General features: G+C 43.8%; 391 protein-coding genes, 5 tRNA genes, 14 pseudogenes and 2 riboswitches (2 of these 412 only partly in view). Of the genes and pseudogenes, 188 read left to right on the forward strand and 222 right to left on the reverse strand.

Features of this window, described 5'->3' with window-relative positions; genetic code table 11:
- From yciA to QUF19_RS10780, 3 genes are all read left to right on the forward strand, one after another.
- Positions 1–329: the 3' portion of an acyl-CoA thioester hydrolase YciA gene (gene yciA / locus QUF19_RS10770; protein ID WP_017061510.1), read on the forward strand. The gene continues 70 nt to the left of window position 1, outside the view; the window shows 329 of its 399 coding nt (coding positions 71–399); the start codon falls outside the window, past its left edge; it ends in the stop codon at positions 327–329.
- 193 nt (positions 330–522) lie between these two features.
- Positions 523–819: a YciI family protein gene (locus QUF19_RS10775; RefSeq protein WP_004741234.1), complete on the forward strand. Its 297-nt coding sequence runs from the start codon at positions 523–525 to the stop codon at positions 817–819.
- A 1-nt stretch (position 820) separates the two neighbouring features.
- Positions 821–1,216 (forward strand): GspS/AspS pilotin family protein, encoded by a 396-nt coding sequence (locus QUF19_RS10780; protein ID WP_102311435.1) that lies wholly within the window; start codon positions 821–823, stop codon positions 1,214–1,216.
- Between the two features lie 92 nt (positions 1,217–1,308).
- On the opposite strand, the gene metE is transcribed toward QUF19_RS10780, so the two are convergent.
- Positions 1,309–3,657, reverse strand: coding sequence for a 5-methyltetrahydropteroyltriglutamate--homocysteine S-methyltransferase (gene metE / locus QUF19_RS10785; RefSeq protein WP_286293194.1), 2,349 nt, complete (start codon positions 3,655–3,657; stop codon positions 1,309–1,311).
- A gap of 278 nt (positions 3,658–3,935) precedes the next feature.
- On the opposite strand from metE, the gene QUF19_RS10790 reads away from it, so the two are divergent.
- Positions 3,936–4,847, forward strand: a complete 912-nt coding sequence (locus tag QUF19_RS10790) for a LysR substrate-binding domain-containing protein (RefSeq protein ID WP_017093110.1) — start codon at positions 3,936–3,938, stop codon at positions 4,845–4,847.
- Positions 4,848–5,024: 177 nt separating this feature from the next.
- Here the strand turns inward: QUF19_RS10790 and QUF19_RS10795 are convergent, their stop codons facing one another.
- Together QUF19_RS10795 and QUF19_RS10800 are read right to left on the reverse strand one after the other, a co-directional pair.
- A complete protein-coding gene (locus QUF19_RS10795; RefSeq protein WP_017076390.1) occupies positions 5,025–5,225 on the reverse strand; it encodes a DUF4250 domain-containing protein in 201 nt (66 codons plus the stop codon).
- A 132-nt stretch (positions 5,226–5,357) separates the two neighbouring features.
- Positions 5,358–6,038 (reverse strand): HI_1241 family integral membrane domain, encoded by a 681-nt coding sequence (locus QUF19_RS10800; RefSeq protein ID WP_065111093.1) that lies wholly within the window; start codon positions 6,036–6,038, stop codon positions 5,358–5,360.
- Positions 6,039–6,368: 330 nt separating this feature from the next.
- On the opposite strand from QUF19_RS10800, the gene QUF19_RS10805 reads away from it, so the two are divergent.
- Positions 6,369–8,669 (forward strand): YgiQ family radical SAM protein, encoded by a 2,301-nt coding sequence (locus QUF19_RS10805; protein WP_286298877.1) that lies wholly within the window; start codon positions 6,369–6,371, stop codon positions 8,667–8,669.
- A gap of 132 nt (positions 8,670–8,801) precedes the next feature.
- Here QUF19_RS10805 and QUF19_RS10810 read toward each other — a convergent pair whose 3' ends face one another.
- The gene (locus QUF19_RS10810) at positions 8,802–9,440 is read right to left on the reverse strand and encodes a helix-turn-helix domain-containing protein (RefSeq protein WP_286293206.1); all 639 of its coding nucleotides are present in this window, start codon (positions 9,438–9,440) and stop codon (positions 8,802–8,804) included.
- A gap of 132 nt (positions 9,441–9,572) precedes the next feature.
- Here QUF19_RS10810 and QUF19_RS10815 point away from each other — a divergent pair, with 132 nt between their 5' ends.
- Positions 9,573–10,787, forward strand: coding sequence for a benzoate/H(+) symporter BenE family transporter (locus QUF19_RS10815; protein ID WP_286293208.1), 1,215 nt, complete (start codon positions 9,573–9,575; stop codon positions 10,785–10,787).
- A gap of 90 nt (positions 10,788–10,877) precedes the next feature.
- Here the strand turns inward: QUF19_RS10815 and QUF19_RS10820 are convergent, their stop codons facing one another.
- From QUF19_RS10820 to QUF19_RS10830, 3 genes are read right to left on the reverse strand one after another with little or no spacing between them, the layout of a single operon-like run.
- Positions 10,878–11,342 (reverse strand): GtrA family protein, encoded by a 465-nt coding sequence (locus QUF19_RS10820; protein WP_286293209.1) that lies wholly within the window; start codon positions 11,340–11,342, stop codon positions 10,878–10,880.
- The gene (locus tag QUF19_RS10825; RefSeq protein ID WP_286293211.1) at positions 11,329–12,816 is read right to left on the reverse strand and encodes an ArnT family glycosyltransferase; all 1,488 of its coding nucleotides are present in this window, start codon (positions 12,814–12,816) and stop codon (positions 11,329–11,331) included. Before QUF19_RS10825 ends, QUF19_RS10820 begins: the two co-directional genes overlap by 14 nt.
- On the reverse strand, positions 12,813–13,832 hold the full coding sequence (locus QUF19_RS10830; protein ID WP_286293212.1) for a glycosyltransferase family 2 protein: 1,020 nt from the start codon (positions 13,830–13,832) through the stop codon (positions 12,813–12,815). The genes QUF19_RS10825 and QUF19_RS10830 overlap by 4 nt, the downstream gene beginning before the upstream one ends.
- 125 nt (positions 13,833–13,957) lie before the next feature.
- Between QUF19_RS10830 and QUF19_RS10835 the strand changes: the two genes are divergently transcribed.
- The 4 genes from QUF19_RS10835 to QUF19_RS10850 all read left to right on the forward strand — a co-directional run bounded on the left by QUF19_RS10835 (position 13,958) and on the right by QUF19_RS10850 (position 17,943).
- The gene (locus QUF19_RS10835) at positions 13,958–14,635 is read left to right on the forward strand and encodes a response regulator transcription factor (RefSeq protein ID WP_286293214.1); all 678 of its coding nucleotides are present in this window, start codon (positions 13,958–13,960) and stop codon (positions 14,633–14,635) included.
- The gene (locus tag QUF19_RS10840) at positions 14,632–15,930 is read left to right on the forward strand and encodes a sensor histidine kinase (RefSeq protein ID WP_286293217.1); all 1,299 of its coding nucleotides are present in this window, start codon (positions 14,632–14,634) and stop codon (positions 15,928–15,930) included. The genes QUF19_RS10835 and QUF19_RS10840 overlap by 4 nt, the downstream gene beginning before the upstream one ends.
- Positions 15,931–16,056: 126 nt before the next feature.
- On the forward strand, positions 16,057–16,986 hold the full coding sequence (locus QUF19_RS10845; RefSeq protein ID WP_286293219.1) for a 1-aminocyclopropane-1-carboxylate deaminase/D-cysteine desulfhydrase: 930 nt from the start codon (positions 16,057–16,059) through the stop codon (positions 16,984–16,986).
- Positions 16,987–17,205: 219 nt separating this feature from the next.
- Complete coding sequence (locus QUF19_RS10850; protein WP_286293221.1) at positions 17,206–17,943, forward strand: dienelactone hydrolase family protein; 738 nt, start codon at positions 17,206–17,208, stop codon at positions 17,941–17,943.
- A gap of 78 nt (positions 17,944–18,021) precedes the next feature.
- On the opposite strand, the gene QUF19_RS10855 is transcribed toward QUF19_RS10850, so the two are convergent.
- The 6 genes from QUF19_RS10855 to QUF19_RS10880 form a co-directional block, all read right to left on the reverse strand.
- On the reverse strand, positions 18,022–19,275 hold the full coding sequence (locus QUF19_RS10855) for a D-amino acid dehydrogenase (RefSeq protein WP_286293223.1): 1,254 nt from the start codon (positions 19,273–19,275) through the stop codon (positions 18,022–18,024).
- Positions 19,276–19,404: 129 nt separating this feature from the next.
- Positions 19,405–20,337 carry a LysR family transcriptional regulator gene (locus QUF19_RS10860; RefSeq protein WP_286293225.1) on the reverse strand — a complete coding sequence of 311 codons (933 nt, stop codon included), beginning with the start codon at positions 20,335–20,337 and terminating at the stop codon, positions 19,405–19,407.
- Between the two features lie 234 nt (positions 20,338–20,571).
- Positions 20,572–21,357 carry an HAD family hydrolase gene (locus QUF19_RS10865; protein WP_286293227.1) on the reverse strand — a complete coding sequence of 262 codons (786 nt, stop codon included), beginning with the start codon at positions 21,355–21,357 and terminating at the stop codon, positions 20,572–20,574.
- Positions 21,358–21,392: 35 nt separating this feature from the next.
- Positions 21,393–22,676: a TRAP transporter large permease gene (locus tag QUF19_RS10870; protein WP_286293230.1), complete on the reverse strand. Its 1,284-nt coding sequence runs from the start codon at positions 22,674–22,676 to the stop codon at positions 21,393–21,395.
- Positions 22,677–22,685: 9 nt separating this feature from the next.
- Entirely contained in the window at positions 22,686–23,150 is a 465-nt protein-coding gene (locus QUF19_RS10875) for a TRAP transporter small permease (protein WP_102434792.1), read from the reverse strand.
- A gap of 108 nt (positions 23,151–23,258) precedes the next feature.
- Entirely contained in the window at positions 23,259–24,272 is a 1,014-nt protein-coding gene (locus QUF19_RS10880) for a C4-dicarboxylate TRAP transporter substrate-binding protein (protein ID WP_265973771.1), read from the reverse strand.
- 273 nt (positions 24,273–24,545) lie between these two features.
- On the opposite strand from QUF19_RS10880, the gene QUF19_RS10885 reads away from it, so the two are divergent.
- The gene (locus QUF19_RS10885; RefSeq protein ID WP_286293238.1) at positions 24,546–25,250 is read left to right on the forward strand and encodes a glycerophosphodiester phosphodiesterase family protein; all 705 of its coding nucleotides are present in this window, start codon (positions 24,546–24,548) and stop codon (positions 25,248–25,250) included.
- A 9-nt stretch (positions 25,251–25,259) separates the two neighbouring features.
- Positions 25,260–26,015, forward strand: coding sequence for a DeoR/GlpR family DNA-binding transcription regulator (locus QUF19_RS10890; protein WP_286293239.1), 756 nt, complete (start codon positions 25,260–25,262; stop codon positions 26,013–26,015).
- A gap of 64 nt (positions 26,016–26,079) precedes the next feature.
- On the opposite strand, the gene gltS is transcribed toward QUF19_RS10890, so the two are convergent.
- From gltS to QUF19_RS10910, 4 genes are all read right to left on the reverse strand, one after another.
- Positions 26,080–27,294 carry a sodium/glutamate symporter gene (gene gltS, locus QUF19_RS10895; protein WP_286293241.1) on the reverse strand — a complete coding sequence of 405 codons (1,215 nt, stop codon included), beginning with the start codon at positions 27,292–27,294 and terminating at the stop codon, positions 26,080–26,082.
- A 254-nt stretch (positions 27,295–27,548) separates the two neighbouring features.
- Positions 27,549–27,639 (reverse strand) — tRNA-Ser (locus QUF19_RS10900).
- 180 nt (positions 27,640–27,819) lie between these two features.
- A complete protein-coding gene (locus QUF19_RS10905) occupies positions 27,820–28,269 on the reverse strand; it encodes an L-alanine exporter AlaE (RefSeq protein ID WP_017105736.1) in 450 nt (149 codons plus the stop codon).
- Positions 28,270–28,517: 248 nt separating this feature from the next.
- The gene (locus QUF19_RS10910; protein ID WP_434784909.1) at positions 28,518–31,118 is read right to left on the reverse strand and encodes a hybrid sensor histidine kinase/response regulator; all 2,601 of its coding nucleotides are present in this window, start codon (positions 31,116–31,118) and stop codon (positions 28,518–28,520) included.
- 138 nt (positions 31,119–31,256) lie between these two features.
- On the opposite strand from QUF19_RS10910, the gene QUF19_RS10915 reads away from it, so the two are divergent.
- Positions 31,257–31,826 carry a UPF0149 family protein gene (locus QUF19_RS10915; RefSeq protein WP_286293251.1) on the forward strand — a complete coding sequence of 190 codons (570 nt, stop codon included), beginning with the start codon at positions 31,257–31,259 and terminating at the stop codon, positions 31,824–31,826.
- A gap of 109 nt (positions 31,827–31,935) precedes the next feature.
- Here QUF19_RS10915 and QUF19_RS10920 read toward each other — a convergent pair whose 3' ends face one another.
- The 18 genes from QUF19_RS10920 to aspS form a co-directional block, all read right to left on the reverse strand.
- Entirely contained in the window at positions 31,936–32,967 is a 1,032-nt protein-coding gene (locus QUF19_RS10920; RefSeq protein ID WP_286293253.1) for a potassium channel family protein, read from the reverse strand.
- 212 nt (positions 32,968–33,179) lie between these two features.
- Complete coding sequence (gene nadA / locus QUF19_RS10925; protein ID WP_017105740.1) at positions 33,180–34,241, reverse strand: quinolinate synthase NadA; 1,062 nt, start codon at positions 34,239–34,241, stop codon at positions 33,180–33,182.
- 206 nt (positions 34,242–34,447) lie between these two features.
- A complete protein-coding gene (ybgF, locus tag QUF19_RS10930; RefSeq protein WP_286293258.1) occupies positions 34,448–35,236 on the reverse strand; it encodes a tol-pal system protein YbgF in 789 nt (262 codons plus the stop codon).
- 33 nt (positions 35,237–35,269) lie between these two features.
- Positions 35,270–35,812: a peptidoglycan-associated lipoprotein Pal gene (gene pal, locus QUF19_RS10935; RefSeq protein ID WP_004736484.1), complete on the reverse strand. Its 543-nt coding sequence runs from the start codon at positions 35,810–35,812 to the stop codon at positions 35,270–35,272.
- 111 nt (positions 35,813–35,923) lie between these two features.
- Positions 35,924–37,276: a Tol-Pal system beta propeller repeat protein TolB gene (tolB, locus tag QUF19_RS10940; RefSeq protein ID WP_286293260.1), complete on the reverse strand. Its 1,353-nt coding sequence runs from the start codon at positions 37,274–37,276 to the stop codon at positions 35,924–35,926.
- A 12-nt stretch (positions 37,277–37,288) separates the two neighbouring features.
- On the reverse strand, positions 37,289–38,356 hold the full coding sequence (tolA, locus tag QUF19_RS10945) for a cell envelope integrity protein TolA (protein ID WP_286293262.1): 1,068 nt from the start codon (positions 38,354–38,356) through the stop codon (positions 37,289–37,291).
- Between the two features lie 13 nt (positions 38,357–38,369).
- Positions 38,370–38,813, reverse strand: a complete 444-nt coding sequence (gene tolR, locus QUF19_RS10950) for a protein TolR (RefSeq protein ID WP_192889009.1) — start codon at positions 38,811–38,813, stop codon at positions 38,370–38,372.
- A 3-nt stretch (positions 38,814–38,816) separates the two neighbouring features.
- Positions 38,817–39,500: a protein TolQ gene (tolQ, locus tag QUF19_RS10955; RefSeq protein WP_017111033.1), complete on the reverse strand. Its 684-nt coding sequence runs from the start codon at positions 39,498–39,500 to the stop codon at positions 38,817–38,819.
- On the reverse strand, positions 39,490–39,927 hold the full coding sequence (ybgC, locus tag QUF19_RS10960; protein WP_017105747.1) for a tol-pal system-associated acyl-CoA thioesterase: 438 nt from the start codon (positions 39,925–39,927) through the stop codon (positions 39,490–39,492). Before ybgC ends, tolQ begins: the two co-directional genes overlap by 11 nt.
- Before the next feature lie 173 nt (positions 39,928–40,100).
- Positions 40,101–40,403: a cyd operon protein YbgE gene (gene ybgE / locus QUF19_RS10965; RefSeq protein WP_017111034.1), complete on the reverse strand. Its 303-nt coding sequence runs from the start codon at positions 40,401–40,403 to the stop codon at positions 40,101–40,103.
- The gene (cydX, locus tag QUF19_RS10970; protein ID WP_000270284.1) at positions 40,396–40,503 is read right to left on the reverse strand and encodes a cytochrome bd-I oxidase subunit CydX; all 108 of its coding nucleotides are present in this window, start codon (positions 40,501–40,503) and stop codon (positions 40,396–40,398) included. The genes ybgE and cydX overlap by 8 nt, the downstream gene beginning before the upstream one ends.
- Before the next feature lie 31 nt (positions 40,504–40,534).
- Entirely contained in the window at positions 40,535–41,671 is a 1,137-nt protein-coding gene (gene cydB, locus QUF19_RS10975) for a cytochrome d ubiquinol oxidase subunit II (RefSeq protein WP_286293269.1), read from the reverse strand.
- A gap of 13 nt (positions 41,672–41,684) precedes the next feature.
- Positions 41,685–43,271, reverse strand: a complete 1,587-nt coding sequence (gene cydA / locus QUF19_RS10980; RefSeq protein ID WP_192889012.1) for a cytochrome ubiquinol oxidase subunit I — start codon at positions 43,269–43,271, stop codon at positions 41,685–41,687.
- Between the two features lie 552 nt (positions 43,272–43,823).
- Positions 43,824–44,840 (reverse strand): Holliday junction branch migration DNA helicase RuvB, encoded by a 1,017-nt coding sequence (ruvB, locus tag QUF19_RS10985; protein ID WP_286293272.1) that lies wholly within the window; start codon positions 44,838–44,840, stop codon positions 43,824–43,826.
- Between the two features lie 73 nt (positions 44,841–44,913).
- Positions 44,914–45,525: a Holliday junction branch migration protein RuvA gene (ruvA, locus tag QUF19_RS10990; protein WP_286293274.1), complete on the reverse strand. Its 612-nt coding sequence runs from the start codon at positions 45,523–45,525 to the stop codon at positions 44,914–44,916.
- 92 nt (positions 45,526–45,617) lie between these two features.
- Positions 45,618–47,078: a methyl-accepting chemotaxis protein gene (locus QUF19_RS10995; protein ID WP_286293278.1), complete on the reverse strand. Its 1,461-nt coding sequence runs from the start codon at positions 47,076–47,078 to the stop codon at positions 45,618–45,620.
- 215 nt (positions 47,079–47,293) lie between these two features.
- Entirely contained in the window at positions 47,294–47,815 is a 522-nt protein-coding gene (ruvC, locus tag QUF19_RS11000) for a crossover junction endodeoxyribonuclease RuvC (RefSeq protein ID WP_004736470.1), read from the reverse strand.
- Between the two features lie 212 nt (positions 47,816–48,027).
- The gene (gene aspS / locus QUF19_RS11005; RefSeq protein WP_017111038.1) at positions 48,028–49,800 is read right to left on the reverse strand and encodes an aspartate--tRNA ligase; all 1,773 of its coding nucleotides are present in this window, start codon (positions 49,798–49,800) and stop codon (positions 48,028–48,030) included.
- Positions 49,801–50,116: 316 nt separating this feature from the next.
- Between aspS and QUF19_RS11010 the strand changes: the two genes are divergently transcribed.
- From QUF19_RS11010 to QUF19_RS11035, 6 genes are all read left to right on the forward strand, one after another.
- Positions 50,117–51,001 carry a DUF72 domain-containing protein gene (locus tag QUF19_RS11010; RefSeq protein ID WP_286293283.1) on the forward strand — a complete coding sequence of 295 codons (885 nt, stop codon included), beginning with the start codon at positions 50,117–50,119 and terminating at the stop codon, positions 50,999–51,001.
- Between the two features lie 139 nt (positions 51,002–51,140).
- Entirely contained in the window at positions 51,141–51,869 is a 729-nt protein-coding gene (gene cmoA / locus QUF19_RS11015; protein WP_017105755.1) for a carboxy-S-adenosyl-L-methionine synthase CmoA, read from the forward strand.
- 182 nt (positions 51,870–52,051) lie between these two features.
- A complete protein-coding gene (gene cmoB / locus QUF19_RS11020) occupies positions 52,052–53,023 on the forward strand; it encodes a tRNA 5-methoxyuridine(34)/uridine 5-oxyacetic acid(34) synthase CmoB (protein WP_017105756.1) in 972 nt (323 codons plus the stop codon).
- A gap of 286 nt (positions 53,024–53,309) precedes the next feature.
- On the forward strand, positions 53,310–54,050 hold the full coding sequence (locus tag QUF19_RS11025) for an ATP-dependent zinc protease family protein (RefSeq protein ID WP_102361408.1): 741 nt from the start codon (positions 53,310–53,312) through the stop codon (positions 54,048–54,050).
- A 17-nt stretch (positions 54,051–54,067) separates the two neighbouring features.
- The gene (locus tag QUF19_RS11030) at positions 54,068–55,573 is read left to right on the forward strand and encodes an inactive transglutaminase family protein (protein WP_286293292.1); all 1,506 of its coding nucleotides are present in this window, start codon (positions 54,068–54,070) and stop codon (positions 55,571–55,573) included.
- Between the two features lie 3 nt (positions 55,574–55,576).
- A complete protein-coding gene (locus QUF19_RS11035; protein ID WP_102434771.1) occupies positions 55,577–56,557 on the forward strand; it encodes an alpha-L-glutamate ligase-like protein in 981 nt (326 codons plus the stop codon).
- A gap of 301 nt (positions 56,558–56,858) precedes the next feature.
- Here QUF19_RS11035 and fdhF read toward each other — a convergent pair whose 3' ends face one another.
- The 5 genes from fdhF to cmoM all read right to left on the reverse strand — a co-directional run bounded on the left by fdhF (position 56,859) and on the right by cmoM (position 68,888).
- Positions 56,859–61,088 carry a formate dehydrogenase subunit alpha gene (gene fdhF / locus QUF19_RS11040; protein ID WP_286293296.1) on the reverse strand — a complete coding sequence of 1,410 codons (4,230 nt, stop codon included), beginning with the start codon at positions 61,086–61,088 and terminating at the stop codon, positions 56,859–56,861.
- Positions 61,089–61,401: 313 nt separating this feature from the next.
- On the reverse strand, positions 61,402–65,862 hold the full coding sequence (mukB, locus tag QUF19_RS11045) for a chromosome partition protein MukB (protein ID WP_286293298.1): 4,461 nt from the start codon (positions 65,860–65,862) through the stop codon (positions 61,402–61,404).
- Positions 65,859–66,659 (reverse strand): chromosome partition protein MukE, encoded by an 801-nt coding sequence (gene mukE, locus QUF19_RS11050; protein ID WP_286293300.1) that lies wholly within the window; start codon positions 66,657–66,659, stop codon positions 65,859–65,861. The genes mukB and mukE overlap by 4 nt, the downstream gene beginning before the upstream one ends.
- Positions 66,640–67,977, reverse strand: coding sequence for a chromosome partition protein MukF (gene mukF, locus QUF19_RS11055; RefSeq protein ID WP_286293301.1), 1,338 nt, complete (start codon positions 67,975–67,977; stop codon positions 66,640–66,642). The genes mukE and mukF overlap by 20 nt, the downstream gene beginning before the upstream one ends.
- Before the next feature lie 125 nt (positions 67,978–68,102).
- Positions 68,103–68,888: a tRNA uridine 5-oxyacetic acid(34) methyltransferase CmoM gene (cmoM, locus tag QUF19_RS11060; protein ID WP_286293304.1), complete on the reverse strand. Its 786-nt coding sequence runs from the start codon at positions 68,886–68,888 to the stop codon at positions 68,103–68,105.
- Positions 68,889–69,003: 115 nt separating this feature from the next.
- Between cmoM and elyC the strand changes: the two genes are divergently transcribed.
- A complete protein-coding gene (elyC, locus tag QUF19_RS11065) occupies positions 69,004–69,855 on the forward strand; it encodes an envelope biogenesis factor ElyC (protein ID WP_286293306.1) in 852 nt (283 codons plus the stop codon).
- Positions 69,856–70,050: 195 nt separating this feature from the next.
- Here the strand turns inward: elyC and torR are convergent, their stop codons facing one another.
- A complete protein-coding gene (gene torR / locus QUF19_RS11070; protein WP_102434765.1) occupies positions 70,051–70,764 on the reverse strand; it encodes a two-component system response regulator TorR in 714 nt (237 codons plus the stop codon).
- A gap of 288 nt (positions 70,765–71,052) precedes the next feature.
- Between torR and torD the strand changes: the two genes are divergently transcribed.
- The 7 genes and pseudogenes from torD to QUF19_RS11105 form a co-directional block, all read left to right on the forward strand.
- Positions 71,053–71,700, forward strand: a complete 648-nt coding sequence (gene torD, locus QUF19_RS11075; RefSeq protein WP_286293312.1) for a molecular chaperone TorD — start codon at positions 71,053–71,055, stop codon at positions 71,698–71,700.
- Between the two features lie 317 nt (positions 71,701–72,017).
- A complete protein-coding gene (purR, locus tag QUF19_RS11080; protein WP_286293314.1) occupies positions 72,018–73,022 on the forward strand; it encodes an HTH-type transcriptional repressor PurR in 1,005 nt (334 codons plus the stop codon).
- Positions 73,023–73,192: 170 nt separating this feature from the next.
- Positions 73,193–73,278: riboswitch (cyclic di-GMP riboswitch) on the forward strand.
- Positions 73,279–73,405: 127 nt separating this feature from the next.
- Positions 73,406–73,996 carry a TfoX/Sxy family DNA transformation protein gene (locus tag QUF19_RS11085; protein WP_076668914.1) on the forward strand — a complete coding sequence of 197 codons (591 nt, stop codon included), beginning with the start codon at positions 73,406–73,408 and terminating at the stop codon, positions 73,994–73,996.
- Between the two features lie 115 nt (positions 73,997–74,111).
- Positions 74,112–75,076 (forward strand): annotated as a pseudogene (locus QUF19_RS11090) (IS3 family transposase); the annotation flags it as partial.
- Positions 75,077–75,284: 208 nt separating this feature from the next.
- Positions 75,285–76,817 carry an IS21 family transposase gene (istA, locus tag QUF19_RS11095; protein WP_286291968.1) on the forward strand — a complete coding sequence of 511 codons (1,533 nt, stop codon included), beginning with the start codon at positions 75,285–75,287 and terminating at the stop codon, positions 76,815–76,817.
- Between the two features lie 10 nt (positions 76,818–76,827).
- Positions 76,828–77,550, forward strand: coding sequence for an IS21-like element helper ATPase IstB (istB, locus tag QUF19_RS11100; RefSeq protein WP_286291966.1), 723 nt, complete (start codon positions 76,828–76,830; stop codon positions 77,548–77,550).
- Between the two features lie 101 nt (positions 77,551–77,651).
- Positions 77,652–77,894: pseudogene (locus QUF19_RS11105) on the forward strand (integrase core domain-containing protein); the annotation flags it as partial.
- A 74-nt stretch (positions 77,895–77,968) separates the two neighbouring features.
- On the opposite strand, the gene QUF19_RS11110 reads toward QUF19_RS11105, so the two are convergent.
- Positions 77,969–78,328: a DUF3316 domain-containing protein gene (locus tag QUF19_RS11110; RefSeq protein ID WP_286293320.1), complete on the reverse strand. Its 360-nt coding sequence runs from the start codon at positions 78,326–78,328 to the stop codon at positions 77,969–77,971.
- 379 nt (positions 78,329–78,707) lie between these two features.
- Between QUF19_RS11110 and QUF19_RS11115 the strand changes: the two genes are divergently transcribed.
- Positions 78,708–79,388, forward strand: a complete 681-nt coding sequence (locus tag QUF19_RS11115; RefSeq protein WP_065111049.1) for a TVP38/TMEM64 family protein — start codon at positions 78,708–78,710, stop codon at positions 79,386–79,388.
- 63 nt (positions 79,389–79,451) lie between these two features.
- Positions 79,452–79,769 (forward strand): putative signal transducing protein, encoded by a 318-nt coding sequence (locus tag QUF19_RS11120; protein WP_286293322.1) that lies wholly within the window; start codon positions 79,452–79,454, stop codon positions 79,767–79,769.
- Positions 79,770–79,880: 111 nt separating this feature from the next.
- Here the strand turns inward: QUF19_RS11120 and QUF19_RS11125 are convergent, their stop codons facing one another.
- The 4 genes from QUF19_RS11125 to topA form a co-directional block, all read right to left on the reverse strand.
- Positions 79,881–80,678, reverse strand: a complete 798-nt coding sequence (locus QUF19_RS11125) for an alpha/beta fold hydrolase (protein WP_102434762.1) — start codon at positions 80,676–80,678, stop codon at positions 79,881–79,883.
- A gap of 286 nt (positions 80,679–80,964) precedes the next feature.
- The gene (glgA, locus tag QUF19_RS11130; RefSeq protein ID WP_286293326.1) at positions 80,965–82,419 is read right to left on the reverse strand and encodes a glycogen synthase GlgA; all 1,455 of its coding nucleotides are present in this window, start codon (positions 82,417–82,419) and stop codon (positions 80,965–80,967) included.
- Entirely contained in the window at positions 82,409–83,626 is a 1,218-nt protein-coding gene (gene glgC / locus QUF19_RS11135) for a glucose-1-phosphate adenylyltransferase (RefSeq protein ID WP_017111053.1), read from the reverse strand. Before glgC ends, glgA begins: the two co-directional genes overlap by 11 nt.
- Before the next feature lie 536 nt (positions 83,627–84,162).
- Positions 84,163–86,793: a type I DNA topoisomerase gene (gene topA / locus QUF19_RS11140; protein WP_286293329.1), complete on the reverse strand. Its 2,631-nt coding sequence runs from the start codon at positions 86,791–86,793 to the stop codon at positions 84,163–84,165.
- Between the two features lie 440 nt (positions 86,794–87,233).
- Here topA and QUF19_RS11145 point away from each other — a divergent pair, with 440 nt between their 5' ends.
- Positions 87,234–87,479, forward strand: a complete 246-nt coding sequence (locus QUF19_RS11145; RefSeq protein ID WP_017105775.1) for a YciN family protein — start codon at positions 87,234–87,236, stop codon at positions 87,477–87,479.
- Positions 87,480–87,541: 62 nt separating this feature from the next.
- Here the strand turns inward: QUF19_RS11145 and aroA are convergent, their stop codons facing one another.
- Positions 87,542–88,822, reverse strand: a complete 1,281-nt coding sequence (gene aroA, locus QUF19_RS11150; protein ID WP_286293334.1) for a 3-phosphoshikimate 1-carboxyvinyltransferase — start codon at positions 88,820–88,822, stop codon at positions 87,542–87,544.
- A 161-nt stretch (positions 88,823–88,983) separates the two neighbouring features.
- On the reverse strand, positions 88,984–89,439 hold the full coding sequence (locus tag QUF19_RS11155) for an outer membrane lipoprotein (protein ID WP_102434758.1): 456 nt from the start codon (positions 89,437–89,439) through the stop codon (positions 88,984–88,986).
- Between the two features lie 53 nt (positions 89,440–89,492).
- Between QUF19_RS11155 and aat the strand changes: the two genes are divergently transcribed.
- The 3 genes from aat to infA all read left to right on the forward strand — a co-directional run bounded on the left by aat (position 89,493) and on the right by infA (position 91,201).
- Positions 89,493–90,206 (forward strand): leucyl/phenylalanyl-tRNA--protein transferase, encoded by a 714-nt coding sequence (gene aat, locus QUF19_RS11160; RefSeq protein WP_286293336.1) that lies wholly within the window; start codon positions 89,493–89,495, stop codon positions 90,204–90,206.
- On the forward strand, positions 90,203–90,901 hold the full coding sequence (locus QUF19_RS11165) for an arginyltransferase (protein ID WP_286293337.1): 699 nt from the start codon (positions 90,203–90,205) through the stop codon (positions 90,899–90,901). The genes aat and QUF19_RS11165 overlap by 4 nt, the downstream gene beginning before the upstream one ends.
- 81 nt (positions 90,902–90,982) lie before the next feature.
- Entirely contained in the window at positions 90,983–91,201 is a 219-nt protein-coding gene (gene infA / locus QUF19_RS11170; protein WP_001040192.1) for a translation initiation factor IF-1, read from the forward strand.
- Between the two features lie 363 nt (positions 91,202–91,564).
- Here infA and clpA read toward each other — a convergent pair whose 3' ends face one another.
- Both clpA and clpS read right to left on the reverse strand, forming a co-directional pair.
- The gene (clpA, locus tag QUF19_RS11175; protein ID WP_102434755.1) at positions 91,565–93,838 is read right to left on the reverse strand and encodes an ATP-dependent Clp protease ATP-binding subunit ClpA; all 2,274 of its coding nucleotides are present in this window, start codon (positions 93,836–93,838) and stop codon (positions 91,565–91,567) included.
- A gap of 39 nt (positions 93,839–93,877) precedes the next feature.
- Positions 93,878–94,198, reverse strand: a complete 321-nt coding sequence (gene clpS / locus QUF19_RS11180) for an ATP-dependent Clp protease adapter ClpS (protein ID WP_017105781.1) — start codon at positions 94,196–94,198, stop codon at positions 93,878–93,880.
- A 568-nt stretch (positions 94,199–94,766) separates the two neighbouring features.
- On the opposite strand from clpS, the gene cspD reads away from it, so the two are divergent.
- A complete protein-coding gene (cspD, locus tag QUF19_RS11185) occupies positions 94,767–94,988 on the forward strand; it encodes a cold shock domain-containing protein CspD (protein ID WP_017105782.1) in 222 nt (73 codons plus the stop codon).
- Between the two features lie 324 nt (positions 94,989–95,312).
- On the opposite strand, the gene QUF19_RS11190 is transcribed toward cspD, so the two are convergent.
- Positions 95,313–97,538 (reverse strand): NADP-dependent isocitrate dehydrogenase, encoded by a 2,226-nt coding sequence (locus tag QUF19_RS11190; protein WP_286293346.1) that lies wholly within the window; start codon positions 97,536–97,538, stop codon positions 95,313–95,315.
- A 321-nt stretch (positions 97,539–97,859) separates the two neighbouring features.
- On the opposite strand from QUF19_RS11190, the gene QUF19_RS11195 reads away from it, so the two are divergent.
- A complete protein-coding gene (locus tag QUF19_RS11195) occupies positions 97,860–98,588 on the forward strand; it encodes a pseudouridine synthase (RefSeq protein WP_286293348.1) in 729 nt (242 codons plus the stop codon).
- A 74-nt stretch (positions 98,589–98,662) separates the two neighbouring features.
- Here QUF19_RS11195 and QUF19_RS11200 read toward each other — a convergent pair whose 3' ends face one another.
- Together QUF19_RS11200 and QUF19_RS11205 are read right to left on the reverse strand one after the other, a co-directional pair.
- Positions 98,663–99,310, reverse strand: coding sequence for a DUF2057 family protein (locus QUF19_RS11200; RefSeq protein WP_286293350.1), 648 nt, complete (start codon positions 99,308–99,310; stop codon positions 98,663–98,665).
- Between the two features lie 74 nt (positions 99,311–99,384).
- Positions 99,385–100,407, reverse strand: coding sequence for a porin (locus tag QUF19_RS11205; protein ID WP_286293352.1), 1,023 nt, complete (start codon positions 100,405–100,407; stop codon positions 99,385–99,387).
- 515 nt (positions 100,408–100,922) lie between these two features.
- On the opposite strand from QUF19_RS11205, the gene dinG reads away from it, so the two are divergent.
- The 5 genes from dinG to QUF19_RS11230 all read left to right on the forward strand — a co-directional run bounded on the left by dinG (position 100,923) and on the right by QUF19_RS11230 (position 105,793).
- Positions 100,923–102,998 (forward strand): ATP-dependent DNA helicase DinG, encoded by a 2,076-nt coding sequence (dinG, locus tag QUF19_RS11210; RefSeq protein ID WP_286293353.1) that lies wholly within the window; start codon positions 100,923–100,925, stop codon positions 102,996–102,998.
- Between the two features lie 128 nt (positions 102,999–103,126).
- Positions 103,127–103,906 (forward strand): sulfite exporter TauE/SafE family protein, encoded by a 780-nt coding sequence (locus tag QUF19_RS11215; RefSeq protein WP_192852878.1) that lies wholly within the window; start codon positions 103,127–103,129, stop codon positions 103,904–103,906.
- A 22-nt stretch (positions 103,907–103,928) separates the two neighbouring features.
- Entirely contained in the window at positions 103,929–104,477 is a 549-nt protein-coding gene (locus QUF19_RS11220; RefSeq protein WP_286293358.1) for a primosomal replication protein, read from the forward strand.
- A complete protein-coding gene (gene rsmS / locus QUF19_RS11225; RefSeq protein ID WP_017111064.1) occupies positions 104,467–104,637 on the forward strand; it encodes a pleiotropic regulatory protein RsmS in 171 nt (56 codons plus the stop codon). The genes QUF19_RS11220 and rsmS overlap by 11 nt, the downstream gene beginning before the upstream one ends.
- A gap of 22 nt (positions 104,638–104,659) precedes the next feature.
- The gene (locus QUF19_RS11230; protein WP_286293363.1) at positions 104,660–105,793 is read left to right on the forward strand and encodes a ribosomal protein uL16 3-hydroxylase; all 1,134 of its coding nucleotides are present in this window, start codon (positions 104,660–104,662) and stop codon (positions 105,791–105,793) included.
- A 140-nt stretch (positions 105,794–105,933) separates the two neighbouring features.
- On the opposite strand, the gene QUF19_RS11235 is transcribed toward QUF19_RS11230, so the two are convergent.
- Complete coding sequence (locus QUF19_RS11235) at positions 105,934–108,051, reverse strand: methyl-accepting chemotaxis protein (protein WP_286293365.1); 2,118 nt, start codon at positions 108,049–108,051, stop codon at positions 105,934–105,936.
- 567 nt (positions 108,052–108,618) lie between these two features.
- On the opposite strand from QUF19_RS11235, the gene emrD reads away from it, so the two are divergent.
- The 3 genes from emrD (at position 108,619) to xthA (ending at position 113,226) form a co-directional block, all read left to right on the forward strand.
- Positions 108,619–109,824, forward strand: coding sequence for a multidrug efflux MFS transporter EmrD (gene emrD / locus QUF19_RS11240; RefSeq protein ID WP_286293367.1), 1,206 nt, complete (start codon positions 108,619–108,621; stop codon positions 109,822–109,824).
- 260 nt (positions 109,825–110,084) lie between these two features.
- Positions 110,085–112,250 carry a S9 family peptidase gene (locus tag QUF19_RS11245; protein ID WP_286293370.1) on the forward strand — a complete coding sequence of 722 codons (2,166 nt, stop codon included), beginning with the start codon at positions 110,085–110,087 and terminating at the stop codon, positions 112,248–112,250.
- A gap of 169 nt (positions 112,251–112,419) precedes the next feature.
- The gene (gene xthA / locus QUF19_RS11250) at positions 112,420–113,226 is read left to right on the forward strand and encodes an exodeoxyribonuclease III (RefSeq protein WP_017076717.1); all 807 of its coding nucleotides are present in this window, start codon (positions 112,420–112,422) and stop codon (positions 113,224–113,226) included.
- A gap of 82 nt (positions 113,227–113,308) precedes the next feature.
- Here xthA and QUF19_RS11255 read toward each other — a convergent pair whose 3' ends face one another.
- From QUF19_RS11255 to QUF19_RS11270, 4 genes are all read right to left on the reverse strand, one after another.
- The gene (locus QUF19_RS11255) at positions 113,309–113,986 is read right to left on the reverse strand and encodes an ABC transporter permease (RefSeq protein WP_017111069.1); all 678 of its coding nucleotides are present in this window, start codon (positions 113,984–113,986) and stop codon (positions 113,309–113,311) included.
- Positions 113,987–113,988: 2 nt separating this feature from the next.
- Complete coding sequence (locus QUF19_RS11260) at positions 113,989–114,729, reverse strand: ABC transporter permease (protein WP_102437061.1); 741 nt, start codon at positions 114,727–114,729, stop codon at positions 113,989–113,991.
- A 79-nt stretch (positions 114,730–114,808) separates the two neighbouring features.
- Positions 114,809–115,579, reverse strand: a complete 771-nt coding sequence (locus tag QUF19_RS11265; protein ID WP_102437059.1) for an ABC transporter substrate-binding protein — start codon at positions 115,577–115,579, stop codon at positions 114,809–114,811.
- A 136-nt stretch (positions 115,580–115,715) separates the two neighbouring features.
- Positions 115,716–116,486 carry an ABC transporter ATP-binding protein gene (locus tag QUF19_RS11270; RefSeq protein WP_017107256.1) on the reverse strand — a complete coding sequence of 257 codons (771 nt, stop codon included), beginning with the start codon at positions 116,484–116,486 and terminating at the stop codon, positions 115,716–115,718.
- A gap of 792 nt (positions 116,487–117,278) precedes the next feature.
- Here QUF19_RS11270 and QUF19_RS11275 point away from each other — a divergent pair.
- From QUF19_RS11275 to QUF19_RS11295, 5 genes are all read left to right on the forward strand, one after another.
- The gene (locus tag QUF19_RS11275) at positions 117,279–118,820 is read left to right on the forward strand and encodes a DUF3360 family protein (protein WP_009846317.1); all 1,542 of its coding nucleotides are present in this window, start codon (positions 117,279–117,281) and stop codon (positions 118,818–118,820) included.
- A 306-nt stretch (positions 118,821–119,126) separates the two neighbouring features.
- Complete coding sequence (gene pflB, locus QUF19_RS11280) at positions 119,127–121,403, forward strand: formate C-acetyltransferase (protein ID WP_192889048.1); 2,277 nt, start codon at positions 119,127–119,129, stop codon at positions 121,401–121,403.
- A gap of 202 nt (positions 121,404–121,605) precedes the next feature.
- The gene (locus QUF19_RS11285; protein WP_286293400.1) at positions 121,606–122,607 is read left to right on the forward strand and encodes a lipid A deacylase LpxR family protein; all 1,002 of its coding nucleotides are present in this window, start codon (positions 121,606–121,608) and stop codon (positions 122,605–122,607) included.
- Between the two features lie 164 nt (positions 122,608–122,771).
- Positions 122,772–123,512: a pyruvate formate lyase 1-activating protein gene (pflA, locus tag QUF19_RS11290; RefSeq protein ID WP_065111032.1), complete on the forward strand. Its 741-nt coding sequence runs from the start codon at positions 122,772–122,774 to the stop codon at positions 123,510–123,512.
- Positions 123,513–123,750: 238 nt separating this feature from the next.
- On the forward strand, positions 123,751–124,251 hold the full coding sequence (locus tag QUF19_RS11295) for a YfbU family protein (protein WP_102437051.1): 501 nt from the start codon (positions 123,751–123,753) through the stop codon (positions 124,249–124,251).
- Positions 124,252–124,361: 110 nt separating this feature from the next.
- Here the strand turns inward: QUF19_RS11295 and QUF19_RS11300 are convergent, their stop codons facing one another.
- Entirely contained in the window at positions 124,362–125,117 is a 756-nt protein-coding gene (locus tag QUF19_RS11300) for a MipA/OmpV family protein (protein WP_286293406.1), read from the reverse strand.
- A gap of 354 nt (positions 125,118–125,471) precedes the next feature.
- Between QUF19_RS11300 and QUF19_RS11305 the strand changes: the two genes are divergently transcribed.
- The 3 genes from QUF19_RS11305 (at position 125,472) to QUF19_RS11315 (ending at position 130,352) form a co-directional block, all read left to right on the forward strand.
- Positions 125,472–127,406, forward strand: a complete 1,935-nt coding sequence (locus tag QUF19_RS11305) for a PrkA family serine protein kinase (protein ID WP_286293408.1) — start codon at positions 125,472–125,474, stop codon at positions 127,404–127,406.
- An 82-nt stretch (positions 127,407–127,488) separates the two neighbouring features.
- A complete protein-coding gene (locus QUF19_RS11310) occupies positions 127,489–128,760 on the forward strand; it encodes a YeaH/YhbH family protein (protein WP_102437045.1) in 1,272 nt (423 codons plus the stop codon).
- A gap of 11 nt (positions 128,761–128,771) precedes the next feature.
- On the forward strand, positions 128,772–130,352 hold the full coding sequence (locus QUF19_RS11315; protein ID WP_286293413.1) for a SpoVR family protein: 1,581 nt from the start codon (positions 128,772–128,774) through the stop codon (positions 130,350–130,352).
- Between the two features lie 193 nt (positions 130,353–130,545).
- Here QUF19_RS11315 and sohB read toward each other — a convergent pair whose 3' ends face one another.
- On the reverse strand, positions 130,546–131,607 hold the full coding sequence (sohB, locus tag QUF19_RS11320) for a protease SohB (RefSeq protein WP_009849001.1): 1,062 nt from the start codon (positions 131,605–131,607) through the stop codon (positions 130,546–130,548).
- 143 nt (positions 131,608–131,750) lie between these two features.
- On the opposite strand from sohB, the gene QUF19_RS11325 reads away from it, so the two are divergent.
- The 4 genes from QUF19_RS11325 to QUF19_RS11340 all read left to right on the forward strand — a co-directional run bounded on the left by QUF19_RS11325 (position 131,751) and on the right by QUF19_RS11340 (position 138,020).
- Positions 131,751–132,491 (forward strand): YciK family oxidoreductase, encoded by a 741-nt coding sequence (locus QUF19_RS11325; protein WP_286293432.1) that lies wholly within the window; start codon positions 131,751–131,753, stop codon positions 132,489–132,491.
- Positions 132,492–132,645: 154 nt separating this feature from the next.
- Positions 132,646–133,353, forward strand: coding sequence for a translesion DNA synthesis-associated protein ImuA (gene imuA / locus QUF19_RS11330; protein ID WP_286293434.1), 708 nt, complete (start codon positions 132,646–132,648; stop codon positions 133,351–133,353).
- 3 nt (positions 133,354–133,356) lie between these two features.
- Positions 133,357–134,826 (forward strand): Y-family DNA polymerase, encoded by a 1,470-nt coding sequence (locus tag QUF19_RS11335; RefSeq protein ID WP_286293436.1) that lies wholly within the window; start codon positions 133,357–133,359, stop codon positions 134,824–134,826.
- A 116-nt stretch (positions 134,827–134,942) separates the two neighbouring features.
- A complete protein-coding gene (locus QUF19_RS11340) occupies positions 134,943–138,020 on the forward strand; it encodes an error-prone DNA polymerase (RefSeq protein WP_286293438.1) in 3,078 nt (1,025 codons plus the stop codon).
- A 310-nt stretch (positions 138,021–138,330) separates the two neighbouring features.
- Here QUF19_RS11340 and QUF19_RS11345 read toward each other — a convergent pair whose 3' ends face one another.
- Together QUF19_RS11345 and mlc are read right to left on the reverse strand one after the other, a co-directional pair.
- A complete protein-coding gene (locus QUF19_RS11345) occupies positions 138,331–139,272 on the reverse strand; it encodes a chemotaxis protein CheV (RefSeq protein WP_102437037.1) in 942 nt (313 codons plus the stop codon).
- A gap of 168 nt (positions 139,273–139,440) precedes the next feature.
- Positions 139,441–140,658, reverse strand: a complete 1,218-nt coding sequence (gene mlc, locus QUF19_RS11350; RefSeq protein WP_017107272.1) for a sugar metabolism global transcriptional regulator Mlc — start codon at positions 140,656–140,658, stop codon at positions 139,441–139,443.
- Positions 140,659–140,978: 320 nt separating this feature from the next.
- Here mlc and pyk point away from each other — a divergent pair, with 320 nt between their 5' ends.
- Positions 140,979–142,427: a pyruvate kinase gene (gene pyk / locus QUF19_RS11355; RefSeq protein ID WP_102437035.1), complete on the forward strand. Its 1,449-nt coding sequence runs from the start codon at positions 140,979–140,981 to the stop codon at positions 142,425–142,427.
- 180 nt (positions 142,428–142,607) lie between these two features.
- Here pyk and QUF19_RS11360 read toward each other — a convergent pair whose 3' ends face one another.
- Both QUF19_RS11360 and cydH read right to left on the reverse strand, forming a co-directional pair.
- Entirely contained in the window at positions 142,608–143,822 is a 1,215-nt protein-coding gene (locus QUF19_RS11360) for a patatin-like phospholipase family protein (RefSeq protein WP_286293447.1), read from the reverse strand.
- A 41-nt stretch (positions 143,823–143,863) separates the two neighbouring features.
- On the reverse strand, positions 143,864–143,953 hold the full coding sequence (gene cydH, locus QUF19_RS11365; protein WP_099165371.1) for a cytochrome bd-I oxidase subunit CydH: 90 nt from the start codon (positions 143,951–143,953) through the stop codon (positions 143,864–143,866).
- Positions 143,954–144,098: 145 nt separating this feature from the next.
- Between cydH and QUF19_RS11370 the strand changes: the two genes are divergently transcribed.
- Positions 144,099–144,692, forward strand: a complete 594-nt coding sequence (locus tag QUF19_RS11370) for a porin family protein (RefSeq protein WP_286293455.1) — start codon at positions 144,099–144,101, stop codon at positions 144,690–144,692.
- A gap of 111 nt (positions 144,693–144,803) precedes the next feature.
- Here QUF19_RS11370 and QUF19_RS11375 read toward each other — a convergent pair whose 3' ends face one another.
- From QUF19_RS11375 to yceD, 15 genes are all read right to left on the reverse strand, one after another.
- A complete protein-coding gene (locus QUF19_RS11375; RefSeq protein WP_102437029.1) occupies positions 144,804–145,208 on the reverse strand; it encodes a hypothetical protein in 405 nt (134 codons plus the stop codon).
- A gap of 228 nt (positions 145,209–145,436) precedes the next feature.
- The gene (ptsG, locus tag QUF19_RS11380) at positions 145,437–146,867 is read right to left on the reverse strand and encodes a PTS glucose transporter subunit IIBC (RefSeq protein WP_102437028.1); all 1,431 of its coding nucleotides are present in this window, start codon (positions 146,865–146,867) and stop codon (positions 145,437–145,439) included.
- A gap of 444 nt (positions 146,868–147,311) precedes the next feature.
- Entirely contained in the window at positions 147,312–148,079 is a 768-nt protein-coding gene (locus tag QUF19_RS11385; RefSeq protein ID WP_017107277.1) for a TatD family hydrolase, read from the reverse strand.
- Positions 148,070–149,035, reverse strand: a complete 966-nt coding sequence (locus QUF19_RS11390) for a DNA polymerase III subunit delta' (RefSeq protein ID WP_286293465.1) — start codon at positions 149,033–149,035, stop codon at positions 148,070–148,072. The genes QUF19_RS11385 and QUF19_RS11390 overlap by 10 nt, the downstream gene beginning before the upstream one ends.
- A gap of 6 nt (positions 149,036–149,041) precedes the next feature.
- The gene (tmk, locus tag QUF19_RS11395) at positions 149,042–149,674 is read right to left on the reverse strand and encodes a dTMP kinase (protein WP_286293467.1); all 633 of its coding nucleotides are present in this window, start codon (positions 149,672–149,674) and stop codon (positions 149,042–149,044) included.
- 10 nt (positions 149,675–149,684) lie between these two features.
- Complete coding sequence (mltG, locus tag QUF19_RS11400; protein ID WP_286293469.1) at positions 149,685–150,701, reverse strand: endolytic transglycosylase MltG; 1,017 nt, start codon at positions 150,699–150,701, stop codon at positions 149,685–149,687.
- Positions 150,698–151,522, reverse strand: coding sequence for an aminodeoxychorismate lyase (gene pabC / locus QUF19_RS11405; protein WP_286293471.1), 825 nt, complete (start codon positions 151,520–151,522; stop codon positions 150,698–150,700). Before pabC ends, mltG begins: the two co-directional genes overlap by 4 nt.
- Positions 151,523–151,626: 104 nt before the next feature.
- On the reverse strand, positions 151,627–152,871 hold the full coding sequence (gene fabF / locus QUF19_RS11410; protein WP_017107282.1) for a beta-ketoacyl-ACP synthase II: 1,245 nt from the start codon (positions 152,869–152,871) through the stop codon (positions 151,627–151,629).
- 93 nt (positions 152,872–152,964) lie between these two features.
- Positions 152,965–153,198: an acyl carrier protein gene (gene acpP, locus QUF19_RS11415; protein WP_012603569.1), complete on the reverse strand. Its 234-nt coding sequence runs from the start codon at positions 153,196–153,198 to the stop codon at positions 152,965–152,967.
- Between the two features lie 166 nt (positions 153,199–153,364).
- On the reverse strand, positions 153,365–154,099 hold the full coding sequence (fabG, locus tag QUF19_RS11420) for a 3-oxoacyl-ACP reductase FabG (RefSeq protein ID WP_029223568.1): 735 nt from the start codon (positions 154,097–154,099) through the stop codon (positions 153,365–153,367).
- A gap of 25 nt (positions 154,100–154,124) precedes the next feature.
- A complete protein-coding gene (gene fabD / locus QUF19_RS11425; protein WP_017107284.1) occupies positions 154,125–155,048 on the reverse strand; it encodes an ACP S-malonyltransferase in 924 nt (307 codons plus the stop codon).
- An 80-nt stretch (positions 155,049–155,128) separates the two neighbouring features.
- The gene (locus QUF19_RS11430) at positions 155,129–156,079 is read right to left on the reverse strand and encodes a beta-ketoacyl-ACP synthase III (RefSeq protein ID WP_010437276.1); all 951 of its coding nucleotides are present in this window, start codon (positions 156,077–156,079) and stop codon (positions 155,129–155,131) included.
- 5 nt (positions 156,080–156,084) lie between these two features.
- Positions 156,085–157,110 carry a phosphate acyltransferase PlsX gene (gene plsX / locus QUF19_RS11435; protein ID WP_102437016.1) on the reverse strand — a complete coding sequence of 342 codons (1,026 nt, stop codon included), beginning with the start codon at positions 157,108–157,110 and terminating at the stop codon, positions 156,085–156,087.
- 9 nt (positions 157,111–157,119) lie between these two features.
- A complete protein-coding gene (rpmF, locus tag QUF19_RS11440) occupies positions 157,120–157,290 on the reverse strand; it encodes a 50S ribosomal protein L32 (RefSeq protein ID WP_004737376.1) in 171 nt (56 codons plus the stop codon).
- 48 nt (positions 157,291–157,338) lie between these two features.
- Entirely contained in the window at positions 157,339–157,866 is a 528-nt protein-coding gene (gene yceD / locus QUF19_RS11445; protein ID WP_004733994.1) for a 23S rRNA accumulation protein YceD, read from the reverse strand.
- A 149-nt stretch (positions 157,867–158,015) separates the two neighbouring features.
- Here yceD and QUF19_RS11450 point away from each other — a divergent pair, with 149 nt between their 5' ends.
- Positions 158,016–158,597 carry a Maf family protein gene (locus QUF19_RS11450; RefSeq protein WP_286293601.1) on the forward strand — a complete coding sequence of 194 codons (582 nt, stop codon included), beginning with the start codon at positions 158,016–158,018 and terminating at the stop codon, positions 158,595–158,597.
- A 264-nt stretch (positions 158,598–158,861) separates the two neighbouring features.
- On the opposite strand, the gene rluC is transcribed toward QUF19_RS11450, so the two are convergent.
- A complete protein-coding gene (rluC, locus tag QUF19_RS11455) occupies positions 158,862–159,806 on the reverse strand; it encodes a 23S rRNA pseudouridine(955/2504/2580) synthase RluC (RefSeq protein ID WP_286293604.1) in 945 nt (314 codons plus the stop codon).
- A 617-nt stretch (positions 159,807–160,423) separates the two neighbouring features.
- Between rluC and rne the strand changes: the two genes are divergently transcribed.
- On the forward strand, positions 160,424–163,600 hold the full coding sequence (rne, locus tag QUF19_RS11460) for a ribonuclease E (RefSeq protein ID WP_286293606.1): 3,177 nt from the start codon (positions 160,424–160,426) through the stop codon (positions 163,598–163,600).
- Positions 163,601–163,861: 261 nt separating this feature from the next.
- The gene (locus QUF19_RS11465; protein WP_286293609.1) at positions 163,862–165,409 is read left to right on the forward strand and encodes a SulP family inorganic anion transporter; all 1,548 of its coding nucleotides are present in this window, start codon (positions 163,862–163,864) and stop codon (positions 165,407–165,409) included.
- A 107-nt stretch (positions 165,410–165,516) separates the two neighbouring features.
- Here the strand turns inward: QUF19_RS11465 and QUF19_RS11470 are convergent, their stop codons facing one another.
- A complete protein-coding gene (locus tag QUF19_RS11470) occupies positions 165,517–165,966 on the reverse strand; it encodes a low molecular weight protein-tyrosine-phosphatase (protein ID WP_286293611.1) in 450 nt (149 codons plus the stop codon).
- Between the two features lie 84 nt (positions 165,967–166,050).
- On the opposite strand from QUF19_RS11470, the gene cobO reads away from it, so the two are divergent.
- On the forward strand, positions 166,051–166,656 hold the full coding sequence (gene cobO, locus QUF19_RS11475; protein ID WP_102437008.1) for a cob(I)yrinic acid a,c-diamide adenosyltransferase: 606 nt from the start codon (positions 166,051–166,053) through the stop codon (positions 166,654–166,656).
- Between the two features lie 85 nt (positions 166,657–166,741).
- Here cobO and QUF19_RS11480 read toward each other — a convergent pair whose 3' ends face one another.
- The 3 genes from QUF19_RS11480 to apbC all read right to left on the reverse strand — a co-directional run bounded on the left by QUF19_RS11480 (position 166,742) and on the right by apbC (position 170,952).
- Positions 166,742–168,868 (reverse strand): AsmA family protein, encoded by a 2,127-nt coding sequence (locus tag QUF19_RS11480; RefSeq protein WP_286293614.1) that lies wholly within the window; start codon positions 168,866–168,868, stop codon positions 166,742–166,744.
- A 107-nt stretch (positions 168,869–168,975) separates the two neighbouring features.
- Positions 168,976–169,617: a uridine kinase gene (gene udk / locus QUF19_RS11485; RefSeq protein ID WP_102437004.1), complete on the reverse strand. Its 642-nt coding sequence runs from the start codon at positions 169,615–169,617 to the stop codon at positions 168,976–168,978.
- A gap of 258 nt (positions 169,618–169,875) precedes the next feature.
- Positions 169,876–170,952, reverse strand: coding sequence for an iron-sulfur cluster carrier protein ApbC (gene apbC, locus QUF19_RS11490; protein WP_286293616.1), 1,077 nt, complete (start codon positions 170,950–170,952; stop codon positions 169,876–169,878).
- Positions 170,953–171,110: 158 nt separating this feature from the next.
- Here apbC and metG point away from each other — a divergent pair, with 158 nt between their 5' ends.
- Together metG and QUF19_RS11500 are read left to right on the forward strand one after the other, a co-directional pair.
- A complete protein-coding gene (gene metG / locus QUF19_RS11495) occupies positions 171,111–173,171 on the forward strand; it encodes a methionine--tRNA ligase (protein ID WP_286293618.1) in 2,061 nt (686 codons plus the stop codon).
- Between the two features lie 188 nt (positions 173,172–173,359).
- Positions 173,360–173,839, forward strand: coding sequence for a YehS family protein (locus tag QUF19_RS11500; RefSeq protein WP_286293621.1), 480 nt, complete (start codon positions 173,360–173,362; stop codon positions 173,837–173,839).
- Positions 173,840–174,035: 196 nt separating this feature from the next.
- On the opposite strand, the gene fadR is transcribed toward QUF19_RS11500, so the two are convergent.
- Complete coding sequence (fadR, locus tag QUF19_RS11505; protein ID WP_286293625.1) at positions 174,036–174,875, reverse strand: fatty acid metabolism transcriptional regulator FadR; 840 nt, start codon at positions 174,873–174,875, stop codon at positions 174,036–174,038.
- Positions 174,876–175,515: 640 nt separating this feature from the next.
- Between fadR and nhaB the strand changes: the two genes are divergently transcribed.
- Together nhaB and dsbB are read left to right on the forward strand one after the other, a co-directional pair.
- Positions 175,516–177,108 carry a Na(+)/H(+) antiporter NhaB gene (nhaB, locus tag QUF19_RS11510; protein ID WP_050646600.1) on the forward strand — a complete coding sequence of 531 codons (1,593 nt, stop codon included), beginning with the start codon at positions 175,516–175,518 and terminating at the stop codon, positions 177,106–177,108.
- Between the two features lie 131 nt (positions 177,109–177,239).
- On the forward strand, positions 177,240–177,764 hold the full coding sequence (gene dsbB / locus QUF19_RS11515; RefSeq protein WP_102436992.1) for a disulfide bond formation protein DsbB: 525 nt from the start codon (positions 177,240–177,242) through the stop codon (positions 177,762–177,764).
- 125 nt (positions 177,765–177,889) lie between these two features.
- Here dsbB and QUF19_RS11520 read toward each other — a convergent pair whose 3' ends face one another.
- Positions 177,890–178,510, reverse strand: coding sequence for a YecA family protein (locus tag QUF19_RS11520; protein WP_017111100.1), 621 nt, complete (start codon positions 178,508–178,510; stop codon positions 177,890–177,892).
- 183 nt (positions 178,511–178,693) lie between these two features.
- Here QUF19_RS11520 and dusC point away from each other — a divergent pair, with 183 nt between their 5' ends.
- A complete protein-coding gene (gene dusC, locus QUF19_RS11525; protein ID WP_286293636.1) occupies positions 178,694–179,650 on the forward strand; it encodes a tRNA dihydrouridine(16) synthase DusC in 957 nt (318 codons plus the stop codon).
- 69 nt (positions 179,651–179,719) lie between these two features.
- Here dusC and QUF19_RS11530 read toward each other — a convergent pair whose 3' ends face one another.
- From QUF19_RS11530 to yfbV, 3 genes are all read right to left on the reverse strand, one after another.
- Complete coding sequence (locus QUF19_RS11530; protein ID WP_286293638.1) at positions 179,720–181,186, reverse strand: GGDEF domain-containing protein; 1,467 nt, start codon at positions 181,184–181,186, stop codon at positions 179,720–179,722.
- A gap of 276 nt (positions 181,187–181,462) precedes the next feature.
- Positions 181,463–182,428, reverse strand: coding sequence for an ABC transporter substrate binding protein (locus tag QUF19_RS11535; RefSeq protein WP_286293640.1), 966 nt, complete (start codon positions 182,426–182,428; stop codon positions 181,463–181,465).
- 297 nt (positions 182,429–182,725) lie between these two features.
- Positions 182,726–183,178: a terminus macrodomain insulation protein YfbV gene (gene yfbV, locus QUF19_RS11540; RefSeq protein WP_286293643.1), complete on the reverse strand. Its 453-nt coding sequence runs from the start codon at positions 183,176–183,178 to the stop codon at positions 182,726–182,728.
- Positions 183,179–183,522: 344 nt separating this feature from the next.
- On the opposite strand from yfbV, the gene QUF19_RS11545 reads away from it, so the two are divergent.
- Entirely contained in the window at positions 183,523–184,719 is a 1,197-nt protein-coding gene (locus QUF19_RS11545; protein WP_004734016.1) for an acetate kinase, read from the forward strand.
- A gap of 147 nt (positions 184,720–184,866) precedes the next feature.
- Positions 184,867–187,032: a phosphate acetyltransferase gene (gene pta, locus QUF19_RS11550; RefSeq protein ID WP_102436984.1), complete on the forward strand. Its 2,166-nt coding sequence runs from the start codon at positions 184,867–184,869 to the stop codon at positions 187,030–187,032.
- A 92-nt stretch (positions 187,033–187,124) separates the two neighbouring features.
- Here the strand turns inward: pta and QUF19_RS11555 are convergent, their stop codons facing one another.
- From QUF19_RS11555 to moaA, 11 genes are all read right to left on the reverse strand, one after another.
- Complete coding sequence (locus tag QUF19_RS11555; RefSeq protein ID WP_286293665.1) at positions 187,125–188,063, reverse strand: glutathione S-transferase family protein; 939 nt, start codon at positions 188,061–188,063, stop codon at positions 187,125–187,127.
- Positions 188,064–188,418: 355 nt separating this feature from the next.
- Positions 188,419–189,405: a murein tripeptide/oligopeptide ABC transporter ATP binding protein OppF gene (gene oppF, locus QUF19_RS11560; RefSeq protein WP_286293666.1), complete on the reverse strand. Its 987-nt coding sequence runs from the start codon at positions 189,403–189,405 to the stop codon at positions 188,419–188,421.
- Entirely contained in the window at positions 189,402–190,373 is a 972-nt protein-coding gene (locus tag QUF19_RS11565) for an ABC transporter ATP-binding protein (RefSeq protein ID WP_017107310.1), read from the reverse strand. Before QUF19_RS11565 ends, oppF begins: the two co-directional genes overlap by 4 nt.
- A 42-nt stretch (positions 190,374–190,415) precedes the next feature.
- Positions 190,416–191,318: an oligopeptide ABC transporter permease OppC gene (oppC, locus tag QUF19_RS11570; RefSeq protein WP_017078104.1), complete on the reverse strand. Its 903-nt coding sequence runs from the start codon at positions 191,316–191,318 to the stop codon at positions 190,416–190,418.
- A 15-nt stretch (positions 191,319–191,333) separates the two neighbouring features.
- The gene (gene oppB, locus QUF19_RS11575; RefSeq protein ID WP_010437199.1) at positions 191,334–192,254 is read right to left on the reverse strand and encodes an oligopeptide ABC transporter permease OppB; all 921 of its coding nucleotides are present in this window, start codon (positions 192,252–192,254) and stop codon (positions 191,334–191,336) included.
- A 103-nt stretch (positions 192,255–192,357) separates the two neighbouring features.
- The gene (locus tag QUF19_RS11580) at positions 192,358–193,989 is read right to left on the reverse strand and encodes an ABC transporter substrate-binding protein (protein ID WP_286293682.1); all 1,632 of its coding nucleotides are present in this window, start codon (positions 193,987–193,989) and stop codon (positions 192,358–192,360) included.
- A gap of 664 nt (positions 193,990–194,653) precedes the next feature.
- Positions 194,654–195,127, reverse strand: a complete 474-nt coding sequence (moaE, locus tag QUF19_RS11585) for a molybdopterin synthase catalytic subunit MoaE (protein WP_286293685.1) — start codon at positions 195,125–195,127, stop codon at positions 194,654–194,656.
- Between the two features lie 2 nt (positions 195,128–195,129).
- The gene (gene moaD, locus QUF19_RS11590) at positions 195,130–195,375 is read right to left on the reverse strand and encodes a molybdopterin synthase sulfur carrier subunit (RefSeq protein WP_017111106.1); all 246 of its coding nucleotides are present in this window, start codon (positions 195,373–195,375) and stop codon (positions 195,130–195,132) included.
- Positions 195,372–195,851 carry a cyclic pyranopterin monophosphate synthase MoaC gene (gene moaC / locus QUF19_RS11595; RefSeq protein ID WP_004734026.1) on the reverse strand — a complete coding sequence of 160 codons (480 nt, stop codon included), beginning with the start codon at positions 195,849–195,851 and terminating at the stop codon, positions 195,372–195,374. The genes moaD and moaC overlap by 4 nt, the downstream gene beginning before the upstream one ends.
- A gap of 12 nt (positions 195,852–195,863) precedes the next feature.
- Complete coding sequence (gene moaB, locus QUF19_RS11600) at positions 195,864–196,376, reverse strand: molybdenum cofactor biosynthesis protein B (RefSeq protein ID WP_004734027.1); 513 nt, start codon at positions 196,374–196,376, stop codon at positions 195,864–195,866.
- 91 nt (positions 196,377–196,467) lie between these two features.
- A complete protein-coding gene (gene moaA, locus QUF19_RS11605) occupies positions 196,468–197,457 on the reverse strand; it encodes a GTP 3',8-cyclase MoaA (protein WP_017632500.1) in 990 nt (329 codons plus the stop codon).
- Positions 197,446–197,598: riboswitch (molybdenum cofactor riboswitch) on the reverse strand. Its footprint overlaps the gene before it by 12 nt.
- 194 nt (positions 197,599–197,792) lie before the next feature.
- Here moaA and QUF19_RS11610 point away from each other — a divergent pair.
- On the forward strand, positions 197,793–198,680 hold the full coding sequence (locus QUF19_RS11610; protein WP_286293763.1) for a YvcK family protein: 888 nt from the start codon (positions 197,793–197,795) through the stop codon (positions 198,678–198,680).
- Between the two features lie 145 nt (positions 198,681–198,825).
- Here the strand turns inward: QUF19_RS11610 and luxU are convergent, their stop codons facing one another.
- The 3 genes from luxU to uvrB form a co-directional block, all read right to left on the reverse strand.
- Positions 198,826–199,170, reverse strand: a complete 345-nt coding sequence (gene luxU / locus QUF19_RS11615; RefSeq protein WP_065103213.1) for a quorum-sensing phosphorelay protein LuxU — start codon at positions 199,168–199,170, stop codon at positions 198,826–198,828.
- Between the two features lie 23 nt (positions 199,171–199,193).
- A complete protein-coding gene (luxO, locus tag QUF19_RS11620) occupies positions 199,194–200,582 on the reverse strand; it encodes a quorum-sensing sigma-54 dependent transcriptional regulator LuxO (RefSeq protein WP_017111109.1) in 1,389 nt (462 codons plus the stop codon).
- A gap of 272 nt (positions 200,583–200,854) precedes the next feature.
- Complete coding sequence (gene uvrB / locus QUF19_RS11625) at positions 200,855–202,885, reverse strand: excinuclease ABC subunit UvrB (RefSeq protein ID WP_017111110.1); 2,031 nt, start codon at positions 202,883–202,885, stop codon at positions 200,855–200,857.
- Between the two features lie 509 nt (positions 202,886–203,394).
- Here uvrB and QUF19_RS11630 point away from each other — a divergent pair.
- The 18 genes from QUF19_RS11630 to QUF19_RS11715 all read left to right on the forward strand — a co-directional run bounded on the left by QUF19_RS11630 (position 203,395) and on the right by QUF19_RS11715 (position 224,183).
- Positions 203,395–203,470, forward strand: a tRNA-Asn gene (locus QUF19_RS11630).
- Between the two features lie 502 nt (positions 203,471–203,972).
- Positions 203,973–204,551: an electron transport complex subunit RsxA gene (gene rsxA / locus QUF19_RS11635; RefSeq protein WP_004734039.1), complete on the forward strand. Its 579-nt coding sequence runs from the start codon at positions 203,973–203,975 to the stop codon at positions 204,549–204,551.
- 2 nt (positions 204,552–204,553) lie between these two features.
- Complete coding sequence (gene rsxB / locus QUF19_RS11640; RefSeq protein ID WP_004734040.1) at positions 204,554–205,147, forward strand: electron transport complex subunit RsxB; 594 nt, start codon at positions 204,554–204,556, stop codon at positions 205,145–205,147.
- Positions 205,148–205,153: 6 nt separating this feature from the next.
- Positions 205,154–208,009, forward strand: a complete 2,856-nt coding sequence (gene rsxC / locus QUF19_RS11645) for an electron transport complex subunit RsxC (RefSeq protein WP_286293802.1) — start codon at positions 205,154–205,156, stop codon at positions 208,007–208,009.
- Complete coding sequence (rsxD, locus tag QUF19_RS11650) at positions 208,009–209,055, forward strand: electron transport complex subunit RsxD (RefSeq protein WP_286293804.1); 1,047 nt, start codon at positions 208,009–208,011, stop codon at positions 209,053–209,055. Before rsxC ends, rsxD begins: the two co-directional genes overlap by 1 nt.
- Positions 209,056–209,067: 12 nt before the next feature.
- Entirely contained in the window at positions 209,068–209,697 is a 630-nt protein-coding gene (gene rsxG / locus QUF19_RS11655; protein ID WP_286293806.1) for an electron transport complex subunit RsxG, read from the forward strand.
- Positions 209,697–210,389 (forward strand): electron transport complex subunit E, encoded by a 693-nt coding sequence (locus tag QUF19_RS11660; protein ID WP_017079307.1) that lies wholly within the window; start codon positions 209,697–209,699, stop codon positions 210,387–210,389. Before rsxG ends, QUF19_RS11660 begins: the two co-directional genes overlap by 1 nt.
- A 205-nt stretch (positions 210,390–210,594) precedes the next feature.
- Positions 210,595–211,230, forward strand: a complete 636-nt coding sequence (nth, locus tag QUF19_RS11665; protein ID WP_286293815.1) for an endonuclease III — start codon at positions 210,595–210,597, stop codon at positions 211,228–211,230.
- Between the two features lie 113 nt (positions 211,231–211,343).
- A complete protein-coding gene (locus QUF19_RS11670) occupies positions 211,344–212,672 on the forward strand; it encodes a site-specific integrase (protein WP_286293818.1) in 1,329 nt (442 codons plus the stop codon).
- On the forward strand, positions 212,669–214,315 hold the full coding sequence (locus QUF19_RS11675; protein WP_286293822.1) for a hypothetical protein: 1,647 nt from the start codon (positions 212,669–212,671) through the stop codon (positions 214,313–214,315). Before QUF19_RS11670 ends, QUF19_RS11675 begins: the two co-directional genes overlap by 4 nt.
- On the forward strand, positions 214,312–216,630 hold the full coding sequence (locus tag QUF19_RS11680; RefSeq protein WP_286293824.1) for a hypothetical protein: 2,319 nt from the start codon (positions 214,312–214,314) through the stop codon (positions 216,628–216,630). Before QUF19_RS11675 ends, QUF19_RS11680 begins: the two co-directional genes overlap by 4 nt.
- 10 nt (positions 216,631–216,640) lie before the next feature.
- Positions 216,641–217,063: a hypothetical protein gene (locus QUF19_RS11685; RefSeq protein ID WP_286293827.1), complete on the forward strand. Its 423-nt coding sequence runs from the start codon at positions 216,641–216,643 to the stop codon at positions 217,061–217,063.
- 42 nt (positions 217,064–217,105) lie between these two features.
- Positions 217,106–217,543 carry a VPA1267 family protein gene (locus tag QUF19_RS11690; protein WP_061026075.1) on the forward strand — a complete coding sequence of 146 codons (438 nt, stop codon included), beginning with the start codon at positions 217,106–217,108 and terminating at the stop codon, positions 217,541–217,543.
- Complete coding sequence (locus QUF19_RS11695) at positions 217,540–219,705, forward strand: AAA family ATPase (protein WP_286293837.1); 2,166 nt, start codon at positions 217,540–217,542, stop codon at positions 219,703–219,705. Before QUF19_RS11690 ends, QUF19_RS11695 begins: the two co-directional genes overlap by 4 nt.
- A 729-nt stretch (positions 219,706–220,434) precedes the next feature.
- Positions 220,435–221,394, forward strand: coding sequence for a hypothetical protein (locus tag QUF19_RS11700; protein ID WP_286293838.1), 960 nt, complete (start codon positions 220,435–220,437; stop codon positions 221,392–221,394).
- Positions 221,395–221,740: 346 nt separating this feature from the next.
- Positions 221,741–222,619: a hypothetical protein gene (locus QUF19_RS11705; protein WP_286293842.1), complete on the forward strand. Its 879-nt coding sequence runs from the start codon at positions 221,741–221,743 to the stop codon at positions 222,617–222,619.
- 217 nt (positions 222,620–222,836) lie between these two features.
- Positions 222,837–223,631, forward strand: a complete 795-nt coding sequence (locus QUF19_RS11710) for a hypothetical protein (protein ID WP_286293843.1) — start codon at positions 222,837–222,839, stop codon at positions 223,629–223,631.
- Positions 223,632–223,931: 300 nt separating this feature from the next.
- Entirely contained in the window at positions 223,932–224,183 is a 252-nt protein-coding gene (locus tag QUF19_RS11715; RefSeq protein ID WP_286293845.1) for a hypothetical protein, read from the forward strand.
- Between the two features lie 1,874 nt (positions 224,184–226,057).
- Here the strand turns inward: QUF19_RS11715 and QUF19_RS11720 are convergent.
- Positions 226,058–226,885 (reverse strand): DUF2971 domain-containing protein, encoded by an 828-nt coding sequence (locus QUF19_RS11720; RefSeq protein ID WP_286293848.1) that lies wholly within the window; start codon positions 226,883–226,885, stop codon positions 226,058–226,060.
- Positions 226,886–227,135: 250 nt separating this feature from the next.
- Here QUF19_RS11720 and istA (QUF19_RS11725) point away from each other — a divergent pair, with 250 nt between their 5' ends.
- From istA (QUF19_RS11725) to QUF19_RS11735, 3 genes are all read left to right on the forward strand, one after another.
- Positions 227,136–228,668: an IS21 family transposase gene (gene istA, locus QUF19_RS11725; protein ID WP_286291968.1), complete on the forward strand. Its 1,533-nt coding sequence runs from the start codon at positions 227,136–227,138 to the stop codon at positions 228,666–228,668.
- Positions 228,669–228,678: 10 nt separating this feature from the next.
- The gene (gene istB / locus QUF19_RS11730; RefSeq protein WP_171763054.1) at positions 228,679–229,401 is read left to right on the forward strand and encodes an IS21-like element helper ATPase IstB; all 723 of its coding nucleotides are present in this window, start codon (positions 228,679–228,681) and stop codon (positions 229,399–229,401) included.
- A 123-nt stretch (positions 229,402–229,524) separates the two neighbouring features.
- A complete protein-coding gene (locus tag QUF19_RS11735) occupies positions 229,525–230,286 on the forward strand; it encodes a hypothetical protein (RefSeq protein WP_286293854.1) in 762 nt (253 codons plus the stop codon).
- Here QUF19_RS11735 and QUF19_RS11740 read toward each other — a convergent pair.
- Positions 230,283–233,408 (reverse strand): Tn3 family transposase, encoded by a 3,126-nt coding sequence (locus QUF19_RS11740; RefSeq protein ID WP_286293856.1) that lies wholly within the window; start codon positions 233,406–233,408, stop codon positions 230,283–230,285. The two genes, QUF19_RS11735 and QUF19_RS11740, sit on opposite strands and share 4 nt — an antisense overlap.
- A 179-nt stretch (positions 233,409–233,587) precedes the next feature.
- Here QUF19_RS11740 and QUF19_RS11745 point away from each other — a divergent pair, with 179 nt between their 5' ends.
- The 3 genes and pseudogenes from QUF19_RS11745 to QUF19_RS11755 all read left to right on the forward strand — a co-directional run bounded on the left by QUF19_RS11745 (position 233,588) and on the right by QUF19_RS11755 (position 235,639).
- A complete protein-coding gene (locus QUF19_RS11745) occupies positions 233,588–234,154 on the forward strand; it encodes a recombinase family protein (RefSeq protein WP_171763014.1) in 567 nt (188 codons plus the stop codon).
- A 49-nt stretch (positions 234,155–234,203) separates the two neighbouring features.
- Positions 234,204–234,353 (forward strand): annotated as a pseudogene (locus QUF19_RS11750) (ISL3 family transposase); the annotation flags it as partial.
- Between the two features lie 524 nt (positions 234,354–234,877).
- Positions 234,878–235,639: an IS5 family transposase gene (locus QUF19_RS11755; protein WP_171763015.1), complete on the forward strand. Its 762-nt coding sequence runs from the start codon at positions 234,878–234,880 to the stop codon at positions 235,637–235,639.
- 57 nt (positions 235,640–235,696) lie between these two features.
- Here the strand turns inward: QUF19_RS11755 and QUF19_RS11760 are convergent, their stop codons facing one another.
- On the reverse strand, positions 235,697–236,101 hold the full coding sequence (locus QUF19_RS11760) for a hypothetical protein (protein ID WP_171763016.1): 405 nt from the start codon (positions 236,099–236,101) through the stop codon (positions 235,697–235,699).
- A gap of 272 nt (positions 236,102–236,373) precedes the next feature.
- Between QUF19_RS11760 and QUF19_RS11765 the strand changes: the two are divergent.
- Together QUF19_RS11765 and QUF19_RS11770 are read left to right on the forward strand one after the other, a co-directional pair.
- Positions 236,374–236,880: pseudogene (locus tag QUF19_RS11765) on the forward strand (IS6 family transposase); the annotation flags it as partial.
- A 2-nt stretch (positions 236,881–236,882) separates the two neighbouring features.
- Complete coding sequence (locus QUF19_RS11770) at positions 236,883–237,026, forward strand: hypothetical protein (RefSeq protein ID WP_171763017.1); 144 nt, start codon at positions 236,883–236,885, stop codon at positions 237,024–237,026.
- Positions 237,027–237,164: 138 nt separating this feature from the next.
- On the opposite strand, the gene QUF19_RS11775 is transcribed toward QUF19_RS11770, so the two are convergent.
- The 3 genes and pseudogenes from QUF19_RS11775 to QUF19_RS11785 all read right to left on the reverse strand — a co-directional run bounded on the left by QUF19_RS11775 (position 237,165) and on the right by QUF19_RS11785 (position 239,711).
- Positions 237,165–237,446, reverse strand: a complete 282-nt coding sequence (locus QUF19_RS11775) for a hypothetical protein (protein ID WP_171763018.1) — start codon at positions 237,444–237,446, stop codon at positions 237,165–237,167.
- A 275-nt stretch (positions 237,447–237,721) separates the two neighbouring features.
- Positions 237,722–238,012 carry a toxin-antitoxin system YwqK family antitoxin gene (locus QUF19_RS11780; protein WP_171763019.1) on the reverse strand — a complete coding sequence of 97 codons (291 nt, stop codon included), beginning with the start codon at positions 238,010–238,012 and terminating at the stop codon, positions 237,722–237,724.
- Between the two features lie 547 nt (positions 238,013–238,559).
- Positions 238,560–239,711 (reverse strand): annotated as a pseudogene (locus QUF19_RS11785) (IS3 family transposase).
- A gap of 193 nt (positions 239,712–239,904) precedes the next feature.
- On the opposite strand from QUF19_RS11785, the gene QUF19_RS11790 reads away from it, so the two are divergent.
- From QUF19_RS11790 to QUF19_RS11820, 7 genes and pseudogenes are all read left to right on the forward strand, one after another.
- Positions 239,905–240,294 (forward strand): type II toxin-antitoxin system RelE/ParE family toxin, encoded by a 390-nt coding sequence (locus QUF19_RS11790; RefSeq protein ID WP_171763020.1) that lies wholly within the window; start codon positions 239,905–239,907, stop codon positions 240,292–240,294.
- Positions 240,284–240,592, forward strand: coding sequence for a helix-turn-helix domain-containing protein (locus QUF19_RS11795; protein ID WP_171763021.1), 309 nt, complete (start codon positions 240,284–240,286; stop codon positions 240,590–240,592). The genes QUF19_RS11790 and QUF19_RS11795 overlap by 11 nt, the downstream gene beginning before the upstream one ends.
- A gap of 123 nt (positions 240,593–240,715) precedes the next feature.
- Complete coding sequence (locus QUF19_RS11800) at positions 240,716–240,907, forward strand: hypothetical protein (RefSeq protein ID WP_171763022.1); 192 nt, start codon at positions 240,716–240,718, stop codon at positions 240,905–240,907.
- Between the two features lie 52 nt (positions 240,908–240,959).
- Positions 240,960–241,334, forward strand: coding sequence for a hypothetical protein (locus tag QUF19_RS11805; protein ID WP_171763023.1), 375 nt, complete (start codon positions 240,960–240,962; stop codon positions 241,332–241,334).
- 57 nt (positions 241,335–241,391) lie between these two features.
- Positions 241,392–241,592 (forward strand): hypothetical protein, encoded by a 201-nt coding sequence (locus QUF19_RS11810; protein ID WP_171763024.1) that lies wholly within the window; start codon positions 241,392–241,394, stop codon positions 241,590–241,592.
- A 6-nt stretch (positions 241,593–241,598) separates the two neighbouring features.
- Positions 241,599–242,096, forward strand: a pseudogene (locus QUF19_RS11815) (IS66 family transposase); the annotation flags it as partial.
- A gap of 186 nt (positions 242,097–242,282) precedes the next feature.
- Positions 242,283–242,729 carry a hypothetical protein gene (locus QUF19_RS11820; RefSeq protein WP_145572202.1) on the forward strand — a complete coding sequence of 149 codons (447 nt, stop codon included), beginning with the start codon at positions 242,283–242,285 and terminating at the stop codon, positions 242,727–242,729.
- A gap of 176 nt (positions 242,730–242,905) precedes the next feature.
- Here QUF19_RS11820 and QUF19_RS11825 read toward each other — a convergent pair.
- Positions 242,906–243,034, reverse strand: a pseudogene (locus QUF19_RS11825) (IS5/IS1182 family transposase); the annotation flags it as partial.
- A gap of 546 nt (positions 243,035–243,580) precedes the next feature.
- On the opposite strand from QUF19_RS11825, the gene QUF19_RS11830 reads away from it, so the two are divergent.
- The gene (locus QUF19_RS11830) at positions 243,581–245,047 is read left to right on the forward strand and encodes an EAL domain-containing protein (protein WP_171763025.1); all 1,467 of its coding nucleotides are present in this window, start codon (positions 243,581–243,583) and stop codon (positions 245,045–245,047) included.
- A 363-nt stretch (positions 245,048–245,410) separates the two neighbouring features.
- Here QUF19_RS11830 and QUF19_RS11835 read toward each other — a convergent pair whose 3' ends face one another.
- Both QUF19_RS11835 and QUF19_RS26490 read right to left on the reverse strand, forming a co-directional pair.
- Complete coding sequence (locus tag QUF19_RS11835; RefSeq protein ID WP_286293883.1) at positions 245,411–245,707, reverse strand: hypothetical protein; 297 nt, start codon at positions 245,705–245,707, stop codon at positions 245,411–245,413.
- Entirely contained in the window at positions 245,667–245,768 is a 102-nt protein-coding gene (locus tag QUF19_RS26490; RefSeq protein ID WP_434784910.1) for a hypothetical protein, read from the reverse strand. The genes QUF19_RS11835 and QUF19_RS26490 overlap by 41 nt, the downstream gene beginning before the upstream one ends.
- A 710-nt stretch (positions 245,769–246,478) precedes the next feature.
- Between QUF19_RS26490 and QUF19_RS11840 the strand changes: the two genes are divergently transcribed.
- From QUF19_RS11840 to QUF19_RS11855, 4 genes are all read left to right on the forward strand, one after another.
- Positions 246,479–247,315, forward strand: coding sequence for an IS5 family transposase (locus QUF19_RS11840; RefSeq protein ID WP_171763028.1), 837 nt, complete (start codon positions 246,479–246,481; stop codon positions 247,313–247,315).
- A gap of 80 nt (positions 247,316–247,395) precedes the next feature.
- Positions 247,396–248,001: an autotransporter outer membrane beta-barrel domain-containing protein gene (locus QUF19_RS11845; protein ID WP_171763026.1), complete on the forward strand. Its 606-nt coding sequence runs from the start codon at positions 247,396–247,398 to the stop codon at positions 247,999–248,001.
- Between the two features lie 267 nt (positions 248,002–248,268).
- Positions 248,269–248,430: a hypothetical protein gene (locus tag QUF19_RS11850; protein ID WP_286293886.1), complete on the forward strand. Its 162-nt coding sequence runs from the start codon at positions 248,269–248,271 to the stop codon at positions 248,428–248,430.
- A complete protein-coding gene (locus QUF19_RS11855) occupies positions 248,412–249,185 on the forward strand; it encodes an IS5 family transposase (protein ID WP_286293887.1) in 774 nt (257 codons plus the stop codon). Before QUF19_RS11850 ends, QUF19_RS11855 begins: the two co-directional genes overlap by 19 nt.
- A 135-nt stretch (positions 249,186–249,320) precedes the next feature.
- On the opposite strand, the gene QUF19_RS11860 is transcribed toward QUF19_RS11855, so the two are convergent.
- The 5 genes and pseudogenes from QUF19_RS11860 to QUF19_RS11880 form a co-directional block, all read right to left on the reverse strand.
- Positions 249,321–249,746 carry a hypothetical protein gene (locus tag QUF19_RS11860; RefSeq protein WP_171763051.1) on the reverse strand — a complete coding sequence of 142 codons (426 nt, stop codon included), beginning with the start codon at positions 249,744–249,746 and terminating at the stop codon, positions 249,321–249,323.
- A gap of 9 nt (positions 249,747–249,755) precedes the next feature.
- Entirely contained in the window at positions 249,756–251,237 is a 1,482-nt protein-coding gene (locus QUF19_RS11865) for a hypothetical protein (RefSeq protein WP_171763052.1), read from the reverse strand.
- Positions 251,238–251,453: 216 nt separating this feature from the next.
- Positions 251,454–251,585 (reverse strand): annotated as a pseudogene (locus QUF19_RS11870) (IS3 family transposase); the annotation flags it as partial.
- Positions 251,586–251,632: 47 nt separating this feature from the next.
- Positions 251,633–252,406, reverse strand: coding sequence for an IS5 family transposase (locus QUF19_RS11875; protein WP_286293892.1), 774 nt, complete (start codon positions 252,404–252,406; stop codon positions 251,633–251,635).
- Positions 252,388–252,549, reverse strand: coding sequence for a hypothetical protein (locus tag QUF19_RS11880; protein ID WP_286293886.1), 162 nt, complete (start codon positions 252,547–252,549; stop codon positions 252,388–252,390). The genes QUF19_RS11875 and QUF19_RS11880 overlap by 19 nt, the downstream gene beginning before the upstream one ends.
- A gap of 268 nt (positions 252,550–252,817) precedes the next feature.
- Here QUF19_RS11880 and QUF19_RS11885 point away from each other — a divergent pair, with 268 nt between their 5' ends.
- From QUF19_RS11885 to QUF19_RS11905, 5 genes and pseudogenes are all read left to right on the forward strand, one after another.
- Positions 252,818–252,961 (forward strand): transposase, encoded by a 144-nt coding sequence (locus tag QUF19_RS11885; RefSeq protein ID WP_171762952.1) that lies wholly within the window; start codon positions 252,818–252,820, stop codon positions 252,959–252,961.
- A gap of 417 nt (positions 252,962–253,378) precedes the next feature.
- Positions 253,379–254,842: a serine protease gene (locus tag QUF19_RS11890; protein WP_286293901.1), complete on the forward strand. Its 1,464-nt coding sequence runs from the start codon at positions 253,379–253,381 to the stop codon at positions 254,840–254,842.
- 234 nt (positions 254,843–255,076) lie between these two features.
- Positions 255,077–256,227, forward strand: a pseudogene (locus tag QUF19_RS11895) (IS3 family transposase).
- A gap of 298 nt (positions 256,228–256,525) precedes the next feature.
- Positions 256,526–258,193: an Eco57I restriction-modification methylase domain-containing protein gene (locus tag QUF19_RS11900; protein ID WP_171762950.1), complete on the forward strand. Its 1,668-nt coding sequence runs from the start codon at positions 256,526–256,528 to the stop codon at positions 258,191–258,193.
- Positions 258,194–258,913 carry a PaeR7I family type II restriction endonuclease gene (locus QUF19_RS11905; RefSeq protein WP_171762949.1) on the forward strand — a complete coding sequence of 240 codons (720 nt, stop codon included), beginning with the start codon at positions 258,194–258,196 and terminating at the stop codon, positions 258,911–258,913.
- 29 nt (positions 258,914–258,942) lie between these two features.
- Here QUF19_RS11905 and QUF19_RS11910 read toward each other — a convergent pair.
- The 3 genes and pseudogenes from QUF19_RS11910 to QUF19_RS11920 all read right to left on the reverse strand — a co-directional run.
- Positions 258,943–259,116, reverse strand: a pseudogene (locus tag QUF19_RS11910) (regulator); the annotation flags it as partial.
- Between the two features lie 341 nt (positions 259,117–259,457).
- Positions 259,458–259,760 (reverse strand): type II toxin-antitoxin system RelE/ParE family toxin, encoded by a 303-nt coding sequence (locus QUF19_RS11915; RefSeq protein ID WP_171762948.1) that lies wholly within the window; start codon positions 259,758–259,760, stop codon positions 259,458–259,460.
- Positions 259,760–260,020, reverse strand: coding sequence for a type II toxin-antitoxin system Phd/YefM family antitoxin (locus QUF19_RS11920; RefSeq protein ID WP_016799688.1), 261 nt, complete (start codon positions 260,018–260,020; stop codon positions 259,760–259,762). Before QUF19_RS11920 ends, QUF19_RS11915 begins: the two co-directional genes overlap by 1 nt.
- 217 nt (positions 260,021–260,237) lie before the next feature.
- Between QUF19_RS11920 and QUF19_RS11925 the strand changes: the two genes are divergently transcribed.
- The 3 genes from QUF19_RS11925 (at position 260,238) to QUF19_RS11935 (ending at position 261,424) form a co-directional block, all read left to right on the forward strand.
- On the forward strand, positions 260,238–260,777 hold the full coding sequence (locus QUF19_RS11925; RefSeq protein ID WP_286293922.1) for a recombinase family protein: 540 nt from the start codon (positions 260,238–260,240) through the stop codon (positions 260,775–260,777).
- A gap of 78 nt (positions 260,778–260,855) precedes the next feature.
- The gene (locus tag QUF19_RS11930; protein ID WP_286293924.1) at positions 260,856–261,026 is read left to right on the forward strand and encodes an acetyltransferase; all 171 of its coding nucleotides are present in this window, start codon (positions 260,856–260,858) and stop codon (positions 261,024–261,026) included.
- Positions 261,026–261,424, forward strand: coding sequence for a type II toxin-antitoxin system death-on-curing family toxin (locus QUF19_RS11935; RefSeq protein ID WP_286298880.1), 399 nt, complete (start codon positions 261,026–261,028; stop codon positions 261,422–261,424). The genes QUF19_RS11930 and QUF19_RS11935 overlap by 1 nt, the downstream gene beginning before the upstream one ends.
- Before the next feature lie 181 nt (positions 261,425–261,605).
- Here QUF19_RS11935 and QUF19_RS11940 read toward each other — a convergent pair whose 3' ends face one another.
- Entirely contained in the window at positions 261,606–262,559 is a 954-nt protein-coding gene (locus QUF19_RS11940; RefSeq protein ID WP_286293925.1) for a coiled-coil domain-containing protein, read from the reverse strand.
- 213 nt (positions 262,560–262,772) lie between these two features.
- Between QUF19_RS11940 and istA (QUF19_RS11945) the strand changes: the two genes are divergently transcribed.
- Entirely contained in the window at positions 262,773–264,305 is a 1,533-nt protein-coding gene (gene istA / locus QUF19_RS11945) for an IS21 family transposase (RefSeq protein ID WP_286291968.1), read from the forward strand.
- Positions 264,306–264,315: 10 nt separating this feature from the next.
- Positions 264,316–265,038 (forward strand): IS21-like element helper ATPase IstB, encoded by a 723-nt coding sequence (gene istB / locus QUF19_RS11950; protein WP_286291966.1) that lies wholly within the window; start codon positions 264,316–264,318, stop codon positions 265,036–265,038.
- Between the two features lie 77 nt (positions 265,039–265,115).
- Here the strand turns inward: istB (QUF19_RS11950) and QUF19_RS11955 are convergent, their stop codons facing one another.
- Positions 265,116–266,540: a hypothetical protein gene (locus QUF19_RS11955; RefSeq protein WP_286293926.1), complete on the reverse strand. Its 1,425-nt coding sequence runs from the start codon at positions 266,538–266,540 to the stop codon at positions 265,116–265,118.
- Between the two features lie 310 nt (positions 266,541–266,850).
- Here QUF19_RS11955 and QUF19_RS11960 point away from each other — a divergent pair, with 310 nt between their 5' ends.
- From QUF19_RS11960 to QUF19_RS11975, 4 genes are all read left to right on the forward strand, one after another.
- Entirely contained in the window at positions 266,851–268,839 is a 1,989-nt protein-coding gene (locus tag QUF19_RS11960) for an ATP-dependent nuclease (RefSeq protein ID WP_286293930.1), read from the forward strand.
- A gap of 5 nt (positions 268,840–268,844) precedes the next feature.
- Complete coding sequence (locus QUF19_RS11965; RefSeq protein ID WP_286293932.1) at positions 268,845–270,539, forward strand: UvrD-helicase domain-containing protein; 1,695 nt, start codon at positions 268,845–268,847, stop codon at positions 270,537–270,539.
- 698 nt (positions 270,540–271,237) lie between these two features.
- Positions 271,238–271,654: a lactoylglutathione lyase gene (gloA, locus tag QUF19_RS11970; protein WP_004734046.1), complete on the forward strand. Its 417-nt coding sequence runs from the start codon at positions 271,238–271,240 to the stop codon at positions 271,652–271,654.
- Positions 271,655–271,861: 207 nt separating this feature from the next.
- Complete coding sequence (locus QUF19_RS11975) at positions 271,862–272,296, forward strand: DUF2753 domain-containing protein (RefSeq protein ID WP_286293984.1); 435 nt, start codon at positions 271,862–271,864, stop codon at positions 272,294–272,296.
- 101 nt (positions 272,297–272,397) lie between these two features.
- Here the strand turns inward: QUF19_RS11975 and motY are convergent, their stop codons facing one another.
- Positions 272,398–273,279 (reverse strand): flagellar protein MotY, encoded by an 882-nt coding sequence (gene motY / locus QUF19_RS11980; protein ID WP_102434029.1) that lies wholly within the window; start codon positions 273,277–273,279, stop codon positions 272,398–272,400.
- Between the two features lie 188 nt (positions 273,280–273,467).
- Between motY and rnt the strand changes: the two genes are divergently transcribed.
- The 4 genes from rnt (at position 273,468) to QUF19_RS12000 (ending at position 281,692) form a co-directional block, all read left to right on the forward strand.
- The gene (gene rnt / locus QUF19_RS11985; protein WP_017632534.1) at positions 273,468–274,112 is read left to right on the forward strand and encodes a ribonuclease T; all 645 of its coding nucleotides are present in this window, start codon (positions 273,468–273,470) and stop codon (positions 274,110–274,112) included.
- Positions 274,113–274,177: 65 nt separating this feature from the next.
- On the forward strand, positions 274,178–275,503 hold the full coding sequence (locus QUF19_RS11990) for a Na+/H+ antiporter family protein (RefSeq protein ID WP_019823809.1): 1,326 nt from the start codon (positions 274,178–274,180) through the stop codon (positions 275,501–275,503).
- Positions 275,504–275,939: 436 nt separating this feature from the next.
- Positions 275,940–277,283, forward strand: a complete 1,344-nt coding sequence (locus tag QUF19_RS11995) for a response regulator (RefSeq protein WP_286293996.1) — start codon at positions 275,940–275,942, stop codon at positions 277,281–277,283.
- Positions 277,284–277,330: 47 nt separating this feature from the next.
- The gene (locus QUF19_RS12000; RefSeq protein WP_286293999.1) at positions 277,331–281,692 is read left to right on the forward strand and encodes a transporter substrate-binding domain-containing protein; all 4,362 of its coding nucleotides are present in this window, start codon (positions 277,331–277,333) and stop codon (positions 281,690–281,692) included.
- A 43-nt stretch (positions 281,693–281,735) separates the two neighbouring features.
- On the opposite strand, the gene QUF19_RS12005 is transcribed toward QUF19_RS12000, so the two are convergent.
- Both QUF19_RS12005 and QUF19_RS12010 read right to left on the reverse strand, forming a co-directional pair.
- Positions 281,736–282,365 carry a DsbA family protein gene (locus QUF19_RS12005; RefSeq protein WP_017111117.1) on the reverse strand — a complete coding sequence of 210 codons (630 nt, stop codon included), beginning with the start codon at positions 282,363–282,365 and terminating at the stop codon, positions 281,736–281,738.
- Between the two features lie 96 nt (positions 282,366–282,461).
- On the reverse strand, positions 282,462–282,800 hold the full coding sequence (locus QUF19_RS12010; protein WP_017076187.1) for a Grx4 family monothiol glutaredoxin: 339 nt from the start codon (positions 282,798–282,800) through the stop codon (positions 282,462–282,464).
- A 269-nt stretch (positions 282,801–283,069) separates the two neighbouring features.
- Here QUF19_RS12010 and sodB point away from each other — a divergent pair, with 269 nt between their 5' ends.
- The 3 genes from sodB (at position 283,070) to QUF19_RS12025 (ending at position 285,355) form a co-directional block, all read left to right on the forward strand.
- Positions 283,070–283,654, forward strand: coding sequence for a superoxide dismutase [Fe] (gene sodB / locus QUF19_RS12015; RefSeq protein ID WP_004734050.1), 585 nt, complete (start codon positions 283,070–283,072; stop codon positions 283,652–283,654).
- Positions 283,655–283,889: 235 nt separating this feature from the next.
- A complete protein-coding gene (locus tag QUF19_RS12020) occupies positions 283,890–284,393 on the forward strand; it encodes a VC2046/SO_2500 family protein (protein ID WP_264158385.1) in 504 nt (167 codons plus the stop codon).
- A 278-nt stretch (positions 284,394–284,671) separates the two neighbouring features.
- Positions 284,672–285,355, forward strand: a complete 684-nt coding sequence (locus QUF19_RS12025) for an SDR family oxidoreductase (RefSeq protein WP_286294036.1) — start codon at positions 284,672–284,674, stop codon at positions 285,353–285,355.
- Positions 285,356–285,575: 220 nt separating this feature from the next.
- Here the strand turns inward: QUF19_RS12025 and adhE are convergent, their stop codons facing one another.
- Complete coding sequence (adhE, locus tag QUF19_RS12030) at positions 285,576–288,281, reverse strand: bifunctional acetaldehyde-CoA/alcohol dehydrogenase (RefSeq protein ID WP_102433958.1); 2,706 nt, start codon at positions 288,279–288,281, stop codon at positions 285,576–285,578.
- 640 nt (positions 288,282–288,921) lie between these two features.
- On the opposite strand from adhE, the gene QUF19_RS12035 reads away from it, so the two are divergent.
- Both QUF19_RS12035 and QUF19_RS12040 read left to right on the forward strand, forming a co-directional pair.
- Complete coding sequence (locus QUF19_RS12035; RefSeq protein WP_017105553.1) at positions 288,922–289,560, forward strand: YchE family NAAT transporter; 639 nt, start codon at positions 288,922–288,924, stop codon at positions 289,558–289,560.
- A 146-nt stretch (positions 289,561–289,706) separates the two neighbouring features.
- Positions 289,707–290,552 (forward strand): ion transporter, encoded by an 846-nt coding sequence (locus QUF19_RS12040; protein ID WP_286294044.1) that lies wholly within the window; start codon positions 289,707–289,709, stop codon positions 290,550–290,552.
- A gap of 62 nt (positions 290,553–290,614) precedes the next feature.
- Here QUF19_RS12040 and QUF19_RS12045 read toward each other — a convergent pair whose 3' ends face one another.
- Together QUF19_RS12045 and asd are read right to left on the reverse strand one after the other, a co-directional pair.
- Positions 290,615–291,172, reverse strand: a complete 558-nt coding sequence (locus tag QUF19_RS12045) for a prepilin-type N-terminal cleavage/methylation domain-containing protein (RefSeq protein ID WP_286294047.1) — start codon at positions 291,170–291,172, stop codon at positions 290,615–290,617.
- Positions 291,173–291,293: 121 nt separating this feature from the next.
- A complete protein-coding gene (asd, locus tag QUF19_RS12050; protein ID WP_017107353.1) occupies positions 291,294–292,412 on the reverse strand; it encodes an aspartate-semialdehyde dehydrogenase in 1,119 nt (372 codons plus the stop codon).
- A 509-nt stretch (positions 292,413–292,921) separates the two neighbouring features.
- On the opposite strand from asd, the gene nhaC reads away from it, so the two are divergent.
- Positions 292,922–294,358 carry a Na+/H+ antiporter NhaC gene (nhaC, locus tag QUF19_RS12055; RefSeq protein WP_017107354.1) on the forward strand — a complete coding sequence of 479 codons (1,437 nt, stop codon included), beginning with the start codon at positions 292,922–292,924 and terminating at the stop codon, positions 294,356–294,358.
- Positions 294,359–294,447: 89 nt separating this feature from the next.
- On the opposite strand, the gene QUF19_RS12060 is transcribed toward nhaC, so the two are convergent.
- From QUF19_RS12060 to yejK, 3 genes are all read right to left on the reverse strand, one after another.
- The gene (locus tag QUF19_RS12060; protein ID WP_286294055.1) at positions 294,448–295,626 is read right to left on the reverse strand and encodes a chemotaxis protein; all 1,179 of its coding nucleotides are present in this window, start codon (positions 295,624–295,626) and stop codon (positions 294,448–294,450) included.
- Between the two features lie 75 nt (positions 295,627–295,701).
- A complete protein-coding gene (locus tag QUF19_RS12065) occupies positions 295,702–297,102 on the reverse strand; it encodes an Hpt domain-containing protein (RefSeq protein WP_286294057.1) in 1,401 nt (466 codons plus the stop codon).
- Between the two features lie 105 nt (positions 297,103–297,207).
- Positions 297,208–298,212: a nucleoid-associated protein YejK gene (gene yejK / locus QUF19_RS12070; protein WP_017111125.1), complete on the reverse strand. Its 1,005-nt coding sequence runs from the start codon at positions 298,210–298,212 to the stop codon at positions 297,208–297,210.
- Positions 298,213–298,296: 84 nt separating this feature from the next.
- Between yejK and QUF19_RS12075 the strand changes: the two genes are divergently transcribed.
- The 3 genes from QUF19_RS12075 (at position 298,297) to QUF19_RS12085 (ending at position 300,590) form a co-directional block, all read left to right on the forward strand.
- Positions 298,297–298,524 carry a YejL family protein gene (locus QUF19_RS12075; RefSeq protein ID WP_102433952.1) on the forward strand — a complete coding sequence of 76 codons (228 nt, stop codon included), beginning with the start codon at positions 298,297–298,299 and terminating at the stop codon, positions 298,522–298,524.
- A 28-nt stretch (positions 298,525–298,552) separates the two neighbouring features.
- Positions 298,553–300,361 carry a DUF3413 domain-containing protein gene (locus QUF19_RS12080; protein WP_286294064.1) on the forward strand — a complete coding sequence of 603 codons (1,809 nt, stop codon included), beginning with the start codon at positions 298,553–298,555 and terminating at the stop codon, positions 300,359–300,361.
- 138 nt (positions 300,362–300,499) lie between these two features.
- A tRNA-Ser gene (locus QUF19_RS12085) sits at positions 300,500–300,590 on the forward strand.
- Between the two features lie 689 nt (positions 300,591–301,279).
- On the opposite strand, the gene QUF19_RS12090 is transcribed toward QUF19_RS12085, so the two are convergent.
- Together QUF19_RS12090 and QUF19_RS12095 are read right to left on the reverse strand one after the other, a co-directional pair.
- Positions 301,280–302,464: an NnrS family protein gene (locus QUF19_RS12090; protein ID WP_353505915.1), complete on the reverse strand. Its 1,185-nt coding sequence runs from the start codon at positions 302,462–302,464 to the stop codon at positions 301,280–301,282.
- A 28-nt stretch (positions 302,465–302,492) separates the two neighbouring features.
- Complete coding sequence (locus QUF19_RS12095) at positions 302,493–302,936, reverse strand: RrF2 family transcriptional regulator (RefSeq protein ID WP_286294068.1); 444 nt, start codon at positions 302,934–302,936, stop codon at positions 302,493–302,495.
- 268 nt (positions 302,937–303,204) lie between these two features.
- Between QUF19_RS12095 and QUF19_RS12100 the strand changes: the two genes are divergently transcribed.
- Positions 303,205–303,295 (forward strand) — tRNA-Ser (locus QUF19_RS12100).
- Positions 303,296–303,360: 65 nt separating this feature from the next.
- Here QUF19_RS12100 and QUF19_RS12105 read toward each other — a convergent pair.
- A complete protein-coding gene (locus tag QUF19_RS12105; RefSeq protein WP_286294070.1) occupies positions 303,361–304,281 on the reverse strand; it encodes a histone deacetylase family protein in 921 nt (306 codons plus the stop codon).
- A 110-nt stretch (positions 304,282–304,391) separates the two neighbouring features.
- On the opposite strand from QUF19_RS12105, the gene QUF19_RS12110 reads away from it, so the two are divergent.
- Genes QUF19_RS12110 through QUF19_RS12120 form a run of 3 tightly spaced genes read left to right on the forward strand, consistent with a single transcriptional unit; the run spans position 304,392 to position 306,238 of the window.
- The gene (locus tag QUF19_RS12110; protein ID WP_286294073.1) at positions 304,392–304,517 is read left to right on the forward strand and encodes a hypothetical protein; all 126 of its coding nucleotides are present in this window, start codon (positions 304,392–304,394) and stop codon (positions 304,515–304,517) included.
- Positions 304,518–304,542: 25 nt separating this feature from the next.
- Complete coding sequence (locus QUF19_RS12115; RefSeq protein ID WP_286294074.1) at positions 304,543–305,229, forward strand: SDR family oxidoreductase; 687 nt, start codon at positions 304,543–304,545, stop codon at positions 305,227–305,229.
- A 7-nt stretch (positions 305,230–305,236) separates the two neighbouring features.
- Positions 305,237–306,238 (forward strand): DUF3080 domain-containing protein, encoded by a 1,002-nt coding sequence (locus QUF19_RS12120; RefSeq protein ID WP_286294078.1) that lies wholly within the window; start codon positions 305,237–305,239, stop codon positions 306,236–306,238.
- Between the two features lie 72 nt (positions 306,239–306,310).
- Here QUF19_RS12120 and QUF19_RS12125 read toward each other — a convergent pair whose 3' ends face one another.
- The 3 genes from QUF19_RS12125 to QUF19_RS12135 form a co-directional block, all read right to left on the reverse strand.
- Complete coding sequence (locus tag QUF19_RS12125; RefSeq protein ID WP_286294079.1) at positions 306,311–308,302, reverse strand: DNA topoisomerase III; 1,992 nt, start codon at positions 308,300–308,302, stop codon at positions 306,311–306,313.
- Positions 308,303–308,429: 127 nt separating this feature from the next.
- Positions 308,430–308,978 (reverse strand): NAD(P)H nitroreductase, encoded by a 549-nt coding sequence (locus tag QUF19_RS12130; RefSeq protein ID WP_017070328.1) that lies wholly within the window; start codon positions 308,976–308,978, stop codon positions 308,430–308,432.
- A gap of 223 nt (positions 308,979–309,201) precedes the next feature.
- Entirely contained in the window at positions 309,202–311,211 is a 2,010-nt protein-coding gene (locus QUF19_RS12135) for an NADPH-dependent 2,4-dienoyl-CoA reductase (RefSeq protein WP_286298883.1), read from the reverse strand.
- Positions 311,212–311,490: 279 nt separating this feature from the next.
- On the opposite strand from QUF19_RS12135, the gene sppA reads away from it, so the two are divergent.
- On the forward strand, positions 311,491–313,341 hold the full coding sequence (gene sppA, locus QUF19_RS12140; protein WP_286294085.1) for a signal peptide peptidase SppA: 1,851 nt from the start codon (positions 311,491–311,493) through the stop codon (positions 313,339–313,341).
- A gap of 118 nt (positions 313,342–313,459) precedes the next feature.
- Entirely contained in the window at positions 313,460–314,476 is a 1,017-nt protein-coding gene (gene ansA / locus QUF19_RS12145; RefSeq protein ID WP_102438816.1) for an asparaginase, read from the forward strand.
- 106 nt (positions 314,477–314,582) lie between these two features.
- Here the strand turns inward: ansA and QUF19_RS12150 are convergent, their stop codons facing one another.
- Positions 314,583–314,864: a YeaC family protein gene (locus QUF19_RS12150; protein WP_017107368.1), complete on the reverse strand. Its 282-nt coding sequence runs from the start codon at positions 314,862–314,864 to the stop codon at positions 314,583–314,585.
- A gap of 113 nt (positions 314,865–314,977) precedes the next feature.
- On the opposite strand from QUF19_RS12150, the gene QUF19_RS12155 reads away from it, so the two are divergent.
- Positions 314,978–315,784 carry a DUF2989 domain-containing protein gene (locus QUF19_RS12155; protein ID WP_286298884.1) on the forward strand — a complete coding sequence of 269 codons (807 nt, stop codon included), beginning with the start codon at positions 314,978–314,980 and terminating at the stop codon, positions 315,782–315,784.
- A gap of 142 nt (positions 315,785–315,926) precedes the next feature.
- Here the strand turns inward: QUF19_RS12155 and msrB are convergent, their stop codons facing one another.
- Positions 315,927–316,325 (reverse strand): peptide-methionine (R)-S-oxide reductase MsrB, encoded by a 399-nt coding sequence (gene msrB, locus QUF19_RS12160; protein WP_286294095.1) that lies wholly within the window; start codon positions 316,323–316,325, stop codon positions 315,927–315,929.
- A 358-nt stretch (positions 316,326–316,683) separates the two neighbouring features.
- On the opposite strand from msrB, the gene gap reads away from it, so the two are divergent.
- Together gap and QUF19_RS12170 are read left to right on the forward strand one after the other, a co-directional pair.
- Positions 316,684–317,679, forward strand: coding sequence for a type I glyceraldehyde-3-phosphate dehydrogenase (gap, locus tag QUF19_RS12165; RefSeq protein WP_029223576.1), 996 nt, complete (start codon positions 316,684–316,686; stop codon positions 317,677–317,679).
- Positions 317,680–317,914: 235 nt separating this feature from the next.
- Positions 317,915–318,799: a D-hexose-6-phosphate mutarotase gene (locus QUF19_RS12170; RefSeq protein ID WP_286294102.1), complete on the forward strand. Its 885-nt coding sequence runs from the start codon at positions 317,915–317,917 to the stop codon at positions 318,797–318,799.
- Positions 318,800–318,895: 96 nt separating this feature from the next.
- Here QUF19_RS12170 and QUF19_RS12175 read toward each other — a convergent pair whose 3' ends face one another.
- On the reverse strand, positions 318,896–319,870 hold the full coding sequence (locus QUF19_RS12175; RefSeq protein WP_286294105.1) for a nucleoside hydrolase: 975 nt from the start codon (positions 319,868–319,870) through the stop codon (positions 318,896–318,898).
- 204 nt (positions 319,871–320,074) lie between these two features.
- Here QUF19_RS12175 and rlmA point away from each other — a divergent pair, with 204 nt between their 5' ends.
- The 5 genes from rlmA (at position 320,075) to QUF19_RS12200 (ending at position 326,397) form a co-directional block, all read left to right on the forward strand.
- The gene (gene rlmA / locus QUF19_RS12180; protein ID WP_286294108.1) at positions 320,075–320,890 is read left to right on the forward strand and encodes a 23S rRNA (guanine(745)-N(1))-methyltransferase; all 816 of its coding nucleotides are present in this window, start codon (positions 320,075–320,077) and stop codon (positions 320,888–320,890) included.
- Positions 320,891–320,965: 75 nt separating this feature from the next.
- Positions 320,966–321,925, forward strand: coding sequence for a ChaN family lipoprotein (locus tag QUF19_RS12185; RefSeq protein WP_286294113.1), 960 nt, complete (start codon positions 320,966–320,968; stop codon positions 321,923–321,925).
- A gap of 290 nt (positions 321,926–322,215) precedes the next feature.
- On the forward strand, positions 322,216–322,569 hold the full coding sequence (locus tag QUF19_RS12190) for a hypothetical protein (protein WP_076669034.1): 354 nt from the start codon (positions 322,216–322,218) through the stop codon (positions 322,567–322,569).
- A 170-nt stretch (positions 322,570–322,739) separates the two neighbouring features.
- A complete protein-coding gene (locus QUF19_RS12195; RefSeq protein ID WP_114633843.1) occupies positions 322,740–324,626 on the forward strand; it encodes a BCCT family transporter in 1,887 nt (628 codons plus the stop codon).
- 193 nt (positions 324,627–324,819) lie between these two features.
- Positions 324,820–326,397: an alkaline phosphatase gene (locus QUF19_RS12200; RefSeq protein WP_286294128.1), complete on the forward strand. Its 1,578-nt coding sequence runs from the start codon at positions 324,820–324,822 to the stop codon at positions 326,395–326,397.
- Between the two features lie 161 nt (positions 326,398–326,558).
- On the opposite strand, the gene QUF19_RS12205 is transcribed toward QUF19_RS12200, so the two are convergent.
- Entirely contained in the window at positions 326,559–326,996 is a 438-nt protein-coding gene (locus QUF19_RS12205) for a YcgN family cysteine cluster protein (protein ID WP_017067609.1), read from the reverse strand.
- Between the two features lie 159 nt (positions 326,997–327,155).
- Between QUF19_RS12205 and QUF19_RS12210 the strand changes: the two genes are divergently transcribed.
- Both QUF19_RS12210 and aqpZ read left to right on the forward strand, forming a co-directional pair.
- The gene (locus QUF19_RS12210) at positions 327,156–327,404 is read left to right on the forward strand and encodes a YkgJ family cysteine cluster protein (protein WP_004734153.1); all 249 of its coding nucleotides are present in this window, start codon (positions 327,156–327,158) and stop codon (positions 327,402–327,404) included.
- 87 nt (positions 327,405–327,491) lie between these two features.
- Positions 327,492–328,181 (forward strand): aquaporin Z, encoded by a 690-nt coding sequence (aqpZ, locus tag QUF19_RS12215; RefSeq protein ID WP_286294162.1) that lies wholly within the window; start codon positions 327,492–327,494, stop codon positions 328,179–328,181.
- 57 nt (positions 328,182–328,238) lie between these two features.
- Here the strand turns inward: aqpZ and recR are convergent, their stop codons facing one another.
- The 7 genes from recR to QUF19_RS12250 all read right to left on the reverse strand — a co-directional run bounded on the left by recR (position 328,239) and on the right by QUF19_RS12250 (position 334,281).
- On the reverse strand, positions 328,239–328,838 hold the full coding sequence (recR, locus tag QUF19_RS12220) for a recombination mediator RecR (RefSeq protein WP_017111149.1): 600 nt from the start codon (positions 328,836–328,838) through the stop codon (positions 328,239–328,241).
- Between the two features lie 81 nt (positions 328,839–328,919).
- On the reverse strand, positions 328,920–329,249 hold the full coding sequence (locus QUF19_RS12225; protein ID WP_009848672.1) for a YbaB/EbfC family nucleoid-associated protein: 330 nt from the start codon (positions 329,247–329,249) through the stop codon (positions 328,920–328,922).
- A 184-nt stretch (positions 329,250–329,433) separates the two neighbouring features.
- Positions 329,434–331,719 carry a DNA polymerase III subunit gamma/tau gene (dnaX, locus tag QUF19_RS12230; RefSeq protein ID WP_286294187.1) on the reverse strand — a complete coding sequence of 762 codons (2,286 nt, stop codon included), beginning with the start codon at positions 331,717–331,719 and terminating at the stop codon, positions 329,434–329,436.
- Between the two features lie 17 nt (positions 331,720–331,736).
- Positions 331,737–332,282: an adenine phosphoribosyltransferase gene (gene apt, locus QUF19_RS12235; RefSeq protein ID WP_017106168.1), complete on the reverse strand. Its 546-nt coding sequence runs from the start codon at positions 332,280–332,282 to the stop codon at positions 331,737–331,739.
- A 163-nt stretch (positions 332,283–332,445) separates the two neighbouring features.
- On the reverse strand, positions 332,446–332,817 hold the full coding sequence (locus QUF19_RS12240; RefSeq protein ID WP_286298886.1) for a YbaN family protein: 372 nt from the start codon (positions 332,815–332,817) through the stop codon (positions 332,446–332,448).
- Positions 332,818–332,891: 74 nt separating this feature from the next.
- Positions 332,892–333,029, reverse strand: a complete 138-nt coding sequence (locus tag QUF19_RS12245; protein ID WP_017106167.1) for a hypothetical protein — start codon at positions 333,027–333,029, stop codon at positions 332,892–332,894.
- A 148-nt stretch (positions 333,030–333,177) separates the two neighbouring features.
- Positions 333,178–334,281, reverse strand: coding sequence for a response regulator (locus QUF19_RS12250; protein ID WP_102438839.1), 1,104 nt, complete (start codon positions 334,279–334,281; stop codon positions 333,178–333,180).
- 228 nt (positions 334,282–334,509) lie between these two features.
- Between QUF19_RS12250 and QUF19_RS12255 the strand changes: the two genes are divergently transcribed.
- Positions 334,510–335,385 carry a LysR family transcriptional regulator gene (locus QUF19_RS12255; protein WP_004734167.1) on the forward strand — a complete coding sequence of 292 codons (876 nt, stop codon included), beginning with the start codon at positions 334,510–334,512 and terminating at the stop codon, positions 335,383–335,385.
- A 78-nt stretch (positions 335,386–335,463) separates the two neighbouring features.
- Here QUF19_RS12255 and purF read toward each other — a convergent pair whose 3' ends face one another.
- The 9 genes from purF to QUF19_RS12300 all read right to left on the reverse strand — a co-directional run bounded on the left by purF (position 335,464) and on the right by QUF19_RS12300 (position 348,981).
- Positions 335,464–336,978, reverse strand: coding sequence for an amidophosphoribosyltransferase (gene purF, locus QUF19_RS12260; RefSeq protein WP_286294191.1), 1,515 nt, complete (start codon positions 336,976–336,978; stop codon positions 335,464–335,466).
- Between the two features lie 33 nt (positions 336,979–337,011).
- Positions 337,012–337,503, reverse strand: coding sequence for a CvpA family protein (locus tag QUF19_RS12265; RefSeq protein WP_004734165.1), 492 nt, complete (start codon positions 337,501–337,503; stop codon positions 337,012–337,014).
- A 61-nt stretch (positions 337,504–337,564) separates the two neighbouring features.
- Positions 337,565–338,131 (reverse strand): SPOR domain-containing protein, encoded by a 567-nt coding sequence (locus QUF19_RS12270; protein WP_102438841.1) that lies wholly within the window; start codon positions 338,129–338,131, stop codon positions 337,565–337,567.
- Complete coding sequence (gene folC, locus QUF19_RS12275) at positions 338,132–339,394, reverse strand: bifunctional tetrahydrofolate synthase/dihydrofolate synthase (protein ID WP_286294196.1); 1,263 nt, start codon at positions 339,392–339,394, stop codon at positions 338,132–338,134.
- Between the two features lie 42 nt (positions 339,395–339,436).
- Positions 339,437–340,363, reverse strand: a complete 927-nt coding sequence (gene accD, locus QUF19_RS12280; protein WP_017106162.1) for an acetyl-CoA carboxylase, carboxyltransferase subunit beta — start codon at positions 340,361–340,363, stop codon at positions 339,437–339,439.
- Positions 340,364–340,539: 176 nt separating this feature from the next.
- Complete coding sequence (truA, locus tag QUF19_RS12285; protein WP_004734161.1) at positions 340,540–341,334, reverse strand: tRNA pseudouridine(38-40) synthase TruA; 795 nt, start codon at positions 341,332–341,334, stop codon at positions 340,540–340,542.
- Positions 341,335–341,481: 147 nt separating this feature from the next.
- The gene (locus QUF19_RS12290) at positions 341,482–346,614 is read right to left on the reverse strand and encodes a FimV/HubP family polar landmark protein (RefSeq protein ID WP_286294219.1); all 5,133 of its coding nucleotides are present in this window, start codon (positions 346,612–346,614) and stop codon (positions 341,482–341,484) included.
- Positions 346,615–346,821: 207 nt separating this feature from the next.
- Positions 346,822–347,835: an aspartate-semialdehyde dehydrogenase gene (locus QUF19_RS12295; protein ID WP_286294221.1), complete on the reverse strand. Its 1,014-nt coding sequence runs from the start codon at positions 347,833–347,835 to the stop codon at positions 346,822–346,824.
- Positions 347,836–347,847: 12 nt separating this feature from the next.
- The gene (locus QUF19_RS12300; RefSeq protein ID WP_286294223.1) at positions 347,848–348,981 is read right to left on the reverse strand and encodes a 4-phosphoerythronate dehydrogenase; all 1,134 of its coding nucleotides are present in this window, start codon (positions 348,979–348,981) and stop codon (positions 347,848–347,850) included.
- A gap of 99 nt (positions 348,982–349,080) precedes the next feature.
- Here QUF19_RS12300 and QUF19_RS26445 point away from each other — a divergent pair.
- Positions 349,081–349,411 (forward strand): annotated as a pseudogene (locus QUF19_RS26445) (hypothetical protein).
- A gap of 73 nt (positions 349,412–349,484) precedes the next feature.
- On the opposite strand, the gene fabB reads toward QUF19_RS26445, so the two are convergent.
- On the reverse strand, positions 349,485–350,696 hold the full coding sequence (gene fabB / locus QUF19_RS12305; RefSeq protein ID WP_010436883.1) for a beta-ketoacyl-ACP synthase I: 1,212 nt from the start codon (positions 350,694–350,696) through the stop codon (positions 349,485–349,487).
- A 56-nt stretch (positions 350,697–350,752) separates the two neighbouring features.
- Between fabB and mnmC the strand changes: the two genes are divergently transcribed.
- Positions 350,753–352,900 carry a bifunctional tRNA (5-methylaminomethyl-2-thiouridine)(34)-methyltransferase MnmC2/FAD-dependent 5-carboxymethylaminomethyl-2-thiouridine(34) oxidoreductase MnmC1 gene (gene mnmC, locus QUF19_RS12310; protein WP_286294228.1) on the forward strand — a complete coding sequence of 716 codons (2,148 nt, stop codon included), beginning with the start codon at positions 350,753–350,755 and terminating at the stop codon, positions 352,898–352,900.
- Positions 352,901–353,158: 258 nt separating this feature from the next.
- On the opposite strand, the gene QUF19_RS12315 is transcribed toward mnmC, so the two are convergent.
- From QUF19_RS12315 to QUF19_RS12325, 3 genes are all read right to left on the reverse strand, one after another.
- Positions 353,159–353,680: an NADPH-dependent FMN reductase gene (locus QUF19_RS12315; RefSeq protein ID WP_286294229.1), complete on the reverse strand. Its 522-nt coding sequence runs from the start codon at positions 353,678–353,680 to the stop codon at positions 353,159–353,161.
- 202 nt (positions 353,681–353,882) lie between these two features.
- On the reverse strand, positions 353,883–354,146 hold the full coding sequence (locus QUF19_RS12320; protein ID WP_004734185.1) for a YfcL family protein: 264 nt from the start codon (positions 354,144–354,146) through the stop codon (positions 353,883–353,885).
- Positions 354,147–354,155: 9 nt separating this feature from the next.
- Complete coding sequence (locus QUF19_RS12325; protein ID WP_017111159.1) at positions 354,156–354,686, reverse strand: elongation factor P hydroxylase; 531 nt, start codon at positions 354,684–354,686, stop codon at positions 354,156–354,158.
- Between the two features lie 301 nt (positions 354,687–354,987).
- Between QUF19_RS12325 and QUF19_RS12330 the strand changes: the two genes are divergently transcribed.
- Positions 354,988–355,611, forward strand: coding sequence for a trimeric intracellular cation channel family protein (locus QUF19_RS12330; protein ID WP_286294231.1), 624 nt, complete (start codon positions 354,988–354,990; stop codon positions 355,609–355,611).
- A gap of 108 nt (positions 355,612–355,719) precedes the next feature.
- Here QUF19_RS12330 and aroC read toward each other — a convergent pair whose 3' ends face one another.
- Positions 355,720–356,805 (reverse strand): chorismate synthase, encoded by a 1,086-nt coding sequence (aroC, locus tag QUF19_RS12335; protein ID WP_004734182.1) that lies wholly within the window; start codon positions 356,803–356,805, stop codon positions 355,720–355,722.
- Positions 356,806–357,195: 390 nt separating this feature from the next.
- Here aroC and QUF19_RS12340 point away from each other — a divergent pair, with 390 nt between their 5' ends.
- Positions 357,196–357,699 (forward strand): GNAT family N-acetyltransferase, encoded by a 504-nt coding sequence (locus tag QUF19_RS12340; RefSeq protein WP_286294234.1) that lies wholly within the window; start codon positions 357,196–357,198, stop codon positions 357,697–357,699.
- A 113-nt stretch (positions 357,700–357,812) separates the two neighbouring features.
- Here QUF19_RS12340 and QUF19_RS12345 read toward each other — a convergent pair.
- Positions 357,813–357,889, reverse strand: a tRNA-Arg gene (locus tag QUF19_RS12345).
- Between the two features lie 211 nt (positions 357,890–358,100).
- Between QUF19_RS12345 and folD the strand changes: the two genes are divergently transcribed.
- Complete coding sequence (gene folD, locus QUF19_RS12350; RefSeq protein WP_017110310.1) at positions 358,101–358,958, forward strand: bifunctional methylenetetrahydrofolate dehydrogenase/methenyltetrahydrofolate cyclohydrolase FolD; 858 nt, start codon at positions 358,101–358,103, stop codon at positions 358,956–358,958.
- A 170-nt stretch (positions 358,959–359,128) separates the two neighbouring features.
- On the opposite strand, the gene QUF19_RS12355 is transcribed toward folD, so the two are convergent.
- The 5 genes from QUF19_RS12355 to QUF19_RS12375 all read right to left on the reverse strand — a co-directional run bounded on the left by QUF19_RS12355 (position 359,129) and on the right by QUF19_RS12375 (position 364,955).
- Entirely contained in the window at positions 359,129–360,943 is a 1,815-nt protein-coding gene (locus QUF19_RS12355; protein ID WP_286294238.1) for a cation:proton antiporter, read from the reverse strand.
- Positions 360,944–361,159: 216 nt separating this feature from the next.
- Complete coding sequence (locus QUF19_RS12360; RefSeq protein WP_054547197.1) at positions 361,160–362,359, reverse strand: NupC/NupG family nucleoside CNT transporter; 1,200 nt, start codon at positions 362,357–362,359, stop codon at positions 361,160–361,162.
- A 205-nt stretch (positions 362,360–362,564) separates the two neighbouring features.
- Positions 362,565–363,485, reverse strand: a complete 921-nt coding sequence (locus QUF19_RS12365) for a LysR family transcriptional regulator (RefSeq protein WP_016789605.1) — start codon at positions 363,483–363,485, stop codon at positions 362,565–362,567.
- A 151-nt stretch (positions 363,486–363,636) separates the two neighbouring features.
- On the reverse strand, positions 363,637–364,635 hold the full coding sequence (locus QUF19_RS12370) for a lytic murein transglycosylase (protein ID WP_102436313.1): 999 nt from the start codon (positions 364,633–364,635) through the stop codon (positions 363,637–363,639).
- A 29-nt stretch (positions 364,636–364,664) separates the two neighbouring features.
- The gene (locus tag QUF19_RS12375) at positions 364,665–364,955 is read right to left on the reverse strand and encodes a YcgL domain-containing protein (protein ID WP_017110315.1); all 291 of its coding nucleotides are present in this window, start codon (positions 364,953–364,955) and stop codon (positions 364,665–364,667) included.
- Positions 364,956–365,177: 222 nt separating this feature from the next.
- Here QUF19_RS12375 and minC point away from each other — a divergent pair, with 222 nt between their 5' ends.
- From minC to minE, 3 genes are read left to right on the forward strand one after another with little or no spacing between them, the layout of a single operon-like run.
- The gene (gene minC, locus QUF19_RS12380) at positions 365,178–365,840 is read left to right on the forward strand and encodes a septum site-determining protein MinC (RefSeq protein WP_004734174.1); all 663 of its coding nucleotides are present in this window, start codon (positions 365,178–365,180) and stop codon (positions 365,838–365,840) included.
- A gap of 21 nt (positions 365,841–365,861) precedes the next feature.
- Complete coding sequence (gene minD, locus QUF19_RS12385; RefSeq protein WP_009848498.1) at positions 365,862–366,674, forward strand: septum site-determining protein MinD; 813 nt, start codon at positions 365,862–365,864, stop codon at positions 366,672–366,674.
- Between the two features lie 6 nt (positions 366,675–366,680).
- On the forward strand, positions 366,681–366,944 hold the full coding sequence (gene minE / locus QUF19_RS12390; protein WP_010436847.1) for a cell division topological specificity factor MinE: 264 nt from the start codon (positions 366,681–366,683) through the stop codon (positions 366,942–366,944).
- A gap of 119 nt (positions 366,945–367,063) precedes the next feature.
- Here the strand turns inward: minE and rnd are convergent, their stop codons facing one another.
- From rnd to QUF19_RS12430, 8 genes are all read right to left on the reverse strand, one after another.
- On the reverse strand, positions 367,064–368,182 hold the full coding sequence (gene rnd, locus QUF19_RS12395; protein ID WP_032500282.1) for a ribonuclease D: 1,119 nt from the start codon (positions 368,180–368,182) through the stop codon (positions 367,064–367,066).
- Positions 368,183–368,324: 142 nt separating this feature from the next.
- Positions 368,325–370,019: a long-chain-fatty-acid--CoA ligase FadD gene (fadD, locus tag QUF19_RS12400; protein ID WP_004734190.1), complete on the reverse strand. Its 1,695-nt coding sequence runs from the start codon at positions 370,017–370,019 to the stop codon at positions 368,325–368,327.
- Between the two features lie 106 nt (positions 370,020–370,125).
- Complete coding sequence (locus tag QUF19_RS12405) at positions 370,126–371,088, reverse strand: alpha/beta hydrolase (RefSeq protein WP_286294245.1); 963 nt, start codon at positions 371,086–371,088, stop codon at positions 370,126–370,128.
- A 52-nt stretch (positions 371,089–371,140) separates the two neighbouring features.
- A complete protein-coding gene (locus QUF19_RS12410; RefSeq protein WP_102436317.1) occupies positions 371,141–371,701 on the reverse strand; it encodes a Slp family lipoprotein in 561 nt (186 codons plus the stop codon).
- Between the two features lie 39 nt (positions 371,702–371,740).
- On the reverse strand, positions 371,741–372,046 hold the full coding sequence (locus QUF19_RS12415) for a hypothetical protein (RefSeq protein ID WP_017074520.1): 306 nt from the start codon (positions 372,044–372,046) through the stop codon (positions 371,741–371,743).
- A gap of 133 nt (positions 372,047–372,179) precedes the next feature.
- On the reverse strand, positions 372,180–372,881 hold the full coding sequence (gene tsaB / locus QUF19_RS12420; protein ID WP_286294246.1) for a tRNA (adenosine(37)-N6)-threonylcarbamoyltransferase complex dimerization subunit type 1 TsaB: 702 nt from the start codon (positions 372,879–372,881) through the stop codon (positions 372,180–372,182).
- A gap of 59 nt (positions 372,882–372,940) precedes the next feature.
- Positions 372,941–374,869, reverse strand: coding sequence for a DNA repair helicase YoaA (yoaA, locus tag QUF19_RS12425; RefSeq protein WP_099165320.1), 1,929 nt, complete (start codon positions 374,867–374,869; stop codon positions 372,941–372,943).
- 160 nt (positions 374,870–375,029) lie between these two features.
- Positions 375,030–375,230, reverse strand: a complete 201-nt coding sequence (locus QUF19_RS12430; RefSeq protein WP_017079481.1) for a hypothetical protein — start codon at positions 375,228–375,230, stop codon at positions 375,030–375,032.
- A 282-nt stretch (positions 375,231–375,512) separates the two neighbouring features.
- Here QUF19_RS12430 and purU point away from each other — a divergent pair, with 282 nt between their 5' ends.
- Positions 375,513–376,346 (forward strand): formyltetrahydrofolate deformylase, encoded by an 834-nt coding sequence (gene purU, locus QUF19_RS12435; protein WP_026012229.1) that lies wholly within the window; start codon positions 375,513–375,515, stop codon positions 376,344–376,346.
- Between the two features lie 147 nt (positions 376,347–376,493).
- Here the strand turns inward: purU and QUF19_RS12440 are convergent, their stop codons facing one another.
- Positions 376,494–377,090: a VOC family protein gene (locus tag QUF19_RS12440; RefSeq protein ID WP_286294253.1), complete on the reverse strand. Its 597-nt coding sequence runs from the start codon at positions 377,088–377,090 to the stop codon at positions 376,494–376,496.
- A gap of 349 nt (positions 377,091–377,439) precedes the next feature.
- Here QUF19_RS12440 and argS point away from each other — a divergent pair, with 349 nt between their 5' ends.
- Both argS and QUF19_RS12450 read left to right on the forward strand, forming a co-directional pair.
- Entirely contained in the window at positions 377,440–379,173 is a 1,734-nt protein-coding gene (gene argS, locus QUF19_RS12445; RefSeq protein ID WP_286294254.1) for an arginine--tRNA ligase, read from the forward strand.
- 106 nt (positions 379,174–379,279) lie between these two features.
- A complete protein-coding gene (locus QUF19_RS12450; RefSeq protein WP_004734200.1) occupies positions 379,280–379,708 on the forward strand; it encodes an HIT family protein in 429 nt (142 codons plus the stop codon).
- Between the two features lie 136 nt (positions 379,709–379,844).
- On the opposite strand, the gene QUF19_RS12455 is transcribed toward QUF19_RS12450, so the two are convergent.
- The 5 genes from QUF19_RS12455 to znuA form a co-directional block, all read right to left on the reverse strand.
- Entirely contained in the window at positions 379,845–380,075 is a 231-nt protein-coding gene (locus tag QUF19_RS12455) for a FeoC-like transcriptional regulator (protein WP_004734201.1), read from the reverse strand.
- On the reverse strand, positions 380,072–382,345 hold the full coding sequence (gene feoB / locus QUF19_RS12460; protein ID WP_286294259.1) for a Fe(2+) transporter permease subunit FeoB: 2,274 nt from the start codon (positions 382,343–382,345) through the stop codon (positions 380,072–380,074). The genes QUF19_RS12455 and feoB overlap by 4 nt, the downstream gene beginning before the upstream one ends.
- Positions 382,346–382,567 (reverse strand): FeoA family protein, encoded by a 222-nt coding sequence (locus QUF19_RS12465; protein WP_008221191.1) that lies wholly within the window; start codon positions 382,565–382,567, stop codon positions 382,346–382,348.
- 606 nt (positions 382,568–383,173) lie between these two features.
- The gene (locus QUF19_RS12470; RefSeq protein WP_286294267.1) at positions 383,174–386,524 is read right to left on the reverse strand and encodes a helix-turn-helix domain-containing protein; all 3,351 of its coding nucleotides are present in this window, start codon (positions 386,522–386,524) and stop codon (positions 383,174–383,176) included.
- 280 nt (positions 386,525–386,804) lie between these two features.
- Positions 386,805–387,695: a zinc ABC transporter substrate-binding protein ZnuA gene (znuA, locus tag QUF19_RS12475; RefSeq protein WP_286294268.1), complete on the reverse strand. Its 891-nt coding sequence runs from the start codon at positions 387,693–387,695 to the stop codon at positions 386,805–386,807.
- A gap of 83 nt (positions 387,696–387,778) precedes the next feature.
- Here znuA and znuC point away from each other — a divergent pair, with 83 nt between their 5' ends.
- The gene (gene znuC, locus QUF19_RS12480; protein WP_286294269.1) at positions 387,779–388,561 is read left to right on the forward strand and encodes a zinc ABC transporter ATP-binding protein ZnuC; all 783 of its coding nucleotides are present in this window, start codon (positions 387,779–387,781) and stop codon (positions 388,559–388,561) included.
- The gene (znuB, locus tag QUF19_RS12485; protein WP_102436327.1) at positions 388,561–389,346 is read left to right on the forward strand and encodes a zinc ABC transporter permease subunit ZnuB; all 786 of its coding nucleotides are present in this window, start codon (positions 388,561–388,563) and stop codon (positions 389,344–389,346) included. The genes znuC and znuB overlap by 1 nt, the downstream gene beginning before the upstream one ends.
- Before the next feature lie 176 nt (positions 389,347–389,522).
- On the opposite strand, the gene sucD is transcribed toward znuB, so the two are convergent.
- The 8 genes from sucD to sdhC form a co-directional block, all read right to left on the reverse strand.
- Positions 389,523–390,395: a succinate--CoA ligase subunit alpha gene (gene sucD / locus QUF19_RS12490; protein WP_004734209.1), complete on the reverse strand. Its 873-nt coding sequence runs from the start codon at positions 390,393–390,395 to the stop codon at positions 389,523–389,525.
- The gene (sucC, locus tag QUF19_RS12495; RefSeq protein WP_004734210.1) at positions 390,395–391,561 is read right to left on the reverse strand and encodes an ADP-forming succinate--CoA ligase subunit beta; all 1,167 of its coding nucleotides are present in this window, start codon (positions 391,559–391,561) and stop codon (positions 390,395–390,397) included. Before sucC ends, sucD begins: the two co-directional genes overlap by 1 nt.
- A gap of 206 nt (positions 391,562–391,767) precedes the next feature.
- Complete coding sequence (odhB, locus tag QUF19_RS12500; protein ID WP_017106130.1) at positions 391,768–392,976, reverse strand: 2-oxoglutarate dehydrogenase complex dihydrolipoyllysine-residue succinyltransferase; 1,209 nt, start codon at positions 392,974–392,976, stop codon at positions 391,768–391,770.
- Positions 392,977–392,997: 21 nt separating this feature from the next.
- Positions 392,998–395,814 carry a 2-oxoglutarate dehydrogenase E1 component gene (gene sucA, locus QUF19_RS12505; protein WP_286294280.1) on the reverse strand — a complete coding sequence of 939 codons (2,817 nt, stop codon included), beginning with the start codon at positions 395,812–395,814 and terminating at the stop codon, positions 392,998–393,000.
- A gap of 97 nt (positions 395,815–395,911) precedes the next feature.
- Positions 395,912–396,625 (reverse strand): succinate dehydrogenase iron-sulfur subunit, encoded by a 714-nt coding sequence (locus QUF19_RS12510; protein ID WP_009847320.1) that lies wholly within the window; start codon positions 396,623–396,625, stop codon positions 395,912–395,914.
- A gap of 12 nt (positions 396,626–396,637) precedes the next feature.
- Positions 396,638–398,404 (reverse strand): succinate dehydrogenase flavoprotein subunit, encoded by a 1,767-nt coding sequence (sdhA, locus tag QUF19_RS12515; RefSeq protein ID WP_004734214.1) that lies wholly within the window; start codon positions 398,402–398,404, stop codon positions 396,638–396,640.
- On the reverse strand, positions 398,405–398,752 hold the full coding sequence (sdhD, locus tag QUF19_RS12520) for a succinate dehydrogenase, hydrophobic membrane anchor protein (protein WP_004734215.1): 348 nt from the start codon (positions 398,750–398,752) through the stop codon (positions 398,405–398,407).
- Complete coding sequence (sdhC, locus tag QUF19_RS12525) at positions 398,746–399,138, reverse strand: succinate dehydrogenase cytochrome b556 subunit (RefSeq protein ID WP_012604532.1); 393 nt, start codon at positions 399,136–399,138, stop codon at positions 398,746–398,748. The genes sdhD and sdhC overlap by 7 nt, the downstream gene beginning before the upstream one ends.
- Positions 399,139–399,552: 414 nt before the next feature.
- On the opposite strand from sdhC, the gene QUF19_RS12530 reads away from it, so the two are divergent.
- A complete protein-coding gene (locus QUF19_RS12530) occupies positions 399,553–400,842 on the forward strand; it encodes a citrate synthase (RefSeq protein WP_004734217.1) in 1,290 nt (429 codons plus the stop codon).
- 334 nt (positions 400,843–401,176) lie between these two features.
- On the opposite strand, the gene QUF19_RS12535 is transcribed toward QUF19_RS12530, so the two are convergent.
- Positions 401,177–401,935: a Nif3-like dinuclear metal center hexameric protein gene (locus QUF19_RS12535; protein WP_286294291.1), complete on the reverse strand. Its 759-nt coding sequence runs from the start codon at positions 401,933–401,935 to the stop codon at positions 401,177–401,179.
- Between the two features lie 150 nt (positions 401,936–402,085).
- Between QUF19_RS12535 and QUF19_RS12540 the strand changes: the two genes are divergently transcribed.
- Positions 402,086–402,844: a DUF1853 family protein gene (locus QUF19_RS12540; protein ID WP_286298892.1), complete on the forward strand. Its 759-nt coding sequence runs from the start codon at positions 402,086–402,088 to the stop codon at positions 402,842–402,844.
- 120 nt (positions 402,845–402,964) lie between these two features.
- On the opposite strand, the gene pgm is transcribed toward QUF19_RS12540, so the two are convergent.
- Both pgm and seqA read right to left on the reverse strand, forming a co-directional pair.
- Positions 402,965–404,611: a phosphoglucomutase (alpha-D-glucose-1,6-bisphosphate-dependent) gene (gene pgm / locus QUF19_RS12545; RefSeq protein ID WP_286294293.1), complete on the reverse strand. Its 1,647-nt coding sequence runs from the start codon at positions 404,609–404,611 to the stop codon at positions 402,965–402,967.
- Between the two features lie 92 nt (positions 404,612–404,703).
- Positions 404,704–405,243: a replication initiation negative regulator SeqA gene (gene seqA / locus QUF19_RS12550; protein WP_102340823.1), complete on the reverse strand. Its 540-nt coding sequence runs from the start codon at positions 405,241–405,243 to the stop codon at positions 404,704–404,706.
- Positions 405,244–405,336: 93 nt separating this feature from the next.
- On the opposite strand from seqA, the gene QUF19_RS12555 reads away from it, so the two are divergent.
- The 3 genes from QUF19_RS12555 (at position 405,337) to fldA (ending at position 407,016) form a co-directional block, all read left to right on the forward strand.
- Entirely contained in the window at positions 405,337–406,098 is a 762-nt protein-coding gene (locus QUF19_RS12555) for an alpha/beta fold hydrolase (RefSeq protein WP_286298893.1), read from the forward strand.
- 108 nt (positions 406,099–406,206) lie between these two features.
- Entirely contained in the window at positions 406,207–406,425 is a 219-nt protein-coding gene (locus QUF19_RS12560) for a DUF2788 domain-containing protein (RefSeq protein WP_017106123.1), read from the forward strand.
- 57 nt (positions 406,426–406,482) lie between these two features.
- Entirely contained in the window at positions 406,483–407,016 is a 534-nt protein-coding gene (gene fldA / locus QUF19_RS12565) for a flavodoxin FldA (RefSeq protein ID WP_017106122.1), read from the forward strand.
- Between the two features lie 95 nt (positions 407,017–407,111).
- Here fldA and QUF19_RS12570 read toward each other — a convergent pair whose 3' ends face one another.
- Positions 407,112–407,621, reverse strand: a complete 510-nt coding sequence (locus tag QUF19_RS12570; protein WP_286294295.1) for a DUF4442 domain-containing protein — start codon at positions 407,619–407,621, stop codon at positions 407,112–407,114.
- Positions 407,622–407,828: 207 nt separating this feature from the next.
- On the opposite strand from QUF19_RS12570, the gene fcrX reads away from it, so the two are divergent.
- Entirely contained in the window at positions 407,829–408,278 is a 450-nt protein-coding gene (gene fcrX, locus QUF19_RS12575; RefSeq protein ID WP_004734226.1) for a ferric iron uptake transcriptional regulator FcrX, read from the forward strand.
- Between the two features lie 229 nt (positions 408,279–408,507).
- On the opposite strand, the gene glnS is transcribed toward fcrX, so the two are convergent.
- Together glnS and nagE are read right to left on the reverse strand one after the other, a co-directional pair.
- A complete protein-coding gene (gene glnS / locus QUF19_RS12580) occupies positions 408,508–410,175 on the reverse strand; it encodes a glutamine--tRNA ligase (protein WP_102436339.1) in 1,668 nt (555 codons plus the stop codon).
- A gap of 302 nt (positions 410,176–410,477) precedes the next feature.
- Entirely contained in the window at positions 410,478–411,995 is a 1,518-nt protein-coding gene (gene nagE / locus QUF19_RS12585; protein WP_241908095.1) for an N-acetylglucosamine-specific PTS transporter subunit IIBC, read from the reverse strand.
- Positions 411,996–412,512: 517 nt separating this feature from the next.
- On the opposite strand from nagE, the gene nagA reads away from it, so the two are divergent.
- From nagA to asnB (QUF19_RS12605), 4 genes are all read left to right on the forward strand, one after another.
- The gene (nagA, locus tag QUF19_RS12590; RefSeq protein WP_286294296.1) at positions 412,513–413,649 is read left to right on the forward strand and encodes an N-acetylglucosamine-6-phosphate deacetylase; all 1,137 of its coding nucleotides are present in this window, start codon (positions 412,513–412,515) and stop codon (positions 413,647–413,649) included.
- Between the two features lie 2 nt (positions 413,650–413,651).
- On the forward strand, positions 413,652–414,866 hold the full coding sequence (nagC, locus tag QUF19_RS12595; protein WP_017106117.1) for a DNA-binding transcriptional regulator NagC: 1,215 nt from the start codon (positions 413,652–413,654) through the stop codon (positions 414,864–414,866).
- An 83-nt stretch (positions 414,867–414,949) separates the two neighbouring features.
- Positions 414,950–416,536, forward strand: coding sequence for a cation:proton antiporter family protein (locus QUF19_RS12600; RefSeq protein ID WP_286294297.1), 1,587 nt, complete (start codon positions 414,950–414,952; stop codon positions 416,534–416,536).
- 234 nt (positions 416,537–416,770) lie between these two features.
- Complete coding sequence (gene asnB, locus QUF19_RS12605) at positions 416,771–418,435, forward strand: asparagine synthase B (RefSeq protein ID WP_102276093.1); 1,665 nt, start codon at positions 416,771–416,773, stop codon at positions 418,433–418,435.
- Positions 418,436–418,507: 72 nt separating this feature from the next.
- Here the strand turns inward: asnB (QUF19_RS12605) and rfaH are convergent, their stop codons facing one another.
- Positions 418,508–419,014 (reverse strand): transcription/translation regulatory transformer protein RfaH, encoded by a 507-nt coding sequence (gene rfaH, locus QUF19_RS12610; RefSeq protein ID WP_286294299.1) that lies wholly within the window; start codon positions 419,012–419,014, stop codon positions 418,508–418,510.
- Positions 419,015–419,516: 502 nt separating this feature from the next.
- Between rfaH and QUF19_RS12615 the strand changes: the two genes are divergently transcribed.
- Positions 419,517–420,902, forward strand: a complete 1,386-nt coding sequence (locus QUF19_RS12615; RefSeq protein WP_102436351.1) for a peptide MFS transporter — start codon at positions 419,517–419,519, stop codon at positions 420,900–420,902.
- A gap of 91 nt (positions 420,903–420,993) precedes the next feature.
- Here QUF19_RS12615 and hemH read toward each other — a convergent pair whose 3' ends face one another.
- The 3 genes from hemH to htpG form a co-directional block, all read right to left on the reverse strand.
- Positions 420,994–421,956, reverse strand: coding sequence for a ferrochelatase (hemH, locus tag QUF19_RS12620; RefSeq protein ID WP_286294300.1), 963 nt, complete (start codon positions 421,954–421,956; stop codon positions 420,994–420,996).
- Between the two features lie 276 nt (positions 421,957–422,232).
- Positions 422,233–422,877 (reverse strand): adenylate kinase, encoded by a 645-nt coding sequence (gene adk / locus QUF19_RS12625; protein ID WP_009847341.1) that lies wholly within the window; start codon positions 422,875–422,877, stop codon positions 422,233–422,235.
- Positions 422,878–423,265: 388 nt separating this feature from the next.
- The gene (htpG, locus tag QUF19_RS12630) at positions 423,266–425,170 is read right to left on the reverse strand and encodes a molecular chaperone HtpG (RefSeq protein WP_286294303.1); all 1,905 of its coding nucleotides are present in this window, start codon (positions 425,168–425,170) and stop codon (positions 423,266–423,268) included.
- Positions 425,171–425,440: 270 nt separating this feature from the next.
- Between htpG and QUF19_RS12635 the strand changes: the two genes are divergently transcribed.
- The 3 genes from QUF19_RS12635 (at position 425,441) to QUF19_RS12645 (ending at position 427,385) form a co-directional block, all read left to right on the forward strand.
- Positions 425,441–426,346, forward strand: coding sequence for a transcriptional regulator (locus QUF19_RS12635; protein ID WP_286294304.1), 906 nt, complete (start codon positions 425,441–425,443; stop codon positions 426,344–426,346).
- 1 nt (position 426,347) lies between these two features.
- A complete protein-coding gene (locus QUF19_RS12640) occupies positions 426,348–426,863 on the forward strand; it encodes a regulatory protein ToxS (protein WP_286294306.1) in 516 nt (171 codons plus the stop codon).
- A 210-nt stretch (positions 426,864–427,073) separates the two neighbouring features.
- Positions 427,074–427,385: an Rdx family protein gene (locus QUF19_RS12645; RefSeq protein ID WP_286294308.1), complete on the forward strand. Its 312-nt coding sequence runs from the start codon at positions 427,074–427,076 to the stop codon at positions 427,383–427,385.
- Positions 427,386–427,457: 72 nt separating this feature from the next.
- Here the strand turns inward: QUF19_RS12645 and yfcE are convergent, their stop codons facing one another.
- The 5 genes from yfcE to QUF19_RS12670 are packed head-to-tail and all read right to left on the reverse strand — an operon-like array spanning position 427,458 to position 430,320.
- On the reverse strand, positions 427,458–428,003 hold the full coding sequence (gene yfcE, locus QUF19_RS12650) for a phosphodiesterase (protein ID WP_286294310.1): 546 nt from the start codon (positions 428,001–428,003) through the stop codon (positions 427,458–427,460).
- Between the two features lie 47 nt (positions 428,004–428,050).
- Entirely contained in the window at positions 428,051–428,458 is a 408-nt protein-coding gene (locus QUF19_RS12655) for a CBS domain-containing protein (RefSeq protein ID WP_286294312.1), read from the reverse strand.
- Positions 428,455–428,805, reverse strand: coding sequence for a P-II family nitrogen regulator (locus QUF19_RS12660; protein ID WP_009847348.1), 351 nt, complete (start codon positions 428,803–428,805; stop codon positions 428,455–428,457). The genes QUF19_RS12655 and QUF19_RS12660 overlap by 4 nt, the downstream gene beginning before the upstream one ends.
- Complete coding sequence (locus QUF19_RS12665) at positions 428,795–429,589, reverse strand: DUF1538 domain-containing protein (RefSeq protein ID WP_286294317.1); 795 nt, start codon at positions 429,587–429,589, stop codon at positions 428,795–428,797. The genes QUF19_RS12660 and QUF19_RS12665 overlap by 11 nt, the downstream gene beginning before the upstream one ends.
- Positions 429,586–430,320, reverse strand: a complete 735-nt coding sequence (locus QUF19_RS12670) for a DUF1538 domain-containing protein (protein WP_286294318.1) — start codon at positions 430,318–430,320, stop codon at positions 429,586–429,588. Before QUF19_RS12670 ends, QUF19_RS12665 begins: the two co-directional genes overlap by 4 nt.
- A gap of 300 nt (positions 430,321–430,620) precedes the next feature.
- On the opposite strand from QUF19_RS12670, the gene QUF19_RS12675 reads away from it, so the two are divergent.
- The 4 genes and pseudogenes from QUF19_RS12675 to QUF19_RS12690 all read left to right on the forward strand — a co-directional run.
- The gene (locus QUF19_RS12675) at positions 430,621–431,535 is read left to right on the forward strand and encodes a TIGR01777 family oxidoreductase (protein ID WP_286294320.1); all 915 of its coding nucleotides are present in this window, start codon (positions 430,621–430,623) and stop codon (positions 431,533–431,535) included.
- 43 nt (positions 431,536–431,578) lie between these two features.
- On the forward strand, positions 431,579–432,406 hold the full coding sequence (locus QUF19_RS12680; RefSeq protein ID WP_286294321.1) for an SDR family oxidoreductase: 828 nt from the start codon (positions 431,579–431,581) through the stop codon (positions 432,404–432,406).
- A 395-nt stretch (positions 432,407–432,801) separates the two neighbouring features.
- Entirely contained in the window at positions 432,802–433,656 is an 855-nt protein-coding gene (locus QUF19_RS12685) for a co-chaperone YbbN (protein WP_286294323.1), read from the forward strand.
- Positions 433,657–433,867: 211 nt separating this feature from the next.
- Positions 433,868–434,365 (forward strand): annotated as a pseudogene (locus QUF19_RS12690) (SPFH domain-containing protein); the annotation flags it as partial.
- A gap of 1,601 nt (positions 434,366–435,966) precedes the next feature.
- Here QUF19_RS12690 and QUF19_RS12695 read toward each other — a convergent pair.
- The 10 genes and pseudogenes from QUF19_RS12695 to QUF19_RS12740 form a co-directional block, all read right to left on the reverse strand.
- Positions 435,967–436,716 (reverse strand): metallophosphoesterase, encoded by a 750-nt coding sequence (locus tag QUF19_RS12695; protein WP_016767471.1) that lies wholly within the window; start codon positions 436,714–436,716, stop codon positions 435,967–435,969.
- A 576-nt stretch (positions 436,717–437,292) separates the two neighbouring features.
- Positions 437,293–438,090 carry a CPBP family intramembrane glutamic endopeptidase gene (locus QUF19_RS12700; protein WP_136994787.1) on the reverse strand — a complete coding sequence of 266 codons (798 nt, stop codon included), beginning with the start codon at positions 438,088–438,090 and terminating at the stop codon, positions 437,293–437,295.
- A 506-nt stretch (positions 438,091–438,596) separates the two neighbouring features.
- A complete protein-coding gene (locus QUF19_RS12705; RefSeq protein ID WP_286294328.1) occupies positions 438,597–439,862 on the reverse strand; it encodes an MFS transporter in 1,266 nt (421 codons plus the stop codon).
- A gap of 205 nt (positions 439,863–440,067) precedes the next feature.
- Positions 440,068–440,181: pseudogene (locus QUF19_RS12710) on the reverse strand (IS630 family transposase); the annotation flags it as partial.
- Between the two features lies 1 nt (position 440,182).
- Positions 440,183–440,608, reverse strand: a complete 426-nt coding sequence (locus tag QUF19_RS12715) for an HIT family protein (RefSeq protein WP_237297765.1) — start codon at positions 440,606–440,608, stop codon at positions 440,183–440,185.
- 3 nt (positions 440,609–440,611) lie between these two features.
- Positions 440,612–442,549, reverse strand: coding sequence for an asparagine synthase (glutamine-hydrolyzing) (gene asnB / locus QUF19_RS12720; protein WP_237297766.1), 1,938 nt, complete (start codon positions 442,547–442,549; stop codon positions 440,612–440,614).
- 8 nt (positions 442,550–442,557) lie between these two features.
- Complete coding sequence (locus QUF19_RS12725) at positions 442,558–443,784, reverse strand: ATP-grasp domain-containing protein (protein WP_237297767.1); 1,227 nt, start codon at positions 443,782–443,784, stop codon at positions 442,558–442,560.
- Positions 443,785–443,797: 13 nt separating this feature from the next.
- Positions 443,798–445,096, reverse strand: a complete 1,299-nt coding sequence (locus tag QUF19_RS12730) for a SidA/IucD/PvdA family monooxygenase (RefSeq protein ID WP_237297768.1) — start codon at positions 445,094–445,096, stop codon at positions 443,798–443,800.
- A gap of 9 nt (positions 445,097–445,105) precedes the next feature.
- On the reverse strand, positions 445,106–446,365 hold the full coding sequence (locus QUF19_RS12735; protein WP_286294338.1) for an aminotransferase class V-fold PLP-dependent enzyme: 1,260 nt from the start codon (positions 446,363–446,365) through the stop codon (positions 445,106–445,108).
- 219 nt (positions 446,366–446,584) lie between these two features.
- Positions 446,585–447,817 (reverse strand): ATP-grasp domain-containing protein, encoded by a 1,233-nt coding sequence (locus tag QUF19_RS12740; RefSeq protein ID WP_286294339.1) that lies wholly within the window; start codon positions 447,815–447,817, stop codon positions 446,585–446,587.
- A 504-nt stretch (positions 447,818–448,321) separates the two neighbouring features.
- Between QUF19_RS12740 and QUF19_RS12745 the strand changes: the two genes are divergently transcribed.
- The 3 genes from QUF19_RS12745 (at position 448,322) to ltrA (ending at position 451,752) form a co-directional block, all read left to right on the forward strand.
- The gene (locus QUF19_RS12745) at positions 448,322–448,459 is read left to right on the forward strand and encodes a hypothetical protein (RefSeq protein ID WP_434784921.1); all 138 of its coding nucleotides are present in this window, start codon (positions 448,322–448,324) and stop codon (positions 448,457–448,459) included.
- Positions 448,460–448,489: 30 nt separating this feature from the next.
- Positions 448,490–449,410 (forward strand): IS5 family transposase, encoded by a 921-nt coding sequence (locus tag QUF19_RS12750; protein ID WP_010430770.1) that lies wholly within the window; start codon positions 448,490–448,492, stop codon positions 449,408–449,410.
- An 869-nt stretch (positions 449,411–450,279) separates the two neighbouring features.
- Entirely contained in the window at positions 450,280–451,752 is a 1,473-nt protein-coding gene (gene ltrA / locus QUF19_RS12755) for a group II intron reverse transcriptase/maturase (protein WP_286294342.1), read from the forward strand.
- Positions 451,753–452,203: 451 nt separating this feature from the next.
- Here ltrA and QUF19_RS12760 read toward each other — a convergent pair whose 3' ends face one another.
- From QUF19_RS12760 to QUF19_RS12775, 4 genes are read right to left on the reverse strand one after another with little or no spacing between them, the layout of a single operon-like run.
- On the reverse strand, positions 452,204–452,602 hold the full coding sequence (locus QUF19_RS12760; protein ID WP_065612604.1) for a hypothetical protein: 399 nt from the start codon (positions 452,600–452,602) through the stop codon (positions 452,204–452,206).
- Positions 452,592–454,685, reverse strand: a complete 2,094-nt coding sequence (locus tag QUF19_RS12765; RefSeq protein WP_286294346.1) for a hypothetical protein — start codon at positions 454,683–454,685, stop codon at positions 452,592–452,594. The genes QUF19_RS12760 and QUF19_RS12765 overlap by 11 nt, the downstream gene beginning before the upstream one ends.
- On the reverse strand, positions 454,682–456,586 hold the full coding sequence (locus tag QUF19_RS12770; RefSeq protein WP_286294347.1) for a hypothetical protein: 1,905 nt from the start codon (positions 456,584–456,586) through the stop codon (positions 454,682–454,684). Before QUF19_RS12770 ends, QUF19_RS12765 begins: the two co-directional genes overlap by 4 nt.
- Positions 456,586–458,067 carry a tyrosine-type recombinase/integrase gene (locus QUF19_RS12775; RefSeq protein ID WP_286294350.1) on the reverse strand — a complete coding sequence of 494 codons (1,482 nt, stop codon included), beginning with the start codon at positions 458,065–458,067 and terminating at the stop codon, positions 456,586–456,588. The genes QUF19_RS12770 and QUF19_RS12775 overlap by 1 nt, the downstream gene beginning before the upstream one ends.
- Before the next feature lie 77 nt (positions 458,068–458,144).
- Between QUF19_RS12775 and QUF19_RS12780 the strand changes: the two are divergent.
- Both QUF19_RS12780 and QUF19_RS12785 read left to right on the forward strand, forming a co-directional pair.
- Positions 458,145–458,597, forward strand: a pseudogene (locus QUF19_RS12780) (SPFH domain-containing protein); the annotation flags it as partial.
- 3 nt (positions 458,598–458,600) lie between these two features.
- A complete protein-coding gene (locus tag QUF19_RS12785; protein ID WP_102515686.1) occupies positions 458,601–459,056 on the forward strand; it encodes an NfeD family protein in 456 nt (151 codons plus the stop codon).
- Between the two features lie 34 nt (positions 459,057–459,090).
- Here the strand turns inward: QUF19_RS12785 and cueR are convergent, their stop codons facing one another.
- Positions 459,091–459,486, reverse strand: coding sequence for a Cu(I)-responsive transcriptional regulator (gene cueR, locus QUF19_RS12790; RefSeq protein WP_102515687.1), 396 nt, complete (start codon positions 459,484–459,486; stop codon positions 459,091–459,093).
- Between the two features lie 358 nt (positions 459,487–459,844).
- On the opposite strand from cueR, the gene QUF19_RS12795 reads away from it, so the two are divergent.
- Entirely contained in the window at positions 459,845–460,021 is a 177-nt protein-coding gene (locus QUF19_RS12795) for a hypothetical protein (RefSeq protein WP_286294356.1), read from the forward strand.
- Between the two features lie 37 nt (positions 460,022–460,058).
- On the opposite strand, the gene QUF19_RS12800 is transcribed toward QUF19_RS12795, so the two are convergent.
- Together QUF19_RS12800 and QUF19_RS12805 are read right to left on the reverse strand one after the other, a co-directional pair.
- Entirely contained in the window at positions 460,059–460,424 is a 366-nt protein-coding gene (locus QUF19_RS12800) for a DUF2799 domain-containing protein (protein WP_286294359.1), read from the reverse strand.
- Between the two features lie 62 nt (positions 460,425–460,486).
- A protein-coding gene (locus tag QUF19_RS12805; RefSeq protein WP_286294360.1) for a multidrug transporter crosses the window boundary here: on the reverse strand, positions 460,487–461,373 show its 3' portion. It continues 505 nt past the right edge of the window; the window shows 887 of its 1,392 coding nt (coding positions 506–1,392); the start codon falls outside the window, past its right edge; the stop codon is at positions 460,487–460,489.

Genomic DNA, 461,373 nt, shown 5'->3' on the forward strand with positions numbered 1-461,373 from the left:
CCAATGCAGCAGGTCAAATATTCGGTGGTTGGATAATGTCTCAACTGGACCTGGCTGGCGGCATACTGGCGAAAGAGATCTCAAACGGAAAAATAGTCACCGTGTCAGTATCAAGCATCGAATTCAAACAGCCAGTATCGGTCGGCGATGTAGTCTGTGTTTATGGCGACTGCACCAAGATTGGCCGCAGCTCGATGAATATCGACCTAGAGGTATGGGTTAAGCCGGTACTTGATCACGGCATCGGCGATCGTTATAAAGTTTGTGGCGCGACATTCAACTACGTTGCTGTAGACGAAAGCGGTAAACCTCGCCCAATCAACAAATAGTCCTTCGACGACCTTATCTCTCTCAAAGGTCTTTAGTCATTTCGATTAAAAATGCTAAAGACCTTCTCACTCTGCCGCACCATTTCACAATTTCTTATCATTAGCTCTTCCAATACCCATTAGTTCGCGTAAATTAGCCAGATAAATAATTTAATCGCTCTAATTCAGTGAAGTAACATAAGGATATCTCAACATGTGGTACGTGATTTTTTCTCAAGACGTCGAAAACTCATTAGAAAAACGCCTAAGTGTTCGCCCACAACATCTAGAACGCCTACAAACACTTCACGATGAAGGTCGACTTCTAACAGCAGGTCCAATGCCCGCTATCGATTCAGATAACCCTGGTGAAGCGGGTTTCACAGGTTCTACTGTAATTGCTGAGTTCAACTCTTTAGAAGACGCACAAGCATGGGCTGACGCAGACCCGTACATTGATGCTGGTGTCTACCAAAATGTCATCGTAAAACCATTCAAGAAAGTATTTTAACGTGAAAAAATGGATTATTGGTTCACTGGCTTTAGCTCTGCTTGCAGGCTGTGCTTCAAGTGAGCAAGACCAACAAAGACAGCTTGAAATGATGGCACAACACCGTGCTGGCGTTTTATCGGCTGGCCTGCCAATTGAGTATGGCCCATTGTCAGTTATGCGTGTACTGGCAAAAAACACCGTTATCGAGATCATGATGATCTACAACCAAGACGCTAAAGGTGCTAAGCCTTTGAACCAAGTTGTAGACATGAGTGTGAATAGCTACTGCACCAACTCTGAAGTAAGAGCAAACCTCGACATGGGCTTGGCTTACAACATCAAGATTCGCAATACTCGCGGACAATTGATGGTTGAGAAGCTGATCAGCAAAGATACTTGCCAGAGCAGCAGCTAAATTCGAGATTCGAATAAGCACCAAGTAGAAAGGCCTCGCATTTGCGAGGCCTTTGTTTTTTGAGAGTAATCAAACCCTAACGTTAGCTAAACTTAAACTCCTGCCGATTCCCACTCTTTACGCAGTGTCTTAGTCGCCGATACAAGATTGGTCAGTGCAGCTTCTGTCTCTGCCCAGTTACGTGTCTTAAGACCACAATCTGGGTTTGCCCACAAACGTTCTGCCGGGATTTTCTCTGCCGCCTTCTTCAGCAAATCAACAATCCACTCTTCTGATGGGATGTTTGGTGAGTGAATATCGTAAACACCTGGGCCAATCGCATTCGGGTAATTGAACTCTTCAAACGCTTTCAGCAGTTCCATGTTCGAGCGAGAGGTTTCAATGGTAATCACATCTGCATCTAGCGCCGCCACTGAATCAATGATCTCGTTGAACTCGCTGTAACACATGTGTGTATGGATCTGAGTCTCTGGCTTGGCACTCGCTGCTGAAATCTTAAAGGCATCGACCGCCCACTCTAAGTATTCTGCATGGTCGCGTTTTTTCAGCGGCAAGCCTTCACGAATAGCAGGCTCATCAATTTGAATAATGTTGATTCCAGCGTCTTGCAAATCCGACACTTCATCACGCAGCGCAAACGCTAATTGGTTGGTGATCTCTTTGCGAGAGATGTCTTCACGTGGGAATGTCCAACACAAGATAGTGACAGGTCCTGTGAGCATTCCTTTCATTTGCTTTGAAGTCAGAGATTGAGCATAGGTCGACCATTCTACCGTCATTGGTTTTTCACGCTCGATATCCGCAACCACAATCGCAGGTTTCACGCAGCGAGAACCATAGCTTTGTACCCAACCAAATTTGGTGGTTTGGAAGCCTGCTAGATTTTCTGCAAAGTATTCCACCATGTCATTTCGCTCGGCTTCACCATGCACAAGCACATCCAAATCGAGTGCTTCTTGACGTTTGACCGCATCCGCGATGTGACCTTTTAGTGCGTTGGTATATTCCGCTTCACTCAATTGACCGGTGCGGTAGGCGCTACGTTGAACGCGAATCTCACCGGTTTGCGGGAAAGAGCCAATCGTTGTGGTTGGTAACAACGGTAAGCCGAGAACTTCAGACTGATGCGCCGCTCGCTCAGCATAAGGCGCACTTCTCTCAGCTAACGCTTTAGTGATGGTATTAAGGCGAGCTTGTACCTGAGGCTTGTTGACATGAGTCGCGCTCTTACGAGCAACAATTGGCTGGCTGTACGTCTCACAAGCTAAAATGGCATTTTGATCGCCGTCTAACGCAGCTCCCAATAAACTCACCTCGGTGACTTTCTGTTTCGCGAAAGCAAACCAACTCTTCACTTCTTCGCTAAGCGAATCTTCTAATTCTAAATCCACTGGGCTGTGCAGCAACGAGCATGAACTTGCCACCCACAGTTTTTCTCCTAGCTTCTCTTTCACTGGCTGTAGTAGATCCAGATGCGCGGCCAAATCAGCACGCCACACATTGCGACCGTTAATCGCCCCTGCAGAAAGCACCCAATCTTCCGGTAACTTGTTCACCACCTCATTAAGTTGCTGCGGTGCTGCAGCCAAGTCGATGTGTAAACCGTTGACGGGCAGTTCTACGATGTTATCTAACGTGTCAGTCACTGAATCAAAGTAAGTGGTAAGCAGCAGTTTTACATCGCCTTGAATCACTTGATAAGCCAACTTGAATGATTCAGACCACCGCTTTTCAAGTTCCAGAGAAAGAATAGGTTCGTCAATTTGCACCCACTCAACACCTAACTTGGAAAGTTTAGCCAAAATCGCTTGGTAGGCAGTAAGAAGGCGAGGCAACAGGGTTAAGCGGTCAAAGCCCTCTTCCACTTCTTTGCCTAGGTACAAGTAAGACAGTGGGCCGAGAAGTACAGGCTTAACCTTGTGTCCTGCTTTTATCGCTTCGTTCACTTCGTCAAACAGCTGTGGCCAGCTCACTTCGAATGAGTCGTCTTTACTGAATTCAGGAACAATATAGTGATAGTTAGTGTTGAACCACTTAGTCATGTCAGACGCTGCTGAGCTGTCTTTTGTGCCACTTTCCAAACCATGTTGACCACCACAACAGGTTGGCTGCGTTTGAGATTGACCACGACCTACGCGGAACAAGGTATCTAAATCTGGAAAGGCTTTTTCATCTCCTGAACCACCAGCATGACGCTTTGGCACGTGGCCTAGAAGTAACGTCGTTGTCAGAACATGGTCGTACCATGCGAAGTCGCCCGCAGTTGCAAAGCTTAGATTCGCGTCGGCTTGTACATTCCAGTTACGATTTCTTAGCTCGCTGCCGAGCAGCTTAAGTTCTGATTGGTCAATCTCACCACGCCAGTATTTCTCTAGTGAGAACTTAAGTTCGCGTTTTTCGCCGATGCGTGGGTAACCAAGAATATGCGTTGTTGTCGTCATGAGTCTGTTCCTTATTCGATAATTTTAATTTCCGGTCAGACTGCCTTTGATGATTTCACTTTTCACAAAGGCGTCTGGATGGCTAAACTATCGCCCTAATCCGATCTATGGACAACGTCCAAATATTCATCTTGTTTATTAATAATATTCATCTTTAATCGTCCAAAGATGAACAGTTTAAATCCATCTGGACATCTAGACGTTTACAAAACATAAAAAACACCGTAGGGTGATTATTAAGAAATATTGAATTGGCTTAGGGAATATGAGGAATACTCATGATAGAGCTTAAACACCTTCGAACATTGACCACCTTGAGAGACAGCGGCTCGCTTACAGCCACTGCGACTTCTCTTCATCTGACTCAGTCGGCGCTTTCTCACCAATTGAAAGACCTTGAGGCTCGTATTGGCGGTCAGCTTTTCCTGCGTAAAACTAGGCCCGTAAAATTCACCTCTGAGGGTGAGATCTTGCTTAAGCTCGCAGATGAGATACAACCAAGAATTGCCAAAGCAGAGAATGAACTCGCGAGCCTGAAAGAGGATGTGAATGGTCGATTGCACATGGCGATCGAATGTCACTCTTGCTTCCAATGGTTAATGCCTGCTTTGAAGGAGTACCAAGTTGCTTGGCCAAGCGTGACGCTCGATTTCTCATCAGGCTTTGGTTTTGAACCTCTGCCGGCTTTGATGGCTGGGGAGTTGGACTTGGTGATCACCTCAGACATTCAACCGCGTTCAGAGGTCCATTACGAACCGCTCTTTGATTTCGAGATGCGTTTGATCACCGCCATCAACTCACCTTTGGCAGAAAAGCCAAGCATCGATCCACAAGATCTTAGCGATATCACGATGCTCTCTTATCCGGTTCAAAAACAGCGTCTTGATGTTGTGAAGCACTTTTTGCAACCGGCAGGTGTAGAGCCTAAGAAATGGAAACAGGCAGACAACACATTAATGTTGGTACAAATGGTATCGGCTGGTTTAGGTGTTGCGGCATTACCGAACTGGGCGATCAGCGAGTTTTCAAGACAAGGGTTAATTGCCAGTAAACCACTGGGAAAAGGACTTTCAAGACGACTATTTGCGGCGGTAAGAAACTCCGAGAAAGACAAACGTTATCTGCAAGCTTTCTTTAGCACGGCAAGACAACAAAGTAAGAGTCACCTAGATGGGATTGAGGTCGTTTAACGGTATTGATTGTTGAGTTAAATGAGCCTGCGTTCAACATTAGATGCAAGCTCCAAAAGCAAACGCCAGATACAAAAAAGTCACAGATAATCTGTGACTTTTTTCTCAGCATCAATTCAGTATCAACTGGAGGACGATACTTGTTTGAACACGAGCGATGACGCGCCAATTCGATGTTTATCTTGGATAAGACTTGAACTGATTAGTCAGTGGGTCGTATTGATAGCCAAGCATATCCAGCTTACCGACGACACTTTCTATATCCATTTCATACATGCTGACCAGCTCTTCAAAGCTATCACATTCCAAACGAAGCTTTTCGTTGACGATCCCGAGCAAGATAATGCTATCGAAACCTTTGACGTTGCTTAAATCCATCCTGAACTCCTAACGAACACACGATTAGAATTAAGTTTAGAACGCTTACCAGCCGCATGCTTAAAAACAGATCACACTTCTTTCGCTACCACTGATTTAATCAACTAAAAGTTTCGAGAACTCGACAGCCTCTTACAACGCCCAAACCGGTGTTAAGCCAATCACTGACGCTAATAACATCAGCAATGCTATCGTTAACTGCAACTTCTCAGGTGTTTTGACAAACAGCAAATGCCAACACCAAACCACGATAGAAGAGATAAGCAAAGCAAAGCTAAACAACAAAGTTGAAATAACAGGTTCTAGTTGCGCTTCAGACAATGAATAAACGTTAATCACGGTCGCCAACACCACCAGCATGCCACTCAATACGCCCACAACAGGCAGAACGCGGTGAAATGCTTGTAAGCGCGTTCTTGCGATAGTCAGCAGTAAATGTCCGAAAGAAGCACCCAGTAAAGCCACCAACAACACAGTAGCAATAATACCAACTGGGTTTACCTGTTCGCTTGCTTGGATAGCAACATATGACAACGCCAAACCACAAGCAAGATACATCACCCAGATAGGGCCTGAATCACGTGTCTTCTTAGTTTGAACTTGAGAATAGAAATAGAAGATAGCGAATACGATCAGAAACGCTTCAATTCTTAATGAAGCAACAGCAAGCCAAAGCACGCCAATCGCAGGTAACATCTTGTGAATACGGCCACGTTGGCCAGGGCAAATATCACCCTTCACTAAGATTAAAGTTAAGATCAGTTGGGCTCCTAATAGCATGGGAGCAAATTGTACTAATAATGATTCGACCATTGTGGATCTACTTATTCAGACTTATTTTCGCGAATAATATCAAAAACTGCTGCGAACACTAATCAAAATCACAAATTAGCGACGTTATTCAAGGCTTCAACTATGCTGTTGTATGGTTCTTTTGTCAGCATTATCTGCAAAATGGCGAAAGACACCAGAACTAACAGGGGCATGTTCTACTGGCTAGTCTAGGCTCATGCCGCTATAATTCCCGCCTCAAAAATCAGAGGTTGAAATATGTACAGCGATATCACTCCTATTCACGAACACAAAAAATACTGGGCCGAGTGCTACGGAACAGCACCCTTTTTGCCTACCAGTAGAAAGGAGATGGATGCTCTTGGATGGGATAGCTGTGACATTATTATTGTAACTGGTGACGCGTATGTCGATCACCCTAGCTTTGGTATGGCTATCATTGGCCGTTTGCTTGAAGCTCAAGGTTTCCGCGTGGGCATCATTGCCCAACCAAAGTGGGACAATAAAGATGCCTTCATGGAACTGGGTCGACCTAACCTATTCTTCGGCATCACTGCGGGTAACATGGATTCCATGATCAACCGCTACACCTCTGATCGCAAACTTCGTCATGACGATGCCTACACACCGAACAATGAAGGTGGTAAGCGTCCTGACCGTGCAACTCTGATTTATTCTCAACGTTGTCGTGAAGCCTACAAAGGCACGCCAATCGTTCTTGGTGGTATTGAAGCGAGCTTGCGTCGCGTTGCGCACTACGACTACTGGTCTGATAAAGTTCGTCGCTCTGTATTGTTTGATGCAAAAGCAGACATCCTTCTTTTCGGTAACGCCGAGCGTGCACTGGTTGAAGTGGCACATCGCATTGCTGACGGCGAAGACATGTCAACGCTGACAAACATTCGCGGTACAGCAATCAACCTGCCTGCAGCGCCTGAAGGTTACAAAATTATCGATTCTTCTCGTATCGAAAAACCGAACAAAGCCTACGTTCCGGTTAACCCGTACGAAGTAGAAACGCAGTGTGATACCAAGAAAGACGAAAAAGAAGAAGTAAAGGCGCAGCCAATCACGATTCGCCCTTCTCGCCACGATGCAAAAACAACTGCGGTTCGTATCCCTGGTTTCGAAAAACTGAATAACGACCGTATTCTTTACGCTCACGCTAGCCGTATTCTGCACCTAGAGACCAACCCGTATTCAGGTCGTGCTCTTATTCAACGCCACGGTGACCGCGAGCTTTGGGTAAACCAAGCGCCAATCCCTCTTGCAACTGAAGAGATGGATTACGTGTTTGGCCTTGCGTACAAGCGTGTTCCTCACCCTATGTATGGCAAAGCAAAGATTCCAGCATATGACATGATCAAAACCTCGGTTAACATCATGCGTGGTTGTTTTGGTGGTTGTTCTTTCTGTTCAATCACAGAACACGAAGGACGAATCATTCAGAACCGTTCGAAAGAATCGATCTTGGATGAAATCGAAGACATTAAAGATAAAGTCCCTGGCTTTACTGGTACCATTTCTGATTTGGGTGGCCCAACGGCGAACATGTATCGCTTAGGTTGTTCTGATCCTAAAGCTGAAATTAACTGTCGTCGCCCATCATGTGTGTTCCCTAAAATCTGTGAAAAACTGAACACAGACCACCAGCACACCATTGACCTTTACCGCTCAGCGAGAAAGGTTCCGGGCATCAAGAAAGTAATGATCGCATCAGGTGTTCGTTATGACCTTGCGATTGAGTCTCCAGAATACGTACGTGAGCTTGTGACTCACCACGTTGGTGGTTACTTGAAGATCGCTCCAGAACATACTGAAAAAGGCCCTCTGGATCTGATGATGAAGCCGGGCATGGGCACTTACGATCGTTTCAAAGAGATGTTCGAGAAGTACAGCGCTGAAGCGGGTAAGAAACAGTATCTAATTCCTTACTTCATCTCTGCTCACCCGGGCACGGAAGATGAAGACATGCTTAACCTTGCGTTGTGGCTAAAAAAGCATAACTACGAGTGTGACCAAGTACAGAACTTCTACCCATCGCCAATGTGTAATGCTACGTCGATGTACTACTCAGAGACCAACCCTCTGAAGCGCGTGAAATACAAAAAACGTGAAGATGTTCCAGTGCCTAAAGGCGATCGTCAACGTCGTCTGCATAAAGCATTGCTTCGTTACCACGATCCAGAAAACTGGAAGATCATCCGTGAAGCACTGATCAGCATGGGCAAAAAGCATCTAATTGGTGACAAAGCGAACTGCTTAGTCCCAGAAGAAGATTTTGAAGCTCAGACACCAGCACAGCGTCGTAAATCTGGTCGTCACGGCTCACAACGTTTCGCAACTAAGCACAGTAAAGCTCAACCGGGTCTTGGCGGCGAAAGCCCACGTAACCATTCTAAGCCTGGTGGCAATAAGCCTAAACCGGGTGGTAAGAAGCCAACAGGTAGCAACGGCAATCAGGGCAACGGCAAGCAGAACGGTAATGGTAATAAACCAGCGACTGGCTTCATCAAAAAAGCCCCTGCTAGCCAGCAATCGCAAGGCAATGGCAGCGGAAATGGCAAGCCAAACCGCAGCAAAGCGGGCAATGGTCAAGGTGGTAAACCTGCAAGTAACGGAAAGAATCGCCAGCGCGCAACACAACGTTAATATAGCGACCCCATTTACTTGGTTATCATAAAAAAGCGCAGCTAGATAGCTGCGCTTTTTTATGTCTGGAAGATTTTCAGAATGGTTTAAACCAATAAACCTATCAACTTATCAACTTATCAACTTATAGACCTATGAACGCTGCCATTGGTCGGGATAGTGGATGATGTTATGGAAAACCGCTTGTTCAGTTCCGATGTTCTTGTATCCATGAAGTTGTTCTGCATTAAAACGCACCGCTTGTCCCGGACTCAGCTCATGCCAGCTATCGTCAAAAAACACCGCCATACGACCTGAGATACACAATATATGTTCAATCACTCCGGTACTGTGTGGTTCAGAAAAGTGCTCATAGTTCTCTGCTAGCCCAAGCTCATAAACTTCAAAGCCTAACGATGGTTCAAAAGGAAAAACAACACTGACCGAGAAGCCCTCATTCAAGCTTTCATCACGCAATTCATTGGCGTCTCGGAACAAGCTCACCAGCTCGTTGCTAGAACAAGACAGAATCAAACTCGAGAAGGAAACGTTCAAGCCAGTTGCGATTTGCCACAGCTTCGCGACGGTTGGGCTCGATTCACCACGTTCAATCTGCCCTAACATCGCTTTACTGACACCGGTCGCTTTGGCAGTCGCGTCGAGGCTCCACCCTTTCTCTTTACGAATCCGTTTTAGGTTGTGGCTGACTTGCACGTCGTTTTGGTCACTCAAACTCTCTTTTACATTAAAGCTAGTTTCCACATTCATGTTCTTCGGCATGTTTTCGTTCATCTACCTATTCAAGTTTGCTCGTGCTTAATCTTGTCACGAACAAAATTTAAACAAATAACACTTGTGCGCTATAGCGCACAAATGCTAAGTTGAGTTCTATGTATGTTATAACGCACAACGAGAGTGGTTAGTATGGGTCAGGTTAAGTTTTCTCACATCAGTACTGGTTTTATTGCGGTATTTATCGGTTATGCGAGTGCGGCAGCGATCATCTTCCAAGCGGCGACCAGTGCAGGAGCTAGCCAGCAGCAGATTGCTTCATGGTTTTGGGCGCTCGGAATTGGCATGGGCGCGTCGACGATTCTGCTATCGTGGAGATACAAACAACCGGTAGTGACCGCATGGTCGACACCGGGCGCTGCGCTACTTATCACCTCATTGGATGGACTCACCGTAGAACAAGCCGTGGCTATCTTCCTATTTAGCTCACTGCTAATCACCATTACGGGTCTAACAGGCATCTTTGACACGCTGCTTAAACGAATCCCAACATCGATTGCCTCTGCGATGCTAGCGGGTGTGTTGTGGATGTTTGGAATTGGAATTTTCACCTCTCTGTCTCAAGAGGCGATTATCATCGGCACCATGTTAGCTGCGTATATTTTTGCGAAGCCTAAATTTGGTAATCTATTAATTCCTTTTATCTTACTGCTTGCCGTCATAATGAGTGGCGTTGCCGGAAAGCTCGATTTTTCAGATGTGAACTTAACGCTGACTCAGCCTATGTTCATTACGCCCGATTTTGATTTGGCGTCTCTGTTGAGTGTTGGGATTCCGTTATTTGTGGTGACAATGGCATCACAAAACCTGCCTGGATTCGCGGTATTGAAAGCCAATGGTTATAACCCACCAGCGTCACGAATTATCACCACGACAGGCATTACCGGTTTATTGCTCGCTCCCTTTGGTGGTTTTGCGTTTAACTTGGCTGCGCTGACAGGGGCAATATGCATGAGCCCGAACGCCGACCCAAACCCGAAAAGTCGTTATAAAGCGGCATTAACGATGGGTGGTTTCTATTTGTTGGCGGGGGTATTGGGCACAACCTTTGTTTCTCTGTTTTCATCGGTTCCACAAGCCATCATTATTACCATTGCAGGGTTGGCCTTGTTACCGACACTTGCGAACAGCCTGACGACAGCACTTGCTGATGACACACATAGAGAAGCGGCATTGCTCACCTTTTTGCTTACCGCCTCTGGGATTAACTTTGCGGGAGTTGGCAGCGCATTTTGGGGATTGTGTTTGGGGTTAATCTGCTACGGGATAAAGAATTGGCAGTTAAAAGCGGCTCAAGCAAAGCAGGCTCAACCTACACAAACCAACGAAGGCAAAGAACAGAGTTAGAATTACCAATCGTCTTCAATCGTCAATTTTCAATGTTCAATAAAAAAGGCAAGTCATTGGATGACTTGCCTTTCTCTTTCTTTTTCTTTTTTAGCGGGTAAAGACCCAATACTGACTAAACAGGTAGTTCGTCACCATGCCGATCAAAATACCAACGGCCATCGCGATAAACACAGCCCCAGTAAACGCTGGCAGTAATTCAGTCATCAACTTAAAGCACAACAAATTAGGTACTGCTGATATCGATGCTGACAACATGAACTTTTGCCACTGAATCAGTTTTTCAGACCAATGACCCTGCCCTTTGAACCCAAAGGTCAGCACGCGATTACCAAACCAGGTTGTCGTTGCTGCAGCAATGAAAGATCCAATTCTCGCCGTCATTAAAGGTAAACCAACAATGTAATGCAGTAAGGCAAATACCGCACAATCAACAACGAACCCGCCAACACCGACCACTGCGAACCGAACCATCTTGTGATGGGACTGAAGCCTTTGGCTGTGTGTCTGGAGCTTGTTATTGATCATTCGCAGCCCTGAGTTAACGCTGAACATCACTTTCACTTCGAATGTGACTCAACGACAAATTTGGTTTGATATCTTGACTATGACAACTGAATAAAGCGCGCTTTATTTTCACCGTCGGCTCCAAAATACACGTTAACGCGTTGTCTTTAATCTTGGTTTCCACTTCCGCTCTTTTACCAATCAAGTAGAACTTGTCGATGCCGTCGAGTTGCTCTATATCAAGTAGCTTCTTCGCTTGCCCATGGCTATAAAATTGCCCTGAGAACGGTCGTTTTCCTACATAAAAACTCGGTGACGAATCCGTGATCTGTTCGAAGATGATACGGTCACTTTTCTCATTCGCCTTGCCTAGATTCAGGTAAACCATCGCAATCATCAATAAGACTGGCAGAACCAAAGCCACGCTCGAGAACCACTTCTTATCTTTTTCCACCACAAGTATAGCAACCAACAAACCAAGGGCTGGAATACCCGGTAGGACGTATGCTGGGAGAATATTGCCCGCCATAGTGAAAAGGATCAGAGGCGAAATCAGCCAGCACACAAGGAATGAAAACAAGCCGCGATTTTCAGTATTAATTTCTGCAATTTTCTTACGGCGAACAAACGCTAGTATAGGCAATACAATCGACCAAGGCGCAGCGGCTTGAATCCAGAATACCCAGATCATGCCTCGTGTTTCATCGTGAGCGGAGCCGTAAAGATCCCCTTCCCAGCCACTCACGACAAAACGCTTAAAGTGTTCGCCAACAATAAAGTAATCAATAAAGCCCGGTGTCGCCATTTCTGCCATGATGTACCACGGCAGCGCGATCGCTAACATCACACCTAAGCCAGACAACAATGGGAAACGTTGCCAAAGCGCTTTGAAAGCACCAAAGAAGCCGTGTTGTAATACCAACCAAGGGAATACGGCGATGCCCATGATGACGATCGCTACTGGCCCTTTTGCAAGCAAACCTAACGCTAAACCAATAAAGCCAACGTAACCCCAATTTCTATTGGTCTTCGCACTCCCTTCACCTTTCCGACCCTCTCCTCCTAGCCAACATAGATAGAAACCTAACATAGCAATGGTCATCGCCAAGGTTAACGCGATGTCTGTCATCACTGCACCCGCAGCGATTGAGAAAATGCCGCATGTCGCCAACACTACCGCGGCAACCAACGCACTTTGGCCAGTTCGCTTCGCCATGTAAGCCGTCAACAAAATCGTTACGACACCCGCTAACCAATGAGGTGCACGAACGGCAAATTCACTCAAGCCGAACAACTCAATACCTACAGCACTCATCCATGTAAACAGCGGCGGCTTACCCCAGAAAGGAATGCCATAGTCAAACTGAGGCGTTAACCAATTGCCTGTTTCCACCATTAAACGAGCCATTTCGCCATAACGCGCTTCTGTGGTGTCCATTAATGGGTAAGTCGCCAGAGATAAAAGCCTTAGAACCAATGCAAAAGACAACAAATACCATAGGTGCGTTCTGTTCAGGCTCATGCTGACTCCTCTAATTTAAAATGTGTTTTTAATGCAGGTGTATCGACCACCGATTGGATCAGATACAAAGGACGATTCTTGGTTTCAATGAAAATACGACCTATGTACTCTCCCATTAAACCAATACTCAAAAGTTGGATGCCGCCAAGGGCAAGTTGTACGACCATCATTGACGGATAGCCCGTAATGGGTTCGCCAAACATGATGGTTTTGAAAACGATAACCATGCCATACACAAAAGCAGTCAGCGCGACTAAGCCACCCAATGCGGTAGCGATGCGCAGCGGACGAATCGAAAACGAGGTAATGCCATCCATCGCCAATCCGATGAGTTTGAGATAGTTCCATTTCGTTTCACCGCAGAAGCGAGCATCACGCTTAAATTGGAGCGTTGCTTGTTGGAAACCCGGCCATGAAAAAATGCCTTTCATGTAACGGTTACGTTCTGGAAGTTGATTGATATGGTCGACAACTTCGCGGCTCAACAGTCTGAAATCGCCCACGTTCTCAGGCACATCTATCTTCGCAGCCACGTTCATGACTTTGTAAAAGCTTGCCGCTGAAAACTTTTTAAACCAGGTTTCACCGTCACGCTGGCTGCGCTGCATATTGACCACGTCGTAGCCTTCGCGCCATTTCGCGATCATTTGCGGAATCAGCTCCGGAGGATCTTGTAAATCAGCATCTAATAGGATTACGGCTTGTCCACGACAATGCTCAAGGCCAGCACTCATGGCTGACTCTTTCCCAAAATTACGGCTTAAACCAATAACAGAAATTGAACTATTGATTGAAGTGAATGAACTCACCAAGTCCAAGCTGTTGTCTTTGCTGCCATCGTCGACATAAACAATCTCGCTCGTGATCGGTAAGCTATCGAGAACCTTAGTGAGGCGAGAGTGAAACTCTTCCAACACCTCTTGTTCATCGTAGAAAGGCACAATGATAGACAGAGATACCGCAGGGTTAATCTGCGATGTGGATATCTTAGGGCGGCTAATATGAAGTTCAGACATAATACGTTCTTCTATTTTTTAATCTGAAGCCAATCTACCCTCCCATAAGTGAAAGTTATGTTATTGACATATTTTTCACGCTCACTCAGGATAATGTTACTGTCTATTTCTGTATGAGAATCAAAATGAAACGAGTTCTATTAGTCGAAGATAACCGTGAAATTGCAGGTGTCTTGTTTGATTATTTTGAGTGTATTGGCATGGAACTCGATTACGCGGACAACGGTGAACTTGGCCTACAACTCGCGTTGGAAAACTCATTTGATATCATCATATTGGATCTGATGTTGCCAAGAATGGACGGCCTCACGGTTTGTAATAAACTGCGAGACCAAGGCAACGCGACACCCATCTTGATGTTGACCGCCTTAGATAGCCGCGAAGATATGCTAAAAGGCTTTGAACATGGTGCCGATGATTACCTCACCAAGCCTTTCGATTTGGATATTCTAGAAGCGAGAATGAACGCGCTGGTTCGTCGTTACCGTGGAAAAGTGGCCTCTTCTAAGCTTCAGTTCGGTGAACTCACCATCGACCAAAAAACCCGTAAAGCTTACCGACAAGATAAGCTTCTTGCGCTAAACCCAACCACTTACACCATACTTGAGATGCTTTGCCAAAACGCACCTGAAGTAGTGACTCGCGAAGATATCTCATACAAGCTCTGGGAAGAAGACGAGCCCAATAACGATGTATTACGCAGTCACATCTATCAATTACGTAATCAACTGGACAAGCCTTTCGACACCCAAATGCTGATTACTGTGCCTAAAGTAGGATTCCGTTTGGAGTCATCGAATTGATCTTAAACGTTCTGACAAGCACTAAAACTCTAACTGGCCGCTTAGCGGTTTTCTTTGGGTTAATGGCCGTGATTGTATCTGCATTCGTCTATGTTGTTTTTGTCGCCGCACTGTACTTGTCAGAAGATCGAGTTGGTGAAAGGCGTATCCTGATCGACCGCAACTATGCGGTTGGCTTATTCCAAGCCGGTGAGAGTGGCGAGTTAAGAATTGATGACCTGACCATTGCCTACAACGATATTTCATTCTTACCTCCCGAATACTTGAAGTACATTGAAGGCAAAGAGAGCTTTGTTGGTGAGGTCGGAGAAGAACCAGACTCACGCATGGTGTATGTCGGTGAGTATTCTGATGAAGGTGAAACCCATCCGATAATCCTGCTTTCCGAGATAGATCGTGTCGAGTTTGATATTTACGAATTAGTGTATGCGACCACCTTTGTACTGACCCTCCTTTCAATTCTGATTTTTAGCTTTGGTGCTCTGCTTTATCGATTATCAAAGCGGTTGATTGAGCCGTTCAATTCCCTGTCTGAACAACTGGAATCCAATAAGCTCAATCTCAACGAAGAGTTTGGTGTGAGTGACGATGCGGCGGTGGAATTTCGCCAACTGACCGATCAACTCAATCAATATCGTCGAGAAATCAATTCCCTACTCAAGCGAGAACAAGCCTTTGCACGCTATTCAAGCCATGAACTGAGAACACCGCTGACTGTTGCTCGCGGAGCGAATAAGCTACTCCTTCGCAGTGAAACAACTGAATTTCAATCTCGCCAGGTTGAGCGTATCGATGACGCCATTGTTCAGATGTCTGAAATGGTCGATGCCCTACTTGGCCTCGTTCGTTATGAAAGAAACAGTGACGATGCACCGCTTCGCTTATTTAGTCAGCAAGAGCTAGAGACAATCGTTTCGAAAAACTCGTTACAAGCAGACGAGAAGGAAGTCGAGATAACCTTACAAGTTCAATCAGAACCCACCATTCAAGCCACCAGCGCGATCATGAACATGCTGGTCGGCAACTTGTTGAGAAATGCGATTGCAGCAACCAATAGTGGCACAGTAACCATCACCCTCTCCCAAGACAATCTTGTGATTGAGGACCAAGGCGAAGGCCTTCAGGAACAATACAATCCAAATGGTCATGGGCTAGGCTTGTTGATTGTCGATGACTTGTGTCAGCGCTTCCATTGGGACTTTGAATTATTCAATCGCAGCTGTGGTGGGTGCACCGCGAAAATCGCCTTTCAAACCGATTTATCCCTGTCCATATCAAAGCAGACAAACTCGTAGTACTAAGCTCAATATCCACCGAAAACTTGATTTAGTTGGTTTACAGCGCTCGCTAGCTACTAGATACTCATTGGTCCTATTTGATTTAAAAATGCTGGCTCTTAGTCAGCATTTTGTCTAAGTGCGATGAAACTAAATAATAGCCCTGTAACTCAACATCAATACAACGACCACACCTTTTTCTTAAAGCGTGACGACCAGCTTCACTCCCACTTTTGCGGCAACAAAGCCCGAAAATTCATGAAGCTGTTGGAAGACGAGCACCCAGAAACCACCACCTTGATCAGCTATGGTTCTGCTCAGGCTAACTCTCTGTTCTCACTCTCTGCACTCGCAAAGATTAAAGGCTGGACGCTAGAGTTTTACGTCGACCACCTTCCTCAATGGCTACAAGAACGGCCTATCGGTAATTACCGTGGTGCGATTGACCTTGGGGCTAAGGTTATTTCAACTAAAGAGATGGGCTCGGAACTTCATCCACAAGAGTATATTGAGCAAGTAAGACAACCAGACTCCCACTGTATTGTTTTGCCAGAAGGCGGCCGCTCTCAGCTTTCTGAGTATGGTGTTAAACAACTGGCGATGGAGATACTGAGTTGGACGCGCTTCGAAAACCAACACGATTTTGTGGTTGCACTGCCCGCTGGTACAGGTAGCACAGCGCTGTATCTTCATAAGCATTTAAAGTTGCACAACATCCCTGTATTAACCTGCGCTTGTGTCGGCGGCGTTGATTACCTAACACAACAATTTAATGAGCTTGGTGAATCCGATCACCCACAGATATTACCGCTCAAAGCTAAGCATCACTTTGGTAAGTTGTATCAGCAGGATTATCAGACTTGGTTGGATTTACAAGAGCAAACCGACATTGAGTTCGATCTGCTTTATGATCCATTGATGTGGCAATGCTTGGAACAGTGGCAAGAAGACAACCCAACCAAAACCATTATCTATATCCATCAAGGTGGCATCTTAGGCAACGAATCGATGTTGCCACGCTATCAGCGTAAATATCCAGATATGTTCAGCAGCACGACCAACGCTTCCTGGTAATTGTTCTTCTTACTTCTAACTCAAGCGATTTAAATTTTCGTGTTCTCAAAACAACGCCAAACAGCCATCACACTTCATAAATGATGGTTGTTTAACGTATTTCACCTTCATTTTCCCTCCCTACTCTTACATTTCAAATTAGAGACGGAAATCTGGCGAGAATCATCGCGTTATCTATACTTTCGATTGGAACGTCACTGTCATCGAAAAGAATAATGCATGCGAATACTCACTACGCTAGGCTTGTTTTCAGTTTTACTGCCCTTCTCTGCAATTTCGGGAGAAAACGTCACTTATCAAGTCGACGGTATGGACTACGAAGGTTATTGGAGTGAAGCCAGTGATCAAGCGCCTTTGGTGTTGTTAGTACATGATTGGGACGGCTTAACCGATTACGAAAAGAAACGTTCTGAGATGCTCAACGAACTGGGTTACAACGTGTTCGCCATCGACCTATTTGGTAAAGGCATTCGCCCGACCGAAGTGAAAGATAAAAAGCAACACACGGGCGAACTCTATAAAGACAGAGAAAAAATGCGCGCGCTACTTAATGCAGGAGCAATGGAAGCCAAACGACTTGGCGGTAACTTAGATAACAACGTGATGATGGGCTATTGTTTTGGCGGCGCTGCTGTTTTAGAAGCCGCGCGTGCGGGCATCCCTTCGAAAGCTTATGTCACTTTCCATGGTGGTTTATCAACACCGAAAGGCCAAGACTACTCTCAGACCAAAGCGCCTGTCGTCGTGTTCCATGGCACAGCAGATTCGATGATTTCAATGCTAGATTTTGGCAACCTCGCCGCTGAACTTGAAACGACCAAGGTTCCACATGAAATGATCACCTACAGTGGCGCTCCACATGCGTTTACCGTGTTTGGCTCCAATAATTACCAAAATGAAGCCGACCAAAAATCCTGGGATCGCTTTACTCATGTGTTAGAAAACACCACCCGATAAGCAGCAACACTCAAACCAAATTAGCCCATGCTTAATGGTAAACATGGGCTAATTCGTACGACCAAGTATTTTGATGAACTACAAGTAGCGTTGAATACTCAAGTCATCGGTTTTGATATCACTAGCCGAACCGCTGACCACACTTGCCAAGATCTTTCCTGAGCCGCACGCCATCGTCCAGCCCAAGGTTCCGTGTCCCGTATTAGTAAACAGATTCTTGATGGGCGTCTTGCCGATAATAGGCGTGCCATCTGGCGTCATTGGTCTTAGTCCTGTCCAATACTCTGCCTTAGAAAAATCCCCTGCTTGTGGGAAAAGATCTTTTATCACCATATCAATCGTGGCTTTACGTTTTTCAGGAATGAGGTAATCAAAACCAGCAAGCTCTGCCGTCCCTGCAATACGAATTCGATCATCGAAACGAGTCATCGCCACCTTATAGGTTTCATCCATTACGGTGGAGGTCGGTGATTTATCAGCATTCACGATAGGCAATGTCAACGAATACCCTTTGACTGGATAGACAGGAATAGACAGGTCGACTTGCTTCAGCAGATCACGAGAATAACTGCCCGAAGCTACCACATAAGCGTCTGCTTTGAATTCACCTTGGGTTGTGGTGATACTCTCAATGGTTTGATTCTGATGATTGAGCTTGACCACTTCAGTATCAAACACGAACCTAACACCGAGCTGTTTGGCTTTTTCAGTCAAGGTTAAACAGAACTGATAACAATCACCGGTTTCATCGTGTGGTAAATACAGGCCACCCACCAGCTTGTCTTTAACGTCAGCTAAACCCGGTTCCACCGACAGACACTGCTCAACACCAAATAACGAGTGCTCGATTCCACTCTCTTTAAGCAGCTTCATGTCCTGCTGAACAGCGCCCAGTTGCTTCTCGCTTCGAAACACTTGCAGCGTCCCTTTCTGCCTGCCCTCATAAGCCAGTTCCTCACTGGTTCTCAGGTGGGTCAGACAATCACGACTGTAATTTGCCACTCTCAGCATACGAGATTTATTCTGTGCGTATTTGGCTTCATTGCAATTGGCGAGCATCTTAGTAGCCCAAGAAACCAATTCAGGGGAAAGTGACGGTTTCACTTTTAATGGCGCATGCTCTTGGGTGAGCCACTTCATCGCTTTTAAAGGGATTCCGGGGGCAGCCCATGGAGAGGAGTAGCCGTAAGAGATTTGGCCAGCATTCGCAAAACTGGTTTCCTTACCACTGCTATCTTGACGATCGATAACCGTCACCGAGTGACCCTCTTTCGCCAAATACCATGCGCTGGTCAACCCAATAACACCACTGCCAATAACGATAACTTCCATTGCATCCGCCTTTTATGTCACGCAACATTCTTGTAACTTTCGGACACTTTATTGGGCGGGCATTGACTTAACAATACAGTTAGCGTTGATAAAAAGTCATCACATCATGATTCAAAGAAATACTTGGGATTACAAAACGATAGCGTGGGCGTCGCTACGTAAAAAAGACGTGTTCTCTATTAAGAAATCAAGGAAGGTTTCAGCCTGAATACTTAGCTCTCTCCCTTTCAAAGATTGCACCTTAACGGTCGCTTTAGATAATACCTCGATTTCCGTTGGCACGACTTCTATTCGGCCTGATTCTATCTCTTCAAGAACCGTCAGCTTAGGCATAAAAGTGACGCCAAGCCCCGCGACGACAAAATTAGTCAGTGCAGTAACCGAGTTGGTTTGTAATTTAGGTTGGAGATTAAAATGCGACATTTGCTCGGCGTGTTTCACTAGTCGTCCCATGCCAGTCGAAGTGTCTATTAAAGCCAGCGACACATCTTTGATTTCTTGCAGCGTCACAGGTGTCGCTTTCATTGTTAGAAAGTGCCCTTTTGGAGCGATAAGTTCTAATGGGTGACTGCGTTCCACATGCGTTCGTAGTTTTGGATGCGGTGCTGCTGCGTAAGTAATGGCAAAATCGATCTGCTGATCTTCAAGCATCTTAACGGCATCAAGAGCACCGGCTATTTCTATCGACAAGTTGATGTCTGGATAACGGGTCATAAAGGTCTGCATCGGCTCAGACACTAGATTAGTGATAAACCCTTCACCTATCGCAATACTGACACTACCACCGGTCAGATTTTTAAGCTTGGTCAATTGAGTTAATACTGCAGCCTCACCTCTTATAATGGTGCGATAGTGATTCAACAACTCGTTTCCCGCTTCCGTTAAATAGGACTGACGGTTATTGCGCTCCCACACCTTCATCTCAACCTGATCTTCAAGTTGGGACAGCATGCGACTCACAGCTGCAGGATCAACATTCAACATCTTCGACGCTTTACGTAACGACCCGTATTTCGATAAAGCATTTAGGTATTCCAGCGCGCGGATATTAAAGTGATGCATTCAACTTCCTTGTGATTCAAATTACACGAATAACAAGCGTCTCATAAATTCGGCATTAACCTATATTCCAATTTGATGAGATAGGGTTTGCGCTCATCAACTTGTGCACCGAGTCACTTCAAGACTATGGTTACTCAGCTATTCAGTATGTTTTGTCTGTTCCAAATAAGACAAAGGCGACAACTTTCGTTATCGCCTTTGTTCTGCTGATTGCTGACTAAATATGAATAACGACTATTTCAACGCCAATAATTTATCTGTGAACTCAGCGAAACCATATCCGCCGGGCTTCTTCATAACAACAACCGGATGATGCGATAACTTCGTCCAATAGTGCTCAATGTTCGCTACACCAACACTGAAAGGTAGGGCTTCAAACATAAACTGATCATTCATAGAATCGCCAACATAACAGGCATGTTGGAGTATCTCTTGATCAGACAACCCTTTCTCTTTCAAGAATGCCGTTGAAGTAGCTCTTTTCGAGTGCTCACCATACCAAGCATTAATGTGAATAGAGCTTGCTGTGGCATGTGCGCCTAACGCGTGAATTTTAGAAACGATTTCTTCAATAATGGCATCGTCGACTCGAGGACGGTTCTGGCCAATATCAATCGCAACCTCACACAAGCGATAAGACTGATCCAACGTTAAAGACAGCTCTGGGTAATCGCTCAAAATAGCTAATACTTGTTCTTTAAGTTGACTCTGATTGGCACTAATTTCTGGCAAAGGGATATCAGAACGCAATGTCAGATAACCATTTTTCTTTTCCATAATAAACGCACCATTCTCACCGAGAACCGCATCCACAGGCCATAGTTGCGCAATATGATCACACCAACCAGCGCAGGCACCCGTTACAGCCACAACCTTTTTTCCCGCATCTCTTAGCGCTTTCAAGGCCACCAATGTTTCTGGTGGCAACTGTCCTTGCCAAGTTAAGGTATCGTCGACATCCGTCAGTACCCAATCAATGCTTTTCCAATTTTGGTCTAAATCATTCGTTACCGAATTCATTTCTACACCCTCAAATATAAACTAACTTATTAGTGTTAAAGTAAATTCGGTAAAAACATCACTAAACTTTCAGAGAAAGTCAGCAACATCAACACCGACAATAAAGCGAGTAGCAAAGGCACTACTTCTTTTACAAAGTCGACCATACGAACCTTCAAGATGGAACATACAGTAAACATCATCGAACCGAACGGTGGCGTCACACCACCAATCATAATATTGACGATTACGATAATGCCGAAGTGAACTGGGTTAACGCCTAGGTTAAGCACAGCAGGCAGCAGTAATGGCGTGAGTATGATCATCGCGGCCCCGCCTTCGATGAACATACCGACCACTAACAGCAAGACGTTAATCAACAACAGCAAGACTAACTTGTTGTCGGTAAGCTCGATCAAAGCAGACGCAACATTGTGTGGGATCTGCTCAAGCGTCATGTAGTAACCGAAGACCATCGCTCCGATAATAATAAACATCACACTACTCGTACCTTGCACCGTTTCGCGCATGATAAGCGGGATATGTCGTAAGCCGAGCTGACGATAAACAAAAACCCCAATAATCGCGCAAAGCAATACGGCAATAGCACCCGCTTCGGTAGGCGTAAACAGACCAAAACGCATACCCAAAATAATGCCAAAGGGAATCAGCAAAGCGGGAATCGCTTTTAGAAAGTAATGAAAACGCTCTTTGGCAGACGCAGGCTCAGAACGAGAAGGCTTGTAACGACGCTTGCGAGCGATGAAAGCAATAGTCACCATCAGCGACAACGCCATCAAAAATGCAGGTACATAGCCAGCAATAAACATCTGATGAACGGAGACATTCGCTAGCAGGGCAAAGATGATTAAGTTAATACCCGGAGGAATAACTGGGCTGATACTTGATGATGCCGCTGTTACAGCCGCCGTGAATGGCAGATCATAGCCACGCTTGGTCATTTCAGGTGCAAGAATCTTCGATTGCATTGCAGCATCCGCATTCGCAGAGCCTGAAATACCGCCCATTAACGTACTCAGCGCCACATTAACCTGCGCCAGGCCACCCGTTTTATGACCAATCATTGAGTCTGCAAACGCCAACAAGCTTTTACTGATCCCCGCATAATTCATCACCGAACCAACCATGATAAAAAAGGGAATAGCCAACAATGGAAATGACTCTGTTGAGCTAATAAAGCGCTGCATTACCAAGCTGACGGGAATCGAGTCATTAATAAAGAGAAAATACACCATTGCCGATGCGATCAATGAAAACGCAATGGGTATATTCAATAGAAACAGAACAAAAAGAATAAGGATTGGAAGATAGCTTTCCATTAATCGTACCTACTTAAAAGAGCGCTTTAAAGAAGCGATATCGCTGACGATGAATCGAACCGTATGGATTGCCATCAATGAAAAACAAAGTAACAGCACACCATTGATAGCAAAATATGACATGCCCATCACTGGCGTTACCTTGTTGGATAACATCAGGTATTGATAACTCAGAACAGCCATCAAGATGTTCAGAGCCAGTAGGAAGAAGGAAACACATAACCTAAATGGGATTTTTGCTTTTTCTGGCAGCATGGCGACCACCACATCAACACCCATGTGTAGTTTGTGTTTATAGCAAGAACTAATGCCTAAATAGACAGCCCATATGAAGCAAATAACCGAGAGTTCTTCGCTCCAAGGGACAACAAATCCAAACCCATAACGCAAAACAACGTTAATAATGACCACTAAAACGGTAATCGAAATAGCAATAGAGGCGAGGATTTCTTCAATATTTTTCAATAAAAACAAAAGACTTCTCCAATGAAATACCCAACATCACGTCGGTTACTTCAGGAATAAAACGACCTGAAGGAAATCAGGCCGTCTTCATTAACGAATTAATCTACATTCGCAGAATTACTGTGCAGCTCGAATCGTTTCCAACTCTTTCATGATCGTTGCGTGTATACCTTCACTCCATGTTGGGAATTGGTTGTACACGTCAGCTGTCAACTCATTGAACTCATCCGAGTTAACTTCATTAAACGTAACGCCTAGCTCTTCAAGTTTCTGCGTGTATTCAACATCAAGCTTAACCAGCTCTGCAGTGTTAGATTCTGCGCCCGCTTCTAGCTCTTCATTGATGATTTGCTGTTGCTCCGGCGTAAACTTGTCCCAAAGAGTCGGTGAAATGTAGATACCAACCGTGCCTAGGAAGTGTTTAGTCAAAGACATATTCTTCGCTACTTCATAGATTTTGGTTGAGTACATCGTCAAAATCGAACCTTCAAGGCCGTCAACAACACCTTGTTGAACACCTGCGTAGGTTTCTGGGAATGGCAGAGAAGCTGGAGCCGCGCCCATTGCTGAAAGCGTGCTGATAAACAACTGACTTTGTGGAACACGAATACGCATCCCTTTCATGTCTTCAGAGTTCACTATTTCTTTATTAGTGATCATGTGACGGAACCCAAACATGTAGTCTGCATTCAGTACTTTAATGCCTTTCTCTTCAGCTTTAGCCTTCAAGCCCGCGACAAATTCTGTATCCATCATCGCTAAATATTCATCATACGTGTTGTACAACATTGGGCCGGCCAGTGCAGCGAAGTCTGGTACGTAATCGCCCAGGTAGGTTAAATCCTCAACGGCAATCCAGTTCGCGCCGTTAACGACTTGCTCCAAGTTGTCTTTATAAACCGGTAATTGACCACCAGGAAAAACTTTTATATTTACCGAACCTTCGGTTCTTTCGCGTATTTTATCGGTCGCTTTAATGAGTTCTTGGGTTAACAGCTCGTTTTGAGTGAACACAAGGCTCATGTTGATATTAATCGGCTCGTCTTTAGCGTCCGTTCCGGCCTTGTCAGCTTCACCACAACCAACAAGTAACGTTGCCGCCATAATTACTGTACCTAATAGCTTTTTCATTTTTTAATCACCTTATCGTGGCTATCTTTTCTAAATATAGAGGGTGTTATTAAGTTTTCGTAGAGTATGTAAGTGAATTATTACATTCATATGAACATTTATCTTAGCCACTTGAACACATTGAGGATAAGGTCTCACTATTGTATAAACTATAACCGACTTCTTTTAACCAGTTCTCAGTTAAAATGGGTTGATATAGCCTATCGATAATAAATCTGTAATAAAATAAAGCTAATGTCCCCTAAATTTTCAAATGAACATCGAGAATACATTATGATTACAGGCCACCGCGGTGCCGCTTCTTTAGCACCAGAAAATACGTTAGTCAGTATTGAAAAAGCAGCGAAAGCTGGCGCTAAATGGGTTGAAATTGATACCCAGTTAAGCGCTGATGGCACCCCAATGGTTTTTCATGATAAAACGGTAAATCGTTGCACTAACGGAACGGGCAATATCGCAGACCTAGATTTATCCGCACTCAAGGCGTTAGATGCTGGCAGTTGGTTTGGTAGCGAGTTCGCGGGAACAACGATCCCGACGTTGAGTGAAGCGCTCGACAAGTGCCTAGAGCTCGATGTGACCTTGAACCTTGAGATCAAGATTTACGATGATAAGGTTATCCAACCTTTAGTTGAGAAAGTTGCTGCGCTGATTGAACAAAAACAGTTCCCTATTGAAAAGCTACTTATCTCAAGCTTCAAAAAAGAGGCACTAAGCCTTTGCCAACAGATGATACCAGAAGTTAAAAGAGGCTTTATCTGCGAGGGTTGGAATGATTTCAGCCTAGAGTCACTTAAATCACTCGACCTTTACAGCATTCATATTGACCACCGAATTCTTGACGAGAAAACGGCGAAAGCGATCAAAGCTTCTGGCGCAGTTCTTAAAATATGGACACTGAACGATCCTCAATTGGCGGCTAAATATTTCAACCTTGGTGTCGATAACATCATCACCGACGTACCAAACCAATTTTAGTGAGCTTCTATGGAACTGAACCATCGTCAGAAAGAAATACTCGCAACGCTTAAGGCTAACCAAGACATACAGATCGACCACTTAGCCGAGTTATTTTCTGTCACCACTCAAACCATTCGTCGTGACGTAAACCACTTGTGTGAACAAGGCCTTGCGCGAAGAGTACACGGAGGCGTGAGCTTACCCACTACGCTCACTAATACTAGCTACCGATTCCGTGCTGGCGTTGAGTCTGAAACAAAAGACAGTATTGCCATGGCCGTTGCAGACGCAATTCCTGAAGGTTCAACGGTAATGATGGGCATTGGCACAACTGTCACTCGTATCGCGCAGTACTTATTGGCGAAGCCAGCATTACGAGTGATCACCAATAACCTGCAAGTCGCTCGAATCCTCGAAGCAAACGAGCAGATTGAAGTGTACTTAGCGGGCGGTTTATTTCGAAGAGAACATCAAGACATGGTGGGAAGTAGCGTAGTCCACTTCTTTTCCGATTTTGAAGCCGACATTGGTATTTGTGGTTGTGGCTCAGTAACAGACAGCCATTTCGCCATGGAACATGAGCAGGTTGAAGCCGACCTATCCAAATCTATTATCCAAAACAGCCGTGAAAGTTGGCTTGTTGCAGATGCCAGTAAATGGGGACGCTTTGCTGCTCTAAAAGTGGCATCGCTGGAGCAGTTTGATCGTATATACACCAATAACAGTCAGCTGCCTTCGGAACTCAATGTAAACTTAGTGGAAGATAACGAAGCCAATGCTTAAACACAACAAAGCCTAGCATCACCGCTAGGCTTTGAAATCTACGTATAGGAAATAGCCGACAAGGTTACATCCCAACAAAAAAGCTAATCACCAGTGCGTTAATCAAATCGACAAAGAAGCCACACACCAATGGCACCACAATGAATGCTTGTGGGCTTGCGCCATAACGATGCGTCACGGCGGTCATGTTAACTATCGCTGTGGCAGTCGAACCCAAAGTGATACCCCCGAAACCTGAACATATCACTACCGAGTCGTAGTTTCTTCCCATCAAATAGTAAACGACAAAGATGGTAAACAGCAGCGAAAGCAAAATCTGGATACTCATTACAACGGAAATATAACCAAACAGCCCGTCAAGATCCCAGATGCGTAACCCCATCAATGCCATCGTTAAGAACATACCCAAACAGATGTCAGAGATCATCGCTAAGCCTTTGCGGCCTTGAGCTATTTTCTCTTGCGTGCGGCGCTTCTTAAACAGTGCTCGACCAATATTTCCGATCAAGATACCGGCGATTAAACAGCTTACGAATAACGGAAGTTTTAAGCCCATCGAATCAATAACTTCACTCAGGCTGTAACCAAGCATCAGAGTGAGGTTTAAAATCAGCCATGCCCACAACACGCCGTAATGACTCAATTCAGTGCGTGTTTCGCTTTCTTGGTACGCACCAACCGTCACATCTTCTTCATTAGACGGGCTGATCTTGTGTTTATTAAGTAGGTAGTTTGCAATTGGACCACCAATCACACATGCCGCAATTAAGCCAACCGTGTTTGACGCCACACCGAGCTCTAGCGCGTTCGAAATGCCAAATTCTTCCACGAACATTGGTGCCCACGCTAATGTGGTACCTACACCGCCGATTAAGCTCACAGAGCCCGACAACAAGCCCGCTTTAGGGTCCATTCCAAAGCTCGAAGCTACCGCCATCCCGGCCACGTTTTGTAACACGATAAAGACAGCAGCAAGAAACAACAGAATGAACAGCGGTCGCCCACCCTTGATCAGCGTTTTAATATCCGCTTGGAGTCCGATGCCAGCAAAAAAATAGAGAAGCAAAAAATCTCTGACATCTAGGCTAAAGGTGATTTGGATTTCAAACAGATAATAAAGCGCTGCTACGGTTGCAGCACAAACGAAGCCGCCAATAACCGGCTCTGGCAGTGAGTACTTCCTTAATACTTCAGATCGCTCGATCAGACCTTTACCGATAAACAGTAAAGAGATCGCGATAGTAAAGGAGAGCATTGGAGAAACGAGGGTTTCTGTCATGGGGTAATAGATTCCTAGTGGTAAGGTTATTCATAATGTTGCTTACCCTTAATCATCAAGATCCAGACCAAAAAATCAAGCGTTTATCGGTGACAAAAACAGCTAATATGGATCAATTTGAGTCAGTATAAATAGAGGAAATGACTATCAAGAAATGATTTAAGAAACTCATACTCGGGATGTATGTGGATGACGTGAAATATAGGGGCTCTAAAACGAGAAAACCCCAGCATTTCTGCTAGGGTTTTGAATAGTGGTGGAAGGATGGGGATTTGAACCCCAGATACGCTATAAACGTATACTCGCTTTCCAGGCGAGCGCCTTAAGCCACTCAGCCATCCTTCCACAAATTGTGTGTTGAGCTTGTCACTCAACGAGGCGCTACTTTATTGATTCTGCTTGCTTTGGTCAAGGGGCATTCTCAAAAAAAGTGCCTTTTTCGGCTTGTTCGATTACAAATTAACTCATTAGATCAAAAACAAACCAACTTTCATTCTATTGTTGTACTTACGCTTGTTGCTTTTCTTAAGCTTGTTGATAGTAGCCCGGAACTCTAAACCATTTACGGCACATATCTAAGAAATAACCGTACAACACGCCCATACCACATGAGATCACAGCGTTACTGGTTACAGCGGTAACGATCTGGTCGCTTGAAGCACCAACCGCCAATAAAATACCGGCATACACAGGCGACTGGAACAACACGTAAGCTAAAAGGTCAGATATATTCTTCATCAACGAACTTTGTGAAAGCTTTGCACCATTACGCAAGAACCAATCACGAAAAACACCATAAGGCCAAGCGATAGCAATGTTTACTGGAATAGATAACGTTCGAGAAGCAAGAGATTGCTCAAACGTCATACCTGAAATAAACACTTCTACGATCATGCCAGAGATAAAACAGAAAACTACCATAGCAAATGTATCCGCCGCTGCGTTACGAATACAAAATGGACCACGAGACTTCATTGATGCTAAACCTAAAATATATCACTGCCTATTGAGTGAATTAGTAACATATAAACAAGGTGTATTTACACCCTACCAGATAATGTCGCTATTAAATCATAATATTAGCAGTCATACATTCCAAATTAAAAATCAAGTTGTAAATTAACAACCAAAAACCATTTAAAAAGCAGTCACTTCCACCAAAAAATCACACCAAGGTCAAATAATAGACAATTCGTCATTTACTTTCTGTAATTAAACAACATCTAGGCCATAGGTAGATTTACAGTAATGATATTGATGACATCTTGAGAAGGGGGCTCTCCCAAAGAAACCTGTTCTAGTGCCTTATCAACTTGATAGGTCAGTTCAGCATTGTTCATAGGCTTAACGTGAACACGCAGGCTCTCTAATGCAAATTGAATCAACTCTAGATTATTGTCTTCGAGCGCCACGTAGAGCGTGACCAGGAGTTCTTCTGTATTGTCTTTGTTTCGCAGATCAGGTTTAGGCAGCGAACGGCTTTGGCTTTTTTCCCCATGAGGATGTGCATTGGGAGCATTTCCGTTATGCCAGTTTAATTCGTGTTTCTCTATTCCATGTTTTGCTATTCCATGACTTTCTCTTTCATGAATAGCTTGATCATGGTTGTTGTCGCGATTAGCACTGTCACTTTGTTCATTATCGCCCTCTTCCTCGTGGAACTGGTAAAGCTTGTTTGAATAACGGAATAAGGCGTCATCAAGCTCTCGCTCATCGATTGGTTTTGCAATAATGTAATCCACACCGGCGCCGAGCATACGTTCACGAGTCTCTTTGAAGACATCAGCAGTACAACCAAATATCAAGACAGATGAAACATCGCCAATTAGAGCGCGAATCGCGGTTGTTGATTCCACACCATCCATCACTGGCATATGGTTATCCATCAACACCAAATCAAAGTGCTCAGCAACGACGGCTTGTATGGCCAGCTCACCATTTTCTACACTTTTACACGTGAACCCTTTACTGCTCATAAAGGTTTCGATGATGACGGTATTGGTTCGGTTATCTTCTACAATCAACACTTTCAAGCCAGAGTAATCCAACTTCTTATGTGGCAAGCTCTCGATCTCGCCAGGCTGACAAGGTTGTATCTTCAGTCGAACATCGAAGCTCGTTCCTATGCCCTCTTCACTGGTAACGGTAATACTGCCATCCATGAGCTGAGCAATCTTCTTTACAATCGCCAAGCCAAGACCAGTACCGCCAAAGCGTCTTGTGGTCGACGACTCGGCTTGTTCAAAAGGCTTAAAGATACGCTTTTGGGCTTCTTTTGAGATACCAATGCCAGTATCGCGAACTCGAATACTGAGGTAGGTGTCGCTCCCTTCTACAATTTCTTTCAGGTACACCTCAACAAAACCTCTGGAAGTGAACTTCACAGCGTTGTTCAGTAGATTAAACAAGATTTGGCGCAGGCGAGCCTTGTCCGAGAAGTACCAACGGCCAGAAGGCACCTCCGAATACACTTTAAATTGAAGTCCTTTCTCGGATGACAATGTGTAGTAGACGCTGTTAATACTGCCGATGATCGAATCAAGCGGGAATCGAGTCTCATCGAGATCTAACCTGCCCTGCTCGATCTTTGAGTAATCCAATATTTCATTGAGCAAAGTCATCATATGATCGCCCGAATCGTACAAGCTCTTAAGATGCTTCTCTTGTTCAGGATTTAGAGGCGTTTTGAGCAGGATCTGAGCGGTGCCCAATACCCCATTCATAGGCGTACGAATTTCATGTGACAAGGTCGCGAGGAAAGCAGTTTTAGCATTGGTTGATGCCTGAGCTTTGACCTTTTCTGCTTCGAGGTAAATGGTCTTTTCGTTGAAGGTTTTAATCAAGTGGCCGATTTCATCATCACTGGAGTAATCCACATCGATGATCTCACCCGCCTTAGAGCCATCGACCTTAGCGGCAATGGTTGTTATCGGGCTAATCAAATAGCGATTCAACAAGTAATAACCGGCCATTACACACAGCAGTAATAGCGGCACAATACCGCCCTCGATACTCATCACCTGACGAAAGACTTCATCTGCCACACGTGACTTTGAGTTAACCACATCGACTTGCCAACCGAACTCGCCAAATTGGCTGCTACTGATGTAGATCCCTTCAACGAGATTGAAGTTATGAGAGACCAAGACTTGGTTGAGTTTATCTCTCAGCGTAATGCCGAGGTTGTACTCTTCTGCGTGGTTTTTAATGAAACCCAATAACTCTTCAAGAGAGAGATCCACCGTCGCAATCCCGGCAAAGGTTCCGTCGTAATAATAAGGGGAAGAAGCGGTGATCATTCGAACGTGCGTGTATGGGTCGATATACACATCACTCCATGAGATGGTTCCTTGTGGCTCGTCGACAACAGACGTGTACCAATACTCTTCATGGTAAGGAGCGTTTTTAGGGTTGTTGTAAGAAAACAGCTGGTCAATAGTGCCATCGTCAGCTTTGTTGAAAAAATAGCTGTTAAGCAGCTTCTTAGAATCTAAGACGTAAGGTTCTGGCCAAATGCCCGCACTGACGATCGTGTCATCGCTCGCCGCCAGCATCGACTTAAACAGCGGGATGACATCCTCGCCATTACGATGCGCCTGAGCAAAGCCGACTAAACTATCAACAAAGCCTTGAGAGCTGCTGAGTGGCTCTGTAATCAATGAGGATAACAACTCCGTACGCAAGTCGAGGTTTTGTTGTAACTTGGCACGCACAGGGGATTCTACGACGTAATACGTCACACTGCCGACAATGGCAATAAACATTGCAAGGTATAAACCAAGCGCTACCATGCTTTTTTTCTTAAGAGATGACCGTATCTGCATAATTTTTTTGTTGTTTTCTTTTCTGTTAAACCTAGTGTTTATCACCAACGACATCAAGCCTTTTTAGATTGAAGCTTGATTGGCACAAGTTCATTGGTACTATAAGCGCAAATATGTTCCCTTTTACGGTACCTCACTTTGACCTTACAAGATATTCTTGCGCTTCCAGAGTTGGAAGGAAAGCTAATCACAGAACACAAAACCATGGGATTTGTCACTGCAATGGCAGCGGCGCCTAATGTGTTAACACCGCATGAGTGGCTACCGTTCCTTTGGGGTGGCGAAGAAGTTGCTCCATTTACAGACGGTGAACAACTTGAAAGCTACATTGAAGTTATCATCACGCTTTGGAATAAAACACGTCCTGAGCTAATCGAAGGTACTTGGGTTTGGCCTGAAGCTTGCCAATTGGATGATGCAGAAGTGGTGAACACTGCTGCCCGTGATTTCTGTGAAGGCTTACTTCAAGGCTGGCAGATCGCCCGTGATGACTGGGAAACACTTATGCCTGAAGAGAACGAAGACAACGCACTTGTCGGTGGTGTATTACTTTCTCTAAGTATGCTTTACGATCCAGAAACGTCAATTGCAACGCTTGCAGAACAAGGCATTGAAGGCCTAGAGCAATTCGAAGAGATCTTCAACGCAGTTCCAGTGATGCTTTGCGGTCTAACGCAGCGTGGTATCGCACTAGCAGAAGCTCAATAAGCTAGATAAGCAGTGCAAAAGAATTAAGCTCATTTGCTTAGCTCGATCAAACGATAGCAAAAAGGCCTCACGATGAGGCCTTTTTTAGATCTGAATAAGTGGTGTTAACTTAAAAGCCTTTCCAATCAAAGTGATCGATACGTTCATCGGCAATATAAAACAACTTAGTCCCACTGCTTACAACTTGATCGAGTTCTGGGTTAAGTTCAATACCGCTACCCGTATCAATCGCAATCAACGTTGCTTGATACTTCTCTTTAAACACAGAGAAAATAGGCGCAACGGTGACAGGCTCAGCGTTTTCAGGGAAGTACGTTGAATACTGTGTCATGCCTCTTGTGGAACTCAATAGCTCTTGGTGAAGCGCACTAGAACCAGGGTCGACAGCAGCTTTAGCCAGCATTTCCGCACCCACAGCAGGAATACATTCTGAATTTGGACAATGCTTGTGTAGCAGGTCGCTCAATGCCTCATCTTTAAAGTAAACCAAAAGGTGGGCCTTCGGGTTTCGGTTCGCACAGTAGAGCGCCGCAGATAAGGTGATGTCGTCTTCTGGGTTATCAATCAGAATACAACTGGCTGACTCAATGCCCGTTTTCTCCATCTCTTTGCCATCCGTGTAGCTATTCACTTTGACGAAATTGATTTCGCCAGGTAACGGGTTTTCGATATCTGAACGAGTACATAATACGATTGGGCGTTTGCCCGTTTCTTCATGCTGCAACATGCGAATGAGATGAATGGTTCTTTGCTCATTCCACCCAAGCATCAAAATATGGTTGTCCACTCTAACTCTCCTTTTTCCTAGCAAGCCTGCTCGCCAATATTCAACACCTTCGGTTGCAACCTTACCGAGCAAAGCTGCGAAAAGGCTCAGTCCACCTGGAATGACAAATAGGATGACAATCCATCGACCTGCATCCGTTGTCGGTGAAAGGTCTCCGTAACCAACGGTTGACGCTGTCACGACCAGATAATAGGCAAATGTTGTGATTGAGTTGGTTAAATCCGTTTCACCAGCGACGTACAGCATCGACCACGACAAAAAGATGTAGCCTAGAAAGGTGAATAGTAAATTTTTGCCATTCAAAACAAAGATATTCGCTTTGATCCAGCGTTTGAGTTGTAACCAGATTATCATTCGAGCCTCTAATCCTTCTATCTTATTTACATGCTAGAAAAAATACGCGATATCAACAAGATATATCATCAGAAAAAGATACATAAGAACAACATTGATATCGATAGCCAATATTCAGATACAAAAAAACCAGCACTCGGCTGGTTTCTCTCTTGATGATAAAAGCAGAACTGTGATTAAGCTGGACTGCTTATATCATCACGACAACGAAATTAAGCGTTGCCTTTAACCTGTAGGTTAAGCTGTTCGGCAAAATCTAGCATGCGGTTCAATGGAATAAGAGACTTCACACGTAGTTCGTCAGAAACGAAAATTTCGTGTTGCTTACCACCATGCTCAAGTGCGTTTTCAATCGCTTCAAGGCCGTTCATTGCCATCCAAGGACAGTGTGCGCAGCTACGACACGTTGCACCAGCACCCGCTGTTGGGGCTTCAATCAGTTCTTTTTCAGGAACCAATTGTTGCATCTTGAAGAAGATACCTTTGTCAGTCGCGACAATCATCTGTGGATGAGGCAGCTCTTTCGCTTTCTTGATCAGTTGGCTTGTTGAGCCTACAGCATCAGCCAGTTCAACAACACTTGCTGGTGATTCTGGGTGAACCAAAATAGCCGCTTCTGGGTAGACCGATTTCATTTTCTTCAAAGCATCCGCTGAGAATTCATCATGAACGATACACTCACCTTGCCAAAGCAACATGTCAGCGCCAGTTTGATTTGCAATGTAAGAACCTAGGTGACGGTCAGGGCCCCAAATAATAGGTTTGCCTTCAGCGTCTAGGCTTTCAACGATTTCTAAAGCGATGCTCGACGTAACCACCCAGTCTGCACGAGCTTTAACAGCGGCAGAGGTGTTCGCGTATACAACCACGGTGTGGTCAGGGTGAGCATCACAAAATTCTGTAAATTTGTCAGCAGGACAACCAAGATCAAGTGAACATTCAGCTTCAAGCGTTGGCATTAGAATGCGCTTTTCAGGCGTAAGAATCTTCGCAGACTCACCCATGAAACGAACACCAGCGATGATCAAAGTGCTTGCTGAATGACGGTTACCGAACTTAGCCATTTCTAAAGAATCGCCAACGAAACCACCAGTTTCTTCAGCCAGAGCCTGAATTTCAGGATCCGTGTAGTAGTGTGCAATTAGAACTGCATCTTTTTCTTGAAGTAGTTTTTTGATGTTCGCGATGTGGGCCTGTTTCTGAGCGTCGCTCAATGGAACTGGCTTCGGCGGAAACGGGTAAACTGTATCGATTTTATCTAGTATATGACTCATTGCTCTTGCTCTACGCAACTTCTTCCGAGGATTAGAGTATTCTACACAGGACAGCGATGAGGATCAAAAAGGATTGGTTGCAAGCGATGTCTAGCTAATACTTAAAACGCATAAACAAGGTGATGCATTGGCGTCACAAAGCGGCTAAGTAAATATGGAGGAAGTAAATAGATATAAAAAAGAGGTACCTGAGCACCTCTATTTGTTTATAAGTGGGTTTTAGCCACTTTTGCCGAAGCACTGTTTGGGTACTCGGTCACGACTTGTTGGTAATATTTCTTAGCTTGCGTCGCGTTATTATTGCGCGCAGCTATGTCACCAAGCTTAACCAGCGCATCTGCTCGCTTGTTTGAGTCTTTGTACGACACAACAGCGGCAAAGCTCTTCACGGCTTCTTTATCTTGCTTCTTAGCGAAATAAAGCTGACCTAACCAGTAATGTGAGTTAGGTGTGAAGGTTGAATCTGGGAAGTCTTTTTGAAACTTTTGGAATGCTGCGATAGCACCCGTGTAGTCTCGTTGCTTTAGAATCATATCTACAGCATTTTGATAAGCGGTTTGCTCATCGACATCAGTACTGAACGTACCAGAAGCATCATTGGAGCCTTCGCTCGCTGCCACTGCTACCGTTGCTGTTCCTGCTGCTTTCACCTCGCCTCTTACACGATCCAGTTCAATGAACAGTTCACGTTGGCGCTCTAGCATTTGCTTCATATCGTAACTGTTTCGTTCCAGCTCACCACGAAGTTCACTGATCTCCAGTGCCATGTCGTCGATTTGCTGTTGCATTTGAAGCTGAACGAGGTTGCGATTTTGAAGCAGGCGTTCTAAACGCTCAATATCTGATTCGTTAGATGCAGACGCTGCTCGAGAGGAAGATGATGAATTGGTTGCGGTGCTATTGAGATCGGATACTGGAGCTGGTGCAGCGAACGCGATGTTCGCTGCACTTGCCAGTAACGAAAGCAAAATGACTCGCTTTGTGTTACTGAACATGAGGCAATTCCTCAATTATATAGCCTACTAAAATTAGTAAACTAGTACTGCACGACGGTTTTTAGCGTACACATCTTCAGATTGACCTAGAAGAAGTGGCTTCTCTTCACCGTAGCTTACGATAGAGATTTGGTCTGCTTGAACACCTAGAGCTTGTAGATATTTTGCTACAGCTTGTGCACGACGCTCGCCAAGTGCGATGTTGTACTCAGGAGTACCGCGTTCGTCAGCGTGACCTTCGATAGTAACGTTCATGTCAACGTTATTGCTTAGGTAAGCTGCGTGAGCTGCTAGAATTTCTTCGTAGTCGCCAGCGATAGTAGAGTTATCGAATGCAAAGTAGATTGTTTGAGTTTCGCGTAGCGCTTGCTCTTTAAGCTCTTGCTCAGACAGTTGAGCGTTAGCATCAATTGGCGTTACAACAGTTGTGTCTACGTTGCCTTCTGAACCTGAAGTTGTTTGGTTGCTTTCAGTACCTGAAGTTGCAGATGTTGCTTCATCAGTTGAGCTACATGCCGTTACTGCCATCACTGGTAGTGCAATCATCAAGCCTTTAAGAACTTTGTTAAGTTGCATCTTTTTTTCCTTACGTTATCAAACTTAGTTTCTACAGCGACTAAGTGCTATAGATAGTTAATTGCCACAATAGTTAACACTATCAATAGCTAAAAGAATGTATCACTTTAACTAGAGGAACGGTGACCACGCAGGCGCTCTTACGCGTCCGTTGGTTGCCGGTAATCTAGCTTTGAAACGACCATCGATAGAAACCATCGATAATACGTTTGTTTTGTTGTAGATAGAGCTATAGATAACCATACCTCCATTCGGTGCAATGCTTGGAGATTCATCTAACAGAGTTTTTGTTAGCACCTGAACTGCACCGGTTTCCAAATCTTGCTTAGCCAAGTTAAAGCCTGAGTTGCTACGATTCACCATGATAAGGAATCGACCATCAGGAGTAATCTGGCCACCTAAGTTTTGGCTACCTTGCCAAGTAATACGAGAAGTCGAATTATTGGACAAATTTACATTATAAATCTGAGGTTTACCACCGCGATCCGACGTGAAAATAAGAGACTTGCCATCTGGGTGCCAGAACGGTTCAGTATTATTAGAACGTCCGCGGGTAATTTGAGTCAGCTTACGGCTAGCAAGGTCAAGTGTGTACACTTGAAGGCTGCCTGTTTTCGACAATACCAATGCCAATGTTTTACCGTCTGGAGAGAATCTTGGCGCGCCATTGTGACGAGGGTATGACGTCACCTTCTCACGTTCACCGGTGTAAATATTCATAATGAATATTTCAGCTTGGCCATTTTGGAAGCTTACATAAGCAAGTTTCTTACCGTCTGGAGACCATGCTGGTGACATAAGAGGTTGCTTAGAACGAAGTACTAAACGCTCATTGAAACCATCGTAATCAGCAACACGAAGTTGGTATGGGTATTTGTCTTTGTCGTTCACTACCACGTAAGAAATACGAGTTAAAAACGCGCCTTTCTCACCAGTCAGTTCTTCATACACTAAATCAGAAATACGGTGCGCGTACTCTCTCAAGCGTTTGCCCGGAACCGTCGCTTTCTTGTTGAACAAAACGTGATCTTTAGAAAGTACCAGTTGGCCTTCATCACTCAGCGCACGGCTTTGTCCTTTGGTCAGTTGACCACGAACAATGTCGATCAACTGATAGTTGACTACGTATTGCCCTTCAGCATTTTTAGTAATGCTGCCAGTTAGCAATGAATCAACGCCTAAGTTAGTCCAAGCATCAAAGTCGACCTCTGTTTCGCTGTAAGGCGTTTGAGGCATTTTGCTTGTTGCAACTGGGCTGAATTTACCACTGCGCTGTAAGTCAGAAGCAATAACCGCTGATACATCGTGTGGCAATGGCTCTGCGCCTTCCCAGCGGAAAGGTACAATAGCGATAGGTCTAGCAGAGTTTATACCGTCTGTAATAACCAGCTCCAGCGCTGCATGTGCAAACTGGCTGCTTGTCGCTATTACGAAAACAAAACTCAGTAATAGTTTTTTTAACACAAGTTCGTCCTTTTACTCTGGTGATACAGTTAAGTTGATGTCTTTCAGTGATTTCACAATGTCTGGGTCTTTAGGCAATGGATAAGATTGCACTTGTGCCACGGCACGCTTGGTTGCTGCACACAAACGGCTGTCTCCATCCAAAATACTCAAGCTTCCCAGAATCGCATTCGAACCCGTTGGAATGAGCTTAAGGTTCACTCGACATGAGCGTCCTCTGTAGCTGTCTTCTAACAATAAGTTCTGTTGAATAAGCTGAGTATAAATCGCACCGTAACGCTGTGCTTCATCACTAATAAATTGCTGTTTAGCCGAAGAGTTTTGAGTAGACTCAGTTTCAAGCCCAGCAAAGATATCGTTCAATGCCGCCTCTTGTTGCTTGCGCTCTTTTTCAGCTCTTGCTGCAGCTTCTTTTGCTTTACGGGCTTTCTCCGCTGCTGCTGCCGCTTCTTTCTCTTTCGCTATACGCTGCTTCTCAGCACGTTCAGCGGCTTCTTTTTCTTTACGAGCTTTGTCTGCTGCCTCTTTCGCGGCTTTTTCTTTTGCCACGCGTTCTTGTTCCGCTTTGGCAACAGCCGCTTCTTTGGCTTTGCGTTCTTTCTCCGCCTTAACCACAGCAGCTTCTTTTAGCTTGCGATCAGCTTCTGCTTTCGCTGCTTTCTTTTGTTCTGTCTTTAAACGAGCCTCTTCAACTTTACGTTGTTGCTCTTTTTCAACTCGACGCTTTTCAGCTTCTCGCGTCGCTTTCGCTTCTTTGGCTTGTTTTTCTTTCAACTTGCGGATGTTTTCTTCTTCCGCTTTACGATTCTTTTCAAGTCGCTCGCTTTCACGACGTAACTTGTCTAATCGTTCTTGTTCTTTCTTACCCGCAGCTTCTCTTTGTTGACGAATCTGTTGGGCTTGCTGACGAACTAATTGAGGGTCAATCACGACCGCCTGAACCATCTGCCCTGTTGGCTTAGGTTCTGACATCGTGAAGTCAGCTCCCCAAATAAGAGCGACGAATAGAATGACATGCAGCCCGATTGAAATTAGAAGCGGCGTTTTGAAATTATTGGATTTTTTATTATTCGCTTTCATGGATGCTACGGAGCTATTCCCTTATATCCGTTAAAAGGCCAACCTTTGGCACACCTGCACGGCTTAATTCATCAAGTAATAAAACAACTTCAGCGTAAGGCGTTGCGGCATCACCACCGACCGCCACTGGAGAGTTAGGATTCAGAGACAATTCCGCTTTTACCCGAACAATAATGTCTTCCATTGATAGGCCTCTTTGAACCTCTTCATCGTTAACACTCAAACCAAGCTCACCGTCTTTGTTCACTTCAACGATAATGAAGCTCGCATTCTCGTCACCCAGTAAATCTTGAGCTGATTTAGCCGTTGAAGCTTTTGGCAATTCAACATCAACACCTTGTGTAACGAAGGGCGAGGTCACCATAAAAATAATCAGCAAAACCAGCATAACGTCGATGTAAGGTACAACGTTAATCTCTGCCGTCATTTTGCGTTTTTTAGGTTGGTATCCAGCCATCGATTATTCCCTGCCAGCCATCGCTTGACGGTGAAGAATACTGTGAAACTCTTCAGAGAAAGTCGCGTAGTTATGTTCGAGTTTACCTACTCGGCTACTGAAGCGGTTGTAAGCCATAACTGCCGGAATCGCGGCGAAAAGACCCATTGCTGTTGCAATCAGTGCTTCTGCAATACCAGGCGCAACCATTGCGAGTGTCGCTTGCTTCACTTCGCCTAGTGCGATGAATGAGTGCATGATGCCCCACACAGTACCAAACAGGCCGATATAAGGACTGATAGAACCGACGGTCGCTAAGAAAGGTAAGTTAGTTTCTAGCTCATCCACTTCACGGGCAACCGCAACACGCATTGCACGACCTGTGCCTTCCATAATGAAGTCTGGAGAAGTGGCATTAGATTTACGAAGGCGAGCAAATTCAGTGAAACCTGCGTAGAAGATCTCTTCAGTACCAGAAAGCTCGTCTTTGCGCTTATTGCTCTCTTGATACAATTTAGCAAGATCAACGCCAGACCAAAATTTGTCTTCAAAGACTTCTGTTTGTTTAGAAGCTTGAGATAATACTTTACTTCTTTTTATGATCATTGCCCAAGAAACAACAGACATGCCCATAAGAATCAGCATGACCATCTTAACTAGTAAGCTAGCTTCTAATATTAGGCCTAAGATTGAGATTTCAGCAGTCACTATTCGTTAGCTCCGTGAGAATAAATGTTGGCATTGCTTTGGGTTTCATTTTTTGATTATCGATACATGCTACCTTAACCATTGCTTTACACAATGCCTTGCCATCAGGATTTACGATCTCTTGACAGAAGACCAAGGTAGCTCGCTTCAACTCGTAAATATTTGTAATGACTTGTAAAGAATCATCAAGTCGCGCACCTTGAATAAAATCAATGTCCATATGTCGGACTACGAAACCGATATTTTGTTCTAACAAGACTTGCTGAGAGACGCCAATTGAGCGCAACATCTCAGTTCGAGCGCGCTCAAAGAACTTAAGATAGTTGGCATGATATACCACCCCACCAGCATCGGTGTCTTCGTAATACACTGTCACAGGCCAAGTAAATGGCTTAGATAATCCCTGCAATTTGCTACCACAACCCAAAACGATAAAGATCTCACTATAACCTAACTCTTTATCATTAAAAGTATATGGCAGTGATTTATTTGATTTGAAAGACGAAAAAAAAGGCCATCTGTATAAGATGACCTCTTTTTGGCTAAAAACCCAACAACTACCTAGGTTTACTTCGTTATAAACCTAGTCCACGACCCCATTTAGATAAGGCGCAGCACTGTTAGATAGAGCAAAATCGTGAGTGAAACGTAAGGGCTGAATAACAACTGCCACATCCAAGCTCTTGGCTTAAAACCGATACCATAAACCATGCTCGAGCATACTGCCCAGATGAACATAGGCCCAATGATAGCGTTAAAGCCACCGATGCTTGCCGCGTACGTTTCAGGATCCCACATTACTAAACCAACATGCATGAAACCCAATATTAGGGATAAGGCTCTTAGCAGAGTCTTATCCATTGGTTGATGCAATTTAGCAACTTGCTCTGCGAGATTACTCACTGTCTTTATCCATCATTTCTGAATGCTCAAGCCAAAGAGCATTGATGATGCCGAATGCACATGCTAGAAGTACACCCAAAATCCATGCGAAATACCACATAAAATTTCTCCTAAGTTATTTAACTTCTAGCTTAGTAAGCTGAAACGTCATTATCTTCGATGTGTTTCTTATCTAGACGACCAAACATTTTGTAGTATGTCCAAGTCGTGTAGCAAAGAATCACAGGAACCATTACCGCCGCAACCGCAGTCATTAGGCCAAGTGTTAGTTCACTCGCTGTTGAATCCCACATAGTCAAACTTTGACTTGGATTCAGGCTCGATGGCATTACGAATGGGAACATTGCAAAACCAGCCGTTAAGATAACACCAGCGTTCGATAGGCTTGAGAACAAGAATGCGAAACCACCGCGCTCAAAGCGAGATGCAATCACAGCAAGTAGCGGCATTGCTACACCAAGAATCGGCGCAGCCCACATTGCTGGATACGTTTCGAAGTTTGTCATCCAAGCACCAACTTGAAGTGATACTTCTTTATTTAGCGGGTTTGAGTCAGCAAACGTATCGATAGTGCTTGTGATTACATAGCCTTCGATAGATTGAACCCAGAAGCCACCAATAATAAACAGAGCAATAGCAATAACACCCGTGATCTGAGCAACGTTACGAGCGCGGCTGTGCAGTTCTTCTGTTGTCTTCATTTGAAGCCATGTTGCACCTTGCATCACGAACAACATCAGAGCCAACACGCCACAAAGCAATGCAAACGGGTTAAGCAGAGCGAAGAACGTACCATGGTACTTAGACATCATGAATTCGTTCAGTTCGAATGGAACACCTTGTAGTAGGTTACCAAATGCCACACCGAAAATGATTGGCGGAACTGTGCCACTAAAGCAAAGTGCGTAGTCCCATGTTTTACGCCATTTTGGATCTTCAATCTTAGAACGGTAATCAAGAGCAAGTGGTCGTAACCAAAGCGCTGCTAACGTCGCGTACATTGCGAAGTAGAAACCAGAGAAAGACGTCGCGTAAACCAAAGGCCATGCAGCAAACAATGCACCACCAGCCGTAATTAGCCAAACTTGGTTGCCATCCCAGTGAGGGGCAATCGTGTTGAGCATAATACGACGTTCAGTGTCGCTCTTACCGATAACAGGTGAAAGGGCTGCAACACCCATATCAAAGCCATCAGTTACGGCGAAACCAACCAGTAGAACACCGATCAATACCCACCAAATAAGTCGTAAGCTTTCGTAATCAAACATAATATTCCCTCACTTATACTTCGACTGAACGGCTAACTTTGTCTTCAACAGAGTTATCGTTTTGTTCGAAGTGGTAACGGCCTGTCTTTAAGCTACTTGGACCTTTACGTGCGAATTTCAGCATTAGGTAAACTTCAGCAATCAAGAACACTGTGTACAGTGCCAGAATCGCGAATAGAGAAGTCCAAAGCTGTTCAATAGTTAGTGCTGATGCAGCCACGTTAACCGGTAGGATTTCACCAACCGCCCATGGTTGACGACCAAACTCAGCAACAAACCAACCTGCTTCAATCGCAATCCAAGGTAGTGGAATTGAGAACAACGCCGCTTTAAGTACCCATGGTTTCTGTTCGATCTTCTGACGACACGTTTGAACAAACGCTGCACCGAATACAAACAGCATGATGAAGCCACAAGCAACCATCAGACGGAACGACCAGAATAGAGGCCAAACTGTTGGGATAGAATCATCCGCAGCCATTTGGATTTGATCTTCTGTTGCATCAACAACGTCGTCTGTGTAGCGCTTAAGAAGCAGACCGTAACCTAGGTCACCTTTCACTTCGTCGAACGCTGCCATGTTTTCTTCAGATTTGTCACCAGAACGTAGCTTTTCAAGCAGCTCGTATGCGTACATACCAGTACGGATACGATCAACGTGATCATCACGTAGGTCACGCAGGCCCGTTACTTCAGTATCAAGCGAACGCGTTGCGATGATACCCATTACGTAAGGGATTTTAATTGCGTAGTCAGTATTCATTGTTTCTTGGTTTGGAATACCAAAAACAGTAAATGCGGCTGGAGCTTCTTCAGTGTGCCACTCTGCTTCTACCGCAGCGAGCTTCACTTTTTGAACTTCACCAAGCTCGTAACCAGATTCATCACCTAGCACGATTACTGACAGGATCGCCGCCATGCCGAAAGATGCTGCAATCGCAAAAGAGCGACGAGCAAAGGCAAGGTCACGACCTTTAAGAATGTAGTATGAGCTGATACCAAGGATGAACATTGCACCCGTTGTGTAACCAGACGCCACTGTGTGTACAAATTTAACTTGTGCTACTGGGTTTAGTACAACTTCAGCGAAGCTCACCATTTCCATACGCATGGTTTCAAAGTTAAATTCTGCACCCACTGGGTTTTGCATCCAGCCGTTTGCTACCAAGATCCATAGCGCTGAGAAGTTAGAGCCTAGTGCTACTAACCACGTTACCGCTAAGTGCTGACGCTTTGACAATCTGTCCCAACCGAAGAAGAAAAGACCAACAAAAGTAGACTCTAGGAAGAATGCAACAAGCGCTTCAATAGCTAGCGGAGCACCGAAGATGTCTCCAACGTAGTGAGAATAGTAAGACCAGTTTGTACCAAACTGAAACTCCATGGTTAAGCCTGTCGCTACACCAAGAGCAAAGTTAATACCAAACAATTTACCCCAGAACTTGGTCATGTCCTTGTAAATTTGTTTGCCCGTCATTACATATACTGACTCCATAATGGCAAGAAGAAATGCCATACCTAAGGTCAGTGGAACAAATAGGAAGTGATACATCGCTGTAAATGCAAACTGCAATCGCGACAGATCAACAACATCAATCATGGTAACTCCTTTGTGTCGGCTGAATGACACTTGTGTGATAATTCACCGCAAAAATCCATGTTAAAACAATTTATATAATTGTTATTACAAATTGAAATTTGTAGCAAAAACGTACCGTTATAGTTAGATTATTGTTAAGCATGAGCTAATATAGCTGGCGCTAATATTACTGGTAAAATCAGTATGTTTCAAAAGGTTTATGGGAGAACCCTGCGTTGATTTGTATCAAATTTATTCGAGCAAATTAGAGTTATTTTTGTACAATCATGATTAAAATCACACCAATTCTGCTTGCCTTAATAACAGCGCATGATATCTGTGACAAAAGCTCAGCACCGCCTCAACATACGAATTACAACTACCTATAAAGTATTAACAAAAAATATGACAACTTATTTCATTTTTTGTTGCCCAAATCAAACCTGCAATCAAAGTTTTCATTTTTGAAGCGCCCTTTTCGACCTTTTTACCGACTCGCTCAAAGAGTTGTTATTCAGTAAAAAGCAAAAAATCCCAGCGCTTATGCAACTGGGATCTTTAGAAATGAATAAGTTAACGATTAGAAGGCTTATCTATTCCGAAGTGTAAATACGCTCTGTCGGTAGCAATTCGACCTCTTGGTGTTCTTTGCAGATAGCCCTGCTGAATCAAATACGGTTCCAATACATCTTCAATCGTATCTTTTTCTTCACCAATCGCGGCTGCCATGTTGTCGATACCGACCGGACCACCACCAAACTTCTCCATAATCGCAAGTAGAAGCTTTCTATCCATGTAGTCAAAACCTTTGGCATCCACGTCCAACATGTTGAGTGCCTTATCCGCCACTTCTGGGCAAATATGTCCGTCGGCTTTCACTTCCGCGTAATCTCGAACGCGACGTAATAAACGGTTCGCGATACGCGGTGTACCACGAGCACGACGAGCAATTTCTAATGCCCCATCCGACTCCAATGAAAGTCCAAGGCAATCTGCGCTGCGCTGAACGATGTTTTGAAGGTCTTCAACCTTGTAGTACTCAAGACGCTGAGTAATACCAAAACGGTCACGTAATGGCGATGTCAGTGAGCCAGCACGAGTGGTTGCGCCAATCAGAGTAAAAGGAGGAAGGTCGATCTTAATAGAGCGAGCCGCTGGGCCTTCACCAATCATGATATCCAGTTGGTAATCTTCCATTGCTGGATACAGAACCTCTTCAACCACAGGGCTTAAGCGGTGGATCTCATCAATGAAAAGCACATCGTTTTCTTCGAGGTTGGTTAATAGCGCGGCTAAGTCGCCCGCTTTTTCTAAAACCGGACCTGAAGTCGTACGGATGCTCACATCCATTTCATTGGCAACAATGTTCGCCAACGTGGTTTTACCTAAACCGGGAGGGCCAAAAATCAACAGATGATCCAGAGCTTCATTTCGCATTTGAGCGGCTTGAATGAAAATCTCCATCTGGTTACGAACGTGGTCCTGACCTTGATAGTCGGCTAGCGCCTTTGGACGTATTGCACGGTCGATAACATCTTCATCTTTAAAGACCGGATTATCCGGTGCAATCAGGCGATCGGCTTCAATCATAAATTCTGTTATTCCTAACTCTGCGCACAGGCAAAGTGAATGAGTCTATTTTGTAGAACAAGTATACGAGGTATTAAACCATCGACTTCAGTGCTTCGCGAATCACTTGTTCGCTGGTCATGCCATCTTTAGCCACTTGAGCAACAACTTTAGAGGCTTGAGTCGGTTTATAACCCAACGCAAGTAGTGCGCTTACTGCTTCTTCTTCAGCATCGTGAGCCGCTGGCATCGAGTCCATTGGCGCTGCATCCGTTGCAGGCGTAAACAAGTCACCTGCTCCCCACCCTTTGAGGCGGTCTTTCATTTCAACAACCAGACGCTCTGCCGTTTTCTTACCAACACCCGGCAGTTTAACCAGTGTTGAGATATCTTCGCGTTCAACGCTTTGAACGAATTGGCTTGCCGTCATGCCTGAAAGGATACCAAGACCAAGTTTAGGGCCGACACCATTCGCTTTGATCACTTCACGGAACAAGGCGCGCTCTTTAACGGTGTTAAAACCATAAAGTAGCTGAGCATCTTCACGTACCACAAAATGAGTGTAGATAATTGCTTCTTCGCCTACGTTTGGTAACTCATAAAAACAGCTCATTGGCATTTGGACTTCATAACCAACACCACTGACTTCAATCAATAATTCAGGTGGCTGTTTTTCTATTAATGTACCGCGGAGACGTCCGATCACAATTCACTCTCTTGATGGAATTTAATTTGAAGGACAGAATATAAAAGAACTGGATACTTATCCAGTTCTTTGTGTTTTTTGAAGTGAATTATTTAGGCTTGCTTAGCTTGCGAGACCACGCTGTTCAAGCTCGCAACCAGTTCTTTAACCGAAGTAACATGACCTGTTAGCTCAGAACCATAATTAGCGACTAAACCTGACACCGATTTAGTTTCCGCCACGCTTTGAGCCACTTCTGAACTGGCGAGATCGAGCTCTTTCAACGAGTCCATCTGCATTGCCATAATATTGGTGAGCTGATTAACATCTGTTGATATGGTTTGCACCTCTGAGATAATGCCGTTCATCTCGCTCGCCGTGGTTTCGATGATTGCTCTGCCGTGTTCAACTTCTTCTTTACTGCGGTCTAACAACGTTCGAATCTCTATTGCTGAATGACTGCTTTTCGCCGATAGCTCTCTCACCTGATCCGCGACCACAGCAAAGCCTCGCCCCTGTTCACCCGCGCGCGCAGCTTCAATTGCAGCATTGAGAGCCAATAAGTTGGTTTGCTCAGCAACCGAGGTAATCAAATCAGCGACTTTCATGATTTCTTGATTACTTTGAATGATCTGGCTGATCGCATCGGTTGAGGCTTCTAATGACTCTGAGCTTTTTTGCGCTTTGGTGCCCACCGCTTCGCTGCGCTCTTTCAGTTCACCCACAAATGAATTAGATTCTTCGATGCCTTGAGTCATTTGATGGAGTTGTTGGCTCATCTCTTCTGCGGCGCTCGCTTGAGATTCGCAATTGATATTCAACACTTCGACTTGAGCATGCAAGTCTTGTGACTGCTGATCCAAATGAACCGAAACACCTTGTAGGCTCTCTGAATTCGAATTGGCTTGGTCGAGCACGATAGAAAGTCGGCCTTCGCTTTGCGTTGCTTGGTTAGCAACATGTTGGCTTTCTGAAATCGCCTCCTCTGCCATTTCGATTGCCACCTCTTTTTGCTTAGCGGTAAAAGCTTGAGCAATGCAGATCACCACCAACGGCATGATCACGCCAGACCAAGTTTCAACCACTACCGCATCAGGGGTTAGCTCAAGCTGAGGAAATGCAAATCCATTGAGATGTGCAGACGTCATCAACAATGACACACCGACAACCAGCCCGCTCCACACCAAAGCCACGATTCGAGTCCCCGATAAGAAAAAAGCGACCACTAACAAAGGCACCCAATAAGCTTGAGTGGAAGCCACTACCCCACCGCTTTGATAAATGATGTTCAACGCGTGGACAGCCATGCCGACAAAACCAAAGTTAAGGGCAAGGCTCGGTTTACTCGTCACGCGGAGTAGCAGTGCCGAGATCAGTTCGAATACGATAAGAAATACAGATGTGGCGACCAGCAGTTGCTCTTCATGCTTAGTCCACTTGATTAAGCTATAGACGCCCACAAAGAATGCGATAAAAGTGAAGAGTAATAAGATATCGGCTTGTCTGACTTCGTTGTTACTCCACCCGTTACTTTTGGGTAGAAACAGCGCGCGCCACAGCTTGATTGGGTTCATCAGTGATCATCCTTGATTAACTTGTAAGACCTCCGACCAATGTTAATAACATGTTAAATGATACGCAATGTTATTATCTGGGTTATGTTCGAAAGATCTCATTTCGTCAAGGATTTAGCGGCGCATTGTTTTGATATGAGCCAAGCAGGGCGTGAGGCTCATCAATAGAATAGTCTTAAAAGGCAGAATGTTAGGAGCTAACAATAGAATGAGATTTAACGGTAACGCCCTTTTCTTGCTCCTGTTGCTTTACCTGCAAGTGCGACCAAGGTTTTATTGGTGTTAGCGTGAGTGATCGCTACGCCTAGAGCATCGGCTGCATCGGCTTGTGGCTTAGCCGGTAGTTTAAGCATACTCATCACCATATTCTGAACCATAGACTTATCAGCGCCACCATTACCTGTCACCGCTTGTTTGATCAAACGAGCCGCATATTCATGTACGGGTAAATCAGCATTCACCGCAGCTACAATCGCACTGCCACGCGCTTGGCCAAGTTTAAGCGCTGAATCGGCATTCTTCGCCATGAACACTTGTTCGATCGCGAATACGTCAGGCTGAAACTGAGTAATGATCTCACTCACGCCCGCATAGATTTGCTTTAAGCGACCTGGCAGTTCTTTTTCGGAAGTACGAATACAACCACTACCTAAGTAATATAGATGGCGACCATTTTGACGAATCACGCCATAGCCGGTAATGCGAGAGCCAGGGTCAATCCCTAAGATAATAGACATAACTTCAAATACTGATTATTTATACATGCTTTATGAGCTTAGTATATCGAACGCAAAAAAAAATGCCCGTCAAATTAACGGGCATTTCGTTGTTCTGCGAAAGAAAAAGTTCTAACAAAAACTAAATTTTATTGAAAGCTTAAGTGCTATCTAAGACTTAAGCTCTATCGAAAACTCACTGCTTAATTAGAAAGTTGAGCTTAATCGTTTGATTAGTCTTCTTTCTTCGCTAAGTTAACAGCGATTGCTAGCTCTTCCAGTGATGCTGGGTTTGCTAGGCTTGGCGCATCTGTTAATAGACATGCTGCAGCTGTTGTTTTCGGGAATGCGATAACGTCACGGATGTTCTCTGTACCACAAAGAAGCATTGCTAAACGGTCAAGACCGAATGCTAGACCTGCGTGTGGTGGCGTACCGTACTTAAGCGCTTCAAGTAGGAAACCGAACTTCTCTTGCTGTTCTTTAGCTTCGATACCTAGGATACCGAATACAGCCGTTTGCATTTCTGCGCTGTGAATACGTACAGAACCGCCGCCTACTTCGTAGCCGTTGATTACCATGTCGTATGCATCAGAGTTAGCTGCTGCTGGGTTTGCTTTTAGCTCTTCCGCGCTCACACCAAGTGGTGATGTGAATGGGTGGTGCATTGCGTGAAGGTTGCCTTCGCCATCTTCTTCGAACATTGGGAAATCAATAACCCAAAGTGGAGCCCACGCTTTCTTGTCTGTTAGCTCTAAGTCATCACCTAGCTTGATACGAAGTGCGCCCATTGCTTCAGCAACGATGTTCGCTTTATCTGCACCAAATAGGATGATATCGCCAGATTCAGCTTGAGTGCGCTCAAGAAGACCGTTGATTACGTCTTCGTTTAGGAACTTAGCAACTGGAGATTGGATACCTTCCATGCCAGCAGCACGGTCGTTAACCTTCATCCAAGCTAGACCTTTCGCGCCGTAGATACCTACGTGCTCTGCGTAACCGTCGATTTGCTTACGAGTCAGCTTAGCGCCACCCGGTACACGGATTACCGCTACGCGACCTTTTTCGTCGTTCGCAGGGCCAGAGAATACTTTGAACTCAACATCTTTCAGTAAGTCAGCAACGTCTACTAGTTCTAGTGGGTTACGTAGATCTGGCTTATCAGAACCGAAACGACGAATCGCTTCAGAGAATGGCATTACTGGGAATTGACCCAGTTCAACATCTAGAAGCTCTTTCCACATATCGTGAACGAGCTTTTCAGTGATGTTACGCACTTCTTGAGAAGACAGGAATGATGTTTCGATATCGATCTGAGTAAATTCAGGCTGACGGTCAGCACGTAAATCTTCATCACGGAAACATTTAACGATTTGGTAGTAACGGTCAAAACCAGACATCATCAGCAGTTGCTTGAACAGCTGAGGAGATTGAGGAAGTGCGTAGAAGCTACCTTTATGAACACGGCTTGGTACTAGGTAGTCACGAGCGCCTTCAGGTGTCGCTTTAGTTAGTACTGGTGTTTCGATATCTAGGAATAGGTTCTCGTCTAGGAAACGACGAACGAAGCTAGAAGCACGTGCACGAAGCTTAATACGATCACTCATTTCTGGACGACGAAGATCGATGTAACGGTACTTTAGACGCTGTTCTTCAGAGTTCGTTTGGTTGAAATCCAGTGGAAGCGCTTCTGAACGGTTGATGATCTCAAGGCCAGTTGCGTAAAGTTCAACTTCACCCGTCGCCATATCTTTATTTACTTGGCTGTCAGGACGAACACGTACTTCACCAGTAAATTTGATACAGAATTCATTACGCAGTTGGTTAGCGATCGGGAAGATATCTTTCATATCTGGATCGACAACAACCTGAACGACGCCTTCACGATCTCGCATATCGATAAAGATAAGACCGCCTAAATCACGGCGACGGTTTACCCAGCCGCACAATTCTACAGTTTGTCCCGCCAGGGACTTGTTCAGGTTACCACAGTAATGGGTACGCATAATGAATTTCCCAATCTCTTAATTATTTACTAGTTTCCAAGCTGTCAGTGGTCATTCCACACAACAGAGCAAAGGAACATTTATACGCGGAAACTCGCCTAAAATCGACCTTCCACATTCGAATTTATTGTGTTTTATCTGGCTTTGCTGCTTTTTAGCCCATCAAGTGCGCAAAGATTCATCAAAACCGAAAAAATTGCGTTAATTATATCTCGAAAGTACATTAATCAGCAAAAGTCTCGTACAGTAGTTTTTCGTTTCAACTTCAAAACGTTTTGTAATGACTAATGGCGTGAAAACTAACGGTGTAATGACGATGGAAACTTTACCTTTAAGACTTGGATTAACAATGTGGTCTCATTCTGAGTGGCAAAGTCAGTTCTATGGTAAAGGAACAAAACCTGCTGAGCGCTTGGAAAAGTACACCCAAGTTTTTCATACCGTCGAAGGCAACACGACTTTTTATGCGACACCCAGTGTCTCAACGGTCAATAACTGGAAAGCCGCGAGTCACGATGATTTTAAGTTTACGTTTAAGCTGCCTAAGTTCATCACCCACCAGCAGCACTTAAAACATTGCCAAGCCGAACTCAAAGAATTTCTGCTCACCATGTCGCCACTGCATAGGCGCATTGGTCAATGGACGATTCAATTGCCCCACAGCTTTGAACCCAGCATGCTCCCTGCCCTTCAAAAATTTTGTACCTTGTTTCCAAAAGACATGCAGCTCGGCGTTGAAGTTCGTCACCTTGGTTTCTTTGATAAAGGCGATGCCGAAAAACGTTTCAATCATTGGTTAATAGAAGAAGGGATCAATCGCATCATCATGGATAGCCGCCCTGTTTTCTCCGCACCACCAACCACAGAAGCGGTGATCGACGCACACCAAAAGAAACCACGCGTTCCGGTTCATGCCATTGCGACGGCAAACAATCCGATGGTTCGCTTTATTGGTCATCCAGACCAGGAACCCAATCTCACATTCTTTAAACCTTGGTTCGCGAAATTACCAACTTGGTTAAATGAAGGTAAACAGCCTTATTTAATGATTCACACCCCAGACAATAATCACGCACCTGAGCTTGCGATCGCTATCTATAAGCAGTTACAGACACAAGTTACTGAACACACACAGATAACCTTGCCTAATTTGGCGGAGTTTCCTGCTCAAAAAGGTGACCATCAAATCTCGATGTTTTGATGGTAAACAACCACTAACATGCGTTCACTTTCATCAATCTCAGTTTTCGTGACACAAGCGATTTTTTTACGTAAAATACGTCCCCTTTTATTTGGTACGAATTCTGTGCCAATTACGCTGACTGTCGAGAGAGAATGCAATGAGCAACAAAGACAATATCTTTTCCGCTCCCATTGATAAAATTGGTGATTTCACCTTTGATGCAAGGGTTGCTGAAGTATTTCCAGATATGATTCAACGCTCGGTTCCTGGATATAGCAATATCATCTCTGCTATTGGCATGTTGGCTGAACGCTTCGTAAAACCGCACTCAAACATCTACGATTTGGGTTGCTCTCTTGGCGCCGCTACATTGTCGATGCGCCGCCACATCCAGCAAGAAGGCTGTACGATTTTTGCTGTCGATAATTCGGAAGCCATGGTTGAACGCTGTAAGCTGCATGTAAACGCCTACCGAAGCGATACGCCAGTCGAAGTTATCGAAGCTGATATCCGTGAAATCGAGATTAAAGACGCTTCAGTTGTTGTGTTGAACTTCACCTTACAGTTCTTATCACCAGACGACCGCTACGCTCTGCTTGAAAAGATCCATGCAGGCTTACGTCCGGGCGGTATTTTGATTCTGTCAGAAAAGTTTGTGTTTGAAGATGAAAGTTCAAATGAACTGCTTATCGATCTGCACCATGATTTCAAGCGTGCAAACGGATACAGCGAGCTTGAAGTCAGCCAGAAACGCAGTGCTATCGAAAATGTCATGCGTCCAGACTCTATCCCAGTCCACAAGCAGCGTTTTGAAAAGATTGGTTTCTCAAGCAGCGAAGTGTGGTTCCAATGCTTCAACTTCGGTTCGATGTTCGCGATTAAATAGCGCATATACCCAATCAGCTCGTACTAAAACGTCATCCTCAAGAGCGAGGAACGAGTGAGTTGGGGATCTCTATCAAGTACGATAAACCGAGATTCCCTATCATGTTCGTCCCTCACTGTAGGGAATGACAAATTTAATTTTTATTTTAGGGTTTATTGACCCTATTAACTCAGTGAAAAACTATGTTTAATTTTGCCAATTTTTATCAACTCATTGCCCAAGACACTCGCCTACAGCCGTGGCTCAATGTTCTTCCTCAACAGCTGACGGATTGGCAAAATGCAGAGCACGGTGACTTTGACCGTTGGTTACGTGCACTGAATAAGATCCCGCAAGGCGTTCCTGATCAAGTTGATTTAAAGAACTCTGTGACTATCGGCAGCAGCACACCATTTCAAACAGGTGAACTTAAAAAGCTAGAGAGCTTATTAAAGACGTTCCACCCTTGGCGCAAAGGTCCTTATACCGTTCATGACATTCATATCGATACAGAATGGCGCAGCGACTGGAAATGGGACCGTGTACTTCCGCATATCTCACCGCTTAAAAACCGTTCAGTACTCGATGTAGGTTGCGGTAATGGCTACCACATGTGGCGTATGTTAGGTGAAGGTGCTCGTTTGACCGTCGGTATCGATCCGTCGCACCTTTTCCTTGTTCAGTTTGAAGCTATCCGTAAGCTGATGGGCGATGACCAACGCGCTCACCTGTTACCTTTAGGTATTGAACAGCTGCCAAAACTGGAAGCTTACGACACTGTATTCAGCATGGGTGTGCTTTACCACCGCCGTTCACCGCTCGATCATTTGATCCAATTAAAAGACCAATTGGTATCTGGTGGCGAACTGGTACTTGAAACGTTAGTGATTGAAGGTGACGAAAACGCTGTTCTTGTGCCTGTTGACCGCTACGCGCAAATGAGAAACGTGTACTTCTTCCCATCCGCTCGCGCACTGAAACGCTGGCTTGAACAAGTTGGTTTTGAAGACGTCCGCATCGTTGATGAAAATGTTACGACGGTTGGCGAACAACGCACAACAGAATGGATGACACATAACTCACTGCCAGATTACTTAGACCCGAATGATCCAAGTAAAACAGTTGAAGGTCATCCAGCACCGAGACGTGCCGTTCTTGTGGCGACAAAGCCGTAAATAAGTTCTCCGCAGCTATTGTTCTGGTGACCACCGAATAATAGCTTTTGGTAGCAATGAAGCCATCACATCTGTCGCAGTAAACTTTGACTTAAAAGCGCGTAAATTGAACAAAAATTGACTTATGTTTAATAAGTGAGCTATTTCAATTGGCGATAACTGGCGCAGCGCTCACATTGCGATTCAATATGACCAGACTCTTACATTAGGATGCTTCACGCATCCTTTTTTGTAGGCTAAACTTCTAAATAGTCTGAACTATTCTCTAATTTCCAAAGGTTTTTTTATGTTTAAGCGATTATCGCCAATTGTGGCGGTTGGTTTGCTCTCTGGCTGTACCCTCACCAACGGTGCGGCCTACCACCAAGAAACTCTCGACGCTATTGCCCGCTCAGAGACAAACATCGCAAATAAGGTTCAAAACCTTGAACTGCAAGTCAGCAATCAAAGTGATTATATAGAAAGCTTAGAAGACGAAATCATCACCCTTTCTAGCCAATTAGATGTTCATCTAACGAGCATGGAACACAAAGTTATTGAACAGCTAGAGGAAGAAGAACCTGTAGCAGTAGCAACCCCACCGATCGCTCCTACATCACAACCGACCATCCTTGGTGGAATCGAAAAAGTATCCATTGATTCTATCAACCAAAGCTTTGATGCACGTGTTGATACCGGCGCAACAACCTCTTCTTTAAATGCTGTAGACATCAAAGAATTCGAGCGTAACGGTAAAGACTGGGTGAAGTTCCACTTAGCAGATAAAGCACAATCACCAGAAGACCAGAAATGGATTGAAGCACCTGTTGTACGTTTTGTAAAAATCCGCCAATCAACCAATGATCAGACAGAACGTAGAGCTGTGATTGAATTATGGGTGAAAGTTGGAAAAATCCATGAAAAAGCGCAATTTACATTGGCGGATCGCTCTCAAATGAGTCACCCTGTATTACTAGGGCGCGAATTTATCAAAGACATAGCGCTAGTAGATGTAAGTAAAAAATACGTACAAACGGAAGTTAAATAACAATAGTAGGGTAAGCTATGACGTCAAGAATTCCATTTTATATCTCAATTTTCCTGCTCATCGTAGCAGGTATAACACTGAGTATGTTCAGACATACAACCTACGGTGTACCCTGGACTCCAGGCGAAACTAATCAGGTTTGGGACATTGAAGCTCGTATCGAATTCAATGCAGTGGGCAAAGAAGCAAAAGTTTCACTAGCCGCACCTCACACACAGTCTAACTTTACACTTATCGGCGAGTCAGCTTCATCACCAGGCTACGGCATTTCATACTTGGATACAGATTCAGGTCGCCGTGCTGAGTGGTCAATTCGTCACGCAGATGGCCCGCAAACTATCTACTACAAGACACAGTTCTTAGTCGACAGCCAAGCGAACGTTACTTCAACACCTCCAGAAGGTGAAGTGGCTCAACCAAGCTTTGACGGTCCTGAAGAAGCTGCAGCTCTTGCTTTGATTGACAGAGCAACCAAGCGTTCAGCAGATAACATCACCTTTACTCGTGAGTTAATCAAAACGCTTAACGATCCAGACAGCCAAAACTCAGCGCTGATTCTGAATAACATGACTAAAGTGGAAGCGACACACAAGCTACTTTCTGCCGCTAAAATCCACAACAAAGTGGTCGGTGTTATTGAGCTGGAAGACGGACGTCGTCGCCAATCAATCCAACACATGAACCAAATTTGGGATAATAACCAGTGGGTTCTATTCTCTCCTGAATCTAGCGAGCAACAAGTTCAACCAAACTTACTCATCTGGGACGAATCAAATGTCTCTCTATTAGATGTAGTGGGCGGCCAGAACAGTAAAGTTCACTTCTCGATGATTGCTCAGGAAATCTCACCAACAGAAGCAACCAGCAGTAAAGTCTCTGCCGATCAACTGTTGAACCTGTCGATCCACAGCCTACCGTTAGAAGAGCAAGCGATGTTTAAAACCATCATGCTGATTCCAATTGGTGCGCTTATCGTTGTGTTCCTGCGAGTTATCATCGGTCTTAAGACTTCTGGTACGTTCATGCCCGTCCTGATTGCCGTGGCATTCGTTCAAACGCAGTTGGTGACAGGTATTGTAGGCTTCCTACTGATTGTTGGTACTGGTCTTGTAATTCGAAGTTACTTATCCAAACTCAACCTCTTGCTCGTGGCCAGGATATCCGCCGTAATTATTACGGTAATTATGATTATCTCGATATTTACTGTAGTCGCATTTAAAATCGGACTTACCGAAGGTCTATCGATTACGTTCTTCCCAATGATTATCTTGTCTTGGACTATCGAACGTATGTCTATCCTTTGGGAAGAAGAAGGCGCGAAAGAAGTTGTACTACAAGGTGGCGGCTCACTATTTACCGCGGTACTTGTTTACTTAGGTATGACTAACCCGTTCATTCAACACTTAACGTTCAACTTTATTGGTTTGCAGCTTGTTATTCTAGCGACCATCTTGCTACTAGGTAACTACACAGGCTACCGCCTAACCGAGCTTCGTCGCTTTAAACCGCTAGCGGAGGACTAAGTTATGTTTGATCAATTTACTTCACCGTTTAAGTTGAAAGACAAAGGCATAATGGGGATGAACAAGCGTAACCATAGTTATATTGGTCGCTATAATGATCGTTCCAAGTATCCACTCGTTGATGACAAGCTTAAGACTAAGATTATTGCTGAACAGGCTGGTGCAACCGTACCAAAGTTGATTGGCGTAATTGGTCACCAAGCTGAAGTAAAAACAATCCATAAAATGGTTAAAGAGTGGCCTGGCTTTGTTATTAAGCCAGCGCAAGGAAGTGGCGGTAAAGGCATCCTTGTCGTGATCTCTCATAAAGATGGGGTTTACACCAAACCATCGGGTTCAACCATTAACGAAGAAGACGTAGAGCGTCACATCAGTAATGCTCTAGCCGGTCTTTTCTCACTAGGTGGTAAGAACGATGTAGCTGTAGTTGAAAACCTCATCAAGTTTGATGAGTGTTTCGAAGGCTTCAGTTACGAAGGCGTGCCAGATGTACGAATCATCGTATTTAAAGGCTACCCTGTGATGGCGATGATGCGTCTTTCTACTTCAGCTTCTGACGGCAAGGCAAACTTGCACCAAGGTGCTGTGGGTGTCGGTATTTGCATCGCGACCGGAAAAGCCGTTCGTGCGGTTCAGTTTGACCAACCAGTAACTCACCACCCAGATACAGGGAAAGAGTTGGCGGCGCTTCAAGTGCCGCATTGGGAAAAACTGCTGACTCTTGCATCAAGCGCTTGGGAAATGACAGGTCTTGGCTACATGGGTACGGACATGGTTTTAGACCAAGAAGAAGGCCCTATGGTACTGGAGCTTAATGCTCGTCCTGGATTAGCAATACAGATTGCAAACGGCGCAGGTTTATTGCCTCGCTTGCATCATATTGAAAATCTAGGCACACCCGCTGAATACCCAAAAGCTGCAGAGCGCGTTGCCTACGCGGCTAAGCAATTTGGTGTTCACGGTAGCGAGATTGTACCGAGCTAATCTAAATGAAGAGCTAGCTAAGTTAAGCTTAGTGATTGAGTAAATAATTCGATACCGAGTCGAGTTCAATAGAAAAGCCGCATAACTCTGAGAGTTACGCGGCTTTTTAATGTCTGAAGTTTAAGTTAGCGCATTAATACCAATCGTAGTAAATAACTGTTCACCCTAGCTGGTTAAAATACTCGATAACTGCGTTAGAATTTTTGATTGTAGAATAACTACTTATCAAAAAATTCCGCCTTGTTCTCAAGCCTGTTTCCTGCGCTATTTCTGATCACTTACTTACTGTGATTGGTATAAGCTAGGCCTCTGTTGCTTCAGTTTCAGGCTTGCGGATTGGATCAATACGCACAGCCGCCACCTTAAACTCTGGGATCTTGGCATGTGGATCCGTTGCAGTCGTCGTCAAACGGTTAACCGGTGATTCCACGAAATGGAATGGAATAAACACCACACCCTTTTGCATTCGTTTAGTGACAAAAGCAGCAATTTCAATTTCACCACGACGTGTCGATACCTTTAACATCTGTCCGTTAGAGACCCCTAACGCTTCAGCATCATGAACACTGACCATTGCACGCGGCCCAGCTAAGTTATCTAACCCTTTTGTCTTGCGAGTCATGGTACCGGTATGGAACTGCTCCAACACACGCCCCGTCGTTAGTACTAATGGATATTCTGAATCTGGCAGCTCTGCCGCGTATCGAAACGGAATTGCTTCCATTTGACCACGCCCGCGAGTGAATTGAGTTTGGTGCATGATGCGAGTGCCGTCAGGATTGTTCTTGTTGCTCGGCCACTGGACACCATTCACGGTAATGTTCTCCCAACGTAAGCCACCATATTGCGGAGTCACTCTTGCTATCTCATTGGTGATATCGGCAACGGTGTTATAGCCCCAACCGCCGCCCATTGCGTTGGCTAGCATCTGAATAATCACCCAATCTTCTTTCGCTTCACCGGGAGGATTAACCGCAGGATTAATACGTTGGACTCGGCGCTCTGTATTGGTGAAGTGACCGGATTTTTCTGCAAATGAGCAAGATGGCAGAACCACATCAGCATACTGCGCCGTTTCGGTTAAGAAGATGTCTTGAACGACAAGGAAATCCAACGCTTCAAGTCCTTCAATCACGTGCGCTTGGTTTGGATCACTGAGCACTGGATTTTCGCCCATCACGTATAAACCACGTACGTCACGGTGACACGCCGCATCGATAATCTCTGTGAGCGTTAAACCCGTTTCAGCAGGCAAATCGGAAACGCCCCACTCCATCGCAAATTTTTGACGAACCATTGGGTTATACACTTTCTGATAACCCGGTAGATTGTTTGGCAACGCGCCCATGTCACATGCGCCCTGAACATTGGATTGACCACGCAATGGGTTGATACCACCACCTTCAATTCCAATGTTGCCGCACAAGAGTTGCAGGTTAGCAATCGAGCGAACATTGTCGTGCCCTGTGGTGTGTTGCGTAATACCCATTGAGTAATACACAGCCGTGCGTTCTGCAGTGCCAATCAAACGCGCCATCGCGAAGATGTCTTCTGCTTTCACACCTGTCACCAATTCCACTTTGTCTAAGGAATAGCTTGGCGACATCACCTCTTGTAGCAGAGTATCAAAGCCATCAACTCGGTCTTCAATATACTCTTGATCATACCAACCGTGTTTGATGATCTGTTGCATTACACCGTTGATCAACATTACGTCAGTACCCGGTCGGTGCGCTAAATAGAGTTCCGCATGATCCGCAATATCGATCCTTTTTGGATCGGCGACAATAAGACGAGCACCACCATGTCTCACTGCTTGCTTGATGTGCGAACCAATAATTGGGTGCGCCGAAGTGGTGTCTGACCCAATAATAAAGATCACATCTGAGTGCTTGATACTTGGAATATCATTGGTCATCGCTCCACTGCCCAAAGAAGCCTCTAAACCCGTTACCGTTGAAGCGTGACAAAGGCGAGCACAATGGTCGACGTTGTTGGTTCCAAGCTCACGGCGGATGAATTTTTGGAAAGCATAGTTGTCTTCGTTGGTGGTTTTAGCCGAAGAGAAACCCGCTAGAGCATTGCTGCCAAAGCCTTGTTTAATCGCAGTAAATTTATCAGCGATCAATTTAATCGCTTCATCCCAACTTGCGGGTTGTAGCCAGCCATCTTTGCGGATTAATGGTGTGGTTAGCCGCGCATCGCTGCCGACAAAGTCGAACCCAAATCGCCCTTTCACACACAACATTCCCTCATTGACCGGAGAGTCCCCGCCCTCGATGTAGCGGATCTTGTTCTTTGCTTCATCAACATGCATGGTGAGCTTGCAACCCACCCCACAATAGGTGCAGATGGTGTCGACTTTCTTGAGTACGTCGGTATCGCCTTGCTTTTTGTCTCTCGCATCGACCATAGCGCCGGTTGGACACGCCTGAATACAAGATCCACATTGCACACAGTTAGAATCGCCCATTAAGGTTTTATCGGCGCCAAAGTTAGGACGACACTCAGGCCTTGACGCAGGCTTGCCATCTGATTGATTCATGAAGCTTAAAACGCCATGTACATTTTGTTCGCGACACGCTTGGATACACTGGCCGCAACTGATGCAGCGATTGGCATCAAAAATGATGAATTCAGAACTGTCATCAACCGCAAATTTTTGTCTGGTTAAACCGACCTTAGTTTCTTCAGCGCGAATCGCTTGCCAACTGTCGTTAGAAGCCACATCGATTTTGTATTCTGGATGCGTTTGCGTAGCCTTGTATTCAGTCGAATAATCTCGCAGGTCGCAATCGGTATTAGCTTGGCAGCCACACTCTAAACATCTTGCCGCTTCAGCTATCGCGTCGACATTATCAAAGCCAGTTTCTACTTCGTCAAAGCTTTGCTCGCGCTGCTCAGGGGTGAGTTCTGGCATGATCTTACGAGCCATTCGCTGTATCGATTTGTATTGCTCTGGATCAACGGCTTTTAGCTGCTTTTGCTTTCTTGAATTGAAGGGCTTCGCAGGGATCTGGTTCATGTCACCATTAAAGAATCGGTCGATCGCTTGCGCAGCAATTCGGCCATCCCCTACCGCTTCAACAGCGGTTGCTGGGCCACGTCGGAAATCGCCAATACTGAAGATATTGCCTGTTCCCGTGTGCATGGTTTGCGGATCAGCGTCAGCGGTATTCCAACGCGTTAGCGGGATTTCTAGTGACTCATTGTCCATAAAGCTAAGATCAGGCTTTTGCGACACGGCAGCAATCACAGTGTCGAAAGCCTCAACAAAAAACTCACCCGTCGGTTTCGGGCTTCGTCGACCCGATGCATCTGCAGGACCAAGTGCCATACGCTCTAATCGGATTTCAGATACATGACCATTCTCATCAGCAATGTTTTCAGCTGGATTGGTCAAGAAGTGGAATTTGACGCCTTCGTGTTCGGCCTCTTCGATTTCGTAGTCTTCCGCCGGCATCTCATCTCGTGTTCGTCGATAAATTAGCGTGGTATCAGCACCATCACGAACTGCGGTTCGAGCGCAATCAATCGCGGTATTACCACCACCAATGACAGCTACCTTTTTACCCGTGATGTATTGTTTATCGGTGACATAGTCTTTTAAGTAATCGACGCCAAGGTAACAACCGGCTAGATCACTTCCGGTGTAATTCATTTCGACCGCTTGTGATGCACCAACCGCTAAACAAACTGCATCGAAGTCGTTGCTTAAATCAGACAATGTAAAATCAACGCCCAACTTTTTGTCACACTCTACAGACATCCCGTTACGACACATCAGCTCGATTTCTTTGTCTAGAATCGACTTGGGTAAACGGTATTCAGGGATGCCGTAACGTAGCCAACCACCAGCCTTAGGCATCGATTCATACACACTGACATCGTAACCCTCATTCGACAGGTAATAGCCAGCGGTCAGGCCACCAGGCCCACTACCGACAATCGCAATACTCTTACCTTTGTTAGGTTTCTTCGTCGGCATATAGCTTTCTTGAGCGGCTAAATCTGCGTCGGCAGCATGTCGTTTCAGTTGGCGAATAGCAATAGAATCATCCACTAGGTTTCGGCGACATTCTGTTTCACAAAAGGCAGGGCAAACACGACCAATGGAAAGCGGCATCGGCAATGTCTGCTTAATTACCTCGATGGCTTTAATATGGTCATTCTGAGCGATATGATGCAGGTAAGATTGAATATCAACACCAGCAGGACAAGCGGTTTGGCAAGGTGCTTCGCAGTCAGCGTAATGGTCTGTCATGATGCGATTCAACGCATCTTGTCGATGTGTTGTTAACTGTTTTGATTGAGTAGTGATATTCAATCCATTAGACACTTCCAGTTCACAAGAACGTGTCATCCCCACGCCATCCACTTCGACCACACACAGGTCGCACGGTACTTTATCCGCTGTTTTGTTCAAACCACATAACGATGGAATCTCTAAACCACATGTTTTTGCTGCCTCAAGAACAGTTTGTCCTTGTTCAACGATTCGAAATTTTCCATCAATGACGATTTGAATCATAGCTTGTCTACCTTCCAGTTTGCGTAACAGTCACGCTCAAAAATAATGATTGGCACAGTAATGCAGTGACACCACTGCGATTCATTACCATACATTAATTGTGGCTTTGTGCGTGTGACCTCAAACAAGTTCCATTGATAATAACCATAAGGTATGAGTGGTCTTATCAGTGCGTAGAGGGGCTGAGTTAGGAATAGGGAATCAGCACAGCTTTAGATCGTCGGATTCAAGATACAAAAAAGCCCCTAAAGATTAGGGGCTTTGAATAAATATCAATTGAATCGTTTTCGAACTTATAGCTCAGCTATCAAAGTTATTGCTCAGTTTCTTCGATAAGCTCTTGCACCGGAGATGCAGGTTTGTTTTGAGCAAAACCTCTTAGGCCAACAACGTGTACATGTTCGTGGTCTTTAAATACCTTACGAACCAGTTTGTAGGTTGTACCTTTTTCTGGGCTAATGTTCTCTGGCGCAGCAATCAGAAGCTGCATGCCTAAACGGTCACACAGTTCAAACAGCGTAGAGATTGACTTAGAATCCAGACGTGCTGCTTCATCAAGGAACAACAAACGACATGGAACGATGTCTTTACTACGAAGTCGACGAGACTCCTCTTCCCAGCTCTGAATAACCATCAATAGGATTGACTGACCCGTACCGATCGCTTCACCCGTAGACAGTGCGCCCGATTCCGCTTGTAACCAACCATCTGAACCACGGTTAACTTCAACACTCAGCTCTAGGTAGTTACGGTAATCCAGTAACTCTTCACCAAGAACTTGTGGAGAACGTTGACCCATATCGATATGTGGATTCACACGTTGGAACAGTTTCGCCATCGCTTCAGAGAAGGTAAAGCGCGTTGATTCGAACAAGTCTTTATGCTGCTCTTGTTGAGTCGCTAGACCTGATAGCAAGATCTCGTGGCTTTCACGAATCTTAACGTTCAGACGCACGCCCTTAACCTGACCAAAGTAGATGTTCGACAGACCTTGGTTGAGCATACGAATACGGTTCTGCTCACGCTGAATCGTTTTCTTGATGATGCTTGCTACCGATTCAGAGCTGATCGCTAAGCGGTTTTCACGCTGCGTCAGTTCTTCTGTTAGACGAGCAAGTTCAACTTCCATCTCTTCGATTGCTTCAACCGGATCATCCGTATGAATGATGTCTTGGCGAATACGCTCACGAAGGTGTTGGTAAACCGCAATGTAGAACAGAACTTTACGCTCTGGATGCGCGTTGTCTTCAGATAGACGCAGCGAATCACGCAGGTCTTCATTGTCAGACACAGCCAAACGCAGTGCACCCAATGACTTATCCGACATAGAGCGAAGCTCGCCTGCCGTTAGATAAGCCAGTTCACGCTTATGCAGACGACGTTCAACATCATTCTCACGTGCTAAACGAAGTACTGAACACCAACCCGCTTTCGCTGCGACAACGAAGGTACGAAGCTCGGTGTACTCTTTCTGTACTTTCTTAAGACGCTTAGTCAGTGCTTTCATCTCAAGTTCAGTTGACGTAATGGTACGCTCGTATTCACTCTTACGACCACGTGAAGTATGCAAACGCTCATGCAGTTCGTCACGACGATGTACAGCACGTTCTTCAGCGCCTTCATCAGCATTTACGCCAAACTCTTGAAGCTCTTGTTTGAACTCTTGAACCGTTTCTTGTTTCGCTTGATGTGAGCTCTTCAGTGCTGCCAATACTTGGTTGTACTGGTTCATCTGTTCACGAGATTGCTTCAAGCTATCACGGCCTTTGGTTCTTGCTTGTTCTGCTTGCACCAACTTCGCTTTCAATTGCTCGCTCAGTTCGCTGCTCTTGTTAAGCAGGTCTACAGAGTCTGCATAAGCAAAGTAGTGACGACGTTCAATTAAGTCAGAAAGAGCAAACACTTTGCCTTTCAAGCTTTGTAGAGCTTGGTCTGCGTGTTGGTATTGCGCTTCTAGTGCCTCGAACTGTTCTGGGTCAGCATCGAGTGCTGAAACGATCTGCTCTAGCGAAGCCAGTGCTTTACCGTGGTTGTTCAGGTACGACTTAGCTTCACTCAAGCGCTCGAGTTGCGCTTCCAATTCAGCAAGACGTTCAACCAATGTTTCGTCTTCTAAAATACGAACCATTGGCGCTAATTTGTCTAGTGCACCGATTGCCTGCTTGCTTTGTAGAAGCTGGCTGCGTTGCTGTTGTTCTTTAGAGTCTAGCTCTGCCAGAGAACGAACAATTTGGTTACGCTTATCGCGAATAGACACTAGTGCCTGCTCTGGATCAGCGTTAAACGCAACGTGTAGATGTTTAGCAACAAAGCTATTGAACGCTTGGTATAGGCGATTCAGTTTCTGCGAATCAAACGCAGCTTTCGCGTGGTTCTCAACAACCACATCACGCTCTTCACGCAATTTCTCTAAACGTTGCTCACGAGCCGCACGTCCAAACAGAGGGATCTCAGGGAAACGAGAATAACGCATCTGGCGATCGTTCAGCTGAACACACACCGCGCCTTCGAGCTCGTCAGCATTGAATGAACTGTCATCAAACGCATCGACATCGCCTTCAAGGATGTAAAGGTCGTCTGGGCAATCTTCAAGATCCACCAGCTTCTCTTTAATACCGTCAAGATCAGACACAACAATCGCGTGACGCGCTGGGCCATACATCGCACTGAAATACGGTGCATCGCCAATGGTGATGTCGTCGTAGATCTCAGAAAGCAGCACGCCACCCAGAGTATCCGCTAGGCCTTTCAAACGAGGATCATTAGAACCGCCCGGTGAGGCTAAGCGCTCAATCTCTTGTTCAAGTTGCGCACGACGAGTCGCCAATTGATCTTTCGCGACCGCTTGAGATTTCTCATCTTCCAGCACTTGCTGCATTTGAGTCATCACCGCTTGGCTATCTTCTAGCTCTGCGTCTGTTTGATCCCTTAATGTCTCAAGTGCATCGTTGGCAGTGATCCATGCTGGAGCAATTGACTCCAGTTTTTGAATCTCTTGATCGTGATTTTGTTGAACACGACGTTGCTCACTCTTCGCTTCACGCAGTTCTTCTTGAGCGTACTCAAGCGATTCGATCTGCATAGCATGACGCTCGCGTTCTTCATCAAAGATCGCTTCATCGGTGAGTAATACGTTGTGTTGCTTTTGGTATTCGGTCGCTAGCTCTTTAGCTTGACGTTGCTGCGCTACATCACGAGCCATATCGCGGTGCTGTGCACGCCACTGCTGTTCGTTTTCAACAACGTGTTTTGCGTTACGGCCTTTCTCTAACGCTTGTTTAGCGCTGTGAGAAGCGTCTTTACGCTCTACGTCGCCAACAATGCTCTTAACAAGAGAAAGCGCTTTGTCGAACTGCGCAGAGGCAGCAGAAGACATGTCTAGCTTATGTTTAGTCGACAGTAGCGTTTGAGTGCTTGATTCTTCTTGTGCTTTTAGCTCAGAAACCAAAGTTAATGCGCTTTCTGCGGTAATCGATTCATCACCGAGTAGCTGCTTGGTTTTCTCTAACGCTTGAACCGCTTGCTGATATTGCAATGCACGAGTCTGTTGAACATCCAACGCTTGTTGGTAGTCAGCAAGCTGAGTTTTCAGGCTATCCACTTCTTCTTCAGTAATAGTTGCCTGCTCTTCCGCTAGAAGTACTCGTTCTTGAGCTTCTTCAACCACCATCATCTGTTCTTCTAGACGCTCATTAAGCTCTTCTAGATCTTCGCTGTAGCGAGCAATTTTCTCTTGCTGGCGAAGTGCAGTTTGAACCAACTGAAGATGATCCGAAGCCGCTTGATAATCTTGCTCAAGTGCAGATTCTTGATCAACCAACTGCTCCAACTCTTCTTGAACACGATTCAACAGGTTGTTTTGATTAAGCAAAGTCTCACGTGAACCAAACAATTCACCACGGAACTTCATGGTTTGATCAAGCTTATTACGGCGATCATTCGCATGGCGCATGTAGTCTGCTGCCACGTAATTGGTCGATTCGGTGATCAAGTGCTTGAACAAGTCACGATCCGACTGAGTCGTTTTGATCGCTTCGAGTGTCATGCGGTTTTCGCGAAGTGCTGATTCCATATCTTGGAATGCTTTCTTCACACCACCATTTTGTGGCAGAAGGTAATCACGCAGTGAACGCGTAATCGCACTTGAAATACCACCATAAAGTGATGCTTCAATCAGGCGGTAGAATTTAGAACGGTCGCTGCTGTTACGCAGTTTCTTCGGCACCACACCGTACTCAAACATTTGAGCGTGATAATCAACAATCGAAGAGAAGGCTTTAAAGTGCGCGCCTTCGTATTGTGCAACCGCCGCTTTTACATCGTTTAACTGACATACGCGAGCATGGCTGTCTGAAACGTTCTGAATCAAAACATCCGTTGGTTTGACATGGCTTGGAAGGCCTTGGATAACAAACGGTTTGATGTCTACTTTCTTATCACGCCCCGCAACTTGCTGCAGTTTTACCGCAAACAATAGGCGTTGGTTACGCGAGTTCACAACATCTAACGCGGCATAACATGCGCCAGGCTGAAGCTTACCGTAAAGGCCTTTATCACGAGATGACTGTGAGCTGCCTGCTTCCGTTGTATTACGGAAGTGCAGAAGGCTTTGGTCAGGAATTAGCGCCGTGATGAATGCCGCCATTGTGGTCGACTTACCCGCACCGTTACCGCCAGAAAGCGTTGTAACCAATCCATCGATATCAAAGGTACGCGCAAAGAAGCCGTTCCAGTTGATCATGGTTAATGATTGATACTTACCTCTTTCAATCATGCATCACCTTCTACTTTGTTCTGTTCGCCAAGGTTTGATTCGTCATCAAAGTCGGCTTGATCGTTAAAAATGTCTTGCTGACCGTTTTCGTCTACATCTAGTTCCGATACAGCTTCCGCTTGTTCTTCATTTAGCAAGCTGCCTTGGTTAGGCTCTTGGGTATGAACCACAGCTTCACCATCACGGATAAGACGTAACTGAGCCTCTTTCATGTCGTCGCCAACACGAACATCAGCACCAAAACGGAATACCGCTTCACTGATTCGGAACTTGCCCGTTTCACCAATCGCAATCAGCATGCCGATACGACGTAAACGACGTAAAGATGTGCGTACTTTTTCAAAGAGCTTTTCTTTATCCAAGTCAGAACCAGAAGCTCGGTTCGTCGCCAGTTTCATGAGTTTTTTCTCATCCGCTAGCGAAATCAGTTCATCAAATAGCTCTTGATTGGTAAAGATACCTTCGTGAGCTAAACGCTCTGGGCTTAGGTATAAGAAACACAATACCTTGCCAACGAGCATATCGAGCTCAGACAAAACACTTCGACCAATCAAAGACGTAGAACGCGGGCGCAGATAGAAGAAACCTTCAGGCGCTTTCACCAGTTCCGTGTTGTAGCGTTGGTAAAAATGCTGAAGTTCCACTTCGAAATCAGAAAGCAACGCGTGGTTGTCTAGGTCTTCTGTTGAAACATGCTTACCTGAACGCAGCATGCTATCTAGCGCAGGGAACAACGGGTTCGCTATCGCTTTTACCAGTTTCTCTGGCATGTAATCATCAGTACTTGTTAATGACATTTGCTTGTACCTTTGCACCGAAATCGTTGATTGCCTGCCAATCTGGCTGAATAGCCTGATAGTCAGACGCTGAGTAACCTAAGCGCACGGCTTGGTCGACAACAATTCTGGCTAAATCAAAATGGTGTGTGCGAGGGTGTGCTGCGAGGTAATCGCGTAGCACAAGACCAAGATCAATTGGCGCACCTTGCTGTTTGTGAGCTTTTAACATCTCTGCAATTCGGTCTGAAAGCAGGTCGTTCACTTGCTCGAATTCTTCGTACTCTACTTCCATCGGTGCTTGCCCCATCACTTCGTCATCACGAAGCATCAAGGCTTCATCACGAAGATCGGTCAGCTTTTCAGCATCGGCATAAGTCAGTAACCAAGGCGCATCAAAGTAGTCGGTAACCGACTGACGCAAGCGTTGGCTAAAGGCACGGTTTTTATCCATATCAATCGCGGTACGGATAAATTTATGTACGTGGCGGTCATAACCGATCCATAAGTCGATCGCCTGTTGGCCCCAACTTGTGATTCGATCGAGTTTCATTTGCAAACCAAACAAGGTTTCGCCTACGAACTCGAGTTCATCATCACCGTACACAATTTCTTGAATATCGAGGATCTGGGTTTGCAGTTCGTCACCGGCCGCTTGCAAGGTATCTTGCAATTCTTTTAGCGTGGCTGAGGTTTCCGATAGCAAAGACTCACAGTTATTGATCGCTTCTCGCCAATCCTTATTAAGAAGATCGGCGATTTGCTGTTTGACGGTTTGTTGCTGCTCGTCCATTACACGCTGGTTTAAATCGATCTGATCGAAGATCTCACCCACTGAATATTTCAAAACGCCATAAACGTTCTTTTGCCAGTGACCAGGTGTTCCGCCTTTTTGCGCAGCTTCAATCGCTTTAGCCATCTCATCTGCAACCATCGAAAGTTGAATCGACAGTTTTAACTTAGAGAATTGACGGTGACGTAAGTAATAATCTGAAATTCCGATCGCAAGTGGAGAAAGACGGTAGATACTTGCACCGTCGGTGATCTCACTAGTAAAACGACTGATCAGTTTTTGTTTAACCAATTCGTTGATAGCGTTGTTTGCACGGAATGCAGACGCTTCACCGGTATCTTCAAACAGACGAGTGACAATGGTAAATGCATCGTGCAATTCACCTTCACCTAGCTCTTCATCGAACCTTTCATTGCTTAGCACTGCGATAGCAATCAAAAATGCTAAGCGCTCTGGCGGCAAGTTTAATGAAAAGTCATGCTGCTTGACCCAGCCTACCAACTCATCAATTGGCTGCTCTTCGGCAGTTTGAGTCATTTCACTCATTGTGGTTCCTGTTACTGTTTTTCGTAATATCGAACGTGTTAGATATTACGCCTATTTCTTTATGACGCGGGCTTCTTACGATTGCATAGCGCATGTTGTGGCTTCTTTTACCACATTCACCGCTGTTATTGCGCAGGTTTTTGAGCCCAAACGTGAATATAACGGCCTAGCGACAGATATGGCTCTTGGCGGCATAGCTGTTTTTCTAGTTCCAATACATCTTCAAATTGGTAATCGCCCATGTACTCCATATTACCTATGTAGTCACTGAAGGAGCGAATGCCTGATTTACCACAGATTTCTAGACCAGCGTCTTCTATCCATTGATAAACCTCTTCTGGCTTCAAGCCTTTTTGTGGTTGCAGCTTAAACCGTTTTCGATGTGGCATCCCATTCAATACATGAGGAATGTTGCCACAAATCACATTTTTCAGGACTAATCCGTGGTGGTTGTAAAACATTATCGAGGCGACGCCACCGGGTTTGACTTGTTCCAGTAATAAATCAAGCGCCTCTTTGGGATCTGCGAGCCATTCCATTACGGCATGAAACATCACAAAATCGACTTTCTCATCGAGATGTTCTGCTACTTTCTGTACCGGAGAATGAATAAACCGATACTGCTCTAACAAACCCGCTTCGCTGATACTTTCTTCTGCAAGCTTAAGCATCTCAGAAGAGAGATCACACAGAGAAACGTTATGCCCTAACGCCGCAATTTTTTGCGACATCTGTGCAAGACCGCCTCCGGCATCAAGAACATGTAGAGGTAAAGCTGATTGCTCAAATTTGCTCAAAGCTTGTTCTAAATCTTCCCATACGATGATCTGACGGATCTCTCCTTTGTCAGAGCCGTAAATATTTTTTGCAAATTTGTGGGCAATATCGTCGAAATTACGGTCTTCAGTCACGGCTACTTGAGTTATTATGTCCTATCGTGCCTGCTATTCTGTCACAGGAATTTCAGGAATAAAGAGGCGATGTCTCTTTTTACTACTAAGTGATGTTTTTTCGGACTATTCGGATATGTTTGAGCTGAAAAAAGTAGTGTCTTCGCTATTGATGCCACTGCCAGCAATGTTAATTCTCGCTTTTCTGGGTTTAGCCCTAGTGATGTTTACTACCAAAAGGAAGACTGGTTGCCTAATTACCCTTTCAGCCCTCTGTGGTATTTTCCTAATCGCTTTCCAACCAGTTTCTAGTCAACTTTTAATGCCAATGGAAAGGCAACACACCGCATTTTTACCCGTAGACGACACCATCGACTACGTTATGGTTCTAGGAAGTGGTCACGTCGTCGATGACCAAATCCCACCAACCTCAGAACTTAGCCGCACAGGATTAATGCGTTTAAGCGAAGGCATTCGTATTCTACGCCTTTACCCTGGTGCAAAACTCATTTTGTCTGGCTACGGTGCAGGCACTGAAGTGAGCAACGCAAGAATGATGGCCAAAGTAGCGTTAGCATTGGGCGTAGCAAAACCTGACATCATTCTGCTTGAAACCGCTAAAGACACGTGGGAAGAAGCGCGCCAAGCGGCCGCATTCGTTAAAAATAAAAAGATGGTGTTAGTAACATCGGCGAGCCACATGACTCGCGCCCTGAATGAGTTCCATGCGGCAGGCATGAAGCCATTACCCGCACCAACTAACTACCTTGCACAAGAAGGCATTGTTGAACCTTGGAATAAGTACATGCCTAAAGCGCTCTATCTTGAACAGACAGAACGTTACTGGCACGAAACGATGGGATTGGTTTGGCAGAGCCTACGTGATTGGCTAGACACTAGTAATGACAATATCGAAGAACCTGTCGTTATCCCTGAACCTTCTATTTTAGAAGAAGACGATGGTGTAGCTTCTGCAGCGCAGTCTTAATGAGAGTTATTGATTTCAAATAGCTGCTTTAGTGTCACTGCTTTCACGTAACGGCTTTCGAGTTACTCATGAATCGTCAAGAAAGCTATAAGCTATAAGCTATAAAATGAAACGCAAATAAAAAGCCGAGACATCAATGATGTCTCGGCTTTTTTACGTTCAAATTTTGTTGCTGACTAGAACTCCTAAAGGGAATCAGTCTCCAGCAAACATGTAACCTTCACCGTGAACCGTCACAAAGATTTGTGGGTTCTTAGGGTCAAACTCCATCTTCGCACGCATGCGACGGATTAACACGTCGATGGTTCGGTCATTTGGAGCATCCACTCGGTGGCTGATCATGTTCAAAATACGTTCACGACTTAACACTTGGTTAGGGTAAGAAGAAAGCGCAACGAGCAGCTCATATTCTGCTTTAGTCAGCTTAACTGGCTCACCGTTTTTACTTAAAGCACGACGAGGGATATCAAACGTCCACTCACCAAAACGAACCACAGATTCGTCTTCTGCTTCAACTGTCGCACCAACCGCTGTTTTACGAGCAGCAGCAATACGCCAAAGTAAGTTTTTAACTCGAACTAATAACTCGCGAAGTTCGAAGGGTTTAGTAACATAATCGTCTGCGCCCATTTCTAGGCCTACAATTTTGTCGATGCTATCCGTGCGTCCAGTAACTAAAATAATCCCAATGTCCGATTGACTGCGTAATTCGCGAGTTAGCATCAATCCATCTTCGCCTGGTAAGTTGATGTCTAGCATAATGAGGTCAACGTTGTTTTCTTCCAACACGTTTCTCATTTGAGCGCCGCTTTCCGCTTCACTCACTGTGTAACCTTCGTTCTGGAAATATCCAACCAGCTTACTGCGGGTTACCACATCATCTTCTACGACTAATACGTGATAGCTCATCTACACCACTTTTCTTATTTAATAGTTTCAGTAACCATTCTATTCATAACTAGTAACAATTCTAGTGGTACAGCAGATAAAAGCGAGAAACATGAATCTTTTTTGATACAAGACAATCTAAAACCTTGCTATTTATCGTCCATCGCAATTCAATATAGGCATTACGACTAACGAGTCACTTTGCGTTTAGCAAATAACCTTGTTATTGAGCCTTGGTGTGCTTATGCCCAAATGACTTCACGATGCTTGGGTATATAAACATCACAAGACTAAATCAGGATCTATGAAATGAAAGATACGAAAGCATTCAACGAACAAAGAGCTGAAATATACTGGTGGCTATCAAGCTTGTTCGCTAAAGAGCTCACACAAGAAGAACTCGATCACTACCACTCTGTTGAGATTCGTTCTTTTCTGACTGGTTTAGGCGAAAACGAAACACTTAAGCCTGCGATTGATAAACTGGTAGACGCATTGAACCGTCTACAAACACGTGAAGATGCCCAACTAGAACTGTCTGCTGACTTCTGCGATCTATTCTTAAAGACAGATAAACATGGTGCTCTACCTTACGCTTCAATGTATATCGGCGAAACGGGTCTGTTAAACGACAAGCCAGCCAAAGACATGGAAGACATCATGGCTAAGCACAACTTGGTGGTAAACCAAGATCTAAAAGAACCAGCCGACCACATTGCTATCGAACTTGATTTCCTTGGTAATCTCATCATCCGTTCAAATGAAACTGAGCTTGAAGAAGAATTAGAAAAATCGTTCGCTGTTCAACAACAGTTTATTGAACAACAACTTCTTACTTGGGTACCAAAGTTCAACGCTAGATGTCGTGAGATCGATTCATTCGGTTTCTATGCATCGGTTGCCTCTCTTCTCGTTGCCTTCTGTAATCTGGACACTCAGTATTTAGCGGGTGAATAAGATTCGCTGATGATTAAGTAAACAAATTCAATAAAATGTGACAATTCACCCAGATTTCTGGGTGAATTTTATTGCGAGTAATTTCTAGTCAGTCTAAAATTGTGACCGCAAACGATAAAATATGAAACATTCACGAAATGCTATGCTTATTTAAGTTCAGAGCATTTCGGTGTTAAGACAAGCCGCTCAATAGCGGTTTTTTGTTTTTTAGCACTTTAATACCCCAAAGAGCCCTACAAATTTAAGCTCTTAGTTAGGTAGCTTAACGGCTACTTTATTCCGTACTTTGGGAAAGTAGCTTCTAATAGGATAAAACCATGGCCACGATAAAAGATGTCGCTCGCTTAGCAGGCGTATCAACTACCACCGTTTCTCACGTAATCAACAAAACGCGTTTTGTTGCAGAAGCGACTCAAGAGAAAGTAAACAAAGCCGTTGACGAATTAAACTACGCGCCAAGTGCTGTTGCTCGTAGCTTGAAATGCAATTCAACACGCACTATCGGCATGCTAGTGACTCAATCAACAAACCTCTTCTTCTCTGAAGTGATCGATGGTGTTGAAAGCTACTGCTACCGTCAAGGTTACACTTTGATTCTGTGTAACACGGGTGGTATCTATGAGAAGCAACGTGACTACATTCGAATGCTTGCAGAAAAACGTGTAGATGGCATCTTGGTTATGTGTTCTGACTTAACAGAAGAACTTCGTGGCATGTTAGATCGCCATGCAGATATCCCAAAAGTTGTCATGGATTGGGGGCCTGAAACCTCTCAGGCTGATAAAATCATCGATAACTCTGAAGAAGGCGGCTACCTAGCAACTAAGTACCTGCTAGAACGTGGTCACACAAAGATTGCTTGTTTAAGTGGCCACTTAGACAAAGCAGCATGTGTAGAACGCATCGCGGGTTACAAACGCGCACTCAATGAAGCGAAGGTCACAACCGACGAAAAGCTCATCATTGAAGGTAACTTTGAGTGTGATACCGCTGTACTTGCGGCTGATAAAATTGCTCAGATGGAAGATCGCCCTACCGCTGTGTTCTGTTTTAACGACACAATGGCACTTGGCCTAATGAGTCGCCTGCAACAGCAAGGCATTCGTATTCCTGAAGATATTTCGGTTATCGGTTACGACAACATTGAACTTGCAGAATACTTCTCTCCACCATTGACGACGGTTCACCAACCTAAACGTCGTGTTGGTAAAAATGCATTCGAAATTTTATTGGAACGCATTAAAGATAAAGATCATGAAAAACGTGTCTTCGAAATGCATCCTGAAATTGTTGAACGAAGCACAGTTAAAACGTTAAATTAATTGATAAATCGAGTTTAATTTCATTAAGCGCACCTTTGGGTGCGCTTTTTTTATAAGCAGCCAAAATAAACCCAGTTGCATAACACCAAGATCATTAATTGAAGCAACATCACATTTTGAAATATCAGGTGTGAGCCTCATTCAACAAAAACTTTATTCTATTAAGTCAGTCACGCACAGGGCAAACCACTCGAAAGAGTGAGACGCAAAGCTTCCGGCCTAAACCACTCGTTGGTATGGTAGCGGGGTTACCGATGGCAAAATGCAGTAGTTACTAACAATTTAGTAATTTACGGCTTATTGACAATTTAATTGCAACATTTTGCTAATCTCTCGGACCTGCTTATTTGGTGGCGTAGTTCAAATACACCGAGATAAATAACATGGATAAACCGATACTAAAGGACTCAATGAAATTATTTGAGCCCCTAGGAAAAATAAAATCACGCTCAATGTTTGGTGGATTCGGGCTTTTTGCTGATGACACTATGTTTGCTCTGGTTGTAAATGACCAGCTGCACATAAGAGCGGACAAAGACACAACAAAGCAATTCGAGCAACAAGGGTTTCAACCATACGTCTACAAAAAACGTGGTTTCCCTGTCGTCACTAAGTATTTCGCATTGCCGGAAGGTTTGTGGCAAGACCAAGAAAAAATCTTGCAACTTGCTACGACGTCTCTGGGTTTTGCTAAAGAAGAGAAAGCTGAGCAGTCTTCTGCTAAGCCAACTCGACTAAAGGACCTCCCTAACCTTCGACTGGCTACCGAGCGTATGTTGAAAAAGGCGGGGATCGATTCCGTAGAATGTTTATATGAATCTGGCTCTGTAAACGCATTTAACGCCATCAAGGAATCGCATGCTTCCTCAGTCAGCATTGAGCTGCTTTGGGCGCTTGAAGGTGCGATCAATGGTACTCATTGGTCTGTAATACCGCAGCAACGTCGTGAAGAGCTTATCAGTCGCGTCAATTAATATTGTCAGTTCAAACTATCTACATAACTAAGCCGCATTCTTGCGGCTTTTTTTATAAAAGTTGTACCGTCCTAAATATGGTTGACACATTTCCAACATGAAATTGGAGAGTGTCATGAAAACAACAAGTAGACGTACTCAACGAGATTATTCTCTTGCCTTTAAATTGGCAGTCGTAAGCCAAGTTGAAAAAGGCGAAATGACTTATAAGCAAGCTCAAGAACGTTATGGGATCCAAGGTCGCTCTACCGTTTTAGTTTGGCTTCGCAAACATGGTCAACTAGATTGGTCTAAAGGAACAGAACAATCGAGAGCGTTAGGAGCGACTATGTCAAACTCTTCCTCAACTCAAACCCCAGAGCAACGAATCAAAGAACTCGAGCAGCAATTAGAAGAGACTCAGCTCAAAGCTGAGTTCTTTGAAGCGGTTGTAAAAGTCATGGATCGAGATTTCGGTGTCCGAATCTCAAAGAAGCGCAAGGCCGAGTTATTAAGGAAAAAACGGTCAGAAAGTTGACCGTCACTAAAGCTTGTCACTTCATCGGTATTACACGACAAGCTTTCTACAAGCGCTGTGTTACAGAAATTCATCAGACAAAGAAAGATGAATCAGTACTCGGTTTTGTGAAGGAGCAAAGGATGATGCACCCTCGTATAGGGGCTCGTAAGATCAAGTATTTACTTGCTCAGAATGATATTGAAATCGGTCGAGACCGCTTATTTTCTCTGCTGAGAATGAATCGATTATTAGTGCCGAATCGAAGGGCTTATCATCGAACCACAAACAGTAATCATCGCTTTTACTGCCATCCAAATCGAATCAAAGAAGGCTTAATACCGGAAAGACCAGAGCAATTATGGGTTGCAGATATTACTTATCTAGCAACGCGGTGTGGTAGTACTTATCTCAGTTTAGTGACGGACGCTTACTCAAGAAAAATCGTGGGCTATCACATAGGTGATGATATGAAAGCTCGCACGGTCAAGCAGGCCTTTTTAAACGCGTTGAAAGAGCGGAAGAATACAGGTGAGCTTGTACATCACTCAGATCGAGGTGTTCAATACTGCTCTGTGGAATACTGCATATTTCGGAGCTAGCCGACCGCCTATTTCGGTTTTAATCGACCACCAAATCCGTTTTTAACCGACCACTCATTTCGGTTTTAATCATCCACTTTTCGGTGTGTTTCCGAAATCGATGGTCGATTTACCGAAATAAACCTCTTTTCTCTTTTAAATCAATAGGTTTAACCTGAGTCTTTCATGTTGAGAGCACTAAGGATAAATCATGCCGAAAAAGAGAATGCCAATGAATAAAATTAAGGAAATCTTACGCCTCCGATACGAGTGCAATCTTTCTAATCGACAGATCGCCGCTTGCCTCAATATTGCTCATTCCACTGTATCCCAGCATCTATCCCGATTTAAATCCAGTGGCCTCACGTGGCCACTGGAAGAGACTCATCATGAAAATCAAGTCACCCAAGCTTTGTTTGATGGTCGCTCATCTTCTCAGCATAAAGTGATGCCTGATTTCACTCTCTGCTACTTAGAATTGAAGCGTAAAGGGATGACTAAAGCTTTGCTTTGGGAAGAGTATTGTCATCAGCATCAAGACAAAGCCTATGGCTATACACAGTTCTGCGAACTGTATAGACGTTGGCTAAAGACACAAAAACGCAGTATGCGCCAACTTCACCATGCTGGTGACAAGCTCTTCATTGACTACTGTGGCCCAACGATCCCTGTTGTGAATCCAGATACAGGAGAATGCCGACATGCTCAGGTATTTGTCGCCACTTTAGGAGCGTCAAATTACACCTATGTCGAGGCGAGTGAGAGCCAAGGGCTTGAACACTTCCTCATGGCTCATGTGAATACCTTTAATCACTTTGGTGGTGCTCCGAATCTACTTGTACCTGATAATCTGAAATCTGCTGTAACGAAAGCAGACTGTCATAGCCCTATCCTCAATGAGAGCTACCGAAAACTGGCACAACATTACGGCGTTGCTGTGATGCCAGCCAGGCCCTACAAGCCTAAAGATAAAGCCAAAGCTGAGAACGCAGTTCTCATCGTAGAGCGCTGGATAATGATGCGCCTTCGCCACCAAGTGTTCTATACAATGGCTGAGCTGAACCTGGCTATCCGAAAGCTGATGCATGACTTAAACCAACGAGAGATGAAACAGCTTGGTGTCAATCGACATGACTTGTTCAACAAAGTTGACCGTCCAGCGTTAAAACCACTGCCATCGCAACCATATGTGTATATCGAAACTAAACGAGCAACCGTCTCCCCTGATTATCACATTCAATATAAAAAGCACTTCTACTCTGTGCCGCACCAACTTGTTGGGCAACAAGTTGAGCTTGAAGCAACGCATCAAATAATACGTATCTACCACAAAGGGAGCATTGTTGCTCACCACTGCACAAGCCAAAAAGAATATGGTCTCTCTACCGTTTACGAGCATATGCCAAGCAACCATCAATACCAATCATGGACACCCGAGCGTTTTATCCGTTGGGGAAAATCTATTGGGCCAGCCACAGGTGAACTGACTCAGATGTTGCTCAAACGCCCAGAGCATGAAGCATTGGCCTTTAGAAGTTGCTTTGGGTTACTAAGTCTTGCCAAAAAGCACTCAGACGCACGGTTAGAACAAGCTTGCCGAGATGCCTTAGTGACAGAGAAGCCATACCTTGGCTTCGTCAAAAACTTATTGAAGAACCATCGAGAAGGCACTCTCTCTCAGCCTTCCACTGATACCCCAAACCTTAAACACACTAATGTTCGTGGTTCCAACTACTACCACTAGGAGAAACAATATGGACGCAATAATCCAACAGTTAAAATCACTACGCCTAAGTCATGCTTCTGATGCACTGGAACAGCAAAGGATACACCCCGCGACCTATGCTGAACTTGGCTTTGAAGAAAGGTTAGGACTCATCCTTGATCATGAGATAGTGAACCGAGATCAAACCAAAATCCAACGACTTAAACGGCAAGCCAAGCTGCGCCTAAGCGCTAGCGGTAATCAACTGGACTACCGCCCAGAACGAGGCTTAAAAAGAGCAATGATGGGAGAGTTATTATCAGGCACTTATTTACAAAAGCGACAGAATGTCCTGATTACAGGTGCAACAGGTGCAGGTAAAACCTATGTTGCTTGTGCGCTCGCCGAGCAGGCGTGTGAGCAACACTGCCCAAGTCGTTATTATCGCCTAAATCGTTTACTTGATGACCTGAGTAGTAGCCGCCTTGATGGCAGCTATCAAAAGCTGCTACTGAGCTTGTCTAAGAAAAAACTGTTGGTTATCGATGACTGGGGAATGGAAAAACTCAGCCAAGAGCATGCAAGTAATCTTCTCGAAGTGCTAGAAGATAGATACCAAGAGTGCAGTACAATCATTATCAGCCAACTACCTGTAAAAGAATGGCACGAGATGATCGACAACTCGACGATCGCTGATGCGATCTTAGATAGGTTGGTTCATCAAAGTCATAGAATCGAGTTACGAGGGGAATCAATGAGAAAACTGGCTTAAATCGACCACTTGGAGTAAAACTAAGGAAGAGAAAAGAGAGGCTTAAAAAGGTGGTCGATTAAAAACGAAACTAGGGGTCACATCAGCCGAAATACGCAGAATACCAAGAGTTGCATCGACAGTATGATGTATCTTGCTCAATGACTGATGGCTATGACTGTTATCAGAATGCGTTGGCGGAGAGGATCAACGGAATATTGAAGATGGAGTATCTGTTGAATAAGCCTAATGATTTAGATGAAGCAAAGAAAATGGTCGCCGAATCAGTAAAAATCTATAATGAATATAGGCCTCACACCGCTCTAAAATACAAAACGCCCGATGAAGTACATCGAGCGTTTTAGTCAATCAAGTGTCAACCCATATCAGGACGGGTCAAGTAGCTCTCCTTAAAACTAGAGAGCTAACACTGGACTGATTAAAAAGATGGACGGTAGTAATATTTGTAATCAACTTTTACCATAGGTACAAAATTGATGGTTCCTGAAGAGTCCATAATCTCTTTGACTTTAATGGAACCGTTCTTGATTTCAAAAGATCTCACATCTACCTTTTCAGAAGCTTGAGGAAGGATACGGCTAAGCTCAAAAGATTCTTTATTACTCAGATCTTGCCATATTTTCTTTCCATCTTCGTAAGCCTGGTTTTGAGTAGATACTGTTTCACCTTTGAATATTTTTGACTCAGCGGCAACCCGGTGGTAGACACCAGCCCCTGTTGCTTGAAAAGAGATAAGACCTGCAGTAGCAATAACAGTAATCAGTGATAAAAATTTCATAGCTAACTCCTTAGTTTTATGCCTGAATCATTATCGGAACAACCTTTACGTCTCGATTGTTACGTATATAGAACGTACCAAGACCAAATGTATTTCAATTTCCTATCACTTTTTGTAGTCTTAAAATTTATTCAATAGAATTTATTTAAGGAAAACAACCTCCTACCTTAGAAAGAAAAAACACATCTGATCTAGCATATGTTTAACGTCGAACCCATCTGCTATCGCCTCAACTCGATACGAGGTAGCAAGACGTATTGATAAAGAAGGCCAGCAATCAAAAAAAATTAGCAGTTTTTTATGTCTGTTGAAAGTTAATCTATGCTTTGCCTGTCTATCTATACTAATGGTATGCATTGAAAAATTAGAGGAAGTATCAATGAGTAAGAAAATGATATTGGGTATCGTGTTGGTCGTAACCATCGTCCTATTAGGCGTCAATTTCGGCCAATACCTAACACTTGAGAATGCGAAAGCTCAACAAGCTGTTTTGAATGACTACATCGAGAGCAATTTTATTGCCGCTGCTGCGATTTACTTCGCCGCCTATGTCATGATCACGGCCTTCTCAATCCCTGGCGCTGCGGTTGTTACACTGTTGGGCGCTGCGCTGTTTGGTTTCTGGAACAGTTTACTGCTGGTGTCTTTCGCAAGTGCTATTGGTGCAACCCTTGCCTTCTTAAGTAGCCGTTACCTGTTACGTGACTGGATCCAAACCAAATTTGGTGACAAGTTAGCAACGATTAACAAAGGCGTTGAAAAAGACGGGGCATTTTACTTATTCTCTCTACGTCTGATTCCTGTCTTCCCATTTTTCCTTATCAACTTGTTAATGGGCTTAACCCCAATGTCGGTGACTCGTTACTACATCACAAGTCAAATAGGCATGTTGCCAGGTACTGCGGTTTTCTTGAATGCTGGTACTCAACTCGCAGAAATTGATTCACTTTCGGGTATCGTATCTCCTTCAGTATTATTGTCGTTTGCTTTGTTGGGGGTATTCCCAATTATTGCTAAATGGTTGATGAGTAAGTTTCGCTCAGCACCTGTCGCTGACTAATGTGTATAGCGGAATAACGTATATAGCTGACTAAAACCCAAAGCCGAATAAGGTTCTATTTCAATGAAAATCTTCAGTGCATCGAATCCTACAGAAGCCCATATCATCTGTGGATTGTTAGAAAGTGAGAATATTGCGTGTGAAGTCCGTGGTGAGGGTTTGTTTGGTTTGAAAGGTGAAATCCCATTCACTGAGGAAACTGACCCTTACGTATGGTTATATGAGCCAGAATTGGCCAATAAAGCCCGCACGATCGTCAATGACTACCAAAAACAGCAAGATTCGATCATCTATGAAGAGTGGCGTTGTGGTGAATGCCATGAAGTCAACGAAGCGCAATTCGGTTCTTGCTGGCAATGTGGCGCTGCATCACCAGAGTAACAAGATAACGAACGATACTCCTCCCTTAAAATAAAAACGGGAAGCTAATATTAGCTTCCCGTTTTTATTTAATTAGACTTATTCATCTGCTCTGATAGCGAACCAAGAGAATCACTGGATTTGTTTTTGAATAAACGCGATAGAACGTTGGTTGAACTCTTCAGGGTTTTCTACATTACACACATGTCCGCAATTCGCTATTTCCACTAACTCACTCGACTCGTGCGCTGCAACCATCTCTTTTACGGGTTTGATGAACATGTAGTCACGTTCTCCCATCAAGTAAAGGGTTGGGATCGGCAACTCTCTATCTTTGAAGTACTTCATAAGAGGGTTCACATCAGCAGTTAGGATAAACCAGCGTTTAAACTCTTTTTGACACAGTTTCTTGGCTTCGCGGATAAATAGATGGCGAGATTCTTTTTGGCTCTTCTGCGGCATGACAACATAAGCAAAAAGACTGTATAGCCACATGTATGGAATGATGTGCTTGCTTAAGTTACCCAGCTTTATTAACACTTGCGAACGGGTATTGAGCTTAGTCACCGCCCCACCAAGTACCATTGAACGCACGCGTCCCGCGGCTAATTCCGCTACGTTGCGAACAATAATCGTCCCAAGAGACATACCAACGAAATGCGCTGAGCGGATTTTAAGATGATCCAGTACTTTGAGGATATCGAGTGTGACCGATTTGAACGTATAGCGGTTCGCTATCAGCTCTTTTAGAATATTGTCTGACTTACCATGCCCTCTCAGATCAATGAGAAGCAAGTTGAAATGTTGTTTATACGCTTTGATCTGCTTGAACCAGATTGAGGAGCTGCCTCCCGCGCCATGCACAAACACAACCCATTCATCGCTCGTAGGGTGAGTAAATGTTTTATGAAATAATAAACTCTCAGACATACCTATCGCTTTAATTATAATAATGGAGCTATGCCTCATCACGAGGCGATGGCTAAGGATATCACGCTATTAAGAACTTTAAGTGATAATAGTGTCAAACCTAACATTAGTCATGTGAATACCTGCCCCACCTTTTTTACCTGACTAAAATGAGTTTGCAAGTTTTGTCTTCGTAAACGTGATGTGTTCTGACCAGAAAACAAAAAGGCACTCTAGTCTCAGAGCGCCTTCTTTCATTACAAACTATTACTAGCTTTCAGCTTAATTTTAAAGCTATTTCAGCAAGTTAAAATGCAGAATGGTACATTGCAAGATACTCTTTTGCCGCATCTTCCCAACTAAAATCTTGCTGCATGGCATAAAGCTGAACACGCTTAATTTCAGATGAATTTTGTGCGTAAAGCAATAATGAACGATGTAACACAGCCAGTAATGCTTGTGGTGTCGGTTCATCAAAAGCAAACCCAGTCGCGACCTCAGGATTCTGATCGTAATCATTCACGCTGTCTTTTAAACCACCGACAGAACGAACAATCGGTAACGTACCGTAAGCCATGCTATAGATTTGGTTTAAGCCACAAGGCTCAAACTCAGAAGGCATCAAGAAGAAATCTGAACCAGCCTCGACCAAGTGCGCTAATTCGTTGTTATACGCTTCAACAAACGAGAACTTGTCTGAGTGAAGTGCCGACAACTCTTTTAGCTGACTCGCCAATACTGGATCACCTGTACCCACAATCACAATCTGCAAGTCGTTCTTCAAGAATTGCTCGATGATTGGCAATAAGTAATGAACGCCTTTTTGATTGGTCAGTCGGCAAACCATGCCATACACAGCACAATCGATAACAGGTAGACCGACATCTTGTTGCAGCTTTTGCTTACAAGCCGATTTCCCGCGAACCATGCTGTGCTTGGTCGCTTTGTATTTGCGAGGCAGGAACGCATCCGTTTCCGGGTTCCATGCACCGTAATCACAGCCATTCAGAATACCGAACAGATCGTCAGATCTGTGTTGGAATTCAGCCGCCATACCATGGCTGCCTAATTCCGTCTTCAGTTCTTGTGCATAAGTAGGGCTAACTGCATTCACTTTATCTGCACACAATACACCCGCTTTCAGCATGGTCACGTGAGTATCACTTACGGCTGCTTCTGGGACATTATGACTGTGCATTTCAGGCAGAGATTGCAACTCTTCGTAAGAAAACACGCCTTTAAAAACGGCATTGTGAATCGAGATTACGCTGCGTGTGTTTTTAAAAAAGTCGTGCTGTTGATAACGAGACTTAAGCAAGAAGGGAACAAAACCCGTGTGCCAATCATTGGCATGAACGATATCGGGCTGAAAGCCAAGTTTAGGAAGCATATCCAAACACGCAGCACTAAAGAACGAGAAACGCTCTCCGTTATCAGCATAAGCATGATTATTTTCAGCGTACATCTCAGGGCGGTCAAAATACTTGGCACATTCAATACCAAAAACTTGAACACCTTCGACGCTCAATGTCTTAACTTGATAAGCGGTGTGAGGCCAATGATCCAACTCAGTAGCCAAGATGACTTCTGCTGAATCAATGTTTGGGATGTTTCGATAAGCGGGGATGGTCACTCGAACATCTTGTTCGAGTGTTTGTAACGCTTTAGGCAGTGCCTTGGCTACATCAGCCAAGCCACCACTTTTAATTAAGCCTTCAACTTCAGACGCTACAAAAAGTACCGAGAGAGTCTTAGTAACCAACTCGTGCTCCTTTAGAAATCACGACTACACCATCGTCAGATACATGGTAATGCTTTTTATCTTCTGTCAGGTTTACACCAATCTGAGTGCCTGGTGCAATGTCTGCATCTTTATCAATGATAACGCGACGTAGTATACAACCTTCGCCAACTTTCACATCACCAAGTAAGATACTCTCGCTGATATCACACGCTGATGCGATATTGCTGCGGAAACCCAATACACTCTTTTCAATACGCGAGCCGCGAACATAACTACCGCTACACACAAGGCTATCAATGATCTGAATTCGACCATTTGCCGAGTCAGTAAAGGTAGCTGGTGGTAGTGGCGGGTAATAAGTGTGTAGAGGCCATTTACGGTTGTATAACGAGAATGGTGCATCTTTCTTAAGAAGGTCCATATGTGCTTGCCAGTACGCGTCAATCGTACCTACATCGCGCCAGTAAACTTCTTCTTTTTCACCGGTAATGCGGTTAGTGCTGAAGTCATAAACAAACACGTCACCACGTGGGAACATGTTTGGAATGATATCTTTACCGAAATCGTGAGTAGAATCAGGCTTATCTGCATCTTCTGTTAGTTCGGCAAACAGCTCTTTTGCTTCGAACACGTAGTTGCCCATTGAAACGAGCGCAGATTCAGGATCGCCTGGAATCGGCTTCGGATTTGCAGGTTTCTCTTCAAAGCCAATCATACGGCCTTCAGCATCAACCTCAATAACACCGAATTCTGATGCTTCAGCAAGCGGCATGCGCAGTGCAGAAACAGTTAGTGCTGCTTTCTTCTCTTTATGGAAATCAAGCATTTGTTTGATGTCCATTTTATAGATATGGTCAGAACCAAAAATACATACTTGATCAGGTTCTTCCAACTCCATAAAGCCCATATTTTGGTAGATAGCATCTGCTGTGCCTTCGTACCAACGCTTTCCTTTACGCATTTGCGCAGGAATAGGGTCAATGAAGCGATCTGTTATACCACTGATATTCCAACCTTTTTTCATATGGTGGAACAGTGATTGTGACTTGAATTGTGTTAATACATAAATCTTCATCAGATCAGCATTAACGAAGTTGTTCAAAGCGAAATCAATTAAGCGGTAGCTACCACCGAAAGGAACCGAGGGTTTGCTGCGAGATTCAGTTAAAGGTCTTAAGCGAGAGCCTTCACCACCAGCAAGAATCATTCCCAATACACCAGCCATTTTATTCTCCATATATTTATAGCTTGTCGATGTCAGTACTCGTAGAGGTATCTTCCTCTGGGGGATGAGCACTAACACTTGTTTCGGTACTTAACGAATATCCATTCACATACAGTGACAGTATCCTAAGCCAAACGTTGTTGCGTGTGCACTATTCTTTGCACTTGGTTTTATATACGTTATCGACTTTCCTGCCGATTTCAATTTTTAATACGCCATTCTGTGCTACGTAAGCTGATTGCTTTCCTAAGACTTAAAGCAGCTCACATTACACCGCCTGAGCGAAACATTACATTAACACCCGACACACATCAGGTATACAACTAAACACTGATCTGTGACTTACAATATTTTAATTAAGTTACATTCTCGTTACAGTTGCATAAGAAGATATTATTAATTCATTCATTTATTTTACGGTGTGAATTTAATGAATTTCCACAAATGAGATGAAAGCTCAATCAGTTGCATAATTAGTCATATTTAGATCAAAAAAAAGCAGCCTCGAGGCTGCTTTTTTAGTCAATAACGTTCAATTACTTTTCTTTGGGCTTTTTACGTTTATCCGTTACTTCCCATTTGCCATCGATATATAAAGCAGTCCAACCAGAAGGTTTTCCGTCTACTTCAGTTCGAACATAGTTTTCTTTTGTCTTACGACTAAAGCGAACTACAGCTGGCTTACCATCTGGATCAGCAGCAGGTGCTGATGCTAGGTATTGGAATTTAGGTGAAATACGGTCTTTAAAACGAACAAGCTCTTCCACTAATGGGGCACGTGTTTCACGTGATTTAGGGAAATTACTCGCCGCCATAAACAAGCCAGAAGCACCATCACGAAGAACAAAGTACGCGTCTGAGTTTTCACATGGAAGCTCAGGGAAGTGCACAGGGTCTTCTTTCGGTGGCGCAACTTCGCCGTTTTTCAGAATCTTACGAGTGTTTTTACAATCTTCACTCGTACAATCCATGTATTTACCAAAACGGCCGTTCTTAAGAACCATGTCAGAACCACACTTGTCACATTCAACAAGTGGACCATCATAGCCCTTCACTTTGAACTCGCCGTGTTCAACCACATAACCTTCACAGTTAGGGTTGTTACCACAAACATGCATCTTACGCTTATCATCGATCAGATAAGCATCCATTGCCGTTTCACAGATAGGACAACGCTTTTTAGCTCGAAGTGCTGCGGTTTCAACGTCTTCTTCAAGAACGTTAATAATGCCTTCTTCATCACCAAGGTTGATCGTTGTCTTACAACGTTCTTTTGGTGGAAGCGCGTAACCAGAACAACCTAGGAATACGCCAGTTGAAGCAGTACGAATACCCATTTTACGGCTACAAGTTGGACACTCAATATCGGTTTCAACGATATGGTTTGGCTTCATGCCACCCGCGTCTTCTTCGAGATCCGCTTGTTCTAGGTCGCCAGTAAAGTCTGTGAAGAAGTTATCTAAAACGCCTTTCCAGCTCGCTTCACCTTCTGCGATTTGGTCTAACTTTTGCTCCATACGAGCGGTAAAGTCATAGTTCATTAGGTCGTTGAAGCTGCCGTCTAGACGGTCAGTAACAATTTCACCCATCTTTTCAGCATAGAAACGACGCTGTTCAACTTTCACATAGCCACGGTCTTGGATTGTCGAGATGATTGATGCGTACGTTGAAGGACGACCAATACCACGCTTCTCTAGTTCTTTAACCAATGCAGCTTCAGTGAAACGTGCTGGTGGCTTAGTGAAGTGCTGTTTAGGGTCTAGAGCAATCAGGTCAAGCTTATCGCCAATTTGAACTGAAGGAAGAATAGTATCTTCATTCTTGCCCATTGGACGTTGAACACGAGTCCAACCATCAAATTTAAGGATGCGACCTTTCGCTTTCAGCGTGTACTCATCCGCTTTAACACTTACTGTTGTTGAATCGTATTGCGCTGGCGTCATTTGACACGCGACGAATTGATTCCAAATCAGCGAGTAAAGCTTGTGAGCATCAGCATCAACACCATTTAAGTCTTCAGACTTAACATCAACACTTGAAGGACGAATCGCTTCGTGGGCTTCTTGTGCGCCCTCTTTGCTACCGTAAACAAGTGCTTTAGCTGGCAAATATTGCGCACCAAACTCGGAACCAATGTATTCACGTGCGGCCTCTACAGCCTCTGAACTCAAGTTAGTCGAGTCAGTACGCATATAAGTGATGTAACCCGCTTCATAGAGGCGCTGAGCCAGCATCATGGTTTTCTTTACGCCGTAGCCAAGACGCGTACTCGCAGCTTGTTGCAACGTTGACGTGATGTAAGGGGCAGACGGCTTACTCTTCGTTGGGCGGTCTTCACGTTTACATACTTCGTATTGAACTTTATCTAAAACACTGACGGCAGCCAAAGTTTGCGCTTCATTTACCGGTCTGAAAGCAACACCATCTTTTTGTGCGACTTGCAGTCTGAAATCTGTTTTATCCGTTGTTTTAGTATCAGCGTGCACATCCCAGAACTCTTCAGGGATAAAGGCGTTGATCTCGCGCTCACGTTCAACCAGTAGTTTTACAGCGACTGATTGAACACGGCCAGCGGATAGGCCTCGTGCTACTTTTTTCCAAAGCAGAGGTGACACCATAAAGCCCACAACACGGTCCATAAAACGTCGTGCTTGCTGTGCGTTTACGCCATCAATGTTTAGCTCACCTGGAGTTTCGAAAGCTTGCTGAATAGCATTCTTAGTAATTTCGTTAAAAACCACTCGTTTGTATCGCGTTTCATCGCCACCGATGATCTCACGAAGGTGCCATGCGATAGCTTCTCCTTCGCGATCCAAATCGGTTGCGAGATAAACATGGTCTGCGTCCTCAGCCAGTTTTTGCAATTCAGCAACGACTTTTTCTTTACCAGGTAGAATTTGGTAGTTCGCTTCCCACTCATTGTATGGGTTGATACCCATCTTTTTAATAAGCGCTTTGCGATCTTTTTCTTTCTTGATACGAGCTTTATCTTCTGGGCTCATACCCTTGGTTGAAACTGCAGTAGCCTTTTTACCGGTGCTTTGACCTGCCGTTGGTAAATCACGTACGTGACCTACACTCGACTTAACGACAAAGTCTTTGCCAAGATATTTATTGATGGTTTTAGCCTTGGCCGGCGACTCCACTATAACTAGCGATTTACCCATATTGACTCTAACGTCCTTAATCACGATGCTTCAGCACCAACAATTTAACTTGTGGGCTTTTACGCATGATATTCTAAATTCATTGCTTCTTTTTTTACTATTGTGCGAGATTACTAGAAGATCAACCGCTTTTTTCAAAATTGGATCTGATCGGTCGACAAATCGACGACTCAGCAGATAAAAGGGTCACAATGTAAAAAAGCGATCAAGTACTCACGAAGAATACTTGCAAGAGCCTATTCATCAGGCATTACGTATAAACGCGGTCATACTAAGCTTGTCCGCGAATCTAACGCGAGCTCCATTCAATTATTTTTGTCATAAATCACAAAATAAATGATGGAGATTCGAAAAGACTCTCTTATTCGGTTGTGAAATCATTGAATTTCTAGTGCTACACAATAAACTCAACGATATATTCAGTTATCAGAGATAAACTCATGACAAAGAAAGTAATAGCAGAATTTGATTTACTGCTTATCGCAAACCAAATTATCCAATCACATGATGACTACATTGAAGGCATGCGCACAAACAGCGTAGTAGAAAAAGACGACGTACTCGTCTTTAAAGGTGAATACTTCTTAGACAGCAACGGATTGCCAACAGAGAATACAACCGCAGTATTTAACATGTTTAAATACTTAGCGCACCATCTTTCAAAAGAATTTACGCTTCAACAATAATGAAAAAGCTTGCCATTTAGGCAAGCTTTTTTACTTCCTGAATCTTTATACACTCAGTATTTTTATTGGCTCAGCATTTTCAGCTTGTCGAAGTAGTCAGGGAAAGTCTTTGAAGTACAACCTGGATCATTAATGGTCACAGGTGTATCACTCAACGCCACCAACGAGAAACACATAGCCATACGATGATCATCATAGGTATCTATCGCCGCATGTGTCAGTTCAGCAACAGGGTTAACGATGATGTAATCTTCACCCTCTTCAACCTCTGCGCCAACTTTACGAAGCTCTGTCGCCATCGCCGCTAAGCGATCGGTCTCTTTAACACGCCAATTGTAAACATTACGAATGGCGGTTGTACCTTTAGCAAACAAGGCTGTCGTTGCGATCGTCATCGCTGCGTCTGGAATATGGTTATAATCCATATCAATGCCTTTCAGCTCGCCACAGCGAGAGATAACGTAGTCATCACCCCATTCAATTTCAGCACCCATTTTTTCAAGCGCATCAGCGAATTGGATATCACCTTGGATACTATTTTTACCAATACCCGTTACTTTAATCTCGCCGCCTTTAATCGCCGCAGCGGCAAGGAAGTAAGATGCCGATGATGCGTCGCCCTCAACTAAGAAGTCACCCGGCGCAGAGTACGATTGACCCGTAGGAATAACGAACTCTTGGTAATCGTTATTGATCACATCCACACCAAATTGTTTCATAATGTGTAGTGTGATATCGATGTAAGGCTTCGAAACTAATTCGCCATCAATTTTAATGGTCACTTCGCCTTCGGCTAAAGGTGCAGCCATCAAAAATGCCGTCAAAAACTGACTAGAAATAGAACCATCAATAGAAACCGTACCACTCTTAAGGCCAGTGCCCTTAATTTTTAACGGTGGGAAGTTTTCATTTTCTAGATACTCTACATCAGCGCCTGCTGCTTTCAATGCGGTGACTAGGTGACCAATTGGACGCTCTTTCATACGAGGTTCGCCGGTCAGTACATATTCGCCATGGCCCAAGCATAACGCCGCGGCTAGTGGACGCATCGCTGTACCTGCGTTACCTAAGAAAAGTTCAAGAGCTTGGTCGCTTGAGAATGCACCACCAAAGCCCGTTACTTCACAGACGGTTTTATCTGCAGACAATTGATAGTCAACGCCCAACTGAGTCAAAGCATTCAGCATATGACGGATATCATCACTGTCTAACAAATTGGTTAGGCGTGTTGTTCCAGTCGAAAGTGCCGCTAAAAGAAGTGCTCGGTTAGAAACACTTTTTGAGCCAGGTAAGTTAACTTCCCCGCTCACTTTTTGAATTGGTTGTAACGTAAGGCTTTCCATTAATCTTTTAGTCCTTGTACCACCCGAAGCCACTGGCGCGTATTTATTTTCGGGTGATGAATAATTCTTCGTACTTGCAGACTAACGAACTTTTCCGATGAACTCCAGAGCTAATCCCTCCGTTAAAGGCTATTAATCCGCCAACTAAACGTATTTACATACTAGTATGCTAGATCCACTCGCACGCCATCAGAAAAATAAAGGATTCGCACGTCATCGCCACGACTAAACAACATAGAGTTGTCGACATCTTGAATGATATTAACCAGCTTATTGTCTTTGGTTTTGACCAACAACTCGACCAACTTGTATTCAACCCTATATTGGGTGTTACCTCGATTACGCGCAATACCAGCCCCGGCAACAGCACCAACGGCCGTAGCTACCTCTTTACCCGTGCCACCACCAAATTGGTTACCGATCAAGCCACCTATCGCCGCGCCTAACAAGGTTTCCCAACCATTCGCTTTCGATTCAACGATTTCCTGTTGAGTGATATATCTAACCGTATCAATTTCACCATAAACGACCTCGTTCACAGGACGAGCTTCGTTCCGGTTGTAAGCTGCATTTGCCAACATGGGCAAAACAAGTAAAATCCAAAGCAACTTTTTCATGGTAAAACTCCTGAAGACCTCTTGGTCATTGATTAATCTGTAATGCGGTACTTATGACTATATACCTAACCGAGCTTGATACTACTAGTATAGAGTTTCCTTCGCCCTTTGAAGCCCTCGACGAACCGAATGGCTTGCTCGCCTTTGGTGGCGATTTATCACCGATGCGAATTTTAAACGCTTATAGCCAAGGTATATTTCCATGGTATGGGCCTGGGGAGCCTATACTTTGGTGGAGCCCTGCACCGCGAGCAGTATTTAATCCTAAGACATTCGAACCGTCAAAAAGTCTTAAAAAGTTTCAAAGAAAGCACAATTATCGAGTTAGCATCAACCAAGCGACCGATAAAGTGATTGGTTACTGTTCGTCGCTCAGGCCTCAAGAAGAAACGTGGTTGAACGAAGATATGCAAACCGCCTACCGCGACTTGTCTGCATTAGGTTTTTGTCACTCGGTAGAGGTTTGGCAAGATAATGAACTGATTGGAGGCCTATACGGCTTGCAGAGAGGTCAGGTATTTTGTGGTGAATCGATGTTTAGCTTGAAGACCAATGCCTCTAAAATTGCGCTATGGTATTTCTGCAGACACTTTAAGCAATTTGGAGGAAAGCTCATCGATTGCCAAGTCATGAATCCTCACTTGGACTCATTAGGCGCTATCGAAGTAGAAAGAGACGAGTTTCTTAGTACTCTGAAAATACTCAAAGAAAATCAGCTTAACGATGGATGTTTTGAAGCACAATGGCTAGAGGAAATGCCTTCATGAGTTCAGATTTACAACAAATCAGAATTGGATTGACCGATAACCATGCTTGCAGCTATCTGCCTCACCTCCAAGAACGTGTAGCAGTAACGCTCGATGAATTTATGCACACGGCAGATAACTACGAAGTACTGCTTGCGAATGGGTTTCGTCGCAGTGGCAGCACGATCTACAAACCGCATTGTGACAACTGCTCTGCTTGTCAGGCTATTCGCCTTTCCATACCTGAAATAAAGTTTTCAAAAAGCCAGCGACGAATCCTGAACAAAGCCAAGTCATTCCACTGGGAATTTAAAGACGAGATGGATGACAACTGGTTTGATTTATACAGCCGATACATTACAGCTCGTCACCAATCCGGAACCATGTATCCTCCAAAGAAGGAAGAATTCCTACAGTTCTCCAAAAACGAGTGGCTTACTACACAATACATGCACATCTACAATGAAAAACAGTTGGTTGGCATTGCCGTTACCGATGTTATGTCTCACTGCACCAGTGCGTTTTATACCTTCTTCGACCCTGACATCGATATATCTATGGGAACCTTAGGCGTTTTGTTCCAGATTCAACACGCGCAAAAAGAGCAAAAACAATGGCTGTATTTGGGTTATCAAATCGATGAATGTCCTGCTATGAACTATAAAGTACGATTTCAACGTCATCAAAGGCTAGTAAATCAACGGTGGCAAGGGTAGAATACGCGACAACTTTACATATTTTGATTTTAACGGCACAATCAAGCCGTTGAAAACCGCCAAGTTTCGAAAGAGGATTAGATGGCTAAAGAAGACGTAATCGAGATGCAAGGCACTGTCCTTGATACTCTACCAAACACGATGTTCCGTGTTGAGCTTGAAAATGGTCACGTAGTGACAGCACACATCTCTGGTAAAATGCGTAAGAACTACATCCGTATTCTTACTGGTGATAAAGTAACTGTTGAGATGACTCCATACGACCTTTCTAAAGGCCGCATCGTCTTCCGTGCTCGTTAATTTTTAATTATCGAATACGATAAGAAACGGAGCTATATGCTCCGTTTTTTACCGCCTATACAAAAGCAAATAGATTCGCTAATCGCTTTATAAGTCATTCTATTTCCTAAAGTAGCGTTCCTAACCCGCGTCACGCCCAGCTAAAGCCTCACCCTTCAATGTTTAGCCCTCAACTCTATATCGCCAAGTAAATACTCATTATTACGCTCTAGTTGCATCTACACGCATTCCTAGCTGTCTTTTCAGGAACGCAGATACAAAAAAACGCACAACCGAAGTCATGCGTTTTTATCAAAGTATTGCGTTTAAGTGCGTCTACTCTTCGTTAGTGACTAATAGTAGTTAGCTGCTAGTCTCTAGCTCTTAGTGCATCACTTCTTCTTTGGCACCTACGTAAACAAAGTCCAGTTCATCTTTCTTCAGAGACACTTTCACAGTACCACCGTCGACCAAACTACCGAATAACAGTTCATTCGCAAGCGGCTTCTTAAGCTTCTCTTGAATAACTCGGCCCATAGGACGTGCGCCCATAGTCTTGTCATAGCCTAGATGTGCCAACCAGTGACGAGCATCTTCAGACACTTCTAAAGAGACACCACGTGCGTCCAGTTGAACCTGAAGCTCTACAATAAACTTATCGACAACTTGGCTGATTACACTTGGGTCTAAACTGTTGAACCAAATGATATTATCAAGACGGTTACGGAACTCCGGTGTGAAGACTTTCTTAATCTCACCCATTGCATCTGGTGCATGATCTTGTTGGATCAGACCGATCGATTTCTTCTCGGTTTCCGCGACACCTGCGTTAGTCGTCATTACTAAGATCACATTACGGAAATCCGCTTTGCGGCCGTTGTTGTCCGTCAAAGTACCGTTATCCATCACTTGTAATAACAAGTTAAAGATATCTGGGTGAGCCTTCTCGATCTCATCAAGTAACACCACAGAGTGCGGATTCTTGATGACTGCATCAGTGAGTAGACCACCTTGATCGTATCCTACATAACCAGGAGGAGCACCGATCAAACGGCTCACAGAGTGACGTTCACCGTATTCAGACATATCAAAACGCAGTAGCTCAATACCCATCAGTTTAGAAAGCTGAACCGTAACCTCGGTTTTACCCACACCAGTAGGACCAGCAAATAGGAATGAACCAACCGGTTTATTGTCTGCTCCTAATCCTGCACGAGTTAGCTTGATCGCTTCGCTCAATACATCAATAGCTGGGTCTTGTCCAAATACCAACATTTTCATGCGGTCATCCAGTTTCTGCAGCGTATCTTTATCTGAAGATGATACTGACTTTTCAGGAATACGAGCCATTTTCGCAACCATCGACTCGATATCAGCCACGCTCACTGTCTTCTTACGACGACTTGCTGGAGCCAAACGACTACGAGCACCCGCTTCATCAATAACATCAATCGCCTTATCTGGAAGGTGACGTTCATTGATATACTTAGCAGACAGCTCAACAGCAGCACGTAATGCTTTATTTGTATAACGTACTTCGTGGTGAGCTTCGTATTTTGGCTTCAAGCCAATCAGAATCTTGGTCGTGTCATCAAGTGATGGTTCAACAATATCGATTTTTTGGAAACGACGAGATAACGCACGTTCCTTCTCAAAAATACTGCTGTACTCTTGGTAAGTGGTTGAACCGATACAACGTAATTTACCACTGCTTAGTAGCGGTTTGATTAAGTTTGCAGCATCAACTTGTCCACCAGATGCAGCACCCGCACCAATGATGGTGTGAATTTCGTCGATGAACAAGATAGCGTCTTCTTCTTTTTCCAGTTGCTTAAGAATGGCTTTAAAGCGCTTCTCAAAGTCACCACGATATTTAGTACCTGCAAGCAGTGAACCAATATCTAAAGAGTAAATCACGCTGCTCTGAATGATTTCAGGCACCTGCCCTTCAACGATACGCCATGCAAGACCTTCTGCAATGGCCGTTTTACCTACACCTGCTTCACCCACTAACAGAGGGTTATTTTTGCGACGACGACACAATACTTGAACGGTTCGCTCAAGCTCTTTGTCACGGCCGATCAGTGGGTCGATGTTACCTTGCTTAGCCACTTCATTAAGATTGGTTGCAAAGTTTTCTAAACGGTCTTCAGAATTTGCTTCTTCAGCATTTTCTGCACCACCAAATGAGTCAGAAGATGAAGCGCTGTCGCCTTCATTGCTTGCTTTAGTAATACCATGTGAGATGAAGTTAACGATGTCTAAGCGACTGATGTCGTTTTTCTTAAGTAGGTATGCCGCGTGAGATTCTTGCTCACTAAAAATAGCCACAAGCACGTTTGCACCTGTTACTTCACTGCGACCTGAAGATTGGACATGAAAAACCGCGCGCTGAAGTACTCGTTGGAAGCTCAATGTAGGCTGGGTTTCTCGAGTTTCATCGTTTTCTGGGATAAGCGGGGTTGTTTGGTCAATAAAAATATCGAGCTCATTACGAAGAGCATCGAGATCAGCCTGACAAGCTTGGAGCGCTTCCTTGGCCGCATCATTTTCTAATAATGCTAGTAGGAGGTGTTCGACAGTCATAAATTCATGTCGCTTGTCTCGCGCACGAGCAAATGCGCCATTTAAACTCGACTCTAATTCTTTATTTAGCATAAGTACCTCCTAAGGGAACAACAGTGTTGTTCGAGCAATTTATACTTGCTCCATTGTACATAGTAGCGGATGCTCATTTTCCTTTGAGTACATCCTTACCTGCGCTACCTTTGTTTCCGCTATTTCAGCACTGTATGTGCCGCAAATAGCTTTACCTTCATAATGAACCTTGAGCATCACTTCCGTTGCTTGTTCGATATCTAGTGAGAAAAACCGCTCGAGGATCTCAATTACAAAATCCATTGGCGTGTAATCATCGTTGTTCAGTACAACGTTATACATAGCCGGTGGCTTTACTTTTGTTGCTTCTTTCTCCAGTAAATCTGAGCCTGGAGCTGCCCATTCGAAGTTTCTGCTCATATCAGCTTTGCTAGGGTTATTTTTCGGAATTCGTGAGTGCTTACTTAACTCAAATCTACCACATTCACGCTTTACGGTGTACTAAGAAACTGCACCAAGAAACAGTACCAAAAAATATTCCTCTATACTGAGCCTAATCCACCATTTCCATCGCTGCAAATAAAAGATGTCTATTAACAGGATTAACATATGTGATTGATTAAAAAGACACCATTACTATTGACGCCGACCATAAGATCACCACTAAGTTACTATTTAGTTAATAGTTTGTAGTTAATCTCGAATGTGATTTGTTATTAAAATTGATCACTTTTATACCAATTTACTATTGACTGCGCTCAATCATTAGCTACATTGGTGCTAAAAGGTTTTTCTTAAGTAACCTTAACAATAAGCAAAAAAATGCAATAACAAGGAATTATTACGCAAGGTAGCGTTAATTTCCGTAAGCAATGTACGAGATTCAAGTTATCAGCTGAAATCCGTTAGCTGGTAAGAATGATATCAATCGCACTTACGACAATTGATATAACAACGTTAGTAACAAAATGCATGAGGGATGTATAGCATGGCTACAGGTACAGTAAAATGGTTTAACAACGCCAAAGGGTTTGGCTTTATTTGTCCAGAAGGTGAAGACGGCGATATTTTTGCGCACTATTCCACAATACAGATGGATGGTTATCGAACCTTGAAAGCGGGTCAGCAAGTCGACTATGAAGTAGAAAGTGGACCTAAAGGCTCCCATGCTAGTTCCGTTGTTCCTGTCGAAGGCAGCGCCGCTAAATAGGCGATTGCCAAATCATGTTGACCTCCATCAGCGTTAATTAACGGCTGACAGGTAAGCAGAATATTGAAACCGCTCATTTGATACCTTTAATACAGGATTAAATGAGCGGTTTTTCGATCTGGTAGCTATGAAAGTTGCTCACAGTACAATTCATTCGAGGATGTTCGACCTCAAGCTAGGTCGAGGAAAGTATTATGAAAAAAAAGACGCTTTAACGTTATCGTTAAAGCGTCTTTCGTTTTGACTTAATCTATGACTTAACGGTCAGATCAAGCGACTCGTTAGCAACCCATATCCATGACTTGCTAACGGTGAGTCTAATCACTATGCGTCAATAAACGCGTTCAATGTAGCACTCGGGCGCATTAGCGTTGAAACTAGTGCGTCATCTAGTAAGTAGTAACCGCCTAAATCGCCAACAACACCTTGAGCATTGTTCAGCTCAGCAACAATCGCTTCTTCGCTTTCAGCCAGTTGACTTGCAACACCTGCAAACTCAGCAGCTAGGTCAGCATCAACTGTTTGCTCAGCAAGCGCTTTAGCCCAGTATGTTGCTAGGTAGTAGTGACTACCACGGTTATCAAGCTCACCGACTCGACGTGAAGGAGATTTGTTTTTGTCTAGGAATTCACCGGTCGCTTTATCAAGTGCGTCAGCGAGAACTTGTGCTTTAGCATTACCTGTCACTACGCTTAGGTGCTCTAGTGATGCCGCTAATGCCAAGAATTCGCCTAAAGAATCCCAACGCAGATGGTTTTCTTTCTCTACTTGTTGCACGTGCTTAGGCGCAGAACCGCCAGCACCTGTTTCAAACAGACCGCCACCATTCATTAGTGGAACAATCGACAGCATTTTAGCTGACGTACCAAGCTCTAGAATTGGGAACAAGTCTGTTAGATAATCACGTAATACGTTACCTGTAACAGAAATAGTATCTAGACCTTCTTTAATACGAACCAGAGAGTATTGAGTTGCTTCAAGTGGAGCAAGGATCTTAATTTCAAGACCATCTGTATCGTACTCAGGAAGATAAGCTTCTACTTTCTTAATAAGCTGAGCGTCGTGTGCTCGAGCTGCATCTAACCAGAATACCGCAGGAACACCCGCAGCACGTGCGCGAGTTACAGCAAGCTTAACCCAGTCTTGAATTGGTGCATCTTTAACCTGACACATACGGAAGATATCGCCTTCCTCTACGTCTTGCTCAAGAAGAACAGAACCAGAAGCGTCAACCACTTGAACCTGACCTGCAGCTTCTAGGATGAAAGTCTTATCGTGAGAACCGTATTCTTCCGCTTTTTGAGCCATCAGGCCAACGTTTGGTACGCTACCCATCGTTGTTGGATCGAAAGCGCCGTTCTCTTTACAGAAATCAATAACAGCTTGGTAGATGCTTGCGTAGCTGCGATCTGGGATCATAGCTTTAGTATCTTTTTGTTTACCTTCTGGATCCCACATTTGACCTGAAGAACGCAGCATTGCAGGCATAGATGCATCAACAATGATATCGCTTGGTACGTGTAGGTTGGTAATACCGCGGTCTGAATCTACCATCGCTAGTGGTGGTTGAGTCTCGTATACCGCTTGTAGATCAGCTTCAATCGCTTGCTTCTGATCTTGAGGAAGCGCAGCAATTTTTGCGTATACATCGCCGATGCCATTATTCACATCAACACCGAGTTCTTCGAATAGCTGACCGTGCTTAGCAAATACGTCTTTGTAGTAAACCTTAACCGCATGACCAAAAATCACAGGGTCAGATACTTTCATCATGGTAGCTTTCATGTGAAGTGAAAGCAGAACGCCTTGCTCTTTAGCTGATGCGATCTCTTTTTCAAAGAATGCAACCAGAGCAGCTTTGTTCATTACAGATGCATCAATGATCTCTTGATCTTGTAGAGCAAAAGCTGGCTTCAATGTTTTCTTCGCGCCATCTTTGCCTACGAATTCGATGCTGACTTCTGTAGCACCTTCAATCGTTACTGACTTTTCGCTACCGAAGAAGTCTTTGTCTTCCATGCTTGAAACGTGCGACTTAGAGTCTGCAGACCAAGCACCCATTGAGTGTGGGTTTTTCTTCGCGTAGTTCTTAACAGAAAGTGGAGCACGGCGATCCGAGTTACCTTCACGTAGAACAGGGTTTACTGCACTGCCTTTGATTTTATCGTAAGTCGCTTTAACGGCTTTCTCTTCGTCAGTATTTGCTTCTTCTGGATAATTAGGAAGTGCGTAACCTTTTGATTGAAGTTCTTTGATCGTTGCTTGAAGTTGAGGTACAGATGCCGAGATGTTTGGAAGCTTGATAATGTTCGCTTCAGGTGTCTTAGCCAATTCACCTAGTTCTGCTAATGCATCACCGATACGTTGCTCTTCGTTCAAGTAGTCAGGGAAGTTGGCAATAATGCGCCCTGCAAGTGAAATGTCGCGAGTATCAACGTTAATACCAGAAGAAGCTGTAAAAGATTGAATGATTGGCAGCAGAGAGTAAGTAGCTAGCGCCGGAGCTTCGTCTGTAATGGTATAGATGATCGTTGGTTTTTCAGTAGGCATGAAATTTCCCTATAGTTCTGACAAGCTCACTTAAAGTAGTGAGAATGTTATAAATTGACCAGTAAGCCACTCAAAGAGTGAAAACTGCTTACTCGTTAGTCGTACTCTATCTTATTTTTCATGCAATCTTGATGACAGCATGAACCAAATCCGTGAGTGCGTTGTTATAATAAAACACGAAGGTATAATTAAACAAATCAGGCTTAAGAGTCCATCAACTTGTTCTATTTTGTGTCTTTTAGGCGCGCAAATGATAGCTCAATTCCGTTTCAGTGAAAACTTTTCGGCACACTTCGTTTACATTTTTGCAAGGTAGTTAACATGTCTACTCGCTCTCGAGGCGCATCTAGCTCAGACAAACCAGCTCGTTCTGGTACAACATTAAAACAAAACGGTAATAGACCAAGCCGCGGCAGTGATAAAAATAACACTGGCAATTCGCACAAGAAACCGCACTCAAGTAAACATCGATACAAAGGTAAGCCTACTAACGCAAAACCCAAGGTATCACTTGAAGATCGTAAAGTAATTTTGTTCAACAAGCCTTTCGATACTCTCAGCCAATTCACAGATGGCGAAGGCAGGAAAACACTCGCTGACTTTATTCCAGTTAAAGATGTTTATGCTGCTGGACGACTTGACCGTGACAGCGAAGGTTTAATGGTCTTGACCAACGATGGCATCTTCCAAGCCAAATTGACCCAACCAAACTCAAAGTCACCAAAGACTTACTGGGTACAGGTTGAAGGCGCACCTTCTGAGGAAGATTTAGATAAATTGAGAAAAGGCGTGGAGCTAAAAGACGGCATGACACTGCCTGCTCAGATTGAAGTGATGTCTGAACCTGTTGTGTGGGAAAGAACCCCTCCAGTGCGTTTCAGAGCCGCGATACCGACAACATGGTTAGCGATTACTATCATAGAAGGGCGCAACCGCCAGGTAAGACGGATGACAGCAAATATCGGCTTCCCTACCCTGCGTCTTATTCGCTATTCGATGGGGAATATGAACGTGGGTCAGCTTCAGCCGGGTGAGTGGAAAGAGATCTAGCAAATCATAACGCGGAAATGAAAAAGCGAGGTGCTTGTCGTATGTTCAGGAACACCTCGCTTTAAAAATTTGTTTTACTTTTGGTCAATTAACCACTTTTGAAATGCTTTACGCTCTTCTTCGCTTGCTCTTGAATACCAAAGCTTAAGTTGAAGGGTATTTTCAGACTCTTGCACAGTACTGTCGGCAGCGACTGTAGCTCCAACTACTGCACCAGTTTGTACCGCCGCTAGTTCTTCTTTCAACGAACGAATCTTCCCAGAATCAAAAACTAAGCCTCTTTCTTGATTGTAGTCTTTTACCAACTGAGGGATATCACCATAAGGTAGTGCACCTTTCGCAGCAGGCAAAATTTCTTGCTCAACGTCTACATCATCACCATTTATAGAAATGTTGAATATAGGAAGTTCTCTATCCACATTCTTCGCAATTTTAGCGTACTTTCTACTTTGAAGATCAACTTCTACGTCGGCATTTTCAGGAACATCGACGACCATAATATAAGGGATTGTACTGATAAATTCGCGTTTACCTTGATCGCTTAAATACCCTGTGTAATCTAAAACGAGCTGGTTTTCTCCAGAGGTCAATACCGCGTCTTCCACATTATCAATCACCTCACCGTTCAAAGTATTTAGAGTGATACCAGAAGCTAGCTCTAGAGAAGCTATTGCATATGGTGCAGAGAACAGACAGATAAAACTTAAATACCACTTGTTCATGTACAATTCCTTAATCAATAAATGTAAAAAAGCCAGCTTAACGCTGGCTTTTATATAGCATAGTTAACTACAAATTAGAAAGTGTAGTAAACACCAGCAATAACACCGTCAGCATCTAGAGTCTCAGAAGAGTACTCGAAGTCAGCTGTTTGGTATTCTGCGAAGAATAGGATGTTGTCGCGGAATGCGTAGTCAGCACCAACAACTAGGTTAGTAGAGTCGATGTCAGAGATAGAAGCAGTACCTGCAGCTGTTGCAATCTCATCAGTAGTCGCTACTGAGTAAGTAGTATATAGACGAACAGCGTCGATTTGGTAAGCAGCAGCTACACCCATTGTTTCGCCATTGCCGTAAGAATCAGTACCAGTAACTTTATCAAGGTCCCAATAGCCGTAACCTTGGTTGCCTTCAAACTGTGCGTAAGTAAGCGCTAGGTAGAAACCACCAAACTCAGCAGAAGCAGAAACACCAGCAAGAGAGTAATCTACATCTTTAGCAGCATCACCAGCGATGTAAGAAGCACCGATAGAGAAGTTGCTGAATGCGTAATCTGCAGAGATACCGTAAGTGTTATCTACGTCTTCTTCAGAATCAGTATTTACGTCAGCTACGATAGTGAAGCCTTCAACGAATTGGCCTTTAAATACAGCACCGTGACCAGTAGACTCTTTGTGGTGACCACCGGTAGAACCCATGTAGTTACCTTCGTTTGTGATATCGTCTTTCTGGATTGCGTCAGCAGATTCTGCTAAGTCGCCAGTTTCACCAAAAGCCATACCCCAAGTGTCAGTTTTAAAGCCAGCTAGAACATCATCAAACTTAGCGTCTTTACCGTCTGATTCAATTTCGAAAGATGCAAACGCTGTGAACTGGTCATTTAGCTTTTGCTCAGCGTCTAGTTGGATTTTAGCCCAAGTAGAAACGTCTGCTTCGTTCTTAGTTGTTTCTGTAAGGTTTTTGTCTACTTCAGATTGTTGTAGGTAGATATCTACCTCACCTTTTAGGCCAACTTTAGTATCGTCGTTAGAGTAAATTTCTGCTGCGTTTACAGAAGTTGCTGTAGCTGCGATAGCTAGCGCTAATAGAGTCTTTTTCATAATAAATCCACTGCCTTTTCTAAGAATGGGAGATCCTTGCCCGGTTCCCTTTTATTTTTTATGACTGGTCATTACCACTCTTTGTTGGTTAACCACCGTCACTAAATTTCGAGGTCTAGATTGCAAAAGATTATCCTGCGTGTCAAATAAACTAAAAATAGACCTAAAAAAAAACACAAACACATAAAAATCAAACGCTTACATTTTTTTTCATCATTTTACGAGCAAGTTATCCTTAGTTTTATCAGGAAATATAATAATCCTAAAAAAGAACAATACAGAACTTAACACCAATATAGGCATGAATCACAAGCTAAAATCAGAACTTAACACCTGCAGCTAAGTCTTTTTTAATGTTTATATTTCGCAAGATAAATAAAATCGTTAAGTTCCTGATGGTTCAGTTTTTTTTTGTGAACAAGATCTACCTTTGATTCAAAAGCAAGCTATTTCGCCGTAAATGTACCGACTAGTGATATGTGCTACTATCCTCGCTCCGTTACGTAGGTCACAGTATGCTAACTACTAAAATTCAAAAATCCATTCGCACCAGTTATCAAAACCTCCAAGATCAGTTGGACAACTTTGTACCTAGACGTGCTCAAAATTACCTTGTAGCCGAAATTGCGAAGACACTTTGTGGTCAATACCATAAAAGTAATCGTATGATCGTGGCTGAAGCAGGAACCGGGATCGGAAAATCACTCGCCTATCTCATGGCTACGATTCCTGTTGCGGTACTCAACAATAGAAAAATCGTCATTTCAACAGCGACGGTCGCACTTCAAGAACAGCTCGTAAATAAAGATCTCCCTCTATATAGAAGACTTACTGATAGAGAGTTCTCTTTTATACTCGCCAAAGGTAGACAGCGTTATTGTTGTGCCGAGAAGTTAGCCGCCGCTTGTGGGGTTGATGGTGGACAAATGGCGATGTTCGAATCTAAGCCAAAGAAGAAAGACATCGAACAGCTTCAAACCATGCATCGTAGTTTGGCTCAAGGTAAATGGGACGGGGATCGTGACTCATGGCCTAAACCAATCGACAATATGATTTGGCAAATGATCGTAAGCGATAAGCACAGCTGTAACAACAGTATGCCGACTCATCGAGATTGTCCCTTCCAAAAAGCACGCTCGGAGCTAGATAAAGTCGATGTGATTATTGCCAATCACAGTTTAGTTATGGCTGATGCTGACCTTGGTGGCGGAGTCATACTTCCAGAACCAGAGAATAGTATCTATATATTCGATGAGGCTCACCACTTACCACACGTAGCGAGAGATCACTCTTCTGCGGCGGCGAGCTTAAAAGGTGCCGCTTCATGGTTAGAGCGTTTAAATCAATCAATCACCAAGCTTTCGGGCTTAGCGGATGAAAAGCGAGTGGGACGATTCAGAAATGAATTGCAGGATTCTGTACAACAGCTGATTCCTACTCTGACTCAAATGAGCAAACAATTTGACGCCAACCACTTTGAAGATGGCCTGTATCGTTTCGAACACGGCGACTTACCGGAATGGCTGGAAAGCGAATCGAAAGATCTCAAACAGTTGACTCAAAAGACAAGCCAAGCCGTAGCCAAAATCGCCGACCTTATCGCAGAGCGTGTAAAAGATGGGGAGCTTTCGGCAAAGTTAGCAGAGCCTGCTCTGGCTGAAATAGGCTTCTATATACAAAGAACAGAAAATCTTGCTCAAGTTTGGCGTTTAATGGCTGAGCCTAAACGCGAAAAAGGTGCGCCTTTGGCGCGTTGGCTTGAATTGAGCAAAGAAAGCGAAGGGGACTTTGTTGTTAATGTCTCTCCGTTAGAAGTTGGCTGGCAGTTAGACCAGCAGATTTGGAGCCGCTGTGTCGGTGCTGTGCTCGTTTCAGCGACAATGAGAGCGCTTAACTCCTTCAGTTTTTTCTGTCATCAAGCAGGTATCAGCCAGAAAGAGGAGGATGGAGTACAGTTTTTAGCATTGGCATCACCATTCGATTACCAAAACCAAGCAGAGCTGATCGTTCCAGCGATGAAGTATGAGCCACAAGCGCCTCAGTTTACTGAATATCTTATTGAAATTTTGCCTAAGGTAATAGAAGACAACAAAGCCAATCTCGTTCTATTCTCTTCTTACTGGCAAATGAACAAAGTTGCCGAAGCTTTGGCAACAGATTTCGTTAAAAAGTCATGGGCTTTACAGGTTCAAGGTGACACTTCACGAACTGAAATCCTAAAAAAACATAAAAAGCTAATAGACCAAGGTAAAACAAGCGTTCTATTTGGAACTGGAAGCTTTTCTGAAGGTCTTGATTTACCGGGAGAGCTTCTTGAAAATCTGGTCATCACCAAGATTCCATTCGGAGTACCAACCTCACCGGTTGAACGAGCACACTCTGAATATATCGAATCAAGAGGCGGTAATCCTTTTATGCAGATTACCGTTCCAGAAGCGAGTAAAAAGCTTATTCAATCTGTCGGACGGTTACTGCGTAAAGAAAGAGATTCTGGTAAAGTCACGATCCTTGATCGGCGCATAGTGACAAAGCGATACGGGAAATCCTTACTCGACTCGTTACCGCCTTTTAAAAGAACAATAAAATACTAATTTAGCCATCGTATCGGTGGCTCTGGGTCTACCATCGCTTGACCTTTGCATTCACAATTGTGCATGGCTAACCCTCAAGTTACCTATGCCGCTGCCCTACCAGCACAGAACGAGAACAATAGCTATTTATGGAAATGATTGAACCAACCATGTTGGTTGTACTTGCTTTGGTTGCATTTGCAGCCGGCTTTATTGATGCTGTGGCTGGCGGAGGCGGAATGCTGACCGTCCCAGCTTTGTTATCACTAGGGCTGCCGCCACACATTGCACTTGGTACAAATAAACTTGCTGCGACCTTTGCTTCATCAACGGCCGCTGTCACTTATTATCGTAAAAAGCTATTTAAACCTGAATGTTGGATAAACGCGTTCATTTCGACATTAATTGGCGCAACCATAGGTACCCTAGCAGTCGATGCGATTAGCACGGAGTGGCTAGAGAAAGTGCTGCCATTGGTCATTCTTGCTGCTGCGGTCTATACCATTTTCCACAAGACTCCGGATGTTAGCCACAATGTATCTCCAAAGCCCTGCCCTGTACTTAAGAAAAAACAAAAGTACCAAGGGTTCATACTGGGGTTTTATGATGGTGTTGCAGGCCCAGGTACTGGCGCTTTTTGGACAGTTAGCTCTATGGCTCTCTATCGTCTAAATATCTTGCTTGCTTCTGGCCTATCAAAAGCAATGAACTTCACCAGTAACTTCACCTCTCTAGTTACTTTTGCGATTCTAGGGCATATCGATTGGGTACTTGGTTTAACCATGGGTGTATGCTTAATGGCAGGCGCGTTCGTAGGGGCACACTCAGCCATTCGTTTTGGTGCCACTTTTATAAGACCTGTATTTGTTACGGTTGTTAGCGTTCTTGCGATTAAACTGGCTTACGAAGCGTGGTTTGTAAACTTATAACCACCAGCGTTCGGGAAGAGACATGAATCATTTTTCAAAGCTTAAAAGTGTCCTTGATACCTTGATTGGTCACTGCTCTCAAGTCGATAAATCGAGAGGCGCTTATCATCAAGCGTTGTTCGACAGAACCTTATTTAAATGTAGTGCCTCTATTTTGCTTCCCTGCGCAATGGAAGCGCAGACCACCTACCGCACCATATTACGAGAGCAGGCGAATAATCAGCTCACTGCATCTCGCGCGACTTACCTGACCGAAAAGCTAACCAATCAGATAGCGGCTGTCCAAAGAGAGTTAGCCAACCATGATTTAAGGTTAGATCGAAAAAGTAAGTCAGGGAAAAGTCTCAATGACTTGTATAACGAACTCGCTCAGCACCAAGATTGGCAAAAGCGATTGGTCGATTTAGTACGAGTACGAAAGTTAGCGTTTGATTCTGCGCCTCGCCACAGTAAGAAAAAAGCGGAAGAGACCTGGCAGTTAGCAAAAGAGCGATTAGAACGCTGCGAAGACTCAATGAAAAATATTGAAAGATTGATCAACTTAGAGAACCCTAAGCGAAATGAGCACTGATAACACATCATCACCACTGGATAACGCCCCAGAAGAAGTTAAGTTAGCTGTCGACCTGATCTATCTGCTCGAAAGCAACGAAATCGACCCAAAAGTAGCGTTAGAGGCAATTAAAATTGTCCAACAAGATTTACAAGCCAAACTAGCATCTAGCATCTAGCATAAATATAGACAGGATTCACATGTACCAACTTAGCTTTTCTATGCCCGAGTTTCTTGAAAACTACTGGCATAAAAAACCAACCATCTTAAAAGGTGGATTCCAAAACTTCATCGACCCTATTTCGCCAGAAGAACTTGCTGGTTTATCGATGGAAGAAGAAGTGGATTCTCGCTTTATATCTAACCTTGATAATAAATGGGAAGCAGAACACGGCCCATTCTCTGAAGATAAGTTCGGTGAACTCACCGAAACTCATTGGCAATTAGTTGTACAAGCAGCAAACCATTGGCACCAAGGTGCTAACCAGCTGACTGAAGCTTTTCAACAATTGCCAAACTGGTTGTTCGACGATCTGATGATCTGCTACTCAGCACCTGAAGGTGGCGTAGGCCCGCATATCGATCAATACGATGTGTTCATCATCCAAGGTCAAGGTAAGCGACAATGGAAGGTTGGAGCAAAAGATGTTGGTCAGTACCAAGAAACCATTCAAGCTTCTGCTCTTCGTCAAATTGAAGGCTTTGACCCAATCATTGATGAAACTTTAGAGCCAGGTGATATTCTTTATATCCCGCCAGGTTTTCCTCATGAAGGCACAACCTTAGAACCTTCAATGAGCTACTCGATTGGTTACCGTTCACCAAAAGAACAAGAGCTAATCAGCAACTTTGCAGATTTTGTACTGGCGCATGATATGGGTGATGTTCACCTGCATGACCCTGAATTCAAATCTCAAGATAACTACGGCAAGATTCGTGCGTCTGATTTGAATAACCTAACGGAGATGTTGATGTCGGCGCTTGAAGAGCCAGAAACCATCAATGACTTCATGGGCTGCCTGCTAAGCCAATCACGCCACCAGCTTGATATCGTTGCGCCAGAGCCTCTATGGACAGCAGAAGAGATCGCTCAACATCTAGAGTCAGAGGGTGAGATTCACCGTGTATCTGGCTTAAAAGCGCTCTACCACGAGAATGAAAGCAACACGGCTTACATCAATGGTGAAGTAGTCAAGGTTGAAGAAGCGGATTCATCGCTACTAAACGTACTTTGTGACAACGAGGTGATTAATTCAGCAACCAATCTTTCTCCTTCAGGTGTAACCGTCGTGACGGAATTGGTGAATAAAGGTTACTGGTTTATCGAAGACTAACTTCGTTAATCGGTCTCGGTGAATATCATCGAGATCTAAAGCCTTAAACCCTAAGAAAAACAAAAGGGACAAATGAAATCTTCATTTGTCCCTTTTTCTATTCAACAGTTAACTAAGCTTAAAAACAATACCGTGAACGACTAAACCTTAAATTGATTCACCAGCTTTTTCTGCTGCTGAGACAATTGGTCGATTTCACTTCCCACTTGCTCAGACGCTGCGGCTTGCTCCAAAATCTTCGCACTTAAATCACGTATGTTAACCACACTTTGATTCACTTCACCGGAAACGGATTGCTGCTCTTCAGCGGCTCGAACGATCTGACTATTCATATCACTGATCGCCTCAATAGAAGTAAAGATCGAACCTAAATCTTCAACCGCTTTCTGAACGTGCAGTGCTGTATCGTTCGCCAGTATGTTGCCTTCTTGTATCGCTTCAACAACATCTTGTGTTCCAGCATGAACCTTATCGATCACAGCTCTAATCTCACCAACCGAGGACTGTGTACGACTTGCTAGGTTTCGAACTTCATCAGCAACCACAGCAAAACCTCGACCTTGTTCCCCTGCCCTCGCGGCTTCAATAGCAGCATTCAAGGCTAGCAAGTTGGTCTGCTCAGAGATCCCCTCAATAACACTTAAGATCTCAGTAATATTGCCGTTGTTCTTCGCCAGCTCTTCAACAATCGGAACAGCGCTCGACATGCGATCCACCAGCTTTCTCATTTCACCTGCTGAAAGTTCAATAACCTCTTGTCCTTGCTGAGCAGAACGGTTCGCTTCACAAGCAGCATCCACAGCTATTTCTGCATTTTGCACCACTAAGCCCGAAGTTTGAGTCATCTCTTCGGCAGCGGTAGCCACTAAATCCACTTCTTTGAATTGAGATTCACTGCTTTCACGCGTACTCGACGCAGACGACTTAGCCTGACTGGTTGTATTCGCGACTTGCTCTGTGGTTTGAATGACTTCTTTGATCGTGTGCTGAAGTTTATCTAAGAATTGGTTGAAGCCTTTCGACAGTTGGCCGATCTCATCTTGCGATTTAACTTCCAATCGCTGAGTAAGGTCACCTTCACCAGAAGCAATGTCATTAAGCCTCTCAACAACTTGGCGAATAGGCCTAACGATAGACAATGAAGCAAAGGCGATGATTGCCAGTCCGAAAACAATGAAAATGATACCAGCGATCACTTCGGTTTTTATACCTTCGCTCAACTTAGCGCTGATAATAGAATCGAGTCGACTTGCATCGGCAACCACACTCTCTCTTGGGATCTCAAACAGCACACCCCAAGTTTGGTTGGCAGCCACAACAGGAGCAAATGCGAGTAACCACTCACCATTTTCACTCCACTGAGTCGTCACTTCACCACCAAAGATAAAGTCGGTCATCAAGTCGCTGTTTGTATTGTCACTTTGAAAGCTTGAACCAACAGCAATGCTTGAATCATCAGAAGCAATAACAGAACCGTCTAGGCTAACTACATAGACCGCACCGGCACCATCAAACAAGCTTTGATCCGATTGAGTTACCACATTGGTTAAACCGTCTAGTCTTAGGTCGATGCCTAAGAACCCAATCGCCATATCATCGACTAAAATAGGCACAGAGATTGAAGAGGTAAGTAATGTTTTACCGCCACTATTGACGACTCTAGGCGTACTGATACAAGTTTGCCCAGAAGAAAGAGGACAGTAAAAACGTTCACTATTACTGCCATCACTTAAGATCGATTCTGAAAGCACATTCGACAGAACATTCTCACCGTTATCGGCAACCTTCCAGTAAGGTGCAAAGCGGCCTTTTTCGTTAGATCCGACATAATCGGCATCGACATAGTTCGCATCTTCACCATCAAGTAAATCTGGCTTAAAGACTAAGTACGCCCCTTGGATCGAATCAAAGTTTAAAACTGAGCGACGTACCATTTCATCTAATGCAGTACGAAGTTCTTCACTTGGCGTAAAGTTCTCATCCGCATTGTTTTTTAGAAACTGAGCACTAGAAGCTAGCATTTCTGCGCGATAAATAGCTTCATCGACATAACGTTGAGTTTCTTGAGCATTGAGCTGAGAAACAGACGCGAGCAATTGCTGAGTTTTATTGATAACTGATTCTGAACTTTGAGATTTGATGACTTGTTGATTACTCGTCGCGTTGTAGATCGAGAAACCAATAAGAGACAGTGAAGTAATGATTAGGCAACAACCTGCTAAGAGGGTGATTTTCCACTGTACCGATAGAGAGCGCATTTAATATCCTTATTTAAGCCAAAAGACTTCCATGACCGTCACTATCACATTGATGCTCAATTCCAGGGCACAATGTAAATAAATGAGATGAATAGCTTAGCCGATGATTACATCACAAATTGCACACATATAAAACGAAAGTTTATAGAAATGTTAATAAGTCGTGTCATTTGTCTTTTGTTTCTGTGATTTCAAGAGCTTTCGCCTTGTCGCTCTAAGTTAAGTTATTGAAGCCAGAACGCCCAACTTGCTATGCTCACGACTTAGAGAGACGTTTAAACTATCACCATTAAAGAGAATGTTGTTTTATCCGAGCATCTTTTATTTGCGATATTTCAAGGAAGCTTACCGCCCCTTCGCATCTTTAAAACTCAGCAATTTCGAATTACTTTTTCTAATCCAAACTATAGATTTTTATCTTGATCAAGTTCACACTTTTTGATTGCTAAGTCGCCATTCAAGCTCTAATATCTCGCGCCTAGATTCCCTGAATACTTTGTTCATTTGGCTCTCCTCAAAGGAGCGCTAAGGCTTTTTTACGTCTTTAATTTTTGGAGAGATACGCAAATGTCTGCCTCGTTTCCATTAGCGAAACTTACCTTTTTAATCGCAATTCTGACTGCCGTAGGTCAAATGACTCAAACGATGTACGTGCCTTCTATCGGTCATATGTCGGGTGAGTTCTTGGTTTCTGCATCTTCACTTCAAGCGGTGATGGCGTGTTACCTGATCCCTTACGGTCTGTCACAATTTGTCTACGGCCCGCTTTCTGATCGCCTAGGTCGTAAACCCATCATCGTTGCTGGTTTGATCATCTATATCATCGGTACGTTGGTTGCATTATTTGCTCACGAATATGAATGGTTTTTAGCAGGTAGCTTTATCCAAGGCTTGGGCATCGGTTGTGGTGGTGCGATGTCTCGTACATTGACTCGCGACTGTTTTGAAGGCGCAAAACTGCACCGAGCAAACAGCTTAATCAGCATGTGTGTGATTTTCTCACCATTGATGGCTCCTGTATTGGGCGGGTACTTAACAGAAGCTTTCGGTTGGCGTTCTAGCTACTTGTTCCTTGCACTGTTTGGTATCGCTGTTGTTATCACCATGATGACGAGCATGATGGAAACTCTGCCTAAAGAACGACGCAAAAACGAGTCAGTTGTAAACAGCTACAAATTCGTTCTGTCTGACAAACGTTTCCAAGGCTTCTTACTAATACTGGTCGCAACCTTTGCTGGCGTAGCTGTATTTGAAGCAGCGGCAGGCGTACTGCTTGGCGGCGTACTTGGCCTACCTGCAACCACAGTAAGCTTGCTGTTTGTCTTACCCATTCCGGGTTACTTAGTGGGTGCAGGCTTATCTAGTTACATCGCACAACGTCGCTCTGAACGCCGCGCACTGAATGTTGGCCTAGTGTCGATCTTGGTAGGCTCAGCAGTGGTCTTGATACCAGGGCTGTTTGGTCAAACGACAGCATTGACTTTGATTGGCGGTGCAACGATTTACTTCTTGGGCGCTGGCATCTTATTCCCAGCGGCAACAACAGGGGCACTGTCACCATTCCCATACCATGCTGGTACAGGAGGAGCGATCTTAGGTGGCATGCAGAACCTAGGTGCTGGCATCGCAACACTATTGGCATCTTTCTTCCCTGCTCAAGATCAGTTGCCACTCGGTTGTTTGATGATCGTAATGTCATTTATCGTGATGCTTGGTTTACGTTGGGTCAATCGTAAACATGACCATTCAAACGAAATGCCATTGGCAATCTAAAATAAGAATCTATTTCTGCCCAAACAAAGAAAAGGGACATGCTGAAAAGTGTGTCCCTTTTTCGTTGCACGTTTCCCCCCCCCCCCACCTCTGTCATCAATTTCATTTAACATTACTTTGATTTTTTGAAAACAATAACAGACACTTACGTTGAAAGTGCATATCCAGAATCCAATTATAAATAATATCACTGGAAGAAAACTAACCACTACAAGGATGCTGGCATTAAAACGAGTAAGGTGCACACTAAGGATATACAGATGCGTTTCGCTTTAACCACATTAGCCGTATCGGTCGCGCTTGTCGCCGGATGCAGCAATCAAGGAATACCAACCATGAACCACTACTCTCAATCGCAACTTATCGCTCAGCAAACCCAAGCCCCCGTTGCTAAGAAAGTTCCTCATGCAATGACGATTCATGGTGACACTAGAATCGACGATTATTACTGGATGCGCGATGACGAACGCCAAGACCCAGAGATCTTGCAACACCTTGAGCAAGAGAATCAGTACGCAGAGACCGTGTTGAAACACACTGATGCATTACAAAAACAGTTATTTGAAGAGATCAAAGGCCGAATCGCGAAAGATGACAATTCGGTGCCGGTTCGTAAAGGCAGCTATTACTATTCAAATGAAGTCACAGGTGACAACGAATACGAAGTTCACTTACGTTCAAAAGACTTTGCAGGCACAGACAAGCAAGTCATCTTAGACGTTAACGCTCTGGCAAAAGAACACGAATTCTTCAGTATTGGCGGCTTAACGATCAGCCCAAACGAAAACTTACTGGCCTATGGCGAAGATACACTGAGCCGCCGTGTTTACACCATCAAGATTAAAGACCTCACGACCGGTAAATATCTAACGGATGAAATTGAAGGTGCCTCGAGTTCAATTGCATGGCAAAACGACAACCAAGCCTTCTATTACATCAAGAAAGATCCGCAAACGTTGCTGGGTTATCAAGTTTTCCGCCATGTTTTAGGCACACCTCAGACAAACGATGATTTGATTTACGAAGAAACCGACACTGCTTACTACACTGGCTTAAGTAAGAGTAAAGATGGCCAACAGGTGTACATTTGGCACTCAAGCACAGAAACCAGCGGTGTTTCAGTCATAGATGCCAACGACCCACACGCGAGAGCGAAACCTTTTTACCCACAAGAAACGGGCATTGAGTACAGCATCGCTAAACTGGGTGACTGGTACTACATCTACACCAACTACCAAGCCGTCAACTTCCGTTTAATGAAAGTCACAACCGAAGACATGCACGACCGTTCAAAATGGGTCGATGTCATCCCAGCCGACGATAATACTCAACTTGTTGATTTCGAGTTGTTTGATGACCATCTTGTTTACGAGCAACGTGCAAATGGCTTATCTACAGTGAAAGTACGCCAACTATCAACGGGGAAAGAGTTCCCACTAGAGTTCAATGACGCCGCTTTTGCCGCTTACCTGACTGGTAACAATGAATTAGATAACTCAAAAGTTCGTGTCTATTACAGCAGCTTAACCACGCCAGGTACTTACTATGATTTCGACCTAAATACAGGTGAATCCGAGCTAATGAAGCAAACACCCGTATTAGGTGATTTCGAAGCGGATAACTACCAATCAGAGCGAATCATGGTGACGGCTCGCGATGGTAAGCAAGTACCTGTTTCTTTGGTTTATCGCAAAGACTTATTCAAGAAAGACGGCACTAACCCAATCTACCAATATGGCTATGGCTCATACGGCTCAACGATTGAACCGACCTTCCGCTCAGCTCGTCTAAGCCTACTTGATCGAGGCTTCGTTTATGCGATCGCACATATTCGTGGTTCAGAAATGCTTGGTCGCCCTTGGTATGAGGACGGCAAAAAGCTGACCAAACAAAACACATTTAACGATTTTGTCGATGTAACCAAAGGGCTTGTTGAAGAAGGCTATGGTGCTCAAGATAAAGTATTTGCGGTGGGCGGCTCTGCTGGCGGTCTACTGATGGGCGCAATCATCAATCAAGCACCAGAACTGTACCGTGGTATTGGTGCTCATGTTCCGTTTGTAGACGTGGTAACAACCATGCTTGATGAATCGATTCCTCTAACCACAAACGAATACGACGAATGGGGCAATCCGAACGATAAAACCTACTACGATTACATGCTGGGTTACTCGCCATACGACAACATTAAGGTACAAAACTACCCGAACATGCTGGTAAAAACAGGTCTGCATGACTCACAGGTACAGTACTTTGAGCCAATGAAGTGGGTGGCGAAACTGCGTGAAATGAAGACAGACAACAATGTACTGCTGTTCAAAACCGATATGGAAGCCGGTCACGGTGGTGCTTCTGGTCGATTTAAACGATTGAGAGAAGACGCACTTGAATACGCTTTCTTTTTAGACTTGCTAAAGACTCAATAGATTCCGTGTAACTGTAGGTATTCACACAATTTTACGTCGCCATTTAGTCACTACAAAATGGCGACAGAAATTATTAAGCATGGTTAAATACGATGAACCATGAAATCAACCAAATCAAAAAACCTTTAGAACAAACAGTGACAAAGGTTTCCGAGAGGTATAAAAACAAATGAAAGTAATTAGCTTCAACATCAACGGCCTTAGAGCCCGCCTTCACCAACTGCAAGCGATTATCGACAAACACCAACCTGACGTGATTGGTCTTCAAGAGATAAAAGTACACGATGAAGCCTTCCCGCTCGCTGATGTTGAAGCGATGGGTTACAAGGTTTACTTCCATGGCCAAAAAGCGCATTACGGTGTAGCTATGTTGTGTAAGCAAGAACCTATCTCTGTACAGAAAGGTTTTCCTACAGACAATGAAGACCATCAAAAGCGTATGATCATGGCGACTTTTGAAGACGAAAACGGTGAAAAAGTTACCGTGCTTAATGGCTACTTCCCTCAAGGGGATAACATCAAGCACGAGACTAAATACCCATACAAGCGTCAGTTCTACAAAGACTTGATGACTTACCTAAATGACTACCACAACAAAGATGAACAAGTCATTGTGATGGGCGACATTAACATCAGTCCTATCGACGCAGACATCGGCATCGGTGAACCTAACGCGAAACGTTGGTTGAAAACCGGTAAGTGTTCTTTCCAACCAGAAGAGCGCGAATGGCTGAAAACACTGATGGATTGGGGTTTTGTGGACAGCTTCCGTCTATTACACCCTGAAGTAAATGACCAGTACTCATGGTTTGATTACCGATCAAAAGGTTTCGTGGACAACCGCGGCCTACGAATTGATGTAGTACTTGCGACTCAGAAACTTGCTGATAAATGTACTGAAGCAGGCATCGATTACGAACTGCGTGGCATTGAAAAGCCATCTGATCACGCGCCAATTTGGTCGACGTTTAAATAGCTTAAGAACAGACGAGTTCATCCATAAAAAACGGCGCTATGAAAGCGCCGTTTGTTTAACTGAAACTGTTGCTGTGTACTTATTAGCTAAGCGGTCTTAGGTAAGCTAGGAAACGTTTCTCTGCGAATTTGAAAATCGCGATGATGATAAACGTGAGCGCCATGTAGAACAGACCTGCTGTTAAGAAAGATTCGAATGGAGCGTAGTAACGTGAGTTAACCAAACGTGCTGCACCCGTCAGATCCATAATCGTTACAATACCTGCAACTGCTGAACCGTGAAGCATGAAGATAACTTCATTACTGTAAGCCGGTAACGCTCGACGAAGAGCACTTGGCAGAATGATACGGCGGTATGTCTTCGGTGTACTCATGCCATATGCTTTTGCTGCTTCAACTTCACCTTTTGGTAAGCCGTTAATCGCACCGCGAATGATTTCAGCTGTGTATGCCGATGTGTTAAGGATGAATGCCACCAAAGCACAAAACCATGCATTTTCCCATAGTGTATCTTTTACAGGGAAGAACTGATCCATTCCGTAGTAAATCAGGTACAACTGAACCAGCAGCGGCGTACCACGGAAGAAATAGATAAATGACCACGCTGGTGCGTTAATCAACATATTTGGGCTGTTACGAGAGATAGCTAATGGTATGGCAACGAATAAGCCAATAACCAAAGCAACACAAACCATCCAAGCCGTTGTCCATAAACCACTAAGGTAAATTGGCAGGCTTTCAATTATCAATGAAAAGTCCATAACTACCTCGCGTGGATACTAAATTTGCGTTCAACAAGCTTGAGTAGCCCTGTCGATACACTAGTGAAGAATAAGAAAATAAGCGCCACTGACATGTAGAAGGTAAATGGCATTTTGGTTGAGCCTGCTGCCAACGCGCTAACACGTACCATATCTTCTAAGCCGATAATGGATACCAGAGCGGTCGTTTTAAGCAATACTAACCAGTTGTTGCCGAAACCCGGTAAAGCATGACGGATCATTTGCGGAAGCAGGATACGACGGAACGCTAATACAGGGCCCATACCATAGGCCTTTGCCGCTTCCATCTCACCGCTATCAACAGCCATGATGGCGCCACGGAATGTTTCAGCCATGTAAGCACCGAAGATAAAGCCAATCGTTAATACACCAGCAATAAATGGGCTGACATCAATGTAATCAGGTAAGTAAGCAGTCCACTCATGGTTAGGGTCACTCGACGTGAACCATTCATTGAGCCACTCATTGATGGAATACAAACTGTTGTTTAAAAGGATTTGTCCACCAAAGAAAATCAACATCATCAATACGAGATCAGGAATGCCTCGAATAACGGTTGTGTAGAGGGTTGCGATAGCACGAGCCCAGCGATACGGCGCCAGTTTTGCTAAGGCACCTAGCATACCAAGAACCATAGCTAAAATTAGCGACAGCAAGGCAACTTCGATTGTAAGCACCGCCCCTTTCAGGATCGAAGCTTCATATCCTTGTAAATCAAACATAATGAATTCCAACAGAACTGCGAAAAAGTTGGTAAGACAGGGAGAGGAGAACCTCTCCCTTAAGAAGTGACGCTAGAGATTACTTGCCGTATACGTCGTAGTTGAAGTACTTAGCCGCGATATCTTGGTAGATGCCTTTTTCACGTAGTGAAAGGATTGCAGCATCTAGCTGTTTAGTCAGATCTTTGTCTTGCTTGCGTAGTGCAATACCAAAACCTTCACCGAACCATTTAGGATCCGTTAGTGATGGGCCAACAAACTCATAAGCTTCGCCACCGGCTTTGTTTAATACGCCTTCTTCAAGAGCAGACGCATCACCAAGTACAGCAACAACACGGCCGTTTGCTAGATCAAGATAAGCTTCGTCGAATGAACCGTAACGAACGATCTCTACTGAGTCACCGTAGTTGTCTGTTAGGTACTTATCGTGAGTTGTCGCACGTTGAACTGCGATTTTTTGACCACTTAGGTCATCAAAGTTAAGTCCAGCGTCTTTTTTAGCGATGAATTTGTTCGGGATAAGTGCGTACTTACCAGTAAAGTCGATTTTTTTCTTACGTTCTTCTGTAATCGACATTGCCGCGATGATCGCATCATATTTACGAGCAAGTAGAGAAGGAATAATGCCATCCCAATCTTGCGCTACGATCTTACACTTAACCTGCATTTCAGTACAAAGTGCGTTCGCCATATCGACATCAAAGCCTTTTAGTGAACCATCAGCTTCAGTCCAGCTAAATGGAGGGTAAGCACCTTCAATACCGAAGCGTACTGTTTTCCATTCTTTTGCTTGAGCTACGCCCGTTGCAGCAGTTGCAGCAAGTGCCGCTACTAATAACCACTTTTTCATATCCCTACTCCTGTGATTTAGGTTTTTATGTTTTGCTAGTTTTAATATTGTGTTTGTTGTTACTTATTAACTTACTTGTTGTGTTTTATTGTTCACACCGTCGCTGTTTACCTTGGCAACGATATTTCAATTCTGATTAGTAAATCGATGAGATAAATTGTTGTAAACGCTCAGATTCAGGTGCCGTAAACAGTTTAGCTGGATCGCCCTGTTCTTCCACCAGACCTTGATGCAGGAACATCACATGGTTAGATACGTCACGAGCAAAAGCCATTTCATGTGTTACCACAAGCATGGTTCTTCCTTCTTCTGCTAGGTCGCGCATTACACCAAGAACTTCCCCAACTAACTCAGGGTCAAGTGCAGATGTTGGTTCATCGAATAACATCACTTCAGGATCAACCGCTAACGCTCTTGCAATTGCAGCACGCTGTTGTTGTCCGCCAGACAAATGGCCTGGGTAGTAATCTTTACGTTCATACAGTCCTACTTTCTTCAGTAGTAGCTCAGCATTTTCAATCGCTTGTGCTTTAGGTACGCCTAAGACATGAACGGGTGCTTCGATAACATTTTCGAGAACGGTCAGGTGAGACCATAGATTGAAGCCTTGAAAAACCATAGCCAAACGAGAACGGATTCGTTGAACTTGTTTTTCATTTGCAGGAACGGAAACGCCTTGGCGGTTATTTTTCATCTGAATTAATTCGCCATTAACCCAAATCTCGCCAGCAGTAGGTGTTTCTAAGAGGTTGATACATCTAAGGAAAGTACTTTTACCCGATCCTGAAGATCCGATAATCGAGACTACATCGCCTTTATGCGCAGAAAGTGAAATTCCCTTTAAAACTTCATTTTGACCAAACGTTTTGTGTAGATCCTTTATGTCCAGCGCCGGTACATCTTTCATGCGCTTTCTCTCCCAAGTTTGTGAAAATGCAAGGTACTCCGACCTTTTCATGCGATACAAACTAGCACCACACGAAACAACATGCAACAAATTATTAACCTAATAAATCGGAATAAATAGCGATTCACTCTGACTTATTATGCAAAAGGTAGCGTTTTCGCCTCAATTTAATGAATGAATTCTATCAATAAGCTGCAATTACACGCCTTACATTGTTTAAATAAAGTTAATCAAAATGAGATTCTCGTAGCTTGATGCCTCACAAGAAAAACAAGTTTTGTGAACTTAGATATGTCGAGATCAGCAAAATATAATCTGCGCGTTCAACACAACACGCCCAGCATAAGTCACAATTATTTTAAGGTTATTACATTGTAAGCATTTCACCGGGAGCAGTTGGGAAACAAGTAATAGTGAAATAACTCAGTAAGAATCGGGCATTGAGCTCAAGTCATGGCGACAAAGGCTCGAAGAAGATAGGTAAACGTCAGTTTGTGAAAACAAATTACACGTTTCATCAATGGAACGTTAATGAATCGCTACGTTTTGTAGCTTTCTTTCACATACACTCATAAAGTGATCAAGATCAATCACCCTAAAGGGTAAGCTTGTTAGACTCCTCAGCACACAATAAGGCATTAAAAATGCCAAATATTTCTTTTAACTTAACTGCATAAAGCACATCAAAATCGTGCAACATAATGTTAATGAGTTATAACTAAGAAATAACGCAATTACGCGAACTTATAGAATTCAATTTTAGAATTACTAACATAAAAATATGAGGAATCTATGTCAGACGTTGTCAATAATGCGAACTCTGAAGTAGAAGAGAAAAGCTATAAAGAGCTGCACCGCCCTGCTTCTGAATTTGAGAGCCGCTCAGATTATCTAGATCACGAACTTCAAATCATGAAGCCTCGTCGTTTTGGCCTAAACCTTCCTGGCCGTGACTTCCGCTTTGAACTTGAAGACCTTGTTCCTGCACTTGCTGGTACCATCGGTATCATCGCGATGTACTCAGCAGTAATGATGTCTTGGGCTGATGGCCTAACTCAAGCTTGGGATCACGTAAACCTTGGTAAAGACTTCGCAATTGAAGTTGCTCGAGTAGAAATGCTTATTCCTGCACTTCTGTTCTGTATTCTTGCTTCTGGTTTCTTCAACCCTAAAGCAAACCTTGCCGGTAACCACGGCCCAATGATTCCTCTTATTGGTACCATCGCTCTCGCTGGTGCTCACCCTCTTGCATTGGCAATCCTTATCGGTGTCTTCGGTCTAATCCTAAGTTTCCTAAAAGGCGGCTCCAAGCTGGTTAACCTGACTTCGGAAGGTACCGCTGGCGGCTTGCTCATTTTCTTAGGCCTAACAGGCACCATGAGCCAAATTAACTCGATTCAAGCATGGGCGGTTGGTCTTCAATCTTCTACTGTTGAAGCGGGTAGCATGGGTTACGTTGGTTTAATCGTTCTTGCTATTACTATCGCTATCTACGCTTTCCTTGCAAAAGTGAACAAGCGTTGGTTGGCGATTCCTGTTTGTGCATTCACCGGCCTTGCTATTGCACTAGCATTAGGTGCTGGCTTCGATATCGTATTCGAAACTGAAATGGGTATTCCAAACCTGAACCCAGTTTACTGGTGGGGTTCGACTTCTGAAGGTTGGATGCTTGGCCTGCCAAACGTAGAGCACTTCATTGCTTCTCTGCCTTTCGCAATCCTTGCAGTAGCGATGTGGTCACCTGACTTCCTAGGTCACCGTATCTTCCAAGAACTGAACTACCCTAAAAAGTCTGAAAAAGTACTAATGGACGTAGATGACACAATGACTATGTGTTCTGTTCGTCAAATGGTCGGTACTGCGGTTGGTGGTGGTAACATCACATCTTCTTGGGGTACTTACATGATCCCAGCAGCAATCGCTAAACGTCCTATCCCTGGCGGCGCAATTTTACTTGGTTCTCTATGTATTATTGTTGCAATCCTTGGCTTCCCTATGGATGTAGCGGTATGGCCACCAGTAATGCGTGTTGCGCTACTTGTAGGTGTATCTCTACCTCTTCTTGAAGCGGGTATGCAGATGGTTAAGGATTCAAAAGATTCACAAGCGGCTGGTATCTGTATCTTTGGTTCTGCAGTTGTTAACCCTGTATTAGCTTGGGCTTTAACAATGTTGCTTGATAACAACGGTCTGATTGGTGATAAAGAGCGTGCGAAGCGTCTATCATTTGTCGACAAGATTGTTATCCCAGTCGGTGTTCTAGTTATCTGTCTAGTAGCAATGCTTGCAGTTGGTATGCTAGAAAGCCAATATGGTCTAAAAGCTTGGCTATAATGGTCTTTACTACACAAAAGTAGTATTGAGACTAAAAAAAAGTTTGGGTGGCAACCCCTGCCACTCAAATTTTTTCAACTTTTTTTGGCATTTATTGATTTAGTTTAAGGTTTGCAGGAATTTTTTAGCGTAGTCTTGAATTCATAGAGTAAAGACAACATATAAAAAGTAGTGACAATATATATAACCATATGAAGCTTATATGCTCATATATATTGTTATTAATAAGAGTGTACTACCCTTACGAGGGGCGCTGGCTCAACAGTGTTAAGTACGAATTTTTTCTACTAAAAAGGTAGGTATGTCATGGCAGAGCAATTTGCTAAAGCTTGGGAAGATTTTGCTGCAGGTGAGTGGCAAAGCGAAGTAAACGTTCGTGATTTCATTCAAAAGAACTACACGCCGTATGAAGGCGACGAGTCTTTCCTAGTTTCTGAAGGTACTGAGGCGACTAATACGCTTTGGGCTTCGGTAATGGAAGGTATCAAACAGGAAAACGCAACTAAAGCACCTGTAGATTTCGATACTTCTGTTATCTCTACCATCACTTCTCATGATGCGGGCTACATCCAAAAAGACCTTGAAACAATTGTTGGTCTACAAACTGAAAAACCACTAAAACGTGCAATCATCCCTAACGGTGGTGTGCGTATGGTTGAAGGTTCTTGTAAAGCATACGGTGAAACTCTTGACCCGATGGTTTCAAAAATCTATTCAGAATACCGTAAAACACACAACGCTGGTGTTTTCGATATCTACACGCCTGATATCCTGAAATGTCGTAAGTCTGGTGTTCTGACTGGTCTTCCAGATGCATACGGCCGTGGTCGTATCATTGGTGATTACCGTCGCGTAGCACTTTACGGTATTGATTTCCTAATGAAAGACAAAGCAGCTCAATTCGCTTCTCTACAAGAGCGTTTCGAGAATGGCGAAGATCTTTCTGCAACAATGCAATTGCGTGAAGAGATTTCAGAGCAACACCGTGCTCTAGGTCAAATCAAGCAAATGGCAGCGACTTACGGCTTCGATATCTCTGAGCCAGCTCAATCTGCTCAAGAAGCTATCCAGTGGACTTACTTCGGCTACCTAGCTGCTGTTAAATCTCAAAATGGCGCTGCAATGTCTCTAGGTCGTACTTCGACTTTCCTAGACATCTACCTAGAGCGTGATATCGCTGCTGGTAAAATCACAGAAGACCAAGCTCAAGAAATGATCGACCACTTCGTAATGAAGCTGCGTATGGTTCGTTTCCTACGTACTCCTGAGTACGATGAGCTATTCTCTGGCGACCCAATCTGGGCAACAGAGTCTATGGGCGGTATGGGCATCGACGGTCGTACGCTAGTAACGCGTTCGAACTTCCGTTTCCTTAACTCTCTATACACAATGGGTCCTTCTCCAGAGCCAAACATCACTGTTCTTTGGTCTGAGCAACTGCCTGACGGCTTCAAACGTTTCTGTGCGAAGGTATCTATCGATACTTCTTCTATCCAGTACGAAAATGATGACCTAATGCGCCCTGACCTTGATTCTGATGATTACGCAATCGCTTGTTGTGTATCACCAATGATCGTTGGTAAGCAAATGCAGTTCTTCGGCGCTCGTGCTAACCTTGCAAAAACTATGCTTTACGCAATCAACGGCGGCGTTGATGAGAAGCTTAAAATGCAAGTTGGCCCAGTTGGCGACAAGATCACTGACGAAGTACTTAACTACGATGACGTAATGGGTCGCCTAGACACATTCATGGATTGGTTAGCTAAGCAATACGTGACTGCGCTAAACAGCATCCACTACATGCACGACAAGTACAGCTACGAAGCGTCTCTAATGGCTCTTCATGACCGTGACGTTCGTCGTACTATGGCTTGTGGTATTGCTGGTCTGTCTGTTGCTGCTGACTCACTGTCTGCAATTAAGTTTGCTAAAGTGAAGCCAATCCGTGATGAAGACGGTATCGCAACTGACTTCGAAATCGAAGGCGATTACCCTAAATACGGTAACAACGACTCTCGTGTAGATGATATTGCTTGTGAACTAGTTTCTACGTTCATGAACAAGATCCGTAAGCTTAAGACTTACCGTAACTCTATCCCTACACAGTCAGTTCTTACTATCACGTCTAACGTGGTATACGGTAAGAAGACAGGTAACACTCCAGACGGTCGTCGTGCTGGTGCTCCTTTCGCTCCTGGTGCTAACCCAATGCACGGTCGTGATGAGAAAGGTGCTGTAGCTTCACTAACGTCTGTAGGTAAACTACCGTTTGCTGATGCTCAAGATGGTATCTCTTACACATTCTCTATCGTGCCAAACGCACTAGGTAAAGAAGAAGATAGCCAACGTTCTAACCTTGCAGGCCTAATGGATGGTTACTTCCACCACGAAGCTGGCATTGAAGGTGGTCAACACCTTAACGTGAACGTTCTTAACCGTGAAACTCTAGAAGACGCAGTTAAGCACCCTGAGAAATACCCTCAGCTAACAATCCGTGTTTCTGGTTACGCTGTACGCTTCAACTCTCTGACTACAGAGCAGCAAGCTGACGTAATCGCACGTACATTTACTGAGTCTCTATAAGCTCACGCTAAATAGATAAGTAAAATAATATTAGCCCCGCCAATGTGCGGGGCTTTTTTATATCACCCAGAAATTTATTATTTCGTCTTCACTATACGAAACGTCAGATTGAGCAAAAAACCCGTCATCTATTCACTTTTTTTTCACACCTAAACTCTAATTACGGTACTATCTTGGTTCATAATTTAAGAGTAACTGCTCCATGAAATACCTGCGTTGTTTACCCCTGATCCTTCTCTCTTTTTCATCTTTGGCATCTGAGCGATCTACGCTAACTTTTGCTTTAGATAATGATGGTATTTTTGGTGTCGACCAAGACTATACCAATGGCTTATTTCTGGGTTACACATCGTCAAGTATTACGCCATACAATTGGGTGAAACCATTAAGCCTTTCTTACTGGGGCGCAAGCTCTCTAGATAAGTGGGAAATCACCATTGGCCACAAAATGTATACGCCTTCTGATATTGAGGTAGAGACACCATCAGCCAATGATCGCCCTTATGCAGGTTACCTACACACAGAATTCAACTACATCAGCTTACACCCACAACAAGCCCAACGTTTTAATATCACCTTTGGTACCACGGGCGAACGCGCACTGTCTGAAGATGCTCAAAAGTTGGTTCACTCGATCACAAAATCAGATGAGCCTATGGGTTGGGAATATCAGGTTGACGATGAGTGGGCGGGGAGCGTTGGTTACTTAAGCCATTTCAACCTAATGCGTAATCAAGCATTGGCGAATACTGACTACGAGATCTCTAACGTTTCAGAGATCAATGTGGGTAACTTTAGAAGTGATATCTCGACTGGCTTTATGTTCCGTTGGGGCACTGACTTAGGTGGTAACTTTGGCGCAGCTAACATCAGCACTGAAAACCCATTTAAAGCTGGCATGATTGGCGCATCTAATACGGGTTGGTTTACCTATGCAGGCCTTGAAGGACGTTACCGATTTAACGACCTCACTATCGAAGGCGATCGCTCTGGTGTTGACGAATACGCAAATAAAAACAACGAAAATCCTGCTATCTACGATGTGACGTTAGAGAACATCCAAGCGACAGCCGTACTGGGTTTTGCTTGGTATAACCAATACGTTGGTGCCTCCTTCGCGCTAACGGCAAAAACACCGGATTACGAAGAAGCGAAAGAATCAATTTACACCACTGGTGGCATAACTATGTTTGCTTTCTTCTAACCACCAGCAAGGGCTTTTGTCCTTTACTTTTCCAGTTTAATAAAGGCAATCATCTTCACAGGTGATTGCCTTTCTTTTTAAAGACCTCGTTACCATTTGACCCTATTTTATGTACCGTTTTTGTAATAAAATAAACGGTATAAATTCCTCTACGAGAATAGCTCATGTCTACAACTGGTCGCATTCACTCATTCGAATCTTGTGGTACCGTCGATGGCCCTGGTATCCGCTTCATCGTGTTTCTTCAAGGCTGCTTAATGCGTTGTATGTACTGCCATAATCGCGATACATGGGATCTTCATGACGGAAAGGAAGTAACGGTCGAAGAGATCATCAGCGAAGCAAAATCATACCGTCACTTTATGAAAGCCTCTGGTGGTGGTATCACCTGTTCTGGTGGCGAAGCGATGCTACAACCTGAGTTTGTTCGTGATTTTTTCCGCGCAGCTCAAGCTGAAGGCATTCACACTTGTCTTGATACTAATGGCTACATTCGTAAGCACACAGAAGTGATTGATGAAGTACTCGAAGCCTCTGATCTAGTGATGCTTGATCTTAAGCACATGCGAGATGAGATTCACCACGATTTCATTGGTGTATCGAATAGACGAACTCTGGATTTTGCACGCTACCTACACAAAATCGGTAAGAAGACTTGGATTCGTTATGTGATTGTTCCTGGCTACACGGACACGCCTGAAGATGCTCATCTTCTTGGTGAATTCATCAAAGACATGGATAACATCGAGAAAGTAGAACTGCTTCCATACCACAAACTTGGTGCTCATAAATGGGAAGCGCTGGGTTACGACTACCCGCTTGAAGGCACAAACCCGCCAAGCAAAGAGAAAATGGACGAGATTGTTGCTGTCCTTAGTCAGTACCATTCAAACGTAAAATACTAATACTGCTACAGTTCGAATAAAGACGGTGCTCAACCTCTATTTTAAACGCCTCAATTTCGATTGGGGCGTTTTGTTTTATGGTTCAAACTATCCTTTCACTTTTCTTTACAACTTTTGTTTATCAATTCAAAAAATCATATTAAATCCGTGTTGAGATCATGTTTCCACTCGTAGGAATGCTGTTACTCTTACTGCAACAAAAGAATACAACATTTAGTTTTTTAGTGAGGCTCCTCCCATGGAAATGACCAATGCTCAGCGTCTAATTCTATCAAATCAATATTACCTAATGTCTCAAATGGATCCTGAGAACTCAGCTAAATACCAACGTCTGCAAACGGTTGTAGAGCGCGGTTACGAACTTCAAATGCGTGAACTGAACAAAGAATTTGGTTGTTTGACTGAAGCAGAATGTCGCGAAGTTATCGACATCATGGAGATGTACCATGCCATGCAAGAGTCGAACAAAATGCTAGCAGAACAAGAGCGTGCTGAAGTTGATCAACGCCGCCTACAGTTCCTAGGTTTTGATATCGCTTCTGAAGCACAAATCGTACATTACGTGCGTTTCCTTGTTGATTCTGAAGGTCTTTACCCTCAATTCGACAAAGCAGATCACCACTTCAACAGCCAAATGCCAATGCTAGATAAATACCGCCGTATGCTAACTACATGGCGCAATTGCCCTCGTCAGTATCACCTATGCGCGACAGAGCTATCTCAAATCTTTAACGCTTAATACGTTAAGACATAAGCTTTAACTTGGCTTATAACAGTTTCAAAAAAAGGGTTACTCATCATGAGTAACCCTTTTTTAATGTTCGTATATAAACAGACAAACCAAAATAACTAGAAGACGTAAGCAACACCGACGTTAGCAGCCATGTTAATGCCACTTTCAAGTATTGGGCTGTTCTCAATATCACCTTCAAGGTTGGTATAGCGAACACCGCCAGTCACTCGGATATTTGGCGTTACATGTAAATAACCACCTAAACCAATAAAGTACTGACCGTCCCAGTCTGCATCGAATTCATCCAAATTGGTTCTCGCCGCTTCTGCTGAGCTCACTCCATACAGGTGATTATTCAAGCGCTCACTGTTATAGGCATACCCAATAGAAGGGGTAATCGCCCAACCATTGCGACGAAGCGGTAAACGCCATGCCGCTTCCGCATAGATACCATTATGCCTAAACCCTAAGTCAGAGCCTGCTGTCGCTTCAAACATCCCCACCAAGGTGATCACTTGGTAACTGATACCACCTAACACTGATGCTTTACGTTCATCTAATTTTTGAATATCAACGTTATCAGAATCACCCGGCTTTAATGTTCTCGAATCATAAACCGCTCGAAACACAATATTTTGTGGGGAGCCCGCTGGAAGTAAGCGATAACCCGCGCTGAATCCACGCATGAAAAAGTGCTCGCCTTCATAGCCAACCATAGGGATGACCGCTCGATTTGAAGGAGTATCTTTATAGACCGCTGGAGAATAAGAAGCTGCAACGCCAAGTGACCACTGTGAGATTCTCGCGTGTACGTTTGTCGTTACTAATATTGCGGCACTGATGACGACCGTTTTTAACCAATTATTCTTCACTTTCTCTACCTATTTTTTAAGCAATTTTTGATAACGTCGCGCATTATATGGCATTCCATTCCAAAAAATCAATAAGACTCAGTGATACATCTAATACACACAAATCCACAGCAAGAATTATAAAACGTCCTAAAATCACAAAACAAACGGCTAGCTAACCTCGAATACAAAATAATTTGATTCGACTTGCCTCAAGTTGCCTATTGCTTTCGTAAGCCTATTCACACGCAAAATTGTAAATAAATACATAATTGTTAAGCAAAATTGTGGAAGCGGGTCTAATCTTAAAATGTAGGGAGAGCCTATTTTTCAATCGCTCATCAGTTTTGACTGGTTAACAAGGGGAATGTGACTATGAGTATTTTTGACCACTATCAATCACGTTATGAAGCAGCCAAGGAAGAAGAGCTCACATTGCAAGAGTTCTTAGGGCTGTGTAAAGACGATAAAAGTGCTTACGCTAACGCTGCTGAGCGCTTACTACTGGCCATCGGCGAACCGGAGGTTATAGACACCGCTCAAGACCCCCATCTAAGTCGTATTTTCTCGAACCGTGTCATATCGCGCTACAGCGAATTTAAAGACTTCTATGGCATGGAAGATGCGATTGAACAGATTGTTTCTTACCTAAAACACGCAGCACAAGGCTTAGAAGAACGTAAACAGATCCTTTACCTACTTGGCCCTGTGGGTGGTGGTAAATCATCCCTTGCTGAAAAGCTAAAAGCACTGATGCAAAAACTGCCAATCTATGTGCTGTCTGCTGACGGTGAGCGAAGCCCTGTAAATGATCACCCCTTCTGTCTGTTCGACGTAAATGAAGATGGCGATCTTTTGAAAAAAGAGTACGGAATAGAGAAGCGCTACATACGCTCTATCATGTCACCTTGGGCTGCTAAACGCCTCCATGATTTCGGTGGTGATATTTCTAAATTCAAAGTCATCAAGCTGCGTCCTTCGATTCTCGACCAAGTTGCGATCGCGAAGACAGAACCGGGTGATGAAAACAACCAAGATATCTCTTCACTTGTAGGTAAAGTCGATATTCGTAAACTTGAGCACTTCTCTCAAGATGATCCGGATGCCTACAGCTACTCAGGTGCGCTGTGTAAAGCTAACCAAGGTGTGATGGAATTTGTGGAAATGTTCAAAGCGCCAATCAAAGTCTTGCACCCACTACTGACCGCCACGCAAGAAGGTAACTTCAACGGTACCGAAGGGCTTTCTGCGCTGCCGTTTGATGGCATGATTTTGGCTCACTCGAATGAGTCAGAGTGGCAAACCTTCCGTAACAACAAGAACAACGAAGCCTTCCTTGACCGTGTCTACATTGTAAAAGTCCCTTACTGTCTACGCGTCTCTGAAGAAGTGAAGATCTACCAGAAATTGCTTGAGCACAGTGAACTCTCCAATGCACCATGTTCACCAAGTACACTCGCTCTGCTATCGCAATTCAGCATCCTTTCGAGACTGAAAGAACCTGAAAACTCTTCTCTGTTCTCAAAAATGCGTGTTTACGATGGTGAAACCCTGAAAGACACAGATCCAAAAGCGAAGAGCTACCAAGAATACCGAGATTATGCTGGCGTTGATGAAGGCATGTCTGGGCTATCAACGCGTTTCGCCTTTAAGATTCTGTCCCGCGTGTTCAACTTCGACCAAGCCGAAGTGGCAGCAAACCCGGTTCACTTGTTCTACGTTATTGAACAACAAATCGAACGTGAGCAGTTCCCTCAAGAAACCGCTGAGAAATACCTTGAGTTCTTGAAAGGATACTTAGTACCACGTTACGTAGAGTTTATCGGTAAAGAAATTCAAACCGCTTACCTAGAGTCTTACTCTGAGTACGGACAGAATATCTTCGACCGCTATGTGACCTACGCTGATTTCTGGATTCAAGACCAAGAGTACCGAGATCCAGAAACAGGACAGCTATTTGACCGTGCTTCTCTGAATGGTGAACTAGAGAAAATCGAGAAAACAGCTGGGATCAGTAACCCTAAAGACTTCCGAAATGAGATTGTGAACTTTGTGCTTCGTGCCAAAGCCAACAATAACGGTCAAAACCCCGTTTGGACGAGCTATGAGAAACTGCGCACTGTGATTGAGAAGAAAATGTTCTCCAACACAGAAGAGCTACTTCCTGTTATTTCGTTCAATGCTAAGACCTCAACGGATGATCAGAAAAAACATGACGACTTCGTTGCTCGTATGATGGAAAAAGGCTACACCGAGAAACAAGTTAGACTGCTATCCGAGTGGTACCTAAGAGTTCGTAAATCCTCATAACCAAACTGTATTGAGCTGTTCAAGTGAGCAGCTCGTACATAATAAAAAGTAGGATCGTGACATCAGCTGAGAGGGAGTTCTTATGGCACAATTTATCGATCGGAGGCTCAATGGCAAGAATAAGAGTGCTGTAAATAGACAGCGCTTCTTAAGACGCCATAAAGAGCAAATCAAAGAATCTGTGGCCGATGCAGTCAACCGACGCTCAATCACCAATACTGAAACGGGTGAAGACGTTACTATTCCTCATAAAGACATCAAAGAGCCTAGCTTTCACCAAGGTCAAGGCGGCATAAGAGAGCGCGTTCACCCTGGTAATGACCAGTTCATCACAGGCGACAAGATCGAACGCCCTAAAGGTGGCGGTCAAGGTGGCGGTTCAGGTCAAGGTGACGCAAGCCCTGATGGCGAAGGCCAAGACGAATTTACCTTCCAAATATCAAAGGATGAGTACCTAGACATTCTCTTTGAGGATTTGGCTCTACCTAATCTAGAAAAAAATCAGGTCAACAAAATCACCGAATGGAAGATACACCGCTCTGGTTACCAAAGTGCGGGGATTCCATCCAACATCGCCATTGTCCGCTCTCTACAACAATCTCTAGCTCGCAGAACGGCGATGACAGCGGGTAGAAAGCGTGAATTGAATGTACTGATGGAGCAGCTCGACCAAGTTAAAATGACTGAGCCTGCACAACCCTTTGAAGAAACACGTCTAAAAGAAGAGATCGCCGAACTGCGTAAACGCATTGAGAGCGTGCCATTCATTGATACCTTCGATTTACGCTACAAAAACTATGAGAAGCGCCCTATTCCATCTAGCCAAGCGGTCATGTTCTGCTTAATGGATGTGTCGGGTTCAATGGACCAAGCAACCAAAGACATCGCTAAGCGCTTTTATGTGCTGCTCTACCTGTTCTTGAACCGTACTTATGAAAACGTCGATGTGGTGTTTATTCGTCACCATACTCAGGCTAAAGAAGTCGACGAGCATGAGTTCTTCTATTCGCAAGAGACTGGTGGCACCATCGTTTCTAGTGCACTGAAATTAATGAAAGAGATTGTCGCAGACCGTTATCCTGCTAATGAGTGGAATATCTACGCTGCACAAGCTTCTGATGGAGATAATTGGGCTGATGACTCCCCTCGCTGTAAAGAACTGCTGGTCAATACGTTATTACCGACTTGCCAATATTACTCTTACATCGAGATTACGCGCCGTTCACACCAAACACTTTGGCATGAGTACGAGAAGCTAGAAGCGAGCTTCGATAACTTCGCCATGAAGAACATTAAAACGGTGGATGATATTTTTCCTGTGTTTAGAGAACTGTTCCAGAAAGAGACAGCGTAAGGGGGCTTGCCATGACAGCGAAATCAAACGTTGCAGAAAAATCAAACATTGCCGATAGAGACAAGGCGACACAGAAGAGAAACGACAAGATGCTGCCTGATGGTCCAGATTGGACGTTCAACCTCTTAGAGCAATATCACGTAGAAATTAAGCGTGTGGCGCAGCATTACCGTTTAGACACTTACCCGAACCAGATTGAAGTGATTACCTCTGAGCAGATGATGGATGCTTACTCGAGTATTGGTATGCCCATCAATTACAACCACTGGTCTTTTGGTAAGAAGTTCATCCAGACAGAGCAAAACTACAAACACGGCCAAATGGGCTTAGCGTACGAAATCGTGATCAACTCAGATCCGTGTATTGCTTACTTAATGGAAGAGAACACGGTCACCATGCAAGCGTTAGTAATGGCGCACGCCTGTTACGGCCATAACTCGTTCTTTAAGGGTAATTACCTGTTCCAAACTTGGACGGATGCTAGCTCGATTATCGACTACCTCTTGTTCGCGAAAAAATACATTACCGATTGCGAAGAAAAATACGGTGTAGCTGAAGTCGAGAAACTTCTCGATTCTTGTCATGCTCTCATGAACTACGGCGTAGATAGATACAAACGTCCAGAGAAGATTTCCATTGCAGAAGAGACGGCAAGACAAGAAGAACGTGAAGCTTATCTGCAATCTCAAGTGAATGAGCTTTGGAGAACCGTTCCTCAAAACAAAAGTAAGGAAGAAGAAACCAAGATACGTTTCCCTAGTGAGCCTCAAGAAAACATTCTCTACTTTATTGAGAAGAACGCCCCACTGCTTGAACCTTGGCAGCGAGAGTGCGTTCGTATTGTTCGCAAGGTAAGCCAATACTTCTATCCTCAGAAACAAACTCAAGTAATGAACGAGGGCTGGGCAACCTTCTGGCATTACACCATTCTTAACCACCTTTACGACGAAGGCTTGGTGAGTGATAAGTTCATCTTAGAGTTCCTACACAGTCACACCAGTGTGGTTGCTCAACCCGCCTACAACAGCCCTTATTTCAGTGGGATAAATCCTTATGCCCTTGGCTTTGCGATGTTTAGAGACATCCGACGCATCTGTGAAGAGCCAACCGATGAAGATAGAGAGTGGTTCCCTGAATTAGCCGGAAGTGATTGGTTAGAGGCCGTGCACTTTGCGATGCACAACTTCAAAGATGAAAGCTTTATCAGCCAATACCTTTCTCCAAAGATCATTCGTGACTTTAAGCTGTTCTCAGTACTCGACGACGACCGTAAAAATACCATTGAAGTCAGTGCGATTCACGATGATCCTGGCTATCGCCTGATTAGAGAAAAGCTCGCGGCGCAGTACAATCTAAGCAACCTTGAGCCGAATATTCAGGTGTTCAATGTCGATGTTCGTGGTGATCGCTCAATGACACTGCAATATGTGCCTCATGACCGTATCCCACTAGATAAAGGCTACGATGAAGTATTGAAACACCTTTATCGCTTATGGGGCTTTGATGTAATTTTGGAAGAACTCAAAGACACAGGTCATAGAGAAATATTGACCACCTGTCCGAAACGCAATGATTATGGAGCCAAGATTTAATGCTAATCACAATAAATAAGTGATTGGTATAAGACTCCGCTCCCCCTACAACATAGTGGTTAAACCCGCTCGGAAGTGGAGCAATAAAAAAGCGCATAAGTCTGATGACTTATGCGCTTTCTTTTTTAAGGCTCAAATATCTTCAATAGGTACTAAACCTAGAACTAGATACTAGAGATAAAGCTGAATAAGCTTAAACAATCGGCTTTTGGCCGCGTTCAATCAGCTTCATCAGCACGCTGTCTGCAGATTTACCTGCAACGCCCGCTAGCTTGTCTGAAAGCTTTTTCTTTTGTACGTAGTGAATCGCTAGAACCGTCTTGTCTTTACATGCTGCTACGACTAAATCATCAGAAGTGCTGATCTCATCCACCAGCCCAAGCTCATGCGCTTGTGTACCAAACCAGTGCTCACCTGTTGCTACTTTTTCAAGGTCTAGCGCAGGTCGATGGTCACGAATGAAGTCTTTAAACAAACCATGAGTTTCCTCTAGCTCTTCTTTAAACTTCTCGCGTGCTTTATCACTGTTCTCACCAAACATAGTAAGCGTGCGTTTGTACTCACCTGCCGTTAGCTGTTCGAACTCAATGTCGTGCTTTTTAAGCAGCTTGTTGAAGTTTGGCAGTTGAGCGATAACACCAATAGAACCAACAATAGCAAACGGTGCAGACACGATTTTGTCTGCGATACATGCCATCATGTAACCGCCACTTGCTGCGACTTTGTCTACCGAGATAGTCAGAGGCAGACCTGCCGCTTTGATACGGTCAAGTTGAGAAGACGCCAAACCATAGCCATGAACCATGCCACCGCCAGATTCCAGCTTAAGCAATACTTCGTCACCTTCGCGAGCAACAGCCAGAACCGCGGTTACCTCTTCACGTAAAGAAGCCACTTCTTTAGCATCAATGCTGCCATTAAAATCGAGAACGAATAGGTGTGGTTCACGCTTGCTATCAAGCTCACCCTCTTTCGCTGCTTTCTTCACTTCTTTGCCACGTGATTTTACTTTTTCTTTTTCCGCTTTCTTTTCTGCTTTATCACGTGCTTTGATGAAAGCATCATCATGCAAATGGTGCTCTAGTTGTTCAATCGTTTGTTTGTGGTGCTCAGATAGGTTCGTGATTTCCAGCTCACCTTTAATTGCGCTTGATTTTCCACCCACAGATTTAGCTATCACTAAAATTGCAATGATGGCGATTACAACGGTCGCAATCTTGGCTAAAAACAAGCCGTAGTCCAACAAAAATTCCAATGTCATATCCCCTATTGTATGAATTAGTGTATTGTAACCATCTTGTCACGATTACCAAGAATTTCTCATCATTCCTGCGGTTATCTGTGTGATTAAACATCAATGGAATGACGAACATAATAAAAGAAAGAAGGATAAGCACAGTGGATTACCCAATCTCTACAGATGCCCTCAAAGATAAAGTAATTTTGGTTACAGGTGCCGGTGCTGGCATTGGTCGCCAAGCCGCACTAAGCTTCGCTCAACATGGTGCAACTGTCATTCTGTTAGGCCGCAATGTCAAAAACCTTGAATTGATTTACGATGAAATCGAAAGCGCTGGTTACCCACAGCCTGCGATTATCCCATTGGATTTAAAAGGCGCGACAAAGCAGAACTACATCGACATGGCTGAAACCATTGAATCACAGTTTGGTCGTTTAGATGGTCTACTGCATAACGCAGGTGTACTTGGCACGCTAAGTCCATTTGATCAAATCGATGAAGAGACGTTTGATGGCGTCATGCAAATCAACGTTAAAGCTGAATTTCTAATGACTCAAGCGTTACTGCCTGTCATTAAGAAAGCAGAAGCGGGTCGTATTGTCTTTACCTCTTCAACGGTTGGTCATTCTGGCCGAGCGTTCTGGGGCACTTACGCAATTTCAAAGTTTGCAACAGAAGGCATGATGCAGATCTTAGCCGATGAGCTTGAAGGTACCGATATCCGTGTTAATGCGATTAACCCAGGCGGTACTCAAACACGTATGCGTGCAAAAGCGTACCCAGGTGAAGATGCGAACAAACTAAAAACGCCACTCGACATCATCCCGCTGTATCTACACTTAATGAACCCAAGTATGACAGACATCAATGGCCAATGTATCGACGCTCAACCTAAGTAGTTGATATTATAACCAATAACAATAAGTCGCTTTAATAGCGGCTTTTTTTGCATCTAAATCAAACATCTAGCAGTTAGTTCTCCGAATTTTCGTCATTTCTCTTTGCATCTTTTTCATTGTCAAATATACTGTATAAATATACAGGTATTTAATTATGCATGAACTAATAAAAAACTTACAAGACCGCCAGTTAATCTGGAAAGGATTACAATCAACAACGCTAGGAAGTACCACTTCGACAGGCTATCCTCAATTGGATAAACAGCTTGATGGAGGCTTCCCGACGCACGGCGTTATTGAGGTTGAATCACAACAAGGGGTCGGCGAACTTCGTCTACTCACGCCTTATTTAGCTCAACAAAACTCACAAAAACTGGCCATTTTCATCAACCCACCGGGGAAGATCTGTGCCGAGTTTTTCAACGACCAAAACATTCCACTAGAGAATATCCTAGTCATCCAACCTCAGCGTGATCTCGATGCATTATGGGCCGCAGAGCAGTGCCTCAAAAGTGGTGCCTGTCATTCTGTTTTGCTATGGGGAGCGGATCTAGAAATACACCAAACCAAGCGCCTGCAAGCGGCAAGCGAAACGGGCAAGTGTCTGCAATTTCATTTTAAAGCCACCAGCTATAACCAGTTATCCCTACCCGTTTCTTTAAGCATGAAGCTGTCTTCTCACGCCCAAGGGTTAAAGATTGAGGTCACGAAAAGAAAAGGCAGTTGGTCGTATGGCAGCTTTGTTCTGGACATGAGCCAGAACTGGCCGTTACTCACAGAAAAAGTCATCAATGAAAACAGTTCAACTCACGCTTTGTCTAGTAACACGGTACTGGCTTTCCCTATTGCGAAACAAGGCTAGCGGATGTTGTGGCTTTATCTGCACTTCTCATCGCTGCAATTGGATACCTTGTTTAACTCTAATGAATTGAAAGCGAATGAAGAATCACACGATCAACCTCTTATCATCGTCGATGAGAAAGATCATCGTGTGCTGCAAGCTAACCAAGCTGCGCTGCAATCAGGTATCACACTCGGCATGGGGCTAGGGTCTGCGGCCGCGCTTTGCCATAACTTACACGTCCACCCTTACAGCATTGAGCTAGAAAAAAGTAAGCTGAAAGAGATTGCTCAATGGGCTTATCTGGTCACTTCCGACATGGCGTTACTGCCACCCAATGGATTATTGATTAAAGCCTCTAACATGTTGTCGCTTTACGACGGGCTAGATAACTACTGGCATGAACTCAAAAGCCATTTAGAAACGCTCAATATCCAGTTCAGTTTTGCCACAGGTTATTCGCCGCTTTCTGCAATCCTTTTAGGCAAGCAATCCATCAACCAAGCGACGAACAATGTTGAGCAGATGAAAGCTTGGGTTAACCAACAAGCGCTGAGTTCAAGCGAACTTCCTGCTAAACAAGTTGAGCGCCTGAATCGTGTTGGTATCAATGTCGTTGAAGACTTATTGAAACTGCCTTTGCAAGATGTCGCGCGCCGCTTTGATATCGACTTGGTGAACTATGTGGGTCGTCTTAATGGGCAGTTCAAGCACCCGATTGATTTCTATCACCCACCAGAGAGTTTCCAACAATATTTGGAGCTGCTGTTTGATATTGAAAACATCCTTTTCATCGAAAAGCCTTTGCTGAAATTGTTGAATCAGCTCGAGTGCTTTTTGAGGTTACGTGACCGAGTGGCTTTCGAGTTAACGCTGACTTTGCATCTAAGAGATAAAGACGATCATCATGTCTCTTTCTATTCAGCGCAGGGCGATTATCTAGCAAGTAAATGGGCGAACCTCACGCGTCTAACCTTAGAGTCACTGAAGATCACAGCACCGGTTCAGGGGCTGACTCTATCCTTGGTTCGTCATGGAGAACCGCAAGTCGCCTACCATGATCTTTTCGATGGTAATACCGGAACACTTGCCGCGTTAGATCTGCTCTCGCTGCTTCAAGCCAAGTTGGGGCAAGCTTGTATTCAAACACCGAAAATACAGCATGACCCAAGGCCAGAAAAGGCCAATCAGTATTCGCTCCCAACACTGAGTAAATCTGTGGCAAAAAAGCAAACGCCCCCAGAGAGTGAGCAACAAACCATAGATCTCAACGTCCATCAACAACGACTCCGGCCCAGTATTTTACTGCCAGAGCCCGAAGCCTTAACCGAAAGCGTCACCTTATCTCAAGGCCCTGAGCGCATTGTTTCTGGCTGGTGGGATGGTGAGAAAATCATTCGTGACTACTTTATTGCTCACAGTGAAAACGGCCGCTGGCTATGGGTATTCAGAACGCCAGATAAGCAATGGTTTTTACACGGATTATTTAGCTAGCCTGTAAGAAAGTAAGTCAGTAAGACAATTTAGTCGCTCACTCAGTATGACTTACTAACGATTTCAACGTCCCTTTTCAATCAAGCCCACTCGCAATGGTTAAGTGAGATTACGTTATGTCTCAGCAATACTCAGAGCTCTTCTGCCAAAGTAATTACTCCTTTCTAGAGGGAGCTTCGCACGCAGAAGAGCTTGTTTTACAGGCCGACTTCTTACGCTACAAAGCACTCGCTGTTACCGACGAATGCTCGGTGGCGGGCATCGTTAAGGTTCACTCTGCGATCAAGCAACATAAACTGTCGCTCAAGCAAATTGTTGGGAGCCTATTTTGGCTAAATGAAGAGTGCCAAGTTGTCTTGTTATGTCCAAATAGAAAGGCCTACGCCGAGCTGTGTCGTATTATTACCAATGCGAGACGTCGTAGCAGCAAAGGACATTATCAACTCTCGGAGTGGGATATCATGTCGGCTAAGCACTGCTTCATTCTTTGGCTTCCTCAACAGAAAAATGAAGACGCACATTGGGGGCAATGGCTTTCTCAACACCACTCCGGTCGATTATGGATTGGCTTACAACGACACCTAAAACAAACCGACCAGCAGTACACAGATTACTGTGTTGAGCTGTCACTGCATCACCACCTTCCGATTACGGCCTGTGGTGGCGTGCTGATGCACAACGCCAATCGCTTACCCTTGCAGCATTCACTCACTGCGATAAAGTATCAACGTCCCATTACTGAAGTGGGCAATCACTTACTCGCCAATGCCGAGCGCTGTTTACGCAGCATCAATAAGATCTCTCATATATTCAAAGCTGAGTGGCTAGAAGAGAGCAACCGAATCTCTGAGCTGTGCGAATTTGATTTAGACAGCTTGCGCTACGAATACCCGAGCGAGCTGATCCCTCAAGGTGAGACACCCATGAGCTATCTACGCATGTTAGTCGAGAAAGGAAAACGAACTCGCTTCCCGCAAGGCGTGCCTAACGACATTCAACAAATCATAGAGAAAGAATTGGGGCTGATTGACGAGCTTGACTACCCTTTCTTTTTTCTCACGATCCACGACATCGTCATGTTTGCCAAAAGCCAAGGGATTCTTTACCAAGGTCGAGGTTCAGCGGCCAATTCCGTGGTCTGTTACTGCTTAGAAATCACCTCTGTCGACCCAAGACAGATCTCAGTATTATTTGAACGCTTCATCAGTAAAGAACGTGATGAGCCGCCGGATATTGATGTCGATTTTGAGCATGAGCGCCGTGAAGAAGTCATCCAATACATCTACAAAAAATACGGTAGAGAACGCGCAGCGCTTGCCGCGACTGTCATTTCATATCGCTTCAAAAGTGCGGTAAGGGATGTCGGCAAAGCTTTAGGGCTACAGGAAACCCAGCTGGATTACTTCATTAAGAACACTAATCGCAGAGATAAAAGCTTAGGTTGGCAGGCTCAGTTAACTCAATTAGGACTACAACCTGACTCTTTGAAGGGTCAGCAGTTTATCCATTTGGTTAATGAAATTATCGGCTTTCCACGTCACTTATCTCAGCATGTTGGTGGCTTTGTGATCTCTTCCGGGCCTTTGTACGAACTGGTTCCCGTCGAGAATGCGGCTATGCACGATCGAACCATCATTCAATGGGATAAAGATGATCTTGAAACCTTAGGGCTACTTAAAGTCGATGTACTCGCGCTTGGTATGCTTTCTGCGATTCGTAAATGTTTTGACCTTATCAAACACTTCCATGGACGTTCTCTGTCTATCGCTGAGATCACTCGTCTCAAGGACGATCCTCAGGTTTACGGCATGATTCAACGAGCAGACACGGTCGGTATCTTCCAAATTGAATCACGAGCGCAAATGAGCATGCTGCCAAGGCTCAAACCAAAGACTTATTACGACTTGGTGATCCAAATCGCTATCGTACGTCCTGGGCCTATTCAGGGCGATATGGTGCATCCGTTTCTAAAACGCCGAGATGGCATTGAGCCAATCAGCTATCCATCGAAGGATGTTGAATCGGTACTGTCACGCACTTTGGGTGTGCCTATATTCCAAGAACAAGTGATTAAGCTTGCGATGGTTGCCGCTGGGTTTTCGGGTGGAGAAGCGGATCAACTCAGACGCGCGATGGCGGCTTGGAAGAAAAATGGCAACGTCTTTAAGTTTAAAAACAAGCTCATCGAAGGCATGCAAAAACGCGGCTATGAGACCGAGTTTGCCGAACAAATCTTTAAACAGATATGCGGTTTTGGTGAATACGGTTTTCCGGAAAGCCATTCTGCTTCATTTGCGGTGCTAGCCTATTGCTCAGCTTGGTTGAAATGCTACTACCCAGAGTGTTTTTACGCGTCTTTGCTGAATAGCCAACCTATGGGGTTCTATAGCCCATCACAGTTGGTACAAGATGCGCAGCGACACAATGTGAAGGTACTTCCTGTGTGTGTGAATGCCTCACAAGATGATCACACCGTGATATCTCACCAGAATGGTTTGGCGCTCCGATTAGGAATGAGGCAAATCAAAGGCCTAAGCGAACATGGCATTCAGAGTATTCTCGCCAATCGCCCACGCTCCGGTTATCGCCATCCTAGTCAGGTTAAGCAACTATCGATCAATAAAAAAGACATCGAATTGCTCGCCTCGGCTAATGCGCTGCACAATGTTTCCGGTGATCGTTTCCAAACTCGTTGGGCACTGATGGACTCCGCTTCTGACCTGCCTCTATTTCGTCAGGCTTACGACAAGGTAGAACACGCTTTGCATAAGCCCAATGAGATGCAGGATCTACTGGAGGATTTCACCAGCGTTGGCGTATCGTTAAACAAGCACCCTATCACCTTGCTAGAAGAAGCTAACCGACTTGGTCGGTTCACCCATATGAAAGATTTAAAACAACAAAGACACAAATCCATGGTCACGGTTGTTGGTTTGGTCACTGGCAAGCAGTCACCCGGCACCGCAGCCGGTGTCACCTTTGTCACATTAGAAGATAACACAGGCAATATTAACGTTGTGGTATGGGGAGCCACCGCACGCGCACAGCAGCAAGCTTATCTGACAGCAAAGGCTTTAAAGGTGCAAGGAGTCTTAGAGAAGGAAGGTGAAGTCGTGCATGTGATTGCGGGGAAACTTATCGATATTACCGATGAAATTGTTGGTTTAAACACCAAATCTCGAGATTTTCATTAGCGCTTCAAATAGCCCTTTCATAAACGCCAGAAAAGGAAAAGGGAGGCATCAGCCTCCCTTCAATTCAAATCGTTGAGTTAGGACTCAACTTCAGCTTCCGTACGTCTTTTCTTAAATTCCCTATATAGTAATAAGCTCAAAGTCATTACGACTTTTGAAGTTAACCATATCATTAAGAGGAACTACCTTAGATTGTGAGTGAAAAGTTACGCTAGTAGTTGAGCATATTTTGTTAAGAAAAATATACTCCGTCAATATTAGCAAACGTTTTCTATAAGGTCACCCAAAACAAACCGTACAGCTGCATTAATTATAAAATCTGGCGCATTCGCTCTTGAGTGACTTCAACCAAGAGATCCGGTTGGAATTTAGAAATAAAGCGGTTACACCCTACTTTCTCAACCATGGCTTCATTGAAACTTCCACTTAATGAAGTATTTAGCGTGATAAACAAGTCATGCATTCTCGGGTCAGTACGCACTTCATGAGTCAGCTTATAACCGTCCATTTCAGGCATTTCGGCATCGGTGATCATCAGCAATATTTCTTGATTGATGTCTTTGCCTTCGTCACACCAGCCCTTCAGCAGGTTAAGCGCTTGTAGGCCATCGCAACATTCAATGATGTTCAAACCCAGTTGCGATAAGGTGCCTTTGATCTGATTACGCGCAGTTGAAGAGTCATCAACGATAAGTACGTTACGTCCAACCATTTCATTGGCAAGCTGCTCATCTAAGACACCGTCAGAAATCGAAACATCGTAATCGATGATTTCAGCGAGTACCTTTTCAACATCAATGATCTCTACGATCTTGTGTTGCTCTTCTTCTTGAATATGCGTGATAGCCGTAAGGTAGTTAGCACGACCCGTTGTCTTTGGCGGCGGCTGAATTTCAGTCCACGTCGTATTCACGATATTACGCACTTGTCCAACCAAGAAGCCTTGTACGGTTCGGTTATATTCGGTGATGATCAAGTTATTTTCTTGTGTCTCATCACGAGACGGCGGGAAGCCGATCGCGCTACGTAAATCGATAACAGGCACCGATTCGCCACGTAAAGAAGCCACACCAGTAATATGATGGTGAGAACCTGGTAAGCGAGTTAACACTGGCACTTTTAGGACTTCTTTCACTTTAAATACGTTAATCGCAAATAGTTGACGACTATTTAAGCTGAATAACAAGAGTTCCAGACGGTTTTCACCGACTAGTTTGGTTCTCTGATCAACCGAATTTAAAACGCCAGACATACAACACCTTAGTGACAAATAATAACTGAGGCTACAATAGCCTACTTCAATAGGTTAAAGCAAAGCGCCATTGCACAGAATGCTTAAACTAAGTACAACAAGTGACGTTATACATAGTTTAAGGAGATGATAAGAGTTCGGTAAGGCTATAAGAAGAGTAAAAGAGGTTTAACCTTCAATGACTTTCATCAATAATTGACCATCGTATAAAGCTTGTTTAACAAGCGCAGCGCCTGGCATGGTTGCTTGTTTATAGAATCGAGATTCCACCAGTTCTAAATCTTGATGGTAAACCGATAAACTCTGCTCTTCGATACACTTTTGAATCGCAGGATACAACACGCTTTTAGCCTGATTGATAACACCACCCACCAAGATTTTCTCAGGGTTGAATAGGTTAATCACAATCGCAATCGCAGAGCCTAGGTAACGACCTAATTGTTCAATTACTTCTACCGCTAGTGGGTCACCCGCCGCTGCGGCAGCGCAGATTTGTTCAATCGTGACATCTTCAAACACAGTAAGTGTTGATTCTTCACCATTGGCTAATCGCTCTTTGACTTGCTCACGGATCGCCTGCGAGCTCGCCACCGTTTCTAAACAGCCTCGGTTACCGCAATGACAAAGCTTGCCCTCTTTCTCGATCTGAATATGACCCAATTCACCGATGTTACCGTGACGACCTTGTAGAACTCGGCCATCTAGGATAATCCCAGCACCGACACCATGGTGAATCGAGATAAGAACTGAATTATCGTTATCTTGTGAGTGACCAAACAGCTTCTCAGCTAATGCCCAAGCTCGAGTATCATTGGCAATGAAGACTGGTAGACCCGTTTCTTTGTAGATCTCAGGACCCAGCGCTAAGTTTTTAACGTTGTAGTGCGGCATCTGCAGCACAATACCTTGCTCAGAATTCACAAGACCCGGCAGAGTAACAGCAATACTGGTGACCCTGTCGAGCTGTTCCGCATAGGTTTGGAAAAACTCATCAATCTCATGCAGAAGACGAGCAAGTACATCCTCTTGGTCACGCTCGTGAATATCAATCTTAGTATCGATAAGCACATCGCCACCCAGTTCATGAAGCGCGATCGTGAGATACCCACGACCAAGACGCATCGACAGAAACTGCCAACCTTCATTATTGGTTTGCAAACCCACAGCAGGACGTCCACGAGTCGTGGCTTCTTGAACCGTCGTCTCATGGATAAGGTGGGCTTCAATAAGTTCGCGGGTAATTTTAGTAATACTCGCCGGAGCCAACTCACTTTGCTTGGACAGTTCGATACGAGAAATAGGACCTTTAAGGTCAATTAGTTTATATACACGACCAGCATTGACCTGTTTGATATGATCAATATGGCCCGGTTGAGCCATGTACATTTTACGCTCCAGAAATCATCAACGGGTTAATTTTTTTACTTTGCGAAGTAATTGTGAAGTGACTTGGTATATCGCCGTGACCAGTATCACGTATATACATGAATCTTTGTGTATCTAGTCAAATAGTTTAAGAAAAATTAACACCCACATCGATAATTTGAGACTTAATTTTCAGAAAAAAACATCGCGTTTGAGTCCTAAATTCAATAAATAACAGCAAATACAGAAATATCTTCCTAGCTCCCAATAAATTATCAATTAATGCATATACTTAATTCTGTCTTGTACAAGATTTTCTAGGTCTCACCTTCGGAGCATTCATGACATCAGAATTAAGAAAAACAAAAATCGTCACCACTTTAGGACCATCAACAGATAAAGGTAACGTCCTTGAAGAGATCATCAAAGCCGGCGCCAATATCGTCCGCATGAACTTCTCTCACGGCAGCAGCGATGACCATATTCAACGCGCTGAAAAAGTCCGAGCAATAGCGAAAAAGTTCGGCACTCAAATCGCAATCCTCGGCGACTTACAAGGTCCCAAGATTCGAGTCTCTACTTTTAAAGACGGCAAAATCCAACTCGCCGTGGGCGACAAGTTCACGCTCGACAGTAGCCTAGGTTTAGGTGAGGGCAATCAAGAAGCCGTAGGCCTCGATTACAAAGAATTACCAAACGATGTGTCAGCTGGCGACATTCTGTTGCTTGATGATGGTCGTGTTCAACTGAAAATCACCGAAGTTGAAGGCTGTCGCGTTCATACTGAAGTCACCATTGGTGGCCCACTGTCGAATAACAAAGGCATCAACAAGAAAGGCGGTGGACTGTCTGCAGAAGCGCTCACCGACAAAGACAAGCGAGACATCATCACCGCAGCTCAAATCCAAGTCGACTATTTGGCCGTGTCTTTCCCACGCAACGGCGCAGACATGCACTACGCTCGTCAGTTAGCGCGAGAAGCAGGATTAGAAGCTCACCTTGTCGCTAAAGTGGAACGAGCAGAGACCGTTGCCACTGTTGAGAACATGGATGACATCATAATGGCCTCAGATGTCGTCATGGTGGCCCGTGGTGACCTCGGAGTGGAAATTGGTGACCCAGAGTTGGTTGGAGTACAAAAACAGCTTATACGCCGTGCTAGAGCTCTTAATCGAACAGTGATCACCGCAACTCAAATGATGGAATCGATGATCTCCGCGCCAATGCCAACTCGTGCAGAAGTAATGGATGTCGCCAACGCCGTACTAGACGGCACCGATGCCGTGATGCTTTCAGGTGAAACCGCAGCGGGCGATTACCCTGTTGAAACCGTGAAATCAATGGCCGAAGTGTGTATCGGCGCTGAAAAGATGGCGGGCATTAACAACCAGTCTAACTACCGTATTGACCGCACCTTTGTGACGGCTGAAGAAACCGTCTCCATGGCAACCATCTACTCTGCAAACCATATGGAAGGTATTAAAGGTGTCGTGACTCTAACCGAATCAGGCCGCACTGCATTGATGATGTCACGCCTAAGTGCCGATATGCCAATCTATGCGCTGTCTCGTAACGAAGGGACGCTGAACCGCTGTACTTTGTATCGAGGAGTTACCCCTATCTACTTCGAGACAGAAGCCGAAGACAGCTTTGATATCGCACTGTCAACGCTCACTTGCTTGAAAGAGAAAGGACACCTTAAGTTTGGTGACCTAGTGATCGTCACTCAAGGCGACATTATGGATGTGGCGGGATCAACTAACTGTATGAGAATCCTACCTGTCACCTAACAGGGTTGTATTCGATTAGGTCAGTTCGTTGATAAACGTCCCTACCAAGATCAAAAAAGGGTTATTGAACTAAGTTCAGTAACCCTTTTTCACTTCAGAACATTGTCAGCTCATTGCGTACTAACTTTCAAATTCGAGTATTACTTATCAATTTCGAGTACTACTTAGCAATTTCGAATATTACTTATCAGCAGTACTAGTCACCAACTGTGGCATATGTGAGCTACGAGCGTTTTCCGTTGAAGTATAAGTTTCTACAAATCGGTAACCCGCCTCTAACCCCAAGTCGTAATCGTGCAGCAAATCTTCCTTATCACTCATCAAAGAGCTCGACTTAAGCGGTTTGCTAGGTGCGATTTGAACAACAAACGCATCGTCCGGTGGAGAATTCAAAAAGTCTTGAGTTAATGAGTAGGTCTGATAATGAACCATCAACATGTCAGCTAAGCCAGAATCAAACTTATCGCCAATCAAATGACTTAAACGATAAATATCATCAGCACCAAATAGCCATCGTCCGCCATTGAGCAGATCAAGGTGCCCTCTATCGCGCTTTTGCTCCTTTGAACGGAGAATTTGCTGCTGAAAGAACGACGTCCAATCGGTTTTCCACTGTTCCACTTTTTGTTGCCAATGGTCTTGCACACTATCAAACGACTCACGGAACCATTCCAACTCTTCTGCCGATATTGGCTTAGGTGCTTTCACTAAGGCGTGTTTACGTTGAATCTCATTGGATAGTTCAGCCCCCTCTTCCAATACAGGCTCTGTACGTATCACGACTATTGAGCGAGCTTGCCTACGCCATGCTTCTTGCACAGGAATAGACGCAGACACACCACCGTCAACATAAGCACTGTCGCCAATGAAGATTTCATCATTGTACAAACGAGGGATGGCACAGGTCGCAATCATCACTTTGTACCAGTCTTCTCCCATCAACGGAAAATAATGGTCTCGTAAGTCTTTGGAATCGGTTACTGCTGCAGAGAAATGTCGGTCACCTAAGGTTTGTCGTCCCAAATCAAGATCAAGCTTGTATGGGTAAGCCATGATTTGTTCTAAGGCCCATTCTAAACCTAAGTTCTGGCGCTTTCGTATATAGGAGAAAAGATTGAAGAATTCTGGAGCCGTCGTTAAATCAAGAACGAAAGAACGACCTAGCCCTTTATCCCGGCACAGATAGGCACACAAATTAAGCGCACCCGCTGAGGTGCCAAAGAATTCGTCGAAGGGGTCAAAATTAGAAAGAAGAAATGCGTCCAGCACACCAGCCGTAAAAATACTTCGCTGTCCGCCGCCTTGGGCAACCAGTGCTGTTTTTCCAGCAATAAACTTAGCGTAGTAATCTAAGTCTATTGCCGAATCAATATTGGTTATAATCCCACTATTCATTATTCCCTGAGTATAAAAACTCAGCCTCGCAATAGATGGTATTAGCTACCAATCGCAATAAAGCCAAATGAAAGAATGATGGTGTAGATTACTACCGTTATTTGTAGAGCATTTTTCAGATTATGGTCCATAAACACCTCTGGCTTATTATTAATTTGTCGAGTCTCTATTTAAGTATTATCAGGTGTGTGAAGTATCTTCAAGAATCGTCGAAATTAGTCGCACAATATTGATGTAACCATCACAATTAGTCAGCGTATGGATAAGGATATACTCATGAATAACAAAGCAAATATGATTGCGCTTGTTGCGCTAATTTCCGCTTCAAACTTGTATGCAGCACCGGAAATTATTATCACTCCGATGATTGGTTATACCGGTGGTGGTAGCGTCGAAGATCAGGATGGTAATACTTATGACATGGAAGGTTCAGAAAACTACACCTTCGCCATTGAAACTCCACTTGAGAAAGGTCGCATCGGCTTTTTCTATTCCAATCAGAGCTCTGAACTAGAAACACTCAACCTAAGCTCCTCAATTCAATACCTGCACCTTCAAAGCAGTATCTACTACCCTGCATCCCCTGTATTGTCTGGGTATCTAGGGTTAGGTCTTGGAGCGTCTTACGTTGATGTCGACTGGGCGAAAGATAAATATGGCTTCTCAACCTCGATCTTCGGCGGTTTGGAGTACAAATTTAGCGACCGCTTAGCATTGAACACACAAGTACGTTGGTTAGGCACGGTTGTCGACAACGATACATCCGGCGTTTGTAACGTGCCGAGCAATGGCCAAGACTGCATTATCCGCTTTGATACCGACTGGATGAACCAATTCCAAGCCAATGTTGGATTGAGTTTTACCTTCTAGGTTGAGTCCCAATATTGGATCAATAAGCCTTTAGCCTAGAAGTATTCTAACGAAATGAAAAAACCAGCTTGATGCTGGCTTTTTCATTATAAAAACGGTTTTCAGTTCAACTTAGAACTTGTAGGTCACACCCAGTGCGCCGCCTATTTGTAACTCAACACCTTTATACATGTCGAGCTCAGGATGAACTTGTGCGTAAGCATTCCAACCTTCGTAGAAATTCACTTTCACGCCTAACGGCACTCGCAAACCAAAATCATCATTCCATTCAGCCCAAGCACCTGCACCAACATACCAACTTAAAGGCGCTTCAGTCTCAAACTGACCACGCTTAAAAATATAATCGAATGCTGCACCATCATTACCAACTGTGGCGCGATACTTCTGATCAAACTCAACAACAACACTTAGATCTTGGTCGACGGCTAAGCCAACTTCTAGGTTTGGAGTTTCAGAAGCATGAGCTAGCGAGGCTCCGCTGCAGCACATAAGGCCAATTAGGTAACGATGTTTCATAGTATTCTCAGACTGTTTTAAAAAACGGTAGATTACTTAAATCACAATGGATGTTGTCATCATAAAGTTAAAGATAAGAGGTACCCAAAGCGGGTAATTGAGCATCAGAACATTGAGCTGTTCGATAACCGATTGAGTGCAAAAGAATAAGTGCAGGAAGGACTTTCATAACTAAGAAAACAAAAAAGGAGGCCTTTCGGCCTCCTTTCAATTTATTGAATCAGTGAATTAACCGTTGTTACGGATCCACTCATCCATGTCTGTCTTAAGGTTGTCAGACTTAGTACCGAAGATAGCTTGTACGCCACCAGCAACTACAACAACACCTGCAGCGCCTAGTTTCTTCAGTTTGTCTTGGTCAACAACTGCTGTATCAGCAACTGCTACACGTAGACGAGTAATACAAGCGTCAAGACCAGTGATGTTCGCTTTGCCACCGAATGCAGCAACTAACTCACCAGCAAGCTCTGTACCAGTTGCAACGATTTCGTCTTCTGACTCGTCTTCGCGACCTGGAGTTTTAAGGTCAAGTGCTTTAATCACAGTGCGGAATACGATGTAGTAAATTGCAGCGTAAGCAATACCACATACAACCATTAGGCCCATCTTAGACGCGTTGCCAGATAGAACTAGGAAGTCGATTAGACCGTGTGAGAAAGATGTACCGTGTACAAAACCTAGAGTGTTCGCAAGAACGTATGCAGAACCAGCTAGTAGAGCATGGATTGCGTACAGAACAGGAGCAACGAATAGGAATGAGAATTCGATTGGTTCAGTGATACCCGTTAGGAATGAAGTTAACGCAGCAGAAGCCATGATACCCATTACTTTAGCGCGGTTTTCAGGTTTAGCTGAATGTGCAATCGCGATTGCAGCAGCAGGTAGACCGAACATCTTGAACATGTAACCACCAGCTAGCTGACCGAAGCCATTGCCCGCTGCACGAGATGCGTCATCAGCAACTAGGTAACAAGTAAGAACACCGTTTTGAGTTTCGCCAGCAGCGTTTACACAAGTACCAGCTTCAAAGAAGAAAGGTACGTTCCAAACGTGGTGAAGACCAAATGGAATTAGAGAACGCTCAACGATACCGTAGATACCAAACGCCACTTGTGGGTTTTGGTGAGCAGCCCAATCAGAGAACGCAGAGATAGCGCCGCCAACTGGTGGCCATACTACAGATAGTAGGATTGCTAGACCAATCGCAGAGAAACCTGTGATGATTGGCACGGCACGCTTACCAGCGAAGAAGCCTAAGTACTCTGGTAGTTGAATACGGAAGAAACGGTTGAATGCCCAAGCAGCAACACCACCGACTAGGATACCACCTAGTACACCAGTATCGATTTTATCAACGCCCATTACACCAGCCATTACGCCAAGTGTAGCAGTCATGATGCCGTAACCAACGATAGCAGCTAGACCAGCTACACCATCGTTGTTAGTAAAGCCAAGTGCAACACCTACTGCGAACAGCAGTGCCATTTGACCGAATACTGAACCACCAGCTTGTTCCATTAAGTTTGAAACAATTTCTGGAATGAAAGGAAGATCTGCTGCACCGACACCTAGCAAAATACCCGCAACTGGTAAAACTGATACTGGTAGCATCAGAGACTTACCAACTTTCTGCAGGCTAGCAAAAAGGTTCTTAAACATGTTTATGCTCCTGATAAAGATAAAATAATTATATGGGTCCTAACGGCACACCCCCGTAGCCTATATGTTAGCACCCTGCGAAAATGTAACCATGTATTGCATTATATTTTCTGCCGCTAAATATATATTGATGGGGAACTAACTTTCTAGTCACTTACGAAATTTAGTTTCAAAACACGTCTTGGATCACATGTCAAATCAAGAAATGCAATGCTTTACAAGCCAATAAATAACTGAAAATAAACAATATTTTTTAAGAGTCTTATTATTTTACTGGGTAAATAAAATAGGAGCGAATGTTATTTTTAGTAACAAAATTACAAATGTTAGAAATAGGGCTCTCAAGTTCAACATAATTAGTAAACATTAAAAAAAAGCGCACTTTTGGTGATCAAAAACACAAAAAGGGAGCTTTCGCTCCCTTTTATTTGTTAAGTTAGTTTTTTATCGCAAAAAAAGTTTTTGGTAATTTTTGGTCGTTTGTTCAGCAACCTCTTTCATTGACAGTCCTTTCAACTGCGCAATATAAGCCGCCACTTCGACCACATATGCAGGCTGATTCTGGTTACCACGATATGGAACTGGGGCAAGATATGGAGAATCCGTCTCGATCAACAGTCGATCAAGCGGCAAATTCTTTACGACTTCTTTAAGTTCCGTCGCTTGCCTAAAAGTAACGATCCCTGAGATCGAGATATAAAAGCCAAGTTCCATAGCCGCTTCAGCGAACGCTTGATCCTCAGTAAAGCAGTGAATCACACCACCACATTTGTCAGCACCGCCATCACGCAAAATCGACAACGTATCTTCACGCGCATTACGAGTATGAATGATCAAAGGCTTATTTAGCTCTACTGCCAACGCGACATGTTGCTTAAATCGTAGTTGTTGTAGCTCTGCAGTCTCTGGTTGGTAGTGATAATCTAGGCCTGTTTCACCAATCGCCACCACTTTCGGGTTGCTCGCGTATTCACGCATTCTGTCTAAACAAAAGTCGCTCTCTACATCGAGAGGATGTACGCCACACGATGCCTTAACGTTATCAAACGGCGAGATCATCTCGAGCATATTTTCAAACGAATCCAGCGTAACGCCAACAGAAAGCAGTTGGTCAACGTTTGCTGCTTTCGCTTTATTAACCACGTCTTCTACGCTGGTGTGTAAATCTTGGTAATCCAGTTTGTCTAAATGACAATGGGAATCTACGAACATGTTTCCTCGCAAGTGGCAATCAGCCAATTCATTATGAGTAGCTCCGTATTGAGCCCAGGGTGTTGCTTCAACTGCTCAATTAATATCAGCAGTTTATTCGATACTGTATAGGCACTTTGGTAAGACATCACCTCAGAGAGTACTTTGGCACTCGGGGTGATCGCCTTGCTCGCTAAACCAAAATGCAGTTTTTGCACGTCAGACAGTAAATGCCATAGCCAACCTAGTTGAACCAGAGGCTCCTTACTCAGCTCTGTAGAGAACTTCAGCATGTCTGGTTGAACACCTTTGATAACATCCACAAAACCATCTAACGCTTTGCTAGAAGCCTCTACACCGCCTTGTTCAAACATCGCTTTGGCTTTCAAAGGCGCGTTATCATTCAATGCCAATATATACTGAGGAACCGTTTTACCGACTTCTCCATTTAACCATGCCGAGCCCGCATCCAATTGTGGGCACACCACATTAAATTGCTGACAACGGCTAAGAATAGTCGGCATTAAGCGATTACTGTTACGCGTCGAAAGAATGAAAATACAGTTACTCGCAGGTTCTTCCAGCGTTTTCAACAGCGCATTAGACGCCGATTCGTTCATCGCTTCAGCCGGATTCAGCAAGATGACACGCAGGCCACCTAACTGGGACGATTGTTGAGCCCAGCGGTTACTCGCACGCACTTGGTCAACGGTAATCGACTTACCTTCTTTCTCAGGTTCAATCACATGGAAGTCAGGATGACTCCCCGACTTCATCAGTTCACAACTGTGACAAAAGCCGCACGCTTCACTTTCGTAGTTAACACACATCAGTGCCGACGTGAGCTGACTAACTAGCGCTTCCACACCAAGCCCTTCAGGCGCGTTAACAATAACAGAGTTAGGAAAACGTTCTGCATCGAGACTTTTTTTCCACTCACTCCATACCGGTGTGAGCCAAGAATACACTTCAGCCATGACTACCTACTGTTTATCGAGCCAAGCACCTAGCGCGACTTTAATATCAGCAGCCACTTGCTCAATCTCTTGCTGTGCATTAACCACTAGAACCGTGTCGTCTTGTGCTGCAATCTCAAGGTAACGTTCACGCGTACGATCGAAGAATGAGATATCCATCTTTTCGATTCTATCGAGCTCACCACGGCCTCTAGCGCGTTCAAGCCCTACTCTAGGGTCCAAATCCAAGTATAGAGTTAGATCTGGCTTAAAACCGCCTAGCGTGGTTTCTTTCAGTGATTCCATCGTAGTGCGTGCGATCTGACGACCACCACCTTGATAAGCTTGAGATGACATGTCATGACGGTCACCCAACACCCATTTACCACTGTCTAGTGCAGGCTTGATGACGTTTTCTACTAATTGAACACGCGCTGCGTACATCAGCAGCAATTCCGTCATGTCTTGAAGCTTCTCGCCTTCGTGTTCTTCTTTGACCAATGAGCGCATCTTCTCGGCAAGCACGGTACCACCGGGTTCACGAGTATTAACGATGTCCGCGACACCAGCGGCTTTCAATGTCTCAACGATGGCATTGATTGCTGTACTTTTGCCAGCACCTTCAAGGCCTTCAACCACGATAAATTTCGACTGATTCATAATTCTTTCTTTATTTGTTTTTTCTTAATTGCTTTAAGTAAGCTCTGACTGCACGGTTATGCTCAGTCAAACTCTTTGAAAATACGTGACCGCCCGTTCCACTCGCTACAAAATACAGGTAGTTGCTCTTCTCTGGATTCAGAGCCGCGTTGATAGACGCTTTACCCGCCATTGCAATCGGCGTCGGTGGTAAACCACTCATCGTATAGGTGTTGTAAGGCGTTGGCGTGCGTAGATCTTTTTTACGAATATTGCCTTTGTAGCTATCGCCCATGCCGTAGATAACCGTTGGGTCAGTTTGCAGACGCATACGCTTGTTCAAGCGGTTAACGAACACAGAAGACACACGCTCACGCTCAGAAGCGACAGCAGTCTCTTTCTCAATGATAGACGCAAGAATCAGAGCTTCATAAGGCGACTTAAGAGGCAGTTTATCGGCTCTGTTTTCCCACTCATCATTCACCACGTTCATTAGATCTCGGTGGGCGCGTTTCAACAAATCTAAATCCGTTGTGCCATAGGTGTAGTGATACGTTTCCGCTAAGAAAAGACCTTCAAGCTTTTCATTTTCAATACCCAACTTTTCAGCGATCTCTGTTTCAGTCACACCGTCCAACGTCTGTTGAATGAATTCGTTATCTTTTAGCTGAACAAGCCACTCATCAAAACGGCTGCCTTCTACGAAAGTAATCGTGAATTGGTGCTCTTTCCCTTCGACCAGCACTTGTAGCGCTTGCTCGAGGGTTGAACCAGGCTCAAGCAGGAATGTGCCTGCTTTTACGTCAACCAACTCAGGGTGTAGCTTACGGATTAATTTCTCGTAAGGAGAAGCCTCAAACAGGCCGTCATTAATCAGCTGTGCGAGAACGCGGTTAAAGCTGCTGCCTGAAGCAACAGTAACAACTTGTGGTTTTTCTAATTGAATAACTTGTTTCAGGTTATCTTGCGCTTGGTTGTAAACGTAAAACCCAGCAGCACCGGCTGCAATTAGGCACAAGATAATAAAAATAAATAACTTTTTGATCACGAGTTTAGTTGTCCTTGAAGGCTACGAGTAACGGCCCCAATCGTAAATTGGGTATCACTAATACGGGTAACGGGGGCAATCCCTAAAATAGAGTTGGTCATGAAAACCTCATCAGCTTGCATGAGTTGAGATAAGCAGTAGTCACTAATAGTAACGGAAAGTTCAGCTTGATTCAGTGCGGTTAACACTTGCTTACGCATAACCCCAGCAACGCCACTTTGCGTCAGTTGAGGAGTGTGAATCGTCTGCCCTTTGCGCCAAAACAGATTAGCCATGGTGGTTTCAATCACATTACCTGAGATATCAAGAACCACACCATCAACTTCGTCGGCCTGATCCATTTCATCTTTCATCAAGATTTGCTCGAGGCGATTATTGTGCTTATGACCGGCCAATAGTGGGCTCAAACCTAATGCTTGTTGGCAGATGCCGAGTTCGATACCAGAATCTTGCCACGCTGAATAATGACTTGGATAATCAAATGTACTGATGGTTACCGTTGGCTTGGCGATATTCTTGGTACTGTAGCCACGACCGCCTGCCCCACGGCTAACGTGCAGCTTGATCCCTGATTTTTCATTATGAAGATCGTTATCTTGGACATGTTGAAGCGCATTATCGAGCCAAAGGTTAACCACATCCCAATCAAGTGCGGAAATGCGTAACGCTTTAAGGCAATCATCGACACGACGCTGATGATCGTGAAAATGTTGAATCTGGCCATCTCGGACAAGCATTGTTGTGAAACAGCCGTCTCCGTACTGAAACGAGCGATCCAAGATATCGATAGTTTGTTGGCTTTCTCCATCAACCCAAAACATGTTTTTCCCCATAAAAAGAAACGGCTCAATGCTAAAGCATCAAGCCGTTTAAAAACAAGTCTAATTGTGACTATCTACGAGTGTTTATGTCTTTAATAAGATGATTAAATCTTTTTGAAGATCAAACAGCCGTTTGTACCACCAAAACCGAATGAGTTACATGCAGCATATTCCATGCCGCTAACTTTACGCGCGGTATGAGGTACTAAGTCAATATCTAAGCCTTCTTCAGGATCATCTAGGTTGATTGTCGGTGGGACAATCTGGTCAACCAAAGACATCGCTGTGATGATCGCTTCAGCAGAACCAGCAGCACCTAGAAGGTGGCCAGTCATTGATTTCGTAGAAGAAACCAATACTTGCTTACAGCCTGCTTCGCCAAGAGCACGTTTAATACCCTTAACTTCAGCTACATCACCCGCAGGAGTCGATGTACCGTGTGCGTTAACATAACCGATTTGCTCACCAGTCACGCCAGCATCACGCATAGCCGCTTCCATCGCTAGCGCGCCACCAGAGCCATCTTCACTTGGAGATGTCATATGGTAAGCGTCACCCGACATACCGAAGCCAACTAGCTCACAGTAAATCTTAGCGCCACGAGCTTTCGCATGTTCGTACTCTTCAAGAACCATCATGCCTGCACCGTCACCAAGAACGAAGCCGTCACGACCTTTGTCCCATGGACGAGAAGCTTTTTGAGGCTCATCGTTACGAGTAGACAGTGCTTTAGCCGCACCAAAACCGCCCATACCTAGTGGTGTCGATGCTTTTTCAGCACCACCCGCTAGCATTGCGTCAGCATCGCCGTATGCAATCATACGAGCCGCGTGACCAATGTTATGTAGGCCAGTCGTACATGCCGTAGAGATCGCGATGTTTGGACCGCGTAGACCACGCATGATAGACATATGACCCGCAATCATATTCACGATCGTCGATGGAACGAAGAACGGACTGATTTTACGAGGGCCTTTTTCAGTTAGAGCTTGGTGACCTGCTTCGATCAAACCAAGACCACCAATACCAGAACCGATAGCAACGCCAACACGAGGGGCGTTTTCTTCAGTAATAGTTAGGGCTGAATCATCTAAAGCTTGAATACCTGCTGCGACGCCGTACTGGATGAACAAGTCCATCTTACGAGCATCTTTTTTAGTCATATACTCTTCGCAGTTAAAGTCTTTAACTAGACCTGCAAAACGAGTTGAGAAATTGGTTGCATCAAAATGGTCGATATTAACGATACCACTTTGACCAGCTAGCAGGGCTTTCCAAGAAGATTCTACAGTGTTGCCTACCGGCGACAACATACCCATGCCAGTGACAACTACACGACGCTTGGACACGATATTACACTCCGGGGATTGAGGTGATTTAAGATGAGGATAGATGAGTTAGATAAAACACAGGCGGTCAAGGTGACCGCCTGGGAGAGATTATTACTGAGCGCTAGTTACGTAATCGATAGCAGCTTGAACAGTAGTAATTTTCTCAGCTTCGTCATCTGGGATTTCAGTGTCGAATTCTTCTTCTAGAGCCATTACTAGCTCAACTGTGTCTAGAGAATCTGCACCTAGGTCATCAACGAAAGAAGCTTCGTTTTTAACTTCAGCTTCGTCTACACCTAGCTGTTCAACAATGATTTTCTTTACGCGTTCTTCGAGGTTGCTCATTTTTTCTTTTCCTTTACAGAGTTCGCTTTATGCGATGTTTTCCGTAGTTTATTCAATCTATTGAAAGTTGCAAGGTCAACTTTTCTGGTCAAACCACAATTTTCACGATTTTAACCGAAATTACGTATGATCTTGACTTAAATCATGCACAAATGTTGCACATAATTTACACCATGTACATACCGCCATTGACGTGAAGTGTTTCACCTGTGATATAAGCTGCCGCAGGTGACGCCAAAAATACCACAGCTTCAGCGATTTCGCGAGGGTCACCTAGTCGACCTGCTGGTACATTCGCCAAAGTTGCTGCACGTTGGTCATCATTTAGCGCTTTAGTCATATCAGTTTCGATGAAACCTGGAGCAACAGTGTTCACTGTAACGCCACGAGATGCAACTTCACGAGCCATTGATTTAGTAAAACCAATCACGCCAGCTTTTGCAGCTGCGTAGTTAGCTTGACCAGCGTTACCCATAGTACCTACTACAGAACCAACGTTTACAATACGACCTTGACGCTTCTTCATCATGCCACGCAATACAGCTTTAGACATGCGGAAGATAGGCGTTAAGTTAGTATCGATGATGTCATTCCATTCGTCGTCTTTCATACGCATAAGTAGGTTATCACGAGTGATACCTGCGTTGTTAACTAGAATGTCGATCGCACCAAATTCATCGTTGATGGTCTTCAGTGTAGCAGTAATTGAGTCAACGTCAGTTACGTTAAGAGCAAGACCTTTACCGTTCTCGCCAAGGTACTCGCTGATTGCAGCAGCGCCGCCTTCAGACGTAGCAGTACCGATAACTTTAGCACCACGCTCAACTAAAAGTTCAGCGATTGCACGACCGATACCACGGCTTGCGCCTGTAACTAGTGCAACTTTGCCTTCTAAATTCATCATAACTTCTCTATTAATTGGTTATTTACTTAGCAGCGTCTAGTGATGCAGTGTCATTAACTGCAGCAGCTGTCATAGTTTTAACAATACGTTTTGTTAGACCAGTAAGAACCTTACCTGGGCCTAATTCTAGTAGCTTTTCAACGCCTTGCTCGTTCATCGCTTGTACACCTTCAGTCCAACGAACTGGGCTGTATAGCTGACGAACAAGTGCGCTCTTGATTTTTGCAGGGTCTGTTTCAGCAATAACATCGACGTTATTGATAACAGGCAGTGCCGGTGCGTTGAACTCTAGAGCTTCTAGAGCAACCGCTAGCTTGTCTGCTGCAGGCTTCATAAGAGCACAGTGAGACGGCACAGATACTGGTAACGGAAGAGCACGTTTAGCGCCTGCTTCTTTACATAGTGCACCAGCACGCTCTACTGCCGCTTTGTTACCCGCGATAACAACTTGGCCAGGTGAATTGAAGTTAACTGGAGACACAACTTCGTCTTGTGCCGCTTCTTCACACGCTTTAGCAATCGCTTCATCATCTAGACCGATGATTGCGTACATTGCACCCACGCCCGCAGGAACCGCTTCTTGCATCAGTTGACCACGTAGCTCAACTAGCTTGATCGCTTCTTTAAAGTCGATAACACCCGCACACACTAGTGCAGAGTATTCGCCTAGGCTGTGGCCTGCTAGGTTTGCAGGTTGCTCTAGACCAAGCTCTTGCCATACACGCCAGATTGCAACAGACGCTGTTAGTAGAGCCGGTTGAGTACGGAAAGTTTCATTTAGATTTTCTACTGGACCATCTTGAACCAATGCCCATAGATCGTAACCAAGTGCTTCTGAAGCTTCAGCAAATGTCTTTTTAACAACATCATACTGTTCGCCTAGGTCAGCAAGCATACCGATAGCTTGAGAGCCTTGGCCTGGGAATACGATAGCAAATTTGCTCATTGTAATTTTCCTTTAAGCAAAGCAAAAAATTGAATAAGGCACATAAGTTATGTGCCTTGTTTGTTGATTATCGCTTGAGGTTAGAATTTAACTAACGCAGAACCCCAAGTGAAGCCGCCGCCAAAGGCTTCGAGAAGAAGCGTTTGACCACGTTTAATTCGCCCATCACGAACAGCCTCATCGAGTGCTGTCGGTACGGTAGCTGCTGACGTATTGCCGTGCTTATCAAGGGTAATCACCACTTGATCAAGCGACATTGTCAGCTTTTTAGCGGTTGCTGAAATAATACGGTAGTTGGCTTGGTGTGGAACTAACCAATCAAGCTCTGACTTATCCATGTTATTCGCCGCTAATGTGTCTTTAACTAGCTTAGAAAGCTGAGTTACCGCCACTTTGAATACTTCGTTGCCCGCCATGTGTAGCCATTTATCTGCATCACCGCCACGCTCTGGTACTTCTAAGCTTAGAAGTTCACCGTATTTACCATCAGAGTAAATGTGAGTCGACAAAATACCTGGCTCTTCGCTTGCGCCTACAACCACCGCGCCTGCTGCATCACCAAATAAGATGATAGTAGAGCGGTCAGTCGGATCACAGGTTTTTGATAATGCATCAGCACCAATCACCAAAACGTTCTTACACATGCCCGTTTTGATATGCTGGTCAGCAACAGACAATGCATATACAAAGCCTGAACATGCTGCAGCTAAGTCGAATGCAGGGCAGCCTTTAATACCAAGCTTACCTTGTACCTGACATGCAGAAGATGGGAATGTATGGCTACTGCTGGTTGTAGCAACAATGATTAAGTCGATATCTTCTTTGTCGATACCCGCCATTTCAATGGCATTCTCAGCAGCGTAAAACGCCATATCCGCAACGGTTTCGTTTTCCGCTGAAATACGACGCTCTTTAATACCTGTTCTAGCTACGATCCACTCATCGCTAGTCTCTACCATTTTCTCTAAGTCTGCGTTAGTACGCACCTGAGATGGCAAGTAGCTGCCAGTACCTAAAATTTTGCTATACATGAAGACTAATAATGCCTCTCGAGTAAAACCGCTTCCAAACGATCGCTAATGCGGCTGGGGACTTGTCGTTTGACCTCGTGTACTGCTTCACCAATCGCGTTGACGACTGCAGATACATCAGCACTTCCATGACTTTTAATGACAATGCCGCGCAATCCTAACAAACTTGCGCCGTTATACTGGTCGGGGTTCAAGGTTTTTAATTCAGTAAATAGCTCAGAAAACAGCATTCTGGCTATCCAACCCTTTATTGTTGAAGCCATCATGCGCGTTTTTAGCTTATCAATAAAGAGCTGAGCTGTACCTTCGCACGTTTTTAAGCAGACATTGCCCACAAAACCATCACATACGACGACATCAGCAGCATCTTGAAGTAGCTGGTTACCTTCAATATAGCCTATGAAGTTCACAGACTGAGTATTCGACAACATTTCCGCGCATCGTTTTACAAGGTCGTTGCCTTTAATTTCTTCTGCGCCGATATTCAAGATTGCGACACGTGGAGCGCGATCTAAATGTTGTTCCGCTAATGCGCTACCCATCACGGCAAACTGAAAGAGTGAATCTGCATCACTAGACACGTTTGCCCCTAAATCAAGCATCCATGTACGATTCCCTGACGCTGTAGGCAAGGCTGAAACCAATGCAGGCCTATCAATACCAGGAAGGAGTTTGAGTCGGAAACGGGACAAAGCCATCAGTGCGCCAGTGTTACCACCACTCACACAAGCATCAGCCTGTGATTCGGCAACAAGATCAATAGCGGCACGCATAGAACTACCCTGACTATTACGTAAGGCTAGTGAAGGTTTTTCAGAATTGGAAATAACTCGATCACAATGCTGGATACTCAAACGAGAATCAGGCATTCGACCTAATGAAGATAATTGAGATGTGATCGCGTTTCGATCACCTATGAGAATGACTTTTAGCTCTGGGAAATACGACAGTGCCTGCACGGCGGCAGGCACTGTTACACGAGGACCGAAGTCCCCGCCCATTGCATCAAGCGCAACGGTTAGATTTTGCAAAGGTCAACCTTACTTGTTGATAACCTTTTTGCCGCGGTAGAAACCTTCGGCAGTCACGTTGTGACGTAGGTGAGTTTCACCTGAAGTTGCGTCTACAGAAAGTGCAGCTGTAGTTAGCGCATCGTGTGAACGACGCATGCCACGCATTGAACGTGATTTCTTGCTCTTTTGTACGGCCATTGACCCTACTCCTATGTAAATTCTTAAAAATAGTTACTCGTTAATAAGTTACTTCTTTAAGTTTTTTAAAACATCAAATGGATTCGGCTTTTTATCTTCCTCAATTTCTTCAGGAAGTTCACCAAACACCAAGTTATTTGAGTTAACGCTACATTTCGCATCGTCGTGCATTGCTATTTGTGGCAATCCAAGGATGAACTCGTCTTCAACTAATTGAATCAGGTCTAACTCACCGTACTCGTTCAGATCTACCAAATCGTACTCTTCCGGTGCTTCCTCTTCACTTTTCTCGCTGTAAACAGGAGTATAAGTAAATTGGACATCGCACTCATGTGCGAAAACCTCATTACAACGTTGACACTCTAAATCGACTTCGACGTTAGCTTTACCAGAGATAACGACTAATCGTTGTTCATCAAGCCCAAATGACATTGAGACTTGCGCGTCACGTTTTACGCCTTCAGTTGTTTCGGTTAAACGCTTCAAAAGACTTACTTGGATGATACCATCCATATCAAGTCGTTTTTGAGCCGTTCGTGCCGGATCTACTGTACGCGGTATTTTTTCCTTTTGCATAGGGCGCGAATCTTATCTTCCAAATCATGTTTAGTCAAAGGAAATGGCAAAAAAAATGTACTTTCCTGCCTTTCCTATTCAGAGCATTATGAATAGCAGGACAAGTTACGTTATCCTGAGATAAATGCTTCCGTGAATTGTAAATTAAAATGAGAAATTACCAACTAGTTTTAGCCTCTACCTCACCATTTAGGCAAGAGATCCTCAAAAAACTACAGTTAAGCTTCGTTACAGCCAAGCCAGACTGTGATGAAACCCCTCTTCCAGACGAGACACCTCAACAATTGGTAATGCGTCTTGCCGAGACAAAAGCCAAATCTTGTGCGGTTGAAAAACCAAGCTTAGTGATCGGCTCCGATCAAGTATGCGTCATTGACGGGGAGATCATTGGTAAACCACATACTCGTGAAAAAGCGATTGAGCAACTGTCACGCCAAAGCGGCAAGAGCATCACTTTCTATACAGGGATAACCGTATGGAACAGCGAAACCAATCAAGCCGATACTCGCTTAGATACCTTTGTCGTGCATTTCCGCGATTTAACAGAGCAACAGATCATTTCCTATGTTGAGAAAGAGCAGCCTTATTATTGCGCTGGCAGTTTTATGTGCGAGGGGTTAGGTATTGCATTATTTAAACAAATGGAAGGTAAAGACCCAAACACGCTGATCGGCTTACCTCTGATCGATCTGGTTGATATGTTAGAAGCGCAAGGAATGAGTGTTCTGTAGCGGGTACTCTCTCTGTTGTAGGTTCCCTACTCCTTCGTCAGTCTAGGGAGTGACGAAGATAGCTACATTATCCATCAACTCATGATGTAGAACCTGACTTTAAAAAGTCGTCATCCTCAAGAGCGAGGAACGAGCGAGTTGGGGATCTTTTACAAGATATGAAAACAAAAAAGGTTGACGATAGTCGTCAACCTTTATCATTTGCGGATAACGGATACTAAATCCTAAAAGAGTATCTCTTTCGTATCTCGTATCATCTTAAAGTTAAAGCTTACGTAAGCCAGTCAGTGCTTTTTCTAATCTTGCTTCCATTGGCGCCGAGATATCCATCTTCTGTTCGCTACCCGGGTGGGTAAACTTAATGTTGGCTGCATGTAAGAACAGACGATTCAGTCCTACTTTACCCGTATAAGCATCGAAACGACGATCACCGTAGCGGTCATCCCAAGCAATTGGGTGGCCAGTGTATTGAGCATGCACACGAATTTGGTGCGTACGACCCGTAATTGGACTTGCCTGAACCAAAGTTGCGTCTTGGAACTTTTCTAAAACCTTAAAACGCGTCTCTGAAGCTTTGCCGTTTGGATTAACACGAACAATGCTATTCACTTCGTTCTTCAGTAGTGGAGCATTGACAACCTTACAGCTGTTCTTCCACTCACCCATCACCAAAGCAAAATAGTACTTCTGTACGGTTTTCTCGCGGAACTGTGCTTGAAGGTGTCTTAGCGCAGAACGTTTCTTCGCGATAAGTAGAATACCTGACGTATCTCTATCAATACGATGCACAAGTTCAAGAAAACGCGCATCAGGACGAAGTGCTCTTAACGCTTCAATTGCGCCGAACTTAAGTCCACTGCCACCGTGAACCGCAGTGCCTGATGGTTTATTCAGAATCAGCATGTGATCATCTTCATAGATGATGCACTGTTCCAATTCCGAAACCTTATTGAGTTTCGTGCTTGGCACACTGTCTTCTGTTTTCTCTTCAATAGTGACTGGCGGGATACGAACTAAATCACCTGCTTTTAGTTTGTATTCAGCCTTGATGCGTTTTTTATTTACGCGGACTTCGCCTTTACGCACGATTCGATAAATCATGCTTTTCGGGATGTTTTTTAATTGGTTGCGTAAGAAGTTATCAATACGCTGACCAGCCATATCTTCGTCAATGTCGACGAACTGGACTTGGGTTCTAATTTCGCTCATGTGGCTATTGTATCACTGTCACTTTTGATAATTGAGGTTTTCTTAGCACTATTCCGTACTAATTTATCCTTAATCCTCACGGAATCCTCCCTAAATAGCGACTGAAGTCCTATATTTCTTTGATTCTTCGAACAAAAAAGCATCAAGATTCCTGCAAATTAAAATATCAATTGATAAATTATTTATAGACAGTGAGTTAGAGCTATCAAAACCCAAACAAAAACTGTTTTTTTTACCGCATTCCGACAAAGCAGATTGCTGTGTTTACCGACCGCTGCTATAGTTCACAGCTGCTATCAGTGGTTTGACTATTATTTAAACAGCTAACCATTCATAAGCAAGTAAATGAGTAGATAACTCAGATTAGACAGTGCTGCAATCGGCGTAAGACACGGTCAACTGAGTTCCTTATCGCTCTACTCACGTACGCTCATGTTGAGTATTCACCGCCACATCGCGGATCATAGGCTAACTTCCTATGATGACTGACGTGCCCCAGAGCATCCCTCTCCAGCCGGGAGGCTGCACCGATAAAGCCATGGGATCTGGCACCATGAGAAACGAATAAAGCGATAAGAACAATGATGAAAATAAGAAAAGACAATGAGAATTTCTAAATGAAAAGAATGTTAATTAACGCAACTCAAAAAGAAGAGTTGCGTGTCGCTTTGGTTGATGGCCAGCGACTGTTCGATCTAGATATCGAAAGTCCAGGTCACGAGTCAAAGAAAGCGAATATCTACAAAGGACGTATTACCCGTATTGAACCAAGCCTAGAAGCGGCATTTGTTGATTACGGCGCAGAACGTCACGGTTTCCTCCCTCTTAAAGAAATTGCCCGCGAATACTTCCCTGAAGGTTATACATACCAAGGCCGTCCTAGCATTAAAGAAGTGCTAAGAGAAGGGCAAGAAGTAATCGTACAAGTTGAGAAAGAAGAACGTGGTAGCAAAGGCGCTGCACTGACAACTTTCATCTCTTTGGCTGGTAGTTACTTAGTTCTTATGCCTAATAACCCTCGTGCTGGCGGTATTTCTCGTCGTATCGAAGGTGATGAACGCACTCAACTGAAAGCAGCATTAAGCACTCTTGAGCTACCTCAAGGCATGGGCTTAATCGTGCGTACAGCGGGTGTTGGCAAAAGTGCAGAAGAGCTAGAGTGGGACTTGAACGTTCTATTGAATCACTGGGGCGCTATCAAGCAAGCTTCTGATTCAAATGCAGCTCCTTTCCTTATTCACCAAGAAAGTAACGTTATCGTTCGCGCGATTCGTGACTATCTACGTCGTGATATTGGCGAGATTCTAATCGACAGCAATACTATTTTTGAACGTGCACAAGCGCACATTCAATTAATACGCCCAGATTTCATGAATCGCGTTAAGAAATACGATGGTGAAGTGCCACTATTCAGCCATTACCAGATTGAAAGCCAGATCGAATCTGCTTTCCAACGTGAAGTTCGTCTTCCATCTGGTGGTTCTATCGTAATCGACCCAACAGAAGCTCTGACTTCTATCGATATCAACTCTGCTCGTGCAACAAAGGGCGGCGATATCGAAGAAACAGCACTTAACACTAACCTAGAAGCAGCCGATGAAATTGCACGTCAATTACGTCTACGTGACCTAGGTGGTCTTGTTGTTATCGACTTTATCGATATGACTCCGGTTCGCCACCAACGCGAAGTAGAAAGCCGTCTACGTGATGCTGTTCGTTTAGATCGCGCACGTGTTCAGATTGGTCGTATTTCTCGCTTTGGTCTTCTAGAGATGTCTCGTCAACGTTTGAGTCCATCACTAGCAGAAGCAAGCCATCACATTTGTCCTCGTTGTACAGGTACTGGTGTTGTTCGTGATAACGAATCTCTAGCACTATCTGTTCTACGTCTGATCGAAGAAGAAGCTCTAAAAGACAACACTGCGCAAGTTCTTGCTGTAGTCCCTGTTCCTATCGCTTCTTACCTATTGAACGAGAAACGTCGCTCAGTAAACCACATCGAGAAGAACCAAGAAGTTAAGATCACTGTTGTTCCTAACTCTGACATGGAAACGCCACATTTTGAGGTTATCCGTGTACGTGAAGGTGAAGAGTTCGATCTACTGTCTTACCTACTTCCTAACAAGCTAGAAGCTCTAAAAGAAGCAGAAAGCAAAGAACCAGCAGAACAGACTATTCGTCCTAAGAAGATCGAAGAGCCAGCTCTGAAAGGTTTCGCGGCTCCAGCTCAATCAGCACCGACTCCTGCTCCAGCCCCTAAAGCTGTTGAAGAGAAGAAAGTTGAACCAGCTGCAGCAACGCAAGAACCAGGTCTAATTGGTCGTTTCTTCAAAGCTATCGGTAGCTTCTTATTTGGATCTTCAACTCAAGAAGAGAAGAAAGAAGAAGAGAAGAAAGAAGAAGAAAAGCCTAAGAACAATCGCAACAACGGCAACCGTCAACGCCGTGATCGTAACGACAACCGCCGTCGTAACCAACGTGGTGAGCGCGGTGAACGTAATGAGCGCAGCGAGCGTGGTGACAATCGTAACGAAAACCGCGACAACAAACGCCGTCGTAAGCCTGCACGTGATGAGAAACCTGAAGAGCAAAAAGAAGCAGCTCCACAGCAAACTCGTCAACCACGTAAGCCTAAGCAAGATCGTCGCAATAAGCCACGTGAAGAGCAGAAGCTACGTGAAGAGCAAGCTCCATCTAAATTAGCAGAAGAAGGTCTACAGCTAGCAGCAGAAGCGCAAGCTGATAAACCTGAAGCGCCGAAGGCGAAGCCTGAAGCAAAAGCTGTGAAGATTAAAGAGCGTCGCCAGCGTCGTAAACTGAATAAGCAAGTTCGTGTTAAAGACCAACTAGCTCAAGCAGAAGCTGACAACAATGCCGATAACGCTTCAAAAGAGCAAAAGGCACAAACAGCAAACCACGAACAAGCTGTAGCTCAAGAACAGAAGGTTGCTGAACAAGTTGAAGCAACTCAAGTAGACGCAGAGCAAACTGAACAGGAAGAGCCGAAGCAACGTCGTAACCGCCGTTCGCCACGTCACCTACGTGCAAGTGGTCAACGTCGTCGTCGCGGTCGTGATCGTCGCCCTAACCCATTCCGCCTGCGTAAAGGTGGTGTAGCTTCTCCAGAGATGGCTATGGGTAAAGTGATGCCTCGCTTCATTCCAAAACCTCACCACAATCAGACAAAACCTGAAGTGGCTGAAGTTGAAGTAGCAGTTGAAACTCAAGTTGCTGTACAAGAGCAAAACGTAGCTCAAGAGACGGCACCGCAAAGTAACACTGCTATGGCAGGCGGCTTTGCATGTCCTGAACTTGCGATGGGTAAAGTCATTATCTGCCGTGAAGAAGCTGAAACTGTCGTTGAAGCTCAGGTTACTGAAGCTCCTGCGGTAGTTGAAGAAGCTCCAGTAGTTACAACATCAGTAGTTGAAGCTCCTGTTGAGACAGTTAAAGCTGAAGACGTTGTAGCAGAGACAATTGTTGAAACTGAAGCGCCTGTTGAAACTGAAGCTGTTGTTGAACCAGCAAAAGCGGTTGAAGCGCCTAAAGCTGAAAGTGCAAAAGCAGAAGAAGCTCCTGTGGTAAAAGCACAAGCTCCTAAAGCAGCACCGAAGGCAGTAGAAGCGAAGAAACAAGCGGGTTCTCCAATGACTAAAGCTCCTGGTCCTCAAGAGATCAAAGAGATTCAAGTTGTTGCTGCTCCATTCCGTACTGAGCGTTTTGTATCGAAAGGTGCAGGTAGCCAAGCAGCGTCAAATAAAGCCGGCGCTGGCATGACTAAACCTCAATACTAATGAGCTTCGCAGAGTAATCTGCAAAGAACTATCTAAGGGCGACTTATTCATAAGTCGCCCTTTTTTTATATCCACAGTTCCGATTGGTTATAATAGATATATTACTCAAAATGGGGTTCAACCTTGAACTTAATCACATTTTTGGGTAGCATTCGCGCACTTATATTTTCGACACTTAGCTATTGCCGCTCTTTTTCATCACTGTTTGGCTACGCAATACACTCTTGTCGGTAAACCCATTTTAAGCATAGCTGAGCAAACATGTTCGAATTCCCACAATTTTCAAAGCACTCTGTAAAAAATGATGTGCTTTCAGGTCTAACAGTAGCCCTAGCTCTGGTACCTGAAGCCGTAGCATTCGCCTTTGTTGCAGGCGTTGACCCAATGGTTGGTCTTTACGCAGCATTCATCGTAGGTTTAATCACTTCTGTCTTCGGCGGTCGTCCAGGTATGATTTCTGGTGCAACTGGCGCAATGGCTGTAGTAATGGTGAGCCTAGTAGCAACCCACGGCGTTCAATACCTCTTTGCCGCAGTTATGATGGCTGGCCTTCTGCAAATTGCAGCGGGTGTATTCAAGCTAGGTAAATTCATCCGTATCGTTCCGCACCCAGTAATGATTGGTTTCGTGAACGGTTTAGCGATCGTTATCTTCTTAGCACAGCTTGGACAATTTAAAGCACCAGACGTAACAGGTGCATTAACTTGGCTACCAAGTGGTCAAATGACACTGATGCTAGGCTTAGTTGCACTAACTATGGGTATCATCCACTTCCTGCCTAAACTAACAACAGCAGTACCATCTTCACTGGTTGCTATTGTTACGGTAACGGCTTTGGTTGTAGGCCTTGATCTTGAAACTCGCACTGTTGTTGATTTCCTACGCACTATGTCTGGTGACGAAGCTGCAACACTTGCAGGCTCTTTGCCAACGTTCTCTATTCCTGCTGTTCCGGTTTCTTTCGAGACGCTACAAATCATCCTGCCATACGCAATTATCCTTGCGGCTATCGGCTTGATTGAGTCTCTACTGACACTAACGGTACTAGACGAAATGACAAACACTCGTGGTCAATCTAACCGTGAATGTGTGGGTCAAGGTATGGCTAACGTAACGTGTTCAGTATTTGGCGCGATGGGTGGTTGTGCGATGATCGGTCAATCGATGATCAACGTAAACTCAGGTGGTCGTGGTCGTCTTTCAGGTATCGTAGCTGCAGTTGCACTACTGATGTTCATCCTGTTCGGCTCTGCGCTTATCGAAATGATTCCTCTAGCAGCGCTAGTGGGTGTTATGTTTATGGTTGTTATCGGTACGTTTGAATGGGCAACCTTCAAACTGGCTCGTCGTGTTCCTAAGCAAGACTTCTTCGTTATCGTCCTTGTAACTGTAGTTACAGTACTAACAGACCTAGCGGTAGCAGTTGGTGTGGGTGTTGTTGCTTCTGCACTAATGTTTGCATGGCAACATGCTAAGCACATCTACGCAGACACATCAGTAAACGCTGAAGGCTCAAAAGAGTACAAAGTTAACGGTCCAATCTTCTTTGGTTCAACCGCTAACTTCCTTGAGTTGTTTGACTCATACAACGATCCACAAGATGTTATCGTTGATTTTGCAAACTCACGCGTTACTGACCACTCAGCAATTGAAGCAATCGACACGATTGCCGATCGTTACGCTGCTCTGGGCAAAACTCTTCACCTTCGTCACCTAAGCCAAGACTGTGTTGCTATGCTGCACAAAGCGGGTAGCCTAGTTGAAGCGAACGTTGCAGAAGACCCAATCTACAAAGTAATGTCTAAGTAATTTTAGCCATCACTTATCGTTAGATTTAGAAAGGCCGACATTGAATGTCGGCCTTTTTTATACCCGTCGTTTATAGTTATTGCGGAAACACGGAACTAGCTTCGGTGTTAAATAGAGCGTAATATCGCTTCGCTAGACTCTTCAATTAAATCCAACACCAACTCAAAACCATTCCCTTCGCCATAATACGGATCGGGTATCTCTTGATACTGCGACTCTCCAAAACTCAAAAACAACGCAATCTTGTATTGCAGATAAGCCGGGCACTGGCTCATTAAATCATCCAAGTTCGCCTTATCAGCCGCGAGTATTAGATCAAACTCTTCAAAGTCATTCATCACGACTTTGCGTGACGTAATACCTTTGAAGCTATAACCACGTTTCTCACCTGCAGACTTTGAACGAGAGTCTGGTGGGTTGCCTTGATGAAAGCCAATCGTCCCTGCAGAATCGACAATAACATCCACTTCTAGCTGATTCGCCTTCTTCCTTAATACCGCTTCACCTGTTGGCGAGCGACAAATATTACCCATGCAAACAACGAGTATCTTCTTCATTCGTAATCACCTGTTCTTCCGATGGTTTTTGCTATGGTTAAGTTAGGCTATGATAGGTGCAATCACAACTTAAAAGGATTTGTTATGTCGACTGAAGACAACAAAGAACAACGCCATAAAGCAAGGCAACAAAAAGTAAAAGAACAAGTCGATGCACGTATCGCAGCCGCGCAAGAAGTGAAAGGCTTGTTATTGGTTATCACTGGTAACGGTAAAGGTAAATCAACATCTGGATTTGGCACCATCACTCGTGCCGTCGGTCACGGTAAGAAGTGTGCTGTCGCTCAGTTTGTTAAAGGAACTTGGGATAACGGCGAAAAAAACGTTCTCCAAAAGCTGGATGTTGAATTCCAAGTCATGGGAACTGGCTTCACATGGGAAACCCAAGACAAAACAAAAGATATTGAAGCCGCACAACGTATCTGGAAAGAATGTAAGCGGATGCTGGCTGATGAGTCCATTGACGTGATTCTGTTTGATGAGCTGACTTACATGGTGAGTTACGGCTACATCGAGCTAGATGAAGTGGTAGAAGCTCTCAACAACCGTCCGAAAATGCAATCGGTGATCATTACTGGTCGTGGTGCGCATCGAACTCTGACAGAGATGGCGGACACGGTATCTGAAGTTCGTAACGTGAAGCACGCTTTCGAATCCGGTGTTAAAGCACTGCAAGGTGTTGACTGGTAATCGCATTCAACTAGAGATCCCAAACAAAAGCGCCATTCCTACAACAGGAATGGCGTTTCTTTTATATACGAGCTAGAAGTAAAGGTTAGTTAAAGAAACCTTTCAACAAACCATCAACCGCTTCTTTAGTTTTCTCGTCTTTGATCTTATCCGTTAGCTTATTAACGCCACGATCGATCTCTTTCTGTGCTTTTTGTTTCAACACATCATCAAAAACAAGCGCAAATTTCGGGTCAGCCCACTGGCCAGTCACCTTAATAGGAATCGTCACATCTTTCAGATCATCGATGTTCTTACCACCCTGACCTTCTAATGAACCAACAATTGATGTTCTTACTAGGAAGTCGACCGTTTCATTGATGAAGTTTGCTTTGCCTTGACCAGTCACACGTAACAGTGGCGACTGTGCCGATAGGTCGTTCGTTGAAACCCAACCTTTGTCGACCTTCAGCGTCGCTTTCATTGCACTGAAGTCCGTTTTTTGAGCTTCATTTGTGCTTTCAACTTTCTCGCCTTTAATCTTCGCGTAGTTTTCTCGAATCAGTTGAGCGACGTTGATGCCATTCACTGCGCCATCTTCAAAGTTAATCGCGATTGTTCCAACTAGGTTCTTCTTGATTCCAGTTGGCGTCAGGCTCTTACCTTTCACGTTAACATCGATATTACCGGTACCTTCAAGCATGTCGTTGTTCGCAACATCAATCAGTAGCGGTTGAACCTTCACGCCTTTGATTTTTTTCTTAGCCGTGTAAGTCGCTGGTGTTTTACGAGCGTCTAACTTAGCGGTAGCAGAAATGGAACCTTGGTAAAGGTTCGATGTGAATGATGTTAGCTCTGCGATACCACGGTTAACAGAGAACGCTGTTTTCACGTTCTGCATTTTCGCATTGCTCGCCTTGAACTTATCAATCGTGATGTCGCCTTTCACGTCTAACGTTTTCAATGCCGACAGATCAGGTTCTACTTCTTTCGCAGGTGCAGAGCTACCTGAATTTGACGTTGAACCACCAGCAGAATCAGAAGGAGCCGTGCTCGCCGTTTCTGTTGTATTCCCTAGGCCTAAGAACTCATCAAGGTCGATGTTCGGGCTATGAAGAGAGAAACGAACCTTTGGAATTTCAGACAGGGTTACGTCAGCTTTACCATCTAGCGCGATAGAGTTAGCTTGCAGTTTCTCTAACACAAAGCTCAAGTGGCTCTTAGTTAGATCAAAGCTTAGGTCAGACAACATACCCACTTTCATTGGTGACTGAGGAAGCGTGTCGCCTTTGAATGTTGAGTCTAACGTTAGCTTGTTCAATGTTACTTTTGAAATCGCGCTATCAACCGTTAGCTCACCACCACCTTTAAGATCAAGGTCAAGGCCAGCAGCTTTACCAATCACAGCGTAAGTCAGTTGGTTAACCTTATCGAACTCAAACGTATTCAAGCCAATCTTCGCCGACTCGATCGACGTTGCTGGATCATTGAACTTCGCATTAAGGTCAATATTACGTAGTGCGTAACTTGCGAAGCCTTCCGCTAATTTGAATTCAGCGCTGCCGTTAGCAGAAAACTTTTGTTGGTTGTTTTCACCAGAAGCAGCAAACGTCGCAGTTGTCCATGTGTCCACTGCGAACTCTGATAAGTTCAAAGACACATCGTATAACTTAGTGAATGAACCCGCTTGTTTGTCATCCATTTCAAACAGTGCGTTTGAGACAGTGACACCCGCAAGGTTGATCGTCCAACCAGATGCTTCAGCTGCGCTTTGTTCTTGAGGCGCTGGTGATGATTCAGCATTTGCATCTGCAGCAGGTTCAGATTCTTGAGGCGCGGACGCTTGTGTTAGCGCATCGATGTTCTTGCGACCATCTTTAAGCGTTTCCAAATAGAATTCTGCACCGTCTAGAGTGATGTTACCAATCTCTAGTTGGTTGCTAAATAGCGGAGTAACCGAAACATCGACGCCAACGGTATCAACCTTAAATAGGTTCGGTTGAGTAAACCCTGCTGGATTACGTAGTTCAGTTTGACCAAGTTCAAAGCCAATAGATGGGAAGAACTGCCAACTGATATCGCCCTCTATCACAAGCTCTAGGCCTGTGTGTTTTTGGGCTTGTTCGACAATTAATGGCTTAAATTGGTTAGGGTTCACTAACAGCACTAGTGCCAGAATTGCTGCAACGACAACAAACACTGGTACAGCTATGAAAATGAGTAGTTTCTTCATCCGCATATTCCTTGCTTAGATTCCAAAAGAAAGTGGCACTATAAAAGTGCCACTGATTCGGTAAAAAATAAAGCTAAGTTAATCACTTAGGCAAAAATTTCTCTTAGTTAAGACTTCAACAACTTCGCAATGTGCGCTTTTAGCACATCAATCGCGATGCGGTTTTTACCACCACGTGGAACGATGATGTCTGCATGTTGTTTTGAAGGCTCAATAAACTGCATAAACATTGGACGTACTGTTTGCTGATATTGCTTAAGTACCGTATCCATTGTACGACCACGTTCTTCTACATCACGCTTAACACGTCGTAACAGACAGATATCTAGCGGCGTGTCCATAAACACACTTGCGTGCATCAATTTACGTAGACGTGGATCCGTTAGTAGCAGAATACCTTCTAAAATAATCACTTTCTTAGGTGTAAGTGTAGTCGTTTCAGAAGTACGTGTGTGCTCTGTGTAGCTGTATTCAGGAACTTCTACCGCATTGCCACTCATTAGCTGCTGTAGGTGTTCACATAATAGATCATGATCCAGTGCATTTGGGTGATCGTAGTTAGTTTTAACACGCTCTTCCATACTCAAGTGGCTTTGGTCGCTGTAGTAGCAATCTTCCGTGATAACACCAATTTGATGGTCGCCTACTTTCTCGCGCAACTCATTATAAATTGTACTAGCAATCAGACTTTTTCCTGATGCTGAAGCGCCAGCGATACCTACGATGACACATTGATTATTATCAGACATTAATTTTGCACCCGATATGGTTTGGTGGTGGGAAGAGATAAACCGCCTGATTATAGGGGCTAAACAACATAGATTCTAGTCGCCATTCTTGCTAATTGCAGTCAAATTGATGTTCTCTATACATTAAATGAATACAATCGTTTGCTTTCGAATAACTAGCGTACAACTATTTGCACAAACCCAATGACTATCTAGCCAAATACAAAAGCTATTTATCTCACCCAAACGTTATTTATACGGCTTTAAAACTTATCTGCTCTAATCAACCATAGAAAAGTTAATCGCTTCCGGTCTGGCTTTTCCCGTCCAGAACATCTTCGCAGCAACATTTTCAGCCAGCTCAAGGTAGTGACGAGTGTGCTCGCTGTCCGGACGACGTACAACGGTTGGGCAACCCGCATCGATGTCTTCTCGCACATCAATATGCAGTGGAATCTGCGCCAAAATATCAAGGAAGAATTCTTCCGACATCGCTTCCGCGCCACCAGCACCGAAGATATGTTCTTTTTCGCCACAGTGACTACAAATATGGTAGCTCATGTTTTCCACTAAGCCTGCAACTGGCACACTCACTTTATCAAACATCGCCACGCCTTTGCGTGCATCAGCTAAAGCCAAATCTTGAGGTGTTGTCACGACTACCGCGCCCGTTACTGGGATCTGCTGCGAAAGCGTTAGTTGAATATCACCCGTACCCGGTGGCATGTCGATAACAAGGTAATCCAGTTCTGGCCATACGGTTTCATTCACGAGTTGACCTAATGCTTTAGCCGCCATTGGACCGCGCCAGATTGCCGCATCGTCTTTTGACACAAGGTAACCGATAGAGTGAGTAAAAATGCCATGAGCTTCGATTGGCATCATCCATTTGTTATTCTGTACTTCTGGTTTCGCGTCTAGCTGACCAAGCATCATAGGCACAGATGGGCCGTAGATATCCGCATCCAACAACCCGACTTTTGAACCAGACTTAGATAGAGCCAGAGCAAGGTTCACGGAGGTTGTTGATTTGCCCACCCCACCCTTTGCAGAGGTCACGGCGATGATGTTCTTCACGCCTTTCAATGGGGTAGCCACCGTAGTTTCTAACGCTGACGGCTTCACATTCACTTCAAATTGGAAAGCACTCACTAGCTTTTGCTCAATCTGGGCATTAATCCAATCTTCAAGATCAACAGCAAGCTGATTAGCAGCAAAAGGCAAGGTAATAACAAATGATCCACAGGGATCAACAGAGACAATATTTTGGTGTAGCGCCCACTCTGGTATGAGGATTGGTGACTCGAACTCATTCAACCATGAACAGAAATCTTGCTTAGAAGTAAAGTTACGCATTGGGGCTCCTTTTTTTATTTATGCTATCACCCACGAGATGAAGACTGAACCCCTAAAAAACTAGGGGAATCCTTTGTCTGATACCTTGGCGTATCACACGTTATAAAGTAGTATTACCTCTCAAAATTTATACCTATCAAAAAAGCGAATTATTAAGTATGGCAACTGATCCAAGACAACTTTTGGTAACTTGTGCGCTTCCGTACGCTAACGGCTCGATTCACCTTGGCCATATGCTTGAGCATATCCAAGCTGATATCTGGGTTCGATACCAGCGTCTGCGTGGCAACACTGTAAACTTCATCTGTGCTGACGATGCTCACGGCACGCCAATTATGCTTAAAGCTCAACAGATGGGTATCACGCCAGAAGAGATGATCGCTGCTGTTAGTGAAGAGCACCAAAAAGACTTCGCTGGCTTTGATATCAGCTTTGATAACTACCACAGCACACATAGCGAAGAGAACCGTGAACTGGCTTCTCACATCTATTCAGAACTTAAAAAGAACGGTTTCATCTCTAGCCGTACTATTTCTCAGCTTTTCGATCCTGAGAAAGAGATGTTTCTTCCAGACCGTTTTGTAAAAGGTACTTGCCCTAAGTGTAAGTCAGAAGACCAATACGGTGATAACTGTGATAACTGTGGTGAGACATACAGCCCAACTGAACTGATTAACCCTAAATCAGCAGTTTCTGGCGCAACTCCAGTAATGAAAGACTCAGAGCACTTCTTCTTCGACCTACCTCAGTTCGAAAGCATGCTTAAAGAGTGGACTCGTTCTGGCTCTCTACAGAATGAAACTGCAAACAAAATGCAGGAATGGTTCGAGTCTGGCCTGCAACAGTGGGATATCTCACGTGATGCGCCTTACTTCGGCTTCGAAATCCCAGGCGAAAAAGACAAGTTCTTCTACGTATGGCTAGATGCGCCTGTTGGCTACATGGCTTCTTTCAAGAACCTATGTGACAAGCGTGACGATCTAAACTTCGACGAATACTGGAAGAAAGATAGCACAACTGAGCTTTACCACTTCATCGGTAAAGACATTGTGTACTTCCACTCTCTATTCTGGCCTGCAATGCTAGAAGGCTCTGGTTTCCGCAAGCCAAACAACGTATTCGTGCACGGCTACGTAACCGTAAACGGCGCTAAGATGTCTAAGTCAAAAGGCACATTCATCAAAGCAAGCACGTACCTAAACCACCTAGACCCTGAGTGTCTACGTTACTACTACGCTGCTAAGCTAAACAGCCGTATCGATGATTTAGACCTTAACCTTGAAGACTTCACTCAACGTGTAAACGCTGACGTCGTAAACAAGATTGTTAACTTGGCTTCTCGTAACGCCGGCTTCATCACTAAGCGTTTCGAAGGCAAGCTTTCTGCTGAATTTGCAGAGCCAGAGCTTTACAACGAATTCGTAGCAGCTGCTGAGCGTATCGGTCAACTGTACGAAACTCGTGAGTTTAGCCGCGCTATTCGTGAAGTAACGGCACTCGCTGACAAAGCTAACCAGTACATCGACGAAAAAGCACCTTGGGTTCTTGCGAAAGAAGAAGGTAAAGAGAAAGAGCTTCAAGAAGTTTCTTCTGTAGGTATTAACCTATTCCGCGTACTGATGGCTTACCTGAAACCCGTAATGCCAGAGCTAGCCGCTCGCACTGAAGCTTTCCTAAACGAAGAGCTAACGTGGGAAGCGATTGCTACTCCACTAACTGATCACGAAATCACTAAGTTCAAGGCGCTATTTAGCCGTATTGATCCGAAGAAAGTGGAAGCAATGATCGAGTCTTCTAAAGAAGACGCAGCCGCTGAAGCAGCTGCAAAAGAAAAAGCAGAAGCGGAAAAAGAGCAAGCAAGCCAAACTGAGCTAGACAAAGAGCCAATCGCAGATGAGATTGAGTTCGATGCCTTTGCAGCAGTCGATATGCGTATTGCTCGTATCATCTCTTGTGAAGAAGTACCAAAAGCGAACAAGCTGCTGAAATTCCAATTGGACATCGGTGGTGAGACTCGCCAAGTATTCTCTGGCATCAAGTCAGCATACAAACCTGAAGAGCTAGAAGGCAAGCTAACTGTCATGGTAGCAAACCTTAAACCTCGTAAAATGAAGTTTGGTATGTCTGAAGGCATGATCCTAGCTGCAGGCCCTGGTGGCAGTGACTTGTGGATCCTTGAACCACACGAAGGTGCTCAACCAGGTATGCGCGTAATGTAATGCCGGTTTAGCCGCTTAAAAATCCCCACAACAGGCATGTTGTGGGGATTTTTTATATCTATGGAAAACAAGCGTTCTCTGTTAGAGTCGCCCTCAACTATGCTATGTAGAGTAAAGTGTGCTTTATCAAATCCAATATATTTGATTGGAGCCATATTCACTCCCAGATACCTTTTTAGGACTACCCTGTGACTAACAATGAAATCTTGCGTCGTATTCAACACGCACTAAACCTTAAAAATGCACAAATCATCAAGGCTATTGAACAAGCTGACGTTACCGTTGCTCACGATAAAGTGATTAACTGGCTGAAAGACGATAACGACAAGTCATGCGCAACGATGAAAGACAAAGAGTTAGCGGTATTTCTAAATGGTTTCATCAACCTAAAGCGTGGCAAGAAAGAAGGTGAGCAACCAAAACCTGAAGTTGCGCTAACGAACAACATGATTTTCATGAAGCTGCGTATCGCGCTAAACATGAAAGCTGAAGATGTGCTTGATGTACTAGAAGTTGTTGGTGTGAGCTTAAGTAAATACGAAATCGGTGCTTACTTCCGCAAGCCAGAAAACAAAAACTACAAAGTGTGTGAAGACCAATTACTTTGTGATTACTTAAATGGCGTTCAATTTACTAACCGCCCAGACTCAGAAGAGTTTGGGGGGTAAGTTACAACTTATAGGTAAGCCGCTACTCATAGATAAGTTATTGCCCACAGGTAAGTTACTGTCTATTGATAAGCTTCTACCAACTAGCGATAAATAAAAAGCGGCGAGATAATTTGATTATCTCGCCGCTTTTTTATTTTCTTTACGTCGTTTACTTAACAAGCAAACCAACCTAACTATCCTTTAATGAAAAGACTTAGCTGTCATCTTCAGTAAAGTTAGTTGGCAACGTTGTTTTCATCTCGTTCCAAATCTGTGCGCTTGCGATACCGTAGTTGCGGATCACAAGTGGTAAGTTCTCACGCTCACCGCTTTCACAAATAACAAACAAGTTTTTGTAGAATTCCATGGCTAAACGACGAGCTTCCGGGTTAGAGAAGTAGTAGCTGCCAACACGGTCGTACAGCTTACGAACGCCGTTAAAAATCAGGCCGTAAATTTGGTTACCTGAATGGAATGCTAAACGTTGGAAAAGCATGTAATCGTAGTAGTTAAACGTTTTAGCGACTAAGATCGTCTGACGCTTCACTTCATCTTTTTCTACGTCTTCTTTCACTGATTGTTTGATCTTGTCAGCATACGGAGAAGACTCTAGGAATTCATCCCATGTTGGTGCCGCAAGTAACGCTTCACAAGATTCAATCACGTTAGTAATCGTACGCTCAGAAGCTTCTTTATTTGCTTTGAATGCATAACGCATAAAGATAGGACTGATATTGGTACGTGCAGCAAGCAAGTCTTCGACCATTTTACTTGCGTTATCAACATCCAACGTCATTAACGTATCTAGAATATGAAGACCTGAGGTTTCCATAAACTGGTTAACTTTAGTTGGCTTACCGTGTTGGATCGTCAACCAACCATCACGAGCAAGACGTTGTAGTACTTCACGAAGCGTAGTACGTGTAACACCAATCAGTTCAGAAAGCTCACGCTCTGCGGGCAAGATAGAACCTGGAGGGAAACGGCCATTCCAAATACTTTCAATGATATACTTTTCTGCAAATCCTGCCGGGCTCTTCGCCTTAATGACCATCTACACTTCAATCCAATTTAATTATTATGTTCTAATTTACTCATCATACCACTAGTCTTACCTAGCTGAAATACCCCCAAAAACTTTACTCACCCAAATATAACAATAGAGCTAAAGCTCTAAAGTTAAGCACACGTTTACACTTAGAGTTTGGAAAGCAAGTGACTACAAACCACCATTCCAACAACTCATTAACACAACAAAAAACGTTAAAAATCAATGGTATTGGTCATATTTACAAAGTAATTAAAATGCAATATTAAGTTGTAATAATCACACATAAACAGTCTTTATTATGTTGATTTCAATCATTTCGCTGAAATATTGATTCTAGTCGGTTTTTATCACATTTTAAGTGGTATGCTTGCGCTACTTTGATCGCGTTTCTCAACAAAAAAGAGGTATTTTTAGTGCTACAGGGCTTTTCCTGTTGACTAAATGTTATCTAAGAGTAGAGTTGCGCTCAAAAATAAGCAGTGCTTGAGTTTCTAAGGGAGTGACTTGGCAAGACCACAGAACATTACATGGAATGTAGTTTTTCTAAGTCACTGTTAGTTATAGTTTTTAATCAATTTTATAGCTCGATTCTCAAAATGTTGTATTGCTTGTCTATTCATAATCAACATAAAAGAGTATTAACATGCCGATGTCTCTCGGAAACGCTTTTATCAAGAACTTCCTTGGTAAAGCTCCTGATTGGTATAAACTTGCCATCATTTCCTTTTTAATCATCAACCCGTTTGTTTTTTTCCTAGTTGACCCATTTGTTGCGGGCTGGCTGTTAGTGGTTGAGTTTATTTTCACTCTAGCTATGGCTCTAAAATGCTACCCTCTTCAACCGGGTGGTTTATTAGCCATTCAAGCAGTCGCCATTGGCATGACTAAACCTGAAATGGTTTATCACGAGCTCCAAGCAAACCTTCCTGTATTACTCTTACTCGTATTCATGGTTGCTGGTATTTACTTCATGAAAGAACTGCTTTTGTTCATTTTCACGAAGATCTTGCTTGGCATCCAATCTAAAATCTTACTCTCTGTTGCTTTCTGTGTTGCTGCTGCTTTCTTATCAGCATTCCTAGACGCACTAACAGTAATCGCCGTAGTTATTAGCGTTGCGGTCGGCTTCTACTCTATTTATCACAAGGTTGCATCAGGCAAAGGTACAACGTCTGCACACGATCATACTCATGATGAAGAGATCTCAGAGCTAACTCGTGACGATTTAGAAAACTACCGTGCTTTCCTACGTTCGCTACTTATGCACGCAGGTGTAGGTACTGCACTCGGTGGTGTAATGACCATGGTAGGTGAACCACAAAACTTAGTGATTGCTAAGCAAGCAGGCTGGGAATTCGGTGAATTTATCATCCGTATGCTGCCGGTAACATTGCCTGTATTCATCTGCGGCATTATCACTTGTGCACTTGTAGAGAAATTCAAAGTATTTGGTTACGGTGCAGAACTGCCAAATAACGTTCGCCAAATCTTAGTTGAATTTGACAACAAAGAACGCGCAAACCGTACAAAACAAGACGTAGCAAAACTATGGGTTCAAAGTGCAATCGCAGTTTGGCTTATCGTAGGCCTTGCGCTTCACGTGGCTGAAGTCGGTTTGATTGGCCTTTCAGTTATCATCTTAGCAACGGCATTTACTGGTGTAATTGAAGAGCACTCGATGGGTAAAGCCTTTGAAGAAGCGCTACCATTTACTGCCCTTCTTGCTGTCTTTTTCGCAGTCGTTGCAGTAATCATCGACCAGGGACTATTTAAGCCAGTGATCGATGCCGTACTTCACGTTGAAGATAAAGGCGCACAGCTCGCACTCTTCTACGTAGCCAACGGTATCTTATCGATGGTTTCAGATAACGTGTTCGTAGGTACGGTTTACATCAACGAAGTGAAAACTGCACTGGTTGAAGGCATCATCACTCGTGACCAATTTGACCTACTTGCTGTCGCTATCAACACAGGTACTAACCTACCTTCTGTTGCTACGCCAAACGGTCAAGCAGCATTCCTATTCTTATTAACATCGGCACTTGCCCCGTTAATTCGACTGTCTTACGGCCGCATGGTTATCATGGCTTTGCCATACACTATCGTACTGGCTCTTGTTGGCCTTGCTGGTATCGTGTTCTTTGTTGAACCGATGACAGCGTGGTTCTACGATGCAGGTTGGATCATTCAGCGCACTGGTGAAGTTGTTGCTCCAGTGATTTCTGGTGGTCACTAATCCGATTTCGTGTTGCAAAACACAATAAGTGCATCTAACTAATCAAAAATATTAGTTGATTAGGAAACTTATCCAAGATAAAAAGCTCTGAGTATTCAGAGCTTTTTTATTTTATAGACGGGATTAAATTCGTGAACTTTTTTGCAATGCTTAAAGACTTCTCTAAGGGACGTTTATCTTGGCTTTTACTGCTGGCTTTCATACTATTTTTTGAAGCATGTGCCCTTTTCTTCCAGCACGTAATGATGCTTGGCCCTTGCGTGATGTGTATCTATGAACGCGTTGCCATGCTTGCTATCGGTGTCGCAGCAATGATTGGTGCTATTGCGCCGAATAATCCGATATCGCGTTGGCTAGGCCTGGCTGGTTGGGGATTTGGCGCATACAAAGGTTTGATGCTGGCATTACAACATGTTGACTACCAGTTTAATCCGTCACCTTTCGCAACCTGTGATTTATTCGTCACCTTCCCTAGCTGGGCGCCTCTAAACCAATGGGCTCCGTGGATGTTTGAAGCTTACGGCGACTGCAGCAAGGTCGTTTGGCAGTTCTTAGAACTTTCTATGCCTCAATGGCTGGTCATTATCTTCGCGGGTAACTTGGTTGCTTTCGGCTTTGTTGTTGTTTCTCAATTCGTAAAATCAAAGAATGACTAACAATTAACGCATCATGTTCAGAAACGAAAAAGTCGACCAATAGGTCGACTTTTATATTGCTTAAGCTTTTTATCAGTTAAAGAGAGTCTGTTGCTCATTCAAGCTTACTCATCAACAAGTCTCGATTAGCTGTTTTTACCGCAGCATTGCTTGAATTTCTTGCCACTTTCGCACGGACATAGATCGTTTCGACCAATGTCTTTAAATGGGTTCACGCTTTGCGACTTATTACCCAGCATAGCTTCATCTGCCGCAAGTGCCACTTCAGAAATCATCAAATCAATCTGACCAACCAAGTCTGCAAGCGATGGCGGATTCTGAAGGCCAGCAGCGACCATTTGCTGTTGAGTTTGTTCTTCATCGATTGCTAGCATCAATGTCGTTAGCAGCGCTTGTAGCATACGTAGCGTACCATCCGCCACTGTCACACTTTGCCACTGCTCTTCAATCGTTGGCCAAACCATCATAAAGCCTTCCGCGAAATCAGCGAATTGCTCGTTAAAATCACCTTCGGCAAACACATCGGCTAGTAAGTATTCACTACGCTGAATCAGGTTGTGCTGACGGTTAATTTGTTCCGTCACGATTGTTACCAGCTCTTTACCCGCTTCAGGCGCGACGATAGCTAGCCACTCTTCTGGATCTAATGGTTTAGTCGCTAAGTTAGAAGCAAGAATTGCACCTTCAATAAACTGCGGTGTAATGTCTGTGACTTGTTCAGGTAGGCTTAATAATTGATATGTCATGAAAGCTCGAGTGTTTTAAATCATTTTGTCCATTATAGCGTTATCAAGCCCAGCATGTCGCCACTAACCGCTCAAGTAAACATGACAACAGGAGCCCCCACTCTCATAGTGACAATCCTGTGAGCAAGCCGTACAATCACGCCTCTTAATTTTTCGGTCCACTCAGTTTCGGTAAAAAACAGCATGCGAGTAATACTTGGCCCTATGGAGGGCGTTCTTGATCATCTAATGCGCGAAATTCTTACGGAGATTAATGACTATGATCTCTGTGTCACAGAATTCGTACGTATCGTTGATCAACTTCTTCCTCCGCATGTTTTCCACCGTATTTGCCCTGAATTACATCAAGGCTCTCAAACCATGGCGGGTGTGCCTATTCACCTCCAACTTCTTGGACAACACCCAAATTGGATGGCTGAAAATGCCTTCCAAGCAGCAAGCTTAGGCGCTAAAGGGATCGATATTAACTTTGGGTGCCCTGCGAAAGCAGTAAATAAAAGTAATGGTGGGGCGTCACTACTAAAAGAGCCAGAGCTCATCTATCAAGTAGTGAAAGCTTGCCGTGAAGCGGTACCTGCACACATTCCGGTGTCCGCAAAAATTCGATTAGGTTGGGAACATCCTGAAGAGTGCTTTGAAATTGTCGACGCTATCGAGCAAGCAAAAGCTGACGAACTCACCGTGCATGCGCGAACCAAAGTTGGCGGCTATAAAGCCAGCGAAATCAAATGGGATTACATCAACCAAATAAGAGAGAAAACCTCTCTGCCGTTGATTGCGAATGGGGAAATTTGGAACTATCAAGATGGCCAAGATTGCATTGAGACAACGGGCGTCGACTCATTAATGGTCTGCCGTGGCGCTTTTAACATTCCAAACCTTGGTAATGTCGTTAAGCACAACCACCAGAAAATGCCATGGGATAAAGTAATCGCGCTTTTACTGCGCTATTCAGAGTTTCAAATTAAAGGGGATAAAGGCATGTACTACCCCAATAGAGTGAAACAGTGGTTTGTCTATTTAAGTAAAGGCTACCCTGAAGCGAACGAACTGTTTAAAGAAATTCGTACTTTCAAGAAAGCGCCGCCTATCGTAGAGCGCCTACAACGTTATCAAGAAGAGCATTTCCACTCAGCTTAACTATGCCTTAGCCAGGGAGAGTCATCAGCCCCTCTCCTCCTTATACAGCACAAGACTTCAATAACGTGGTTAAAACTCGATTCGGTCTTTACCGGTCGTCTTAGCCACGTACAGTTTTTCATCGGCGTACTTAAATATCTCTTCAAAGTTAAGTTTGCTTTGTTCTGTTTCAACAATGCACACACCGCCAGATATCGTAAAGCCATTAGGAATGATATCCGCAGATTTAGAACAAACCGCACTTTTTACACGTTGTAATGTTCTGATCAATGTTTCTCGATCATCCCCTTTCAGATAGACAACGAACTCTTCACCACCAAATCTTGCTGCTACATCACTACTTCGAATGCTATTGCTTATCTGGCGCGACATATAGCGGATTACATCATCACCTTTATCGTGGCCAAAGGTATCATTTATCGACTTGAAGTCATCGATATCGAACACCGTTAAAGCAAACAACTGATCATGTTCCACACTGCGCCAAAACGCTTCTAAGCCACGTCGATTCAATAACCCTGTCATTGGGTCTTTGGCTGCAAGTTCTTTGAAGTAGCCGCGTTCGATATTGGAGTTAACATAAAAGAAAATCGTAACCGAGAACAGGTATACGATAATAGCGACGATTAAACTGTCTTTTTCATAGACGAAAAAATGTCGCGCCTCATCAGAAAAATTCAATTCATAGTACATTGCATGATGGGAGGCAACACCTTCAAGCTCAATCTTATAATAGAAAGCAGCTGAGTCACTTGGACTCGTTAAAGTAGTATCAATAATATCAATTCGACCCGCTAAGTGTTTGTTAGCATTAGCGAGCAGTTTATCGGCATCAATATCGACTGATAACATCCCTTGGTGTACGCCTTTATGGAAAACGGGGATTGTCATACTGATCATGCGGTCAAGAGAATCAAACCGATAGGCAGGACCAGATAAGGTTAATTGGTCAGGGTTGTTGGCGGTTTTTTGCCAGTAAGGACGGCTTTTGATGGTTGAAAGTAATTCTTTTCCTAACCCTTTCGCAAAATCTTCCGGCGATGAAATAACATAACCACGAGTATCAATGAAATGTACACCGTCATGATACTCATCGAGTTGGGATAAAAATGACAGGATAGGCGCTAAAGCGATTTTTTCTGACGCACTCTTGTAGCTGTCACTCGTTTCAGAGCATAACGACTCCTCTCCCACCAGCATATAGTCGATATCAACAGAAGGGATATCTGAAGTCTTTCCATCAGCGAGCAGTAGAACATCGATAGGCCAAATTTGGCATAGGCCATTCACAACTTGCTTATTGTGATCGAGGAAGAGCGGATTACCTGATTTATAGTAATTGGAGAAACTGTAATCTAACGCAGTAACGATCTTAGTTGTTCTCTTGAAAACCTCTTCGATACGTTGAAATTCACTGCTGATGTCTTTTTCTACTGAATCAAAATGATTCTTTGCAATCAAGCTAAGTAACATTGCTGCGATCACAGCAGGGAAACCTAAAACAAAGGTAAGGCTAAAGTGCCTATTTACTTTCATATCATGTGCTCTTAGCGCTTAGCTATTTTCATTTACCCCGTTAATATTATGACATTAATTGTCAGCTCTCTCGATGTAAAATAATGTAAATTCATATTAACAGCATAGCTCACGGCCAAATAACCCATTAGAAGTGAACAAAATAACCACTTATAAAAGAACGAATTAGAGAAATACGACCATTATGTTGAGTTAATTTACTAATTTCTATCAACTGCTTTAATACTGTTAACAAAATTATTTATATGCAACCTATGTTCATCATTCGGGTTACTACTAACGGCTAACAATCGCACGATCAATAACAGATTGAGGAAGGGTTACGCCCAGTTCACGAGCCGCATCCAAATTGACGACAAGTTGAGAGCTCTTCGCTGTTTTCACATTCAACTTTCCGGGCTTTTGTCCCTCAAGTATTGCAGCCACATAATCTGCGGTTTGAACACCTACGTCATAATAATCTAGCCCTAAGCCAGCAATAGCGCCCTTTCCAACGTAAGAGGTTGCTCCTGCGACGACCGGAGTACCGGATTGATTTGCTGCTTGGATTAGATCTTCAATACCGCTTGCTACCGTGTTGTCGGTCAGCGCGTAGATAACATCTGACTTTTTAGCGACAGATTCAGCTTTTGATTCCACATCGTCGATAGTCAGTGCTGTTGCGGTATGAAGTTGGAATCCATTCGCTCGCGCTGCTTTCTTCAATAGCTTAATCAATGCAACCGCGTTGGCTTCTGCAGGGTTGTAGACAACACCAATAGAACTCGCTTTGGGGAATAGTTCTTTAATCAACAATACGTGTTGTGACACAGGGGAGAGATCAGAAAGACCAGTCACGTTTTTTCCGGGGTTGTTGAATTGTTTGACCAGCCTTGCACCGATCGGGTCGGTCACTGCGGTAAATACGATTGGAATAGATCGGGTCGCGGAGACCAATGCTTGCGAGGTAGGCGTGGCTATACCAACTAATACGTGAGGATTTTCGCTAGCCAACTCTCTTGCTATTTTTGCCGCTTGCGCTGGACTACCATCGGCCATCTCATAGGAGAACTCTAGGTTTTTGCCGGGTTCATACCCTTTCGCTCTTAACCCTTCAAGAAGCCCCAGACGTGTCGCGTTCAGATCAGGATGGTCAACAACTTGTGAAACCGAGACTTTGGCGATATTTGCCATCACGTTGCCTGTCCATAGCAACAGGAAACAGCTCAAAGTCGCCGTTAATACTCTTCTTACAGAACCCATCAATACTCCCTTCATCAAGCTCTCGTTGTTATTGCTCGATCTAAAGAGAACAACATTAAATTCATTATTGATAGTATTACCAGTAACTATTGATAAGTTGAAGTGATATTTAACAAAAACACAACAAGGCTCGAATTATGTGAGAAAAGGTAAGTTTGATTGAGTTATTAGGTAAGAAACGAAGTGAATAACGAGAGATAAGTGAAACGAATAATAAAGATTAAACGCAACGAATCTGAGAACAAGCCAACATCGATGTGTAGCTGTCCTCAGACGACAGGAGAAAGTCCGATATTCTTAGAACCAACGTTCCATTGAAGATTTATCTAACTGGCGGAATGCGCGATTCAAAATGATCGCCAATTCTTTATAACGAGGGCGTGGTTTCATTGGTTCCAATGCAAAACCTGTTTCGCTGATCTTCTCGTGCAACTCTCGATACCACGAAACCAATGCTGGCGGTAATTGAGTGTTCGAACGGTTACCTAACCACCACATGCCTTGAAGTGGCAAGCTGATAGCAAACAACGCCATAACCACAGCTTGCGGCATCGCATGATAATTGTTGAAGACCATTTGTGTAAGAATACTAATAGCGGCTATCGCTGGCATCACTTTCACACCAAAACGCGTGGCTTTAATGATGCGCTGTTCAGGGAAGATAGCGTTTAACTCTTTTCGAACAGGCCAGAGATCCATGTACTTTTGGCCATCTTTTAAACTGTTCGCTAAACCAACTCTATTACTCATATGAGTCTCCCATTAAAAAAAAGTTGAAATCATCAACTAAAAACACAAAAATTTGACGAAAAATAATATTCTTTCAAATTTTTTTGTTATATTTGCACAATATCGCTATTATTTGCAGACCTCAATCTCATTGTTGCCCTTATTTACAATTTAAGCAACTTTGGGACGACTTCTGCAAGGAATGCAAAAGCCTCTTTTTCTGAAAAAGTGCGCTTTCACTTTAATACGGAAATTAACGTTTTTTTGACCAAGGTTAGTACGCAAGCCTATGTGCTTCGACTATTCTTGAGATTAATTTTCATCCTTAACTGATTTCGATCAGAAAAATAAACAGGTAGTCATTAATGTCTAAGCTAGTTTTAGTTTTAAACTGTGGTAGTTCTTCTCTTAAATTTGCTGTTGTTGATGCAGAAACAGGTGCTGAGCACCTAACTGGTCTTGCTGAGTGTCTTGGTCTTCCAGAAGCTCGTATGAAGTGGAAACTTGACGGCAAGCATGAAGCACAACTAGGCGCGGGCGCAGCTCACGTAGAAGCACTATCTTTCATGGTAGAAACTATTCTTGCTTCTAAGCCTGAGCTTAAAGCTAACCTTGGCGCTATCGGTCACCGTATCGTACACGGTGGCGAGCAGTTCACTTCTTCTGCACTTATCACTGATGAAGTTCTTAAGGGTATTCAAGACGCTGCGACTTTCGCACCTCTTCATAACCCAGCTCACCTTATCGGTATCGAAGCGGCTCAACAGAACTTCCCTGGTCTACAAAACGTTGCTGTATTTGACACTGCGTTCCACCAAACAATGCCTTCTGAGTCTTACCTATACGCTCTACCGTACAACCTGTACAAAGAGCACGGCATCCGTCGTTACGGCATGCACGGTACTTCTCACCTGTTCATTACTCGTGAAGTAGCTGGTCTACTAAACAAGCCAGTTGAAGAAGTTAACATCATCAACTGTCACCTAGGTAACGGCGCATCTGTATGTGCTATCAAGAACGGTCAATCTGTAGATACTTCTATGGGTCTTACTCCTCTTGAAGGTCTAGTAATGGGTACTCGTTGTGGTGACCTAGATCCTGCGATCATCTTCCACCTACACGACGCTCTTGGTTACTCTGTTGAAGAAATCAACAACATGCTAACTAAAGAGTCTGGTCTTGCTGGTCTAACTGAAGTGACTTCTGACTGTCGTTTCGTTGAAGACAACTACGGCGAGAAAGAAGAAGCAACTCGTGCAATGGACGTGTTCTGTCACCGTCTAGCTAAGTACGTTGCTGGTTACACTGCAACTCTAGAAGGTCGTCTAGACGCAATCACTTTCACTGGCGGCATCGGCGAGAACTCTGGCCCAATCCGTGAAATGGTTCTTAACCGCCTAGGCATCTTCGGCATCGAAGTTGACAGCGAAGCTAACCTTAAAGCACGTTTCGGCGGCGAAGGTACTATCACTACAGCTAACAGCCGTATCCCTGCAATGGTTATCTCTACTAATGAAGAGCTAGTAATTGCTGAAGACACTGCGAAACTAGCAGGTCTTTAATTGATTTTCCTGACTAGCTTCACTCGAAGCTAGTCAGTTTTTCATATCAAGAAAATGGGGCTCAACTTCTATTCCTACCCCAATTTAAATATCGGTGGGAATAGCAGTTGAGCTTTTTTTATTTCCAATAGTCAAAGGTGTTCGTCAATGTCCCGTACTATTATGCTTATCCCTACAAGCGCTGGTGTTGGTCTTACTAGTGTTAGCATGGGTGTTCTTCGCGCTATGGAGCGTAAGGGCGTAAGTGTTTCTTTCTACAAGCCAATCGCTCAACCTCGCAGCGGTGGTAACCAACCTGATTTAACGTCTACTATCATCAGCGCAAACAGCGACATTAAGATTGGTGAGCCAATCGCAATGACTAAAGCTGAAGCTTTGATCGGTAGCGAAAAAATGGACGAGCTTCTAGAGTCTGTTGTTGAGCAATACAACAAGATCAACAAAGACGCAGAAGTAACGCTAATCGAAGGTCTAGTACCTACTCGTAAGCACCCATTTGCTAACCAAGTGAACGCGGAAATCGCTAAAACACTAGGCGCAGAGATCGTATTCGTTGCGACTCCGGGTACATACAACCCTAGTCAGCTTAAAGAGCACATCGAAGTAGCATGTTCTAACTTCGGCGGCACTAAAAACAAGAACATCTCAGGCGTTATTATTAACAAACTGAATGCTCCTGTTGATGAAGCAGGCCGTACTCGCCCTGACCTTTCTGAAATCTTCGATGATGCAGATAGCGCTCAACAAGCGAACCTTGAAGTAATGCAAATCTTCAACTCTAGCCCTATCCGTGTTCTTGGCTGTGTGCCATGGAGCATCGACCTAATCGCTACTCGTGCGGTTGATATGGCTAAGCACCTTAACGCTGAAATCGTTAACGAAGGTGAAATCTCAACTCGTCGTATTAAGAGCATCACTTTCTGTGCACGCTCTCTACCGCACATGATTGAGCACTTCAAGCCAGGTTCACTGCTAGTAACTTCTGCAGACCGTCCTGACGTTATCGTTGCTGCGGCTCTTGCTGCGAAAAACGGTGTTGAAATTGGCGCAATCCTACTGACTGGCGGTTACGACATTCCAGAAAGCATTGCTAACCTTTGTGCACCAGCATTCGCTTCAGGTCTACCGATCTTCAAGGCTCAAGGTAACACTTGGCAGACGTCTCTTAACCTACAGAGCTTCAACCTAGAAGTACCTGCAGACGATAAAGAGCGTATCGAGTTCGTTAACGATCACGTTGCTAGCCACATCGATGGCCCTTGGATTGATTCTCTATCTGAAGGTACTCAAGGCATTCGTCGTCTAAGCCCACCAGCATTCCGTTACCAGTTAACTGAATTTGCTCGTAAAGCGGCTAAGCGTATCGTTCTTCCTGAAGGTGATGAGCCACGTACTGTTAAAGCAGCTTCTATCTGTGCTGAGCGCGGTATCGCAACTTGTGTGCTTCTTGGTAACCCAGACGAAATCCGTCGCGTTGCTGCACAACAAGGTGTTGAACTAGGCGCTGGCGTTGAGATCATCGATTCTGCATCTGTTCGCGAAAACTACGTAGCTCGTCTAGTAGAACTTCGTGGCGCTAAAGGTATGACTGAAGTTGTTGCTCGTGAGAAGCTAAACGATTCAGTATTCCTAGGCACTATGATGCTTGAAGCGGGTGAAGTTGACGGCCTAGTTTCTGGTGCTGTTCACACAACGGCGAACACAATCGTTCCTCCGTTCCAGATCATCAAGACGGCTCCTGATGCTTCTATCGTATCTTCAATCTTCTTCATGCTTCTGCCTGATCAAGTGCTTGTATACGGTGACTGTGCGATCAACCCAGATCCAACAGCTGAACAGCTTGCTGAAATCGCTATCCAATCTGCAGATTCTGCTGCGGCATTCGGTATCGACCCACGCGTTGCTATGATCTCTTACTCTACTGGTGAATCTGGTAAAGGTGCAGACGTAGATAAAGTACGTGAAGCAACCAAACTTGCTCAAGCGAAACGTCCTGATCTAGTGATCGACGGTCCTCTTCAGTACGACGCAGCAATCATGGAAAACGTAGCCGCTTCTAAAGCGCCTAACTCTCCAGTTGCAGGTAAAGCGACAGTATTCGTATTCCCAGACCTAAACACTGGTAACACGACTTATAAAGCTGTACAGCGTTCAGCAGACCTAGTGTCTATCGGTCCAATGCTTCAAGGTATGCGCAAGCCAGTAAATGACTTGTCTCGTGGCGCTCTAGTAGACGATATCGTTTACACAGTAGCTCTAACGGCTATCCAAGCAGACCAAGCAGCTCAAGCTGAAGAAAAAGTAATTAACTAATTTTTCTTTTGTAGAAGCAAAAAACCCTAGATTCTTATCTAGGGTTTTTTTATGTCTAATGCTTAAGGTTATTTGATACTCTTAAGATGAATCTAACCTCGCCCATGGGCTGATTCTAAATCCAGCGCAGGTCCTTTCGGCACAACTTGAGTTGGGTTGATACCTGTGTGGCTGTAATAGTAGTGACGTTTGATGTGATAAAAATCGGTCGTCTCTTTAATGCCTTCGATCTGGTACAGCTCTTTTAAGTAGCCCTGAATATGGACGTAGTCTGAAATTCGCTGCTTGTTACACTTAAAGTGGCCAACATACACCGCATCGAATCTAACCAGAGTGGTAAACAATCTCCAATCTGCTTCTGTGATGTCATTACCCGCTAGATAACGATGTTCACTAAGATGTGTATCTACTTTGTCTAACGCCTCAAATAACGCGTCATACGCCTCTTCATAAGCTTCTTGTGTGGTTGCAAAGCCAGTACGATAAACACCGTTATTGATGTTCGGATAGATGTAGTCGTTCCACTCGTCAATCTTGCTCGCCAATTCCCATGGGTAGTAATCATCGGTATTGCCTGTTAACTCATTAAATTCTGAATTGAACATGCGGATGATTTCAGACGACTCGTTGCTCACGATGGTGTTGGTTTTCTTATCCCATAAAACAGGAACCGTTACTCGACCTGAATAGTCCGGTTTGGCTTGGGTGTAGATTTGGTGCATGCGAGTGTGGCCAAACAGAGGTTCAGGCAAACCCATTTGCCACCCTTCACTCATCATGTCTGGGCAGACTACCGTCACATCAATATGATCAGTTAGGTCTTTCAGCTCTCGGAAGATTAGAGTGCGGTGCGCCCAAGGACAAGCTAATGATACGTATAGATGGTAACGACCACTTTCTGGCTCAAATTGCACGCCGGTCTTGTTCTCGATCCAACTACGAAAGCCCGCATCTTCACGAACGAACTTACCACCGCTTTCTTTGGTGTCGTACCACACATCGTGCCAAACACCTTCAACTAACTTACCCATATCCAAACCTCTGTCATCCAAAATTTTTTATACCAATCACAGTAAGTAAATGTTCAGAAATAGCACAGAGAAAAGGCTTGAGAACAAGGAAGAATTTTTCTGTTAGTAGTTATTCTACAATCAAAAATTCTAACGCCGTTATCGAGCGTTTTAACAAGCTAGGATGAGCAGTTATTTACTACGATTGGTATTAGTATAAGAAAAGCCTAATTTATTCAAAACTAGAAGAAGTTGGCTTAGTTGTTCGAATTATTTGAAGAAGGTTATTCATGAGAAATATTGGGCACAAAAAAAGCGCAACTCATAAAAAAGTTGCGCTTAAGCCTGTCACAGGCTGAACCGTTTTAAATGGGTTCTAGACTTGTACGTGCAAGCAAGACACTGCGTGTACGTCATCGCCTTGAATAGTTGGCTTAGTTTGCGCGCAGGCCTCGGTTGCTTCAGGGCAACGAGTACGGAACACACAACCCGATGGTGGATTAATTGGTGATGGGAGATCACCCTCCAGCATCTGAATCGTTTTGCTGCACTCTAAGCGTGGGTCTGGAATCGGAACTGCAGACATCAATGCTTTGGTATATGGGTGTTTAGGATCTGAGAACAAGGCATCTGATTCACCTAGCTCAACAGCATTACCTAAGTACATCACCAATACGCGGTCAGAGATGTGCTTCACAACCGACAAATCGTGTGCGATGAATACCAAAGACAAACCCAACTCTTTCTGTAGTTCCATAAGAAGGTTAACTACTTGAGCTTGGATAGATACATCCAGAGCAGAAACCGGCTCATCACAGATGATCATCTTAGGTTTCAAGATAAGTGCACGTGCGATACCGATACGTTGACACTGGCCACCAGAGAATTCATGTGGGTAACGGTTGATTACGTTGGGTAGTAGACCAACCTTTGCCATCATCTCTTTAACTCGATCTTTCACTTCCTGCTTAGAAAGCTCAGGATAGAAAGTTTGTAGAGGCTCAGCAATGATATCTCCAACTGACATACGCGGGTTAAGCGATGCTAGCGGGTCTTGGAAGATCATCTGAATCTCTTTACGAGTCTCACGACGCTTCACTTCCTGCATCTTAGTCAGGTCTTGGCCTAACCACATAACTTCGCCTTCAGTTGCCTCAACTAAACCAATAATTGCGCGGGCAAATGTTGATTTACCACAGCCAGACTCACCTACTACACCCAGAGTCTCACCTTCGTAAAGGTGAACATCCACCCCATCAACCGCTTTAAGGTTTGATGGTTTCGCCCAAGGCCAAGCAGACTTAGCCGCAATGCTAAAGTGAACCTTAAGGTTTTTAATATCTAATAGTAATTCTTTACTCATTTTGTCCAAGTCTCCCAATCAGAAAAACAAGCACGCTGACGATCTTTTGCAAATGGCTGCAAAATCGGTGCTTCTTGCTTACAACGGTCCATTACACGGTGACAACGGTCTTGATAAGGACAACCGGTTGGTAGACGAAGTAAGTTAGGTGGGTTACCTGGAATCGTTGGCAGAATTTCACCTTCGGTATCCAAACGAGGAATTGCTTTAAGCAGGCCTTCCGCATAAGGGTGGCTAGGCTCATAGAAGATTTCATCTACTGTGCCGTATTCCATGGTACGGCCAGCGTACATCACTAGAACTTTGTCACAAGAACCGGCAACTACACCCAAATCATGGGTGATCATGATGATTGCTGTATTGAACTCATCTTTAAGCTCGTTCAGCAATTCCATGATTTGCGCTTGAATGGTTACATCCAACGCCGTTGTTGGTTCATCAGCAATCAGTAGTTTTGGACGACATAGCAAAGCCATTGCAATCATCACACGTTGACGCATACCGCCAGAAAATTCGTGTGGATACATGGTAATACGTTTACGTGCTTCAGGGATTTTCACCGCTTCCAGCATACGTACTGATTCTTCGAACGCTTCCGCTTTGCCCATGCCTTTATGCAGCATAAGCACTTCCATCAGCTGATCACATACTTTCATGTAAGGATTCAGTGACGTCATTGGATCTTGGAAGATCATCGCGATCTGTTCAGCACGAACTTTGTTCAGTGCTTTCTCAGGTAGATTGAGAATCTCATTACCTTCAAACTTTGCACTGCCTGAGATGATGCCGTTCTTAGCCAGCAGTCCCATCAGTGCAAATACCGTTTGAGATTTACCCGAACCCGACTCACCAACAATACCCAGCGTTTCGCCTTGGTTGAGTGAGAAGTTCAGGTCGTTTACTGCGGTTACCGTACCATCTTGCGTGGTAAATTCGACGCGCAGATCTTTGACATCTAATAAGCTCATTATTGCTTCCTTAATCTTTTATAGCTTTTAATTGCTATTTCTTTATCTGTCTTTTGGATCAAGCGCGTCGCGCAGACCATCACCTACGTAGTTAAAGCAGAACAGCGTAACTACCATGAATGCCGCTGGGAATGCCAATTGCCAAATAGCAACTTCCATTGTTTGCGAGCCTTCTTGTAATAGCGCGCCCCAACTTGTCATAGGCTCTTGAACACCAAGACCAAGGAAAGATAAGAATGATTCTGTAAGGATCATGCTCGGAATAAGTAGCGTTGAGTAAACCGCAACAATACCCAATACGTTCGGTACGATGTGACGTGTAATGATTTTCCACTTGCTGACACCACATACGTGCGCAGCCTCAATGAATTCTTTACTACGTAAACTCAACGTTTGGCCACGTACGATTCGTGCCATATCGAGCCAAGCAATTGCGCCGATAGCAACAAAAATAAGTACGATATTACGACCAAAGAACGTCACCAGTACGATCACTAGGAACATGAATGGCACGGCGTATAGAATCTCCAGGATACGCATCATCACTCGGTCAGTACGACCGCCAATGAAACCTGAAGCTGCACCGTAAAGCGTACCTATTAGTACCGCTACGAATGCCCCCATCACACCAACCATAAGAGAAATACGGCCACCGATCATCGTACGAACGTATAGGTCACGACCTAAACTGTCGGTACCAAACCAATGATCCGCGCTTGGCGCTGCATGCATTGCGTACCAGTCAGTATCATCATAAGCATGCTGTGCTAGCATAGGTAAGAAGATTACCGATAGCACCATGATAGTAAGGATAAACAAACTGACCATTGCCGCTTTGTTACGCATAAAACGAATACGCGCATCTTGCCACAAGCTACGACCTTCAATTTCCAAACTCTCAGAGAATTTTTCGATCGCTTCTAAGTTTTCTTTTTTCTTCAACATAACCATGCGTCCCTGCTAGTAGCGAATTTTCGGGTCAATAAGCGCTAGTAAAATATCAACGATTGCGTTGAACAAGATGAATAGGAAACCAATCAAAATGGTAACACCCATTACTAACGAATAATCACGGTTAAACGCGGCGTTAACAAACAGCTTACCGATACCCGGCAGGCCGAAGATGGTTTCAACAACAACTGAACCTGTGATGATACCTACGAACGCTGGCCCCATGTATGAAACAACAGGGAGTAGTGCTGGTTTGAGCGCATGTTTAAGAACGATATAACGGTAACTTAGACCTTTAGCACGAGCAGTACGGATAAAGTTACTGTTTAGGGTTTCAATCATGCTACCGCGAGTGATACGAGCAAAGGTTGCTACGTATAGAAGAGACATCGCGATAACGGGTAGGACGATGTACATATACGTACCACCGTGCCAACCACCTGCTGGAAATATATGCCAGTGTAGAGAGAATAGGTAAATAAGCGCTGGTGCCAACACGAAGGATGGCATCACCACCCCGAGCATGGCGGTAGACATTATAGTGTAATCGACCCAAGTATTGTGCTTAAGCGCGGCAATGGTTCCCACCGATACCCCCATAATCAGGGTAAAGATAAAGGCAACAAAACCGACCTTCGCAGATACCGGAAGCGCAACTGCGATCAGCTCATTTACGGTGTAATCTTGATATTTGAATGATGGACCAAAGTCACCTTGAACGATGTTAGTCAAGTACGTTGTGTACTGTTCAAATACAGGTTTATCTAGGCCGTATTTAGCTTCGATGTTAGCCATAACTTCTGGCGGTAATGGGCGTTCGCTCGAAAACGGGTTACCCGGTGCGAAACGCATGAGAAAGAAAGATATAGTGATCAACACCAACATGGTTGGAATCGCTTCGAATATCCTTTTCATAATGAATTTAAGCATAAACTCACTCTTTTCAGTCTGTGACAATTAAAAATTAAATAGACACTGTGTGCGATTTCTCGCACACAGGTCTAAGTTAGTTATATTTTATTTTTATAGGAGGTTATTTTGCTTTGATATAAAGATCTTTTGAATAGATCTTATCTTCGGCGTTACCTTCTGGGTAACCACCTAGCTGAGGTGATACAAGACGTGTTGTAACGTACTGGTAGACTGGAGCAATTGGCATGTCTTTAGCTAGCAGTTTTTCTGCTTCGATGTATAGCTTCGTACGCTCATCTTCTGAAGTAGAGCTTAGTGCTTTATCGATAATCTTGTCATAGTCAGCGCTCTTGTAGTGCTGACCAGCAGTTGTATTCTGGCTAACCATCAATGTTAGGAATGAAGATGCTTCATTGTAGTCACCACACCAACCTGCACGAGCAACGTCAAAGTTACCAGTATCTTTACTGTCTAGGTATGATTTCCACTCTTGGTTTTCGAGTTTCGCGTTAATACCAAGCTCTTTCTTCCACATTGATGCGATTGCTACAGCAAGCTTCTTGTGGTTTTCAGATGTGTTGTAAAGCAGGTTGAATTCAAGTGGGTTGCTCTTCGTGTAGCCAGCTTCTTCAAGAAGACGCTTCGCTTCAGCAATACGCTCTTTTTGAGAAAGTTGACCATACTCTGGAGTTACCGGGTCAAAACCAGCAGTAATTTCAGGAGTCAAGAAGTAAGCTGGTTTTTGGCCTTGACCAAGAATCGCTTTCGTCACGATGTCACGGTCCATTGCGTAAGACATTGCTTTACGAACACGTACGTCGTCGAAAGGTGCTTTCTGTGCATTAAATTGGTAGTAATAAGTACACAGGTTACCCTTAATGTTTACATCTTCTGGGTACTCTTTCTGTAAGCGACGGAAGTGCTCGTTAGGAACTTCGTATGTGAAATCTAGTTCGCCAGAAAGGAAGCGGTTCATTTCCGCAACTTGGTTCTCAATTGGTAGGAATGTTACTTTGTTAAGAACTGTATGTTCGTTATCCCAGTAATTTTCGTTGCGTACTAGTTCAAGACGCTCGTTAACTACCCATTGATTTGGAACAAATGCACCATTACCAACAAAGTTTTCAGGCTTAGTCCACTGGTCACCGAATTTTTCAACAGTTGCTTTATGTACTGGCTTAACTGTTGTGTGACCCATCATCATTACGAAATATGGGACCGCTGTATCTAAAGTCACTTCTAACGTGTAGTCATCTAAAGCTTTAACGCCTAGTTCACTCTTGTCTTTCTTACCCGCGACGATATCTTTCGCATTCGCCATCTTGGTATATTCCATATACCAAGCGTATGGAGAAGCAGTTAAAGGATCAACGGCACGTTGGAAGCTGTAAACAAAGTCATTTGCCGTTACAGGATCGCCGTTAGACCATTTAGCGTCTTTACGCAGGTGGAAAGTGAATGTTTTGTTGTCTGTCGTTTCCCAGCTTTCGGCTACGCCTGGGATTGTATTACCTTCGCCGTCTTGGTTCACTAGACCTTCTAGAAGATCACGAATTACGTGAGATTCTGGTACACCTTGAGATTTGTGAGGGTCGAGTGTTGCTACTTCAGTACCGTTACCGCGAACCAGTTCCTGAACTTTTGCTAGTTCAGTGCCTGCTGGAACGTCAGCAGCGATAGAAAGAGTAGAAGTGGCAGCCACTGCCAAACCAGCACCTAGAAGAAGGGCTTGAGTGATTTTATTCTTGTACATTTAATAAACTCCAAGTTTTTCTTATTGCATCCATGACTTCTTTGGCAGGTTCACTGAACGGCAGTGATTTAGATTTCTTTAGCTCAAAAATTAAGCATAAAAATCTAAAACCTTACAAAGATTGAGGCACACACTATCAACCATTGAAGTAATTTGCCATAAACAAGTCGCAAAAAATCGGATAATTCTCCGAAGTATTCAAGGTATCAGTGTAAATCTCTAATAAAAACCTAATACATAGTGAGTTACACATAGGGAATTATTAAAAAACAGCCTTTAGTGTTGATGTATCTGTATTGATACTTTTTTTTAGCATCTTATGCTAGAACACTGCCGACAAATTAACATTAATGCCACATGAAATCTAATTGCACATCACATATCACCTAAACAGACTCCACTATTTGTGAGGATTATCACTTTTTACAAAACAGCATAATGCGCTGCACCAAAACAGATTCAACACTGCACCAAACCAGACAAAATCCCACCTAGAATTTATATGCACCTTGAATGCTTAACCATTTATTAAATGCAGTGTTTATTTATAAATCACTTTGTAGCACGCACAAAAAAGCCGACGTTCAACGTCGGCTTTCTTATTATTCACGTCACAACCTGAAATGCGTTTTCACGTTAAGGACGAGACACGATATGAGATAGCTTACTTTTCCCAACGCTCTGCTGCTTTCGCGTCTGAATCGCGAGAATCAACCCAACGAGTCGCTTCTGTCGTTCTTTCCTTTTTCCAAAACGGCGCTTTGGTTTTCAGGAAGTCCATAACAAACTCACACGCTTCAAAGGCGGCACCACGGTGTGCACTTGATACACCAACGTAAACAATCTGGTCACCAATATCTAGGTCACCCACGCGGTGAATCACTCGCATCTTCTGGATAGGCCAGCGCGCTTCGGCTTGATCACAGATCTCACTCAGAGACTTCTCTGTCATTCCAGGATAATGCTCTAAAGACAAACCAATCACGTTGTCGCCCAAGTTCATGTCACGAACTTTACCAACAAACGTCACTACCGCTCCAGCGGTTGTACCTTGAGCCAAGTAATCGTATTCGTCGCCCACAGAAAAATCATCTGTAGTAACTAATACTCTTTGGTCAAGAACTTGAGAGTCATTCATGGCTAACCTCCAGTAACAGGTGGGAAGAAAGCCACTTCGTCGCCGTCTTTCACTTCAGTCGTTAGAGGTACGATAGATTGGTTAAGCGCAGCCAGAAGCTTGCCCTCTTCCAAAGCGATGTCCCATTTACCTTCTTGCTGCACAAGGTGGCTGCGAATCGCTTCAATCGTCTTGAACTGTGCATCAACTTCAACGCTATCGACGCCGACAAGTTCACGCGTTTGTGCAAAGAAAAGTACCGTAATCATGATTCCACCTTGAAGTGACCTGATTTACCACCTGTCTTCTCTAACAGGCGCACATTCTCGATAACAATGTCTTTCTGAACAGCTTTACACATATCGTAAATGGTTAGCGCAGCAACAGAAGCAGCCGTCAGCGCTTCCATTTCTACGCCTGTCTTACCAGCAAGCTTACAAACAGATTCGATGCGAACCTTGTTTTCAGACTCGATAGCCTCAAGCTGAACTTCAACCTTAGTCAGCAACAATGGGTGACACAGTGGAATCAGGTCCCACGTCTTCTTCGCCGCTTGAATACCAGCAATACGTGCCGTTGCGAAAACATCACCTTTATGGTGGCTGCCAGAAACAATCAGCTCTAGTGTTTCTGCTGACATTTGAACGAAAGCTTCTGCTCTCGCTTCACGTACTGTCTCTGCTTTAGCCGATACATCGACCATGTTTGCTTCGCCAGACGCGTTAATGTGGGTAAATTGGCTCATGCTCAAACCACCTTATACAGAAAGATGTGGCATGAAGTTACAAGGACGGTGGCTAGCGTCCATCTGTTGCTTGATGATCTTAGTCCAACCTGTGCGGCACGCACCTGTAGAACCTGGCATCGCAAAGATAACCGTGTGGTTAGCAAAACCCGCGATCGCACGAGATTGAATCGTCGATGTGCCGATCTCTTCGTAAGACACTTGGCGGAATAGCTCACCAAAGCCTTCTACTTCTTTGTCGAATAGTGGCTTAAGCGCTTCCGGTGTGCTGTCACGAGATGTAAAACCCGTACCGCCCGTGATCATGATAGCTTGAACGCTTTCATCCGCAATCCACTTAGAGACGATCGCACGGATCTTGTACATGTCATCGATAACAATTTGCTTATCAACCACGTTGTGGCCTGCTTCTTTAGCATGCTCAGCTAGGTAACCACCTGACGTGTCATTTTCTTCTGTACGAGTATCTGAAACCGTTAGTACTGCGATGTTTGCTGCTTGGAATTTGCTTTCTGCGTGACCCATTTGCTCACCTATATAAATTTTCAATGATTAGACTGATTCGCCCAGCTTAAAGAAGCTGAGCGATAAAATGCTTTAGAGTATGTATAGCGGGTTAACCGCCGATTGACGCCAAGTTTGGAGTCATGCCGCTGTTGCCATCATGCAAGAAGTGGCTAACGGACTTGGTTTGAAGCTGAGCCTGAATTCGATCAATGAGCTCTTGCTCTTGTTGATCTTCTTGAATCAGATCTCTCAGTTCAACACCGTGGTCGCCAAACAGACATAGGTGAAGTTTACCGGTCGCAGAAACACGCAGTCGGTTACAACTCTCACAGAAGTCTTTCTCGTAAGGCATGATCAAACCAATTTCACCCTTGTAGTCTGGGTGGACAAACACTTGTGCTGGGCCATCGTTAACAGCTTTGACTTTTAACAGCCAACCGTTAGCAATAAGCTGATTGCGAATCGCAACGCCAGATACATGATGTTTATCGAACAACTCGTCCATCTCGCCAGTTTTCATCAGCTCGATAAAACGTAATTGAATAGGTTTGTCTTTGATCCAATTAAGGAAGGCTGGTAATTCCTGACTGTTGAGGTCTTTCATCAATACAACGTTGACTTTGACTTGTTCATAGCCAACCTCAAACGCTTTATCAATACCTCGCATAACCTCAGTAAACTTATTCTCACCAGTGATCTGATGGAACATACGTGAATCTAAGCTATCCACGCTAACGTTTATATGAGTTAAACCAGCATCACGCCATTGCCCTACTTGTTTCTCCATGCGGTAGCCATTGGTTGTCGTGGCTACTTTTTCGATGCCTGGAGTAGAAGCAACTGTATGTATGATTTCAGGAAAGTCTTTACGCAGACTCGGCTCTCCGCCTGTAATGCGGATCTTTGAGGTGCCACAATCTGCAAACGCTTTTACAACGCGTTTGATCTCGGGAACACTTAAAAAAGACGAGTTTTTTTGCCCTGATGGTTTATAACCATCTGGCAAGCAGTAAGTACATTTAAAGTTACAGACGTCTGTAACCGACAAGCGCAAATAATAAAATTTGCGATGGAATCTATCTTCGAATTGTTGCGCCACGGAACACCTTTCCAAACACGGGAGGCATAATCATTTCCAATTAAGCCCTTGTGACAACATGTCACTGGCTCTTGATGCGTATCGGTACAGCAAATTCCACTGTGCGACTTAGCATGCGAGAGCTCGGAGTTATGGCAACTGCACGTTATATTCACACGCGCAGTAGCTGAGTAATAAAATACTTAATATTTGTACGTGAATCTAGCTCTGATGACAAAAAACGGGTCACATCGGCAAAAAAAACGTATCAAACCCTCAAAATAACTCTTGTTGAGTATCTGACGAGAAGCATTTAACCTAAATTATAGTTGGTAATAATCTAACAAGAACAAAAAATGAATATTTACTCTTCAAAGAAAGTCGTAGCAATCGGTGGAGGCCATGGCTTAGGTCGTATGCTTGCTGCATTAAAAGACTTTGGTAGTAATGCGACTGGCATTGTTGCAACAACAGATAACGGTGGTTCAACCGGACGAATTCGAGACTGCCAAGGTGGTATTGCTTGGGGAGATACTCGTAACTGTATCAACCAATTGATCACTGAGCCTTCCATCAGTTCGATGATGTTTGAGTACCGCTTTCGCGGTCAAGGTGAGCTGGACGGCCATAACCTCGGCAATCTGATGCTTACTGCTTTGGACAACTTATCCGTTCGTCCGTTGGAAGCCATCAACCTGATCAGAAACATGTTGAAGGTCGATGTGAATATCGTCCCAATGACTGAGCATCCTTCTGATCTCACAGCACTTTCAATGGATGGTCGTTGGGTTACGGGTGAAACCAACGTTGACGACATGACAGAAAAACTGCGCATGATGGACTTGTCTCCAGAAGTGCCCGCAACCAGAGAAGCCGTTGCAGCCGTCGAACAAGCCGACTGTATCGTTCTTGGCCCTGGCAGCTTCCTGACCAGTGTGATGCCTCCGCTGCTACTGCCAGAAATTGGTAAAGCAATCGCAGGAAACACCAAGGCAAAAGTTATTTTCATTGAAAACCTTTCGCCGGAACATGGCCCTGCAGGAAAAATGACGCTTCAAGAACAGCTTGAATGGTGTGAACGTACCTGCAAAGCGAGAAAAATTGATGTCGTGCTGGGCAATGCGCCGCACCCTGAACTTGAAGGACTTTGGAACTGCGTGACCACCGACCTTGCCTCTCCTAACCGAGATTGGCGACATGACCGTTTAAAGCTTCAACAAGCGATTCGGGCTCAACTCGCTTAATACTTATAGCTTGTAGCTTAATGCTTGCAGTTTGTAGTTTGTAGTTTGTAGTTTGTAGTTTGAGCTAAACGACAGAGACCAGTAAAAACAAAAAAGGAGCATCATGCTCCTTTTTTAATATCTACTGATGCCACCATCAACCGTTTTAAAGATCAGTCATCAACTGCTGATATTCCGTGTACGTTGATAGCAGAAGTTCTTGCATATCTTGAAAATCAACGTCTGTCACGGGTAACGCTTGTTTCACTTTTGCATCCACACTAATCGCAAAACTACACAAAGAATCTGCGCCAAAGCTCGCGGCGCTGCTCTTTAAGGCATGGCTAATGTCGGCCAGATACTTCGATGTATCTGTGTCTTTATTGAGATCTAGGTGCTCATAGTATCCTTTCAATTCACCTAAAAATATTTCCAGTAACACTGGAACATTCTCTTGCCCGATTTCGCCGGCAAGCTCATCAACTTTTTGCTGATTTAATACTTTCATCATCGTTCTTTCTTATTGTTTGGTGATTACTGCTTCGCATTCCACGTTTGCAATTTACGGTAAATCGTCGATGGACTGACATCCAAGAAACCTGCCGCGCGTGGGATGTTGCCATCACACGCTTTTATGGCCTGTTCGATTGCCGTTTTCTCAGTGATCCACAATGGGAAAATATCTTTTACCGTGATGTCTTCATTCTGCTTCTCTTTCAGTCGCAGACTGTTTTCAATCGGTTGATTCAATGGGGGCGGAAGCATGTTCAGAGTAATCTCTTTACCATTATTCAATACCACCACATTTCGTAATACGTTTTGTAGCTGACGAACGTTACCCGGCCACTCGTATTGATTAAAGCGATCCAGGACTTCCTGAGCAAAACGCACAAAAGCCTTACCTTCCTCAACAGACATATAGCCCAGCAGCGAGTACGCAATTTCAATAACATCTTCCCCACGCTCACGCAGTGGCGGCAAGTGCAGAGGAATCACGTATAAACGATAGTATAAATCTTCTCTAAAGCGACCTTCTTGTACTTCTTTCCAAGGATCACGGTTGGTAGCACAAACAAAGCGCACATCAACGCTCTTCATTTTTGAAGAACCCACTTTTTGAAAAGTACCAGTTTGAATGAAACGCAGAAGCTTGGTTTGCAACTCAAGATCCATTTCGCACAACTCATCGAGGAACAGGGTTCCACCATCTGCGAGTTCAGCAGCGCCTTGACGATCCGTTGCGGCACCGGTAAAGGCACCCTTAACGTGACCAAACAGTTCACTTTCAATCAAATCTTTAGGAATAGCGGCACAGTTAATCGCGATGAAAGGCTTATCACCACGCTTACTCGCAGCGTGAATCGCTTCTGCACACACCTCTTTACCGGTACCACTTTCACCCGTGATGAAGATACTCGCCTTACTTGATGCTGCAGAATCAATCGTTCGGTAGACCTGTTGCATGGTCTGGCTGCTACCAATGAAGCCTTGATAGTTTTGATTACCGGGATGTTCAGCGCTGTTTTTGAGTTTTGTCGCTTTGCGGATCGCGTTGTTCACCGTAATACGAAGTCGGTCGGCTTCACACGGTTTGATAAGAAAATCTTGAGAACCATGACGCATCGCTTCAACGGCCGTATCAATCGAGCCGTGAGCCGTCATAAAGATGACAGGAACTTCTGGGTATTTTTGTTTTACAGCAAATAGCACGTCCATACCCGTCATATCAGGTAGACGTAGATCTAATAAAATAAGGTCTGGGATTCGGTGATTCAAACTCTCAATTGCATCGCGGCCTGTGCCGACAATGTTGATATCAATCTCGAGCGGTGTAAGATACGAGCGATATAGAGCCGCTACTGAAGCGGTATCCTCTACCATCAACAAATACTTCGATTTGTTATCTAGCGTTTTTGATTGCATATCCTAGCCATTATAATTTGCATTTCTTATTATAATCGCATTCCGCTTTGCATTATGCAAATTAACCACAGTATTTGTGGAACATTTCTTTCCCTGTTTAAAACAATCAATGTGTTATCGATGTGGCACGAACGATGCAGTTATCTAACTGACCTTCGGGTCACCTAGCCAACTGACGTTGTTAGTGGACCTTGTGTTCACAAACGTAAGCCAGTAGAACATTTACTACTGGCTGTTTTTTTGTCTGAAATTCCAGTCCCGACGAGCTAACCTTAACTATTGGTAATGAACTGCTTTCTTAACTGTTCAATTTCATCACGCTTCTGTGCCGCCAATTCAAATTCCAAGTTCTGAGCATGTTGATACATTGCCGCTTCAAGCTTACTGATCTCTTTATCAAGCTGCTGTGGTGTAAGCACGGCATAACTTTCAGAAGGTTCAGCAACCTTAGATAGCGGAACTTGCTTAGACTGTCGCTGTTGTTTGGATTTAGTCAGGTCACCCAGCTCCATAATATCTTTGATATTACGTTTCAATGCTTGCGGCGTGATGCCTTGCTCTTCATTGTAAGCTTGTTGTTTTTCTCTACGACGATCAGTTTCATCAATCGCTTTTCTCATTGATTTGGTAATCGAGTCACCATACAAGATAGCTCGACCTTCCAGGTTACGCGCCGCACGACCAATGGTCTGAATCAGAGAACGCTCAGAACGTAAGAAGCCTTCTTTGTCTGCATCAAGAATAGCCACCAGCGATACTTCAGGCATATCCAAACCTTCTCGAAGTAAGTTAATGCCCACTAACACGTCAAACTCGCCCAGTCGAAGATCCCGAATGATCTCTACACGCTCAACCGTATCGATATCTGAGTGCAAGTAACGAACCTTAACACCATGCTCACTCAGGTATTCTGTTAAGTCTTCTGCCATTCGTTTAGTTAGCGTCGTGACAAGTACACGTTCTTCTTTCACTGAACGTATTCTGATTTCAGACAGTAAGTCATCAACCTGAGTCGCGACAGGCCTTACTTCAATGATCGGGTCAAGTAAGCCAGTAGGACGCACTACTTGATCAGCAATCTCACCGTCTGATTTCTCAATCTCATAATTACCCGGCGTGGCCGACACAAAAATAGTCTGAGGAGCGATCGATTCGAACTCTTCAAACTTCATCGGACGGTTATCTAACGCCGAAGGCAGTCTAAAGCCAAACTCAACCAAGGTTTCTTTACGCGAACGGTCACCTTTATACATCGCCCCTATCTGGGGAACCGTCACGTGTGACTCATCGATAATCAAAAGGCCGTCATTTGGCAGGTAATCAAACAAGGTTGGCGGTGCTTCACCTTCATTACGTCCACTCAAATAGCGAGAGTAGTTTTCAATACCCGAGCAGAAACCTAGCTCCGTCATCATCTCAATATCAAACTGAGTTCTTTGGGAGATGCGCTGTTCTTCGAGAAGCTTGTTGTTGTCTTTTAAATATTGCGCCCTATCGCGTAACTCATCCTTAATCTTCTCAATCGCTTCAAGGATTTTCTCTCTTGGAGTGACATAGTGCGTTTTTGGATAAACCGTAAAACGAGGTAAGTCTCTCTGTTTAATAGCACCGGTTAACGGGTCAAAAATACTTATACAGTCTACTTCATCATCGAACATTTCGATTCGAACTGCGTCTTGGTCAGATTCTGCTGGGAAGATATCAATCACTTCACCACGGACACGGAACTGACCACGCTCAAATGCGACATCGTTTCTCGAATATTGAAGCTCAGCCAAGCGACGCAAAATATCACGCTGATCCATCACCTCACCACGACTCAAGTGCAGCATCATTTTCAAATAAGACTTGGGATCACCAAGACCATAGATAGCCGATACAGACGCAACAATGATGGCGTCTTTACGTTCAAGAAGCGCTTTGGTCGCTGATAGCCTCATTTGTTCGATATGGGCATTCACCGACGCATCTTTCTCAATGAAAGTATCCGTGGTTGGAACGTAAGCTTCTGGTTGGTAGTAATCGTAGTAAGAAACGAAGTACTCGACGGCATTATTTGGAAAGAAAGATTTCATCTCACCATAAAGCTGAGCAGCCAACGTCTTGTTCGGTGCTAACAGAATGGCAGGTCTTTGCGATTGGGAAATGACATTGGCAAGAGTAAAGGTTTTACCTGAGCCCGTTACCCCTAATAGAGTTTGATGTGCCAAACCAGAATCTAATCCATCTAGTAATCTGGTTATCGCTGTCGGCTGGTCACCGGACGGGCTGTAGTCCGATACCAAATCAAAGAGTTTGCTCATAGGTTGCCATTTCCATACTGTGTTTTTAATCAGGTCATTGTCACTCTAGGAGCCATCTCGTTGCAACTATTATCTAGAGAAATGCGCCTTAAGATTGAATATCAGTGATAGCTTTTATTTTTAGAACTTGGTATTATCCGTGCCCCTGCAAAGTTTCCCCAGCTAAATTACTCGAATTTTAATCCACTACTTTTCCCCAAAAAATCTAAAAATACCGCTTGTTTTACTGTTCGCTTTATAATCTATAAAAGTTATACAATCGTGATAGTTTGGTGCTATTCCTTTAAATACATCACGTTAGCTATAATTTTTACATTTTCAGATTTATCCCAATTATTGTTGTTAAAGTTTCACACACACACTTATCCACAATTTTGGTGGATAACTAAAGCAAAGCTAAATCCGATAAGGCGTCCAAGAAAGTAAAGTTTTTTATCTTATTTTTTTCTGCTATTTTTTATTGACAGAAAATAGGACTCTTATTAAAATTCGCGTCGCTGACAAGCAATTCCCCTTTAGTTCAGTTGGTAGAACGGCGGACTGTTAATCCGTATGTCGCAAGTTCAAGTCTTGCAAGGGGAGCCAAATTCAGAACAAAGCTCAATCGAAAGATTGGGCTTTTTTCGTATATAATTGCGACTAACTTGTTCCAAGTTAATGTCACACCCGAATCGTCGGACCGTGCTACCCGCCCGCGTTCAAGTCTCGACAAGGGGGCCAAATTTAAAGAAGCCGCATCACTTGATGCGGCTTTTTGCGTTTTAGTGCTTTGGGGACGTATTCGACTCGCCGCTTTCCTTCTCTTTTTGATAGTTCTGAGTACTAAAACCCACAAATATGACCCTATTCGTAGGAAGCAGATCGAGTTCAATTCAAGAATGATTTTGTGAAAGATCCAGCCCAACCACTCCGATAAACTTGTCTAACCAAGTAGAAATTGGCCGTCTATACTTACCGTAACTTTAATAATCAAACGATTACCTGATGTTTTTTTCACCAAGTGTCTAAATCCCTAGTGATCCTTGGTTGTTATTAGGTGAGCAAAGCAGGATAATATCGGGATCGGAATCTCAAGAATTAATCCATTATGACCGAATACCTTTTGTTGTTGGTTGGCACAGTGCTGGTCAATAACTTTGTGCTAGTGAAGTTTTTAGGGCTATGTCCTTTCATGGGAGTCTCCAAGAAACTGGAGACTGCGATTGGCATGGGCCTCGCGACGACTTTCGTTCTAACGTTAGCGTCGGTATCTGCATACCTAGTAGAAACCTACATCCTTACCCCTCTGGGTATTGAATACCTGCGTACCATGAGCTTCATCTTGGTTATCGCGGTGGTTGTTCAATTTACGGAAATGGTCGTTCACAAAACCAGCCCGACTCTATATCGCCTGTTGGGTATCTTCTTGCCTCTTATCACCACCAACTGCGCGGTGTTAGGTGTGGCACTTTTGAACATCAATGAAAACCACAACTTCATTCAGTCGATCATCTATGGTTTCGGCGCAGCGGTTGGTTTCTCTCTTGTTCTGATCCTATTTGCTGCGATGCGTGAACGTATTGCGGTTGCTGATGTCCCAATGCCATTTAAAGGCGCATCAATTGCGATGATCACAGCAGGCCTAATGTCTCTGGCATTTATGGGCTTTACTGGGTTGGTGAAATAAGCATGAGTACCATTTTAATTGCGATCATTGCGCTAGCCGTTTTAGCCGCTGTTTTTGGCGCTATTTTGGGCTTTGCTTCTATCCGCTTTAAAGTAGAAGCCGATCCTATCGTTGATCAAATCGACACCATTTTACCGCAAACTCAATGTGGCCAATGTGGCTACCCAGGTTGTCGCCCATACGCAGAGGCGATCGCTAATGGTGACAAGATCAACAAATGTCCTCCCGGTGGCCAAGCAACCATTGAAAAACTAGCAGATTTGATGGGCGTAGAAGTTGAAGACTCCGCTCATGACTTAGATAACAAAGTAAAAACCGTTGCCTTCATTCATGAAGATATGTGTATTGGCTGCACCAAATGCATTCAAGCCTGCCCTGTCGACGCCATTGTTGGTGGCACCAAGGCACTTCACACAGTAATCAAAGATGAATGTACAGGTTGTGATCTATGTGTCGCACCGTGCCCTACTGACTGTATCGAAATGATTCCAGTGGCAACAACGACTGAAAATTGGAAATGGCAGATGAACATCATTCCTGTTACTGATATCACTAACCAAGCGACTGATGCGACCGCGTCAGAGCCTAAGGCGTAGGTTAGTATGATCTCTTTAATTGAACAAATTCGCACGGGCTCTATTTGGAACTTCCCGGGCGGCGTGCACCCTGCTGAAAACAAGAAACAGTCCAATACCACTGACATCGTGCATGCAAGACTTCCTGAAGAAATCGTTCTTCCGGTAAAACAGCACATCGGTAAGCCTGGTAACTTGTTGGTTTCTATCGGTGACATTGTACTAAAAGGCCAACAACTGACAGCCTTAGAGACTGGTTTTACTTTGCCAGTACATGCACCAACATCGGGTGTAATTACCGCTATCGAACCACGAACCACTGCTCACCCTTCAGGCTTGAGCGACGTGTGCGTGGTTATTAAACCTGATGGCCGAGATGCTTGGGTTGTAAAACACCCGGTTGAAGATTTTTCTACAAAGACATCCGATGAACTGCTTGATGTAATTCGCCAAGCTGGTATCTCAGGCATGGGTGGCGCAGGCTTCCCTACCGCCAAAAAGCTTCAATCAGGCTTAGGCCGCACTGATATTTTGATCATCAACGCTGCGGAGTGTGAACCTTACATCACCTCTGATGACAAATTGCTTCAAGAACATGCCGAAGAAGTACTAAAAGGCATCGAAGTGGTTGAACACATCCTTCAACCAAAGCTGACCGTTATCGGCATTGAAGACAACAAGCCAGACGCAATAAAAGCACTTGAGATTGCGGCGAAAGACAAAGATATCGTGATTCGTGTTATCCCAACCAAATACCCTTCTGGTGGTGAGAAGCAACTGATCAAGATCCTCACCAATAAAGAGGTTCCAGCTGGCGGTATTCCTGCAGATATTGGTGTTTTGGTTCAGAACGTCGGCTCTCTCTACTCGATAAAGAGAGCAGTAATCGACGGTGAACCCGTCGTTAACCGCGTTGTAACCCTAACCGGTAAAACCTTTAAGCAACCTCGTAACGTTTGGGCGCTACTAGGCACACCAGTACATGAGTTACTTGAAGAGTTTGGCTACAAGGCCGATAAAAAACTGCCGCGTTTGATTTTGGGCGGCCCTATGATGGGCTTCACCTTGCCACATGCCAATGTGCCAATTACCAAAACATCGAACTGTATTTTAGCGCCAACGCGCCGTGAGATTTCACCAAGCACTTACGAGATGGAATGTATTCGATGCAGTGCATGTGCCGAAGCTTGTCCTGCCTCTCTGCTACCTCAACAGCTGCAATGGCACGCGAAAGCCAATGAGTTAGATAAGTGTGAAGAACTAAATATTAAAGACTGTATTGAATGTGGTGCTTGTGCGTTTGTCTGCCCAAGTGAAATCCCGCTCGTTCAGTACTATCGCCAAGCGAAAGCAGAAATCAAAACAAGAAAAGACGAAGCGACGGCCGCAGAACGCGCCAAGATTCGTTTCGAAGAGAAAAACGCTCGTATGGAGCGTGACAAAGCAGAACGCGAAAATCGCTTCAAGAAAGCCGCGGATAACCGTCGTAAAGACATGAAATCGGCCGACGGTGACGACGCAATTGCTGCGGCTATTGCACGTGTTAAAGCTCAAAAAGCAACGGCAGACCAAGATACAGCCGCGGAGCCAACCGTAAAACCTGCAGTTGCTGCTGCCATTGCTCGTGCTAAAGCAAAGCAGGCTGCTGCTCAGAAAGAGAGTAATTCTGAACCTGATAACTCTGAAATGTCGAAACTACGTGAAGCACGTAAACGACAAGCTCGAGAGCGTAAGGCACAACAAGCAGAATCTGCTTCTGATGCTCCAACTGAAAGCTCTGGCGATGCTAAGAAAGACGCGGTTGCTGCAGCTATTGCTCGTGCTAAAGCCAAGAAAGCACAACAAACAGAGTCAGCTCCTGAAGCTTCAACTGAAAGCTCTGGCGATGCTAAGAAAGACGCAGTCGCTGCGGCCATTGCTCGTGCTAAAGCCAAGAAAGCACAGCAAACAGAATCAGCTTCTGAAGCTCCGGTTGAAAAATCAGGTGACGCTAAGAAAGATGCAGTTGCTGCTGCAATAGCTCGCGCCAAAGCAAAGAAAGCACAGCAAGCGGAATCAGCTTCTGATGCTCCAGCTGAAAGTTCTGGTGATGCCAAGAAAGATGCAGTCGCTGCCGCAATAGCTCGCGCTAAAGCGAAGAAAGCACAACAAGCGGAATCAGCTTCTGATACTCCAGCTGAAAGTTCTGGCGATACTAAGAAAGACGCTGTTGCTGCAGCTATCGCCCGTGCTAAAGCAAAGAAAGCACAACAAACGGAGTCTGCTTCTGACGCTCCGGCTGAAAAATCAGGCGATGCTAAAAAAGACGCCGTTGCTGCTGCGATTGCACGTGCTAAAGCGAAGAAAGCACAACAAACTGAAACAGCTTCTGAAGCTCCGGTTGAAAGCTCAGGCGATGCTAAGAAAGATGCAGTTGCTGCGGCTATTGCTCGCGCTAAAGCAAAAAAAGCACAGCAAGCTAAGCAGGAAGAGACAACTGAAACTCCTGAGCCCGAGGCTCCACAAGAGTTAGGTGATCCTAAAAAAGCTGCCGTTGCTGCTGCAATAGCCCGTGCTAAAGCCAAGAAGGAGCAACAAGCTAAGCAAGACGAAACCGCAGAAGCTCCTAAGCCAGTGATTGAAGCTGAAACTCAACAAGAATCAGTCGACCCTAAAAAAGCTGCCGTTGCTGCTGCAATAGCTCGCGCTAAAGCGAAGAAAGCACAGCAAGCGAAACAGGCCGAGACAGAAGAAACACCGGAGCCTGTGACCGACATTAAGACTGAGACTCAACAAGAACCAGTCGACCCTAAAAAAGCAGCGGTTGCTGCAGCGATTGCTCGTGCTAAAGCAAGAAAGGCGCAGCAAGAGCAAGACAAAAAGAATAATGAGGAGAAAGAGTAGTGGCCTTCTTTATCGCCAGCTCACCGCACGCGCACAATCGTAGAAGCACCCCTGATCTCATGAAATGGGTCGCTATTTGTGCATTGCCAGGTCTACTAGCTCAAACCTACTTCTTTGGATGGGGTACGCTCATCCAGTTAGTATTTGCTATTGCACTTGCTGTTACCTTTGAAGCCGCTGTAATGCTGTTAAGAAAACGTCCTCCAGTGATGGCATTACGTGATTACAGCGCTGTTGTGACCGCTTGGCTACTCAGTGTCGCGATTCCCTCACACTCTCCGTGGTGGATTCTAGTCATAGGTATGTTCTTTGCTATCATCATCGCAAAGCACCTTTATGGCGGCCTTGGGCAAAACCCATTTAATCCCGCAATGGTGGCTTACGTTGTTTTGCTGATCTCATTCCCAGTTCAGATGACGAGTTGGAATGCGCCGACCAGCTTAACCGCTGAAGCAACGAGCTTTGTTGACTCATTTTTGATGATCTTTACCGGTTTCAACAATGAAGGTTTGTCTCTTCAACAAGCACGTCTTGGTATTGATGGCACCACAATGGCGACACCACTCGACGCATTCAAAACGGCATTGACGGCAGGCAACACCGCTTCTGAAGCTCTATCTCAACCACAATTCAGCTGGTTAGCTGGTGTGGGTTGGGAATGGGTGAACCTTGCCTACCTAGTCGGCGGCTTGGTGCTCATCAAGCAACGCGTGATTCAGTGGCATATTCCGGTCGCTTTTATTGCTAGCCTTGCGCTGTTTAGCCTAGTGTTCTTAGTGCTGACGCCTGGTGAAACCGCATCTCCAACCATTCATCTATTGTCTGGCGCAACCATGCTTGGTGCATTCTTCATTGCAACCGATCCGGTTTCAGCCTCGACGACAGTGAAAGGTCGCTTGGTATTTGGTGCCCTGATTGGCGGGTTAGTCTTTATTATCCGCAGTTGGGGTGGCTTCCCTGATGGCGTGGCGTTTGCTGTATTGTTAGCTAACATGTGTGTTCCACTGATTGACTACTACACCAAACCTCGTACATACGGCCACTAAGGAGCGGATACCATGCTAAATGCAATTAAGAAAAACGGCCTTGTACTCGCGATTTTTGCGTGTGCTTCGACAGGTTTGGTCGCGGTAACTCACTACCTGACCAAAGACCAGATTAAGCAGCAAGAACAAGCTCAGTTACTGTCTGTTCTTAACCAAGTTATCCCGCACGATCTGCACGATAATGAACTCTTTTCAGCCTGTACTCTGGTTCAAGCAGAAGAGCTAGGCACTGAACAAGCGATGCCAGCTTACATTGCTAAACTCAATGGTGAGCCAAGTGCGATTGCGATCGAAGCGATTGCACCCGATGGCTACAACGGCGCGATTAAGGTCATTGTTGGGATGAAAATCGACGGTACCATTTTAGGTACTCGCGTTCTTTCCCACCAAGAAACTCCAGGATTGGGTGATAAGATTGATCTACGCGTGAGTGATTGGATTCTCTCATTTGCTGGTAAGCAAGTGGCGGATTCTAATCTTGACCGTTGGAAGGTTCGTAAAGATGGTGGTGACTTTGACCAGTTCACTGGCGCAACCATTACGCCAAGAGCTGTCGTTAAGTCAGTGAAGCAAGCGGTGCAGTACGTTAATCAAAACAACCAAGCATTGCTTGCTCAACCTCTAAATTGTGGTGGTGAATAATGAGTGACCATAAAACACTAATCAAAAATGGCATGTGGGCCAACAACCCTGCCCTAGTGCAACTCCTTGGCTTATGTCCGCTGTTGGCTGTCTCTTCAACTGTGACTAACGCTCTTGGATTAGGTATCGCTACCTTGCTTGTACTAGTCGGCTCGAACGTGTCTGTCTCTTTGGTTCGAAACCATGTGCCAAAAGAAGTGCGTATTCCTGTATTCGTGATGATCATTGCTTCACTGGTAACCTGTGTTCAACTTCTGATGAACGCTTACGCTTATGGCCTTTACCTCTCTTTGGGTATCTTCATCCCACTGATCGTAACCAACTGTATCATCATCGGCCGAGCTGAAGCCTTCGCGTCTAAAAACGAAGTTTTGCCTGCTGCTCAAGATGGTTTTTGGATGGGTCTTGGCATGACATCGGTACTGGTTGTATTGGGTGCGATGCGTGAGGTTATTGGTAACGGCACCCTATTTGATGGCGCAGACCTGCTCCTTGGTGATTGGGCTTCGGTATTACGAATCCAGATATTTGAATTTGATAACAGCTTCTTGTTAGCCCTGCTTCCACCAGGAGCCTTCATTGGTGTTGGTTTCTTGATTGCGTTGAAAAACATCATCGACAACCAAGCTAAAGCTAGACAGCCCAAACAAGAAAAACCAGCCATTGAACGCGCTCGCGTTACCAATGCCTGATAAGTTACAGTAGCTTAAATTCTGCTGAGTAGCTCAACCGCTCAGCAGGTAAATAGATTGACCAAGTACACATAATAATGACGCTCATAAGAGCGCGTAACCGATGATAAAGCCTGAACCATTGCGGAACTTGTTATTTTGAAACGAGTAGTTTGAAAGAACTTCGCCGGAACTCAAGCCCTAACTATTTGAAAGTAATGTCGCTATGAACAATGTAAAACGAGTAGAAATACTTGAGCGTTTAAGAGAAAACAATCCAAAGCCAGAAACCGAGCTTAACTGGAACAGCCCTTTCGAGTTGCTGATCGCCGTGCTCTTATCTGCACAGGCAACCGATGTCAGCGTCAACAAAGCCACTGATAAGCTTTATCCGGTCGCTAATACGCCACAGGCTATTTTCGACCTAGGCATTGATGGCTTAAAAGAGTACATCAAGACCATCGGCCTGTTTAATTCGAAAGCAGAAAACACCATCAAAACGTGTCGTATGCTGCTTGACCTGCATAATGGTGAAGTACCGGAAGATCGCGCTGCATTAGAAGCCCTTCCTGGCGTTGGTCGTAAAACGGCCAACGTAGTATTGAACACCGCTTTCGGTTGGCCAACCATTGCCGTTGATACTCACATCTACCGTGTATCAAACCGCACCAAGTTAGCGATGGGAAAAACGGTCGACGATGTTGAAGCTAAGCTGCTCAAAGTCATTCCAAAAGAATTCAAACTGGATGTCCACCACTGGCTCATTCTTCATGGACGTTACACCTGTGTCGCGCGTAAACCACGCTGTGGCAGCTGTATCATCGAAGACCTATGTGAGTACTCTCCACCAAAAAAAACGTAAAGAGCTAACGTACGATAAAGATAGGGATTCCAGTTGGAATCCTTTTTTTTGCTTTACAAATATTAAAAAAGCACATATGGTAAATTTATGTGTAACAGATAACGAGCTTTGTAATGGTTGGTTTGAGTGAAAGTATTCAAGTTAGGATATACAAAGATATAGATAACGCTTCTTTTCCCGTAGTTGTTCGGGGGAGTGGTCTACCTTGCTGCTTGCACCTTAACGCTTATCTCAATGGCAATCATAAGTCCCCATTTTCAAAGGTGAATTCAAAAAAGGGGAAATCAAAACAGTCACCATCATTCTACACTCGAAAGAAATATGCTTATGAGTTGAAGTTTTTGTACTGCTTCTTCATGCAAAAGAACATTGACCTTGTCGAGCGTGTAGCAAGTGGCTCTTTTCTATCTATCGAGGAAATAGACGGTTATATTCGTGCTTGTAAATTCTATGTGGACACTGAGGATGAGAGCGAAAGCGGCACTGTAGTTAGCCTTACCGATAAAAGAATTAGGGATGCAATCCATGCGACATCCAACAGTCAACCAGAAGTATCAGCGCATACTTTTCATCAACGCCTCAACCGTCTTAAAGCCTACATTGAATTTTTATATGTGTGCCATCACTACGATAAAGCTGAGACTGAGCAGCAAATCTCCACGGATGACCAATTTAATAAATTCAAACTCTACATCAGTACAGCAATTTCTAGCTCCCGAAAAGACAATACCATCACAAAAGATCCCCTTGAATCGGTCATTCCATCCGATAAATTTTTTAATTTATTAGAGGTTATTCAAGAGCGTTCTTCAAACAACCCCTTCAAGTCGAGCAAGCTTCGAAATCAAATTATCACCCAGATATTGATTGATACAGGTGTTCGTGTTGGGGCTGTCTTGAAATTGAAAGTGAGTGATTTAGTGGACGATTGGGACAATCCTAGATTCCTGCTCACCCGAACCCCCGATGACCCTACGGACACAAGGCGTCTTCCCGCTGCAAACAAAACAAAAGCATTATCTGTTTCAATCTCTCACGATTTAATGAAGCTGATTAAGCTCTACATCGAAACAGTGCGCAAAAGTACACCAAACTCTCATGAACATGATTTCGTTTTCATCTCAGAAAAAGGAAGAACTATCGGAAAGCCAATGTCTTACAACGCAATTCACAAAGTCATTAAGACGATTGGAGATTGTGTTGGGATAGCACTACATCCACATCTACTTCGTCATAAGTGGAATGAAATCTTTGAAATCAAAGCCAAAGCCAAAGGGTTCTCACCGGATAAAATCGAAGACCTTCGCAAATATGCGATGGGTTGGGTAGAAGATTCAAAAATGGCATCAGTCTACAACGAGTTCCAGTTAGCCATGACGGTAGCTGAAATTTCATCCAAGAACCTGAGCCAATCCGTACCCAACCTGAGAGGTAGCAAATGAACAGCGCTGAACTTAAAAGCTTAAAAAAAAGCTATGAAGGTAAACGAACTTTTCAATCAAAAGAAACGGGTTACGAGTTTGATCTCTTTTCTGATGAATGGTTGCTTGGCTACAAGAAGCTGCTTAACCTTGGCTGGATGAATGCGTTAGATAGCGAAGCCTTTCTCGACCTACGACTGGCTATCGCGCACGCTGCCAAACATTATGCTTATTCAAGCATAAATGGGCATGTCAGCACCTTAAAAACCATTTGCGATTACTTAGAGCCAACGACTTTTGAGGCGTGGTGGTTAACGCTCACGAGCTATAAAAAGACAGTAAAAGATGCCCTATCCGCATTTAGCAAACGAAGTCATGTGTACAGCAGCAGTCTTCTTACTCCGCTCTATGACCTCGTTAAGAATGAGAGTTTAGGCAGACAAGGTGGCTCAAAAAATATCCTTGATGAAACAACGGGGGCTTACAGTGAAATCGAGCGTGATAACCTTCTTGAAGCACTAAGAATTGAAACCCTCCATGCACTCAGCAGTGAGATTGCAACAGCACACCCTTTCACTCGCCTTAGAAACGTTCTGGCTTGCCAATTGATGGTGGCCATTGTCAGAAGACCTACGCAACTGGTTAAAATTAAATGGTGTGACCTTTTGCGTGTGGGTCAAACATTTAAGTCGCACAAAGAAAGCAACCGTGATTGGCAGCCTTTAACACAGCATCATTTTTCTGATGTAGAGCAATTGCACCTACGAACCTTCAAAGGTAAAAATGGCGCGTTTAGAGTCGATGCCGAGTCACGTTCTCATCGCTTGGAGCCAAATCTGTCTGAATTGTTGCTTCAGTATTACCAAGTGTACGAAACCTTCCTTTGCGCTTCATTGAGCAAGAGCGGCGTTGTCCTCTCTGAGAGTGAAACAAAAGAGCTGATGCAACGACTCCCCTTGTTTCCAGACCAAAGTTTATTCTCCGCGAAATTTGATACAAAAGAGAGTCTCTTTCAATCCGTGAGCGATACATCCGAAGCATTTCACACCTCTTCAGGTTCTCTTAGAAGCAGCATTATTTACCTCTTCAATAAAAAGCTCGATATTAAAAGTGATCGCCTCGTTCATCAGCCTCTTGAATTTAAAAACACTCGCTGGCGTCATACCCAGTTAACCCTCGCCGCCTGGATGGGGTTAAGCCCTGCGCAAGTTGCCGCCATTACAGGTGTCACGATACAGTCAATACAAGATTACCTTGATTTAAAAGCGCCTGAACGAGTCAAAATTGACGAAGCCTTTGCGGGTAACAGTGTCATACAACGTTTTGATAGCGTATCTTCGAAAGAATTACAGCAACACGCTGACTTTAAGGTGAAAAGCCCGTTTGATGAAGAGATGGGACACAAACTTAACCCGACTAACTGCTCAAGCTGTCAATCAAAGGGAGCCGCCCCAATGGGGTGCTATCCCTGTGATAACTTTCGACCTTTGGAAACCGCAAACCATCAGCAATATTTAGATAAGGCAGAGCGTAAACTGGCGATTAATAGTCAATCAGGCCACCCCGCTACGGTTAAACGACTGCAAACCATTATTCTCTATATCAGAGTGACAATTATGCTGTGCGAAGAACGAAAAACCATGAAAGTGGGAGAGTGCAAATGAGTCAGATTAACCGCTATATTGATAATCAACACGCTTACGTCGCCAAAAAGAAAGCGCAGCCTCTGATTGGATTTACCAACGCTCAAGGTGAGCCTGCATCATGGGAGGATATTACTGTCACGTTTACCGACAGTGACAACAGAGCCCAGAATATTTTGTTTTGTAATCTAAATAGAAATAGGCCAAACGTGGGAACGCGCTTCACGGACGAGGATCGATTAGCACCTGAGACGCATGACTTATTATTTACCTATACACTTGATATATTGAAAGAAAACATATCTATAAACTCTAAAAGAAAAAAAATCACAGTCGCAAGACTCTTCCTTTGCCACCTAAATGAGAATATCGCGACCTCCACCCTTGAAAGGATTCAATCTGCCATCAACCTGATGACATACAGCGCTAACTTAACACCTTTTATCAACTGGCTGCATCAACATAAAATGCTCGCGAAAAGCTGTCAACCCGACATCAATACTACCAACCAAGCAGTTAGCCGTAAAAGTGGCGATGATGCATTGCAAGCGGAACAAAACAAGCTTCCGTCGAAAAACGCATTACTGGCGCTCGGGGCTATCTTCTATGATGTTATTCCAGCCTATCAGGATGGTGACAAGGAAAATGTTGAGGCTTGGCAACCTCTTTTATTACCAACGCAAGAGCAGCGAGACAGCTTTAGTTGCACAATGGCAGCACTTGGCATGGCTTCACCCAATCGAATCGGCGCAGAGCAAGTGCTTTTAACAGTGCAACGCATAAAGCCTCACACACAAGTTGTCGATGGCAAGAAAAAAACGGTGCATTACCTCAACTGGCGAGGTTCGAAGGGGTACAAGGATAATGCAAACCACATTAATGCAGAAATGGTCGATAGCTTAGACAGAGCCTTGCACTACACAATTCTCGCTACAGAGCCTGCAAGAGCGCTGGCTCGGTTCTATCAAAAGCCGAACCGCCCTCTAAAAGAAGTGCTCGGTGAATTTAAGCCCAGCGATGAGAATATTGCCCTGCTTAATCCTTCCATGAGCAAATCAACCAACCTATTACATCTTGGTTTGCTGCTCGGCTTTTTTGACGGTAGTGACAAATGTGTGCGCGTCACGCCTGATACGAATGGAGCAATAGATAGGACGTATAGACCGCAGCATCCAAAGTTCATCAAACCCGTTGCACAGCTTGAAGCCTTCGACACACTGGTGTTTAAGAAACACTGTCCTTACTCTCAAGCGCTTACAGGATGTCCTCTCGCAATGCAGTATCAATACGATAAGTACACAGCAGGGAAGAAAGAACTCACCGTGGCAGAGTTTCAGAATCACATCATCGAGATGAATCAATCTCACCTAAAAGGTTACAACAATGCACAAACTAAGCATGTCGATTTTGAGAACGCATTATTTGCCTACACACAAAAGCTGTTTGGCGGCAAAGTGACACACCCCTTTCTTTTAGTGCCTATCAGTTCGCTAAGTAACTTCTTTTCTAACGACCTGATAAAAGTCAGTAAAAATCAGCTTACGCTCTTTGAGCGACACGGGTTCTCATCCAGCTTTTTGCTCAAGCCGCACCAACTGCGCCATTGGCAAAATGATTTTCTTGCGAAAAAAGGACTGCCTCACCACCTTATTTCTATGTTGTCAGGCAGAAAGAGCGCCGAGCAGACACTGACCTATATCCATACCACTGACGCTCAAAACGCTTCTGTCATTGGGGATATCTCTTACTCTAATGAACCAGAAAGCGAGGTCGAAAATAAGCTAAAGCTTCGTATCTCGACCATGGAACAATTTAATGAGGCTATCGACAATGAAACGCCGACTTTTGTTCATGAGACAGGCTTTTGCGATCAAAACCTTGCCCTCTCACCCTGCACGTATATGTCGGAGTTTGAAACGCAATGTGCGTTATGCTCATCTTCTTGTCATGTAACCCATGATAGGGAGGCAATCGACTTACTCCAGAAGGATTTGAAAGTGCAAACGCACAACTTGGAAAGGGTTCAGGCGTCTATCAACTTTGAAACAAGTGAAGGGCAGCACAAGTGGTACAAAACCCATTATCGCAATACTTGCATGCTAAAAAAACTCATTGAAGTGCTGTCCGATGAGGCAATAGAAGAAGGTCGTATGGTGCGATTGCTAGCTCGTTCAAACAGCATAAGAATCACTAATTTAGAGACCCAAACGGTGGAAGAGCAAAAGTTAGCGTTGCCTGATGCCGAGCAAGCCCTGCAAGCTGCTATTGAGGCAAAAAACGACAATAAAAGAGATAAAGCCACAGATAATTTCTTAGGCTTTTTGGGCTCACTCTAGGGTAAACAATATGGCACTTAAATCACTAGAAACGGAACAGCAAATCTCAATTCAAGCCCTTATTCGAAGCTGGGAAGGCAAGCTAACTTGGGATTTGTTAGTCACAAAAATAGAATCCAGCTCAGGTATTGCAACCACGAGGCAAACGCTCGACAAGTACGCCAATATCAAGCACGAGTACAAACAGAAAAAGCAAGTCTTAAGGGGCAAGCCTGTTTCGCCTGAAAACAAGGAATTGCTTGCTTACTTGCAAAAAGACGTGGATTTAGCAGAAAAGGTGATACAACTGGAAGCGCAACTTACGGTCGCACAGTCAGAGATTGGTAAGCTTCAGGCTTTCATTCAAAAGTTATCCAGCATAGGCAAAACTAACCCAAGTGTCATGGATGTGTTTCAAAAGACCTTACAAGACGTTGAGCGCAGCAATAAGTAGAAATAGAGCTAAACCTCGAATTACGATATAGCGAGAGATAACATGGCAAGTGGTCAGCAGAAAGCACAGCAAAACTTGGAAGCATTTGAAGTGTGGAAAGCCACACAGACGGACGATGACTTTAAGCAAATCATGTTCCGAGGTCAGCTTAATCGAAATGAGGTGGCAAAGGGCATCGGCTGTGGAAAATCGGCGTTAAACCAAAACCCTGCCCTCAAAGAAGCGCTCAAAGCCTTAGAAGATAAACTGCGCGGCAAAGGTGTCCTGCCACCGTTGAGCGACGCTGCCAACAAAAATGAGGGCAAACCTCAAGCCTACGACAACACAGCAAATCGAAAGCTGCTCGATTCAAAACGGGTGTCGTCATTAGAAGCTGAGAACATTGAATTGAAAGCCAAGGTCAAGGAGCTTGAAAAGCGACTTGAGCGCTTTGGTGAGCTATCTGAAACTTTATCCGAAATGGGGTTGATGCCACGATGAATAGCGCTTTGCATGAAGACCAAATGCGTGTCACCAGTATCCCTTATCGCTCGAACAAGATGGTGATATTCAGCGGTGTACCGCTGGCGAAAGACTCTTACAAAACTAATAGTGGGAAGTATTACGTCACTATCAAAGCCGACCCCGATAGTATCCCTGTGCTTCCAACGCTGGGTCAGCACTGGTCAGTCAAAGGCGCTCGCCAGATAGAAAATATGGAGATGGGTGATTATGTCATGCAGCAGCACACGTATGAATCACCCAAGCATGTTGAATGCATGCTGCCCAAAACTGGCGAACAACTCATTCGTTTTATCGCAAGAGAAACTGACTTTAAAGGCATTGGTGAAAGCAAAGCTAGGGCGCTCTGGCAGCTCTTAGGTAAAGACTTCCATGCCACACTGCAAAATGACATCCCAGACTCTAGAAAGCGTCTAACATCGATTCTGAGTGACGATTCAGTGGAAGCGCTCTTTAAGGGGTACGCCAAATATAAAAATCTGGCACATTGCAACTGGATGAGTGAGCAAAACATCCCCGCCAGTGTGCAGCAACGGCTGCTCAAGCATCACGGTGAAGCCTCTATAGAGGTAATTAAGGATAATCCTTATGCTTTGATGGGCTTTGGTCTTTCGTTCAGTGCCATTGAAGATATTATCAAGGCAACGGATTTTAAGAGCGATGTTGCGAAGGATGACCCAAGAAGGCTCAGCGCGGCTCTGGAAATGGCGATTCGCAAGGAGATTGAAAAAGGTCACACCTATACCACTCATGCCAATGTGCGCCCTTACCTCAACAAACTATTGAAAGACAAAATACTGGTCACTCAGTCGTTCCAATCCGGCCATGATAAAGCTCAGTATATTTTAAATCCCGACACAGGAGCCTACCACCCAACGGCGCAACTTCTGATGGAAAGTGTCGTTGCCAAACGGCTTAATGCACTGACTAAACGAAATGACTTATTTGATGAAAACGCCAATGCTGCCTATTGCTCTGCGGCTGCGGAACTGCCCTATGACTTAACCTCCAAGCAAATCGAGGCCACAATAACATGCCTGGACAACTCTGTAAGCTGCATTACTGGCGGTGCTGGGACTGGCAAGACAACGGTACTTAGAACGGCTCTCAGGGCTTACCGTCAACTCGGCTTTGAGATACACGCGGTTGCGCTCAGTGGTCGCGCTGCAATGAGGCTACATGAGTCAATCGGCTTTATCACTTCAACTATTGCTAAGTTACTTCGTAAGAAACCGATTGAGCCAAGTGTTGAGCAGCCGAATCATCTACTGGTGATTGATGAAGCGAGCATGATTGACTTGCCGACGATGTATCGCCTTGTGAATCACATTCATCCCTCTGTACGATTGATATTCACTGGCGACCCGGACCAACTACCACCGATCGGCTGTGGTAAGGTACTGGCAGATATCGTTAAAGCAAAAACGGTGGCTAATACGATGCTGGATATAGTCAAGAGACAGGAAGGTTCAACGGGTATCCCTGAATACTCAATGCTCATCAATCAAGGTGTGATACCTGATCAATTAAGCACGGGGACAATACACTTTCACGAAACCAGCACAACAGACATTGCCAAAGTCTGTTGTGAGCTTTACCAAGAGTCCCCTGAAAGCAGTCGTGTCATGGCTCCTACCAAGGCGCTCGTATCAGAAATTAATAAACTCACCCAACAAGCGGTCAATCCAAACAGCGATAGCCTTGAATTCGAAATCAATGGCGACAAGTTCTTTCTACCACTTAGCTTGAATGATGCGGTTTTATTCACGCAGAATCATTACGAGAAAGGCATTCAGAACGGCTCTCTTGGCACTCTAACCAGCGTCAAGCCTTCTGGTGACAGTTACGGTGAAGTAACACTGGATACGGGTGAAAAGGTCGAGGTAACACAAACCGTTCTAGACTGCATGGAGTTGGGTTATGCAATCACCTTGCACAAAGCTCAAGGATCACAGTTCCCGCGCATCATTATCGCCCTGCAAAAAGGAAGAATAGTTGATAGAGCTTGGCTCTATACTGCAATTACGAGGGCTGAAAGTGAAATTCATATTGTCGGTAGTAGCAAGGAAATGAAACAGATTACCGAAGCACTTAGCCACTCTCATAAGCGGAACAGTTACCTGGAAAAGCTGTTGCAGTAGTATTTTGTTGCAGTAGGTATTTAAAACTCGTTTATGCCCCAAAATGCGTTAGACCAAATACTCTACGAAATTAAGGGGCGTGCGTTTTCCCTAGTAAATCTAATCAGACGAAAGAAGAAGATAAGACCATGCTCATTTGGAGTGCAATCAGGGTGAAAATCGTATTGCTCGGAATCCGCCGGAGTTATACGGAAACTTTCGGCAATTTCTGAAGCTCATGCCTTAGACACTAGGCTGTGCGGGCTTTCGATTGAACGTGAATATAATTAGCATTACTATTGATTGCATATAATTACGGAAAAAATCCGTCTATAAAGCGTTAGAACATGACGGTTCTCACGAGTTGTATGTAACTCGTTGTTATTTAAGTATGAAGAGAGTTTATTGAGTTGGCGTTGTAGCGACGAAAAGGACGAATATTAGGCATTTCTATGCTAGCCTTGAAGCGATTCAAGCGCACCTTAATACGCGCTAGCGATTGAAGAGTGACGCTAGACTCGCTTCAAGGTAGAGCGATACCAAATACTTCGGCTTCGATTTTTTGTCTTCATACCGTTAGTCCCTAGTTCGTGATAGAGGGCTCATCAACATCATTGACTCTAGTCATGTTCTAACAAGACGCTGAAACAGACGCAGGAACGTAAGGCATGTGTGGCCTGAAGTTCAGTGGGTGTTGATAGTGTATCGAGTGCGCAGTTTAGCTAAGCGTTATATTTTTAGGAGGCTTCAGTGGATCATAAACTGAAAAAAGAAATCGGAAAAATTGAAAAACTGAAGAAAAACAGAAAGTTCGAGTGTCTTTTTCCACATTGTTCAAATATGTCAATTGGCTCGCATTCACAGCAGCGAGGTGGACAACTCAAAGTCATAAGTAGAAATGACGAAGTCTATGCGATGAACTTCAATATGTATGAGGTTTTAACTAAAGGTGAAAGTGCATTTTCCTTAATTAAAACTCGGATTAAGAATGCTTCGATATACCCAGGTTTTTGCCAAAACCATGATGGACAGGTTTTTGCTCCGGTAGAAAAACGCCCTCTCCAGTTTGGTGACTCTCTTCAAGCTGCAACGTTATTTCTCAGAACAATTACATATGAAGTTACTAGAAAAAAATTGGTGCACTTCAAAACTCAGAAAATAATTGAAAACTGTTCCAAGTTGCTACCCGAAGAAGTCCTAAAGCATTTTAAGCTTCAAAATTTGGGTCGCAAAAAGTTCATAGAGAATGACTTGCCGTTCTACCTTGACCGAGCATATTCTGTCTATAACTCACCTGACTCGGGAATAATTAAAACTAAATGGGTTGTTATAGATAAGGTCATCAAAGCATCTAGCTGTACGGTTTTTTCACCGATGCGAGATACTAATGAAAGGTTTCATCATCAAGCAATGGCGTGTCCTCAGGTTATGTCCACTTTTAACCTTATTCCAACTGATAATGAAACCCATGTCGTTGTTTCTTGGTTAGCTGAACACCATGATGATAATGAGTGGATTGATGGGGTAATGGATACAGAACTCGAAAAGTTTATCAACTATGTAGCGATTTGTGAGTCAGAGGATATTTGTTTGGGACCAGACCTTTGGGACTCCATTGATATCTTCACTCGTGAGAGGGTTCATGAAGCAATTCACCATGAATTACATCGTGGTCCCCTTGATGAGATACCAAATGTAATCAAAATATAACAAATAAGGATTAAGCGTTGCGTAGCCAACGTTAAATCCCAAGTGTTGAACAAGCCCGGGCCTCTATATAAGTAAATTGTGCGATCTGCTCTAGAAGGGTGGCGGCCTTGATGCTTTTCTCAAGGCGAGCGCAGGTATTGCAAGGTGGAGAATTCCTCCTTATCAATGGGTTAACTGGCTAATGTTGGTTCTTAGCGGCTGTTTCTCCTTATCTTGTTGATGACGGTCATTATCCTTATTGATTGTCTTGCTCTTCACTAAACAAGCTTGATCATATTGACCAACATTTTCTAATGTAAGATGGTGATATATTATTGGTTTTATTTAGATTCTTGGGTAGTGTTTTATGAAAAGGAAAGAACAGTTAAAAGTGCTAGCGGCTAATTGCGGTACTACGACACAATGCCCTTACTGTAACTACGAGCTAGAGAAAGTACCTAAACGTAAAGCAAAGTGTAAATCTTGTAAGAAGCCCATTTACCCAAGAAAAGAGCCATTGTCTGGTGAACAACGCCTTTATCGTGAGGGCGATTTGTTTCTGTTAGAAGAACTGAAAGCGCTAGCAGATGGATGGTGGCATGATTGGTATGAAGCTAATAAGGGTGTATTAAATGCACGTAAAAATTTAGCAAAAGAATGGAATGTTGATGAAGTCAATGTGTCCATTGTAGATGCTAGATGGAGAGAGTCTCATACTAACCTAGCTGAAGCGACCGAAAAGCAAGACTGGGATCTAGCCTATTCGGCCTATGAGTCTATGCTGAGGCAAGTACAAAGAGAAAAAAGCCAAGATAAAACACCTTTGGAAGAGTTGGTAGCTGGGCTTTTAGTCACTGGCTATGGGCGTGAGCGAACTATTAACGGTTACTCATTGGATCATAGAATCGGCAGACCGCAATACATGTTGATTGACCAGCTAACTACTGAGCCAAGCGAAGTTTATGAATTGGTTAAAGGCTCCAATACAGCAAAGACTTATTGTACATTGTTGAATGTGTCATTAGATACGGTGATTAACCGTTACAAAGATGAACTCAAAGAAGATGATGAGATAAGAGATAGCTTAGAGCAACAAGGAACCCCTTCAAGTGCTACAAACATCGCATCCACTTTAAATGTTGTAGAGACGCCGCCTAAGGAGTCCAAGAAAAACAATGCCGCCTCAAAGCTACCAATATTGCTTCTCATACTGGCTGTAGTAATCGTGATTCTTATGAACACATAATTGCCCCAAACTACGTTGGAGCAAGTATTCTTAACATTTTTAATGGCTTATCTTTGACTGAACTAATCTTATGCATTTAATGTCATTGAATACATATATCGATATGTTGATGATTTTGGAGAGTCATTTGAAACAATTTTTGGTTAGAAGGGTGGAAGTGTTCCTAACCACTTGTAGCGCATTAACCATGAAGGGGGAATCAGTGTAGATGGGCAGTATGAAAGAATTTTTAGATGTTCTGAATAAAGCAAAGGATGTTAGGCTAAATTTAGCAATATTCTTGGTTGTAGCTGGCTTACTCTGGCTCGAAAGGGCTCAACAGGTTCAATTCGAAACATTATCTAAAACATTGCTTCAAAGCTTGTTCTTCTTAACTGTTATTCGTTTAGTCTATGCACTGATTTCATTGGCTTTTGATTGTTTAGAGCGTTGGAGAACAACTCAGAAAGCCAAAGAGGAAAAAGCTCAAAAAGAAAAGCATGAACAAATTGAAAGGCAAAGAAAGCGAGAGAAATTACGCCTAGTATTTAATGAGCTAGATGTTCACCAGTTGCACATCATCCAAGAATTGAAGCGACAAAATCATGTGTCTGTTCGCAAGGGCGCTCCCCTGTTTACCTTAAAGAACGCGAAAATTATCTATACTCCAGCCGTGGGTGATAGATTTGAATCGGCAGCATTAACAACGTTGGCTAAAAGTATATTAGAGGAAGAGCTTTGGTCTAATTTTGAGCAACTAAAGCGCGATGCTTTGGTTAGGTTCTTTACTGGGATGCAACCGAAAGACGTTGAGCATTTCCTTGATTTCTTGAAAAAAGAGTCTATCTGCACTAAAAGATACAATCGCTCAAATGGTAGCCAATACTACGATAATGAGCGAGTATTTTCTGCATTTTCAAAAACAATCGTATTTACTCAACCTCAACGTAACTACACATACAGTTTAGACCCTATAGCAAAAGAGGTAGTTTTCTCTCTATTTGGCGAGGAGTCGGTTGAAGATTGTGGCTAACACACATAGGGCACCTCGGCTGTCAATCGTTACTCGCGGTGGTTTGCAATACTTTACCTAATCCGCAAATAGCTAATTTAGCAAATGCACTGACAAGGTTCTGTCCAGAGATGTGTTGTGCCGCCATGCTTAAGGACAAGTGTGCCTTAGTACGACGACTCTATAACGTTTCTGCCCCAAGACGTGTTTAGATCGCATGAAACTAACATGAGATTTATTTGAATAAGGTTCTACAATACGGCTAGTAGTCCATTGTGCTATAAACTAATCTAATGTCATTTTCGAATCGAGAAACGACTTATGAGCAAGAAAAAGCTATCAGAAAAAGAACTGCTTAAGGGTATTACACCTAATACTGCCCACGCTGATGGGCTTGCTACAGTTTCATTAGATGAAGTGGGACTAGAACCCTCAGAAAGCGACTATAAAGCCGTTTTGAAAAGAATTGAATCCTTGTTTGATGTGGCTGAACCAGGCACACCCGAAGGTGATGAGCTTGAAAAGCTAGTAACTTGGGTTGAAAGGTATGAAGAAGATCACTTCCCATTTTAAACTAGCTAACCTTCATTTTTACCTCAATCAATTTAGATGGCAGTAAAATAATTTGTGCAAGAAGTCCTTGCACAATTGCTCTTACTTTCAGATACGACAAAGCCACAGGCTTTGTATAACAGCTACATACAGAATGTTGTCATTAATTTGAATTCTGGGTGCGGTGCCGGGTATTTCATCACCAAATATGGGAGGGAGAGTACCTTAGGCTTATCGTATGTCCTCGGTGGGCTGCTTTGCAATTACGTTAGATTCAAATTGATACCATTACTTCTGGCCAGACAGCAAATAGTAACTCAAAGAATAAAGCAGGGATAACCGAGGCTCTCGCTATTAGTGTAAAGCGAAGAACCGAATGCAGCAAGCCTACCTCCTCAAAGAAACAAGCTAACGCAGTTCATAGCTATCACGCCTCTGACCCAAGAGGTTAATTCAAATAGTCACTCGACTAAAAGGTTTAATTATCATGGTCGAACACAGCACTCTATTAGTTGATCCTTTTGGTCGAAGTTAGGATTTGAGCATAATCTCGACCAGAAAAGTAAATGTTCTTTCTTTTTCGACTAAAAAGTTTAAAAGAATTGGTCGAGAGATTGTCGGCCTTGTCGCGTCTAATGAAAATGCCAGCATTGTTAGAGTGGCCTCAGTTATTGCTCCTGAAACATTCAATATCGATAAGCATTAATCCTCCCCCGGAATACAGAAGTGAAGTTTTTGAGATTTTCTATGTGGGCCTATTGGTACTCACTACTTCCTGGGAAACTTCTCCAAGCTCTTTACTTATATAATGCCATGGGCTCTTTAGCTAACCTATACGAAGACAATTCGTTGAATGTATGATCTAGCGAAATTAGGAACACAACTCGAAGTGTCAAAAGCAACGCTACTAATAAACTAGCAAACCTCTCTGTTTAGGATCGTTTTTTAAGTGATATGCTCTCCCTCTAATGCTTACTATTATCAACAATGATCCAACGGGGTTCATCCTTAAGGTTATGATTTGTAATTATTAAAATCTTTAATCTTACTTTGAAAGCTTTTAAGTAATCACACATCGCAAGTTGCGATGCGCAAGTTGCGATGTGGAGTGAAAACTATCTAGAGTCTTGTTCTCTGTTAGGTAGGCTACATATGGCCTCAGATTAGAAAACTAGAGGTACCTATCATCGTAACTCAGAGATCCCCCAACGTTTAAGTAGCCACAGTAAAACCCATAGGGTTAGCTAATGAACAATTACCGAGGAATCCTCAGTACTTGCAGAGTTTGCAACAACCCCTACATGCCCAAATTGTCCAACAGCCTGTTGGACAAATTTTAATACCTAAATTTTGCAAGAGGGTCTTGCAAAAATGCGAAACAAGTTGTTTCGTAAATCGTCTTTGCCCCTAAACGTTTAGAGCATAAGAAACTATCAATAGATTAATTTGTGTGTAAGCCTGTTGCACCAGCTTTTTTAGTCCCAGATACGACAAAGCCACAGGCAATGCCTATGGCTTTGTAAACAGCTACAGAATGTTTGTTATTCAAAACGAAGAGGGAACACATTCTGTGTGCAGCGTCGGGTGTTTTATCACCAAAGTATATGGAAGGGAAAGCACCTAGACTTATCATATGTCCTCGGTGGTCTGCTTTGCAATTAAGCCAAGTTCAATTCGATACAATTACTTCTGGCCAGACAGTAAATAGTACATCCAAGAAAAAGCAGGGATACCCGAGGCTCTCAACGTTAGTTTAAAGCTAAGAACTGTATGTGGCAAGCTTGCTTCTGCCCCATTATGATTTATAGCTCGAATAGTTGTTTCAGACAATTTGCTAGCTTTGAGATACAAAAAGTAATAAATGGCGAGAAACAAGATCCCTCCGAGGTTCTCCGTTAGATTTTTGAAATATCGATATCCCGATACTCTAAAGCGAAACAGTTATCTTGTGAGATAAAAGCTTCTCGTAAAGTTACTTTGGGCACATGGCATTCTCTCTTTGAGTTTATAGTATTAGCTATATTTGCTATAAGTTTTCTCTTATCGTCAGGGAAATCGCACCCTAGCGTAATACTGCAAATCCTAGCGTTGATTTTGGTGCGGTCGGTATTCGGGTACTCAAAACTCTCAAAGTTGATCTTTTCTTTAACATTAGTGAATATTCTAACTTCATCTTCGTAAGACCAGTCTTTGTTTTTGGTTAGAAGGTACTGATTAAAAACGTATAAATCTTTTTCTAAGTTTCTTTTAGATTCATCCACATAGTTCACTTTTTCAACGCCAACCCCACAAGGAAATTCCCCGCCAAACCAATACTCAACCATTATGCCTTGATGCTCTTGTGCGTAGTGAGACCACATCAACATAGAATTATTGTTGTTCGATAGTGAGCAGATACGATAGTTGGTATCTATGAGATTATCCGAATCAAGCTTACTTAATGTTGGTAGTTCAATGGGATCGTTTAGCTGTTTTTTTGACGCCAAATAGAAGTACTGGTTTGTAAGTGCATCAATACTATTGACGTTAAAAGGCGAGTACTTAAAAAGTCGGCCTGATTTTGCTGTAAAGGTGTGCCATTTGAACTGGTTGATCAAGTCAGCATTGTACCAGTGTCGCAAATCCTTATATTCTTCTTCTGCTATCTCTATGTTGGGTAATCTTTCTGCACAGCTAATGTAATTACCAATGATAATGTGATTGTGGTCTTTTGATGAGCGCATCAGCTCTATCGCAAGCTTGTAGTATTCGAATGCATGACTAAGTGCATATTTCGGAGCTAGCCGACCGCCTATTTCGGTTTTAATCGACCACCAAATCCGTTTTTAACCGACCACTCATTTCGGTTTTAATCATCCACTTTTCGGTGTGTTTCCGAAATCGATGGTCGATTTACCGAAATAAACCTCTTTTCTCTTTTAAATCAATAGGTTTAACCTGAGTCTTTCATGTTGAGAGCACTAAGGATAAATCATGCCGAAAAAGAGAATGCCAATGAATAAAATTAAGGAAATCTTACGCCTCCGATACGAGTGCAATCTTTCTAATCGACAGATCGCCGCTTGCCTCAATATTGCTCATTCCACTGTATCCCAGCATCTATCCCGATTTAAATCCAGTGGCCTCACGTGGCCACTGGAAGAGACTCATCATGAAAATCAAGTCACCCAAGCTTTGTTTGATGGTCGCTCATCTTCTCAGCATAAAGTGATGCCTGATTTCACTCTCTGCTACTTAGAATTGAAGCGTAAAGGGATGACTAAAGCTTTGCTTTGGGAAGAGTATTGTCATCAGCATCAAGACAAAGCCTATGGCTATACACAGTTCTGCGAACTGTATAGACGTTGGCTAAAGACACAAAAACGCAGTATGCGCCAACTTCACCATGCTGGTGACAAGCTCTTCATTGACTACTGTGGCCCAACGATCCCTGTTGTGAATCCAGATACAGGAGAATGCCGACATGCTCAGGTATTTGTCGCCACTTTAGGAGCGTCAAATTACACCTATGTCGAGGCGAGTGAGAGCCAAGGGCTTGAACACTTCCTCATGGCTCATGTGAATACCTTTAATCACTTTGGTGGTGCTCCGAATCTACTTGTACCTGATAATCTGAAATCTGCTGTAACGAAAGCAGACTGTCATAGCCCTATCCTCAATGAGAGCTACCGAAAACTGGCACAACATTACGGCGTTGCTGTGATGCCAGCCAGGCCCTACAAGCCTAAAGATAAAGCCAAAGCTGAGAACGCAGTTCTCATCGTAGAGCGCTGGATAATGATGCGCCTTCGCCACCAAGTGTTCTATACAATGGCTGAGCTGAACCTGGCTATCCGAAAGCTGATGCATGACTTAAACCAACGAGAGATGAAACAGCTTGGTGTCAATCGACATGACTTGTTCAACAAAGTTGACCGTCCAGCGTTAAAACCACTGCCATCGCAACCATATGTGTATATCGAAACTAAACGAGCAACCGTCTCCCCTGATTATCACATTCAATATAAAAAGCACTTCTACTCTGTGCCGCACCAACTTGTTGGGCAACAAGTTGAGCTTGAAGCAACGCATCAAATAATACGTATCTACCACAAAGGGAGCATTGTTGCTCACCACTGCACAAGCCAAAAAGAATATGGTCTCTCTACCGTTTACGAGCATATGCCAAGCAACCATCAATACCAATCATGGACACCCGAGCGTTTTATCCGTTGGGGAAAATCTATTGGGCCAGCCACAGGTGAACTGACTCAGATGTTGCTCAAACGCCCAGAGCATGAAGCATTGGCCTTTAGAAGTTGCTTTGGGTTACTAAGTCTTGCCAAAAAGCACTCAGACGCACGGTTAGAACAAGCTTGCCGAGATGCCTTAGTGACAGAGAAGCCATACCTTGGCTTCGTCAAAAACTTATTGAAGAACCATCGAGAAGGCACTCTCTCTCAGCCTTCCACTGATACCCCAAACCTTAAACACACTAATGTTCGTGGTTCCAACTACTACCACTAGGAGAAACAATATGGACGCAATAATCCAACAGTTAAAATCACTACGCCTAAGTCATGCTTCTGATGCACTGGAACAGCAAAGGATACACCCCGCGACCTATGCTGAACTTGGCTTTGAAGAAAGGTTAGGACTCATCCTTGATCATGAGATAGTGAACCGAGATCAAACCAAAATCCAACGACTTAAACGGCAAGCCAAGCTGCGCCTAAGCGCTAGCGGTAATCAACTGGACTACCGCCCAGAACGAGGCTTAAAAAGAGCAATGATGGGAGAGTTATTATCAGGCACTTATTTACAAAAGCGACAGAATGTCCTGATTACAGGTGCAACAGGTGCAGGTAAAACCTATGTTGCTTGTGCGCTCGCCGAGCAGGCGTGTGAGCAACACTGCCCAAGTCGTTATTATCGCCTAAATCGTTTACTTGATGACCTGAGTAGTAGCCGCCTTGATGGCAGCTATCAAAAGCTGCTACTGAGCTTGTCTAAGAAAAAACTGTTGGTTATCGATGACTGGGGAATGGAAAAACTCAGCCAAGAGCATGCAAGTAATCTTCTCGAAGTGCTAGAAGATAGATACCAAGAGTGCAGTACGATCATTATCAGCCAACTACCTGTAAAACAATGGCACGAGATGATCGACAACTCGACGATCGCTGATGCGATCTTAGATAGGTTGGTTCATCAAAGTCATAGAATCGAGTTACGAGGGGAATCAATGAGAAAACTGGCTTAAATCGACCACTTGGAGTAAAACTAAGGAAGAGAAAAGAGAGGCTTAAAAAGGTGGTCGATTAAAAACGAAACTAGGGGTCACATCAGCCGAAATACGCAATTCGTCCAAGAATCGAACATAGGCGTGTGGGATTCTATATGTCAATATGATGATGCTTTTACGTATTTACAAAAAAACTTTCTGACCAAAAGTCGAACAAAAACAAATTTCGATGAAATATTCGTTCCTTTCAGGAATGGAATCTTACATGGCAGAGATGTGAATTATGCCAATGCGAGTGTGTCAGCTAAATGTTGGAATATATTGTTTGTATTACGTACTTGGTACCGTGATAAAAAAGATGAGTCTTACAAAAGGCGTAAGCTCGATGCTGAGCAACATGTTTCGAAAGAAAATGAAGAGTTGACGAACTACTTACAGAAGTTTGATAAGCGTGAGAATGATCTTTTATTTATTGAAAGAACAGGCGCATCAGAAGTCGCCAATACTTTTTTTGAAAGCTGGCAGCAAAAACAATGGGGTAAGATAGTTCCCCATATGTACCATCTAGTGGGGAAGCACCGAGGTAAATCAGCGCAAGAAGTCAAAGAAACATTCGATAATTTTGAGTTGCTTGAATTTAAGTGTTTAGGGGGACGCTGTGATACACCTAGCAGTGTGGTTTTCGATGTATATGTGGCTATTTCTGTGGGAGCGGAAAGAGAGGAGCATCAGATTCAACTTTGGTTAAACTATTCATCTGACGATCTTCTACCTTTACCTATAAATCATCCTGATGGTAGTTGGGGTATTCTGGCCATTTTTGCCCATCCCCCGAAATGGTCTAATATGATGTCAATCACATATTCAATGTCCAACGCAACAACCAGCTTTGCATTCTACTAACCTGCTATTGTTGTAAACTCTTCTCTCTCCTTGGCCAAATTTTCATCATTTGTACTGATGTTTGCCGATTTGAGTGCCGCGGCTAATTTATTGAAGTCAACTGTCTGCATAAATTCATCCACATTGAATGATGCCCCCAGATCGCTGAATTCAAATCGACCATAAAAATTAATATGTTGCCAGGCGACTGGTGATATTTTCTTGATTTGCTCAGGCGTAAGTATTGAATCAGGTGACTCACCGGTTATCAGCCCAGAGAGCAATTCCGCATTAAAATAAATAATTGCGTTGGCGATCAGACGCGTACATTCATGCAGGATGTGTTGTTCAATTTCGCTTTTCACTCGCAACTTACCACCGTTTACATGGGCAATAGCTTTCTTCAGTCGGTGGTAAGCCTCACCCCGGTTTAGCGCTTTAGTCACATGTTTACGAAGCAGGCGGTCATCCAGATAATCCAGTAAGTATATACTGCGATAGATATTATCGAGTTCCCATAGAGCTTTCTTGGTTCGGTTTTGCCTTGCGTATGAACTGAGCTTTCTCACGATGGCAGACTGCGTAGTTTCTTTCTGTCCCAGTGACGCCATGATGTGCTGGATATTGGACCACTCCTCGATAATAAGCTCTTCATTGACTTTTCGACCAGGTTTGACCAAAAACTCATCGTCATAGTTCGCTGGAGATTGAAAGCCCACGATACTATCAGTCTTAGATGAAAAATTGCGGTATCGGGGGGCAAACTGGTAACCAAAGGCATGAAGGATCCAAAAGTTAATCTGATTTGTGCCGTGGGTATCGACCGAGTGACGATCAGGGTCAATATCGGTGGTGTTGTTATAGAGCAGATCAAATACAAAGTAGCTTTCATGTTCATGCGTGCCAATCACCTTCGCATTGATCGGTACATGGTTTCCAATCAGGGTTAGCGCTGAGATACCTTTCTTCAAGCCAAAGTATTTTGAGGCATGTCGGGCGTTGAAAGTATTTCGTTGAGTTTCAAATCGCTGACCATCGCTGCTCGAGTGCAACACATCAGCTTCAATGTCATAGTGCCGGAATATGGGAAGTTTCGCGGTGGCATTGGCAATCAGATCATTGGTTTCTTTCAGTGTTTCCAGGCGGAAGAAATTCCGGTAAGTGGTTTGTAGCTCCTGGGTATCCACATCAGAGATATCCCCCATCCGGCCCAGACTCATGTTGGTACCCAGCGCAACGATACAAGCGAAAACCGTTTTCTCATCCTTGGTGCCTTTGACATAGCGATCCAGCACATGGGTAAAGCCATCAAGTAAACCGGTTTTTCGCTGGACATAACTGAGCAGGCTGGCGATACCAATTATAGGGACTGACTGGTAAAACTGGTGATTGTCCTCCTCCTCATCCCGCTGGTATGGCAGTGTCCATTTTATTTTTTCACCTTGGCCAGTGATTTTAATATCCTTATTTTCCTTGGCCATAATACGCTGGTTCACGTGTTGTATTTTGTCTTCCAGTGTCTTTTTAAGTTCACATAGGGTTTGTTCGATCGGTGCCATTAAAATGGGGAGATCCAGCTCAGTCAGTATTATTTCCTTGTGCTTGTTCCAGTGCTCTACGTGGATGAGATAGTCGGTAAAACTGCGGTATTTATTGGTTTTATGATTAAATATATCTCCAGACTCAAACGCTTTGCGAAGCAGTTTATACACAGCAAATTCGTAGCGTTCCGCAATGAGACTGCCAGGTGTGCTATCTGCATAAACATATTTTTTAAGTGCCTTGGTCAGGAAACCCGTTGGAAATTTGGATGTGGATATTCGTCGTATGACACGGCCCAATTCAAAATTGGTCTGAAGAAAGGTAGTAGCTTCGATTAAAGGGGTTTCTTCGGCGTTACTTTTAAAATCAATGGCCCTGACGATCTGCCGTACATTCTTCTTGTTGGAGCCAGACAATGACTGCAAATGCTGCCACTGGTACTCTTCCTCATCAAATCCGGCAGAATTAATAAAAGTTGTTACATTCACCATTTTCTCGCGCGCCAGTAGTTGGAAAGCGCGTTCTCGAATTTCACCAAAGGATAGCTGGTCATCAATGTCGGGACTCAGGAAGAACTCCAAAATTTTGCCCGTCATCTTGATGTCTTCGCTGGCCTGGGAGGTTTGCCGGTAGATGATGTCTCGCGCATACATCTTGGCTTGCTCTTCGTAATGGCGCACGTTGTAAATCAGAGCATCGATGAGATTATCATGGATCGTATGGGTGCGATGATAAGCATAGCTGATTAGGTAAAAGTAAGCAGTCGGCGTATCAAAGCGACGAAGCTTGTATACGGAATAGTACTCTACCAGTGCAGCGTAATACCGGATGCTTTCATTAGAAAGCTCAATGGTCGGCAACCAGCGCACACCGAAGTCATACAGTGGTTTGAGTTGCTTGACTCGCGTTGCCTCACTGAGTACTTCTTTGTAACTGAAATCTCTGGGCTCCTTTTTAAGCTGAGTGACCCAGTGCAAGCCAGTAGAATCATCAGCCAGAATAGCGGAAAGCGCCTCTTCAATTTCAGGTTCCATACTTCGCATCAGCTGTTTACTGATCCGTTGACGCTCTTCAGAGAGGCAACGACCAATCAAATCCTGAAATGTACTGTACGCCGGTGGCACAACGTGCTGCTTATTCAGGAAGCCAAGCAGCTCCCGTAAAATAAAAATAGGTTTGGCAGATCGGCGAACAATACGCCCAGCAACATCTTTTAGCTCAGTGCCAGTTTGTTTGTCGTATCGACGAAAACTGAAATGCCTACAAATAATTTTTTGCTGGTTGATACGAGTTTGTTTACTTGGCACTTTGAAATCACGGTCGATGCTATATGGGAAATATGTGCCGACAATGTGGGAAGTATCGTTTACCACCTCTTCAGCATCAAACCTAAAAAACATTCTTTTGGCCTTAAAATAGCCGAGCTGAAGCACGAAATATATCTTTGAGCTAAGCAGCCACTTTTCTTCAATAAGGCTGACTTCGCTGTTGGTCATATCGAAGTAATACTCTCGGTCTTCCTGGGTAAATCGAGGGAAACCGAAATAATCCTGAATTTCAGATTGAGTAAGAATGTTCAGTCGGTTGGGATTCACTGCCATAGACAATTATTAACCCTTCTTTATTATCAAGGACTCTCATCCATCTCAACAAACGGTCGTTTTTTGAGAGGCATGAACGGAGAATCACTATGTACAAGAAACCTGTACTTAGTTGTCTCATATACACATCTCTACTATCATAATCACATTAACTCATTAAAATGCAAATAAACGAGACGATGAGCAGAAAAGTTGGATACGCGCGAGTCAGTACCCATGAGCAAGAACTGAATCTTCAGATTGATGCTCTGATAAAAGAAGGGTGTAAAGTCGAAGTAATATTTACAGATAAGATTTCGGGAGCAAATGCGTCTAGGCCTGGACTGGAAGAGTGCTTAGAAACGCTGGTTTCTGGAGACACACTTATAGTGTGGCGACTGGATCGGCTAGGCCGCTCGATGTCACATCTGATAAACCTGATTGAATCCTTAATTGAAAAAGGCGTTGGCTTTAAATCGATTCAGGATGGTGCAATCGACACAACCACAGCTTCTGGTGAGTTGATGTTCAATATATTCAGTGCACTGGCACAATTTGAACGTCGCCTAATACAGGAGCGTACACATGCTGGACTGAAGGCAGCTAGAGCCAGAGGAAGGAATGGGGGCAGACCAAAGATTCGTGACAGCAATCCAAAAGTTCAGATGGCGAAAGAAATGCATCAGAAAAAGTCTCTCCCAATCGATGCTATCTGTCAGTCCTTGTCTATTTCTCGAGCAACATTCTATCGTTATTTATCACTTTAATTTCGTCTAGATACTGTGATTAGACCATATCGGGGGATGGGCAAAAATAGCCATAATCGAAGCTGGCAATGTATCAATAGGATTGTTGCGCAGAAGAGCACGAGGGATCAGAGATACCGAATACTTCAAACTGAAGATCAAACAGCTTTCAGTACCTGAGGTGAATTCAATGTTATACCCTTCTGTCAAGCTCATCTAAGCGGAGAAGAGCCCTACAGGTATGGAAAAGTTAAAAAAAACCACTTTCCAAGAGTAGGGAAAGTGGTAAAACGTAAGTGGCTTAAATAACAAGAGAGTTATTCACAACCAAGAATATGCAATTAAGTTATACAGGGCAATTGTCGCTAAATTACAATCGAACAAAATCTAGACTAACTGATTTTTGGGCAAAAGTTACTTAGATATAAAACTCTAATTAGCTCTCCTGATATTACTTTTTTGGGTGAAAAATAGCATTTATCTCAGTTGCTATTAAGTATGTTTCGAATAGATATTCAAAAAGTAACAATTTACAGGTTCCGCCATGCTTACCCTAGTAAAGCATCAATGCTTAACCTTCAGTACCTTCGTATCCAAGCTCAGTTCTTTTACATATTGTGAATGAAAAAGAAGCCTCCGATGCTAGAGTTACTAAGGCGTGTTGATCTTTCGTGAGTGTTTTTTTGAACAGCATGGTAAAGAGTTATAATTTGCTTCGCCAAAAGTAAAACCATAACCAATACCATGCCAAGAACAATGCTAACTGATATTCGTTGGGAACTGCTACTCCAAGTTATGAAAAATACAAGTCGTATTTACGATAAAACTGAACATCGAATGACATTTGAAGGAATACTTTATCGAATGAGAACAGGTATTCCTTGGAGGGATCTACCCTCTGAGTTCGGAGAGTGGAGTACCGTTTACAGACGATTTAATCTTTGCTCAAAGAAAGGGATTTTAGATAATATTTTCAAAAGCTTATCTAGTATGGCTGATTTTGAATGGGTATTTCTTGATGGCTCTATAGTTAGAGCGCATCAGCATAGTACAGGTGCAGCTACTGAAAGCTCAGAGCAAATAGGCAAAAGTCGCGGGGGCAACTCAACCAAAATTCACTTAGCCGTGGATAGTGGTGGCCTGCCGATTTGCTTTGATTTATCAGAGGGACAACGCCACGATATAGTGCATGCCGAAAGCTTAGTTGAGCAACTCGATGAAGTTAATACCATCGTTTGTGATAAAGGATATGACAGCGAACCTTTCCGTACTTTTGTTAAGGAGTGTGGCGGAGAAACGGTAATTGCTAAACGCAATTACGGACAAGATATAGACAAAGATAGTATGGATTGGTGTCTGTACAAGTATCGTCACTTGGTCGAAAATGCCTTTGGGAGAATTAAGCATTATCGAGCTATTTCAAGTAGATATGACAAGCTAGAAAGGGATTATGCCAGCATGTTATCGCTGGCATTCATGTTAATGTGGCTACCGATGTATTGTTGAACACGAAATGTACAACAAAGATCAACACGCCCTAGCTTTACTTAGACTATACGGCCTTTAAACTCTTAACTGGAAATTATCCGCAGCTGAGTTCGTACCGGAGTTGTAGTAGGTTTTATAGCCATCAATAAAATAACTGGTGCCATCAGCTCTAATGACTTCAAATATTTCCCAGCGAGAAGTACCACTATCTGCTGGCTGAGGGACGTAACCCCCAGGGCAGCTAAACGCTTTAGAATCGAACAGAGCCTCGCTTACTCGAAATACCTTGAAGTATGTGCCATTCGCTTGATTGATACGTGCCCACCGCCCCTCAATGGTCTCATAATTGTTATTGCCATCTAATAGCCAATCCCAATCACTGCCATCAGGCAGCCCACAATAAACGTAGGTTGAGGTATTCGCAAAAGCTGATGAAGCCATGAGCAGAGCACTGAAAGCGATAATTTGTTTTAATTTCATATTGTTAAGCCTTGACGTTATTAGTATGCGCTAAAAAAGCTGTTCATTTTTAATGCACAACATATGATCCAATCAAGTGCATATTAAGTGATTGGGCTAGAGATCACATTAATTAGAGATTATGCTACGGGCTATATAACTCAGTTCCCCGTCCTCCAGATGAAACGCAACACTTGATTGCCCTATGGAGGCTAAGTGCTTTATACGGTGTTGTTGCAAAAAATCAGGCCAGGGCTCAGAATCATTTCTTTCCCATCGAATCCAGCGATTCAATGACCAACCCCGAATTCAAATGGAAACACTTTGCCCCTGAGATCATCCTTTGGTGCCTTCGCTTGTCTGGTTCGAGCCCGATGAGTTATGCAAACCTCAGTGACATGCTGGCAGAACGGGGGATCTCGGTTAATCGTTCGACCATTTATCGTTGGTTCATTGAATATGGCCCGACATTACGTAAGAAGTTACGTCGCCATCAATTTATCCGGACAGACTCTTCGTGGCAGCTCGATGAAACCTATGTAAAAGTGCAGGGGAAATGGCACTACCTTTACCGTGCTATCAATAAACAAGGCGAGACGCTGGATTTCTATTTCTCCCACAAACGTAATAAAGAAGCTACTTATCAGTTTCTTAGGCGTCGCCTGAGATATTACGACGTAGACAATCAGCCTAAAACATTAAACACCGACAAACATTCCTCATACGCCAATGTGATTGCTCGCTTGAAGAAGGAGGGACGACTGCGAGCGGATGTCGAGCTGCGGCAAGTGAAGAGCCTCTAATGACAGATACCGCCTTAGTTGGCGGTATCTGTGTTGATATTAAAAAGTCAATGAGTCGGTTCGCAGACGCTTACGGTCAATTTAGGGTTTTCGTAGGATTAGTGTATCTGAAATTGCCAAAACAGCCTGAAGGCGTTCATTAAATACCCGTGTTTAGATTGTAGAGCAGGAGTTGGGTCAGTCAGGCATTCATTTTGACGTGAGTTAAACCGCGATTGTTCAGGTAAGGAATCATTGAGATTCCTTACCTTTGAACACCTAGATCTATCTGTCTCGGTAGATTAATTATACTTAAATCGGCATTTATCCTTGATGCAGTTTATTCTATACAGCTCTTCCCCATCTTCGCCATGCTCACGTACTAAAAAGAAAAAAATCTTTGTTCTTCCGTCTATATATGCGAGAGCTATTTCTGCATCCTCTCTTTTCAATCCTTCTTCGACTAAATGTACCTCTAAAGTGTCAAGAGCTATGTATTCAGTTTTCTTATCATGCAGGGGGGTGAAACCCGCAAATGATAGAGAGGAAACAAATAGGGAAAAAAAATATAAAAAAATACGCATATTTCACTTACTCGTTAAGAATGAATAGTAATTTGATTTAAATGTAGTACTAAGCAATTATAATATAAAGTTTTATATTATAATTGCCGTTAATTTAACGTAATCCCCGTTGTGCTAGAGGCTTTTTCCAATCTCTTGTTGCAACAATTTTAAAATGTCACATTTACTATGTGACCATTTCTTTTTTCATTGAGTTGAAAACCGCTAAAGTCATGCGTGCCTGTCTTTGCTGTTATTTTTATTAATGCCATACCTAGTTGTTGAGCTAAGTAGTTTTACTTTTTTGTGTAGGCTTTTAACGTACCATTTTGATAAGTAAATTCACTATCAACAGTTCCGTCTTCGTAATAAACTTTTCCAATCCCATCTAGCTTACCTTTCTTATAAGTAAACTCCCTTTTAAGGTTTCCACTCTCGTAGTAGATTCTTCCTATACCTTCTCGCTTTCCATTCCGGTATTCAAACACACTCTTCAGAGCACCACTCTCGTAGTATTCCTTTACGACCTCAACAGAAGATCCAAGTAAAAACCCACTTAATAGACTGAATATTAAAGTTTTAATCATGCTCATCGCTTTTATTTTTATAGAAAATGGTTTTCTTTAAATGATACACTAAATGTGAAACTGTATGAATATTGAGTTTGTATTTTATCTGGATTTAACGTAACAGCACTTAGTGCGTGCCAATAAGAATCAAACCCTCCAATGAGCGCAAGCTTACTGCTTGTGCTAAGTCCCGCAACTTCACTTTTCAAGAATTGTGAACACCAGGCGACGTTGTCATATGTTCGTATTTCAGAGGGCTACGAAAGAAAATATGCCGTAACCGCCTGCCCTTATAAATAAAGGTCTGGCGGTTTATATTGGATTGTTCACCGAAATGGGCGCAAAACCCCTATATGTGGCTCTACGGCTTTGTTTCTGTACTCAACCCGGCCTGTCTTTTGATATCACTAGGCGACTCGGTAGCTCTCGGGCATACCAAGCTGCGTTAATCGATTTAATATTGATGCCGCTAGCATCATTTCCTGTTGTTGACTGTTAAACTCTCTACTGTGTAATTTGGGGCCAGTAATTGTTTTGATCTGCTCCAGTCAGACTGGACACTTAACTAAGCGACATTTTGCTTTTCAAAGTTCATTGGGCTTAGGTACCCAAGAGCACTGTGCCTTCTCGTTCGATTATAATCAACCTCGATGTACTCGAAGATCGTTTGACGCATCTGCTCTCTCGTCATGATCGGTTCGTATTGGATTGCTTCAACTTTCATAGAATGGAAGAAGCTCTCAACACAAGCATTATCCCAGCAATTTCCTTTCCTACTCATACTTTGCCTTAGATTATAAGTGCTTATTAGGTCTCGATAGTCTTTCGAACAGTACTGACTACCTCGATCGCTATGAGTAATAACCTGCTCAGGGAAACCTCGGCGAAATAAAGCCATTGATAAGGCATCGCAGACCAGTGAGGCCGTCATTCTCGTATTCATAGACCAACCAATAACTTGTCTTGAATAGAGGTCAATAATGACAGCTAAGTACAGCCAGCCTTCGCTTGTGGCAACATAGGTGATGTCTCCTGCCCATTTTTGATTCGGAGCTGTTGCGTTAAAATCTTGAGCGAGCAAGTTTGGAGCAACGGGCATTTTATGCTTACTGTCCGTTGTACACTTAAACTTGCGTGCTGCTTTCGCTACTAAATCCTGACGTTTCATACTGGCAGCAATGGTCTTAACATTATGGTTGTCACCGCTCTCAGCCAATTCCTTTTGAATACGTCTTGAGCCATCTCGTTCTTTGCTAACGTCAAAGGCTTCTTTGACCTTGGTATAAAGCTTTTGGCGAGCTGCCTCGCGTTGAATCGCCTTGTGACGATTCTCAACCCAATAATAAAACCCACTTCGAGAAACTCTGAACTCCTTAGCCATGCGAGTAACACTAAAACTCAGCAGGTGTTCGAGCATAAATTCATAGCAATTTACTTTAGATTTTTCGCGAAGTAGGTGGCGGCCTTTTTTACGATTTCTAGCTCTTCTGCTTGCTCTGCCAACTGCCTCTTTAGCTTAGCGACTTCAACGGCCAACTCTTGTTCTCGTTGGCTAATATTAGAATTCTTCTTTGTGGCTTTTCGCCAACCGTAGATCTGAGATTCATGTAATGAGAGCTGTCTTGCGGCTGCAGCGACCCCCCACTTTATCTGCCAGCTTCAGGGTTTCTGCTTTAAATTCAGGAGAATGGATAATACGTTTCTTCTTGCTTGTCATGGTTCACCTCATTAGTGATTGTACTCACTTAACTCAGTGTCCAAAACTGCTGGTGCGGATCACTCTTGAAACAACCTTAAGACTAATCGAAACAGATACAGTAAGTATGTTAGCTATTGCTGATATGGCATTTTGAAGTTGTTGTCAAAATTGAAACTATGGTATTCTTTACTACACTTTGTAGGTGGAAATAGTGAAGATTTATATCACTGACGAATTTGAAAAATTGATGATTAAAGCCAGATTAGATAATAAAATTATCGTTAAGGTGGCGAATGAGCTTAACAATGGTTTGCATGATGGTGAGCTACAAAGTGGAAAGCTATATAAAAAGCGTGTTCCGTCACCAGGTCAAGGTAAACGAGAGTCAAACCGAAGTGTTATAGCTATTCAAAAAGGTAATAGGGTGTTCTTCATCGATGGTTGGCGAAAGAAAGATGTCCCAAAAAAAGGTAAAGAAATACCAGATAAGTTATTGGAAACCTACAAGTTACTCGGTGAAAGCTTCCGTAGCTTAACGGATGAACAGATTGAACAAAACATCTTAGATGGTCTGCTAAGAGAGGTTAGAAATGATGGATGATCGTTTAGAAAGAATGCAAGCAATGGCGAAGCGCTTTAATGCCAACGGCTCAATTGATCAGTTAACCATGCGTAAAATTGATGCCTTGGCTATGAGTGCCAAGCGTGAAGATATGACCGCAGCCAGAATTCAGAAGTTGAGAAAGCGTGAGCATATAAGCCAAGCTGTTTTAGCAACTGTGCTGAATATGAGTAGCGAAAGCGTTCAAAAGTGGGAGCAAGGTAAAACTAAACCTCAAGGGGCTGCATTGCGTCTTTTGAATATCATTGATGAGAAAGGTATAACGGCAGTTATATAGTCGTTATTCACGTATGGCGATAGTTTAAAAACCACTTCACTACGAAGTGGTTTTTTATTAACGGTTGTGTTTATAAGCACGTTTGTTTATATTTAAGGCTGATTTAATTGTAAGTACATAGAAATGACATTAGCTGAATACATTGAAACTCGATACGGGACGCACAGAGGCGCACAAGCTGAGTTCATCAAGGACAATCCTCACATACTTCCCCAAGAGCTTACACGTTGGAAGAAGACTCACAGTGTTCACTTGGAAACTGGTGAGATCTATAAAGCGACTTCAAAGAAAGTGATTTTAAAGAATACAAAATAAACAGTTGTGCTTATAATTTATTTATCGGTTAGGCAAACAACGGTAAGTAACTATGACGGACGCAACTATCAACCCAATTATTAGCCAACTAAAAACGGAGGAAGAGCAACTTACTTCCTTGGGTTCTAAGTTAGAGAAAACGGCGCAATGGATGATGGACGCATCAGGAACTCCAGAATTTAGTGATAGACAAGACGTTTATTATCCGCAGTTGAATGAGTGGAGAGAGCAGAAAGCAAAAGTTAACGCTCTTTATATGCAAAGAGCGAACCTATCTTGTATTGATGAGCCGACTTCACATACAGCAGTGGCGAAAATGATGGAAGAGAAACGTGCAATAAAAGAAGCCACTGTTACCAGTACCACTTATGAGAGAGCACAAAGGCGCTTATTTAAACGGGTTAATAGCTTCCTTAGTGGTCGCTAACTAATTGACTAATCATTGGGCGGTTCGCCGCCTTTGTACCGACAGAGAGGAATTTGTATGACCAAATCACCACTTGAACTAGGCAAAGAAGCTCACGCTAAAGGCATTACCATGCCAGCACATGATCCGGTGTTAATGGCGTGGCTACAGGCTAATACAACGGGTGTAGTTGGTTCTGCTATTCCTCACTTCAAAGAATGGCACAAAGGCTTTAATTCAGCCGTTGATGCTGAATGCGAAAAAATTCTAAATTCATAAATCAGGGGAAAGATCCAGTGGGCAGTTGGTTGGTTCCAAAAGCTCTATCGTGTTGAACAAGCACTCAAAGATATGCCGAGGGAAGAGCGATATGTTACCCGCCAATCAAAGACTCAGTCTCTGCTCAATGAGTTTAAGATGTGGTTAGATAAATCGGTCACTCAGGTGCCCCCTAAAAGTAAATTGGGTGGGGCGATTAGCTACAGCCTCAATCAATGGTCGAAGCTAGTAAGAGTTATCGATGATGGCCGGTTAAGCATGGATAATAACCGAGCGGAACGTTCAGTACGTCCGTTCACGGTAGGACGGAACAACTGGTTGTTCTCTAATACTCATAATGGAGCACGCGCCAGTGCCGTGCTGTACAGTCTTATCGAAACCGCGAAGGCTAACGACTGCGAGCCGTATGAGTACCTCGAGTTCGTGATACGAGAAATCCCGAAACTGAATAGTGAGGATGATCATGGTCATCTTCTACCTTGGAACATGCCAAAAACGGAATAGTCCACCCTCCCCGAATAGCGTTCAGAATGACAGATACAGCCTTAGTTGGCGGTATCTGCGGAGATATTAGAAAGTCAATGAGTCGATTTAGGGACGCTTACGGTATAACTACCTTATCATTATTAATTTAAGACCATAATGTATATATTCCTCGTAGTACGTTAAAATGTCGTAAGGATATTAAGGATGAAAAAATACAGAACTACCATAAAATGGATAAGTACGTTACTCATCAGCGGTATGTTATTGGTCGGTTGTAAAGACAAGACCCAGCACAAAGAGGTCGACCTCGGTAACGTGGAGGTGAAAACACGTTCGTTTCAGATCCGCAGCTTACTCGTCACCGTCAACAGCAACACTTTACCTGTGAATAGCACCGTCACGTTTGAGGTGTTCGCTGAAACGGAAGCTTTGTTTGATGACTCACAAGAGATTACCACACATAGCCAACCATCCAGTGTGAACATTTCAGCCCTATCTGAGATCACGTTTGTATCCACGGATCCGGAGATCTTGTACATTTCAGAAAAAGAGCGAACAGGTTTTGCTCGAAAGGAAGGTTCAGTCACGGTATACGCCAACTTTAGAGGTGTGCAGAGTGCTCCGCAGGTGCTGGAGGTATTACCGCGTTAACCTTGAGTGGTGAGGTTGATAATCCAGATAAAGATAATTCGTGGGTCACCGATTCAAAGCCTTTAAAGGGATTAGATGTGAGGATAAGGAGAAAACCTTGCATGAGCTTTTAGACGTACTGATGCTTTGTTCCGTAATTTATTTTAGATACGATCATGCTTCGCTTAGTTTGCTTTTTAATCAAAGCGGCAAGTTTCAGGCACACCAAGCCCAGTAAGCTTGTTCAGCACTTTTATCATCGCGTAAGTTTCACCCACCTGTGCATTGTAATTTCTTAAGCTCAATCGTCCTCCTAGCAACTCTTTAAAATCGACTCATTCAATCCAAAAGGTCAGAGAACCACGGTTAATGAGTGATTGGTTGTATTGCTTCCAGTTGGTTGTTTTGTAACGAGGTTTAGGAATAGGGCTACGAGAGGGAGGGAGTGAATGTAGCTGAACAGATCGTAGATTATTGATTTGGTTGTATTAAATTTACGTAACAAAGCCCACTTTCGCCATTAGTCAGCTGCATAAGCAGCTGTACTGACTGAAAACAGACATTAAAAAACTTAGGGGCTTTGTTCGAGCGCCCCTAGACATCAAAGATCCTAAGGAATAAAAAAGCAAACACCAACCTCGTGACGGTGTTTCAACACATCCTAAACCGTAATGGAGCGCACGGCTTTACGCTTTTTTATGTATCAATCACAGAGTGGCGCATCACCACTTCCTTTCAGATTAGAAAGTCCATATAGCAAGGGGGGGCAGCAGTAAAAACACGAGCGCAACTAAGAACACTAACAATTTGGAATTTCGTCAGAAAAGAGCTATTAATTATACAACAGTGTCACAAGTTAAGGACTAATATTAATGATATCAGGCATTTCAAAAAGAAAAGTATTACTTACCTTAGGGGGCGTAATAGTTATTGGTGTAACCTCATTTGAGGTTACACTCTACACATATTCTACGTTGTTTAAACAGAACTTTCAGAGCGCGTTTCACAAAGGATTTCAACAGCAGCTTAACGACACCTCACAGCGAATCATCACTTTATCGTCTGATTTAAGTGTTTGCGATAAAGATGCCATAGTTAGACTAAGAGACGAAGAGTTCTTTGACTTGAACTCTCGACTAATTGGCTGGTTAGAGGATAACCGTCAGGCGTGTACCAGCCGACCTGGTTACAGCCATGTGATAATTGAAAAACCTAATATTCTGAATCGATACATTTACGAAGAAGACATAGAGTTAGACGTAATATCACTGCTTGATGGTCGCTCACAGCTAATGTTGACGAAAAAAATCGGTGACAAACGTTGGTTCTCATTATTAGAGCCATGGACTCTGTATTTTAGTGCTCATGACTGCCAAAATTGCGCATCGGTCAGCATTGGAAAGCAACCTGGTCATCCGGTGGGTTTTTACCTAGGGGACATCCCTGTTTCGTTCAAGTTCAACATCAAGACCATCCACAACTTTTATGCTAAACATGCCTTCATTTTAAGTGTGGTTTCCATCTGTTTCTATATATTCGTCCTTAGTTATATTGTGATTTGGAGGAAAAACCAACATCAGTCGCCCCAAAACCGCCTAAAGCTAGCCATCCATAATCACGAAATCGTACCGCATTTTCAGTTAATTGTGGATTCAAGAGACAATAAAAGACAACACTGTGAAGTACTTGCACGTTGGACACACGGACAGGGGATTATGATGCCCAACGTATTTATTCCGTTGGCGGAATCAACGGGATACATCGATTTAATTACCGTCTCCTTACTTAATCAAACACGGATAATGGTAAAAGAAAATAACACGATATGTCAGGAAATTATCTTTAGTTTTAATCTCACGCCTTCTCAACTAGAGCGTCCTGAATTTGTGCAAGAGCTGCTGGATTTTTGTCATCCGTCTCCTCCATTTAAACTCGCCTTTGAAATCACAGAAAGGGAACCATTTCAAGATCCCAAAAAAGCACGATTAGTAATGCAGAAGTTATCCCAGCTCGGTGTTCTTTTCGAGCTTGACGACGCGGGGACAGGCTATGGAAGTTTCTCATACATACAAGAATTAGGTTTTGATATTTTAAAAATTGACAAAATGTTTGTTGACACAATTATGTCAAATAACATCAAGATTAACGTCTTAGACGGCATCATAGAATTTGGACACACTGCGAATATAACCATGATAGCTGAAGGCGTCGAGTATGAAGAACAAGCAGATTACTTACGGAAAAAGGGCGTGTTTCTACATCAGGGCTATTACTATTCGAAGCCATTAAATCAAAAGGCATTTTTGAACAAACTGTCCACCACAGAACTCGTTAATTAAGTTTTATCGAAACCGTGAAGGCTAACGATTGTCAGCCTTATGAGTACTTCGAATCGGCTTTGTTTCCGTACTCAACCCACCCTGCCTTTTGATGTCATTAGGCAGCTCGATAGCTCTCGGGCATACCAAACTGCGTAAATCGATTTAATATTGATGCCGCTAGAATCATTTCCTGTTGTTGATTATTAAAGTCTCTACTGTGTAATTTGGGGCCAACAATTGTTTTGTAACGGTGCATCGTATTCTCTGAGACATTCCGTTTTCCATACTGCTTTGTCTTTTGCCAGCACATGGGACCTAAGGAAGAGTACGCCACAAAATTACTCATCCTTTTCGGTTATGGGCGTCGTCAGCATACAGGTTTTATTTGGGAGGAATGGTTATGTCAGTCTCTGGGAATTCGCTCGTTAATGCGTCATAGACGTCATCGGTATCGTACATTTTATCTGCTGAAATATGGTCAACGTCCACATCAACTTGCCCACATAACACGAATAATATGCTCATCACCGACAGCAAAGTGCGCTTTGCGTTAATCTCATGTTTTCCCTGATGCCATTCATCCTTACCAAATTCTTTAAGGCCAGTGGAGTCAATGGCTATCGCAGCTAAACCTTCATCAGGTTTGTCTTTTTTTGAATGTTGGCGTCTTAAGTTCAAGCTTGCAGAGACGCTTTGATAGACACGAAAAGTCAGGACAGGAGAAGTTTGTGTCGCTCATATCCTTGAGAAGACTATCGATAAAGCCTTGAATCTACCAGAGAGGTTGTTTGAATACGAGTCTCAAATAATGGCATGCCATGAGTGTGCTGTTGGATATTTTGGTGATGACCCAGTGCCATCGTAAGTGCATTGCTCAGTTTGTCAGTTCTCTATAATGTCGTCGGGTAACCAGATATCAATGCGCCCCCCGATCACGCAGACTTAGGTTGTATTCGGCATAATTGCTTTGCCGATAGGTGGGCTTTTTGAAATTATGACGTCTGGATTCGTTGTATTTGTAAGGCATGGTTATTGAGCTAGATATGAAGATATATGGCAAGGCTAAAGGAAGACACGCTCAAATCAAAATTGATGATTTAATTAGCGCGTCAACAAAGCCACTCAACTCTTGCCATCCTTACCTTGACATTCGCCTCACCATGATCTCAATTGTAATCGCTAGATGACGTGGTTGATCAGATCGCAATTTCATTATTTATTTCCGTCGAATTACGCAACAAAACCACAAGCACCTCTATAGGGTGTTCAAGCCTTCTGTGATAATAAAAGGTTATAATTGATATTCCTGGTAAGCCAGGGTTGATGATGTAGTCTATTATAAATATGATTTAGCGGTTGTTTTTACAGGTTAAATTGGCGTTGTTGCTTAAATCAGTTGAACCTTTTCCAAGTCCTGTGATCCTTTATGGTAGTTAGAACGGTGGTGACATAGGTAAAGCGGAAAAGAAGATAACTAACTGGGCGGAATACAATAAGGCTCTGTGCAAGCGTGGTAGAGGTTTCCAATATTCTGATACCGCGATTGAAACTGCTTTGATGATTAAGGGGATCTTCTCTCTGCCATTACGTGCTCTTCAAGGCTTTATTGATTCTATCTTTGAGCTATTGGATGTTCCACTGACGTCCCCTGACTACACCTGTATCAGCAAACGCTCGAAGACAGTTCAGGTCAAATATCGCAATAAATCCAAAGGAGATATTCGCCATATAGCCATTGACTCGACTGGTCTCAAAGTTTTTGGCGAGGGTGAATGGAAAGTGAAAAAGCATGGTGCCGAAAAACGCAGAACTTGGCGCAAACTGCACTTAGCTGTTGATGTAGAAACTCATGAGGTTATTCGTGCAGAAGTCAGTTTTGTAAGTTTTGGCGATAACGAAGTGCTGCCAACATTACTCAACCCTTTACGTAGAAAGATCCATACAGTATCTGCTGATGGAGCATATGACACAAAAAGTTGCCATGAGACTCTGAAAAATAAGGGCTGTACTCCGTTGATACCACCTCGAAAGAATGCGGCTCTTTGGGAAGGTGGGCATCCCAGAAATGAAGCTGTAGAGGCTCTTGAAAACGGAACAATAACGGAGTGGAAATCTGAGTCTGGTTACCACTATCGCTCAATATCTGAGACTGCAATGTCTCGATATAAAGGACTAACTAGCGGTAAATTGAGCTTGAGATGTTACAACGTTCAAGTGGGAGAAGTCATGGCGAATGTCAAAGCTATAAACAAAGTCATAGGACTAGGTATGCCTGTTAGAAGCTAACTATTAGTCAAATATGGCGTCGTTGAACCTCAAGCTGATTTGAGCAACAATGCCGGTTAAATTTATCAAAAGAGAAAATTATGAGAAATATACTAGTAAACAATCTGGTAGCTCTGATTGTTAGCACACCATTTATCGCCAATGCATCTGACAATTATAATTACTTTGTTGGACTTGACGTTGGAACTCGAATTAGTGGGAAATTAGAACAGCAAAGACAATATTTAACAGGAAGTTATGAGGGGGTTGAGACTTCCAGCTACGATTTAAGAGCTCAACCTATCGTCGGTCTTAATTCTGGTGTAATTATAAATAATAACCACCGTATAAAAATGAGTTTTGTTTACGATGATATCAAACCGGACGATGCTCCTGAAGGAGTCGATCTCGGTGTTATCTCTATAAATTACGATTATATTTTACCACTCTTTGAAAAGTTGAGCTGGACTACTGGGGTGCATATGGGCTATGAATTTGCCTTTGATAACGACTTAAATGATATACACGGCACGATCGGAGGTGTACAAACAGGTATAGACTATAAATTTGCAAAAAACTGGAGTCTAGGAGGTGAAATTTCTTTAACTACCCATGAACAACAAAATCTTTCAAATAATTATGTTTATAGAACTGTAAAAATAGAAGATGATGTTGCATTAATAACAAATATCCAATATCACTTCTGATCTCAGTTAAAGGGTAGACAGGGAATTAGTAAATTACCCTACGTTAAGGATTTGGCCAACGGTACTCACCAGTTAATGCAATGTGCTCCTAGCTCAAAGGCGATATATGTTTAGCATTTGCCTTTAATGGCGGTTGATGCAGCTATACAAGTGTCGATATATGGGTTTTATCATGGCTTTGTTGACGCGCTCATTAAATCATCAATTTTGATTTGAGCGTGCCTTACTTTATCATAGCCATCTATCTTCGTTTCCAGTTAAAAAATCATGCCTTACAAATACAACCAAAGTCTTCGTGACCGTGGGCGCATTGATATCTGGTTATCTGACGACATCATAGAGAACTGGCAAACTGAGCAACGCTCTTACGATGGCACAGGGTCATCACCAAAATATCCAACAGCACACTCATGGCATGCCATTATTTGAGACTCGTATTCAAACAACCTCTCCGCCAGACTCAAGGCTTTATCGATAGTCTCCTCAAGGAAATGGGTCACACAAACCTCTCCTGTCCTGACTTTTCGTGTCTATCAAAGCGTCTCTCTAAGCTTGGACTTAAGGCCCCAAGATTCAAAAAAACAGACAAACCCGATGAAGATTTAGCGGCGATAGCCATTGATTCCACAGGCCTGAAAGAATTTGGCAAGGGTGAATGGCACCAGGAAAAACATAAAGTTAACGTAAAGCGCAGCTGGAAAAAAGCGCACTTTGCTGTTGATGATGAGCATATTATTCATGGCGCGATATTGACGAAGAAAGACACCATGGACTTTCAGGTTGTCGAGGAATTATGTGAGCAAGTTGATGTGGGCGTTGACCATATTTCGGCAGATAAAATGTACGATACTGATGACGTCTATGATGCTTTAACGAACAAATTTCCAGAGAGTGACATAGCCATTCCTCCCAAAGAAAATCTGTATGCAGACGACGCTCATAACACTAAAAGGATGAGTAGTTTGGTGGCGTATTCTGCCTTAGGTCCCATGCGATGGCAAAAGACAAAGCAGTATGGTAAGAGGAATGTGTCAGAGAATGCGATGCACTGTTACAAAACAATTACTGGCCCCAAATTACACAGTAGAGAGTTTAACAGTCAACAACAAGAAATGATGCTAGCGGCATCAATATTAAATCGATTAACGCAGCTTGGTATGCCCGAGAGCTACCGAGTCGCCTAGTGATATCAAAAGACAGGCCGGGTTGAGTACGGAAACAAAGCCCTTTCACACATACCACTTGAGAATAACTATACGATAGAGCCCTTTCTTGAAGGTAAGGAAGCCTTTAGAATCCTTACCTTCAAATTAACGCTGTTACAACAACTTAAGGAAGCCAAGCGCTCTTTGGTCATCCGAAATTTCTAGGTTTGGCGCATAACGCTTAACCGTCATATGTCCTTTGTCATCTTTAGATATCAATACCGAGTTACCATCAACGGAAAAACCAAGTAGATACTTCATCGCTTTTTGAACACTCCCAGAATTGCCGACTAAAATTAGGTTCTTATAGGAATCCAAGGTACCCTTGTCATAATCTCCATTATCTAGAAGAGATGTATCAACAATCAACACGTTTTTATGGCTGATGTCTATAGCTTTTTGTTTTTCTAGCTTTTCTGCAGTGAGTAATAAGCTTTCAACGAAAGTATCAGCGGTTGGGACATATTGTTCAAATGTAGCCCCAAATGCACTCATTGACATCAGTGTCAATAGTGAGGTAAGCAACAAACTCTTATTCATGATAACTCCTTAATTTAACAGTCCAGTTTTAGCTTGACGAAAACCTTCTTTACAAATGGTGTCTAGCTTGATGATAGATCCTCTAGAAATAGCTGTAACTGGTTGAGGGTTGTCGGTGTAACCTCCCTCATGAGTTTCAATTACATCACTGAAGCTATTTAAACCATCATAAACAGTCAAGGCCGTGCGTGCTAAGTCGTACGTGGTCATAAACCACATTTCTCTCTCACTGCTTTCAGGACAGTTTTGTGAAGTTATGGTTTCTTGCCAGTCTACCTGGTTGGATAAATCAATATTCTTCCAACTTTCTTCACCAATTACAGTGTTCGCATTAGCAAATCGGTCGTCCATTTCTCCACTTTTCTCCAAAGAGGCCTCACTTCTTACGCCTTTTAGAATTATAGGGTCTATACGATACTTCCAGACAGCACCAAAGTTATTCCTCAAGTCATTCCTATCTAGAGAAGTAATTTCCCCCTCTTTCGAAAACTCCTCTGAAAACTCTTGGCTCACGGATATATCAAATCCAGCACTAGGGCCTTCTCCAGAAATGTCTCCACCAGCTGAGAGACTCATTCCAACAGTGCTGCTTGTTCCATGAGTATAGCTTGATGTCGAATCACTCTGGGGGTACATAAACGGAATATAAAAGTTATTGGTGTTACTCTCTCCACCAGGAAGGCATCGAGGATCAGCATTACCATCAGTCGTACATACTTGATAGTAGAAATGAGGAAGAACTTGCTCAATAGCGGTTGAAGTAACTGATTGCTCAGTAGCCTGTAAATATTGAATAGCATCCTCTTTGACTTCCTCATATAGTTCTTCATTACTCCGATCTATTAGAAAAGTTCTAAAACTACTGTTATGCCAAGTATTGGATAGAATATTAGCCCCAGAATTACCCCTATACCAAAAAGTAGGCATAATGGCCCCGTCGGAACTTGGAGAACTATCATCTTGAGTGAACATCTGTCCATAGTCCCCCCAGTGATCATCGTGCCCTGGGCCAATGTTATCATCGTAGTTATATTGACCATATTGTTTCACGAGGGAGGCATCCGATAAATTATAGAGCATATAACGAGCTCTTTTTGTATTTGCCACTGACTCTGAGAGTAAAACGAGAGCAACTTTCTCAGTAACATCAACTTCCTCATCCAACCAGTACTCCCACCGAGCAGCAACTCCCCAGCTTTCACTGTCCTTAATATCATTAAACTTCAACGTAGGATAGCTAGTTTCGACTGTTACAGCTTTACAAAAGTCTTTACTTACAGTCGAATCTGGATATCCATTTGTCTGTAGCCACTCATTCGCTTGGGTAGTAAGACTATTAAATGTCTGACATACGGCCTCAGGATCTACTGAGTTAGCAACACTATCGAACACTTCAGCAGAACCAGTAAACATAGGAGGGGGGGAGCTATTCTCGGCTGCGACAACTGGACTAGTTGCGAGCATCAACAGGTAGTATTTGTTTAGCTTCATAATTCAACTCCTTTAATGGGATTAACGCAATAAATACTAAAAATAAGCCAGACCACTAATACAATAACCTTTTAAACAAAGTTAATAGCAACTGCACTCACATACATTAGAACGTTAAACCTCTGTTACCACTAGTGATAGTTTATAAAATAATATCAATATATATAAACAGCCTTGCATACAGCTTTGTAGACTTGACCAGAATTACTGAAGTGGTCAAGTAAAACTGGCCACAGTTTTATAAGGGAACCAGAACTGTCGTTCTGACTCATTTGGTGTTAATCCACCGTTATATTGATGTGGACGATGCTGGTTGTAATAACCAACTAGGTAATCCGTTATTGCTTGCTGTGGGCTTTGTTTCCGTACTCAACCCACCCTGCCTTTTGATGTCATTAGGCAGCTCGGTAGCTCTCGGGCATACCAAGCTGCGTTAATCGATTTAATATTGATGCCGCTAGCATCATTTCTTGTTGTTGATTGTTAAACTCTCTACTGTGTAATTTGGGGCCAATAATTGTTTTGTAACGGTGCATCGCATTCTCTGACACATTCCTCTTACCATACTGCTTTTTCTTTTGCCATCGCATGGGACCTAAGGCAGAATACGCCACCAAACTACTCATCCTTTTAGTGTTATGAGCGTCGTCTGCATACAGATTTTCTTTGGGAGGAATGGCTATGTCACTCTCTGGAAATTTGTTCGTTAAAGCATCATAGACGTCATCAGTATCGTACATTTTATCTGCCGAAATATGGTCAACGCCCACATCAACTTGCTCACATAATTCCTCGACAACCTGAAAGTCCATGGTGTCTTTCTTCGTCAATATCGCGCCATGAATAATATGCTCATCATCAACAGCAAAGTGCGCTTTTTTCCAGCTGCGCTTTACGTTAACTTTATGTTTTTCCTGGTGCCATTCACCCTTGCCAAATTCTTTCAGGCCTGTGGAATCAATGGCTATCGCCGCTAAATCTTCATCGGGTTTGTCTGTTTTTTTGAATCTTGGGGCCTTAAGTCCAAGCTTAGAGAGACGCTTTGATAGACACGAAAAGTCAGGACAGGAGAGGTTTGTGTGACCCATTTCCTTGAGGAGACTATCGATAAAGCCTTGAGTCTGGCGGAGAGGTTGTTTGAATACGAGTCTCAAATAATGGCATGCCATGAGTGTGCTGTTGGATATTTTGGTGATGACCCTGTGCCATCGTAAGAGCGTTGCTCAGTTTGCCAGTTCTCTATGATGTCGTCAGATAACCAGATATCAATGCGCCCACGGTCACGAAGACTTTGGTTGTATTTGTAAGGCATGATTTTTTAACTGGAAACGAAGATAGATGGCTATGATAAAGTAAGGCACGCTCAAATCAAAATTGATGATTTAATGAGCGCGTCAACAAAGCCGACTGTCAGCGTTGGAAAAAGATCGCTTGAGAGAAAGCAACCGACTTGAAGCTTGCACAATTAGTGGCTCTCATGAGCGAGTTCTGCAGTCAATTAAACGAATGATCCACATTTAGATGATGAAATAAAAGACATTGAATGTGAAATTGACATCATCATTTCGGCTTGTCCCGTTATGAATAAAAACCATGATTTACTAATGAGTGTTGTAGGTATAAGAAAGGTGATGCCGAGAAAGCTGGTGTACTTATTTTCAGCTAAGATCTTCTCAACAGCCAAGCAAGCGGCAGCATTTGTAGGTCTTACGCCAAGCAAATGAGTCTGGCTCATTTAAAGGTAGAACCACATTGAGCGAAATTGGCCCATCTTGAATTCGGTCAAAAATCTTTTTGGCCGCGGTTAGCGTTGGTAAATACAATCCCTATATCAAAGCACAAAAAAGCAACTCGTTAGTCGCTGGTAAAGCAAAAAAGCAAGCGTTAGGTGCTGCTATGAGAAAGCTAATTCAAATATGTTTTGGCGTTATAAAAAATCAGACAAGATATCAGTCTGAATTAACTTTAACTTAAGTTTGTGGTTGCTTCAGAGATATGGTATCTACAATCCAATTAAATTCCTAAAACTGTCGCGAATGTGGACTTTTCTTTACACTAAAACTTATATGCATTTTATGTCATATCTGTTCTTTGCATATATGTTTATGAAGGGAACACCACAAAACAATAAAGGAAATTCAATGAAAGTAATCTTATCTAACCTTGGGCTTGCGATAATATGGTTCTTTTCTTCGCTCGTTAATGCACAACCGCACCTTTTCGTTCAACCAGATCTTCCGGTTATTGCCGATGAAGTGAAACATCAGTTGTCGAACCAAGAGCTGGTTGATACATCGGCTGGTATACGCACACTGCAACTTGAACACGCTGATTCGTCATTCATCAAGCTTCACTTCAAGTCTCTTACTGTACCGAAAGGCAGCGTGTTACGTCTTAAGTCAAACACCAGTAGTGAGGGTGTGGAGTATCGTGACAGCCAAATAGATTGGTTCGCTCAATCGATTTCCAATGATTCTGTCGTCATTGAATCAATCTCCAATTCAAACGGACAGCATGTTCAGTTTGAAATTGATTACTACATGGCAGGTAAAATTGCAGACAAAGAGGCCTTATCGACGCTATCGACTTGTGGCGTGAATGAACGCAAAGATGTTGCTTGCTGGGAAGACTCTCACGCAGACAAAGTAGCTTGGGCAACGCCTGTTGCAAGGCTGCTCATTAATGGTCGCAGCTTGTGTACCGCTTGGCGTGTGGGGCCAGACAACCATATGTTCACTAATAACCACTGTGTCGCATCAGAGTCTGAGTTGAGAAATACCGAGGTATGGTTTAACTATCAGCGTCGCACGTGTGATGGTTCTATGGCGACAATGGTTAAAGTGATGGGAAATAAAATACTCAGCACGGATTATAATTTGGATTACACGCTTTTCACTGTTGATGATTTCGCCAAAATAGCGTCGTTTGGTTACCTAGGTTTGGATGCCGAAGAGCCGATGTTCGGTGATGGAATTTATATTCCTCAACACGGATCGGGTAATCCGAAAGAGTTGGCCATTGAGAGCGATCAAAATGGCTCAGGATTGTGTCAGATCGATGTGGCTTCAGCGAATGGACGAGGGTCAAATACGGATACTGGTTATTTCTGTGACACGATTGGAGGCTCGTCTGGTTCACCGGTTCTGCGAACCGATAACAACAAAGCCATTGCTTTGCATCATTTCGGAGGCTGCGAAAATCAAGGCGTGAAAATCAGTAAAATTTGGCCATTAGTGGCTTCGCATTTCAATGACGCGCTACCTAACGGCTCGGTTGGTGAGCCGAAGAATGAGATCCCAGAAGTGACTTTAGACAGTTTAGTATCCGATATCGCATTGACTTCAGGCGATAAAAAACTGTTTGTACTTAAGGCGGCGAATCGTACAGCTAGTGTTAGCGTTACGATTAAGTCTGGTGTTGGGGATGCGGACCTATACATTCGTTCAGGACAGCAGCCAACGAAAAGTGACTACGACTGTCGTCCGTATCGTTCCGGCAACTTCGAGTCTTGCGATGCACTTAAGGCTGATGAAGACCTTTACATTATGATTAACGCGTTCCGCAGTTTCTCAGGTGTGTCTTTTTCTGTTTCGCAATCTCAATAACCATATTTCACTCGAGATCTCTATTCATATAACGATCACTATCGAACGATCTTGCAGTTAGCAGATAATCCCCATCAACAACGTTGATGGGGATTTTTTATGCTTGAACAAGGCGTGTTGCTTAAATCAGTTGAACCTTTTCCAAGTCCTGTAATCTGATCCTTTATGGTAGTGATCCGCACCAGAAGTTTTGGACACTGAGTTAAGTGAGTACAATCACTAACGAGGTGAACAATGACAACTAAGAAAACACAAATCAAACATGCTCCTGAATTCAAAGCTGAAGCGCTTAAGTTAGCAGACAAAGTCGGTGTCGCTGCTGCTGCACGACAGCTATCGTTATATGAATCTCAAACCTATGGATGGCGTAAAGCCGTCAAAAAAGACGCGAAAATCAGCGATAGAGAAAGAGAACTAGCCACTGAGAATGCCAAACTCAAACGATTATTGGCTGAGCAAGCTGAAGAGCTAGATATCGTAAAAAAGGCCGCCACCTACTTCACGAAGAATCTAAAGTAGATTGCTATGAGTTTATGCTCGAACACCTGATGCAATATAGTATTGTCCGCATGGCTAAGGTGTTTGGGGTTTCTCGAGGTGGGTTTTATTATTGGATTGATAATCGCCATAAAGTCACTCAACGCAACGAGTACCGCAAGCAGCTTGACAGCAAAGTTAGAGAAGCTTTTGATGATAACAAGGAACGCGATGGTGCAAGGCGTATTCAAAAAAACTTGAAGAAAATGGAAATAAACATGATGTTAAAACCATTGCCGCGAGCATGAAGCGCCAGAGTTTAGTCGCGAAAGCCGCCCGTAAGTTCAAATGTACGACAGACAGTAAGCATAGACTTCCAGTTGCCCCGGATTTGCTTGAGCAAGACTTTAATGCGACAGCACCGAACCAAAAATGGGCTGGAGATATTACCTATCTAGAGACAAGCGAAGGTTGGATGTATTTAGCGGTTGTTATCGACTTGTACTCACGGCAAGTAGTTGGCTGGTCAATGAGCACCAGAATGACCGCGACTTTGGTCTGTGATGCGCTATCAAGGGCATTGTTCCGTAGAGGCATGCCCGAAGGGGTGATTATCCATAGTGATAGAGGCAGTCAATATTGTTCAAAAAGGCTACAGATACTTAATCTCAACCCATAACCTAAAACAAAGTATGAGTAGGAAGGGACATTGCTGGAATAACGCCTGTGTTGAAAGCTTTTTCCACTCAATGAAAGTAGAAGCCATCCAATACGAGCCGATAATGACGCGAGAAGAGATGCGCCAAGCGCTTTTTGAATATATCGAAGTTGATTATAATCGAACAAGAAGGCCCAATGCTCTTGGGCATCTAAGCCCAGTTAACTTTGAAAAACAATATGTCGTTTAATGCGGTGTCCAGTCTAACTGGAGCAGATCAGTATCGTCGAAACCGCGAAAGCCAACGGCCTTATCCTCTATGACCACATGGTCAAGTGCATGAAAGAACTGGCGAAAGCCTGCTCTACTCTACACATTTTCAGGGTGTGCATTTCCCCTACCTACCAAAAGTTATCCATTTTCTAATGCAGTTCGTCGTAAACCCCGTGTTGTATTACGGGTAAATTCCACAGAACTCTTTTGTTTCACGACTTCAGTTTGAGACTTTTGTGGTAATATCGTAACAAATACAGAGAGTGAAGATTCAAGTGGAATTAGCTACATCAGAATTGCAAAACCAATCCCTACTTTGGGGTGAGTCGTCAGCAGAAAAAGGCGAAGTATTTACAAAACCAGAGATAGTAGATTTAATGCTTATCGCATCTGGTGTCGTGGATGATCTGACTTCAGTAGGTACACGAATTCTCGAGCCTTCATGTGGTCAAGGGGAATTTATAATTGCCATCGCGAAGCGTATCAAACTCAACTACGAGAGAGTAAACGTAAAACTGCCCTTAGTTCAATTAGTTAATCTAATAAAGGCATATGACATATCTTCTAGCAACATAGACATTGCAAAGAGCAATGTTAGAGCTGTTTTGAGTAGTATTTATACCTCTCAAGAGCTTGATGTAGTTTTAAAAACTTGGTTTATTCACGCAGATTTCCTATTAACGGGTTTCGACGAAAAGTTTACTCATATAGTTGGTAATCCACCTTACATCAGAATCGAAACTATTCCGACGGCCTTATTAGCGGAGTATCGAAACCGTTTTATTACTATGATTGAGCGCGCTGATATCTACATAGCGTTTTATGAGAAGTGCTTAGATCTTCTGTCAAATAATGGAGTTTTATCATTTATTTGTACTGATAGATGGACTAAGAACCGATATGGTGCAGGTTTGCGTAGTAAGATCGCCAAGAGCTTTCAGCTAGATTTGTTTATAGATCTCTACGGCCAAAATGCGTTCACGTCTGACGTCATGACTTATCCAGCAATCACACAGCTTTCAAAAAATAAACAAAAACGAACTTGTGTACTACATAACCCCAATGTAACTTTTGATTTTTCCAATAACGTTCGACAGTGTTTAACCAATGCTAAAGTAAACACTGTGGACGGTGCTGAGCTTATTGTTCGTAATGACCTTGTAAAGGACGATAAGCCATGGCTGTTTGGTTCGTCTGATGAACTCGAAATGCTTTCACGCCTTGAGAGGGAGTTTCCTACTTTAGAGGAAACTGGTTGCTCAGTTTATATCGGTGCGGCTACTGGTAGTAACAAAGTATATATTGTTGATAAAGACTTTAATATTGAAGCAAGTAGAAAGATACCAGTTATCACCGCTAAAGAGCTGAAATCTGGTGTTATCGAGAGCAACACTAATTGTATTATCAATACTTATGACGACAATGGTGTAATTGAACTAGAGCAATATCCTCTCTTAAGAGATTATTTCTTACAGTTTGAAGAAACATTGAAAGGTCGCCACATAGCTAAGATGGCACCATTGCACTGGTTCAAAACGATTGATCGTGTGTATCCAGAACGCGCGGCTGCACAAAAGTTGTTAATACCTGATATTAAGTCAGATCTTTCAGTTATTTTTGATGACGGCTCTTACCATCCTAATAACTCAATTTATTATGTATGCGCCGATACTTGGAACTTATATGCTCTAAGGGCTGTCCTTTTATCTGGCATTGGGCAGATGTTCGTTCAGGTATATTCCACAAAAATATCTGGTGGTAATCTCCGATTTCAAGCTCAACACTTGAGGAAGATACGCTTACCTACCTGGGATGATATTGATTCTTGTATCCAAACTGAGTTAACAAGGATTGGTAGAAGTGAAGACACTGAAGAAGCTAAGGTTTTAGTCGCACGAATTTACTCTATGAACGAAAAAGAAAAACAAATACTTGGAATATAAATGAAACAAGATATTCAAAAAGCCACCAAACTATTTTGGGATGTACGCAAAGCTAAAGGTGTAAGAAGTGGAAAAACACTCGATGGCTTTCGCGATGTTATACAAAGCGTTGTTGAAAGTTCCGGTTTAGAAAATGTTTCAATTTGCGTAGGTAAAAATGACTCACAACTACCCGGCTATTTCCGCCCTCACAAGTCTTGGGACGTTGTTATATTGTCAGATAATAAACTGGTAGCAGCGATTGAGCTTAAATCTCAAGTCGGTTCTATTGGTAATAACTTCAACAACCGGGCAGAAGAAGTTTTAGGGAGTGGCATTGATTTGTTTACTGCTGTTCAAGAAGAGGCTTTTGGTGGTGATGCTGAAGTATTCCGTGGCTATTTGATTCTTGTCGAGGATTCAGAACAAACTAGGAAATCGGCAAAAGTTAACATGAGCCACTTTCAAGTGATGCCGGGATTCTTGAACGATGAAACCGAGCGCACTGCACATCAACGAAATAAAAAGGGTGTCTACTCGCCAATTGCAGGCGTTTCGTACCTGAAGCGTTATGACATGTTGTGTAAGCGCTTAGTATTGAAGAGCCTATATACGGCTACAGGTTTAGTTCTCTTAGATATGGAGAACAAAGGAGATTATCGCGACTACACATCTCAGACAAGTATCGAGACATTTTTGCAGAAATTAAAAAATCACTGTGATCTTCTAGCTACTTATTAATAAGAAGGCTCCATTCGGAGCCTTTTTTCCTACACAATTCTCTTTAATACTCTCGCATACTTCAGAATCTGGTGAGCTACATTTGAAGCGCCTAACTCAAATAATGCAACGCCTATCAACACTTGTTGAGCAGTAACCAGCTGGCCAGTTCGAAGCTCCAAGCTATCATGTCTCATCACGAAGTTTTCCCAACCATCGCAGATGTCAGATAACAATATAGTTTGTCAGTTCACTTGGCGGAGGTGGATGTGAGCCTAGCATATATGATCACAAAATTTTCTTCGATTTTCCGAAATGATAATTGCCTCGAAATCACTTAGATTAAATACTCATTCACATAATGTTAATTTGCACTAAAGTAAGCCGTATAGCTCTAAATTAGCATGCTTACTGACACTGACACTGACACTGACACTGACACTGAAATGTCCAAATATCATTTAACCTAGTTCTTACTCAGTCGGCCTTGCCGGTTAATCATTGTAGCAATGATTAAGGGTCTTTATTTGATGAATGACCATTAGCGGTTAGGGTGTTAATTATATTAACACCGTTGTGAAAAGTGCTTGGCCGGAGACATGTGCTTACCAAGAACGGCTGCAATAATTATGTGATCTTGTTTCTGGATGTAATAAATCACATGGCGCTTTAAAGGAAAACGGAAGTAGTTTTGGCCCACCTCAGAAACCTCTATGCCGAGCAACTTGTTGTTCGCCAGTAATTCCATTGATTGCTTTAGTTCTGAAAAGTAAGTAGTCCATTGTGCTTGCCCCCATCGCTCTAATGTATAGCGACGAATCTCAATCAGATCAGATTGCGCTGAAGAAGAGAGCTTATAGTGCGTCATTAATCAAACTTTCCTTGGTTAAGTGCATTCATGAAATCGTCACCGTCGACTAGTTTATCTGATAGAGCATCGGCTTCTGCTTGTTCGAAGCGTGATTTCACCACCATCAATTTCAGTGCTTCAAGTTGTTCATATTCTTCACAAGACATCATCACCGCAACGGGTGAACCATTCTTATTAATTTGTATAGGTTCACGTTGAACTTTCATCAGTAAGTCGCCAAATTTGGTTTTAGCTGTATTCGCAGTAAGTGATTGCATAATATTCCCCTTTTCGCTCATTATAAACGAATCGAACGATTTAACCAATTTGTATGATTCTGTGATTGGAGGTAATCTAATGTAGTGTCCATAAAGGTGTAACTTTGTGAACATTATCTTTCACCCATCTCAATACTGTCCAATTAGTCTTTAAAATAACATATGTACATGTACACTAATGTTTAATTATCTTAATGTTCACTTTTAGGCTCTTTTCATGAAAATTGGCTATGCCCGTGTCAGCACTCAAGACCAAACGCTCGATGTTCAACTTGAACAGCTTAAACGTATTGGTTGTGACAAAATTTACCAAGAGCAAGCGAGCGGTAAATCCTCTGATAGAAAACAGCTTAACCTGTTGCTGGATTTTGCAAGGGAAGGAGATATTATTCATGTTACCAAAGTCGACCGCATTGCTCGAAATACCATAGATGCTTTGCAAATTGCTGATCAACTAGCGCAAAAGAAAGCTGGTTTGGTCTTTCATGATTTGGGCGATTTAGACATCAATAGCGATGTAGGTCGAGTTATTTACACTACCATATCGGCGTTTGCTGAAATGGAAAGAAAACGAATATTACAGCGCTGTAATGAAGGTAGGGAGCGTGCACGCTCTGAGGGTAGGCACCTTGGACGGTTTCCTGACAAAATGCTTCACCAACGCATTCAAGAGCTTACTGAGCAAGGGATGAACAAGCATGCTATCAGCAAGGAGTTAGGGTGCAGTCGTACAACAGTTTATAAAGTTATAGGATGAAGTGATTATATCTCATTATTTTTTAATGGTAGTTTTGATAGTATAATCAAATTAAATCTGATTTTTTTTGGTGAAAAAATGAATAAGAGAATTGAATCTTATGGCGTAGATGTTGTTAAACGACCTAAGATTAAAGCTACAAGAAAGCTTGATCTTTCTGGTACTTATGGACAGCAGATTGTTAAGTCAGAGTCTAAGTTAGCCTTGAGAACTCATCGTAAGACGTTTGAGAAGTTGGCTGACATGTGATGGATATTATTTGCTTTCCATTTGAGCGAGTCATCGAAATAAATACATTTATATTGGAGAGTGAACCTGGTATGAGTGGGGCTGTTGATATTCCCAAGTTGCAAGGTGCATTAGGTCGAATTGATAATGCAATTGTTTACGATGGCTTAGATGATATCTTTGAAATTGCAGCTAAATATACTACAAGTATTGCGATGTCACATGCCCTTCCAGATGCGAATAAAAGAACCGGCTTAATGGTTGCTTTGGAGTATTTGTCTTTGAACGACTTTGAGTTGACCAGTGATAATGATTTATTAGCTGATGCTGTTCGAGATTTGGTGCTTACTGAGATTTCGGAAACTGATTTCGCTGATATTTTATACGCTCAGTATGCACAGGAAAACAATCTTGCTTAAGCTACCTTTGAGCCTAAAATTTAAAATGATCGATTTTCTCTATCGATCTCCAGTAAAAAAGATCATTTAATTAAAGCTTACTCATTGCAGCAATGAATAAGGCTGTAAATAAATTTGTGTAGTGGTGGTAAACTTTCACTTAATCAGTGGTAAGTTTTGCCGAAAGTTTACCAGTCCATTATTACTTTTGTTGGTATTGAAGCAATTGCCCTTCCAATCTCGCACACTGCTGTTGTGACTCTCCCAACTTATCTTGCAACTGTTGTAGGGACTTCTCGCCATTAGTTAGCTGTGCAGTTAGAGATTCTACTTTTGTTTCAGATTTTGCGTGTTGATTTTGTAAGTGCGTATGGTCTTTAGTGAGGTTTTTTAGCTCCTTAGTTTGTTGACTCATTTGATCATTAAGTGATGCGACGTGCTTCTCACTAGATTGTAATGACTCTTTGGTCATGACTTGTTCTGTAGCTCCGCGCTCAACCTCAGCGGTTAAGGATTCAACTTGACCTTGTAGTTGCTTCTGGGCTTTCTCACCATTGGCCAACTGCTCATTTAGAGATTCGATTTTAGTTTCATATTTTGCGTGTTGCTTCTGCAACTGTGTATGATTTTGAGTTAGCTCTTTTAACTCTTTAGCTTGTTCGTTTAATTGCTTAGTCAAAGACTCAGCTTGTCCTTGAGCTTTCGCCTTATCTGAATCAGCTTGGCTCAACCTAGCCTGAATCTCATTGAATTGCTTTTGTTGCTCGGCTAAGCGTTCGTCACGTTCAGAAATAGTATCTAAAGCCGATTTAGTTTCACTGCGAGCAACGTTCAGTTTTGCACTTAACTGGCTACTTTCTTGCTCTGCAACTTTCAGTCTATCTTGCAGTTCTGCAATTTTTTCTAAAGCATCTTCTAATTGCTCAAAAGCTTTATCTTGCTCTTGGATAGATTCCGCTTCACGTTTGGCAGCATTGGCGGCTCTTTCATTGGCTTCAGCAATCGCGTTATTTAGCCTCTGCTCAACAACATAGTGCGCATGATCATTGATTTGATGAACAACATGTTCAACATCAGCCAGCATCACTGACAACCTTTCTGCAACTTCTGGCGGTAGCTCTTGATGAATAAGGCTTTGTTCCGAATTATCAGGCACTGTAGTGCATATTTCGGAGCTAGCCGACCGCCTATTTCGGTTTTAATCGACCACCAAATCCGTTTTTAACCAACCACTCATTTCGGTTTTAATCATCCACTTTTCGGTGTGTTTCCGAAATCGATGGTCGATTTACCGAAATAAACCTCTTTTCTCTTTTAAATCAATAGGTTTAACCTGAGTCTTTCATGTTGAGAGCACTAAGGATAAATCATGCCGAAAAAGAGAATGCCAATGAATAAAATTAAGGAAATCTTACGCCTCCGATACGAGTGCAATCTTTCTAATCGACAGATCGCCGCTTGCCTCAATATTGCTCATTCCACTGTATCCCAGCATCTATCCCGATTTAAATCCAGTGGCCTCACGTGGCCACTGGAAGAGACTCATCATGAAAATCAAGTCACCCAAGCTTTGTTTGATGGTCGCTCATCTTCTCAGCATAAAGTGATGCCTGATTTCACTCTCTGCTACTTAGAATTGAAGCGTAAAGGGATGACTAAAGCTTTGCTTTGGGAAGAGTATTGTCATCAGCATCAAGACAAAGCCTATGGCTATACACAGTTCTGCGAACTGTATAGACGTTGGCTAAAGACACAAAAACGCAGTATGCGCCAACTTCACCATGCTGGTGACAAGCTCTTCATTGACTACTGTGGCCCAACGATCCCTGTTGTGAATCCAGATACAGGAGAATGCCGACATGCTCAGGTATTTGTCGCCACTTTAGGAGCGTCAAATTACACCTATGTCGAGGCGAGTGAGAGCCAAGGGCTTGAACACTTCCTCATGGCTCATGTGAATACCTTTAATCACTTTGGTGGTGCTCCGAATCTACTTGTACCTGATAATCTGAAATCTGCTGTAACGAAAGCAGACTGTCATAGCCCTATCCTCAATGAGAGCTACCGAAAACTGGCACAACATTACGGCGTTGCTGTGATGCCAGCCAGGCCCTACAAGCCTAAAGATAAAGCCAAAGCTGAGAACGCAGTTCTCATCGTAGAGCGCTGGATAATGATGCGCCTTCGCCACCAAGTGTTCTATACAATGGCTGAGCTGAACCTGGCTATCCGAAAGCTGATGCATGACTTAAACCAACGAGAGATGAAACAGCTTGGTGTCAATCGACATGACTTGTTCAACAAAGTTGACCGTCCAGCGTTAAAACCACTGCCATCGCAACCATATGTGTATATCGAAACTAAACGAGCAACCGTCTCCCCTGATTATCACATTCAATATAAAAAGCACTTCTACTCTGTGCCGCACCAACTTGTTGGGCAACAAGTTGAGCTTGAAGCAACGCATCAAATAATACGTATCTACCACAAAGGGAGCATTGTTGCTCACCACTGCACAAGCCAAAAAGAATATGGTCTCTCTACCGTTTACGAGCATATGCCAAGCAACCATCAATACCAATCATGGACACCCGAGCGTTTTATCCGTTGGGGAAAATCTATTGGGCCAGCCACAGGTGAACTGACTCAGATGTTGCTCAAACGCCCAGAGCATGAAGCATTGGCCTTTAGAAGTTGCTTTGGGTTACTAAGTCTTGCCAAAAAGCACTCAGACGCACGGTTAGAACAAGCTTGCCGAGATGCCTTAGTGACAGAGAAGCCATACCTTGGCTTCGTCAAAAACTTATTGAAGAACCATCGAGAAGGCACTCTCTCTCAGCCTTCCACTGATACCCCAAACCTTAAACACACTAATGTTCGTGGTTCCAACTACTACCACTAGGAGAAACAATATGGACGCAATAATCCAACAGTTAAAATCACTACGCCTAAGTCATGCTTCTGATGCACTGGAACAGCAAAGGATACACCCCGCGACCTATGCTGAACTTGGCTTTGAAGAAAGGTTAGGACTCATCCTTGATCATGAGATAGTGAACCGAGATCAAACCAAAATCCAACGACTTAAACGGCAAGCCAAGCTGCGCCTAAGCGCTAGCGGTAATCAACTGGACTACCGCCCAGAACGAGGCTTAAAAAGAGCAATGATGGGAGAGTTATTATCAGGCACTTATTTACAAAAGCGACAGAATGTCCTGATTACAGGTGCAACAGGTGCAGGTAAAACCTATGTTGCTTGTGCGCTCGCCGAGCAGGCGTGTGAGCAACACTGCCCAAGTCGTTATTATCGCCTAAATCGTTTACTTGATGACCTGAGTAGTAGCCGCCTTGATGGCAGCTATCAAAAGCTGCTACTGAGCTTGTCTAAGAAAAAACTGTTGGTTATCGATGACTGGGGAATGGAAAAACTCAGCCAAGAGCATGCAAGTAATCTTCTCGAAGTGCTAGAAGATAGATACCAAGAGTGCAGTACAATCATTATCAGCCAACTACCTGTAAAAGAATGGCACGAGATGATCGACAACTCGACGATCGCTGATGCGATCTTAGATAGGTTGGTTCATCAAAGTCATAGAATCGAGTTACGAGGGGAATCAATGAGAAAACTGGCTTAAATCGACCACTTGGAGTAAAACTAAGGAAGAGAAAAGAGAGGCTTAAAAAGGTGGTCGATTAAAAACGAAACTAGGGGTCACATCAGCCGAAATACGCAACTAAGTTCTTTTTTGCGCTCATGACACACGCCAATACAATTGTACGATGACATAGTTGGTTGATTGCTAACATGAAACTTAGTGACATTTTCTATGACAAAATCAAATTCATTGCACTCTATGCCTAAGTTGTATAAACGTATGAAATCGTCACTACTCATATCTCCATTAGATAATTTGACTTTCATCTCTGCTAGCTGTGTATTGTAGTATGCGTCGTTCCACATGGTTTTTAATGACTTTAACTCACTACTCAAATGCTCATAGATTTGGTGTTTGATTAGGTCGGGGGAGTCAAATGCCTTAATCACTTCTTGATATATTCCCCATCCATCAATCGTATCGTTGAAGTGTGTCTTTTCTAGGAATAGTCGTTCTAGCTCATCGATTTTATGTTTGCATCTAACAGCTTGATACAGAATTTTAGATTCATCGCGCAAGGTATCTGCCTTGTCATTAACAACCTCCAAAATTTGCTTGTTCACCGGTTGCTTTAGGTGTGACAACGCTAGCAAGTAATACAGGCGGCCGTTTACATCGTGTCGGTAATGCAAATCGTCTGTTGAAGCTTCTTCATGGTAAGTAACGACGTCTTTATATTCTCCAGCCTGAAAAGCTTTTTGTATTAGCACCTGCCTCAGAGGGTTAGCTTCGCCTTTCTCTGATTCTTTAACATAAGCTTGGTAAATTGCTTTGTGGTCGTCACCCAAGAACTGATCGACCTGCCAGTAACTAAGCTTGCTTAGCGCAAACTCTTTACTGATTAAGTTGCAATTGAAATACGCCTCAATGATTTCAACGCTTACTCTCTCCATTGATTCTATTAGGGCTAAGCAATCCTCAACTTCATCAAGATAGAAAAGTGCAAAAACAAGCATATCTCTCCTGCAGGTAACTTTGCTGTCTTGAGTTAAAGATTTGATAAACTGCCAGTCTTGAAGATTAAAGTTTGAGAAGTGTTTTCTGCGGTAGAACAGGTTATCGATTGTGCGGCCCAGTTTCTCAAACTCATTGTTTTCATAATCGAGTTTTAAAGATGTGATGCATGAATTCGTATCATCATCCGTTATGAAAAGTCCCCAATGAGCGTGAGCGTTATTTGGGTTTAATTTTTTAGCATGTCGATAGAAGCATGCTGGAATGTGTTGTTCATTGAATGAGCTGTAAATTTTATTGGCGGTATCCCCAAGGTAGCTATAGGCGGACGATTCATCACTGTGTCGTGAAATTACTTCGGCAATAACATCATCTAAGCATTCTTGCTTTAGATATTGGATAAAGTAATAAAAACCTAGATGCCATTCATTATCATCAGACTGCCAACAGCTATCTAAAAAAGTTAGCTTCGAAAATTCTTGGTCTTTAATCCAACTGATTATCTTTTTATCATCAATGCTGCTCATGTCATCTATTCTTTTAATCGCTTGTATTATCAAGATTATGAAGAACTAGCAGGCTAATGTCTTGCTTCTTGTCAAGTTTGCACAGTTACTGATACCCTTCAATCTAGATTTGTTACACTTGGTACTTACTAGGGCGAAAGTGCCCCATTTTCATTTAATCTTGTGATTCACTTTACTTGTAAGGCGAGAGATTTTACTTACTAAAACTAATCATTAAGCATTCGTCTACTCGTGCGATCTAAATCAAGTTTTTCCTTATGAAACTCATGGTACAAACGTGTTTCTCAACTAATAAATTATTGATTTAAATATGAAGTTATCTAAAGTCCGCATTTCAAACTTCCAATGCTTTAGTAAGAAACCAACAGAAATAGAGTTTGAGGAAGACCTCACGGCCCTTATAGGGCTCAACGGTAGTGGTAAAACTTCCACACTTCATGCTCTAAGTAGAATGTTTGGTGTAACAGAATCCACTAGAAAAGTTTTGGTTGATGATTTTCATTGTTCATCATCAAGTGACTCGCGTGCTGAAGAGCTTTTTATAGAGGCTTGGTTTGAATTTCCCGAGCTTCAAGGAGGAGATGACCTGACCGCAGTAGCGAGTGCATTTAATCAAATGTGTTTCAACTCTGAGGGTGATGGAAAAACAATGCTTAGGATAAGGCTCGAGGCGGAGTTAACCATCGATGACGTGTCTCCTGAAGGTATTGTCAATGAATCTGTCTATTTCGTTCTTAGTGATAGGGATGATTTTGAAGCTCGTGATAAACGTGATCTTCGTCGGTCTGACAGAAATAACATCCAAGTTCACTATATCCCAGCGAGCCGCAATCCTTTTAGGGAGATAAGTTCTTCTACCAAAATTTTACTCGGAAGGCTCTTAGATGCAATCCAATGGGATAAAGGGCCAGACGGTGAACTTCAAAAAGCGGTGGGATATACCGAGAAGGCTAGCAATGAAATATCAAAGAATGGAGCTGTAAGCCTTATTGAGGGCCATTTAAAAAATAGCTGGAAACAGATGTACTCGGGTGAGATCTTCAGTAAAGCAAAGCTTAATTTCTTACCCTTACAGCCGGAAGATTTGTTGAAAACAATATCTTTATCTTTTGAGTCTACGTCCGGTGCTATTGCATCGATGGAAAGATTGAGCGACGGTCAGAGATCACTTCTACACATCTCAATTATCCAAGCAGTCCATGAAATGGAGTCAAAAACCCTCCAGAATATGGAAAACAGACGTCATTTTAATCAGAAAAGGCTCAAGAGGCCCATATACACCATGCTTGCTTTAGAGGAGCCGGAAAATCATCTTGCGCCTCACTATCTTGGGCGCATAGTTAAATCCATGACAAAGCTTGCTAAAAAGACCAATGCTCAGGTTGCGGTTACTACACACTCACCTAGTTTGGTTGGTAGGATTGAACCTAAACAAATTCGACATTTCCGGCGAGAGAAACAATCGCTCAATACGATTGTTTCTAAAATAGACCTACCAGATCCAGGCGATGAGCAATATAAATTTGTTGCTGGTGCGGTCAAGGCATACCCAGAGATCTACTTCGCCCGGTTAGTTGTTTTGGGGGAAGGTGAGAGTGAGCAAATCGTCATTCCAAAACTATTATCACACTGTGGCGTTGATATAGACGATAGCTTTATCAGTGTTGCTCCATTAGGGGGCAGGCATGTAAACCATTTCTGGCGGTTATTAGAAGGACTAAATATCCCTTATGTCACATTGCTTGACTTGGACTACGGCAGAAATGGTGGCGGCTGGGGTCGAATTGATTACGTTCTCCAACAACAAAAGTTGAGGGGTATAGAACCACAAATAACACCCCATTCTGATTTTGATGATCCCTCAATGAATCCGATGGAATGTATATATAACGATTACAATAAAACAGCTTTGGAGATACTGAGTGGGCAAGGAGTGTTTTTCTCTACTCCTTTGGATTTGGACTACTCAATGCAAGTAGCGTTTCCAGAATATTATGATGTAAAGCTTGATGGGGAGAAAGGACCAAGGACAAAACCTTGGGGTGATTTAAAGTCTGCAGTTTTGAAGCCTAGTTACTCGAAAGCTATAGCTGAGGCCTTTTATAACGAACAAAATGATGCCGCACGATTCAATTGGTACAACTATCGTTTTCTAGGTAGCAAAGGAAAACCGGTCTCCCATATTCATGCTCTTGAAGAAATTGATTTTGAATCGGAAAACAACAAAAACAAGATCCCTCATAGCTTTAAAGAGATGATAAAGCATATTACTCGTGAAGTATCTTCTTTACCGGAGTAAGCGATATGATTGACACTTGGGTTCCCAAAGATGGTCTGATATTTGATGATAAATCACTTGAAATCATTCAAAGCAATGCCAATTTGGCTGTTTGGGCTGGTCCTGGAGCGGGCAAAACTGAAATTTTAGCGCAGAAAGCCTGTTTTCTATTAGAGACGGAACTTTGTGAATGGCCATTTAATATTTTATCGATCTCTCGTAAAAGGGAAGCGGCTTCGAATCTTAAAGAACGTGTGCAACTGCGGTGTGGGAATGAATTGTCTGAGAGATTTCACTCCTTCACAATTGAGGCTTTTACAAAAAGTATCGTGGATAGGTTTATGTGCGTATTACCAAAGCACAGACAACCAAGTTCAGACTATGAGATAGTGAGTGGGAGTTCCAACTTCCCCAAGAGTTTGAACTTCGACCATATAACGTCAATCGCCCTTGAAATCTGTAATACATCTAGTGACCTGTTGACTTCACTTCGGGTTGCATATAAGTATGTTTTTATCGATGAATTTCAGGATTTAAATGGTGTCCAATACGAATTTGTAAAAGCGCTGTTTTGTCACTCGGAAAGTGTTGTTACGGTTGTCGGTGACTCTAAGCAGGCGATTATGAAGTTTGCTAAAGCGTTGCCTGATGGGTTCTGCCGATTCGAGCGTGATTTTAATGCTGGGCTGGAAGTTATTTATTCGAATTTTAGAGCGACTCCCGAGCTTAAGGCATACTTAAATTGCTTGGGTTCTTTGTGGTGGCCAATTAATGATAAGAGTTCAAACCCTCAAACGAAAGTCACCGAGCTTAATTCAAACGACTACGCAATGCTTGTGTATCATGATGAAGGGCAAGAAGCGGAACAATTGGCCCAGAGGATTGCTCAGTGGGTCAATGAAGATGGTATTAAACCCCATGATATTGCGGTGCTTTTTCGAATCAATTCCAATAACAACTATGGTCGATACATAAGTAATGCATTGCTTAATCATGGTATTTTGAGCTTTGACGAAACTGCTATGCAAGACCACCTCTCAGAGCCTTTGGGAAAGATTGTTGTCTCATTCCTAACACTAATTACGAGAACGAGAGATATTTCCTCTTGGGAGTGCCTGAGAGATCTTTATCTCTATAGCCACCCTAGGTACGACCGCTATGAGGACTACGAACTAACCACTCTCTTATACTATACATCTAATGTAAGAGACATTTTGCAAGATAAGGCATTTGGTGCTGATCAAATCCGAGAAGTTACTAATCAATTCATCGATGAGTTTTTTTGTGAATGCCTCGGCCATGCATGGAGTCAGTACGGACAAAAGGCTTTTGTCACAAAAACTGTTTATGGGGTTCTTAGTGAGTTGGAAAAAGCAAGACTGAAGACTGCTTCATGGGCTGATGCTGTTGATTTGATTTCTGGTGTTAATGCTGTCCGAATGATGACAATTCATAAGAGCAAGGGGGCTGAGTTCGAAGCTGTTATCTTGTTGGGGTTTGAAGACTTTCCATTCTTTCGATTCGGTATGAGTAACAGCAAGCTTGATGAAGAGCGCTCTACAGTTTTTGTTGCACTATCAAGGGCAAAGTCGAGGCTGTTAGTTTCAAGCGCAAAAAGAAGACAACATACTGGGCCTTCATCTTATGCCCACATACGTAATATTATGGGTGATATTGTCAAGTTAGGGATGGTTGGGCAGAGAGTAACTATTCCTGAATAGGTTTAGCTGTCAGATCAAGTCTAAATTAGTACAGTGAATGAGTGATTTTGGCCACTCAATTAGGTTTTCAATACCCCAAGTAATCCGTTAAATGCTAATTTAGTAAAATGGCTGACAAGGTTCTGTCCAAAAGCGAGTTACGGAGGCTCTTATACGAGTGTTATACCGATGGTCAAGGAAAATCATATATGCCTAGCGAGTAGTGAGCTGTGCGAGCGTCAGGAGTGGCTTTATTATTTTACTTTACCATCATTCCCCTAAATACCCTTTTAGTGCAGGGTGATGGTTTCACGCAGTGAGGCCATCGCCTTACAAAGCCTTCTGGAAAGAAATTTTATAGAGCAGTCGTTTTTAATTTGCTACTATTTTTGTAAAGAATAATGGAGGTAATTTTGAACAGAATTCATCCATTAAAGCACTAGGTTTACAAATCTTTCTATTTTCGTAAAGGAAAGTCTAGATAGAAAGGCCTTGTGAGCCCTTGTATACTTGGAAACTCACTCACTCACTCACTAAGTAAGATTATTTTTTAGTGAATATAATCCTCGTTCAAAGAGAAGACGGACGTCTAGGCTCATAAGCTGTTAGCCCTAAGCGAAAGAAGCTAACTGGCCTATTGGCTAAAAAGCGCCGCATTTTTCTAGCGGCATAAAACAGAATTACAAAAACGTATACATAGTTAAAGCTAGGAGCAAATCATGTCAAACGGTCGTATTTTACACACCATGCTACGCGTTGGTGATCTAGACAAGTCTATCGAGTTCTACACCAATGTAATGGGCATGCAGCTATTACGTAAGAACGAAAACAAAGAGTACGAATACACGCTGGCTTTCGTTGGCTTTGGTGACGAATCTCAAGGTGCTGTGATTGAGCTGACTTACAACTGGGGTACGACTGAATATGACCTTGGATCAGCTTTTGGTCACGTTGCTATCGGTGTTGATGACATCTACACAACGTGTGACGCCATTAAAGCAGCAGGCGGTAATGTGACACGTGAAGCTGGCCCAGTAAAAGGCGGCTCTACACACATCGCATTCGTTAAAGATCCTGACGGCTACATGATTGAGCTTATTCAGAACAAACAAGCAAGTGCTGGTCTAGAAGGTTAATTCCTAACAAACCGCTATGAAGCTTGGCTTTGAAAATAAAGCCAAGACTAATCCAAAAAGAAGCGAGCACTATGCTCGCTTCTTTTTTATGTTTCCACGCATGAACAATACCCTTCACCAATTATTATTAACAATCTCACCAATGAAACTTTACATGATAATGATTATCATTTAAATTAACCACCTATTGATTAGTGAGGTAATACAATGATTAGCGAATGGGAAAAACACACGTTACTTGCCGATACTGCATTGCAGCTCGACGATCCTGTACGAAGTATTCTTCACTATCAGCAAGCGTTAAACTTAAGCGAAGAAATTACTGAACGCACCGATATTCAGGCTGATGAGCGTTTGCTGATTTCGGTTATCTCTTGCCACAACCTTGCTCAGTTTTGGCGATGGGCTGGTGATACAGACTACGAACTCAAGTACCTTCAGCTTGCTTCAGAAAAAGTACTTACACTGATTCCGCAGTGCCCGAATACACAATGCTCCAGCTTTATAGATTCTATTGGTTGCTGCAAGAAAGCCCTTATCGATTTCATGAAACGCCATCCAAACCCTAAAATTGCTTCTATGGTGGAAAAGATCGATACCGCGACCAACTGTGAAATAATTGCTCGCTTCCGCTTAAACTAAGCAAGCCCCTTTCGCAGAAGAAATATTTAGCCTGTTGATTCAGATACAAAAAACCCGTCATTTCGACGGGCTTTTTGATTGGAGCTTTCGATTAATTCAGGCTAAACCTGCGTTCTACCCAATGAGATAACCACGCGGCGGTTTTGATCTTTACCGATTGGTGAATTGTTGTCAGCAATTGGACGACGCTTACCATAACCTTGCACTTGAATGCGGTCTTCCGGTAAACCGAGTGACTTAAAGTATTCTCTTAGCGACTCTGCTCTTCGCTCTGAAAGATTCTGGCTAATGCCTTTGCTGTCAGCAGAATCGGTATATGTAGCCACCAGCACCAGATCAATGTCTTGGTTGTAGCGAACATAGTCAGCAATCTGGCTTAGCCTTTTTCGTGAAGACTTATTCAGCTGATCGCTGTTGCGGTCGTAGTGCAAGATAGTGAAAGAGATGTCTTCGAAGCTGTAAGGCAGCAAGTTGGCAACACAGTCACTGAACACATTATACTTTTCTTGGAATAACACCGACGATAACGATACTTCGATACGCTGATCTCGGCTCTGCCACTCTTGGTAACTGAATGTCGGGTAACGCCCTTTCTCCAATTCACTCAAGATCCCCCAAGCTGTTTGACCGCCAACGTAACCATCAAATTGTTGGAAAAACTTAATGGTAGTCATGCGATCAGCACTTTCCCCCGGACGCCAAGGTGGTGGCATAGAGATCAAGCTTACATTACGCGTAGCACCCATTGGGCGGCGCATTTTAAGCTCAAAGTCCAAAATGATTTTTTTACTCGCGCGAGATGAGAACTCAGCATCGCCAAAATTGGGGATTGGATGCACTAAGCGACATTCTAGTGGCGTGTTGGCCACCATCTCCCATGTCGACTGTTGAGGAGATGCTCCGTAACGCTTTTCTTGCGCCAAAACCGATGGCGACATAAGTAGCGAAAATAGCATTGAACCTGTTATGAGTTGTTTCTTCATAAAGTGGAGTATCTCTTAAGCAATTCGTTTAACAATGCAGCCAATTGCCGCATTTTTCTCTCATGTTTAAATATGCAATTATCAAGCCGAGATGGGACGGCTAATTTATGATTTATTGCTCTTTCCTAGTTTTTATCACCGCTATTATCTGCAATAATGCAGCCTTAATCACACTTATTTGGGCTAACATGACTGTAGAAAACGAAGCTCTGACCCTAAAAAAACGCTTTCGTGGCTATTTTCCAGTGGTCATCGACGTGGAAACCGCAGGGTTTAACGCTGAAACCGATGCATTATTAGAGATCTGTGCCATTACATTAAAAATGGATGAGAACGGAGATCTGCAACCTGCATCAACGCTTCATTTTCACATTGAGCCTTTTGAAGGCGCAAATATAGAGCAGGCAGCATTAGACTTTAACGGAATTAAAGACCCATTTAGCCCATTACGTGGTGCTGTGTCGGAACAAGAAGCCCTTAAAGAAATCTACAAGCTAGTGAGAAAAGAACAAAAAGCTTCAGATTGCAGTCGCGCAATCATGGTCGCTCACAATGCTACGTTCGATTTAAACTTCGTTAATGCAGCAAGTGAGCGTTGTAAGCTTAAACGCGTCCCTTTCCATCCATTTGCAACTTTTGACACAGCTGCCCTGAGTGGCCTTGCCTACGGCCAAACCGTTTTGGCTAAAGCTTGCCGCACTGCTGGGATGGAATTTGACAACAAAGAAGCACACTCTGCTTTGTATGATACGCAAAAAACCACAGAGTTATTTTGCGGCATAGTAAACAAATGGAAAGCCCTTGGTGGTTGGCCTCTTGTTGACGAAGAATAAAAAATAGAGTCGGTAAACGTTCGTTCGTATTGCCTTCATAAAAAACACAACATCCCGAGAAAAATATGAATCCTGTTGTAATTTCAGTTTGCATCATGCTTGTTTTAGCTTTGATGCGCGTAAACGTTGTCGTTGCTCTTACGTTCAGCGCAATTATCGGTGGCGTAGCCTCTGGTATGAGTTTGAACGACGCAGTAGCGGCTTTCGAAAGTGGATTAGGTGGCGGTGCAACTATCGCACTTAGCTACGCAATGCTTGGTACCTTTGCTGTTGCTATCTCTCGTTCTGGTATCACAGATCTCCTTGCTCAAAGCGTGATTAAGCGTATTCACGGCAAAGAGAACAGTGCGGCATCTAATGGTCTAAAATACGGCATCCTTGCGTCTTTGATCTTAGTGACCATGTCTTCGCAAAACGTGATTCCTGTACATATCGCCTTCATCCCAATCTTAATCCCACCTCTATTAGGCGTATTCGCAAAAATGAACCTAGACCGTCGTCTGGTTGCGTGTGTACTTACTTTTGGTCTGATTACTCCGTATATGGTTCTACCTATCGGTTTTGGTGGCATCTTCCTAAACAACATCCTGCTTAAAAACCTTCACGACAACGGTCTTGAAAACGTAGTAGCAAGCCAAGTACCAATGGCGATGTTGTTACCAGCTGCAGGCATGATCTTTGGCCTTCTTACGGCAGTATTCTTTACTTACCGTAAGCCACGTCAATACAAAGAAACGTCTCATACTGTTGTTTCAACCGAAGTGAAAGAGATCAACAAGAAGCACATCCTAGTGGCTGCTGCTGGTATTGTTGCTGCGCTAACGGTTCAACTATCGACAGGTTCTATGATCATCGGTGCTTTGGCTGGTTTCATGGTATTCACCTTCGGTGGTGTAATCGCTTGGAAAGAGACACACGATGTCTTCACTAAGGGCGTTCACATGATGGCAATGATCGGTTTCATCATGATTGCAGCGGCTGGTTTTGCAGCAGTAATGAAGCAAACTGGTGGCGTTGAGTCTCTGGTTGAAGCGCTTTCAACAAGCATTGGTGACAACAAGCCTCTAGCAGCACTGCTTATGCTCATCGTTGGTCTATTGGTAACAATGGGTATCGGTTCTTCGTTCTCTACGATTCCAATCCTTGCGACTATCTACGTTCCTCTAGCAGCAGCATTTGGTTTCTCGCCAATGGCAACAATCGCACTAGTGGGTACAGCGGCAGCGCTAGGTGACGCAGGTTCTCCTGCTTCTGACTCTACATTAGGTCCAACATCGGGTCTTAATGCTGATGGTCAACACGAGCACGTATGGGAAACCGTAGTACCAACGTTCTTACACTACAACATCCCACTGATCGTATTCGGTTGGATTGCAGCCATGGTTCTGTAATTAAGTTCTGTAGTTAAAGAGTCCTACGCTCACTTTTATAAAGACCGCCTTGTGCGGTCTTTTTTGTATCTAGCCTCATTCTCTTCTTAAGCCCTTAATTTTTAGACAAACTCCCCTCTGAACCAACATCACTTTCTATACATTATTCCGTGCGCATTGATATGCAACCTATGGCTATTCGTAATATTCACTTCTACACTTAAGTGTTTAATAAATAAGCCGCTAATTCATAGAGAACACCAATCACAGTAAGTAAATGATCAGAAATAGCGCAGGAAAAAGGTTCGAGAACAAGGCAGATTTTTTGGTAAGTAGTTATTCTACAATCAAAAATTCTAACGCAGTTATCGAGCGTTTTAACCAGCTAGGATGATTAGTTATTTACTACGATTGGTGTAATAAAGTGGCAAGGCTCAATACGTCAGAAGGCTAATATATGGATATACTCGCCCGATCGCGCTATCTCATCATTGATGACAGCAGCGTTATTCAAAGTGCAACCCGTGCGCTGCTTATCAAGTTAGGTGTGCCGAACAACAATGTGATCAGCGCATCCAATGCACAAAATGCGATTGAGGCTTGTCGCGCACATCGATTCGATATCTTATTGATTGATCACGATTTAGGGTCAGGAAGTAATGGCTTACAATTGCTGGAATTTCTGCAGCAAAAAGAGTTGATCAAACCTCAAACCCTTGTCTTTATAGTAACAGGCAACGATAGCCAAGATATCTTCTTTGGTTATGCTCATTTCGAACCTGACGGCTATTTGATTAAGCCAATACGAGCCGATGACATCATCAAGCGCGTCACATCTGCATTGTCTCGACAGCAGTATTTCTCAACATTAGAACAGGCTTATCTCAAGCATGGCCTCAACGCGGTAAAGCCACTCTTTGGTAAGGCCCCTGACCCTTCGACTTTGAAAGATGCCATTATCTATATGGCGAACGTTCTAATAAAAAACCAGAAGTTCGATGAAGCACAAGCGATGTTGAATGGGCTTTTACAGCTCCATGATTACCTGCCCGCTAAGGTTAAACTCATTGAAATCCACATCGCCAAACAGCACTATCACGATGCTCTCAGCCAAATAGATGGCTTGATAGAAAGCAGCCCTCGCAATATCAAACTTCAGCAACTTAAGGTCAAGATCTGCCTCAATACCAGTGACTTCGAGTCAGCTAACAACCTGATTGATCAAGTACTCACCGTGAATGGCAGTAATATTGAGTTAACCAACACCATGGTTTGGCTGCAACTGTTAGATAAAAACATCGAGCAAGCGACCCAACACCTCAAATCGCTTGCCCAACTCATTCCCCACTCAATTTGGGATTCAACAGGTAAGCGAGCACTTATCTTATGGGCAGACAGTTTATCGCTCACCCCAAAAGAACGAGCTCTTTGGAAGCCTGAAGCCGCTTGGCAGAGGCTCTCTCATTCTGAAAAGTCCTACGCCCTGAGTAAGCCACTGCTTAAGCTGTGCCGTACCTTACAACTGATTCAGCTCGAGCAGCACGAGGTTGCGAAAGAGCGCATCGAGAGTATTTCGACAAACGAGTTTTCAGACAATGATGTCGAAGCCTTCTTCTTGTTAGCACTGTGCTATCAAGCCTTAGGATTACAAGACAAAGTCGACCAAATAAAGCGCCAAATTGAAGTTCATTTAAAGGCAGACCATACGAGTCTTGCCCTGCTACAACGCATGGCATTACAGCAAGCTGATAATTTTGCATTACCCACACTAACCAAAGCCCCTCTGGCTGCAGTTAGTTAAGGATGCCGTCACCCCCAATATCAGCAAGCAAACGACAGGATGTCTTTATGCAAAACCGTGCTTCAAAAACGAAAACGTGGTGTGTCGCCTTTTTATTGAGTTGTCTTTCGCTATTGATGTGGCCTTTGCATGGCTTCTCTGCAAACACATCACCAGATAAGAGTGAGAATTCATCGAATAACCAAGTCGTATTGCGGGTCGGTCTGCCTTCTTACGACATGGTTCCCTACAGCTACCAACATAAGACTCCCTCAGGCAACATCGTGTCTGAAGGGCTACTCATCAGTATGTTGGATCAGGTATCAGCAAACGCGGGCTTCAAATATCAGATTGAACTGTACGCAACATTTAGTGACGTACTGAGTGCATTTGAAAGAGGTGAATTAGATCTGTTGGTCGGTGTCTCTTCGACCAAAGAGCGCCAAGATTACATGGCCTTTAGTGAGCCGATGTTCTCTATTCGACGAGCGGTGATTACTCAAAACCGAAAAATAAACGATTTGAGTGAGCTTGCGACGGCAAACCTAGCGCTGGAGAAAGGGTTTGCGCTCAATGACCTCCTTCCTACCCTACTTCCAGACAGTCGAATTACAACGCTCAATAGCACGCAAGCGGCTTTCACAGCAATTCAGGAGAATAGCGTAGATGCGTACATTGGCGATGCACTGGCGCTTTCTGCATTATTGCGAGAGCAACCAAAAGACTCACTTACATTATCAGTACTTCCCGATCTACCTGCTGATCACCTACATTTCGCGACCAAAAAAGGAAAGCACAAGTTACTCAGCCGAATCAATTTCGCTTTACAAGACATCAAGGAAGGGTCACTGCAATCTATTTATAATCAATGGCTTGCTCCATCACAACACTCGATGCTGCTGAACTACGGAACATTAAGTTTAACCCAGGACGAGAAGAACTGGCTCGACAACAATCCCAACATCCCGGTCGGTACCCACTCGAGTTGGTACCCTTACGATTTTACCGATGAGCAACAGCAACACTCTGGGTTATCCGCTGATGTGTTAAACCTAGTGAGCAATGTGCTTGGCGTATCATTCGAAAGTACCACTTACCTAACACCAGAAGCGGCAGAGGTCGCATTCAATCGTGGCGAGACAATGGTACTGACCAACATCACGCCAACCACAGATAAAGCCCGATACATGGACTTCACGCAAGCTTACAGCTTTGAACCTTGGGTGTTATTAAGTCGCTCTGATCGACTAGGTAACTTTGCTCCAAGTGGAACTGAAGCCATCGCTGTGATTGAAAACTCCGGAGGCGCAACGGTTCTCCCTTCACTCTGCCTGACTTGCCAAGCAGTGCCTTACATCAATCATGTCAGCGCCTTCCAAGCATTACAGAAAGACGAAGTCAGTTTCGCGCTTGCTTCTCTTCATCATGCCGCGCCTTTATTACATCAAGACTATGTAGGGCAATTCAAAATCACTGGCACCATCAACGAACAAAACAGTGCACCACTGGCTCTAGCAGTCAACTTCCGCCACCCCATGCTGCTGAGTATTCTCAACAAAGCCATTGGCTCATTGCCAGCCAATGAATTAGAGCGTTTGGAAAGCAAATGGCTGACCTATGAATACCAAGAAGGCTTGTCGCCACGCGAAGTGGCTAAATGGTCGATGATCATCGGGCTTGGAATCTTTATGGTCATTTTCGTGATCGTATTCTGGAACCGAAAAATGGCGGCTGAAATCGAGCAGCGAAAAGTCGCAGAACTGCGCGCCAAAGCCGCAGAAACGCATTTACAAACACTGGCCGACAACATAGATGGAGTGGTGCTAAAACATATTCAAACAAACCCTCAACAGCCTTTGAATATCCAATTTAGCTTCGTGAGTGCGGGTGTAAGCGATATGTTCGGCTTATCTGTGGATAGCGTAAAAGGTCACCCTCAACGCCTTTTTGACCTGCTGTCAGAGGATGACTTGCCCCTTTTTGAAGCTAGCATGATCGACGCCATTGAATCTGGGCATTGGGAAAGCGAACAGCAAGTGCAGTTAGAGTCTGGTGAAGTGAAATGGGTGAAATTTAATAGCCAGATATCAAATAACAAGGCTATCGAATGGAACACGGTGATTACAGACATTACCCTACTGAAAAAACAACAACAGGCTTTAGATAATGCGCGCCAAAAAGCAGAAAGTGCCACCGCGGCTAAGTCGCAATTCCTAGCTACTATCAGCCATGAGGTTCGTACCCCAATCAGCGGGATCTTAGGGTTGCTGGAGTTAATGCAAGAACATCAATTAAGCGAAGAGTTATTAAACCTACATGGTGGATTGAATCAGTCTGCCCGTAACCTACTACACATCGTTAATGACGTACTCGATTACTCCAAGATTGAAGCAGGTAAACTAGAGCTTAATCCAACCGAAATTGAATTAGGTAAAGTACTCGCGCGTATCGTGCAACCGCAATCCATTCACGCACAGCAAAAAGGCTTGGCCTTCCACTATTGGCAAGACCCAAACCTCGCTCAATGGTTGTTCGCAGACGACATACGACTCCATCAGATTCTGAATAACTTCCTCAATAATGCCATTAAGTTCACCGAACATGGCACTATTTCATTGCATGTCGATGTGATTGAGAAAAACGAGCATCAGCAGAAAATTAGCCTCACCGTCTCAGACACAGGGATTGGTATCCCAAAAGACAGACAACAAAGCTTGTTTCAGCCTTTTGAACAAGCTGACAAAACCACCAGCCGCCGTTTCGGTGGTACAGGGCTTGGACTGTCTATCGCTTTGAAGTTGATTGAACAAATGGATGGCACCATAGAGCTGTCGAGTGAAGAAGGAAAAGGCAGCCACTTTACGGTTACCGTTACCCTCCCAACTTGTACTCCTGAACATGCGGTTAGCAACGCTTTAGCTCTATCACAAACACTGATTTGTACTTCGGAGGCTGAGAATCCTATTGAGCTAGATATGAGCAATCACTCACAAGAGGTGTATGTGATTGGTTACGTTCTTCAACAAGAAGAGCTGTGTCGATATTTGAAACACTTCAGCCTTGAACCCAAGGTTCTGCATATTAACCAGAAGCACCTGCTCAAAGAGATGGTCGTTAAGCATCAGCCAAAACACATCTTTGTAGCGATGTCTGTATGGCAACAGTTGGCGATTACCGATGCATGGATTAAACAACATGCGGATTCAACACGATTCACTGTGATCAACCAAAATCCTATGTTATCACCTGAGCCTTTAGGCAACTCTTGGTGCTTGTCGGTCAACCCGTTGTTACCCGACAACCTTATTCACGTTCTAACGAAACCCGTCAGTCACGACAATCTAATCTCGCCATTAGACAACCCAACTAAAACGCCTGTCGCCAAAGAGACTCGTGAGCAAGCTGAGCTCAACGGTAGGCTGATTCTTGTCGCGGAAGATCACCCCATCAACCAACAAGTCATTGCTAAGCAACTTGAGAATATTGGTGTTCACGCCGATATCGTTGATAACGGAGTGCTCGCGCTCAACGCATTAAAAGACAAACGCTATGGCTTGCTGCTCACTGATTGCCACATGCCCGAGATGGACGGTTATACGCTGGCTTCAAGTATTCGTCAGATAGAACAACGCCGAGAAGAGCTTGAGCAAGAGATTCAAAGATTACCTATCGTCGCGCTGACAGCGAATGCCGTACAAGGTGAAGATGCTAACTGTTATGCGCATGGCATGGACGACTTCCTGGTTAAGCCCGTCTCGATTAAACAGATGAAGCTAACCATTGAGAAGTGGTTACCTGCGATAAAAGATTCTGTACCAACGCTTGAAACCGAGGATCCTAATACAGAGCAACTAGATACACAAAATCAGGACATGAACTCCTCATCAGACTCTTCATCAAACTTTGCGTCAACGGAAGAAGAAGCCAATGAATTTTCGATGCTGTTCCAAGACATTGAACACAGCTTTGCGGAAAGTGACAACTTAGCACTGAACGAAGATGTTGGTCCTACTATCCTCCAAGATTCGTTCATTAGTGTGGACAATCAAGTCATCGACTACACAGCACTCTATGATCTATTTGAAGATCACGATGTTGTGATGACCTTACTCGATGAGTTCGCTGCAAGTTTTGTTGAAGATAATGAACAGATAAAAACGCTGTGGACTAATAAGGAATATCAGCAAGTCAAAACCACATCACACCGACTCAAAGGTGCGGCGAGAATGGTGGCCTGTGAGCCGATCGCCTCACCGCTGGCAAACATCGAGACACTCACCAATGACCTCGTGACAGGAGTCATTCGCTTGGAGCAAGTCGAATCAAAAATTGAAGCTTCAATCGAAGAAGTGAATTCGACATTTGACTTATTCATGGACGAAATGAACCAGTTACGGCAGACAAAAGAAAAGGCTTACTCTTATGAGTAAGCCTTAGGCATCATTTGCGTTAATACAGACAGCTCTCGCTGAATTATGCAGCGGGAGCGTTATTCACAAGTACTTCGCGAATAGACTTAAGCGTCGCTTCCGTTGAATGGTAATCCAGTTCTACTGCCGTAAAAATACCATTTACTTCAAGCATTAACGTCGGGTAAGAATGCACACCGATCGCTTCTTTAAAGCCTAATTGGTCATCTAATTCGCTTTCCAATAACTTGCTAGAAAGGTCATTTTCAAACTGTTGTACATTCATGCCTAACTCTTGAGCGAGCTGCAGATGCGTTTCTTGGCTGTGTGGCAACATCGCACGAAGATAGTAAGCGTGTTGAATTGCCTCAAGCATCGCTTCGTAGTGGTCTTGAAAACCAGCAGCGATCACAGCGCGACATGCTGGGTAAGTACTGCGAACAGGTTGACACTCTGTCCAAAATTCATGGTTGAACTCAGTACCAAGCTTTGCTTCGATCTGCTTCCAAATAGCTTGCAGCTTGCCTTTCATCTCTTCTGACATTGGCTCATCAGAATCCGGGGCCAAACCGCCAACGACATAATTAAATTCAATACTCGCAGGTAGCTGCTGTTTTAAGAGTTCTAATGTTGGCTTATAACCCCAGCACCAACTGCACATTGGGTCATGCACATAATGAAGTTTTACGTCCATTGTTCATTCCTTATCGAGTCTTTCGAACCAGTCAAACAAAAAAGGAGCCTCATTAAGGCCCCTTCCATTCAATATTTAAGCGCAAAGGCTTAAAGCTTACTCAGCGTCGTCGCCAGCTACTTTAGCAGCTGCTTCTTTAACGATTGGCTGAAGCTCACCTTTTTGGAACATCTCAAGAATGATGTCACAACCACCGATTAGCTCACCGTCAACCCATAGTTGTGGGAACGTTGGCCATTGTGCGTAAGCTGGAAGCTCTGCACGGATGTCAGGGTTTTGTAGGATATCTACGTAAGCAAATTTTTCGCCACACGCCATTAGTGCTTGAGATGCTTGAGAAGAAAAACCACAGCTTGGCAGCTTAGGAGAACCTTTCATGTAAAGTAGAATGGTGTTTTCTTCAATTTGCTGTTTGATTTTATCGATAGTTTCCATTGCTTCCTCGTTAATGGATTACGGCTTTTATTGCCTTTATTCTACCCCAAACCAAAAGAATAAAAACCATATAAAAAAAGCGGTTTACGAGCTAAGCTAACAATTCACATAAAAGTGATGAAATAAGCTTTTAATAAAGTAAAAACTTGCTAAACTATATCGCAAGTCAGCAAATTGACCGTGGTTGGCCTCATAGCGAACCATGAATAATAATATCACTGGAAGCAATCGAAAGAGTTAACTCTTTCATATCAATGGAGAATTGAGCAATGGCATTTGAACTACCGGCTCTTCCTTACGCGAAAGACGCGCTAGAACCACACATCTCAGCAGAAACGCTAGATTTCCACCACGGTAAGCACCACAACACTTACGTTGTTAAGCTAAACGGTCTTATCCCAGGTACTGAGTTTGAAGGCAAAACACTAGAAGAGATCGTTAAGACTTCTACTGGTGGTGTTTTCAATAACGCTGCTCAAATCTGGAACCACACGTTCTACTGGCACTGTCTTGCTCCTAAAGCAGGCGGCGAACCAACTGGCGCTGTTGCAGAAGCTATCAACGCTGCATTCGGTTCTTTCGAAGAATTCAAAGCGAAATTCACTGATTCAGCAATCAACAACTTCGGTTCTTCTTGGACTTGGTTAGTTAAGAAAGCTGACGGTTCTCTAGACATCGTTAACACTTCTAACGCTGCTACTCCTCTAACAGAAGAAGGTGTTACTCCACTTCTAACTGTTGACCTATGGGAACACGCTTACTACATTGATTTCCGCAATGTTCGCCCTGACTACATGGCTGCATTCTGGAACCTAGTAAACTGGTCTTTCGTAGAAGAGAACCTAGCTAAGTAATTATTACTTATGCTGCGCTATTTATAGCGAGTTATCTATTGAAAGCTCATGCCTCGGCGTGAGCTTTTTTGTATCTGTCGTCTCTCAGATAAAAATCAGCATCAACCAACAGACCGTAGTTTCTGCCTCTCCCTACCTTTCATATCAACCCTGCAGAAATTCGTTATTTGCCTGTAATTAAACACTAAAGTTTGCCGACTCCATGCCGTTAAAGGTGTATCGAATGAGAGGCTACATGCAAATACATACTTTAGACAAAGCAGGAATCATCAACGAACTGAAGTTCGGCATCGGGATCAGCCAAGCGGTTGAGCAAGGTCGCCGTGCAGATTTCGCGTTGCTGCTATCTATGTTTTCTAATGATGTTCGTGATTGCACACCCATCGACACCATTGAAGTTAGTGAGACAAATGAAGATCGCCTGCGTAAACACTTCGGCGTAGCAGATCCACAACCTTTGCGCTCAGACCAATCGTCTTATGAAATTTCGGCTCAACAGTCGGCTCAGTTTCATCAGGCAAGCCTTGCCAGTGCAAAGCTAAGCCATTACTTGAAACCTGAAGCGCTTGCTTTCATGCCTGAAGATACTCATGACTTTCCCGAAGAGGTTTATCAAAACCTTTCTGGTCATGACCGACGTAAATTGGCGAATAAACACTTGCCTGATTTACCTCATGCCACACTCTACAACGAATTGTCGACCGCTCAGCGTCAATATCAGATTCAAGCTCAGGTGTAGTTACCGGCTCCCCTTTCTGACTTTCTCTTAGGGCTCCTCTTTTCCCCCATCTTGTGTGCATCTACAGATTCATTGATACGAGTGATATGAACCACTAGCCTTAGGCATCTATCATTTCCAGTTTGTCGATTACCTCTTGAAGTTACTACAAAATGTGACGTGCCACTAAGTTCATAAAAACTTATTAATTGGCATACCTTAGTTTGAACCAATTCACACCCATTGTATGAAATTTGACCCATCCTTATCCGACATGGACGATTTGTTTAGGTACTGGGATGGAAATAAAAAGCTCAATCATATTGGTGACATCTGCCGGCTCGCGACTGGGAGGGACGATTGCGAACCACTTTGTTAACCTTGGAGCGACCGTTATTCTTTGTGATAACGACCCAGATGCCCTTCAGGCAACCTATGAACAATGTGCTCGTTTTTCCGAATCTGTATACAGTTACACACTCAAAGGTAACGACAATCAAAATATCTTGAGCGTGTTTGATTTCATTCAAACCACCTTCAACACCACACCCGATGTATTGGTCAATAACTGGATCAGTTCACCAATGCCGAGTTTAATTGGTGATCAGCCTGTCAGCAGTTTTATCAACGATTTATCATCGATGGCATCAACCCTTTTCGCATTTGGGCAAATCAGTGCTGAAAGGTTACGAGAAGAAGACAAAGAAGGTGTCATCGTGAATGTGATATCCCATGACGATTTCCATGATGTGTCCGGCTTAGAGAGCGCAAACTCGATGATCACCGGCTTTACCCACAGTTGGGCTAAGGAACTGACTCCATTTGGTATTCGAGTTGGTGGTGTTGTCCCTGCGGTTCACAATTCAGATGGCAAACTTAACCGATGCCACTGGGCGCAGCTGCAAGACGAATTGACCAGAACAACCGAATACATCGTCTCTAATGATTACTTTAGTGGGCGTGTGGTTGCTGCAGAAGTTTAGAGAATCTCTTTGACGACCGTTGTCCATGGCAAGTTTTGGCACTCAGGTTCCTGTTACTCAAGAAAACGTTGAACATTAACATTTACCTTCGACACCTCACGATATCCGTCCAACGACAAACATAAAAAAAGCCCCAGTCTCTCGACTGGGGCTTTGTACTTTTCCCGATTAGATAAGGTTCGTGCTAGCGAAAACTTATCTCAAAACTAATGCTTACTTATTATGCGTTAGCTTTTTCTTTTTTAGCTTTTGGTGCTTTCGCATCAGCTGGCTTTTGGTCAGCTTTCTTAAGGATAACTGTTGTACCTTCGAAAGTTTCACCTTCAACGTAAGGAGTACCGAAGTACGACGTTGTTAGAACTTCTTTTAGCTCAGTGATTAGAGGGTAACGTGGGTTAGCACCTGTACACTGGTCATCGAACGCTTCAACCGCTAGCTCGTCTAGTTTCGCAACGAAGTCAGACTCATTAACACCCGCAGCTTGGATAGACAGTGGGATGTCTAGGTCAACTTTAAGCTCTTCTAACCAAGTCAGTAGACGTTCAATCTTCTGAGCAGTACGGTCACCAGCTTGGCTTAGGCCTAGGTGGTCAGCAACTTCAGCGTAACGACGACGTGCTTGTGGACGGTCGTACTGAGAGAATGCAGTTTGCTTAGTTGGGTTATCGTTCGCGTTGTAACGTACAACGTTTGAGATAAGCAGCGCGTTAGCAAGGCCGTGTGGTAGGTGGAACTCAGCACCAATTTTGTGAGCCATTGAGTGACACACACCTAGGAATGCGTTCGCAAATGCTACACCAGCGATAGTTGCCGCGTTGTGTACTTTTTCACGAGCGATTGGGTCTGCTGCACCGTTTTTGTAGCTTGATGGTAGGTACTCTTTAAGCATCTTAAGAGCTTGTAGAGCTTGGCCATCTGAGTATTCGTTCGCTAGAACAGACACGTAAGCTTCAAGAGCGTGAGTTACTGCATCGTAACCACCGAACGCTGTTAGAGACTTAGGCATGTTCATTACTAAGTTCGCATCAACGATAGCCATGTTTGGCGTGATTTCGTAGTCAGCTAGTGGGTACTTAGCACCAGTCTTGTCGTCTGTAACAACAGCGAATGGAGTAACCTCTGAACCTGTACCTGAAGTTGTAGTAATACATACAAGCTCAGCTTTTTGACCCATTTTAGGGAACTTGTAGATACGTTTACGGATATCCATAAAGCGCATTGCTAGTTCTTCGAAGTGAGTATCTGGGTGCTCGTACATAACCCACATGATCTTAGCAGCATCCATTGGAGAACCGCCACCTAGAGCAAGGATTACGTCAGGTTGGAAGCTCTTCATTGCTTCAGCGCCTTTCTCAACAACAGATAGTGTTGGATCCGCTTCTACATCGAAGAATGTTTGAACTTCAATACCTTGTGCTTTAAGCAGGCTAACTACGTCATCAGCGTAACCGTTGTTGAATAGGAAACGGTCAGTTACTAGGAATGCGCGTTTCTTACCTTCTAGGTCGCCAAGAGCGATTGGAAGGCTACCACGACGGAAGTAGATAGACTTAGGTAGTTTGTGCCACAACATATTTTCAGCTCGCTTCGCTACAGTTTTCTTGTTGATAAGGTGCTTAGGACCTACGTTCTCAGAGATAGAGTTACCACCCCAAGAGCCACAACCAAGAGTTAGAGACGGTGCAACGTTGAAGTTGTACAGGTCACCGATACCACCGTGAGTAGTAGGAATGTTGATTAGGATACGAGCCGTTTTCATCTTGTCACCGAAGTAACGGATGCGGTCTGCGTTGATATCTTGGTTAGTGTAAAGACCAGACGTGTGACCGATACCACCAATTTCAACCATTGTTACTGCTTGAGCAACTGCGTTCTCGAAAGAAGACGCACGGAACATACCTAGAGTTGGAGACAGTTTCTCATGAGCGAATTCATCGTCGTAAGATACTTCGCCAAGGCCTTCACCAACAAGAATCTTAGTATCAGCTGGAACTTTAACACCCGCCATTTCAGCGATTGCAGTTGCAGGTTGACCAACGATTTTTGCGTTTAGGTTGCCGTCGATAAGTAGAACTTTACGAACTTTATCAGCGTCTGCTTTGCTTAGTACGTGACCTTTGTGAGATGCGAAACGCTCTTTCACTTCGTCGTATACTTCGTCCATTACGATTACAGCTTGCTCAGAAGCACATACTACGCCGTTATCGAATGTTTTAGACATAAGGATAGATGCTACAGCACGTTTAACGTCTGCTGTGTCATCGATAACTACAGGAACGTTACCAGCACCAACACCGATAGCAGGCTTACCTGAAGAGTATGCTGCTTTAACCATGCCTGGACCACCAGTAGCTAGGATAAGCGCGATACCGTCGTGCTTCATAAGCGCGTTAGAAAGCTCTACAGATGGTTGGTCGATCCAACCGATGATGTCTTTTGGTGCGCCCGCTTTAACAGCCGCGTCTAAAACAAGTTTAGCAGCGTCGTTAGTTGAATTCTTTGCACGTGGGTGTGGCGAGAAGATGATGCCGTTACGTGTCTTAAGAGAGATTAGAGATTTGAAGATTGCTGTAGAAGTTGGGTTCGTTGTTGGAACGATACCACAGATGATACCTACAGGCTCAGCGATAGTCATCGTGCCTAGGTTGTCATCTTCTTCTAAGATGCCACATGTTTTTTCGTCTTTGTATTTGTTGTAGATAAATTCAGATGCAAAGTGGTTTTTGATAACCTTATCTTCAACAATACCCATTCCAGATTCAGCAACTGCTTGTTGTGCTAGTGGGATACGAGCATGGTTAGCCGCAAGAGATGCTGCACGGAAGATTGCGTCAACTTTCTCTTGAGAGAATGTTGAGAACTCTTCTTGTGCTGCTTTAACGCGTGCTACCAGAGCATCTAGTTCAGCTAAGTTAGTTACAGGCATGGTGGATCTCCTAAAATAATAAATATTAAAAACTTTTTATTAAATTCGCTGCTTGCCTTTAACCTTAAACATCAGCGTTCTTAGTAAATTGCTTTCAGGGCTGAGTATATTATTTCACAGTGTGAAAAAAATTGACCCAGATCAGTTACCCAAAAAGAATTAACTAGAAAGTAGTAAGGCAATCGCAAAAATGAACTTAAGAGTATGATTTATATAGATTAAAATCACACTTTTCGTTCGTGCAAAAAACAAGCAAACAGACAACTTTTTTATACATAGCGTCATAAACTGTAAAAAAGTTTCATTTTTAGTCCGTTAAATTACATGTATACAGCTATATTCGTGCTACTGAGAGTATATCCATACCGTTGCAACGGGCTAGATTTAGACATAATTTTTATTAAAAGCGTGCGTAGGTTAACATTTGATCAAAAAATAATTACAACATGAAACACGAATAGTCGGTTCGTAACATGACGAAAGTCAGCATTTGGATTCAATTAGTTTTTCTATAAAAAAGACCCTATTTCAGGTTAGTTTTTTTCATTCGTGAAATTCAGATTTGTCACTTACATTACGCGCTCTGATTATAGACAGATCAACCCCTCTTCCTTAAGTACGCTATTTGGAGATCACCCACATGCAAGGTTTAGAAATCGCAATTTTTATGCAATTCTTCCTTGGGCTTGTTGCTGCCGTAAACCCTATCGGCATCATGCCTGTTTTTGTTTCTCTTACGGCTCATATGCCGCCAGAAGAGAGGAACAGGACCGCATTACAAGCCAACATTGCTGTTGCCGTTATATTGATTGTTTCTTTAGTTGCAGGACAATTGCTTCTCGACATGTTTAGCATTTCGCTAGATTCATTTCGTGTAGCCGGTGGATTGCTATTACTGAGCATCGCGTTTTCGATGATGAGCGGTAAACTCGGTGAAGATAAGCAGAACAAGCAAGAGAAATCTGAGTACGTTAGTAAAGAACAAATCGGTGTTGTTCCTTTGGCGATGCCATTAATGGCAGGCCCGGGTGCCATTAGTTCAACGATTGTCTACGGCTCTCGTTATCCAGCCGCAATCGACACGGTAGGCATTGGCATTAGTATCATTGCTTTCGCAACCTGCTCTTGGCTTCTGTTCCGTTCAGCGCCGGTTATCGTGCGCTTTCTAGGTCAAACTGGGATCAACGTTATCACGCGTATCATGGGGTTGATTCTTGGCGCTCTGGGCATCGAGTTTATCGCCAACGGCTTACGTAACCTATTCCCAGGATTAGCATAGCGCTAAACCGGATTCTGGCGATTCAAAGCCAGCCTGCACGACATTATCGACGAGGCAAGTAAAGCAAATTGGCTTTCACTCGCCTCGTTATTGTGAAGCTTGTATAATGACTGTTAATACATTTAACAGAAGATGAATCTCTCCTTATGTCAGGCAAGCCACTTAAGCATCACTTGTACGTCATTATCTTTGGTACCCATACTCCAGCTGGTCGTGCATTTGATATATCACTGATCGTTGCAATCTTGGCTTCGCTGTTGGTACTTATTCTAGAGTCCATCCCAAATGTCATGACCGAATGGTCACAACAGTTGCGTTATATCGAATACACTTTTACAGCCCTCTTCACTCTCGAGTATTTGTTGAGACTCTATTGCTCTCCAAAACCAAAATCCTATGCCACCAGCTTTTATGGTGTTGTTGATCTATTAGCGATTCTTCCGACCTACCTTGCGATCATCTTCCCCGGCGCTTCGTTTATGGGTGTGGTGAGACTGCTTCGTGTCATGCGTATCTTCCGCATCCTAAAATTGGTTCGCTACTTACAAGATTCCAATATTTTGCTGCGTTCACTATTAATGGCACGACGCAAGATCCTCATCTTCTTCAGCACAGTGGGTATCTTAGTCGTTATCTTTGGCGCTCTGATCTTTGTTATTGAAGGGCCAGAAAACGGCTTCACCAGTATTCCCCACAGTATTTATTGGGCAATCGTGACCATCACAACGGTTGGCTACGGTGACATGATCCCTCAGACCGCGTTAGGTAAAGCGATCGCTTCGCTTACCATGCTCTTGGGTTACTCCATCTTAGCGGTGCCGACTGGAATTATTACCGCAGAGCTGAGCAATGAGATGACCTCTCACAAAGAGTTGGTTAAGTGCCCTAACTGCAACCGCGCTGGCCATGATTCGGATGCAATGTATTGCAAGCACTGTGCGAGTGAACTGGCCGATCCAGATAAGCGTGTAGTCACCGACGAAACAGAATAAAAACCAAAAAAAAGAGCTCCTAAAGAGCTCTTTTTAATTTACGAATCGTAAATATGAAGAAATTAGCAACCGCTGGTTTCTGTCACTACTTTTGTCTCAGCACCACTACTGTCTGCAAAAGCATGTATTTCATAACGTGCGTAACACTGCGTTGCTTCTATTTCTGCTGTCGTTGGGTAAGGGAAATGAGTCTTCGCTTCTACAAGTTCTGACAAGGTGTAAATCATGTAGACAGGAACGGTATATCCTGGACTGTAATTATCGTAGGTTGCCCAAACAAATTCAGTGCCATCGGACATATTATATGCCGCATCTAAATCTATAAAGAGAGGCATCCCCTTGGGTTTTACTGCAGGAAACCCATAATGATACTGTCTACCGCTTTCATCTTCGGTTGCTTTATCAGCCCACTGATCGTGTTCAAACCCCGCAAGAATACCCTTTCCGTGACCAATTTCTGATGCATTACTCAGAGCAGCCGCAACACCCTCTATAACCGAAGCTCTAGCATCATGTTGTATGTTTAAAAACTTTGGCGCTGCGACAACCGCTAAAACACCAAGAATGACGATAACAACAACTAACTCAATAAGAGTAAAGCCTTTTTTGGTTGCTTTCATTTTATGACTCCAAACTTAATCCACACTAAAGGTAAGGTTTAAATGTCAGAGTTTTGTTATATGAAACAAAAAAAAGCGCCCTGAGGCGCTTCTTCATTAATTATTCTCAAAAATGAGGCAGTTACGCTTTCTCAGCTAAGATAATGCGTAATGTACGACGTAGTGGTTCTGCAGCACCCCAAAGTAATTGGTCACCAACAGTAAACGCGTTTAGGAAGTCGTTACCCATAGACATCTTACGTAGACGACCTACTGGTACAGACATCGTGCCTGTTACTTTCGCTGGAGTCAGCTCTTGAGCAGTAATGTCACGGTCATTAGGAACCACTTTAACCCAATCATTGTGAGTCGCGATGATCTCTTCGATTTCGTCCATTGGAACGTCTTGCTTAAGCTTAATCGTTAGTGCTTGAGCGTGACAACGCATTGCACCGATTCGAACACAAGTTCCATCAATAGGAATTGGCTGACCATCTAGGCCGAGAATCTTGTTCGCTTCAACACCCGCTTTCCACTCTTCTTTGCTTTGACCGTTTTCACGCTTCACATCGATCCAAGGAATCAGTGAACCTGCAAGAGGAGCGCCGAACTGGTCAGTTGGGAATGATGAAGAACGGATCGTGTCAGCAACTTTCTTATCGATATCAAGAATAGAGCTTGCTGGGTTCGCTAGCTCTGAGCTAACGCTGTCGTTGATAACACCCATTTGAGAGATAAGTTCACGCATGTTCTTAGCACCCGCACCAGAGGCTGCTTGGTAAGTCATAGCACTCATCCACTCAATCATGCCTTTTTCATATAGGCCACCCAATGCCATTAGCATCAAGCTCACCGTACAGTTACCACCAACGAAAGTATTGGTGCCACCGTGGATGCCTTGCTGAATCTGAGCCAAGTTAACCGGATCTAATGTGATGATGGAGTCAGCATCCATTCTTAGCGTAGAAGCTGCATCAATCCAGTAACCTTTCCAACCTGCTTGACGCAGTGCTGGGTAAACTTTTGAAGTGTAATCGCCACCTTGACAGGTAATAACGGCATCAAGTTGTTTTAGGCTATCAATATCAAAGGCATCTTGAAGCAGACCCGCCTCTTTGCCACCTAAAACAGGGGCAGGGATACCAATTTGAGATGTGCTGTAATAAACAGGCTCAATCAGGTCGAAGTCTTTTTCTTCAACCATACGTTGCATCAGTACAGAACCAACCATACCGCGCCAACCAACTAGACCTACTCTCATCTCTCACTCTCCATGTATAAATTAAAAATTGCTCTCCCCCATCTATAAGTTTTTCAGAAACAGAACTCAAGTGCTTTTTAGCAAAAAGTGTAACTTTTTCGTTTCTTTTAAGTGAACGCGATGAATAGTGCAGTTATCTATGAATCGCATTCGTCGCCTTTACCACTGATAAAGCACGCAATATGGTTAGCATCAAAGGTTTGGCCAATAAAAACGCTCTATTTTCCATCCTGATAGAACCAAGCGACAACAGCAATTACCACTATTTAACAATGGTTAATCAGAATAATATTTTACACAACGAAAACAACGTGCGACAAAAATCAACATGTAACAATCATGAATGTAACAAAAATTCAGACAATGCAACCACGACACATTGACTTAATAGTCAAATATCACAACTTATGTGTATTTTTTCGATATAATAATCTAATTACTGTAGTGTCCACGTCGTACCCCAAACTATAACGAAGCACTATAAATGCTCGAAATAACAAGAGGCTTATATGAAGCAGAGTAAAACTCGCCTACCGAACCTATTGCAGGTAATCATCGCGTTAGGACTATTTCTATCCCTTGCTTTTTCCTTTACAGCAAAGCTTGATCTTCCAATCCAACTTGCCTTGTACATTGGCTGGTTCATTATCATGGTGCTAGGTATTCGCCTTGGCCACGAATACAAAGACTTAGAAAAAGCAGCACTCAAAGGAATATCTAATGGCTTAGGTGCAGTTTTAATACTTTTAGCGGTTGGCGCTCTTGTTGGTACGTGGATCTCGGGCGGTATTGTACCCACTATCATTTACTACGGTCTGAAAGCTATCCACCCTTCTATCTTCCTTTTAGCTACCATGATCATCTGTTCTCTAACCGCTCTGGCAACAGGCACCTCTTGGGGAGCTGCTGGTACTGCCGGTATTGCGATGATGGGTATTGGTCAAGGCCTAGGTGTTCCAGCACCAATCACCGCTGGTGCTGTACTTTCGGGCTGTTACTTCGGTGACAAGATGTCTCCACTTTCTGATTCAGTGATTCTGGCTTCTTCAATGTCTGGTGTTGAAGTGGTTGAACACATCAAGGGCATGCTTCCAGTTGCGTTAATCAGCTACGTGATTACTGGCATCATGTTTACTGCGTTTGGTTTCCACTACGCGGGCAACGTTGACATGAGCCAAGTTGACTCTGTAATCAAAGCAATGGAAGTTCAGTTCTACATCACGCCTTACTCATTCGTTCCTGTATTGATCGTGCTTGGCCTATTGGCTTTCCGCATGCCGTCATTCCCAGTGATCAGTTTTGGTTCTCTGTTAGGTATTATCTGGGCAGTGATGATCCAAGAGATCGACTTCCTGACTGCATTTAACACAGCATGGGCACCGTTCTCTATCTCATCTGGCGTGGAGTTCATTGATTCGATTCTTAACCGTGGCGGCATGTCTTCAATGCTTGGTTCGGTTGCAGTTATCGTGTTTGGTTTAGGTTTCGGTGGCTTGCTGGATAAAGTAGGTGTGCTAGAGACGATTGCTAAAGTGTTTGAGCGCCGCGTAAACAGCGCAGGTTCACTAGCGACTAGCACCATTGGTACAGCTTTCATGGGTAACGTGTTTGGTTCAGCAATGTACGTATCGCTCATCCTTACACCAAAAATCTGTGCGAAGAACTACGACCGCTTAGGCTACAAACGTAAGAACCTTTCTCGTAACGCAGAGTTCGGCGGCACGTTAACGTCAGGTATGGTTCCTTGGAGTGATAACGGTATCTACATGGCGAGTATTCTGGGCGTTGCTACCCTGTCTTACGCACCGTTCATGTGGTTAAGCTTCATCTGTATCATCGTGACTATCGTGACATCTTACATGGGTTGGTTCGTTGATAAGTGCGAACCGACAGCGCCTGCGTTTGAAGCAGAAGAAGCGACAGAGTTAAGTAAGCAGCAAGCGTAAGTCATTAAACGTTAATGATTTAAATACAAAAAGAGCGCCCTAGAGCGCTCTTTTTTGATCTACTTAGTTACTGAAAATCACTCATTTACTTATTTGTTGGCAGTTCGTTTACCCAGCCAGTAACCGATGCCTAACGGTGCAAAGAATACTACCAAGATAAAGAGAATGAAGTAGATAATCACACTTTTGATTAACTCCATCAGCTTATCAATCGCAAGCACGACCACTTCTTGAGAAACACGGTCGAGATCTTGAGTGAACAACTCTCTTTCTGAAGTCACAATACCTGCAATCTCGATGCGCTCTTTCTCAATCATCTGTACTAGCGCTTCTCTCTCACGCGTCACCATTTTTTCCAATGCCACACGTTCATCGCTAAGCATCGCTAATTTTTGGTCTGTCTTATCGCTGAGGTCGTTTAGCAATGGCTGCATTTCTGTCGACATAATAGAAGCTAGCGTTTGCATGTACTCAGGATTGTTTTCGATGAAATCCTGCATGCTTGCTGATGTTTGACGAAGGCTTTCCAGCGTCATCGACAAGTCTTCACCCGTTAAAGAGCTGTTCAGAGCAACCAACTCGGCCTTCCACGTCATCAGTTTCGGCGTTTGGTCAGCCATTACGCTTAAACGGTCTGATGCATCACTCATCGCCTCAGGCATGGTTCCTAAGTTTTGCACGATTTGAGATTCGTCTTTACCTAAGTAAGCTAACCAATCGCGATAAGCTGGCGTACTTCTGAATGTGAGATCTTTAAATGGATGGCTAGCGGCAAACTCTGCGACGAACGCTTGGCTTTTCTTAAAATCACCAGAACTCAATACGCCTTTTGCCAATTTTTCTACTTCTTGAGTAAGGTCGTGAGCGGTTTCTACTGCATGATCAGTTATGAATAGGTCAGCACCGTCGCCTTGTGTAAAAAACTGGTCCATTTGAGCGGTAAACACCCACGAATCAATTAACGCAGACATTGGAGATGTTTGGTAAGCCGCTTGCTGAAGTCCTTGCTCTGCGTGGATCTTCCAAAGCAGTACATAAGATTGATGTAGGGTATCGTCGGCAGGATAAGATTGAGCGATGAAATCAGCCGAATCCTCTACGCGAGTAAAGAAAATCTTAGCGTATTCACGCGTCATAATCCGAGCATTGAGCTCTTGTTGAGTCAGTGGTGTTGTTTGGCTATCTAACTTAACTTCTAAGAGAGAACAACCACTTAGAACAATGCTAAGTACCCACACCATCAAACACTTACTAGAAACACGCAACATATACACCTCTGACAAAGACTAATGGCGCGGATTGTATGAGCACTTCGTCAGAGTATTGTCAAAACTCTCGCAAAATTAGTGCGATTGATCTAAATACGCCATGGCAGAGTCGACTGAAGCCTGGATCGCCAATTCTAACTCCTCAAGATCGTACTCACTGATCGCGCGAGATTGCTTCATTGTCATCTCAATACTGGCGGCAATAATCGCCAATCTCGATGCTTTGATACTTCCGGCAACGCCTTTCAAGCTATGTACGATTCGAGCTGCAGACGTCTCATCTTTTGTCAGTAAAGATTTGAATTTTGTATAATCTTCGGCATGGTCTTGCACAAACACGCCCAACAATAAGCTCACAGATTCAGCGTCACCGTCCAGAGTCTCTAACATCTCTTCAATATCAATAGCAGGCTTTGAATCCGTCACACTTGCGATGTGTTTCTCTGCCAAATGAGCCTCTGACTCTTGATGGCTTGTTGATACCGTTTGAGGTTCATTCACTGAGTGCTGAATCGACTGCGCCCTTTCTGGTGCTGCGGCGACATGGTTAGCCTGTTTTACATCAGAGAACGTGTCCTTTGAATCAGTCGTTTCTACTTGGTTCGCCGTGGCGTTCGAACTGCTCGCTGGTTTTCCTAAATTGGTCTCAAGTTCATGGCCCGAATCACTTTCAGCTTGTGATGTGCTCTTTTTGAAACCAACTCCCCATAAAATCAGTGCGATCATCGCGAGTAAACTTAAACCCAAGGCTACGAGCAGTAGGTTGAACTGACTCTTATGGAATTGAGCTTCAAGCTTGATGATCTGCTCATTGACTGAGTTTTTCTTAATCTTATCAACCAAATAGTTAAGCTGAGCGTAATCACCCAATAACGCAGAAGCATCAGCAAGTAACTGCTGCATGGCTTCTTGCTCTTTGGTTTTTAACGAATAAGAACGCTTAAGAATCGAGTCGAAAGAGCGATACGTCGCCGATGAGCTTTGGTTATCGGAGTACATGGCTTCAAATACCACAACGCCAAATTCGTTTAATAGAGGCTTTAACTTAGATGAAGTCTTACTGTCAGCACGCAATGCCTTGATGTTATCGACACTCGCTTGTACTTGGCTTTCTATCGGGATGAACTCATCGAACTTTTCTAAAAATTGGTCTGCGACATACAGCAGTTGATTGACGTCAGGGCGGAAAAACGCATGCTCAAAATCCGATTCAATCTGTAATCGAATCGAATACACCAACTGTGCATCAAGGGCTAAGTCATTAATACGAGAGACTCGGAGCGGTTCAGAGAAGTAAAGCGACTGCCTTAACTCAGTAACACGAATACCAAGTTCTTCTATTTGAGCAAGGGAATTATTGTAAGAACGGCTGAGCTGAAGAATGGCCAACGAAGGAAGTAGCCATAGAGCCAGAAGTACAACCAAGAAAGTTGCAGGCTTTTTAAAGCGATGGGGCGTTGCCACTGATTGTTCCATCTATATTCCTTGTGCGTGTTAACTTGAAGCCATGACCGTAGCTAAAAGATTAAGCACAAAATAAGCGACAACATCCTGCTGTCGCTTTTATCCGTTAACTTCGGACTACGACTTATTGCGAGTCAGTTGGTCACGTAAGTTCGGTGGTGTGCCTTTAATCGTTAGCGTGTCTGTCTCCGGATCGTAAAAGATACGTTCGCCTAGAAGCAGACTATCAAAACTAACATTCAAACCGCCACCAGCACCAACAAATTTTGTTAGTTTACGCATAGTTGCGCGATCAGCTGGGAAGCTATCTTCTAACTCATAACCTTGTTCACTAGTATAGTCAAAGAAGCTAGTGCCATCTGTGCTTGCTGGTAATTCACCAGACAGCTCACGAACTTGAACTTCATCGCCCGCTTTTAGCTGTTCGTTACAGTAATCTGCAACCTGCTTTTTATAGCTGATCGCTTCTTCTTTTTCTAACTTAGAGTCAGAAACGAAATCTTCTACCGCTTGCATCAGTACTTGGTTTTGCTGCTTAGCATCTAAGCCAACTTCTGCTTGAAGGAAATCTAAGAAGAAATCTGCGACTTTACGGCCAACACGTCCTTTAATGTAAGTAAGGTAACGGTTTGACTCTTTGTCTGTGTCGTATGTTGAAAGATCAAGGCGCGCAACAATATCCATCTTAGAGATATCAAGGTAATCAGTCGCGCTGATGTCTAGCCCTTCAGTCACTTTCAAACTTTGGTTCGAAGGCAGTAAACCAATGAAAAGGTAGTCTGTCGCCAGTGATTGATATTCAGCAAGCACCAAAGTGCCTTCATCAGCAAAAGGATACTTTGAAAGCTCATCTTTTAGACGTAGCGCACTTTTTTGAGAGAAATCATAAAAACTTTGCTCTCCCGCTCGAAATTCATGCAACGACTGCTGGAATTCGCTGTCGGATTTGAAAGAACCAAACCCTTTACCTGCTTTTGAGTTGAACACTCGGTGAAGCTCAGCAACAAGGCTTTCAGACGAAGCATCGTTTTCTAGAGATTCAGCACGGTAGTTAACAATCAGTTCTTCCTGATCGTTCTTGCTTAACTGGTGTAAAATTACGTTGGAAAGGTGAAGGCTCATAGTGAAAATATTACCGTTCAGGTTTCAGTTGTCGTGCATAGTAGGTTATCATAAGCCGCTTTTACTATCATTATTAGAGTCCTTATGCCGATTATATCTAAATACACAGATGAACAAGTTGAAAAAATCCTAGCTGAAGTAGGTGCTGTACTAACAAAGCACAAAGCTTCACCAGAACTTTCACTGATGATCGCTGGAAATATCGCAACCAATGTCTTAAATCAGAACGTTGCTGCTTCACAACGCAAAGGAATTGCTGAAAAATTTGCCGAGGCTTTGGTTTCTTCTATTGAAGACAAACAGTCTCACTAAATTTGATTGACGGATAAAAGAATTATAAATGGTAGACAGCGCAAACTCTTATAGCGATCGTGTATCTCGACTGGTTGGTTGGGGACACTGGTTTGCATTTTTCAACATCATTGCGGCGATGTTGATAGGTACTCGTTATATTACTCAATCTGCTTGGCCAGACACCTTGCTGGGTCAATTCTATTTGGCTGCATCATGGGTCGGTCATTTTGGCTTTTTAGTATTCGCTCTCTACCTATTAGTGCTGTTTCCACTCACTTTTATTCTTCCGTCGAGGAAGTTATTACGCTTGGTTGCCGTTTGTTTCGCAACCGTAGGTTTAACTGTCCTTCTTATTGATACTCAAACGTATCAAAATATAAACCTCCACCTGACGCCTGTTGTGTGGGAGGTTTTATTCAGTGGAGAGGAATCTGCATTTACTTCTGATTTGCAGCACCTCTTTATTGTTATGCCGCTTATCTTCTTATTACAGCTCGGACTATCTGAGTGGGTTTGGCGTAAGCAGCGTAAACTGTCTCATAAACACGTTGGCCGTCCGATCACAGCCGTTTTCTTTTTGTGTTTCATCAGTAGCCACTTGACCTACATGTGGGCTGATGCGTATTTCTATAACCCAATTACCAGCCAAAAAGCGAACTTCCCACTGTCTTACCCAATGACAGCGAAAAGCTTTATGGAAAAACATGGCCTGTTAGACCGTGAAGAGTATCTACAGCGTTTAGAAGCGAACAAAGAGAACGTAAATTTAGTTAGCTACCCGCTAGAAAAAATTCAATACAACCGCCGCAGTGATGATCTTAATATCCTGATGGTGAGTGTAAATAACCTTCGCTCTGATGCACTTAATGCCACTGCGATGCCAAACAGCTACGCGTACTCACAGCAAGCGATCAACTTCACCAATCACTACAGTTCAAGTAACGACATGTTTGGTATCTTCGGTTTGTTCTATGGCCTCCCGAGCAGCTACGCAAGCAGCATCGAAGCTCAAGGCTCGAGTGCAGTACTGTTGGACGTTTTAGATAATCACAATTATAAGTTTGCGGCTTTCAGTGGCGACAACTTTGACGATGCACTTTACTCGGAAATCATCTTCCGAGGCCGTGATGTTATGCCAGAGCAAGCAACTTATGATGACAAAAGCGCGATACAAGCTTGGTCTAACTGGATTCAATCACCACAAGCTAAACGTCCTTGGTTTAACTTCATTGAACTGACCACGCTGGATAACTTCTCTAACTACGATTCAAGTTCAGAGTCAGACTCTACGTTGACCACGGCAGAACGCTTTGCTGCAGACTACCAAAAGTCAGCTCAAGCGGCCGATACTCAGCTTGCAACTATTTACGCAGAATTAGAACGTCTCGACCTTAAAGACAACACTGTGGTTATCATCACGTCGAACCATGGTACTGAATTTAACGAAACCAAGACCAACAGTTGGGGCGCAAACTCCAACTACAGTCGCTACCAACTGCAGGTGCCTTTGTTCATCAGCTGGCCTGGTAAGTCTGCTTCTGAATACACGCATCGCTCGAGTCATTTAGATGTGTCCGTAACATTGATGCAAGAGCTGCTTGGTGTTTCTTCAAATCCAACAGATTTCAGTAGCGGTCGCAGCCTGTTTGATGAACGTAAGAGAAAGTGGATCCTAGCGGGCGACTCTCGTGAACTGGCTCTTGTGACTGCTCAGCAAACAACGGTGTTAGATAAGTTTGGCAACTACAAACTGTATGACCAGAACTACAAACGCCTAAAAGATGTAAGCCCTCGCTTACCAGTATTAATGCAAGGCTTAACAGAGCTGCAGCGTTTCTACACAAAAAATGACTAACTAGTCACCATACAAAGAAGGGAAGCATGCAGCTTCCCTTTTTTATTGCCACTAATGACTAGAAAACAAGCAACCAAACAAGATTATGATAATTAAGGGTTTACAAGGCACTCTCCCCCTTATATTATTCACGCCACTGGAGGGATGGCTGAGTGGTCGAAAGCACCGGTCTTGAAAACCGGCAACCGTTAATAGCGGTTCTAGGGTTCAAATCCCTATCCCTCCACCACATTAAAGAAAGCCGTTGAGAAATCAGCGGCTTTTTTGCATCTGACGTACAATCAATCGCACCTAAGATCTCATCTTTCACAATCCTTAGTGACCAGCCTTCGCTTACTTGATTGGTATCTGTTCCTACAACCAAACCTGTTCCTCACGACACATCTGAACACTTCAAAGCGCTGTTACTGCTCTATTGCTGTTTGACTATCGCCAATCCTATTGAATACATACTCCCCCGCGTTTCAGTCACCAATACAAATGTTAAACCACACTTACCTACATGCACGTTCATTGAATGTGATTGGCGAGCGATACATGCCATTTGGGTAAAGTCATTAACTGGAGGGGCAAGCTGAATTGAAGAGTCAAATTTGGTTTTTTCTCAGACTCTCTCTATGAATCCATAAAAATAAAAAATCCAGAGGCTTCATCGAAATCTCTGGATTTTCAAATTTGGCTTGAGCGCTGCTTGAATTAAGCGTTTTCTTGCTTAGTCTCTTGCTGCTCTGCTTGTTTCTTTTGCTCAGCTTCATTTGCTTGTTCTTCGTGGTTTGAACCACCACATCCGCCACAACAGCTCATAATCATGCTCTCTTTGGTTGTATTTAAGTAACTCAGTAAGGTCATAATATTAAAGATGCATTTTAAATGCAACTTTAATATTGATCGAATTTCCCACTTGTTATCATGGAGTATTTAAGCTTTTGGTTTTATTAGAATTGGTAAGTACAACACAACGAAACAACTGTATGCAGCTACCCACAGAGCACTGGATAAGGTAATGATATAGACAATATTATGGGTAAAGTACCCGCCAAACACTCGCACAATAAAGGCAAAGACAATGGCGATTAACGCCGCGGTCATTATTTTGCCAATCGCGATAGTTCGACCGGTGTGTCCTAGCGACACACGTGAGATCATTGATAAGATCATCACTCCCATGCCACCCACGGTTAGCGCATGAATCGCTTGTGATTGCGTGACCAATGGCGAAATGATCGAAACGCCAAATAGAATAAGCCCTAACGAAATTGCCCAATAGCTTAAATGTAAAGTCCACACGAGGGGTGTCTTGAATGCTACCCATATCTTCCACCTTACCGCCCTAAACGCGTTTGCCAAGCCACTGACAATAAACACGGTAGCAACGATGCCTTGTGCAACGGGAAGTATCTGAAAGCTCAACACAACAGCGAGAATCGTGCTGACTATGCTCAGTTTTTCAAGCCATGGTAATGCAGGAGTTCGTGGTGTCTGTGTGCCATTAGCGGTAAACATAGGAAAGACTCGCCCACCCATAATGCACATGACTAGGGTCACCAACAGCACCATGCCTGTACTCGCTTGTGAAATTAAGACCGGCTGCTGAAATAGAACGCCATAGTGCATTGCGGCATTGGCAAAAGTCATTAGCAACAAAATGGGAACGAACAACAGGTTTCGCCAAAGTTTCACACTGGCAATATTGTGAGCAAGAGAAATCATAGCGATAGGCAAAAACAGTAAATCAATTCCAGCCACCAACCAAGGGCTTAACACATCCGGCAAGAACATCGCTACTCTCGCGCAAAGCCAGATAGCCAGAAGTAACATTAGCCCTCGTCCGTTAATGCTGCGGACACCTGTCCAGTTTTGTACTGCCGTCAGTAAAAAGCCCACCACGACAGTGGCTGCAAAGCCAAATAACATTTCATGAATGTGCCACCACATTGCCCCGCCATAAACATTCAGGGTTGCGCTGCCATTCCAAAACGCGGCCCACCCGACTAACGCTGCAATACTAAAAAGTGATGCAAACAAGAAAAACGGTCGAAACGCGAGTTCAAAAAATGCTGTCATTGAGACGCCTTTATTGGGGTTTGCATTCAAATCTTTCATCATCATAAACCTAGTGAGTTAACCAAAATTAAATAACTTCAACCGCCAAGATTTGTCCTAGCATGTAGCTGTGCTCTTCGCCTAAGAGATCTTGTAAGCTATAAGCGTCTAAGCTTTTGTAAAAACACTCTTGAGCTTCAGCAAAGATAGTTTTCAATTGGCAATTTGGTGTAATGACACAGCGGTTATCCTCGCCAAAGCATTCAACTAAGTTACGCTTATCTTCTAATTCTCGAACTAACGTACCAATATTGATCTGACTTGGAGGGCAACTCAGTTTCAAGCCACCATTTTTACCGCGGGTGGCGATCAAATGACCTTTAAGGTTGAGCTGCTGAACAATCTTCATTAAATGGTTTTTAGAAATACCATAGCTGTTAGCAATGTCGCCGATGGTGCTAAGAGATTGGTTGTTGATCGCTAGATAAATCAGAACTCGCAGGGAGTAATCAGTGTAACGTGTGATATGCATAGTGGGATATTTCACTCTATAAGATGCATTAATTATGAATCTTATAGTCATTAAAGGCAAGATTAACCCTAGAGGGAGATAAGAACGACACAGCAAGAAGCTAAATCTACACCTTTGCCTGCCCCCTTAACTTCGTTTATGGCATCTCTTGTATTAGATGAATTTTCACTCTAGCAATATATAAACACACAAACTTGTTCATAAAAAAAGCAGTCAGTTCATAAGGGTATTTACAAGCGAATCACACCACTATATTATTCGCGGCACTGGAGGGATGGCTGAGTGGTCGAAAGCACCGGTCTTGAAAACCGGCAACCGTTAATAGCGGTTCTAGGGTTCAAATCCCTATCCCTCCACCACATTAAAGAAAGCCGCTGAGAAATCAGCGGCTTTTTTGTATCTGAAGATCACGCACCTCAACAATTCAGCTATTCACAGCCAATGCAGCGTTTAGTAACTGCATGTGGATCGGCACCAGATCTTTATGTTCTGACCGATAACCACCGCCTACCACACACGCCATTGGAATCGCTTTACTCTTTGCTAAATTGAGCATCAAGCAATCGCGTTCAAATATCCCTTGCGTAGAAATATTCAAATACCCCAATTCGTCATCTCGATGAATATCGACACCCGCATCATAGATAATCAGATCCGGTTGATGATGAGCAATAGCCATGTTGGTGACTTGTTCAAAGCAACGCAGAAACTCTTCATCTTCGGTTTCACGGCTTAACGGCACATCCAAGTCAGACACAGGTTTACGCGCAGGGAAGTTCTTATCGCAGTGGAATGACAGAGTAATAATGTCGTCATTCTCTTGGCAAAGAGTCGCTGTACCATCGCCATGGTGCACATCACTGTCGACGATCAGCACTTTATCGATATGTTCAAACGTTAGCGCATGCTTGGCCGCCAAAACCAGATCATTCAACAAACAGAAGCCACTGCCAAAATCTCGGTGCGCATGATGATAACCACCGCTGAGATGAATCGCTAAACCACTCTCGATGGCCATTTCTGCAGCCAAGCAGGTTCCACCACTTGAATAGAGTGTTCTTTCTATAAGCTGTTCGCTCCACGGAAAGCCGATACGTCTCATTTTTGCCGCAGGCAAATTTCCAGAAACCAGCAAATCGACATATTCACCATCGTGTACCTGCTTTACTTGTTCTACCGAAACAGGCATTGGCTGAAACATTTCGAATGCATTACCCCATTTCGGATCGCTGTCCATGTGGTGCTTCACCGCACTGTGCAACAGTTGGTATTTATGGATTGGATAACGATGCCCTTCTGGTAAAGGCAACTGAGAATAAATTGGATGGTAAATTAAAGGAGTCATAGTCAGGTGTATTACGTATCAGTCTCAAAATCATAACAGTCTCAGACTTGGCGACAACCTTAATTGGTGATAATAATTATCATTACCTTTAATTAATTTCAGAGACAACAATGAAAAACGTAATACTCATCTGTGGTGTGATCTGTGGCTCTGTCACAGCAGTAATGATTTTCGTGAGCATGCTGATGGTCAGTTGGTGGAGCGTTGATTTTCTCGCGTTAACCCATCACACTTAACTGATTGAACTAACAAGGAATCATTATGAGCGTTATTTTTATCACTGGTGCGAACCGAGGTATTGGCTTAAGCCTAGCCCGACACTACGTCAATGATCGCCACACCGTGTATGCTACCTATCGCGATGCTTCCACAGCACAAGAGTTACTTGCTCTCGCAAACGAAAACAGCAACCTTTCGTGTATACAGCTCGACATCACGGACTATCAATCCGTCAATGAACTTCCTTCAAAGCTTGAATCCATCGATATTCTCATCAATAACGCTGGCTACTATGGCCCTAAAGGTTACGGGTTAGGCAATACCGATGTAGAAGAGTGGCGTCGTGTTTTCGAAACCAACACCATCGCTCCTCTCAAGCTCGTTGAATCCTTACTGCCTCTGCTTGCAAAAAGCCCAATAAAAAAGATCGCGTGCCTTTCATCAAGAGTGGGCAGCATGTCTGAAAACACATCAGGCGGAGGCTATATCTATCGTTCCTCTAAAGCGGCTCTAAACTCGGTTGTGAAGAGTTTAAGCAACGACTTGACCGATAATGGCTTTACAGTGTTAGCGTTACATCCTGGTTGGGTACAGACGGAAATGGGCGGCCCTAATGCTCTTATTGATACAGAGACTTCAGCTAAAGGCCTTGTGACTGTAATAGAGTCATCGAATACTGAAGTGAGTGGTCACTTCTTTAATTTCGATGGTAGCGAAATAGATTGGTAGCCGTCACATGGGTCGTCGCGTTATCTCAAGCTTACTCGTACGTTCAACACTGTTGTGTCTAACAATGGTGCTCACTGGATGTTTCGATGACAGCCCACAGAACTATTTCGACGACTATCAGACCAAAATAGCCAACGTGCAAGATGCTGATGAGATACAGGAAGACTGGGAGTTTGAAAGCCTGCCGAGAAAGCGAGAACTGTTTATTGAAGTTCCTTCGCTCTCTATCGGGCTTATCGACAGTTATCAACTTCGACAATGTGGATTATTCAATCTGATTGCAGAAAGAAACTCCGTACTTGGAAAAGTCGCCGACGAGTTCCGAAATTACGATTATCAAGTCGCTCTACTGGAAGGTGTTGGTCAATGTTTATCTAATAACGAATTAGATCCAGAGATCGTAGAATTACTCAAAGAAATCGAGCAACAGAAACTCGCACAATTTCCACTGCACCAATGGAATCTCATCTATGCCAGTGAAGCGATGCAGTCTCAAATGCGTGGAAGTCAGTGGTTGCGTGCTGATATCGGCGAACAAGTCCGACAGACAAGTGACGCACTAGAGCTTATTAACCGAGCGTTAAACACACCGCTCGTTTCCGGCAAGACTACTGAGGTTCAAGAAGGATTAGAGAAGAGTTCGACGCTTGGGGATTTGTATTACTCACTATCTCATGCCTCTGTCGAACTCGATATCATTACCAAACAGCTGACAACTTTTGACGCCAACATCATCTGTGGTAAGCAACGAGACACCACTAAGTTTCGCTATCTCAACAATGTGTTTGAGCAACAATACATTGGCAAGGTTCAGCCGTACATGGCGCAGCTGGATGGCTACTATCAGCAGCTAGACCCGCAGCTTGCTATGTTTGATGCCAAGCCAGAACTACACAGCTATTACTTTCCGATCCAAGATGCGCATCAAGCCTTTCGATCATCCACTCGCCGCCATGTTGATTATTGGCAGCAGCTGTTTAAGCGCTGCGGGCGCAAAGTTGGTCGTTAGTTCCAGTATCACCAATAAGCAGCAGTATCGCTAATAAACAGCAATTTGTTCTCAGTGCCTAACTTTTAGTTCCTAGCTTTTAGTGCCTTTCTTAGCATACGTCCCTTTCTTGGCATACGTACCTTTGTTGGCATAAGACTTCGCACCACCACCTTTGCGACGTTTAAAGGCAGGTCTTTCGACTTTAGGAAGATGACGCAGAGACTCAGGGACTTCACCCGTTTTTACCTTGCCCATCAAGCCGTCGATCTTGCTTTCTAATTCTTGCATGAAGGGTTGATACGCTTGGTTTCGTTCAGCCATACCTTGCAACTGATGCTCCCAGTGAGCGGTCATATCTGGAAAGGTTGAGTCCTCAGGTAAGGCATTAATCAAACCTCTCCCCGCCGGGCTACTGTGAATGCTTTTACCTTGTCGAGTTAGTAGCTGCCTCTTAAACAAAGTATCTAAAATGCCCGCACGAGTTGCCTCTGTTCCGAGGCCATCGGTCTCTTTCAAGATAGCTTTGAGATCTTTATTCGCCACAAAGCGAGCAATACCTGTCATCGCTTGTAATAACGTCGCTTCGGTAAAGTGTTTTGGTGGCTCGGTTTTCTTGTCGCCAATCACGCCTTCACGACACGTCTGCACCGTTCCTTTATCCAATGGAGGAACCGTATCTGTGCCATCGCCTTTCTCTTCGGTGTCCGTTTTACCCATCAACACCTTCCAACCTGGGTTGATAAGCTGACGCCCTTTTGCGATGAACACGCCACCAGCGATATCAAACACAAGCTTGGCATCGGCAAAAATGGCCGGCGGATAAAACTGCATCAGATACTGACGAGCGATTTGCTGATAGATTTTCATCTCATTAGCAGACAAGCCATTCACCGATGATTTCTTCGGAGTTGGGATTATCGCGTGGTGAGCATCGACCTTGCTGTCGTTCCATGCTTTTGATTTAAGAGAAAGATCCGCACCTTGAGCACCACTTTGCAGCTCTTTCGCATTGTTAGCGATAGCATCGACGACTGACTCTCGTTGCGAGTAGTGATCTTTAGGCAGGTATCGGCTGTCAGAACGTGGGTAAGTGATGAGTTTGTGTTTCTCGTACAACGACTGACAAGTGTCGAGTACCTGTTGAGCGCTCATACCAAAACGCTTAGACGCATCAATCTGCAGAGCTGACAGCGAATAAGGAAGTGGCGCAGGTTGTTTGCTTTGCTTCTGCTCTGATTCTGTTACCGTCGCGGGTTGGTTCGCAATTCGCTGAGCCACGTTCTCAACCAGCTTTCGATTGAGCACGCGACCTTCTTCATCTTGCCATGGCTTACATGCTTCGCTTGGTTTCCAACGCGCACGAATATCAAAGCTCTGGCCATTGTTTTGGTAAGGGATCAAAGCATGCAGCGTGAAGTAATCTTTAGGAATGAAGTTTTCGATCTCTTCATCACGTCTCACCACCAAACCAAGCACTGGCGTTTGCACTCGCCCTACCGACAACACGCCTTGGTAACCCGCCTTTTGACCAAGCAAGGTGTAAGCTCGGGTCATGTTCATGCCATACAGCCAATCGGCTCTAGAGCGTGCTAAAGCAGAAATAGACAGTGGAATAAAGTCTCGGTTACTGCGCATTTGAGAGAGCGCACGCTTCACGGCTGGCAAGTTCAAGTCACTAATTAGTAGCCTGTCCATCGACTCTTTCTTAGCCTTAGAGACCTTGCAGTAATCAATCACTTCATCAACCAGCAGCTGCCCTTCTCTATCCGGGTCACCCGCATGAACAATTTGAGTCGCGTCCTTCAATAGCTTTCGGATCACCGTAAGCTGTTTGCTTGAAGTCTTGCGTGGTCTTAACTGCCATTGCTCAGGAACAATAGGAAGATCGGCTAAGTTCCATTTTTTGTAGCGGTCGTCATAAGCGTCTGGCTCAACCTGCTCCAATAAGTGTCCAATACACCAAGTCACCACATCCCCGTTGCCACATTTGATAAACCCTTGGTCTTTCTTTTGTGGATCAGGGAGTGCGGCGGCGATCGCGCGGCCTAGGCTTGGTTTTTCAGCAATAATAAGGCGAGACATGTTTTTCCAGATGCTACAAACAATTAGGGCCACATTATCTAATGTGGCCCCTAGAAATCAAGGAAAACTGGTTGTTTATACAGTTAGCATTCAACAATTCGTTGTGCCGCTGTTTTCCTGACGAGATCTATAAGAATTCGACGAACTTTGAGAAGTCACGCTCTGGCACTTTCATTGGCGTACAGCCCGGAGTACCTAGGTATAGGAAACCAACAATTTCATCGTCGCCTTCTAGGCCGAAAGCTTGGTGAACTTCTGGGTGGAACATCCATTTACCTGAACGCCAAAAACCTTGGAAGCCTTGTGCGACTGCGGCCATTTGCATGGCTTGAGCTGCGCATCCTGCAGACAGGTGTTGTTCGATAGCAGGCACTTTCTCATGCTCGGTTACTTTAGCAATCACGGTGATGACCATTGGAGCTCGGAACGGCGCTTTCTTTACTTTCTCAATGACCGCTTCTTCGCTTTCGTCCGCTTCAGCAGCACGAACCAAGATATCAGAGAGCTTCTGCAGCCCTGAACCTTGTGCAATAACAAAGCGCCACGGTGTCAGTGCGCCATGGTCTGGAGCACGTAAACCCGCTTTGATGATATTTTCTAACGCGACACCTTCAGGTGCTGGATCAGAGAGTTTTGCGATAGAGCGTCTGTTGAGCAATAGATCCAAAGCATCCATTTGAAGTCCTTACTAATTTTTATTGTTTATATAGTTGAACTGTAGCACAGAATACAAACGATAATAAATCTCAACGGCAGTCCAATTGACACAATAGTTCAAATAGTACTGGAAACAATAAAGGCCCCTAAATCTATGACTTAGGAGCCTTATTTCTCTTTCTAGTTCGAGCTTATTTACCCCATCTAGTTCAGCTTATCGAACAAGAGTACTCTGTTTGTTGTTAGAGCTTAATCGCTAACTCAACACCTTGGCGAATAGCACGTACCGCATCAAGTTCACCCGCGTAATCAGCGCCGCCGATGACGTGAAGCTTGCCACCAAACTCTTGCCACATATCCTCAAACGGACGAACTGACACTTGACCCGCACACACGATAACGGAATCGGCATCCAGCACCTGCTCCTTCTTGTTAATGGTAATGTGCAGACCATCGTCATCAATTTTGTTGTAGCTGACGCCACCTAACAGGTTAACGCCACGTTTTTCTAGCGTACGCTTATGAATCCAGCCAGTAGTTTTGCCTGGGCCTTTACCGACACGACCCGCTTTACGCTGCATCACCCAAACTGTTTTATCACTAAATGAATCTGGATAAGGGTAAAGCCCTCCTGGGTGCTCCATGTTTTTATCAATGCCCCATTCGTGAAGCCAGTCATCTAAGCCATGAGAAGTTGGCTCAGTGAGCATGGTTGCCACATCGATACCGATACCACCAGCACCAACAATCGCGACCTTTTCGCCTACCGGTGTCTTTTCACGAATTAAGGTTTGGTAATCGACTACCTTTTCTTGGTCAATCCCTTCAAGATTAAGCTTTCTAGGTTCAACACCCGCCGCCATCACGACTTCATCGTACTTAAGCAGCATCTCAAATGTCGCTTCGGTATCGAGTTTAAGGTTTACACCGGCAGCATCAATCTGGTTCGCAAAGTAACGAATGGTTTCTCTAAATTCTTCTTTACCCGGAATCTGCATCGCCAGTCTAAATTGGCCACCGATTCGGTCATTTTTCTCAATCAAGTCAACTGTGTGTCCACGCTGCGCTAATGTGGTCGCACAAGCTAGACCTGCAGGGCCAGCTCCGACTACAGCGATGGTTTTGGTTGCTTGAGCTGGTTGCACCACAATTTCTGTTTCGTAACACGCTCGTGGGTTAACTAGACAGCTTGCTCTTTTGCCCTTGAATACATTATCAAGACAGGCTTGGTTACAACCGATACAGGTATTAATAAATTGAGCTTGGTCTTGCGCGGCTTTATTTACAAAATCAGGGTCCGCCAAGAAAGGACGAGCCATAGAGACCATATCCGCCTGACCAGAGCTGAGAATGCGTTCTGCTTCTTCTGGCGTGTTGATTCGGTTACATGTTACGACTGGGATAGACACATAAGGCTTCACCTTTTCCGTCACCCAAGAGAAAGCACCACGTGGTACTTGAGTCGCAATCGTAGGAATACGAGCTTCGTGCCAACCGATACCGGTATTGATAATGGTCACGCCCGCTTCTTCAAGCTTTTGAGCAAGTAATACAACATCTTCAAACGTGCTGCCTTGTTCAACCAAATCAAGCATCGACAGTCTAAAAATGATAATAAAATCATCGCCAACCGCTTCACGAATCGACTTAACGACCTCTAGTGGGAAGCGCATGCGTTTCTCATATGAGCCACCCCATTCATCGTAACGCATGTTAGTACGCTTACAGATGAATTGGTTAATGAGGTAGCCCTCAGACCCCATGATCTCAACACCGTCATAACCGGCGACTTGAGCAAGCTCTGCACTGTTTGCAAAGGCATCAATGGTTTTCTTAATCTGACGCGGGCTCATTTCGCTCGGTGCGAATTTGGCGATTGGCGCTTTTATGCCTGAAGCACTTTGAGCAAAAGGGTGCATCGCGTAGCGGCCAGCATGCAACAATTGAAGGGCAATTTTACCGCCATGCTTGTGCACGGCCTCTGTGACAACTTGGTGAGCTTTCGCGTGTTTAACCTTGCTGAATTCAGCACTGAACGGAGTTAATCTGCCACGTAGATTTGGAGAAAAACCACCGGTTACAATAAGGCCAACGCCTCCTCTAGCTCGCTCTTCGTAAAATGCGGCGAGTTTGTGTAGGCCTTCTTTATTTTCTTCTAAACCCGTGTGCATTGATCCCATCAATACACGGTTACGTAACTGAGTAAATCCAAGATCGAGTGGTTCGAGTAAATGTGGGTACATGGCAGACATCACTTCTATTATTTTATCCTTGTGGTCTGACCACAGTATAGCTCAATCACCAAAAGTTCAAACAACCGTTTACATTTTTGTAACACCGATCATAATGCAGGACATATTAATCGTTCAGAAACCCTTAATTTGACTACACTTAATGAGAATATATATCGATTAACAATTCTTGGTGTAGTTTGAGCTAGGGAATTATCGTAGGATACTAAGCAGTTAATATTATTGAGATTAATGGTACTACGACTTGTTAAAGCGACGTAATCTCACTGTGGAGACAGAATGAAAAAAATATTCAAATTTATCGGTATGATCTTTAAAGGGATTTGGAAGCTCATTACGTTTGTGCGTCTTGCGCTTGTTAACCTGTTCTTTTTACTCAGTATCGCCATTATTTACTTTGTGTACTTTCACTCAGATACGACTCAACCAACCGTTCCGCAACAATCGGCATTGGTACTCAACCTTTCTGGACCGATTGTCGAGCAAAGTCGCTACATTAATCCGATGGACTCCGTAACAGGTTCACTGCTTGGCAAAGACCTCCCGAAAGAGAACGTCCTGTTTGATATCGTTGAAACGATTCGTTATGCAAAAGACGACGAAAACGTCACTGGTCTTGTTTTAGCACTCAAAGAGCTGCCAGAAACCAACCTGACCAAGCTTCGTTACATTGCTAAGGCTCTTAATGAATTCAAAGCAACAGGTAAGCCGATCTATGCGGTGGGTGACTTTTACAACCAAAGCCAGTACTACCTAGCCAGCTACGCTAATAAAGTCTTCTTATCACCAGACGGAGGCGTGCTGCTTAAAGGCTACAGTGCTTACTCGTTGTTCTACAAAACTCTATTAGAGAAGCTTGACGTAAATACACATGTATTCCGCGTCGGTACTTACAAATCTGCAATCGAACCTTTCATTCGCGACGACATGTCAGACGCAGCGAAAGAATCGGCTTCTCGTTGGTTAGGACAATTGTGGGGTGCATACGTAGATGATGTCTCTCATAACCGTCAAATCGATGCGAAAACGCTGAATCCAAGCATGGACACCTTCTTGGAAGAGCTTGAATCTGTCGATGGTGATATCGCGAAACTGGCCGAAAAACTAGGCTTAGTGGATGAACTGGCAACACGCCAACAAGTTCGACTAGAGCTTGCAGACGTGTTCGGCAGTGATGGGCAAGACAGCTACAACGCATTCGGTTACTACGAATACCGTTCAACCATGCTTCCAGAGATGAACAGTGAGTCACACGATGTTGCTGTAATTGTGGCAAGCGGTGCCATTATGGATGGCAAACAACCTCGTGGCACTGTTGGCGGTGATACCACTGCAGCCCTGCTTCGCCAAGCGCGTAACGACGACAAAGTAAAAGCGGTTGTACTGCGTGTCGATAGCCCAGGAGGCAGTGCCTTTGCTTCAGAAGTAATTCGCAACGAAGTCGAAGCGCTTAAAGAAGCCGGCAAACCTGTGGTGGTTTCAATGTCGAGTCTTGCCGCTTCTGGTGGTTACTGGATTTCAATGGGCGCAGACAAAATCCTGGCTCAGCCAACCACGCTAACGGGTTCTATCGGTATCTTTAGTGTCATCACGACTTTTGAAAAAGGCTTGAACGACCTTGGTGTTTACACGGATGGTGTCGGCACGTCACCTTTCTCTGGTCTTGGTATTACAACCGGACTCAGCGATGGTGCGAAAGACGCGTTCCAAATGGGCATTGAAAATGGCTACCGCCGATTCATTAGCCTAGTTGGAGAAAACCGTGGCATGGAAGTCGATGCTGTCGACAAGATTGCTCAAGGCCGAGTTTGGACGGGTCAAGATGCGATGCAGAAAGGTTTGGTGGACGAGATTGGTGACTTTGATGACGCAATTGAAGCGGCCGCTTCACTCGCTGAACTAGAAAGCTACAATATCTACTGGGTAGAAGAGCCACTTACCGCGACTGAACAGTTTATTCAGCAGTTTATGAACCAAGTTCAGATGTCGATAGGCCTTGATATTCAATCGATGATTCCAAGCAGTTTACAGCCTGTTACTCAGCAGTTAGCTCAAGATAGCCAACTATTAGGCAACTTTAACGACCCACAAGGGCGTTATGCATTTTGTCTAAATTGCCAAGTTCAATAAGTTAAATCTAACGCTTTGTTATCAAGAGGCGCCTCTGTGTGAGGCGCCTCTTTTTATTGCACGATAATTCGCTATAATCGCCCCCCTGTTCCCTACATCACACTAAGTATTTATCGCCATGGAAAGAAAACACATCTACATCGCGTACACCGGCGGCACAATTGGCATGCAGAAATCTGTTGATCACGGCTACGTTCCGGTCGCTGGTTTTATGGATAAGCAGCTAGCTGGCATGCCTGAGTTCCATCGCCCAGAGATGCCTGAGTACACCATTCACGAATACGAACCACTCATGGATTCTTCTGATATGACGCCACTAGACTGGCAGACTATCGCTGATGATATTCGCGCGAACTACGATAAGTACGATGGTTTCGTTATCCTGCATGGCACAGACACCATGGCGTATACCGCTTCTGCTCTGTCTTTCATGTTAGAAAACCTTGGTAAACCTGTGATTGTTACGGGCTCTCAGATCCCATTAGCAGAGTTACGTTCAGACGGACAAGCAAACCTGCTGAATGCACTGCACATTGCGGCTAACTACCCAATCAATGAAGTAACGCTGTTTTTCAACAACAAGTTGATGCGTGGTAACCGCAGTACTAAATCACACGCGGATGGTTTCAACGCCTTTACCTCACCAAACCTGACTCCACTGCTCGAAGCGGGTATCAACATCCAGGTGAGCAGCAACGTTTCGGTCAACGAACAGCCTGAAGGTGCATTTAAAGTTCATAACATTACACCGCAACCCATCGGTGTGATCACTATGTACCCAGGCATATCACACGAAGTGATTCGCAACACGCTACTGCAGCCTGTGAATGCGATGATCCTGCTTACTTTTGGTGTTGGTAATGCCCCACAGAACCCAGAACTGCTTCAGCACCTAAAAGACGCTTCTGAGCGTGGTGTGATTGTGGTTAACCTAACTCAATGTTTGGCGGGTAAAGTCAACATGGGTGGTTACGCTACGGGTTGTGCATTAGCGGAAGCTGGCGTGGTGAGTGGTTACGATATGACGCCAGAAGCAGCGCTTGCGAAGCTGCATTACTTGCTTAGCCAAAACCTAGGCTACGAAGAAGTAAAAAATAAGATGCAACAAGTGTTACGTGGCGAGATGAGCTTATAAGTAAGCGGGTATTTAAAAGCAAGTTCTTTAGATTTATTGCTTACAAATAAACAGCTTAACATTAAAAAGGGGTGGCACAGCGCCTCCCCTTAGTTGTAATTTAAACCTAATGATTCGGGTTAACCCTAACAATATCTTCTTGGTCTGATTTAAACTGTTTCTTGAGTTCAGCCTTTGATTTAAAGCTAATGTCACCACCAGCCGCAATTGTCATATGCTGAGCTTCATCATTATGTTTAGATTGGTATAACATGACAGCTTGCATACACGAATCACGTTGTTCTTTGGAAAGCGCCGTACCTTCTGGCCATTTGCCCGTTTCAACGGCATAAGTTAAACGCTCGTAGACCTCAGGAGTCATTGCGCTAAGAAGTTGTTCTGCATCCATGATAGAGCCCTAGTTTTAACAATTTTCACCAGAAAATAACCTGTAACAGAATTGAGTCAAGAACCTCACCGAAAATAAGTGTAATTGATCACAAGTGAAGGAATATGAAGATTATGAAATGGTTGGCTATTGGCATATTGCCTCTTGCGCTTGCTGGTTGCCTTGAAGGGAACAAGAACACGGATCAGCTATGCCAAAGCAATTCGGCGCTACAATGTGAACAGCTCAATATGAACGACGGACAATGCCGCGTTGCACGTACTGATCTGATCTGGCATCGCTTCGAAGTTCTAAAACAGCCAACCGAGATCAATAAGATCAAAGAATTTAAGTTGGTCGCCTCTTATAAGAAGTGTTTAGAGCTGGCGGCACAAATTGAAACCATTGATCAATCTAAACTTCAAGAACGTCGCTTCACCGCTCTAATACATAGTATTGAAGAGTCTGAACGAATCGTTAAAGAGCTGTCTCAATCGGATACGCCAGAAACGCTCTACTTCTTGTGGTCACAAACAGGTGACACCAATGCCAGACGCAGTTTTTTGCAGTTAGAAGGAAAAGAAGCATTAAACACGGCAGAAATGCAATATGCGTTAGCCACCTTCTACACGACTCGCGATCATGAAAAAACCTTAACGCTGCTCAACAATGCTTTAACGCTTTCTAACGGTTCTGCCGTCAATACCGAGATTTTCAAATCCATGGCCAGTATTAATCACAGCCTAGGTCATTTAGAAAAAGCGTATTTATGGGCCATGGTCGCCAAGGATTTTGATGTACCCATCGCTTCAGAAGCAGAACTTAATGTGTTGTATCGTTTCGACAAACCTCAGTACAAACAATTCAATGATGATGCCGAAAAGATTGTCGAAGCCATTGAAGACGGCGTTTACACCGCATCCATAGTGCCGAACTATTAGTTTTCGATTTCTAAATGCACAAAAAAACAGCTACCTTCATGGTAGCTGTTTTTATTTGTACTAGAGTTAACTCTACTCACTTGGTTATTCATCCCTTTAAGTGCCTGAAAGCGACTTGTAAGGATTAGACAATAGTTACAAGTTATTTCGTAATTTTGTCATTTTTGTTGAAAATTAACGACACTGAGTTAACACAAAACCGCTCACCTGTTGTCTTGGGCCCATCAGGGAAAACGTGACCTAAATGGCTATCACAGGCTGCACAACGGATCTCTACACGCTTCATTCCGTGACTTAGATCTTCTATATAGCGTACTGCTTCATCATTCACAGGGGCGTCAAAGCTAGGCCAACCGCACCCTGAATCATATTTGTTATCCGATATAAACAAAGGGGTTTCACAGCAGGTACAGCTATAGATACCCGTATCATGGTTATGTAACAACTTACCGCTATAAGGGGTCTCAGTACCACGTAGTCGACACACCTCATATTCATCATCAGTTAGGCGTTCACGCCAGTATTCATCAGGCTTTGTCATATTTTCTTCCTCGTGAATCACGTTAATATCCGTCCACATTCTCTTTTATTATATTTACTTTTTTCTATAAAGGCTTGCATATGAGTCGTTTTGTAGCACATACTTTCTCACCAGGAAACATTGTACATATACACTCATAAGTGAATCATCATTTAGGGGTATTTTACCCAACTGGAAGGGTTCAGAGCCAGTCGCAATGGTCAAATTTCAACCACTTACACCCAATTGTTAAGAAAAGCGTCGCTTTTTTTTGACATTAAACAAGTTAAGTCGGATTATCTATTGCAGATGTATACTGGATTCTGTAATTTTACTACCAGTTATCTTTAATCAGAAATTAAGTTGTGGAGCAACTACAATGACTATCAAAGTAGGTATTAATGGTTTTGGCCGTATCGGTCGTTTCGTATTCCGTGCAGCGCAAGAGCGCAATGACATCGAAGTTGTTGGTATCAACGACCTTATCGACGTTGAATACATGGCATACATGCTTAAGTACGACTCAACTCACGGCCGTTTCAACGGTACTGTTGAAGTTGAAGGCGGTAACCTAATCGTTAACGGTAAAACTGTACGTGTTACAGCTGAGCGTAACCCAGAAGATCTTAAGTGGGATGCTATCGAAGTAGACGTAGTTGCTGAAGCAACTGGTCTTTTCCTAACTGACGAGACTGCACGTAAGCACATCACTGCTGGCGCTAAGAAAGTAGTTCTTACTGGTCCTTCTAAAGATGCAACTCCAATGTTCGTAATGGGCGTTAACCAAGCATCTTACGCTGGTCAAGACATCGTTTCTAACGCTTCTTGTACTACTAACTGTCTTGCACCTATCGCTAAAGTACTTAACGATAAGTGGGGCATTGAGTCTGGTCTTATGACTACAGTTCACGCTACTACAGCAACTCAAAAAACTGTAGATGGCCCTTCTGCTAAAGACTGGCGCGGTGGCCGTGGTGCTTCTCAAAACATCATCCCATCTTCAACTGGTGCTGCTAAAGCTGTAGGCGTTGTTCTTCCAGAACTAAACGGCCTTCTAACTGGTATGGCTTTCCGTGTACCAACTGCTAACGTATCTGTAGTTGACCTAACTGTTAACCTAAAAGAAGCTGCATCTTACGAAGAAATTTGTGCTGCAATGAAAGAAGCTTCTGAAGGCGAAATGGCTGGCGTTCTTGGTTACACTGAAGACCAAGTAGTATCACAAGATTTCATCGGTGAAGTTCAAACTTCAGTATTCGATGCTAAAGCTGGTGTTGCTCTAACTGACAAATTCGTTAAAGTTGTATCTTGGTACGACAACGAAATCGGTTACTCAAACAAAGTTCTAGACCTAATCGCTCATATCTCTAAGTAATTTCTTTTTAGAAATAGCTTTAGATAAGCATTAGCGAAGACTGTTTTGAGCAGACTTTGAAAAAGGCGACCTTAGTGTCGCCTTTTTAATACCTGCTATCTTTTAAACGACTTCCGACTTTAATCCCAATCACCAAAATTTAATTCTAATACTGACTCTGCTTGTCACTCATAAATTCACAAGCACCCTAGTTCTAGTCAGCATTTGAATTCAATTTCCTTAGAAGGATCATGTAATGGATTTATCTACTCTACCTGCACTGACTGTACTTTCTGACAACGTCACTATCGTCGAACATGAAGGTGTAAAATTGGTTCGCGTTATCCATGATAAAGCAAACGCTGCGATTTCGTTGTTTGGCGGTCATGTCGTGTCATTCCAGCCACAAGGTCAAGAAGACCTGATTTGGATGAGCCAACAAGCTAAATACGACGGAAAAACAGCCCTACGCGGTGGTATTCCAGTATGTTGGCCTTGGTTTGGTCGCATTGCAGCACCAGCACATGGCTTTGCTCGTTCAAGCGAATGGCAATTGGTTGAGCACCGTGAAAGCGAAGCTGGCGTGATTGTAAGCTTAGGTCTGAAACCTAGCGAAGCGACTCTGGCAGTATGGCCTCATCAATTCGATGCGCGATTGAACGTTGAGATTGGCGACCAGCTAAAAGTAACTTTGGATGTGAAGAACACAGATTCGCAACCATGGACTTTCTCTGGTGCGCTACACACTTACCTAAATGTTGGCGATATTCACAGCACAACGACTACAGGTATGGGTGCTGAGTACATAGATAGCTTGCAAGGCGGCAAGATCTGCCAAGGTGGTGCTGAGCTGGTACTGACTGACACTATTGACCGTGTTTACACGCAACCAGAAGCTCAAATCTTCGTTGCCGACAAAAAGCTGGATCGTACACTAACGGTTGAAAACCACGGCCATAACTCTGCTGTATTGTGGAACCCGTGGGCGGAAGGCGCTGCAAGTATGGGCGACATGCAAGACGATGGTTACCTAACTATGATGTGCGTAGAATCAACACTGCACGCACCAAGCCTAGAAGCAGGTAAAACGCTCCAGCCTGGCGAAAACCACCAGCTGATTACGGTGATTGCAGCTCAGTAAGCGACTCAAAAAAACTCTTCAAAGGCCGGTTTATCCGGCCTTTTTTACAGCTATTTTTTTTAAAGCTACCTTTTACAACACTACGATGGCTATCAATTAGCTTTGCTGCTGTGAATAGTGAACTAAAGTTTCTCTATAGAGTGACAATAGAGCATTGTTGTCCACTTGAACGCCGACCTTTTGTGCCGGGAATGAACTCCACTCATCATTCATATATTTACGTTGGTCAGCTTTCTGAATTGTCATTCCTTCCGCTGGGCCATCAGTTACGACTCTGACCGAGCCACTACGACAGGTAAACAGAGATGGTTGGATAACATAAGCAATGGCTGAAGGATCGTGAACATGACACCCCTCCATTCCTACCTTTTCAGAATAGAACTTTAAGTAGTAACGGCTAACATCCCAGATAAACTGCCCTACCTCTCCAGCATCATCTCGCAAATCATCAAGGTATTGACCAGTAAAGAAGCTCTCCTCCGTGACGTCTAATCCGATAATCACGACAGGCCATGATGCCGTAAACACCTTATCCGCAGCGTGAGGATCATCATGGATATTCGCTTCAGCAAATGGCGTCACATTTCCCCTGTGGTCGTTTTCGCCGAACGCGCCACCCATAACGACCACTTCTTTTACTAAGTCGACAATTTCAGGGTCCGCATCCAGAGCGAGCGCAAGGTTAGTAAGAGGGCCAACCGCCACAAGAGTAATCTCTCCAGGTTCCGCTCGAACACTATCGATAATGAACTGGTAAGCCGGCTTATCAATCGCTGTAACATCTAACGAACTTGGCGCTTTCACATCACCAAAACCAGCCTCGCCATGCACCACAACCGTAGCGCCAACAGGATCTCTTACTAACGGCTTATCGGTTCCCTTAGCCACAATCGCCTTCATTCCAAACTTCTGCTTCAGATAAAGGGCGTTTTGAGTCCCGTTGTCTATCGTCGCATTACCATAAACAGTGGTGATGCCCATTAGTTCAATATCCGGATGTGCTTCCGCAAATAGGATAGCCATTGCATCATCGATGCCCGGATCTGTATCTAGGATGATTTTCTTTGTCATATCAGCTTCTAATTAAACAGTAGGAAAGCGTAGACGATACCCAGAAAAAACGTAGATAAACGTGACCTAAACCTAAGCTCTGATTTTTATTGTAATAAGCCATAAGCTCACTATTCTAGAAGCGGATATTCTCGCCTTTTTATTTAGCCTGATGCAGACCTTTTTGATAGAATCTGCGCCCAACTCTATGCCTCTGAGATCGTCATGACTTACCAATGCCCTTTGTGTCACCAACCTTTATCTCAAAACGATCGTACGTTTAAGTGTGAAAAGAACCATCAGTTCGACCTAGCGAAAGAAGGCTATGTCAATTTGATGCCAGCACACCACAAGCGCTCAAAAGATCCAGGTGACAATAAAGAGATGATGCAGGCACGTCGTCGCTTCCTTGAAGGCAACCATTACGATCCAATGCGCCAAGCCGTTGTTGGATTGTGTTCTCGCTACTTGCCAGAAGAGGCACCTAGCCTGTTAGATATTGGTTGTGGCGAAGGGTATTACACCAACGAAATTGCGGTAAATCTTCAAGAAAAGAGTGGCGCTACTTTTGGCCTAGACATTTCTAAGATTGCTATCAAATATGCCGCTAAACGCTACCCTGCGGTCGATTTCTCTGTTGCTTCGAGTCATCGCCTACCCTTTGCTGAAAATAGCTTAGACGGCATTCTGCGCATTTACGCGCCATGTAAGGCTGAAGAGTTACAGCGCACCATCAAAGACAATGGCGTCGTGATCACCGTGACACCTGCTAGCCGACACCTATATCAGCTACGTGATGCGATTTATGATGGTGTTCGCTTGCACGATGAAGATCCAGAAGTTATCGAAGGTTTTACGCTTGAGCACCAAGAGCAACTAAACTATATGATGGAACTATCGGGGTCAGAGGCATTCGACCTGCTACAGATGACGCCGTTTGCTTGGAAAGCGAGTGAAGAGTTTAAACAACAACTCACTGATGCTGAGCAATTCAACTGTGAAGCTGACTTTATGCTGCGAGTGTACCGCAAACAAATTTAATTGATATTGATTATCGTTTGCATTGAAATCTCATCTTGCCTCCTTTAGTATGCGTGTTCTTCAAGGAGGCATTTCATGCAACGTATTATTCTTATCGGATTAGCAACCCTGCTCACGGCTTGTGCTAATCAACCTTCAAACAACACTTCTCAAAAAGTGGCTAACACGCAAACGGAAATCGTTTCCACATTCTATGATTACCAGTTTGCTTCTCCACAAGGCGAAACGTTGTCTCTCGAGGCCTTACCTCAACAGTTGATTGACGCTGATGTGGTTCTTATTGGCGAATGGCACACTCATTCGGCAATCCATCGTTTTCAAACCGACTTCTTAAAAGCACGCCGCAACACCACATCAAACATCGCGCTTTCAATGGAACAGTTCACCCGAGAGCATCAAGACACATTGAACCAATATCTAAATGATGAGATTGGCGAACAAGTTCTTATGTCTCAAGCGGCTGCTTGGCCAAATTACGAAAGTGATTACCGCGCGTTAGTTGAGTTCGCTAAAACCAACGACGTCGATATCATTGCAGCAAACGCACCAAAGCCGTTTGTACAATGTATTGGCCGTAAAGGGTTAACTTATCTAGATCAGCTATCTTCAGAGCAACGAAACTGGGTTGCATCCGAAGTCGATACTGGCGATAGCCCTTACAAAGAAAAATTCATGGCTTCCATGCATCACGGCACACCAGAGCAAACCGAAAAGCAGTTTGCCGCTCAGGTAACGTGGGACGAAACCATGGCTGAATCGATTGTTGATTACCTCGCATCGAACCCCAATCAGCAAGTGATTCATGTCGCGGGCAAATTCCACACCGAAGGTGGTTTAGGCACTGCGGCTTCTATTTTGCGTCGTAACTCTGATTTAAAGGTGGCCGTTATCAGCCCAGTTGACGAATTCTCATCGGATACTAATGATTACCAGCTCAAAGTACTTTCTCCACCCGCTCGCTTTGTTCAAAAAGAGAACCGAATGAAGGCATACAAGCACCTATCTAAGCGCGGCTCCGATCTCAAGTGCGACTAAATAAATTCGCTATCCAGACTTAAGCTTTATTTAAGTTGAAGCCTGGCAAGCTAGAAGTTTGGTAAGCGAGAAACCTGGTAACCTAGAAGTCTAACTCGCTAAAAGCTTGTTCAATCGCGCCCTAAGATAAATATTGATATCGGCATAGGAATTGCTTAATTACCAAGCAGTTTTGATTAAGCAGAAGAAAATGTAATGTGCGAATAAAAAGCATCACTATCGATGATTAATTGCACAAGTTTTTCACACCTCTGCCGATACTATATTTAAGGATAGGTAAGGAGAGCGATATGACGCCAGTAGGAACGAGTAACACTCAGCTGTATTCACCTTCGCAAATGAACGCACAAGCTAAAAGCACTGAAGCTGAAAAGCCTGCGCCTCTTAAGGTTGAGCAAAATACCGTTAAGCTTTCTGATGAAGGCAAAGCCCTATTATCTGCCCTTAAAGAAATCGATAAAGAAGCGAAGAGAGTTGCAGCAGAGAATGAAACCGTAACGGATAAGGTTGAATCATTTGCTCATGGCGCGCTTGGTATGGATCACCCAGATAAGATTGAAGAAGAGGAAGATAACTCTTATTCAGCAGGGCAATACTTGTCCGCAGCGGCAACGGTTGGTGGCATTCTTCTCGCTCTGATCTAACCTTACCTCCCTTTATTGCATTCCTTTCACCGCACCACGTGCATTGTCCCTATTGCACTGAGCCTCTTTCATTGCAAAAAATCGATTTGTCGTCACGACAACAGACCCGATTTGTCCTAAAAAACGAGTTCACGACATAATTCCGTTCTCATTTTAATGGAATAATACTCGTGAAAAACTCTTTTGCGCTTATTGATAAGCCAACCTTTTTTGGTGCGATAGCACTCCTACTCACGATCATCTTCCCGCTGATTATGTTCCCGACGCAAGGAGCAGACTGGATTGCGGTAGCTAAAACATTTATGACAGACCAACTTGGTTTCTTGTACCTAGCGCTTGGACTCGCAGCTTGTGCCTTCATGGTTTACGTTGTGTTCAGTGACATGGGACAAATTAAACTGGGTGAAGCTGATGAAGAACCTGAATTCAAAACCGCATCATGGGCAGCAATGCTTTTCTGTGGTGGTATCGGGGCGAGTATCTTGTACTGGGGTTGTATTGAGTGGGCTTACTACTATCAATCACCGCCTTTCCAACTAGAACCTGGCAGTGAAGAAGCCGTTCGTTGGGCTGCGACCTATGGTTTGTTCCACTGGGGTCCGATTGCTTGGTCTATTTACCTAATCCCTGCGATTCCTATTGCCTACTTTTTCTATGTACGTAAACAACCTGTACTAAAAATTTCTAGTGCATTGATGCCAGTACTAGGTGAACACCATAGCCGCGGTGTTGCCGGTAAAGTGGTCGATATCCTATTTATCTTCGGCCTACTAGGTGGTGCTGCGACAACATTAGGTTTAGCTGCCCCTCTTATTACTGAAGGTCTTAACCATCTATTCGGCTTGCCAAAAAATAACGTAACTCAAGTTATGGTGCTTCTGGTTTGTACTGCGATATTCGCATACTCATCGTATGCAGGTTTGGAAAAAGGCATCAAGATCCTCAGCAACATCAACTTCTGGGGCGCAATGGGACTATTAATATTCGTCCTAATCGCTGGCCCAACGATTTTCATGCTTGAAACAGGCTTAGACTCGATTGGTCGCCTATTGTCTAACTTCTTCGTGATGGCAACATGGGCTGAACCATTCGGCGGCTACGGTACGTTTGAAAACACGCACTTCCCACAAGATTGGACTATTTTCTACTGGGCATGGTGGCTAGTTTTCGCACCGAGCATGGGCCTGTTTGTTGCGCGTATCTCTCGCGGCAGAACCATTAAACAAATGGTGTCAGGCTCTATCTTCTTTGGTTCATTAGGCTGTTTCTTATTCTTCATGATCTTAGGTAACTACGGTTTATCCCTACAGTTATCTGGTGAGCTAGATGTCGTTGCAATCCTAAACGAAGAAGGCGCAACCAAAGCTATCTTCTCGATGTTGGCACAATTGCCGATGAGCACATTAGTGATCGCTGTGTTCACCTTGCTGTGTATTATTTTCACTGCAACAACGTTCGACTCGATCTCTTACATTTTGGCGTCAGTAGTACAAAACAACGTAACGGAAGAGCCAATGCGTTGGAACCGAATGTTCTGGGCATTTACCCTATCATTCCTACCGACGATTCTAATGTTCCTTGGTGGTTTAAGTACGCTTCAAACGGCTGCGATTGTTGGTGGCTTACCGCTACTGGCTATCTCTGTGATGTTGATGATCTCAGCCGTTCGTGCAACGAGCCTCGATTTGCGTCACCAAGAGAATTATATCGAGCCAACGATTAACATCGAAGAGCTGCCAGACATGGATCCATGGTCGGCAGAAGGTATGGCATTGGCACAGTTCGAGAAAGAAAAAGATGCAGCACAAGATGCAGCAGAACTTGAACGTGAGGCTTATAAAGCCCTTGCCGATGTGAAGAAAGAAATCCGCGCTTATGTTCTTGAACAAGGTGCGCAAATGGAAACACATGAGCTTCCTGAAAACCTACAACAAGCACTTGAGCAGGCTGAAAACAACCTAAGCACAGCTCAAGCGAAAAAAGTTGAGTTATCAGAGCAAGCTCAGAAAGCTCGAGTCGCGTTCAATCAGGTGGTTGCTGAACTGCCACTTGCTTGACATTAGCCATGACACAGTCCATTGATTTGGACTCTCCTAAATAAGCCAAAGGCTCACAGAAATGTGAGCCTTTTTTTATGCTTTTCTAAAAACTTGAGTTATTGCTCAATTTCATATTGATGAAACAAATATGAAACGACTTTGACACAAATCGGTGTTCTAATCATCCCGCTTATATAAATAGGGATAAATAATGAAGCAGCTTATAAAACCAATTATTGCCGTAATGGCAACTTCCACACTTTCATTTAACGTGCTTTCAGCGGAAATAAAAAACGTTATCTTAATGATTGGCGATGGCATGGGACCACAGCAAGTGGGTTTGTTAGAGACTTACGCAAATCGAGCACCGAATTCGATCTATAAAGGGAACAAAACAGCCCTTTACCAACTGGCGCAAGAAGGCGTTATTGGTTCATCCCTAACGCATCCGGAAGACGCAATCGTGGTTGACTCAGCTTGCTCTGCGACCATGCTTGCGACTGGTATTTATAGCGGTTCAGAAGTGATCGGCATTGATTCTCAGGGTAACCATGTTGAGACGGTACTTGAGAAAGCGAAAAAAGCAGGCAAAGCGACTGGCTTAGTTTCCGACACGCGCTTAACTCACGCGACTCCAGCTTCTTTTGCCGCTCACCAACCTCACCGTTCTTTAGAAAATCAAATTGCATCCGATATGCTTGCAACTGGCGCTGATGTGATGCTATCTGGAGGGCTACGTCATTGGATTCCTAAATCGACCAACGACAAAGGTGAAACCTATAAGCAACTTGAGCAACTGACTCAAGGTGACGTTTACCTAAAATCAAAGCGTAAAGACGACCGTAACCTTCTTACTGAAGCAGAAAAAGACGGCTACCAATTGGCGTTTAACCGCAACATGCTAGACGACGCTAAAGGCGATAAACTACTTGGCCTATTCGCCTACTCAGGCATGGATGATGGCATCGCTTACAGCAATAAGAAAAAGAGTGGCGAACGAACTCAGCCAAGCTTGAAAGAGATGACACAAAAAGCACTCAACATCCTATCCAAAGGTGAAGACGGCTTTTTCCTCATGGTCGAAGGCGGCCAAATAGACTGGGCAGGCCACAGTAACGATGCAGGTACGATGCTACATGAATTACTAAAATTCGATGAAGCGATCCAAACTGTGTATGAATGGGCGAAAGATCGTGAAGACACGCTTGTGATTGTGACTGCAGACCACGAAACAGGCTCTTTCGGTTTCAGCTACTCGTCGAATAACCTACCAAAACCACAGAAACGCTCTGGTGAAGCCTTCGCCGACCGCGATTATGCACCTAACTTTAACTTTGGCGCATTCAATATTCTTGATGGTTTGTATAATCAGAAGCAAAGCTACTACGGCATGATCAGTGAATTTCAGAAACTGGATAAAGCGCAGCAAACACCTGAAAAGCTCGCTGAGATCGTCAACGAAAGCAGTGAGTTCCCTATCACAGCGGAACAAGCGAAAAACGTGTTAGCGAGTAAGCCGAACCCATACCGATTAGCTCAACACAAATATTTATCAGCAGAAGAAGTGCCTGCTATCAACGATTTCGATGCTTTCTTCCCATATAACGACCGTGGCAACTTGCTTGCTCGCGAACAAGCAACAGGTCAAAACATCGTTTGGGGTACAGGTACACATACTCACACACCAGTAAACGTGTTTGCTTGGGGCCCTGCCGAGAAAATATTGCCAGTTTCGAAAATCATGCACCACTCAGAACTGGGTGAGTACATTAAACAACAAGTAAACTAGCCTGAATCTTTTTTGCTCGTTTCACTTAGCGCCCTTCGGGGCGTTTTTTGTTTTAAGCCTTTAAGCCTTTAAGCCTTTAAGCTAAGTGAGTAAGTGAGTTTTAAATTGAAGCAACACCAAATAGCAAAACAGCCGCTCAAGAGCGGCTGTTTTTAGAATACTTAGCGATTTGGGTGGTTCAAGATGTGGTCTTCCCAATCGACAACATCGATTTCGTATACCACTTTGTTACGAACACTTTCACCTGCAGCATGCATCTCTGATTTAGAACCTGTAATCAGTGGATGCCATTCAGGAATCGGCTTAGATTCTGATAGAAGACGGTAAGCACAAGTATCTGGCAGCCAATGGAATTCATGAATCTTGTCACGAGTCAGCTTCAAACACTCTTCACCTGAAGTGAAACGGTTCGGGTAGTCTTTGCAAGAACATGTTTTGTCGTTTAACCAGCTACACGCCACGTTGGTGTAGTACACTTCATCGCTATCTTCATCCATTAATTTATGTAGGCAGCACTTACCGCAACCGTCACAAAGTGATTCCCACTCATTCTCGGTCATTTGCTCTAGTGTCTTTTCTTGCCAAAATGGATTCGTCATAGGATTACTTCTTACTCTTTTACTGGGGTGCGTGTTATACCGTTAGCCCATAAAAAGTTCAAGGATAAAAATTGTTCATTATGTGATCCAATCAATAGCTGTCACTCCCATTATTTTTTGCTACTATCGCGCACCCTGTTATTTAGTGAGTTTAATTTGATGGAATGTCGTTTAGGTTGTGGAGCATGCTGTATCGCTCCGAGTATTACATCTGCTATTCCTGGAATGCCTAATGGCAAGCCTGCTGGCGTACGCTGCATCCAATTAAATGAGCAAGACCTGTGTAAATTATTCGGCCAACCTTCACGCCCTAAGGTGTGCCATCAGTTCAAAGCCTGCCCTATTATTTGTGGAAAGACGGACCAAGAAGCACTCGATAACCTTATCGAACTAGAAGCTATTACCTAAGATTTCTTTTCTAAATGCCCAAGATTTCACAACTTTGATAAATCTAAACTATCTTATTGATACTGGTACAGATTAATAAGGATAGTTATGAATAAGTATATCGCAGAAATGTTCGGTACGTTTTGGTTGGTATTAGGTGGTTGTGGTAGTGCCGTCTTAGCCGCCGCTTTCCCCGATGTGGGAATTGGTCTACTCGGAGTTTCCCTCGCCTTTGGTTTAACCGTACTCACCATGGCCTTTGCTATTGGCCACATATCCGGTTGTCACCTCAACCCCGCGGTTACTATTGGCCTCTGGACTGGCGGTCGCTTCGATGGCAAAGAGGTCGCACCTTACATTATCGCTCAAGTGATTGGCGGTATTATTGCGGGTGGCGTATTACTTGTTATCGCCTCTGGCCAAGCGGGCTTTGATGTTGTCGCGTCTGGCTTTGCCTCGAATGGCTACGGTGAGCACTCGCCTGGTGGCTATTCACTTACCGCAGCACTCGTCTGTGAAGTTGTCATGACCATGGTGTTCCTATTCGTGATCATGGGCGCTACCGACTCTAAAGCACCGGCTGGATTCGCACCTATCGCAATCGGTCTATGTTTAACCCTAATTCACCTTATCAGTATTCCTGTAACTAATACCTCGGTGAACCCCGCTCGAAGTACTGGCGTAGCTGTGTTTGTCGGTGATTGGGCTGTTTCGCAACTATGGTTATTCTGGGTTGCACCGATTATTGGAGCCGTGATTGGAGCCGTGATATACAAAGCAGTACGTGGGAAAGATTAAGCATTAAATAGATAAGATTTTAGAAAAAATAAAAAGCCGCTCAAATGAGCGGCTTTTTTAGATCTTATGACGACCGAGTAAGGAGTGCGAAAGCGTGGTGCCATCCACCAGCTCTAGCTCACCACCAACGGGAACACCATGGGCGATACGGCTAGCGTTCACTTCATGGGCATTACATAGCTCAGCAATGTAATGCGCTGTTGCTTCCCCTTCAACTGTCGGGTTGGTCGCTAGAATTACTTCAGTGATATCACCACGACGTAAACGGTAATCCAAGACATCGAGACCGATATCACTTGGACCGATACCATCAAGTGGTGAAAGATGCCCCATAAGCACAAAGTAACGACCTGAATATTGGCCAGTTGCTTCAATGGCTGCAATGTCTGCAGGGCTTTCAACTACACAGATTTGACCGTTATCCTGACGTTTAGGATTGGTACAAATGTGGCAAGTATCTTCTTCAGTAAAAGTACGGCACTCATTACAATGACCAATTTCAGTCATTGCTTGGCTAAGAGCTTCAGCCAACTGTAGGCCGCCTTTTCTATCGCGCTGTAACAAATGAAAGGCCATACGCTGCGCCGACTTGGGGCCAACCCCAGGTAGACAACGTAAGGCCTCCATCAAATGCTCCAGCATATGACTGGTACGCATATTTAACCGTTCTAACTTTTAAAGTAACGGCCTATTCAAAATAGGCCGTTGATCGAGACAAGTCTCTTATAAATAAGTCGCTTAGAAAGGCATTTTCATACCTGGTGGAAGTTGCATCCCACCAGTTACGCCAGCCATTTTCTCTTTTTGTGTCTCTTCAACACGACGAGCTGCATCGTTGAAAGCGGCTGCGATAAGATCTTCAAGCATCTCTTTATCGTCTTCCATTAGGCTTTCATCGATATCAACGCGACGAACACTGTGACTACCAGTAATCGTAACTTTTACAAGGCCAGCACCTGACTCACCTGTAACTTCCATATTTGCGATTTCTTCTTGAAGCTTTTGCATGCGCTCTTGCATTTGCTGGGCTTGCTTCATCATGTTGCCCATACCGCCTTTACCAAACATGTTATTACTCTCTGGTCTAATTGGTTTATTAAAATCATTTAAGCTACTAAGGGCTTAAATGGGGGTTAAAGCTCTGTGATTCAACCCCACGAGTTCAGTTCTCTGATTTGCTTTCCAAGGATGATATGCCCATCACTAAATGAAAGATGTACCTATCCTGATAGAACGTTGCATTGGAGAAACGTTATATTGGACGAACGCTATCTCTATCAAGCTCGGCAGCAAAACGTCTTTCGATAAACTGTACGTTGGCATCATTCTCCAAACTGGAAAACGCGTCTTTCAACTTGCTTTGATACAGCCTTTCTCTTAATTCTAGTGGCGTTTCTCCACCATCGCCGATTTCCACGCTCAAATGACACTCTTCTCCCAGTACAGCATTGAGCGACTGTAATAGCTCGCTTTGTGCACGGTCGGTATTCAAGTGGGCTTGGCTTGCTCTCAGCGTTAAGGCAATCGAAGTGCCATTTTTATCGAACACTGAGTTCAACGCTAACTGTTCCACAAGCTTCGCGGTCTCTAGCTTTTGAATCATGGCAGACCAGTCATCTTGAGCAATAGATTCTTTGAGCAATTTCTCGACCATTTCTGGTGTCTTAATATGCTCAAGCGCGCGCTTGATCTGAGTAGGTGTAAGCTCTTTGCTGACTTCTTTTACTACAGGTTTAGACGGTTTCCAACGATAAGGTTCATTATCATTGGTAACATTTTCTGTCGAAGAGGTCTTTAAAGAAGCTGGCGACACCCGCTCAGAACCACCGTGTTGCTGAGCAACTCGGTCAAGAACTGAAGTTTTAGCTGGTGTCGCTTTAGCCTTTTTTGGCGTTGAACCTTTGCTTTCTGGAGCTGCACTGCCTCTGCGTTGAGAACGTAGTTGGTGGCGTAAACCACTTACTGGCGATGAAGAGCGTGCTGGTTGTTCTTGTTGCGTCGGTTCAGCGCTTACCTGTTGAGGCTGGCTCTGGTTCGTCGCTTGATTCTGCTGTGGTGGCATTTGCTGAGTCGCAGGACTCATCGCTTGCTCCGCACCGTAGCTTGGACGTTCGTCATAAGCCGGTGGTGCGTCATACTGACTGTGCGGGTAATCCTGTTCTGGATAACCTTGGTTGCCTGAATGATCAGCGTAACCTTGCGAATCTGAATATTGTGCCGGGTTCTGTTGTTGATGTTGTTGCTGCTGCACAGGCTGCTGAACAGGAGCTTGTTGAGGCGCTTGTTGCTGCACTTGAGGCTGTGAAACCGCAGGAGCCTGAACTGGCTGTCTCGGAGCGGCCATTGACGCAGGTTGACTCACACGCTGAGCAACGCTTTGCGCTGGAGCCTGTCCTTGAGCTGCTGGTGCAGGGCTAGTCGACTCAGTCGAGATAGCCGTTGCACTAATTTGCTCTGCAGGTCTGAATGCCAACATGCGCAGAACCACCATCTCAATGCCAACACGAGCGGTTGGTGATAATGGTAGGTCTTGACGCCCTTTCAACACAATCTGATAGTACAGCTGGATATCTTGTGGACTCAGCGCTTTGCTAAGCAACTCTAGACGTTCAGCATCAGGCTGCGCTTTATCTAAAGTTGATGGCAGCGCTTGGTACATGGCCAGACGATGCAATTGGGTCGCAAGTTGACTCAATAACCCATCCCATTCCACGCCATTCTCGGCAAGACCTTGGATGCAAGCCATCGCCACTTGAGGCTGCTTACTGCTGATAGCTTCAAGTAGATGAATCGCTTGGTCAGTGTCCAGCGTACCGAGCATATGAGCAACAGTGTCCGTTTCGATATTACCGTTACCCAACGCAATAGCTTGGTCCGTGAGACTCAGCGCATCACGCATACTGCCGTCAGCAGCATGGGCAATCATACCAAGTGCACGAGACTCAGAGGTCACACTTTCTTGTTCAAGAATATGATCGAGCTGCTCGTGGATATTATCGACGCTAATCGGCTTGAGATGAAACTGGAGACAACGCGAAAGAATCGTAACCGGAAGCTTTTGTGGATCCGTCGTTGCGAGCAAGAACTTCACATACTCAGGCGGCTCTTCTAAGGTTTTTAGAAGCGCGTTGAAACTGTGTCTAGACAGCATGTGTACTTCATCGATCAGGTAAACCTTGAAGCGACCACGTGCAGGCTTGTACTGGACGTTGTCCAAAAGCTCGCGGGTGTCCTCTACCTTAGTTCGAGATGCAGCATCGATTTCAAGAAGATCAACAAAACGACCTTCATCGATCTCTTTACAGGTTGCACACTCACCACAAGGTGTTGAGGTAATGCCTGTTTCACAGTTTAGACCCTTAGCAAATAAGCGGCCGATGGTCGTTTTACCGACACCTCGAGTTCCGCTGAACAGGTAAGCATGGTGCAACCTGTTCTGGCTAAGTGCATTCTCTAATGCTGTTAAAACATGGGCTTGACCAACCACTTCTTTGAATTTGGTTGGTCGCCATTTTCGCGCTAACGCAAGATAGCTCATGAATAATTCCGAAAGGATTAGTGACCGTCGAATTCGCAGATGCTAAACACTTCAAGATCTAAACCTTGTAAGCGTTTTTCACCACCGATTTCTGGAAGGTTAATAACGAATGCAGCGTGCTCTACCACACCGCCAAGTTGACGGATCAACTTAGTTGTTGCTTCAATCGTACCGCCAGTTGCTAGCAAGTCATCAACCATAAGTACTTTGTCGCCTTCAACAATAGCATCCGTATGGATTTCTAACGTATCCGTACCGTACTCAAGCTCATAAGATTGCGCCACGACTTCACGAGGCAGCTTGCCTGGCTTACGAACAGGAACAAAGCCAACACCTAGCTCTAGAGCTAAAGGCGCACCAAACAAGAAACCGCGTGCTTCAGTACCCACGATCTTAGTAAAGCCCATGTCCTTATAAGTTTCCGCTAACAGTTCAATAGTCGCTTTGTACGCGGCTGGATCTTCCATCAAGCTTGTCACGTCACGGAATAAAATACCCGCTTTTGGGTAATCAGGAATGGTTTTGATGCTTGCTTTGATCAGAGCGATTTTTTCTGTGTTCATAATCTTATGCACTTCATTAGGCCGCTTTCCAAACTCTCACTAACGAGTCAAACACGTTAATGCACTGGATTAAGGAAAGGTACGATTGGTATTCATTGCAACGAGAGTCATAACTCTGATTGCTGAAATAATAAACGCCCGCTATTGAAGCAGGCACACTGGCTTAATGGTAGTGATTTTCTTTGCTGTCAGCAACCAACTCATGGGTTGGAAGTCGCATAAACCATGTGAGAAGAATAACAAGTACACAAATTAGGAAGGCCTTGACCCAAATGATCGGGGCAAAGTAGATCGATAACGCAAAACTCAACAAGATAAAGAATACGCCACGCGTTTTAACTTGTTTGGTCACAGCACCGTGTTGATACCAATTGTTCAATAACGGACCGAGCGTTTTATGCTCATGCATCCATTTGTGAACTCTAGGGTTGCTTCGCATGAAGCATGCGCTAGCAAGAAGAAGGAAAGGTGTTGTGGGCAGAACAGGTAAAACAATACCTAAAACCGCGAGGAATATACAAAGGCCACCAGCAATATTCAGGCTTATAACTCGAACGCTAATTGTGGCCTCCTTGAGCTAGCTATCATAGGTTGACTAAAATAACTTAACTAGAATGTTGCGTAACCATTGAATACACGAATCAACGTTAGTGTTGCTGGTAGCAATGGAATCATTAAAAATGCGGCTAAAAATCCGAGAAAATAGAATACATTAAACGGGTCTTTAAAGTCTTTGTTATCTGCCATGATTGCTTCTTATTTTTGTTAGTAAAGGTAAGTATCTGGCGAACCAAACCCGCTTTGCTAAATCGATATTTAACAAAAAAGGCATAGCCACACCATTTGCGCAACTATACCTTAATCAATTATTCACAAAAACCGAGGAAAAATAGGGTTAATCGGTTGACCCTTGATGGATATCTAAGCTGAAGCTCGCCGAACCCAGTAGGCTCAATGTCAACTGACATCCCTGCTGAATGGGCAGGTCTCGAGTAATGAAGTTCTTCTTACAGTTTTCTCCCAAACGCTCCCCTGCAGCAATATGTTGATTCAATTCACCATTTGACCATTGCCCATCTAAACCCGCAGGTAAAATAGAAATGGTTCCCTCAGCAAGATCGGCGACACCGAACAAAGCGTTAACTGGTGTTGAACACTTAGAGCATTGGATTCCTTTTTCTAGAATTTCAGCAATATCTTTGAGATCAGCATTAAAATCTTTGCGGTTTCTCAAGTAGTCATGGAACAGAGCTCTCACCAACAATGTGGTTGCAGAGCCTCCATTATCAGCAGACGACGAATCAACGAGGTAAAAAGCAAATTGCCCGTTCATCATCCACGCGTAGTCAAAAACAAGCGGCATCATTTCTGTCGACTGCAACAATCTATAGCTACAGCGCCACGAACCTTGCTTGGTGTCTTTTTCAGGTAACAACGCATGCAGCAAGTCTTTTGCAGCACTTGGGTTATCTTGTAAGTAATTTAGGTGCCAATGCAGCTCTTGGTCTTCAGGGATCTCTCCCCCATCATCGACACAAAACCATTGGCTCGAGAAATCTCGTTGATCTGAAATATTGTCGAACGAATCTTTTAATGTATTCGCTATCGCACTTCCTAAGTGGCCATGATCTTCCAAAGGCTTTGCTAGAAAGTCTTTGATACCAAAACGCAGTGCTTTTGCGACATCTGACATGTCATCGGTCCCTGATACAACGATCATAGGCAATGACGGGTACTCCAAGCTGAGCTCTTCTACTAGCTCGATGCCGTCCAAAATCGGCATTGATAAGTCACACACAATTAAATCTGGCGCTGAGTCTCTAAGTTTTTGCAGAGCGTCCAGTCCATTTTCAGCCTCAACCACTTTATAACCAATCTTATCTAAGTAAGCGCTGGTTATACGGCGAAAAATAGGATCATCATCAACCAACATAACGCATTTCTGGTTGGGAACTTCCTGAGCCGAGGTCATTACTGGCTGACTGTGAGTTTTGTACATAATCTATAACCTCACAAAACTAAGTCGAATTATTATTGTTATCCGTTCTAAGAACTAATATAAAACTTAGTAATAAAATGCTAAATACACAAATGTGCACTCTTTACTGGTAATTCGTGACGAGGGTTGGAATACTTGTAAATAGTGCAACGAGTTGACGTAACGCAAACATTGATCTCACTGTTACGTATAAATTAGATGAGATTGTAAACAAATGTGTCTGGATTTATGAAATTAGATGATTTAAACCTCTTTCGACTCGTCGTTGAAAATGGGAGCTACACCGCAACATCGCGCAAGACTATGATTCCGGTTGCGACCATTACACGACGCATCCAAGCCCTAGAAGATTCTTTGAACCTAAGGCTTCTCAATAGACACGCGCGTAAACTCTCTTTAACAGAGGCTGGCGAACGTTTTTTCAATGAATGCTCTCCGTTACTGCAACGTCTGTCTTCTACTGCAGAAGAGCTCACGGACGTGTGTAAAGGGGCTTCAGGGAAGATTCGTATTACCGCTCCCTCCAACCTGACTAAGCGCATGATGATGCCGATGTTCAGCGAATTCATGACTCAATACCCTGATATCAATATTGAGTTAATGATGAATAACCAAGCTGATCAGCTCGACCCAACAGAGTGGGATGTCATTTTCAGAGTCGGTCCGCAGCGTGACTCAAGCTTAATTGCCAGAAAGATCAGTGAGGTCAAAGACATTCTGATCGCAAGCCCAGACTATTTAGCGAAGAACCCAGCGCCAAGCCACGCAGAAGAACTGGCGAATCATTCTCTACTCAAAGGTTACCCACTCATTAAGTGGCAACTGAGTAACTCGAATGAAGAGACAGTGGTCAACAGCGAGAAAGGTCGTTTCAATGCGAATGCGCTTAATGTCGTGAGACAAGCCTGTTCTGAGGGCCTAGGTATCACCCTAATGCCTGATGTAATGATCCGTGAATACATTGAAGATGGCAGCTTAGTACAAGTCTTAGAAGACTGGAGTGCTAACCCTCGTGATATTTACATGCTTTATAACCACAAAGACCACCTGCCTGAGAAGGTTAGATTGTTTATCGATTTTGTGATCGCATACCACATTCACTAAGATTCAATCCCCTTCCCCGCAAACAAAAAAACCAGAGCCGATGCTCTGGTTTTTTATTATTCATTTTTTATGAGTACGCTAAGCGCCTTCGTTATGTAACTCTAGGTTAGCAAGATCTTGTTGAATCTCACGCTCAACCTTTGAATCGTCATTACGTAAAGAATCTAGGAAATCTAGGTACGCTTGGTCGATATCGCCCGTTACATACTCGCCGTTGAATACCGAAGTATCAAAACGAGAGATGTCTTGATTACCCATACCTACAGCAGAGATTAAGTCTGGTAGCGTTTGGAAGATCAAAGCGTCTGCGCCAATCTGCTTACAAATCGTTTCGTTATCACGGCCATGAGCAATAAGCTCAGTCGCGCTTGGCATATCAATACCGTAAACGTTCGGGAAACGAACCTCAGGAGCAGCAGAAACCATGAAGACTTTGCTTGCGCCAGAATCACGAGCCATCTCAATGATCTGTTCTGATGTCGTACCACGAACAATCGAGTCATCGACCAATAGAACGTTCTTACCTTTAAACTCCGAACGAATCGCGTTGAGTTTACGGCGAACTGACTTCTTACGCTGTTGCTGACCAGGCATGATAAACGTGCGGCCAACGTAGCGGTTTTTCACGAAACCTTGACGATATGGCTTATCAATCGCTTGAGCAATTCGTAGCGCGATATCGTTTGATGTTTCAGGAATTGGAATAACCACGTCAATGTCTAGATCTGCATACTCTTCTTTAATACGCTTACCTAACATCTCACCCATCTCAACGCGTGCGCTGTAAACCGAGATTTTGTCGATGAATGAATCTGGGCGTGCAAAGTATACAAACTCAAAGATACATGGGTTTAGTTGTGGGTTGTCTGCGCATTGTTTAGTGAAAAGCTCACCATCGAATGTTGCGTAGATAGCTTCACCCGGTGCTACGTCGCGCATGAAATCAAAACCAACAGCATCAAGTGCTACTGATTCAGATGCAACCATGTACTCTGTTTTACCATTAACTTCACGCTTACCAAGACACAGTGGACGAATACCATGTGGGTCACGGAACGCGATCATGCCGTGGCCGATGATCATCGCTGTCACTGCGTAAGCACCACGAATAGTGCGGTGCACGTTTGCAACTGCGCGGAACACATCTTCTGAAGTCACATTACCTTTAACCGTATCGATCTCATGAGCCAATACGTTCAGTAGAACTTCAGAATCAGACGTTGTGTTGACATGACGACGGTCTTTTTCGAACAACTTCTCACGAACTTCACTTGCATTCGTTAGGTTACCGTTGTGCGCCAACGTGATGCCAAAAGGAGAGTTTACGTAGAAAGGTTGCGCTTCAGAAGCACTCGAACTTCCCGCTGTAGGATAACGAACATGACCAATACCAACGTTACCTTGGAGGCGCTGCATGTGTTTTGCTTCAAAAACATCTTTAACTAAACCGTTCGCCTTACGCAGACGGAAACGATTGCTTTCTATGGTACAAATACCAGCGGCATCTTGGCCACGATGCTGCAATACCGTTAAAGCGTCATAAATAGACTGGTTTACAGGTGTTGAACCCACGATTCCAACAATACCACACATGTCCTAATCCTCGATTTTCGACATTAACTGGCGCTAGAGCGCGCCAGATAAGAAACTAGATGTTGCTTGTAAATGCTCAAAGAACGGCGCAATGATTCGGCTAAACTCCGGAACCAACTGCGAATTCTCCCACCACTCAGAACTTGGGAATGCAGTAAACGCATCCATGAAAAACAACACTGCTGAGACAATCAGAACACCACGTAAACCGCCAAAGACGACACCGAGGATTCTGTCTGTACCCGACAGGCCTGTTTTCTGAACTAGTTGACCGATGACATAGTTAACTAAGGCACCAACAACTAACGTTGCAACAAACAATGCTGCTATCGCAGTTCCGTTACGAAACATCTCATCTTCGATATTGGTGAAGTACATTGCTAATTTAGCGTAGTACTGGCTAGCAATAAAAAATGCTCCAAACCAAATAACTAATGACAACGCTTCTTTAGCGAAACCACGAACTAAACTGATCACGGCAGAGAAGCCGATCACGCCTAAAATGACAAAATCTAACCAATTCATGAATTCTTCATCTTAAGTTGGCGCGCATTTTAACAGAAAAAATGCTGACGCAAACGTTTTCTTATGGATTTAACGGTTTAAATTTGAGCAATTGGCCTTTTGAACCCGTAATTTTTTCTAATTCCTTAATTTGTCGCTCAAGTTTGGATTTAGAGACATCGGGACCAATAATTACTCGCGTAAAAGTTTTTTCTTGCTTCGTGTGGGCTTGGTAACCGCGCTTTTGTAGATCCTTAACCATGCTTTTTGCATTGTCAGCATTCTTCAAAGCCATCAATTGAATGAGCCAAGCACTATCTTGGTATTCATTTTTTTCAGGTACCGGTTTAACCACCACGGCCACTTTGTCTGCTTCTTTATTATTTGAAGCCGACGCGGTTTGGGTTTCTGAATTGCCACTTTCAATCACTTGCTCAACCGGAGAGTCCGGTAATGCAATCTGATCTTCAACAGGGTCGAGTACTTCAAAAACCTCAACATTACTATCAAGCTCAGGCTTAATCGGAATGCTTGCAAACTCCTCTTTATAATGGAGCTTCTTACCATCAAGCACGTCTGGCAATACGATAACGCCAATCGCGACTAAAATGATGGTGCCGACTAATCGGCTTTGGAATTTACTTGCCATTTAGTTTCCTTTTTTCTGCCAATGCTCCAAGACTTCTCCAACAGTATGGAAAGAACCGACCACCAAAACAACATCATCACCTTTAACAGCAGATAAAGCCGCTTCAAACGCTGCTACAGGGTTTGAATGCTGCTCAACACCTTGTGGGAGGCTTTGACATAATTCAGCTGCTGTTGCCGCACGTGGCCCTTGCAGTGAACCTGGGTACCAATGTGATGCAATTGGTGCTAATACTTCCAATGTCGCGGGAATATCTTTGTCATGAAGCATGGCGACTACAACGTGTAAATTTTTTCCTGCATACTTTTGAGTCACTTGTTGTGCAAAATACTCAGCAGAATGTGGGTTATGAGCCACATCTAACACAATCACGGGTTGGTCGCTAATTTGTTGCATACGTCCTGGAAGCTGCGCGTTGTTCAAACCGTTAACGACATTGACATCACTGATGCTAAGTTCTGAAGTCCCTAGCGCCATTAATGCAGTTGCCGCGTTCGGTAGCGGTAAGCTAGGAATAGGCAATGCGTCCAGTCGAAATGCACCGCTGTTCCAATTCCAGCTATCGCCGTTAACTTCGTAGGTATATTGAATACCCACTTGGTAGAACTCAGCCTTAATATCATCAGCATGTGCAGCAACCGTTGCCGGTGGCTTAGGTTGACCACAAATAGCGGGTTTACCACTACGATAGATACCCGCCTTCTCAAAGCCAATCACATTAATGTCATCACCCAGCCAATCAACGTGGTCGACAGCCAAGCTAGTGATTACAGACACGTCATGATCAACGATATTAGTCGCGTCTAAACGTCCACCCAGACCCACTTCTAATAGAACAACATCTACTGCTTCGGTTTGAAACGCACGTAACGCGGCTAATGTACCGTATTCGAAGAAGCTCAGGCTGATTTCACCACGCTCTTTCTCAATGAAGTCGAAAGATTGAACCATCTTTTCATCAGACAGATCTTGGCCGTTAATACGAACGCGTTCGTTATAGCGAATTAAGTGAGGAGAACTGTAGACACCAACGGAGTAACCAGCGTCCAATAGAATAGCTTCCATTAGGGCACATGTTGAGCCTTTGCCATTAGTTCCGGCAACGGTAATCACGTGTTTAGCAGGTTTGGTGAGGTTTGCCTTAGAGGCGACGGCCTGAACTCGGTCTAACCCAAGGTCAATAGCGCTTGTGTGGATGTTTGATAAATAATCAAGCCACATCTCTAATGAGGATGTGGCTTGAGGAATAGGTTGTTGACTCATCTAACTCATAACCATAATTAAGTAGGTTTGTTAGAAGGTACTTTACCCTTTTTCTGGCGCTTCTGGTACTTCATAAGTAGCTTCATTCGGTGAATCGTTCACAGAAACTACTAATGGCGAAGGCTGGTTGGTCATTTTAGCAACAAGGCTTGCAACGCGCTGACGCATCTCACGACGGTCAACGATCATGTCGATAGCACCGTGGTCAAGTAGGAACTCACTGCGTTGGAAACCTTCAGGAAGGTCTTCACGTACAGTTTGTTCGATTACACGACGTCCAGCGAAACCGATCAGTGCTTTTGGCTCACCGATGTTGATATCGCCAAGCATTGCCAAACTTGCAGAAACACCACCCATTGTAGGATCAGTCATAACTGAAACAAACGGTAGGCCTTTCGCAGATAAACGCTCTAGCGCAGCACTGGTTTTTGCCATTTGCATTAGAGACATAAGCGCCTCTTGCATACGTGCACCACCACTTGCAGAGAAACAAACCAAACCACAGTTGTTTTCAATAGCTGCGTCTACTGCTTTCACAAAGCGAGCACCAACAACAGAACCCATTGAACCACCCATGAATGAGAATTCAAAAGCACACGCTACGATAGGTAAACCAAGCAGTTCGCCTTTCATTGCAACTAATGCATCTGTCTCACCACTGTTCTTCTGAGCAGTAGAGATACGTTCTTTGTAACGCTTAGAGTCTTTAAACTTCAGTTTGTCTTGTGGCTCAAGATCAGCACCTAGTTCAACACGCTCACCTTTGTCTAGGAATGTATCCAGACGACGACGAGCTTTCATGCGCATGTGATGATCACATTTTGGACATACTTCTAGGTTACGCTCAAGTTCAGCATGGTAGAGAACCTGCTCACAAGAAGTACATTTTGTCCAAACACCCTCAGGGATAGACGCTTTACGAGATGTAACGATGTTGCTTTTTTCTAAAATCTTTTCAAGCCAACTCATGGAAGACCTTTTTGTTTCGATTCCTCCGCTTGATTGCGAAAGAAATAAATTTGGGAATTATGCGTGGGAATTAAAGCACATAAAACAGCGACTGTAGATAAAAAACTGGTTGTACCTATTTTCTCACGCTATTTTACGCACGAAACCGTAATAATTTTTGAACCTAAGTCTCACATTTAGTTCAAATTATCCGGTAAAAATAGAGGGCCAATTGGCTCTCGTGGTAGCTCAAAATGTTCAGGATAATCAACATCAACCAGATACAAACCTTCCGCTTTTGCGGTTGCGCCTGCTACTTTTCGGTCTTTAGCCTCTAAAAGCCACTGGATCCACTCTGGTTTCTGCTCACCTTTACCTACCGCAATTAAGCTGCCAGTAATATTCCTCACCATGTGGTGAACAAACGCATTCGCTTTAATATCGATCACTATGTAGTGTCCGTGACGCGTCACATTTAAGTGAATCATATTTCGCCATGGGCTACGAGATTGACAATGTGTCGCTCTGAATGAAGTGAAGTCGTTCTCGCCTAACAAGTACTGACCCGCTTCATGCATTTTTTTCTCATCAAGGTGACCATGGTAATGGCTCACTCCTGAATTAAGAATGCCTGGGCGCAGTGCATGGTTAAAGATAATGTAGCGGTAACGACGAGCGGTAGCAGAAAAGCGAGCATGAAAATCTTCATTCACTTCTGTCGCCCAACGAACAGCAATATCTTTCGGCATGTTGGCATTAGCGCCCATTGTCCATGCCACCATCTTACGATCGACATTAGTTTCAAAGTGAACGACTTGTCCCGTACCGTGAACACCGGCATCCGTTCGGCCTGCGCACATAACTTCTACAGGGTGATTCGCGACAACAGAAAGAGCCTTTTCCAATTCTTCTTGGACACTTTTCACGTCTCGTTGGCGCTGCCAACCAAAGTAGTGGGTACCGTTATATTCAATACCTAAAGCAATTTTCATGTTCTTGTTCTCTTTGAAAATGGGCGAGAAGTATATACGGAAATCAGTGCTACCCCAAATCGGATGGGGCTAAATCTGCCAATATTAAAAGAAAGGTCTGCAATAAAATAAAGGGTAGCCAATGCTACCCTTTACGTATCGTTTAATTTATCGGCCGTTAATCGTATCGATAAGATTCTTAGCCTCGCGGCGAATATCATCACTGCCGTCGACTATCGCTTCCTCTAAGAGCTTTATCGCTCCTTGTGAGTCACTCATCTCAATATAGATTTTCGCCAAATCAAGCTTACCAGCAGCCTCTGCATTGCTGTCGACATCATAATTACCAATGTCACCGATTACATCTGGGAACTCGTTAAGGCCAACATCCAGTTTTAACTCTTCGTCATCTGGATTAATCGCGTCTTCACCTTCTTGTTCCACTTGAGCCATCAGTTCATCAATCGTCATGTACTGCTTATCACGACTGTTTCCTGATTCGGTTAAGTTGTCTTGTTGTGCCCAATTCTCTTGCTTGATCTTAGGCTCTGGTTGTTGCTCTGCCGATGCCCAGATCTCTTGTTGATCATCAGGCACATCGTTATGCATGCTCGATTGTTGCTCGGGTGCTAAGTTAAAGCCCTTCCAATCCTCGCCACCCACTTCAAGCATCGCATCAATATCTAGCCCAGCGCTATCAATCGATGTGGCATCCAATGGTTTATCGAACATGTTGTCGACAGAGTCTTGAACGTCTTCTGAAAGCAACTCAGCCAGCGCTGTTTCATCAAAATCATCAAAACCTTCTAGAGGTTCGTCTTGCACCACTGTCGGCGCTGAGTTCGATTGTGCAGGCCCTGAATTTAATTCTGAAGCCGAGCTCTGTAACTCATCTGATTGTCCGAAAGCCGCCAGTTCAGGCTCTTTTGCATCTGATAAATCGTCTACGTCCGAGAAAGCGTCTGTATCTGAGAAATCATCAGCATGACTGAAGCTTTGCGGGTTTGAGAACAAATCATGTAGCGCGTCTTGCTCTTCGCCTTGTGGGCTAAAAGACGTTAATGGTGTTGGCTTCTCAGCAAACGCATCAGAGATAGCTTCATCTTCACCGTATTCAGGCAGATCAAGCACATCCAGTTCTACGTCTTGGTCTTCCGCTACCGGCTCAGCACTGCTTTGTTCAATATCATCTAAAACAGAGTCCGCTTTGGCGCTCTCTTCATCGTATTCTGGCAGATCCAGATCATCGAACTCAGATTTCTCTGTACCATCTGATAAGTCTTGCTCTAACTGAGCTTCATCAGGTTCGCTAACCACTTCCGCTAACGCATCGTCTTCACCAAACTCTGGAAGCTCGAAATCGTCGAAAGAGAACTCTTCTGACTCCACTGTCGGCTCTTCAGCTTTGATATCCGGAGTAACAGCGCTTGCTTCAGGGGCTAAAGCGCTTATTTCAGGTAGCGGGCTGACTTCAGGCTCAAGGCTATCTGGAGACTCTACAGACGTCGTTACAGGCTCTAACGGAGCTTGTATATCAGCGTCAGCAAAGGCGTCTTCTTCATTAAACTCAGGCAGCTCAAAGTCATCAAACGAGAATTCATCTTCGTCTTCTTGCTCTACCGCTTCAGCTTGTTCCGCGACGTCAGCTTGTGGTGCTGCTTCAACTTGCGGCTCAACATCTAATTGAGGTTCAGCGTCTAGTAGAAGTTCAACAGTAGGTGCTAGGGGTTCTGGTGTAACTTCAGCATCAACTTCTGCCAATGCGTCTTCTTCGTTAAACTCAGGAAGTTCAAAGTCATCAAAAGAGAATTCTTCTTCGCCTTCTTGTTCTACTTCCTCAACTTGTTCCGCCACTTCAACTTGTGGTACAGCTTCAATTTGCGGTTCAGAATCTAATTGAGGTTCAGCATCTAACAGAGACTCAACAGCAGGAACCACAGGTTCTTCCGTTACTTCATCAGTTTGTGCCAATGTTTCTTGTTGAGCCGTGTCATCTTCAATCAGCCAATCATCGTCTTCTGGCACACCGAACTCATTTGGAATGATTTCAGGCATATGCGCTGCACGAACTGGCTCTGGCTCTGGCTCTGGCTCTGGCTCTGGCTCTGGCTCTGGCTCTGGCTCTGGCTCTGGCTCTGGCAAGGATTCAACAACATCGTCGAGTTGATCGCTACCTTGAATTTTAGGTTCGAAGTCAAAATCAGAGTCAATGTTCGCTGGAGACTCTACATCGTCGATAGCTTCCGCTAACCAATCTTCAACCGTCTCTTCATCATCTTCGGAGATATCATTTAAAGACGATGGCGAAACTTCACTTGATACACTTAAAGCCGGTTCTAGAGCTTCATCTAATGGCATCTCAACGTCAGACACTGAGTTATCAGATAGCAGTGAATCTATATCCAGTTCATCGCTTTCATCAGGTGACATTGCTTCAGTTTGTGGAGTTACTTCAGCTGGTTGAATTGCTTCAGCCGATGGAATTACCTCATCAGCAGCTTGAGTTGATTCTGAAGGAGAATCGAATTCATCTTCTAAAACAAGATCTTCAGACCTTAAAGCTGGCTCTTCAACCGATGCTAATGCGTCGCTATCAGAAGACATCAACTCATCAATCAACGCTTCATCTGTTGTTTCTAGTGAGTCGTCAAGCAGCGCATCCGTTGCCGGTGCAACACCAAAGAGATCATCAATAAAGTCATCGCGATTAAAGTCTTCATCTTTTTCTGGTTTAACATCATCACTGTCTTGCGTAAGTTCCGACTCTAACGATTCTTCGTTAGCTAGTTCAGGTTGTGAGGTTTCACCGATGTCCGTTACTTGCTCAAGCTCGACTTCAGAAGGCTCTGTCGTTAAATGAGTAAGCTCAGCGTCTGAATCAAGGTCATCGTTAGCTTTGCCAAAATCTAAGGCAGCGTCCAACTCTTTATCAAACGCCTGTTCTTCTGATTCAAGCTCGTCTTCAATGCCACTTGTCAGTAAGTCATCAAACGGGTCCAAAGATTCTGATTTCGGTGCGTCAGCTTCATCTGTTGAAAGCGCATTATCTGACAATTCACTATCAAGGAAATCATCTAGTAAGTCAGTACTCTCAGCGTCGAGTTCGAAGTCATCATCAGAATCCCCGATTAGTTCATCCAAGGTTTCTGTGCTGTCTTCGCTGATATTCAACTCATCATCAGTCGACAAACCTGAAAGCTCTTCCAGTTCAGATAGAGCATCGAAACCAAGCGGTTCATCTTCAGACTCTTGGTCTGATTCACTGTCCAACATTTCGTCAAGCAGATCGGTAGAATTGCTTAAATCAACGTCGTCCCCTTCAAGTTGCTCATCAAGCAGATCAAGATTAGGAATATCAAGTGGTGGTTGTTCTGAAGCTGGCGCGCTCTGAGGTTGATCAGATAGTGCGGAGTCATCTTCGTTTTCTAGTGGCTGTTCAAACTGAGCCAAAATATTTTCGATGTCATCATCAGACGCTAAGCCGCTATTCAGGCTTGAGCTAATCTCATCATCGTTATCAAGGTCAAACGGGTCATTACCTTGTTCATTTTGCGCTGCAACTTGAGCAAAGATATCGTCAATATCATCATTGGCTGTCGGTGCCGCTGGCTCAGGGTTTTGTTGTTCAGAGATTAAGGCATCGATATCAAAATCATCGGTACTTAAATCGGTTGAAGCTGAACCACCCTGCTGCTCAGAGATAAGAGCATCAATGTCGAAATCATCGGTCGCTGACGTGCCAATAGCTGGAGTCACATCGTTTTGTTCTTCCGATATCAAGGCATCAATGTCAAAGCTGTCATCGTCTTCGTCATCAAGCGCGAATAAATCATCCAATAACGATTGATCTAGTTCATTCGAACCTAAATCTTCCGTTGCTGATTCTTGAGCGAGTAGAGCTTCGATATCATCGGCAGACATTGGATTATCATCAGAAAGATCGAAATCACCTTCATCGGAATCCAGCGCACTTTCAGCCGTTTCGTCTAACGCACGCTCCATCTCTTCGAGGCCAAGCGCTTTCTCTTCACCATTAACGCTGATGCCATTGCTGCTGTCTAAATCAAGATCATCAAAGTTCGTATCTAAGTCGCCGTTTTCTCCGATGCTCGCAAATGGGTCATCGTCTTCACCATCTAGGTTGAAGTCCAAATCAGCGTCATCTAAGCCAGCAAAGATATCGTCTTCTTGGGCAAGTGCTTCATCGTCAAATAACTTGTTAGCATCATCCTCGGTACCAAACAATTCATCATCGAGAGACAATTCGTTATCAAGGTCGTCCATTTCATCGCCTAAGGTGATTGGCGCGACACTGCTTGGTTGAGGCTGAATAGGTTGTTCTTGAGTTGTTTGTTGCTGCTCATCGTTTTTAGAACGACGACCTAACAGCATCACAATGATCAGACCAAGCAACAAGCCAGGAATAATCGCAAGTGCGGCAACGAGCCAACCATTAGACAACAGCTGATCCATGGCACTTGGCGCCATTTTTTCGATTTCAGCGTTCTTTCTTTTCTCTTCCGCGAGTAACTTTTCAACTTCGCTACGTATACGGTCTTCATCACTGAGTTCGGTCTTTAGACCATCTACTTCAGACTGAACATTCGATAGCATCAAACGAAGTTGGTGGTTTTTCTCTTCCAGAGATAACAGCTCAGTTTCAGAAAGCTCTAGCTGCTTCTCAAGGTGGTTCATTTCCTTGGCACCCGTTAGCGGCTTATTACTAACTATCTCTTTATTACCAATTATCGATTTATCGACAACTTTAGGTTCGCTAACCTTGGCTGTAGATTGTGCATCTTTAGGTGCTACATCAGTACGACTTGGTGCTTGAGTGTTTTTTGGTTTGGCGGCAGCCGCTTTTGTGGTCGGCTTATCAAGCTTCGCGAGATGCGAGTTCATAATATTGATGGCTTGCTGCGTTGAACTTGCGCGAGTTTGTTCTAAAGAAGGCACACGTAAGTTGCTGGCAGGCAGCAGGCTATGGATATTCTGGTTTTCAAACGCTTGTGGGTTTAAGCGATAAATTGCCAACAGGGTTTGTTGGACTGAAACGGAACTATCAGGGCGTAAATTTGAAGCAATAGACCATAGCGTTTCTGAGTCACGAGTTGGACCATAGAAACGAGAAGGCTCAGCGCTATTTGATTGCGCTCTTTGAAGAGGTTCTGAAAACGTAGGCGCTGATTGTATCTGGCCATTAGGCCCTACAACTCGAATGGAATCTGCACGAACAACGGAAATCTGAGTCGCAATGATAAAGGCAAAAGGCATTAACCACGGCTTGAAAATTTGAAACATAAAAGGCTCAGCTAGGTGCTTAAATTCGGAAAAGTGATGATCTATTAAATATATCGGATAAATGACGTAAAACTATAGAGATGAAAACAAAAAATGTGTTGCAGCAACAATATTCGCAGCAATTTCACACAATTTGACTAACAATATTTTCAATCGATTAAAAAAGCCCCACTAAAGAGTGAGGCTTGATAATCAAAGCAATGAAGCTTAGAAGTAATCGCGAATAAGCAATTCTGCGATTTGAACTGCGTTGGTTGCTGCGCCTTTGCGTACGTTATCAGCGACTACCCACATGTTCACACCGCTGTGATGGCTGATATCGTTACGAATACGACCAACCATTACGTGATCTTTACCACCTGCATCACGAACTTGAGTTGGGAAGTCTAGCGCTTGGAATACTTCAACACCTTCTGTGTTCTCTAGAAGCTGAACCACTTGCTCAGCAGCGATTGGCGCACGAGTCTCGATGTGTAGAGATTCAGCGTGACCGTAGAACACAGGAACACGAACACAAGTCGGGTTCACTGTAATTGAAGAGTCAGCAAAGATCTTTTGAGTTTCCCAAACCATCTTCATTTCTTCACGTGTGTAGCCGTTCTCTGTAAATTCATCGATTTGAGGAATACAGTTAAACGCGATCTGCTGTGAAAATGCTGACTTGTCAGCTGGCATGCCGTTAAGAAGCTTAGCAGTTTGACCTGCAAGTTCATCGATACCCGGCTTACCTGCACCAGACACAGATTGGTAAGTTGAAACGTTAATACGCTCAAGACCCACTTCATCGTGAATTGGCTTAAGTGCTACTACCATCTGAATAGTAGAACAGTTAGGGTTCGCGATGATGTTGCGGTTGCGGAACTCAGCAATCGCTTCAGGGTTCACTTCTGGCACAACCAGAGGAACATCGTATTCATAGCGGAAACGTGATGTGTTATCGATAACAACCACACCTTCGTCAGCCGCAATTGGAGCCCAACGTTCTGAAAGCTCGCTACCTGCAGAGAAAAACGCAATATGTACTTGAGACCAATCGAAGTCTTCTACATTTTGTACTTGTATTGTTTTGCCGTTAAAACGGGAAGTTTTGCCTTCACTACGTTCACTTGCTAGTAAGTGCATTTCACCGACAGGGAATTTACGCTCTTTAAGTACTTCAAGAATGGTTTCACCAACCGCACCAGTCGCACCTAAAATAGCAATATTAAATTCTTGGCTCATTGTTTCTCTCTTTTATAAAGTTGGCTTTACCATAAAACCGAGTTTAGATAACGGCGTTAAATTACAAGATTCGTCGCCAGTTAACTCGACTGCACTGTACTCTCTGCGGTCCCAATATTCTTTACGCATCTTGTCAAAAGAACCCGGCGTAGAGATATTGCGACGGAATAAGGCGTCATCTTTGCGCACATCATAGATCAACTGAGTCAAATTGTGCAGTGTTGCTTCATCCCAAGCTCTATCTAATTTCATTTGAGGAACAGGCGCGATAGGAAGTAAGTCACTCGCATAAGCACGTAACTCGTTGCCTAAAAACTCACAATAGCTGTTAAAGATCATGGTGGTACCACGCGCTTTACCTTCTAAACCGTAGCCAGCAACGTGTGGAGTTGCAAAGGCCAACAGTGGAAGTAATTCCATATCAACTTCTGGTTCAAATTCGAATACGTCTAACGCAGCAGTGAAACCATCGGCTTTTTGCAGACGAGCTTTCAACGCTTGGTTGTCGACAATCGGGCCACGCGCAGCATTAATTAGGATTTGATCTGCACGGAAGTTATTCAGCACTTTTTCGTTGATCATGTGGTGCGTTGGAAATTCGCCCGTTTTGGTGATAGGCGTATGCAAGGTAATTACGTCAGATTGTTCTAGCAACGTTTCAAGGTCGGTGAACTCACGAGCATCACCCTCTTGTTGTTTTAGAGGATCGTTCAGCAGTACTTTGATACCAATGCCTTCAAGGCATTTTGCTAAGTAACTACCCACTTGACCAGCACCAACAATACCTACTGTTTTGTCAAAAACAGAAAAGCCTTGTTGCTGAGCCAGCACCATCATCGCACTGAACGCATACTCAGCCACTCCCACCTTGTTACAGCCAGGCGCTGCGGTGAAGAAAATGCCACGCTCTTTCATCAATTCTTGGTCAACGTGATCCATACCCGCCGTTGCGGTTCCAACAAATTTAAGCTTGTTCGCTTTGCTGATCAGCGCTTCATTGACCTTAGTCACCGAGCGAATCATCAGAGCATCTACGTCAACAAGATCGTCAGCGGTTAGCGTTCGACCGGACTTCATTGTCACTTCACCTAGCTGGCTAAAAAGCGCTTCAGCATAAGGCATATTTTCATCGATTAAGATTTTCATTGGGAAGGTACTTTCGTTGGGGTCTGTCGACCTTAAATGTGAATTGAAATGATTGTGCAAAATTCCACACACGGTGTCGAGTAGCAATTGGAATACATTATGAATAAAGGGCTGAATCACCTAGCCTGCACAAACAAGAACTGGATTAATCGTCGATACCCAAAATCAAAAGGCTAAAATCAGAAGACCAAAACGAAAAATGCCCGATTGAATAAACAATCGGGCAAACATCCAGAACAAAAGGATCCTATCTCGCTCTCCAGGAGACAGAGTCTTGCGTCTGTTCAACCAGTAGTAACTAAGTCACTACTGATCAAGCTCTGGAAACCTTTCAACTTTTAAAACTAAGCTTAAAAGCTACTTTCTAAAGCGAAGCTTAAAAAAACCATGTTTAAAAAGCTATGTTCTGATGGTCATGATTACTGGGTGACCTGTGCGTGTTGAATCTGCACTCACATCACCCATTAATGATTAACCTTTTATTAATTTAACCTTGGCTTCAATTAACCTTGGTATTTTTTGATTACTAGCGTTGCGTTCGTACCACCGAAACCAAAGCTGTTAGACATAACCGTTGTTAGCTCTTGTTCACGAGCTTCCGTTACGATGTCTAGGCCTGCGCCTGCTTCGTCTAGGTTTGCAACGTTAATGCTTGGTGCGATAAAGCCGTTATCAAGCATTAGTGTTGAGTAAATTGCTTCGTGTACACCAGCTGCACCTAGAGCGTGACCTGTCATCGCTTTAGTTGCTGAGATTGCTGGGCTGTTGCCGCCAAAGACTTCTTGGATAGCGCCAAGTTCTTTAACGTCACCAACAGGAGTTGAAGTACCGTGAGTGTTCACGTAGTCAACGCCGTCAACGTTTTGCATTGCCATCTTCATACAACGAACCGCGCCTTCACCAGAAGGAGCAACCATGTCGTAGCCATCTGAAGTTGCGCCGTAACCCACGATCTCGCCGTAGATTTTTGCGCCACGAGCAACTGCGTGCTCAAGTTCTTCGATAACTAGCATGCCGCCGCCACCAGAGATAACGAAACCGTCACGGTCTGCATCGTAGGTACGAGAAGCAAGTTCAGGAGTGTCGTTGTACTTAGTAGAAAGTGCGCCCATTGCGTCGAACATCATAGTCAGAGACCAATCCAGTTCTTCACCGCCACCAGCGAATACAACGTCTTGTTTACCCAGTTGGATAAGCTCCATTGCGTGACCAATACAGTGTGCAGATGTCGCACATGCAGAACTCATAGAGTAGTTCACGCCACGGATTTTGAATGGTGTAGCAAGACAAGCAGAAACCGTAGAAGCCATTGTACGTGGAACCATGTATGGACCAACGCGCTTAACGCCTTTTTCACGGATGATGTCTACAGCGTTAACCTGGTTTAGAGATGAAGCACCACCTGAACCCGCAACGATACCTGTGCGGTCATTAGATACTTGATCTTCAGTTAAACCAGAGTCAGCAATTGCTTGCTCCATTGAAAGATATGCGAATGCCGCTGCATCACCCATAAAGCGCATTTTTTTGCGATCGATATGGTCAGCAGGGTTCATTTTCAGGTTACCCCAAACTTGAGAGCGCAAGCCATTTTCCTTGAACTGCTCTGAAGCGGTAATACCTGATTTACCCTCTTTCAGTGATGCTAAAACTTCTTCGACGTTGTTACCGATACTTGAAACAATACCCATACCGGTGATTACGACTCGTTTCATGTGACATTCCTATAATTCTAAATTCAGCTAGATGATAACTAAGAAGCCTAACAAAAGTGGTCAGCTTTCCTAGAAATTCGTACAATCCCTACCAACATATCGCTTCAAATCACAAAATGATAGATTTTATGACTTCAATTACTAATGCAGAACTGGAATGGAATGAGTCTGGCACGCCAGTTTCAGACCAATTTGACGACGTTTACTTCTCTAATGTTAACGGTTTAGAAGAAACTCGCTACGTCTTTTTAAAACAAAACCACCTTCCAGAGCGTTGGGTTGAACATCAACAACGCCGTTTTGTGATTGCTGAAACCGGTTTTGGTACAGGTTTAAACTTTCTCGCAGTCTGGCAATGGTTCGATGCTTTTCTTAAAGATAACCCACAAGCTATGACCAAAGAGTTACATTTCATCAGTTTTGAAAAATATCCTTTAAATAAAGATGATCTGATCAAAGCGCACCAATCTTGGCCAGAATTAGCCCAGTATGCGACGCAACTCCAAGAACACTATCCGATTGCTCTGCCGGAATGTCACCGCATTGTGTTGGGCGATGGCGCGATCACACTCGATTTATGGTTTGGTGATATTAAAGATTGTATGCCAAACGTGCCGACCCCGCAGGAAGGTTTGGTTGACGCTTGGTTCTTAGATGGCTTTGCGCCAAGTAAGAACCCTGAAATGTGGAATCAAAACCTATTTAACGGCATGGCCAAACTGGCAAAACAAGATTGCAGCTGTGCAACGTTTACTGCTGCTGGTTTTGTTCGCCGCGGTTTAATCGAAGCTGGTTTTGCGATGAAGAAAGTTAAAGGCTTTGGAACTAAGCGGGAAATGATTGCCGGCCGACTTGATGAGAAGCACGCTCACACCAACATCAAACCTTGGTATGGCTTAGCTCAACACAGTGATTCACAAGATATCGCCATTATTGGTGGTGGTGTTGCCAGTGCTGCGCTTGCAAAAACATTAAGCCGACGCGGTAAAGACATCACGCTTTATTGTGAACACCAACAAGCCGCAGGAAATGCCTCTGGTAACAACCAAGGTGCGATTTATCCGCTACTCAGCGAAGCGACATCCAATGTTTCAAGAATATTTGGCCCAGGCTTATTGTTTGCCCGCCAATTTATCAATCAAGCAGCGCAATCGGTGAACTTTGATCACAACTGGTGTGGCGTGAATATCTTGATGTGGGATGAAGGTTCAACTAAAAAGCTCAACCGCATGTTGGAAGGCAATTTCCACACAGACTTGATCCAGCGCTTAACGCCCGAACAAGCGAACGAAAAGATTGGCTTACCGGTTGATAAAGAGAGTGTTTACTTCCCATTGGGTGGTTGGTTAAGTCCTCTTCAACTTACTCAAGGTTTGATTGGTAAATTAGAAGAAACCAACCAAGTAAGCGCGCACTATCAACACCAAGTGACGCAACTTGAGTGGTTAGAAGCAGAGCAACAATGGCTACTAACAATTGAGACACCTCACGGTGAAATTCAAACTAAGCACGACCAAGTGGTTGTCGCGAATGGACACAAGTTCACTCAATTTGAACAAACTCGTCCCGTACCTCTGACGCCAGTTAAAGGGCAAGTGAGTCATATCCCGACCACAGAAAATCTCAGCCAGCTAAAAACGGTGTTGTGCTTTGATGGCTACTTAACGCCACAAAACCCAAATAACGGCCACCACTGTATTGGCGCGAATTACGATAAAACCAATATCGACCAAGAGTTTGATATTGAGGTTCAGCAACATAATGGCGAGCGCTTACACGGGTCGCTACCAGAGCAAGCGTGGACCAAAGATGTCGATACCAGTGGCAACTTAGCGCGCCAAGGCATCCGCAGCGTGAGTCGAGATCATCTACCATTTGTCGGTAATGTGGGCGATTTTGAATCCATCAAAGAGCAATATCAGAATCTGCACAACTTTAATCCGCAGCGTGATGCTATTGACGGTATCGAACCTGTTACCAGCTATCCGAACTTATTCTGCTTTATCGGTTTAGGTTCACGTGGTTTGAGCTCTACTCCTCTTTTAGCTGAAGTCTTAGCCTCACAAATTTGTGGCGATCCTCTCCCTCTTCCGGTTGATGTGCTCGAAGCCATTCATCCAAGTCGAATGTGGATAAGAAGATTACGCAAAGGCAAAGCGTTAACAGAAGGTTGGGTTTCAACGAAACAAGCCAGCGCGGAATAGTCGATTCTAGACTAGGTCTAAATATTCAAATAAGTGTTAGGCCGTGTTCATCTTACGAGCTTATTTTTGCAGCGAAAGGCCAACATGATCTAGTACGACCCAAAAAACAAAGCCCGAGCATCTCTCAATGCTCGGGCTTTGTTTTTTTAATCTTGTTTACGTCGCTGCTTCTTATTCCAGAGCAGTTCGTTACTTTGCAGCGGCGCGTAACTTTACATCAGCTGGCTACTTTGCAGCTATTCGCTTTACTTTCCGCTTTTACAGCTTAGCAATCGCGTCTTTAATTTGAGCGGCAATCTCTTCATTGCTGATTGAACCCGACTCAAAATCAAAATTATCGTAGAAGCTAGGTACTGACAACGATGCTTTAACGTTACCGCCAAAGTATGGCGCTGAACCTGTCGCTGCGCCAAGTACCGTTTGTGCGCCACCTGGGCCTGGTGATGTCGCTAGGTAAACCGCAGGCTTCTCACCAAACACTGAACGTTCAATACGTGTCGTCCAATCAAATAGGTTTTTGTACGCTGCAGGATAGTGGCCGTTGTGCTCAGCGAAAGAGATAACAAATGCATCCGCTTCTGCTAGGTCACGCAAGAATGCTTGAGCGCCTTCCGCTTGGCCAATCTCTTTTTCAGTGTCTTCACTAAACATAGGAACGTTGTAATCGTTGATGTTTAGAACTTTGACTTCAGCACCTTCAATCAAGTTAGCTGCGTAAGTTGCTAGAGTTTTGTTGATAGAGGTAGAGCTGGTGCTTGCGCCGAATGCGATAACTTTCATGATGTGACCTTTTCTGTGATTCCGTTAAGTGGGATTAGAATAACGTAGTCAGAAAATGGAACCATCACAAGGATTGAACGGACTCATTCAAAAATTTCGAATGAGTCTCAAATTATCGGTTCGCTCAAAAATGAGGAGGGAAAGTAGTGAGCGAATAATGTTGGGCGAATTACGGTAGACGAATAATACTAAACGGCTAAAGTTACGCTTGGTTTTGCAGCTCAACCCAAAGGTCATTAACGATCGTGCGATCGGCTGGCGTCAATTCAGAACGCGCGTCTTCTAAGCTCTTCTCAATACGCAATTTAACTTCTGCTACGTCTTCAATACCGTCTTCTTCACATGAAGCCACTGAAAGAGAAATATGACCACGTAAGTAACCACCAGCAAACAGTTCATCATCTGATGCGTTTTCAATGCGAGCATCAATTACTTCAAGTAGTTTTTCTTCAAATTCGATAATCATAATATTCTCTTATTTCACAATAAATTGGCTAGCACATAAAGGTTCTACATCGTAGAAGCTGCGCAATGCTTCAGAGAGCATTTTTACGCGAGGCGGTAGGCCAGCTTCAAAGATACCCATGACTTCGCTGTGTACTTTATTCATAAAGGCCAAACGATCTGGCTCAAAATCGCCGTGTAGATTGTCACAGCTGACATTAAAAGGAAAGCCTGCGCTCGTCGCAATGATCCATTCATACGCTTGCGGGCGAATTTCCACCTTTTCAAACTCGGCTTGAACCGACTCAGTGCGACCATCAGGCTCATACCAATAGCCAAAATCTTCCAGCAAACGACGTTCAGGGCCAGCAACACACCAGTGCGCTATTTCGTGCAGCGCAGAAGCGTAAAAGCCACGTGCGAAGACAATTCTGTGGTGTGGGATATCATCATCGGCCGGCAAGTAGATAGGCTCGTCAGCGCCTAGCTCCAATTTAGTATTAAAGCTGCCATAAAAAGTCTGATTAAAAATATCGATAATGTCGGAATATTGGTGCGTCATAAAGCTTGCTTGAAATGAAATAAACACGCGTATTTTGCTTTGTTTTGTCGGCTTGGTAAAGCCCCTATCAGGCGTAATGTTAACGACACCAGTGCTCTCCACCAGCACAAAGGCACCTACCTCTGCGATCGATAACCTCAAGTTACTCCAATTGATTACTTCAGCTAATCTGAAACCTCGATTCACGGTACAAATATTCATTCGTCAAAGCCCGTTTTTACTACTACACTCGCGCTTCATTTTTATATCCCCAAGGCCTATAACTCTCAAATTTATAGACCTAAATAATAGAGCTACAGCAATGCTACTAAGTGTTTTGTATATCATTGGCATCACGGCAGAAGCCATGACCGGCGCTCTCAGCGCTGGCAAACAAAAAATGGATTGGTTTGGTGTAATGCTGGTTGCGAGCGCAACAGCAATCGGCGGCGGTACAGTACGAGATATCCTACTTGGCCATTACCCTTTAGGTTGGGTTGAAAACCCAGAGTACCTCGCGATCACTTGTGTGGCAGGTGTCATCACGACCGGACTGGCTAAATGGGTAATCAAGCTAAAAGGGTTATTCATTCGTTTGGATGCGCTGGGGCTTATCGTATTCAGTATCATTGGTACTAAAGTGGCGATGACCATGGGTCTGCACCCTATGATTTGTATGGTGTCTGCATTGGTCACTGGCGTGTTTGGTGGCCTGCTGCGCGATCTTATCTGTCGTCAAACGCCACTGGTTTTGCATGAAGAGTTGTACGCATCTGTCGCCCTTGTCGCTTCAGGTTTATATCTAGGCTTGCTTGAGATTGGCATTAACGACGTAACAGCAACGATTGTTACGCTTGTGGTTGGCTACTTGCTGCGTATGGCGGCCGTAAGATTCAAATGGCGCTTGCCTTCGTTCCAGCTTGACCCGGAAAGCTCTGTGCATTAGATATTCTCAATGACGCAGAATATAAAAAGGGTTGCTTCATTACGAAGCAACCCTTTTTTGTTTCTATCAAATCAGTTTCAATTCTGTTCTGAATAAAACGAAGCAGAACTAGATTTTTGGCGTTTCTGTTGTCACACCAAAGTTTTGACCACGATGACGTAGCAAGTGATCAAGCAAAACAATCGCTAGCATCGCTTCTGCGATAGGCACTGCGCGAATACCAACACATGGATCGTGACGACCTTTCGTGATTAGCTGCGTTGCTTCACCATCTTTAGTGATGGTGTCACCAGGAACAGTAATGCTTGATGTTGGTTTAAGCGCAATGCTTGCCACAATATCTTGGCCAGTAGAGATACCACCTAAGATACCACCAGCGTGGTTACTGCTGAAACCTTCTGGAGTTAATGGATCACGGTGTTCACTACCGCGCTGATTAACGACATCGAAGCCATCACCAATCTCAACACCTTTCACCGCATTGATGCTCATTAGAGCGTGCGCGATGTCTGCATCTAGACGATCAAAGATTGGCTCACCAAGGCCCACAGGCACTTTAGTCGCAACCACTTGAATCTTCGCACCGATCGAGTTGCCTTCTTTTAGCAAGTCACGAATCAGTTGGTCAAATTCCGGTACTTTGTCGGCATCAGGACAGAAGAAAGCGTTGTTTTCAATCTCGTTCCAATCCACTTTATCAATTGAGATATCACCCATTTGAGAAAGGTATGCTTGGATTTCAACACCAAATTCTTGTTTCAGGTATTTCTTCGCAATCGCACCTGCCGCAACACGCATTGCAGTTTCACGAGCAGAAGAGCGACCGCCACCTCGGTAATCACGCACACCGTACTTTTGATGGTAGGTATAATCAGCGTGGCCAGGGCGGAACTTGTCTTTAATTTCGGAATAGTCTTTAGAGCGTTGGTCTGTGTTTTCAATCAATAGACCAATAGAAGTACCCGTAGTTTGGCCTTCAAATACACCGGATAGAATCTTTACTTCATCCGCTTCACGGCGAGCCGTTGTATAACGAGAAGTACCAGGGCGACGACGATCCAAATCTCTTTGAAGGTCTGCTTCGGTAATTTCTAATCCTGGTGGGCACCCATCTACGATACATCCTAGTGCGATACCGTGACTTTCTCCGAACGTAGTCACGCGGAAATGTTGTCCGATACTGTTTCCTGCCATTACTTCCTCTAAATCAGCCATCAATCAGAAGGTTTGATTCCTAAACCAACCAGCTAATAGCTTTACTTGTCTATTCTTCATGAATTCATAGTGGCTTTATTACCAAATGATGTAAACCCCAAAAAACGAACAATTTTAACTTTCTATTACATGAGCCGAATGAAATGAATAACGAAGGAAATGAGTCGCGCATAAAGAGCCGTGTTTTTAGTATGCTCGAAAGGCAAAAAATCAATACCTTTGCCCTTTCCGGTTTATCGCCTTTAAACCAAGTCAGTTATTAAACCAAGTCAGTCATTTTTCCCTCGTAACAAGGCCAGTTAACAAAGGTTAATGAACTCGGTTTAAATACTCTCTATGTTGTAGCCCACAATAATAAGGAGAAGAATAATGATTGAGTGGAGAGTTAAAAAATTTGCGGATCTGTCTGTTCAAGAGCTCTATGATTTCTTGCAACAAAGAGTCGACATTTTTATCGTCGATATGAATACGCCATACAGCGATTTGGATAGCAAAGATAACCACCCAGAGACTTATCACGTCATGGGCTATGAGAACGAACGCCTTGTCGCTTATAGCCGAATTATGGCTCAGAAGCTGGGATACCCAATTGATGTTCTTCCTCTGCTGGATTCTGATGCGAATGATGTGTGTATCGGACGAGTGATCGTAGCAAAGGATTATCGAGGTAAACAGATTGGTAACCAGCTGATGCAAGTGAGCTTTGATGCAACCCGCGAGGTGTACCCTGACTGTTCAATTTTTATTTCGGCACAAGCACATCTCAAAGACTACTATGGTAAATTCGGCTTCGACGTTGTTACCGAAAGTTACTTGGAAGACAGGTGCAGTATGTTAGGTCTTAGATATACCCCACAGCTTGTTGCAGTTTAGCAAAAGCCGAAAGACGGAGACATCTAAATGCAAAACATGGTATTGATCGATTAAGTCGTTCTGAAATGCAAAAAACCCGACAACTCAGAGAGTTATCGGGTTTCTTTAAATAGTGGTACGCCCTGAAGGATTCGAACCTTCGACCACCTCCTTAGAAGGGAGGTGCTCTATCCAGCTGAGCTAAGGGCGCGCTACAGGAAAGGATTATACGAATTCGAATCAGTAAAGCAACGGCTTTGTGTAACATTCTGATCCAAGTGAGTAAAAAAAGGGCAATGAGATTATAAGTGTTGGAAAATAGACCAAAGCAAACGTTTGCTTGATGGTAATCAAAAAGATTTTCTGGAATAATGCGCCCAAAACATCAGCCACTAACTTGAATATCAATACTAAGGAAATTCATGACTGCTCAAAATATTGATGGAAAGCTAATTTCTCAAACCGTTCGCTCTGAAGTTGCGGCACGTGTAAAGGCTCGTACAGAAGCTGGATTGCGCGCTCCGGGCCTAGCGGTAGTTTTAGTGGGTGAAGACCCTGCCTCTCAGGTTTACGTTGGAAGTAAGCGTAAAGCGTGTCAAGAAGTAGGCTTCGTTTCAAAGTCTTTTGATTTACCAGCGACGGCGACAGAAAATGATCTGCTAACGCTCGTCGACCAATTAAATGAAGACCCTGAGATTGATGGCATCCTAGTTCAACTGCCTTTGCCTGCTGGTATTGATACCACTCACGTTCTTGAGCGCATCACGCCAGAGAAAGACGTTGATGGCTTCCACCCTTACAACGTAGGCCGTTTGGCTCAACGTATGCCTAAGCTACGCTCTTGTACGCCTAAAGGTATCATCACGCTGCTTGACCGTTACAACATCGATTTACGCGGCAAGCACGCGGTTGTTGTTGGCGCATCAAACATCGTAGGCCGCCCAATGACTCTAGAGCTTCTTCTAGCAGGTTGCACGACAACAACATGCCACCGCTTCACCAAAGACCTTGAAGGTCATGTACGTCAAGCAGATGTTGTTGTGGTAGCCGTTGGTAAGCCTAACTTCATTCCTGGTGCTTGGATTAAGAAAGGCGCAGTTGTGGTCGATGTAGGTATCAACCGTTTGGAATCTGGCAAGCTCGTTGGTGATGTTGAATATGATGTCGCGAAAGAGAGCGCAAGCTTCATCACACCCGTTCCGGGTGGTGTTGGTCCAATGACAGTAGCGAGCCTAATCGAGAACACAATGATTGCTTGTGAGCAGTTTCACTCGAAGTAATTTGCGAACGACAGTCTCGGTAACAATACCGTTGGCATGAATTGCCTCGCCCTAGAGTAAAATAAGCTAGAGCAAAATTAGAAAGCCGCAGCGTGAAAACGTTGCGGCTTTTTTGATACTGAGCCATTCATTTTTGATACACAGCGACTCGATTTTATACAGAGCACTCTCTACTTATCTGGAGTGTCAACTCTTTCATTTTGATCCGAAGGTGGCAATAAACTGATGATCGCACACTCCGTTGATATGAGTTTTTCCAAATCAGAACCTTGTGTCACTAAACGGAAGTCACCCCCAGTAATCACACCCAATGGAATCGCTTTAGGATATAGCGCGTTAAACTCATTAAGGTCAAATGCTTCGGTCAAACCCGTGCTCTTAATTTGGCTACCTTGAGCCATCAAGGAGTTAAGCTTGGAATAGGTAATTCCTTCCGAAAACAGACTTCTGTTGCCATCTCGGCTCACTGAGTGCCTTTCGTGTTTAGTCTCTGTCGATTCAAGCTCAAACACCTTATTTTCACCGAACTCATCTTGATAATGCATGCTGACTAATGGGTTGGTTTGACGATAAGGCGAGACGATCATCGCGAGCCCTATCCCATCCAATTCCAAATTGTTTTCCGCATGGCTTGAGGCTGGGTTACCAAAATAGACATTCAAGTTATCCATACGCGCCAAACGAATGCTTTCCCAGTTGGTATCAGCAAGCACACTGTTGATGTTGTGTGTCGCCAGCACCTTGGCAAACTGTCTTGCAAAATGAGTCGCGCCAAAGAAGATAACCCCTTGCGCTTTCTCTTGCGTCACACCCAACCTTCTTGCCCACCAACTTGCGGTAAGGCTCTGAATAACAACCGTACCGATGATGACCAAGAACACCATTGGCACCAGTAAATCTGCCCCTTCAATCAATTGCTTCTCTTGAAGTTTGATAGCAAACAGAGAAGAAACCGCAGCCGCGACGATCCCGCGAGGCGCCATCCAGCTTAAAAACCATTTATCTGCCGAGGTAAGATCCGTGCCGATCCCACTGATCCACACACTCAGCGGGCGAGCCACCAGCATAACGACCGCTAATAAGCCAATACCGCCCCAACCTATCGAGAGGAAAGTTCCTGAATCGAGTCGACTCGCCAGTAAGATAAACAAGGCAGAAATGAGTAACACGGTTAAGGTCTCTTTGAACTCAATAATATCTTCAAGATCCAAGCCTTTCACGTTGGCAAGCCAAATCCCCATGATGGTCACGGTTAATAAGCCAGATTCTTCACTTAAGTCATTAGAAAAAGAGAACGCCGCCAGCATTAGCGTCAGGACTGCCACGTTCCGCAAATAGTGCGGAACCCAATGCCCTTGCAGCATTTTGGCAATCAAATAGCCACCGATGATCCCCAAGCCTAAACCGATGGCCAGAGTCAGCCCTAAGGCCGACAGGACATGGCCCGTAGGATCGGCTGAAGAGACAATGTATTCGTAAACGAGAACAGCAAACAGAGCGCCAATCGGGTCAATCACTATCCCTTCCCAGCGCAAGATACTGCCTAACGAAGATTTGGGTTGAATGCTGCGCAGCATGGGAACAATAACGGTTGGCCCCGTGACCACCACTAAGGCGGCAAACAACGCGGCTAATGGCCAACTGAAATCCACAAAGTAATGAGCACCAACGACAATGCACGCCCATGTAATCAACATACCGAAACTCACGAGGTGCGTCACCATGCGACCGTGACCTCTTATTTCTTTGAAGTTCAGGGTCAATGCACCTTCAAACAGAATGATGGCGACACCTAATGAAATCAGCGGAAATAGCACGTCACCAAAAATGGCATCGGGATTAAGGATGTTGAGACCGGGACCTAAAAGCAGACCGACAATAAGAAGAGGAAGAATAGCAGGTAGACGTAAGCGCCAGCCTAACAATTGACACGTTAAAGACAGCAGTCCAATTAACGCCAAGGATGAAGTAATCGACAAATCCATTTATGCCCCTAAAAGGTTTGCACCACACCCTGTGGTACAAACTTATTAACTGAATAAGAAAAACTACGTCATTACACTATAGGATCTCTTTATCACACTAACCGAATATTATTGTGATTAATCAGTCACTTTACTTATGGGGCAACACAGTATTAAAAATCTAACTGGGTACTTAGAACCCAGTTAGAAAACACTCATCAATTAACGAAGAGGGACTTAAAGAGAAAGCACCACACCAGCAATCGCTGCGCTCATTAAGTTGGCAAGTACACCCGCACAAATCGCTTTAAAGCCGTATTGTGAGATGAAAGAACGACGCTCTGGAACTAAGCTGCCCAAACCACCAATCAGAATTGCCATCGTAGAGATATTGGCAAAACCACATAGCGCGAAAGTAACGATCGCTTTTGAGTGTTCACTCAATGCGTCTTTTACGTCCATTAACTGAATGAAAGCCACAAACTCGTTGACAACGATTTTGTTACCGATCAGCGAACCAGCAACCACAGCCTCAGACCACGGCACACCGATCAGCCATGCAACGGGTGCGAACACATAACCTAGGATAAGTTCGAAGCTTAGGTTTACGCCAAACCAACCACCAACAATACCTAACAAACCATTCAGCATTGCAATCACACTGATAAAGGCCAGAAGTGTCGCACCCACTGCAACGGCAATACGAAGTCCAGACATAGCCCCATCTGCCATTGCCTCAACTACGTTTGTTGCTCGTGGAATTTCAACGTCAGACTCAATATTTTCTTGAGCCTCATCTGCGCTGCCTGGTACCAAAATCTTGGCCATCAATAGACCAGCAGGTGCAGACATGAATGCCGCAGCGATAAGGTAATTCAAATCAACACCAAGCGATGCATAACCCACTAACGTACCACCAGCAACAGAAGCTAAACCACACACCATCACGGCAAACAACTGTGAATCCGTCATATGCTTCAAGTAAGGTTTAACCACCAATGGCGCTTCGATCATGCCAACAAAAATATTCGCAGTAGCAGACAGTGATTCCGCACGACCTGTACCTAAGAACTTTTGCAAAGCACCGCCGATAAGGTTGATCACCTTTGGCATAAAGCCGATGTGGTACAAACCTGAAATCAGTGCAGAGAAAAAGATAATGATACCGAGAACGTTAATAGCGAAAACAAATCCGTTATTCGTGAGGCCACCAAATAGGAAGTTAATCCCCTCTTGACCGTAGTTGATCAAGCTAGACACCGCACCAGTAGCTGCATTCAGCACTTCTTTACCCATTGGCACATAAAGAACCAATAGCGCGAATGAAATTTGCAGTAAGAAAGCCAAAGAGACGGTTCTTAGCGGAATATTTTTTCTGTCCGTAGATAGTAACCAAGCGGCTACTAAAATAGTGATAATTCCAAGTAGGGAAGCCATATGCGTCAACCTAAAAGTTGTAGGTAGGAAAGGCGACGCATTGTATAGAGGAAATCGTTTGCGGCAAGGTGCGGTTGTTAATGTGATGTTGGGATTATCACTGCCTCACCTATGATTATATTAAAGCATTGAATTTTAATGATTTAACTTGCTTAAAAAGCATACTTTTTCCATATGGAAATTATATTTATAGATTAGGAAACAGTTAACGGTGCAGCTCAACACAGGTTTTGAGGTTTTCATCCCAATAAGTCGGCGATCCGATATGATCTTTAATGAACTCAATCACAGCTGAAAGCTTCTTCGGCATGTTCTTTCTACTCGGATATACAGCGTAAAATGGCATCAATTGGCTCGCTCGCCACTCCGGTAATACTTGGATGAGCTTACCTGTCCTAAACTCTTCTTTGACTAAGTAAGTCGCCAGATAAGCAACTCCCCAGCCTGACACAGCCGCGTCTCGTACCGCTTCAGCCAAATCCACTGAGTAATCGCCCGCCACTTTAACGCTGAGGTTTTCTTGGCCGTTATCAAATGCCCACGATGTGTAGTCTCGTTCACGGCTGCGATAGATAAGGCAGTTATGGTCAATAAGATCAGATGGCACATGAGGAGTCCCTGCCTTGATCAGATAATCCGGTGATGCCGCCACCACAAACTGGCTATCGGCTAAGCGCTGCGCAATATAACCTTCAGGCAAATCTTCATTGTTGGTGATCCAGAGATCCAAACGCTCTTCAATCATATCCACTTTGTAGTCGAACAAATGCACTTCGATTCTCAGCTGCGGATAGAGCTGTCTGAGCTGATCAATCGCAGGAATGATATGCAGTGTGCCAAATGACTGTGACAAGCCTACTCGCAATATCCCTGAGATATCATCTCGCTGGCTGTCCATATCCATTTGAGCCGCTTTCACGGTGTTGAACAGCTGCTCACAGTGCTGATAGAACACTTCCCCTGCTTCGGTTAGTGTCAGGCTGCGTGTGGTTCTTTGCACTAGCTTGATACCTATCGAGTCTTCGAGCAAAGCAACCTGCTTACTGATGTGAGACACCGACACATTCAAACTTTTTGCTGCACTGGTAAAGCCTTCATGCTTGATTAACGCATGGAATATCACCATCTGTGCGGCTCTATCTGTTAGCACAAGACCACCTTTAAAAATCTCTGAAATATAAAAGAAAAAGGACTCCGAAGAGTCCTTTAGTTCGTTCTGCCTATGGTAGGCCAAATGCTATCAAAGCGACCTAAATCAATTAACCAAATTAGGTCGACTAATCAAACTTAATTCTATCTGCTAGGTGGCTGACCGCCAACGCAAAGTAGTAAGAACGATTCCACTTCATTAACACATTGTAGTTGTTGTAAATGAGGTACGAACGGCCGGTTTCATCGTCTGGCATAATTAGCCAAGCTTTAATATCTTCATCAAGCGTTGGTAATGGACGATCGTCAAAGCGTTTAATACCGAGTTCAGACCACTCTTTTAAGTATTTCGCTTTGTCTTCACCTCGGCCTTGCATCTCGATAGACACGCTTGCCGGAACATGAACCTGACGGCCCCACGTATATTTGTCATCCCAACCTGATTGGCTGAGATAATTAGCCGCCGAAGCAAATACATCTTCTTCAGTGCCCCAAATATCTTTCTTACCGTCGCCGTTACCGTCAGCGGCATAAGCTAAGAATGAGCTTGGCATAAACTGAGGCTGCCCCATCGCGCCAGCCCAAGAGCCTTTCATCTCTTTGGGTGCAATATGGCCTTGGTCAAGAATCGTTAACGCTGCCATCGCTTCGCTACGGAACAACGCTTCTCTGCGCCCTTCGTAAGCCATGGTGGTTAAAGCATCGATAACACTGTAATTACCCGTGAACTTGCCAAAATTACTTTCTACGCCCCATAGAGCGACAATGAACCTTGGTTGAACACCGTACTCGTCACCAATACGCTTTAACGCTGTATAGTGTTCCTTATAGAGCGATCTTGCCTGTTTCACTTTCCAATCTGGCACCGCTCGTGGAATGTATTCATCCAGAGTCAGTTTCTTCTCAGGTTGGTTCTTATCAGCTTTGACAGCTCTCGGCTTAAACGTCACACCATCAAAGGCTTCTTCAATGATCGCTTCAGAAATGCCTTGTTCACGGCCTTGCTGCTTTAGCTTTTCTACATATTGTTCAAAGCTAAGCTCTTCAGCCTGTACTGAACCGATAGTCAGGCTATTACCCAACAGCAATGCTGACACGGCTAATAGGGTCTTAGAAAATTTACTCAACGATCATTCCTCCTTGAATTAGGTGGCTATCACTCTTCGTCTTGAACATTTTGCTGAGCTTTACGCTCTTTATGCAGTTCAAGTTCGTTAACCGGCGGAGGCGGAACCTGCAAAAAGAAACCATCGTTTTTTAGTGACTCTTTCACTTTTTCGATGCTGACTTGGGCAAGCGTGCGGCCTTCCATTTTAATTACCATTACAAAGCTAGGTTTACCAAACATTTGCATCAGTGCGTCAGGGACTTGTGAGAAATCATCCTTTTTCGGGATATAAAGGTATGTTCCTTCTTTTTTTGAACTTTTATATATAGAACACAGCATGACAAACCTTTTTTAAATGTTTATGGCTACAAAACTCTCACTTGTGAGTTCAATAGTTTATGTTGATGAATTATTGGGGACAAAACGTTTATTTGACAACAAGATTACTTGCTGTGCTTGGTTTGGGAATATAACATGATAAACCTAGTTTCAGGCAATGCCCTTTATCTTTAAGATGAAAGAAATTGTACCTATTCGCAATTGAGGTCCTGTAGTTTTTCGATGTCTAGTAACCCAGATCTAAAAGGTAGCAGTTTCACGCTATCTGTTTTGCACTTATCCGATGATCAAGTCGAAAATGCAGTGTCTTTTCTTCAAGAGAAGGTAGACCAAGCACCTACTTTTTTTGCCGCGGCTCCTGTTGTTATCAACATTAGTAAAGTAGCTGGCGATATTGATTTCGTACAGCTCAAAAATGGCATATCTCAAGCGGGTATGATCCCGGTTGGTGTGGCAGGTTGCTCAGATAAGCGCATGCAAAACTTAGCCAGAGATGCAGGTTTTGCCGTTATGACAGCGAGCAAATCGCCTTCTCAAGCTCCGGCGAAGATGGCTCCGATAAAGGTGGTGAGAACCCCGATTCGTTCTGGTCAGCAAGTGTATGCCAAAGATGGTGATTTGCTGATTCTTAGCCATGTAAGTGCAGGTGCGGAAGTGATTGCCGATGGCAGCATCCACATTCACGGCACGCTACGCGGTCGCGCGATTGCAGGGGCAAGTGGTCAAACTGAAGCAAAAATAATTTGTAATGATTTACAAGCCGAGCTGGTTTCCATTGCAGGAAATTACTGGCTCAGCGATCAAATTGATAGCGAGTACTGGCAAAAGAAAACCATGTTCAGTATGGCAAACGATGTATTACACGTTGATGTCCTCGCAATATAAGAGAAATAAAAGGAAAAAAGAATGGCACGCATTATCGTTGTAACGTCAGGTAAAGGCGGGGTGGGCAAAACGACCTCCAGTGCAGCTATTGCCTCTGGCTTAGCTCTGAAAGGGAAGAAAACAGCGGTTATCGATTTTGATATCGGTCTGCGTAACCTAGATCTAATCATGGGTTGTGAGCGTCGCGTTGTGTACGACTTCGTTAACGTGATCAATGGTGAAGCGACGCTGAACCAAGCAATGATCAAAGACAAGCGCACAGAGAACCTGTTCATTCTTCCTGCTTCTCAAACTCGTGATAAAGACGCATTGACGAAAGATGGCGTTCGTCGTGTATTCGATGAACTGGATGAAATGGGCTTTGATTTCATCATCTGTGATTCTCCTGCTGGAATCGAGCAAGGTGCTCTAATGGCGCTTTACTTTGCTGATGAAGCGATTGTAACCACCAACCCTGAAGTCTCTTCTGTACGCGATTCAGACCGTATTCTAGGTATTCTTGACTCAAAGTCTCGTCGTTCAGAAGACGGATTAGAGCCAGTGAAAACGCACCTTCTACTGACTCGCTACAACCCAGCACGTGTAACTCAAGGTGAGATGCTCAGTGTTGAAGACGTTGAAGAAATCCTGCACATCTCTCTACTGGGTGTGATTCCAGAGAGCCAAGCAGTACTGAACGCATCAAACAAGGGTGTTCCGGTTATCTTTGACGAAGCAACCGATGCAGGTATGGCTTACAATGATACTGTAGAGCGACTACTGGGTAGCCAAGTGGACTTCCGTTTCTTAACGGAACAGAAGAAAGGCATCTTCAAAAGACTGTTCGGGGGCTAATACGCAATGTCATTACTAGAGTTTTTCAGACCACAAAAAAAGACAACCGCAAACCTAGCCAAAGAGCGTTTGCAGATCATTGTTGCTGAGCGACGCAGCCATGACGACCCTGCACCATCATACTTGCCGCAACTGAAAGAAGACATCTTGAAGTGTATTGCGAAGTATGTGGAAGTCGATCCATCAATGGTTGATCTGACTTTCGAACACAAAGATGACGACATCTCCGTATTAGAGCTGAACGTTAAGCTTCCAGAAGAAGATCGATAAGTAGAGCCTGAGCTGTGCTTATCAATCTTCAATAAAAAAGAGAGCCTAGGCTCTCTTTTTTGTGTCTGAAACTTTTATCTCTAAAGCATTCGTTGCTTGCTTAAGATATAGATATACAGTTATTTGATTGCTTTGTTTAGCTTCTCGCCTACTACGTCTAGACGCCAACCTTGCATTACATCAGGTAGCTTCTCTGGATTACGATCGTACTTCCAAATCCAGCTTAACACTTGATTAAGTTGCTTCTTCGACGCCAAAAATTCCGTCGCTAAACCACTGTGTTGCGATGCTGTTTTCACTTCATCTTTCAACACTTTAAAGAGTTGCTTGTAACCTGGGTAGTCCATTAGACGTTCTACTGGCGCTGGGTATTCTTCTTCTGGCGTATGCTCAGCTAACTTCACGATAGAGCTGATCTTCGCACCATGGCGACGTACAGAGCGGTAATCAAAACCTTCCTGTTCCATATGCTTAGGGTCTTTCATTGCAAATCGAGCCACGGCCCATAAGTCTTGCTCTTTAAAGACAAAGTTCAACGCTAAATCACGCTTGATCGCTTCTTTTAAACGCCAAGTTGCTAGCGGTCTTAAAATAGCTAGTTGCTGAGGCTTGAGCTGCCACGCGCCTTTGATATCAAGGTAAGCGTTGTCTGGGTTTGCTTTACGGATGCGCTTTGCCACTTGTAAATCAGACTCTTGCTGCGCTGCTTCCCACCAGCCCGCTTCCATCACTTTTTCTAGAAGCTTGTTGTACATTGGCATCAAGTAGTGAACGTCTGCTGCTGCGTAGTCGAGTTGCTTTTGAGAAAGCGGACGCGCTAGCCAATCAGTACGAGATTCACTCTTATCTAGGTCAACGCCTACAAACTCAGAAACCAGAGCTGCAAAGCCAGTTGAAAGACCATGACCTAAGAAGGCCGCCATGATCTGCGTATCCACCATTGGTGTTGGCGTACAACCAAATGCGTTCTGGAAAACTTCCAGATCTTCGCCACACGCATGCAACACTTTCAGTACTGACGTGTCTTTCAACAGCCCAACAAACGGTGTCATTTCATCAAGAGCAATAGGATCAATCAGTGACAGCGTTTCACCATCAAATAACTGAATTAAGCCTAATTGAGGGTAATAGGTTCTTGTACGAACGAACTCTGTATCAAGCATAACAACATCGGCTTCACGTGCTTGTTGGCAAACTCGCTCAAGGTCTTTAACTTGGGTAATGATTTGATAATCCACAAAAACTCTCACTGATTTTACTTTGATCGCCGGATACAAAAATGCCGACATTAACTGTCGGCATTCTAACACCATTTTTCAGCGCTCGCTTAGATTAAGCGCCTGAATGGTTTCGGGTGCTCATTTCTCGCAAACCCGAGCATTACTCACTTGCGCGTTTGGCAAGCTCTGCGTCGTTTTCTTCACGAAGCACTCGGCGCAAGATTTTGCCTACATTGGTTTTTGGTAGTTCTTCACGGAACTCAATCAATTTAGGGATCTTGTAGCCTGTTAGGTGTTCACGGCAGTGCGCGATAATATCTTCTTTGGTTAGGCTAGGGTCACGTTTCACCACGTAAATCTTAACTAACTCACCAGACACTTCATGAGGTTGGCCGATAGCCGCAACTTCCAACACTTTGCCATGCAGAGCCACTACGTCTTCAATCTCGTTCGGGTAAACGTTGAAGCCAGACACAAGAATCATGTCTTTCTTACGGTCTACGATGTACAACAAGCCTTCGTCATCAAACTTAACGATATCACCCGTCGATAACCAACCATCTTGGTCGATCACTTCTTTAGTCGCTTCTGGACGTTGCCAGTAGCCTTGCATCACTTGAGGACCACGAACCTGCAATTCACCCACTTGGTCATTGCCAACCACTTTACCTTCATCATCAACAATACGAACTTCTGTTGATGGTACTGGTAGGCCGATTGCACCTGTGTAGTCTTTCAGATCGTATGGGTTACCTGTTACCAGAGGAGCACATTCGGTTAAACCATAGCCTTCCAGTAGGTGGACACCTGTCGCTTTCTTCCATTGCTCAGCAACAGCGCGTTGAACCGCCATACCACCGCCAACAGATAAACGCATGTTACTGAAATCCAGCTCGTGGAAATCTTCGTTATTCACTAAAGCATTGAACAAGGTGTTTACACCAGTAATCGCGGTAAACGGAACCTTTTGTAGCTCTTTAATAAAGCCTGGAATGTCACGAGGGTTAGTAATCAGAAGGTTACGACCACCCATCTCAACAAACAGTAAGCAGTTCACAGTCAGTGCGAACACGTGGTAAAGCGGCAATGCCGTTACCACCAATTCACGGCCTTCTTGCAGTACCGGGCTGTATGCCCCTTTCGCTTGAAGTACGTTCGCAATCATATTGCGGTGCGTTAGGATTGCGCCCTTCGCTACGCCCGTTGTACCACCGGTGTACTGTAGGAATGCGATGTCATCGCCAGCCATAAATGGCTTCACGTATTGTAGGCGACGGCCTTTATGCAGTGCTTTTCTGAATGAGATAGCACCCGGCAGGTCGTACTTAGGCACCATGCCTTTTACGTATTTCACTACGAAGTCGACAATCGTACCTTTTGCTCGTGGCAGCATTTGCCCCAAGCTGGTTAGCACAACATGTTTAACCGGAGTTTTATCAACGACTTTTTCTAGCGTGCTCGCAAAGTTAGAAACGATAACAATCGCCTTTGCGCCAGAGTCATTCAATTGGTGTTCAAGTTCACGAGGCGTGTACAGTGGGTTGACGTTCACTGCAATCATACCTGCACGCAGTACACCAAAGAGTGCAATTGGGTATTGCAGCAGGTTTGGCATCATCAGCGCGACACGATCGCCTTTCTTCAGTTTTAGATCATTCTGCAAGTAAGCAGCAAAAGCACGACTGCGCTCTTCAAGCTTACGGAATGTCATGATAGATCCCATGTTCTCGAATGCTGGTTGGTCTGCGTACTTCTGTACCGACTGTTCGAACATTTCAATAAGAGATGGGTACTGATCTGGGTTGATCGTCTCTGGTACGTCACTTGGATAACGTGAAAGCCAAGGTTTGTCCACTATGTTACTCCTCGTTTATCAGCTGACGACTGCTTCGCCGCTTTTTATCATTGCGGTATTACAGCACAGCTTTAGTGCATGAGCACTAAAAGGCTCAAACACTTGTTTAAATTTTGTTAACTACACCAAGAATTAGCTCTGAAACTAGCTCTGGGCTCTCTAAATGGCAATGATGTCCGCCAGGAACAGTCTCTATATTCAGAGAACTATGGGCTGATTTGTAGCGATTATGCTGCAAATGTCGGAATCCATCATTTCCTAAAACTATTAATTGAGGGCATTCAATAGCCGCCATGATCGCTTCAGCATGCGCTTGTGACATTCGATATAACGAGTCACATTTTAGGTTAGGGTCGCATCGCCATTGCCATTGCCAAGAGTTATCGAACTCGGCAATACCTTGGTCATCAATCGCCTGACTAAGAGCAACTTGATCTACTGTCGCTTGATCAAAAGCAGCTTGAGCAACAACAGCTCGATCAACAGTACTTAGCTCAACGATTCCTCGTTCAACAATAGGAGCAATAAGTTCTGCTTTGATTTGGTTGGCGTGAGCTCTCAGCTTAATAGCATCCTCAAGACTTGCTAGAGGACGTGAAGGCTTTCTTCGCTGTCGAAGACGACTGAGTACCCCATCCCTCAAGCGAGAGACTGTTTCGTAGGGAGCTTCAGAAAGAGGTCCGTGACCTTCAATTTGAATTAATCCTGACACCTTTTCAGGAAAGGCGGCACTATAACAACTTGCGATCAATGCACCAAGTGAATGTCCTACTAGTACCAGTCTGTTTGGTGATAATTTAATCACCAACTGATGCAAATCATCAATATAGTCGTGAAACGGATAGTAACTGCCCGACTTATGCGATGAGAAGCCATGACCAAAGAGATCTATCGCAACTAGGTGAGAGTTTGGTGAAAGTGCTTCTAGATTCGAGATAACAGAAGAAAAACTCGCGGAGTTATCTAACCACCCATGAATAAAAACGACCGTCGTAGCGGTCGTTTCTGGGTTACCTATCTGTTGTGTTGCAAGCGTCCCGCTCGCAAGGGAATATGACTTTTCAATCATCGAGAGTTTGTCGCCCTTAAATTGTTCAATTCATCGAGTTCACATAACCCGACTATTCCACGTCTTGAATCACACGTCCGTGCTTAGGCATTGTCTGAAAACTACGACAGTGCAAGCTTCGGCAAGAGTAATACGTTGGAGCAAAGTCGTTGATGACGACTCGTTCCGTTATCTGCCACAAGCGTTGATTGTAAACGTTCATCACTGGGAAGGTATAAGGATAATCACCAATGGTGCCATCTTCAGTGCCATTCGATTTACCCACTAAGGTCACTAAACGGCCTTCAGAAAAGCTTAATGGTTCAACATACCCATCAATGTAAGCGACAAAACGCCCTTTTGGCTCGGCATCAATATCTGGCTTACCGTTACTTGAGATAGGTAAGTTAACCACTTCAACACGAGTCTTATCTTGCATGTTAGTGACTTTAGCAATCACACCACCTAAGCGAACATCACCAGCGTCTGGCACTGTGTTGACCCACTCTTGGTAGTCCGTTACGACTTGTTCAGAGTTTGCATTAAGTTCTTCAGGTAAAGAGGAGCAGCCCATCACCATCGAAGAGAAAGCGACAAGGAAAAATAAGCGAGATTTAGAAATGAGAGAAAACATAATGCTGGTCCTTAGAACAGGATAAATAAAAGCACGAAGCTAGATATAAATATCGACTCCAATAAGCTTCGCAAGTTCCTCTTTTTTAGCTTGATTCATCACATCCATATACTCTTCCATCGCACGTCGTCCACGCCCTTCTGGAAGATCATATTGAACCTGAGCTTTGTGAATCTCAGATTCTTTGACTTGGCGAATGGAATGCGAGACAGCATTCGCAACCTTAGTTGGCTGACCAACTGAGGTTTTTGCATCGCCTTTTTTTACCTCGTTCTTTTTATTGGTTCGATTGGTTTTGGATGTATTGCCTATCGAAGAAGGAGGTAAGCCGTTTATTGAAACCATGCTTAAGGAATTTTGTACCTGAGTTTAATGATTTTGTATCTGTTTTAATTTTGGCTCTGCAAAGTGAATGACAGAACCAAAACAAGGCGTGAAACAACACGCCTTAATTGTAGTTTACTCACAAACTAGCGACTTATTCACGACCTGGTAGTTTCTTCCAAGTCACTTTATCACGCAGGTAAACTGGCTCAGATTCTTCAGCTGAAACCGCTTTACCTTCTGAATAAGCAAATTGAGCAAGGAACGCCATATCTTGCGCTTCTGGGAACAGAACTTCACACGCTTTGGTGTTGATCGCTAGTGTATCCATGTGCTCTGTGTACGCTTCCCAACCGGTGCCTACTTTTGCCCATGTCTCAGAATCCACTTCAAGATGCGCAGCCAATTCGCTTGGAGGTGTGACACATTCAGCATCAACTGCAGTCCAACGACCGTCTTGTTCACGGCTGTAACGAGCCCAGTACACTTCACTCATGCGCGCATCAATCGCTGTTGCTACGTGAGTTTCACCAAATTTACGGTAGCTGCCCTGAGCCATCGCTGCCAGTGTAGACACACCGATCATCGGTAAATCAGCACCAAAAGCCAAGCCTTGAGCAATACCAATACCAATACGTACGCCCGTGAAACTGCCCGGGCCTTGGCCAAACGCGATTGCGTCGATATCTGTTAAAGCGATGTTCGCTTCTTTCAGTACTTCATCAACCATAGGTAGAATTTTTTTCGTATGGTCTCGAGGAGCCTCTTCGCTACGTGCGAACACCTGGTCACCCATTACTAGTGCAACTGAACAGTTTTCAGTTGCGGTATCTACTGCAAGAATTTTCGCGCTCATTCGTGTCTCAAATATTCGTTATCTAATCTAAAAATAATGGCTAAACTCAACAATGCCAATTACTCAGCAGCGGTTGAATGGTCTTTAGCTAAGAATTCTTTAATGATCCCTAAGTCACGAGTACGTGGGATAGGCGGTAAACTCGCCAAAAATACACCACCGTAATCACGGGTCACCAAGCGGTTATCGCAAATAATCAAAGCGCCATTATCACGCTTATCACGTATTAATCGGCCAACACCTTGTTTCAAGGTAATCACTGCGTCTGGTAACTGCACTTGTGCAAAAGGATCACCCCCTTTTAGCTTACAGTCCTCGATTCGAGCCTTAAGTAACGGGTCGTCTGGGGCGGTAAAGGGCAATTTATCGATGATAACACAGCTTAATGCGTCGCCCCTAACATCGATCCCCTCCCAGAATGCCCCCGTGGCCACCAGCAATGCGTTACCTAATTCCATGAATTCCGCTAAGGTTTTTTGCTTACTGGTCTCACCTTGTAATAGAACGGGTACAGTCAGCGTTTCACGGAATCGCTCGCCCAACTCTTTCATCATGCTGTGTGAGGTACACAGGAAGAAGCAGCGACCTTGGTTTTGCTCAATCACGGGAGCCAGCATTCTGACTAATTTGTCAGCCAAGCCTGGACTATTTGGCTCTGGAAGGTAACGAGGCACACACAAGCGCGCCTGATTCGGGTAATCAAATGGGCTCGGCAATGAAAACTGTGCCGACGGCTTTAATCCAAGTCGAGAGGTAAAGTGATCGAAATCATCCGACACCGCTAGCGTTGCTGAGGTAAACACCCAAGCACCGGGTTTAAGCTCGATTTGTTCGTGGAATTTATCGGCAACTGAAAGCGGTGTGATGTGCAAAGCAAATTGTCTTGGCGTCGTGTCATACCAATAAGAATAACCGGTAATCGACACATCACATACACGTTCGATACGCGACTTAATCATAGTTGCGCGCTCGAAGGCCGTGTCTAACAACTGGCTTCGACCCAATGCTAATTTCAAGACATCGACAGCCAGTTGCAACGCATCTTGTAGGCGAACTAGCTCTCTCGCAATCGACTCTGACTTCAATGCTTCACGCCAATTGCCACGAAAGCCCGTATCACCGAGCACAATGCGTAGGTCAGCAGCTGATTGAATGAGCCTCTCGCCAACCTTTTGCAGCTGACGCATGTCTTTAGCTTCAGTGCGGTAAGCGATTTCAATGTCTTTGGCTAATTCTTGGATTTGTCTGCTTGATACTGATTGTCCGAAATACTGGCTGGCGATATCAGGAAGTTGGTGCGCTTCATCGAAAATAAACACATCAGCCTCTGGAATAAGCTCACCAAACCCAGTTTCTTTAATCGCTAAATCCGCGAGGAACAGGTGGTGGTTTACTACGACAACATCTGAATCCATCGCTTTTTTACGCGCTTTCAGCACAAAGCAATCGGTGTAGCTTGGGCATTCTTTACCTAAGCAGTTGTCGTTAGTTGAGGTAATGGTTGGAATAACCGGGCTATCTTCAGCAATATCATCGCAATCACCTAAGTCACCAGTTTGAGTCGCCGACGACCAGCTGCGCACTTTCACCAACTGCGCTAACAATGTCGGATCGGTATGAGTTCCATGACTTTCGATCATCTGGCGGCTCAAGCGGTCTAAACACAAATAGTTTGAGCGACCTTTCAGCAGGGCAACCTGACCATAAAAGCCAAGCGCATCGACCATTAACGGTAAATCACGATGAAACAGCTGCTCTTGAAGGTTTTTAGACCCCGTACTAATGATGGTTTTCTTGCCACTTAGCAGCGCTGGCACGAGGTAAGCAAACGTCTTACCGGTACCTGTCCCTGCCTCAACAACCAATTGGCTTTGTTGCTCAATGGCTTGTGAGACCGCTTCAGCCATGTCCAACTGAGCTTGTCGTGGTTGAAACCCAGGGATCGCTTTACCCAGAGCACCATCAGCAGAAAACGTTTTAGATATCATAGAGTACGTGGTTTAGAAAAATAGAAGGCGAATTATGGCAGGTTTAGTGAGCCGGTGCGAATCAGAAATGACTGCGCACCGGAGGTGTCTATCGAATAGAACATGGCAGGCTAAGTCCTTCTTATCAACCTAGCCCAAAACAAATGAAAGGGTTGTTTAACTACTTACGATTCAAATAACGAGACAACCAAGGCGCACCAGTAAAGTCGGTATCACTTGATTGCATGGCTTTAGCAGCATCAGTCGGAGAGGCTTTGCTTTCCCACATTTCATCAAGAACGTTGCCGTCCACCTGAACATCACCAACTAATGAATTTACACGCTTACAATATAACTTTTTCGCTAGTAACTCTTTATCCATAAATGATCACCTATGCATGGCTGAAAATGTTGGCTCGCTCTAGTGGGACTTGACCGAGAATGTCGGTTAAAACCGTCAGAAATCTAACCTCTACCTGAATTTATTAAGCCTCTCAATTTATTAATCCCCTAAATGAACGGTAGATTTTGTTGAAACCAAATTGATAATAGATTAATTATAACGGTGATATTGCGGCTCAGTTCACCGTTCGACAGCCTGCATTAAATTTGAAGAATCCCGATTGCATATAATAAGTGCAACATTCATGGAAGTAAGATGCAAATGGAAAGAAAAACTTTATTAACACATTGTACTGACGCCCCAGGCCTCATCTCAAAGATCACCAACATTTGTTACAAGCACCAACTCAATATTATTCACAACAATGAGTTCGTTGATAACACTAGTGGCCACTTCTTTATGCGTACCGAGCTAGAGGGTTACTTCAATGACGAAACCTTACTTGCCGATTTAGATCAAGCGCTACCAGAAAAGACAAAACGTAAGCTTGTTGATTCATCTCGCAAGCGTGTAGTGATACTCGTGACTAAAGAAGCTCACTGCCTTGGCGATATTCTGATGAAGAACTTCGATGGCAGTTTGGATGTCGAAATTGCCGCTGTTGTTGGCAATTACGATACCCTACAAAGCTTAACCGAGCGTTTTGATATTCCTTACCATCATGTTTCTCACGAGGGATTAAACCGTGAAGAACATGAAAAGAAGATGCTTGAAGTGATTGACCAGTATGAGGCGGACTATCTAGTTCTTGCTAAATACATGCGAGTACTGACTCCGGGTTTTGTTGAGAAGTACAACCACAAAATCATCAACATCCACCACAGCTTCTTGCCAGCATTCATTGGTGCTAAACCATACCAGCAAGCTTATGAGCGCGGCGTAAAAATCATTGGTGCAACGGCGCACTTCGTGACAAACGATCTCGATGAAGGCCCGATCATCAAGCAAGATGTTATTCCAGTGGATCACAACTTCAGCGCGAAAGACATGGCTCAAGCGGGTCGTGACGTCGAGAAGAACGTATTGAGTAAGGCTCTAAACAAAGTGATCAATGATCATGTGTTTGTTTACGGCAACAAGACTGTAATTCTGTAAGTCGGGGCTTAAAAGCGATTTACAGTAAGACTTCCAGTTCGAACCCAATAAAAAACGCGCAACAGGCTTAACCCGTTGCGCATTTTTTATATCTGGTTATCAGACTAGCTTTTAGAGATTCCCTTCTAAGAACTTACCCAAGTCAAATTAAGCTTGTTCAGATTCAACAATCTTCTTCAAAGAGTGTGGATGCAGTTTGATGCAAATCCCTTGATGCTTGAATGCAACCGTTGGGTTATTCAAACGTTCACCCTCGCCTTTCGGGCTAGAGAGTTTTATCTTAATACCTTGCTCAGCAAAAGTTTCAAACTTAACGGCGAACTGTGGGTAGGTTTCTTTAAGATCCGCTAGATACTCGTCGGCCGTTTGCGCATGAGAAGGAATCACAAACTCAACATGCTCCCAGTCTTGAGATGGGTAAATTTTACCTTCTGCAGGATACGGAAGCTCTAAACACTCAATCTTCCAGCCAAGACTTTGCAATGGTTCATCAAAAGCCAACACCACAATGGGACGACCGTTAATCATCGCTTCTGAAATCGTAGAGCCGTATTCAGACCATGCTTGATGTGCTGATTTCGCAAGCTCAGTTTCATTGATTCTTAGTGCAATATGATCCGCTTGAGCAAAGCTTAAATCCAAACCCAATGTATTTCCTAGGTTCTCAATTTTCGCCATAAACGTATCAAGGCGCGCAATCATTTGTTGTGGTTCCAGTTCGGCTAGCTTCAGGCTCATCGTCATTGTCTTTGTTCTCCAAATAATGGCTGCATGGTATCAGTTTTACTTTCAGCAACAAGCGTTGCTTTTGCAAAAAACACTCAATTGACGCCCTATCTCAACAACCTAAATAGACAAACTCAGCTTCTCAAAAGTTGTTTGTCAAAAACCCCTCAGGAAATGTGAATTTTCTATCAATCCGGCCTATAAGAAAGCTCTCAAAATTGGTATGATTACCGCCATTTTTGTGAACTTAAACAGAGTCTGTTGTTCATTTCAGCATTAAATCGTTAACTAGACGCATAATTAGCCAAATTTAATGCCCACGAAATAACGGCCACTCTTATTCATCCTTGAATTGAAGGAAACGCGTGTGAATATCCAAGCACTGATTAATGACAAAGTATCTCAGGCTCTAGAAGCCGCTGGCGCACCTGCAGGCTCTCCTGCGGCTGTTCGCCAATCTGCAAAACCACAATTTGGTGACTACCAAGCAAACGGCGTTATGGGTGTTGCTAAACGACTAGGCACTAACCCTCGAGAATTTGCTCAAAAAGTATTGGACGTTCTAAACCTAGACGGTATCGCTTCTAAAGTTGAAATCGCAGGTCCAGGTTTCCTAAACATCTTCCTAGATGAAGCATTCCTAGCACAACAAGCAGACTCAGCACTGGCTGACTCTCGCCTTGGTGTTGCAGCAGCTGAAGCACAAACCATTGTTGCTGACTACTCTGCACCAAACGTTGCAAAAGAAATGCACGTTGGCCACCTACGTTCAACGATCATCGGTGATGCTGTTGTTCGTACACTTGAGTTCTTAGGTCATAAAGTTATCCGTGCTAACCACATTGGTGACTGGGGTACTCAATTCGGTATGCTTATCGCAAACCTTGAGCGTATCCAAGCTGAAACTGGCGAAGTTTCAATGGAGCTTTCAGATCTTGAACAGTTCTACCGTGAATCTAAAAAGCTTTACGACGAAGACGAAGAATTCGCAGTAAAAGCACGTGGCTACGTAGTGAAACTGCAAAGCGGCGACGCATACTGCGCTGAAATGTGGAAAAAGCTGGTTGACGTAACTATGGTTCAAAACCAACGTAACTACGATCGCCTAAACGTATCACTGACACGTGATGATGTGATGGGTGAAAGTATGTACAACCACATGCTTTCAAACATCGTTGCTGATCTACAAGCACAAGGCCTAGCAAAAGAGTCTGACGGCGCACAAGTTGTATTCCTAGACGAATACAAAAACAAAGACGGCGACCCTATGGGCGTTATCGTGCAAAAACGTGACGGTGGCTTCCTTTACACCACAACCGATATTGCCTGTGCTAAATACCGTTTCGAAGAACTGGGCGCAGATCGCGTACTTTACTTCATTGACTCTCGTCAGCACCAACACCTAATGCAAGCTTGGACTATCGTTCGTAAAGCGGGTTATGTTCCTGAGTCTGTATCTCTTGAGCACCACGCATTCGGCATGATGCTAGGTAAAGATGGTAAGCCATTTAAAACTCGTGCAGGCGGTACAGTTCGTCTTGCTGATCTTCTGGATGAAGCAGAAGTACGTGCAACTCAGCTAATTGAATCTAAAAACCCTGAGCTAGCAGAAGACGAGAAAAAAACCATCGCGAACACAGTTGCTATGGCGGCTGTTAAATACGCAGACCTTTCTAAGCACCGTACCACTGATTACGTGTTCGACTGGGAAAACATGCTGGCATTTGAAGGCAACACAGCACCGTACATGCAGTACGCGTACACTCGTGTCGCTTCAATCTTTGCTAAAGCAGGCATTTCTATGGACTCTCTTGAAGGTGAAATCAAAATCACTGAAGAGAAAGAGAAAGCACTTATCGCGAAACTTCTACAATTTGAAGAAGCGGTACAGTCTGTTGCTCGTGAAGGTCAACCACACATCATGTGTAGCTACCTGTTCGAACTTGCTGGTCAATTCTCTAGCTTCTACGAAGCATGCCCTATCCTTGTGGCTGAAGACGAAACCGTTAAACAGAGCCGCCTGAAGCTTGCTGCACTAACAGCGAAGACTATCAAGCAAGGCCTGTCGCTTCTAGGTATCGAAACTCTAGAGCGTATGTAATTCCCTCCGGGTTACAATGAATAAATACAAAGGTTGATGTGAGAGCATCAACCTTTTGTTTTATCTAACGTATACTGAATTCAAGAAATCGAAATGGATAATAATAATGAGCTTTGAACTTCACCCACAGTTAGCAAAAGACACCACGCTTATCGGCGAATTTCCACTAAGCTTGGCACTGCTAAGCAAAGACAGCGCAGTGCCTTGGGTTATCTTGGTACCAAAACGTGCCAACCTAAAAGAACTGCACCATCTGCCAATGAAAGAACAACAGCAGTTCTTGCTTGAATCTCAAGCGGTAAGCCAAGCATTAGAAGCGACATTCCAACCAGACAAGCTAAACCTAGGCGCGCTGGGTAACATGGTGCCACAACTGCACATTCATCATATTGCACGCTTCAAAGACGACATCGCATGGCCAGGCCCTGTATGGGGCAATACCAAAGGTGAACAGCGCAGTGAAGAAGAACAAGCAGCAATCCATACTCGCATCCAAAATGTTCTGTCATTGAGCTCTATCTTCAAGAAAGCGTAACTCGAGTTCATCTCATTACGCTTTAAAGCAAGACAGTTCAGGAAAGACACATGACAAAAAGCCGCTCATCTAAAAATAGGTGAGCGGCTTTTTTATTGTCTAATCTCGCCATTTCAACGAGAGTATGAAACCAGAACTACATCATCACATTCAGTGACAGACCATCTTGTTTGCTGATGGTGTAACGAATACGTGTTGTATGGCCATGCTTGTTGGTATCGACCAAGCGGGAAACTTTCCCTTTCTTGACCCAAACACTCAGCATCGCATCGACACCGTCTTCGCTCATACCAAACTTAGACGCAAGTTCACTGCGAGCTGCAACGCCCTCGTTATCAATGTATTGATGAAGTTCAGTTAAGATCATACTACTTGCACCTCTAATGCTTTCTGCTTACTGCCGACTTTCTTGAAGACTCGATAGGTCAGTACAAAGCCACCAGCAATCACAACCATCCATACCGCACTACTAACTGGGTGAGCAGCGAAGTTTGCCGCTTGGTAATAGAAGGTCGCACCGAAATAGCCAAGTGCCATTGTCCAAACCGCGATAAAACGCGCAAACATCTGACCAAATTCACGAACATAAGCACCCATCGCTGCGACACAAGGTGTGTAAAGCAAGATTAGGATTAAGTAAGCAAATGCAGCATGACCAGAAACAAATTTGTCTTTCAGGTTACCAAAGATAGATGAGTCAACTTCTTGGTCTGCAGCCACAGAGCCCGAATCTGATAAGTCACCCACTTCAATACCTAGCGGATCTGAATAGCTCAAGCCAGATAGATTTTCAGGGATAGTCATTACCGCTTCTTGCAGGCTTGCCGCTAAATCGAATTCAGCCGCTTCTTCGTCTGATGGCGTCGTGTACAAGCTATTTAATGTACCGACAACCGCTTCTTTCGCAAAGATACCTGTGATGATACCAACCGTTGCAGGCCAGTTCTCTTCAGTAATACCAATCGGTTGGAACACCGGCGTTACAACTTGCGCAGCTTTAGACAACACTGAATTTTCGCTGTCTTCGTTACCAAAGCTTCCGTCCATACCTAGAGAGTTCAAGAAGCTCAGGATTGCCACAACCATTACGATTGTTTTACCTGCACCAAGCACGAAACGCTTCAATTTCTGCCACGTTTTTAGCATCACGTTTTGCACGGTTGGCAATTCGTAATCCGGCATTTCCATGACCAAGCTATCGCTGCTGCCAGGATAGATTGTATTTTTAAGGAATAGACCCGTGAACACAGAAGCAACAATACCCATGATGTACAAAGCGAATACTACGTTTTGTCCGGCACCTGGGAAGAACGCTGCTGCAAACAGTGCGTATACTGGTAGACGAGCACCACATGACATAAACGGTGCCATTGATGCAGCCAGTTTACGCTCACGCTCTTGGTCAAGAGTACGTGTTGCCATGATCGAAGGAACGTTACAGCCAAAACCAAGTACCAGAGGAACAAAAGCCTTACCCGGCAAGCCGATTTTCTGCATTACTTTATCAAGTACAAATGCAGCACGCGCCATGTAACCTGAACTTTCTAGTACCGCTAAGAATAGGTAAAGAGCAGCGATTACCGGAATAAAGGTAGCAACCGTTTGAATACCGCCACCGATACCATCGGCAAGGATTGTCACTAGCCAAACAGGTAAGTGTCCATCTAATAAGTGATGGCCACCATCAACCAATAACGCACCTACGCCAATATCAAAGAAATCGATAAACGCACTACCGATATTGATAGAGAACATGAACATCAAGTACATAATGACGAAGAAGAAAGGAATACCGACCCACTTGTTCAAAATGAATTGGTCTGCTTTTTCTGTGAAGTTTCGGCTTAGCTTGCCTTCACTGCGGCGAACACGCTTACAAAGGTCATGTAGAAAAGTGTATTTTGCATCGGCAACCGCGAGGTCAATATCAAAGTCAGCACTCAGGCGCACGCTATCAATTTGAGTACGAGGCTGAGGAGCAAGGCCATTTAGAACCAAGTAATCATTTTCTAAAGCACGAATCGCGAGCGCTCTATGCGATACATCAGCATCATCAAATTGTGATTCAACAGAAGGGATTAGTGCTTCTAATGCTGCGTCGTAATCGATAGAGATAGGGTCAAGGCTCACACCTTGAACAAGTAACTTATGGAGGCGTTCTTTAAAGCGAACCACTTGGCCTTTGTCGTTTGCAGACAAGCTCAGAACTGGACAGCCTAGCTCTTTCTCTAGCGCTTTAAGGTTAATGACCTGACGCTCACGCTTTAATACATCCATTTTGTTCAATACAACGATCATTGGGCGACCCAACTCTCGCAATTGTAATGTCATGTATAAGCTTCTTTCCAAACAGCTCGCATCAACAACATTGATGATCACATCTGCTGGGTGAGTAAGCACAGCGCGAGATGCAATAGACTCATCGATGCTGTTCGCGTCATTGCCACTGTCTAGCGCGTAGATACCGGGTAAATCGGTAAGCTGAAACTGATCACCAGCGTGCGAATAGACACCCGTCTTTTTTTCTACGGTCACACCGACCCAGTTACCAACGTGCTGCTTGGCACCAGTCAGTGCATTAAATAATGTTGTTTTACCACTATTCGGGTTACCAACGGTGAGAACTTGATAATCCATTTAGATAACCTCGATTTGTTCTGCGATGCTTTCACGAATGGCGATTGAAACCCCTCTCACTTCAACTTGAAGCGGATCACCCATAGGTGCACGGCGAATCAACGTCACCTCGGTTTTTGGCAACATGCCCATGACCATAAGTTTTTTTCTAACTTCTGGTGTTAAACCTGTTAGTGCAACAATAGAAGCCGCTTTGCCTTGCTCTAGTTGTGAGAGTTTCATAAGTACCCAATTCGTGACTGATAATGAGAAAGATTGTTATTACGAGCATGATACACATACATGACCACAATTCCATTGTGTGAAATCAATGTTTTCGAAAATACATACTCGTAAATTTCGTTAAAAACGTTTACGTCAAAAACGTTACTTTCAACAAGCAACGAGAACTACCTCACTAGTACGAACCAACCAAAACAACACAAAACCACTAATTATCAATAGCTTAAAATAATGTCGGTTTTCTCATGGCCATCTGTCGTTAATTTTATAAGTAAAATAAGTGGGCAGACGTATAGTTACTCCATCGAAGAGAAACTACTTCTCTTTAATTTTATTCCAGAGGTGATGTGGCTTGCCATATCACTCCGGCAGCAAGCGAAGGTGTCCTTGACACCCGTGGTATAGTCCCCCCGGCTATGCCACGATATTTTTTTTCTTCCTCGTTATATCCCCAGAAAATTTACTGCAATCCTAACTCTCTATCTCTATCTCTATCTCTATCTCTATCTCTATCTCTATCTCGTATGAACATAAAAAAGCCCCAACACGAATGTCGAGGCTTAGAGTATCTTTATCTATGTGGAAGCAGAGTGAATCCGCAGCTCACTACTCTTCGTTGTTTTCCGCAAACTTAGAGGGAGACATACCAAAGTGATGCTTAAACCTTTGGCTAAAGTAGGATGGGTCATTGAATCCAGAATCAAAGGCTACGTCTGACACTTTTTCTCCTGCGAGTAAGCGCTCACAAGCATGTTCAAGACGAACTTCATTCAAGTGTTCCTTGAATGTCTTGTGGTAAGCTAGTTTAAAGCGTCGTTGTAAGCTTCTCTCAGACATAAACAAGTACTTCGCAGCAGTTGCTGTACCAAACTCTGCATCAGCGTAGTGTTCACTCACAAGCTGTGAAACTTTGTTTTTCCACTCTTGTTCCGCACTCACTTTTTGTTGTTCTGAGCTTGAAGTCGTGTGCTTAATCGTCTCGATTTGCTCTATGGTACTCGCCTCAAGGTTTTGCAATACTTGATATTCAATTGGCCAAGACAGCTGGACTTTATTTTGAGAATCCGAGATGAATGCATTAAGTTCGCCACCACTTTGATTCATCAATAAGGGCAGCTTTTCAATATTAAGATCGGTTGATTTTCCACTGCTGTCGTTAATCGCTGATGCCAGTTTAGGGAAAGGCATGCCATGATCTCTTATCGTAACGACAAGATGACCTTTAACCTCTTCAACCAATATCACCATACTCTGCGATTTGAAATTTCGCTTAATGATACTCGCGACCAAGCTATTAAAGATAATATCGAGATTAAAATACAACAGCGACACATGTCGATGCTTGGTTTCAACGCTGATATCGAGCTCTATTCCCGCTTTGGTTAAGTCATCCTTCCAAGCTTTGAGTACCGACTCCAAGATCAAAATCACGTCGTAACAAACCGTTCCCTCTCCCTCTTGGCTATTACTCAATTGAGCTAAACCGTTTTTTAACGCTAGGATCGGGGATTTACCATGGTCATCATTCCAGTTGGGTAACATGACAGCAATTTGGTTTACTTCAGCGGACAATTCTTTCGCTGTATGAGAAACCAGTACATTTTTAACAGACAGTTGCTTTTTGAGTTGTTGATTGGTCGTTAATAGAATCCGACTTTGATGCCTTAACTGATCGGTCTTTAAAGCGACTTGCGCTTTTAAATGTCTATTGGCAAAAGTCACGTAGCGTGAACGCCAGAAGACTAGAATGGTGACCACACAAATAAGAAGTATCAAGAAACTCGCGGCTGCCCAATTACTTAGATACCAAGGCTCAGCTATCGAGAAACTTTGATTGGTGGAAACAAAACGATAATGCGAGTCCTTCACCGGCTTCACTTCGAGCGTGTAGTCACCGGGAAGCAAGTGGTCTAGCGTGAGTAAGCCTCCCTCAAACTCGCTCCAAGGCTCATTGTCGTTGAGCCTATACTCCATCGCTGGAGCAAACGTCGCGGGTAAAATACCAAGCTTGAAGCCAATGGAAGAGCCATAAGGTATCTCTTTTAAATCAACCGTTCTTCCGCCAAGCGATACGGTTTCTTGGTCAACACTGATCTTGCTTAATAAGGCTCGGCTATGAGGTGTCGTCGATACCAGTAACTCATTGGACAATGCACTTACCACGCCATACTTAGAGCCTAAAACGAGTCTAGACGATTGATTTTCTTCACTGTAAAACAACTCACAAGCGCCCGCCGCTAATTCATTGGTGATCAAGCCAAATGGAGAACCGATGTGTTTATGCAACTGACCATCGAGCCCGTAATAGCTGACCCCCTTCGATGATCCTAGCCACACACCATTGTCATCGCTGATTAAACAATTCGGGCTGATATTGTCTTCGACAAGAGCGATCTCTTCGATGATGTTGCTGTCATAAGGAATTCGGTACACACCGTAACTGCCAGCAAACCACTGAGAACCGTCCTTTGCTTGCTCAATATCGACAACTTTGCCAAATCGCTCACTCGAACGACTGAAACTGATTCTCTTATCGATAAATGAATAAAAGCCATGATCCGTGCCGATGTAAACACTGCCTTGCAAGCCTATATTGAGGTCTGTAATTTTTGCGGGGAGAAACTTATCAACTAACCAATCTGTACCATAAGACGCTAACTGCATGGTCGGGATTGATAAAGAATACAGACTTTGTCCCGACGTCATCCACAAAACTTGGTTAGGCTGCAGAGCAAAGTTCTCAACATGAACACCCTGAATCGCTCTCGGCAATTCAAGCGGCTCAGGATCCAACGTCTGGGTATTAAAACTGAGAATGCCCTCTTCGGTGGCTATCCAGATTGAAGAACCTAAGACCTCAAAATCTTGAACGGGTTTTGTATAAACACGAATTGGAAGATCTTCACTTTGTGAATCGACCAAATACAGGCCCATAGATGACGCGACCCAAGATAAATGTTCATCAACAGGCTGCACTTTGTTAATCACAACACTACTCGAGTGCATCCCCATTCCGTTAAGTGGCGTTCGAGAGAAAGTCTTACTAAACAATGAAAAATAGCGAATACCATTATTGGTCGCGACCCACATACCACCAGCATGATCATTAATCAGCGAGTATATTTTCTCACCCGGTAACGAAAAATCTTGATTGGTCGCACGCTTGAAGTGAGTCGTTTGTCCCGTGATAAAATTGTAACTCACTAACCCATGCTCAGTACCAATCCAATATTGGTCAGAGGTTTCAGCAAGGGATAGCACATGTGACCCACGAACATACGTCACTTGATCTGGGTTCGAGAGATCGACAATGACCGCACCATTTAAGGTGCCGATGACGAGTTCACGCCGAGTGTTAGAGAAATAAACCGTTTCTATGTGATTCTTTTCCGATGCCGTGATGTGCGTAAACTCTTGTTGGTCAGAAAGATAGACACCAGCACTGGTCGCTAAGACCCACTTCGACAATACCCACTCAGCATCGTTAATCGTAATATCGCTGCTGTTGTTATATCGGTACAACTTAAGCAGTGAATAGGTATTAAATTCTAAAGATTGGGTGTTATACGTATAGAAATTAGCGCCATCCGTGACCCAAATAAAGTCACCAGACGCACCGATATTAGCGATCTCAGCACCAGGGCTCAAACTGAAGGCAAGTTCATTGCCGATACCAGGGCTATGTCGATAGACCTCGTTGTCGAAAAACGTCCAAAACTCATCGTTAAGAAAAGCAACGCTTTCCGATGAAAACTGCAGAAGACTTCCCTTACGCGGAAGTAGAGCTCGACCATCATAAAAGAGCACTTTCCCATGCACATCATGGATCCATAATCCACCACCAGCACCTAGATAGAGATTTTTGGCCGCAAGGAAATTCCCCTGCGCCTGAACTGGCAAAGGATAAAAAACAGAGGGTGAGGTATTTACCGCTAATACGTTAAATGAAACGCTCATTAACATGAACATTCTTAAGATAATTTGAAACAACGTTTAATCCTGAACAGCAACAACACGTGAGGTATCTGTCGCAATAATGTCTCATTATTGTTTACACAGAAGTTGAGTTTTTTTGTGCTTATTATTATCTTTCTATTTTAGCGGAAATTATCGAAGGAGGAAGAAGGTTTCTTGTTTGTTGGAAGGTTTTATCTTAGCGGTCACGAAAATGCCGCAAAAAGCGGCATGATTCATAAATTATCGAGAGCAAAGTAGAATAAAAAATACTCGCTATTGATTACTTTGCACTTAAGCAGCTTGTGTAGCTGTCTGTAAGTTGTTGAAGAAAATCGAAATAACTTCCACTCTTCACTTCAACACTTGAGCCGATCGGGTCAAGTTGACCTTGTTTAGCGTTACTGCCACGCGTCACTGACTCGATTACAGCAGGTGTAAATTGCGGCTCAGAGAACACGCACTGAACATTTTCACGTACCAGCGTTTTCTTAATAGCAATTAGGCTTTTTGCACCCGGTTTACGTTCAGGGCTTACCGTAAAGTGACCTAGGTTATTCAGCTCAAACTCTTGCTCAAAATAGCCATACGCATCATGGAACACGTAATAACCTTCGTCTTTGACTGGCGCAAGTTGCTCACGAATAGACTGTTGCTTCTCTTTCAATGCAATCAAGAATGAGTCTAGGTTCTCTTGATACGCCATTGCGTTGTCAGGGTCAGTTTCAATCAACTTAGCTGAGATGTATTTTGCTGCTACTTCAACTTGGTCGATACCTAACCAAAAATGAGGGTCGTGGCTGCCGTGATTGTGCCCTTCATGAGCATCGTGATCATGCTCTTCATGTCCGAACTCTCTCAAGTTAATACCAGGAATCTCACTGATCTGGATAACGTTCTCTTTTGAACCAATCACCTTAGTCAAGAAGGCTTCTAGGTCAGGACCAAACCAAACGACCATATCCGCACTATGAACTTTTTTCACATCAGATGGTTTAAGCGCATAATCGTGCGGCGAAGCGTTGCTGTTCATCAACACACCCGGTTCACTAACGCCTTGCGTTAATTCCGTCACAATCATTTGAATTGGTTTAAAACTTGTTAAAATAGTATTGGCACTTGCAACACTTGGCGCTAAAAGCAAAGTAGCAAGTATAAAAGATGAACGTGACATAATCCCTCGATAATAGAAAAGTAGCTTAGGCTTGAGGTAAATGTTACATTATAACATTAGCGAATTGCAAATGAGTTCTATTCATGGATAACTTAATCCAACTAGATTCTGTGAACGTCGAATTTGACGGTCGAAAAGTTTTAGACAACATCTCTCTAAATTTAGAGCGTGGCAGAATCACTACCCTAATTGGGCCAAATGGCGCGGGAAAATCAACCTTAGTTAAGGTACTACTAGGGCTCCAGCACAAATATTCAGGAAAGATCACCAAATCAAAAAAATTAAAAATTGGTTACGTTCCTCAAAAGCTAAAGCTGAACGATTCTCTACCTCTCAATGTGGAGCGCTTCCTTAAGCTCACCGGAAAGTTCAGCAAACAAGAAATTATAGAATCTTTGATGTTAGTAGGTGCTGAGCACCTAATGAAAAGTAACATGCATCAACTGTCTGGTGGCGAAAACCAACGCGTGCTGATCGCTCGCTCTCTTTTGAAAAGACCCGACCTGCTCGTTCTTGATGAACCCGCACAAGGTGTTGATGTTCAGGGACAAATCGATCTTTACGACCTGATAGATTCCATTCGTCACCGTTTTGGTTGCGCTGTCTTTATGGTTTCACACGACTTGCATTTAGTCATGGCAAAAACAGACGATGTAATCTGTTTGCATCACCATATCTGTTGCTCGGGCGCACCAGCTGATATCAAACACCACCCTTCTTATATCGCCTTGTTCGGTACTGCGGTTCAAGAGAGTTTGGCTTTCTACCACCACCAACATGACCACCATCACCATGATTTGGCAGGCCAGCCAGTTTCTGGGGATGTGCACGACTGCTCCAACCATAAACACGGACACCACCACTAATGCTTGAGTTTCTTTTACCTTCTATTCTTGCAGGCTTAGGCATTGCTCTTATTGCTGGTCCGCTGGGTTCGTTCGTGGTGTGGCGCAAGATGGCCTACTTTGGTGACACCCTTGCACACGCCTCTCTAATGGGCTTAGCGCTTGGTTTCTTATTCAATATTAACTTGTACTTAGCACTGCTGATTTGTTGTTTGATGCTGGCGGTGTTGCTGGTTACGTTACAAAAGCAAAAGCTGGTCGCGACCGATACCCTACTCGGTATTTTGGCGCACAGTGCACTCTCATTAGGTCTTGTAGCAGTCAGCTTCTTAGACAATGTTCGTGTTGACTTGATGAGCTACCTATTTGGTGACTTGCTTGCGGTATCTCCAACGGATTTAGTGTTTATCTATGCGGGTGCTGCTGTGATTGGGGTGGTATTAGCTATCTTTTGGCGACCACTATTATCAACGACCGTTAACGAAGATCTCGCGGCGGTTGACGGTATTAACATTGATTTAATGCGTCTTATTTTGATGTTACTTGTGGGTATCGTAATTGCGGTAGGTATGAAGTTTGTTGGTGCGTTAATCATGACATCACTACTTATCATTCCTGCAGCAACGGCAAGAAAGTTCGCCAACACACCCGAACAAATGGCATTCCTTGCATCGATAATTGGTTCTATCGCTGTGTTCGGAGGATTGAGCTTGTCATGGTTCTACGACACACCAGCCGGACCTTCTGTTGTTATCAGTGCTGCGGCAATGTTTATGTTGTCTCAAATGTACAGAACCCGCGCCTAAAGAGAAAAGTCGGAGTTCATTCTGACTTTTAACAACACAACCGTTGATGCGGCAGTCGTTTACAAAAGAATCGTTATACAAAGTAATCAGTTACAAAAGAAAAAGGCTTGGTCAATGACCAAGCCTTTCTTATATCGTTCAGTTAGCTCCTATCTCATTCGATAAAAGCCAGCTGATTACCAACCCGTGATTTCACGTAGGCCTTTACCGATGTCAGCAAGAGATTTAACAGTCTTAACGCCTGCTGCTTCTAGTGCTGCGAATTTATCTTCAGCAGTACCTTTACCGCCAGAGATGATTGCGCCAGCGTGGCCCATACGTTTGCCCGGAGGAGCAGTAACACCAGCGATGTAAGATACAACTGGCTTAGTTACGTTTGCTTTGATGAACTCAGCAGCTTCTTCTTCCGCAGTACCGCCGATCTCACCAATCATTACGATTGCTTCAGTCTCTGGGTCTTCTTGGAAAAGTTTTAGGATATCAATGAAGTTTGAACCTGGGATAGGGTCACCACCGATACCAACACATGTAGACTGACCAAAGCCTTCATCTGTTGTTTGCTTAACTGCTTCGTACGTCAGAGTACCTGAACGAGATACGATACCTACTTTACCCTTCTTGTGGATATGACCAGGCATGATACCAATCTTACACTCGTCTGGAGTGATAAGACCTGGACAGTTAGGACCGATCATGCGAACGCCAGTTTCTTCTAGCTTCACTTTAACGTCGATCATATCTGTAGTAGGGATACCTTCAGTGATCGTTACGATCAGTTCGATACCTGCATCAATCGCTTCTAGGATTGCATCTTTACAGAAAGGTGCTGGTACGTAGATAACTGTTGCTGTTGCGCCAGTCACTTCTACTGCTTCACGTACTGTGTTGAATACAGGAAGGCCTAGGTGAGTTTGACCACCCTTACCAGGTGAAACACCACCAACCATTTGCGTACCGTATGCGATAGCTTGGTCTGAGTGGAATGTACCTTGACCGCCAGTGAAACCCTGACAGATTACTTTAGTGTCTTTGTTAATTAATACAGACATTATTTAGCCTCCGCAGCAGCAACAACTTTCTGAGCAGCATCTGTTAGAGATACAGCAGCAATGATATCAACATCAGAATTAGCAAGTACTTCGCGACCTAGGTCTGCGTTGGTACCTTCTAGACGAACAACTACAGGAACTGTTACGCCAACTTCTTTAACTGCGCCAATAATACCTTCAGCGATCATGTCACAACGAACGATGCCACCGAAGATGTTTACTAGTACTGCTTTAACATTGTCATCAGAAAGGATGATCTTGAATGCTTCAGCTACACGCTCTTTTGTTGCGCCGCCGCCTACATCAAGGAAGTTTGCTGGCTTGCCGCCGTGTAGGTTTACGATATCCATCGTACCCATAGCAAGGCCTGCACCGTTAACCATACAGCCAACGTTGCCATCAAGTGCTACGTAGTTCAGTTCCCACTGAGCTGCGTGCGCTTCGCGCTCGTCTTCTTGTGAAGGATCGTGCATTTCACGAAGCTTTGGCTGACGGTACATTGCGTTTGAGTCAATGTTGATCTTGCCGTCTAGACAAAGAAGGTTACCTTCATTTGTAATAACAAGCGGGTTAATTTCTAGTAGAGCTAGGTCGTACTGAGCGAACATTTCACCAAGACCCATGAAGATCTTAACGAACTGTTTAATTTGATCGCCAGCTAGGCCAAGTTTGAATGCCAGTTCACGGCCTTGGTAAGCTTGAGGGCCCACTAGAGGATCGATCGCAGATTGGTGAATCAACTCTGGAGTTTCTTCAGCGATTTTCTCAATGTCCACACCGCCTTCAGTTGACGCCATGAATACAATTTTGCGAGTTGCACGGTCAACAACAGCACCTAGGTAAAGCTCGTTAGCAATGTTCGATGCTTCTTCAACTAGGATCTTTGTTACAGGCTGACCATTAGCGTCTGTTTGGTAAGTCACTAGGTTTTTACCTAGCCACTTTTGTGCAAACTCTTTAACGCCTTCTTTAGTGTCATGTAGCTCTACGCCGCCCGCTTTACCGCGACCACCAGCGTGTACTTGACACTTAACGACTTTCTTGGCTGTACTGATACGGCCTGCAGCTTCGAAAGCTTCTTGTGCTGTATCACATGCGAAACCTTCTGGTACAGGCAAACCGAATTCTGCAAACAGCTGTTTGGCTTGGTATTCATGCAAATTCATTTTGATATTCCGTTTATTTTCCCTTAAGGGATTATTATTTCCATAACGACACAGTTTCCTGTGGTACGTCTGTAGGGTCTTCTCAAATCAACTGCTGTCCATTTTCTAATGGCTTTACAGTTCAAGTGAAGGCCAGACGTTGAGCAGCCTAGCCTTTGAAACTTTTTACGTCTAGCTAACTGGGTTAACTAGACGTTTTAGAGATACTAAACGTCTAATAGCAGACGTGCAGGATCTTCTAGAAGCTCTTTGATTGTCACTAGGAAGCCAACTGATTCACGGCCATCGATTAGACGGTGATCGTAAGAAAGCGCTAGGTACATCATTGGTAAGATCTCAACCTTGCCATCAACAGCCATTGGACGATCTTGGATTTTGTGCATACCCAAAATTGCCGCTTGAGGCGGGTTGATGATTGGCGTAGACATTAGAGAGCCAAATACACCACCGTTCGTGATAGTGAAGTTACCGCCCATCAGCTCATCAACAGTTAGCTTGCCGTCACGGCCTTTGATTGCTAGCTCTTTGATGCCTTTTTCGATGTCAGCGAAACCTAGTGTGTCACAGTCTTTCAGTACTGGAGTCACTAGACCACGTGGCGTTGATACTGCCATGCTGATGTCGAAGTAGTTGTGGTAAACGATATCTGTACCATCAATAGACGCGTTAACTTCAGGGAAACGTTTCAGCGCTTCTGTTACTGCTTTCACGTAGAAAGACATGAAACCAAGACGCGTATCGTGACGCTTCTCGAATTGGTCTTTGTACTGCTTACGAAGGTCCATGATTGGCTTCATGTTCACTTCGTTGAAAGTAGTCAGCATCGCTGTGCTGTTCTTCGCTTCTAGAAGACGGTTTGCAACTGTCTTACGTAGGCGAGTCATTGGCACGCGTTTTTGGCTGCGAGCTGCTGCTGGCGCTTCAACTACAGGTGCAGATGCTGCTGCCGGAGCCGCTTTCGCTGCTGCTAGGTGTGCGTCGATGTCTTCACGAGTAATACGACCACCAACACCAGTGCCTTTAACGTCAGCTGGTTGTAGGTTGTGTTCTGCAAGAAGACGACGAACAGCAGGGCTTAGTGCGTCGTTGCTTTCTTCTGTAAGTGCCGCTTTGTGGCGCTTATCAGGAGAAGCTTCTGTATCTTCAGTCGTGTCTTTCGTTGGTTCACCAGCGACAGCACCAGGTTTGATTTTCGCAAGAAGCTGTTTAGAAAGTACCGTAGCACCCTCTTCTTCAATGATAGCTTCCAGAACACCCGCTTCAGGAGCCGGTACTTCTAGAACTACTTTATCTGTTTCGATGTCTACAATGACTTCATCACGTGCAACGGCTTCGCCTGGTTTTTTGTGCCAAGTCGCTACTGTTGCATCAGCCACAGATTCAGGTAAATCTGGAACCAGAATTTCAATTGTCATGTCTGTATTTTCCTTTTACTTCTAGTTCTTAAGTAGGGTCAAAGCGTCGTCTACTAACGCTTTTTGTTGTTTCAAGTGTACCGACATATAGCCAACAGCTGGTGACGCTGATGCAGGACGACCTGCGTATTGAATATCAGCACCCACTGGGATAGCAGCTCGGAAATTATGTTGGCTACTGTACCAAGCACCTTGGTTTTGTGGCTCTTCTTGACACCAAACGTAATCGACTACATTTGTGTATTGAGCGATTGCAGCTCTCACGTCCTCGTAAGGGAACGGGTAAAGTTGCTCAATACGTACAATAGCGACATCGTCTTGCTCGTTCTTACGTCGTTGGTCAAGGAGGTCAAAGTAAACCTTACCTGAACAGAACACGACGCGTTTTACGTTCTCAGGAGCCAGATCATCAATTTCTGCGATAGCTGGTTGGAACGTACCGTCTGCAAGATCTTCAAGAGAAGACGTACACAGTGGGTGACGAAGCAATGACTTAGGTGACATTACAATCAGTGGACGACGCATTGGTCTAACGACCTGACGACGAATCATGTGGTAAACCTGAGCTGGCGTTGAAGGAACAATAACCTGCATGTTTTGTTCAGCACATAACTGAAGGTAACGTTCAAGACGAGCAGAAGAGTGCTCAGGGCCTTGACCTTCATAACCGTGAGGAAGCAGCATTGTTAGACCACATAAACGCGCCCACTTTTGCTCACCTGACGAGATAAATTGGTCAATAACAACTTGTGCACCGTTTGCGAAGTCACCAAATTGTGCTTCCCAAAGGGTTAGACCACTTGGCTCTGCAGTTGCATAGCCGTACTCAAATGCCAACACAGCTTCTTCTGACAATACCGAGTCAAACACTTGGAATGGCCCTTGCTTGTCATGAATGTTCGCCAGAGGAACATACGTGCTTGCGTCAGTTTGGTTATGAAGTACAGAGTGACGGTGGAAGAATGTACCACGACCTGAATCTTGGCCAGAAATACGAATACGCTTTCCGTCATCAACAAGCGTTGCATACGCCAGTGTTTCCGCCATACCCCAATCGACTTGTTTCTCACCATTAATCATGGCAGTACGATCGTTGTACAGTTTATTTACACGGCTTTGAAGCTTGTGACTATCAGGGTACTGACAAATTTTTGAACCCAGCTCTTTCAGGCGCTCGATATCAATTTTGTTGTCCCACTCGATGTTCCAGTCATGACCTAGGTATGGAGACCAGTCAACAGAGTGCATGGCCATTGGGCGCCACTCTTTAACTACAACTTCACCGTGATCAAGGGCATCGCGGTATTCGTTAACGAGTTGAGTTGCCGTATCAATACCAAATTCCCCGCGCTCCATCAGCACATCAGCGTATAGCTTACGTGGTGTTGGGTGCTTCTTGATTTTTTGGTACATCAAAGGCTGAGTTGCATTCGGCTCATCGGCTTCGTTGTGACCGTGGCGACGGTAACAAACCAAGTCAATAACAACATCACGTTTAAATGTATTACGGTAATCCAGCGCTAGACGAGCAACAAAAGCAACCGCTTCTGGATCATCTGCATTTACGTGGAAAATCGGTGCCTGAACCATCTTCGCGATGTCAGTACAGTACATTGTAGAACGAGTATCGCGAGGGTTAGAAGTTGTGAAACCAACTTGGTTATTCACAACGATACGAACCGTACCACCCACACAGAAACCACGAGCAAGTGACATGTTAAATGTCTCTTGTACAACCCCTTGGCCTGCAATTGCAGAATCGCCATGGATAGTAATTGGTAGTACTCGGCTGCCATCATTATCGTCTAAGCGATCTTGACGTGCGCGAACCGAACCAATAACTACTGGGTTTACGATTTCTAAGTGTGACGGGTTAAATGCTAATACTAAGTGAACATTCCCACGTGGCGTAGCGAAGTCAGCAGAGAAACCTTGGTGGTATTTCACATCACCGGTTCCCCATGTGTCGTCGTGCTTACCCGCAAATTCGTCAAATAGGTCTTGTGGCTTTTTACCAAGCACGTTGACCAACATATTTAGACGACCACGGTGAGCCATACCAACAACAACTTCACGCATGCCTTGACCACCAGCATGACGAATAATTTCCTTCGTCATTGGGATCAACGCATCACCACCTTCCAATGAGAAGCGTTTTGCGCCTGGGAATTTAGCACCAAGATAGCGCTCAAGACCTTCAGCAGCAGTTAGCTCTTCTAGGAAAGCTTGCTTTTCTTCTTTATCGAAAGAGGGTTGACCAGAAACAGACTCTAAACGTTGTTGAATCCAACGCTTTTGCTCTGTGTTAGTCATGTGCATGTATTCAGCACCAATCGAACCACAATAAGTTTGCTTTAAAGATTTGTACAAATCTCTAAGCACCATCGTCTCTTGGCCAATAGCGTAAGAGCCGACGTTAAATGTCTCATTGAGGTCATCTTCGGTAAGAGTGTGGAAAGAAGGATCCAGTTCAGCGACTGTATCTCTTTTCCATAAACCTAGGGGGTCTAGGTTTGCTGCTTGATGCCCTCGGAATCGATAAGCATTAATCAGTTGCAGAACCTTTACTTGTTTCGCATCGACATCAGGATCACTAACTTGGACACTGTAATGCTTTGTTTCTTGAGCGAGTCGACGGAAGTATTCACGAACGCGAGAGTGTGGTTGTTCCACCGCTTCTGAAGCTTGCACAGGCAATTCTTCAAATACGCTTCTCCATTCGTCACTTACCGAGTCGGGGTCACTTAGATACAGTTCGTAGAGTTCTTCTACGTACGTTGCATTGGCGCCAGCCAAGTGTGAAGACTCGAGCCATGCCTTCATCACGCCGTTGTGCATATTTTCCCTTAACCAGTAGTTTTCACGTTTGCTGCGGTCTATGCCGAGCTATTAAAAGGCCGCCCCAAAACTTCTAGGGCGGCAATTTTTATATAACTTAAACCGAACGATTCACGAGCATGGTCTTGATGTGACCAATCGCTTTCGTCGGATTTAATCCCTTAGGACAAACACTTACACAATTCATGATGCCATGGCAACGAAAAACGCTAAATGCATCATCAAGATCGGACAGACGTTCGTCTGTCGCCGTATCTCGGCTATCTATTAGCCAACGGTACGCTGCAAGTAGGCCAGCTGGTCCGATGAATTTATCTGGATTCCACCAGAATGATGGGCATGAAGTCGTACAACATGCACACATAATACATTCATACAAACCATCTAAATGAGCACGCTCATCAGGGCTTTGTAGGTTTTCACGAGCCGGTGGCACATTGCCATCAGACACTAAGAACGGCTTAACTTTTTCGTAGTTATCGTAGAACTGAGTCATGTCTACGATTAAATCACGCACAACAGGCAAACCTGGAAGTGGGCGAATTACGATCTTATCTTGGCCAGAAAGTGCAGACAGCGGCGTGATACACGCCAATCCGTTTTTACCATTCATGTTCAAACCATCAGAACCACATACACCTTCACGGCATGAGCGACGGAATGAAATCGTTGGATCTTGCTCTTTCAAAAGAATAAGCGCGTCCAATAGCATCATGTCAGAACCTTCTTCCACCTCTAGGGTGTACTCTTTCATGTAAGGCTTCTGGTCCACATCTGGGTTGTAACGGTATAAAGAGAAATTCAGTTTCATGGTCATATCTCCTTAGTACGTACGTGCTTTCGGCGGGAATGCTTCACGATGGATAGGTTCCATGTTCACGCCACGCTTAGTCATACTTTCTGATTCTGGGTTGTACAGTGAGTGACATAGCCATTGCTCATCATCACGATCTGGAAAGTCAAAACGAGCATGTGCTCCACGACTCTCTGTACGGAAGTTTGCTGCAACCGCGGTTGCGAATGCCGTTTCCATCAAGTTTTCAAGCTCTAAACACTCAATACGTTGCGTGTTGAACTCTGTCGACTTGTCTGAAAGGTGTGCATTTTTAAGACGCTCACGAATCACTTTCAGCTCTTCTAAGCCGTCAGCCATCGCTTTACCTTCACGGAATACAGAGAAGTTGTTCTGCATACATTGCTGAAGGTCTTTACGAATTACCGCAGGGTCTTCACCGTCAGTACTGTTTTCCCAACGATTGTAGCGCTCTAGTGAACGTTCAATGTCGGCTTCAGTTGCAGGTTTTGCTTCAGCTTGCTTGTTCAAAGTCTCACCAAGGTGAAGACCTGTCGCACGACCGAACACAACCAAATCAAGTAGCGAGTTGCCACCTAGACGGTTTGCACCGTGTACTGATACTGAAGCGATTTCGCCACAAGCGAATAGACCTTGAATTTCAACGTCTGAACCGTCTTCAGTTTGTTTAATTGCTTGACCAGAAACCTGTGTTGGAACACCGCCCATCATGTAGTGACACGTTGGGATTACAGGAATTGGTTCTTTAACAGGATCAACGTGAGCGAAGGTACGAGAAAGCTCACATACACCCGGTAGACGAGATTCAAGCGTCTCTTTACCTAGGTGATCAAGTTTCAGCTTGATGTGTGGACCCCATGGACCATCACAACCACGACCTTCACGAATCTCAACCATCATCGAACGAGCTACAACATCGCGACCTGCTAAATCTTTAGCGTTCGGAGCATAACGTTCCATGAAGCGCTCGCCGTCTTTATTGAGAAGGTAACCACCTTCACCACGACAACCTTCTGTTACCAAAACACCTGCGCCAGCGATACCCGTTGGGTGGAACTGCCACATTTCGATGTCTTGCATTGGAACGCCAGCACGAATTGCCATACCAACACCGTCACCAGTATTGATGTGTGCATTGGTTGTTGATGCGTAGATACGACCAGCACCGCCGGTAGCAAGGATTGTTGCCTTCGCTTTGAAGTAGCAAACCTCGCCCGTTTCCATACAAAGCGCGGTAGTACCTAAGATTGCACCATCTTCGTTTTTAACAAGATCCAGTGCATACCACTCAGAGAAAACCGTCGTTTTGTGTTTAATGTTTTGTTGGTAAAGCGTGTGTAGCAGTGCGTGACCAGTACGGTCGGCTGCAGCTGCTGTACGAGCCGCTTGCTCACCACCGAAATTCTTAGATTGGCCACCAAACGGACGTTGGTAAATACTGCCGTTATCAAAACGAGAAAATGGAAGACCCATTTTTTCTAATTCGATAACCGACTCAGGGCCATTTTTACACATGTATTCGATAGCATCTTGGTCGCCGATGTAATCGGAACCTTTAACCGTATCGTACATGTGTTGTTCCCAGTGATCTTCATGCGCATTACCAAGAGCAACGGTGATACCACCTTGCGCAGATACAGTATGAGAACGAGTTGGAAAAACTTTAGAAAGCAACGCACAAGATAGGCCTTGCTCAGAAATTTGTAGCGCGGCGCGCATACCAGCACCACCAGCGCCAATTACTACAGCATCAAACTCACGAACAGGAATAGTCACTTACGCACCCCACAAAATAAACAGACCAGAGAAGAAATATCCTAGAAGAACCGCAACAACACCGACTTGAAGACCAACGCGCAATTTTGCACATTTGATGTAGTCTGTTAGTACTTGCCACAAGCCGATCCACGCATGAACCAAAATTGAAGTAAGCGCTAACATGGTGAAGACTTTAGTGAAAGTACCACCAAAGAATTGCGTCCAAGATGCGTAAGAAATATCTCCTGAGAAAGCACAGAAGCTCACTAGGTAGATAGTGTAAAGCGTCATAATGATGGCTGTTGCACGAATCAATAGATAATCATGCACACCATTACGACCAAAAGTAGAAACGTTGTTTACCATACTAAGATCCCCGCTAGTAGAGACAATACCGCTGTTGCTGCGAATGCAACCTTTGCGCTCTTAGCGCCAGATTCCAGCTCTTCAAAGTGACCAAGGTCCATAAGAAGGTGACGAATACCACCAGCAATGTGGTAAGCCAAAGCGGTTAAAATGCCCCACAGAATAAACTTCACGAAGAAACCGTCGACAATGTCGCTAGCTTCCATAAAGCCTACAGGGGAAGAGAGGGAAATGGATAGTAACCAAAGCAGAATTCCGATCGCAACAAAAGTAATCACCCCAGACACACGGTGTAGGATGGAAGCTATTGCTGTGATAGGAAAGTGGATGGTCTGTAAATCTAAATTAACAGGTCTTGTCTTTCTTTCTTTCACGGGCTCGCTCACTCAGCTCCATTGAGCATGATGGTCATTAAATAACCTTATGTATTGTTATGGACAAAATTTGATTGCAAACCTTCAAAATTTAACATTAACTTAACAAATAACGTAAGTTGAGCCTTAGATAATTGTAAAATAATTGTTAATCGCTAGGTTTCTGAAGACACCTCACATTTCTTCTTAGCCTTGCATTTATAAGGTTTTAACCAAACTTTTCAGCGCCACTATACGGCTGGCAACATTCTAATACAATTGATGCAACAAATAATGCTACACAGAACAGATTTTTAACGAATTTAATGTAAAAAACACTAACAAGTGCACACAAAGCTGCAGAAAAATTGACTTTCTCACGTAAGACCAGTAAAAAAATGGCACATAAACATCCTGGACGGATTAATAATAACAAAGGAGATTGTTATGGCGGATAAGAAAGCTACCCTTCATATTGAAGGTCAAGCACCGATCGAATTGCCGATTACAGAAGGTGTACTTGGTACTCCAGTCATCGACGTTCGTACACTAGGTTCTAATGGTTTTTTCACTTTTGATCCTGGTTTTCTTGCCACTGCATCTTGTGAATCGCAAATAACTTATATTGACGGTGGAAAAGGTATCCTTCTACACCGTGGTTATCCAATTGATCAACTGGCCAATAACGCTGATTACTTAGAAGTTTGTTACATTCTTTTATACGGCGAAGCTCCTTCTCGAGCTCAATACGAAGAGTTCAAGACGACTGTCACGCGTCACACCATGGTTCATGAGCAAATTGCTAGTTTCTTCCACGGCTTCCGCCGTGATGCTCACCCAATGGCTGTTATGTGTGGTGTGGTAGGTGCACTTGCTGCGTTCTATCATGATTCATTAGATGTTAATAACGACACACACCGTGAAATTGCGGCATACCGCCTAATTTCAAAAATGCCAACACTGGCTGCAATGTGTTACAAATATTCTATCGGTCAACCGTTTATCTACCCGCGCAATGACCTAGGCTACGCAGAAAACTTCCTACACATGATGTATGCAAACCCATGTGAAGAATATGAAGTAAACCCTGTTGTTGCTCGCGCAATGGACAAAATCTTTACGTTACATGCTGATCACGAACAGAACGCTTCAACGTCAACAGTTCGTTTAGCAGGTTCTTCGGGTGCAAACCCATTTGCTTGTATTGCGGCTGGTATCGCTTCTTTGTGGGGCCCTGCTCACGGCGGTGCTAATGAAGCTTGCCTAATGATGCTTGAAGAGATCGGTAGCGTAGACAACATTGAAGAATACGTAGCAAAAGCAAAAGACAAAGATGACCCATTCCGCTTAATGGGCTTTGGTCACCGTGTTTACAAGAACTACGATCCACGTGCAACGGTAATGCGTGAAGCGTGTCACGAAGTACTTAAAGAGCTGAACATTCAAGATCCACTACTTGACGTAGCAATGGAACTTGAGCGCATCGCTCTTTCTGATGAGTACTTTGTATCGAAGAAACTATACCCGAACGTAGATTTCTACTCAGGTATCATTCTGAAAGCGATCGGCATTCCTGTATCAATGTTCACAGTAATCTTCGCGATGTCTCGTACTATCGGTTGGATTGCACACTGGAACGAAATGCACAGCGATCCGACGAACCGTATCGGTCGTCCTCGTCAGTTGTACACTGGTGAAGAACAGCGTGATTTCCAAGCTCTACATGAGCGCGAATAGTAAGGTTTCGACTTTTCTAATCGATTGAAATCAAAAAGGGTTGATGTATTAGCATCAACCCTTTTCTTTTATATGTTCTCAACTCCGTCATCCTCAAGAGTGAGGGACGAGCGAGTTGGGGATCTCATTAATTGTATCGACAAGCTTTTAGAGATTCCCTACTCCTTCGTCAGTCTAGGGAATGACGAATTACATATGAACTCTCTAAGTAGAGTCCATTAGAGTTCTAATTAGCCCGCGCCTCATCAAAGGATACACATTTATAGCTACTCGTCATCCTCAAGAGCGGGAAACGAGTGAATTAGAGAACTCTTATCCTCATATCGTCACTGGTTTACACTGGATTATCAATATCGATAAATTCTACGTCTAAACCGTGCTCTTGCGCTAACCACTCACCTAATGCCTTCACACCATAACGTTCTGTTGCGTGGTGACCTGCTGCAAAGTAATGAATATCTTGCTCACGCGCTGAGTACGTAGTGCGCTCTGAGATCTCACCAGAAATAAACGCATCAATACCTTGAGAAGCCGCTAACTCAATGTAGTCTTGACCACCACCGGTGCACCAACCAACAGTCGTAATCAATTTATCTTGGTTTTCTGGAGCAATATGTAATGGCTCGCGATTCAAAGCTTGGCCAATCTTTTCTGCGAACTCTGAGCCGGTCATTGCCGCTTTCAATTTGCCAAACATCGCAACTGATTGTGGGTGCCCTTCTAAACCGCCTTCAACTTCGATATCAAGCAACTCTGCAAGCTTGGCGTTGTTGCCTAGCTCAGGGTGAATATCAAGAGGTAAGTGATAACCCAAAAGGTTGATGTCGTTTTTGATCAAGGTACGGATACGCTTGCCTTTCATACCGCGAATCGCTTCTGATTCACCTTTCCAGAAGAAACCATGATGCACTAGCAAAGCGTCTGCATTCAGCTCCACAGCTCTGTCTATCAGTGCTTGGGAGGCCGTAACACCGGTAACGATGCGCGTTACTTCTGACGCACCTTCAACCTGTAAACCATTCGGGCAGTAATCTTTAATCTGCTGTGGCTGCAGTTTTTCGTTCAGTAGCTTTTCTAATTGTAAGTTATTCATTTTTATTTCCAGCTTACCTTTATAATAACGTCGTTATATCAATTTACGGGTAGAATGTCGAAAGCCCTAGGGTTATGTTTATATAGAGCTACGTTTATGAAAAACGGAGCTGTTGCTGAAGAACAGATGATTGAAGTTTATGAGGAACAGATGACAGCACTGCAACGTTTTTACCAATGGGTTATCGACTCGCCACCGTTACTGGAAATCAAACCACCCGTATGTGATCTCAGAGCCTTCTCAAGCCCTCATACCATCGATTCATCACATACATACAATGGTAATCCTAGGTTAGGTTTCCTCTACCAGTACCTATGTGAGCAAGTCATCGCTGCTTCGGATAACTATTCGATCAAGTACGATGAGATTCAGATTAATGTGGATGGCAGAACGCTAGGTGCAATTGACTTTATTCTCGAAGAAAAGAGCAGCCAAAAGCTACAACATTGGGAAGTGGCGATTAAGTTTTACTTACTCCATGAACAGACATGGTTTGGTCCTAACTCTCACGACCAATTAGATAAGAAGCTCGATCGAATGTTGAACCACCAGCTAGGTATGTCATCTTCACCTGCCTTTGTTGAGCAATATCCAGAGATCGATACCGACTCAAAGCACCTCCTCATGCAGGGTCGTCTATACACCAATCCATTCTTAGACCAAAAAGTACCTACTGAATGTTTGGGCTACGACATTAATTCAAGCCAAGTAAACGGTTTTTGGTGCTATCAAAACCAAGCTCATCTAATCACTGAAGCGCTCTACCCTCTCACCAAAGAGCAATGGGCAGCTGGCACTAGTGACTTCACCTGTGAACCTCTTACTGAATTTTGTGATCGCTTCGTTCATGGGCAAACCAAATCAGGGCAGTTCTGGTTTGTGATGCCACAAAGTTGGCCACACGGATAATCTATTCAGTAATTCAAATACTTAGCCTTAACCACTTGCTTACAGACAAATAAAAAGGGCTGATGCTTTCACATCAACCCTTCTTCTATTTACGTAGCGACTCTAGTAATCGAGATTCGATTATAGGCCAGCGGCTGCAAATACTTGATTAACAATCTCTTGAGCTTCTGCTTCGATTGCTTTTAGGTGCTCTTCACCTTTAAAGCTTTCACAGTAGATCTTGTAGATGTCTTCAGTACCTGATGGACGAGCAGCAAACCAACCGTTCTCAGTCGTCACTTTTAGGCCACCAATCGCAGCGCCATTACCTGGAGCATGCGTTAGGCGTGCAGTAATCACATCACCAGCAAGCGTCTCAGCTGAAACCATCTCTGGAGATAGCTTCTTAAGCACGTCTTTTTGTGCGCCATTGGCTACTGCTTGAATACGGTTGTACTTAGATTCACCATGTTTAGCAGCAAGTTCTTCGTAGTATTCTTGAGGGTTCTTACCAGTAACGGCTGTGATCTCAGCCGCAAGTAGACAAAGAATCAGGCCATCTTTATCTGTTGACCAAGGCGTACCGTCTTTACGTAAGAAAGATGCACCCGCACTCTCTTCACCACCGAAACCAAACTGACCGTTATAAAGGCCATCAACGAACCATTTGAAACCAACTGGCACTTCGCAAAGCTCGCGACCTAGATCAGCAACGACGCGGTCAATCAGAGCACTTGATACCAATGTCTTACCAACAGCAACGTCTTTACCCCAACCTTCACGGTTACGGTATAAGTAGTCAATACACACTGCTAGGAAGTGGTTTGGATTCATTAGGCCTTTTGGCGTAACAATGCCGTGGCGATCGTAATCTGGGTCGTTACCAAACGCTAGTTGATAGTCGTCTTTAAGAGCCAGTAAACCTGCCATCGCGTATGGAGAAGAGCAGTCCATACGAACCACACCGTCTTTGTCTAGAGACATAAACTGGAACGAAGGGTCAACCGCTTCACTTACAAGAGTAAGGTCTAGGTTGTACGCTTTACCAATTTGACGCCAGTAATCAATACCGCTGCCACCCAGTGGATCAACACCAATTTTGATGTTTGCTTTCTGGATCGCTTCCATATCAACCACGTTAACCAAGTCAGCAACGTACGGTGCAACCAGATCTACTTCTTTTACTAGCTCAGACTGTTTAGCCTGTGCGATAGGAGTGCGCTTAACGCCTTGCATTTGCTCAGCAATGATCACGTTTGCACGGTCTTCAATTGCTTGAGTCAATTCAGCTTCAGCTGGACCACCGTGAGTCGGGTTGTATTTAATACCGCCGTCTTGTGGTGGGTTATGCGACGGCGTGATAACAATGCCGTCCGCTTTCTTATCATTCACTAGATTGTGCGTAAGAATCGCGTGCGAGATACCAGGTGTTGGAGTAAAGCCATTTTTTTCTTGAATAATAACTTCAACGCCATTGGCTACAAGCACTTCGATAACAGTAGAAAACGCAGGCTCAGAGAGAGCGTGAGTATCTTTACCTAAGAAAAGTGGGCCTGTTGTACCCTGCTCAGCACGAACCTCAGCAACCGCTTGTGCGATCGCGAGAATGTGGTTTTCGTTAAATGTTGATTTGTCTGCTGTACCGCGATGACCTGAAGTACCGAACAGTACTTTGTGATCAGGGTTAGTAGCATCCGGCTGCTGTAAGAAATAGTTAGCCACTAAAGCCGGAATATTATGAAGATCTTCCTGCTGAGCTTTCTGCCCGGCACGAGGGTGCATAGCCATTTTTCGACATCCTTATATATAAAATTTAAAAACAAAAAAACCTCATAATATCTTCTTATCCATGGATATTATGAGGTTTAAATCAGATTTCGTTAAATTGAACCTGTTACTTTTTCTATCAATTCTGCTTGGAAACTCATGCGGCTCATAAGCTGCTCAACCATCTGTCTTTTACGGCTTGTATTGTTATTAGTAATAACCCAAAAAGGACTTTGTGGAATGGCTTTAGGCTTAGTGGTATTGCCGTTTGCAAGTAATGTCTCTTCATTGTCTGCAAAGTAAACACGCTTACGGCCTTTTACTTGAGTTGCTTCAGAAAAGCTTTCAGCGTCAATTTTATGCAGTGTCGATAACACTAGCATGAAACGATCAATGGCTTTCTTTAATGATGCAAACTCATCTGATATTAGTAATGAGCGCATTTCTTTAACGCCATCGAACTTCTCTGGAGTAAAGCCTACCTCTTTGCTAACAACGATACCTTTTGGCTCAACGCTCTCTTTGAACGGAACCATGCCTGGGCGATCTACTTGTAACAAGCGGCGCAGAATATCTGAAGCGCTTTCGCCAATACGTTCTGTCTGACCCGCGATATAACGGTATAGGTCTTCATCAACCTCAATTGTTTTCATTCGCTTTTCACAATCTCAATGTTTAAACTCAGGGGGATTATAGCGAGATCCGCGCGGATACTCTACGTCAAACCCACCATGAATAAGATAAAAATGTCAGTACAGCTCAACTATAAAATAGAAGGTGCGGGTCACACCATTGTTTTGATCCATGGATTATTTGGTAATCTGGACAACCTTGGCTTGCTGGCTAGGGATCTAAAGGCCGATCATCAAGTGCTCAGTATTGATCTTCGTAACCACGGTCAGTCCTTTCATAGCGATACTCACGACTATCAAGCAATGGCGCAAGACGTCGCTCAACTGTTGAATGATCTTGAACTAAAAGATGTCACTGTGATTGGTCACTCTATGGGTGGAAAAGTCGCGATGGCGCTTACCCAGCATCTTGAATTAAATAAGCTGGTTGTGTTGGATATGGCACCGGTCGCCTACACTCAAAGTCGTCACGACAACGTATTCGCAGGCCTACAAGCCGTTATCGAAGAACAACCAACGTCACGATCAGACGCACTAAAGGTTCTCGCGAAACATATCGAGATAGATGGGGTTCGCCAGTTCCTAACCAAATCTTTGTTCAAATCGGAGCAAGGCATCATGGAATGGCGCTTCAACGTCGCGTCACTGCTCGCCAATTACTCGCAGATCATTGGTTGGGAACCGATTAATAAAACCTCGGTCAAAACCTTGCTGATAAAAGGTGGGGATTCAGATTACCTCACGGCTGAGCACCAAACCGCCGTCCAACAGCAGTTTTCCAACGCAAAGGCACATGTTATCGCCAATACTGGACACTGGTTACACGCGGAAAAACCAGCCGAAGTGCTCCGTGCAATCAGAAAATTCATCGCTTAAATATGTTGATTCGTCGATATAAATGAGAGCTGTGTAATCACAGCAGATTAACTTTATCTCACAAGAGTGATATAGTGCGCCCAAGCAAATTTGGTATATAAGGTTCCCATGCTTTACGACTACATGAACATCATTGAATCTGTTGGTTTAGATCTTCTGTTTGCCGCGATTTTCTTTCTAATCGGAATGGCAATTAAAGACGTTCTAAAGGAAGGAAATGTTCCTGCATTTGGTCGTCGCATCGTATGGTTAGTACTTTTCCTTGGCTGCGCAGGTTTTATCGCAAAAGGGATAATCCAACTAAGCTGGGAAGGAACTGGAATCTAACGATTTCCTCCGAACTTTATTACACCGACAACAGACAAAATTAAAGGTAATGATTCTATGGCAAGTGTAGGTCTCTTCTTTGGTAGCGATACAGGTAACACTGAAGCTGTTGCTAAGATGATTCAAAAGCAATTGGGCAAGCAGCTCGTTCAAGTTCAAGACATTGCAAAAAGCAGCAAAGAAGATATCGATAACTTCGATCTACTGCTGCTGGGTATCCCTACGTGGTACTACGGCGAAGCACAATGTGATTGGGATGACTTTTTCCCTGAGCTAGAAGCTATTGATTTCTCAACGAAGCTTGTTGCTATCTTTGGTTGTGGCGACCAAGAAGATTACGCAGAATACTTCTGTGATGCTATGGGTACTATCCGTGACATCGTTGAAGCGAAAGGCGGTACTATCCTAGGTTACACATCAACTGAAAGCTACGAATTCGAAGCATCGAAAGGTTTAGTTGAAGGCGATGACAGCCAATTTGTTGGTCTATGTATTGACGAAGATCGTCAACCAGAACTGACTGACGAGCGCGTAACTAACTGGGTAAAACAAATCCACGAAGAGATGTGCCTAGCAGAGCTAGAAGACTAATTCTCTCGTCGTTGTTAATTGTTACAATTAATAACAACAGTATAGATACGAAAAAACCTCCATCTTGGAGGTTTTTTGCTATTTAGGCTTACAGATTAACATCCTGCTTCGAGTGTTTCGTCGTCATCTTCTCTAAATTGAGGCTTCTTTCTCACATACAAGGTTCGTTGTATTTCTGATACAACATTCCCCTTGTTATCTTTTACGTAGATAATAAACTCAGGAAAGCACTTCTCCCCTAACTGAGTTTGACGATAAATATCATCAAGTTGACCTTGGCTTATCTCGAAGTCAGCGTACAAGTCAGACTGGCCTGGCTTGATAAAGTTGATGCTTGCTTCTTTATCCCAAACATAATATCGCTCACCTAAAATACCCATTAACATCAAAGAGTAAACAGGATCGGTTAGGGAAAAAATACTGCCGCCATATTGAGTACGATTGGCATTTTTATTCCACCAACGTAGCTTGAGCACTGTCTTTACTACCCTAAAATCAGCGCTGATATGAGCTATCTTAATACCAGCCCCCCAGAAAGGAGGCCAAATGTTGAGAGCGAATTTTACGATGTTTGGTTTATATATTCTTGCAAGTTGCTTATTCATAACAACATTCCGTGTTCATATTAGAATTACCGCCACCTTGACTGGTCGTACCTCCACTATAAGTGAGATACTTCCAATTTACAAAACAGATTGTGATGTCAGTGAGTAACCCTTTGAAGTTCGTGGTTTATTGTTATGCCTGACTAAACTATAATGGTATTAATATTGAATTCTGTTAATTGCTGCAGATCATCAACAGGAAAGTATATGTCAGACAATAATCAAGCGCTAAAAGATGCTGGTCTTAAAGTGACCCTCCCACGGCTCAAAATTTTAGAAGTATTACAACAACCAGACTGCCAACATATTAGTGCTGAAGATTTATATAAAAAGCTGATCGACTTAGGTGAAGAAATCGGCCTTGCGACCGTTTATCGCGTACTGAACCAATTCGATGATGCTGGCATTGTAACTCGCCACCACTTTGAAGGTGGTAAGTCTGTATTTGAACTTTCAACACAGCATCACCACGATCACCTAGTATGTTTAGACTGCGGTGAAGTTATCGAATTCTCTGATGATCTTATCGAAGAAAGACAAAAAGAAATCGCTCAACGCTACAACGTACAGCTAACCAACCACAGTTTGTATCTGTATGGTAAAAGCATCACTGGGGATTGCAAAGGCAACCCAGACGCACACAAAGCGAAGAAATAACTCAGAACGCTGGCTTAGGCCGGCGTTTTTTATTTGGGCTCATGCGGTATTAAGATTCACATCAGCTTGTCCCACAATTTGTTATTTTATCCAGACACAAAAAAACCGGCTCTAGGCCGGTTTTTTATTAAGTATATCTTGAGAAACTAAGCTTTAGGGCACTGAGCTTTAGGGCTCTATGCTTTAGAAAACTGAACTATAGGGCTCTAAGCTGTAGAAAGCGAAGCCATTAAGCTTCAGCTTTACCCCAAGTGTCACGTAGGCCAACCGTGCGGTTGAATACTAGCGCGTCTGCTTTAGAGTCTTTCGAATCTACACAGAAGTAACCTGTACGTTCAAACTGGTACGCTTGCTCTGCCACACCTTCTGCTAGGCTAGGTTCAACAAAACCGTTTAGCGTAACAAGTGACTCAGGGTTAAGCGTTGCAGCGAAGTCATCAGCAGCGGCTGGGTTTGCCACAGTGAATAGACGATCGTACAAACGAATCTCAGCAGGCAGTGCTTTATCAGCTGATACCCAGTGGATAACGCCTTTCACTTTACGGCCATCTGCAGGGTTCTTACCTAGTGTTTCATTGTCGTAAGAACAGAAGATAGTCGTAATGTTGCCTTCCGCATCTTTTTCGATACGCTCAGCTTTGATCACGTAAGCACCACGTAGGCGAACTTCTTTACCTAGAACCAAACGCTTGTACTTCTTGTTTGCTTCTTCACGGAAGTCGTCACGTTCAATCCAAACTTCGCGTGTAAATGGAACTTCACGAGTGCCCATTTCTGGCTTGTTCGGGTGGTTTGCCACTGTCAGTGTTTCTACTGTATCAGCGTCGTAGTTTTCAATCACGACCTTGATCGGATCAAGAACAGCCATTGCACGAGGTGCATTTTCGTTGAGATCATCACGGATACAAGATTCAAGTGAACCGAACTCAATCATGTTCTCTTGCTTAGTCACACCAATACGCTTACAGAATTCACGGATAGAGCTTGAAGTGAAACCACGACGACGTAAACCAGAGATAGTTGGCATACGTGGATCGTCCCAACCTTCAACTAGGTTTTCAACCACAAGTTGGTTCAGCTTACGCTTCGACATTACCGTGTATTCAAGATTCAGACGGCTAAACTCGTATTGACGAGGTTGGCAATCAATCGTGATGTTATCTAGAACCCAATCATACAAACGACGGTTGTCTTGGAACTCAAGAGTACAGATAGAGTGCGTAATGCCTTCTAGCGCATCAGAAATACAGTGTGTGAAATCGTACATTGGGTAAATGCACCATTTGTCTGCAGTCTGGTGGTGGTGAGCAAAACGAACACGGTAGATAACTGGATCGCGCATAACCATGAAAGATGAGCTCATGTCGATCTTAGCACGTAGACATGCTTTGCCTTCTTCGAAGCCACCGTCACGCATTTTCTCAAATAACGCTAGGTTTTCTTCAGGGCTACGATCGCGGTATGGGCTCGCTTTACCAGGCTCTTTTAACGTGCCACGGTATTCACGGATCTGCTCAGGACTTAGCTCGTCAACATACGCTAAGCCTTTATTAATTAATTCCACAGCATAAGCGTAAAGCGTATCGAAGTAGTTTGATGAGTAACAAATATCACCAGACCATTCAAAACCTAACCAACTTACATCATTCTTAATCGACTCAACGTATTCAACGTCTTCTTTTTCAGGGTTTGTATCATCGAAACGAAGATTACATTGTCCCTGGTAGTCCTGAGCAATACCAAAGTTCAAGCAAATAGATTTAGCGTGACCAATGTGCAGGTAGCCATTTGGCTCCGGCGGGAAACGAGTATGCACGCTACTGTGTGTACCATCCGCTAAATCTTTATCGATAATTTGGCGAATGAAATTCGATGGACGAGCCTCAGCTTCACTCATCTATAGCACCTCTATGTATTTAGTATTGTCAGGGAAAGTTATCTTCCATACCCAAGAAAAAGGCGGCTTTTGCTACCTATCAAAGATAGAAAGATCATTGTTGCTAATCATCCACAATTCTTCGCCTTTGCACAATAAGAACCATCAGTTAATTGTGATTATTTCTGCTATTCGATGAAGAATAGAACGAACCTTGTTCACTGGCCTTAAATGACAGGCACAAAAAAGCCTCCCGTTTGGGAGGCTTTCAATTTGAAACTTAGTTAAGAGCCGTTATTACGTCTTAATAAGTACTTCCTTTACTATGGAAGTTTTACATCAGATAGGTCTTCACCTGCACCGATAGCTTTCATTTCGCCAGCGACGATTTCAGCTAGTGGGCCAAGGATAACCTGTAGGTTGTTCTCACCTAGTTTAACCACACCTTTAGCGCCAAGTTTCTTAAGAACAACTTCATCAGCGATAGAGCGGTCTTTAAGAGTTAGACGTAGACGAGTGATACAAGCGTCGATTGAAGTCAGGTTTTCGTGACCACCTAGAGCTTTCAGGTATTGACGAGCAACGTCACCTTTTGGCGCGTCACCAGCAGGAGCTGCTGCAGCTTCGTCGTCATCTTCACGACCTGGCGATTTCAAGTTGAAAGCGCGGATTGCGAAAGAGAAAGTGAAGAAGTATAGAGCACCGAATGCTAAGCCAATCAATAGTAGAGTGAATGGTTTAGTTGCTAGACCCCAGTTCAATACGAAGTCTATTAGACCAGCAGAGAAACCGAAACCGTGCAGAGTACCAAACATGTTTGCCACTACTAGAGACAGACCTGTAAATACAGCGTGCATTGCGTATAGAGCAGGAGCTAGGAATACGAACATGAATTCTAGCGGCTCTGTGATACCTGTTAGGAATGAACAGAATGCAACTGAGAACAGTGCGCCACCAACTTGGCTACGTTTTTCAGCAGGAGCAGCTAGGTACATTGCAAGTGCAGCACCTGGTAGACCGAACATCATTACTGGGAAGAAACCGTTCATGAATACGCCAGCGCCTTTATCGCCACCGAAGAAACGGTGTAGGTCGCCAGATTTAACTGTTTCAGTCACTTCTTTAACAACAGTAGTGATCTCTGGAGTTACTGAGTTAGCGAATGTGAATGTGTGCTCTTGGCCAACAACTAGAGTTTTCGCTAGTGATGGGTCAACACAAAGTTGAGTGATGTTAGCGAATGCGCCTTGACCAGCAACAACGATTTCTTGACATGTACCCATACCGAACCAGAAGTATGAGTTCAATACGTGGTGTAGACCTACAGGGATTAGTGCACGGTTAAGAGTACCGTAAACGAATTGGCCAACAGCACCAGACGTTGATACCGCGTGAGCTAGTGCATCTAGACCAGATTGAATACCAGGCCAAACCACACCAGACACAGCACCTGCAACAAGTGCAAATAGACCGGCCATGATAGGTACTAAACGTTTACCCGCGAAGAAAGCCAGCCACTCAGGAAGGCGTGTTGCATGGAAAGCGTTGTAAGAGTGACCTGCGATGATACCTGCGAAGATACCGCCGAAGAATGACATGTTAACGTCAGCGTTGATTGTCGTTGCTGTCGCTGTTAGTACGAAGTAAGCAACTGCACCAGCAAGACCCGCTGCGCCGTTACCGTCTTTAGAAAGACCAATCGCGATACCTAGACCAAATAGCAGTGGTAGGTTACCGAAGATAGCACCACCAGCTTCTGCCATGAATGGAATATCAAGTAGATCGCCTTGACCTAAACGTAATAGAAGCGCCGCAATCGGAAGCGTTGCGATAGGTAGCATTAACGCCTTACCCAGCTTCTGTGCATATCCTAGAATATTCACCAGTTGTTTCCCCCTATAGGATTTTTAGAATTCGTTTGAGAAACTTATTTTAGTCGCTCAATTTAGTCCTATTCAGTGTATTCAATTAATTTTGCTCCGCAAATTAAAAGCTTACCATTTGTGATCCTAATCACCAGTTTTTACCAAATCCAGAGGTTTTTGCTAGCGAGATCATAAAACTTATTTTATCATTCAAAAAAATGAACATTTATAGATAAAATTGAAATCTAATTACTAGGCCTAAACAGCGGTATTCGAAGGTAACAACACCCTATAAATAGCTTCTAACACTAAGCCTAACTGTATAATAAAAACCAATTGTTCATATATTTTTCAATAAGTTAAATACGCTTCACACTTAGAAGCCGTTTGCCTAAAAAGATAAATCGTTACGTAAATGATGCTCGCAAACTAAGTCCACATTTAGGTAACGAATAGAATTTTAAAGATCTCACGATATAAGGATTAGCTGACTATGTACGCGCTAAGTAACTGTAAAATTTACACTGGTAGTGATGTTCTCACTGATCATGCTGTTGTAATCGAAAACGAACTGATCAAAAAAGTCTGTCCAATCTCTGAATTACCAGAAGGCATTGAGATTCGTGACCTAAATGGTGCCAATCTAAGCCCAGGTTTCATTGACCTACAACTGAACGGTTGTGGCGGTGTAATGCTGAACGATGAGATCACTGCTGACACAATGCAGATCATGCACAAAGCAAACCTGCAATCCGGTTGTACTAGCTTCCTTCCAACGTTAATCACTTCATCAGATGAAGACATGCGTGCCGTTATCACGGCAGCTCGCGAGTACCACAACCAATACCAAAACCAATCTTTAGGCCTACACCTTGAAGGTCCGTACCTAAACGTTGCGAAAAAAGGCATCCACAGCGTCGATCACATCCGCAAATCTGATAGCGAAATGATTGAGCTTATCTGTGAGAACAGCGACCTTGTTGCAAAAGTAACACTGGCTCCTGAGCTTAACGACCCAGAACATATCGAGCGTCTACGTAAAGCTGGCGTAGTTGTTTCTATTGGTCACACCAACGCAACGTACGCAGAAGCGCGTCAAGGTTTTGAGTCAGGTATTACATTTGCAACTCACCTGTTCAACGCGATGACACCGATGGTTGGTCGTGAACCTGGCGTTGTTGGCGCGATTTACGATACTCCTGAAGTTTATGCGGGCATCATCGCTGACGGCTTCCACGTTGATTACGCAAACATTCGAATTGCGCACAAAATCAAGGGAGAAAAGCTTGTATTAGTGACGGATGCCACAGCTCCTGCAGGTGCTGACATGGAATACTTTATTTTTGTCGGTAAGAAAGTATATTACCGTGATGGTAAGTGTGTTGATGAAAACGGCACACTAGGCGGCTCGGCTCTGACTATGATTGAAGCAGTTCAGAATACAGTCGAGCACGCTGGTATCGCTTTAGACGAAGCTCTTCGCATGGCTACGCTATACCCAGCTACGGCTATCGGTGTAGAAAGCAAGCTAGGTCGAATCAAAAAAGGCATGGTTGCAAACCTTGCTATATTTGACCGAGATTTTAACGTTAAAGCGACTGTTGTTAACGGACAATACGAGCACAATTAAGTATGAATGGCGGACAAATAGGTAACGTAGATTTAGTTAAACAACTAAACAGTGCGGCGGTATACAGACTTATAGACCAACAAGGGCCTATCAGTCGTATACAAGTGGCTGATGTAAGCCAACTCGCACCGGCAAGTGTTACAAAAATTACCCGCCAACTTTTAGAGCGCGGCCTAATTAAAGAGGTGGCGCAGCAAGCGTCTACTGGCGGTAGACGCGCTATCTCCCTAACCACAGAAGTAGAGCCTTTTCATTCTGTTGCTGTGCGATTAGGTCGAGACTACATTCAAATAAGCCTTCATGACCTTGGTGGTCGTGAGTTGGCTTTCTTACAGCAAGACCTTAATTATTCAGATCAGTCAGACCTTACCCAAGGCTTGGTGAATAACTTGAAGGCTTTCATTGCTGAACACCAACCAAAGATCGATCAGTTGATCGCGATTGGCGTGACTCTTCCTGGCTTGGTAAACCCGACAACCGGTGTTGTTGAGTACATGCCAAACACAGATATCGACAACTTGGCTTTGAGCGACATTATTCGAGACACATTCCATGTCGCTTGTTTTGTTGGAAACGACGTTCGAGGAATGGCGTTAGCTGAGCATTACTTCGGCGCAAGTAAAGATAGCCAAGATTCTATTCTTGTCAGTGTTCACCGCGGTACTGGCGCAGGCATCATTGTTAATGGTCAGGTTTTCTTAGGCCATAACCGTAACGTGGGTGAAATTGGTCACATCCAAATTGATCCGCTAGGTGAGCAATGCCAATGTGGTAACTTCGGTTGCCTTGAAACCGTAGCAGCAAACCCTGCCATTGTTGAACGAGTTCAAAAACTCATTAAACAAGGTTACGAGTCTTCGCTAACAGAGCTTGAACACATCACCATCCAAGACGTTTGTGACCATGCTATCAATGGTGATGAACTTGCTAAGCAAAGTTTGGTTCGAGTGGGCAATCAGTTAGGTAAAGCTATCGCAATGACGATTAACCTGTTTAATCCACAGAAAGTCATCATTGCGGGTGATATTACCAAGGCACAAGAGATTGTTTTCCCTGCAATTAAGCGCAATGTAGAGAATCAGTCGTTAACGACTTTCCATAGCGGCCTGCCTATTGTAGCATCACAGATCGATAAGCATCCCACGATGGGAGCTTTTGCAATGATTAAGCGTGCCATGCTCAACGGCGTGCTACTTCAAAAGCTACTCGAAGACTAAAGAAAACCATTCTGATTTTCCGCGGGCCGTGTTTGTATAAACACGGCCCGTTTTTTTAAGCTAGGGAACTACAACAACAAGTTATGGAACTTATATTAATATCCACTGCGTTTATTGCAGGATTTATTGCTTTAAAGTGTCACCTCCCCCCATTGGTCGGCTTTTTGGTCGCAGGCTTCGGGCTTTTTGCTCTGGGCTTTGAAACCAATGACACCATCATTACTTTGGCTGATCTAGGTGTCACCCTACTCCTCTTTACTATTGGCTTAAAACTCGATATTAAAACCCTACTCTCTAAAGAGATCTGGGCTGGCGCTACAATCCACAACCTTTTATCCACTCTGTTTTTTGCGGTCGCTCTGTTTGGTTTTAAATTCCTAGGAATTTCCTCGTTGGCTGCCATGTCAATGGAACAGATCGTCCTACTCGGATTTGCCCTCTCATTCTCTAGTACTGTATTCGCAGTGAAGTCTCTGCAAGAGAAAGGGGAAATGAATGCAACCTACGGAACGTTAGCGATTGGTATTCTGGTCATGCAGGATATCTTTGCCGTGGTCTTCTTAACTGCCTCGACAGGCAAAATTCCAGAATGGTATGCCATCGCACTATTCGCTTTACCATTCTGTCGTCCGTTGTTCTACAAAGTCCTCGATTGGGTTGGTCACGGCGAAATGTTGGTGCTGTTCGGCATTTTCTTCACATTGGTCGTCGGTGCAGGCTTATTCCAGTTTGTAGGGGTTAAACCAGATCTAGGTGCTCTGATCTTAGGTATGTTGCTAGCCGGTCACCCAAAAGCTTCAGAGCTGTCGAAATCGCTGTTTAACCTCAAAGAGCTTTTCCTTGTTTGCTTCTTCTTGAATATTGGATTATCCGAGCAACCTACCATTCAAGGCTTTATGCTAGCAGTCTTGTTCTTATTATTACTGCCAGTGAAAGGCGTTCTTTACTTCTTAGTACTTAACCGCTTTAAGTTCCGAGTTCGAACATCTCTACTCACTTCACTATCACTGTTTAACTACAGTGAATTTGGCCTCATTGTTGGTGGCCTTGCCTTTAAGATGGGTTGGATGTCTGGTGATATCTTGGTTGCCGTGGCTATTGCGGTTTCGCTGTCGTTCTTGATCGCTGCACCTCTAAACCGAGCGGGTCATAAGCTTTATCAACAATCTGGTAAATGGTTAAAAGAACATGCCGCAGAAAAGCTTCACCAACGTGATAAACGAATTGACCCAGGTCGTGCTCAGGTTCTGATTCTTGGTATGGGACGCATTGGTACTGGTGCCTACGATGAGCTACGTTCACGCTACGGCAAAGTGAGCTTAGGGGTCGAGGTTCGTGAAGAAGCGGCACATAACCATAGAAGCCATGGAAGAAACGTAATTTCTGGTGATGCGACTGACCCTGATTTCTGGGAACGCATCCTAGATACAGCAAACGTAAAGCTGGTGATCTTAGCAATGCCTCATCACCAAGGTAATCAAACCGCTTTAGAGCAATTGAAGTCACGTAACTTTAAAGGCCAAATTGCCGCGATTGCTGAATACCCAGATCAACTCGAAACATTGAAAGAAAACGGTGTCGATGCAGCCTTTAATATTTATAGCGAAGCAGGTAGCGGTTTTGCTCGCCACGTTTGTGAGCAGTTAAACCCAAACATCAGTAAAATCTAGTCCTAAACATTGTCTCGTTAACCTCTCAAAATTGCTGTTCTTTTGCACTTTTGAGAGGTTTTTGTTTAAAAAACCAACCACAATTAGACACCACTCACCAAAACCACGTTAAAATTAGATAATTTCTAACAGAAACCCCTTTATATTATTTTTTTGCTCACATTCGGTTGCTTTTTTTAGCCAGAATGGCAAATTGAATACAGTTGATTTAGAAATTATTTAAAAGGAAGTTCTATGTGTTCAGTATTTGGCATTCTCGACATTAAAAGTGATGCCGCAGCACTTCGCCCTATTGCTTTAGAAATGTCTAAAAAGCTTCGTCACCGTGGCCCAGACTGGTCTGGTATCTATGCCGGTGAAAAAGCCATTCTTGCTCACGAGCGTCTAGCTATCGTCGGCCTAAACAGTGGTGCTCAACCACTATATAGCCAAGACAAGAAACACATTCTTGCAGTTAATGGTGAAATCTATAACCACAAAGAACTTCGCGCACGCTATGAAGATAAGTACCAGTTCCAGACTGACTCTGATTGTGAAGTCATTCTTGCGCTTTACCAAGAAATGGGTGCCGACCTTTTAGAAGAACTTAACGGTATTTTCGCTTTCGTTTTATACGACGAAGAAAAAGATGAATACCTAGTGGGCCGTGACCACATCGGTATCATCCCGCTTTACCAAGGCTACGATGAGCACGGTAACTATTACGTAGCTTCAGAAATGAAAGCACTCGTTCCTGTGTGTAAGACGATCAGTGAGTTCCCTCCTGGTAGCTTCTACTCTTCAAAAGATGCAGAGCCTCAACGCTACTACATCCGCGATTGGAACGAATACGCAGCCGTTCAAGGCAACAGCACAAGCAAAGAAGAGCTGACTGAAGCGCTAGAAGCTGCGGTTAAGCGTCAACTAATGACTGACGTGCCTTACGGTGTACTTCTATCTGGTGGTCTTGATTCATCAATCACATCTGCTGTTGCTAAACGTTTTGCGGCAATGCGTATTGAAGATGATGAGCAATCTGAAGCTTGGTGGCCGCAACTGCACTCATTTGCTGTTGGTTTAGAAAACGCGCCTGATCTGATCGCTGCTCGTGAAGTTGCTGATAAGATTGGTACCGTACACCACGAGATGACTTACACCATTCAGGAAGGCTTAGATGCAATCCGTGATGTTATCTACCACATTGAAACTTATGATGTAACGACCATCCGTGCTTCAACGCCGATGTACTTGCTTGCTCGTAAGATCAAAGCAATGGGTATCAAGATGGTACTTTCTGGTGAGGGTGCTGATGAAATCTTTGGTGGTTACCTGTACTTCCACAAAGCACCAAACGCGAAAGAGTTCCACGAAGAAACTGTGCGTAAACTTCTTGCTTTAAGCATGTTTGATTGTGCTCGTGCGAACAAATCGTTGGCTGCATGGGGTGTAGAAGGCCGAGTACCATTCTTGGATAAAGAGTTTATCGACGTCGCTATGCGTCTAAACCCTGAAGACAAGATGTGTGGCAACGGTAAGATGGAGAAACACATCCTACGTGAGTGTTTTGAAGACTACCTACCAGACTCAATCGCATGGCGTCAAAAAGAGCAATTCTCTGACGGCGTAGGCTACGATTGGATTGATACGCTGAAAGCAACCGCTGAAGACAAAGTAACGGATAAACAGATGGAAACGGCTCAATTCCGCTTCCCTTACAACACGCCAACGACGAAAGAAGGCTACGCTTACCGTGAGATCTTTGAGGAGTTATTCCCTCTAGAATCAGCGGCAGAGTGTGTTCCTGGTGGTCCTTCTGTTGCATGTTCATCAGCAAAAGCCATTGAATGGGATGAGTCATTCAAAAACTGTGTTGACCCATCAGGTCGTGCGGTACAAGCTGTTCACAACGACTCTTACTAGGTCGTTAGGTACATCAAAAACAAAAAAGGCGCATGATGCGCCTTTTTTTAAGCCTGTTTTTTATTGCTGCACTTATGCATGAGCTTGTAGCGCTCCGTTCTCTATGCTGATCGGCACAACTTGACTGATCATCTTAACGAGCATAATAGAGCGTGCTTCTCCATCCTTTTGATGGAAAATAGCCTCTACCCCAGCAAACTGACCACTATTAATTTTGACCACTTGCCCTGATTCAAACTCAACATAGCACTCTTCAGGTTCATCTTCGCAACACTTCTCAAACTCTTTCAGTTCATACACTAAGTCGCCTTGGACTTCGTGTGGCCTTGCGCCAAACTTAATAAAATCGACGACACCACGCGTTGAACGAACAGTAGTAAAACTTGGACCTTGTTCGTAATCAAAGCGTACAAAGATGTAAGATGGGAATAGCGGTTCTTTGACCTGCTTCTTTTTCCCTCTAACGACCTTCTTAACATCGATTTGAGGATAAAAGCACTCTACCCCCTGATTCTCTAAGTGTTGTTGAGCACGCTTCTGATCACCGCGCTTACAATAAAGTAAATACCAACGTTTCATTTTACTAGCCATTTTCTATTTTGGGACATATTACCACAAGCCTAAAACGGTTAATCACCGTTAATAAAATGAATCCTGATAAGCAATAAATTATGCGTAACAGACCAACTTATCAACAAAAAGCCATAAGGACAAAAAGTGGTTAAGCATTGTACAGGGAACATTTACAGATAAAAAGACGCATTGTTGTAAGCCTATGTATGCTACACACATAAAGAACACCATGCTATTTATTTTTAAAAACCATCCAGCAAGCCAATGAATTCAATCATTAGCATTCGATAATTCTTTCAAAGAGAACATTATGCGCTCAACTCAAAACTGGAAAATTAGTTTGCAGCACGCATTATCTGGGTAACATTTCCAATAAAAACCCATATTTTCATAAACTTATAAAAAATAAGTTATCGTGACCATAAAAGACGGCTATTACAGATGGTTATTCCACTCTGTATACATAAGTGACTATAAAATCTTTTAATACCTAAAATTAGTAAAACTTATGCCAAGCAATCACAACATATTTGGCCACCCTAGAGGCCTATTTCTACTTTTTAGCACCGAGCTATGGGAACGTTTCTCCTACTATGCAATGCGTGCAATTCTTGTTTTATTTCTTACCGATACCACTATCAATGGTGGTCTTGGTTGGTCAACAAAAGATGCCCTCGATCTTTATGGTATCTACACAGGTTTAGTCTATATCACGCCATTAATCGGCGGCTGGCTTGCCGATAACTACTTAGGACAACGTAAATCGATCCTAGTAGGCGGTGTATTAATGGCACTAGGTCAATTTACGCTCGCTCTTCCTAACGGCGCGATTGGCTTAGACCAAGTAAATGCTCTTTATCTAGGTTTAGCACTGCTTATCAGTGGTAACGGTATGTTTAAACCAAACATCTCGACCATGGTTGGCGACCTATACCAAGAAGGTGACAACCGACGTGACGGCGCTTTCACCATTTTCTACATGGGCATCAACTTAGGCGCGCTACTGGGTGGCTTAATTTCAGGCGCTGCGGTCGACTCATTTGGTTGGAAAGCTGGCTTCTTAGCCGCTGGTATCGGTATGGTTATTAGCTTAGTTATGCAATTGACGATGGCTCAATCATGGTTAGGCAACATTGGCTCAGTACCTGCAGCTGCACGAGCGAAAGAGCTGAATAAATCGAAAGAGAAAACACCACTGACCAAAGAAGAGTTCGACAGACTAAAAGTTATTCTGATTATGGGTCTGTTCGTGATTGTTTTCTGGGCTGGCTTTGAACAAGCTGGCGGTCTGATGAACATCTACACTCAGCAATATACTGACCGTATGATTGGTGGTTTTGAAGTTCCAGCTGCATGGTTCCAATCTCTGAACCCATTCTTCATCATCACCCTCGCACCTATCATTGCGGCATTTTGGGTCAAGCTTGGTAAGCGTGAACCAAACTCTCCTGTGAAATTTGCGATGGCTTTGTTCTTCCTAGCTCTTGGCTTTGTGTGCATGATGGGCGCAGTAATGGAGCAAGGTGGTGACCTAACAGTGAAAACATCAATGCTTTGGCTAGTCGGTGCTTTCTTCTTCCATACCCTTGGCGAGCTTTGTCTATCTCCTATTGGCCTGTCGTTGGTCACTAAGTTAGCTCCGCTTCGTCTAGCATCGTTAATGATGGGTGCATGGTTTGGCTTCAATGCCGTTGCTAACTACGTAGCTGGCCTTGTGGGTTCTCACGTTGGTGAGCTTGGCGCGATGTCTATCTTCGGTGGTATCGCAATTACGGCAACAATCAGTGGCGTCTTACTGCTTCTTTGTGCTGGCAAACTTGTATCATGGATGCATGGCGTAGAAACCAACATGACGCTTGAAGCAGAGCCAAAAGCAGAAACTTCTGTTGCTTAATAGCTAGATCTATTTCAAGAAGAAACATCAAGATCAAAAAGGGCTGCTCAATGAGCAGCCCTTTTTATTATCTATTCAATCGACATATCAATTAGCGATGAAGCGCCACTAGTTCAGCCATCATGTCGATGTGTGAGTCTCTGTCGTTGAGACACATAATGTAGCGAAAGTCAGAACCACCAGCATCAATGAACGTCTCTTTACACTGGTCTGAAATCTCTTCTAACGTTTCTAAACAATCCACTGAGAATGCAGGCGCCATAATATCGATCTTCTTGATGCCTTTACTTGGAAGCGTTTCAAGCGTTTCGTCGGTATAAGGCTTCAACCACTCCTCACGACCAAATCGAGATTGGTATGTCATGGTGATGTCTTCCGTGGATAACCCTAACTCCGCAGCAAGCAATTTAGTCGTCGCTTCACAATGTTGAGGGTAGATATCGCCTTCATCGGCTAACCTTTTCGGGATACCGTGGAACGAACACACCAAATGATCGCCTCTGCCATTTTCTTCCCAATGGCTACGAACACTTTCAGCCAATGCTTTCGCATAACTAGGGTGAGAGTAATAATCTCGAATAAAGCGATAGCTCGGGATAACAGGCATTTGTTTGAAGGCTTTAGTTAAGCCATCAGAAACGGCCGCTGTCGTTGTACCCGAATACTGAGGGTATAAAGGCAACACGATGATGTCTTCAACGCCCTGCTCCATTAATTGCTCAACGCCGGTTTTAAGGCTTGGGTTGCCGTAGGTCATTCCCAATGCAACAGGCATCTGTAATTTTGCTTGTAGCTTTTCAGCTTGTCTCTGCGAATAAACAAGCAGTGGTGAGCCTTCATCCATCCAAACAGACTGATAAAGCTTAGCCACTTTAGGTGCTCGAATCGGTAGAATCACCCCATGTAAAATAGGACACCAAAGCCAGCGAGTTAAGTTTACCACTCGTTTATCGTGTAAAAACTCACTTAAAAATCGGCGAACGCCAACTGGAGTCGCGGTATCTGGTGTTCCTAGGTTAACCAGTAAAACGCCCTGCTTTTTATTATTTTCCATAGCTACCTGAGACCAATGTGTGATTTTCTGGAACGTAATATACTAATCTGCATAAGTTTAAGATCATTGTTACGCAACTAAATTTAAGAATAGTCGTTCTTAACCTGAGTTATCGCAACATCACTTTGATCGTTAGCCGCGCGAATCTAAGCCGTAGCGCGGAAATTATGCACAATCGATTTATCTAGATTGGTATATGACTAAAAATTGAAACAAAAAAAGCGACCTTAAAGGTCGCTTCCAATATATCAAATTCTAAAACTGGCTGTTAGCCAATTATGCTAGTGCTTTCTCAAGTTCTGCACTAACTTCAGCAACTTGCTTAGTACCGTCGAACTTAAGGTACTTAGTGTTGCCTGCTTCAGCTTCTTTACCGTAGTAAGAGATAAGCGGAGCTGTTTGATCGTGGTATACGCCTAGACGTGCACGAACTGTTTCTTCTTTGTCGTCATCACGAACCACTAGCTCTTCGCCAGTGATGTCATCTTTACCTTCTTCTTTAGGCGGGTTGTACACATTGTGGTATGTACGGCCAGAAGGAAGGTGAGCACGACGACCAGCCATACGCTCAACAATCACATCGTCAGCTACGTCGAATTCAACAACGTAGTCTACTGCGATACCCATTTCTTTTAGGCCATCAGCTTGAGGGATTGTGCGTGGGAAACCGTCTAGTAGGAAACCTTTCTCACAGTCATCTTGAGCGATACGCTCTTTGATAAGACCAAGGATAATTTCATCAGAAACTAGCTGACCCGCGTCGATTACTGATTTAGCTTGCTTACCAAGCTCAGTACCCGCTTTGATAGCAGCACGTAGCATGTCACCAGTTGAAATTTGAGGGATACCAAATTTGTTCATGATGAAGTTAGCTTGAGTACCTTTACCCGCGCCAGGAGCACCTAGAAGAATGATGCGCATGTTTAATCCTCTTATAAAAATTATGATTTATACCGAAGCTCACTATCCCGCCTTTCTGGTTTAATTTAGGTCAAACAAGAGAGGTTAGGTAACAACTGAGGCTAAGCACAACTGTGAACAGAAGCAAAACGGTAAGTTTCGGTATAACGTTTAAAAATCATACAACTGGAGACGATAGGTTCATAGTCCCAGCTGATTAGGTCGAGCATTCTATCACATTAATATTCAATTTGGCTGAAATTAAGACTAAAGAATGTATCGACAGCGTTTGCGTTTGTCTTGTTAGCGACTTTAGCTACATTTCGATGAAGTTAAGCGACGTTCATAAAAAAAGCCCGCATTAGCGAGCTTTTAATTATAATTATGAGCTTAGCCCAAAGTCGAAAGACTAACGTTTTGTCAGTAGTTCGTTGATTGCACCTAAGAATTGTGACGGATCTTCCATTGAGCCCTTTTCAGCAAGCATAGCCTGGCCAAGTAGTAGCTCAACCCAGCGACCAAACGCCTGTTCGTCCGCTTCATCAGCCATCTGCTTAACGAGCGCATGCTCAGGATTAATCTCAAAGATGTACTTAACTTCAGGAGCAGCTTGACCCGCCGCTTCTAGAAGTTTAGCCATTTGAGTACCCATCTCGAAATCGTCGGTAACAACAACAGCTGGCGTGGTTGCTAGCTTGAATGTCGTGCGAACCTCTTTAACACGATCCCCAAGGTAAGTTTGAGTGCGATCAACAACAGACTTGAATTCTTCTTCCGTCTCTTTTTGCTTCTCTTTCTCTTCTTCACCTTCAAACTTACTTAGATCTAAGCCCGCTTTTGTGATCGATTGGAACTGCTTACCGTCGAAGTCAGTAAGGTAATTCATCACATACTCATCAATACGATCGTACATGAGAACAACTTCGATGCCTTTCGCTTTGAACTGCTCTAAGTGAGGGCTGTTCTTAGCTGCAGCATAGCTGTCTGCTGTTAGGTAATAAATCTTGTCTTGACCTTCCTTCATACGTTCAACGTAAGAAACGAGGCTGATGGTTTGCTCAACAGAATCTTCTTCCGTTGACGAGAAACGAAGGAGACCAGCGATTTTTTCTTTGTTCGCCATGTCTTCTGCTGGGCCTTCTTTTAATACTAGGCCGAACTCTTTCCAAAACTCCAAGTACTTGTCGTTGTCATTCTTCGCCATGCGCTCAAGCATCGTCAGCACACGCTTAGTACATGCACCACGAAGAGACTGAGTCACTTTGTTGTCTTGAAGAATTTCACGCGATACGTTGAGCGGCAGATCATTTGAGTCAATTAAGCCACGAACGAAACGCATGTAAGATGGCATAAACTGCTCTGCATCATCCATGATGAATACACGCTGTACATAAAGCTTTAAGCCGCTCTTGTGGTCACGGTTCATCATATCCCAAGGTGCTTTAGCTGGGATGTAAAGCAAGCTGGTGTAATCGTTCTTACCTTCAACCTTGTTGTGGCTCCACGTTAGTGGATCTGCGAAGTCATGAGAAACGTGCTTGTAAAACTCTTGGTACTCTTCTTTCTCGATATCAGATTTGTTACGAGTCCAAAGCGCTTGAGCTTTGTTGATCTGTTCCCAGTGCTTCTCTTCGGTGTCTTTACCTTCGTCATCTTTAACCGCAGTTAAGATAGAAACCGGGATGCCGATATGGTCAGAATATTTACCAATCACTTCACGTAAGCGCCACTCGTTTAAGAACTCTTTACCGTCTTCACGCATATGAAGAATGATGTCAGTACCACGAGATTCTTTAGTGATGTCTTCAATGGTGTAGTCGCCTTCACCCGCTGAATGCCATTGTACAGCTTCATCGCTTGCCAGGCCCGCAGCGCGAGTTCGAACAGTTACTGCATCTGCAACGATAAATGCAGAATAGAAACCAACGCCAAATTGGCCGATAAGCTGAGAGTCTTTGCTTTGGTCATCAGACAGCTTTGAGAAAAAGTCCGCCGTACCTGATTTAGCAATCGTGCCCAAATGCTCAATAACGTTGTCGCGGGTCATGCCGATACCGTTATCAGAAATGGTCAGAGTGTTAGATTCTGCGTTGAATGACAACTTCACGCCTAAATCCGCATCGCCTTGATAAAGGTCGCCATTTGATAGCGCTTGAAAACGAAGTTTGTCAGCCGCGTCAGATGCGTTAGAGATCAGCTCACGTAGGAAAATTTCTTTGTTTGAATACAGTGAGTGGATCATTAGATGAAGTAGTTGTTTTACTTCAGATTGAAAGCCACGAGTCTCTTTATTTTGCGTTGCTGTTTCGCTCATTTTTACTCCAAAACATCTATACTTTATGTTGAATACCAGAAGAGGCGTTACACAGGATACCACTCTTATGTTCATTAACATGAGGATGACAAATGTAAATTCAAGGTCAAAAATCATAAAAACACTGTTTTTTTGATCTGTTTTTATTATCCTTGAGGCTGATAAATATAAAAGAACATAAAAGAAGCCATGATTTGGTGAAGAATGAACGGAACTTCACCTGAGATTTGTCTATTTCGCACCCAAAATCATCCAAAATAGAAGAATTCAATGAGCAATATCGGCACAAAGTTTATTCTCGCACAACGGTTCGTATTCGACCCAAACAGCAATTCACTTGTTGATCAGGCCAGCGACGGTGAAGTCGTACGCCTTGGTAGCAATGAAAGCCGCATTCTCCTGATGTTGTCAGAAAGACCCAATGAAGTTATCACTCGTAACGAATTACACGAATATGTTTGGCGGGACCAAGGCTTTGAGGTGGACGACTCCAGCTTAACTCAAGCGGTATCGACACTCAGAAAAATGCTGAAAGACTCAACCAAGTCTCCAGAATTCGTAAAGACCGTGCCAAAGCGTGGCTACCAGTTTATCGCTTCTGTTGAACGTTCAGCGCCGCTTTCATCAAGCGAACAGCCTGTTATGGCTGAAATCGTAGAAAGTGAGATGGAACCGACGTTAGCGTTTACTACAACAGCCGAAGAAGTGGTCACCGAGATGACCGAGTCAGAACCTGTGGCTAAGGTTCAAGAGGCTAACTCTGAAGTAGAACCAAAAACTACGACCAACGTTGCCACGAGCAAAAGCAGCAATAAGTGGACAAGCTTTAGTATTCTGCTCGCTGCGCTCATCATGCCAATTCTGGTATTAACGTTTACTAATCCAGCTGAATCCGAGTTCAAAACACTGGCTGAAGTGGATGGCGTGAAGGTTCAATCACCAGTTAACCACCCAGATCTCAGCAGTTGGCTTCCCGCGATAGAGAAGTGTGTATTACGTTACAACACCAATCACACTGGCATGCTAAAGCCAACTGAGGTGATCGCAACAGGTGGACAAACCAACAACCTTGCCCTCAACTACATTCACCCGCAAGATTACTCGAGCGAAAACGTAACCCTAAGAATTTACGCAGACCAGTCGGATGTAAACGACATTTGTAACGGAGGTCAGTAACATGAAATTAAAAGTATCGATTATTTTACTGGTTCTATCTGCATTTTTAAGTGGTTGGTTATATTGGGGCAGCGATGCAAAAGTAGAGCGCTTGCTCACTCAGCATGAATGGCAATCTAAGATGGTCACTCTGATCAGCGACAACAAGCAAGCTGACTCAATCGGCCCGCTTCGTAAAGTTGAGCTATCATCGAATGCGAAATACCTACCAAATGGTACATACCTGAGAATGTCAGTGGTTAGGCTATACGGTACTCAAACTGAGCCTGCGAATGTCATCAACATTTCGGAAACTGGTCAGTGGGATATAAACGACAACTACCTATTGGTTTCACCAACAGAATTTAAAGATGTGACTTCAGCTCAGCGCCAAGATTTTTCAGAAGGGCAACTCGAACTGATCACTCAGGTTATTAAGATGGATGCCGAGCAGAGCCGACGCATTGATATCGTTAATCCGAAAGCACTGTTGCTGACTAGCTTGAACCACGGTTCTACTGTGTTGTTTTCAAACTAACTCTCTCGAGTAATAAATAAAGGGGCATTACGCCCCTTTTTTGTATCTAATGTCTGACATAAGATCTATCGATTGGATTTATTCACTTACCCTATTGTCGGCTCTTCTCTTAGCCAACTTTTCAAGTAACTAGCTCGTCAAAATGGCATTTGAAATATTAACGTTTGCCGTTAGCATCAAGTTACTGTTATAGAATTTAAAAGGCTAATCATGACGACAGAATCAAACTCGTTAAGCACGTCAATCACCAAGGCAACAATCGCAATACACTATTGTCGTCAATGTAACTGGATGCTTCGCTCTAGCTGGTTATGCCAAGAACTGCTGCATACCTTCAGTGAAGAAATTGAACAGGTGAGCTTACACCCGGATACCGGAGGTCGATTTGAGATCTTTTGTAATGGAGTGCAGATCTGGGAAAGAAAAGCGGATGGCGGTTTTCCTGAGGCGAAAGTGCTGAAGCAAAGAGTGCGAAACATCATTGCTCCAGACAGAGATCTTGGCCACGTAGACTCGAAGTAAGCCTTAACCGAGGCTTTACTTGTTTAGCTTCAGTTTGCCGGCGTGGTGTTGAATGGGCTTTAAACTAACCGCTTACAGCTGGCCACTCACAAGCAACTCGCCTTCAAGGCTAACCACTTTAAACGTACCGTTTTCGTATAACCCATAGCTTGCAGCATGATCATTTCGTGGGAATGTCGCCGAGCTTGGATTAAAGATGAAGATGCCATCCTGATATTCAGCGACAGGTATATGAGTATGACCATGGGCAATCACATCGCCCGCTTTTAACGCTGGGCGCTTACTTGAGTTGTAAAGGTGACCATGAGTTAAGAAGATACGCTGGCCGGACTCCAATAACACCCATGAGTAATCAACCATCATAGGGAAAGACAGCAGCATTTGGTCCACTTCACTGTCGCAATTACCACGAACCGCGATGATCTCTTGAGAAAACTCATTAAGTTTTTCAGCAACCGTTGGCGGGTTATACCCTTCAGGAATCGGATTTCTCGGACCATGATTCAGGATATCGCCAAGCAAAACTAAATATTGAGCACCAGACGCTTGGTATAACGCTAATACCTTTTCTGTTGCTGGCAGTGACCCATGTAAATCTGAAGCAAAAAATAATTTCACACGTACTTCTCCATAAAACTTATGAGGCTATTGTACGTATCGAAAAGCTAAACGTCACCTCTCGCCATACCGTTGATCACGATATTATTGTAACTAACCATACCGACTATCTTATTGTCACTGACCACTGGAGCGCGACTGATACCAAAACGTTCAAACAAGCGCGCACAATATTTCACATTCATATCAGCAGACACTGTCAAAGCAGGCTTAGTCATAATTTCATAAACGTTGGTTCGCTTTGGAGAACGGTTCTTAGCCAGCACTTTTTTGGCTATATCATTCATCAACACGATGCCGTACTCATCATCCTCGTGGCGTTTATCAACAATGATGGCTTTCACTTTGTGTGTTCTCGCCATCTCAATCGCTTCCAATACCGTGGTTAGCCCGTCAATAATCACGTACGTATTGGCCATTACATCGCCCACACGGATCTTTTCACTGGTACTCATAGTTCATCCTCCACAACCTTGGTTAACGTTTCGACTTGATGAGCGACGCCGACCGCATCTTCCACATCAATCTGCACAGCAATGCCCTGACCAGACTCTTGATCGAACTCCCCCACTTCACCGATGGTTTCTAGAATATGCCTAGCCAAATGCTCTTCAACCACAAACAGCAGCACATCTTTTTGCACCTCTAACGTTAAACCAAAGAAAGTACGTTTTTGGTTTAAGCCCTGCCCTCGGGCATTGTTAATCACCGTAGCACCGGTTGCACCCGCATCACGCGCGGCATCGAGCACGATGTCTGTCTTGCTCTCTTCTACAAACGCTAAGATAAGTTTAAAGCGCATCTTTGCTCTCCTTAGAGGATTGTGATCGGTTTAGCCATTGCGTTATTTGGGCATACGCCATCACAGATATAATTGGAAATAAGCTTGCGAATGCAATCAACCCGAAGCCATCGATCACCGGATTTCTTCCGGGCACCGTTGAGGCTAATCCCAAACCAAGTGCCGTGACTAAGGGAACCGTCACCGTTGAGGTCGTCACACCGCCAGAATCGTAAGCTAATGGAATAATCAATTTTGGGGCATAGAAGGTTTGAATCACCACAATGACATAGCCAAAAATGATGTAGTAATGAATCGGGTCACCAGCAACGATCCGATAGCTTCCAAGCGAGATGCCAATCGCAACGCCTAACGCCACGGCGATTCTCAAGCCATTAATGCGAATACTGCCACCAGACACTTGGTTCGCTTTAATGGCCACAGCGATCAGTGAAGGCTCGGCTATCGTGGTACTAAAGCCAATACAGAACGCGAACAGGTAGACCCAATAATAATCAAACCAAGCCAATGCTTGACCTGAACTCAGTTTAAACTCCGTTAGAAAACTCGATTCCGTCAGCTGCATCGCCATTGTTTCACCGAGAGGAAACAGCGCGAATTCTAACCCCATCAAGAATAACGATAAGCCAAGAATTACGTAGAAAAAGCCGAGTAATACTTTAGCGAGATTGGTAACAGGTTTGCGTAATACCGCCAACTGAAAGCCGAAGATAATGACCGCAATGGGGATCACATCGGTAACGGTACCAAGAAAGGTGCCGACAAATTGCTGCACGCTGATCATGTCACCACCATTCCGTACACCATGACAAACATCATTGGTAACAGTGAAGCAAAAGCAATCAAACCAAAACCATCGATCATAGGGTTACGCCCCTTAATCGCAGACGCGAGCCCCACTCCCAATGCCGTGACCAAAGGAACGGTAATGGTCGATGTTGTAACGCCTCCAGAATCGTAAGCAATCCCGATGATGTTCTCCGGAGCAAAAGCCGTAAGCACCACCACCCCGATATAACCACCAATGATCATGTATTGAATTGGCCAACCTTTTAATATTCGTAGCACGCCAAGTAAAATGGCGATGCCCACCGACAACGCCACTGTAAATCGTAAGCCATTCGCGTAGTGCTCCATCTCCTCTAAAGAGTTAGGGATAACACCGCCCTCTGCTGCCACTTCTGCCGCTTCCGCAGCAACGGCTGTCAAAGCAGGCTCCGCAATGGTTGTGCCAAACCCCAAACAAAAGGCAAAGGTCAGTAACCAGAACACGCTCCCCTTGCGTGCAAACGCTTGAGCCATTGACTCACCGATAGGGAAAAGCCCCATTTCGAGTCCAAAAATGAAGAAGGTCAGGCCTAAGACAACCAATACTAAACCCAGTAAAATAGACAACAGATGAGGAAGGGGTTCCTGAAGGACAACGAGCTGAAAGAAAGCAATCACCGCTACAATTGGCAATAGATCCCTTAAGCTGCCTAGCATGGCTTTAAACAAAGCTAGCATTGCCCTCATCGCGATTCCTTCTCGTTGAGATAATGTCTGGTTATAAGTTACTCATAATGATGGCAAATCCTTATCAAAGCTTATGTGACAAATATTACGCAGTTGGTAACATATCCGAGTAAAATCCATAAGTGTGATAACGGTACACATCCTAAGTTGGTGAATTTAATTTCAATCTTTCATAAATTGAAAACACGTAATTTAGGTATCACACGATTGAAACCAACTGATCGTTATAGTGATTTTTTCGTATTGGTTGGCGATTAAAAACAAGCCATGTCTATAATTATGTTTAATAAGGAGATTGGTATGAAGATATTGTTAACTGGTGGTACTGGATTTATTGGCTCTGAATTGATCAAGAGTTGGAACACTGACGACGTGACTTTACTGACACGAAGTCCTGAAAAAGCAAAGCAAAGCCTGCACCATCTGAACCAGAACAACCTTCATTACATACAATCCCTTGATGAACTCAACGACCTCAATAACTTCGATGTGGTGGTTAACCTTGCTGGCGAACCGATTGCAGACAAGCGTTGGAGCGAACAGCAAAAAGAGAGAATCTGTAGTAGCCGCTGGCACATCACAGAAAAACTGGTCGAGTTAATTCATGCCAGCAGCAACCCACCCGATGTTTTTATTAGCGGGTCAGCCGTTGGCTATTATGGCGATCAACAACAACAGCCGTTTGACGAATCATTACAAGTTGAGGATGAGAGTTTCCCTCATAAAGTCTGTGCCCACTGGGAAGAAATAGCTAAACGAGCTCAATCAGATAACACACGTGTGCTCCTACTTCGAACAGGGATTGTGTTGGGCGAAAATGGCGGCGCACTTAAGAAGATGCTAATGCCTTACAAACTTGGTGTAGGTGGGCCTCTAGGTTCAGGCAAGCAGTACATGCCATGGATTCACATGCTCGATATGGTGAGAGCCATCAACCACTTGCTGTCTGCCCCTCACGCTCAAGGCGAGTTTAATATGTGTGCCCCGCACCCTGTCACCAACAAACTGTTCAGCAGCACGTTAGCCAAACAATTGGGCCGACCTCATTTCTTGTTCACACCGAAATGGGCAATGTCGCTGCTGATGGGTGAATCGTCATGCTTGTTATTCGACAGCATTCGCTCTAAACCAAAGAAACTCACCGAAATGGGATTCATCTTTAGTTACTCAAGAATCGAGCCTGCACTAAAAAACTTGTTACAACATCAAGACTAATTCTTTACCCTAGAGTTAGAGAGACTCTAATAAAGGATTAAGCGTGAACAAGTCGATTCTTATCACTGGTTGTTCAACGGGTATTGGTTACACATGTGCTCATGCGCTTCAAAAGCGTGGTTTTCATGTCATTGCATCGTGTCGTCATCCGCAAGATGTGCAGCGCCTGCAAGATGAAGGACTGACCTGCATACAGCTCGACCTTTCTAATCAAGAAAGCATTGAACAAGCTGCACAGCTTGCTATCGAGCTGGCGCCTAACGGATTGTATGCCTTGTTCAATAACGGCGCTTATGGTCAAGCAGGAGCCTTAGAAGACTTGCCGACACAAGGGCTCAAAGAACAGTTCGAAACGAATTTCTTTGGTTGGCATCATCTCGTTTGTCAGATCCTCCCGCACATGCGTGAGCGCGGCGAAGGTCGCATCGTCCAAAACAGTTCAGTCTTAGGCTTTGCAGCAATGAAGTACCGTGGCGCTTACAACGCTTCGAAATTCGCGCTTGAAGGATGGACTGATACATTACGTTTAGAACTGCATGGTAGCGGTATACATATTTCGTTATTACAACCCGGTCCAATTGAAACCCAGTTTAGAAATAACGCCCTGAAAGCATTCAATAAATGGATCACCATTACTGGCAGCGCTCATCAGGAAGCTTATCAACAGCAAAAAGACCGGCTCGAAAAAGAATCTTCAAACAACGCTTTTGTTCTGCCTCCGGAGAGCTGTGTAGAGCCCGTATTACACGCCTTAACAGCGCGCAAACCTAAGCTAAGATACCGAGTTACAACACCGACTAAAGTCTTCGCTGTGTTAAAAAGGATTCTACCGAGTCGCTGGCTAGACCCTATTTTGAGAAAAGCTGCATAAATTTCTAACTTTGAATGCATCGTCGCAAACTTTAATGTAACGATGTAATTTTTCCGTAACAATAAGATGTCATGATTTACCCTATCTCATCGATTATCCCCAATTGATGAATCGACTTCTGGATATTTCATGACTTTAAACCGCCTGAATTGGGTTGGTGTGAGTCTGGCTATTACGTTGTTTATTCTGTTTTGAATATCTCACGCAACGCCTCACTAACCACCTCAAAGATCACGCTATGCCTTTCGTGTTGATATGACAACTCTATCAACACTGAGGCATAGCGTTTTTTAATTTCTCTCTTTTAACTGAGATAATTAAGTTAGATCTTGAAGTTACCAGCATCTCCCCCCATATTTGCAACGTACCCACAAAACACACCTCAAGGAACGTAAATGCAATCTCCGCATATTGTTGAACTTAATGAGCAGAACTTTCGTCAAGTATTAGAAACCTCAATGCAGACGCCTGTACTCATCCACTTTTGGGCACCAATGAGCCAAGAAAGTGCTCAGGTGATTCCTGAACTGCAAACATTAACTCAGCAATACAATGGTGCTTTTACTTTAGCTCTGTTGAATTGTGAACAAGAGCAGGCAATTGCTAGCCAATTTGGCGTACAAGCACTCCCTACTATTGCATTGTTTGTTAACGGTCAGCCTGTTGATGGTTTAGGTGGTCCACAAAGCATCGAAGCGATTGTTGAGATGTTAGGTAAACATCTTCCAAATCAAGATGAACTCGCACTGCGTCAAGCTCTCGAACAGATGCAAGCAGGTGAACACACGCAAGCTCTCGCAGCCATGCAGCAACTGCCAACAGAGTTGACCAGCAAAGGCGAAGTAAAACTGGCGATCGCAGAATGTTTGCTAGAAACGCAGCAATTTGAGCTGGCTGAAACTCAACTGTCGACTATCCCTCTGGAATATCAAGACAACTACTACAAAGGCTTAGTCGCTAAGCTCGAGCTGCATAAACAAGCGGCAGACAGCCCTGAAATTCAAGCGCTAGAAACAACGCTTCAGCAAAACCCAAGCGATGCTAAAACAGCCTCTGACCTAGCTCTTCAATACCACCAAGTGAACCGTAGCGAAGAAGCAATGGATTTACTGTGGTCATTCTTAGCGAAAGACCTCAACACCCTAGATGGTGATATGAAAAAAGAATTCATGGATATCTTGAGCGCACTTGGACAAGGCAATGCAGTTGCGAGCAAATACCGCCGCCAACTGTACTCTCTGCTTTACTAATTCGAACGCGAACAAGTTGATAAGTACTGAGGAAAAATCACTCAGATAAATGATAAAAACCTCAGCAATCTTATCGCATAACACAAAGTAAAATGGGTCATAAAATCAAGGTTTTATGGCCCATTTCTCGTTTATAAATTTGCTCGAATTTTAAATATGAGCCAGTATGAGTAAAGAACTATCAAAAACTCACACTTGCAAAGGATTTCGTATGCCTATTGATACATTGATTACTATTGGCGTCTTTACTGCCGTCGCACTGCTCTTTATTTTCGCTGGTGTCAAAACCGTTCCACAGGGTAATAACTGGACTGTCGAACGTTTCGGTCGCTACACACACACTCTTCAACCCGGCTTGAACCTAATCATTCCATTCATTGACAAGGTTGGTCAAAAAATCAGCATGATAGAACGCGTACTCGATATTCCAGCTCAGGAAGTCATTTCAAAAGATAACGCCAATGTCATGATTGATGCTGTCTGTTTTGTTCAGGTTATTGATGCGCCCAAAGCAACCTACGAGGTCAACGACCTTGAACACGCTATCCGTAATTTGACCCTCACTAACATCCGTACCGTATTGGGTTCTATGGAATTGGATGAGATGCTTAGCCAACGTGACATGATCAATACTAAGCTGCTCAATATCGTCGATGAAGCAACAAACCCTTGGGGTGTCAAAGTTACACGTATCGAAGCATCATCAGTATGAGATAAGATTGACACCCCCTCAATTGACAGCTAAAAACCAGCAAAATCAAAGACTCCAGCCTGATCTTCTCCCTTAAACCAAGCCAGACCGATTGACAAAGCAAAGTGTCTCTAAAATTGACAAAAATCGGGGGTAAATGTGTCAATAATTGCCCATTTACAAGCTGTAAATGTCCGTGGACAATAAAAGTTTGATCATATTTGAGGCATATTGCTATCAACAAAAAGGTAAAAATGACAATCAAAATTGATCACACAAAAAATTGATCAATTTCAAAAACATTTTGGGGCAAAATTTCTCAATGCCTTTGCTAATTTAACAAGCTATGAATAATCACAGGTATTGCAAAGTGAGTTTGAAGATCTGATGCGATCAGTAAATCGCACTAACAAAAAGGAATTATTTAGGTGCGTACTAAGTGCGGTTACGTTAAATTTAGCGCCAACAAACACTATTAACCAAAATACCAATTATCATAAAAAGCCCCACCTTTGTTCCCTTGTTGTAAAAAAATGGATCCCTTTGAGAGCCTTTCTTGTGTCTAAGTCGGAGTTTACACTAGGTACAGCTACGTGAGTCTTGGTGTGCACCGCTGTGCAGCAGTACACGCCGCCCAGAAGAATTTAATAGAGATTTTATGCGCGGTAAAAATCAGACTATAAACTTCACGCAAAAATCGACATATTGTAGACTCTAAGTATGGCTGGGGACTGATTTTAACCACTAAGTTAGAAGATGGGCTTAAGTTTACGAGCGAAAACTATAGATCGGTCATGAAACTTACATCGATGTAAAAAGTGGAGTCAAAGCCAAACAAAACGAGTGATACTCATCCTCCTATAGATCAGCCATGGGGTTTACTGCGATATCAATTCATCGCGAACCCTTGCTTAACAAGGGCTCTAAGCATCAGCCCATAGATTGGCTTTGAATTTACATCGATGTAAAAAGTGGAGTCAAAGCCAAACAAAACGAGTGATACTCATCCTCCTATAGATCGGCCATGGGGTTTACTGCGATATCAATTCACCGCGAACCCTTGCGTAACAAAGGCTCTAAGCATCAGCCCATAGATTGGCTTTGAATTTACATCGATGTAAAAAGCGGAGTCAAAGCCAAACAAAACGAGTGATACTCATCCTCCTATAGAGCGGCCATGGGGTTTACTGCGATATCAATTCACCGAGAACCCTTACGTGACAAGGACTCTAATCATCAGCCCATAGATTGGCTTTGAATTTACATCGATGTAAAAAGTGGAGCCAAAGCCAAACAAAACCAGTGATACTCATCCTCCTATAGATCGGCCATGAAACTTACATCGCAGAAATAATGCTCGTTGAGTATTGGTGTGCATCGGTGTGCAGCAGTGCACACCACCTTCGAAGAACTGAACATCAGATTCAATGTTTACAAACGATAACGAAAGAGCCGCATTATGATACCCAAATTCATATTTTATGGGCTTGGGGTAAAAGATTAGATGTCTGTCCCTAATCAACTTAGCAGTCCCAACGTAAACAATCACTTTTTCTGCCGTGAACATTATTACCGCCACATAAACTATGATAACGAGAATCCGTCTAACGCACACATTATTAGGAAATTAAAATTTTTTTTGATGGATCAAAGCTCGAAACTTCTTCATAACCAACGTATCCACGCTGGTTTGTATGAAATTTAATATTGAAATCAGAGAATTCCATACAATCATGGTTGTGTCCGTAGAACCAGACTGCAATTTTGTCAGCAAGATTTGAAAATTCATCACATTGGGATGCAAATGCAGGACCAAGTGGGCTACCCAAGTATTCAAGTTGTATTCCTTCTCTAGATGGAAGGTGATGGGTAACGACAACATTGATATCCTCTTTGGCTTTACTTATTGATTCATAGAGGAAGCGTCTAGATATCTGGTGAATTTCTCTCGCATCCAATGGTGAAAATGGCTTTCCATGATATTGAATTTTTCGATAGTCATTCAAGCCTGAACGAGCTAATTTCATCGACTTTTTAGGGGTCTCATAAAGTTCGAAATCGCTCCACAAAGTACAGCCATGGAATCTCACACCATTGATTACAACGCTATCATTTTCAAGAAAATATACGTTGGAATAACGTTCAGCTCTGCTCCTACATTCTTCTATCAATAGCTCTAGCGATGGAGCACCATAGGCCTCATGATTACCTAGAACATACACAACAGGCACATTAAATTGTGCAGCCCAATCAATTCCTTTGGTACCGAGGTGGATGTCTCCACTAAGTACGACGACATCTGCGTCAGTTTGCGGGCACTCCATTGGACCAAATTCCAAATGAAGGTCAGAGAGATGGCAGATTTCCATAAATATCTACTTTGATAATACTTGATGACCCCAGTGTAGCTCAGTGCTACAAATTCCTACAACCCGCAAATTGATACTTTTCAGGAGATGCCATAGCCTCACTAACTTCTGCGATAAGCTAACCCAATTCGTCACACGCTTCTTAGGCAACACAACTATAAAGGGGCTGTAATTACGTAACTTTAGTATGACTTTATGGACAGTTAACTCCTGAATGCGATTGGTATTATCTATTTGTGAAGAAACCTGACAGATTTTCCTGATTGAAAAGATCAATCTCCGCCACTAAATCATAACTTTACCATTCTTGCTCCTGCTGGACCGTCACTATTGTTATTACTTTTCAGCTCTGGTTGTAATAGTGTTTCTACAATTTCAATAGCCCTCTTAAGCTGAATTCTGTCTAGTTTGCATCCCAATAAGTGCTAGCACTGTAGAGACAGCTAGCACTGTAGAGGCGTAACACGTCTTTGGACAAAAGTGTGTCAGAAACTTTACTATCGAGGTGTCGATAAGTGTGGTGATTTCATTGATTATTGCCTCAGTCCTTATAGTGATGAAGCGGTTACTAAAACCTTATTGTATTGATTTTTCCTTGCGTTTAATAATCAATAGTGCCAAAAAAGATACAGCTAATGCCATTATAGAAACGGTTGTTCCGATGTTCCCACTTGGTGCAAAGTCCCAATCATTAAAGAAAAATGCGGGTACGATAAAAACTTCCACTGTATATATCCACAAATTATAAATCGTATGAAAAATTATAGCGCTATATATACTCATGTATTTCAGTAGAACTATTGATGCAGTGATACCTAGAGAAAAAGCAACGACAGGGTCTTCATGGCCGTAGGCGAATAAGAGTGACGATAAAATTACGCCTACAAACTTGTTTCTCAAAAGTAAGCATATGCTACTTAGCAAGATAAACCTGAAGAAAAACTCCTCTGATAACGGAGCTAATATAACGGTTTCGAAAAGATAATTTAGTTTCTCGCTTACTTCCAGTTCACCACTAACGAGAAATCCTACGATATAGTCGACTTCTTGTCCCGTGACATATTTCCGGATAAATTCCATATAGAACAACGTGATACAAGCCACGCCAATCGCTAGCACAGTAATTGGGAATACATGATGAGTAAAAGAGGAAACTTGTGGAGTTACTGAAAAGAGGCTATTTTCACTTTTCTTTAAAGTAAGCATCATCACAAACGCCACCACCCAAAAAAGGCCTCGAAGATCATTAAAACCCATGTCGCCCCATAGGTAATATAAGGCAAGTGCCAATATGCTTATGGGTAACGAGGTTTTAAGTCCTACGGTGGGAAAGTTATCCATTTGTACCATATCTAAATTTATTAATTCCTGCATTTAAAGGTTACATTTATATCACCCGCCTCACATTAATTTCAATCGTATCGAGATCTTCACGACTAAATAATCTGGTGAAAAACAGGAACAGGATATGTATATGTATGGGTTTAACTCTGACGGATTTTGAGGCACACGCGTTTTAGAGTCATAGCACTAAGGCGTTCTTGTCCCAAAGCATGGCGGCATAACACGTCTCTGGACAAAGGCGAGTTGGCGAGATTAGGAGCTTGTTAGATTTCGGATTAGCTGAGTCTAATCCGATTAATACTGAATATAGCTGATATGGCAATACCCATCAGCATCTTTGGTGGTGAACACAGTGACGTTTCGGTTTACTGCTGAGCTTGCATAGACAAAACGAAAGCGTTCAATTAACACTCAGTTTTAAATTAGGGTAAGAGTTAGGTCTGCCACACATTTATTTTGTCATGAATTAAGCCGCTACTGTTCAGGTAAGGAAACATTGAGATTCCTTACCTAATAGTTGGTATCACAACCCGATTTTATTGTTTGAATGCTGATGGGTACATAGATTTATATAAGCCATCTAACTTTTGATTTGACTGACCTAGAACGAACCGTGTTTTCTTCGAAAATATAGGTAAAAAAGAGGTAAAAAATATTATTACCCCCATGTATCCGATTAAACAGTATTTCTGTTCGTAATCAAAACTTTCCTGAAAATAACCAAACAAATAGCTTCCTAACGGTATGGTTCCAATACATAAAAACAATATAGCACCTTCCAACTTACCTCTGTAAGAGTTTGGGACTGCAAAAACCCGAACACTATTACACGCTACACCTTTAACAGTAAGTCCGAATCCAGAAATGCACAAGCCAAGAGCTTTAATATAAACCCAATCAAACACAGAGAATAAAATAACGCCAATTCCAATCATCATATTACCTAAAACAATAGGATAAATACGCTTATATAAATTGAAATCTAGTTTTGAAATTAAGGCTGCCCCTGATAGCATTCCAACTGCAAACATGGATTCAAGTAGGGCTAAGGTCGTAGCATCAGACTTCAATTCACGAGATACATAATATGGTAACACTACCATTAACAATGGTGTTAATACGAAGTTATTAAGCATTGCTGTATAACATATGATCTTTTCGCTTTTTATATAATGTAACGTTTTGAATCCTTGTGTAATACGGCTTATAAATTTCTCACCTTGGACAATATCAACAGAAACACTTCCTTTTTCATTAATGGATAAAAATAAAATTAACACTAGTGAGACCAAGAAAAAGGACACAACAACAAGACTAGCAGGTTCAACCCCCAGTAAAGCAATCATTGTCCCACCAATAACCGATCCTATTATTGATTGTGCCGAATTAAAAGTAGCAGCTAAACTAACAGATTTATCCAGTTGTTCTTTAGTTGCAATGAATGGAAGCAGAGTGTTTATGCTCGCGGTAGTTATGGAGTTAGTTACAGCCAATACACATGCACACATACTAATAATAGTAATTGATCCGCTATAAACACCAACATCAATCAAGAAAATCAATGAAAACGAGAGTGAAAAAATACCTCCTAAAATGAGGATGTTTTTCTTTTTAAATCTGTCAAAACTGTCACCGACTAAAGGTAAGGAAGTAAGATTGAAAGCCCACATTAGGGCAACAATTGTACCTAAATCTAGGCTATTACTAGACTTGGTAACGATAAACCAAACCAATATAATGTTAAAACTTCGATAAGCCAATAGGCTTAATGCACTTGCAATAAGAAAAAAATACAACCTCATATAAACCCAATTCTATAATGAAAACTAAAAAACAAAACTAAAATAGCCATATATTGAACTATATTAAGTTAATTAAAAACCTAAAACGACAAGTATAAAAACTAGAGATCAGACAAATGAACAATTTTCAGAGCAACCTGTCAAATCAATAGTTTTTAAGATAAGAAGTAAATAATTAATTATATAAAATTAACGCTATACCCGCTCAACTTGAAGATGCAGGTTTCATAATTTGAAAATTATCCGTAATTCTGGATACCGGTGAGCCTGCAACGTTTGGCAGCATCACATTGAAAAATTCATTAATAGCTATTGTAAATTCAATGATCACGGGTATATAAATTAAAACTAAGTATTTTATCCTTAACTTCCTGAAGATCTTCTGCACTTACAATCGAACCATTAGAAGAAACCCAACTAAAACCATCACCCTTTTTCCTAGGAAATAAATGTAAATGGAAGTGAGACAGTTCGTTGAACTCTCCATTATTCTGAATCATTGATAAACCATCGGCACCGAAACAGTACTTTAATAATATACTTAACTCTTTTGCCTTTGAAAATATCTTTCTAGATACATTTTCAGGTAAATCCCAAAAATCTACGAAATGTTCTTTGGGGCAAATTAAAATATGCCCTCTAGTAATCGGTCGATGATCTAAAAAACATATAATATCGTCAGATTCATAAATTACGTGAGACTGTTCTATACCTTTTGAAATTGAACAAGCAATGCAATTAATCATAAACTACCTAACACCAATATTAAATTCTCTTTGCATAATACAAATTGATAGCACAAACGTCAAAATTCGATCTAATTCCATTCTCGAACTTGGTTCTATACTTCTGAGGCTATCGAATGACTTTAGAACCTTCTTGGGGCAATAAAATGGCTGATCTTTAATACTCTGCGAAGTAAAAGTATCACCCATGTAATCATACAAAGGAGAACTTACTAAGTCGCTAGAATGTACTTTTACTGGAGGAGCCATAAATGGTTCTTTACATTGATTGAGCACAGTTGGATGTACACGCCCTTCCATAGCCGCCCTTAACAAATACTTTTCAGTACTTCCTGAAATTTTCAATTTGCTTGGTACGCTCATAAGAAACTTATAAAGATTATGATCTAAGAAAGGCACCCTACCTTCTACGGAATTAGCCATTTCTGCCCTATCACCTAAAACATTTAAAATATAAGATGGTAAGACCGATTCTTGCCACAAATTCAAAGATCGATGTAATATGTCACCCTTCATTGTCTTCGACCAATCAATGTGCTTTATAATATCCGTATAGGGGGTCAACCTTTGGTGATGAGCACTTAGCTCTGGTTTATATAAACTTGAAAAAACTTTACCTCGCTGACTTCCCGTCCTCATCATCCCGGGTTTGTAACCAAAAATTTCTCCAAATCGCTCTAAGTCTTTCTCGATCTCTCCTTCTAACAAAAAACCCGGAAACTTAGAGTAATTCCCATACATTTCATTTAACAGTTTTTTGCCATCTGATTCAGACATATGTTGGCGTTCATATCGAAATACATCTTCACGAAAATGGGGGTAACCACCTAGAACTTCGTCAGCCCCTTCACCAGTTAAAACAACTTTACATCCATTTTGACGCACAAAGCCACTCAGTAGTACTTTCGCTATACCGTGTGTGTTCCCAAAAGGTGTTTCGAATGAACGAACTGACTTATCAAAATTATCTACAATATCTTGCTCAGTAACTCGTAATACGTTCAGTTTCGAACCTACAAAGTCCGCTTGAAGTTTCGCCCTATCAAGTTCATCGTAGTTTTCATTATCAAATACAATGGTATATGATTCTGGTGCTTTACCACTGACTCTTGCAGCTGTCCCTAATACCGCCCCTGAATCAATACCACCACTCAAATAACAGCCAATATCGACATCAGCAACCATGCGTTGTTTAACTGCATCGTCAAAATGCTCAAGGAAACCAGTCACAAAGTCATGCTCATTGAGATTAAGATCCGGTTCATAGGAACCTTTTTCCCAATACGGTTTTATTTCAACGGAATTATTATCCGTAATAGTCAAATAGTGACCTGCTGGTACCTGGTAAATACCTTCAAAACACGAATCTCGACTAGGGTAAAGCATTCGCTCTGAGCTATATACAGCGGATTGATTCCAAACAGGTTTGACACCAAGAGCCAATAGACCTTTAATTTCTGAAGATAAATATACACTTCCGTTACTAATCGCATAATAGAGAGGCTTAATCCCAAACCTATCACGTGCGGCCAACAAACGTTTGTTAACATCATCCCAGAGAACAAAAGAAAACTCTCCACGGAGGTGATCAAATAGATTCAACCCATAGTGTTTGTACAAAGGAAGAAGTATTTCACTATCTGATTGAGTTCTGAAAGGATAAGATTGGCGATACTTCTCTCTTATATCTTTATATCCATAGAGCTCACCATTTACGACAGAAACAACAGAGCCTGTATCATCTACAATTGGTTGTAACCCTGAGTCTAATCCGATTAAGCTTAATCGAGTATGCCCCATAGAGATGTTGCCATCATTTGAAGTCCAAATGTTTCGTTCGTCTGGGCCCCTATGATTGATATCATCAAGTGCACGACGAACATTATTCACATCTACTTTTTCTAAATTTGAAAAGTTATATTGACTAACAAAACCACACATAAACTATCCTACCAAACTGGAGTAAGTAACTCGCCACTGTTCGTTTTTATTCTAATATTCACAATATCTGTCTCGACATCGACCTTACTGCCAGTTAAGATTCCTACCCAGCCAGCCCCATCAACACCAACTTTTTTTAGATCGTCATTTTCGTTACAAAGTTGAACATGTTTGCTTTTAGTAGATTCAGGTATATGTATGCTTCCCAGTTTACAACTTTCTGGCGCACCATACGTTACCCCCATGCATTCAATAAGATTGCCCTTGTAAGGCGATTCTAAAGGGAGACTATTCGGGAAAAGCGTTAGTCTAATAACATGCTCCATAACCTTCGACAAAGGTATTGAGTTGGAGTCAGCTATCAATTGAGATATTGATCCACCTGCTATTCGTCCGATGTTGGCGTCGATCAAATAAGACTTTCCACCAGAAGCTAAAAACTCAGAGTGAAAATATCCATTCTTAAGCTTACTGCGCACAAGCACTTTGGAAATAATTTCTTTAGCCATGGCAAAAGAACCTGGATCTATCTCTTTTTCACCAGGAAAGTAAGCTACGGTCAAAGTATTCTCATGTCTTTCCCTATAAGTCGCGCCAACTATATTGACATCACCGTTTTCTATATAGCCTTCTAAGCTAAAGAACTCCCCTTCGATGTATTGTTGTGCTAACCAAGTACCCTTAGCCAGACTTGAACTATACGTTTCTTCTATAATACTCGGTATTTCATTAACGTTGGTTTCTAGGTCAATCGGAAATGACCCAATACTAGCGCTTATTTCAGATGGCTTAACCACTAACTTCCTATGCTTATCAAGTAATTGAGAAATTTTGTTCGGGTTAAAATCTGTAAGGTTAAAAGATAGCGTTTCCGGACTTCCCTCTAGGGCAAGTTTGCTTGTAATTTCTTTTTGTAATAGATAAAGAAGTGCTAAATCTGGACCGTTAACGTCTAGAGCTAGTGCAACTTGTATAGCATTACGCATCGCTCGATCAGTCAAAGACATTACAGCTTCAACATCAGAAATATCGTTATCTTGAATACATTGAATTATATTTTCATAACGAGATGTATCTTCAAAGTATAAGGTATAACAAAAAATATCTTTTAGTATATCCCCTCGATACAGCTCAGGGTTAAGAATAAATACAGGCTCGTATCCCATGTTTTCACAAGCCTTTGCTGCAGACGGCGAGCTAATGTGTGATGCATCAATAAATATTATTTTTTTCATTACGTTACCATATTTAAACTTCGTGACTATTTATCAAGCTATCGCAGATTACTTTACTGCGTATAGATACCGAGCTAATTGAGCCTGCATCACCTAGTCCATGCGTTGATTCGCATAATCCATTTAGATAGAACGATTTATATGTTCTGTTTGTTCCTGGCGGTACGAAGTCTAAACTATAATCGCGGTTTATCTGTAAAAGCCCTTGTTCACTTTCATTAATATAGCCCTTTACATTATGTAGTAATGGACAGTAAGTATCATATCTATCCCCATGACCTAAATCTTTAAAGCCTGTTGCCAATATTACGTGATCAAAGGATTCAGACGAGCTCTCATTTAAAAGTTCATTTGTATATGAAATTTCTATTGAGTCATCCTTTTCAACAACATTATTAATCTTACTGTTATTCCTTATAAACACCCTCTCTCTCTCTAAAATCTTGTCTTCATATAAACTTTGATACAAACCATCAAGTACATCTTTATCAACAGATGAATAATTAGAATTACGTAAATGTGATGTAAGCTTTTCCTTTTGCAAGTTAGATGCACTATAGAAGTGATCAATGAATTCTGGATAGAAAACCTCATAAGAAAATGGACTTGTATCTTTAAGCTTATAACTGAAAGATCGTATCAGATTAGTTATTTTTGCATTAGGGAAGCGGGACTTCAGATCTAAAACAATTTCTATGGCGCTTTGGCTGCTTCCAACAACACAAAAAGTGTCCTCATCTCCATTTTTAATGTTGGATATGTAAGAACGATAGTTTGTAAGATGAGTCGCTCTACCATTGCTTATGCCAGAAAACTCTTCTGGTATGTTAATTGAGCGACCATGGCCTAGAACAACTTTTTTGCACAGGTAAGTATCACCTGTTGAGGTTGTAACTTTGAAGATTGGTTCTTCATTTTCAAAGTCACCAGTATATTCAATACTGACGACTGCTTCATTGTACTTGACTTTGTCCTCGAAAAATTTGGAGCACCATTCGATGTATTTTGAATATTCTGTTCTAAAAGGAAACTTCATTCCTAGATTAAAATGAGAAAATAGCCTTCCATGTTCAAACAAATAGTTTATGAACGTATATCTACTTCTTGGATTTACTGGTGTGATCAAGTCTCGATGAGGAGAATTTTGAATGTCGCTCCCAGGAATCGTCATTTCTTCTTGCCACTTCGAATTGGCTTTACTCTCCAAGAACAACATAGATAATTGGCTATTGTTTTCTTGTAAGGAAATTGCCAAACCTATGTTAGAAACGTTAAAACCCACACCGATAATATCAATTATATTACTTTGCAAAATATACCTTTACTTTATTAATTTGTGAGAAACAAAAAAGTCGTTGATTAAAACCTCTATTACATCTTCTGTATAGGTAGGCTTTATTACTATTCGGAAACAATTTACGGACTGCCCATCAAACAGGACTTCGCTATATGGCACCAGCCACCCTAGGGATTCAAATTTCTGGCTTATATCGTCATAGGTAGACTTATCTCCCCCTTCAATAAACCACGACAAAATAGGAAGCTGGTGTTTTTTATGGTTAATGAACTTTACTTTATGAATATCAGCTAAACGTGACTCCATATAATTTTTCATTCTGTACAAATATTCAATGTTTGATTGGTAACCGATAAACCCATAGCGTTTTATCAAATAATATTGAGAAATAATCCCCACACAGTTTTGACTAAATGTCACACCTAAATGATTGAACTCTTCTTTTAAATAGCCGATTCTGCTCCATAAACCTTCGGATATTTCATTCTTATTTTTCCAGAGAATCCAACCTATGCTAGGATATGTAAAACCGTATTTATGACCTGAAACACTTATCGATTGAACAAGCTCCAATCGGAAATCCCATATATATCCAGGAAAGCTAAATGGAGCTACAAAACCACCACTGGCAGCATCTATATGAATTGAAATTTCCCTTCCTTCCTTAATCGAATAATTGAGAAGGGCATTGTGGATTTCATAAACTGGGTCAAACATGCCTATACCCGTGGTACCAAGTGTTAGACCCACCCCAATAGTATTTTCATCTACAGCAAGCAAAAATCTTTGAGTAAAATCTCGTTCATCTTTTGTATACTTAACAGTTTTAACATCAATATCGAGTATTTTTGCCGCATTAGTCCATGCAGAGTGAGAGTGATCGCTTATTACAATATTAAGTCCCTTAGAAAGTCGGCTTCTTTTTTTCCAATTCAAACATGCTAATAGTATTGCTTCGCTTGAACCTACCGTACTTAACCCAAGTCCATTCTCACTAGTATCAATGTTGAATAGCTTAAATAAAAAGTCGATGCAACTATTATTCATATCTTGAAAACTGTGATATTCATTTGCATTAACTTTATTGTAACTAAGGGAGTTTTTTATGACTTCAGCAACTTCGTCATCCATGTTAGTCAAACAATATGTACCTAGGTTTTGCCAAGGTTGGATCTGTTCCGATAATAGCGTCTTAATATGCTGAGTTGTGGACTTGGTCGTCATAGCATACTTTTTCTCAAAAGGTATTGATTTATAAGCTTTCTTTTCAGCAATCAACTCCATAGTATTCTCTTTTTATTTTAGATAAGTGATATGAAAAATTAATTAAAATATAATAACCATTAGTTTATTAACAGCATTAATAGTATTATTTTTATGTATTTATTGACCTAGTATTCGTTATTGAGGATCAATTTATTACTATGTTTGACTTAGAAAATACTAATTATAAATTAAATATCCTCATACTAAAGACTGCAATCTTTAAGATATTAACCCCCATCAGTTATTCATATACCAGAGGTTTTGATTTTCTACCCAATCATCAATAGCCATAAACAAAGATTTCATTTCTTTATCCCCGTTTGTTTTCGTAACAAACTGCTGAACCATTGCAACACTGCCGGTTGGGTTTGTATATTCCGTACCAATAACACCTTGGACTTGATAATCTTCAACTCCTTTAATAGTGCAGGATTTTGGAAGTGACATTAACACTCCTTTTTTTGGCGGAATTAAGTACCAACCCCAAGTGTCCTCAGGTTCATGTATAACATTTTCAAAATCTGGCTCGAGACCTGCCTGAGCTTGAACATGAACCTTCCAAAGGTCAATGTTCATAGAATAATTAATTGTTTCCCAAATTCCTCCACCTCCGCAGCGTGATCCAATTTCACAAAAAACGAATTTTCCATCTTGCGTTTTCCAAAATTCTGCATGAAATGTAGTTGCATCTGGAGAAGGTAAGTTTTTCAGTACCTTTTCAGTTAGTATTTTTAATGTTCTAAAATCAGCGCTATCTTTATCAACGAAAATACTACCTAAAGGTTTATTCACTTGGTAACTAAGACAATCATTGTAATAATAAGATGCCCAAATAAATTTAATTTTACCATCCTGATAAAAGCCATCAATATGGTACATTTTCCCGTCAATAAATTCTTCGACTAAGAATTCCTTTCCCTGTTCATAATCAGCTACCACACTCGCTAATTTTTCCTCTGAACTTATTACTTTCGTACCTATTGAGCCGGCACCATCTACATCTTTGTATACACATGGGAATCCAAAGTCATTAACATGTTCAATTAAATCTACAACTGAATTGCCAGATTCCCAAGCTGCCATATCAACTTTATCTTTGAGGTAGGTTTTCATCACTTTTTTGTTTCTATATGCATGCGCTGATAAAAACCTTTGTCCCGGAATATCAAACATATCCCGTAACTTGCCTACTCGTTCTAAGCCGTGCTCATCTATTCCAATCAAATGAGTAATTCCATGTTCTTTTATTATCTCAACGGCTTTTTGTACAACTAAAGAGTTTTTCCTAAAGTTAGTAAAGTAGTGATACTCTTTAAACTTCGATAATATAAACCTTGGTGACACACTCATGTTCTGATGAATAGACTCTTCACCTATAAGTAAATATAATTCTGTATCATTTCCTTCAAGCCATCTGTAAAAAGGAACACGTTCCAAACAAAATGGAGTAATTACGAGTATCTTTCTCATACGCAAACCTTCTAAAACCTCGGTGTTAGTTATCAAAAAATATTTATTAAAATCGAGGATGCTATCGGAAACTCACCCTCCTGTAATATGAAATAGCTCTCATTATTTACAGTTCCTCTATCGTAAACTCCATAGGTTTATTTTTTAAATTTGTTGAAGAATTTATCGGATGTCTACTATTATTTATCAATTTTAAATTATCATTTTTTAATTTCCATTCGTGGTTTATAACTTAGCTAAAAATATAAATAATAGCACCCATGAAATCACTTAATATTACCGAGTCAAGGGTGTAAATTAACTGGAGATGCACCTTACACACACTTGTGTTGCTTATCAATGTGTTGCACATCTTTCATTCTGAATAATGTGGCATTTTTCACAAAACCTGGGTGGATGTTATCAATTATGTCACTATATGTAGCAATCCCGTTTCTTTTGTGATAGAGCCGTAATCATTGTAGATGCTTGATTTTCAATAGAATTAGGATCACGCTACGTATCATGAAAATTACACTGACTCCTCAACAGAAACGGCAACTCGAACAAATGCAAGACACTGAGCGTGATAGTCGAGTTTGCGACCGTATTAAGGCTTTGTTGCGTAATTCAATGGAACTAAATCAAGAACCTACGATCTGATCAGCTACGTTCACTCTATCTCGTAGCCCTATGCCTAAACCACGTTACAAAACAACCAACTGGAAGCAATACAACCAATCACTCATTAACCGTGGTTCTCTGACCTTTTGGATTGATGAAGAAGCAATAAGCGGGTGGGCGCAAAGCAAACAGAATAAGCGCGGGAGGCCGCGTCGGTTCAGTGATTTAGCTATCACGACAGCACTTATGGTCAAACGAGTTTTTTCTATGCCATTGAGAGCGCTTCAAGGATTTATCGACTCGATATTTAGGTTAGCTCATGTACCGTTAAGTTGTCCGCATTACACCTGCATCAGTCGTAGAGCCAAGCAAGTTGAGGTTTCATTTAAGACTAAAGCGAGAGGAGCAATACAGCACCTAGCTATTGATGCTACTGGCCTTAAGGTTTATGGCGAAGGTGAATGGAAAGTCAAAAAACACGGGACGGATGGCAAGCGTAGAGTCTGGCGAAAGCTTCATATTGCCGTCGATACCAACACTCATGAGATCATTGCCGCCGAGCTAAGTTTATCGACGGTTACAGATGGAGAAGTACTCCCGAACTTACTGAAACAAACACGCCGAAGTATCCTTGAGGTGTCTGGTGATGGCGCTTACGACACGAGAGCGTGTCACGCTGCTATTAAGATTAAGGGGGCCATTGCGCTTATTCCCCCAAGAGAAGGAGCAGCCTTCTGGGAGCGTGGTCACCCTCGAAATATTGCCGTGGGTTGTCAGAAGTTATACGGCTCAAATAAGTATTGGAAAGAGCGGTATGGATACCACAAACGTTCACTCTCAGAAACGGCGATGTATCGAGTTAAACAGTTACTAGGAGGACGATTGAGCTTAATAAATTATAATGCACAGGTGGGTGAAACTTACGCGATGATAAAAGCGTTGAACAAGCTTACTGGATTAGGTATGCCTGAAACTTGTCGTATTGACTAAGAAATACGCGAAATGGGGCTGCTCTGTCTCTAAACTGAATTACGCAACAAAGCCTCCCGCTTGTTGCAGGGATGCGCTTAAATTTAAGAGAGATGGAATTGAATATATGGTGTGCTGTAGCCCTGAGACTAAGTCGGAAGAGGACATCGCTAAATGTAAAAGGATATTAAAATTTGAAATTTTATTTCCGTTCCTTTCGTGTTAATAGAGTGGAATGTATGAGAATAAAATTAAATTCAATCAACGTGCCTATCCAAAGAAAATTGTGACAACAAAGTTTGAAACTCACTTTGGGGCGTGCGACGTGAAGTCGTATGAAGCGCTGTTCACCGCTTAATGTGTGAACCATCTGTATCACCAGATGAACCTAAGGCTCTGAATAAAGTAGCGAGTCTGACAATGTAACGAAGATTGGCTATTAGCCAATCGGGATCTGAATCGTGAGAGAACGATCCTCCTGATAACCACAATCGGGTGAGTGCTAGGTAGTCAGTATGATGAACAGAAGTGAATCCGCGTAAAGTGCGTTATGTGATGAAACAGCGGAAGTGGTTAATACGCTGTAGCCAAAAGGCACGAGAGTCGGAAAGAGATTGCCCCATGCTCTTTCGTGATCATTGAACTCTTCGCACCATAGCGGGCATCTACCCTGACATTGCGCAACATACGGAACACGGTAAGCCTGTATCACTCCCTTTGGGAAAGCCTATGTGGCCGATAGTGATGCAGGTATAGGAGGTTGGAAAAAGCGAAGGCTGCATTGTAACGATGCAGATACAGACCTGTGTCTGATCACGAAAGTGAGCCCACTTCCGACTGGTCTCCCGTTGCGAGAGAATTTGAAGAACTTTATTCAAGGAGAAACGCAAATGATGATTTCAAAAGAGATTAGTGCCTCTCCTGACAGCATTCAATGGCAGTCAATCGACTGGAAATCTGTTGAGTCGCACGTATTAAAGCTCCAGATGCGTATCGCAAAGGCAACTCGAGAAGGTAAACACGGCAAAGTGAAAGCTTTGCAATGGATACTGACTCACTCGCGTTCAGCAAAACTTCTTGCTGTTAAGCGAGTGTCACAAAACAAAGGCAGTAAAACGCCTGGAATAGATGGTGTTATCTGGAATACAGATACACGCCGCATGAAAGCAGTTAATCAATTGAGTCGAAAAGCTTACCAAGCTAGACCACTCAAGCGTCTCTATATCCCCAAAAAGAATGGCAAACTTCGACCACTGGGTATCCCGTGCATGATAGACAGAGCGCAACAAGCGCTTCACCTATTAGCGTTAGAGCCCGTATCGGAAAGCCTTGCAGACCCTAACAGTTACGGTTTTCGACCAAAACGCAGCACGGCTGATGCTATCGGACAGTGTTTCATCTGCCTGAGTCAGAAGCGTTCAGCGCAATGGGTTCTTGAAGGGGACATCAAAGCCTGTTTCGACAAAATCGGGCATCAATGGCTGATGAATAATGTTGCCGTTGATAAGCGTATGTTGGGGCAATGGCTAAAGTCTGGCTTTATAGACAAAGGGCTGTTCTATGACACCAACGAAGGCACGCCTCAAGGTGGGATTATATCCCCAACCTTGATGTTAATGACGCTCTCTGGTCTCGAACAGCAAATTAAGTCTACCGCTCTCAAAAAGGGAGCAAGAGCCAACTTTATTGGATACGCCGACGATTTCATCGTCACTTGCGCTTCAAAGGAAGTGCTTGAGAACGATATCAAACCGTTGATTGCTGACTTCTTAGCTGAACGAGGCTTAACACTCTCCGAAGAGAAAACGCACATCACTCACATCAACGATGGCTTTGATTTCCTAGGTTTTAATCATAGGAAGTACAAAGGAAAATTGCTCATTAAGCCGAGTAAATCCAACACGTTAATGTTCTTAAGTAATCTGCGTGAACTCATCAAAAAGCACGTAACCCTTCCAGTGAATGATCTTATCAAACTGATAAATCCGAAACTCAGGGGATGGTCGAACTACTATCGACACTGCGTGGCAAAACAGATATTCGGTTATGTAGGTCACAAACTATTCCATACGTTATGGCACTGGACGAAAAGGCGTCATCCAACAAAGTCTAAAACTTGGATCGCCCTAAAATACTTCATCAACCGTAAAGGACAATGGCAGTTTCACGGTTGGCAGAAGATCATGGATATGGATTGCCAGTTCAATCTCTTCCAAATAGCTAAAGTGCCGATAGAAAGACATGTGAAAATCCGAAGTGCAGCGACACCATTTGACCCTCAATACCAAGAGTACTTGGCAAAGAGAAAGTCCAAAAGGCTAGCCCGTAACTCTTGGAAAGAGCCTGTCCCGACTGCGTTATAAGTTGCTGGGTATCATTTGATGCCTTTGTGGAGGCTTGAGCCTAGTGCAGTGAAAGTTGCACGCTGGGTTCTTAGGGAGACGGCACTTGGTAACAAGTGTCGTCCACCCGACAAAGACGTGTTTGCCGAGATCGGCGTCACATAATCCGCCAGACCTGACATTACTCAAAACAGATCAATATTTTTTGTAAATGAACGAGCTTTATTGCCCGCCGATAGTAGGCCTGCACATGCAAAATTGCAGCAGGTATGATGCCGGATACTCATCATCGCAGAGTTAAATACCAGTCGGCTTGAGGGGACGTAAATAAGGAGTCTATAGGGTGCGAGAAGGCTTGGCTTATACGTCACTATGGGTTTACGCGGATTAACTCGGGGTCGTGATTGGGTCTAAATGGGGCATGAAGCCCCCTTTATTGGCTGGCCGCCGTTGAAGAGGTGGCTTTGACATATCAAATTTCGCTTTTTATGGCTTTGCCTGTCAGCTCCGCCAGTTGAGCCTCTAACTTACGGGCATAATCGATAAGTCTTACTTCGCGCTCCAGCGCTGCGTCAAGCTTGGCTTTGCAGTCAGCATACGAGCCTTCGGATTCGATAGCCTTTTTCTTCATGCTGTCGAACTTGCGTTTGGCGACGGTGTTATGCCCGGCATCTTGTTTGCGTCGTGCCTGCTGGATCTTCTCAACTAACTCAGGGTGACGCTTCGGTTTGATATAGCCAGAATCAAATCCAGCTTCCTGCGACACAATCGAATTGGTGATCGGAACACCGAGAAACTTCTGGTTATTTGGCTGCCCTTTAATCAGGCGCTCTAACGCTTCTTCACAACGATCTAAGCCTTTACCCGCCATTGAAGGTCTCCCTACGGTTAATTTTGTACTCACGATAATCCTCCAGCGTTCTCAGCTCCGCTGCCAGACTCTTATATTCGCCACTGTCTTTTTCAAACTTTTTCATATCTTGTTTGATTTCCACAATCAGCGCTTCCACCTTTGACATTTTCGTACTGGAGTCAGGGCAAGTTAAGCAGTGCCCAGCACTGACGTCTCCCAATACATAATCGTCACAGGGGGTCAGCCCGACGCAGCCACCCACCAAGTTCTCCCGGTACGTCATTTCACCCGCCGCTACTTTTCTCTCGGTTTCGGCTCTGACTTCGATGATAAATACCTCGTCATCCGGCGTGTCAGCACGCAATCGTTCAATATAACCTCCGCGCTTACCAAATAAACTTTCATCGCCAAGGATTAATTCGTTCATTAATTGACCCGCCTTAGCCACATGAATACCGGTTTGCACTTCGTGAATAATGTGGTGATCCGGAAGCACATACTCTCCAGTATCTTCATCATATACCCCGAACACCTGAGTTATTTTGTCAAAGCCGTTCGTGTAGTAGCGCGACATCCCTGCACACACATGATGATACTGTCGCCGCAGGGTGGGTAATTTAACCAACCCAGAGTTTGAGCCGTACATTGCAAGTGAACGTCGGCCTTGGTGGGAAGTCAATGGCCATATCTCTCCCACGCCAAACATAGGATCATCCATCCAGTCGCGAGAACCATCAATCGCCGAGAGAAGAGACAGGTCCTTGTCGGTAATAGTGATGTCGGATATCCAGTGACTTATATGACGCTTTCTAAGGTTAGGGTATGCCACCTGCCCACGCTGTGCCGAGTGGGTAATTACTGTCGGGCTGATGAAGATTTTCTGCTCTGAATAATTCACGCCACAAACAGCAGATAATCCACGGGCTATTCCCTTAACGATTGTAACTGCCCTTAGCGCCTCTTCAGGTAATAGCCAGCGAGAAACCTTTCGATAGCCAGTGAATTTGGTCGTGGTACTGATCACGTCAATCATTCGCGCCTCAACGACTACGCCGTCATCACCCTTTCTTTCGGACGTGATCTCCTCTTGCTCAACACAGTTATACTCGATGCGCAGAGCCTCCTTGTCGCGCATACCAGTGTAGATGTGAATAGTCATTTTTAACAGCGCCTGCACCTTGTGTAACCACATAGTTAAATCCCTGACACTATTGATGTCGAATGTTTTGGCGAAACCAACTAAGCGGTATTTGCTGAGAGCCTCTGGGAATGTCGGGCGGTAATGAAAATCTAATATGTCTCGCGAATGCCTTTCCTGAGTTTCCTCTGTACGCCCATAAAACGGATCAGAAAAGCGAGCTATAAACTTTTCAAGCTTCTTTATATGAGGCTCAATCAAGTCCATAGAATCATCGAAGCGATTCAATAGAGCGACATATATATCCGGCGGTATCGGGGGGTGCTGGTTTACTGTTTTTTCTTCACTGTCAACCTCAATATCTTCGCGAAAGCCCTTGGGGATCCCAATGCCGGTCTTATTTTCACCGATTGTTTCAAGGTGGGACAACAAGCCTCGAAGTAATCTGATACGCCATTCAGGTATATCTGGTTGCATGAGATATTTGGCGATCCACATCTTTGAGCTAAACACATCTCTTAGTGAAAGTGACGTCACAAATGGATTGTCGGAGATCATTTTCAGACAGAAGCAGCTCATGTGAGACAACAAGCGATAATACAAGTAGAGGGTGCCTATGGTCATGCGCCCTGTGTGCCCAGTTTGACGATAGTACATCAACAGGAATAAGATATACTTCGTCTCAGCAATCCAGCCCGCTAGCGCTTGTTTCTGCTCCTCATCAAGAGCTTTGCGCCCCACCAACATGTCGAAGTTAATCACAGGCTTATTTACCGGATCATACGGAATGAAGCTCCACTTTACCTGATGGTAAACGGCATGAGGCTCGCCCTCAGCGTCCCGACACAATACCAAGTCATTCAGGTTGTCTATACCGTCGCTACTCGAATACTCGTCAGGCATTAAAGCCGATGGTATGCCTTCCAAGGATAGTTTGAATTTCAGTATTTCATCTGTGCTCATTGCAACCCCATTACCCTTTCTAGTCGGCGAACCTTTAACTCCCAATACGTTGACAGTTCCCCGTATTCGAAGATCTCTTCCTTTATCCTGTCAATCATATCGTTGATTTCGCAGGATAATCTTCGTAACCTTACAATCACCCCCTTGATGCGAAGCTCTAGCGCCTGATACACCTCATCCGCCCGCTTATAATCGGGTAGGTACTCGCGCATCATCTGTGCAACAAACAGCAGGCTTAATAGCTTGCGCACGTCTGTTTCGTCAGCATGGCAGGCATAATTAACACAAAACAGGCACCCCTGACCCCGATTGCAATCTGGCTGAATCGGAGGGGTTTCGTCGCCTGCAACAGGGTGGTTATATTCTACACAGTGACCGGCTGCAATCTCGACGTCCTTATACGCTGATTGCAGATCTTTTACTTTAATACGCACACTTTTTACCGACGCCCAGTATTTACCTAACTCACTCTCTTGGTCTTCCGCTGTGCCCTTGCTATAGATTTTATTTGACGTTCCCTCTCCGTGCTGCAAGCTATCTGCCACTACAACATCATCTTCGTCCGCCTTTTTCATATCGTTAGTTTTCCACAGGCGCATTTCGCCCGTAGTCAGGGTCTTAAAGTCCCCCGGCAATATGGAGCCTCGAAATTTTTTCCAGTGCACTGTGTAGAACCTTTCGGTTAATTGCTTTGGTTGGCTGTGAGGATAACGCTTGCTGAAAAACAGCCACTCGCACTCCTGACCGTCCAATATATGATCCCGTAGTTTCAGAAACTTTTTGAACAGGGTTATGCCCCTTCGACCTAATGGGTAGATTACCAGCTTACCTTTTGCGCGAAGCTTCACGCTTCCAAAGTTATTATTAAATTTCTCCTTGCGCAGCTGATAATGGGAATCCCAAGGAATAGTCAGGAGAGTTGACGTATTTGCAGCGACCGAGAAGTTGAATAGCTGTATGTAGCAGCGCATTGCAAGCGTCGCCATCGACCAGCGCGCAGCATGGTACTTATCGCTGTTTGCTTGCGCAAGGTTATCCATGACTACCCTGTACTCTCTTGGTGGATAATACCTAGGCAGACTCTCCTTAATCGTCTTGTAATCGAATATCTTCCCCGTCTCGTAATCAAAGGGATATGGTATTGAACCTCGGTTACCATTATTTTCGTCGGATTGATAAGGCGTCAGAAACGGGCGAACCTTAATCGGAAATGCATACGCCGTGAAAGCCTTATATGTGATTTCCCACGGGTACGGTTTGTGGTTAATGATGCAGTCGGCGATAGTCTCAAAGGTGGTCAGAAACACATCCATAGCTTCTTCAACCTTCTTGGTTCTTGGGGCCTCTGTGCCTGATGGTGGTTTCTTTACTCTAGAGATGGAAGCATTAATGAAGCGGTAATCCTCGGGGAAGGCGTATTTAAATAGTATTCGGGCAGCCTGCTGGTCTCGAAACGCAGCGTGTGCTGTCACCAACTTATTAAGTAACCCGTCCCTGAGATGTTCAGTATACGCCCAGTATGCCGCAGTCGCAGCTTTGACAGAGCTGAGCACTTCTTCATGGCCATTCTCGTCAAACCAGCGCAGAGCCCGGTTAAACTCATAATGCAACCCACGGATAGTGTTGTCGGTGTCCTTGGTCGAGTGGATATAATCGAGGAAGTTAAGAATAAAGGGACGACGAGACACTATCAGGCTGCCTTTATCAACCTTAAGTCCCTTAGACCATGTTTCTTTTTCGCGTGTCCCAAGCTCGCGCCTTGAATATGCGAGAGAGCCGATATCTCGCGGATTTTCAATGGTAGCCAGCTTCACCATTACATTCTCTGGATGAATGCGTTCCAAGCCGACAAACTCTGGATCTTGTGGTTCGATGGAGACATTACGCAAAGCAAGGGGCATTACGCGACCTCCTCGTTAATCTGCACACTGTCAAATAAGCGCTCTTCGTAACGCTCCTGTGCTTCGAGGCGAAGGTTGGTCATCTTAAACAACTGAAGGTAGTGCTCGGTGGTCTCGCGCAGCTTATGTCCGAGGCGTCTCTGGATCAGAACTATAGCATCACTCATACCCAGTTGCCCACTGTCCACCAGAGGCGTAAGAAATTTGTAAAAGCGATATGCGTATGTTGCCCGAGTCCAATGGAAGGTGTAATCCGAAGGAAAGTGTTTAGGCTCTGCCGCCTTTATTTTCCGGGTAACGGTCTGGAGGTAATTACCCTCCGGCGGTGTCTTCAACTTCCGGTATAGCGGATCATCTTTTGCCATATATAACGGGTTGCCTTGATTCGACAGAAAAACGTAAATATCATCGTCCGGCATTTCATTGTTTTCTTCTTGAAGGTCTTCAGACCTCGGATTTCTCGCTGCCTTGAACTTTGCAACCTTTTTCATATAATCCGCGCTATTGAGGTAAATGTGGAGCCGCTCGATAAGCTCACGAGGAAAATGAATAGCGAGGACTCGGCCACCCTTGGTGTCAATGCCGATAGCAGATGAGCAATTCAATCGCACTGTGCCATACTCATCCGGCTTCCCCTGCATTAACTTGTCTACATGCTTCTTGCGCAAGGTCAGCACAGTCTGTTTACGCGCTCCCGTATCCAGCGCTACTTGGTATATCAGTCGCTCAGTCGCGGTAAACTGCGTTGTCCCCAGTATAGCGCGCAGCAAGTCAAACTCATCATCATACAGGGGCCTTAGATCCTCCCCCTCATCCCTGACGAAGCCCTGACGGACACTTGATGCTTGTGGCGTAACAACCGTCTGGGAGCGTACCTTGACCTCTTTCGACATTACCTTGCCCCAGTTGGTCTCGAATTTGATAAATGCCCTATGGGTTTTGTCTACACGAGTTAAATCAAGCTCAATATGCGGTTGCTCGTGCAGCCACTCATAAAATTGGTAAACGGTGGCAGTGTGCTGGTTCAGGTTGCCTGCGCTGATCCCTCTTTTCAGAAGGTGATAAAAGTAGGCATAGGAAACGCGGTGGGCTGGACGCAGTGATTTAAAGTCGAGCAGATCATACCCATAATTAGCTTCAGTAAATAGCTTGTACTCCATCAGCTGCTTGGCTTTATGATTTAGCTGCTTAAAGGTGGCGTCGGTTTTGTTAAACAGTAACGACCATAGAAATTGATTACCATCATGCCAAGGAGTAATACCATCGTCTTCCCACAGCACCGGGAAGTTATATACGGTATCATCGAAACGAGTGACCTTAGGGCGCTTGGATTCGGAGTGAATGTAGTAAGACTCGCGTCCGTCAACGGGGCATTCGGTGACGGTTTGGCTGCGACCAACGAAGTCTGGCTTTTCGGTTATAATTGAGCCGGAAGCAAAAGGAATTCTGTCTATGTATGTGATGCGGCCTGCGGTTGTCATGGCTAAGTATCCCTGTCAATCAAGGACTGTCAAACTACTATAACTCACCGTGATGCGTCAATCCTAATAACTCACCCCGAATCGAGATCAAAGACGTGCAGCCACCAGCGGATCTAACCGCAGCGATGAATGCACAAATGAAAGCTGAACGTAACAAGCGTGCTGATATCTTAGAGGCTGAGGGTGTAAGGCAAGCTGAGATCCTAAAAGCCGAAGGTCATAAGCAATCAGAAATCTTAAAAGCGGAAGGCCAAAAGCAAGCAGCAATCCTGCAAGCCGAAGCTCGTGAACGTGCAGCAGAAGCAGAAGCTAAAGCGACAGAGATGGTATCAAACGCGATTGCTCAAGGCGACATGCAAGCCGTCAACTACTTCATCGCACAAGGCTATACTGATGCTCTGAAATCAATTGGCCAAGCAGAAAACGGTAAGATCATTATGTTACCGTTAGAGGCGACAGGGCTAATGGGCTCAGTCGCAGGCATCGCCGAGATGTTTGCACAAAGCAATGACAAAGGCAGTAAGGACTAAGTTATGGTCGAATTACTAGAACAAGTAAACCACTGGCATTGGTTGGCGTTTGGTCTAGCACTATTGGCTCTTGAGCTTATCGGAACGGCTGGCTACTTTCTTTGGATTGGTATATCCGCCATGCTCGTCGGGGCTCTTTTGGGTGCATTACCGCTGGGTTGGCAGATGCAATGGCTATCATTCGCCAGCTTCTCGCTCATCACCACTTGGTTGTGGTGGAGAAGACAGCTGTCCAATGACAAGCATTCCGATGCGGGTCGGGAACTGAATCAGAGAGAAAAGCAACTAATCGGAAGAACCACTCGCCTTTTAGAACCAGTACAAAAAGGTAACTGTAGAATAAACCTAGGAGACAGTTCTTGGTCTGCGATTAGTACGCATGATATTGATGCAGGAGAGGAAGTCGTGATTACTGCTGTCGATGGTATTGTTCTAACAATCAGCCCAACTAAAGAATAATCCAGATGAGCTTCCAAGCCATAAGTAAAAACACTTATGGCTTTTTCTCTACAAGCGAGTCGATAATTGGACAATGGCTATTTGAGTCACCGGGACATTGTTCAACCCACTCTATTAAAGTCTTTTGAATTACCAATAGATCTTCGATTTTTTTGTTCACTTCGTTTAGTTTACTTTGTGCTTTTGCTTTAACATCGGCACTTTCACGGCATGGGTTATCAGCTAATTCAACGAGCGCACGACACTCATCAAGCGAAAATCCAGCACTTCTCGCCTTCGCAACGATCCCAAGCTCTTTAATCTGCTTAGCCCCATAGGTTCTGTAGCCATTTTCAGAGCGTAATGGCGGGGATATCACCCCTTTATCTTCATACAAACGAATAGACTTTGGTGATAGTTGGATGAGGCTTGCAACTTCGCTTATGTTCATAATATTACTCAAATAAATATCGAATAGAGATCACTTCGGAGCATATAACTTATCTTCAAATACCTATAGATTTATGTCATTTAAACAAAAACATTAAAACCAATATAATGACCGAAAATAAAGTCTGCTGTTTATGACGATTTTACGGCAAATTATGTAAATAGCTTAGTTTTTTCTACAAAGTCAAACACCAATTATCAATAAGTTACTGATTGAATTATTAAAATACGTGCCTGTTATTTTTAATAGAAAATTTTTATATTACTTTGATCTTTCATAAAGCATGATCATACTTGGTTATTAAGCATGCCATTTGCGTGCGGTTTATATTTTTGGTAAGTAAGAAAGGATATCAAACATGAAATTTATAACTATAGTGATAGCTTCAATTTTCATTTTTGCCACACCAATCTCCATGGCAAATAATAGTGCAGGTAAAGTATTTGGCGCTGGTGTCGCTTGCACATTTAGTGACGGGGCAGTCAAGCAACTCCCCCGCGAGTTGTGCAAAGCTTATGGTGGTTCTCATCAATAAAGCTTCATTTGGTAGGTCGAGGGAAAAATACCTCAACCTACCTAACTCGGTAAAAATCAGCTCCGATGAACGCATCCCATCCTCTTTGCCACTCAGCTTTCGTCATAACTTCTTGGGGCATTCCGATACATTGACCATCATACCTTGTCCCTTGTATTCCTTTTTCAAAAGCTCTGAACGGGTCACAATATTCTAGTTTTCCTTTTGCATATCCCTCTTGATAAGAAGACTCGTCAAACGGTACTTTCTTTTTAATATCAACCAACGCGTCATTATCTACCACATGACCGTTGGCTCCAAAGCGCTCACCTTGTCCGTACCAGAATTCAGATGCTGTTTGAGGTGACGATGAACAAGCTGACAACCCAAAAGACAAAAGCGCGACATAAAAAAAACGTTTCATATAATTACCTCATAACGAAAAAAGCTGGGCACTAGCCCAGCTTCAGTTACCATGTCATCAACTTACTTTACAGAAAAAGGAATTGTTAACATAAGTTTAAAGTCTTCTTCATCTTGGAATAGGTTCGTGTAACCAGCCCAGCTTGGTGCATCTGTATCATTGTAGTAGTTAGTGTAGTAGAAACTAACGTTTGCGTCTTTCAAGGCACCCGCTTGAATTGCATAGTTTGCAAAGAAGCTATATGAGTACTCAGTTAGATCATCGTACCCCTGAGCTTCTGAGCCGAAACCGTATGCGCCGTTCACACCAGCACTAAAGCCTTTACCACCAATATCAGAGAAGTCACGAGCTGCTGATAGGAAGAAAGCAATTTCACCATCATGGTTAAAGTCAGAACGGTTATTCCACCAGATATCGTAAGCACCATTTGAACCACCATACTGACTAGTCAGACGGTAAGCCATATTACCAGCTAGTGCTGAGTCAACTGATTCTGCTGCGGTATATGTAGCTTCAGCACGGTAAGAGTATTGACCTGAAGAAAACGCCGTTAACATCGCTGCTTGGAACGCAGTGCTATCATACTGCTCGTCATCATCAACTACATAAAGTTGTGGAGACCAGTATAAACCACCTTCTGTGGTACCCTTAACCTTAACGTGGAAGTTCTTACGATCGCCGTCTGTCAATGCACCGTAACCAACATCAACTGAGATACCATTTTGCATAGCATAACGACCACCTATTGAGTATAGAGTACCCGCATCTTCGCCATTTGTAGTTTGGAATTCATACGTTTCTTTGAACCAAGGAGCTTTGTACTCGTCAGCAACAACCAAACCTAAAGATAAATCACCAAACGTTGCTCCAACTTCACCACCCATGTAAGTACCAGGAGCAAAAGACCAGTTAACACCTAGAGAGCTTGGTACTGATGGTTGGAAATAAC

The organism is Vibrio sp. FE10 (assembly GCF_030297155.1).
Taxonomy (GTDB): domain Bacteria; phylum Pseudomonadota; class Gammaproteobacteria; order Enterobacterales; family Vibrionaceae; genus Vibrio; species Vibrio apostichopi.

What these genes read in the sequence shown, in the direction of transcription:
- QUF19_RS12175 (WP_286294105.1), bottom strand. Translation starts at nt 319,870, where the DNA reads ATGACAAAGAAAATCATCCTAGATACAGATCCGGGCATCGATGATGCA.
- QUF19_RS11935 (WP_286298880.1), top strand. Translation starts at nt 261,026, where the DNA reads ATGGATATTATTTGCTTTCCATTTGAGCGAGTCATCGAAATAAATACA.
- sucC (WP_004734210.1), bottom strand. Translation starts at nt 391,561, where the DNA reads ATGAATTTGCATGAATACCAAGCCAAACAGCTGTTTGCAGAATTCGGT.
- QUF19_RS12115 (WP_286294074.1), top strand. Translation starts at nt 304,543, where the DNA reads ATGAGCGTTATTTTTATCACTGGTGCGAACCGAGGTATTGGCTTAAGC.
- QUF19_RS12315 (WP_286294229.1), bottom strand. Translation starts at nt 353,680, where the DNA reads ATGAAAGTTATCGCATTCGGCGCAAGCACCAGCTCTACCTCTATCAAC.
- QUF19_RS12150 (WP_017107368.1), bottom strand. Translation starts at nt 314,864, where the DNA reads ATGGATGCAGAACAACTTCTTAGCGCAATGACTCCTGAGGTCTACGAG.
- uvrB (WP_017111110.1), bottom strand. Translation starts at nt 202,885, where the DNA reads ATGAGCAAACTCTTTGATTTGGTATCGGACTACAGCCCGTCCGGTGAC.
- QUF19_RS11220 (WP_286293358.1), top strand. Translation starts at nt 103,929, where the DNA reads ATGAATCATTTTTCAAAGCTTAAAAGTGTCCTTGATACCTTGATTGGT.
- apt (WP_017106168.1), bottom strand. Translation starts at nt 332,282, where the DNA reads ATGAACACAGAAAAAATCGCTCTGATCAAAGCAAGCATCAAAACCATT.
- yceD (WP_004733994.1), bottom strand. Translation starts at nt 157,866, where the DNA reads ATGCAAAAGGAAAAAATACCGCGTACAGTAGATCCGGCACGAACGGCT.
- znuC (WP_286294269.1), top strand. Translation starts at nt 387,779, where the DNA reads ATGGATAACTTAATCCAACTAGATTCTGTGAACGTCGAATTTGACGGT.
- yoaA (WP_099165320.1), bottom strand. Translation starts at nt 374,869, where the DNA reads ATGATATCTAAAACGTTTTCTGCTGATGGTGCTCTGGGTAAAGCGATC.
- fldA (WP_017106122.1), top strand. Translation starts at nt 406,483, where the DNA reads ATGGCAAGTGTAGGTCTCTTCTTTGGTAGCGATACAGGTAACACTGAA.
- QUF19_RS12645 (WP_286294308.1), top strand. Translation starts at nt 427,074, where the DNA reads ATGACGACAGAATCAAACTCGTTAAGCACGTCAATCACCAAGGCAACA.
- QUF19_RS11920 (WP_016799688.1), bottom strand. Translation starts at nt 260,020, where the DNA reads ATGCAATCACTTACTGCGAATACAGCTAAAACCAAATTTGGCGACTTA.
- oppB (WP_010437199.1), bottom strand. Translation starts at nt 192,254, where the DNA reads ATGCTTAAATTCATTATGAAAAGGATATTCGAAGCGATTCCAACCATG.
- QUF19_RS12695 (WP_016767471.1), bottom strand. Translation starts at nt 436,716, where the DNA reads ATGGAAATCTGCCATCTCTCTGACCTTCATTTGGAATTTGGTCCAATG.
- asnB (WP_102276093.1), top strand. Translation starts at nt 416,771, where the DNA reads ATGTGTTCAGTATTTGGCATTCTCGACATTAAAAGTGATGCCGCAGCA.
- QUF19_RS11795 (WP_171763021.1), top strand. Translation starts at nt 240,284, where the DNA reads ATGATGGATGATCGTTTAGAAAGAATGCAAGCAATGGCGAAGCGCTTT.
- QUF19_RS12025 (WP_286294036.1), top strand. Translation starts at nt 284,672, where the DNA reads ATGGAAATAAAAAGCTCAATCATATTGGTGACATCTGCCGGCTCGCGA.
- QUF19_RS11905 (WP_171762949.1), top strand. Translation starts at nt 258,194, where the DNA reads ATGAAACAAGATATTCAAAAAGCCACCAAACTATTTTGGGATGTACGC.
- QUF19_RS12130 (WP_017070328.1), bottom strand. Translation starts at nt 308,978, where the DNA reads ATGGATGCTTTGGATCTATTGCTCAACAGACGCTCTATCGCAAAACTC.
- minD (WP_009848498.1), top strand. Translation starts at nt 365,862, where the DNA reads ATGGCACGCATTATCGTTGTAACGTCAGGTAAAGGCGGGGTGGGCAAA.
- QUF19_RS10820 (WP_286293209.1), bottom strand. Translation starts at nt 11,342, where the DNA reads ATGTTCAGCGTTAACTCAGGGCTGCGAATGATCAATAACAAGCTCCAG.
- QUF19_RS12210 (WP_004734153.1), top strand. Translation starts at nt 327,156, where the DNA reads ATGGAATGTCGTTTAGGTTGTGGAGCATGCTGTATCGCTCCGAGTATT.
- xthA (WP_017076717.1), top strand. Translation starts at nt 112,420, where the DNA reads ATGAAAGTAATTAGCTTCAACATCAACGGCCTTAGAGCCCGCCTTCAC.
- QUF19_RS12110 (WP_286294073.1), top strand. Translation starts at nt 304,392, where the DNA reads ATGAAAAACGTAATACTCATCTGTGGTGTGATCTGTGGCTCTGTCACA.
- QUF19_RS11285 (WP_286293400.1), top strand. Translation starts at nt 121,606, where the DNA reads ATGAAATACCTGCGTTGTTTACCCCTGATCCTTCTCTCTTTTTCATCT.
- QUF19_RS11375 (WP_102437029.1), bottom strand. Translation starts at nt 145,208, where the DNA reads ATGAAACATCGTTACCTAATTGGCCTTATGTGCTGCAGCGGAGCCTCG.
- QUF19_RS11545 (WP_004734016.1), top strand. Translation starts at nt 183,523, where the DNA reads ATGTCTAAGCTAGTTTTAGTTTTAAACTGTGGTAGTTCTTCTCTTAAA.
- QUF19_RS11860 (WP_171763051.1), bottom strand. Translation starts at nt 249,746, where the DNA reads ATGAATAAGAGTTTGTTGCTTACCTCACTATTGACACTGATGTCAATG.
- QUF19_RS11805 (WP_171763023.1), top strand. Translation starts at nt 240,960, where the DNA reads ATGACGGACGCAACTATCAACCCAATTATTAGCCAACTAAAAACGGAG.
- QUF19_RS10865 (WP_286293227.1), bottom strand. Translation starts at nt 21,357, where the DNA reads ATGAATTCGGTAACGAATGATTTAGACCAAAATTGGAAAAGCATTGAT.
- QUF19_RS10795 (WP_017076390.1), bottom strand. Translation starts at nt 5,225, where the DNA reads ATGGATTTAAGCAACGTCAAAGGTTTCGATAGCATTATCTTGCTCGGG.
- pal (WP_004736484.1), bottom strand. Translation starts at nt 35,812, where the DNA reads ATGCAACTTAACAAAGTTCTTAAAGGCTTGATGATTGCACTACCAGTG.
- QUF19_RS11165 (WP_286293337.1), top strand. Translation starts at nt 90,203, where the DNA reads ATGAGTTCAGATTTACAACAAATCAGAATTGGATTGACCGATAACCAT.
- QUF19_RS11470 (WP_286293611.1), bottom strand. Translation starts at nt 165,966, where the DNA reads ATGAAGAAGATACTCGTTGTTTGCATGGGTAATATTTGTCGCTCGCCA.
- rpmF (WP_004737376.1), bottom strand. Translation starts at nt 157,290, where the DNA reads ATGGCCGTACAAAAGAGCAAGAAATCACGTTCAATGCGTGGCATGCGT.
- QUF19_RS10855 (WP_286293223.1), bottom strand. Translation starts at nt 19,275, where the DNA reads ATGGAAGTTATCGTTATTGGCAGTGGTGTTATTGGGTTGACCAGCGCA.
- sppA (WP_286294085.1), top strand. Translation starts at nt 311,491, where the DNA reads ATGAAAAAAATATTCAAATTTATCGGTATGATCTTTAAAGGGATTTGG.
- aroA (WP_286293334.1), bottom strand. Translation starts at nt 88,822, where the DNA reads ATGGAAAGCCTTACGTTACAACCAATTCAAAAAGTGAGCGGGGAAGTT.
- QUF19_RS12035 (WP_017105553.1), top strand. Translation starts at nt 288,922, where the DNA reads ATGCAAGGTTTAGAAATCGCAATTTTTATGCAATTCTTCCTTGGGCTT.
- topA (WP_286293329.1), bottom strand. Translation starts at nt 86,793, where the DNA reads ATGGGTAAATCGCTAGTTATAGTGGAGTCGCCGGCCAAGGCTAAAACC.
- QUF19_RS12655 (WP_286294312.1), bottom strand. Translation starts at nt 428,458, where the DNA reads ATGAGTACCAGTGAAAAGATCCGTGTGGGCGATGTAATGGCCAATACG.
- QUF19_RS11675 (WP_286293822.1), top strand. Translation starts at nt 212,669, where the DNA reads ATGAACAGCGCTGAACTTAAAAGCTTAAAAAAAAGCTATGAAGGTAAA.
- QUF19_RS11390 (WP_286293465.1), bottom strand. Translation starts at nt 149,035, where the DNA reads ATGGCTGAAGTGTATTCTTGGCTCACACCGGTATGGAGTGAGTGGAAA.
- QUF19_RS10920 (WP_286293253.1), bottom strand. Translation starts at nt 32,967, where the DNA reads ATGATAATCTGGTTACAACTCAAACGCTGGATCAAAGCGAATATCTTT.
- QUF19_RS12255 (WP_004734167.1), top strand. Translation starts at nt 334,510, where the DNA reads ATGAAATTAGATGATTTAAACCTCTTTCGACTCGTCGTTGAAAATGGG.
- QUF19_RS12330 (WP_286294231.1), top strand. Translation starts at nt 354,988, where the DNA reads ATGCTACTAAGTGTTTTGTATATCATTGGCATCACGGCAGAAGCCATG.
- QUF19_RS10835 (WP_286293214.1), top strand. Translation starts at nt 13,958, where the DNA reads ATGAAACGAGTTCTATTAGTCGAAGATAACCGTGAAATTGCAGGTGTC.
- rluC (WP_286293604.1), bottom strand. Translation starts at nt 159,806, where the DNA reads ATGAGCGAAATTAGAACCCAAGTCCAGTTCGTCGACATTGACGAAGAT.
- purU (WP_026012229.1), top strand. Translation starts at nt 375,513, where the DNA reads ATGGAAAGAAAAACTTTATTAACACATTGTACTGACGCCCCAGGCCTC.
- QUF19_RS12470 (WP_286294267.1), bottom strand. Translation starts at nt 386,524, where the DNA reads ATGAGCGTTTCATTTAACGTATTAGCGGTAAATACCTCACCCTCTGTT.
- purF (WP_286294191.1), bottom strand. Translation starts at nt 336,978, where the DNA reads ATGTGTGGTATTGTTGGAATCGTGGGTTCAACACCTGTAAACCAGTCT.
- rsxB (WP_004734040.1), top strand. Translation starts at nt 204,554, where the DNA reads ATGAGTACCATTTTAATTGCGATCATTGCGCTAGCCGTTTTAGCCGCT.
- istB (WP_286291966.1), top strand. Translation starts at nt 264,316, where the DNA reads ATGGACGCAATAATCCAACAGTTAAAATCACTACGCCTAAGTCATGCT.
- QUF19_RS12665 (WP_286294317.1), bottom strand. Translation starts at nt 429,589, where the DNA reads ATGATCAGCGTGCAGCAATTTGTCGGCACCTTTCTTGGTACCGTTACC.
- QUF19_RS12005 (WP_017111117.1), bottom strand. Translation starts at nt 282,365, where the DNA reads ATGGACGTAAAACTTCATTATGTGCATGACCCAATGTGCAGTTGGTGC.
- luxO (WP_017111109.1), bottom strand. Translation starts at nt 200,582, where the DNA reads ATGCAATCAAAAACGCTAGATAACAAATCGAAGTATTTGTTGATGGTA.
- QUF19_RS12155 (WP_286298884.1), top strand. Translation starts at nt 314,978, where the DNA reads ATGAAATGGTTGGCTATTGGCATATTGCCTCTTGCGCTTGCTGGTTGC.
- QUF19_RS11010 (WP_286293283.1), top strand. Translation starts at nt 50,117, where the DNA reads ATGGAAACTTTACCTTTAAGACTTGGATTAACAATGTGGTCTCATTCT.
- QUF19_RS10810 (WP_286293206.1), bottom strand. Translation starts at nt 9,440, where the DNA reads ATGAACGAAAACATGCCGAAGAACATGAATGTGGAAACTAGCTTTAAT.
- QUF19_RS10890 (WP_286293239.1), top strand. Translation starts at nt 25,260, where the DNA reads ATGGAACTGAACCATCGTCAGAAAGAAATACTCGCAACGCTTAAGGCT.
- cydX (WP_000270284.1), bottom strand. Translation starts at nt 40,503, where the DNA reads ATGTGGTATTTCGCATGGATTTTGGGTGTACTTCTAGCATGTGCATTC.
- pgm (WP_286294293.1), bottom strand. Translation starts at nt 404,611, where the DNA reads ATGGCTATGCACCCTCGTGCCGGGCAGAAAGCTCAGCAGGAAGATCTT.
- elyC (WP_286293306.1), top strand. Translation starts at nt 69,004, where the DNA reads ATGTTTGAGCTGAAAAAAGTAGTGTCTTCGCTATTGATGCCACTGCCA.
- QUF19_RS10845 (WP_286293219.1), top strand. Translation starts at nt 16,057, where the DNA reads ATGAAACTAAATAATAGCCCTGTAACTCAACATCAATACAACGACCAC.
- gap (WP_029223576.1), top strand. Translation starts at nt 316,684, where the DNA reads ATGACTATCAAAGTAGGTATTAATGGTTTTGGCCGTATCGGTCGTTTC.
- QUF19_RS12405 (WP_286294245.1), bottom strand. Translation starts at nt 371,088, where the DNA reads ATGATTGAAAAGTCATATTCCCTTGCGAGCGGGACGCTTGCAACACAA.
- QUF19_RS12200 (WP_286294128.1), top strand. Translation starts at nt 324,820, where the DNA reads ATGAAGCAGCTTATAAAACCAATTATTGCCGTAATGGCAACTTCCACA.
- asnB (WP_237297766.1), bottom strand. Translation starts at nt 442,549, where the DNA reads ATGTGTGGTTTTGTTAGTCAATATAACTTTTCAAATTTAGAAAAAGTA.
- QUF19_RS11245 (WP_286293370.1), top strand. Translation starts at nt 110,085, where the DNA reads ATGCGTTTCGCTTTAACCACATTAGCCGTATCGGTCGCGCTTGTCGCC.
- QUF19_RS11340 (WP_286293438.1), top strand. Translation starts at nt 134,943, where the DNA reads ATGTCTCAGCAATACTCAGAGCTCTTCTGCCAAAGTAATTACTCCTTT.
- QUF19_RS11990 (WP_019823809.1), top strand. Translation starts at nt 274,178, where the DNA reads ATGAATCCTGTTGTAATTTCAGTTTGCATCATGCTTGTTTTAGCTTTG.
- QUF19_RS12075 (WP_102433952.1), top strand. Translation starts at nt 298,297, where the DNA reads ATGCCGATTATATCTAAATACACAGATGAACAAGTTGAAAAAATCCTA.
- luxU (WP_065103213.1), bottom strand. Translation starts at nt 199,170, where the DNA reads ATGATGAAAGTATTAAATCAGCAAAAAGTTGATGAGCTTGCCGGCGAA.
- QUF19_RS11830 (WP_171763025.1), top strand. Translation starts at nt 243,581, where the DNA reads ATGATATCAGGCATTTCAAAAAGAAAAGTATTACTTACCTTAGGGGGC.
- QUF19_RS11260 (WP_102437061.1), bottom strand. Translation starts at nt 114,729, where the DNA reads ATGTTTGATTTACAAGGATATGAAGCTTCGATCCTGAAAGGGGCGGTG.
- QUF19_RS12570 (WP_286294295.1), bottom strand. Translation starts at nt 407,621, where the DNA reads ATGAATAAGCAACTTGCAAGAATATATAAACCAAACATCGTAAAATTC.
- QUF19_RS11660 (WP_017079307.1), top strand. Translation starts at nt 209,697, where the DNA reads ATGAGTGACCATAAAACACTAATCAAAAATGGCATGTGGGCCAACAAC.
- QUF19_RS10815 (WP_286293208.1), top strand. Translation starts at nt 9,573, where the DNA reads ATGGGTCAGGTTAAGTTTTCTCACATCAGTACTGGTTTTATTGCGGTA.
- QUF19_RS11035 (WP_102434771.1), top strand. Translation starts at nt 55,577, where the DNA reads ATGTTTGATCAATTTACTTCACCGTTTAAGTTGAAAGACAAAGGCATA.
- QUF19_RS11205 (WP_286293352.1), bottom strand. Translation starts at nt 100,407, where the DNA reads ATGAAAAAGACTCTATTAGCGCTAGCTATCGCAGCTACAGCAACTTCT.
- istA (WP_286291968.1), top strand. Translation starts at nt 75,285, where the DNA reads ATGCCGAAAAAGAGAATGCCAATGAATAAAATTAAGGAAATCTTACGC.
- QUF19_RS11855 (WP_286293887.1), top strand. Translation starts at nt 248,412, where the DNA reads ATGGCATGCCATTATTTGAGACTCGTATTCAAACAACCTCTCCGCCAG.
- purR (WP_286293314.1), top strand. Translation starts at nt 72,018, where the DNA reads ATGGCCACGATAAAAGATGTCGCTCGCTTAGCAGGCGTATCAACTACC.
- cydB (WP_286293269.1), bottom strand. Translation starts at nt 41,671, where the DNA reads ATGTTTGATTACGAAAGCTTACGACTTATTTGGTGGGTATTGATCGGT.
- moaB (WP_004734027.1), bottom strand. Translation starts at nt 196,376, where the DNA reads ATGGGTCACGCAGAAAGCAAATTCCAAGCAGCAAACATCGCAGTACTA.
- seqA (WP_102340823.1), bottom strand. Translation starts at nt 405,243, where the DNA reads ATGAAAACAATTGAGGTTGATGAAGACCTATACCGTTATATCGCGGGT.
- QUF19_RS12455 (WP_004734201.1), bottom strand. Translation starts at nt 380,075, where the DNA reads ATGATCTTAACTGAACTTCATCAATACATTGATAACGAGGGCGTTGCA.
- QUF19_RS12225 (WP_009848672.1), bottom strand. Translation starts at nt 329,249, where the DNA reads ATGTTTGGTAAAGGCGGTATGGGCAACATGATGAAGCAAGCCCAGCAA.
- QUF19_RS12615 (WP_102436351.1), top strand. Translation starts at nt 419,517, where the DNA reads ATGCCAAGCAATCACAACATATTTGGCCACCCTAGAGGCCTATTTCTA.
- QUF19_RS12510 (WP_009847320.1), bottom strand. Translation starts at nt 396,625, where the DNA reads ATGAAACTGAATTTCTCTTTATACCGTTACAACCCAGATGTGGACCAG.
- QUF19_RS12700 (WP_136994787.1), bottom strand. Translation starts at nt 438,090, where the DNA reads ATGCAGGAATTAATAAATTTAGATATGGTACAAATGGATAACTTTCCC.
- QUF19_RS11775 (WP_171763018.1), bottom strand. Translation starts at nt 237,446, where the DNA reads ATGCGTATTTTTTTATATTTTTTTTCCCTATTTGTTTCCTCTCTATCA.
- QUF19_RS11800 (WP_171763022.1), top strand. Translation starts at nt 240,716, where the DNA reads ATGACATTAGCTGAATACATTGAAACTCGATACGGGACGCACAGAGGC.
- moaE (WP_286293685.1), bottom strand. Translation starts at nt 195,127, where the DNA reads ATGAATGACTCTCAAGTTCTTGACCAAAGAGTATTAGTTACTACAGAT.
- metG (WP_286293618.1), top strand. Translation starts at nt 171,111, where the DNA reads ATGGCAACTGATCCAAGACAACTTTTGGTAACTTGTGCGCTTCCGTAC.
- dinG (WP_286293353.1), top strand. Translation starts at nt 100,923, where the DNA reads ATGCTAACTACTAAAATTCAAAAATCCATTCGCACCAGTTATCAAAAC.
- QUF19_RS11025 (WP_102361408.1), top strand. Translation starts at nt 53,310, where the DNA reads ATGTTTAAGCGATTATCGCCAATTGTGGCGGTTGGTTTGCTCTCTGGC.
- folD (WP_017110310.1), top strand. Translation starts at nt 358,101, where the DNA reads ATGACTGCTCAAAATATTGATGGAAAGCTAATTTCTCAAACCGTTCGC.
- QUF19_RS11740 (WP_286293856.1), bottom strand. Translation starts at nt 233,408, where the DNA reads ATGGCAGTGAATCCCAACCGACTGAACATTCTTACTCAATCTGAAATT.
- QUF19_RS11880 (WP_286293886.1), bottom strand. Translation starts at nt 252,549, where the DNA reads ATGCCTTACAAATACAACCAAAGTCTTCGTGACCGTGGGCGCATTGAT.
- QUF19_RS11810 (WP_171763024.1), top strand. Translation starts at nt 241,392, where the DNA reads ATGACCAAATCACCACTTGAACTAGGCAAAGAAGCTCACGCTAAAGGC.
- QUF19_RS11670 (WP_286293818.1), top strand. Translation starts at nt 211,344, where the DNA reads ATGGTTGGTTTGAGTGAAAGTATTCAAGTTAGGATATACAAAGATATA.
- QUF19_RS12205 (WP_017067609.1), bottom strand. Translation starts at nt 326,996, where the DNA reads ATGACGAATCCATTTTGGCAAGAAAAGACACTAGAGCAAATGACCGAG.
- QUF19_RS11890 (WP_286293901.1), top strand. Translation starts at nt 253,379, where the DNA reads ATGAAAGTAATCTTATCTAACCTTGGGCTTGCGATAATATGGTTCTTT.
- QUF19_RS11820 (WP_145572202.1), top strand. Translation starts at nt 242,283, where the DNA reads ATGAAAAAATACAGAACTACCATAAAATGGATAAGTACGTTACTCATC.
- ansA (WP_102438816.1), top strand. Translation starts at nt 313,460, where the DNA reads ATGGAAAGAAAACACATCTACATCGCGTACACCGGCGGCACAATTGGC.
- QUF19_RS11465 (WP_286293609.1), top strand. Translation starts at nt 163,862, where the DNA reads ATGTTCGAATTCCCACAATTTTCAAAGCACTCTGTAAAAAATGATGTG.
- cydA (WP_192889012.1), bottom strand. Translation starts at nt 43,271, where the DNA reads ATGATTGATGTTGTTGATCTGTCGCGATTGCAGTTTGCATTTACAGCG.
- QUF19_RS11305 (WP_286293408.1), top strand. Translation starts at nt 125,472, where the DNA reads ATGAGTATTTTTGACCACTATCAATCACGTTATGAAGCAGCCAAGGAA.
- rsxG (WP_286293806.1), top strand. Translation starts at nt 209,068, where the DNA reads ATGCTAAATGCAATTAAGAAAAACGGCCTTGTACTCGCGATTTTTGCG.
- tolA (WP_286293262.1), bottom strand. Translation starts at nt 38,356, where the DNA reads ATGAAAGCGAATAATAAAAAATCCAATAATTTCAAAACGCCGCTTCTA.
- QUF19_RS11265 (WP_102437059.1), bottom strand. Translation starts at nt 115,579, where the DNA reads ATGAAAAAGTGGTTATTAGTAGCGGCACTTGCTGCAACTGCTGCAACG.
- QUF19_RS11690 (WP_061026075.1), top strand. Translation starts at nt 217,106, where the DNA reads ATGGCAAGTGGTCAGCAGAAAGCACAGCAAAACTTGGAAGCATTTGAA.
- infA (WP_001040192.1), top strand. Translation starts at nt 90,983, where the DNA reads ATGGCTAAAGAAGACGTAATCGAGATGCAAGGCACTGTCCTTGATACT.
- QUF19_RS11310 (WP_102437045.1), top strand. Translation starts at nt 127,489, where the DNA reads ATGGCACAATTTATCGATCGGAGGCTCAATGGCAAGAATAAGAGTGCT.
- gltS (WP_286293241.1), bottom strand. Translation starts at nt 27,294, where the DNA reads ATGACAGAAACCCTCGTTTCTCCAATGCTCTCCTTTACTATCGCGATC.
- QUF19_RS11255 (WP_017111069.1), bottom strand. Translation starts at nt 113,986, where the DNA reads ATGGACTTTTCATTGATAATTGAAAGCCTGCCAATTTACCTTAGTGGT.
- rsxC (WP_286293802.1), top strand. Translation starts at nt 205,154, where the DNA reads ATGATCTCTTTAATTGAACAAATTCGCACGGGCTCTATTTGGAACTTC.
- pflA (WP_065111032.1), top strand. Translation starts at nt 122,772, where the DNA reads ATGTCTACAACTGGTCGCATTCACTCATTCGAATCTTGTGGTACCGTC.
- oppC (WP_017078104.1), bottom strand. Translation starts at nt 191,318, where the DNA reads ATGTTGAAGAAAAAAGAAAACTTAGAAGCGATCGAAAAATTCTCTGAG.
- QUF19_RS12120 (WP_286294078.1), top strand. Translation starts at nt 305,237, where the DNA reads ATGGGTCGTCGCGTTATCTCAAGCTTACTCGTACGTTCAACACTGTTG.
- QUF19_RS10850 (WP_286293221.1), top strand. Translation starts at nt 17,206, where the DNA reads ATGCGAATACTCACTACGCTAGGCTTGTTTTCAGTTTTACTGCCCTTC.
- QUF19_RS12530 (WP_004734217.1), top strand. Translation starts at nt 399,553, where the DNA reads ATGGCGGATAAGAAAGCTACCCTTCATATTGAAGGTCAAGCACCGATC.
- cueR (WP_102515687.1), bottom strand. Translation starts at nt 459,486, where the DNA reads ATGAACATAAGCGAAGTTGCAAGCCTCATCCAACTATCACCAAAGTCT.
- QUF19_RS11120 (WP_286293322.1), top strand. Translation starts at nt 79,452, where the DNA reads ATGAAAATCTTCAGTGCATCGAATCCTACAGAAGCCCATATCATCTGT.
- rnt (WP_017632534.1), top strand. Translation starts at nt 273,468, where the DNA reads ATGACTGTAGAAAACGAAGCTCTGACCCTAAAAAAACGCTTTCGTGGC.
- QUF19_RS11955 (WP_286293926.1), bottom strand. Translation starts at nt 266,540, where the DNA reads ATGAGCAGCATTGATGATAAAAAGATAATCAGTTGGATTAAAGACCAA.
- QUF19_RS12245 (WP_017106167.1), bottom strand. Translation starts at nt 333,029, where the DNA reads ATGGCAGATAACAAAGACTTTAAAGACCCGTTTAATGTATTCTATTTT.
- mukB (WP_286293298.1), bottom strand. Translation starts at nt 65,862, where the DNA reads ATGATTGAAAGAGGTAAGTATCAATCATTAACCATGATCAACTGGAAC.
- QUF19_RS12365 (WP_016789605.1), bottom strand. Translation starts at nt 363,485, where the DNA reads ATGGTGATATTCCATGCGTTAATCAAGCATGAAGGCTTTACCAGTGCA.
- QUF19_RS12270 (WP_102438841.1), bottom strand. Translation starts at nt 338,131, where the DNA reads ATGGCAAGTAAATTCCAAAGCCGATTAGTCGGCACCATCATTTTAGTC.
- QUF19_RS12320 (WP_004734185.1), bottom strand. Translation starts at nt 354,146, where the DNA reads ATGATTATCGAATTTGAAGAAAAACTACTTGAAGTAATTGATGCTCGC.
- accD (WP_017106162.1), bottom strand. Translation starts at nt 340,363, where the DNA reads ATGAGTTGGCTTGAAAAGATTTTAGAAAAAAGCAACATCGTTACATCT.
- odhB (WP_017106130.1), bottom strand. Translation starts at nt 392,976, where the DNA reads ATGACAATTGAAATTCTGGTTCCAGATTTACCTGAATCTGTGGCTGAT.
- QUF19_RS12735 (WP_286294338.1), bottom strand. Translation starts at nt 446,365, where the DNA reads ATGGAGTTGATTGCTGAAAAGAAAGCTTATAAATCAATACCTTTTGAG.
- QUF19_RS11845 (WP_171763026.1), top strand. Translation starts at nt 247,396, where the DNA reads ATGAGAAATATACTAGTAAACAATCTGGTAGCTCTGATTGTTAGCACA.
- QUF19_RS12640 (WP_286294306.1), top strand. Translation starts at nt 426,348, where the DNA reads ATGAAATTAAAAGTATCGATTATTTTACTGGTTCTATCTGCATTTTTA.
- ybgF (WP_286293258.1), bottom strand. Translation starts at nt 35,236, where the DNA reads ATGTTCAGTAACACAAAGCGAGTCATTTTGCTTTCGTTACTGGCAAGT.
- QUF19_RS12560 (WP_017106123.1), top strand. Translation starts at nt 406,207, where the DNA reads ATGCTTTACGACTACATGAACATCATTGAATCTGTTGGTTTAGATCTT.
- QUF19_RS11385 (WP_017107277.1), bottom strand. Translation starts at nt 148,079, where the DNA reads ATGTTCGTAGATTCCCATTGTCATTTAGACAAACTGGATTACCAAGAT.
- nhaB (WP_050646600.1), top strand. Translation starts at nt 175,516, where the DNA reads ATGCCGATGTCTCTCGGAAACGCTTTTATCAAGAACTTCCTTGGTAAA.
- adk (WP_009847341.1), bottom strand. Translation starts at nt 422,877, where the DNA reads ATGCGCATCATTCTTCTAGGTGCTCCTGGCGCGGGTAAAGGTACTCAA.
- QUF19_RS11215 (WP_192852878.1), top strand. Translation starts at nt 103,127, where the DNA reads ATGGAAATGATTGAACCAACCATGTTGGTTGTACTTGCTTTGGTTGCA.
- QUF19_RS11770 (WP_171763017.1), top strand. Translation starts at nt 236,883, where the DNA reads ATGACAGATACCGCCTTAGTTGGCGGTATCTGTGTTGATATTAAAAAG.
- torD (WP_286293312.1), top strand. Translation starts at nt 71,053, where the DNA reads ATGAAAGATACGAAAGCATTCAACGAACAAAGAGCTGAAATATACTGG.
- metE (WP_286293194.1), bottom strand. Translation starts at nt 3,657, where the DNA reads ATGACGACAACAACGCATATTCTTGGTTACCCACGCATCGGCGAAAAA.
- QUF19_RS12540 (WP_286298892.1), top strand. Translation starts at nt 402,086, where the DNA reads ATGACAGCACTGCAACGTTTTTACCAATGGGTTATCGACTCGCCACCG.
- QUF19_RS11555 (WP_286293665.1), bottom strand. Translation starts at nt 188,063, where the DNA reads ATGGGTAAGTTAGTTGAAGGTGTTTGGCACGATGTGTGGTACGACACC.
- QUF19_RS12095 (WP_286294068.1), bottom strand. Translation starts at nt 302,936, where the DNA reads ATGCATATCACACGTTACACTGATTACTCCCTGCGAGTTCTGATTTAT.
- QUF19_RS11295 (WP_102437051.1), top strand. Translation starts at nt 123,751, where the DNA reads ATGGAAATGACCAATGCTCAGCGTCTAATTCTATCAAATCAATATTAC.
- msrB (WP_286294095.1), bottom strand. Translation starts at nt 316,325, where the DNA reads ATGACAAAGCCTGATGAATACTGGCGTGAACGCCTAACTGATGATGAA.
- aqpZ (WP_286294162.1), top strand. Translation starts at nt 327,492, where the DNA reads ATGAATAAGTATATCGCAGAAATGTTCGGTACGTTTTGGTTGGTATTA.
- QUF19_RS11710 (WP_286293843.1), top strand. Translation starts at nt 222,837, where the DNA reads ATGAAAGAATTTTTAGATGTTCTGAATAAAGCAAAGGATGTTAGGCTA.
- pta (WP_102436984.1), top strand. Translation starts at nt 184,867, where the DNA reads ATGTCCCGTACTATTATGCTTATCCCTACAAGCGCTGGTGTTGGTCTT.
- QUF19_RS10880 (WP_265973771.1), bottom strand. Translation starts at nt 24,272, where the DNA reads ATGAAAAAGCTATTAGGTACAGTAATTATGGCGGCAACGTTACTTGTT.
- pabC (WP_286293471.1), bottom strand. Translation starts at nt 151,522, where the DNA reads ATGTTTTGGGTTGATGGAGAAAGCCAACAAACTATCGATATCTTGGAT.
- QUF19_RS11760 (WP_171763016.1), bottom strand. Translation starts at nt 236,101, where the DNA reads ATGAAATTAAAACAAATTATCGCTTTCAGTGCTCTGCTCATGGCTTCA.
- QUF19_RS12740 (WP_286294339.1), bottom strand. Translation starts at nt 447,817, where the DNA reads ATGAGAAAGATACTCGTAATTACTCCATTTTGTTTGGAACGTGTTCCT.
- cspD (WP_017105782.1), top strand. Translation starts at nt 94,767, where the DNA reads ATGGCTACAGGTACAGTAAAATGGTTTAACAACGCCAAAGGGTTTGGC.
- QUF19_RS12715 (WP_237297765.1), bottom strand. Translation starts at nt 440,608, where the DNA reads ATGATTAATTGCATTGCTTGTTCAATTTCAAAAGGTATAGAACAGTCT.
- QUF19_RS12300 (WP_286294223.1), bottom strand. Translation starts at nt 348,981, where the DNA reads ATGAAAATCTTAATCGATGAAAATATGCCTTATGCTGAAGCGCTTTTT.
- motY (WP_102434029.1), bottom strand. Translation starts at nt 273,279, where the DNA reads ATGAAGAAACAACTCATAACAGGTTCAATGCTATTTTCGCTACTTATG.
- QUF19_RS12660 (WP_009847348.1), bottom strand. Translation starts at nt 428,805, where the DNA reads ATGCGCTTTAAACTTATCTTAGCGTTTGTAGAAGAGAGCAAGACAGAC.
- tolR (WP_192889009.1), bottom strand. Translation starts at nt 38,813, where the DNA reads ATGGCTGGATACCAACCTAAAAAACGCAAAATGACGGCAGAGATTAAC.
- yfbV (WP_286293643.1), bottom strand. Translation starts at nt 183,178, where the DNA reads ATGAGTAATAGAGTTGGTTTAGCGAACAGTTTAAAAGATGGCCAAAAG.
- QUF19_RS11705 (WP_286293842.1), top strand. Translation starts at nt 221,741, where the DNA reads ATGAAAAGGAAAGAACAGTTAAAAGTGCTAGCGGCTAATTGCGGTACT.
- QUF19_RS12325 (WP_017111159.1), bottom strand. Translation starts at nt 354,686, where the DNA reads ATGACGCACCAATATTCCGACATTATCGATATTTTTAATCAGACTTTT.
- QUF19_RS11975 (WP_286293984.1), top strand. Translation starts at nt 271,862, where the DNA reads ATGATTAGCGAATGGGAAAAACACACGTTACTTGCCGATACTGCATTG.
- minC (WP_004734174.1), top strand. Translation starts at nt 365,178, where the DNA reads ATGTCTAGTAACCCAGATCTAAAAGGTAGCAGTTTCACGCTATCTGTT.
- ptsG (WP_102437028.1), bottom strand. Translation starts at nt 146,867, where the DNA reads ATGTTTAAGAACCTTTTTGCTAGCCTGCAGAAAGTTGGTAAGTCTCTG.
- QUF19_RS12415 (WP_017074520.1), bottom strand. Translation starts at nt 372,046, where the DNA reads ATGGTTTCAATAAACGGCTTACCTCCTTCTTCGATAGGCAATACATCC.
- mlc (WP_017107272.1), bottom strand. Translation starts at nt 140,658, where the DNA reads ATGTACATGGCTCAACCGGGCCATATTGATCATATCAAACAGGTCAAT.
- QUF19_RS12045 (WP_286294047.1), bottom strand. Translation starts at nt 291,172, where the DNA reads ATGAAAGCAACCAAAAAAGGCTTTACTCTTATTGAGTTAGTTGTTGTT.
- ruvB (WP_286293272.1), bottom strand. Translation starts at nt 44,840, where the DNA reads ATGATTGAAGCCGATCGCCTGATTGCACCGGATAATCCGGTCTTTAAA.
- istA (WP_286291968.1), top strand. Translation starts at nt 227,136, where the DNA reads ATGCCGAAAAAGAGAATGCCAATGAATAAAATTAAGGAAATCTTACGC.
- QUF19_RS11995 (WP_286293996.1), top strand. Translation starts at nt 275,940, where the DNA reads ATGGATATACTCGCCCGATCGCGCTATCTCATCATTGATGACAGCAGC.
- yejK (WP_017111125.1), bottom strand. Translation starts at nt 298,212, where the DNA reads ATGAGCCTTCACCTTTCCAACGTAATTTTACACCAGTTAAGCAAGAAC.
- QUF19_RS12600 (WP_286294297.1), top strand. Translation starts at nt 414,950, where the DNA reads ATGGAACTTATATTAATATCCACTGCGTTTATTGCAGGATTTATTGCT.
- moaC (WP_004734026.1), bottom strand. Translation starts at nt 195,851, where the DNA reads ATGAGCCAATTTACCCACATTAACGCGTCTGGCGAAGCAAACATGGTC.
- QUF19_RS10805 (WP_286298877.1), top strand. Translation starts at nt 6,369, where the DNA reads ATGGATGCTCTTGGATGGGATAGCTGTGACATTATTATTGTAACTGGT.
- QUF19_RS12250 (WP_102438839.1), bottom strand. Translation starts at nt 334,281, where the DNA reads ATGTACAAAACTCACAGTCAGCCAGTAATGACCTCGGCTCAGGAAGTT.
- clpS (WP_017105781.1), bottom strand. Translation starts at nt 94,198, where the DNA reads ATGAGCAGAAACTTCGAATGGGCAGCTCCAGGCTCAGATTTACTGGAG.
- rsmS (WP_017111064.1), top strand. Translation starts at nt 104,467, where the DNA reads ATGAGCACTGATAACACATCATCACCACTGGATAACGCCCCAGAAGAA.
- fcrX (WP_004734226.1), top strand. Translation starts at nt 407,829, where the DNA reads ATGTCAGACAATAATCAAGCGCTAAAAGATGCTGGTCTTAAAGTGACC.
- QUF19_RS11850 (WP_286293886.1), top strand. Translation starts at nt 248,269, where the DNA reads ATGCCTTACAAATACAACCAAAGTCTTCGTGACCGTGGGCGCATTGAT.
- QUF19_RS12340 (WP_286294234.1), top strand. Translation starts at nt 357,196, where the DNA reads ATGATTGAGTGGAGAGTTAAAAAATTTGCGGATCTGTCTGTTCAAGAG.
- QUF19_RS11275 (WP_009846317.1), top strand. Translation starts at nt 117,279, where the DNA reads ATGTCAGACGTTGTCAATAATGCGAACTCTGAAGTAGAAGAGAAAAGC.
- QUF19_RS12750 (WP_010430770.1), top strand. Translation starts at nt 448,490, where the DNA reads ATGCCTAAACCACGTTACAAAACAACCAACTGGAAGCAATACAACCAA.
- QUF19_RS11755 (WP_171763015.1), top strand. Translation starts at nt 234,878, where the DNA reads ATGCCAAGAACAATGCTAACTGATATTCGTTGGGAACTGCTACTCCAA.
- pyk (WP_102437035.1), top strand. Translation starts at nt 140,979, where the DNA reads ATGACATCAGAATTAAGAAAAACAAAAATCGTCACCACTTTAGGACCA.
- QUF19_RS11335 (WP_286293436.1), top strand. Translation starts at nt 133,357, where the DNA reads ATGTTGTGGCTTTATCTGCACTTCTCATCGCTGCAATTGGATACCTTG.
- nhaC (WP_017107354.1), top strand. Translation starts at nt 292,922, where the DNA reads ATGAAGCAGAGTAAAACTCGCCTACCGAACCTATTGCAGGTAATCATC.
- QUF19_RS12725 (WP_237297767.1), bottom strand. Translation starts at nt 443,784, where the DNA reads ATGAAAAAAATAATATTTATTGATGCATCACACATTAGCTCGCCGTCT.
- fdhF (WP_286293296.1), bottom strand. Translation starts at nt 61,088, where the DNA reads ATGATTCAAATCGTCATTGATGGAAAATTTCGAATCGTTGAACAAGGA.
- QUF19_RS11715 (WP_286293845.1), top strand. Translation starts at nt 223,932, where the DNA reads ATGAGCAAGAAAAAGCTATCAGAAAAAGAACTGCTTAAGGGTATTACA.
- znuB (WP_102436327.1), top strand. Translation starts at nt 388,561, where the DNA reads ATGCTTGAGTTTCTTTTACCTTCTATTCTTGCAGGCTTAGGCATTGCT.
- tmk (WP_286293467.1), bottom strand. Translation starts at nt 149,674, where the DNA reads ATGAATCAGTCGAAATTTATCGTGGTTGAAGGCCTTGAAGGTGCTGGC.
- imuA (WP_286293434.1), top strand. Translation starts at nt 132,646, where the DNA reads ATGCATGAACTAATAAAAAACTTACAAGACCGCCAGTTAATCTGGAAA.
- QUF19_RS12465 (WP_008221191.1), bottom strand. Translation starts at nt 382,567, where the DNA reads ATGAAACTCTCACAACTAGAGCAAGGCAAAGCGGCTTCTATTGTTGCA.
- QUF19_RS12800 (WP_286294359.1), bottom strand. Translation starts at nt 460,424, where the DNA reads ATGAAACGTTTTTTTTATGTCGCGCTTTTGTCTTTTGGGTTGTCAGCT.
- QUF19_RS11610 (WP_286293763.1), top strand. Translation starts at nt 197,793, where the DNA reads ATGAATATTTACTCTTCAAAGAAAGTCGTAGCAATCGGTGGAGGCCAT.
- glgC (WP_017111053.1), bottom strand. Translation starts at nt 83,626, where the DNA reads ATGGCTGGTGTATTGGGAATGATTCTTGCTGGTGGTGAAGGCTCTCGC.
- QUF19_RS12265 (WP_004734165.1), bottom strand. Translation starts at nt 337,503, where the DNA reads ATGAATTGGTTAGATTTTGTCATTTTAGGCGTGATCGGCTTCTCTGCC.
- QUF19_RS12635 (WP_286294304.1), top strand. Translation starts at nt 425,441, where the DNA reads ATGAGCAATATCGGCACAAAGTTTATTCTCGCACAACGGTTCGTATTC.
- QUF19_RS11200 (WP_286293350.1), bottom strand. Translation starts at nt 99,310, where the DNA reads ATGAACAAGTGGTATTTAAGTTTTATCTGTCTGTTCTCTGCACCATAT.
- nagE (WP_241908095.1), bottom strand. Translation starts at nt 411,995, where the DNA reads ATGCTACCTATCGCAACGCTTCCGATTGCGGCGCTTCTATTACGTTTA.
- fabB (WP_010436883.1), bottom strand. Translation starts at nt 350,696, where the DNA reads ATGAAACGAGTCGTAATCACCGGTATGGGTATTGTTTCAAGTATCGGT.
- QUF19_RS12785 (WP_102515686.1), top strand. Translation starts at nt 458,601, where the DNA reads ATGGTCGAATTACTAGAACAAGTAAACCACTGGCATTGGTTGGCGTTT.
- QUF19_RS11965 (WP_286293932.1), top strand. Translation starts at nt 268,845, where the DNA reads ATGATTGACACTTGGGTTCCCAAAGATGGTCTGATATTTGATGATAAA.
- sodB (WP_004734050.1), top strand. Translation starts at nt 283,070, where the DNA reads ATGGCATTTGAACTACCGGCTCTTCCTTACGCGAAAGACGCGCTAGAA.
- QUF19_RS11580 (WP_286293682.1), bottom strand. Translation starts at nt 193,989, where the DNA reads ATGTACAAGAATAAAATCACTCAAGCCCTTCTTCTAGGTGCTGGTTTG.
- dusC (WP_286293636.1), top strand. Translation starts at nt 178,694, where the DNA reads ATGCGAGTAATACTTGGCCCTATGGAGGGCGTTCTTGATCATCTAATG.
- QUF19_RS12775 (WP_286294350.1), bottom strand. Translation starts at nt 458,067, where the DNA reads ATGACAACCGCAGGCCGCATCACATACATAGACAGAATTCCTTTTGCT.
- nadA (WP_017105740.1), bottom strand. Translation starts at nt 34,241, where the DNA reads ATGAGTCATATACTAGATAAAATCGATACAGTTTACCCGTTTCCGCCG.
- QUF19_RS12000 (WP_286293999.1), top strand. Translation starts at nt 277,331, where the DNA reads ATGCAAAACCGTGCTTCAAAAACGAAAACGTGGTGTGTCGCCTTTTTA.
- emrD (WP_286293367.1), top strand. Translation starts at nt 108,619, where the DNA reads ATGTCTGCCTCGTTTCCATTAGCGAAACTTACCTTTTTAATCGCAATT.
- cmoA (WP_017105755.1), top strand. Translation starts at nt 51,141, where the DNA reads ATGAGCAACAAAGACAATATCTTTTCCGCTCCCATTGATAAAATTGGT.
- QUF19_RS12685 (WP_286294323.1), top strand. Translation starts at nt 432,802, where the DNA reads ATGCAATCTCCGCATATTGTTGAACTTAATGAGCAGAACTTTCGTCAA.
- QUF19_RS12090 (WP_353505915.1), bottom strand. Translation starts at nt 302,464, where the DNA reads ATGAAAGATTTGAATGCAAACCCCAATAAAGGCGTCTCAATGACAGCA.
- QUF19_RS11685 (WP_286293827.1), top strand. Translation starts at nt 216,641, where the DNA reads ATGGCACTTAAATCACTAGAAACGGAACAGCAAATCTCAATTCAAGCC.
- QUF19_RS12190 (WP_076669034.1), top strand. Translation starts at nt 322,216, where the DNA reads ATGACGCCAGTAGGAACGAGTAACACTCAGCTGTATTCACCTTCGCAA.
- QUF19_RS11930 (WP_286293924.1), top strand. Translation starts at nt 260,856, where the DNA reads ATGAATAAGAGAATTGAATCTTATGGCGTAGATGTTGTTAAACGACCT.
- QUF19_RS12705 (WP_286294328.1), bottom strand. Translation starts at nt 439,862, where the DNA reads ATGAGGTTGTATTTTTTTCTTATTGCAAGTGCATTAAGCCTATTGGCT.
- QUF19_RS11125 (WP_102434762.1), bottom strand. Translation starts at nt 80,678, where the DNA reads ATGTCTGAGAGTTTATTATTTCATAAAACATTTACTCACCCTACGAGC.
- QUF19_RS11155 (WP_102434758.1), bottom strand. Translation starts at nt 89,439, where the DNA reads ATGAAAAAGTTGCTTTGGATTTTACTTGTTTTGCCCATGTTGGCAAAT.
- feoB (WP_286294259.1), bottom strand. Translation starts at nt 382,345, where the DNA reads ATGGATTATCAAGTTCTCACCGTTGGTAACCCGAATAGTGGTAAAACA.
- nagA (WP_286294296.1), top strand. Translation starts at nt 412,513, where the DNA reads ATGTACGCGCTAAGTAACTGTAAAATTTACACTGGTAGTGATGTTCTC.
- QUF19_RS12745 (WP_434784921.1), top strand. Translation starts at nt 448,322, where the DNA reads ATGAAAATTACACTGACTCCTCAACAGAAACGGCAACTCGAACAAATG.
- minE (WP_010436847.1), top strand. Translation starts at nt 366,681, where the DNA reads ATGTCATTACTAGAGTTTTTCAGACCACAAAAAAAGACAACCGCAAAC.
- QUF19_RS11530 (WP_286293638.1), bottom strand. Translation starts at nt 181,186, where the DNA reads ATGAAAGTAAATAGGCACTTTAGCCTTACCTTTGTTTTAGGTTTCCCT.
- QUF19_RS11345 (WP_102437037.1), bottom strand. Translation starts at nt 139,272, where the DNA reads ATGTCTGGCGTTTTAAATTCGGTTGATCAGAGAACCAAACTAGTCGGT.
- htpG (WP_286294303.1), bottom strand. Translation starts at nt 425,170, where the DNA reads ATGAGCGAAACAGCAACGCAAAATAAAGAGACTCGTGGCTTTCAATCT.
- ruvC (WP_004736470.1), bottom strand. Translation starts at nt 47,815, where the DNA reads ATGTCTATTATCTTAGGGATTGACCCTGGCTCTCGCATTACCGGCTAT.
- QUF19_RS11960 (WP_286293930.1), top strand. Translation starts at nt 266,851, where the DNA reads ATGAAGTTATCTAAAGTCCGCATTTCAAACTTCCAATGCTTTAGTAAG.
- nagC (WP_017106117.1), top strand. Translation starts at nt 413,652, where the DNA reads ATGAATGGCGGACAAATAGGTAACGTAGATTTAGTTAAACAACTAAAC.
- QUF19_RS12535 (WP_286294291.1), bottom strand. Translation starts at nt 401,935, where the DNA reads ATGAATAACTTACAATTAGAAAAGCTACTGAACGAAAAACTGCAGCCA.
- mukF (WP_286293301.1), bottom strand. Translation starts at nt 67,977, where the DNA reads ATGAGTGAAATGACTCAAACTGCCGAAGAGCAGCCAATTGATGAGTTG.
- QUF19_RS12450 (WP_004734200.1), top strand. Translation starts at nt 379,280, where the DNA reads ATGAGCTTTGAACTTCACCCACAGTTAGCAAAAGACACCACGCTTATC.
- QUF19_RS11520 (WP_017111100.1), bottom strand. Translation starts at nt 178,510, where the DNA reads ATGACATATCAATTATTAAGCCTACCTGAACAAGTCACAGACATTACA.
- QUF19_RS11235 (WP_286293365.1), bottom strand. Translation starts at nt 108,051, where the DNA reads ATGCGCTCTCTATCGGTACAGTGGAAAATCACCCTCTTAGCAGGTTGT.
- QUF19_RS10790 (WP_017093110.1), top strand. Translation starts at nt 3,936, where the DNA reads ATGATAGAGCTTAAACACCTTCGAACATTGACCACCTTGAGAGACAGC.
- moaD (WP_017111106.1), bottom strand. Translation starts at nt 195,375, where the DNA reads ATGATTACGGTACTTTTCTTTGCACAAACGCGTGAACTTGTCGGCGTC.
- QUF19_RS26490 (WP_434784910.1), bottom strand. Translation starts at nt 245,768, where the DNA reads ATGAGCGACACAAACTTCTCCTGTCCTGACTTTTCGTGTCTATCAAAG.
- QUF19_RS12765 (WP_286294346.1), bottom strand. Translation starts at nt 454,685, where the DNA reads ATGAGCACAGATGAAATACTGAAATTCAAACTATCCTTGGAAGGCATA.
- QUF19_RS12440 (WP_286294253.1), bottom strand. Translation starts at nt 377,090, where the DNA reads ATGACGATGAGCCTGAAGCTAGCCGAACTGGAACCACAACAAATGATT.
- QUF19_RS11430 (WP_010437276.1), bottom strand. Translation starts at nt 156,079, where the DNA reads ATGTATAGCAAAATTTTAGGTACTGGCAGCTACTTGCCATCTCAGGTG.
- QUF19_RS12410 (WP_102436317.1), bottom strand. Translation starts at nt 371,701, where the DNA reads ATGTTTTCTCTCATTTCTAAATCTCGCTTATTTTTCCTTGTCGCTTTC.
- rne (WP_286293606.1), top strand. Translation starts at nt 160,424, where the DNA reads ATGAAAAGAATGTTAATTAACGCAACTCAAAAAGAAGAGTTGCGTGTC.
- istB (WP_286291966.1), top strand. Translation starts at nt 76,828, where the DNA reads ATGGACGCAATAATCCAACAGTTAAAATCACTACGCCTAAGTCATGCT.
- fadR (WP_286293625.1), bottom strand. Translation starts at nt 174,875, where the DNA reads ATGGTCATTAAGGCGAAGAGCCCGGCAGGATTTGCAGAAAAGTATATC.
- cydH (WP_099165371.1), bottom strand. Translation starts at nt 143,953, where the DNA reads ATGGACCATAATCTGAAAAATGCTCTACAAATAACGGTAGTAATCTAC.
- QUF19_RS10830 (WP_286293212.1), bottom strand. Translation starts at nt 13,832, where the DNA reads ATGTCTGAACTTCATATTAGCCGCCCTAAGATATCCACATCGCAGATT.
- QUF19_RS12010 (WP_017076187.1), bottom strand. Translation starts at nt 282,800, where the DNA reads ATGGAAACTATCGATAAAATCAAACAGCAAATTGAAGAAAACACCATT.
- QUF19_RS11680 (WP_286293824.1), top strand. Translation starts at nt 214,312, where the DNA reads ATGAGTCAGATTAACCGCTATATTGATAATCAACACGCTTACGTCGCC.
- QUF19_RS11480 (WP_286293614.1), bottom strand. Translation starts at nt 168,868, where the DNA reads ATGAAGAAACTACTCATTTTCATAGCTGTACCAGTGTTTGTTGTCGTT.
- nth (WP_286293815.1), top strand. Translation starts at nt 210,595, where the DNA reads ATGAACAATGTAAAACGAGTAGAAATACTTGAGCGTTTAAGAGAAAAC.
- QUF19_RS12430 (WP_017079481.1), bottom strand. Translation starts at nt 375,230, where the DNA reads ATGGATAAAGAGTTACTAGCGAAAAAGTTATATTGTAAGCGTGTAAAT.
- QUF19_RS12295 (WP_286294221.1), bottom strand. Translation starts at nt 347,835, where the DNA reads ATGAGCCAAGAATTTAATATTGCTATTTTAGGTGCGACTGGTGCGGTT.
- QUF19_RS11230 (WP_286293363.1), top strand. Translation starts at nt 104,660, where the DNA reads ATGTACCAACTTAGCTTTTCTATGCCCGAGTTTCTTGAAAACTACTGG.
- QUF19_RS10905 (WP_017105736.1), bottom strand. Translation starts at nt 28,269, where the DNA reads ATGAAGTCTCGTGGTCCATTTTGTATTCGTAACGCAGCGGCGGATACA.
- QUF19_RS11195 (WP_286293348.1), top strand. Translation starts at nt 97,860, where the DNA reads ATGTCTACTCGCTCTCGAGGCGCATCTAGCTCAGACAAACCAGCTCGT.
- QUF19_RS11865 (WP_171763052.1), bottom strand. Translation starts at nt 251,237, where the DNA reads ATGAAGCTAAACAAATACTACCTGTTGATGCTCGCAACTAGTCCAGTT.
- clpA (WP_102434755.1), bottom strand. Translation starts at nt 93,838, where the DNA reads ATGCTAAATAAAGAATTAGAGTCGAGTTTAAATGGCGCATTTGCTCGT.
- aat (WP_286293336.1), top strand. Translation starts at nt 89,493, where the DNA reads ATGACTATATACCTAACCGAGCTTGATACTACTAGTATAGAGTTTCCT.
- sdhD (WP_004734215.1), bottom strand. Translation starts at nt 398,752, where the DNA reads ATGGTAAACAACGTTTCTACTTTTGGTCGTAATGGTGTGCATGATTAT.
- cmoB (WP_017105756.1), top strand. Translation starts at nt 52,052, where the DNA reads ATGTTTAATTTTGCCAATTTTTATCAACTCATTGCCCAAGACACTCGC.
- aspS (WP_017111038.1), bottom strand. Translation starts at nt 49,800, where the DNA reads ATGCGTACCCATTACTGTGGTAACCTGAACAAGTCCCTGGCGGGACAA.
- tsaB (WP_286294246.1), bottom strand. Translation starts at nt 372,881, where the DNA reads ATGAGCGCGAAAATTCTTGCAGTAGATACCGCAACTGAAAACTGTTCA.
- glnS (WP_102436339.1), bottom strand. Translation starts at nt 410,175, where the DNA reads ATGAGTGAAGCTGAGGCTCGTCCATCGAATTTCATTCGCCAAATTATC.
- fabG (WP_029223568.1), bottom strand. Translation starts at nt 154,099, where the DNA reads ATGAATTTAGAAGGCAAAGTTGCACTAGTTACAGGCGCAAGCCGTGGT.
- QUF19_RS11030 (WP_286293292.1), top strand. Translation starts at nt 54,068, where the DNA reads ATGACGTCAAGAATTCCATTTTATATCTCAATTTTCCTGCTCATCGTA.
- QUF19_RS11915 (WP_171762948.1), bottom strand. Translation starts at nt 259,760, where the DNA reads ATGACGCACTATAAGCTCTCTTCTTCAGCGCAATCTGATCTGATTGAG.
- rfaH (WP_286294299.1), bottom strand. Translation starts at nt 419,014, where the DNA reads ATGAAACGTTGGTATTTACTTTATTGTAAGCGCGGTGATCAGAAGCGT.
- sucD (WP_004734209.1), bottom strand. Translation starts at nt 390,395, where the DNA reads ATGTCTGTATTAATTAACAAAGACACTAAAGTAATCTGTCAGGGTTTC.
- QUF19_RS10885 (WP_286293238.1), top strand. Translation starts at nt 24,546, where the DNA reads ATGATTACAGGCCACCGCGGTGCCGCTTCTTTAGCACCAGAAAATACG.
- QUF19_RS12670 (WP_286294318.1), bottom strand. Translation starts at nt 430,320, where the DNA reads ATGAGGGCAATGCTAGCTTTGTTTAAAGCCATGCTAGGCAGCTTAAGG.
- znuA (WP_286294268.1), bottom strand. Translation starts at nt 387,695, where the DNA reads ATGTCACGTTCATCTTTTATACTTGCTACTTTGCTTTTAGCGCCAAGT.
- QUF19_RS12065 (WP_286294057.1), bottom strand. Translation starts at nt 297,102, where the DNA reads ATGGAACAATCAGTGGCAACGCCCCATCGCTTTAAAAAGCCTGCAACT.
- hemH (WP_286294300.1), bottom strand. Translation starts at nt 421,956, where the DNA reads ATGGAAAATAATAAAAAGCAGGGCGTTTTACTGGTTAACCTAGGAACA.
- cobO (WP_102437008.1), top strand. Translation starts at nt 166,051, where the DNA reads ATGTCGACTGAAGACAACAAAGAACAACGCCATAAAGCAAGGCAACAA.
- QUF19_RS12290 (WP_286294219.1), bottom strand. Translation starts at nt 346,614, where the DNA reads ATGTTTCAAATTTTCAAGCCGTGGTTAATGCCTTTTGCCTTTATCATT.
- QUF19_RS12770 (WP_286294347.1), bottom strand. Translation starts at nt 456,586, where the DNA reads ATGCCCCTTGCTTTGCGTAATGTCTCCATCGAACCACAAGATCCAGAG.
- QUF19_RS11190 (WP_286293346.1), bottom strand. Translation starts at nt 97,538, where the DNA reads ATGCCTACTGAAAAACCAACGATCATCTATACCATTACAGACGAAGCT.
- QUF19_RS10870 (WP_286293230.1), bottom strand. Translation starts at nt 22,676, where the DNA reads ATGGAAAGCTATCTTCCAATCCTTATTCTTTTTGTTCTGTTTCTATTG.
- QUF19_RS12795 (WP_286294356.1), top strand. Translation starts at nt 459,845, where the DNA reads ATGAAATTTATAACTATAGTGATAGCTTCAATTTTCATTTTTGCCACA.
- QUF19_RS11360 (WP_286293447.1), bottom strand. Translation starts at nt 143,822, where the DNA reads ATGAATAGTGGGATTATAACCAATATTGATTCGGCAATAGACTTAGAT.
- QUF19_RS12360 (WP_054547197.1), bottom strand. Translation starts at nt 362,359, where the DNA reads ATGGCTTCCCTACTTGGAATTATCACTATTTTAGTAGCCGCTTGGTTA.
- QUF19_RS12760 (WP_065612604.1), bottom strand. Translation starts at nt 452,602, where the DNA reads ATGGCGGGTAAAGGCTTAGATCGTTGTGAAGAAGCGTTAGAGCGCCTG.
- fabD (WP_017107284.1), bottom strand. Translation starts at nt 155,048, where the DNA reads ATGAGCAAATTTGCTATCGTATTCCCAGGCCAAGGCTCTCAAGCTATC.
- pflB (WP_192889048.1), top strand. Translation starts at nt 119,127, where the DNA reads ATGGCAGAGCAATTTGCTAAAGCTTGGGAAGATTTTGCTGCAGGTGAG.
- QUF19_RS11110 (WP_286293320.1), bottom strand. Translation starts at nt 78,328, where the DNA reads ATGAAATTTTTATCACTGATTACTGTTATTGCTACTGCAGGTCTTATC.
- apbC (WP_286293616.1), bottom strand. Translation starts at nt 170,952, where the DNA reads ATGCGTAACTTTACTTCTAAGCAAGATTTCTGTTCATGGTTGAATGAG.
- QUF19_RS12060 (WP_286294055.1), bottom strand. Translation starts at nt 295,626, where the DNA reads ATGTTGCGTGTTTCTAGTAAGTGTTTGATGGTGTGGGTACTTAGCATT.
- QUF19_RS12040 (WP_286294044.1), top strand. Translation starts at nt 289,707, where the DNA reads ATGTCAGGCAAGCCACTTAAGCATCACTTGTACGTCATTATCTTTGGT.
- QUF19_RS12375 (WP_017110315.1), bottom strand. Translation starts at nt 364,955, where the DNA reads ATGCTGTGTTCTATATATAAAAGTTCAAAAAAAGAAGGAACATACCTT.
- udk (WP_102437004.1), bottom strand. Translation starts at nt 169,617, where the DNA reads ATGTCTGATAATAATCAATGTGTCATCGTAGGTATCGCTGGCGCTTCA.
- QUF19_RS12020 (WP_264158385.1), top strand. Translation starts at nt 283,890, where the DNA reads ATGCAAATACATACTTTAGACAAAGCAGGAATCATCAACGAACTGAAG.
- QUF19_RS12125 (WP_286294079.1), bottom strand. Translation starts at nt 308,302, where the DNA reads ATGTCTCGCCTTATTATTGCTGAAAAACCAAGCCTAGGCCGCGCGATC.
- QUF19_RS11270 (WP_017107256.1), bottom strand. Translation starts at nt 116,486, where the DNA reads ATGAAAGATGTACCGGCGCTGGACATAAAGGATCTACACAAAACGTTT.
- ltrA (WP_286294342.1), top strand. Translation starts at nt 450,280, where the DNA reads ATGATGATTTCAAAAGAGATTAGTGCCTCTCCTGACAGCATTCAATGG.
- QUF19_RS12170 (WP_286294102.1), top strand. Translation starts at nt 317,915, where the DNA reads ATGGATTTATCTACTCTACCTGCACTGACTGTACTTTCTGACAACGTC.
- QUF19_RS11780 (WP_171763019.1), bottom strand. Translation starts at nt 238,012, where the DNA reads ATGATTAAAACTTTAATATTCAGTCTATTAAGTGGGTTTTTACTTGGA.
- QUF19_RS11925 (WP_286293922.1), top strand. Translation starts at nt 260,238, where the DNA reads ATGAAAATTGGCTATGCCCGTGTCAGCACTCAAGACCAAACGCTCGAT.
- QUF19_RS11875 (WP_286293892.1), bottom strand. Translation starts at nt 252,406, where the DNA reads ATGGCATGCCATTATTTGAGACTCGTATTCAAACAACCTCTCCGCCAG.
- QUF19_RS11145 (WP_017105775.1), top strand. Translation starts at nt 87,234, where the DNA reads ATGACAAAGAAAGTAATAGCAGAATTTGATTTACTGCTTATCGCAAAC.
- QUF19_RS11370 (WP_286293455.1), top strand. Translation starts at nt 144,099, where the DNA reads ATGAATAACAAAGCAAATATGATTGCGCTTGTTGCGCTAATTTCCGCT.
- QUF19_RS12135 (WP_286298883.1), bottom strand. Translation starts at nt 311,211, where the DNA reads ATGTCTGCCATGTACCCACATTTACTCGAACCACTCGATCTTGGATTT.
- QUF19_RS10995 (WP_286293278.1), bottom strand. Translation starts at nt 47,078, where the DNA reads ATGAACCCAATCAAGCTGTGGCGCGCGCTGTTTCTACCCAAAAGTAAC.
- oppF (WP_286293666.1), bottom strand. Translation starts at nt 189,405, where the DNA reads ATGAGTAAAGAATTACTATTAGATATTAAAAACCTTAAGGTTCACTTT.
- istA (WP_286291968.1), top strand. Translation starts at nt 262,773, where the DNA reads ATGCCGAAAAAGAGAATGCCAATGAATAAAATTAAGGAAATCTTACGC.
- folC (WP_286294196.1), bottom strand. Translation starts at nt 339,394, where the DNA reads ATGAGTCAACAACCTATTCCTCAAGCCACATCCTCATTAGAGATGTGG.
- QUF19_RS10825 (WP_286293211.1), bottom strand. Translation starts at nt 12,816, where the DNA reads ATGAGCCTGAACAGAACGCACCTATGGTATTTGTTGTCTTTTGCATTG.
- mukE (WP_286293300.1), bottom strand. Translation starts at nt 66,659, where the DNA reads ATGTCATTAACAAGTACTGATGATTACATGCCAGAGAAACTGGTAAAA.
- QUF19_RS10860 (WP_286293225.1), bottom strand. Translation starts at nt 20,337, where the DNA reads ATGCATCACTTTAATATCCGCGCGCTGGAATACCTAAATGCTTTATCG.
- QUF19_RS11695 (WP_286293837.1), top strand. Translation starts at nt 217,540, where the DNA reads ATGAATAGCGCTTTGCATGAAGACCAAATGCGTGTCACCAGTATCCCT.
- QUF19_RS12080 (WP_286294064.1), top strand. Translation starts at nt 298,553, where the DNA reads ATGGTAGACAGCGCAAACTCTTATAGCGATCGTGTATCTCGACTGGTT.
- QUF19_RS11745 (WP_171763014.1), top strand. Translation starts at nt 233,588, where the DNA reads ATGAGCAGAAAAGTTGGATACGCGCGAGTCAGTACCCATGAGCAAGAA.
- QUF19_RS11450 (WP_286293601.1), top strand. Translation starts at nt 158,016, where the DNA reads ATGAGAAATTACCAACTAGTTTTAGCCTCTACCTCACCATTTAGGCAA.
- QUF19_RS10910 (WP_434784909.1), bottom strand. Translation starts at nt 31,118, where the DNA reads ATGCAGATACGGTCATCTCTTAAGAAAAAAAGCATGGTAGCGCTTGGT.
- QUF19_RS12675 (WP_286294320.1), top strand. Translation starts at nt 430,621, where the DNA reads ATGAAGATATTGTTAACTGGTGGTACTGGATTTATTGGCTCTGAATTG.
- dnaX (WP_286294187.1), bottom strand. Translation starts at nt 331,719, where the DNA reads ATGAGCTATCTTGCGTTAGCGCGAAAATGGCGACCAACCAAATTCAAA.
- QUF19_RS11535 (WP_286293640.1), bottom strand. Translation starts at nt 182,428, where the DNA reads ATGGGTTCTGTAAGAAGAGTATTAACGGCGACTTTGAGCTGTTTCCTG.
- istB (WP_171763054.1), top strand. Translation starts at nt 228,679, where the DNA reads ATGGACGCAATAATCCAACAGTTAAAATCACTACGCCTAAGTCATGCT.
- QUF19_RS11885 (WP_171762952.1), top strand. Translation starts at nt 252,818, where the DNA reads ATGAATAAAAACCATGATTTACTAATGAGTGTTGTAGGTATAAGAAAG.
- adhE (WP_102433958.1), bottom strand. Translation starts at nt 288,281, where the DNA reads ATGCCTGTAACTAACTTAGCTGAACTAGATGCTCTGGTAGCACGCGTT.
- gloA (WP_004734046.1), top strand. Translation starts at nt 271,238, where the DNA reads ATGTCAAACGGTCGTATTTTACACACCATGCTACGCGTTGGTGATCTA.
- QUF19_RS11565 (WP_017107310.1), bottom strand. Translation starts at nt 190,373, where the DNA reads ATGAGCTTATTAGATGTCAAAGATCTGCGCGTCGAATTTACCACGCAA.
- QUF19_RS12185 (WP_286294113.1), top strand. Translation starts at nt 320,966, where the DNA reads ATGCAACGTATTATTCTTATCGGATTAGCAACCCTGCTCACGGCTTGT.
- recR (WP_017111149.1), bottom strand. Translation starts at nt 328,838, where the DNA reads ATGCGTACCAGTCATATGCTGGAGCATTTGATGGAGGCCTTACGTTGT.
- acpP (WP_012603569.1), bottom strand. Translation starts at nt 153,198, where the DNA reads ATGAGCAACCTCGAAGAACGCGTAAAGAAAATCATTGTTGAACAGCTA.
- QUF19_RS10800 (WP_065111093.1), bottom strand. Translation starts at nt 6,038, where the DNA reads ATGGTCGAATCATTATTAGTACAATTTGCTCCCATGCTATTAGGAGCC.
- sucA (WP_286294280.1), bottom strand. Translation starts at nt 395,814, where the DNA reads ATGCACAACGGCGTGATGAAGGCATGGCTCGAGTCTTCACACTTGGCT.
- QUF19_RS11085 (WP_076668914.1), top strand. Translation starts at nt 73,406, where the DNA reads ATGGATAAACCGATACTAAAGGACTCAATGAAATTATTTGAGCCCCTA.
- torR (WP_102434765.1), bottom strand. Translation starts at nt 70,764, where the DNA reads ATGAGCTATCACGTATTAGTCGTAGAAGATGATGTGGTAACCCGCAGT.
- QUF19_RS11115 (WP_065111049.1), top strand. Translation starts at nt 78,708, where the DNA reads ATGAGTAAGAAAATGATATTGGGTATCGTGTTGGTCGTAACCATCGTC.
- rsxA (WP_004734039.1), top strand. Translation starts at nt 203,973, where the DNA reads ATGACCGAATACCTTTTGTTGTTGGTTGGCACAGTGCTGGTCAATAAC.
- QUF19_RS11720 (WP_286293848.1), bottom strand. Translation starts at nt 226,885, where the DNA reads ATGCGCTCATCAAAAGACCACAATCACATTATCATTGGTAATTACATT.
- QUF19_RS10775 (WP_004741234.1), top strand. Translation starts at nt 523, where the DNA reads ATGTGGTACGTGATTTTTTCTCAAGACGTCGAAAACTCATTAGAAAAA.
- QUF19_RS12555 (WP_286298893.1), top strand. Translation starts at nt 405,337, where the DNA reads ATGTCAGTACAGCTCAACTATAAAATAGAAGGTGCGGGTCACACCATT.
- QUF19_RS11315 (WP_286293413.1), top strand. Translation starts at nt 128,772, where the DNA reads ATGACAGCGAAATCAAACGTTGCAGAAAAATCAAACATTGCCGATAGA.
- rlmA (WP_286294108.1), top strand. Translation starts at nt 320,075, where the DNA reads ATGACTTACCAATGCCCTTTGTGTCACCAACCTTTATCTCAAAACGAT.
- truA (WP_004734161.1), bottom strand. Translation starts at nt 341,334, where the DNA reads ATGAAAATTGCTTTAGGTATTGAATATAACGGTACCCACTACTTTGGT.
- asd (WP_017107353.1), bottom strand. Translation starts at nt 292,412, where the DNA reads ATGAGAGTAGGTCTAGTTGGTTGGCGCGGTATGGTTGGTTCTGTACTG.
- QUF19_RS12355 (WP_286294238.1), bottom strand. Translation starts at nt 360,943, where the DNA reads ATGGATTTGTCGATTACTTCATCCTTGGCGTTAATTGGACTGCTGTCT.
- aroC (WP_004734182.1), bottom strand. Translation starts at nt 356,805, where the DNA reads ATGGCAGGAAACAGTATCGGACAACATTTCCGCGTGACTACGTTCGGA.
- QUF19_RS12105 (WP_286294070.1), bottom strand. Translation starts at nt 304,281, where the DNA reads ATGACTCCTTTAATTTACCATCCAATTTATTCTCAGTTGCCTTTACCA.